Here is a 449140-nt window from a genome sequence, read left to right on the forward strand (position 1 = left end):
CTGCCCGGCCAGGACGGCACGGGTCCGCGGCTCGTCGACGTGCTCACCGAGCACCTCGGCACCGAGCCGCACCTGCTCGCCGTGGTCGGCCTGCCGGTGCCGCCGCACCGCCTCGTCGACGCCGACATCGCGCTGGCGGAGGTGTCGGCGGCCGACCCCGACGCCCGCGTCATCGGCATCGCGGGCGACGCGCGTCACCACATGACTCTCGGCGACCTCGTGCACATGCGCCATGGCCACGGCGTGCCGGTCGGCCAGGTGGACTACGACCGGATGGCCACCGGACCGGGCAAGGAGGACCGGCGGCAGGTCGTGACGTCCGGTGTCCGGTTGTTCCGTTTCGGCGGGGTGCCCGTCGCCGTGCGGCAGCAGGGCGTGAACCCGCAGTTCGGGCGCGAGGCGGGCACGATCGAGGTCGTCACGGCGGACCGTGACGTCTCGGACGCGCTCCTCGCGCGGGTCCAGGAGTTGATGGACGAGCGCAGCGTCATCAGGGGCCAGGTCGTGACGTTCGCCGGCAACCCGTACGGCCCCGGCATGGCGGGCCTGACGTTCCTCGAGCGGCCCGACGTCGACGCCGCCGCCGTCGTGCTGCCCCATGGCGTGCTCGACCGCGTCGCGCACCACGTCATCGGGATGGGCGAGCAGCGCGAGGCGCTCCGCAACCACGGGCAGCACCTCAAGCGAGGGGTGCTGCTCTACGGCCCGCCCGGCACGGGCAAGACCCACACGGTGCGCTACCTGCTGTCGGCCTCACCGGGCACGACGGCCGTGCTGCTCAGCGGCGGGTCGCTGCGGTACATCCACGACGCCGCCAAGGTCGCCCGAGCGCACCAGCCGGCGATCGTCGTGCTCGAGGACTGCGACCTCGTCGCCGAGGACCGGTCGTTCGGGATGGGGGCCTCGCCGCTGCTCTTCGAGGTGCTCGACGCGCTCGACGGCCTCGATGCGGACGCCGATGTCGCGTTCGTCCTGACGACGAACCGCGTCGCCGACCTCGAGATCGCCCTGTCGCAGCGTCCCGGCCGGGTCGACCTCGCCGCCGAGATCCCGCTGCCCGGCGCCGACGGCCGGCGTGAGCTGCTCCGGCTCTACGGTGGGCACCTCTTCGGCGCCGAGGCCATCTCGGCCGCGGCCGCGCGGGCCGAGGGCACGACGGCGTCGTTCGCGAAGGAGCTCGTGCGCCGGGCCGTGCTCGCCGCCGCCCTCGCCGACGAGCCGCCCTCGGACGACCACCTCGGCGTCGCGCTCGACGAGCTGCTCTCGGACACGCACCGGCTGACGCGCAGCCTCCTCGGGGTGGGCTCGGGCGATGACCCGCTCGGCGCCCTCGGCGCACCCATGGGTATGCCGCCGCGCGGTATGTCGCGGCCCGGCCGGTCCGTCGGGTGGTTCGGCTACTCACCCGACGGAGGGATCACCTCGTCCGGCTGACGGGCCACACGGCATACGGCATACGGCATACGGCAGCGGTGGGCTCAGCCCGCGAACGCGCGCACGGGCAGCCCCGGCACCCCGACGCGCACTCGGAAGACCGCGCCGGCCTGGGGCTCCGGGTCATCGAGGTTCTCGCGCGACGTCGTCACGTAGAGGTCACGCAGGTCGTCGCCGCCGAACGTGCACGCCGTCGTGAGCCGGACAGGGAGCTCGACCTCGGCCAGCAGCGCAGCGGCCGGCGAGAAGCAGCGGATGCGGCCCGCGCCGTTGAGCGCGACCCAGGCGTTGCCGGCGCTGTCGACCGTGAGGCCGTCGGGGTGGCCGGCGTCGTGGGTCACGAAGGGGCGGCGGTTCGTCAGCTCGCCGTCGAGCACGTCGAAGACGTCGGTGCGCCCGGTCGGGGTGTCGTCGTAGTAGGCGAGCCGGTGGTCCGGCGACAGCTCGATGCCGTTGGAGATCGTCGCGTCGGGCACGACGACGGTGACGTGGCCGTGCGCGTCGACGCGGTAGAGCCGGGCGGTGCCGGGCACCCGGTCGTAGCCCATCGTCCCGCACCACAGGCGGCCCTCCGCGTCGACGCCGCCGTCGTTCATCCGGACGGCAGGGTCGTCCCAGAGGTCGATCCACGGCTTCGGTATGCCGTCCGGCTCGCCCGCGAGGGCCAGCCCGCGCTCGGTCGCGACGACCCACCCGCCGCCCGCACGGGGGCGCAGGAACGCGGCGACGTCGCCGACGTGCATCCGCTCGACCGCGCCGTCGGCGCGCAGCGTCAGCACGTCACCCGCGAGCAGGTCGACCCAGCGCAGACCGCCCCACGTCGGCGACCACACCGGCCCCTCGCCGTGGTAGCAGAGGGCGTCGGTGACCTGTTCGGGTCGCCCCTCGACCAGCCCGCGACCGCCCGCCATCACTCCCACCAGACCCCGACGTAGTGGTGCCCGTCGGGGATGGCCGGAGCATCGACGAGCCACTCGACCGCGGGGGCCGGGCCGCCGCTGGCCTCGGTGTCGGCGCCGATCGTGAGGGCGTCGACCTCCTCGGGCTGCAGCGTCGTGATGACGGCGACCCCGCTCGCGTAGGGCCACTCGTCGTCGGGGAACTCATCGAACTCGAGCACGTCGAGCTCGACCCTCAGGTCGTGGACGTCCGGGTGGTCGCGAAGCGAGACGAGCACCGCGCGCACCGTCTCGAGCGGCACGTCGTCGGGTCGGTTCGGCGCGATGCACCACTCGCAGTCGTTGCCGTCGAAGAACTGCTCGAGGGTCACGGCGACCTGTGCGCTCCCTCCCCCGCGTTCCCGGACGTGGTCGACGAAGGCGGTCTGCTTGGCGAGATCCATGACGTTTTCGGCCCCTGGGGTCGCGGTCATTGCGTGGTCGCGACGTCGGCTACACTGACGCCGCGTGCCGCCTCGCACGCCCCTTTTGCGGGGCACCTGCCGGCGGCCCGTGCGAGCGTAGCTCAATGGTAGAGCGCCAGCTTCCCAAGCTGGATACGCGGGTTCGATTCCCGTCGCTCGCTCCGACACGAAGCCGCAGGTCAGGACCATTGTCCTGACCTGCGGCCTCGTTCCGCTCCAAGCGAGAAGGGCGCGGTCGCCCTCTCCGGCCGAAACCAGCCGTCGGCCGGATCCGTTTCAGACCCGCTCGTTGCTGGGCCGGGCCCAGGGACCCGTGATGGCGAAGACGTGGCCGGGCGACTGGATGCCGGCAAAGAGGATCGTGCCGTCGGCACTGAACGCCGGGCCCGCGAACTCGCTGGTGTTGAGGTCGTTGCGTGCCAGCGGGTAGGACTTGCCCTGGTCGGTCACCCCGACGAGGTGCTGGATGCCGTTTCCGTCCTCGGCGAGGATGATGCCGCCGTACGGGGAGAGCGTCATGTTGTCGGGTCCGTCGTAGCTGTCCGAGTCCACGGCTGGGTCAGGGTTCACGGCGAAGATCGTCTTCAGGGTGACGGTCTCGGTCTGGGGGTCGTAGAACCAGACCTGGCCGTCGTGGTCGTTGGCGCTGCTGCCGTCGCTGACGCGGGCAAAGCTGGCGACGAAGTAGGCACCGCCGTCGCCCCACCAGGCTCCTTCGAGCTTGCGGCTGCGGGTGATCTCGTGGTCGGCGAACTGCTTGCGCACCGAGGTGACTCGGGCGTCCCGGTCAGGCACCGGCTTCCACACGACGGTGTAGCGGGTGCCGGGATACGTTGCCAGCGACAGGTCGGGGATGTGCGTACTGCCGCGGTAGCAGCTCATCGCCTCGAGCTGTCCGGCCGTGGCACCCCCCTCCGAGAGGGCGAGCTCGCGCAATGCGTCCTTTGCACCCGCGAAGCCGGTAGGTGGGGTCCACCGGTAGTAGAGGCCACTCGGGACGGCGGCGTCCTCGGTCTCGTAGATGACGTGCGTCGCGGGGTCGACCGATACGGCCTCGTGCGCGAATCGGCCCAGGAACGTCAACGGAACCGGGCTCTTGCCGATGTTGGCCTCCTGGCTGGTCGGGTCGACCTCGAACACGTACCCGTGGTCCTTGAGGAACCTGCCGCCCTTGCGCTGCTCGCTCTCCTCGCAGGTCAGCCAGGTGTCCCACGGAGTCTCCCCGCCGGCGCAGTTGGTGTGGGTGCCGGCGACGCTCGCATACTCGAGAAGGCGGTTGCCCTCGGCGTCCACCTCGATGTTCGACGTGCCACCCCGCGCACCCTGGTCGTAGGTGAGGCCGGCCAGGGTCGGGACGCCGAACTTCTCGCTGCCCGTGCTGAGACCCGAGATCTCGTGGTTGTTGACGATCGTCGAGCCCGTGCCTCGAGCGAACACGCCCGTACCGTCAGGGTCGCTGGCGGTGGGGACTCCGTCGGCCGTCGGCGTCACACCGCTCTGCGACACGATGCGGTACGAGAAACCCGCCGGCAGGGACAGCAAGCCCAACGGGTCGGGGACGACGGGCCCGTAGCCTTCCGACGAGCGCGGTGCCGCGAGGGCGCTGCCCGATCCGGCGAGCACCTCGATGCTGCCGCTGATCGCAATGCCCAGTCCGGTCGCCGCAGCCGCTTCCAGGAAGCCGCGACGGTTGAGTGAAGATGTCATGAGGCGCCTTTCATGTCGATTGCCCAACCCACTCGACGCCGGATCGGTTCCGGAGGTCACCCGACGTGAGACGGCGACACTGAGCCGTTCCCCTGAAACCGCACAGCGCTGCGGAGACTCACGCGGCGCGTCACCATCGAGCGTAGAACTCGGGTATCGGTTGGAGGGGGTTTCGGGCCTTTTTGGTGGAACTCATCCCTGAGGAGGCCCCTGTCACGAATTGAGCGCTCTGCGCTGAGTCGCGATGCGACACGAACCGGGTACGTAGGCGTCTGCCCAGGTAGGACACATCCGCGGGGGCGGGTGCATCAGAACCCACGAAGACCACGAAAGATCTCGCCATGATCGCTCTGACCCTCAGCGCCCCCCTCGTCGGCTTCGCGCTGCTGCTGTCCATGCAGTGGTTCGAGGAACGCCTCATGACGTCAGGTTCGGGTGCGAACCGGCAGGACCACCATCACCGCTAGCAGGCCACACCGCGGCGAAGGGCCCATCCCGGCCGACCGCTCAGCTGGTGCGCGATATACCTGCGCGGCCGGAGCATTGCTGGGTACGGTGCCATCGGCCTCTCGGTCGCGGGGACCTCGTGGAGGGGTCTTCCCTGGCCGGGACGCCGCGACAATCCCCTGCGAGCGGACACCAGCGGGGAGCGAGGACGGCGTCCGCGGCGCCGTCGGCTGACTCCCACCACCGTCGGCCCACTCCCGGCCACCGTCGGCCAAATGGGTATGGGTCTGCCGACCTGTCGACCGCATTCTTCTTCTCGCGACCTGAGCGAGTGTGCGGCGCAACCAGGAGGCTTCTCATGAGCAGTGTGCACAAGAGCGTGGACGTCGACGTCCCCATCAGCACCGCCTACAACCAATGGACCCAGTTCGAGTCCTTCCCCGAGTTCATGGACGGCGTCGAATCCGTTACCCAGCAGGGCGACACCCACACGCACTGGGTCGTCAAGGTCGGCGGGGTGACGCGGGAGTTCGACGCGGAGATCACCGAGCAGACGCCGGACGAGGTGATCGCCTGGGCGAGCACCGGCGGTGACACGGGTGGCCACCGAGGCCGCGTGGTCTTCGAACCGCTGACCCCGAACTCCACGCGGGTCGACATCGAGCTCGGCTGGGACCCGGAGGGCGTGGTCGAGAACGTCGGGGCTGGGCTGAACATCGACCAGCGTCAGGTTGACAAGTCCGCCGACGAGTTCAAGAGGTTCATCGAGGACCGCGGCACAGAGACGGGCGCCTGGCGCGGAGACGTCGGCGACGTCGGCGACGGCGAGCCCGGGCAACCAGTCTGAGGCTCGACGTCTGTCAGGTTTCGGTCGGCTGCCCGGCCCGCGCACCGATCCCCTGAACGTTGATGCTTTCAGCCGATGGCCGGGCGCCGGGCGCCACTCGGCGCCCGGCCATCGACCTGCCGGCCGTGGTGCACCACCGGGCGACGTTGAACGGCGCGGACATCGTCGGCGTGGGCAGGAAACCACGGATGCGTTGGAGACGTGGGCACGTCCCCGTCACCCTGACCGATGCACTGGGGCCCAGCGACGGGACGCACGCTGCGACCTGAGAGCTGGAGCTCCCGTCGCGCAAGGACGGAGTGCGCTGGGCCGGGGGGCGGGTCGAAGGCATGGAGAGGACAGCAACCGATGGTCGTGGCTTCGGACTCGGGGCCCCGTCCAACCACGTCTCGAGCTGCTCGAGAAGGAGCATCAGCAGCAGCCCGAGCACCGGTGTTGCGAGAGCCAGTATGGACATGTCCGATCCTTCCGACGACGACCACATAGCGGGTCCTTCACCACTGACGACGTCGTGGGATCGCGAACATGACGTGGCTTCATGCGGCACTGGGTACGTTGACGCCGTGAGCGCAACCGAGCGCGGCGAGAAGGGCACCGGTCACGCGTCCGCGGACGTCGCCGACCTGATCCCGATGGTCCGCCGAATCGTTGGCGCCCGGGTCGGCTCGCACCCCGCCGCCGACGATCTCGTGCAAGAGACCCTGACCCGGGTGCTGGCCGCGTCCGACACGATCGAGCCCGGAATGCTCGAGCCGTACGCCATCGTCACCGCACGCAACGTCGTGGCCACGATGTGGCGCGACGAGGACCGGAAACGTCGCAACCGGCACCGCGCCATCGACCTGAGCGAGCCGGAGACTCCTGAGGCCCAGCTGGTCCTCGACGAGGAGCAGTCGGCGATGGCGCGCGCTCTGGGCCGCCTCGACGAACGCGAACGCCGCACCCTGTTGGAGCACGAGGTCTCAGGTACGGACACGAAGACGCTGGCCGAGAGCGCCGGGAGCACCGCCGGAGCCATCGCGGCCCAGCTGAACCGGACGCGTGCACGGCTGCGCGTCGAGTACCTGCTGGCCCTGCAGCACGTCGAGCCGCCGACTGACCGATGCCGCCCGGTGCTCATCGCCCTGAGCAGCGGAGACCATCGGCGCCAGCGTGAGGTCCGCGCCGCGCAACACCTGCTCGAGTGCAAGGACTGCGCGAGCCTGAGCCAGCCACTCCTCGAACGCGGGCAGCAGCGCGAGGGCTCCCTACGCATAACCATCGCGGCAGACCCCGACATCGTCGCCGCCCGAAGCGCCGCCCGTGAGGTCGCGTCCCGACTGAAGTTCGGTCCCACCGAGCTGACCGTCATTGCCACGGCCGTCTCGGAGGTGTGCCGAAACATCGTGCGCTTCGCCGGCTCCGGCGAGGTCGTCATCGAGCTTCTCGAGTCGCCGCGACGCGGGCTCCAGGTCGTTGCGCGCGATGCGGGGCCGGGGATCCCGAGTGTCGAGAAGGCCATGTCCGACGGCTACAGCACCTATGGCGGGCTCGGGCTGGGACTCCCCGGCGTGCGCCGCCTCATGGACGAGTTCGCGCTCGTGAGCGAATCCGGCCACGGCACCACAGTGACCATGACCAAATGGGAGAGGAACACCGACGATGAGTGACCAGCAGCAGGAACCGGAGAGGACTGCGGCCGGAGAGGGCGAACACCTGCTCTCGCAGCTCGTGGCGCACCTGCGCGAGCACCGCACCCGACTGCGCGAGGAGTGGGCCCAACGCATTCAACAGGCCCATCTGTTGAATGCGATGACACCCCAGGAGATGTCCGCCGAGACCACCTCGGTCTACGACAACTACGTCGAGGTGCTGGAGACAGGAAGCGTCGAGGCCCTCCAGCACTACGCGCGAGACCTCTCCGAGCGGATCATCCCTCGTGGGGTCGAGACGCACGAGGTCGTCGGCATCGTCCTTCTCCTGCGCGACGTGCTGGCGAGGTCGTTGTTCGAGAAGTACCAGCGCGACTTCGGCCTGCTCAACGAGGTGCTCGACGCGTACGAGCCCGCCGCCAACCGCATCGCCAACACAGTCGCAGTGAGCTTCGTCGACGAGCGCGAGCGCGTGATTCGGCAGCAGCAGGACGCGATCCGCGAGCTCTCGACGCCCGTCCTCCCCGTCCGCGAGCGGCTCCTCATCCTGCCGATCATCGGCGTTCTCGACAGTGAGCGGGCTCGCCAGCTCACCGAGCAACTGCTCTCGGGCATCCGCAAGCACCGTGCCAGGGTCGTCGTGATAGACATCACCGGCTCCCCCGACGTCGACCAGACGGTGGCGAACCACCTCGTCCAGACCGTCGACGCGTCACGCCTCATGGGCGCGAGCGTCATCATCACGGGACTGTCACCAAAGATCGCCCAGACGCTGGTCACCATCGGTGTCGACCTCAGCAAGATGAACACGATCGGTGACCTGCAGGGTGGTCTCGAAGAGGCCGAGCGACTGCTCGGCTACACCGTGACCCGGAAGGAGGGCGGCACCAGCTCGTGAACGGCGGACCGGCTCTGGTGTCCATCATGCGGCAGGGATCGAACCTGATCGCATCGGTGCACACTGCCCTTGACGACTCAGAGCTGGTGCGCTTCGAACGTGATCTGGTGGACCAGATCGGTGAGTTCCGGTCACGCGGCGTCATCATCGACGTGGCCGCCCTGGACGTCATCGACTCGTTCGCCGCCCTGACGCTGCGGCGGATCGCGGAGATGGCCAGGCTCCGCGGCGCCGTGACCGTACTCGTCGGCATCCAGCCCGAGGTGGCCTTCACCATGGTGCGACTCGGCATCGGGACGGGCGACGTGCCCACGGCCCTCGACCTCGAGGAGGGCCTCGAGATGCTCGCGCGCACGGCCCCACACCCAGCGAGCGGCGCCGACGGAAGACGGTGAGGGGACATGACGGATACGCGGGATACGTCCACCCTCGAGGCATTCACGCAGGACTACCGCACCATCATGCTCCGCTTCCTCCCTCGTCGAGACGAGGCCGCGAGATCCGCAGGCTACGAACAGGGCCGCGACGCGTTCGCCGCCGGCGTGAGCCTGCTGGACGTGTGCCGTATCCACCACGAGCTCGTGGTGGAGGTCCTGCACGACACGCAGCCGGAGGACCACCTGGCTGTCATCGAGACGGTCTCGGAGCTGCTCCTCGAGGTCCTCGCTGCATACGACATGACCCACCGCGGAGTGCTGGATCCCTGATCCCGCTACCGGACGCCTTGGCGTGGTCGCCATGACGCGGGAGGCCACGAGCCGGGGTGCGTGCTTCTGCGGATCCCATGCTCCGGGGCGAACGCCTCGGAGGGCGACGAACCCTGCTGGTCGCCGTGACCCGCGTCATCCCATGCCTCTTGCGGACTCTTCAGTGGTGACCCCCGGCCCACGAGGCCGGCACCCAGATGAAGGAGTGACACCCCATGAAGCTATCGACTCGGTTGTGCGCCACCGGCGCCGCCCTGACCACGACCGTCGCCCTGGGTCTCGTCCCCGCTTCGGCCGCCTCGGCCGCTCCGTCAGCCGCTCCGTCGGCAGCTGCTGCCGCGAGCGCCCCGCGGACGACGGCATCCTCGACGATCAACCAGGTCATCGCTGGTATCGGCACCTTCACGGGCTCGTTCACGCCGACCGGTTTCAGCAACCAGAACGGCCAGCTGGCGGTCACCGGGCTCCTCACCGGCACCCTCACCACCTTGACCGGGGCCGTCATCCCCGTCAGCCAGACCATCACCACGACGGTGCAGAGCGCCACGACGGCGGGCTCCTGCAAGATCCTGAACCTGGTCCTCGGGCCGCTGCACCTCGACCTACTGGGGCTGGTCGTCGACCTCAACCAGGTCGTGCTGAACATCACGGCGCAGCCGGGTCCCGGAAACCTGCTGGGCAACCTGCTGTGTGCGATCGCCGGCCTGCTCGACGGCAACGGCGTCAACGGACTGGCCAACCTCCTGAACCGTCTCCTGGGCCTCTGACCCACCCTGCAACCACCAACGACCCCGCTGCGGCTTTCCGGTCTGCTGTCCCCGGGAAGCACGGATGGCGCCGATCCCACCTCGGGACCGGCGCTGTCCGTGCGTCTGTGCCACGCAGAGCGTGCCAACACCCGAATCCGGGTACGTACTCACCGTCACATCGCACTCGGGGCGACCTTGCGAAGGAGCGACATGCGTCCCCTCACGCAGTCCGATTCGGTCGGCACACGAGTGCTTTACGTGGGACGGGCTGATGCCTCGAACGTGGAGGATGACGCCCTGGTCGCCGCAGGCCGCGTGCTCCAGGAGAATCACCCGGGCATCGTCGCGAGCAACGACGAGGACCGCGGCGTCTGCGTGCACTTCCTTGGACTGGAGCACGAACCGATCGCCACGCAGTGCTTCCTCGCGGACGACTCCGGGAACTACCCCGGCCTGGTCGTCGTGAGCCTGGACGACTGGATGGCCGCACGATCGGTCGGGTGGTGGGCCGCCCTGCCCCTCGACGTCCCCGACGCGGGCTGATCGCTCGACATCGACGGCGCGCCGGCGCACGGGTTTGGACGTCGAGACCGGGCGTTGCTACGGTTGGGCGCGCCCGCAGGCGTAGTTCAGTAGCAGAACAGCCTTCTTCCAGAAGGAAGACGTACGTGCAATTCGTGCCGCCTGCTCCACAAGGGAAGGGCCCGGTCTCCCGACCGGGCCCTTCGCCATTCCCACGACTCCTCCAAGCCTGGGCGCGCCACCGACGAAGACCGGAGGCGCGCGTGGGCGTGCGGGACCGGTGTGGCGCAACCGTGACCCCGTGCCCTTGCGATCGTTACCCGTGAGTAGCATCATGGAAGTGACCCACCAGTAACTTGGTGCGCCGCTGACCGCGCGGCGGCAGACGATCGACAGAGAACGTGGAGGACCCCGGATGGGCCACTACAAGAGCAACGTGCGCGACCTCGAGTTCAACCTCTTCGAGGTCTTCGACCGCCAGGCCGTCCTCGGGCACGGCATCTACGCCGACGTCGACGTCGAGGCCGCCAAGGACATCCTGCGCGAGGTCTCCCGGCTCGCCGAGAACGAGCTCGCAGACAGCCTGCTCGACAGCGACCGCAACCCGCCCGTCTACGACCCGGTCAGCCAGACCGTGACGATGCCCGACTCCTTCAAGAAGTCGTTCAAGGCCTACGTCGACGGCGACTGGGGCAACCTCGACGTCCCGGCCGAGCTCGGCGGCATGGTCGTGCCGGCCTCGCTGCGCTGGTCGGTGGCCGAGATGGTCTGCGGCGCCAACCCGGCCATCCACATGTTCACCGCGAGCTACTCCTTCGCCAACCTCCTCTGGCACCTCGGCACCGACGACCAGAAGAAGCTCGCCAAGCACATCGTCGACAAGGCCTGGCACACGACCATGGTCCTCACCGAGCCCGACGCCGGCTCCGACGTCGGCGCCGGCCGCACCAAGGCCGTCCAGCAGCCCGACGGGACGTGGCACATCACGGGCGTCAAGCGATTCATCACCTCGGCCGAGTCCGACATGGTCGACAACGTCGTCCACTACGTCCTGGCCCGTCCCGAGGGGGCCGGCCCGGGCACGAAGGGTCTCAGCCTCTTCATCGTGCCGAAGTACCACGTCGACCTCGAGACCGGTGAGCTCGGCGCACGCAACGGCGCCCACGTCACCAACGTCGAGCACAAGATGGGCCTCAAGGTCTCCACGACGTGCGAGGTCACGTTCGGTGAGCACGAGCCGGCCGTCGGCACGCTCCTCGGCGACGTCCACGACGGCATCGCCCAGATGTTCAAGGTCATCGAGAACGCCCGCATGTTCGTCGGCACGAAGGCGATCGCCACCCTCTCGACCGGCTACCTCAACGCGCTGGAGTACGCCAAGGAGCGCGTCCAGGGAGCCGACCTGACCCGGATGACCGACAAGGGCGCGCCGCGCGTCACCATCACGCACCACCCCGACGTGCGCCGCTCGCTCATGCTCCAGAAGGCGTACGCCGAGGGCCTGCGGGCGCTCGTCGTCTACACCGCGAGCCAGCAAGACACCGTCAACCAGGCCCAGGCCGGCAACCCGGCCGCCCCCCTCGAGGAGGGCTCGACGGCCGAGCTCGCCAACCGGATCAGCGACCTCATGCTGCCGCTCGTCAAGGGTCTCGGCTCGGAGCGAGCCTGGGTGCTGCTCGGCACCGAGTCCCTCCAGACCTACGGCGGCTCGGGGTTCCTGCAGGACTACCCGGTCGAGCAGTACGTCCGCGACGCGAAGATCGACACGCTCTACGAGGGCACGACCGCCATCCAGGGACTCGACTTCTTCTTCCGCAAGATCGTCCGCGACAAGGGCCAGGCGCTGCAGCACGTCGCCGGCCAGATCCAGGAGTTCGCCAAGGACCTCGGCGGCTCGCTCGACACCGAGCGCGAGCTGCTGGGCAAGGCGCTCGAGGACGTCCAGGGCATCCTCGGCCACATGATCGGCGACCTCGTGAAGAGCGACCCGCGCACCGGCGGCGAGGTGGCCAACCTCTACAAGGTCGGCCAGAACACGACGCGCCTGCTCCTCGCGGCCGGTGACCTCGTCGTGGGTTGGCTGCTGCTGCGCCAGGCCGAGGTCGCCGAGGCGGCGCTCGACGCTGGAGCGTCCGGCAAGGACGTCGACTTCTACCGGGGCAAGGTCGCAGCGGCCTCGTTCTACGCCAAGAACGTCCTCCCGAAGCTGGCCGCCGAGCGCGCCATCGCCGAGGCGACTGACAACGAGCTCATGGACGTGCCCGAGTCCGCGTTCTGACCACCTGACCCAATGCCGAAGGCCGCAGACCGCACCCCCTGACAGTGCGGTCTGCGGCCTTCGACGTGTCAGTCGAGCGTGCGGTGGTACGCGGGGCAGAGCTCGACGATGCGGAAGCCGAGGTCCTCGTTGATCGAGACCATCCAGGAGTTCGTGTCGTCGTTGCCCGTCACGATCCGCTTGCGCTCCGGGTGGTCCGCCTGCAGCCGCCGGAGGTTCTCGACCTTGACCGCCATCCCGAGGCGGCGTCCGCGGTGGTCGCGGTGCACGAGCGTGCCCCACTGCCAGACGATGGTCGGGGCTCCTGAGGGCAGGATGAGGTCGGAGTAGGCGACGACGTCACCCGTGGCCTCGTGCACCGCCACCGTGGTCAGGCGGACGCGTCCCTGCTTGCGGAACAGCTCGAGGTGGTCGCGGTAGCGCTCCGGCGTGAACGACTCCTCCTCGAACTCGATCTCGCCCGTCGGCGCGTCGACGGCGAGCTGGTTCATGACGGCGCACAGCGACGCCTGGAGGGGCTCCGGCACGCCACCGACATGGGTCTCGAGACGGTAGTCTCCCTCCCACCGCGCGCGGGCGGCCTCGGCGTGGCGCGTCAGCAGGTCGTCGTCGACCGGTAGCTGGAGATGGCGCATGATCTCGGTGTTGCTGAGTCGGAAACCGTGGCGCTCGGCGAACCGGCGGTACGGGTGCCCTTCTGATGCGGGGGGCACGAAGAAGTCGGTGAGGACCTTGGTGCGGCCCTCCTCGCGGGCCCGCTGCATGGCACGCTCGGTGAGCGCCGATCCGACGCCACGGCCGCGGTGGGCCGGGTCGACCTGCACGTCGAACCAGGCCATCGAGGTGTTGTCGGCCATCGGCAGCCAGATGGTCGCGACCCCGACGAGCTCGTCGCCGTCGTAGGCGCCCCACACCTGCTTGCGCTCCGCCTCGTCGACGTGCCGCCACTCGGCGACCATCTCGGCCTGCGACGGCCCCTCGTACCAAGGCCGCTCGTGTCCCTTGCTGGCGACGATGACGTCGTGGGCCCGGGAGCAGACCGCGTCGTCGTGCTCGTCGATGAGCCGGGTGTCGATGTGGAGCCTGGTGTCCATGGACACGACGGTAGGGGTCGGCGCCGGCGTCCGGCCATCGAGTTTCGACCGTCTCCGACACCCCAGCGGCCTGCGACCTGCGACCTGCACCAGGACACACCGCGCAGTCGTCAACCCACCGGCATCGGATCGCGGTGTGTCGACGGCTGGTCGGTGTGTTGCCGCGTGGTGCGCAGGAGCAGAAGACCGCCGGCGAGCACAGCGAACCCGGCGACCGGTGTCACGTCGCCGACGAGGAAGAAGACCGGTCGGTTGCCGAGCACGTCGACGCCGACGATCGACACGATGAGGATGCCGAAGAAGAGGACTGCGGCCGAGACTGCAGCCACGGCGTCGACCCAGCGTCGACGGTCGCCGGAGCCGTCCGATGTGGCACGTGGCCCGCGGTCGAAGCGCACGAAGACGGCGACGAGGACCGCGGTGACAGCGGCGAGCACAGCGAACACGAGCGGACGCGTCAGCCACCACCCCGATGAGGCGACATCGGGCTGCTCGACCCCGACGGCAGGACCGAGGAGAAGGACCGCCATGAGCGACGTGAGGTGCCACAGGAACGCCGTCATCGCGTAGGGACACGCCATGGCGACCGCGCCCCAGACCCTCGGACGCGCGAGGACCCGCCCCATGACCGGCCGCAGCACGACGGCGAGGCCGCAGATGCCGAATCCCTGCATGAGCAGGGCCGCCGTCGGGGGAGCCATGTTGGACACGGCCTCACCCGGGAGGCCCACCATCGAGACCGGGTAGGGCCCGAGCGCAACCGCCAGCCCCATCGCCCCGAACCCGACGATGACCATCAGCCACCCCCGCGCCGTCGTGAGGAGCCCATCGCGCCAAGCGAATCCGAGCTGGTGCAACGCGAGCCACACGAACGCGAAGTTGAGGTTGCCGACCAGAGAAGGGCCCCCGCCGAAGCGCACGACGTCGACGACGACGGCCAGGCTGACGAGCGCGACGACGACCCGCCGCCCCCACCGCAGGTGCAGCTCTCGCATCAGTGGAGCCAGGGCACAGGCGCCGAGGTAGATCCCGACGAACCACAACAGCTGCGGCACCATCACGAGCGCGTCCCGGACGAGGCGTCCCGCGGCACCCGGTCGGTCGGTCAGCCCGGACACGTCGGCGACCAGACCGATCCCGACCCACACCGTTAGGAACGCGAGGGTTGGGCGCAGCAGGCGCGCGGCCCGCGCGCGGAAGAACACGGCATACCGACCGGCGTATGCCGGGTGGCGGCGTCCCAGCGACTCGAGGGTGTGGGCGTGGGCGACACCGCCGACGAGGAAGAAGAGCGGCATGACCTGGAGCACCCAGGTCAGCGGCTGGAGCGCCGGGACGGCGGCGAGCGCGTTCGTGACCTGGCCATCATGGGTGATCGCGACCATGAGCCAGTGGCCGAGGACGACGACGAGCAGGGAGCCGACCCGCAGCGTGTCTACCCAGCGGTCGCGTCCGGGGGCGTTGTGGCCGCGATCTCAGCGGCGCGGGGGCGTGTGGACGTCGGGCGCCCGCGGGTCTGGCTCACAGCCCATGGAAGCACCGACGGCGGTCTGAGCAGATGAGTTCTCCTGCTCAGACCGCCGTCGCGGGTGGTGCCGGCCGGCCGTCAGATCGTGTCGTCGCGGCGGTCAACCGGGCGCTCTACGACGTCCGGCTCTCTGCGGCGCTCGACGACGTCCGGCTCTCCGCGGCGCTCGGTCACGGTGGTGTGCTGGGTCCGCGTGCGCTGGGCGTTCATGACGAGTCCGAGGATGATCGCGAGCGCCCCGCCGATCATGAGGATGATCCCGATGGTGTTGCCCGTGCCGCTGCTCAGGTTGAGCACGTTGGAGTCGAGGTTCGTGAAGTAGAAGATCGCACCGACCACGAGCAGAAAGATCCCGAGTCCGATACCCATGACATCTCCTTGGTTGGGGGCACACCACATCGCGTGCCTGCACACGACATACCCGTACGAGCCCGACTGTCCACGGGGAGGGTGCCACCGTGGACGGGAGGGGGCCGCGACGAGCAGCCGGAACCGGGCGGTCAGGGCACGCGACGCCTGCGGAACGCGAGGCTGAGCCCCGACACGAGGAGCATGACGGCGGCCACGCCGATCGCCATCGCGATCTCGTAGTAGAGGTTGCGGGCCGCGAGGCCGTAGGCGGCGTCGGCGATGGTGCGCGCCACGTCCGAGCCGACGGGACGCAGCAGCGGCTCGCGCGAGATCATGATGACGAGGGCGAGCGCGAGCGAGAGGACGATCCAGCCCACCGCGACAAGGCTCGTGGCCGCGCGTCGGCGCCGGGCCAGTACGACCGCGAGCAGGGCGAGCACCCCGACGAGCACCGGCGCCCACGACCCCCACGCATCGGCGACACGGTAGACCTGCTGTGCCTTCTGGAGGTCGCTGGCCTTGGCGAGCGGGATGGTGACGACGGGCGCGATGGACGCGGCGTCCCGGACACCCGCCTGCTCGAGCCGCGAGGTCAGGGCGGGCACGGGCACCTTCAGACGCACGGCGACCCGACCCTGGCCGTCGAGGGTCGTGTCGGCGCGTCCCTCCATGACGCCGATGAGCTGGGTGTGGACGGCGCGGATGCCCTCGGTCCACGCCTCGGAGACCTCGGGACTCGCGACCAGCGTTGCGGCCTCGACGCGGATGGGGGCCTCGAGTGCCTTCTCGATCGCGGGCCGGAGCGTCACGGCGCCCAGGACGCCGTCGACGATGCCGTCAGTGAGGGCCTCCTGCACGAGGGGGTTGCGGACGACGGGCTTCAGCTCCTCGACGAAGACGTCGGTGCGCGTCAGCATGACCGACGCCCAGAACGCGACGAGTGAGACGGGCAGCAGGACGATCGCGAGGAGCCCACAGAGTCCCGAGAGGATCGACCGGCCGACGCCGCCGGATGCCTGCTGTGCCACGCCTGCCACCTGCCCGTCCGATGCAGGCCGGGGCGGTCCCGGCCTAGACCCCTCGGAGGTCGAGAGCCAGTCTGGCATCCGCCGACGCATCGAGGACGACGGGGATGCCCCAGTCCTGCTGGAACAGATGGCACGCGGCGTGCTCGGGCACCTCGCCCGTCTCGGGGTCTCCGTCGCACGAAGCCGCCTGCACCGACACGTGCAGGGTGCCGGAGCCGATGCCGTCACGCAGGACGAGGGTGCGGGTCAGGCCCTCGGCGCGCCCGGCCCCCGAGACCAGGAGGGCATCGGGGGTCGCCGAGACGTCGAGCCGAGTCGGGTCGCCCCAACGATGGTCGAGCTTCTGCCCGGCCGGCGGCACGAACGTGACCTCGAGCAGGACCTCACCGGCCGGCAGTGGCGTCGACGGACGCTGCGTGCGGTGGGCCGGCCCGTCGACGCGCTGGGCGTCCACGGGCAGGGCGACCCGCGTCAGCCGGTGGGCGGCCGACTCGACGACGACGAGGCGCGTCTCGCCCGTCTCCGGATCGCGCTCGACGACGGCGTCGCTCGGCTCGGCGAGACCCTGCGCGAGGGTCGTCACCTGGAGCGTGGCGGGGTCGAATCGGCGGACTGCACCGTTGTACGTGTCGCTGACGGCAACCGACCCGTCGGGCAGCTCGGTGACGCCGAGCGGGTGCTGGAGCAGCGCGTCGGCGGCGTCACCGTCGCGGTGCCCGAAGTCGAACAGGCCTGTCCCGACGTGGGTCTCGACCACCAGGCCGTCGGCGGTCGACACGACGGACCGCAGCGCGGACGTCTCCGAGTCGGCGACCCACACTCGGTCGCCTGAGGCAGAGGTGGCCAGGCCGGAGGGCTGCGCGAACCACGCCTTCGCCGCCGGCCCGTCGAGGAGCCCTTCGTTCGACGTGCCACCGATGAGCTCGACGACACCGTCCTCGGGCGTGTCACCGGGCGTCCAGGACCAGAGCTGGTGCGTGCCCGCCATGGCGATCACGACGCGCTCGCCGAGCCACGCGAGGTCCCAGGGGCTCGAGAGCGGCTGGTCGAGGGCGGGACCTCCGCCGGTGCGCTCGCGCAGCTGGGCACCCGTGCCGGCGAGCGTGAAGACAGTTCCGTCGGAGACACGAATTCCCTTGAGCTGGTGGTTGACCGAGTCGGCGACGAGGACGTCCACGCCGAGACGTTGCGCGGCCTCGGGGGTCGCGAGCAGGACACCCTGCGGCTCGTCGAACACACCCTGCCCACCCCATCGTGCCCGCTCGGTGACGAGGTCCTGCTCGAGGTGGACGACCGCGTGGTTCGCCGTGTCCGACACGACGAACGAGCCGTCGTCCAGGGCAACGGCCTTGCCCGGGAAGCGCAGCGTGGTGTCGGGCGCGCGGAACGGGACGTAGGGGTCGTCGCCGGGCTGGAGGGTGCCCTTGGCCCCGTGCTCCTCGATGAGCTCGGCGACGAGGGCTGCGAGGCCGGGCCCGTGTCCCTCGCCGGACATGGAGGCGACGACGAAGCCCTCGGGGTCGATGACGACGAGCGTCGGCCACGCCCGCGCGGTGTAGGCCCGCCACGTCACGAGCTCGGGGTCGTCGAGCACCGGGTGGTGGACGGCATACCGCTCGACGGCGGCAGCCAGGGCGTCGGCGTCGGCCTCGTGCTCGAACTTCGGGGAGTGCACCCCGATGATCGTCAGAGCGTCGGGGAACTGCGCCTCGACTGGGCGCAGCTCGTCGAGGACGTGGAGGCAGTTGACGCAGCAGAACGTCCAGAAGTCCAGGACGCAGACACGACCTCGGAGGTCGGCGAGCGAGATCGCCCGGCCACCCGTGTTGAGCCACCCGCGCCCGACGAGCTCGGGTGCGCGCACCTTGACGCGCGCCCGCAACGACCTGGCCTGCGCGGTCACGAGAGTCTCCGGTCGGGCAGCACGGGGAAGCTGCGCCGCCAATCGAGCGTCGCCGCGGTGTCGACGTCGATGCTCAACACCTCCTCGTGAAGGCCCGCGGACGCGAGGACCTCCCCGGTGGCGTCCACGACCTGCGAGTGGCCACCCATCTCGTGCCGGGCGTGCGTGCCCGCGGTATTGCACTGGAGGACGACGCACTGGTCCTCGACGGCGCGGGCCTGCCCCAGCAGGGTCCAGTGGGCAACGCGCCTGCGGGGCCATGCGGCGGGGACCACGAAGACCTCGGCCCCGCGGTCGAGCAGTCGACGGTAGAGCTCGGGGAACCGCAGGTCGTAGCACGTCGAGAGGCCGACCGGCACGGGGTCACCGCCCGCGACCGGCACGTCGACGACGACGAGGTCGTCTCCGGCATCCATGAGGCTCGGCTCGCCCTCGCCGAAGCCGAAGCGGTGGATCTTGCGATACGTCGCGACGAGCTCGCCGGCCGGTGAGAACACCAGGCTGGTGTTCCAGAGCCCGTGCCCTCCGGCCTCGACCGGCGCGGCCCGCTCGACGATCGACCCGCCGTGCAGGGTCACACCGGCGTCGCGGGCTGCCGCCGAGAGGGCCTGCGCGACCGGCCCGTCGACGGGCTCGGCGCGCTCGTCCCATCTCGTGTAGTCGAACCCGCCTGCCGGCCACAGCTCGGGCAGGACGACCAGGTCGTGGCCTTCCTGGGCACGGACGAGGCCGGTGACGCGGGTCGTGCGGTCGGCGACCGTCTCGTCGTCGCCGTACGCGAGCTGGATGAGCGCAACCTTCATGCCCCAACTCTCACACGGCCAGGAGTTGACCCTGACACCGTGTCAGGCCGTAGACCATGGTCATCATGTTGACGATCGGAGACTTCGCCCGACTCGCGGGAGTGACGGTGCGCATGCTGCGCCACTACGACTCCCTCGGGCTGCTCGTGCCGGCCCACGTGGACCCCGTCACGAGCTACCGGAGGTATGCCGCAGCGCAGCTCCCCCGGCTCAACCGTCTCGTTGCACTCAAGGACCTCGGGCTCACCCTCGAACAGGTGGGGACGGTCCTCGACGCGCAGGTGTCGGCTGACGAGCTGCGGGGGATGCTGACGCTGCGGCGGGCGCAGATCGAGGACCAGATCGCCGCCGACCTGGCGCGACTGGACGCGATCGAGGCGAGGCTGCGAACCATCGAGAAGGAGGGCACGATGTCGGAGCTGGAGTATGTGGAGAAGGCGCTGCCGGCCGTACGGCTGGCGCAGGTGTCGGGGCGGGTCGCTGAGGTGACCGAGCTCGGCACCACGATCGGGCCGGCGTTCGACCGCCTGGTGGGCAGCCTCACGGCCGCAGGTGTGGCCATTCAGGCACCCTCGGTCGCCTGGTACGACGGTGACGCGGAGGGCACGACGTGGGGCGTGGGCTTTCCCACGGCCCTCGAGTCCGTCGACCACGTCGAGGGCGCCACGGTCGCCGACCTACCGGCCGCACCGCGCGCGGTCACGGTGATCCACCGCGGGTCGATGGCGACGATCGGCGACACCTGGCAGGCACTCGCGACAGCCGTCGACGCGGCGGGCCACACGGCATACGGCCCCTGCCGGGAGGTCTACCTCGAGACGCCGATGGGCGACCAGGACGCGTGGGTCACGGAGCTCCAGCAGCCCGTGCGCTAGGCGCGCTCGTCACGCTTGGCCAGCGCGGCCAGACGCTCGTTGTATGCGGTGAGCTCCGCGTCGCCGTCACGGTCGACCCGCCGGTCTCGGCGGGTCGACTCGGCGCTGTCGGCGCGGTACCACTGCATCGCGACGGTGAGGGCGAGCACGAGGGCCGGCAGCTCCCCGATGGCCCAGGCGACGCCGCCGCCGTAGCGCTGGTCGGCGAGGGGGTCGGGCACCCACGGGATGTCGACGGTCGTGAAGAAGTCGCCGCCGAGCAGCGCCGTGCCGCTGATCATCGCGACGCCGAAGAACGCGTGGAACGCGATGGTCACGAAGAGCACGACGAGCCGCATCGCCGGGCTCCATCGCTTCGGGCCGGGGTCGACGCCGACGAGGACCCACGCGAAGAGGTAGCCGGTGAGGACGAAGTGCGCCGTCATGAGCAGGTGGCCCGTGTGGGTCTCGAGAGCCAGCTCGAACAGACCGGTCCAGTAGAAGACCACGAGGCTCATGAAGAACAGCGCCGCAGCAACCGCCGGGTTGCCGAGCACAGCGAGGAAGCGCGAGTGGACGAGGCCGAGCAGCATCTCCCGGGGACCCAGGGTGCCGTCCTTGCGTGGCCGGATCGTCCTCAACGCCAAGGTGACCGGGGCGCCGAGGACGAGCAGGATCGGCACGACCATCGCCTCGGTCATGTGCAGCGTCATGTGCCACGAGAACGCGACGCGACCGTAGATGCCGAGCGCCCCGTTGGTCGCGTAGAGGAAGAGCAGCCAGCCCGCGAACCACGCGACGGTGCGCAGGACGGGCCACGCGTCGCCGCGTCGCCGCATCCGAACGACACCGACGACGTAGAGCCCGATGGCCAGCAGCCCCGTGGCGAGGAAGAGCCACTCCACCCGCCAGGCCGTGAGCCACGACATCGCGGCCGGCGCCGGGGGCACGGGATAGCCCGTGAGGGCCAGGGCGGCGGACGGGTTCTGCACCGTCTCGGGGACCGGGGGCTCGCTGCGGGCCAGTGCCGTCGCCACCCCGAAGGCGAGCGCCATGAGGAGGGTCTCGGCGACGGCGAGCCGGGCGAAGAGGCGGCCGCGGGCAGTACTGGACGCCGTGTCGATGCGGTCGAGGGTCACCTGGCGGTGCCACGCGCCCGCTGTGCCGAGCAGGACGAAGGCGAGCACCTTGACCAGGATGAGTACGCCGTAGGGCGTGGCGAGGTCGGACCAGCCGGCGAGCCGCGTCGTGGCGGACATGACGCCCGAGACGCCGAGCGTGACGAAGCACCAGAGGGCCACGGTCGAGTAGCGGCGGGCGACGACGCCCAGCGCGTCGTCGAGCTGCCGACGCAGGACGGCGATGGCGAGCAGCCCACCGACCCACACGGCGGCGCTGAGCAGATGCGCGGCGATCGCGTTGACCGCCGTCTCGTGGTCGGCCGACCCGCCGGCGTGACCGGCGAGACCGAGCACGAGCAGCCCGAACGCCGACACGGCGACGAGGGCCAGGGCCACGGCCCGCGAGCGCGCCACCGCCGCCAGGGATGCGACGGCGAACGCCGCCATGGCACTGAGCAGCCCGACGCGCAGCGGCTCGATGGCCCACACGGAGTCGGTGAGGCTCGTGCCGAACAGCGGGTCGGAGAGCGGCATACCGGCGGCGTCGGCGAAGGTGAAGACGACCCCGACGGCTCCCGCGACCGCCCACACGAACGCGGCCGCGGTCGCGACGCGCAGTGCGGCACCCCGGCGCGGCTCGTCGAGGGCCGCACTCGCGGCCCTGGTCCGGCCGGGCACCATGGTCGCCGCGAGCAGCAGCGACCCGATCGTCAGCGACGCCGCGACGTCGTGGACGACCCGCACGAGCGGCAGCGACCAGCGCACGACCGGGCCGGCGTCGCTCAGGCCGCCGGGCAGCGGCTCGGCGGCGCCGGTGTAGCGGGCTGCAGCCACGCTCGCGAGCAGCCCCACGGCGACGACCCCGGCGACGACCGCCGCCGCGCCGCCCCACGGGGCAGAGGACACGGGGCCCGTTCGCGGACCGGCGTGACCGTCTCGCTGCGGGGTTGGCATGCCTCAAGGGTAAGTAGTGTGATGGCATGCCCATGCACCCGGCCGCCCCCCACGACCGCGACGGACTGATAGACGCGTTCGACCACACCGTGCAGTCGATCATCGACCTCGGCATGTCGTGCCGCGACGCCGACTTCGACCTCCCGACCGAGTGTCCGGGATGGACCGTGAAGGACCAGATCGCCCACGTCGTCGGGGCCGAGAAGTCGTTCGCCGGCCTGCCGCGGACCGAGGTCGTCGTCCCCGACTACCCGCACGTGAAGAGCGAGTTCGCCCGGCTCGTGGAGAAGGACGTCGAGAGCCGCAGGGCCGTTCCGGGGCGTGAGGTCGTCGCGGAGCTGGCCGAGTTCCACCCCGAACGCGTCGCGGCGCTGCGCGCGAGCGACACCGAGCTCGACACCGTCATAGGCGGCTTCTTCGGGCCCGAGACGACGTTCGGGCAGCACCTCCACCGGCGCATAGTCGACGCCTGGGTGCACGAGCAGGACCTCCGCGCCGCCCTCGACCGTCCCGGCGACCTCGACTCGGCGGGCGCCGCTCTCTTCACCGCCGACGTCCTCGCCGCAGTCCCCCGGGTCGCCGCCCGGGTCGCGGGCATCGGGCCGGGCCATGCCGTCGTCATCGACGTGTCCGGTCCGGTCGTCGCGCGCGACGGTGTGCGCATCGTCACCGGCGACGACGGCCGGCCCTACGGGGAGGCCCTCTTCAGCGGTCAGGACCGGCCCGTCGGTGAGGAGCAGCTCGACGTGACCTCGATCCACCTCACGACCGACGCGCTGACCCGCAGGGCCGCCGGCCGCCGCTCGGTCGACGACATCCACTACACCGTGACAGGTGACGAGGAGATCGCGCGCCGGGTCCTCGAGGCGCTCGTCATCACCCACTGACGTACGGGCACGCCAGCGGCGCGACGTGCTCCACGCGTACGCCGGCGCCTCGTGCGCGTCATGCGTCTTATACACCTCGACGCATCCGAACGGTAATCAAGCCCACCTTGTGTATTGGTGGGCAAGCGCCTAGCGTCGTGAGTAGTCGGTCAAGCCAGTGCCGCATCGGGGATCCGATAAACGGAGTAGTCATGACCGACCCGAACGCGGGTCCGCGCAAGGATGCGCGAACCAGAGAACTCATCACCGTACTACGCACCTCGGACTGCACGTCCGAGCGTGCCCATGCCCTCGAGTCCGTGACGCTGCTGCACATGCCGCTCGCGCGCTCACTCGCCCATCGGTACTCGGGCAAGGGACTGGATCGCGAGGACCTGGAGCAGGTCGCGTTCCTCGCCCTGCTCAAGGCCATCCACCGCTTCGACCTCGACAAGCCCACCGAGTTCGGCGCATACGCGACGCCCACCATCACCGGAGAGCTGCGCCGCCACTTCCGCGACCACGGCTGGCTCGTGCGGCCACCGCGCGAGCTGCAGGAGCGGCGTCAGCTCGTCACCGAGACCCGGTCGCGGCTCGAGCAGCGCCTCGGCCACGACCCCGACGCCGCCGAGCTCGCGAGCGAGCTCGAGCTGAGTCTCGACGCCGTCAAGGAGGCCCAGGTCGCGGCAACGAACCTGCGCCCCGCCTCACTCGACGCGACGAGCACCGACGGCGGCCGTCCCGTCCTCGACCTGCTCGACGCCCGCGGCGACTCCGGATCCGACCCGGCGCTGGACGACGGCATCGTCGTGCGCACCGCCCTCGAGCGGCTGCCCGCGCGCGACCAGAAGCTCGTCGAGCTGCGTTTCGGCAACGACATGACCCAGGCCGAGATCGCCGAGTCGATGGGCCTCAGCGCGATGCAGGTCAGCCGGCTGCTCCGACGCACTCTGGACGAGCTGCGCCGGCAGCTGTCGGCGGAGGGCGTCGCCTCAGCCTGACGCAGCCGGCACAGACACAACGATCCCGGCGCCTGCGAAGGCGCCGGGATCGTTGTGTCGCAGAGGACCTCGCTGTCAGGACGCCGTAGGGGTGGGCGTGCCGTGTCCGCGGCCGGGGAACCCGCCGAACTGCGCCTCCTGGCCCTCGATGACCTGCAAGGCGACCTGGGCCAGCTTCATGTTCAGCTCCTGCGAGGTGCTGCGCAGCAGCTCGAAGGCCTCCTGCCCCGAGATGTGATGGGCGGCCATGAGCAGGCCGACCGCCTTGCCGATCTCGCGGTTGCTCTGCAGGCCCTGCCGCAGGGTCGCCGCCTCCTCTCGGGCCCGGATCGCCATCATGGCGACCGAGGCGAAGGACGCGATGACGGCGCCGACGTCGGCCGACTTCGAGGTGAGCCCGCCGGGGGTGTCGGAGAAGAGGTTGAGGGCCCCGACCTTGTCGCCGTCGAGGAGCAGCCGGTAGCCGATGGCCGAGCGCACGGGCGTCTCGGCGACGATGCGCTCGGTGAAACGCGGCCACGGCGTCTTCGAGGTGGTCAGGTCGGCGTCGTGCTGGTACGCCTCGTCGAGGATGGCGTCGACGCACGGGCCCTCCCCGATCTCGAGCTCGATCTGGTCGATGCGGCGCGCGATGTCGTCGGTGCTCGCGGCGGTGACGAAGCGGTCACGCGTGCGCACGAGAAGGGAGGCCCGGTCGCACCCCTCGACGAGGCGCTGGGCGGCGTCTACCAGCGCCTGGTGGATCGACCCGGCGTCGGCCCCGGCGTAGATCAGCGCCGACAGCTGGTGGAAGGCGTCGTTGATCGTCGGGTCGACCGGCACGTCGCTCGTCATGTCACTCCTGGAAAGCTGCGAATCCCGCCGTACCGCACGTTGCTCTACGGTTTCGGCGCGTCTGCATCATCGCACCTCCCCGCACGGTGCGAGATCACAGACAACCACATGGACCGCGACTCTGGCGACGCCTTGGCCGGACGTCGACAAGGCTTCGACAAGGCAGTTGCGCCGGAACGCGTCCGGGCGCATACTTGCTTGCTGCAAGCAACTAGTTCGACCCAGTCGACCCAGCCCGAGGAGAAGCGTGGCCGTCAGCAAGGACGAGGCGAACGACGTCTTCCTGGCCCTGCTCCGCGTGCAGAAGCTGCTCGTGGCGGCCAAGCACTCGGCGCCGCGGCTCGAGGACGGCGTCGACGTCACGGCATACCCGGTGCTCTTCGTCGTCGCCGGAGCGGGCACCGTCCGTGTCTCCGAGCTCGCGACGATGCTGCACAACGACATCTCCACCGTGAGCCGACAGGTCAGCGCCCTCGTGACCGCCGGACTCCTCGAGAAGAGCGCCGACCCGAGCGACGGGCGCGCGTCGGTCGTGTCGCTGACCGAGCACGGCCGCGAGGCCCTCGGACGCATCCAGGCCAGCCGCTCCACATGGTTCCAGGGGCTGCTCACCGACTGGGAGAGCCCCGAGACGACCGAGTTCGTCGCCCGCCTGCGTGGCCTCGGCGACGCACTCGACGCCAACCTCCGGGCCCGGGGAGCAGCGCCGCCCCCGATGCCCTTCGACAGCACCACAGACCAGAAGCAGAGAGAGGACTGACATGTCCGACGCCACCGCCGCACCACTGCCGGCCGACGCCCGAGAAGCCGAGCCGATCCTCTCCCACAAGGAGATCATCACCATCCTCGTCGGGCTCATGATGGGGATGTTCCTCGCGGCGCTCGACCAGACCATCGTCGCGAGCGCCATGCGCGTCATCGCCGACGACCTCAAGGACCTCGCCGGCCAAGCCTGGGTGACGACGGCGTACCTCATCACCTCGACGATCGTGACGCCGCTCTACGGCAAGCTCGGGGACATCTACGGGCGCAAGAAGCTCTTCCTCTTCGCGATCACGATCTTCACGCTCGGCTCGATGCTCTGCACGCTGGCCTGGTCGATCCCGTCGCTCGCCGCCTTCCGCGCGGTGCAGGGCCTCGGCGCCGGCGGCCTGTTCTCACTGTCACTCGCGATCATCGGCGACATCGTGCCGCCGCGCGAGCGCGCGAAGTACCAGGGCTACTTCCTCGCCGTCTTCGGCACCTCGAGCGTCTTCGGCCCCGTCATCGGCGGCCTGCTCTCCGACCAGGAGTCGATCCTCGGGGTCACCGGCTGGCGCTGGGTCTTCCTCGTCAACGTCCCGATCGCGGTCGCCGCGCTCGTGGTCGTGACCCGCACGCTGCACCTCAGGCACACCCGCCTCGACCACCGCATCGACTACTGGGGTGCCGCGTCGCTGTCCGTCGCGCTCGTGCCGCTGCTCATCGTCGCCGAGCAGGGTCGCGACTGGGGCTGGGGCTCGGGCTCGTCGGTCCTCTGCTACGCCATCGGCGTCGTCGGGCTCGTGGCCTTCTTCGTCATTGAGAAGCGGATGGGCGACGAGGCGCTGATCCCGCTGCGTCTCTTCACGAACCGCACGATCGGCGCCGCGTCGATCGGCTCGGTGTTCATCGGCATGGGCATGTTCGGCGGCCTCGCCGCGCTGCCGCTCTACCTGCAGATCGTCAAAGGCGCTTCCCCGATGCAGGCCGGGCTCATGCTGCTGCCGATGACGCTCGGCATCATGGCGGGCTCGATCACGTCGGGCCAGATCATCTCCCGCACCGGCCGCTACCGGAAGTTCCCGATCATCGGTGCTGCGCTGCTCGTCGTGTCGCTCTACGTCTTCCACTACGTCGGCGTCGACACCGAGCTGTGGAAGACGATGATCGTGATGTTCTTCTTCGGCGTCGGGCTCGGCTTCAACTTCCAGCCGCTGACGCTCGCCGTGCAGAACGCCGCCGCCCGTCGTGACATCGGCGTGGCCACGTCGTCGGCGACCTTCACCCGCCAGATCGGCGGCACGCTCGGCACGGCCGTGTTCCTGTCGATCCTCTTCTCGCAGGCGGGAGCGAAGATCGGCGAGGCCTTCCAGGCGGCACGCACGTCGCCCGAGTTCCTCGCCGCCGTGCGCAACCCGACCGGCGGCGACCCGCAGGCCAACGCGAGCTTCATCGAGAGCGTCCGCTCCGGCGGCAGCGGTGCGGGCGCCTCTGCGCTGCAGGACAGCTCGTTCATCAACCATCTCGACCCGCGGCTGGCCCGACCGTTCCTCGTCGGCTTCTCCGACGCGATGTCGACCGTCTTCGTCGTCGCGGCGGGCGTGCTCGTGCTGGCGTTCATCGCATCGCTCTTCCTGCCGCACGTCGACCTCGGCCCCAAGCCGGGCCAGGCCGCGAAGCAGGACGACGACGTGACGGCGGTCCCCGCCGGCCACTGACTCCCCCGAGGCCGTATGCCGGGTGGCGGGCCCCGCGAGTCAGCGCAGGTCGTGCAGCTCGCGGCGGCTGAGGAAGGCGCGCGTCCCGAGAGCCATGACGAACGCGAAGCCGCCGGCGATGACCGCGACCCAGTAGCCGTGCTGGGCGCCCACACGGTCGACGACGGCGCCCGACACGGCCGATCCGGCGGCGATGCCGATGATGAGGCCCGTCAGCACGATCGTCATGCCCTCGTTGAGCTGGGCCTTGGGCACGATGCGTTCGATGAGGTTCATCGTGGTGATGAGGGTCGGGGCCGTGGCCATGCCCGCGAACACCATGATCACGGCCAGGACCCACAGGTTGCCGGCGAGCAGCACCGGCGCCTCGAGCAGGGCCATGCCGAGCGTGCCGACGATGAGCAGCTTCACGAGGCTGCGGCCGTGGGAGTGGTGGCCGAAGAACACTCCGGCGATGGCCGAGCCCACGGCGTAGAGCGCGAGGATGGGGCCTGCGGCGTTCTTCTGGCCGGCGTCCTCCGCGACGGCAAGGGTGACGACCTCGTTGACGCCGAAGATGGCGCCGGTCATCGTCATGATGAACGCGAGCGGGATGAGGCCGGGGTTGTGGTGCGCGTGCCCGTGCGGCCGCTCGTGGTGCGGCACCACCGGTGGCTCGGTGGACCGCGCCGACACGAAGACGGCCACCCCGACGCCGTAGCAGACCGCGGCGAAGACGAAGCCCGCCTCCGGGAAGAGCGTCGTCGAGAGCCACACGGCCAGCACCGGTCCGACCACGAAGGTGATCTCCTCCATGACCTGCTCGAACGAGAGCGCCGTGTGCAGGCTCCGCGGGTCGCCGGCGAAGATGTGCGTCCAGCGTGCCCGGGCCATCGTGCCGAGGCTCGGGATGAGGCCGACGAGGGGGTACGTCACGAAGAGCACCCACGACGGCCAGTCCCGCACCGACGCGAGGACCGTCATCGTCGCCCAGAAGCCCGACCAGATGAAGAAGGGGATGGCGATGCGGCGCTGGCCGTACCGGTCGACGAGGCGCCCCAGGAACGGCGCAGCCACCGCGAGGGCGACCATCCCGACGGCCATGACGGCGCCGGCGAGCTCGTAGGAGTCACGCCGGGCCGCGATCATCGCGACGGTTGCCACGCCGAACATCGCGCCCGCGGAGCGGGCGATCATTCCCCCCGTGATGAAGACGCGGGCCCCCGGAACCTCGAAGAGAGGTCGATAGGACGCCAGCACTGTCAATCCTCCTCGATCACGGGACACGGGGGGCTCGGTCAGGGACGCGAACCTGCCCATCCTTGCACCACGGACGGGGTGCGGCCGAAACTGATCCGGTCACCTGCCGGGGGCCCGGGCGGGGCTCAGCCGTCGTGACGGCGCCGCAGCGACCACATCTGCGGCGAGCGCTCGAGCTCGACCGCGACGTCCCACGGCACACCGCCCGGCACGGTCTCGCGGCGGAAGCTCGCGACCGTCCGGCGGGCCAGCGCCGGGTCCTTGGCGACGCGAGCAGCGAGTGCCATGGCCTGTGCCTCCACGTCGCCGTCGTCGTATGCCGCCCAGGCCATACCCAGGGCGACCGCGCGCTCACCGTCGACCTCGTCGCCGAAGAGGCCGAGGGCGGCGGCGGCCTCACGGCCGGCGACGCGGTTGAGGAGGGTGAAGTGACCGCCGCCCGGATGGATGCCGATCTGCGCGAAACCGGGCAGCAGGCGCGCGGTGCGCGAGACGATGCGCAGGTCGGTCGCGAGGGCGAGGTTGAGCCCCGCGCCGACGGCGGCGCCTCGCACCGCGGCGACGGTCGGCAGGCCTATCGAGCCGATCGTCGTGAATGCGGCGTAGACGGTCTCGAGGTTGCGGTACGCCTCGTCCTCGACCGGGTCGCGGCCGGTGTCGGCGAGGACGCTGCGCACCGCGCCCGCGCAGAAGTGCGAGCCGCCGGTGACGACGACCGCGCCCACGGTGTCGTCGGCCTCAGCCGTGCGCACCGCCTCGGCCAGCTCCCGGGACATCTCTACCGACAGCGCGTTGCGCCGCTCTGGCGCGTCGAGCGTGATGACGGCAACTCCGTCGGTGACGTCGTAACGGATCTCTGACATACGCGAATCTCCTTGCACGAGTGAGGTTCCGGGCAGCGGCCCAGGCCCGGGCCACGAGCACGCCCGACCGGTCGGGGCGGGGTGGGCAGGGTCAGTGGGGCCGACGTGGTGCAGCGCGACCGGTGGTCACGAGGCTCCAGAGGCGGTCGTGCCCCGCGGAGGCTGCGAGCGCGGTCAAGGTCTCGTCCCACTCGTGGAGGGAGCCGTACTCGCTGCGCCGCGCGAGGATCGGCTTGGTCAGGGTGTGCAGCTCGTGCTCGAGCGTCGTGCCGATCGCGCCGAGCACCTGGTGGGCATTGCGCACGACGACCGACGCCGAGTGGCCGGCGCACGACTTCGCGACGGCGACGGCGAAGAGCATCCCGGGGTCGCGCCAGTCGGAGGCCGCTGCGCGGGCGACGGCCGTGTCGGTCGCGGCCCGGGCCAGGGCCGTCTCGGCGGCGACGTCGGCGACGAGGTTCTGGACCGCCTGGAACCGACCGATCGGACGACCGAACTGGGTCCGCTCGCGGGCGTGGTCCACGGTGACCTCGACGATGCGCTCCATGGCCCCGACGACCTGGGCGCACCGGGCCAGGGCTCCGCGCAGGTGGAACTGCTCGCCGATCTCGTGCGCGACGACGACACCCGCCTCGAGGTCGCCGAGGTCGAACTCGACGGTGTCACTGGGCTCGCCGGCGAGGTTGCGGCGCTCCTCGATGCCGACGCGGTCGACGGGCACGTCGACGACGCGCCAGTCGTCGCGGTCCTCCCAGAGGGCGACGATGCTGCTCGCGTCGCGGGCCCACGTGACATTGAGCGCGACGCCGGAGGGGTCGGGGCGGCACACCGTGCGCAACCCGCCGTCGTTGGCGAGCCCCGCCGCCTCGAGGAGCCAGCCGCCGAGCACGTCGTGCTCCGCGAGCGGCACCGGAGCCGCGGCGCCCGCAGCGATGCCGAGCAGCGCGGCGGCCTCGAGCCAGCCGCCCCCGCTGCCACCGGCCGCCTCGCTGCCGGTGAGGCGGGTCAGGCCAAGGCCGTCGAGCCGACGCCACAGGTCGCCGTCGAGGTCGACGACCTCGGTCGGTGCGACGCGCGCGGAGCGGTAGTCGTCGAAGAGCTCGGTGAGCATGCCGACGAGGTCGGGGTCGGGCCGGGTCGGTACGGCGAGGTCGCGCAGGTCGGTCATCAGCGCATCCCCAGCCCGCGGGCGATGACCCCGCGCAGGATCTCGTTCGTGCCGCCGCGCAGGGTGAACCCCGGGCGTTGCAGGATCGCGGCGTGCAGCAGTGTGTCGAGCTCCTCGTCGAGCGCCCATCCGCTCGCGGTCAGGGTGTCGACGTAGTCGGCGATCTCGCCCTCCTCGGTCGTGCCGAGCAGCTTGACGACAGCGGCCGCCGTGTCGGCGTTCTCGTGGGCCTCGAGCGCCGTCGACACAGCGAAGGACATCTGGTGCAGACCCGCCACCCGGGCGACGTGGCGCCCGAGTCCGACGTCGGTGGGGAGCCGGCCGTCGTCCATGGCCTGGGCTGCGGTCGCCAGCAGCGGGAAGGTCGAGAGCACGCGCTCCGGTCCGCTGCGCTCGAAGCCGAGCTCGGACGTGACCTGCGACCAGCCGCTGCCGAGCTCGCCGAGCACCCGGTCGTCGGGGACGAACACGCCGTCGAGGTGCACCTCGTTGAAGTGGTGGTCGCCGGCCATCGAGATGATCGGGCGGATCGTGACGCCCGGAGCCCGAAGGTCGACGATGAACTGGCTCAGGCCGTCGTGCCGGTGGGCCGCGTCGGGCGGGGCGGACCGGGCGAGCGCGAAGAAGGCGTCGGCCTCGTGCGCCCCGGAGGTCCACACCTTCGTGCCCGTGAGGCGCCAGCCGCCCTCGACCTGCTCGGCCCGGGTGCGCACGCTCGCGAGGTCGGAGCCGGAGTCCGGCTCGCTCATGCCGATGCCGAAGGTGAGCTCGCCGCGGCTGATGCCGGGCAGGAAGGCGTGCTTCTGCTCCTCGGTGCCGTACCTCAGCAGGGACGGCCCGATCTGGCGCTCGGCCACCCAGTGCGCTGCGACCGGGGCCCCGACGACGAGGAGCTCCTCGGTGACGACGAAGCGCTCGAGGTAGGTACGTCCCTGGCCGCCGTACTCGGTGGGGATGACCATGCCCAGCCAGCCGCGTCGTCCCAGCTCCCGGGTGAAGTCACGGTCCCACCGGGTCAGCCAGGTGTCGACGTGCGGCACGAAGGCGCCGGCGGCGATCTGCTCGGCGAGGAAGGCCCGGACCTCGAGGCGCAGCTCGGTGAGGACGGGCCCCTCGGTGGCGACCGAGGGCACCATGCTGCGGGTCATTCCGACTCCTCACGTCGTACGACGGCTGCGCCACAGGGTGCCACGTCCGGAGGCGCGGATCGAGGCACCCCGTGGTCGGGACGCATGTGCCGGCCCACGCATGATCATGCCGGTCCGCCCGCTCAGGGCAGCGGAGCGCTGCCCTGAGGTCTCGCGTCAGCCAGTCTCGACGACTCGGGCGGCGCCGGCGTCCCGCTCTGTCGGCTCGGTCCGCACGGCCCGGGCCGCGCCGACGGCGACGAGGACGAGGCCGAGCCCGACCCAGGCAACGAGCACGAGCGCCGACCTGGTCGCGCCCACGCCGCCGAAGTAGAAGTCGCTGCGCAGCACCTGCCCGGCGGCTCCGGGCGGGAGAAGCTGTCCGACGACGCTCCATCCGGCCGGCACGAACTCCGGCGCGGTCTGGATGCCGGACAGCGGGTTGCCGAGGAGCAGGAACGTCGAGGCCCCGAGGCCCAGCCCGGGCCAGCCGGCCAGCGCGGCGAGGCCGAGCAGGGTCGTCGACATCGCCGCCAGGGCGAGCGAGAGGCCCGCGGCCGGCAGCAGGAAGCTGTCGACGACGCCGAACCACAGGAGCAGTCCGGCCAGGGTCACTCCCAGCGTGACGGCCGAGGAGAGCACGCCGAGCAGCCGGCGCCACGGACCGCGAACGACCCGGCGCATGGCGGCCACCGGTGCGATCGAGCCGATGAGCAGTGGCAGCACGGCGGTTGCGAGGCCGGCGCCACGCGGGTCGCCGACCGGAGGTGCGACGACGTCGGTGACCGGGACGGCGCGGCCCTGCTCCGCACCCAGCCCGGCGGCGAGCGAGGAGAGGACCTGTGCGACGGCAGGGCTCCCGCCGGACGCCGTCAGGACCTTGGGCCCGCCGGCGCTCACCGCGATCCCGCCGTAGACGTCGCGGTCCTTGATGGCCTGCACCAGGGCCGCCTCGTCGGTATATGCGCTCGTCGTGAAGGCTCCGGGCGCCTTCGCAGAGAGCGCGCCCGTGACCTGGGCGACGACCGTGGCCGGTCCGGCCACGCCGAGCGGCACGTCGCGTGGCGCGCTGTGGATCGCGGGAAGGACGAACGCGGTGAGCACCAGCCCGACGAAGACGGCGAGGACGGCGAGCACGCCGAGGGGCGCACCGGGGACGTGGGCCTCGACACTGCCGCCTCGCCGTGCCTGGTGGTCCGGGCGGGGGCCTTCTGCGCCTGGGGCTGGGTGGACGGTTCGGAGGGACATGAGAACTCCTTTCAACGCGTGTTGAAACAACGGTAGCTCTGCGTCCGCTCGATTTCAACACCTGTTGAGAAGAAGCTAGGATGCCCGCATGCCCCCTCGCCACCCATCGAGCCCCAGCGCCGGTCGGGCGGGCCGCACCGGCCGTGCCGGCCGCTCCGGCCCCCGCACCGACCGTTCGGACGTACGCAGCGACATCCTCGCCGCGGCCCGCACCCTCTTCGCCGCCCAGGGGTTCCGGGGCACGACGCTGCGCGCGGTGGCCGACGCCGCCGGGGTCGACGTGGCGCTCGTGCCCTACTACTTCGGCAACAAGGACGGCCTGTTCGCAGCGACGCTCGAGCTGCCCGTGGACCCGAGGGCCACGCTCGACGAGGTCTTCGCGGCTGGGCTCGATGGCATCGGTGAGCGGATCGTGCGCACGATGGCGGGGCTCCTCGAGGACGAGCAGACCGGCCCGGCGCTCATCGCCATCATGCGGTCAGCGGTGGCGCAGGACTCGGGCAACGAGGTGGTACGCGACTTCGTCCTCAACGTCATCCTCGAGGGCTACGCCCGGCACCTCGACGTCCCGGACGCGAACCGCCGGGCGGCCCTCGCCGCCACGCAGCTCGTCGGGCTCGCCCTCGGACGACACGTCCTGCGCATCCCCCCGCTCGTGGAGATGACCGTCGACGACCTCGTCGAGCAGGTGGGCCCGACGCTCCAGCGTTACCTCGCCGGGGACTGAGGGCCACCAACCCGCCTTCGGCGCGGACGATCCTGACGGCATTCGTGCGCGGGGTGGGGATCACCAGGTCCGCGCCGTCGCGCGAGTACGACACACCCCCTACCATGTATTAGGAGCCACACAACCGCGAGTTAGGGGCATCGAATGTCGGGCGTTTCCACCGTCGACCTCCAGCAGGCGTTCAGCTGCTGCGGTCTGACACGCACCGACGCCGCCGAGGACACGCTCAAGGCCATGTGGGAGCTGGGGGGCGACGGCGTCGCCGTCGGCACGACCAGCCTGGCCAACGTCCTCGGCGTCACGCCGCCGACGACCTCAGCCATGGTCAAGCGTCTCGTCGACCACGGGCTGGTCGAGCGGGGTGACGACCGGACGCTGGCCCTCACCGAGCACGGCGCCGACCACGCCCGCCGCATCGTGAGGCGCCACCGGCTCCTCGAGACGTTCCTCGCCGAGGTCCTGCAGGTGCCGTGGGACGAGGTCTACGCCGAGGCGGAGCTGCTCGAGCATGCCGTCTCCGACACGCTCCTCGGTCGCATCGACACGTTCCTCGGGCACCCGCACCTCGACCCGCACGGCGACCCGATCCCCCAGGACGACAACGACAGTCTCGTCGCCGGCGACGTCGCCATCGCCGACGTGCAGGTCGGCACCCGCTTCCGGGTCGAGCGGCTGCACAACCGCAACGCCGAGGCGCTGCGTTACCTCGCCGAGCTCGGGCTGCGCCCCGGCGTGACCGTAGAGGTGCTCGAGCAGTCGCCGTTCGACGGCCCCCTGTGGGTGTCGGTCGACGGGGAGCGGGTCGCCCTGGGCGCACCGCTCGCCCACCTCGTCCATGGACAGTCCGTCGAGGAGGATGCGTCATGACCGACGAGACGACGCCCAGCGACGCCACCAAGCGCACCGGCCCGACCGACCACACCGAGGCCCCCGGGCAGGCCACGTCCCCCGCGTCCGAACGGACGCGCGCCACCACGACGTCGCGCCGGCTCTTCATCGCCGGGACGGCAGGAGCGGCCGGTGTCGGCGCCCTGTTGACCCGCTCGGCCCTCGCCGACGCCGGTCCCGTCGAGGCGGCCCACACGACACACCAGGGCGCGACGCGAGCCGCCTGGATCTCGGGGCCATCCACCGGAGCGACCGATGCACCGCCGGCCATCGGGGCGCACGCGCACGGCGGCGGCATCAACGGCGCCACCTTCCGCGAGGGCGCGACGGTCGACCACGCGGCCAACGGCTTCAACCCGAGCGAGACCCTCCGCGACTTCGACTGGGGCACGACCTCGACGCGACCCGACGGCCGGACCCTGCGCGAGTGGGAGGTCGTCGCCCGCGACCAGGAGATCGAGGTGGCTCCCGGCGTGACCTTCCCCGGGTGGACGTTCAACGGCCGGGTGCCCGGCCCCACGTTGCGCTGCCGGGAGGGCGACCGGCTTCGTATCCGCTTCGTCAACGCGTCGGCGCATCCGCACACGATGCACTTCCACGGCATCCACCCGGCGCAGATGGACGGCATCCCCATGGTCGGGCGCGGCACCATCGCCCCGGGTGAGGACTTCGTCTACGAGTTCGACGCCGAGCCCTTCGGGCTGCACCTCTACCACTGCCACGTCGGCCCGCTGGCCGAGCACATCGCGCGCGGGATGTACGGCACGTTCATCATCGACCCCGCCCGGAGCCGGCCCAAGGCCGACGAGATGGTCATGGTCCAGCACGGGTGGAACACCACCTTCGACGGCCAGGGCAACCAGCTCTACGCCGTCAACGGCATCCCGTTCCACTACATGAACGAGCCCATCCGGGTGAAGCGTGGCGAGCTCGTGCGCATCTACCTCGTCAACGTCCTCGAGTACGACCCAATCAACAGCTTCCACGTCCACGGCAACTTCTTCGACTACTACCCGACCGGCACCCGCCTGGAACCCTCGGAGTACACCGACACGATCGTCCAGGGGCAGGGGCAGCGGGGCATCTGCGAGCTGCGCTTCCCGCACCCCGGCCGCTACATGTTCCACGCGCACAAGACGGAGTTCGCCGACCTCGGCTGGATGGGCTTCTTCGAGGTGGTGGACTGATGTCAAGACCCGCCCTGGCCCCCCGCACCCACCGCGCCGCGCTCGCGGCCGTGGTCGTCGCGATCGTCGCCGTCGGGATCGCCGGCCTGGCCGCGCTCGCCGCGGTGCTGCTGCCCACGCGCACCGGCCCCCCGGTGGAGCAGCTCGTCGTCGAGCGGACGGTGCTCACCGCGGGCACCATCGAGCTGACGGTCCGCAACACGGGCCCCGACCCTGTCACCATCGCCCAGGCTGCCGTCAACGACTCGTTCGTGTCGTTCGCGGGTGGGCAGGCGCCGGTGGGTCGGCTCGCCACCACGACGCTGACGATCAGCTACCCGTGGCAGGAGGGCCTGCCGTATGCCGTGTCGCTGCTCACGTCGACCGGGGCCGTGATCGAGCACGAGATCCCCGTCGCGGTCGCGACACCGGAGGCGACGCCCGCGTCGCTGGCGCGGATCGCGGCGCTGGGCGCGATGATCGGCATCGCCCCGGTCCTGCTCGGGATGAGCTGCCTGCCCCTGCTGCGCCGGGCGAGCGCCGCGACGTCGCGGGTCCTCATGGCCTTCACCGTGGGCCTGCTCGCGTTCCTAGCCGTCGACGCGACGCTCGAGGGCTTCGAGCTCGGCGCCGGGGCGGGTGGCGCCTTCGGTGGACCCGTCCTCTTCGTCCTGGGCGCCGTCGTCGCCCTGCTCGCGCTGGCCGTCCTGCAGCGGGTGCTGCCGAGCGGCTCCGGCGGCGGGCGGCTGGCCCTGCTCGTGGCGATCGGCATCGGGCTGCACAACCTCGGCGAGGGCCTCGCCGTCGGGTCCGCGCTCTCGGTCGGCGAGCTCGCCCTCGGGGCCTCGCTCGTCATCGGCTTCGCGCTGCACAACACGACCGAGGGCATCGCCGTCGTCGCGCCGCTGACCGGGCGGTCGATCGGGGTGACCACCTTCGTCGGCCTGGGCCTCATCGCCGGCGCTCCTGCCGCGGTCGGCACGGTGCTCGGCGCGATGGTCTCGACGGTCCCCCAGGCGACGTTCCTCATCGGTCTCGGAGCCGGCGCCATCGTCCAGGTCGTCATCCTGCTCCTGCCCTCGCTTCGTGACCGGGCGCGCGGTGCGGTCGACGGGCCGGTCATCGGGGGCATCGCGGCGGGCGTCGTCGTCATGTACCTGACCAGCCTCCTCGTCACGGCCTGACCGAGCTGGGCAGGCCGACCGGACCCGGCGGACCGGACCCGGCGGACCGGACCCGGCGGACCGGGCAGGCGGACCGGGCAGGCGGACGGCGCTCAGCGCGCCGCGGCGAGACCGAGCAGGGCGGCGAGCCCGAGGGCGCTGCGCGGGTCGTAGGCCGAGGTCCACAGCCCGCCGTGGGCCGCGGCATACGCCTCGTCCTGCCAGGGCTCGGCCTGGGACGGTGAGCCGGTCCGGAGGTCGTGGACGAGCAGGGCAGCCATGAGGGTGTTGGCCGTGCCGGGCTCGAAGACCTCGATGCCGAAGCGGTGGGCGCCGGCGTACGCGGCCGCGAGCGCGCGGTTCTTGACGACCGACCGCGTACGCGTGGGCGGCGCCACCTTGAGGGAGACGAGGCCGCCGTCGGCGCGGTGTGCCGTCGCACGCCAGCGCTGGAGCCGCTTGGCGAGCAGGTAGTTGGGTCCCTGCTGGAGCACGACGCTGTCGTTGATGCCGGGGTCCTGGCCGGGCACGTAGCTGCGGCGCAGCAGGCGGCCGCCGCTGATGGTGCGCAGCGGGACGCGCAGCACCTTCGACGTGCGTCGACGGGCGTAGCTGTCGACGGAGCGGGCGACGGCCGCACCCGGGACCGCGAACACGTCGGTCGGGGTCGCGAGGAACGCGAGCGCCACGTCGGCTGCACCCCTGACGTCCACGACCCGGCGCGTCAGCGCGTCGACGGCCATCGAGACCCGGACGTTGGTCTCGCCGTCGGCGTAGACGTAGTTGCCGATGACGAGCGGGCCGTCGAGCGCGGTGACCCACCGGGTGACGGCGGCGAGGTCGTGGACGAGGTCACCGCCGGCGCGCGCCGCAAGCGGCTGGTCGCCGGGCCGAACCGGCAACGTGACGGAGCCGGCGAGATGCCTGGCGTCCCGGATCAGCCTCTCCCACAACTCTTTTCGGGGTAGGTCGATGGCAGCCACGTCGGCGCCCCACCGCAGCAGCGACCGCAGCGGACCCATCTCGGCGGCCGCGCCGAGCACGACGACGGTGCGGTCGGACAGGTCGAGCCAGTCCGGGTTGTCGACCACCAGCGACACGGCCTCGGCGCACGTCGGCTCGATCGTGCCCGCCTCGACCCAGAGGTCGAGTCGGCGGCGCAGCGCGTCACCCGAGAGTCGCTCACCCGCGTACGGGAGGGAGAGCCTGCGTTCGGGGACGCCGCCGCCGCGGACGGTCTCGGAGGCAAGGTCCTTGGCGGGATCGTCGATGCGGTGATGGTCGGCGAACACGTCGGAGAGCGGGTGTTCGCCGTCGGGCGCGGCCCAGCGCATCCGGCCATGGAGTGCCTCGAGGCCGCCGGTCGCGATGCTCCGGGCCGCGTCCGGCGACGTGAGCCCGGCCTCGACGAGCCTTCGGAAGTGCGGAAGGTAGCCCTGGCGCCAGTTCGTCTCGCGCTCGGCGGAGGCGGCGCCCACGGGGTCGACCATGCGCAGGGCCTCGGCCACGACGGCTCGACCGGTCGCGGTCGTGCTGCGACGTCCCGAGGCCGGGTCGAGCGGGAAGACCACTCCGGAGGGCTCGCTCATGCACCCATCCTGCCGGAGCGGCGTGGGTCCCCCGCCGCGGGCGACAATGAACGGGTGGACGACACGCCTGCCACGGCCGAGCAGCTGCTCGCGGACGAGCGGGCCGCGACCGTGGAGCGGCTCGAGGCACTGCGGCGCGGGTTCGAGGTCGTCGTGGACGCGTCCGTCGGGGCGAACGCCGACGACGAGCACGACCCGGAGGGCTCGACCATCGCCTACGAACGCTCCCAGCTGAGCGCCCTCGTCGACCAGGCCGTACGGCACCTCGGCGAGATCGAGGGCGCCCTCGCCCGGCTCGGCGACGGCACGTACGGGCTGTGTGAGGTGTGCGGCCGTCCGATCCCGGCCGGTCGGCTCGAGGCCCGCCCGACAGCGACGAGGTGCATCGAGCACGCCCGCTGACGTCAGCGCAGGCCGGCGGCGAGGTGGTCGAACGCCGCGTCGATGTTGCGCTCCAGGCGGCCCGTGCCGCCGTTCTGCTGGTGCTCGATGCAGGCCCTGACCGCGGCGATGGCGACGGCCACGGTGAGGCGTGGCTGCAGCGACGCGCCTGCCTTGACGCCGAGGCGGCGCTCCAGCGCGGCCGTCAGGGCGTTCTCGATGCGGATGTTGTTGCCGACGAGAGCCGGGGCGAGCGCCGGCTCGCCGAGCAGGATGCGGCGCCGCTTGGCGCGCAGCTCGCGGTCGATCGACGCGGGCGCGAGCATCCCGGCAAGGATCCGGCGGAGGGACTCGAGCGGCGACTCGCCAGGGACGGCCTCCTCGAGCGCGGCGGCATACGACTCGAGCTCCTCGGCCGTCGTGCCGATGACGGCGGCCTCCTTGGACGGGAAGTAGTTGAAGAAGGTGCGCGCACTGACGCCGGCACGGGCCGCGATCTCCTCGGTCGTGACGGCGGCGAAGCCCTTCTCGTCCACGAGGTCGAGGGCGGCGAGGTTGAGGGCGCGTCGCGTCTCGCGCTTCTTGCGCTCACGCAGGCCACATGCCTCGTCGTTCAGCAGCTCCGTGCTCATGGCTCCATGGTGGCACGCTCGGTGCATGAACTGCAATTTTGCAGTGACTGCATGTTCGGCGTACCGTGGAGCGCATGCCACAGACATCCCAGGGGGTAGCCACGGACACCGTGACGAGCTCGACCGGCTCGACCAGCAGCAGGACCGCGGGCCTCGACCGCCCGACCCGCAACATCTTCATCGCGCTCATGCTCGGCATGCTCGTCGCGTCGATCAGCCAGACGATCGTCGGCCCGGCCATGCCTCGCATCGTCGCCGAGCTCGGTGGCATCGACCACTACTCGTGGCTCGCGACCGCCGCGATGCTCGTCAGCGCGATCACCGTCCCGATCGTCGGCAAGATGAGCGACCTCTACGGCCGGCGTGGCTTCTACCTCGGCGGCCTCGTCGTCTTCATGGCCGGCTCGGTGCTGTCGGGCTTCGCCCAGAACTTCTGGTGGCTCATCGTCGCCCGCGCCATCCAGGGCGCCGGCATGGGCACGCTGATGCCACTGTCGCAGACGATCATCGGCGACATCATCCCGCCGCGTCAGCGCGGCAAGTACCAGGGCCTCATGGGCGGGGTCTTCGGACTCGCCTCCATCCTCGGTCCCCTCGTCGGCGGGTTCGTCACCGACAACTGGGGCTGGCGCTGGCTCTTCTTCGTCACGCTGCCCGTCGGGGTGTTCGCGTTCTTCGGCATCACCCGCTTCCTCCACCTCGAGCACACGCCGCGCGAGACCGTCGTCGACAGGGCCGGCATCGCCGTCCTCTCACTGACGCTCATCCTGCTGCTCGTGCCCACGTCGCTCGGTGGCACGACGCTCGCCTGGGACTCCCCAGCGATCATCGGGATGTACGCCGCCGGCATCGTCGCGCTCGCCGCGTTCATCGCCGTCGAGCACCGGGCCGTCGAGCCGGTGATGCCCCTCCGCCTCTTCCGCAGCCCGCTCTTCACCCTGAGCAACATCGCGGCCTTCATGGTCTCGGTCATGATGTTCGGCGCGATGATCTATCTGCCGGTGTACGCACAGGGCGTGCTCGGCGCGTCGGCGACGAACTCCGGCCTGATCCTGATGCCCATGTCGGTGGCCATGATCGGGCTGTCGATCGTGTCGGGGCTCGTCATCACCCGGACCGGCCGCTACAAGCTGCAGACCATCGCAGGCATCCTCATCATGGGCGTCGGCTTCTGGCTGCTGACCCAGCTGCACTACGCCTCGAGCCAGCTCGACCTGACCCTGTCGATGATCGTCTTCGGAGTGGGGCTCGGCATGGCACTGCAGGTCTTCACCCTCATCATCCAGAACTCCTCCCAGCGCAAGGACCTCGGCGTCGCGACCGCATCGACGCAGTTCTTCCGCAACGTCGGCTCGACGGTCGGCACCGCGGTCTTCGGCACGATCATGACGAGCGGCCTCGCCGGCAACATCGCCGCGCACCTGCCGCGCGACGTGGTGGCACAGATGCAGGCCTCGGGACAGCAGGTCAACGCCGGGTCGGTCCTCGACCCGTCGGCGCTCGCGCAGCTGCCGCCGCAGATCGCGACCGGCGTCCAGCAAGGTCTGGCCGACTCGCTGCACACCGTCTTCGTCTGGGGTCTCGTGCCCTTCGCGTTCGCGCTGCTCGCCGCCCTCTTCATCAAGGAGCTGCCGCTGCGCGACACGGTCCACTCTGCCGACGAGGCCGGCACCGAGCTGCTCGACACGATGTCGCAGTCCGTGCCCGACGACGAGCGCAAGGTGCCGCTCGATCGCGAGGCCGGCAACACGCATACGCACGAGCTCTTGACGCCCGCACGTCCCTGACGACCCGCCGCGCCCGTCACGCGGGCGCGGGCCGGTGCGTACGGTGACGGCATGAGCAAGGTAGCCCTCGTCACCGGCGCCTCCGCGGGCATCGGTGAGTCGATCGCCGTCCACCTCGTCGAGTCGGGCTGGACCGTGTATGCGGTCGGGCGTCGGGTCGAGCGGATGGTGGCCCTCGAGGCCCGCGGAGTCAGGACGTTCGCGATGGACGTCACCGACGATGCGTCGATGGTCGACGGAGTACGGCGCATCATCGGGGAGCAGGGACGCCTCGACGCCCTGGTCAACAACGCCGGCTACGGCATGTACGGCCCGGTCGAGATCGTGCCGATGGAGCAGGCCCGGCGGCAGTTCGAGGTCAACGTGTTCGGGCTGGCCCGACTGACCCAGCTCGTCATCCCGCAGCTGCGGCGGCAGCGGTCCGGCACCATCGTCAACATCTCGAGCATCGGCGGCAAGATCTACGAGCCGCTCGGCGCCTGGTACCACGCGACGAAGTTCGCGGTCGAGGGGTTCAGCGACAGCCTGCGTCTCGAGCTGCGACCTTTCGGCATCGACGTCGTCCTCGTCGAACCGGGACCGATCCTGACCGAGTGGGACGGCATCGCCCGCGAGAGCATGCTGGCCTGGTCGCGCGGCACGGTGTACGAGAAGGCGGCGACGCGGATGGCCGCGATGTACGAGCGCACCTACGACCCACGCGTCGTGTCGAGCCCCGATGCCGTTGCCGAGAAAGTGCTCACGGCGCTCGAGGCGGCCAATCCCTCGGCGCGCTATCCCGCCGGGCGGGGCGCCCGCTCCATCCTCGTCGCCCGCAGGCTGCTGCCCGACCGGCTGATGGACGTGCTCATGAGGCGCGTCGCCGGAGCCTGACCCCACCGAACCGCGAGCTCGAGTGGTCACTCCCGTACGCGAAGGCCCGCAAAACCACCTCGGGTGGTCACTTCCGCGCGTACGGAAGTGACCACTCGAGTGGAGGGGGTCCCGGCGACCGAGCCCACCGGCTCACCAGGCCGGCCCACACCGTCGAGTGGTCACTTCCGCGCGTACGGAAGTGACCACTCGAGGGTGGGTGGGTCAGCCCCAGACGAGGGCTTGGGCGGGGTCCTCGAGGATGGACGCGAGGTCGGACAGGAAACGGCTGCCGAGCTCGCCGTCGATGAGCCGGTGGTCGAAGCTCACCGCGAGCTGGGTCACGTGCCGGATCGCGATCTCGTCGGTGCCGTCGGCGCCGGTGACGACCCACGGCTGCTTGCGGATCGCGCCGAAGCAGACGATGGCCGACTCGCCCGGGTTGATGATCGGGGTGCCGCTGTCGACGCCGAAGACGCCGACGTTGGTGATCGTCATCGTGCCGCCGGACATCTCCGCCGGCTGTGTGCGGCCTTCGCGGGCCGTTGCCGTGAGCTGCCCGATGGCCCGGGCGAGCTCGAGCATCGACTGCGCGTGGGCGTCCTTGATGTTCGGCACGATCAGACCACGCGGGGTGGCCGCGGCGATGCCGAGGTTGACGTAGTTCTTCTGGACGATCTCCTGCGCGGCCTCGTCCCACGTCGCGTTCATGCCGGGGTTGCGCTTGACCGCGACGATCAGCGCCTTGGCGAGCACGAGCAGCGGCGTCACCTTGACGTCCTTGAACTCGCGACTGCCCTTGAGCCGGTCGACGAGCTCCATGGTCTTCGTGACGTCGATGGTGATCCACTCGGTGACGTGCGGTGCCGTGAACGCCGAGCCGACCATTGCCTGCGCCGTCATCTTGCGCACGCCCTTGATCGGGATGCGCTCCTCGCGCTCACCCGACCCGAACGGCACGCGGACGGTCGCGGAGCCCGCCGAGACAGCCGAGCCTGCCGGTGCCGCAAGGCCGTTCACGTCGGCGCCGGTCGAGCGGTTCGTGACGTCATCACGCGTGATGATGCCGTCAGGACCCGTGGGCGTGACCGTCGCCAGGTCGATGCCGAGGTCCTTGGCGAGCTTGCGCACCGGCGGCTTCGCCTTGGGTCGACCACCGGTGGCGCCCAGCTCGACGGCCGGCGCAGGCGACTCGCTCCGCTCGGCCGGGACGGCCGGCTCGGCGACGGGAGCCGCGGCGGCGACCTGCTCGGTCTCGGTGGGGGCCGACGCCACCGGAGCGGCAGCCGGCACCGACGGCGTGGCCGTGCCACCCGGCATACCCTTGCGCGCACGACGCGCGGTGGCACCGGCCTTGGCGCCGTAGCCCACGAGGATCGCCTCCGACGCGCCCTCGGCCGGGGGCGCCTTCTCGCCCGGGACCGACGCCTGGCCCGCTGGGGCCGCGGGTGCCTCGTCGCCACCCTTGCCGTCATCGATGGAGATGATCGGCGTGCCGACGTCGATGGTCTGGCCGACCTCGACGAGCAGCTCCTTGACGGTGCCGGCCCAGGGGATGGGCAGCTCGACGAGCGACTTGGCCGTCTCGATCTCGAGGACCATGTCGTTGACCTTGACGGTGTCGCCGGGCGACACCTTCCACTCGACGATCTCGGCCTCGACGAGGCCCTCACCGGGGTCGGGCAGGTTGAATGTGCGAATAGCCATGTTTCCCAGCGCCTTTCGTCAGTACGCGAGCGCGCGGTCGACGCCGTCGAGGATACGGTCGAGGTCGGGGAGGAACTCCTCCTCCATCCGGCTGGGCGGGTACGGGATGTTGGCGCCCCCGACCCGGATGACCGGCGCCTCGAGCTCGTAGAAGCACCGCTCCGTGACCTGGGCCGAGATCTCCGAGGCCATGCCGAGGAAGCTGCTCGCCTCGTGCACGACGACGAGACGACCCGTCTTGCGCACCGACGTCACGATCGTGTCGATCGGCAGCGGGGACAGCGAGCGGAGGTCGATGACCTCGATGCTCGTGCCCTCGGCCTCGGCGGCAGCGGCCGACTCGAGCATCGTCTTGACGACGGGGCCGTAGCCGAGCAGCGTCACGTCGGTGCCCTCCCGGACCACGTTGGCCTCGAAGAGGCCCCGCGGGGCGGTCGCCGCCGCCGTGTCGTACTCGGCGCGGTCGTGGTAGCGGCGCTTCGGCTCGAAGAACATCACGGGGTCGTCGCACTCGATGGCCTGCTGGATCATCCAGTGGGCGTCCTCGGGGTTGCTGCACGAGACGACGCGCAGGCCGGCGGTGTGCGCGAAGTACGCCTCGGGGCTCTCCGAGTGGTGCTCGGGGCTGCCGATGCCGCCACCGAACGGGATGCGGATGACCATCGGGATCTTGATGGCGCCGAGCGAGCGGGACCGCATCTTCGCCACCTGGCTGACGATCTGGTCGAAGGCCGGGTAGACGAACCCGTCGAACTGGATCTCGCAGACGGGGCGGTAGCCGCGCAGCGCCATGCCGACCGCCGTGCCGACGATGCCGGACTCGGCGAGCGGGGAGTCGATGACGCGCTCCTCGCCGAAGTCCTTCTGCAGGCCCTCAGTGATGCGGAAGACGCCGCCGAGCTTGCCGATGTCCTCACCGATGAGCACCACCTTGGGGTCGGCCTCCATGGCCTTGCGGAGGCCGTTGGTGATGCTCTTGCCGAGGGTGACCTTCTCGAGTGCCATCAGTTCACCTCCTCGAAGCTCGCCTTGTATGCGAGATAGGCGGCACGCTCGGCCTCCATGACGGGGTGGTCCTCGGCGTAGATGTGGTCCCACATCGTCTCGCCGGCCATGGTCTCCATGGTGACGCAGCCCTCGCGCAGCTCGGCGGCGAACTGGTCGGCCTCCTCGTCGACGGCCGCGAAGAACGTCTCGTCGGCCATGCCCTCATGGGCGAGGTAGCTCTTGAGCCGCAGGATCGGGTCGCGGAACTTCCACTCCTCGACCTCGGCGGACACGCGGTACTTCGTCGGGTCGTCGGCGGTCGTGTGCGCACCCATGCGGTACGTGTAGGCCTCGATGAGGAGCGGTCCGTTGCCGTTGCGGGCCTCGTCGAGGCAGTGCTGCGTCACGGCATACGTCGCGAGGATGTCGTTGCCGTCGACGCGCACGCCCGGGAAGCCGAAGCCGGCTGCGCGCTGGAACAGCGGGATGCGGGTCTGCTTCTCTACGGGCTCGGAGATGGCCCACTGGTTGTTCTGGCAGAAGAACACGACCGGGGCATCGAAGCTCGCGGCGTAGACGAACGCCTCGTTGACGTCACCCTGTGAGCTCGCGCCGTCGCCGAAGTAGCAGATGACGGCGGTGTCGCGCTCGGGGTCACCGGTGCCGACGTTGCCGTCCATCCGCACGCCCATCGCGTAGCCGGTGGCGTGCAGCGCCTGGGCCCCGATGACGATCGTGTAGAGGTGGAAGTTGTGCTCCTGCGGGTCCCAGCCGCCCTGGCTGACGCCGCGGAAGAGCTGCAGCGAGCTCTGCGGGTCCATGCCGCGCACGAAGCCGACGCCGTGCTCGCGGTAGGTCGGGAAGACGAAGTCGTGCGGCTTGAGCGCGCGACCGGAGCCGACCTGGGCGGCCTCCTGGCCGAGCAGGCTGGGCCACAGGCCGAGCTCGCCCTGGCGCTGGAGCGCGTAGCCCTCGGCATCGAGCCGCCGGATGAGGACGAGGTCGCGGTAGAAGCTCCGCAGGTCCTCGGGTGTCAGGTCCGCGACGTACTTGTCGTAGTCAGGATGGGACACGCGCTGACCTTCGGGGGTCAGCAACTGGATCATGTCCGGGCCACCGTCGCCGACCGAGGGGGTCGGCTCGTGCAGCTCGGCGACAACCTTGTCGCTCACGTGGGGCTCCTTCGCCGGTGAGACCGGCCTACTCGTTCGGCCCGCAAACGGGGGTCACCCGCTGTCGGCTTCTGGGGCGCAGCGCCGCCGTTCGTGACGACGGACACGTGCTTGGTCCTCGACCCGGAACTTACCGGAGAGCCCTGCAAATCTCACAATGCGGGACGGTTGGAGGGCGTATGCCGTCCCGCCGGCACGAACGGACGCGCCCGTTCAGCGGCGCGTCCCCCACGACCACGCGGGCGTCGTGAGCAGGCCCTGTCCCTGGACGAAGGTCTCGCCGAGGTCCTTGACGAGGGTCACACCGCGGGCCGGCGTGCCCAGGCCGACGGGCGTCTCGTCCTCGTCGTCGGGGTCGATGACGCCGAGCGCGCGGACCAGCGCGGCGGAGTGCGAGACGACCATGACCTGGCTGCTTCGCGCGGCCGCCTGGACGAGCCGGGCGAGGGGTGCGAGCAGGTCGGGGTGCAGCGACGTCTCGGGCTCGTTGAGCACCATGAGCGGTGGCGGGTCGGTGGTCAGCAGTGCGGCGACGAGCAGCAGGTAGCGCAGCGTGCCGTCGGACAGCTCGGCGCCGGCGAGCGGCCGCAGCATGCCGGGCTGGTGCAGCGCGACGTCGAAGCGGCCGCCGTCGACGGTGACGTCGAGGATCGCGCCGTCGAAGGCGTCGGCGACGGCCCGGTCGAGCTCACGGCGGCCGTTCTCGCGGATCGTCTGGAGCGCGGCTGCGAGGTCGCCCCCGTCGTCGGCGAGCACGGGCGTGCGGGTGCCGACGTGTGGCGTGCGGGCCGGCGCGCCGGCGTCGGCGCGGAACCCGTCGTAGAAGCGCCAGCCGCGGATCATCCGGCGCACCCTGAGCAGCTCGGGCGCGCGCTCCGGGTCGGCGAGCTCGGTGAGCATGCTCTCCCAGGGCCGGAGCGTTCGCGTCAGCTGGGTCCAGCCGCGGCGTGCGCCCTTCGCTGCCCGCGAGCCGGTGCCGGCGCCGGGGCTCGCGACGGGGTCGGACTCCCACTCGACCGCATCGTCGCGCTCGTCCCAGTCGTCGCTCCACCCGTCGTCACCGGCGAGCGCGCTGCGCGTCTCGACCACGCCCCACCGCCGTCGCACCAGCACCGAGCCCGGCCGCATGACCGGGCCCGACCACACGACCTCCCGCTTGATCTCGGGGTCTCGCAGGAACGCCGAGGGTGTGCCCGCGTCGCTGCCCGACGCCTGCTGCGGGAGACCGAGGTCGACGAGGTAGCCGAAGTCGTCGGAGGCGAACCCGAGCTGGAGACTGATGGGACCCTTGCGGCGGGTGCCCTGCACCGCGTGACCCCGCTCGCGCGCCCCGCCGAGCGTGGCCGGCCCGGCCCAGAGCGCCGACTCGAGGCCACCCTCCCGCGCGAGGGTGGCGATCACGTCGCCGCGACCACACCCGGCAAGCAGCCTCAGCGAGCGGTAGAGGCTCGACTTGCCGCTGCCGTTGGCGCCCGTGACGACGTCGAGCCCGTGAAGTGGGACGACGACGTCGCGCAGCGAGCGGTAGCCGGAGACGGCGACAGCGGTGAGCATGCCCCGAACGTATGCCGTGGGGCTGACACCCGACAGACCTGTCGAACACCGCGCCGCGACGGTCCTGATGCCGGCCTCGAGGCCAGCCGGACCATCACGCCGGGATGGTCCGACGGGCCGAGCTCACGCCTCCGGGTTGAGGCCGTCGCCGCCGGCACCGCTCGACCACGCGGGCAGCTCCTGGAGCGACCACCGGTTGCCGTCGGGATCGGAGAAGTGGACGAACCTGCCCCACGGCTGCTCGTCCACCTCCGAGACCTCGACCCCTCGGCCGACGAGCTCGGCACGAACGGCGTCGGCGTCGGCCACGACCATCTGGAGGTTGTCGAGGCCGCCGGGCACGATCTGGGTCAGACCGCTGCCGATCGCGATCGAGCACGCCGACCCGGGCGGCGTCAGCTGGACGAAGCGCACCTCGTCACTCACGGTGTGGTCGTGGTCGGCGTTGAAACCGACCCTCTCGACGTAGAACTCCTTGGCCCGGTCGACATCGGTCACGGGCACCGCCACCAGCTCGAGCTTCATGTCCATGCACCGACCCTAGGCGCTGGCACCCACAACCGACGGGTCGACCAACAGGACGGAACCCGCCCTGCAGGCAGGCGTGAGCGCGGCTGTACGCGGGCGTCCGGTCGGTTGACCCAGTCAGCCGGGTGCGCCGGTCACGGGGGCGGCCGGAACCGGTCGGGGTCCGAGCCGGGCTCGTCGGAGAACCCCACGCCGGAGCGGGCACCGTCGCCCCATCCGACCGAGCTGCCGTCGGACCAGGCGCCGGAGCGTCCCGGACGGGAGCCGCTCTCGAGGTCTCGGATCGTCGCGATGCCGACCCGTGGGGCCGACGCCGGAGCGGCGGTCTCGTCCGGCCCGCTGCGGGCGCGGACCCGCTGCACCAGCTCGGGTGCGCGCGCCCACCCGAGCGCCACGAGACGGAACGCGGGTCGCCAGGCCATCGCCGCCAGGGCCGCCAGCAGCATCGCGATGGCCGCGAGCTGGAGGAGGCCGACCACGGTCGTCGCCCTCCAGATGCCCTCGGTGCCACCGTAGAAGTCGCTCCACAGCCGGCCCGCCGTCTGTCCGACGTCGGCGCTCAGGTGGCCGGTCAGCCACGACGTGCCCGCGATCCCGAGCAGCACGCCGTCGGAGCCGCGTCGAAGGGCGTAGCAGGCGCCGGCCACCACGCCGACGAGGAGGGCGACGCTCAGCAGCAGGAGGCCGGCGGGGTTGCCGAGGTCGAGAGGGTCATCGTCCGCGCCGACGCCGATGTTGGCGATCCGGCCCCACGACCAGAAGGCGATCTGCTGCACGGGCGCGCTCCCGCCCATGTCCGGCAGCGGCAGGTAGGAGATGGTGTGCGTCGGCCAGATCGTCGTCGGCGCGGCGCACAGCACGGCGGCGAGGGCGAGCGCCGTTCCGACGACACGGCCCCGAACGACGGGGACGCGGGCCTGCAGCCGACGCCAGGCGGTGTCGATCGGCGCGGAGAGCGCCGTCCCTCCGTCACCCGGCCCGGAGTGGTGCGCTGAGGGCTGCTCGGGCACGCTCACCGTCGCTCCTCGTCACCGAGGTCCACGGCGGGGGCGTCGAGGTGCTCACCGGCGGGTCGCGACGTGATCGTCGCCCCGGCTCGACGGGTCGTGGCCCTGACGTGCTCCTGCAGGTCGCCCGGGTCACCCGGGTCCCCCGGGTCGCGCTCGTCAGGTCCGCCGGCCGCCAGCGCACGCAGGCGCGTCACCCAGGCGGACGGCATACGCACGCCGGTGACCGAGGCAACCATGAGCGCGACTGCCACGACGAGCGCCAGCGCCGCAAGGGACTCGAGGGCTCCGACGATCGTCGTCGCTCCCGTCGCTGCGAGACCGTGCACGTCGTCGCGGACCGTCGCGCCGTGGCGCTCGGACACGGTCGTCGCGAGCCGGCCGAGCAGGGCTGCCGAGGTGACCGGCGCAACGACCGAGGCCCAGCCTGCCGGTGTGAGGAGCCAGGCGAGCGCGCCCGCTGCCGAGGCCGCGAGCAGGATGAGGAGGACGACGAGACCGAACGCGTTCGGCAGGTCCTGCACGACCGACCCACCTGCGCCGAGCACCCGGGAGCGGCCCCAGCTCCAGTCCTGCTGGTCGAAGAGGATGACGCCGCGCTCACTGTCGAGCGTGGTCAGCCTCCAGGTCGGGGCGACGACCGACGGGAGGGCCAGGACGACCCCCGCGAGCGTGGCCACCACGGCCGGCACCCGCTCGCGCACGATCCTCATCGCGCCCTCCTGACACCGCCCTTGAACCGCGACCGATCGCGGTTCAGACCATTGTCGCCTCGTTCAGCGCGCGCCGAAACGTTCGGCGACCTGGAGCAGGCGCGAGTTCGCCTCGACCTCGCCGATGGTGACGCGGACGCCGTCGTCGCCGTACTGGCGCACCATGAGCCCGGCCTCCTCGCACGCCTGGGAGAACGCGGTCGAGTCGGCGCCCAGCGGGAACCACACGAAGTTCGCGTCTGACTGCGGGAGCTTCCAGCCCTGGTCGGCGAGCGCCTGCACCACGCGGTCACGCTCGGCGACGATCGTGTCGACGCGCTCGCGCAGCTCGTCGAACGCGTCGAGCGAGGCGATGGCGGCGACCTGGGCGATCGAGTTCACGCCGAAGGGGGTTGCCGTCTTGCGGAGCGCGGCGGCGACGGGAGGGTGGGCGACGGCGTACCCGACGCGGAGGCCGGCGAGGCCGTACGCCTTGGAGAAGGTGCGCAGCACGACGACGTTGGGGCGCTCGCGCCAGAGCTCGAGCCCGCGCACGGCCTCGGGGTCGCGCACGAACTCGACGTACGCCTCGTCGATGACGACGACGACGTCGCTCGGCACCTTGTCGAGGAAGGCCTCGACCTCGGCCTGGTGGACACACGGCCCGGTGGGGTTGTTGGGCGTGCAGAGCAGGACGACACGGGTGCGGTCGGTGACGGCCGCGGCCATCGCGTCGAGGCGGTGCCGGGCCTGCTCGTCGAGACCGACCATGACGGGCTGCGCGCCCGCCAGCTGCGTGACGATCGGGTAGGCCTCGAAGGAGCGCCACCCGAAGACGACCTCGTCGCCCGCGTCGCAGGCCGCGTTGACGATCTGGGCGAGCACCGCGACCGAGCCGGTGCCGGTCGCGAGGCACTCGGCCGGCACGCCGAGGAACCGCGCGAGGCGCTCCGTCAGCGCCCTCACCGCCATGTCGGGGTAGCGGTTGACGGTCGCCGCCGCGTCGTCGATGGCCGCGACGACCGACGGCAGGGGCCCGTACGGGTTCTCGTTGGACGACAGCTTGTATGCCGTCACGCCCGCGGGCGCCGCCGCGGGCCTGCCTGGCTTGTAGTCGGGCATCTGGGCGAGGACCTGACGGAGGCGGACGGTCGCCTGCGCCTGCTGCCCGCCGTCGTGGACCTCCTCGGGTGTGGCGCTCTCGGTCACGCTGTCGGTGGTGCTCTCGCCCGCGTCGCTCATACCCGAACTCTAGAGGCAGTGTCCATGGCGGCGACCGGCCCATGGACGCAGGCCTGACGGCAGGGGCTCTGTGTGGCTAGGCTCACAGCGTCGCGTCACCGCCGCCTCGACACCCATTCTTCATGCCACTCTTTCCGAAAGTCAGATCATGCGCATCGGCATCCTCACTGGGGGCGGGGACTGTCCCGGCCTCAACGCCGTCATCCGGGGCGCGACCCGCGCCGCCGAGGTCACCTACGACAGCACCGTCATCGGCTTCCGCAACGCGTGGCGGGGGGTCATGGACAACGACTACGAGATCCTCGACGTCGACCGCTGCCGCGGCATCCTCCCCCTCGGCGGGACCATCCTCGGGACGTCCCGCGACCAGCCGTTCGCCCACGAGGACGGCCTCAAGCGAGTCCGCAAGGCCTACGACCGGCACGGCCTCGACGCCATCATCGGCATCGGTGGCGAGGGCTCGATGGGCGTCGTCAACCGGCTGCACGAGAACGGTTTCCCCGTCATCGGCGTGCCGAAGACCATCGACAACGACATCTCCCTCACCGAGATGACGTTCGGCTTCCAGACGGCCGTGCAGATCTGCACGGACGCCATCGACCGGCTGCACACCACGGCCGAGTCGCACCACCGGGTCCTCGTCGTCGAGGTCATGGGCCGCCACGTCGGCCACATCGCGATCTGGTCGGGCCTGGCCGGCGGCGCCGCGATCACCCTCGTGCCCGAGGAGCCGTTCGACGTCGACGAGGTGTGCGAGCGGATCGTCCACCGGCACAAGAAGGGCCGCTTCGCGACGATCGTCGTCGTCGCCGAGGGTGCGCTGCCCAAGGAGGGGACGATCGAGATCCCCGAGCCGGAGATGGACAAGTACGGCCACCAGATCCTCGGCGGCATCGGCTCCATCCTCGCCCGCGAGATCCAAGGCCGCACCGGCATCGAGAGCCGCATGACGGCGCTGGGCCACATCCAGCGCGGCGGCTCGCCCGTCGCGTTCGACCGCGTGCTCGGCACCCGCTTCGGGGTGGCCGCGGTCGAGGCCGCGCTCGACGGCGCCTGGGGCCAGATGGTCGCGCTCCAGAAGGGCCGCATCGAGCGCGTCCCGCTCGCCGAGGCCGTCGGCTCGCTCAAGATGGTCGAGCCCGACCTGCTGCGGCTCAACGCGATGTTCCAGCCGCGCATCCCCGGCGACGAGCACCCTGGCCTTCCCGGGGATTCGCCTGCGCGCGTGGAACACTGACCGCATGCTCCTCAACTTCGCGCTGCAGACGGTGATCAACGCCGTCGCCCTGTGGGTCGCCGCGTGGGCGATCCCCGGCATCACCTTCGGCGAGGGCCGCACCGGCAACGTCTTCTGGACCGTTGTGCTGGTGGCCCTGATCTTCGGCATCGTCAACGCGTTCATCAAGCCGGTCGCCAAGCTGCTCTCGATGCCTTTCATCATCCTGACGCTCGGGCTGTTCGTCTTCATCGTCAACGCGCTCATGCTCGAGCTGACGTCGTGGCTCGCCGACAAGCTGGGCCTCGCCTTCCACGTCGGGCACTTCTTCTGGGACGCCGTCCTCGGCGCGCTCGTCGTCACCTTCGTGTCGATGATCCTCAGCTTCATCAGGACCGACTGAGCGAGCACCACCACCCGGACTCCGTATGCCGTGAGCCCGCCTTCCAGACGGAAGGCGGGCTCACGTGTCAGGGGTCGAACGGGGCACGACGTAGCGAAGCCAGAGCGTGCCGTCGTCGAGCCGTTGAGCTCGAGCCGCACGCCTGCCGGACCCAGCGGGGCGGGCCGTGCAGGAGCGCCCTGCGTCGGTCTCGAAGCCGACGACGCGGCCGTCGATGCTCACGTCGTCGTCGACGACGACGTGTGGCCGATCCATGCGGCCACGGTAGGCGGGCGCACAGACGGTGACGGCTCGGCCACGGCTCACGGCATACCGGGGTGTCGGCTGTGACCCTGTCGGCGCGGGGTCCTACCGTCGAGCCATGCGGCTGCTCCACACCTCCGACTGGCACCTCGGGCGCACGCTCCACGGCGTGAACCTCCACGAGGCGCAGTCGGCCGTGCTCGAGCGCATCTGCGAGCTCGTCGAGGACCCGCCCGACGGCGTCCCCGTCGACGCCGTGCTCGTCGCGGGCGACGTCTACGACCGCGGAGTCCCGCCCGTCGAGTCGGTGCAGCTGTTCGAGTGGACGCTCTCGCGGCTGTCGGCAGTCACGACCGTCGTCGTGACGTCGGGCAACCACGACTCGGCGATCCGGCTGGGCTACGGCGCCGGGCTCTTCCGCGAGCGCATCCGGATGGTCACCGATCCCGGGATGCTCGACCTGCCCGTGCAGCTGGAGGGCAGCGACGGCGTGCGCGCCGCGGTCTACGGCATCCCCTACCTCGACCCCGACCACGCCCGAGCCGCGCTGGCGCGTGGTCGCGAGCCGCTGCCGCGATCGCACCAGGCCGTCGTCGGGGCGGCGTGCGACCGCATCCGGGCCGACCTCGCCGGCCGGCCGGGGGTGCGGTCGGTCGTGCTCGCGCATGCGTTCGTCGCGGGCGCCGAGCCGAGCGACTCGGAGCGCTCGATCATGGTCGGCGGCGTCGACCGCGTCGCGGGGACGGTCTTCCACGGCATCGACTACGCCGCGCTCGGCCACCTCCACGGACCCCAGGCTCCCGAGTCGGCCGAGGGGTCGGTCGTGCGCTACTCCGGATCGCCGCTGCGCTACTCGTTCTCCGAGCAGGACCACACGAAGGTCGTCCTCCTCGTCGACCTGGCCGAGTCCGGGCCCGCCCTGGTCACACCCGTCGAGATCGCCCAGCCGCGCGCGATGGTGACGCTGCGCGGCCGGCTCGACGACCTCCTCGAGTCCCCGGAGCTCACCTCGGCCGAGGGCGCGTGGGTGCGGGTCACCGTCACCGACCGGGTGCGTCCCGACTCGCTCATGGACCGCCTCAAGTCGCGCTTCCCGCACGCGCTGCAGGTCTTCCACGAGCCCGAAGGCGCCATCGAGCGCGGGCGTTCGGGCACGACCGTCGTCAGCGAGCGAGACCCGCGCGAGCTCGGCTCCGACTTCATCGCCTACGTCACGAAGACCGAGGCGAGCGGCGGCGAGGTCGACGTCTTCGAGGCCGGCTACGAGGCGGCTGTCAGGGCGCAGCAGCGGGCCGAGGCGCAGGAGGTGGCGTGACGTGCAGCTGCACCACCTCTCCATGACGGCCATCGGTCCGTATGCCGGCACCGAGGTCATCGACTTCACCACCGTCGGGCGCGCCGGTCTCTTCCTTCTCGAGGGCCCGACGGGCTCGGGCAAGTCGACGATCATCGACGCGATCACCTTCGCCCTCTATGGCAAGGTCGCCCAGGCCTCGGCCGATGTCGAGCGCATCCACTCGCACCACGCCGACCCGCGCACCGTGCCTGTCGTGACGCTCGTCTTCGAGACCCAGTCCGGGCTGTACCGGGTGCAGCGCACGCCGCGGTTCGAGCGGCCGAAGACGCGCGGTGCGGGCACCACGGTGCAGCAACCGACGACCAAGCTGTGGCGGCTCCAGACGCCAGACGACCTCACGGGCGGCAAGCTGCTGTCGACCAACATCGGCGACTGCGACGACGAGATCACCCGCGCCGTCGGCCTGACCCGCGACCAGTTCGTGCAGACCGTGATCCTGCCGCAGGGCGAGTTCGCGACGTTCTTGCGGGCGCGGTCCGAGGACAAGGGCAAGCTCCTCGAGAAGGTCTTCGGCACCGCGTTCTTCCGGCGCGTGCAGGACGAGATCGTCGAGGCCGGGCGTGCGGCCCAGACCCGGCGCCAGTCCGCCGTCGACGAGATCAGGCTCGCGGTGCACGCGTTCGCCGTTTCGGCCGGTCTCGAGACCGAGCGCCGCGACGCCCTCGAACAGCTGAGCCGCACCGCGCCCGACGCGCTGGCCGGCGAGCTGGCCCAGGTCGTCGACGAGCTCACGACGCGAGAGCGCCACGCCGGCAAGGCGAGCCGTGAGGCCATCGAGACGCACAAGCAGATGGCCGACATGGTCAGCGACGCCCGCCTGCGCATGCAGCGCCGCGAGCGCCTCCTCGCGCTCCAGCAGCAGGAGCACGACCTGGGCAAGCAGGCCGTCCGGTTCTCCGAGCTGCGGCACGAGGTGGCCCGGGCCCAGCAGGCACGGCCGGTCGCCGGCGCGGTCCGCACCCTGGCGCTGTCCGAGGCCGCGCTCAAGCGCGCCGGGTCGGCCCTCGCACAGGCGCGCGACCGCGTCGAACCGGCGCTGCGTGACTGCGGGCCCGCGGCGCTGCGCGAGGCCGCGGCCCAGGCCCGCGAGGTCGTCGGCTCGCTCACGGGAGCCATCGCCCTCGAGTCGGCGCTCGGCGGCCGCGTCGACGAGCGGCGGCGCCTCGGCGAGCGGCTCGACGGCATACGCCGGTCGGTGGCGACCCTGACGAGCGAGCTCGACGCCCTGCCCGCGGCGATCAGTCAGCACGAGCAGGCCCTGACCGAGGCGCGACGGCTCGCCGCACTGGTCGACGGACGGGCCGCCGAGGGCGATCGGGCCCGTGACCGGCTCGAGGCCGCCGTCGCCCACGCCGCTGCGCTCGGCCGGGTCTCCACGGCCGAGTCCGCGGCCACCGAGGCCCTGTCCGCCGTGGGCCGGGCGGAGACAGGTCTGGCCGCCCTGCGTCGGGCCCGCATCGACGGAATCGCCGGGGAGCTCGGCCTCTCGCTCGTCGACGGTGACCCGTGCCCCGTGTGCGGCTCGGCCGAGCACCCCTCGCCTGCGCGGCCCACGCTCGACGCCGTGACCCCGGAGCAGATCGAGGCCGAGGAGGAGCGGGTCGCACACCTGCGCACACAGGCCACCGTGGCGGCCGAGGCGCTGGGCGCCCTCCGCTCAGAGGTACGCGAGCTCACCGCCCGCTCGGGCGGACTCGAGGTCGCCGCCGCACGTGCGAGGGCCGAGTCCGCAGCGCGCGAGCTCGCCGAGTCGGTGCAGGCGCGGTCCGACGCCGAGGCCGGCGGGCAGCGGCTCACGCAACTGCGGGCGCGGGTCGACGAGCTGACGGCCGAGGCCGGCCGGCTGGGGGCGGGCCTCGCCCGCACCGAGCAGTCCGTGACCGACCTCGACACCCGCATCGCCGAGGAGACCGCGCTGGTCGAGCAGGCCCGCGACGGCCACCCGAGCGTCTCTGCGCGTCGCGACGGGCTGGTCCAGGCCGCGGGTCGCATCGACGCACTCGTCGACGCGCTCGCGCAGCGCGACGTCGCCGCCGCGGCGGTCGCCGAGGACACCGCCGTGCGCGACGCCGACCTCGCGCAGTTCGGCTTCGCCGACGTCGCCGAGTGGATGGCGGCCGACCGCGGCGTCGACTGGATCGACGCCAAGACGCGCGAGATCGACGACTTCGAGCGCGCCTGCACGCAGGTGCGGGCCGGCCTGAGCGGCCCGGAGCTCGCCGACGTCCAGCTCGACGCCCTCTTCGACGACATCGAGCAGCTCGAGGAGCTCGCGGCCGCGGCCAAGAAGGAGATGGAGGCCGCGACCAACGAGCACGGCAGCCTCCGCGACCAGGTCACCCGGACGAAGCGTCGCGTCGGCGACATCAAGAACGCCATGGGGCGCAACGCCGCCGTCATCGCCGAGACCGCGGACGCCGTCCGCGTCGGCCAGCTCGTCGCCGGCAACGGCGACAACCAGCTCAACCTCGACCTCGCGAAGTACGTCCTCATCCGGCGCTTCACGGAGGTGCTCTCCGCGGCCAACACCGAGCTCGGGCGGTTCTCCGGCGGCCGCTACACGCTCGAGCACACCGACGCGAAGAAGGGCAACGCCAAGTCGGGGCTAGGGGTGCGGGTCCACGACATGCACACCAACCAGGTCCGCGAGGTCGGCACGCTCTCGGGCGGCGAGACCTTCTACGTGTCGCTGTCTCTCGCACTGGCTCTCGCGGAGGTCGTGCGTGCCGAGTCCGGAGGCGTCGACCTCGGCACGCTCTTCGTCGACGAGGGCTTCGGCACGCTCGACCCCGACGTGCTCGACGACGTCATGCACACCCTCGAGGGGCTGCGCGAGGGCGGCCGCACCGTCGGGATCGTCAGCCACGTCACCGAGCTGAAGTCCCGTGTCGCCGACCGCATCGAGGTGCTCGTCAACCCCGACCGCACGAGCACCCTGCGCGTCACCGCCTGAACCACCCGACGAGCCCGCGGACCCCCCTACGATCCGGGCATGAGAATCGCCGCGAGCATGTTCGTCGGACTGGCTGCCCTGCTCCACGTCTACATCTTCTGGATGGAGAGCGTCGGGTGGACCCGGCCCGAGGTCTGGAAGCGGTTCGGCGTCGCCGACCAGGCATCGGCTGACGTCACCCGGCCGATGGCGTACAACCAAGGCTTCTACAACCTCTTCCTCGGCCTCGGCGCCGCCCTCGGGCTCGTGCTCTGGTGGGCGGGCCGGGACACGGCCGGACAGACTCTCGCCCTCTTCTGCGCCGGCTCGATGGTCGCGGCCGCAGCCGTGCTCATCACGACCGGCCGCAGCTACCTGCGCGCGGCCCTGTCGCAGGGAACGCTGCCGCTCATCGGATTCGTCCTCACCCTCCTCGCCTGAGCCGCGCCGGTTCCACCGCCTCGGCCGAAGCGCCGCGCGCCTGTCACCCTGCCGCTACCGTCGAGGGATGAGCTCGCCGGCAGCGGGTGTCAGCAGCCTGTGGACGCCGGACTTCATCCGGGTCACGGTGATGGACCTGGCCTACTTCCTCGCGGCCGGGATCCTGATCTACGCGCTGCCGCTCTACGCCGTGGGACCGGTCGGCGCGGACGAACGCGGCGCCGGAGTCGCGTTCGGAGCGTTCACCATCACGGCCCTGCTGCTCCGGCCGTATGCCGGACGGCTCACCGACCGCCTCGGCCGCCGTCCGCTCATGGTCGCGGGGGCCCTGCTCGCCGCCGCCCTCACCCTCTGCTTCCTCCTGACGTCGTCGATCGCCGCGGTCATCGCGGTGCGCCTCGCGTCGGGGGTGGCCGAGGCCGCATTCTTCGTCGCCGGCTTCGCGATGCTCGCCGACCTCGCGCCGCAAGGGCGGCAGGGCGAGGCCCTCAGCCTCAACTCGATCGCGCTCTACCTCGGCATCGCACTCGGGCCCATTGCCGCCGAACGCCTCATCGACCTCAGCGGCTTCGCCGCGGCGTTCTGGGCCGCGGGCCTGCTCTGCCTGGTCGCGGCCGCCCTGGCATGGATGACGACGGAGCCGCCACGCGAGGACGACGGGCCCGGCACCGGCGGGCTCGGCGCCGCACCGGCCCAGCTCATCCATCGGCGGACGCTCGCGCCGTCCGTCGGTTTCATCGGCGGTCTGCTCGCGTCGTCTGGGTTCATGGCGTTCTGCTCGATCCGCGCCGGCGAGGTCGGCACGGCGACGCCGAGCCTCGTGCTCATGACCTACGGGGCCACCGTCATCGGCGTCCGGCTGACCCTTGCGACGATCGCCGACCGGGTGCCCGCGCTGCGCGTCCTCGCCGCCGGGCTCGCTGTGCTCTGCAGCGGAGCCCTCGTCGCAGCGCTCGCGGGCGGGCCCGCGCTGCTGGTGGCCGCGGCCGCTGTCATCGGCCTTGGAGTCGGTCTGCTCACGCCCGCCTTCTTCGCCACCGTGTTCGCCGACGTCGCGCCGAGCCAGCGCGGCGCCGCAGCCGGGACGGCATCCATGGCCATCGACCTCGGACTCGGCATCGGCCCGATCCTGCTCGGCCTCGTCGCGGCACCACTGGGAATCCCGGCCGCCTTCGTCGTCGGGGCCGCGGCCGCGGGGCTCGGGGCGGTCTGGACCGTGGGTCTCATGGCCAGACGTGCGGCCGCCGTAGGACGCCTCCCGGCGGGGTCGGCTGACTGACGCCGCCCGCTCGCGGCGCCGGGCCGGGCCGGCCGGCCCGACGCCCTGGGTCGCTCGCCTCAGGCCGCGGCCGCTCGCACGCGGCGCCGAGCCGCCATCGCGAGGACGAGGATGAGCACGCCGATGACCGACGCCGAGCCGGCCAGCGTGCCGTAGCCGTAGCGGTCCACGACGAAACCGGCGCACGCGCCGCCGAACGCCCCCATGAGCCCCATGACCAGGTCGGCCAGTCCCTGCGACGCCGGTCGCTCGTCGGTCGAGACCGCGGCCGTCAGCAGGGTCGAGCCCGACACGAGCGTGCACGACCAGCCGACACCCAACAGGAACAGCGCGGCGAGCAGCAGCCCGGACCAGCCGGCCTGCGAGCGCGACGCGAGGACCGCTGCGACCGTGAGGATCACGCCGCCCGTCATCGCGACCCGCTGGCCGCCGAAGCGGTCCACGGCCAGACCGACGACCGGCGACAACGCGAACATGCCGAGGATGTGGACGGATATGACGAAGCCGATCACCTCGAGCTCGGCATGGCCGTGCTTCATGTGGATCGGCGTCATGACCATGACGCTGACCATGACGAGGTGCCCGAGAGCCATGACGAGCACCGCCGGCAGCGCGCCCGGCCTCGACCGGACGACCGCCAGGCCACGACGCATGGAACCGTCGTGGTTCGGCACGTCGGCGACCCCACCGGAGGCCGGGTCCGCGACGGCCTCGGCCGGAGGGGTCGGCACGGCCGGGGTCGCGACCGCCGACGTACCGCCTGCCGCCCGCGCCGCGTCGTCCAGCGACCGCGCCGTGAGCAACGGGTCGGGCCGGAGCCGGCGGTCGACGACCAGCCAGGCGAGCAGGAAGCCGGCGAGCGAGAAGACGAAGACCCCGCTCAGCTCCGGCAGCCCAAGCGCGTTCGCGACGGCCTTGCCCGGACCGACGAGGTTCGGCCCGGCGACCGACCCGATCGTCGTCGCCCACACGACGATCGACAGGTCACGCCCACGGCGCGCCGGCTCGGCGAGGTCGGCGGCGGCATACCTCGTCTGGTTGTTGGCGGTCGTGCCGCCGCCGAAGAGGAACATGCCCACGACGAAGAGCGGGAACGACCCGACCACGGCTGCGAGGACCACGATCGCGGACCCGAGGAAGGCCAGACTGAGCCCGAACCGGAGGCCGACGCGCCGGCCCCGCGCCGCCGTCGCCCGGGCGACCGGGATCGTGATGAGGGCGGTACCGAAGACCTGAGCCGTCGTGCCGACGCCGGCGAGCGCCTCGGTGCCGCTCAGCTCCTCGGCGAGCAGCGCGCCCACGGCGATACCGCACGCCATGCCGACGCCGCTGAGCACCTGGGAACCCACGAGGGTCCGAACCACCTTGCGCTGCAAGGCAGCCCGGTCCAGCGAGGCAGGACTGACAACCACGGGCAGCTCAGACATGACGTCGCGAGGTGATGACGCGGAACCGGTTCGCGACGAACGCGGCGTCGGTGTAGGCGGCGTTGGCGGCGGGATTGGCGCCCGTGCCGTGCAGGTCCGAGAAGGCCGCCGTCTGGTTGACGAAGACCTGACCGGTGAGGTTCTCGGACAGCGCTACCCCGCCCTGCGCGGCCGCGTCACGAGCCTCGTCGAGCACCTCCTCGCTCGTCGAGTACACGGCCGCCGTCATGGCGCCGTGCTCACGCACCGTGTCGGCGAGCTGCGCGAGCGACTGCTCCGTCGAGGCGGTGCGGATGAGGAAGCCGACCGGACCGAAGCACTCCTGCGTGTAGACGTCCTCGCGGGCGACGTCGACGGCGACGAGGCCGGGCGCACGGACCACCGCGTCGGCATACGTCGGGTGGGCGACGCGGCGCGACTCGAGGACGACCCTGCCGTCGGCGTCCGCAGCCAGCTGCGTGAGCGAGTCGGCGTTGCGGCGCACCTGGTCGTTGACGGTCGCCCCGAGCAGCTCGACCGCCTTGGCGTCGTCGCCGGTGAGCCGCCCGACGGCGCCGGCGAGCCTGTCGCCCAGCTCGTCGAACGACAGGTGGCCTTCGTCGGTGTCGATACCGTCCGACGGCACGTAGAGGTTCTGCGGCGCGGTGCACATCTGGCCGGAGTAGAGGGTGAGGCTGAAGGCGAGGTTGCCGAGCATGCCCTTCAGGTTGTCGGTCGAGTCGATGACGATCGAGTTGATACCGGCCTTCTCGGTGTAGACGAGCGTGCCGTTGGCGGCTGCCGACTCCTCGAGCCAGGTGCCGAAGGCCGGCCCGCCGGTGTAGTCGATGATCGCGACCTCCTCGCGCTCGGCCAGCGTCTTGGCGAGGCCCTGACCGTCGGCCTCCGCGGCAAGCTGGACCAGGGCCGGGTCGAAGCCGGCCTGCTCGAGCACCTCGCGCGCCACCTCGACCGTGATCGCGAGCGGGAGCACGGCGCGCGGGTGCGGCTTGACCACGACGGGGTTGCCCGTGACGAGCGAGGCGAAGATGCCGGGGTAGGCGTTCCACGTGGGGAACGTGTTGCAGCCGATGACCAACGCGACGCCCCGCGGCACGATCCGGTAGTCCTTCTGCATCCGGGTCGGCGCAGGGTTGCCCTCGCGGTCGCGACCGGGCTTCTCCCAGACGACTGAGGAAGGCACGCGCTCCTGCTCGACGAGGCCGGCGGCGACGGCCTCGATCGCGCGGTCCTGCGCGTGCGGCCCGCCCGCCTGGAACGACATGACGAACGGCTGGCCCGACGTGTGCATGACTGCGTTGGCGATCTCGAAGCTGCGCTGGTTGATGCGGTCGACGATCTCGACGCACACCGCGGCGCGCACCTGCGGCCCCGCGTCACGCCAAGCCGGCATCGCAGCGCGAGCCGCCGCGAGGGCGGCGTCGACGTCGAGCGCCGGATAGGTCACGCCGAGCGTCGGGCCGTAGGGCGAGATCTCACTCCCCACGAAGGTGCCGTCGGTCGGCTGGCTCGACAACGCGGCATACGGCTGACCGAGGTGGGCGTCGTGCGCGGCCAGGCCCCCTGCCGCGGCGGTCTCGCCGTAGACGCGCGGGCTCGGCGACTCGGGGTAGCGGGAGTACCAGGAGCGGCTCTTCAGGGCCTGACGGATCTCGTCGAGGACTCCCTCGTTCGCTTCGAGCAGGGGGTGGGTGGGCGTCGTTGCCGGTGCAGTCACGCCACGATGCTAGTCCGGGCGAGGAGCACGGTCCGTATGCCGTCGGGCACCGACCGCGACGCCCGCCGCGCGCACCTGGCGCGCGACCCGGCAGGATGGCAGGCATGGACACGGACGCCACCGAGCCCGACCAGCCACGCCCCGACGCGGACCGTACGAGTGAGCCCGGAACGGTCGACGCGGGGTCGGCGTTCGGACCGGTCGCAGTCATCGGAGCCGGCGCCATGGGAGCCGGCATCGCGCAGGTCGCGGCGACCGCCAGCCACGCGGTGAGCCTCGTCGACGCCGCGCCGGGCGCCGCCGCGGCTGCTGTCGAGAGGATCGGAGCCGCGCTGTCACGCCTCGTCGACAAGGGCCGCCTGCCGGCCGACGACGCCGCCGCGGTGCTCGCCCGCATCACGCCCGCCGAGTCGCTCGACGAGCTGCCCAACTGTGGGCTCGTGATCGAGGCCGTGCCCGAGGACCTCGACCTCAAGCGCCGGATCTTCGCCGAGCTCGCCGACAGCCAGCCCTCGACGACGGTGCTCGCCACCAACACGTCGAGCATCGACATCGACGACATCGCGGCCGACGTCGCCGACCCCGAGCGCGTGCTCGGTCTGCACTTCTTCAACCCGCCGCCCGTCATGGAGCTCGTCGAGGTCGTCCACGGCAAGCGCACGGCACCCGCGTTCGTCGAGCACGCCACCGCACTCATGGCCGGCTGGGGCAAGACCCCGGTGCGGTGCAGCTCGACACCGGGCTTCATCGTCAACCGGGTGGCGCGGCCGTTCTACGGCGAGGCGCAGCGCATCGTCGAGAGCGGTGTCGCCGACGCGGCCACCGTCGACTGGGTGTTGCGTGAGAAGGGCGGCTTCCCCATGGGCCCGCTCGAGCTGACCGACTTCATCGGCCAGGACGTCAACCTCGCCGTCGGCACGTCGGTGTGGGAGCAGACGGACCGCGACGAGCGTTATGCCCCAACGGATTTCCAGCGCGACCTCGTCGCGGCGGGCAGGCTGGGCCGGAAGTCCGGCGCGGGTGTCTACACCTATGCGGCCGACGGCTCCGCGCAGGACGCCGAGCCGGACCTCGAGCTGGCTGACCGTCTCGTCGGCGGGCCGATCGCGACCGACCCGCTCGCCCGCACGCTCGCGATGATCGTCAACGAGGCCGTCGACCTCGTGGCCCGCGGTGAGGCGAGCGCGGACGACGTCGACACGGCGATGCGGCTCGGGGTCCGCTACCCCAAGGGCCCGCTCGAGTGGGGACATGAGATCGGGTTCGACCGCGTGGCGCGGCAGCTCGCGGAGCTCGACGAGGCGTTCCCGGGCGGGCGTTACCGGCCGAGCCCAGCGCTGACCGACGGGAGCCTGACGTGAACGACGAACCGCGGCCCGGTGACGATGGCGTCGCGTTCGCGCGGCAGATGTGGGCGGACGACGAGGCGTCGCGGCGCCTCGGGATGGACGCCGTCGTCGTCGAGCAGGACCGTGCGGTCGTGCGGATGGCGATCCGCGACGACATGGTCAACGGCCACGCCATCTGCCACGGCGGCTACATCTTCATGCTCGCCGACTCGTGCTTCGCGCTCGCCTGCAACTCGCGGGGTCGCGCCACGGTGGCGGCCGGGGCCGACATCGCCTTCACCGCTCCGGGCCGGCTCGGTGACGTGCTCGTCGCCGAAGGGCACGTGCGGTCGGCGTTCGGGCGCAGCGGCATCACCGACGTGACGGTGAAGCGTGAGTCCGACGGCCAGATCATCGCCGAGTTCCGCGGCCGAAGCCGCATCCTCAAACGCCCCTGATCCTCAACCGTCGAAAGGCCTCAACCCTGCGAGGCTTGCCGGAGGACCAGGGCGGTCAGCGGGAGCGGCGGCTGCCGGCGCAGGTGCCGGCGGAGAACGCCGCGGCGCCGCCACTGCTGCTCGTCGAGTAGACCGTCGCCGACCCACCGCGACGGCCGGAACCGGCGTTGCCCGAACGGCGACCACCGGTCTGGCCCTCGCCGGCCTGAGCCACCGCGCGCCCGCGACCAGAACCCTGACCACCGGAGCGACCACCGGAGCGACCGGCGCCGCGAGTGGAACCGCGCGACTCGGAGGCCGCGCCACGGCCACCTGCTGCAGCGCCGCCGTTGCCGCCACGACCACGGCCGCGGCCGGAGCCGCGTCCCGAGCCGTTGCCCGCTGCCGCGCCCGAGCCGGCCGGCGCGGCCTCGCGGACGAGCCCCCCGGCATACGACCGGTCGCCCGGGGCCAGCTCGGTAAGGAGCGGGTGACCGAGGGCGACGCGCGTCGTCGTCGGCTTGATGCCGGCCTTGCGGGTCAGGTCGCGCACGTCGCGGACCTGCTCGTCGAGCATCATCGTGACGACGGTGCCGTCGTTGCCGGCACGGGCCGTGCGGCCCGAGCGGTGCAGGTACGCCTTGTGCTCGACCGGCGGGTCGGCGTGGATGACGAGCGCGACGTCGTCGACGTGGATGCCACGCGCGGCGATGTCGGTCGCGACGAGCGTCTGCGCACGGCCCGAGTGGAAGTCGTCCATGTTGCGCGTGCGGGCGCCCTGGCTGAGGTTGCCGTGCAGCTCGACAGCCGGAACTCCCGACGCGTTGAGCTGCTTGGCGAGCTTCTTGGCCCGGTGCTTCGTACGCGTGAACACGACCTTGCGACCCGGGGCCGCGGTGAGGTCGAGGATGACGGGCAGGTGCGAGCCGTTGTCGACGTGGAGCACGTGGTGGCTCATCGTCGACACCGGGGACTGCGCCGAGTCCGCCTCGTGGGTCACGGGCTGGTGCAGGAACTTGTTGACGATGACGTTGATCGCACCGTCGAGCGTCGCGGAGAAGAGCAGGCGCTGGCCGTCGCGGGGCGTCTTCTCCATGATCCGGCGCACACCGGGCAGGAAGCCGAGGTCTGCCATGTGGTCGGCCTCGTCGAGGATGGTGACCTCGACGCTGTCGAGGATGACGTGGCCCTGCTGCATGAGGTCCTCGAGGCGCCCGGGGCAGGCGACGATGACGTCGACGCCGTTGCGCAGGCCCTGGACCTGCGGGTTCTGGCCGACGCCGCCGAAGATCGTCTGCGAGGTGAGGCCGAGGGCCTTGGCGAGCGGCGCCATGGCGGTGTCGATCTGCGTGACGAGCTCGCGCGTCGGGGCGAGGATGACGGCGCGCGGCCGACGGGCCAGGCGGCTGCGGCGCGACTGGGACAGGCGAGTCAGCAGGGGAAGGAGGAAGGCGTACGTCTTGCCGGAGCCGGTGCGGCCGCGGCCGAGCACGTCGCGGCCGGCGATCGAGTCTGGCAGCGTGGCCGCCTGGATCGGGGTCGGGGTGCTGATGCCGAGGCCGTCGAGGACCGTGACGAGGTGCGCGGGCACGCCGAGGACGGCGAAGTTCGTGTCAGTGGACACAGGTGGGTACTCCAAAAGGTGGATGCGGTCGTTCTGCCCGGCGCGATGGGCCTCAGCTGTGAGGGTCGCGGCGCAAGAGCGAATCGACGGGGCCGGCGACACTCCGCCAGGCCAAGAAGAGGCGACCCGAGGCAGAACTGGGCGGGCCGCTGTGAACGAGCGTACCGGAGCGGATGCCCGAGGCGTTAACCGAGCCGGTCTGCTCGCCGGACGGCACCCCGGCCAAGGTGTTCCGGGGCGCCGGTACGCCAGCCGCTAACGGTTCGGCCGCACCCGTGGGCACTCGGGACGAAAAGTGGCAGGATCGCCCAATCAACGGCGCATCGTCGCGCCTGCTCGCCCTGAACGAACCTGTTCGCCCGGAAGGACCATTCATGCGTCGCTCGTCCCTCATCGCCGTCACCGGCTTCATCGCCGCCGGCCTCACGCTCTCCGCCTGCGGTTCGGACTCCCTGTCCACCTCCCCCGGTGCGGGCAGCACCCCCGCCGGCTCGACGAGCGCCGCGGGCGGCGGCGTCGACCAGGCCCTCGCGGCGAAGGTGCCGGCCGCCCTCAAGTCGGCCGGCAAGATCGTCGTCGGCACCGACCCGACCTACGCACCGAACGAGATGCTCGCGACGGACGGCAAGACCGTCGAGGGCTTCGACGTCGACGTCTTCAACGCCGTGGCCGCCAAGCTCGGCCTCAAGACCGAGTACGTCCCGGCCGGCTTCGGCACGATCATCCTCGGTGTGACGAGCGGCAAGTACGACGTCGGCGTCTCGAGCTTCACGATCAACCCCGACCGCAAGAAGCAGGTCAACATGGTGAGCTACTACAGCGCCGGCACCCAGTGGGTCGTCGCCAAGGGCAACCCGGAGAAGGTCAACATCGACGACGCCTGTGGCAAGAGCATCGGCGCCCAGAAGGACACCGTGCAGGCCGAGGACCTCGCCGCGCGGAGCAAGAAGTGCACCGAGGCCGGCAAGCCCGCGATCACGCAGGTCATCCAGACCGGCCAGGACCAGGTGACCGCTGACGTCGCGAGCGGCAAGACCGTCGCGATGCTCGCCGACTCCCCCGTCGGGCTCTACGCCGTCAAGCAGACGGGCACGCTCGAGCCGCTCGGCGAGATCTACGACTCGGCCCCGTACGGCTACGTCGTGCCGAAGAAGGACACCGCGCTCGCCGACCTGCTCGCCGAGGCGCTCAAGGCCGCCAAGGCCGACGGCAGCTACGAGGCGGCCCTGAAGAAGTACTCCGTCGAGGCCGGCGCCATCGACGACTTCGCCGTCAACCCGTGAGCGGTCCGGTGACGACACCGACCACCGAGGACGGGCCGGCCACGGACGACCGGCCGGGCCTCATCCAGGCCCGGCCCGTCCCGCACCCCGGCCGGTGGGTCGCGCTCGCCGTGATCCTCGTGCTCCTCGCGATGCTGGTGAGCTCGTTCGTCACCAACGAGCGATGGAACTTCCCAAAGGCGCTCGAGATCATGCAGCAGACGCCGGTGCTCGAGGGGCTCTGGAAGGGCACGATCATCGGCACCGTCGGCGCCATGGTCATCGGCGTCGTCGGCGGTGTCGTCATCGCCGTCCTGCGACTGTCGTCGAACCCCATCCTGCGCGGCGTCTCGTTCGTCTACACGTGGTTCTTCCGCGGCATCCCGCGTCTCGTGCTCCTGGCGATGATCGGCAGCGGTGTGGGCTTCCTCTACAACCGGCTCGACTTCGGCGTCCCGTTCGGCCAGCAGCTCGCCTCGTTCCTGGGCCTGTCGAGCGACTTCACGTTCTTCACCCTCAACGTCAACCAGTTCTCGAGCACGCTGCTCGCCGGCATCATCGGCCTCGGTCTGTCCGAGGCGGCCTACATGGCCGAGATCGCGCGGGCCGGGATCCTGTCCGTCGACAAGGGGCAGGGGGAGGCGGCCGCGGCCCTCGGCATGAACCGGGGTCAGGCCATGCGCCGCGTCATCCTGCCGCAGGCGATGCGCGTCATCGTGCCACCCACCGGCAACGAGACCATCGCCATGGTGAAGGACACGTCGCTGCTGTCGGCGATCCCGGTCATCACCGAGCTCTTCTACCAGACCAGCGCCATCGGCAACCGGACGCTGCTCATCATGCCGGCGTTCGTCGCCGTGACCGCCTGGTACCTCATCGTCGGCTCGGTGCTCATGGTCGGCCAGTACTTCCTCGAGAAGCGTTTCGGGCGCGGCTTCGGCACGCCGAGCAACAGGCGGTTCGCGAGGCCCGCCGGGGCAGGAGGCGCCTGATGTCGGAGACCACGACGACACCGGCCGAGAGCGGCCGTTCACGCACCGGTGAGGACCAGCCGCTCGTCCGCGCGGTCAACGTCATGAAGAGCTTCCACGGCAACGAGGTGCTCAAGGGCATCGACCTCGACGTGCACCGTGGTGAGGTCGTGTGTCTGCTCGGGCCCTCGGGCTCGGGCAAGACGACCTTCCTGCGCTGCATCAACCAGCTCGAGACGGTCGACGGCGGCCGAATCTGGGTCGACGGCGACCTCGTCGGCTACCGGGAGGAGGGCGGGCACCTGCATCACCTCACCGACAAGCAGGTCGCGTCGCAGCGCCGGGAGATCGGCATGGTGTTCCAGCGCTTCAACCTCTTCCCACACATGACGGCCCTCGAGAACGTCATGGAGGCGCCGGTCCAGGTCAAGGGCGTCGCGAGGAAGACGGCCAAGGCGCGCGCCGTCGAGCTGCTCGAGCAGGTCGGCCTCGGCGACAAGCCGTCGTCCTACCCTGCCCAGCTGTCCGGCGGCCAGCAGCAGCGCGTCGCGATCGCGCGCGCCCTCGCGATGGACCCGAAGCTCATGCTCTTCGACGAGCCGACGTCGGCGCTCGACCCCGAGCTCGTCGGTGAGGTGCTGCGTGTCATGCGCGACCTGGCCGACCAGGGCATGACGATGATCGTCGTGACCCACGAGATGAGCTTCGCGCGCGAGGTCGCCGACCACGTGGTCTTCATGGACGGCGGGGTCGTCGTCGAGGAGGGCAAGCCGAAGGACGTCATCGGCAACCCGAAGCACGAGCGCACGCAGTCGTTCCTCAAGCGGATGCGCACGGAGCACGACGACAACCCCTGACCGCCCCGCGAACCGCAGTCGAGTGGGCACTTCCCCCGGGTGAACGTGCCCACTCGACTGTGGGGGCGGGTCAAAGTGCCCACTCGACGTCGGCGGGCAGAATGGGCGGCATGACGACGGAGTCACGTACGCCCGCCCTGCCCGAGCACGAGATCCCGACCATGGAGCTCGAAGAGCTCCGGGGCATCCAGCTCGAGCGGCTCCAACGGACGGTGCGGGCGGCATACGACAACGTCCAGCACTACCGGACGGCCTTCGACGCCAAGGGTTTCCACCCGGACGACCTCCGGTCGCTCGACGACGTCAGCCGCATGCCGTTCACGACGAAGGCGGACCTGCGGGCCAACTACCCGTTCGGGATGTTCGCCGTCCCGCGTGAGCACGTCGTGCGCGTGCACGCGAGCTCGGGCACGACCGGGCGGCCGACCGTGGTCGGCTACACGAAGGCCGACATCGACACGTGGGCCGACCTCATGGCCCGGTCGATCCGTCTCGCCGGGGGCCACCCCGGAGACGTCGTGCACGTCGCGTACGGCTACGGCCTCTTCACCGGCGGGCTCGGCGCGCACTACGGCGTCGAGAGGCTCGGTGCGACCGTCGTGCCCGTGAGCGGCGGCATGACCGAGCGGCAGGTGCAGCTGATCCGCGACTTCCGGCCGCGCGTCATCATGGTGACGCCGAGCTACTTCCTCAGCCTGATCGACGAGATGGAGCGCGAGGGCATCGACCCGGCCACGACCAGCCTGCAGGTCGGCATCTTCGGCGCCGAGCCGTGGACCGAGTCGATGCGCCGGGAGATCGAGCGACGCACCGGCATGGACGCCGTCGACATCTACGGGCTGTCCGAGGTGATGGGCCCGGGAGTGGCGCAGGAGGCCGCGACGACGAAGGACGGCCTGCACATCTGGGAGGACCACTTCTACCCCGAGGTCATCGACCCCGTCACCGAGGAGGTGCTGCCCGACGGTCAGGCCGGCGAGCTCGTCCTCACCTCACTGACGAAGCAGGCGATGCCCGTGATCCGTTACCGCACAAGGGATCTCACGCGTCTGCTCCCGGGGACCGCCATCCCGTCGATGCGCCGGATGGAGAAGGTCACCGGGCGCACCGACGACATGATGATCGTCCGTGGCGTCAACGTCTTCCCCACCCAGATCGAGGAGCACGTGCTCGCCGAGCCGCGGCTGTCGCCGTACTTCCAGTGCGTGCTGAGGCAGCCCGACCGCCTGGTCGAGCTGACCGTCCTCGTCGAACCCCTGTCGCAGCTGGCCCCGGGCGAGGCCGACGACATCGCGCGCACCCTCGAGGCCACCGTCAAGGCGCGCATCGGCACGACGTGCCGCGTCGAGGTCCGTGAGCCGGGGTCGATCGAACGGTCGATCGGCAAGGCGCGACGCATCGTCGACGAGCGCCCCGAGGCCTGACTGCTCGCGGCCGAGGAGGTGTGCCGGCTTGCGCGGTTCACTGGCCGGCGCGGTCGGGTGGTGCTTGACTCGGGAGCGACCGAGAGCTCGAGGATCGATCGGGAGGAACACCATGGCTTCGATGGCCGAGCGTCTCTGGCGGGCCGGCACCAAGGCCGCCGTCTGGGTCTACCGCCGCACGGGTGGCAGGGTCGGCGGCAAGGCCAAGGGAGGCAGCCCGGTGCTGCTGCTCACCGTGCCCGGCCGGAAGTCCGGCATCCCGCACACCGTGCCGGTCGCGTACGTCCAGCACGACGGCGCCTACTACCTCGCCGCCTCGGCCGGCGGCGCGCCCGCCGAGCCCCAGTGGATCCGCAACCTCCGCGCGACGCACTCAGCGACCATCGAGGTGGGCTCGGCGAAGCACCCCGTCGAGGTGGAGGTGCTCCGCGGCGCAGAGCGCGACGCGGCATGGAGCGACGTCATCGTCGCTGCCTACCCGTTCTTCGCCGACTACGAGACGAAGTCCGGGCGGAAGATCGCAGTCGCCAGGGTGACGCCGACCTAGCCCCGCCCGACGGGCCCCTGTGGAGGGTTGCGGTCACCAGGGTCGCGAAAACCCTTCATGAGCCGCTGTCTCAGGGCGCGCCGAACCGCCGCCGCGGCCTCTTCTCACGTCGTGGAACTGCCCTTGTTCGCCTGCGTACGGTGGTGGTTTTGTCCGTCTCCTGACCACGCCGGAGGATCCGGTACTACGTGGTTGCGCAGGGTCGCGATTCGGTTGACAGCCGCCGCGAGCCGCCGAGACGGAGGTGCCATGCGGTACGGGACCGCACTCGCGGGAGGAGTCGTCGTCGCGGCGGCCTCGTTCGTCGCGGTGGCCCGCCCCCGTCGGAAGGCGGCGGCGCCCGGCAGGTTCACGACCGACCTCGACGGTTGGGCGCTCGCCGGTCGGACCAACGGCGGGCTGATCCTGTGGTGCGTCCTCGGCGGGACGATCTTCACGGCATACACGTTCCTGGCGGTTCCGGGCGTCGTCCACAGCTCCGGGGGAGTCGGCTTCTACGCTCTCGCGTACACGACGATCGTCTTCCCGCTGGCCCTGCTCGTCCTTCCGCGTCTGACCGGCATCGCTCGCCGGCACGGCTACGTCAGCGGCGCCGACCTCATCCGCGGCTCGTACCGCTCACCGGGCCTTGCCCTCGCCGTGGCGCTCACCGGCATCCTCGCGACGATGCCCTACATCGCCCTGCAGCTCGTGGGCCTCCGGGCCGTCCTGGCCGCGCTGGGCCTCGAGCTGCACGGTCTCGGCAGCGACCTGGCGCTCGTCGCCATCTTCGCCGTCCTCGCGTTGTCGACGTACCGGCACGGACTGGCCGCCCCGACCCCGGTCGCCGTCCTCAAGGCCGTCCTGGTCATCGTCGCCGCGGCGACGCTCGTCGTCCTCGTCTCCCGGCAGCACTCGTGGTCCACCATGACCGCGTCGGCACAGGCGGCGCTCCAAGACCGCAGCCTGATGCTCTGGCCGCCTCCGGAGCACGGGCTGGCCTACGCCAGCCTGGCCGTCGGGTCGGCGCTCGCGCTGTTCGCGTTCCCGCACGTCCTCATGGTCGCCCTGTCCGCTCGCAGCGAGCGCACGGTGGCCGCGACGCTCCCCGCGATGCTCGGGTGGACGCTCCTGCTCGGCGTCTTCGCCGTCATGGGTGTCGTCGCCGCCGCGGTCGGCATCGAGGTGCCCTCGGGGCGCTCGGACCTCGCCATCCCCTTGCTCATCGAGCAGCTCGCCAGCCCGTGGCTCGCGGGCCTGCTGCTCGGGGTCGTCGCCGTGGCCGCCCTCGTACCTGCTGCGGTCATGTCGATCGGGGTGGCGACCCTCTTCGCCCGCAACGTCTACGTCGAGTACATCAACCGTGGCGCGAGCAGCGCGCACGAGGTGAAGGTGGCGCGGCTCATGTCGCTGCTCGTCAAGCTCGGCGCCCTCGGCTTCGCACTCGGGTTCCAGAACCAGAGCGCCATCCACCTCCACCTGCTCGGCGCCGCCTGGGTGCTGCAGACGCTGCCGCCCCTGCTGCTCGCCCTGGCTCCGCGCCGCCCCGGACGCACGGCCCTGCTGTCGGGCTGGGCCGTCGGCATGGTGAGCAGCACGGCGATGGTCACCCTCGGCGGCTTCTCGCCGACGGTGGACGTCCCCGGCGCCGGACCGGTGTATGCCGGTGTCGCGGCACTCGTTCTCAACCTCGTCACGATGTGGGCGGTCGAGACCGGCGGACGCGTCCTCTGGTCCGGGAACCGGGTGCGCCCATGAACCTGCGACCGGCGACCCGTGCGGGGCGGACCTCGCGCCCGGCACCTTCGGCTCCCCCGGCTTCCTCAGGTCCTGCAGCGCCCGGAGGCGTGGTCCCGGCAGACCATGTCGACCTGCGTGACATCGACCGGGAGGCCGCGATGGCCGCCCTCTTCGACACGCACCACCTGCAGCTGACGCGCCTCGCGCTGCTGCTCGGAGCAGGACACGACGCGGAGGACCTGGTGTCCGAGGCCTTCTGCGAGCTGCATCGCCGCTGGAGCCGGCTGCGCGACCCCAACTCGGCACCCGCATACCTGCGCAGCACCGTGACCAACCTCGCCCGTATGCGGATCCGCAAGCTCGAGGTGCGCCGACGGCATGCGCACACCGAGGCGGGCGACCTCGAGCGTGCCACCGCGGAGTCCGCGGAGAGCGTCGCGCTGCTCAAGGACGACCAACAGCGTGTCATCGACGCGCTCCAGACGCTGTCCACCCGTCAACGCGAGACTCTTGTCCTACGCTATTGGCTGGGCCTGAAGGAGACCGAGATCGCGGACGCGCTCGGCATCAGCACCGGAGCCGTCAAGTCACACGTCTTCCGTGGGATGGGCGCACTGACGGCCCTGTTGGAGCCGCAGTCGGAGGATTGGTCGAGAGAGCGGGCGGAGGGACAGCCATGACGGACCAGTCGATGGACGAACGCCTGACCGAGTCCCTGCGCGCCTTCGCCTCACAGACCACCGCCTCGCCGGACGCGTACGCCCGCACGAAGCAGGAGTGGCAGCGCCGTGACCGTCGCCGGCGTCTCGTCATGGTCGCCGTCGCCGGCGTGCTCATCGCCGCAGCCGACGTGGTCGGCCTGTGGGCGCTGCACGCCAGCGAGCAGTCGACGACCCCCTCACCGTCGTCGACGACAACGCCTGCCGTGAGCCGGGTCGTCATACTCCCCTAGCGCGTCCCGACCACGCCTTCGGGTCAAGGACGCAGCCACCCCGCGAGGCCCCTCCGAGCGCACCCAGCTCGGCGGCGTTCGACACCCTCCGGTGAATTTACCTGCCAGTCAAAGGCGTTCGTGTAAACCTTCTGCTCGACGTGCGCAACCTCCAAGTGACCCCGACGTCGCAGTCGCGCGGCGCGGCGGTCATCAGACCCAGTCGTCCGAGAGCAGAGGACCCATGTCGCCCCACTCGAGCACGCCCACCAGCCGCCTCCCCCGCACGCTGACCGCCGCCCTCGCCGCCGGGCTCGCCGGGGCCGCCTTCGCCTGGGGGACCCAGACCGGCGTGGCCGGTCCGAGCGAGCCCCCCGCGTCCGCCGAGCCGACCCGACAGCACCGCGTGATCACCTCCCCCGACGCCCCCGCCGCGATCGGCCCGTACTCGCAGGCCATCGCCGCAGGCAACCAGCTGTACCTGTCCGGTCAGCTGCCCATCGACCCGGCGACGGGCCAGATCCCGGCCGGATCGCGCATCGAGGACCAGACCCGGCAGGTGCTGAAGAACCTTTCGGCCGTGCTTGAGGCCAACGAGATGACGCTGTCCCACGTCGTGAGCACCACCGTCTACCTCTCCGACCTCGACGACTTCGCGGCGTTCAACGCGGCCTACGCGGAGTTCTTCCCGCTGGCTCCCCCCGCACGGGCGACGATCGAGGTGGCGCGAGTGCCCCGGGACGCCAAGGTCGAGATCGCCGCCATCGCCATCCGCTGACTGTCCGCTGGAATCCATTGAAACCAAAGGAGACACCCGTGACCAACGTCCTGAACACCTCGCACGCGTCCCGACGCGGCATCCTTCGACTGATGGGGGCCGGCACCTTCACAGCCGCCACCACCGGCCTCGGACTGCTCGGGCCCGCCCCCGCGTCCGCTGCTTCTGCCACGTCGGTCGGGGCCGCCCGTGGCGCCGCCTCGATGCCCCTCGCCGACGACCCCACCTTCTGGCAGCAGGTCGAGCGGCAGTTCGTGCTCGACCGGAAGGTGCTGTTCATGAACGTCGGCACCGTCGGCTCTCCGCCGAGGTCGGTGCTGCAGACCCTCGAGGACACCAACCTGCGGGTCGCCGTCGCCGCCGAGTCGGGCTACAGCTCGTTCGACGACGTGCGCACCCTGGCGGCATCCGGGCTGGGCTGCGACCTGGACGAGATGGCGATCACCCACAACACCAGCGACGGCATGGCCAAGGTCCTCGCCGGCCTCGAGCTCGTCGAGGGCGACGAGATCCTCACGACGAACCACGAGCACTCGGGCGGCAACTCGCCGATGCAGCAGATCCGCGACCGCAAGGGCGTCGTCCTGCGCCGGGTCGCGCTGCCCGTCGGAAACGCGCAGCGCGCCGAGGACTACGTCGAGCTCTTCCGGCAGGCCATCACGCCGCGGACCAAGGTCATGCTCTTCTCGGCGCCCACGTACAAGACCGGCACCATGCTCCCGATCCGGATGCTCGTCGACCTCGCCCAGGAGCACGGCCTCGTGACCGTCGTCGACGGCGCCCACGTCCCAGGAATGATGAACTACTCGATGCACGACCTCGGGGTCGACTTCTTCGCAGGCTCGGCCGCCAAGTGGCAGTGCGGTCCCGGCGGGACGGGCGTGCTCTACGTTCGCAACAAGGTCGACGCGCGCTACAACCCGAACCCCTTGCCCACGTTCTGGCCCACCATCACGAGCAGCTACCCCGACGCCGGCCTACCACCGCGGACGACCAACGCGACCGCGTCCTACGACATGGGTCGCTACCTCACGTCGGTCGGCAACGGCAGCATCGCGCTTCAGGCCGGCGTCAAGCAGGTCATGACGATGTGGGACACCATCGGCCGTCAGCGCATCGAGGACCACGTCCTCGGCCTGTCCGCGCACCTCAAGGCGCTCATCGCCGAGCGGTGGGGCGTCGAGCGTCTCTACTCGCCGAAGGACGACCCGCGACTCGTCTGCGCACTGACGTCGTTCAACCCGTTCGCCAACGCCGCGGACGTCACCAACCAGGCCAAGTCCGTCGAGTTCGTCGCCCGGATGAAGTCCGAGCACTCCATCGTCATCCGCAACGTCGACTTCCCCGTCATCGGCGCGAGCAGCTCGCACTGGGCGGTTCGGGTGTCGACGCACCTGTTCCACCAGCACGACGACGTCGAGCGTGTCGTCGACGCGATGTGGAAGCTCTCCCGCGCAATGGCCTGAACCCCTGGCTGTCATCCCCGACCAGCCACCCCTCCACCGACACAACCCATGAGGAACGCCCAATGAGCACAACGCTGCCCGACCAGCACTCGCGGCCCCCGGCCGCGGTCGACCCAGTAGTCGTCGACGAGCACGACCGGCGATGGACCCCGCAGAAGATCGTCGGCTGGAGCGCCGTCGCCGTGCTCGGCGCGGTCGCGTGGTCGATGATCGCGATCTTCCGCGGGGAGACGATCAACGCGGTCTGGTTCGTCTTCGCGGCCGTCTGCACCTACCTCATCGCCTTCCGGTTCTACGCGAAGTACATCGAGCGACACGTCGCCAAGCCGGACGACACCCGGGCAACGCCTGCCGAGTCCAAGGACAACGGCAGGGACTTCATGCCGACGGACCGCCGGGTGCTGTTCGGCCACCACTTCGCCGCCATCGCCGGCGCCGGGCCCCTCGTGGGCCCGGTGCTGGCCGCCCAGATGGGCTACCTGCCCGGCACCCTCTGGATCATCGTCGGCGTCGTCCTCGCGGGCGCCGTGCAGGACTACCTCGTCATGTTCTTCTCGATGCGTCGCGGCGGTCGCTCCCTCGGGCAGATGGCTCGCGAGGAGCTCGGCGTCATCGGCGGAACGGCTGCCCTCATCGCCACGCTCACCATCATGATCATCATCACGGCGATCCTCGCACTCGTCGTCGTCAACGCACTCGGCGAATCCGCTTGGGGCGTCTATTCCGTCGGCCTCACCCTGCCCATCGCCCTCTTCATGGGCGTGTACCTGCGGTTCATCCGCCCGGGCAAGGTCATGGAGGTCTCGGTCATCGGCTTCGCCCTGCTGATGTTCGCCATCATCTCCGGACGCTGGGTGGCCGAGTCTGCGTGGGGCGCCTCGTTCTTCCACCTCGACCGCACGAGCATCGCGTGGATGATCATCATCTACGGCTTCATCGCGGCGGTGCTGCCCGTCTGGCTCCTGCTCGCACCGCGTGACTACCTGTCGACCTTCATGAAGATCGGCGTCATCCTGCTGCTCGCCGTGGGGATCATCGTGGTCCAGCCGACCATCCACGTCCCCGCCATCTCGGAGTTCGCCAGCCGCGACAACGGACCCGTCGTGCCCGGCTCGCTCTTCCCGTTCCTGTTCGTCACGATCGCGTGCGGCGCCTTGTCCGGCTTCCACGCGCTCATCTCGTCGGGCACGACGCCCAAGCTCGTCGAGAAGGAGCGCCAGACCCGCTTCCTCGGCTACGGCGGCATGCTCATGGAGTCGTTCGTCGCGATCATGGCGCTCGTCGCCGCGATCAGCATCGACCGTGGGATCTACTTCGCCATGAACGCCTCGGCCGCCGCGACCGGCGGCACGGTCGAGGGTGCCGTGGCGTTCGTCAACTCGCTCGGGCTCACCGGCGTGCACCTGACTCCGGACGCGCTGACGACCCTGGCGCACAACGTCGGTGAGGAGTCGGTGGTCTCACGCACGGGCGGGGCGCCGACGCTGGCCGTCGGTATCGCAACGGTCCTGCACCAGTGGTTCGGGGGCACCGCGCTGATGGGCTTCTGGTACCACTTCGCGATCATGTTCGAGGCGCTCTTCATCCTCACCGCCGTCGACGCCGGCACGCGCGTTGCCCGGTTCATGCTCCAGGACACCGTCGGCAACTTCATCCCACGGTTCAAGGACACGTCGTGGACCCTCGGCGCCTGGATCTGCACCGCCGTCATGGTCGCCGGGTGGGGCTACATCCTCGTTCTCGGTGTCACGGACCCTCTCGGTGGGATCAACACGTTCTTCCCGCTCTTCGGCATCGCGAACCAGCTGCTCGCGGTCATCGCACTCTCCGTCGTCATGGCCATCGTGGCGCGGCGCGGGAACTTCCGGCACCTGTGGGTGGTCGTGCTGCCCCTGGGCTTCGCCGCCGTCGTCACCGTGACCGCTTCGATGTACAAGATCTTCTCCCCGGTGCCCGCAGTCGGCTACTGGGCCCAGAACGAGGCGTTCCGCACCGCGCTGGCGGAGGGAAAGACGAGCTTCGGCACGGCCAAGTCGGTCGAGGCCATGGAAGCGGTGGTGCGCAACACGACGGTGCAGGGCACCCTCTCGGTCGTCTTCGTCGTCCTCACGCTGGTCGTGCTCGTGGCGGCGATCGTCACCAGCGTCAGGGCTGCTCGTGGACACCTCGGCGTCGACACCGAGGACCGCCGCGTGGAGTCTCGGATCTTCGCCCCTGCCGGTCTCATCGCGACGCCGGCCGAGCGCGAGCTGCAGGCCGAGTGGGACGAGATCGCCCCGCGCATGCCGTCCGGGCGCCACTGACGTGGCGGTGACCGACCCGTCCGCCGTGTCGAGGATCGCCTCAGCCGGCGTACGTGGTGTCCGGGGCGCAGCGGCATACCTCCGCGCCGTCATGGGGGCCGACGCCTACGACCGGTACCGCGCGCACCTGGCACGGCATCACCCCGGCGCCCGGCCACTCGGGGAACGCGAGTTCTGGCGCGAGCACCTGGACTGGCAGGACCGTCACCCGCAGGGTCGCTGCTGCTGACCTGACCGGGGGGTGGCCGACGGAGCACGTCGGCCACCCCCGCGGCGCGCCAGATCTTCACGTGGCCGTGCGGCTACCCAAGGAGGATGACCCGAGCACCGCGGCGCGGGCTGGGTCGCGCCTCTATGGTGGGGCGATGACGTCGGTCAAGCAGGTCCAAGTCACCTTCGACTGCGCAGCACCCGAGCGCGTCGGTCGTTTCTGGTGCGAGGTTTTGGGGTACGTCGTGCCGCCGCCGCCCGAGGGGTTTGCCACATGGGACGCATTCGACCGCTCGCTGCCGGCCGAGCGTCAGGGCTCAGCGTTCGCCTGCATGGATCCTGAAGGTGTGGGCCCGCGACTGTTCTTCCAGCGCGTTCCCGAAGGCAAGGTCGTCAAGAACCGCGTGCATCTTGACGTGCGGGTCGGCACCGGGCTCGTGGGTGAGGAGCGCGTCGCGGCACTCGAGGCCGAGTGCGCACGGCTGGTCGCGCTCGGCGCGACACGCGTGCGACTGCTTCCTGCCGATGGCTTCGACGAGTCGTGCCTCGTGATGCAGGACGTCGAGGGCAACGAGTTCTGTCTCGACTGAGGGCCGCGAACCCGAACACGCCGTCGGACCTCGCGGTCACCGCCCGCGCAGCGCCGATCGCACGAGGTCGATGGCCGCGGCGTCGTCGATCCCTGCGTCCCGGGCCGCCACGGCGAACTTCGCGGCGAGGGCTGCCACGGCGACGTCGGCCGTGTGCTCGCCGGATGCGACGACCGTGCCCGCGCGGCGGCGGGTCTCGACCAGGCCGCTCGCCTCGAGCTCCTTGAACGCCCGGGCCACCGTGTTGACGGCGAGGCCGAGGTCGGCCGCCAGCGCGCGCACGGTCGGGAGCCGGTCACCCGGCAGCAGGTGCCCGGAGGTGATGAGCCCGGCCAGCTGGGCGCGTACCTGCTCGAAAGGCGCCTCGTGCGAGTGCGCGTCGACGGTGATCGGCAGGTCGGCCATCCCGCGATTGACCCACCCGGCCGACGCGCTGTCAACGGGGCGCGCGAAAGGCACCGGCACCGCGGTTCGCGTCATCCACTACACGCTGTAGTATCTACTACGACATGTAGTTCAACTGACCCCTCGGGGAGCCTCCATGGATGCAACGGACCTGGCGAGGTGGCAGTTCGCCATCACGACCGTCTACCACTACCTCTTCGTGCCCATCACGATCGGCATGTCCGCCATCGTCGCCGTCTTCCACACCGCCTGGGTGCGCACCCGCGACGAGCAGTGGCTGAGGCTCGCCAAGTTCTTCGGCAAGCTCTTCCTCATCAACTTCTCCCTCGGGCTCGTCACGGGCATCGTGCAGGAGTTCCAGTTCGGGATGAACTGGAGCGACTACTCGCGCTTCGTCGGTGACGTCTTCGGCGCCCCGCTGGCGATCGAGGCGCTGCTCGCGTTCTTCCTCGAGTCGACCTTCCTCGGCCTCTGGATCTTCGGCTGGGGCCGCATCCCCGAGAAGCTCCACGCCGCGACGATGTGGGTCGTCCACATCGGGACGGTTCTCTCGGCGTACTTCATCCTCGCCGCGAACTCCTTCATGCAGCACCCCGTCGGCTACACCTACGACCGAGCCACGGGACGCGCCGAGCTCACCGACTTCATCGCCGTCCTGACGAACAAGGTCCAGCTCGTCACCTTCCCGCACGTCGTGCTCGCGGCGTACATGACGGGTGCCGCGGTGGTCATGGGCGTGTCGCTGTGGCTCATGCGCCGCGAGGCGCAGCGGGCCGACGATGACGCGCGGCCCGTGGAGCGCACGGACGCGCCGATGTACCGACGGGCCGCGAGGATCGGCGCGCTCGTCACGCTGGTCGCCGCGATCGGCGTGGCCGGGACCGGGGACGTGCAGGGCAAGATCATGACCGAGGTGCAGCCCATGAAGATGGCGGCGGCCGAGGCGCTGTACGACTCAGTGCCCGCCGGTGAGGGAGCACCGTTCTCCGTGTTGACGATCGGCTCGCTCGACGGTTCGCACGCGAACGCGCTCATCGAGATCCCGGGGCTGCTCAGCTTCCTCGCCACGGGCGACGTCGACGGCGCCGTCCAGGGCATCAACGACCTCAAGGCGGCCTACGCAGAGACCTACGGCGCGAGCGGCAACCCCCTCGTCGCCGACCCCCGCACGGCCTACGTCCCCAACATCCCCACCACGTACTGGACCTTCCGTCTCATGGTCGGGCTGGGCATGGCGGGCGCCGCGGTCTCCCTCGCCGTCCTGTGGTGGACGCGGCGGCGACGCACGCCGTCGTCGCGGTGGCTTGCGTATGCCGCCGTGGCCACTCCGTTCCTCCCGCTCTTCGCCAACAGCTTCGGCTGGATCTTCACCGAGGTCGGTCGCCAGCCCTGGGTGGTCTTCGGCCTCATGACGACGGCCTCCGGCGTGTCACCCGGCGTCTCGATCGCCGAGGTGATCACCTCGATGACCGTCTTCACGCTGCTCTACGGCGCACTGGCCGTCGTCGAGGTCAAGCTCTTCCTGCACTACGTGCGCAAGGGCGCCGAGCCCTTCGAGCAGCCGCAGGAGCCCGCCGACCGGGACGAGGACGCACCCCTCGTCTTCGCCTACTGAAAAGGATTGCGCCGCAATGGATCTCGCGACCTTCTGGTTCATCGTCCTCGGCGTCCTGTGGACGGGCTACTTCGTCCTCGAGGGCTTCGACTTCGGCGTCGGCATGTTGCTCCCGGTGCTCGGCGGCCGGCGCCGCGCGGCCGACCGCGCCGACGCGGAGAAGCGCCGGCGCGTCCTGCTCAACACGATCGGTCCCGTCTGGGACGGCAACGAGGTGTGGGTGCTGACCGCCGGAGGTGCGACCTTCGCAGCCTTCCCCGACTGGTACGCGACGCTGTTCAGCGGCTTCTACCTTCCGCTGCTCGTCATCCTCGTCGCACTCATCGTGCGCAACCTCGGCTTCGAGTACCGCCACAAGCGCCCCGAAGCACAGTGGAAGGCGCGCTGGGACCTCGCGATCTTCTGGGGGTCGGTCGTGCCGGCATTCCTGTGGGGCGTCGCACTGACGAACATCGTGCGTGGCGTGCCGATCGACGCCGACAAGGAGTTCACCGGCAACGTCCTGACCCTGCTCAACCCGGCCGGCCTCCTCGGTGGCCTCGTCTTCCTCACGCTCTTCCTCACGCACGGCGCGATCTTCGTGGCGCTCAAGACCGACGGGCAGATCCGTCACGAGGCCCGTCTCATCGCCCAGCGCGTGGGCGCGGTCGCGGCCGTGCTCGCGGTCGTGCTGCTCGTCTGGATCGGGCTCGCCGACGGCAAGCCCGCCTCCTGGGCCACGACCGGCGTCGCCGCCGTCGCCCTCCTCGGGGGACTCGCCGCCAACCGGGCGGGACGCGAGGGCTGGGCCTTCCTCGGCACCGCCGTCACCATCGCGATGGCCGTCGCGACGTACTTCCTCACCATGTTCCCCGACGTCATGCCGAGCTCGACCAACCCGGCCTGGAGTCTGACGGTCGACAATGCGTCGAGCACCGACTACACCCTCAAGGTGATGACGGTCGTCGCGCTCGTCTTCACCCCGATCGTCGTGATCTACCAAGGCTGGACGTACTGGGTCTTCCGGAAGCGCCTGGGCACCCACCACATTCCCGAAGATGCTCCGCTCGAGCCTGCGTCGCGCTGACGTCGGACCGGTGACCCGATGAAGCCCTTCGACCCGCGGATCCTCCGGGTGGCGCCAGCCGCCCGGAGGCCGCTCGCCGTTCTCGTCGCCACCGGTGTGGCTGGCGGAGTCGCCACGATCGCAACGGCGTTCGCACTGTCGGCCGTCGTCGTCGCGGTGGTCCGAGGCACCGACCTCGGCGCCCCGCTGGCCTGGCTCGTTGGCCTCTTCGCGGTCCGCGCCGCCATCGCGGCCACGACGGAGTGGGTGGCCGCCTGGGCCGGGGTCAGCGTCTCGTCGGCACTCCGGGCGGCCTTGCTGCGCCGGTGGGGCTCGGTCGACGCCGACTCGCGCCTCGAGCCCGGGGCGGCCGTGTCCCTCGCGACGTCGGGCACCGCGGCCGTCGAGCCGTATGCCGCCCGTTACCTCCCCACGCTCGCGCACGCGGCCGTCGTGCCGGCTCTCGCCGTCGGCACGCTTGTGTTCGTCGACTGGCCCAGCGCACTCGTCGTCGTTCTGACCCTGCCCCTGCTGCCGCTCTTCGCCGCGCTCATCGGCCGCGCCACCCAGGACTCGACCGAGCGCCGGTGGGCCGCCCTCGCGAAGCTGTCGGGCCACTTCCTCGACGTCGTCCGAGGCCTGCCGACCCTCGTCACCTACGGCCGCGCCGGTCGCCAGGTCGACACCGTGCGCGAGGTCAGCGAGCGCCACCGGCGGGCCACCATGGCGACGCTGCGGATCGCGTTCCTGTCGTCGGCCGCGCTCGAGCTGCTCGCCACCATCTCGGTCGCGATCGTGGCCGTCACTGTCGGCCTGCGGCTGTCACACGGGTCGATGGACCTCGGTCCCGCGCTCCTCGCCATCCTGCTCGCGCCCGAGGCCTACTGGCCGGTGCGCCGGGTCGGAGCGGAGTACCACGCCGCGGCCGACGGGGCCGTTGCCCTCGACGCGGTCCTCGCCCAGCTCGAGCTCTCCGCGCCGTCGTCCCCGCCCTCGACCCCGACCCCGACCCCGAGCCCACCGAACGCCGCGTTCGACGGCGAACGCGCTGGTAGAACACTGAGTTCGCGACCGGACGCCGCGTTCGGCGAGGAGGGTTGGGGGCGTGCCGCCGCGGTGCGGGTCAGCGGGGTCACCTACGCGTATGCCGGGTCGTCCGTTCCCGTGCTCCGTGACCTCGACCTCGTGGCCGGGCCCGGTCTCACGGTCGTCACCGGGCCGTCCGGCATCGGCAAGTCGACGCTGCTCGACCTGCTCGCCGGGCTGCGGCGCCCCACCGAAGGCTCGGTCGCCGCCCCGCCCGCGCACTACGTCACGCAGCGGCCGTTCCTCGCGACCGGGTCGGTCCGGGACGCCCTCACCATCGGCCATCCCGCCACGGACGAACAGCTCTGGGCCGCGCTGCGCGCGGTCGAGGTCGACGGCGTCGTCGCCCGGCTCCCCGGCGGACTCTCTGCCGACCTCGGGGACGACGGCTTCGGGCTCTCGGCGGGGCAGCGACAGCGGCTCGCTCTCGCCCGCGCCTGGCTCGCACCCGAGACCGTGCTGCTCCTCGACGAGCCGACCGCCCACCTCGACCCCGAGGGAGCCGAGCACGTCGCCGCGTTCATCGCCGAGCTCGCCGAGCGCCGCGTCGTCATCGCGGTGACCCACCGGGATGAGCTGCTCGCCCACGCCGACAGGCACGTCGTGCTCACGGCGTCCGACTCGCTGGCCCCTGTGCTCCAGGCCGGCGCGGGGACCGCCAGCCACGCGGGACAACCGCCAACCGGCGGACAGGGGGCCAGGCAATGAGCGACACGACCTCCGTCGCGGTGGGCGCCGGCCCCGCCCGGCTCGCGGCCCGATCCCGGACCACGGCCCGCACCCGCCGGGTCTGGTGGCCCTCGGCCGGCACCGTCCGCGGTGGCCTGCTCGGTGGCGTCGCCACGGCATCCGGCATGGCCCTGACGGCCACGTCCGGGTGGCTCATCGTCCGGGCGTCCGAGCGACCCGTCATCCTGACCCTGCTGACCGCGATCGTGGCGGTCCGGGCCTTCGGCATGGCGCGCCCGGTCTTCCGCTACTGGGAGCGCCTGACGAGCCACGACGCGGCCCTTGCCCTGCTCGCCCAGCAACGGACCGTTGCCTACGGGGCACTCGTCCCGCTCACGCCGGCGCGACTCGGAAGACGTCGGCGCTCCGACGTGCTGACCGGAGTCGTCGACGACCTCACCGACGTCGTCGACGCGCAGGTGCGGGTGGCCGTGCCGGTCATCTCGACCGCCGTCGCCGGAGGCTTCGCGATCGCCCTGACGATGGCCCTCGCGCTCCCCGTCGGCCTTGTCGTGCTCACGCTCGGGATCGTCGTCTGCCTCGTCAGCGCACTGGCCGCCCGGCTCGAGTCCCGTTCGCTGGCAAGCCTGCTCGCTGCCCGCGCCGAGGTGACCAGGGTCAGCGAGCTCATGGCGAGCCAGGCGGACGAGCTGCGTGCCGTCGGCGGCTGGGCGACGGCGCTCGGCTGGCTCGGCGAGGCCCACGCGACCCTGGACCGCGCGACCCGTCGGGTCGCGGTCGGACGGGCCACTGCGTCCTCGCTCTTCCTCGTCGCGGTCGGCGCTGCCGTCGCCGTGACCGCCGTTGTCTCCCAGGACCTCGCGGTGCCGACGCCGGTCAAGGCGCTGCTCGTCCTCACGCCCGTCGCGGTCTCGGAGGCCGTCACCCCGCTCGTCGACGCCATGCGGGCGCTGGCCCGGGCTCGTTGCAGCGAACGGCGCCTCCACGACCTGCTCGACCTGACGCCCGCTGTCGCCGGTGCGGCCGACCCGGACCGCGAGGGAAGCGGGACCACCCAAGACGGCCACACGGCATACAGCGGCGTCGACGTCGAGGCGCGGAGGCTCACGGCGAGCTGGACCGGCGCACGCGCCGACCTCGACCCGACCGACCTCGACGTGCCCGCCGGCAGCAGCGTCGTGGTGACCGGCCCCAACGGCAGCGGCAAGTCGACCCTGCTCGCGGTCCTCGCCCGGCACCTCGACCCGACATCCGGCACGTACCGGCTGGCCGACGCCGATGCGCTGGACCAACCTGTGGCACAGACGCGCTCGCGCATCGCGATCGTCGACGACGACACGCACGTGTTCGCCACCAGCGTGCGCAACAACCTCACCCTGGCGCGTCCCGACGCCGATGACGACGCGGTCGAGCACGCCCTCACTGCGGCCGGGCTCGGCCCGCTCGTCGCGGCCCTGCCCGACGGCCTCGACACGACTCTCGGCTCGACCGGGCGCGGGTTGTCAGGAGGCGAACGCGCTCGCCTCGGGATCGCCCGGGCGCACCTCAGCGCCCGCCCGCTCGTGCTCCTCGACGAGCCCGTCGCCCACCTCGACCCACCGACGGCGCGTGCCGTCCTCGAGGACCTCACGAGTGCGGCCACCGGCACCGACGGCCCGGACCGGACGATCATCATGGTGACCCACCGCGACGACGGGGCCGACCTGTTCGACCGTGTCGTCGAGGTGCGGCGCCGGCCATCGGCCACGATGGCACCCACCGCGGACGCCGAGCCGGACGGCCGCACGTACGACGCCGACCACTCCGGTCGGTAGATTGGAACACCATGCCCAGCACACCCCGCAACCGCCTCGGCGACCTCGAACGCGCCGTCATGGAAGAGCTCTGGACCACCGCGGACGCCCACCCCGAGGGGCGCACCGTCCGTGAGGTCCACGACGCCGTCGGTGTCGAGCGGGGGCTCGCCTACACGACGCTCATGACCGTCCTCGACCGCATGGCGAAGAAGGACCTCGTGCGGCGCGAACGCGACGGCCGCGCGTGGCGCTACACCGCCGCGTCGACCCGTGCCGAGCTCACGTCGGAGTCGATGCACCACACGCTCGGCGAGCTCGCCGGTGACACCCGACGGTCGGCGCTGCTGCACTTCCTGGACGAGTCGACGCCCGAGGAGATCGACGAGCTCAAGGCCGCCCTGGCCGAGCTCGAGTCCCGACAGCCCGACACCGGTCGCGGCACAGTCTGAGCCGTGCTCGTCGTCGCGGCGATCGTCGTCCTGGCGAGTCTGCTCGCCTGGCCGGTGCCGCGCGTCCTGGCGCGGGCAACCGCCCTGCGCAAGGCTCCCCGCGCCGCGCTCGTGCTGTGGCAGTCGACCGCAGTCGCCGCGGTTCTGGCCGCCCTGCTCGCCGCGCCCGCCGCGGTCCCCGCCCTGATCGGCCGCCAGGTACGCCTCTCGGAGCACTGGGTCGTCGTCGGGATCGCCGCCGCCCTGAGCGCCGTCGTCGCCGCCCGGCTGCTCCTCTCCGGTGACCGGGTCGGGCGCAACCTGCGCGCTGCCCGCCGCCGCCACCGCGACCTCGTCGACCTCCTGGGCGACGCACGGGACGGCGACCACCGCACCCGCGTGCTCGAGCACACGACGCCGACCGCGTACTGCGTGCCCGGCGTGCACCGCCGAGTCGTGCTGACCCAGGGCACCATCGACCGCCTCGCCCCCGACGAGCTCGATGCCGTCCTGGCCCACGAACGCGCCCACCTCGCGGCCCGGCACGACCTCGTCATGGAGTTCTTCACCGTGGTCCACGAGGCGGTGCCGCGGTTGCTGCGCTGCGACGCGGCGCTGCGCGAGGTGCACCTGCTCATCGAGGTGCTCGCCGACCGGGCGGCCGTGCGCGGTGCCGGCGTCCTCAGCACCGGGCGTGCGATCGTCGCGATGGCCGGCGGCCCGAGGCCGGCCGGCACGATGGCGATGCGCGAGAGCACGGCCGACGCCAGAGCGCGCATCGAGCTGCTTGACGCCCACCGGGTCGCCGGCGTGCCCGTCCCCCTCGCTGCCGCCGGGATGTATGCCGTGTCCGTCGCCCTCCTCGCCGCTCCCCTCGCGCTGTTCGCCCTTGCCATCACCGAGCTGACGCTCGTCTGACCCGCGGACGAGGGCTGATCGGCCCAGGGCCACGCTCGATAGGGTGGGCGCCATGCGCGTACTCGTCAGCGGCGGCGCCGGTTACATCGGCTCGCACACCGTGGTCCAGCTCGTCGCCGCCGGGCACGACGTCCTCATCGTCGACAACTTCGCCAACGCCAAGCCGACGGTGGTCAACCGGCTCGAGGCGCTGACCGACACGCACCTGCCGGTGCACTCGTTCGACCTGCGCGACCACGACAAGACCGAGCACCTCTTCGCCAACGAGCACATCGACGCCGTCATCCACTTCGCCGGGCTCAAGGCCGTCGGCGAGAGTGTCGAGCTGCCGCTCGAGTACTACGAGAACAACCTCGTCTCGACCTTCTCGCTCGTGCGCGCGATGCGCCGCCACGGCGTGACGAAGCTCGTCTTCAGCTCCTCCGCCACGGTCTACGGCCACAACCCGCCCCCGCTCACCGAGGACATGACGACCGCCGCGACCAACCCGTACGGCTGGACGAAGGTGATGATCGAGCAGATCCTGCGCGACGTCGCCCACGCCGACCCGTCGCTGCGGATCGCGCTGCTGCGCTACTTCAACCCGGTCGGCGCCCACGCGAGCGGCACGATCGGCGAGGACCCGCAGGGCATCCCCAACAACCTCATGCCGTTCATCGCCCAGGTCGCGGTCGGCCGCCGCGAGAAGCTCCTCGTCTTCGGCGACGACTACCCGACGCCCGACGGGACACCCCTGCGCGACTACATCCACGTCGAGGACCTCGCTGCCGGCCACCTCGCCGCGCTGAACAAGCTCGGCCAGGTCGAGGACCCCGTGTCGACGTGGAACCTCGGCACCGGTCACGGCACGAGCGTCCTCGAGGTGCTGCACGCGTTCGAGCGGGCCGTCGGGCGGGAGCTGCCCTACGAGGTCGTCGGTCGCCGCGCCGGTGACCTGCCCGAGTCGTTCGCCGACCCGTCGCGCGCCAACGCCGAGCTCGGCTGGCGCGCCGAGAAGACCATGGACGACATGTGCGTCGACCAGTGGCGCTGGCAGAGCGCCAACCCCACCGGCTACCCCGACTCCGACTCCGACGCCTGACCTGCCCCCACCCACCCACGCACCCACGTCGAGTGGTCACTCCCGTACACGCGAGGGCCGCACCAAAACGACCACTCGACGCAAGGGATCCACTCGAGGTGTCACTCCCGTACACGCGAGGGCCCCACCACAACGACCACTCGACGCAAGGGATCCACTCGAGTGGTCACTCCCGTACACGCGAGGGCCGCGCCACAACGACCACTCGACGCAAGGGATCCACTCGAGTGGTCACTCCCGTACACGCGAGGGCCGCACCATAACGACCACTCGACGCAAGGGATCCACTCGAGTGGTCACTCCGGTACACGCGAGGGCCGTACCAAAACGACCACTCGACGCAAGGGTCCGCGGGGTTGTGGGATCAGGGGCGGGGGTCGAGGGCGTCGTAGTCGCGGAACGAGGGGACGCGCGCGACGGTGAGGACGACGAGCACGACGACGAGGAAGCCGCCGACCAGCGAGGGGACCCGCGTCGCAGTCACGGTCGCGAGGGTGCCCGCGAACATCTGGCCGAGCCGCGGGCCTCCGGTGACGACGACCGTGAAGACGCCCTGCGTGCGGCCCCGCAGGTGGTCGGGGACGGCCGCCTGCAGGATGGACTGCCGGAAGATGGCACTGATGTTGTCGGAGCCGCCCGCCACGGCGAGGCACAGCGCGGCGAGCACGAGGGCCACGCGGTTGACGTCGCCGAAGTCCATCGACGCGACGGCGCTGCCGCCCAGTGCGGTCACGGCGAGCACGACGCCGAAGCCGAGGATCGCGAGGCCGTAGGAGACGATCGCGTTGCGGATCGCCCGGCCCTGCCAGCGCAGGCCGGTGACCCGGCCGGAGCCGAGGCTCGACAGGATGCCGCCGACGGCGAAGGACGCCAGCAGCAGGCCCGCCGTGACCGAGCCGCCACCGATGACGACGGCGCCGACGGCCGGGAAGAGCACCATGGGCTGGCCGAAGGTCATCGCGATCACGTCGACGACGAAGCTCATCCGCACGTTGGGGGCGCGGCGCAGGTGCGCGAGCCCGTCGACGACGGACCGGAAACCGCCCACGGCCGGCCGCTCACCCTCGGGCCGGATGCGTGGGAGCGTCCACAGCCCGAAGAAGCCGGCGAAGAAGAGGATGACGTCGATCGTGTAGGTCCACGCGTAGCCGGCTCGCGCCACGAGCACACCTGCGACACCGGGCCCGACGGTGACCATGACCCCGGCCGAGACACCGAGCAGCGCCGCGGCCTTGGGCAGCAGCTCGGTGGGCAGCAGGCGCGGCGTGATCGCCTGGCGGGTAGCCGAGGCGATGGTCGCGGCGACGGCGTTGACGGTCGTGATGACGTAGAACACCCACACGTGCTGGGCGCCGAACCACGTGATGGCAGCGAGCACGACGGTCGAGGCCCAGGCGACGGTCGAGGCCGAGAGGGCGACCACGCGCCGGTCGAAACGGTCGGCGATCGCACCTCCGTAGAGTCCCGCCACGATCATTGGCAGCAACGAGAACCACGCGACGAGGGACACCATGAACGTCGAGTGGGTGAGGTCGTAGATGTGCAGGCCGACGGCGGTGTTGGTGACGAACGTGCCGATGCCCGCGAGCGTGTTGCCCAGCCAGAGCCGCGCGAAAGCGGGGCTGACCCGCAGCGGCGTCACGTCGATGAGGTGCGACCTCCGCCGAGGCTCGACGGCCCCGGATCCCACGGCCCCGAGCTCGACGGGCGCGGCCGCGTCGGGCCGGTGGGATGGGTCGGTCACAGAGCGAAACTACGCCACCGCGAGCGAGCCCGAGTCGACCGGGATGGAGGCGGGGAGACAGGCTGGGACGCAGGCTGGGACGTCGCGCAGCCGTGACCCGTCCCGCACCCAGACCCAGCGGCCCTCTGCCGTCCGGCGCGCGACCTGGGTGCGAACGGTCCCGTCGGCCGCCGTGGAGGTCGTCATCGCGAGGTCTCCCGAGACCACGGCGCGGGCGGCGACGACCGCAGCGGCCCCGACCGGGCCGAGCGCCCCGGCGGCCAGCGCCGCCGCGAACGCACTGCGGATCGCCGTCGACCCGGCCGCCTCGCGCCCGCGCGGCAGGCTCACGACGGCGTCGGCGGCATACAGCCCGACGATGCCGTCGAGGTCGGCCGCGGCCACGAGCGCGGCGAGCGTGGGCTCGAGCTCCTCCGGGGCACCCGCCCCCATGGTTGTCGCCTGCTCGGTCGTCGTCATGGCCACACCGTTCCACCGCCCACCGACAACGGGTAAGAGCAGTGGGGTCGCTTCGGGGATCCGCTCGGGATCGGAGGTGTTCAATGGGGCTCATGTCGCCTCGCCCACTCCACGTCACGTTCGTGTGCAGCGGCAACATCTGCAGGTCCCCCATGGGGCACGTCATCCTCCAGCGCCTCGTCGACGACGCCGGCCTGAGCGCCCTCGTGAGGGTCAGCTCGAGCGGCACGGGCGACTGGCACGTCGGCGAGCACGCCGACCCCCGGACCGTCGCGGTGCTCGCCGCCCACGGCTACGACGGCTCGCAGCACAGGGCCCGGGAGTTCGAGCCCGACGAGTTCGACGACGTCGACCTCGTCCTCGCGTCCGACGAGGGGCACGTGCGCGCGCTGCAGCGGATGGCCCGCACGCCGGCCAACCGTCGCAAGATCCGGCTCGTCCGCGAGTTCGACCCCGACGCCGTCGCGGCGGGCACCCTCGAGACGGGCGACCCGTGGTACGGCGGCGACGAGCACTTCGTCCGGTGTTTCGCCGAGGTCGAGGCCGCCTGTCATGGCATCCTTCACCACGTCAGGGACCAGCTGGACGGCCGGCTGGACGGCGAGCCGGACCGGCACGTGCACGACGAGGACGACGTGGACGACCGGGTGGACACGGAGCAGCCCTGACCCGATGCGAGACCTGAGCCTGACAGTGCCCGACTACCCCTATGGTTCCCCGTGCTGGGTCGACCTGCTCGTGAGCGACGTCCCCCGCGCGAAGACGTTCTACACCGAGCTGTTCGGCTGGACGTGGCTCTCCGGCGACCCCGCGACCGGGGGCTACACGATGGCGCTGCTCGACGGGCACCCCGTCGCGGGCATCAGCCGCAAGCCCGACGGTGCGCCCATCCCGAGCCAGTGGACGACCTACCTGCGCGTCGGCGACATCGAGATCGCGGCGGCCGCGATCACCGCGCACGGCGGCCGCGTCCTCGGTCGGCCGGTGTCGATCGGCGCCCTGTCGCGGACCCTCATCGCCGTCGACCCCGGGGGCGCCTACTTCGGCGTCTGGGAGCCCGGCGACCTGCCCGGCAGCGGCGTCCTCGACGAGCCGGGCTCGCTCACCTGGAACGAGCTGCTGACCCGTGACTACGACCTGGTGCAGCACTTCCAGTTCGGCGTCTTCGGCCACGAGTTCACCGAGGAGACGGAGCCCGGCGGGCCGCGGTGGGCCACGGCGCACACGGGCGACGGCAACCCGGCATACGGCCTGGCCGAGATCGACGACGAGTGGCCGGCGCAGATCCCGCCACATTGGGTCGCGTCGTTCGCGACGCACAACGTCGTGCCCGCGCTGGCTCGAGCCCTCGAGCACGGCGCAACGCTGCTGCAGGGGCCGTTCGACGGACCGTACGGTGTCGGCGCGGTTCTGAGCGGCCCTGAGGGAGAGGTCTTCTCGCTCCTCGTCCCCGACCTGGACTGAGACGGGTCGAGCAGTGGCGTAGCAGCAGATGAGGTATGCGGTCGGGACCCTTCCTGCGTCAGTGCTCCACCCAGCGGGGCAGTGACGTGGCGGCCACGGGGTATGCCGCCCTCCCGCACGCCCGCGCGCAGAGCGGTCCGAGGCGGACGGCATACGGACCACTGCGCGCGCTCTGGGAGGATGGGGCCATGGCTTCGCTTGCTGACGCAACCCCGCCCATCGCGCTCGGGGCGCTCGACGGTCGCTACCGCGGCGCGGTGGCGCCGCTCGTCGACCACCTGTCGGAGGCGGCGCTCAACCGCCAGCGGGTGCACGTCGAGATCGAGTGGCTCGTCCACCAGACGACCCACGGCGTCGTGCCGGGCGTCCGGAAGCTGAGCGACGACGAGGTCGCGGCGCTGCGCGCGATCGTCGACGACTTCGGCACCGACGAGGTGGCCGAGCTCGGCGAGATCGAGCGCGTCACGGTGCACGACGTCAAGGCGGTCGAGTACTTCCTCAAGGAGCGCCTGGCCAGGGTCGCGCACGCCCCGGAGGACAAGGGCATCGCCGAGCTCATCCACTTCGGCTGCACGAGCGAGGACATCAACAACCTCTCCTACGCCCTCATGGTCAAGGGCGCCGTGCAGCAGGTGTGGCTGCCCAAGGCGCAGGCCCTCGTCGAGCAGGTCGCGACGATGGCGCGCGAGCTCAAGGACGTGCCGCTCCTCGCGCACACCCACGGCCAGCCCGCGACGCCGACGACGATGGGCAAGGAGCTCGCCGTCCTCGCGCACCGCCTCGGCCGGCAGCTGCGCCGCATCGAGAAGCAGGAGTACCTCGGCAAGTTCAACGGCGCCACCGGCACCTACGGCGCGCACGCCCTCGCCCTGCCTGACAACGACTGGCCCGCCATCTCGCGCGCGTTCGTCGAGGGCCTGGGCCTCACGTGGAACCCGCTCACCACCCAGATCGAGAGCCACGACTGGCAGGCCGAGCTCTACGCCGACGTGGCCCGGTTCAACCGGATCCTGCACAACCTCTGCACCGACGTGTGGACCTACATCTCGATGGGCTACTTCGCGCAGGTGCGCGGCCAGGGCACCGTCGGGTCGAGCACGATGCCGCACAAGGTCAACCCGATCCGCTTCGAGAACGCCGAGGCCAACCTCGAGGTGAGCAACGCCCTCCTCGACGTGCTCGGCGGCACACTCGTGCAGAGCCGCCTCCAGCGCGACCTCACCGACAGCTCGATGCAGCGCAACATCGGCACGGCCTTCGGCCACTCGCTGCTGGCTCTCGACAACGCGGCCCGCGGCCTCGCCGGTCTCGACGCGGTGCCCGAGGCGATGGCCGCCGACCTCGAGGCCAACTGGGAGGTGCTCGGCGAGCCGATCCAGTCCGCGATGAGGGCCCTTGGCGCGCAGGGCGTTCCAGGCATGGAGGAGCCGTACGAGCGGCTCAAGGAGCTGACCCGAGGCCGTCGCATCAACGGTGACGACCTGCGCGAGTTCGTCCGCGGGCTCGGGCTGCCGGCCGACGTCGAGGCCCGGTTCGTCGCGTTGACGCCGCAGACCTACACGGCCCTCGCGAGCCGGCTCGTCGACGACTACCTCGCCTGAGCCGGCCCGCGGAACCTGTCACTCTGCGGCGCGGAACCGCTTGAGCCGCAGGCTGTTCGTCACGACGAACACTGACGAGAACGCCATCGCCGCGCCGGCGAGCATCGGGTTGAGCAGTCCTGCGGCGGCGAGCGGCAGTGCGGCGACGTTGTAGGCGAACGCCCAGAAGAGGTTGCCCTTGATCGTCGCGAGGGTGCGCCGCGCGAGCCGGATCGCGTCGGCCGCGACCCGCAGGTCCCCGCGCACGAGCGTCAGGTCGCTCGCCTCGATCGCGACGTCGGTGCCGGTGCCCATGGCGAGGCCGAGGTCGGCCTGGGCCAGCGCGGCCGCGTCGTTGACCCCGTCGCCGACCATCGCCACGACGCGTCCCTCTGCCTGCAGCTGCTTGACGACGTCGACCTTGTCCGCGGGCAGCACCTCGGCGACGACGTCGTCCGCGGCGATGCCGACCTCGGCGGCCACCGCCCGCGCGGTCGCGGCGTTGTCGCCGGTGAGGAGCACCGGTCGCAGGCCGAGGTCCCTGAGCTCGGCGACGGCGCGCGCGGAGGTCGGCTTGACCGCGTCGGCGACCACGAGCACACCCCGGGCCGCGCCGTCCCACGCGACGACGACCGCGGTGCCGCCCGACTCCTCGGCCCGGCGCAGCGCGTCAGCGAGGTCGTCCGGCACCTCGACCGCCCAGTCGCCGACGAACGAGGCGCGACCGACGAGGACGGCGCGCGCGACCCCGTCGACGGTGACGACGCCCTGGACGCCGAGGCCGTCGGAGCTCGCGAAGTCCGCCACCGCCGGCAGCGCGCCGCCGGCCTGGATCGCGGTCGCGGTGCGCTCACGCGCGCCCGCCGCGACGGCCCGCGCGATCGGGTGCTCCGAGGCGTCCTCGACCGCGCCGGCCAGGCGCAGCACCTCGGCGGCGGACTCCCCGGCAGCCGGCACGACGTCGCGCAGCTCCATCCGGCCCGTCGTCACGGTGCCGGTCTTGTCGAGGACGACGGTGTCGACCCGACGCGTGGACTCGAGGACCTCGGGGCCCTTGATGAGGATGCCGAGCTGGGCGCCACGGCCGGTGCCGACCATGAGCGCGGTCGGTGTCGCGAGCCCGAGCGCGCACGGGCAGGCGATGATGAGGACCGCGACGGCCGCGGTGAAGGCTGCGGCCGTCCCCCCACCGGTGCCGAGCCAGAAGCCGAGCGTCGCGACGGCCAGCGCGATGACCACGGGCACGAAGATCCCGGACACGCGGTCGGCCAGACGCTGCACCTGCGCCTTGCCGTTCTGCGCATCCTCGACGAGCCGGGCCATCTGGGCGAGCTGCGTGTCCGACCCGACCCGCGTCGCCCGGATGACAAGCCGGCCGCCGGCGTTGACGGTGGCGCCGACGACGGCGTCGCCGGGCCGCACCTCGACGGGCACGGACTCACCCGTGAGCATCGACGCGTCCACGGCCGACGTGCCGTCCTCGACGACGCCGTCGGTGGCGATCTTCTCGCCGGGCCGGACGACGAACCGCGCGCCGACCCCGAGCGAGGCGACCGGCATACGCTCCTCGACGTCACGGCCGTCGGCCATCGGCCGCAGCACCGCGACGTCCTTGGCGCCCATCTCGAGCAGGGCGCGCAGCGCGGCGCCCGCGCGGCGCTTGGAGCGCGCTTCGGCGTACCGCCCCGCGAGGATGAAGGTCGTGACGCCGGCCGCGACCTCGAGGTAGATGTTGGCCGAGCCGTCGGTGCGCGCGACCGTCAGCTCGAACGGGTGCGTCATGCCGGGCGCCCCCGCCTCACCGAGGAAGAGGGCCCACAGCGACCAGCCGAACGCGGCGAGCGTGCCCATCGAGACGAGGGTGTCCATGGTCGTCGTGCCGTGGCGCAGGTTCGTCCACGCCGCCCGGTGGAACGGCCAGGCACCCCAGACGATGACCGGCGCCGCGAGAGTCAGGGAGAGCCACTGCCAGTACGTGACCTGCAGGGCCGGCGCCATCGCCATCGCGATGACCGGGACCGTGAGCACCGTCGAGACGAGCAGCCGCTGCCGGAGCCAGCGCACGTGCTCGTCCGCCGGGTCGCCGGCCCGGTCGGTCGGGCGGCCGACGCCGTCGGGGGCCGTCGTCTCGGTCACCGGCGGTGCGGGGACCGTCGCGCCGTAGCCGGCCGCCTCGACGGTGCGGACGAGGTCCTCGGCGCTGAGGGTGCCGGGCGCGGTGACCCTGGCCTTCTCGGTGGCGTAGTTGACGGTCGCGGTGACGCCGTCGAGCTTGTTCAGCTTGCGCTCGATCCGGTTGGCGCACGAGGCGCAGGTCATGCCGGTGATGTCGAGCTCGATCGTGCTCGCTGCCGTGGCGTCCGTCAGGTCCGAGGCCGCCTGGAGGCGGGGGTCAGTGGCCGTGGCCATCGGATGCTCCTCTCGTCGGGATGCTGCCGTCAGTCGGGGTGCTGCCGTCGGCTGCGGAGCCCGTCGCCGTGACGACGAACGAGGCCGTGCGCACGACGCCCTGGTGCTGGAAGTCGAGGTGGAGGCCGTAGCCACCGGCGCTCGGCACCGCGGTGTGGAACACGACCTCGGGACCGGGCGTCGTGCGGCCGTCGCCGGGCTCGCCGTCCGGGTGGACGTGCAGGTAGGCGAGGTCTCCGTCGCGCAGGGCGACGAGGTGGCCGTAGGCGCCGAGGTAGGGGTCGAGGTCGGTGACGGGCCGTCCGTCCTTGCTCACCGTGAGCGCGAGGCGCGCGTCGCGGCCCGCGACGAGATCACCGGTGAGCGTCACCGTGTAGCCGTCGACCGTGGCCGTCCGGCTGGGCGCTGCGGGCGGCTCGGGCGTGAAGCTCCCCGCGACCGACAGGTCGGCTCCGAGGGTCAGCGGGTCGGCGCCGGTCGGCTTGAAGTCGGCGAAGAGCCGCCACGCGCCGGGGCGCAGGTCGAGGGTGGTCGACCACGTGCCGTCGGCGGCCAGCGTGGGGTGCACGTGCTGGAAGCCGCTCTGGTCGCGGCGCACGGCGATGAGGTGCAGCCGCTTCTCGTGCTGGACGTCGAAGCCCGTCACAGGACTGCCATCGGGTCCGGTCACCGTGAAGGAGACGGGGATGCCGGCGCCCGCCTGTGCGGACGGGGAGGCGAGTCGCAGGGCGTAGCCGTCCTGGGCCACCGCGAGGCCACCGGGCAGGGACGCGGCGGCCGCCGCGTCGTCGCCGGCAGGAGCGACGTGGCCCTCGCCGTCCGCGCCGTGTCCGTCGGCGTGCCCCGATGATGTCGCGGTGACGTCGGGGCCGACGGCTGCGCCGATCCCGAGGGCGGCCGCGAAGAGGGCCGCGAGCCCGAGGACGAAGCCGGCCACGCGGGCCGTGGTGCCGAACCGGTCGAGGTTCATGACGCGCCCGCCAGGGCGTAGCCCGCGTCCTCGACCGCCGCGCGGACCGCGGCCTCGTCGACAGGGGCGGTCGCCGTCACAGTGAGGGATCCCGTCCCGAGGTCGACCGCGACGTGCTCGACGCCACTGATGGCGCCGACCTCCTCGGACACGGACGAGACGCAGTGGCCGCAGGTCATGCCGACGACGGTGTAGGTGCTGGTCTGGCTCACGGTGGTGGCCTTTCTCGTGCTGGTCGGTGATCGGTGCGCATACCCATAGGGGGTATGCCAACACCATAACCCAACCAACCTGATACCCACCAGGGGTATTCCTTCGAGACTCCCGCGGGCCTCAGCCGGGCGGGCGGTCGAGGCGCTCGGCGGCGTCTCGCAGCACCTGGGCGAGGCGGGAGCCGAAGCGCTCCCCCGGGGTCGGCTCGCTCTCGATCCGTTCGCGCAGCGCGTCAGCCTCGGCCTGCGCGGCCGCACGGACCTCGGGATCCTCCGACGCGAGCCGCGCCGCCAGACCGGCGACCTCGCGGATCGCGTCGCCGACCGCCCACACCGCCGCAGCGGGCGAGGCCGTCAGCTCCTCCGGCCCACCCCCGGTACGTCCCGCCAGCCACCGCGTGCCGGGGCCGTATGCCGTGTGCTCGCGTTCGTCACTCATGGTTCCCTCCGTCGAGGTTCACCACCCGACCACGTCGAGGGCGGCCTCGAAGTCGCGGATGATCTGAATGTAGTTGCCGCTCTGCACCGCCGCGAGATCGCCGATCGTGAGGCCGGCCACCCGTCCAACGCCCTCGAGGTTGTACCAGACCGAGATCGCATCATCGAGGCGGGCAGCCGGGATGCCGGTCGTCCGACCGTTCCACACCCATGTCTCGATCTCCGTCATCACGGCGACCGCGAAGGCGTACGGCCCGTCGTGGCGGTGCTGCGTGTACAGCGTCCGCAGCCAGTTGTGGAAGTCACGGGACTGGCCGGTGCCAGCGCCACGCCGTCCTGACTCGTCACTGCTGAAGGCCCCGACGTGACCGGCGGGATCGGGCGTGAAGTGCCACAGGACATGTCTGGTCTGACTTCTGAGGGCGTTCTGGAAGTCCACCCACTTGACGGCGCGTGCGAGTGCCTCGGCATCCTGTGCGTCCAATGCCTGTCTCAGGAGCTCGGGGATCATGTTCGTGGGGATCCATTCGTGGTTGCCCGGCCTGATCTCGCGGAACCTCCTCTTCACGTACTCCTTCGTCGCCGGGCTCGAGCTCCAGACGCCGAGGAACTGGGCGAGTGTGATCCCTCCGGACGACTGGGAGCGGGCCATCTCGCGAAGGAAGGTCGCGACGTCGCCGGCAGCCGTGATGGCGCTCTTCACAAGGGGGTTCACCGGGTCACCGGGCAGACCGACGAAAGCGCCCCAACGGCTTCCTGATGAGGTGAAGGTCATCGCCTGGATGGCGTCGCGAAGGGCGGCGTTGTCCTCCGCTGTCACGACGTGCAGCCCGTGCTGCTTCAGGCGCGACACTGCGTCGTTGCCGAGAGCCCGGATGAACTCCGTCCGGACGGTGTGTGACGGGTCCGGAGAGTCCGTCTCGAACGCGTGGTTGCGGAACGTGCCCGAGGCTGCGCTCCGTGGATTGCTCTGGCTGCCGACGAGGAACCACGGCAGGAGCTGGCGGTGCGTGGCCGGACGCCCGAGGTAGGACGCCGCCGATGCGCTGTCCAGATCGGCCCGGGTCCAGATCGGCGTGGTGCCGTCCGGGTCGAGCTTGGGCGCGGTGACGGCGCCTTCCCATTGGGGGATCACGGTCGCGGCGTATGCCGACCCGTGGCCCTGGATGTGCGCTGCGATGTCGCGGAGGTACTCGTCGGGGTCCCTCTCCTCGAAGAGGGTGAACACCTCCCGAAGCAGAGAGGCGAGCGCCCGCTGCCGAGCCTCCAGCGAGTTGTCGGACGGCGGCTCCTGGTCGTCGTTCGGGTCGCGGTTCGCTGCCTCAAAGGCCTGCGCGAGCGCGTCGGCGTCGGCATCCATCGCCGTGAGCATCCCGTCGAGCTCCGTCAGCTTGGCGTCCGCCGCGGAGCGGTCCTCGACGTTCTCGATCGTCGAGAGTCGGCCCCGCCACTCGGCGGCCTTGTCACGGATCGCCGTCGGGGTCGAGGCGACCATGAGCGTCGCATCAGAGCCGGAGCGCTCGATCCAGGTGCGGTGGGCCTCGTGGGCGGCGCTGAACCGGACCGTCGTGCCCAGCTCGGTGTCGTCGCCGTGGCCCTCCTCGCCCTCCTCACCGCCGACTCCCATGCGCGCCAACAGCGCCCGCCCCCGCTCGGCGAGGAATCCGATGACCCGGTCCATGGCGGCATACACGATCGTCTGGAGGCGGGTGATGACCTCGGCCACCTCCCCGGGGAGCCCGCCGAGGTGAAGCAGGCCGGCGAGGAAGTCGATGACGGGCGGGATGAGCGAGGCGAGCGCCCGCTCGACGGCCGCCGCGAGCCCGCCGATGTTGCCGGCGATGACGTCGGCCATGCCGTTGACCACGGCCTCGACGAACCGGAAGATCCGGGCCGCGTTGCGGAAGATCCACGAGCACACCTGGTAGATGAGGTCGATGGCCTGGGCGATGGCGCCCACCGGGTTGAGCATCCCGACGACGCGGACCACGACCTGCTGGATGAGCGTCTCCACGAGGTACTGCACCGCAGCCTCGAGGATCATGTTCACGATGTTCTCGGGGCTCAGCTGCTCCCTGATGAGCTCGACGAGCCCTTCGGGCCCGCGCTCGATGAGGACCGACACGAGCTGCCAGGCCGCCTCGATGACCTCGACGGCGGTCGGCCCGATGTGCCGCACGAGGATCTCCCGCACGCGCGGCCACGTGATCCCCATGAGCTGCAGCGCGAAGGTGAAGAGCGACCTCGGCGAGAAGTCGCGCGGCATCGGGATCGGACTCTCGAGGCCGGAGAAGAGCCAGTCCCAGAAGCCGCGCAGCACGTGCGTGCCGAAGTTGTCGAAGAACTGCTCGAAGCCCTGCTTGACCCCGGCGACGAGGTTGTTGATGAAGTTCTCTGGGTCGTCGGCGATGTCGGAGATGACCTGCTCGATGCGGGCGATCAACGCCCAGAAGGCTGCTGGCGGGATCCCCACGAGCCGGAGGAGCCCGTTGATGATGGCTCGGATCGGGTCGTCGATGAACTCCTCGATGGCGGCGACGACCCGCCCGATGAGACCGCCGGCCTCGTCGCGCCGGGCCTGAGCCTCGGCGTGCACCTCGTTGACGGCCTGCACCGCGCGCTGCGACACGTCCCGGACGAAGCTCGTCTGCGCGGCGGTGACCCGCTGGCTCAGGCCCTCGAGCATCCCGGCGAACCGCGCCCGCTCCGTCGCGGCCCACTCGGGGAACTCGGCCTCCATCGCCGTGAACGCCGCGTCGATGTCGTCCCGCGCGTGCTGGATGAGGGCCTGCGCCGCGGCGACGACACTGTTGACGTCGCTCGAGATGTCGGTGAGCAGGGTGCAGACGCCGTCGCCGAACTCCCGCTCGGCGCGGTTGTACTCGTCGGTGACCCAGTCGGGCAGGCCGCCGATGTAGTCGCCGACGGCGAGGATCGCGCCCCCGACACCGGAGTGCCGCTCGTCGATCCACCGCTTGACCCGGTCGAGGGTGTCGTGGAAGGCCTGCGACAGCTGCGCGAGCCCGGCGTCCCAGCGCGCGATCGCGGTGCGGCTCAAGGGCTCGAGGAGCGCGTCGACCTGGCGCTGCGCCTCGTCGTAGATGCCCTGCGCCCGGGCCGACACCGACTCGCGCGTCTGCTGCTCCGTCGTCACCATCCCGCCCTGGGCGGTGTCGACCGAGCCGACGGTGCCCGACCGCGACGCCCGCATCGCGGCGACGGCCTGCTGCTGGAGCTGCGCCATGTCCGCCTGGGCCGTGTCGACGGCCTGCTGCTGCTCGGTCTGGATCTGCTGGGGCGTCCGCTCCGCGGCCTCTCCGAGCTCGCCGCGCGCGGCGCGAGCCTCGGCGAAGGGCCCGTCCGGGATCTCGCGCGTCACCCGCGTGTCGATCCCGGAGTCGGCGATCCGCTGGTCGGTCGCGGCGACGTCCGCGTCGAGCGACGTGTTCTCCGGCGGGATCGGGTCGGGCGCGGCCCCGGCAGCGTCGACACCCATGCCGGGCGACGTCGGTGACGGCGTCTCGATCGGCGTGGGCGTCAAGGCGGGCGTCCCCGCCGGCGGGGACGCCATGGCGTCGTAGCTGTCACCGACCTGCGCCGTCTGCGTCTCGACCGAACCCGTGATCGTCGCACCCGCTGCCTGCGCCTCGTGCGTGGGGTCGGTCTCGATCAGCTCGTCCTCGTCCTCGGGACGGTTCTCGCGGATGGCAGTGCGGATCCGCTCGCACAGCTCGACGATCTCGGGGCTAGGCGCCGGCCGTTCGCCCAGCTCGGCGGCCAGCTCCTCCCGGGCGCGGGCGGCGGTCTCCGACGCCGGCTCCTCGACGGCTCCCCGCGAGTCCGCGACGTTCTCGTCGGCGGTGGGCAGGTCGCGGGCGGCTGCACCGGCGCCGCGCGCTCCCCCGGCCACCGCGCCGCCGCGCGCCGCCGCCGCGGGCGTCAGCGTCGAGGGCGGCTCGGGCATGATCAGCTCCACGACCGGCGGCGCCTCCTCCCCCTCGGCCGCGGGCTCGGGTATGCCGTCCGCTCCCGTCCCGGCGGCAGCACCCCCCGCGCCGGGCTCGGCCACGGCCGCCGTCGCCTGCTCGGGGGTCTCGGCCGTCGCCGCCTCTGCCTCGCCGGTACGGGCGGCGGCCCCCTCGCCGACCTCCGCAGACGGCGCGCCCTCGGGCACCGTCGCCGGCACGACGGTCGTGTCGGCGGGTGGCGCGGCCGGCGTCGGCGGCGCGGGCGGCACGAGCGGCTCGGGCTCGCCCGTCACCGCACCGAACAGCCCCGAGAGGGCGGCGCGGACGGCGGCGTCGAGCACGGCGAGCATCTCGGGGCTGTCGACCCCGTGGACCCCTGGAGCGAGGAAGAGGTCAGTGTCGGTGACGAACGCGGGAGCGCCGGCCACGGGGCTGTCCGGGTGCACCCGGATCGCGCTGACGTCGACCCCGAGGAGCCCGCGGTAGACCTCGGCGACGCGAGGGCTGAGCGGCAGACCGGGCGGTACCGCGTCGCCGGGCAGGTGGATCGTGGCTTGCGTGCCGGTCCTCGGCGCGTCGACGCCCTCCGGCGCCGACCACGCGGTCTCGGCCGGGAGCGGCCGCAGGTCGACGCCGAGCGTCGTGCCGCGGAGCGTGACCGCCGGTGCGGCGAGAGGCTGTTCGGCGCTCCAGCCCTCGACCCGCCACGTCGCCTCGCCGAGGTGCAGGCCCATGAGGCCGATGCGGGCCCGCATCTCGACGGTGCCGTCGAGCGAGCCGTCGGACCGGAAACCCGCGCGTCCGGTCAGCTCCGCGAAGGGAGCCCGGCCGCTGAGCACGACCGCTCCGCCGTCGACGCCCCACTCGGCCTGGACGGCCGCGAGGCCTCCCGCAGTCGTGGGCGGGTCGAGGGCGACGACGGCCGAGTCACCGGCCGGCCTCGGCACGGCGCCCAGCACCGGCGCACCGTCAGCCCCCGGCGCACGGGACGCGACGGCATACGTCAGCGGACGCGTCGTGCGGCTGCCGGCCCGTTCGGCCTCGGGGCCCGGGGACGCCGAACCGGCACGTGTCGTGACCGGCGTGCTCACCGCGGCACCGTCCGCCCCGCCTTCTCGAACTGCCGGCGGATGCCGTCCAGCAGGTGCTCGGTCGTCACGACGCGGCCGTTCGAGGCGGCGAGGTAGGCGGCGTCGAGGGTCGCGTCGCGGATCTGCGCGCCGGTCAGCGGGTAGCGCCGCGCGATGCCCGTCCGGTCGATGGCGGGATCCATGGGCAGGGTCGCGGGCGCGACTGCGGCCCAGAGCTTTTCGCGCTCGGCGGGCCCCGGCTCGGGGAACTCGACCATGACGTGGATGCGCCGCTGGAAGGCGTTGTCGATGTTCGCGAGCAGGTTCGAGGTGAGGATGACGATGCCGGGGTGCTGCTCGACGCGGGACAGCAGGTACGACACCTCCTGGTTGGCGTAGCGGTCGTGCGCGTCACCGACCTCGGTGCGCGCCCCGAAGACGGCATCCGCCTCGTCGAAGACGAGCACGCAGCGCTCCCGCGCGGCACGGTCGAAGACCTTGGCGAGGGCCTTCTCCGTCTCGCCGATGTACTTCGACACGAGCGCCGAGAGGTCCACGAGGTATGCCGGGAGGCCGGCCGACGCTGCCAGCGCCGCGGCCGTCATCGTCTTGCCAGTGCCGGGCGGGCCGTGGAAGAGCGCGATGAGGCCGCTCGCGTTGTCGTGGTGCGCACCGAAGCCCCAGTCCTCGACGACCATGTCGCGGTGGGTGATCCGCGCCGCGAGGTCGTCGACGCGTGTGCGGGCGGCGGCGGGCAGGACGACGTCGGCAAGCGTGTGCACCGTCGTGAGCGGACGGGCGGGGAAGTCCGCCGACGCGGTCGGCGTCTCGGGCGGCAGCCCCAGGAGCCAGGCGACGAGCGCGGGGTCGGGCCGCAGCTGCCCCGAGAGGTCGCCGGCCGGGTCGAGGGTGAGCAGCCCCCGGGCGCGCAGCCGGCCCTGCGACGACAGCAGGGCCGTCGCGTCGAGCCGGCCCCGGAACGACCGCGCGACGAGCGTCCGGGCGACCTCGCCCGTGAGGCCGACGACCGACGGGCGGTCGGTGAGCGCTCCGTAGCGGACGGCGAAGCGCTCGTCGGCGTAGGGCGCCACGGCGGCGAGGACGACAACGGCCTCCGCCACGGACAGGCCTGCGTCGCGGACGAGCTCGGCGAACGGCCCGACGCCGTCGAACCGCTCGAGCGGCGGCAGCCCCTCGTCGTCACCGTCGATGGAGAGCCGTCGCCCCTCGGGACCACCGCGCCGCTCCTCGACGCGCACGGCGACGAGCGCGTCGAGGACCTCGAGGGCCGACCGCAGCTCCGCGACCTCGGGCGGCGCAACCAGACCAGACCTCATCCTCACCGGAACCTCACGGTGACCGGCGGTGACCACGGCAGCTTGAGCAGCCCGACGGGGTAGGGCAGACGGGGCAGGAGGACGTCGAGCGGGTGGGTCGCGGCGGTGAGCAGGACCGGGTCCCGCTCGGTGTCGAGCAGGCCCCGGCGGAGCACCCACGACGCCCGGACGAACCGCTCGCTCGACCGCTCGAAGCCGGGGAGCAGTGCCGCGAAGCCGGAGAGCACGCTGCCCGCGGACTCGGCAACCTCACGGGCTGCACCGAGCGGCATACGAACTCGGGGTGCGGCGTCGACTCCGAGCGGCCGACCGGCGAGGAGCCGGACAAGCGGGTCGTCGGCGAGCGTCGGGTCGTCGGGGTCGACGACCGCCGCGAGCGCCGCCTCGCGTACGTCGACCGGGTCGAGCCTCGGGTGCAGGGCCTCGGCGCGGCGGCAGTGGTCGGCGAGCCACGGGTAGAGCAGCGCGAGGCCCGCAGCCCGGGTGAGGTCGGCGACGGCCACGGGCCCGCCGCTGTCGGGCGCGACCTGGGCCACGCCCGCGAGCTGGGCGAGCACGGCGGCCTCGGCGTCGCGCAGCCGTTCGGTGTGCGCTGAGGGCTCGGGCTCCGCAGGCGTGGAAGGCGCCGACGACGGATGGTCGGGACGGCGCCGGCGCGGCCCTGACGGCTCGTCGGCAGGGAGCGCAGGTGGCGCGGCCGGTCGGGGCGACTCTGGCGGACGACCTTGTGGCCCAAGGGTCCTCGCGACCCCTGCCACGAGCTCGGCCCAATCGGCCTCTCCCAGCTGGTCGCGCGCCGCCGCCGCGACCTGCGGGTCGGCGAGGGCCAGCAGGGCGGCCGGCAGGTGCATCGGCTGTGCCCCCGATGCGGGTGACCAGGCCCGGGCCGCCACCACCACGGCGTGTGCCGTGGTCGCGGAGACCACGGCCGTCGGCTCCCCCGCGAACCCCGATGCACCCGGCCGCGAAGGGCGGACGCCGGCCTCCGCCACGACGCGCGCCCGGATCGCGTCGGCCCACAGCACGGCCAGGGTCTCGTCGTCGTAGTCGTCGACGACGAGGTCGAGCGTCACGGCGACCTGCTCGAGATGGACGTCTGCGACGTCGGCGAGCGCACGGTCCAGGGCCGCCGGCAGGGTCGTGGCCGCGACGCGCGCCAGCCGCTGCGCGCCCGGTCCGCGCAGTCGCAGCGTGTCGACGGCCACGTCGGTCATGGCAGTCGTCTCCCGAGGTCGCGCAGCTGAGCGTCGAGCTGCTTGCCGAGGTCCTTGGAGATGCCGGACGCCTTGACGAGGGTCCGGATCGTCGACAGCACCTCCATGGCCGCGGCCGTCACCGTGGCCGCGTCGGTGACCGGCGCCTCGGCACCCTCGGCACCCTCCGCGCCCTCGGGCGCCTCCGGCGACACGGCCTGCGCGAGTGCTGCGTGGGCGCGGTCGGCCGCAGCGGCATACCTGCTGAAGCTGCGGTTGCGCGGCTTGGGCAGCGAGCGCAGCGCGTCGACGGTCGTCCGCGCGAAGTCCGCGATGCCCTGGGCCAGCTCGGAGTCGATCTGGCCGCTGGGCCGGACGATCACACCGCCGCCGATCCCGCCCGGACCGCTGATGACGCCGCCTCCGCCCGCGCCGCCCACGACGTCGCCGATGCCGCCGCCGCCGACCTTGCCGGGCTCGAGCCGGATGCCGTCACCGAGCTTCGAGATGACATCGACCTTCCCCTCGAGCACGTTGATGCGGGTCTGCACCCCCTCGAACTCCTTGAAGCCCTCCTCGAGCGAGCCGATGCGGTCGCCGAACGCTCCCGGGTCGAAGCTCGTCTTGTAGGTGAGGAAGTCGGTCTGCAGAGTCGTGAGGTTGTTGTCGAGGCCGGCGATCGTCTGGTCGAGCTCGGTGAACCGGGCCTCGAAGCCCGACGACAGCCCGCGCAGCTCCGTCGCGGCCGCCATCGCCTCGTTCGCGGCGCCGACCGCAGCGGGCAGCGCCGAGCCGACGGTGCGGACGTTCTGCACGGTGGGCACGCGGCCGGTCGAGACGACGACTCCGGACGCGTCGACGCCGAGCACGACGGAGTCGGAGGCCGCGAAGCCGCCGGCCGGCGCGTACCCCTCGAGGGTCTGGACCTCTCCTGCTGCCATGACGCGGACGTCGGCGATGGCGCCCTGCTCGCTGATGAACCCGCCGAGCACCTCCTTGACGTCCAGCCCCTGGTGGCCGAGGTAGTCGGTGAGCGGGAACTCCTTCTCGCCCAGCACGTCGACGGGCTGGCGCTCGTAGACGATGTCGGGGTCCTTCCACGTCTCGATCGGTGGGTACCAGATCGGCTCGCGGGGGTCGAAGATCCACTTGTCGTGCCACGTCTCGGGGATCTCCTTCGGCGGGAACTTGATCTTGATGCACTTGTCGCCGACCCGGATCGAGCCGACGGGGCAGGCGATCGGCGGCTTCGGGTCGCCGACGGGGGCGGGGTCCGGCGGTGCGTAGCCGGCGAGCAGCGCCTCGAGCTCGTCTCGGAAGGCCCCCGCCGGGTCGGAGCACGTGCCGCCGAGGAACGCCTCGGTGAACCCGCGCGGAGGCTCCCACGCGTGCCGCCACGCGCAGTCGAAGACCCACGTGCCCGAGACCTCGTGCACCCAGCCGAGCACGACCCCGGGCCGCGTCGTGGTGCGCTCCGACGTCAGGCTGAGCAGGGCCCGCACGCGCAGCAGGTCGAGCGTCGCGAAGAGCACCATGTTGAGCCAGCCGCACTTGTAGCCCCGGATGCCGGCGGTGTCGCCAGTCGCGATCGACGTCGCCTGGAGCTTCGCGATGAGGGCCGGGTCGACGAGCGGCGCCGTGCCGTTGGTCAGCCGCGTGGCGATCGCGTTGCGAAGCGCCGTGTACGAGTTGGTCGGCGTCGAGTCGAGGGACAGCCGGATCGGCTCGACGGTGAGCAGCGACTCGGCCGCGAAGTCCATGCGGGTGCCGGTGACACGGCCGGCGACGACGCGCAGGGCCACGGACCGCGTGTGCAGCTCGGCGTGCCCGGCGCACCCCGACTCCCCGCAGGCAGGGGACGGCTCGATCGTGTCGGCCGACTCGAGGACGACGCTGAAGCCGCCGGGCGCCGCGCTGACGAAGTCGTAGGCCACCGACTCCGCGGCAGGTGGCAGCGGGATCGCCCTGCTCGTGTCGAGCACGAGCGGCTCACCCGTCTGGTCGACGGCGAGGCCGGGGCTGACCGTCAGGGTCGTACCCGACGTGACGACTCCGGCGAGCCCCGCGTTGACCCCGAACCCGACCATGCGCCCGACGAGCCGGTCGCGCTGGTGCAGGAAGGCCCGAAGGTCGTTGAGCTCGGCCTCGGTGAGCGTCTGGCCGTCCACGAAGACGGGGTACTGGTTGTCTGACATCGCTGTCTTCCCTTCGGACTCAGTCCGTCGAATCGGTCGGCAGGAGACCGACGCCGAGGCGGTCGATGCCGCGTCCCGCGTCGATGCACTCGTAGAGGTGGATGCCGCTGGCATGGTTGACGACCGACACCACCGAGCAGAGCAGGGCGTTGAGGTCGTTCTGCTGCTGCTCGACGGCCGCGGCGTATGCCGTGACGTTCGAGGTCGTCGGCTCGTCCGGGAACGTGGGTGGCGACGCGAGGACCGCGAGGTCCTCGAACACCGCGGGGTCGGTGAAGCAGACCCGCACGCTGACGTGCGCGGGGGCGTAACGGCGGACGAAGTCGGCCGCCTCCTCGCGACGCTGCCAGTCGACGAAGCCCTTGGCGGTCGACGGGTCGCCGGTGCTCGGGACGGGCACGCTGGTCGGGACGAAGAGGGTTGCGGTGTAGGGATCCCCGGTGAGGCCCGCGCCCGGTGCCTTGTAGTGCTCGAGCAGGTAGGGCCGGCCGGTCGCGGGCAGGTCGAAGTAGAGGCAGAACCAGCTGAGGAACCCGCGCGGGGTCCCGCGCCGGCGCCAGAGCCGGGTGGACCGGGCGAGCAGCTCACGGCGCTGCTGGAGTCCGCGCTCGGTGCCGGGCCAGCTCGACGGGAACGTGACGCTCGCCCAGCGGGCCACCTCGTCGTAGGTCTCGAGGTGGTGGGCGACGAGCGCGTCTGCTCCCGCGTCGAGCGGCAGGTCGGCGGGCCAGCGCAGGGTCGCGTCGGGCCCGAGGGCCGTCAGGACGTCCTCGAGGCGTTCGATGACGGCGTGGCTGAGCTCGTCCGCGAGTCCCAGGAAGGCGTCGACCTGGGCGAAGGACCGCTCGTCCTCCTGGTAGACAGCCGGAAGTGTGCTCGCGATGCGGGTGTGGTCGGGTCCGCGCGCGGGGGCGGTGGCCGGGACGGCGCTACGCATCGCCGCACCTGCTCGTCAGGGAGAAGCGGACGCGGAGGCACCGGGCGTCCGCGAGGGTCGGCACGGCATTCGCCGGGATCACGAGGGGGCCGTCTGAGGCGGTCACGAAGGCGGCCGCCCCCTCGACCTTCATGGCGAGGTCCTCGACGCCCCAGACGGCGGGGTTGCCGACGATCGCCTCGACGACCTCGGTGAAGCGCACGGGCTCGCCGGGCACCCAGCCGAGGGTCGGCTGGTCGACGCGCGGCCACGGACCGTCGACGACCTGCGGTGGTGGCGGCACGAACGTCTCGGGACGCCCGCGGGCGAAGAACGCGGTGATGCGCGCCCGCGCGTCCTCGACGACGGCGTCACGGTCGACCCCGACGTCGGTGACGAGCGTCGCCTGGACGAGGACCGGCGCGCGCTCGAGCAGGCTGGCGCCGACCTCGTCGCAGATGACGCGGCGCGGCTCGAGGTCGTCGACGTCGTCGCGCCAGTCGGGGAACGGCGCGGTCACCTCGGGTCCGATCGCCGTCGCGAGCACGTCGCGCAGGAACGCGTCACGGGCCGACGCGGCGAGCGTCTCGCGGCTCTCGACGACGAGGGTGAGCGCTTCGGCCGTCGGGTCCACCGGGATGGAGGCGAGCGTGCCGGTGGGCAGACCGTTCCACGCGATGCCCGTCAGCCGGCCGCGGACCGTCCAGGCTCGGGACACCCCGGCGTGCGTGCGGGCCCGGCGGGCATAGTCGTCGGCGGTGACCGGCTCGCACGTCAGCGCCTGCACCGGGTGCGGGGGCCAGACGACCGAGCGCCCCTGCGGGTCCTCGAGGTCCTCGGGCAGCAGGCCTGCCGCCTGCGGAGCAGCCGCGACGGCGAGGCGCGCCTCGTCGGTGTCGAGCCCCGCCAGGGCGAGCTCGGCACGCGTCGCGACAAGCGTGTCGGAGGTCGTCGCGCGCACGACGTCGAGGCGTGCGCGGAGTGCCTCACGTGAGCGCCGGTGCCGCTCCCGGCGCACGAGGGCGACGACCTCCTCGTCCCAGAGCGGCAGCGACCACGCGAGCTCGGCCGCTGCGGCCGCGTCGATGGCGACGACGTCGAGGGGCGCGTCGGGGTCCGAACGGCGCGGTGCCGCGGCCACGGCGTCCGCGTGCGCGCCGGCCACCGCGCCGGCGATGACGTCGGCCTGCTCCTGGGCGACCTGGCGCACGAGACGCGCGCGCAGGAGCGCCACGACGGCGGGACGGTCGACGGGGCGCAGGGCGCTCGCCCACGGCTCCGCGGAGAGGAGCGCGATCGCATCGGCGCGCGAACGGCTGTCGCGCACGAGCGGCTCGAGCAGGGCGGCGGAGGTCCCCGGCTGCGCCAGCGCGTCGGCGACGCTCGACACGGGCGCGAGGTCACGGGCCGGCACCGCGGGGTCGGACGGGTCGATCTCGGCATCCCATCGACCGACGGGCAGCGTTGCGTGCCAGTGCCGCCCGGGGTCGTCGGCCCAGGCGCGCGCCTCGAGCGGCCAGTCGTCGAGCGCGCGCTCCGAGACGCGGTAGTGCAGGTCGGCGAGGCCGTATGCCGTCGCCTCGGCGAGCGTGACGCCCGGGTCGGGTGCGTTGTGGTCGGTCCACTCGGGGGCTGCCACGGCGAGGCGCGCGAGGAGGCGGGACCGGATCGTCTCGTAGTCGGCGTCGGGCGCGACCGGCACGAAGCGGGTGATGGGGACGGCCCGGCCGGCCGGTGGGGTCAGCGGGGTGCTCACAGCTGCTCCTCGCACGAGAGGTGGTGGTGGCCGGACGAGCAGTAGAGCCCGCGGCACGGGTCGACCTCGACGAGCTCGACCACGGACCCCGACCCGTCGTGCAGCTCGAAGTCGGTGACGACGTCGATCTCGGGCTGACGCTCGAGGAAGGCGATGAGGGCCGAGGCGTAGAGGCTGCGTCCCCACCGGACGGGCAGCATCGCCGTCGGGTGGAGGGCCAGCTCGAGGGCGGTCGTGACAGCCTCGGTCCCGGTGAGGGCCGCGACGCCGGGGCGCAGGCGGATCGAGGCGACGACGGTGACGGGCGCGTAGGCGGGGCACAGGACGTGGAGGCTCGCCCCCAGCGGTGCGCGAGAGCGGACGACGTCGACGACCCGCCCGGCCAGGCTCACCGAGGGACGGGGCGCGGCCTCGAGAGGACGGTCGGGAACGACGACGAGTCCCACGTGTCCCGGCGCCCGGAGCCCGTCGCGGTCGGTGTGCGGCAGGCACAGCACCGCCGCGACCTCGGGCAGCGCCAGGGCCACGTGCTGCTCGAGGTCCCACGGGGTGACGGCCCGGTCGCGGTGGCGCACCCGAGCGGCCGCGCGAGCCAGGTAGGCGGCATCCGTCTCGGGTGCGCGGCCCCGCACCGAGGCGAGGTTGGTCACCTTCTTGACGCCCGGGACCGGGACGAGCGTGCCCTTGATGGTGCCGAGCGGCAGCGCGTCCGTCGAGCTCGGGTCGAGCGCCGGATCGCTTGCGCTGGAGACGAACTCGGCCACGACGGCATCCACGACGACGTCACGCAGCTGTCCGAGGCGCGTCGGCTGGTCGGTGACGAGCCGGACCCAGCGGCCGGTGTCCGCCGAGACGTCGTCGCAGCAGACGGCCCAGGTGCGCGGCGCGACGAAGCGCAGCAGCCCCGCCTCACGCAGCTGGTGCGAGGCATCGGCGACGGCCAGCGGGGACCACACAGTGCCGTCCCAGAACTGCCACGCCGCGGCGACCGGGTCGGCGCTGCCGCACGGCGACGCGGAGTCGACGTCGAGGTAGAGGGACACGCTGGACCCGAGGGCGGCGTCCGGCAGCTCGAGCCCGATGGCGACCATCCCGGGCGCGCCCGTGTCGGAGACGACGAGCCGGAACGGGGTGAAGCGCCCGACCGACCCGCCGGGACGGCTCTGCCGGCGCCAGCCGCTCGTCGCCTCGACGAGAGTCGCCTCGATCGGCGAGGTCGTGTAGCGCACCGTGATGCCCGACGCGATGGGCGGCACCGGAACCGGGGGCATGGTCGGTTTGGGCGTGGTGCCGGCCACGGCTCGCGTCGCGAAGTCGGCGACCTTCTGCTGGTAGTCGGTCCACCCGAAGTCGCCCTGGGCGAGGAACGCCCGGACGTAGTGGCCGGGCTGTCCTGCCACGGAGAAGGTCTCCGACGCGACCGCGGACCCGCTCACGGTCGCCGAGAGCGTGCCGAAGCTCGACGAAGCCGAGCCGAACGGCTTCCACGCGCCGTCCTCGCGCCGCTGCCACACGACGGACGGCGTGGTCGCCGTCGACACCCACCCGAAGATGTTCGTCCATTGCGACTCGACGGCCGAGTAGCCCGACCCGAGGTTGGTCTTCATGAGGAGCAGCTGGTTCTTGAGGTTGTCGGCGAGGTAGGTCGGTATGCCGCTGCCGCCGGCCGACGACGAGAGAGGCGCCCCGCCCTCCTGCATGACCTGCACGGCCACGTCGACGGTCGCGAGCGCCTTGCCGAACGCCTCGTCGGACCGCAGGTAGAACGCGTCCCCGCGCTTGGCCACCGCCCCGAACGGCTGGAACTCCTTCGTGACGTCAACGGCACCGTCGTTGTAGAACGCCGCCTCCGGGACGTATGCGGTCCGCGACGTGACGCGGACCGTGACCCCGGTGAACGAGAAGCCGACGGGCACCGCCACACCGGCGGCCAGCTCACCCTCGACCCACGGCACCTCACCCTCGGGCGCACCGCAGCCGTCGGTCAGGGTCACGGTGACCGTCGAGCCCGACACCGTGCCGCCGGTCGTCGCACTCGTCGTGCCGTCGGCGCGCGACCACCGCCACACGAGGCCGGCGAGGCCGGCGGGCGCGGTGGCACCCGTGAAGGCCATCTGGGCGGTGAGGTCGCCACCGGAGAAGACGAGCGCCGGCGAGTGGATCCGCAGCCGGTGCGTGCCGTCGTCGCCGTCGGGCGGGCTCAGCGGAAACGGCGGGGCGGCGGCCGCGACGCCGTGCGGTCGCGCGGGCTCGCCCGGCGGGTCCGGCACGAAGGACCGCACGCCCGTCAGGGCCGCGCCGTGGGCGGTCAGGGCGTCGAGGGTGACGTAGCGCCGCTCGTTTCCGAACGCGTCCTTGCCGCCGCGCAGCCGCGTGCCCTTCGGTACGACCGCGGGCGCGACTTTCGGGTCGACCGTCGCGTGGGCGACGACGCGGTCGGGCACGGCGGGCAGCCGCTCGATGCCGAGGACGTCCTCGAGCCAGGTGCGGCGCATCCGTTCGGGCAGAGTGGCGAGGTGGTCGTCGAGGGCGGCGTACTCGGCGGCGACGGCCGCGAGCAGGGCGCGATCGGGCGCAGCCGACGGCGAGGGCGCGAGCACGCCGTCGGGGCCGGGCGCGAAGAGGACGTCGGCCCAGGAGCCGTCGGCGTCGAAGTCGGCGAGCCGGGCCGCTGCCGCCATCGCCTCGACGACCTGTTCGGGCGTGCGTCCGGCCGCGGTCATGACGCACCCGCGAGGTAGAAGGGCACGACGAGGCTCGTCGGGCGGCGGTGCCGGTCGATGCGGAACTCGATGGTGACGTCGACACGGTCGTCCGCCTCGCCCGCGGGCACGGCTTCGACGGCGTCGACGATGACACGCGGCTCGCCGAGCACGAGGGCACGCCGCACGTCGTCGGCGAGGCGGTGGCAGGCGTCGGACGTGCGGGGCTCGAAGACGTAGCGGTCGACGCCGGCGCCGAGGTCGGGGCGCATGACGCGGCTGCCGAGCATCGTGCGCAGCAGCAGGACGAGGGCCTCGCCGACGTGCTCGGCGCCGTCGTTCGTCACGACCGCGACCTCGCTCGTCGGCTCCTCACCGGTCCGCTGCCACCGCGGCGGGAACGCCCAGCCGCGGCCGACCTGCGGGTAGTCGCCGGTGCTCATGTGATCACGACCGTGGGGCTGCCGACGACGACGGTCGCGCCGCACCCGCAGGCGTCCCCGGCGCGCAGGGCGGGACGGCCCTGGATGAGGACGGTGGCCGACCCGGCGACGAACGGCGTGGCCGGCGGGTGCGGAGGAGGGGACGGGATGACGCAGGCGTGCATGTCGCCGACGACGGCGGCCGGCATACCGGCGATGAGCACGGTGGCGACGCCCGGCCCGACGACCGTGCCACCGTGTGCCGTCGTGTCACCCACGCGTGCTGCCCCCGGCATGGCTCCTCCTGGTTTTGGCTCGTTGACGTACCTGTTGGCGGCTAGTTGATGGTGACGAGAGATCCCTTGAGCCCCAGCGATCCCGACGCCTTGACGTCGAGGGTCGCGGAGCTCTCGATGGTGGACGGGCCCGATGCCTTCGCCGCGAGCTTGAGCGAGTCGAGCGAGATGGTGCCGGCCGACGACGAGAGGGTGATGTCGCCCTGGGCGGCGGTCAGCTCGATGCCGTCGGCCGACAGGCGGATGGCGTTGCCGCTGTCCTTGTGGGTGATGACGACCTCGGAGTCCTTGTCGGACAGGACGATCGAGTGGCCCTTGCCCGTCGCGAGCGTGACCGCGCTGGCGTCGCCGTCCTCGAGCCGCAGCGTGTGCTGGTCGGGCGTGACAAGTGCGCGCACGGCGTTCGTGTCGGGATCGACGGTGAAGGGCAGCTGCGCGCTGCCGTTGTAGAGCGAGCCGAGCACGACCGGGTATGCCGGGTCGCCGCCGACGAACCCGACGAGCACCTCCTGTCCCACCGCGGGCACGATGACCGCGCCGTAGCCGTCGCCCGCGTCGACGTTCGACTGGCGGGCCCACACGCCGTCGCCGCCGTCGGCGCGCCACGGGAAGCGCACCTTGACGCGGTTGAGCGACGCGGGGTCGTCGAGGCCCTCGACGAGTCCGATGGCGAGGGTCGGTCCGCGGTCCACGGACGGCTCGAGCGCGGCCGCGACGGTCGCCCGCGGCGCGAGGACCGGCGGCGAACCGACCTGGAACTCCGTCACGTAGCCCCGGGCCGAGAGCCGGTGGCGCGACGCCGTGACGTAGTGCGGACCGGACATGCGGCGACCGACGCCGCCGATGCTGACCCAGCCGTCGCACCGCAGGCCCGGCTCGCCCTGGACGACGCCACTGCCGTGTACGTGGGAGAGCGCCGAGCACCTTTGTGCCGCAATGGCTCTCGCGTCCGCCTCGTCGGCGGCGGTGACGGCGTCCGACTCGACCCGCGCCTCGCGCAGGGGCCAGCCGGCGTCCCCGACCGCCGCGGCGTGCGTCTGCCGGTCGCCGACGTCGATGCCGGCCGCGCTCACGCTCTGCTCGCTCTCGGTCGCCTCGGCGGCGTCGACGTCCCACCCGACGCCGACGGCTGCGTCGATGGACCGCGTCAGGTCCTCGGTGAGGTGCAGCTCGACGAGCGTGCGGGTCCAGTCGAGCTCGATCGGGTCCTGCAGCGGCGACGGCGGGCGGAGCACGAGCTTCGTGCCGCGCACGAAGACGACCCAGCCGAGCTCGCCCGCGCGACGCGTCAGCGCGTCCCAGTCGGAGACCCGGTCGCTCGCCCAGAAGGGGTGCGTGACGCCGTCGGCGGCATCCGTGTCCAGGGAGTAGTCGGCGGCGATGGCCGATGCGATGTCGGCGTCGGTGACGTCGGCCAGCTGGCGTGAGCGCGGGGGGTGGTCCAGCAGCACCGACCGCGAGCGCCCCTCGACGCGCAGCACGGGCGGCCCACCGCTCGGGAAGTGCGTCGTGAGCGATGCGATCACGCCCTCGAAGACCTCGACGAGGTCGGAGTGGTAGCCGAGCGAGACGGCGATCGCGGCGCCAGGCGTGAACGGCCCGTCGTCGCTGTGCCGCACGGCCCGCTGGTCGGCGTCCCAGTTCTGGACGAGGAGCGTGAGCCGACCGTGCCGACCGACCTCCTCGTGGACCTCGACCTCGACGACGTCGGCGGCCGTCAGGGCCTCGAGGGCGGTGCCGCCGACGCGGACCTCGAACGCCGGCCGGTCGCGCTGCGTGGTCGGGGAGGTCGTCGGCGAGGTCGTGGGGCTCATCGCGTCGCCGCCAGCGGTGGGAGCAGCAGGAGCTGACCGGTGACGAGGCCGCGCGGGTTGGTGAGCCGGTTCGCCGCGGCGAGCGGACGCCAGTACGCCGGGTCGCCGTAGACGCGGGCCGCGATGGCGTCCAGGGCGTCGCCGTCCTTGACGAGCCACGTCTGGAAGAGGTCGGGTGACGCGGGGCGGTCCTCGGCCGCGACCTCCTGCGGCGAGAGCGCCTCCTTGAGGGAGAGCTTGACCGTCGCGCGCAGCGGCTCGCCCGCGCGGTCGAAGAGCTTGTACGTCACGTCGGCCTGGGTCAGGATGCCGCGGAAGCTGAACCGCCCCCAGTAGCAGTGCACGTAGTACGGCTGGTGCGTGTCGCCCTGGAACTTTGTCAACGCGAGCAGGGAGTCGAGCAGCTCGCCGATGCCGCCCGGCTCGCCCACGACGCCGGTGCCATCGAGGAGCAGGTCGATCTGCACCTGGTCGGGCTCGCCGCCGCTGAAGGACTGCTGCGGTGCCGACGTGCCGGCCGACTGCGTCGCCTGGTAGAGGTTCTTGCGCGAGAAGGACAGCTCGGTCGGGTTGAGCAGCGCCCGCCAGCGCAGCCCGGTGGGCTGCTCGAACTTGAGGTCGGCGTACGCGTCGATGGTCAGCTTCGTCAGCTGCGTGGCCGTGAGGTTCACCGGTCCCACTCCCTGCGCAGCACCTCGAGGACGCGCTCGACGGCGCGGCGCACGATGGCCTCCATCGCCGCGTCACCGAGCGGTGCCTCGGGAGCCGGCCCGGCGGCATCCGCCCTCGGGGCGACGACGACCTCGGTGACGATCTCGCCTATGACGACGGGCACTCAGACCACCTTCTTGAGGACGAGCCCGTGGTGGGCGATCTCGACCGCCTCGATGGCGACCGCCGACGACTGGGCGTCGAGGTCGGGGCCGGTGAGCTTGACCGGCCAGCCGCGCGTGAAGGCCCACACGCGGACCGGGGCCAGTGCCCCCTCGACGGAGCTCATGAGCACGACCGTGCCGTCGCGCGGCGTGACGATGCCGGTGACGTGGAACTCGTAGAACCAGTCCCACAGCTCGTGGAGCGGTCCCGCGCCCTGGTTGAGCACGAGGTTGGGGAACGAGGCGCGCGTCGGGAAGCGGTGCGCGAAGCGGTTCTCGCCGCCCTCCTGGTACTCCTCGACGCTCACCTCACCCGCGAGCCCGGTGCACTTGCTGAAGCTGACCGACGCGAGCCCGTCGATGGCCAGCACGAAGTGCGCCGTCGTGAACGGCACGAGCGCGGGCGAGGCGAGCGGGAGCATCGGCTACTTCGCCTCGATCTCGATGCCCTCGCAGGCGAACTCGACCGACTCGATGGCGACGTCGGTGCCGGTCGCCTTGAGTCCCGGGCCCTCGATCTTGACCGGCCAGGCCTCCTTGATCTTCCACGTCATGACGGGCTCGCGCTCCTCGTTGAGGAGGCTCACGGTGACGTCACGCCGCTCGACGGCGCCGATCGTGATCGAGTTGTACCACTCGAAGAGACCGTTGCCGGCCTCCGTGGGGGCGATGCCCCGCTTGAGGGTGACGTTGGAGAACTTGCGCAGGCCGGGCTGCTTGCGCGTCGAGAACTGGGGGTCGGCGCCGCCGCGGTACTCGACGACCTCGGCCTCCATCGTCAGCCCGCTCACCTCGGAGAAGCTCGAGGTCTGCTGCCGGTCACCCCAGCTGACGGTGAAGTGCAGGGTGGTCATGGGATACATGTCAGGCTCCTTGGCTCACAAGAGGATTCACGCGTTGTCACCGGGGGCGGTCACTCGGACAGCCGCTTGTGGCTGAACCGGAAGACGACGAACTCGGCGGGCTTGGCCGGCGCGATCGCGACCTCCGTGATGATGAGCCCGAGGTCGATGTCCGCCTCGGTCATCGTCTCGCCGAGACCGACCCGCACCCGGTACGCCTGCTCGGGCTTCGTGCCGGCGAGGGCACCTGCCCGCCACTGCTGGTCGAGGAAGTTCTCGACCGAGACCTTGACCCGGATCCAGGTCTGGGCGGTGTTGGGCTCGAAGACGACCCACTGCGTGGCCCGGTCGACCGACGTCTCGATCATGTTGAAGAGGCGGCGCACGTTGACGTAGCGCCACGTCGTGTCGTCGGTCGCGTTGCGCGCTCCCCAGAGGCGGGTGCCGCGGCCCGGGAAGGCGCGGATGAGGTTGACCCCACCGGGGTTGAGCAGGTCCTGCCGGCGCTGCGTGTACGTCTGCGAGAGGCCGACGATACCGGTGACCGTCTCGTTGCCCGGCGCCTTGTGGACGCCGCGGAGCCGGTCGGTGCGGGCGAAGACCCCCGCGACGAAGCCCGACGGCGGGACCGTCGTGAAGCGGTCGATCGAGTCGGGGTCGACGGTGACGATCTGCAGATGCGGCGCGTACAGCCCGGCATACGTGCTCGACAGGGTCGTGTTGCGCCAGGCGAGCAGGTCGGTGTCGTCGAGGTCCGGCGCGTCGACGATCGCGTAGCGGCGGAAGTTCTCGCAGTGGGTCACGACCTGGCCCACGAGGTCGGCGTGCAGGAGCGGGTCACCGAGTCCCAGCGCGTCGGGACAGATCACCATGGCCGGCTCGGTGACCTCCTCGAGCCGGGAGAGCCCGGCGCGGAAGTCGTCGTTGGTCGGGGCCTTGTCGGCGCCGATGCGGTCGACCGCGGTGTAGAACGGCGCCGCCGCGAGCGACACCGCCGGCGCACCGACGCCGCGGGGCGTCACCGAGACGAAGGCCGAGATGCCGTTGACGACGTCGTCCTTGGCGAAGTACGCCGGGTGGTCGGGGCTCAGCGAGAGCCCACCGAACGACTCGGCGACGACGCCGCCGACCGTCACGGTCAGCGAGAACCGCGCGGCGACGACGGACGCCGACTCGACGGCATACAGCGGGAACCGCACCTGGGCCGTGTTCGAGACGGCGGTGCCGGCCGCGAACCTGAGCACGTACGTGTCGCCGCCGACCGCGTCGACCGCCGTGATCGGCGCGAACGCCGTCCCGAGGCCGAGCACGTCGCCGACACGCGGGGCGACGCCGCAGCGGACCGCGATGCCCTCGTCGGCGTCGGCCTGGAGGGTGAACGTCGCGTCGGTGTACGTGTCGGTGGCGACCGGCGCGGGGGCGAGGGTGAAGCCGCCCGGGGTCCGCGTCGCGACGACCGTCGGCGTCGCCCCGGCGCCGGTGAAGGTGACACGGGCACCGGCCGGCAGGAAGCCGTACGCGTTCGCGACGTCCGCAGCGGTGAGCCCGGTGATGCCGAGGCCGCCGTCCGAGAGGAGCACGGCGCTGACCGGTGCGTTGACGGTGACGGGGCCGCTCGGCGGGGCCGTGGCGCCGACGACGACGAAACGGTTCGTCTGCCACAGCGCGGTGCGGCCGTCGCCCGTCGTGAGCCGCGCGGCCGCGTGCTCGGGCAGGCTCGACGTCAGCTCGGACGCGATGGGCGCCGTCAGCGGGCGGTCGAACGCCAGGGCGGATGCCGTGATGTTGAGCGACGGCGGGCTGCCGGCGGGGGTGCCCGCGACGGTCGCCAGCGCGCGGAAGTCCGCGCGGCGCTGGACGAACGCGGCCCCCGGCACCGCGCCGGGCGACGCGTCGAGCGTCAGTGTGACACCGCTGCCGGCCTGCGTGACGTCCGTGACGACGGCGCTGGACCGGCTGCCGTTCGGGGCGACCGCCACGACGACGTCGCCCTTCCTGAACCCCTTGCCCGACGGCAGGAAGAGTGACGTGGCGCCGCTCGCGGCCGCGCTCGCCACGACCGAGCCGGCAGGCAGCGTCACGGCGGCGCTCGCGCTGCCGACGGTGATCGACGTCGTCGTGAGGGCGGTGACGGTGGCGGTCGGCGGTGCCGCGACCGAGCCGGTCGTCGGTGCGGCGACGAGGGCCACGGTGTCGCCCGGCTTGAGGCCCCCGGTCGAGGCGACGGCGATCGTGGCGCCACCGCCGCTCGAGATCGCCGGCGTTGCGGCTGTCGTCGACGCCCGGTAGAAGGCGCCGGAGGCAGCCGACTCGTCCCCGGACACCGAGACGGCGAGGTCGTTGCCCCACGTGCCCGGCGAGCTCGCCTCGATGTCGAAGCTCTCGGCGCCCGCCACGTCGAACGCGGTCCACGACGCGCTCGTCGACGGGTCGACGCGGACGATCCACGCGGCCGGCCCGCCGTTCTCGAAGTAGCCGAAGACCGACTCACCCGTGAAGCCGCGCGACGTCGCGGCCCCGAAGGTGCGCACGAAGTCGGCCCAGCCGGTGACGCGCGTCGGCTCCTTGACGGGTCCCTTGCGCGTCGTGCCGAGCACGGCGACGACGCTCGTGGGGGCGGCTGCGATCGGCTGCGGCCCCGACGGGACCTCCTCGACGTAGACGCCTGGGGATAGGTAGGTCGTCACGGTGCCCTCCTCGGCTCGTGCTCTCCTGCGGTGTGGGTGGGGGTGCGGGTGGTGCGGTGCGGGTGGTGCGAGTGGTGCGGTTGGGGTTCACGTCGTGTCGACGAGGTGGACGCGCGTGGCCACAGTGGAGAACTCCATGGCGAGCGTGCGCAGCGGGTCGCCGCCGACGAGGACGTCGAGCGGTGTGAAGGCCGCGGTCCACTCGCGCGGGGCGGACCGGTAGGTGCCGGGCGCGACCTCGGGCAGGGCGACGGTCGGCTTGGGGTTGGGGCCGGACATGGCCCGGGCCGTCACCGTCGCGCCGGTGCGGGGTGCGCCGGTCGACGGGGTGGTGAGGACGACGGTCAGCGTCATCGGCACGGGATGCACGACGTGCTCGACCTCGGCCGTCGTCAGGTCGACGACGACGGTGCGCGGCGGACGGCCGGCGAGGGTCGGGACGACGAGCACGTCGGTGAGCGCCCCGTCGGTGAGGGTCACGACCGCCTTCGGCGGCGAGGGCGGCGCGGGTGCGTCGGCTCGGGCGCTGACGACGAGCAGGTCGGGCAGGACCCGCAGCGACCAGCCGCGTGGCACAGGCTCGAGGTGGGCCTCGAGCCCGCGCAGGAAGACTCCCGTGGAGGCGTGGACGAGACGCACGGTGTGCCGCAGCGTCGTGGTCACCGTCGCGAGATGCGGCCGCGTGGCCGGCTGGGTGGTCACGGCGCACCCACGTAGTCGATGCGGTGCTCACGGACGCGGCCGCGGCCCTCACGCTCGAGGACCGGCACGGGCGCGACGTCGACCTCGTAGAAGAGGGACAGCCGGCCGGGTCGGCCGAGCGAGCCCCACACCTGGTTGCGCTCGTCGGCGCTCGGCGCGAGCAGCCGGATCGCGAGGCTCTCGACCTCGTCCGAAAGCGGCGGCCCGAGCTCGGGTGGACGCACGACCGGGGTCGTGTGGAACGCCTGGACGACCCGGCCGAGGCGGGTCTGCGCCTCGTCGTGGTCGCCGATGTAGGTGACGACGTAGGCCAGCTGGAGCGACAGGGGCGCGCGGACCAGTCCGGTCAGGCCGTCGACGAGGGGCCGGTTGCGCAGGTGCGGGTGCTCGGCGACGGCGACGAGCGCCAGCACACCCTTGTTCTCCGGCAGCGGCGTCTTGTCGCCCTGGGACAGCGAGTGGAGCACGACCCACGAACCGAGGTCGGGCGTCGCCCGGTGGACGACGTCGCGCAGCGCCTCGCTGACCTCGCGGATCACGGTCGCTCCCAGCGCCGCGGGGTCACGCCGTCCTCGTCGAGGCGCTCCTCGACGATCTGCTCGATCTCGGCGAACGATCCCACGTAGGTCTCCTCGTCGGTGGCCATGTCCCGGACCCGGGCGCGGATCACGGCCGGGAGCGACTCGACGTCCCGGGGCTCGGCCCAGACGTCGATGAGGAATCGCCGCCTCCATGCGCGCATCACCAGGCCGTGACCCTTCTCTTCAGGCCCGAGGGTCCCGAGCCGCGATCACCGACCGCTCACGGCGAGGCCCGCCGACGATCACCAACCGCTCACCGTCGTCAGGCACACCTCTCGTCGCTTCCGGCGGCGACGGCATACGGCTCAGGGCATGCGGTGCAGGCGGTCGAGCGCGCGGTCGACGATCTCCGCGAGCCGCACGACCTCCCGGCGGGCGCGCTCGAGCTCGGCCACGAGCGCCGCAACCGATGCCGCCTGGCCGGCGTCGCCCCGGGTGATCCGGGTATAGAGCGCGACCGTCTCGGGCATCGGGTCGGCCCCTAGCTCGGAAAGGAGTGTCAGCCGGCACTGCTCGAACTGGCGCTCGACGAGGTCGTGCCGTCCGGACGCGGCATACGCGCCCATGAGATGGCGGTGGATGTCCTCGCGCAGCGGCTCGAGCGCCAGCGCGAGCCCGCCGTAGCGCCCCACGGCGGCGACGTCACCGCGCGTGCCGTGGTGCTGCACGAGGTAGTCGAGCGCCGTGAGGTAGAGGGTCTCGATGCGGTGGCGCGCGCCGAGCACCCACTCGTCGTCGCACAGCTCGACGAGCCGGCCGCGGTGCAGAGAGACGGCGTCCTCGAGGCGACGCACGTCGTCGTCGGTGAGGTCGACGACGCTGCGCCGCAGGACGGGTTCGAGCAGGCGCTCGAAGCGGATCGCGTCGACGGTCATGTCGACGGCCGGGCTGAGCGCGACCGAGCGCCCGCCCGACCGGCCGACGAGCTCGACGCCGGTGCTCGCACGCACTTCCGACTGGAGGCGCCACAGCGCGGTGTTGAGCCGGCGCCGGGCCGAGTCCGAGCTCGAGTCCGCAAAGAGCTGGGCCGCGGCCACCGAGCGCTGGCGACCTTCTCGCGGCGCGAGCGCCAGGTAGGCGACGAGCATGGCGGCGCCCGGCGACAGCGCCACGGGGTCGTTCCCCGAGACGAGCGTCGGAGGGCCGAGAAGATTGAGTCTGAGCCCCGAGTTGGCCACGCATACCCCCACACATCGATGTGGGCTGGTCATCCCCGAAAATACGCCCGGGCGCCGACTTTCGTGACCGGTTTGGCCGGATCCCGCACGCCTGAGCGTGGCCCCTTTTGGTATGCCGGGTGGCGGGCTAACGTGCCAAGGCATGGTCCGCTCGCGCAAAGCCACGCTCCGCGACATCGACGAGGCCGCGCTCGCGCTGCCCGAGGTGACGCGTGACCCCCCGAGCGGTGGCCGGCCGACGTTCCAGGTCCGCGGCCGGACGTTCGCGTTCGCGCGTGGGCCGCGCAAGGACGCGTTCGACCCGGTGACGGGAGAGCCGTACGACGACGTCCTCGCCTTCTCCTGCACGGCCGAGGACAAGGAGGCGATGGTCGGCGACGACGAGTCGCCGTGGTTCACGACGCCGCACTGGAACGGGTACAACGCGGTCCTGCTGCTCGAGCGCGACCTCGCGCGACTGACCGCGCAGGAGATCCGCGAGGTCGTCACCGACGCCTGGCTGACGAAGGCGCCGAAGCGGGTCGCGAAAGAGTTCCTCGGCGGCGCCTGACGGTTGGAAATACCCCTGAGGGGTACCGTGTTGTCTAGGGCGAGGAGGTGCCATGGCTGGATACACCGGCAGCAAGGACGACTACCTGAAGAGGCTGCGCCGCATCGAGGGACAGGTGCGCGGCGTGCAGAAGATGGTCGACAGCGACACGTACTGCATCGACATCCTGACGCAGGTCAGCGCCATTACGAAGGCCCTGCAGGCGGTCAGCCTCGGGCTGCTCGAGGACCACGTCTCGCACTGCGTCGTCGACGCGGCTCGCGAGTCCGACGAGGCTGCGCAGGAGAAGGTCCGAGAGGCCTCCGAGGCCATCGCCCGTCTCGTCCGCAGCTGACCGGCACCGCCACTCCGTCCCGAGCCCGACCGAACCGAAGCACCGAGCCACCAGGAGGCATCCGATGAGCCCGACCACCGTCACCGAGGTCACCGTCGCCGGCATGACGTGCGGCCACTGCTCCGCATCCGTCACCGAGGAGCTGTCGACCCTCCCGGGCGTCACCGACGTGGTCGTCGACCTGCATCCGGGCGAGGACTCGCCCGTCACCATCACGAGCGAGGCACCCCTCGACCCGGCCGCCGTCGCGTCCGCCGTCGAAGAGGCGGGCTACAGCCTCCGATGAGCCCCGGACAGGCACCGGCGCCGACCAGCGGGCGCCCCCACGAGGAGGTCCGGCTGGCCATCACCGGCATGACCTGCGCCTCGTGCTCGGCCCGGATCGAGCGAAAGCTCTCCAGGGTCGCCGGTGTCGAGTCCGCCACGGTCAACCTCGCCACCGAGAAGGCCGTCGTGGCGTTCACGGCGCCCGTGACGGTCGACGAGATCGTCGCCGAGGTGCAGAAGACGGGTTACGGCGCGACCGTCATCGGCGGTGACGGGAGGCCGGCCGCGGGGGCCCTGCTCGAGAAGCTGCGCGCCCAGGAGCTCGCCAAGCGGAAGGCGCGCCCGACCGCGCCGTCCAGCCCCGCGACCGCTCAGGCCGACCACGCCGACCAGACCGGCCAGGCCGACCAGACCGGCCACGAGGGTCATGCCGGTCACGCCGGTCATGCCGCGCACGCGGACGCGTCGGCGAGCCATCTCGACCACACTCCGGCTCCGGACGTCCTCAGACGTCGTCTTGTCGCCGCCGTCGCCCTGACGGTGCCGGTGCTGCTCCTCGCCATGGTGCTGCCGACCTTCGGCGCGAGCCCGTGGCTGCAGCTCGTCCTCGCGACCCCGGTCGTGTTCTGGTGCGCGTGGCAGTTCCACCGGGCGGCCGCCGTCAACGCCCGCCACCTCGCCTCGACGATGGACACCCTCGTGTCGCTCGGCGTGCTGGCCGCGTGGGGCTTCTCCGTCGTCGAGCTCCTGCAGGGCGGGATGCACCTCTACTTCGAGGTCGCCGCCGTCGTCACCACGTTCCTGCTCCTCGGCCGCTTCCTCGAGGCACGCGCCAAGGACTCCGGCAAGGACGCCCTGCGGTCGCTGCTCGACCTCGGCGCCAAGGACGTCGCGATCCTGCGCATCGACCCGAGGTCGCGGATCACGAGCGAGACCCGCATCCCGGTCGACCAGCTCGTCGTCGGCGACCGGTTCATCGTCCGACCCGGCGAGAAGGTCGCGACGGACGGCATCGTGCGCGACGGGTCGAGCGCCGTGGACGCGAGCCTCGTCACCGGCGAGTCGACTCCCGTCGACGTCAGCCCGGGCGACGAGGTCACCGGCGGCTCGGTCAACACGACCGGACGCATCGTCGTGGAGGCCCGCAAGGTCGGCGCCGACACGATGCTGGCCGGCATCCAGCGACTCGTCGAGGCCGCACAGACCGGCAAGGCCGAGGTGCAGCGCCTGGCCGACCGGGTCTCGGCGGTCTTCGTCCCGGTCGTCCTCGTGGTCGCGACCGGGACGTTCGTCGCCTGGCTGGCGACCGGGCACGACGTCGCGCAGTCGCTGGCCGTCGCCGTGACGGTCCTCATCATCGCCTGCCCGTGCGCGCTCGGCCTCGCGACCCCGACGGCCCTGCTCGTCGGCACCGGTCGAGGGGCGCAGCTCGGCACCCTCATCAAGGGCCCTCAGGTCCTCGAGGACACGCGCCGCGTCGACACGGTAGTGCTCGACAAGACGGGAACCGTGACGACGGGCGAGCTGCGGCTGCGCAGCATCGCCGTGCGGGGCAGGCTCTCGAAGAAGGCCGCGCTCACGGCGGCCGCTGCGGTCGAGCAGGGCAGCGAGCACCCGATCGCCCGCGCCATCGTCGACGGCGCGAGGCTCGCCCGGGTCGACCTGCCCCGGATCCGCGACTTCCAGGCCAACCCGGGCGAGGGTGCCACGGCCCGGATCAAGGACACCGAGGTCACGGTCGGCAAGGCCGTCCTCTTCGAGAGCGTCGACCCCGAGCTGCTCGAGCACGCGGCCGGCCGCGCCGGCACGACGGTCTTCGTCGGCTGGGACGGCGTGGCCGAGGCGGCCCTGACGGTCGAGGACACCGTGCGCGAGTCGTCGAAGGCCGCGATCACCCGGCTGCGCGCGCTCGGCCTCACGCCGTACCTGCTCACGGGAGACAGCGCCTCCAACGCCCGCAGCGTCGCCGAGCAGGTCGGTATCGACACCGGCAACGTGCGCGCCGACGTCCTGCCCGCACAGAAGCACGAGGTCATCACCGAGCTGCAGCGCCGGGGCAAGGTCGTGGCCATGGTCGGCGACGGCGTCAACGACGCCGCTGCCCTCGCCCAGGCGGACCTCGGTCTCGCGATGGGCTCGGGAACCGACGTCGCGATGGACTCCGCCGACATCGTCCTCGTGCGCCCGGACCTCGACGCGGTCGCCGACGCCATCGGGCTCTCCCGCGAGACGCTGCGCGTCATCAAGCAGAACCTCGCGTGGGCGTTCGGCTACAACACGGCAGCCATCCCCCTGGCCGCCTTCGGCCTGCTCAACCCGATGATCGCCGGCGCGACGATGGCGCTCTCGTCCGTGATCGTCGTGACGAACTCACTGCGCCTGAAGCGCTGGGGGCGCTGAGCGACATACGCCTCGAGCCGGCATACGGCCTCCAGCGGTCTGCGGCCGGGGCCGCCCGGACACGCACGAGGGCCACGAACCGATCGGTTCGTGGCCCTTCGACGTCTGTCTGCGAGTTGGCGGCTCGGCTCAGATCGTGACCTTGCCGTTCGGGGTGTCGAACGTGACGGACAGCAGGCCCGGCGTGCCGTGCGGCGCGACGAACGTGAAGTCGATGCCGCCCTTGTCGAACGTGTCCTCCGGGCCGAGCCACTCGCGCACGCGCTTGGGGTCACCGGCGATCTGGATGTTGTCGATGGAGACGGCCGTGTCGGCGCCCGCGGAGGGGTGCACGGTCATGTCGTCCCACTGGATGAAGTAGGGGACCTGCGGGTCGGCGAGCAGGCCCTTGATGCCGAGCTGGCGCCACTTGAGCTCCGTGCCGTCGGGACGGTGCCGGTTGCCCGGGACAGACTCGCGGCCGAGGCGCGCCTCGACCGGGTGGATGTCGTCGACGGCGACGACCCAGGCGAGCCAGCCGCCACCCGCCTCGGACGCGGCACGGACGGCCTGACCGAACGGCGCCTTGTCGGACGCCGGGTGGTCGAGCACCTCGACGACCTCGAGGTAGTGGTCCTTGGCCAGGGGGAAGATCACGTTGCGGGTGCCGAACCGCGGGTGGACCCCGCCATCGACGGCAGCGACACCAATGAGCTTCGACAGCCGGTCGGCCGTGGCCTTGAGGCCACCGGCCTCTGCTGCATAGGAGACGTGGTCAACTCGCATACAGAACATCGTGACACACGCGCAGGGGTGCTCTTGACCACCCCTCCCCCGCCCCGCGGCGCGCGTCGCGTGCGTCACATGAATGAAACCTGACAGTCATGTCGTATGCCGTCAGGACACCTCGCGCGGGTCAGTGCGCGTCACGCTGGCGGACCGCCTCGTAGAGCACGATCGCGGCCGAGGCTGCGACGTTGAGGCTGTTCGCCTTGCCGTGCATGGGAATCCGCACCCGGTGGGTGGCGGCGTCCAGGAGGGTGCGGTCGGCGCCGTGCTTCTCGCTCCCGACGGCGACGGCGACCCGGCCCGTGTAGTCGACGTCGGTGTGGAGCAGGTCGGTCTCCGGGGTGGTGACGACGAGGCGCACGTCGTTGGCGGTGAGCCACTCGAGGGTCCGGGCCGTCGTCGCGCTCGCAGCCGGGACCGCGAAGACGGTGCCCTTGCTCGCACGGACGACGTTGGGGTTGCCCCAGTCGGTGACGGGGTCCGCGGCGATGACGGCGTCGACGCCGGCCGCGTCCGCAGTGCGGAGCATCGCGCCGAGGTTGCCGGGCTTCTCGACGCCCTGGCTGATCAGGGTGAGGTGGTCGGGCCCGTCGACGCGAAGGTCGTCGAGGTCCACGCCGAAGCGGTCGACGACGGCGATGAGCCCGTCGGGACCCTCCCGGTAGGACACCTTCTCGAAGGCGCCCCGGCTCAGGTGGACGACCTCGACCCGGTCGCCCCGCAGCCGGGCGAGCAGGTCCGACTGGTGGCCGATGTCCTGCGAACCCGCACGGCCGGCGGGGCTGAAGAGTTCCTCGCAGACGTAGACGGTGCCCGGGCGCACGCCCGCGGAGAGCGCGAGACCGATCTCTTCGTACCCCTCGACGAGCGTCTGACCGGTCTCCTCGCGCGTGCGGCGGCGGCGCAGGCCGAGCAGGGCCTTGAGGCGCGGGTTGGACGCGGACGTGATCGTGAGCTCGCGCGGCTGGTTCGTCATGGCAGGCCCAGCATCCCACCCGCGAGCCCTGGGGAAGCCGGTCAGGGGTGGAGGCGCGCTCCCTTGAGGATGCGGTCGACGGCGTTCTTCGGTGCGTGCAGGGCGATTCCGACGAGGTCGAGGTCCGTGGTCGCGACCCGGGCGACCGCGCCGCGGTTGTCGGCGTCGTGGCCGGTCGCGAACATGTCCTTCGTGTAGACGGCGAGCGCCGTTCCGCGACGGAGCGCGCGCTCGTGCGCTGTGGTCACCGTGGCGGCGTCGCCCTCGAAGACGAGCACCGGCATCCCCAGGAGCGGCAGGTACGTCTGGCCGTCGGCGTCGGCGTAGGCGTCCCCGACGAGCTCGGGGTGGGCAGCCGTCACGCCGCTGACGAGGAACGCGGTCACGTTGAGGCGTTGCCACGCCTCGAGGTCGTCGCGCACGAGGACGGCGATCTTGGTGTCGAACGGCGGGGTCAGCAGGTCGCTCATGGCCTCAGCGTGCGCCCCGCGACGGCGCGCCGTCTTGTACGTCGTTGATCTGGGGCAGCGTCCGAGCCACCCCGCGCCGGCGTCTGGCAACACACCGAACAGGTCACAACAACCGGGATCGGATCGCGGTGCGTTGCGACCTGCTCGGTGTGTTGCGCGGTCTGAGGTGTCAGGCGCTGCGCTGGAAGCGGGCGGGCGTCGTGCCGAGGAAGCGCCGGAAGTGGCGCGTCAGGTGCGCCTGGTCGTAGAAACCGGTCTCGGTCGCGACGACCGCCGCGGGCACGCCGTCGCGCAGCCGGCGCCGGGCGAGGTCGAGGCGACGTCCGACGACGTACTGGTGCGGCGCGATCCCGAACGCGCGCCCGAACGAGCGCACGAGGTGCGGCGTCGTGACCCCGAGGCCCTGGGCCACGGCGGCGACCCCGGGGGTGCCGACCGGGTCGGCGTCGAACATCTCCCGTGCGACGCGCGCGACGCGTCCGGGGTCGGGCTGCACGGTGCCCACGACACCGGGCCGACCGCGTACGAGATGCGCCGTCAGGCGTTCGACGACGAGCGCGAGCCGTGACTCGGCCTCGAGGTCGTCACGGGCGACCAACGCGCGGTCCAGGCGCGACACGGCCTCGCGCAGGCCGGCATCCGGCAGCAGGGGCGCGTCGACGGCCGGCGCCACGAGGTCGGCACCGAGCACGTCCTCCTCGAGGTAGACGACGCGCTTGCGGAACCCGGTCGACGTCAGCGCCCGCCCGTCGTGGACGACGTGCGGCGGCAGCAGGGTGACCCCGGAGCGCACCGCCGTGTGGTCGTGGCGGTCGAGGTCGTAGCCGATGACGCCGTCGTCGACGACGAGCAGCGTCCACGTGTCGTGGGTGTGACCGGGGTACGCGTGCTCGTGCCAGTGGGCGTGGAAGACCTCGGCGACACCGGCGACCGCCGGCCGCCACGACACCGCCCGGTCGACCCGGTCTCGCGCCTGCACACCCGCACCGTAACCCCGCTCCTGGACTTGACGCCGTCGACGACCGAGGAGGGCCTCATGGCCGAGTACCCCCGACTGCTGCACACCGCGCTCGACACGCCGGAGCCACGGGCCCTCGCCGAGTTCTACCGCGAGCTGCTCGGGCTGCACTACCGGCCGGGCGACGAGGCACCTGCCGACGGGCCCGACGACGCCGACTGGCTCGTCCTGCTCGACGCCGACGGCGTGCGACGGCTCGCGTTCCAGCAGGTCGACCACCTGCCGCGATCGACCTGGCCGACCCACGACGTGCCGATGCAGCTGCACATCGACTATGCGGTGCCGTCCCCGGCCGAGCTCGAACGCCACCGGGCCCGCGCCGAGGCATTGGGGGCGCAGGTGCTCCTCGACCGCACCGACGACGGCGACGAGCCGCTCGTGGTGCTCGCCGACCTGTCGGGGCACCCGTTCTGCATCCTCGTCGGCTGACCCTCGCAGCAGCGCGTCGGCCGTCGGCGCCGCGGCGTAGCGTCGGACCAGGACAACGCACACGGAGGCAGGCATGACGACTCTCGACGGACGACCCAACACAGCGCTGCTCGTCATCGACGTCCAGAACGACGTCGTGTCAGGCGCGTGGGACCGCGACGGCGTGATCGCCCGGATCAACGCGCTCGTCGACAAGGCCCGCGACGAGCACGTCCCCGTGATCTGGGTGCAGCATTCCGACGAGAACCTCCCGAAGGGCTCCGAGGGCTGGCAGTACGTCCCCGAGCTCGTCCGCCGGGAGTCGGAACCACTCGTGCACAAGGAGTACGGCGACTCCTTCGAGGCGACGGACCTCGAGTCGCTGCTCGCCGAGCGCCAGGTCGGCCGACTCGTCGTCACCGGAGCGCAGACCGACGCGTGCATCCGCTCAACCCTCCACGGCGCGCTCGTCCGCGGCTACGACGCGACCCTCGTCGAGGACGCGCACACCACCGAGGACCTGCGCCAGTGGGGGGTGCCTGTCAGCCCGGAGCAGGTCATCGCCCACACCAACACCTACTGGAGCTGGTCCGAGGCGCCGGGTCGCAAGGGCGACGTCAAGCCCGCCGCCGAGGTGGACTTCGGCGCCCGTTGAGCCGCGCAGGTCCGACCGGGCCGCGGCCAAGACCTCGGCGCGGACCCACGGCGTCCGCCGCCTAGGGTGAGGTCATGCTCGACAGGCTGGCCGAGCTGCCCTTCTGGCAGGCGTTCCTCGCGTTGTTCCTCATCGTCATGGCGCGCTCCAACGCGACCTACTGGGTCGGGCGCGGCGCGATCGCCGGCTGGCGTCGCTACCGCGGCAGCCACCGAGACCTGACCGCGCGAGCCGAGGCCCTGCTGCGGCGCCTCGGTCCGTTCGCCGTGACGCTGTCGTACCTGACGATCGGCATCCAGACAGCCGTGCACCTCACCGCAGGCGTCATGCGGATGCCGCTGCGCTACTACCTCGCGGCTGCCGTCGTCGGATCCGCCGTGTGGGCCGCGCTCTACGCGACGGTCGGCCTCGCGGTCGTGCAGGCCTGGCTCGCCGCCGAGGCCGGATCGTGGTGGGGCGCGGCCGTCATCGCGCTCGCCGGCCTCGCCCTCGCGTGCTGGCTCGTCGCCCGCTCCCGCTCGACGTCGCCCCGCGCCTGACCTGCCGCCCTGACACGATCCTGACGTCGCCGTGACGTCGACGTGACTCCCGCTCGCGCGGCGCTCACTACGCTGCGAAGCGTGCCCCCGGAGCCTGACCCACGTCCCGAACCCGGCCGCGGCCTCGTGCTCGTCGTCGAGGACGAGCCGGCCATCGCGGACGTCCTTCGGCTCAACCTGCACGCAGCCGGCTACGGCGTCGAGGTCGTGGGTGACGGTGCTGCCGCGCTCGAGGCGACGCGCGACCTACGCCCGACCGCCCTCGTGCTCGACATCGGGCTGCCCACCGTCGACGGCATCGAGGTGTGCCGACGTCTCCGTGCCCGCGGCGACTGGACGCCGGTCCTGTTCGTCACGGCCCGCGACGACGAGGTCGACCGCATCCTCGGGATCGAGCTGGGAGCCGACGACTACATCACGAAGCCCTTCTCCCCTCGAGAGCTCGTCGCACGGCTCGGCAGCGTGCTGCGGCGCACCCGCGGTGACGCCACCGCCCCCGAGGTGCTCCGTTCGGGTGACCTGGTCGTCGACCTGACCAGCCACGAGGTCCGCGTCAGGGGTCATGAGATCGCCCTGACCGCAACGGAGTTCGACCTCTTGGCCCATCTCCTGCGCCGGCCCGGCGTCGTCTTCACGCGAGAGCAGCTGCTGAGCGACGTCTGGGGGTATGCCGCGACGGCCGGTGGGCGCACCGTCGACGTCCACGTTGCGCAGGTCCGCGCGAAGCTCGGCACGGCCAGCCCGATCCGCACGGTGCGCTCCGTCGGGTATGCCGCCGAGCGGGCGCCGCGCGACCGCATCGAGGGCGCGGGGTCGGGTCCATGACGGTCCCGCCTGCCGTGCCCCCAGGACCGGCTGTGAAGGTCACGGCGGACCGGCGCAGCGGTTCGCTGTCCCAGCGAGTCGTCGTGCTGGCCGTTGGAATCGCCGTGCTGACAGCCATGCTCGCCGGCCTGCTCGCGGTGGGGCTCACGCGGACGTCGGCGGACGAGTCGGCGCGGCGGACGCTGTCGCGGATCGCGGACGGCGCAGCCGACCGGGCCGACTCCGGCGCTGCCGCTCGGGTCTCGCAGGCGCGGGCCGTGCGCGCGCTCGGGACGCTCGGCATCGAGTCGGCGAGCGTCGGCCGGGGTGGCGCGATCACGTCGACGAGCTCCCTTGCCAGACAGGCCCTGACGCCAGCACGGCAGCGGGCCCTGCTCGCGGGGCGCACGCTGTCGGGGCACGACGACCTGGGCGGCACCCTCGTCCTCGTCGAGGGCCGTCCGACGGCCGCCGGCGGCATCCTTCTCGTGCAGCGCAGGTCGGACGCGACAGCAGACTCTGACCGGCTCGTGCGGCGGGTGCTCATCGCGCTCGCCATCGCGGCGGTCGTCGCGGTCGTCGTGGGTGCGGCTGTCGCGCGACGGCTCGCGCGCCCGCTGCGGCGCACCGCGGACGCCGCTCACGCGCTCGCTGCCGGGCAGCGCGACGTCCGGGTGCCGGTCGAGGGCCCTGACGAGGTGGCCGAGGTGGCACGTGCCCTCAACTCCCTGTCGGGGTCGCTGTCACGGTCCGAGGGCCGCCAGCGCGACTTCCTGCTGTCGGTGTCGCACGACCTGCGGACTCCCCTCACCGGGATCAGCGGCTACGCCGAGTCGCTGGCGAGCGGTGTCGTCCCAACCGAGGAGACGGCGCGGGTCGGCGGCGTCGTCCTCGGCGAGGCCCGGCGTCTCGAGCGGCTGGTCGGCGACCTGCTCGACCTGGCCAGGCTCGGCGCCGACCAACCCGCCGTCACCCCGGGACGGACCGACCTCGTCGCGCTCGGCCACGACATCGAGGCCGTGTGGTCACGGCGGTGCGCGGCGGTCGGCGTGCCCTTCGTGTTCGTCGCCGCGACACGCGAGGCGTGGACCGTGACCGACGCCGCTCGGGTCCGGCAGCTCGTCGACGGCCTCCTCGAGAACGCGCTCCGCGTCACGCCGTCCGGACGGCCGGTCGTGGTCGAGGTACGTCGGGAGAGCGCGACCGACGTGGTCGAGGTCCGCGACGGTGGCCCCGGGCTCACCGACGACGACCTCGCCGTCGCGTTCGAGCCCTCGGTCCTGCACGACCGCTACCGCGGCATCCGGCCGGTGGGCACGGGCCTGGGGCTCGCGATCGTCGGGCGGCTCGCCGACGTGTTGGGCGGCACGGTCGAGGCGGGTCACGCTCCGGAGGGCGGAGCACGCTTCACCCTCCGGCTCCCCCGTCCGTCCGACCGCTGACCGGTCCTCCGCATTTGGCGGTGCTCTCGCCGGTTGCGTAGGGTTGCCGACGAGGGGAGTACTTCCTCGCGCGCTCCGGTCAGTACGGCGGTCCCACGACCGTCCCGGTCCGCGGCCGGCGCGCGCCGGTGAAGGAGACCTCAGACGTTCATCGTTCTGAGGAGTCCCATGCTCTCGACCCTGGCGCCTGCCGCCACCTCCGCCACTCCCGGAGCCGACTCGATCGGCTCGCCCACCCTCTGGCTCGCCACGGTCACCGGAATCCTGGCGCTCTTCGTCGCCGACTTCCTGCTGACGCGTCGACCGCACGACCCGAGCATGCGCGAGGCCGTCGGCTGGTCGGCCTTCTACATCGCGGTCCCGGTCGTCTTCGGCGGCTGGCTCTGGTGGCAGTACGGCTCGCAGCAGGGCGTCGAGTACTACGCCGGCTACATCGTCGAGAAGTCGCTCTCGGTCGACAACCTCTTCGTCTTCATCATCCTGTTGTCGGCGTTCGCGGTGCCGCGCGAGCTGCGCCAGCGGGTGCTGCTCATCGGCGTCGCCGGCGCGCTGGTGCTGCGCGGCATCTTCATCGCCCTCGGCGCGCAGATGATCGCGAGCTTCTCGTGGACCTTCCTGCTCTTCGGCGCGATCCTGCTCGCGACCGCTGTCAAGGTCGGCCGTGACGCGCTCGCGCACGCCGACCACAGCGTCGACGTCGACCAGCTTCGCAGCGTCAGGCTGATCCGCCGCTTCTACCCCGTCACCGACCGCTACGACGGCACCGACCTCACGGTCCGCCGGGACGGCCGCCGCGCCCTGACCCCGCTCGCGCTCGTCGCGGTCGCGATCCTCGGCACCGACATCGTCTTCGCCATCGACTCGGTGCCCGCCGTCTACGGCATCACCGGTGACCCGTACCTCGTCTTCGCCACGAACGCGTTCGCCCTGCTCGGCCTGCGTGCGCTGTACTTCGTCCTCGAGGGCGCGCTGGCCTCGCTCGTCCACCTCGGCCACGGGCTGTCGCTCATCCTCGCCTTCATCGGCGTCAAGCTGGTCCTGCACTGGGCGCACACCGTGTGGCCGTCGGTGCCGGAGATCCCGACACTGCTCTCGCTCGGCGTCATCGTCGGCATCCTCGTGGTCGTCACCGTGACGAGCCTCAGCTCGTCGCGCTCGGCGAGGGTGTGCCGGCAGGCCGAGGCGTCGCGCTCCTGAAGACGACGAGGCGGGCCGTGGGCTTCGTCGCGCCGACGCCGGTGACGAGGACCGTGGACCCGACCTTCACCGCGGCGATGCTCGACGGGGTGCCCGCCCCCTTGGCGCGCGAGCGGACCTTCGTGTCGGGCGTCACGGCATACGTCAGGGCGAAGCCGTCCTTGGCCTGGACCGTGATCGACGTGGCCGACACGGCGGTGACCCCTCCGCGGACGGCCTGGTGCGTGACCGGGCCGTTCGGGCTGTTGGTCACCCACGTGGCGTGCAGGGCCCGCAGCAGCATGGCCCGCAGTCGCTTGCGGTCGCTGGCGCCACGGGCCGGGTCTGCGGCGTCCGAGCTCTCGAGGGCCGCGTCGACGAGGTCGATGGTGTCCCCGTCGGCGGCGGCCGCGGTGGCCGCCACCTGCTGCTGCGGGGGTGCTGCGAACGCATTCTCGGGTCCGGCCTTCGAGCAGGCGCCGAGGGTGAGGCTGCCGAGGAGGAGGGTGGCCGCGGCGAGGGCCGTGGACGAGCGCAGGAGACCGGGCGTCCGGCGTGGGTTGCTGTTCATGCCACCCACGCTCGCGCACACAGGTGAAGCCGAGGTCCGGGTCGTGTTCGGATCATGTTCGGGCCCATCTCCCCCGCCTCTCCTCACTCGAGTGGTCATTTCCGTACCCGACCCGGCCGTACGGAAATGACCACTCGACAGGATGGGCCGTACCAAAGTGACCACTCGACCCCCACCCTCAGTCGAGTGGTCACTTCCGTACCGGACCCGGCCGTACGGAAATGACCACTCGACGGGGGCGGGGGTTAGGCGAAGATGGGGCCGACGGCGGGGTAGGCGGCCGTGAGCGCTGCGCGCACGGCCGACAGCGACGGCACGTCGGTGCCGCCCTGGAAGCCGGTGTCGAGCCGCATCGGCTTGCCCCACGCGGTGAGGTCCTCGATCGTCGTGCCGGTCGCGGCGCCCGAGAGCTGCCCGAACCAGTCGGCGCGCCCGTACGTCACGTCGCCGCCGATGCAGACCAGCTCCACCCAGGAAGGGTCGGCGAGGCACACGTTCTCGTAGGGGTCGTTGTGGTGCCGCTCGAGCACGACGAGGTCGGCGGGTCTGCCGACCGCCACCGAGCCCAGGAACTCCCCCAGCCCGGCCATCTGCGCCGCGACCGACGTCACCATCGCGACGAGGTCTGCGGCCGTGACCGGGTGACCCTGCCGGGCGAGCTCGCGCCGCGCCACCTTCATCTCGCCGAGCAGGCTCGTCGAGCCCGACGGCAACCAGTCGGCGCCCAGCGCAACCGGCATCCCGGCCGCGATGGCGTCGCCCGCGAGGGTCGTCTCGCCGTAGAGCCGCAGGTTGGACTGCGGCGACCACACGAGCCGGCACCCGGCATCGGCCACCTCGCGCAGGTCGTCGGCGGTGAGGGCGCTGCCGTGGATGATGTTCGTCGCCGGCGTCGCGGCCCCGAGCTCGATGAAGTGCCGGAACTCCTTGGCGCTCACGGCATCCCCGCGCTTGCCCTCGGAGAGATGCACGTAGAACGCGGTGACGTCGTGGTCCGAGATGCGCTGCATGATGCGGTCGAAGCCCTCCTTGCCGAAAGTGCCGGAGGGCAGGTCGATGAGCGAGCGGGCGCGGTGCGCGCCGAACGCCCACTGGTCGATGTTGCGCACGAGCGGCTCCGACGACGCGCTGCTCGCGCCCGACGCCCCCTGGATGCCGGTGACGCCGCCGACGAGGGCGCGCACCTCGGAGTAGCGGGTCTGGGTCTTCGGCGGGACCTGCGTGAGCAGCACGTTCTGCGGATCGCGCACGAGGGCCTGGTAGGGCTTCGACCGGCGCCACGCGTACCGGTTGTCGTAGAGCTTCGGCGGCTCCCACGCGGCGAAGACGTTGAACTCCGGGTGGCCGTGCAGGTCGAGCAGCCCGGGCAGGATGACGCCGTCGGTCTCGAGCACTGCCACGTCGGACGGCTTGCGTCTCGAGAGCCGGTCGATGACACCGTTCGCGACCGTGACGTAGCCGCTCGACCACGCGCCGTCGGGCGTGACGACGGCGCCGTGCAGCGCGAACGGCGCGGGCGGCAGTGCGCGGCTGCGACGGGTCGGCTCGGGCAGCTCGTCGGTGATCCCCCTCGCGTACGCCTTCGCGAACGGTCCCCGTCCGCCGCGGGAACCGTTCGGCTCCCAGTGCTCCAGGGCGGACTTCGTGCCCGCTGCCGTCCGTGGAGCTCCGGGTCTGCGACTCACAGCGCCGGCCATGTGCGTGCTCCCTTCGGCACGACGACGCTGATGGTCGCGCGCTTCGTCTGCTTGTCGTCACCCTGACGCGTGGCCCACGCCGCGACGTCGCGCCACCATGCCGGAGCGCCCGCCGGGAGGTCGACCTCCGGGATCGGCGCGAGGTCCGTGGGATCCCACCCGGCGGCGTACGGCGTCAGGTCGGTCGGGCCCTCGGGCGCCACGTGCGCGGCGAGGTCGGGGAGGTGCTCGTTCCAGTTCGCGAGCTGCGCAGCCGTCGTCTCGGCGAGCGGCTTGCCGGACGCACGGGCGAATCCCTCGGCGTACGTGGGGTGCCGGATCGACGCGAGGTGCAGGGCGGCCGCCGTGTCCGGCTGCGTCTTGCCCCAGCGCGCGTACGCCGTCGCCGCGAGGTCCCCGAGGGCGACGACGGCGGTGACGTCGGTGCCGACGAGCAGGGCGTCGAGCCAGCGGTGGCGGTAGGCGGCGATGTCGTCGTTCTTCGCGTGGCGGCTGCCGGCGGCCTGCCCGAAAACGCTGTAGAGGTAGACGTTGACCATGACGTATGCCGTGTGGACGCCGACCTTGGCGAGCAGCCCCTGCACGCGCTGGCCGGCCTCACCGACGAGGATGCGCCGCGAGATCGACTCGTGGGTCGCGGGGTCCTGCCCGAGGACGAGCACCCGCGCGCTGCCGTCGAGCCGGCCGCGGTGGAACACCGGGCCCCACTCGGTGCGGAAGTCCGCCTGCGGGTAGACGTCGTCGCCGGGGTAGTCGGCGACGAGGGACGCGAAGGGCTCGGCGACGTAGCCGACGCAGCTCTGGTGCACCACGGCCATGGCAACCTCCGCCCGATCGACAGCCGTTGTCAGTGCAGGGTGTCTCGACGGTAGCCCTGATACGTCGTGCCCGTCGGTGGATTGGTCAGACCTCGCCGGCGGCCCTCCGGAGCAGGAGCGCCTTCTCGGCGTCGTTCTGCGTCATCTCCGCAGCGCGGGCGAACTCGGCCCGCGCCTCCTCGTCGCGGCCCAGGCGGGAGAGCAGGTCGCCGCGGACGCTCGGCAACAGGTGGTAGTCGGCGAGCGCGCCCGCCGCGACGATGCCGTCGACGACCGCGAGCGCCTCGGCGGGGCCGTCGGCATACGACATCGCCACCGCGCGGTTGAGGTCGATGACCGGCGACGGCCGCAGGCTGCCGAGCCGCTCGTAGAGGGCGACGATCTGCGACCAGTCGGTCGCGTCTGCGGTGCGGGCGCGCGCGTGGCACGCGGCGATCGCAGCCTGCAGCACGTAGGGCCCCGGGCCGGCCGGCTCGGACATGAGGGCGGTCGCGCGGTCGAGGGTGGCGAGCGCGTGCCGGATGAGGGCCCAGTCCCACCTCGTGCGGTCCTGGTCGAGGAGCAGGACGGGCTCGCCGTCGCGGCCCATGCGCGCCCGGGTGCGCGAGGCCTGGATCTCCATGAGGGCGAGCAGGCCGTGCACCTCGGGCTCGCCGGGCGCGAGGGCAGCGAGCACGCGCCCGAGCCGGATGGCCTCCTCCATGAGGTCGCCGCGCACCCAGTCGCGACCCGTCGTCGCGGCATACCCCTCGTTGAAGATCAGGTAGACGACCTCGAGCACCGACGCGAGGCGCGGCACGAGCTCGACCCCCGACGGCACCTCGATGGTGACGCCGTCCTGGCTGAGCGTCTTCTTGGCGCGTGAGATGCGCTGCCCGATCGTCGGCTCGGTCGTGAGGAAGGCACGAGCGATCTCGCGCGTCGTGAGTCCACCGATCATCCTGAGGGTCAAGGAGATCCGCGCCTGCGCCGTGAGGACCGGGTGGCAGGCAGCGAAGATGAGGCCGAGGACGTCGTCGTCGATGTCCTCGAGCGCCGCGTCGAAGTCGGCCTCGGCCAGGTCGGCCACCCTCAGCTCCTCTGCATGTCCCACCTGCTGCAGCTTGCTCGCGAGGTTGACGTCGCGGCGGATGCGGTCGATGGCCCGCCGCCGCGCCGTCGCCGTGAGCCACGCCCCCGGCTTGCTCGGGATGCCGTCTCGCGGCCACTGCTCGAGAGCCTGCACGAACGCGTCCTGCGCGAGGTCCTCGGCGAGTCCGACGTCGCCGACGACGCGGGCGACGACGGCGGTCACCTTGGCGGACTCCATGCGCCACACGGCCTCGAGCGTGCGCTGGACGCCGGCCGGCGGGGTCGGCGTCCGGGTGCTGTCGTCGGTCGTCTCGTCGGTCGTCTCGTCGGTGTGGTCGGCGGTGGATGACACCCCGCCACTCTGGCACGAACCGGTGTCACGACCTCCGTCAGTCGCGCACGAGCGTCACGTGGGTGACGCCAGGTGCGTGAGCCTCGGAGACCCGGCGGAACTCGGCGAGTGCCGGGTCCTGCGTGTCGAAGCACCGCACGCCCTCACCGAGCAGCGTGTGGGCGACCTGCAGGCGCAGCTCGTCGACGAGTCCGGCGGCGAGTGCCTGACCGAGCGTCGCCGGGCCGCCGAGGATGACGACATCGCGGTCACCGGCGGCCTCGCGCGCGGCGGTCACGGCTGCGACCAGCGCGTCCGACCCGTCGTGCGGGGTCACGAGCGTGAACGTGCTGCCGCCCGCGACGACGACAGGGTCACCCGCGCGATGGGTCGGCACGAAGACCGGCATCAGCTCGAAGGTGTCGGCGCCCCAGACCTTCAGCCCGACGTCGAGCATCGTGCGCCCGAGGACGACGGCGCCCGCCCCTGCGAACGTCGCCTCGCCGGCCGCCGTGTTGACCGGGTCGGGATCGCCGACCCACTCGTGCAGCCGTTCCCCGCGCACGCCGAGCGGGTGCTCGTCGCTCGTGCCGGGTCCGGCTCCGAAGCCGTCGAGGCTGATCGTCAGCGCTCCTCGTACGCGTCCCACGGTCCTCTCCTCCCGTATGCCGTGTCGCCGGGCTCAGCCGCGGGCGGCGTTGCGGGCGGCCTCGGCGCGCATCCTCTCCTCGCGCTCGCGCAGCTCGGGAGTGAACTCGTCGCCGAAGTCCTCGGCTGCGTAGACCTGGCGCAGCTCGAGGGCCTGGCCGGGGTCGGGCACGCAGGAGACGGGCCACTTCTTGAGCCACTCGAGGGCTTCCTCGCGCGAGCTGACGTCGATGATCGTGAAGCCGGCGATCAGCTCCTTGGCCTCGGCGAACGGCCCGTCGGTGACGACCCAGTCGCCGTCCTCCCAGGTGACGCGGGCACCCTTGGCGGTCGGGTGCAGGCCCTGGCCGTCGATGAACACGCCCGCCTTGAGCATCTCCTCGTTGTAGGCCTGCATGTCGGCGAACTGCTGCTCGGTGCCCATCTCGCCCTGCTCGGACTGGGGGCTGGCCGGGACGATGATCATGAAGCGCATGTGACTCTCCTCGTGTCGGTGCTGTGTAGGTGGTGCCGGCGGGGTCGTGGCCCCCGCCTCACCCCTACGTCGAACGGCACGCGCGGACTTCGACATGGCCGGTCGAGCTCATCCTGCGCGAGTTGATGGTGCACTCGGGCCGCGTCCCCGGGCTAGAGCTCGAGCCGGGCCGTCGCGGCCGACTCGACGCCGTCGCGGAACGGGATGCCGTCGCGAGCGGCCTGGGCGACGGCCTCGAGGATCGGCACGAGGCCGTCGTCGTCGACGTGGCCGGTCACCTCGTCGGCGACGGCCTTCACCTCGTCGGGGGCGTTGCCCATCGCGACGCCCCACGCAGCCCAGTGGAGCATCTCGAGGTCGTTGCGCTGGTCGCCACAGGCGACGGTCTGGCTCGGCTCCACCTGGAGGCGCCGACGCACGAGCTCGAGGGCGCTCGCCTTGGAGACGCCCTCGGGGTTGATGTCGAGCCAGGCCGACCAGCCGACGGCGTAGGAGACGCCGTGCAGGCCGGCGCGCTCGACCATCTCCATGAACTCCTCGGCGCTCGCCTCCGGTTGTCGCAGGGTGACACGCGTGACGGGGTGCTCGACGAGCTCCTCCCAGCTCACCTCACGCGACGCGCCCATGAGCTCGCCGTCGGGGAAGTGCTTGCTCACCTTGAAGCCGACACCGAGCTCCTCTACGGCGATGAGCGCGTCGGGCAGCTCGATGCGCAGCTTCTCGAGGACCGCCCGCGGGTCGAACGTGATGGTGTCGATGATCGTGTAGCCCGCCGCCGCAGTCGGGTCGAGCTCGAGGGTCACGGCCCCGTTGGAGCAGATCGCGAAGCCGTGACGCAGGCCGAGCGCCTCGAGGACGGGCGTCGTCGCGATGATCGAACGTCCGGTGGCGACGACGACCTCGATGTCGTCGGGCAGGGCCTGCACGGCCTCGCGCACGCGGTCGGAGAGCTCGCCCATGTGGTTGAGCGTCGTGCCGTCGAGGTCGAGGGCGAGCAGTCGCTGTGCCATGGGGTCACGGTAGCGTCCGGTCACGCCAGCCGGCCGAGCGCGTCCTCGATGCCGCGGTGCAGCGTCGGGTACGCATAGATCATCGACCGGAGCCGGTCGACCGGCACCTGGCCGTGGACCGCGACGGCGAGCGCGCCGAGGACCTCGCCCCCGGCAGGTCCCATCGTCGTCGCGCCCACGAGGACGCCGCGCTCTGCGTCGGCGACGACCTTGATGAAGCCATCGGCCCTGGCGATCCAGCCGCGGGTCGTCTCACCGAGCGGCGTGACGCCGACCCGTACGTCCGCCAGGCTGTCGCGCGCCTGCTTCTCGGTCAGGCCCACGGCGCCGACCTCGGGATCAGTGAAGGTGACGCGCGGGAGGGCGGCATACTCCGCCGGCGGACCGTCGTCTCCGAGGACGTCACGGATGACGACACCTGCCTGGTACATCGACACGTGGGTGAAGGCGCCCCGGCCGGTGATGTCGCCGACGGCCCAGACGCCGTCGGTCACCCGGCACCGGTCGTCGACGGGCGCTGTGCGGGCGTCCTCGGGCACACCGACCCGGTCCAGACCGACGGCGGCGGGGTCGGCGCGACGGCCCGCGGCGACGAGCAGCTTCTCGGCCGTGAGCGTCGACCCGTCGGCAAGGTGGATCGTGAAGGTCGACCCGTCGTGTCGGACCTTCTCGGCGCCGACGCCCTGCAGCACGGTGACGCCGTCGGCCTCGAGGGCGGTCTTCAGAGCCTCGGACGCCTCGGGCTCCTCGTGCGCGAGGATGCGGTCGCCGGCCTCGACGATCGTGACGTCGACCCCGAACCGGGCCACAGCCTGGCCCAGCTCGCAGCCGATGGCGCCGCCTCCGAGGACGACGAGCGACGCGGGCAGCTCGGCGGCCTCGATGATCTCGTGGTTGGTCCAGAAGGGCGTGTCGGCCAGACCGTCGACGCGCGGGACCACGGTCGTCGTGCCGGTGTTGACGACGACGCCCTTCGTCGCGGTGTACGCCGTGCCGTCGACGTCGACACGGCCGGGTCCCGAGATGGTGCCCGTGCCGCGCACGAAGGTCGCGCCCTTGCCGGTCAGCCGGTCGACGGCGACCTGGTCGTTCCAGCTGTCGGTGGCCTCCTCGCGGATCCGCTTCGCGACGACGGACCAGTCCGGGGTCACCCGGCCGACCGAGCCCGCGAGGCCTTCGACCCTGCGCGCCTCGGCCAGCGCGTCTGCGGCGCGGACCATCATCTTCGACGGGATGCAGCCCCAGTAGGGACACTCGCCCCCGACGAGCCGGTGGTCTACTCCCAGGACCGAGAGCCCACGCTCTGCAAGGGTGCCCGCGACGTGTTCGCCCCCCGGTCCGAGTCCGATGACGATGACGTCGAACGAGCGCTCCGTGTCGTTGGCCATGGCACAGCCTTACCTGCCGACGGGGTGCGCGTCGAGCCGCGCCGGGCGGCGACGGCCCGGCGCACCGGCTCCTGGGCAGCGAGGACGCTCGCGACGACGAGCGCCATGGCGACGAGGTGGACCGGACCGAAGTGCTCGCCGAGGAGGACGACGCCGAGGAGCACGCCGACGACGGGGTTGACGAGGCCGATGATCGAGGCCGACGTCGGGCCGAGGACCGCGAGACCGTGGAACCACAGGACGTAGGCGAGGCCGCTCCCGACCAGTCCGAGGTAGACCAGTGCGACGACTGCCGGGAGGTCGAGGGCCGGCGGCGCACCTTCGACGACCAGCCCGATGGGCAGGAGCACGAGGCCACCGGCGACGAGCTGCCAGGCCGTCATGGTGACGACGCCGTCGGACGGGGCCCAGGCCCTCGTGAGCACGAAGCCGAACGAGGACAGCACGACGGCGAGGAACCCGGCGCCCAGGCCGATGGGGTCGAGCGGCTTGTCGAGGCCGTTCTGCAGGACGAGCATGCCGACCCCGACGAGGCCGACGAGTCCGGCTGCCGAGGAGACCCGCGCCGGCCGTTGGCTCAGCAGGAGCCAGGTGACTCCCATCGTCATGACGGGCGCCGTGGCGACGAGGGTCGCGCCGAGGCCGCTTGGGAGCCGGTAGGCAGCGACGAAGAGGAGCGCGTAGAAGAACCCGATGTTGAGGGCACCGAGCACGAGGGAGCGCCACCACCAGTCACGGCGGGGTAGCCGGCGCAGCCAGAGCAGCATGAGCAGGCCTACGGGCAGGGCGCGCGCGGTCGCGGCGAAGAGCGGACGGTCGGGGGGCAGCCACTCCTGCGTCACGGCATACGTCGATCCCCAGATGGCGGCAGGCAGCGCGGTCAACGCGATCGTGCCCCAGCCGCGGCGGTTGCCTTCCATGGAAGGTAAACTATCTTCTAGGGAAGATATATTCCAGCCATGGACCATGTGGACCACGCGCAGCACGTCGTCGACCAGTGGGCGGCCGTCCGGCCCGACCTCGACGCGTCACCCGTGCTCGTCATCGGGCGGCTGCACCGCGTCGCCCTGGCCCTGACGGCCGAGCTCGTCAAGGTCTACAACGCCCACGGGCTCGGCGAGGGCGACTTCGACGTGCTGGCGACGCTCCGCAGGACCGGCGAGCCGTTCGAGCTCACGCCGACCGAGCTCATGGACCAGACGATGGTGACGTCGGGCGCTGTGACCAAGCGCCTCGACCGGCTCGAGGGCGCGGGTCTCGTCGAGCGGCGCATCTCGGACGGCGACCGGCGCAGCCGCATCGTCGCGCTGACCGACAAGGGGCGCCGGCTCATCGACCGGGCGGCGCCCGAGCACTTCGCCAACGAGGTCCGCCTGCTCGAGCCGCTGACGCCGAGTGAGCGACGCGCTCTCGCCACGCTGCTCGGCAAGCTCGGTGGCTCGCTCGGCGTCTGACCCGGCCACACGGCATACGCTCGCGGCCATGACGCTGACGACCTTCGCGCTGCTCGGTGTGGCGGCTCTGCTCGTCGGTTTCGCCAAGACCGCGATCGGCGGCGTCGGGAGCATCGCCATCGCGATCTTCGCCATCGCCCTGCCGACTCGGGAGTCCACGGCCGCGATCCTGCTGCTCCTCCTCGTCGGTGACGTCGTCGCCGTCTGGCACTACCGGCGCCATGCGGACCTCGCGATGCTGAAGCGACTCATCCCGGCCGTCCTGCCCGGTCTGGCCCTCGGCGCCCTCTTCCTCGCGTGGGTGGACGACACCACACTGCGTCGGTGCATCGGGGTGCTGCTGCTGGTCCTCGCGGCACTCCAGCTCGTCCTGTCGTGGCGCTCCCCCGACACGGCCCGCATCGGCTCCTCGCGCACCGCGGCGATCGGAACCGGCGTCGCAGCCGGCTTCGCGACCATGACGGCCAACGCGGCGGGGCCCGTGATGACCCTCTACCTCGTCGCACAGGGCGTCGAGAAGCACCGGTTCCTCGGCACGAGCGCCCTCTTCTTCTTCGGGGTCAACCTCTGCAAGGTGCCCTTCAGCGCCGGGCTGGGTCTGTTCAACCTCGACACCCTCGGGCGCACGGCCCTGCTCATCCCGATCGTGCTCGTCGGTTGCTGGGTCGGCCTGCACACGGCACGCCGGCTCAGCCAGGCGCGGTTCGACCAGGCCGTGCTCGCCGCGACCGTCGTCTCGGCCCTGGCGCTCGTCGTCCGCTGACGCCCGGGAGGGCGCGCCCTGCTGGAACGTCACCAACACACGGGCCGACGGTGCGACGACCCGAGAAACGCACGCACAGTGGGCAGGCCGTGGCAGACGTGCGCCCGGCAGACAGGCGCGGTGGGTCGGCGAGGGGCGCACCCCTCTTGACGCTCGAATCTCTGGCCGATGCCGGCGAATTCGCCCATGCAGCAGCGCCGGTCGCGGTGCGCGCCGCATGCATTTCGCGCTCAGACCGGGCCACGCCCCAGGATGTCGCCGTCGGGGGTGACGACGTAGCCGTCCCGCGACCTCGACGGGTAGCCGGTGTCGAAGTGCATGTAGTCCTTCCACTCGTCCGTGCCCGACCAGTACCAGTTGTAGGACCGGAACAGCGACCACACCATGCCGCCGTAGCGGATGGTGCCGGGTGCGCTCGCGGAAGCCGGCGCGTTGGGGTCCCAGGTGCCGGTGCGGGGGTTGATCCACGGGTTCTGCACGGGGTTGAGGTCGATCGCCCGGCCCCAGGCGTGGGGTGACGAGCCGTTCGGCGAGTTCTGTTCCGAGGCACGGCGACAGTTGAACGCGGTCGTCGCGTTGGCCTTGGAACCGAGCCAGTCCCATCCACCGAACATCTCGATGCCTTCGACCCGATGCAACGGGAAACGCTTGGCATACAAGGTGTTGAAGATCTTGGCCGTGCTCGTCGTGACGTCGGCGTTGACGTTGACCCAGCCGCGGTGCGTCTTGCCGTCGAAGCCCCAGTAGGGGACCTCCACCCGGCGGAAGCTCGTCCGGTAGCCGGGGCAGTCGCCACTGCGCCACACCCCCGCGGCCTTGATGCGTTCCCACTGGGCGTCACTGATGAGCTTCACGCTCGCGGGTGCGTACGCCGCCACGGGTGGCGTCGCCGGCTTGCCGGTGGTCGTGAACCCGTACGGAGGGGGCAGGATCGCCGGTGTCGCGGCGCTCGTGCGCGCGGTCGTCGTGTAGCCGGCGCGACGCCCGGTCACGGTGACGGTGAGCCGCTTGCCGAGGTCGGCCGTCGTCGGGCGGTAGGAGCGACCCGTCGCGCCCGTGATCGCCGCACCCTCGCGGCGCCACTGGACGGCGAGGGTCGCCGTCGGCTCCCAGGTGCCCGTGCTCACCGAGATGGGCTGCCCGACCCGTCGGAAGAACCCACCGATCTTCGGGGTCGGTGCGGTCGAGAACGGCCGCGTCACCGGTCCTCGGCTGCCGCTGGTGCGCACGACCGTGAGGAACCCCGGCCGCCGGGCGGTGATGACGACGCTGACGGAGTGACCGAGCCGCGTGGCATCGAGGTAGAACCAGTAGTTCGTCTGGCCCGCGACGTTCTTGCCGTCGACGCGCCACTGGTAGGTCCGGGTGGCCCACGGCGACCAGGTCCCCGTCGTGACGGTGACGGTCGAGCCGATCTGGACCGTTCCCGACACCGCCGGCGTGGGAGCAGCCGCGAAGACGCCCCAGTCGACGGCCGTCGAGAGCGCCGAGGTGCGCTTGACCGGCGTGTAGCCGCTGCGGCTTCCTGTGACGGCGACCGAGATCCGCTTCGTCCGTTCGCCGGCCTGCAGGACATAGGTGCGCGCGGTCGCCCCGCTGATGGGGGCGCCGTTCGCGAGCCACTGGTAGGCGAACGTCGCGCCGGGCGTCCACGTGCCGGGATCTGCCGTGAGGACTCGCCCCACGCGAAGGGTGCCGCCGACGGTCGGGACGGGCGCCGATGTGAAGACACCCGGGGCGACCGGGCCGACCGCGTCGCTCGTCACCTCGTCGACCTTGGTGTCGCCGTGGTACGACGTGACGACGACGGAGACCCGCTTGGACAGCTGCGGTGCAGTGAGCACCAACGTCGGGCGGGTCGCGTCGGCGACCGGCGTGCCGTCGACGAGCCACTGGTAGGTCAGCGTGAGGTCCGGGTCCCAGCCCTCGGTGACGGCGGTGAGCGTCTCGCCGACCCGGGGCGTCCCGGTGACCGTCACCGTGCCCGGCGGAGCGGGCGTGGGTGCGTGCGCCGACGTCGCCGCCGGCGTCGAGGTCGATGTCGATGTCGATGTCGATGTCGTCGAGGTCGCCGCCGACGGCGTCGGGCTCGGCGTCGCGTCCGCGGCGGCCTGCGGCGCGACGCCCAGGACGGGGACCAGGGCGAACACCAGGACCGTCGCGGTCACGCCACCGCGCCCGCGCACGCGAGACATCGACGCGTGCCGTAGGCGGCGGTGACCGGTCATGAGGACCTCCCCGGAGGGTGCGTCTCGACGATGGTGCTTGCGAGACTAGGCCCGAACTGGTGCCAATAGGACAATACGGACGTGCGAAGGTTCAGGGCGTGAAGGCCTCGCGGAAGCGCTGGAGCGCCAGCTCGGGGTCGTCTGACGCGAAGGCCTCGAGCCCGACCGGCCCGCGGTAGCCCATGTCCGCGAGCGCCCGAGCGACGGCGGGGTAGCTGATCTCGCCGGTGCCCGGCTCGCAGCGCCCCGGCACGTCGGCCACCTGGATCTCGCCGATCCAGGGCAGCGCCCGCCGGCAGAGCTCGATGAGGTTCCCCTCCCCGATCTGTGCGTGGTAGAGGTCGAGCATCAGCCTGAGGTGCGGGCTGTCGACGGACTCGACGAGGGCGAGACAGTCGGCGGCCGTCGCGAACGGCACACCGGGGTGGTCGACCGCGGTGTTGAGGTTCTCGAGCACGAACATCACGCCCTCGCGCTCGCCGAGCTCGCCGAGGCGACCGAGCGTGCGCTGCGCGGTGAGCCACATCGGGCCCGGTGCGACCGGCTCCGGCCGCACCGGTAGACCTCGGTCGTCGAGGCCGGTGCCGTGGAGGTTGAGGCGCGGAATTCCGAGGCGTTTCGCTACCGGCACCGACTCGGCCGCGGTGGCGAGCAGCTCGTCGGCACCCTCGTCGTCACCGAGCCGCCCCCGGACGTAGCCGGTCATCGACGAGAAGACGACACCCTCGTCGCGTAGGCTCTCGAGCGCGTCGAGGTCGTGACGGGTCCAGTCCCAGATCTCCACGTGGAACCCGAGCTCGTGGATGCGGCGCACCCGGTCGGCGAACGGCAGGTCGAGGAAGACCATCTCGGCGCTGACCGCGAGCGTGAACGGGCTCGCCCCTGTGCCCCTCGTCATCGCGCCACGGCTCCCTCGACCGCGCGGTCGGCGTCGCGCACGGTGACGGTGCCCCCGGTCTCGACGGCTTCGATGCACGCCAGCGCGATCCGCAGCGCGGCGCGGGCGTCCTCGCCGCCAACCTGCGTCGGCGTGCCCTCACGAACGGTGCTGCAGAAGGCCGCGAGCTCTGCGGCATACGCGTCGGTGAACAGGTCCGTGTCGGCGCGGGCCGTCGGGCTCGAGACGCCCGCGGCGCTCCAGTGGGCGGTGCTCAGGTGCGCGGGGTTCCCGGCGGTGACCATGCCGGCCGAGCCGAAGGCCTCGCCGCGCACGTCGTAGCCGTATGCCGCTGAGAAGCTGGCCTCGGCGACGCCGATCGCGCCGTTGTCGTAGCGGATCGTGACCACCGCGGTGTCGAGCAGCCCGGCCTCCTTGAAGTCGGGCGCCACGAGCGCGTCGGCCATGACCGAGAGCTCCACGGCCGTCGCGTCGGCGTTGAACCAGTTGAGCGCGTCGAAGTCGTGGATGAGCGTCTGGGTGAAGATCGTCCACGGCGGCACGGCCCCTGGGTTGGCGAGTCCGGGGTCGCGGGTCAGCGACCGCAGCAGCTGGGGCGTGCCGATGCCGCCCGCCACCACCGTCTCGCGGGCCGTGACGAAGTCGCGGGCGAAGCGACGGTTGAACCCCACCTGCAGGGGTACGCCGGCAGCCTGGCACGCGGCGATGGCGCGGTCGGCGTCGGCGAGGGTCATCGCCATCGGCTTCTCCACGAAGACGGCCTTGCCGGCCTCGGCCGCCGCGACGACGAGGTCGGCGTGCGCCGTGCTCGCGCACGTGATCGCGACCGCCTCGACGCGCGGGTCGTCGATGAGCGCCTGGGGATCCGTGAGCCACTCGACCCCCAGCTGCTCGCCGAGGCGTTCGGCGGCCACGGCCTGCGGGTCGGCGACGACGACGAGGTCTGCCTCGCCGAGGCGGCGCGCGAGCGTCGTGGCGTGATGGGTGCCGATGCGGCCGGCTCCGATGAGGCCGAACCGGACGGGGTCGATACGCGTCATGACTGCTCCTTCGCAGATACGTACTAGAGCGCTCTAGTGCTCCGGTCATTGAAGCCGCTCCCCGCCACGCCGGTCAAGAGGTGGTCCGCCGCAGTGGAGCGCTCTAGAGTCGCGGACGTGGGAGCCGAGAAGGTCACGATGGAGCACGTCGCCGCGCGGGCCGGCGTCTCACGCGCCCTCGTGTCCATCGTCTTCCGCGGCGTCGCCGGCGCCTCCGACGCGACGCGCGAGCGGGTCCTTGCCGCGGCACGTGAGCTGGACTATCGACCCGACACCCGCGCGAGCCGGCTGGGCAGCAGCCGAACCCGCACGCTCGGCGTCACGTTCCGGGTCGGTCACGCCTTCCACGGGGACCTCCTCGGGAGCCTCTACACGCACGCCGACGCCGCAGGCTACGAGCTCGTCCTCAGCGGGGTGACGCCGTCACGCTCGGAGACGTCCGCCGTCGAGACCCTGCTGTCCGAGAGGTGCGAGGGCATCGTCCTGCTCGGCAGCAGCCAGACCGCGGCCCAGCTCGGGCGCCTGTCGGCGCGGCTGCCGGTCGTGAGCGTCCTTCGCGCCGTGCCCGGCCGGGACGTGGGCGTCGTGCGAACGGACGACACCGCCGGCCTGCGCCTCTCCGTCGAGCACCTGCGCAGCCTCGGCCACACCCGCATCGCCCTGCTCGACGGCGGTCGCACAGCCGGGGCGGCCGAACGGCGACGCGGCTACCGCGCTGCGGTCCGCCGGTCTCCCGGCCTCGTCGAGACGGTCCTGCCCGGCGGGCTGAGCGAGCTCGAGGGCGCCCAGGCGGCCCGCGCCTTCCTCGCGCTCGACGCTCCGCAGCAGCGGCCCACCGCGGTCGCGGCGTTCAACGACCGGTGCGCGATCGGCTTCGTCGACGTCGTTCGGCAGGCGGGCCTGCGTGTGCCCGGCGACGTGTCGGTCGTCGGCTTCGACGACATCACGGAGGCGGGATACCCGCACGTGGCGCTGACGACCGTGCGCCAGGACGCGGAACGTCTCGGGGCCGAAGCGGTGCGATCCCTGACCCGCCGCCTCGACGTCGAGCCCCGGCTCGGCGACGCGCCAGGGCCCGCGGCGGAGCCGGTGATCATCGAGCCCGTGGTCATCGAGCCCGAGCTCGTCGTGCGCTCCAGCACGGCACCACCAGCCCGATCGGCTGGCTCATAGTGGCGGGGCGTCACCTCGGGACGGACGTGCACGAGAGGCTCACAGCCGTCAACGGGCGGTACGTGCGCTCGCTGGTGGTCGGCGACGGAGCCTCTGGCACAAGGCCGCTCGTCGTCGTCCTTCCGGGACTCGGCCTGCCGTTCTACACGCTGCGTACCGGACGGGCCCTCGTCGCACGAGGCCTCGACTGCACGGTGCTCGACCTGCCCGGCTTCGGGTCCGACCGACCGCGGTCGACGCGACCGAACATCCACGCCATCGGTCTCACCGCCGCGCGCTGGCTGGCCTGCGAGGCGGCCGACCGGCCCGTCGTCGTCCTGGGTCACTCGACGGGTGCGCAGGCTGCGCTCACGACCGCCCTGGCGCTCGGCGAGCGCCGGCGCCGCCTCTCGCTCGTCATGGCCGGCCCGACCTTCACACCCCGGCAGCGGCGCCTCCCCGGTCTGGCCCTGGCGACCCCGCTCGCCTACCGCAACGACGCCCCGCACGAGCTCGACCCGGCCGAGATCTATCGCGGTCGCACCGGGATCATCGCGATCCTGCGGGGCAGTCTGCGCGACGCGCCGGAGGAGCGGATCACCCAGCTCCCGGCGCCCGTGACCGTCACGGCGGGCGTCCACGACGCGTACGCGCCGGCCGAGTGGCTCGACAGGCTCGCCACCTCAGCAGGCAGCGCAGCGAGCGTGAGGACCTCGCTGCTCGGCGGCTCGCACAACAACCTCTTCACCCACCCCGACGAGGTGGCCGACCTCGTCGTCCTTGCCGCGCACGATGCAGAGGCGGCCGACTGACGGCAGGGCGAGTCAGCCGCCCTGCACGGGGTCGCGGCCCTGCCAGGTGCAGACGCACGCCTCGTTGCCCTCGGGGTCGGCGAGGATCCAGAAGGCCGGGGCCCTGGTGTCCGAGACCAGTCGCCCACCGGCCGCAAGCGCCCGCTCGATGCGCCCGGGCGCCTCGTCGTGGGCGACGGTGACGTCGAGATGGATCCGGTTGCGCTGCAGCCTGGGCTCGTCCATCTGCTGGAACCACAGGGCCGGGCCCATCCGAAGGGGGTCCTGCAGGTCGTCGCGGGCGATGACGTCCCAGCCGAGCACGGCGTGCCAGAAGGGGCGTACGGCGTCGATGTCCATCGCGTCGATGGCGATCTCGAGCACCGTCAGGGACTGTGGCTCGGATGGCAGGCCCATCTCGGCGACGACTCTGTCGATGGCGCGCCCCAGCTCGACGTCTGCCTCGCTGACGCCGCCGGCCGGCTCGGTCGACACGGTCAGGTGCACGACCTCGCCGCGCACGTCGACGTCGGGCTGGCGACCGACCGTGGCCGCCACCTCACCCACTCTCGCGACGAGGGCGAAGGCGGTCGCGGCGTCGGGCGCGCGGACCGTGAGGTGCATGCGCTGGAGCAGGAGCCGCCACTCGGGCAGTGCGTCGGACGCCGCCTGGCGCGAGAGCTTGTCGACCATCCTCCGACGGTAGTGCGTCCCGACTCCAGCGGTCAGTCCTCGCGTATGCCGCCGCGCCGGGCCGTCCTGTCAGCGCCCGGTGACGTCGTGCCGCGGATCACCAGCTGCGGCTCCAGGACGAGCTCGACGGGTTCCGTTCGACCGTCGTCGAGGCGCTGGGTCGCGGCCTCGACGGCGGCGGTCGCCATCGCATCGGGGATCTGGCTGACGCTCGTGAGGTCGACGGTCGCGAGACGGGCGATGGGGCTGTCGTCGTAGCCGACGACCGAGACGTCGCCCGGCACGTCGACACCGTCCCGCCGCAGCCGGTCGATGAGGCCGAGGGCCGCCCGGTCGTTGAACGCCACGACGGCGGTCGTGCCGCCGCTGCGCAGGCCTGCGGCGGCGGCCGCGCCCGACTCCTCGTCGTCACCGCCCGCGACGACGAGGGCGGCATCGGCGAGACGGCGGCGCTTCATGGTTCGGCGGTAGCCCTGTCGACGCAGCGTCGAGATCGGACCCCGCGGGCCGTCGACGAAGACGATGTCGCGGTGCCCCAGGTCGACGAGGTGCTCGACGGCCAGGCCGACACCGACGTCGTCGGCGGCACGGACGACGTCGACCCCGGCGACGTGGGCGCGACGGCCGATGGCGACCACGTGGTGCTCCTCGGCGAGCGCGGCGAGCTCCGCGTCGGAGAGCCGGGGGCCGAGGAGCAGCAGGGCCTCGCAGCGGAAGTCGAGCAACGACTCGACGGCGCGGCGCTCGTCACGTGTGCGCGTCAGCGGGCTGACGACGAGGTCATAGCCACGATCGTCTGCGGCGGCCTGCAGGTCCTCCAGCAGCTCGCCGTGGAAGGTGCTGCGGACGTCCATCGTCACGCCGAGCAGCTGCGTGCGCCGTCGCGCGAGGAGGCTCGCCGTGCGGTCAGCCCGGTAGCCGAGGTCGGACGCCGCGCGCAGCACGGCCGCACGCGTGGACTCGGACGGGCCGGGGCGGCCCCGCAGCACGAGTGAGACGGATGCCGTGGAGACGCCTGCGCGGGCGGCGACGTCGTCGAGGCGCGGACGCGGCGGGCGGGACGGCATACGGCTCCTCGGGTCGGGCGACGACGCGGCCCAGTTTGTCAGGACAAAGCGTTGACAGCGCGGTGGCGGGACCAGCACACTCTCTTAAAGCGCTTTAAGACTAGCGTACGAAACGATGTCCAGAGAGGCACATCATGACCACTGCCCCCATCGGCGTCGCCGTCATCGGCGCCGGCATGGCCGGCCGGGCCCACTGCGCCGGCTACCGCTCCGCCCCGACGCTCTTCGACCCGCCGCTCCCCCCGATCCGGTATGCCGCCGTGGTCGACGCCAACGCGGCCGTGGCGGAGGACGCCGCCACCCGCTACGGCTACGAGCGGTCCGGCACCGACTGGCGCGAGCTCCTCGACGCCGACGACGTGCAGGTCGTCAGCGTCGTCGTCGCCAACCACCTGCACCGCGAGATCGTCGAGGCACTCCTCGACGCCGGCAAGCACGTGCTCTGCGAGAAGCCGCTCGCAGCGAGCCTCGAGGACGCGCGGGCCATGGTGGCCGCCGCCCAGGCGCACCCTGACCAGGAGAGCGGCGTCGGCTTCGTCTACCGGCGCCAGCCCGCCGTGGCCGCCGTGCGCGACCTCCTCCGCGAGGAGCTCGGCGAGGTGTCCCACTTCAACGGCCGCTACTGGTGCGACTACGCCCTCAGCCCCGAGACGCCGATGGCCTGGCGCTACAAGGGCGGCCCCGGCACCGGCGCCCTCGCCGACATCGGCAGCCACCTCATCGACCTCTCCGAGTTCCTCTGCGGGCCCATGGAGTCGGTCAGCGGCGGCACGTTCACGACGAAGGTCACCGAGCGCGCCGTCCCCCTCGGCACGACGTACGGCCACGCCAAGGCCGAGCTCTCCGATGTGCGCGAGCCTGTCGAGAACGACGACGTCGCGAGCTTCACCGCACACTTCGCGAGCGGCGCGCTCGGCACCTTCTCGATCTCGCGCATCGCGCCCGGCCACGCCAACTCGCTGGCGTTCGACGTCATGGCCCAGCACGGCGCCGCCAAGTGGGACATGGACCGGCCCGCCGAGTTCAGCGTCATCCTGAACCAGACCGACGACCGCCACTCCGCCTTCAACGGCTACAACCAGGTGCTCGCCGGGCCGGCCCACCCGTACGTCAAGGGCGGTCTGCCCATGGACTTTCCCGGCTGCTCGTTCGGCGTCGGTGACCTCTTCGGCTACCAGGCCCGCGCCTTCCTCGAGCAGGTCGCCGGCATCAAGGGCCTGCCTCCGGTCGCGCCCCTCGAGGACGGCGTGCGCGACCTCCAGATCATCGACGCGGTGGCCCGGTCCGCCTCGGCCGGCGGCGCGACGATCTCCGTCGCCTGACTCTCCGACCATCCCAAGCACTTTCGGAAGGATCCACCCATGCAGCTCGGCGCCTACAACGCCTGCCTCGGAGACAAGACGCTCACCGAGGCCCTCGACATCATCGCCGGCCTCGGCCTCACGAGCGTCGAGATCAACTCCGGCGGCTTCCTGCCCCCGATCCACCTCCCGGTCGACGACCTGCGCTCCAGCGAGGACGCGCGCCAGCAGTACCTCGGTGAGTTCACCTCGCGCGGCCTGACCCTGACCGCCCTCAACTGCAACGGAAACCCGCTCCACCCGGCCGCGGGCTTCCCGCACTCGCAGGACCTCGTCGACTCGATCGAGCTCGCCGCCCTGCTCGGCGTCAAGCGGCTCGTCACGATGTCCGGCACGCCCGGCGCTGAGCCGGGAACATCTGTGCCCGTGTGGAACCCGCTCCCCTGGTGGAGCCCGTTCCTCGACGTCCAGGACCACCAGTGGAGTGTCGCGATCCCGTACTGGAAGGACGTCCAGGCACGCGCCGCCGACGCCGACGTCAAGGTCGCCATCGAGATGCACCCGGGCAACATCGTCTTCAACCCGCGCACCATGCACCGCCTCGCCGAGGAGGTGCGCGCGACGCACATCGGCGCCGAGATGGACCCGAGCCACCTGTTCTGGCAGGGCATCGACCCGGTCCTCGCCGTCGCCGACCTCGGTGAGCTCGTCGTCAACGCGGCCGCCAAGGACACCCGCATCAACGAGGCCGCCAAGGTCAACGGTGTCATCGACGACAGCTTCTACCGGGTCTCCGAGGGCGAGCCCGGCTACCTGCCCCTGGGCGGTGGCACGACGCTCAGCGGCTGGCCGAAGAGCCCGTCGTGGGACTTCGTCGCGGTCGGCCGCGGTCACGACACGGCGTACTGGACGGAGTTCCTCCGCGCCCTGCACAAGGTGGACCCGGACATGCCCGTCAACATCGAGCACGAGGACCAGGAGCTCGACCAGCTCGAGGGCCTGCGGTTCGCCGCCGACACCCTCATCGAGGCGGCGAAGGCGCTCTGACCGCGGGCACCGCCTCACACCGTCACGGGCAGCTCCACCCGGAAGACGGTGCGACCGGGACGGGAGTCCACCGTGATCCGGCCACGGTGCCGCTCGATGATGTGGTGGCAGGTTCCGAGCCCGAGGCCGGCGCCCTGACCGGGCGGCTTCGTCGTGAAGAACGGGTCGAAGACGCGGGCCACGTCAGCACTCGGGATCCCGGGACCGTCGTCCTCGATCTCGACGACGACGGCGGCGACCTCCCGCTGGGTCCGCACGACGATGGTCCCGTGGCCGTCCACGGCGTCCACGGCGTTGTCGATGAGGTTGGTCCAGACCTGGTTCAGCTCGCTCGCGTAGCTCCCGACCCGGGGGAGGTCTGCGGCGTAGGCTCGCTCGACCCGGACGTCGGGTAGCAGCCTGTGGCGCAGGAACAGCAGGGTGTCCTCGAGCCCCTGGTTGACGTCGACGTCCTGGAGAGTCGCCTGGTCGAGGTGGACGTACGACTTGAGGGCCTGCACCGTCTCGGCGACGCGGCTCGCGCCATGACCGACCTCGACGAGCAGGGAGCGCACGGTGAACGTGGCGGACAGCCACCGGGCGAGCACGGGCAGGCGGTCGGGCCCGAAGTCCTCTGCCAGCCGGCCCAGTCGGTCGGAAGTGAGGCCCAGCCCGACGAGCCCGGGGGCCACCTCCCAGCCATCGTCCACGCCGTGCCGGTCCAGCCACACCTCGAGCTCGTCCTCGAGGCCGACCCGGGTCAGGGCGTCCAGGGCCGCGGGCGGGGTCAGCGCCTGCTCGACCTCGGCGACCAGCGCACTCAGAAGCGCTCGCTGGTCGGCCGTGAGGTCAGCGCGCTCGAGGGCGGCGCGCGCCTCGGTCGAACGGTCGAGCGACCCTGTGAGCTGCTGGGTGCCACGGACCACCGCGGCCACGGGATTGTTGAGCTCGTGGGCAATGCCGGCGGCCAGCGTCCCGAGCTGGGCCATCCGTTCGTTGTGGTGCACCTGCGCCTCGAGCGAGCGCCAGCGCCGGGTCAACGTGTGCAGGATGACCTTGGCGGCGCTCGGGCTCGCGTGCAGCAGGGAGGCGACCTGCTCGTGGTCGAGCGCCAGCAGGTGCGAGTCGCGCCGGGCACGCACCGTGGCCAGACGCGTCGTCTCCTCGAGCAGGGCCATCTCCCCGATGACCGTCCCGGGCTCGTCGTGCGTGTCGATGTCGACCTCGCGACCGTCGACGACCTTGACGACCTGGATCTCACCCCGGTGCAGCACGAACGCACGGTCCGCCAGCGTGCCCTCGTGAAAGAGGACCTCACCGGCACGGAGGTCGACCTCGTGCACCATCCGGCACAGCCGTGCCAGGTCGACGGCGTCCAGGTCGGCGAAGAGCGGCACCATGCGCAGGAACTCCTCGTAGCCACCGGGCTCCTCAGCCGAGCCCGGATCACGTGCGCCGGCAACCATCATCGATGCCGTGCGGGCCGTCTGAGCCTGCGCACCTAGGGTGCGTCGCTACCGAGCTGCTGCGCGAGGTACTGCTGGATGCCGATGCGCTCCACGGCGTCGAGCTGGCTCTCGAACCAGTCCGCGTGCTTCTCCTCGTCCTGGACCATCTGCTCGAACACTGCCGCCGTGCCGTGGTCGCCGAGCTTGTGGCACTCCTCGGCGCCGGCGTTGAACTGGGCGACGGCGGCCTTCTCGCTCTCCAGGGCGAGCGTGAGCATCTCCTTGGCGTCCTCACCGATGCGGATCGAGCCGAGCTTCTGGACGTTGGGGTGACCCTCGAACATGAGGATGCGGTTGATGAGGTCGTCGGCGTCGCGCATCTCGTCGAGGGACAGGTCGTAGAAGACCTTGCCGAGCTTGGAGAAGCCCCAGTTGTCGAGCATGCGGGCGTGCAGGAAGTACGTGTTCGTGACCGTGAGCTCGAAGGTCAAGGCATCGTTGAGGAGCTCGACGATGCGGGGCTTAACTGGCTTCACCTTCCACCTCCGTAGCTGCCGACTGGGCCTCCCCATGCTGGCACAGGAGGCGCTTGAGCGAGAAGACGCACGTGCCGCAGTCGGTCCCCGCGCCGGTCGCGCGGCAGGCCTGCCCGAGGCTGCGCGCGCCGGAGTCCCAGGCGTCGGTGAGGTCGCGGTCGGTCACCACCGCACAGTGACAGACGATCACGGGCTCCCCCGGCGTGGGTTGCGTCGCAGGGCGCGACGAGGACTAAGGCGAGCCTTACCTAATCACACCGCGCGGAGAATCCCAACCCTTCCTCGGCCACGTTCTGCAGAGCGGACGGCATTCGCCACCCGTTTGGTACGGAAGGTGGCGAATGCCGGGTGCCGCCGGTGCGTCCTCAGGCGAGCAGGCGCGCGACCTCCGACATCTGCTCCTGGGTCAGGGGGCCGTGCTGGAGAGCCGCGGCGTTCGACTCGGCCTGCGCCACGGTGCGGACGCCGGGGATCGGGACGGTGGCCGGGCTCCGCCCCCAGATCCACGCGAGCGCCCCCTGGGCGGGAGTGCGCCCACCGGACGTGATGACCTCACGGATCGCGGCCGCGCGGGCCAGCCACTCCGGGTTCGGCCTGCCGTCGATGAAGTACTTCATCCAGGCGGCACCCGTCGCGCGGACGTCGGTTGCCGAGAGCTTCGCCCCGCCGTCGTAGGCGCCCGTGAGAACGCCCATCCCCAGGGGGCCGCGGTTGATGCTGGCGAGGTCCTCGCTCTCACAGAAGTCGAGCATGGCCGGGTTGTCCTCGAGCACGTTGAGCTGGTGCTGGACGGAGGCACAGTGCGGGCCCGCGGCGAAGACTCGGGCCCGCTCCACGTCGTCGGTGCTCCACCCGTATGCGCGGATGATGCCCTCGTCGACGAGCGACTCGAGCACGGCGCGCACGTCCTCGGCCCGGGCGGGGTCGAGGTCGCCGACGTGCAGCTGGAACAGGTCGATCCAGTCCGTGCCCAGGCGTCGCAGGCTGTCGGCGCACGACTGCCGCACCGCGTCCGGCGTCACGTCGACGCCACGGACGCTCGTGCCCGCCTCGTCGACGACGTAGCCGAACTTCGTGGCGAGCACGACGTCGTCACGGCGCCCTGCCAGGGCCCGACCGAGCACGACCTCGCTGTGGCCGGCGCCATAGTTGGCGGCCGTGTCGAAGAACGTGACCCCGCCGGCGATCGCTGCGCGCAGTGCGCGGACCGACTCGTCGTCGTCGACCTCGCCCCAGCCCGCCTGCTGGCCGCCCATGGTCCAGGGGCCGCCGATGGCCCAGCACCCCACTCCGAGGGCGCTCACGTCGATCCCACTGCGGCCGAGGGTTCGCCGGGTGGTGATGGTCTTCTCTGATGTCGTCATGCCAACGACGCTAGATCCTTGAGCGCGCACCAGATCAAGCCCTTGTCAGCCCCCTCTTTCCGACGCTCGCTACGTCTACGGTGGACCGATGACGACGACGCGCAACGAAGCCGCCGGCCTTCGCGTGGGTGAGGCTGCGCGAGAGGCCGGGGTCAGCATCGACACGCTGCGGTACTACGAGCGCGAGAACCTGCTCCGCACCGAACGCACCGCGAGCGGTCACCGCCGCTACTCCCAGGGCGACCTCGACTGGATCGGCGTGCTCACGTGCCTGCGCGACACCGGCATGCCGATCCGGCGAATGCGCGAGTTCGCCACCCTCGTCGGCGAGGACGACGACGCGACCATCGGTGCCCGCATCGAGCTGCTGGACGAGCACCGGACCGAGGTGCTGCGCCAGATCCGCGAGCTCCAGAGCAATCTCGAACGCGTCGAGGGAAAGCTGGCCTGGTACCGCTCCCGGCTCGGGTGACCGAGGACGCCTCGTCAGCGATAGGTCAGGAGGACGACTGCATTTCGCCCGGTCCGTCTTCCTCTAGTACTCCACCTGGCCCAGCGGGGGCACCCATCCCGCCCACTATGGGCACGTCACACCGGCCACAGGATGATGACGTTTGCGGGGTGGGTTGACACGCTGTCGCCGAGCGACCGCATCCCAGGAGATCCCATGAGCGCTGGGAGGTTGACTCGCTGGAGGTTTCATGGGCCCCGAGTGGCACATGCCGCTCGACACCGGCGGCACGCTTGTCTCCGAGAAGGTCTCGCTCGAGTTCGAGATCTGCGGCATCGAGCACACGGACGAGACACGGACCGCGAATCCACAGAGTGGTCGTATGCCGCTGAGCTGGCTCAGCGGCATACGACCGGTTGCACTCGGGCCTGGCGTTACGAGCGCGACGCGGCGTCCGCGTCCACCAGCCCGTGTCCGAAGAAGGACGTGCCCCCGCCCCCGCTGCCGTAGCAGCGCAGGCGCTCATCGGTCGGGTCGAGCGGCTCCCAGTCGAGCGGGCAGTCGAGGGCAGAGGCCGTCCGTAGCAGGGCCGCCTTGACCGCGCTCGGCCCCCAGCCGGGGTGCTGGCCGACGATGAGTGCGGCGACGCCTGCGGCATGCGGCGACGCCATCGACGTGCCGTTGAGGTAGACGAAGGTGGCGCCTTGGTCGATGACGGTGATGCCGGGGAAGGCGGCGTTCAGCGGGTCGAAGCCCGCCCAGATCGCGCCGTCCTGCGGCGTCGCGGCGAGCACGGCGTCTTGAACCGTGCCGGTGGCGCTGAAGTAGTCGCCGCCGGGTGCGGCGACCTCGGTGCTGCCGACGCTGCTGTAGCTCGCGATGTTCATCGTGTAGCCGGGGTAGCCGATCGGCCCGGTCGCCGAAACCGTGACGGCACCAGGCAGCTCGGCGGGAAGGACGCGGCACTGGTTACCGACCGCGCGCTCGATGGCGGTGTCATCGGGCCCATCGGGACTGATGTGGTCCTCGGTCGGGTGCTGGAGGTCGTCGGTCTCGTTGCCGTTCGACGCGACGATGAGGACCCCCCGGGTCTGCGCGTACCGAGCCGCGTCACGGATCGCAGCCGCCTGGGCGCGCTGGGTCGCGTCGTTGCCGCAGTAGTACAGGTACGGGTCAGCGAAGAGGCTGAGGTTGACGACGTCGAGCTGGAGGTCGCCTGCTGCGCGTAGGGCGTCCGCGACGGCATAGCCGAAGCAGTACCCGGAGCTCGTGCACGCCTTCAGCGCGACCAACGTGGCCTCCGGGGCGACCCCGGCCACGCCGAGGCCGTTGACAGGCGAGGCGACGATCGAGGCGACGTGAGTGCCGTGCCCGCTCTTGTCGTCGACGGCGCCCTTGTTCGAGCAGTCGCCGCCGCCCGCCTCGGAGTCGTCGGCAAGGCCGGCGACGATCGCGGGGTCGTCCGCGCGCACGAAGGAGCACGATGCGTTGATGTCGAGGTTCGGCGCGACGTCGGGGTGCGTCAGATCGACGCCGCTGTCGATGATGCCGACGCGCACGCCGGCCCCGGCCTGTCGGGAACGGGTGTCGTCATCGGCACCGATGAGCGCCATGTTCCACTGACAGCCCGCGAGGGGCTCGCTGCTCGGTGTCTCGAAGACCCCGGACCAGAGGTCGTCGCAGATGGCTGCGGCCTCGGCGGATGGGATCGCGCTGATGCGGTCGGTGGCCGCACCGGCTGGCGTCACCGTGGCCATGGCCCCGACGAGGGCCAAGGCTCCGGCGGCGGCAAGGAATGGTCGTCGTGCCATCTCGCCTCCTCGAGCCAGCCGCCGGCCCCGTGACCGGGCATCTTCGCTGGTCTCGATCGACCAGTCTGGCACTGGCGTTGCCGGCTCGAGGCCGTTTCGAGGGGCTCCACCGACCTGCGTTGGGGTGAGCACGACTCGCCGAGTGCGGTGATGGTTGGGGTCTGTGGTCCCCGAGGATCAGAGGACTTCACGGCTCCTGAACCAAGGGACCTCGACGATGCCGGAGCGCGCACCTTCGCCCTAGGATTCGCAGCGCTTCGGAGGCTCAGCCCGCGCGTGTTCCCAGACCAGGAATGGCGGCAAACAGGCCGTGGGTCAGTGCAAGGTGGGAGGCCTCGGCCTCCACCGTCAAAGGGGTCAAGGCTGAACCGGCCCGCCGACACCCGACGCCTACGGTCAGTCCCCTGCGGCGGGCCAGCCCCGGACGGGTCAAGCTTCGCGCCGCGCCGACCTTGGATGCCCTTTCGCGAGCTGCAGCCAGCGCGCGCCGAGGCGGCCGTCAGCTCCCTGCCGACGGCAGCGCAGCGAGCGTTCGTCAGCTGTAGAACTCGCCACCAAAGCGGGAGCCGCAGCGGCACGGCGGCTCGTAGCCGAGAACCCCTGTGTATCTGTATGCCGAGTCCTCGTAGGCCGTCGCGAGTGAGCGGCATACCTCCTCGCCGCGATGGACGGTGAACGACCGCTCCGGGCCGCGGCCGGAAACGACGGGGTAGGCCGTCATGGTCAGCACGTCATAACCGGACGTACCGGAGAGCGACGCGCAGAGGCTGTCGCCGCCGTCGTTGTATGAGACACGTCCTCCCCCACCCACAGAGACGTCGAAACTGTTGGCCATCGCGTCGGGCGCGGCGGCGACGAGCGTCGCGGCCATGAGGGCAGCGGTTGCGGCGATGCGGAACGATCTCATTGTTGGCGTTCTCCCCTGACTTTCGTAACGGCGTCCCGGCCTCCCCGGAGACGCACTGAGCGCGAGGCTAGTGGGTCGGCCGATGTCCCGCGAGGCCAGAACACCACCGGCGAGATCCTGCGCGTGGCGACCCTGGACCCGGCCGACCATCAAACCATCGGACGCCGAAGAGTTGGCCCGTCCACGTGACCAGTTCCCTTGGCGCGAGAGGGGATCGACTCGGAGGGGGGCCCAGCTTGTCTACGCCATGACAGGGCTTCTTGTGGGTCTGCGAGCAAGCCTCACACCAGCCGCTGGACCTGCTCATCCGAGCGACGACGAAGTCGAACCGCGGGCTCAGGGCACCGGAAAGCCCGGCGGCGGGCCCTCTCCTGTAGCCCCGTCGAACTGCTCACGCAGCAGGTCGGCATGCCCGGTGTGGCGGGCGTACTCCTCGATCATGTCCGCCAGCAGCCGGCGCAGGCTCATCCCGCTCGGGGTGGTCTGCTCCAGCCCACCGCGGGACAGCGCCACGGCCAGCGCGTCGCGGGAGCGGTGCACGGTGGCGACCCACAGGGCACGCAACTCATCCGGGGTGTCGTCGGCTGCCGTGCTCCAGGCCCAGTCTTCCCAGTCATCCTCGGGGTCCCGTTGGTCGAACGGTGCCATGGACTGGCGGTCGGCGAGCCTGTTCTGGAAATAGAGCTCTTCGACCCACGCGAGGTGTTTGAGCAGGCCTCCCAGTGTCACCGACGACGCGCCGAGCCGCAGACGCAGCCCCTCACGGCCCACATCGGCGCACTTCCACGCGAACGTACGCCGGTTGCGTTCCAGGGTGATCACGGCCGTGTCGACCTCGTCGCCGCGCAAGAACCGCTCGATCTCCCACTCCGGTGGCTGGCCCGGACTGAAGCCGAAGGTGCTCGTCATGCAAGCCACCATAAGGATGCTCACGTACGAGATGCGACTGGACCCGTCCATCCGCCGCGAGGCGACCGCGGGCCCTTGGTCGATGCTTGCGGAAAGCGCCACGAGCGAACGACCTCCGGCGAACGAGGGCCGCGGCCTAGGGCCAGTAGGCAGCGAGATAGGCAATCACCAGTGCGCCCAGGGAAACGCCCACGAAGAGCGCGCCCACCTTCATCTCGGCGGCTCGCCGCGCCGAGACATCGAGCCCGGACCGTCCCGGCCCCGACTGCGAGCCCCACACGATCAGGCCGATGCCGACCACGAGCAACACGCCGACGCCGGTCCAGAAGTAGGTCATCGTCCCGCCGACGTTCCCTCGGCTGAGAAACCACGGAAGGTCAAAGGCTGCTGGTACCACCAGAGCCGCTGCTCCTGCTGCCCTGCGTGCTGTTGGAGCTGGGCCGTCACGGGGTTACCCCACGCCGGGCGCTCGGCCACTCGTCTGCCACCGGCCCACGATCGCACAGCCAGGAGGTCGACTCCACGGCCTCGCAAAGGCGTGGCCATCCGGCCAGCTGAAGTTCGAAGCTTCACGAGCGCCCAGGCGGAGTACGGGGTCAAGTCCGTCGGGCTTGACGGACACCCCCAGAATGCCATGAGCCCCGGCCGGCTCTGCTCGGACCGGCCGGGCCTCGTTGGCCAAGGGAATCAGGCGTAGAAGTCGGGCTTCGCGATCATCTCGACCTTGACGACGCCGTCGTCGGTGAGCGCACGCACGCCGGCGTCGCACACGCACGCGGCGGCATACCCGTCCCACGACGTCGACCCGGTGTGCTCGCCCACGGCGACAGCGTCGACCCACTCCTGGACCTCGGTGACGAAGGCCCCCCAGAAGCGGTCGTTGTGGTCGCGGGCGATGGAGTTGCGCACCCCGGCGCCGTCGCGCACGACGATCGCGTTCTGGTCGCCGAGGCTGACCGTGCCCTTCTCGGCGACGGCCTCGCACCGGATGTCGTAGCCGAACTGGCAGTTGACGAAGATCTCGTCGTCGACGCGCACGCCGGACTCCGTCTCGAGCACCAGCACCAAGGGATCCTGCAGGTGCTCGAAACGCAGCGACGTCTTCTTCGGCTTGTCGACGCGCGCTGAGACGAACTCCTCACCGAGCAGCCAACGGAGAGTGTCGATCTCGTGGATCGCGGTGTCGTTGATCGCCATGTCCCACGTGTAGTGCTCCGGCACGGTCGGGTTGCGGTGCGCACAGTGCACCATGAGCGTCTCGCCGAGCTCGCCGGAGTCGAGCAGCTCCTTCATCTGCCGGTAGCTGCGGTCGAACCGCCGCATGAAGCCGACCGTCACGAGACGCCGGCCGCCCGCCTCCTCCGCCTCCATGATCCGCAGCGCGGCGTCGGCGGTCGGCGTGAGCGGCTTCTCGCAGAAGACCGGCTTGCCGGCGGCGATCGCGGCCAGCACGTCGACCTCGTGGGCCGGTCCGTAGCTGCAGATCATCACCGCGTCGACCTCGTCGGCGGCAATGAGACTCGCCGAGTCGGCGTACGCCGTCCCACCGATGCGCGAAGCGACCTCCTTGGCCCGCACCTCGTCGACGTCGCTGACGGCGACGACGCGCCCTCCGGCGATGACGGTGTGGATGCGGTCGATGTGCGCCTGCCCCATGCCTCCGGGGCCGATCATCCCGATACGAACTGTCATCTCAGGACTCCTTCGTCACTTGAGGCCGAGGCCGACGGATGCGAGGTACTCGCGCGTCTGGATGGCGTTGGGCAGCGGGTAGGACGGGTCGCACGGGTACATGTCCTGCTCGCACACGACGTAGAGCTCCTTGTCGAGGTCGGCGAGCGCGTCGACGAGAGACGGCATGTCGGGCGCACCGGCCGGCGGCGCGACCGAGCAGCCCTTGGCCACCGCGAGGCCGAAGGGCCAGTCCTCGTCGTGGGCCTGCTTCACGAGGCCCTCGTCCATCGCCTTGATGTGGACGTAGGAGATGCGCTCGGGGTACTTCCGGCAGAGCTCCATCGGGTCACCGCCGCCGTAGACGATGTGCCCGGTGTCGAGGCAGAAGCCGACGTAGTCGGGGTCGGTCGCCTGGAAGACGCGGTCGATGTCCGCCGGCGTCTCGATGTGGCTGTCGCCGTGCGGGTGCAGCACCATCTGGAGGCCGTAGTCCTCCTTCATGATGCGGCCGAGCCTGTCGGCGTTGGAGATGTACGCGTTCCAGGCCTCCGTCGACAGCACGCGGTCGTCCGTGTAGGCCCACGTCTTCTCGTCGCGGAACATCGGCGGCAGGTGCACGATGTACTCCGCCCCGACGGCGGCGTGCGTCTCGGCGATCTCGCGGAACGTCTTCTCGGTCTCCGCCCACGCCTCCGGCTTGTGCAGGATGCCCCACCCGGTGCCCGCGACGACTCGGAAGCCGCGCTTGTCCATCTCCTCCTGGAGCCGCTTCGGGTCCTTGGGGAAGTAGCCGAAGGGTCCCGTCTCCATGACGGAGAAGCCGGCCTCGGCCATCTCGTCGAGGGCCGTCTCCCAGTGGATCTGCTTGTCGTCCTCGGGGAACCAGACGCCCCACTGGTCGGGGCACACGCCGATGGTCAGCTTGCTGTAACGCTCGTCGGTGTTGCGGGCCTTGGACTCGGCCATTGTTCTGGGTCCTCTCGAGGGGTGTGGTGGGGCGCGGGGGCGCGGGTCAGTCGTTCTGGGGGAAGCCGAGGTTGAGGCCGCCGTGGCTCGGGTCGAGCCAGCGGGACGTGACGACCTTGCCGCGGGTGAAGAAGTGGACGCCCTCCATGCCGTGGGCGTGGGTGTCGCCGAAGAGCGAGTTCTTCCACCCGCCGAAGGAGTAGTACGACACGGGGACCGGGATCGGCACGTTGACGCCGACCATGCCGACCTGGACGTGGCGCTGGAACTTGCGGGCCGCGCCGCCGTCGTTGGTGAAGATCGCCGTCCCGTTGCCGTAGGGGTTGCTGTTGATGAGCTCGAGACCCTCGTCGTAGGAGTGGACCCGCACGACCGACAGCACCGGCCCGAAGATCTCGTCGTCGTAGAGCGACATGCCGGGCTTGACGTTGTCGAAGAGCGTCGGCGCGAGGAAGTAGCCCTCGCCGTCCGACTCGAACTCGGCCTCCCGCCCGTCGACGACGAGCGTTGCACCCTCGGCCACGCCGGCGTCGAGGTACGACGTGACCTTGTCGCGGTGCTGTGACGTCACGAGCGGGCCCATGTCGCAGCCGCGCGTGCCGTCGCCGGTGACGAGCTTGCCCATGCGATCCTTGATCTTCGAGATCAGCTCGTCGGCGATGGGCTCGACGGCCACGAGGGCCGAGATCGCCATGCAGCGCTCCCCCGCCGAGCCGAAACCGGCGTTGACGGCCGCGTCGGCGGCGAGGTCGAGGTCGGCGTCGGGGAGCACGAGCATGTGGTTCTTCGCGCCGCCGAGGGCCTGGACCCGCTTGCCGTGCGCCGTGCCGGTCTCGTAGACGTACTTCGCGATCGGCGTCGAGCCGACGAACGACACCGACTTCACGTCAGGGTGCGTGAGCAGCGCGTCGACGGCCTCCTTGTCGCCGTTGACGACCTGCATGACGCCGTCGGGCAGGCCGGCCTCCTTCCAGAGTGCCGCGACGGCGAGCGCCGCCGACGGGTCCTTCTCCGACGGCTTGAGGACGACCGCGTTGCCGCACGCGATGGCGATGGGGATGAACCACATCGGCACCATGGCCGGGAAGTTGAACGGCGAGATCACGGCGACCACGCCGAGCGGCTGGCGGATCGAGTACACGTCGACGTTCGTCGAGGCGTTCTCGGAGAAGCCCCCGCGCAGCAGGTGCGGGATGCCACAGGCGAACTCGGCGACCTCGAGGCCGCGGGTCACCTCGCCGAGGGCATCACTCAGCACCTTGCCGTGCTCGGCCGTGATGAGGGCCGCGATCTCCTCCTTGCGTTCGTTGAGCAGCTCGCGGAAGGCGAAGAGCACGCCCGACCGCTTGGCGAGGGAGGCGTCGGCCCAGCCCTCCCACGCGGCGGCGGCGGACTTCACGACGTCGCCGACGAGCGCGGCCGACGCGAGGTCGAGGGCGCCGGTCTGCTCACCGGTGGCGGGGTTGTAGACAGGTGACGTGCGCTCGGCGGTGCCGGTCCACGGCCGGCCGTCGATGAGGTGGGTGATGCGGGTTGGCGTGCTCATGGGGTGTCCTTCAGGTCGGAGCAACAACAAGACGGGGGTATGCCGGGTGGCCGGCTCAGTGACGACTCAGGGGGCGACGAACGTGGGCGCGGTGTCCCACTTGTCGAGGTAGGAGCGGATGGTGTCGCGCATGTAGGTGCTCGACTCGCGGGCACGGTCCTCCCAGGCGAATACGCACGAGGTGACGATGCCGTCGAAGCCGATGCGCTCGAGGCCGGCGAAGAACTGTCCGAAGTCGACCTCGCCCTGGCCGATGTCGAGGTGCTGGTGCACCGTCACCTGCGAGCCGGGCGGGTTGACGATGTAGCGCAGGCCCGACGAGGCGGTGTGGTCATAGGCGTCGGCGACGTGGACCATCGTCAGCAGGTCGCCCGCCTTGTCCATGATCCCGTCGCAGTCGTTGCCCTGGTGGAACGTGTGCGGCGCACAGTAGAGGAACGAGACGTTCGGGCTGTTGATCCCGCGGATCAGGTCGACCGCCTTCTTGCCGTCCTCCTCCCAGTCGTCGGGGTGCGGCTCTAGCACGAGCCGGATGCCCTCCTTCTCGAAGGCGGGGAGCAGCTCCTCCATCGATTTCCAGAACTGCCGTTCGCAGGTGGCGGCCTCGCGCGGGTTGCCGTTGAACTCGGAGTTCATCGTGTCGACGCCGAGGTCGGACGCGATCTGGATCGCGCGCTTCCAGTAGCGCACGGCCGCCTGGCGGTCCTCCTCATCGGGGCCTGACCACCTGAAGAGCGGCAGTACCGACGACACGCCCACACCGGCCGCGGACAGCGCCTTCTTGAAGGCGGCGACCCCGGCGTCGTCGACCCGGGGGTGGTTGAAGAAGGGGATGAAGTCCTCGCGCGGCGACAGCTCGATCCACTCGTAGCCGAGGTCGGCCACGAGACCGGGCAGCTCGAGCAGCGAGGTCGTCTCGCGGAACATGTACGGGTCGATGGCGAGCTTCATGACAGGGACTCCGGGCTGGTCGGGGCGCTCGTCGGGCTGATGAGGGGACGCTGGGTGGCCTTGTGGTCGGTGTACTCCGCGTATGCCGTCCGCGTCGTGTCGAGGTAGCTGACCTCCGAGACCGGCACGTCCCACCACGACGCGCTGTCGGGGGCGTGGACGAGCGGGTCGGTCTCGACGTGGATGACGACGGGACCACCGTCGGCCGGCGCCGCCTTGGCCTCCTTGATCGCCTGGTGCAGCTCGTCGAGCGAGTGCACCTCGATGACGTGGGCGCCGAGCGACCGGGCGTTCGCGGCGAGGTCGACGGGCAGTACGTCGCCGTCGAGACGCCCGGACGACTCCCCGCGGAACCGGTACGAGGTGCCGAACCGCTGCGATCCGAGCGACTCCGAGAGCGACCCGATCGAGTGGAAGCCGTGGTTCTGCACGAGGACGACGATGACCTTGACGCGTTCCTGAACGGCGGTGACGAGCTCAGTCGGCATCATGAGGTATCCACCGTCGCCGAGCATCGCGAAGACGTCGCGCGACTCGTCGGCGAGCCGGATGCCGATCGACGCCGGCACCTCGTAGCCCATGCACGAGTAGCCGTACTCGACGTGGTACGCCTTGCGGTCTCGCACCCGCCACAGCTTGTGCAGGTCACCGGGCATCGAGCCGGCCGCGCACAGCACGACGTCGCGCGGGTCGGTCAGCTCGTTGACGGCGCCGAGCACCTGGCCCTGGGTCAGCAGCCCGTCGGCCAGCCGGTCGGTCACTTCGGGGGCGGGGTGGTAGGCGGCCTCGACCGAGGCGTCCCACTCGGACCACAGCGCGGCCTGGCGCTCACGGTAGGCGTCGTCGACGGCATACCCGTCGAGGGCCGTGGCGAGCGCCGTGAGCGCCTCGCGCGCGTCGGCCACGACCGCGAGACCCGCGTGCTTGCCCGCGTCGAAGCGGGCCACGTTGATGTTGACGAAGCGGACACCCTTGTCCTGGAAGGCAGTCCGTGAGGCGGTGGTGAAGTCGCTCCAGCGCGTGCCGATGCCGACCACGACGTCCGCCTCGGCAGCGAGGGCGTTGGCGGCGGTCGTTCCCGTCGAGCCGACCGCACCCATCTGCTGCGGGTGACCGTGCGGGAGCGAGCCCTTGCCGGCCTGGCTCTCGCACACGGGGATGCCGGTCTGCTCGGCCAGCGCGCGCAGCGCCTCCTCCGCGCCGGAGTAGTGGACGCCACCACCGGCGACGACGAGCGGCCGGCGCGCCGACCGGATGACCCGCGCCGCGTCGGCGATGTCGACGGCTTCCGGCACCGGGCGGGCCACCCGCCACACGCGCGGCGCGAAGAGCTCGACCGGCCAGTCGTGCGCCTCGGCCTGCACGTCCTGCGGCAGCGAGATCGTCACGGCGCCCGTCTCGACGGGGTCGGTGAGCACCCGCATCGCACCGAGCAGCGCCGACGGCAGCTGCTCGGGACGGCTCACCCGGTCGAAGAACCTCGACAGCGGGCGGAAGGCGTCGTTGACCGTCACGTCGGCGGCATACGGCGCCTCGAGCTCCTGGAGCACCGGGGAGCTGACGCGGGTCGCGAACGTGCCCGACGGCAGGAGCAGGACCGGGATGCGGTTGATCGTCGCGAGGGCCGCGCCGGTCAACATGTTCGTCGAGCCCGGACCCACCGAGGCAGTGCACGCCCATGTCTGGAGGCGGTCCTTCTGGCGCGCGTAGCCGACCGACGTGTGGACCATCGCCTGCTCGTTGCGAGCCAGCACGTAGGGAAGGTGCTCGTCGCCGTCGGCGAGCTCGTTCTGCAGCAAGGCCTGGCCCAGGCCGGCGACATTGCCGTGGCCGAAGATGCCGAAGCAGCCGGCGAAGAGCTTCTGCCGCTCGCCGTCGCGCTCACTCCACTGGTTCGCGAGGAACCGCACCACGGCCTGTGCCACGGTCAGGCGCACGGTCTCGCCGGTCGAAGCGGTCGGGGTCGCGCTCGTCATCGAGAGCCTCCAAGCGGGAGTCGGGGGTCGACCGGCTGGGCCGACCACGTGTCGCGGACCCAGCCGTGGGCAGGGTCGTCGCAGATGAGCCAGGCGCGCTCCTCGCCGGGACCGGCCATGACGTTGAGGTAGTAGAGGTCGTAGCCCGGCGCCGCCATCGCGGGACCGTGCCAGCCGTGCGGCACGAGGACGACGTCGCCCGAGCGGACTTCGGCCAGGACGTCGATGGGTCGGTGCTCGGTGCCGTAGACGCGTTGGTAGCCAATGGGATCCGTGGCTGCCGTTGATGGCGTCCCAGCCTGGGGAGCCACCTCGAAGTAGTAGATCTCCTCGAGCTGGGTCTCCTCGCCCGGGCGCTCCTCGTCGTGCTTGTGGGGCGGCCACGAGCTCCAGTTTCCGGCGGGGGTCACGACCTCGCACGCGATGATGGAGTCGGCCTCGAGCACGCCGGGGATGCCGAAGTTGCGCACCTCCCGCGACGCGATGCCGGCGCCGCGCAGCTCGACCGGCACCTCGTCGGCGCGCACGTGCCGGAAGGCGAAGCGCGGCTCGGCGGTCTCGGTGACCGCGAAGACGAGCGCCACCCGCGCTGGACCGACCGCCGTCACCGACAGACGCGAGCCTGCCGGCACGTAGGCCACGTCCGTCGCGCCGGTGAACACCGAGGGGCGACCGGCCAACGTCGCCTCGTGTCGCCCGGCCGCGTCGTCGCTCGTCACGAGCACCGACCCCTCGAGCGGCACGACGACGAGCTCACGCAGCCCCGCGTCGAGCCCACGCGACTGCCCGTCGGCGAGCCGACCGGCATACATCCCCGTGTGCTCCCAGCCGGACGCGTCGGGTTCGACGACGACGTCCCATCCGTCGCCCCCCACCGTGCCGAAGGGGCGGTGCCACGTCATGAGCCACCTCCGGAACCACCGTGCACGAGCCCGGCCGCGATGTCGACAGCCGCGGCGACGTCACCGTCAGGCGGGAACAGCAGGGCTCGCCCGACGACGAGCCCGCGCACGGCGGGCAGGTCGAGCGCCCGGCCCCACGACGCATACGTCTCGTGCGGGTCGCCCTGGGGATCGCCCCCGAGCAGCAGCGTGGGCAGGGTCGTGGCGTCCATGACGCGCTCGAGCTCGTCGACGACGGGCAGCTTGAGCCACGTGTGGGCGCTGGACGCGCCGAGGCCGGCGCCGATGTGGATCGACTTGATCGTCGAGTCGGGGTCGAGCTGGTTGACGACCCGGCCACCCTCGCGCACGGAGATGAACGGCTCGACCATCGCCATGAGCTGGTGCTCCGCGAGCTCGGTGACGGCGCGGGCGCTGGCCTCGAGCGTGGCCACGGTGCCTGGGTCGTCGAGGCAGATGCGCGTCAGCATCTTGCCGCCGTCGAGACCGCGCGCCGCGATCTCGTGCGCGCTGTAGGCGGTGAAGCGGTCGTCGAGCTCGAAGCAGGCACCCTGCAGGCCGCCGCGGTTCATCGACCCGATGGCGAGCTTGTCGTCGAGGGCGCCGAGCAGGAGGAGGTCGTCGAGGACGTCCGGCGTGCCGAGCACGCCGTCGACGCCGGGACGCGCGAGCGCGGTCGCGAGCCGCTCCAGCAGGTCGCTCCGGCTCGCCATCGCCGAGCCCGCGCCGCGGACTCCCAGGGCGCCGCGGGCGGGGTGGTCCGCGGCGACGACGAGGAGACGGCCGTCCCGGCCGACGAGCGGGCGGCGTCGGCGCGCGGCCCAGGCCGCGGCGATGCGTCCCGGCTCACGGACCCGGATCTCGGTGAGGTCGGCGACCGCGACGCTGCGGGAGGTGCGGGGGGTGTGCTCGGTGGTGGTCATCGTGCCTCCTCGGCGACGGTGGCGAACGGGGACGCGCCGGCGAGGCGCGCCTCGACCTCGGCGGAGGTGGGCATGGCGGTCGAGCACTCGAGCCGGCTGGCGACGATGGCCCCGGCGACGTTGGCGAACTCGAGGACGCGACGCAGGTCCCAGCCCTCGAGGAGGCCGTGGCACAGGGCACCGCCGAAGGCGTCCCCGGCGCCGAGGCCGTTGACGACCTCGACGGGGAACGGCGGGACCTCGACGCGCTCGTCGCGGGTCGCTGCGAGCACCCCCTTGGGGCCCTGCTTGACGACGGCGAGCTCGACGCCGCGCTCGAGGAGCGCGTCGGCCGCGCGCTGCGGCTCCGTCTCGCCGACGGCCACCTCACACTCCTCGCGGTTGCCGACGGCCACGGTCACGTGGTCGAGGGCCCGGTCCACCTGCTCGCCGGCCTCGGCGGGGTCGGTCCAGAACATCGGACGGTAGTCCAGGTCGAGCACCGTGTGGGCGCGACGCCCGCGTGCCTCCCACGCCCGGAAGTGGGCCGCGCGGCTGGGCTCCTGGGAGAGCCCCGTCACGGTCGACCAGTAGACGCCGGCGCCCCGAATCGCTTGCAGCGGAAGGGAGTCTGCTTCGATCATCAGGTCGGGCGCGGTCGGGTAGCGGTAGAAGTACAGCGGGAAGTCGTCCGGCGGGAAGACCTCGCAGAAGGTGACCGGCGTCGGCGGTCCGTCGACGGCCGACACGTACGCGTCGTCGACACCGAAGTCGCGCAGCGCCTCGTGGATGTAGCGGCCGAAGGCGTCACGCCCCGTGCGGGTGACGAGGGCGGTCCGGTGACCGTGCCGCGCAGCGGCCACGGCCACGTTCGTCGCGCTGCCGCCGAGGAACTTCTCGAACGTGCGCACCTTCTCGAGCCCGACGCCGTGCTGGAGCGGGTAGATGTCGACGCCGGTGCGCCCGATGGCGACGACGTCGTATGCCGTGTCGCCGCGGGCCGGGGTGGTGGTGTCCATCGCGTCCATGTCGTTCACACGGTCCTTCACAGGCTCGGGATCTCGTCGAGCGAGACGGGGCGACCCTCGTGGCGCGACAGCTCGCACGCCTCGGCGACCCGGAAGGCCTGGAGTGCGTCGTCGGCGGTGCACGGCGGGGCGAGGACCCCGCGCGCCACGGCGGCGAAGGCGGTCAGCTCGGCGCGGTAGGCCGGCAGGAACCGCTCCATGAACGACCAGTGGCGTGGCCCGGACGGGTACGTCGCGCCCGGCTCGGCCGAGGTGACGGCGAGCGAGTCGTCATAACCCACTCCGATCGTCCCCTCGCTCCCGAGCACCTCCATGCGTACATCGTGGCCCGCACCGTTGTAGCGCGTGGCGGAGAGCGACACGAGAGTTCCGTCGTCGAGGGTCAGGACGGCCGCGGCCGTGTCGATGTCACCGGCCTCGGCGAAGAACCCCGCGCCCTTGTTGGCGCCCGTCGCGTAGACGGAGGCGACCTCGCGGCCGGTGACGAACCGGATGATGTCGAAGTCGTGGATCGAGCAGTCCCGGAAGAGGCCGCCGCTCGTGGGGATGTAGGAGGCGTGCGGCGGAGCCTGGTCGTGCGTCTGGGCGCGGATGCTGTGCAGGAAGCCCAGCTCGCCGGCCGCGACCGCGCGCTGCGCGCGCTGGTAGCCGCGGTCGAAGCGGCGCTGGAACCCGACGTGGACCGGGGTGCTGCTCTGCGAGACGAGCTTGGCGAGGTCCATCGTCTCCTCGAGCGTGCCCGCGATGGGCTTCTCGCAGAAGGTGGGCACACCGGCCTCCAGACCGAGCCGCAGCATCGGGGCGTGCCCAGGGGTAGCCGTGGCGATGACGAACCCGTCGACGCCCTGGGCGAGCAGCGCGGCCGGCGATGCTGCGAAGCCGACCCCCAGACGCTCGGCCACGGCCTCCGCGGCCGCGGGGTCGAGGTCGGCGACGACGACCTCGTCGACGTCGGTCAGGTCGCGGAGGGTCTCGGCGTGGAAGGCCCCGATGCGGCCGACTCCGGCCAGTCCGATGCGCATGTGCACACTCCCTTGGGTGATGTCGTGGGCGGAGAGCCGGTGGTGCTCGTCGCCCGTGGTCCGGACTGCGCGCTACATCGGCCTCGCTGCCCTGTCGACAACGATGGTCCTGCCGCGCCCGGGGCACTGTCAAGCAAATGTTAGGACATTATGATGTTTGCTCAATCTCTTGACATGACGAGTTGATCAGGAGCATTCTGCCATCGCTGGCACCGACGCCCGGACCCGCGGACACCGAACCGATGTCCGCCCACGACGGCGGAGCCGGCGCGAGAGACGCCGGTCACCAGCGCGCCGTCGCTCGTCGTGGTCCTGAAGCCCGGGCGAAGACCTCGCCCCACCGTCCCGCAGCTGCTTCGTCCGCGGGACCAACCAGATCTCAAGAGACGTGCCCACGGATCCCGCGGATCCCGACTGTCCGTCGACGACGTCGTCGCCGGACATCCGGCACCGCGGCCCAGCCGCAACCCCCTCGATCGACGGACCCACCGTCACAGAACGTCGCGCCACTCCGGCGACCGGGCGACCGCGACGCAACGAAAGGAATCAACGATGACTCCGACTCGGACTCGGAAGCGACTGACCGTCGTCGCCGGCCTGGCCACCGCTGCCGCCCTCGCGCTCGCCGCGTGCAGCGGCGGCGGCGCACCCGCCGCGCAGCAAGCTGCCGCAGGCTCTGGTGGCGGCGCCGGCGACAACTCCGGCTACACCGTCGCGATGATCACGCACGAGACCCCCGGTGACACCTTCTGGGACAAGATCAAGGCCGGCGCCAACCAGGCCGCGAAGAACAACGGCATCACCCTGAAGTACTCGAACGACCCGGACCCGGCGAAGCAGGCGACCCTCATCCAGAACGCCGTCGACTCGAAGGTCGACGGCATCGCCACGACGCTGGCCACGCCCGACGCCTTGGCCGGCGCCGTCAAGTCCGCCGATGACGCCGGCATCCCCGTCGTCGCCTTCAACTCCGGGATCGACCAGTACGCCCAGGTCGGCGCCAGCATGTACTTCGGGTCCGACGAGAACCTCGCCGGTGAGACCGCCGGCAAGCGCATCGCCGAGGCCGGCGGCAAGAAGGTGCTGTGCGTCATCCAGGCGGCCGGCTCGGTGGCCCTCGAGGCCCGCTGCGCCGGTGTCAAGAAGGGCGTCGCCGCCACGGAGAACATCCAGGTCAACGGCGCCGATGACCCGTCGGTCGTCTCGGCCCTGCAGGCCAAGCTCGCCCAGGACAAGTCGATCGACTACATCGTCACGCTGGGCGCGCCGATCGCGCTCGACGCCCTCAAGGCGATGGACGCGGCCAGCAGCTCGGCGAAGCTCGTCACCTTCGACCTCAACGTCGACGCCGCCCAGGCGATCAAGGACAAGAAGATCGAGTTCTCGATCGACCAGCAGCCGTACGTGCAGGGCTACCTCGCCGTCCAGGCGCTGTACCTCAACAAGAAGAACGGCAACGACATCGGCGGCGGCAAGCCCGTCCTCACGGGCCCGTCATTCGTCGACGCGTCGAACATCGACACCATCCTGCCGTTCGCGAAGAACAACACCCGCTGACCCGTCGAGGCGGCCGGCTCCCCGGGCCGGCCGCCTCATCGTCTTCCACTGACCGCACGTCAACGGATCGGAGAGGTCCATGAGTCAAACCGTCACGACGCCGCCCACGGCGCCGACCGAGGCATCGAACAGGGTCACGCTCGGCTGGTCGAACCGGCTGCTCGCGCGACCCGAGGTCGGAGCGCTCGTCGCAGCCGTCGTCATCTTCATCTTCTTCCTCGCCGTCGCACCAGCCTTCCGCTCGCCCGCGTCGTTCTTCACGGTGCTCTACCAGAGCTCCACCATCGGCATCGTCGCCGTCGCGGTCGGCATGCTCATGATCGGCGGCGAGTTCGACCTGTCGGCCGGTGTCATCGTCACCACGGCGGGCCTCGTCAACGCGATGTTCTGCTACCAGCTCGGCATCAACCTCATCGTCGGGGCCGCGCTCTCCCTCGTCTTCAGCCTCGCCATCGGCTTCCTCAACGGCTACCTGGTGGTGAGGACCGGCATACCGAGCTTCCTCATAACCCTGGGCACCTTCTTCGTGCTGCAGGGCGCCAACCTCGGCGTGACCAAGCTCGTGACCGGCTCGGTGTCGACGCCGAACATCAACCAGATGGACGGCTACAAGGCGCTCGACGCGATCTTCGCCTCGAGCTTCAAGATCGGCAGCGTCACGGTCGAGGCCACCGTGCTCTGGTGGTTCCTCTTCGTCGCGCTGTCGGCCTGGATCCTCCAGCGCACCCGGATCGGCAACTGGATCTACGCCGTCGGTGGCAACGCGGACTCGGCGCGCGCCGTCGGCGTGCCGGTGCGCGGGGTCAAGATCGGCCTCTTCATGACCGTGTCGTTCCTCGGCTGGTTCATCGGCATGCACACGCTCTACAAGTTCGACACCCTCCAGGCCGGCAACGGCATCGGCAACGAGTTCCTCTACATCATCGCGGCCGTCGTGGGTGGCACCCTGCTCACCGGCGGCTTCGGCAATGCCATCGGTGTGGCCATCGGCGCCTTCATCTTCGGCATGACCAGCCTCTGCATCGTCTACGCCGGGTGGGACCCGAACTGGTTCCGCGCCTTCCTCGGCGTCATGCTCCTGCTCGCCGTGATGGTCAACCTCTACGTCAAGAAGCTCTCGACCGCCCGAAAGGTGGGCTGACATGACTGACACCCTGGCCGAGCACGCGGACCCGCAGCTGCACTCGGGCGAGCCGCTCATCGACATGAAGAACGTCGGCAAGACCTACGGCGCGATCCGCGCCCTCAAGGGCATCAACCTGACGGTCCGGGCCGGCGAGGTGACGTGCGTCCTCGGCGACAACGGCGCCGGAAAGTCGACCCTGATCAAGATCATGGCCGGCCTGCACCCGCACAACGAGGGCACCATGAAGGTGGACGGCAAGGAGGTCTCCTTCTCGTCGCCGCGTGAGTCCCTCGACCACGGCATCGCGACCGTCTACCAGGACCTCGCGGTCGTGTCGCTCATGGAGGTGTGGCGCAACTTCTTCCTCGGCTCCGAGCTCGTCGGTGGTCGTGGACCGTTCGCGAGCCTCAAGATCGCCGACATGAAGCGCATCGCCGACGAGGAGCTGCGCAAGATGGGAGTCGTCGTCAAGGACATCGACCAGCCCATCGGCACGCTCTCCGGCGGCCAGCGCCAGTGTGTGGCGATCGCACGGGCCGTCTACTTCGGGGCGCGCGTGCTCATCCTCGACGAGCCGACGGCAGCGCTCGGCGTCAAGCAGTCCGGCGTGGTGCTCAAGTACACGGCGGCCGCGCGAGACGCCGGCCTCGGCGTCGTCTTCATCACGCACAACCCGCACCACGCGTACCTCGTCGGCAACCACTTCGTCATCCTCAAGCTCGGCCAGGCGGTGCTCGACAGGAAGCGCTCCGAGGTCGCCCTCGACGAGCTGACGAGGCAGATGGCCGGCGGGGACGAGCTCACCGAGCTCTCGCACGAGCTGCAGAAGTGAACGGGGCGAGCTCATGAGCGTCGTTGTCGCGCACCAGACCCGCAGCTCGGGCTCCTTGGCCCTCGAGGAGGCCGCCCGCCAGGCGTCCTTCCGGGGGACCGACCTCGTCGTCATCCACGTCGTCGACTCGCTCGACAACGACATCGCCGATGCCAACCGCGCCGGCATCTCCGACGCGGTGGAGAAGGCCCTGGTGTCGGCGTCGCTGCCGGACCTCGCCTGGGACGTGCGGCTCGTCGCCGGGGGCCACGACATCGGCGACGTGTCGGAGGCGATCCTCGGCGAGGTCAGCCGGCTTGCGCCGGACCTGCTCGTCATCGGGGCGCGCCGCCGCTCCCCCGTCGGGAAGGCGTTCCTCGGCAGCGTCGCGCAGAACATCATCCTCGACGCGGACGCCCCGGTGCTCGTCGTCAAGAGTCCGAGGTGATGACGCGAGCGTGTCATGACATGACCACATCCTCGCAAGCTCGCACTTTGTCCTAGTCTGCCGACATGGCAAAGCCCGTCGACGTCCGCATCAACCGCGAGACGCCCGTCCCGCTGTACCACCAGCTGGCCGAGCAGCTGAGCGCGGCGATCGCCGGTGGCGAGCTGCAGCCGGGCGACGCCTTCGAGAACGAGGTAGCCATGGCGGACCGTCTCGGGCTCTCCCGCCCGACGGTCCGCCGGGCGATCCAGGAGCTTGTCGCGCAGGGTCTGCTGCTGCGACGGCGCGGGCTCGGAACGACCGTCGCGGGTCGCCAGATCCACCGCCGGGCCGAGCTGACGAGCCTCTACGACGACCTGCGCCGCGAGGGCTCCGGCGACCCGCGCACCGAGGTGCTGACGCACGAGCTGACGACCGACGAGGTGGCCGCGACCGCCCTCGGGCTACCGGCGGAGACCCCGCTGCTCAAGCTCGTGCGGCTGCGCCTCGACGGTGACCGCCCCCTCGCGATCCTGCGCAACTGGCTCCCGCCCGCATACTCCGACATCACCCGCACCGAGCTCGAGAACGACGGCCTCTACGCCCTCCTCCGCGCCCGGGGTGGCAAACCGGTCGTCGCACACCAGCGCATCGGCGCCCGCCAGCCGTCGGCGTCCGAGCGCAAGCACCTGGGGCTCACCCCGTCCCAGCCGGTCCTCACGATGACGCGCACGGCTTTCGACGCCGTGGGCGGACCCGTCGAGTACGGGGACCACTGCTACCGCGCCCAGGACTACTCGATCGAGGTCATGCTCGACGAGCGGTGACCCGGCGGGCGCGCCACCGCCCACGACCCCGACAAGGTATGCCGTGTCCCCCGTCCCGCTGCTCGCTTCCCTCCCCGCCCCGCGCCGGCCCCCGGCCGACTCCGTGCCCAGCCTGCGCTGGGGCGTGCTCGGCACCGGCTGGATCGCGACGCGGTTCGTCGCCTCGCTCCAGGCGTCGACGACGCAGCGGGTCGTCGCCGTCGGGTCGCGGACCGTCGAGTCTGCGCGGGCCTTCGCGGCCGCCAACCGCATCGAACGGGCGCACGGGAGTGCCGCAGCCCTCGTGGACGACCCCGATGTCGACGTCGTCTACGTCGCGACCCCGCACCACCTGCACCGCGACGGGGCCCTGCTCGCGGCCCGGGGCGGCAAGCACGTCCTGGTCGAAAAGCCGATCGGCCTCGATGCGACTGAGGCGCAGGAGATCTCGTCCACCGCAGCCACCGCCGGGGTCTTCTGCATGGAGGCGATGTGGTCGCTCTTCCTGCCCCGGTTCGACGTCGTGCGCCAGGTGCTGGACCTCGGGATGCTCGGCGACGTGCGCACGGTCCTGGCCGACCACGGGGAGCACTTCGAGCCGCCGCACCGGATCCTCGACCCGGCGATGGCGGGCGGGTCGCTGCTCGACCTCGGCACCTACGTCACGACCCTGGCCACGTGGGCGCTCGGCCCGGCGACGTCGGTCCACGCGACCGGCGAGATGACGCCCAGCGGTGTCAACGGCCAGGCCGCGATGGTGCTGACCCACGCCGGCCACGCGACGAGCGTGCTCCACACGACCCTGCTCACGCGTACGCCGACGTCCGCCACGATCGCCGGCAGGGCTGCGAGCCTGACCCTGCCCGGCCCGTTCTTCCAGCCGGGCGACGTCGTCGTCACCTCGGCCGACGGCTCACGCACGGTGGCGTGGACCGATCCCGAGCCGATCGGTCACGGCGCGCTCTTCCACTCGGCGCTCGAGGTCGCCCGGTGCGTGGGCGCCGGCGAGCTCACCTCACCCCTGCACCCACCCTCCGCCGTACAGGCCAACATGCGCGCCCTCGACGAGGTCACGAGACAACTCGGCATCACCTACCGAACCGCTGGTTGACCCGGCACCCTCCGCGGATCGATGTATCCGCGCGGGCCAGAGGCCGCGCAGATACATCGGATGCCGGAGAGGCTGCGCCGAGTCGTCAGGTGAGGGGCTTGAGGACGTCGAGGCCGAGGAAGGGGCGCAGGGCCTCGGGGACCACGACCGAGCCGTCGGCCTGCTGGTGGTTCTCGAGGATCGCGACGAGCCAGCGCGTCGTGCCGAGGGTGCCGTTGAGCGTCGCCACCGCACGCGTGCCCGACCCGTTCGGGTCTCGCTCGCGCGTGTTCAGGCGCCGAGCCTGGAACGTCGTGCAGTTCGACGTCGACGTCAGCTCGCGGTACTTGCCCTGCGTCGGCACCCACGCCTCGCAGTCGAACTTGCGAGCAGCCGGGCCGCCCAGGTCACCCGCGGCGGTGTCGATGATGCGGTACGGCACCTCGATCTTCCCGAGCATCTCGCGCTCCCAGCCGAGCAGGCGCTGGTGCTCGGCCTCGGCGTCCTCGGGCCTGCAGTAGCTGAACATCTCCACCTTGTGGAACTGGTGCACCCGGATGATGCCGCGGGTGTCCTTGCCGTGCGACCCTGCCTCGCGGCGGTAGCAGGCCGACCACCCGGCATACCTCTTGGGGCCGCTCGTGAGGTCGATGATCTCGTCGGCGTGGTAGCCGGCGAGGGCGACCTCCGACGTGCCGGTGAGGTAGAGGTCGTCGGCCGCCAGGTGGTAGACCTCCTCGGCGTGCGCGTCCATGAAGCCGGCGCCGACCATGACCTCGGGCCGCGCCAGCGTCGGAGTGATCATCGGCGTGAAACCGGCCGCGGTCGCCTGCGCCATCGCCATGTTGAGCAGCGCGAGCTCGAGCATCGCGCCGACCCCGGTCAGGTAGTAGAACCGCGCGCCGCCGACCTTGGCACCGCGCTCCATGTCGATCGCGCCGAGCTTCTCGCCGAGCGCGAGGTGGTCGAGCGGCTCGAAGCCCTCGGCCGCGAAGTCCCTTGGCGCCCCGACGGTCTCGAGCACGACGTAGTCGTCCTCACCGCCGGTCGGCACGCCGTCCATGATGACGTTGCCGACGCGCCGCAGCAGCGTCTCGAGCTCGGCGCCGGCCTCGTCGGCCGTCGACTCGAGCGCCTTGACCTGGTCGCTCAGCGTCGCGGCCCTCGAGCGCGCCACGTGCGCGGCCTTCTCGAGCTCTTCGGCGTCGGCGGCACCGGCCTTCTTCGCCTTCTGGAACGCGCCCATCGCGGCACCGACCGACTTGCTGACGGTCTTCTGCTCGGCACGCAGCGCCTCGAACTCACCGAGGGACGATCGACGGCGCTCGTCGGCGGCGAGGATCGCGTCCACGATCCCCGGGTCCTCTCCACGGGCCTGTTGCGAGGCGCGGACCCGGTCGGGTTCGTCGCGCACGAGCTTGATGTCGATCACGCGGGCCAGCCTATCGGCGCCCTCAGTCCCCCACGACCGCGTATCGCCGCTCACGCACCGGGACCTTCGCCACTGGTCGAGGACCTAGGAGGAGCACACGCTTGCATCGAGGTTCCCTGTCCACTCAGATCCAAGGAGGACGTCATGGGAGGTCTCGCAGTTCGACACAGGGGGGCCCGAGGAGGCCCGGTCCACTCCGATCCCGCGACGGGTCTCCTGCCGCAGGTCGGACGTTTCGTCTGGCACTACGTCCAGATGTGCATGGTGATGTGCGCGGGGGCGTTCGGACTCAGCGTGCTGTTCTTCGGCATCGCAGCGCTGCTCGGCTACACCGACCTCGCTCAGCGGGCACCCGTGCTGACGACGCTGGTCATCGCGGTCAACCTCTCCGTGCCGATGGCCGCGTGGATGCGGTTCATGGGCATGGCCTGGGGTCCGACGCTGGAGATGTCGGGAGCCACGATGGCTGCGGGACTGCTGCTCATCGTGGCGTACCTGCTCGACCTGGTCGCCAAGAGCGACCTGATCCCGCTGCAGACCGGCCTGCTCGCCTGCCCGCTGATGCTGGCGGTCATGCTGGTCCGCTTCCCGCTCTATTCGAGTGCTCACACACACCACCGCGCGCGCGGTGCTGCGCACGTCGCCCACTGACGGCAGCGGCTCCCGTGGCGCAGGGATGCCGCCCACCTCGTTCGGTGGGCGGCATCCCTGTGTCCTGCTGTGCGGCTACTTGACCTCGGCGCGGGTGAGGCGCCAGATGCCGACCGCGAGCGGTGCGATGACCCACACGGCGACCGAGGTGCCGAGGTGCGCCCACTGCTCGCCGGTCAGCGAGCCCTCGAAGAGGGGCTGCATCGTCTGGTTCATGTCGAGCCAGGTGGCGGCATCGCGCAGCCAGGAGACCATCGAGGCGAGGATCGACCAAGCGGTCGGCAGGACGAAGTAGACGACGACCGCCGCCGGCGTGTTCTTGAAGAGCATGCCGAAGCCGACGCCCTGGGCGATTCCGAGCAGCACGTAGCCACCCGCGCCGAGGAGTGCGAGGGCGTCGATCGACCAGTCGCCCGTGATGCCGCGGAAGGTGATGGCCGACTGGTGCGCGATGCCGGCGAGCACGAGGGAGAGCGCGAAGGCGCAGACCCCGACGGAGAGCGCTGCGAGCGTCTTGGCCCAGGCGACCCGGATGCGGCGCGGCTCGAGGCCGAACGTGACCAGGCCGGTGCGCTGGCTCCACTCGGCGGTGACGGCGAGGATGCCGACGACCGGGAGGATGAGCGCCATCGGCATCGTCGTGGCCTGGAGGTACTCGCCGAACGCGTGCTCGCCGCCTTCGTTGAAGAACATGATCGTCAGCGCGACCGCGATGATCGCGCCGATGCCGATGAGCAGCCAGCGGCCGGCCCTCGTGTCGAGCATCTTGCGCAGCTCGACGTGGATGAGGCGCGTGAACGGCACCCCGGTCGTGGGCCGCGGACCGGCGATGCGCGACGGCACCTTGGCCACCGTCGGCAGGGCCGACTCTGCGGTCGGGGACACCTGTGCGGCAACGGGACTCGTGGTCGTGGCGGTCATGCCGCCACCTCCTCTCGGGCGGCGTCGGCCGTGAGGTCGAGGAACATCTCCTCGAGACCCCGGCTGCCGCCGCCGCGCAGCTCGGTCAGGACGATCTGGTGGGCCGCGGCCACCCGGCCGACAGCGATGGGTTCGGCGTCGACCTGCAGGCCGCCGGTCGGCGTTCGGTGTGCGACGACCGACTCGGCCGCGAGCGCCGCCAGGAGGGCGTCGTCGTCGGTCGAGCGGGTGTACGTGCCGGCTCCCGCGAGCAGCTCGTCCTTCGTGCCCTCGGCGACGATCCGGCCGTGACCGATGACGATGATCTCGTCGGCGACGCGCTCGATCTCGTTGAGCAGGTGCGAGCTGAGCAGCACCGTGCCTCCCTCGTTCGCGTAGCCGCGCAGCAGGTCGCGCATCCAGCGGATGCCGGCCGGGTCGAGGCCGTTGGCCGGCTCGTCGAGGATGAGCACCTCGGGGTCGCCGAGGAGCGCGTGGGCGATGCCGAGGCGCTGGCGCATGCCGAGGGAGTAGTTGCGGACCCGACGGTTCGCCTCCTTCTCGGTCAGGCCGACGAGCTCGACCATCTCGTCGACCCGGTGCTTGCCGACACCCATGAGCAGGGCCCCGAGCGTCAGCACCTCACGACCGGTGCGACCGGCGTGCTGCGCCGAGGCGTCGAGGAGGAGACCCACGTGGCGGCCCGGGTTCGGCAGGGCGGCATACGGCTTGCCGAGCACCGTGGCCCGGCCCGCGCTCGCGGGGGTGAGGCCGGCCATGACGCGCATCGCGGTCGTCTTGCCGGCACCGTTCGGCCCGAGGAAGCCGGTGACCAGACCCGGCTTGACCTCGAACGAGACGTCGTCGACGGCCGTGAAGGGGCCGTAGCGCTTGGTGAGTCGTTCAACTGTGATCATGGGCTCAACCTTCCCGGTGCGCGGGCAGCCGCGGCCATGGGGTGCAGTCCTGACTCGACCCTGAGCCGACCCCGAGACGGTGCGGGACGCGACCCTGAGACGCCCCCACGGCCCCGGGGTTGTGCGCTCAGTCGAGGGCGACGAGGCGCGGGCGGCGGCCGCGGTAGAGCATGAGCGCCGAGAGGAGGACCCCGACGACGGTGAGGCCGACGATGACCTGCAGGCCGGCGTGCAGCCCGACGAGCGCCCCTGCCGCGCCGCGCTGCCCGGCGTGGCTGCCGAGGACTGCCGTGACGACGGCCATCATGATCGCGCCGCCGACCTGTACGGAGGTGTTGACCAGGCCAGAGGCCAGGCCCTGCTCGTCGTCTGCGACGCCGGCGGTGGCCTGGGCGTTGATCGACGGGAACGCGACGGCGAAGCCGACCCCGAGGAGCAGCATCGTCGGCAGGAGGACGGCGGCGTACGACAGGTCGAGGCCCACGCGGAAGAAGAGGACGTAGGCCGCGAAGAACGCGGCGAGCCCCGTCGCGATGAGCACCTCCGTGCGGACGACGGCGAGCAGCTTGTCGACGTGGAGCGAGCTGGCCGCGACGAGCACGCCGGCGGGAAGGAACGCGAGGGCCATCGACAGCGGCGACCAGCCGAGCGTGTCCTGGAGGAAGAGGGTCACGAGGAACTGGAATGCCGCGTAGCAGCCGAACATGACGGCCCCGGCGACGTTCGCGTGGACCAGCGACGGCGAGCGGAGGATGCCCAGTCGCACGAGCGGTGCGGGGTGGCGCAGCTCGGTGACGACGAACGCCGCGAGCAGGGCCAGGGCGACGGCGGCCGAGCCGAGCGTCGTCGCACTGGCCCATCCCCGCCCGGGCGCCTCCACGACGGTGAAGACGGTGAGCAGGAGGGCGCCGGTCACCGTGACGGCGCCGACGAGGTCGAAGTCGCGCAGCCGGAAGGAGGGCACGGCGGCACGCGGGACGACGCGCCAGGCGACGGCTGCGATCGCGAGGGCCACCGGACCGGGCAGCAGGAACGTTGCCCTCCAGCCGAGCTCGGTGAGCACGCCACCGAAGACCAGCCCGAGCGAGAAGCCGCTCGCGCCGGAGACTGTGTAGATCGACAGTGCACGGTTGCGGGCGGCCCCCTCGGCGAACGTCGTCGTGATGATGGACAGTCCGGCGGGAACCGTGAACGCGGCGGCCACGCCCTTCACGAAGCGCAGGGCGATGATCGCGAGGTCGTTGCTCAGCACGGCCGTCACGACGGAGGCGACGCCGAAGACGACGACGGCCGCGAGGAAGACCCGGCGCCGGCCGAGCAGGTCGGCCGCACGACCGCCGAGCAGGAGCAGGCCGCCGTAGCCGAGGACGTAACCGCTGACGATCCACTGGAGCGCCGTCGGGTCCATCCCGAGGTCGCCGCCGATGGAGGGGAGCGCGACACCGACCATGGAGATGTCGAGGGCGTCGAGGAAGAGCGCGCCGCAGAGGACGAGGAGCAGGGCCCAGGTGCGACCGGTCCAGCCACGGGCGTCGTTGATGAGCGGGTGGTTGGTCACGTGGTTGGTGTGAGCGGCCGTGGCGGCCGTGGTGTCCGGACGTCGAGAGGTCTCGAGGTGGGAGGTCATGTCGACCACTATGCATGCGCATACATTCAATGCACAAGCAAATTTTGCAGAAACATCTTATGCATGTGCTTGTGATACGATCCGGGGCATGGCCCGGCCCACCGATGACGCCCTCGCCGCGGCCTGGCACGACCTCATGGGTCGCTACCAGCGCCTGACGTGCACGCTCGACCGCGAGCTCGGCGCTGCCCACGACCTCAGCGCCAGCGAGTTCGAGGTGCTCCAGCAGCTCTATGCCACACCCGAGGGCAAGCTCAAGATGGCCCAGCTCGGCGAGCGTGCCCATCTCAGCCAGAGCGCGCTCTCCCGGCTCGTCTCCCGACTCGACGCCGCGGGCCTCGTGACCCGCGCCGCGTGCGCCGACGACCGCCGCTCCGTCTTCGCCGAGATCACCACGTCGGGCCGCACCCGCTACGAGGAGGCGAAGCCGACGCAGCGGCGGATCCTCCGCGAGGGTGCGTCCGACTGTCCGGCCATCCTCGCCTGACCCGACGGCGGGCCGAAAACGGGTGGACGGCCTGGCGCCCGACGCATACGGTCTCGTCTCGTGTGGATCTCCTGATGCCCTCGTGCTCGCCCGCCGGCCCGACGCCTGACGTCGCCGGCGGGGCCCTGCCGACCATCAAGGACCCCGATGTCATCCACCCTCACCATCACCGACCTCGCCGTCGCCTTCGGCGCGCGCACCCTCTTCGCGGGCCTCGACCTCACGCTCTCCGACGGGGACGTGACGGCCGTGGTCGGGCCGAACGGGTCGGGCAAGTCGACCCTCATGCGCACGATCGTCGGCGAGCTGCCCGTCGATGCGGGCACCATCCGCCTCGCCCCGCGTGACGCGACGGTCGCGTGGCTGCCGCAGGTGCTGCCCGACCCCGAGGAGACCCTGCTCGCGTACGCGCGGCGCCGCACCGGCGTCGTCGCGGCCGACGTGGAGCTCGAATGCGCCTCTGCTGCAATAGCTTCGGGAGAGCCGCACAGCGACGAGCGGTACGCCACCGCGCTGGAGCGCTGGTTGGCACTCGGCGCGGCAGACCTCGACGAGCGACTGCCCGAGGTCGCGGCGCACGTCGGCCTCGACGTCGACGGCACGCGACCGCTCGGCACTCTCTCGGGCGGCCAGGCGGCCCGGGCCTGCCTCGTCGCCGTGCTGCTCAGCCAGTACGACGTGCTCCTCCTCGACGAGCCGACGAACAACCTCGACGGCCGCGGGCTCGACCTCATGGCCGACTTCGTGCGCGGACACGACGGCCCGGTGCTCATCGCCAGCCACGACCGCACCTTCCTCGACGCCGTGACGACGAACGTCGTCGAGCTCGACGTGAGGCAGCAGCGGATCGCTCACTACACGGGCGGCTGGAGCGACTACGTCGCCCAGCGTGAGCTCGCTCGCTCCCAGGCGTGGGATGCGTACGAGGGGTATGCCGCCGAGCGCGACTCGCTGCTCGCACAGTCCCGGCAGCGCCACGACTGGGCGGACAAGGGCCGCCGCAACGTCGCCACGGGTGGCGAGCCCGACAAGCACATCCGGGAGAAGCACCGGGCTCGGGCCGACCGCCAGGCCGCCAAGGGCGCCCGCCTCGAGCGGGCCGCCGGGCGCCTCGACGCCGTAGACCAGCCCCGCAAGGAGTGGCAGCTGCGGTACACGATCACGGAGGGCCGGCCCTCGGCCGACGTCGTCGCGACGCTAGCCGACGCCGTCGTCGAGCGGCACGGGTTCCGGCTCGGCCCAGTCGCGCTCCTCATCGGTCGCGGCGATCGCGTCGCCATCGTCGGCGACAACGGCAGCGGCAAGACGACCCTGCTGGCGGCGCTGCTCGGTGACCTGCCGCTGGCGTCCGGCCGGCAGTCCCTCGGGACCCGAGTATCGGTCGGCGTCATCGACCAGGGGCGGCACCTGCTCGACGACGACGCCAGGGTGCTCGAGGTCGTCCACCGGGAGCTGGGCCACGATCCGAGGACCGGCCAGGAGTGGCGGATCGCCGACGTCCGCACCCTCCTCGCGAAGTTCGGCCTGGGCGCCGAGCACGTGGCACGGCCGGCGCGCAGCCTCTCCATGGGCGAGCGCACGCGTGCGCTCATGGCGCTCTTCCAGGGCCGCGAGGTCAACGTCCTCGTGCTCGACGAACCGACCAACCACCTCGACGTCGACGCGATCGAGCAGCTCGAGGCCGCCCTGGCGGCCTTCGGTGGGACTGTGCTCGTCGTCAGCCACGACGAGCAGCTGCTGGGCGGCATACGCCTGACCCACCGCTGGCACGTCGCCGACGGCCGCGTGGACGTCGAGGTGCTGTGACCGGGTCAGCCAGCGCTGGTGCCACCTAGAGACCAACCGTGGGGGTGGCCCTGAAGGCGTTGACAGCCCGGTCCGCGACGACTTGGGCATCACTTCCGGAATCCAGGATCGTGTTCCGAGCCGATTCGGGGTTGACCATGACAGTCGTCACGGCAAGGTCGGACGTGGCCTGCGTCGTCAACAGAGCGTCCACCTGAGCCGAAAAACATGAGTCGCTTGTCTTGGAGGGCACGTCGAGCGCCACGACATGGTTGTTGGAGACAAAGTTGCCAGACCCCGTCACCAGCCGGATGGTGACGGGCGTGGCGCCCGTCGGCCGGACTCCTCGCGAGTCGATGACCTGCGAGAAGTGGTTGCCGACGACAGAGTTGTTGCTGCCGCCGACAGAGAGAAGGCCCTCGAGGTCGTCCACTCCGTTGTCGACACCCAGAAAGGGCGTCCAGGGCTCGTCGTCGCGCAAGAAGTGATTGGTGGCAACGAGGTTCTCTGCGCTGTCCCCCTCGAGGATGAGCATCCCGGGGTAGAAGGAGTGCAGACGGTTGTTCGTGACGCTCGAGCGCGTGACTCCCCGCAGATGGACGCTGCTCGCCCCACGAGGAAAGACGTTGTTCGCGGTGATGAGCAGACCGCCATGGTTCTCGGCATAGATCGAGTGACCCCTGAAGCCCGCTCCGACCAGGTTGTCGGTGATCTTGCAGGCCTGCCCCCACCCGCGCAGCTGCACACAGCTGCCGCACTCAGCGATGAAGTTGTCGTGGACCGAGAGAGCGTCCGCGTTGTAGACCGTGAGGGCGTTCTCGAGGTAGACGAAACCCATCCCCGTCACCCGGAACGAGTCGTTGGAGCTCGCGACGTGGATACCCGTCTTGCCGTTGACGTAGGTGTTCTCCGGGTGCGTTCCTGAACCATCGGGCTCGAAGTGCATCCCGTCGATGCAGAAGTCGGAGAACTCGACGGAGCTGATCCGCGGGGCACCGCTGCGTTCGACGCGGAAGGCCGCTGCGCATTCCTCCTCGGCTCCGTCGACGGGAATGTCGACGAGGATGCGGCTGCCTCCGGGCCACAGCTCGTGCAGGTCCGGCCATTCATCCTCGGGGACGTTGAACCGGATGCTCGACGACGCAAAACCGTGTCCCGAGCCAGAAATCTTGAGATGGCTGATGTCGACCAGCACCTGCGTGCGCAGGTGGTAGTCCCCAGGCGGGATGTAGATCACCGCGCCGGGCTTTCCGCCACCATTGGCGTCGGTGACGTTCTGCCGTTCCTTGATGTCGGCGATGATGCTGTTGATCACTGCACCGACGTCCTCGAACGGGTCGCCGACGGGCCACGTCGTGACGTCGTAGTGGTTCTTGCCCGACACTTTCTTCCCTTCTCTGCCGCGGGGAGCACTTCCCCGGGCCCGTGCGATGTGGCGGTCTCAGCCGAGCGCGTACACGGCGCCTGCTCAGCCCTTGACGGCCCCCAGGGTCAGGCCGGCGACGATGCGGCGCTGGAGGAACAGCGTGAGGACGACGACGGGCACCGAGTAGAGGCAGGCCAGGGCGGTCATCGGGCCCCACTGGAGACCGAACTGCGTCTGGAAGTTCGCGATGACGATCGGGGTCGTCTGGCCGCGGGTCGCGGTGAGCAGCAGGGCGAAGAGGAACTCGTTCCACGAGGCGAGGAAGGCGAAGATCGCCGTCACGGCCACACCGCCCGACACGACCGGCATGATCACCGACCAGAGCGCGCGCAGCCGACCGCAGCCGTCGACGCGCGCCGCCTCCTCGAGCTCGCCCGGCACGGACTCGAAGAAGCTGCAGAGCAGCCAGATCGACAGCGGCAGGGAGATCGTCGCGTGGGCGAGCCCGAGGCCGGTCGGGGTGTCGCGCAACCCGAGGGCGTTCGCCATCGCGACGATCGGGATGCCGATCGCCACGGGCGGCACCATCCGGGTCACGAGTGTCGCGGACATGAAGACCCGCCCCGCGCGGCTCGCGAACCGCGTGATGCCGTAGGCCGCCGGCACGCCGAGGCCGATCGAGAGCGCCGTGCTGATCAGCGCGGTGCTCAGCGAGTTGACGAACGACGCGACCACGCCGGGCGCCTGGAGCGCGGCAGTGTAGTTCTGCAGGCTCCACGCCCGGGGCAGGACCGCGGGTGGGATGGCGATGGCGTCCGACGGCGTCTTGAACGACGTGAGCACGAGGTAGACGAAGGGGAAGCCGAAGAGCGCGACGACGACGACCAGGGCCACCCACAGCGCCGCGACGGTCGAGCGCTTCTGTCCGACGCCTCTCATCGCTGCTCACCTCCCGGGCTCCAGATGGTGCGCGTCGCGACGACGGCCACGACGAACAGGACGACGAGGTAGACGATGCTCATCGCCGCGGCCCGGCCGGGCTCACCGAAGCGGACCATGGTCTGGTAGATGAGCAGGCTCAGGGTCTGCGACGCCGACTGCGGCCCGCCGCCGGTCTGGATGAGGATCACGTCGAAGGCCCGGGCCGCGTCGACGCCCCGGACGATGAGCGCCACGGCGATGACCGGGCGCAACATCGGCAGGATGACGCGGACGAGCATCGTGCGGGCTCCGGCACCGTCGAGACGGGCTGCCTCGAGGACGTCGCCCGGGATGTTCTGCAGACCGGCGAAGAGCACGAGCGTCATGAAGGAGGTCGTGAGCCAGATGTCGGGGATCGCGACGGAGAAGAGCACGATGTCGGGGTCGCTCAACCAGCCGATCGCGTTGGAGTCACTGAGGACCCTGACCTGCGAGAGGAGCTGCCCGACGATGCCGAAGTTGTCGATGAGCAGGAACCGCCAGAGCAGTCCGGCCACGACCGGCGCGATCATGAGCGGGTAGAGGAAGATCGTGCGGAACACCCGTGAGCGCTGGCCGAGGGCGTTGAACAGCAGTGCCGTGGCAAGGCCGAGCACGAACTCGCACGTCACGACGAAGACCGTGTAGACGACCGTGCGCAAGGCCGCCGCACGGAAGTCCGCGGAACCGAGGACGTCGGCGAAGTTGCCGAGCCCGACGAACTCGCTCGTCCCGGCGAGCGGTTGGGTGTCGAAGAGGCTGTCCCAGCCGAGCTTGACGACGGGCCAGGCGACGAAAGCCGAGAGGAACAGAGCCGCCGGCACCATGAGGAGCAGGGCGAAGCGTCGGTCGCTCACGGGTCGACGCAGGCGGGGTGCGGGCGATGGTGCCGGCGCGCTCGTGGTCATCTCAGGACACCAGGGACTCGATCTGACCCTTGGCCGCGGAGAGCAGCTGGGCGTAGTCGGCGCCCGGCACCAGCGACTTCTGCAGCATGGGCACGAGTGCCGTGTCGACGATCTGCTGCCACTTCGGCGTGGTCGGCCGCGCCTTCGTGGCGGGACCGTCGAGGGTGGCGGTCAGCGCGGCGAAGTGCTCGTATCCGGGCTTGCCGGCGTACTCGGCGAAGGCTGACTTGCGGGCGGCGAGACCGAGCGAGGACTTGATGCTGAGGGCATTGTTGTCATAGGCGAACTGGACGAACTTCGTTGCCTGCTCGGCCTTTCCACCCGACTTGGGCACCGAGAGGTACCACGGGCCGGGGACGCCACCGACGCCGGCAGCGCCGCCGATCATCGGGGCCGCGCCGACCTTGCCGTGGATCGGTGAGTCGGTCGGGATGAGCGGGAAGGCGTGCGCCCAGAAGCGCATCATCGCCGTCTTGCCCTGGTTGAAGAGGTTCTGCGCGCCACCCCAGTCGACCTGCGCGGCACCAGGAGGCGCGACCTTGAGGGTGTTGTTGAGGTTGCTGTAGAAGGTCAGGGCCTTCAGGTGCTCGGGGCTGTCGATGATGACCTTGCCTGACGGGTCGAGCACGAGGCCCTTGGCACCGGCCTGGCCGACGTGCGCGAGCCATTCCGTCTCGACGGCGCCCTTGACGTCGGTGCCGTAGAGCGCCGTGCCCCGGGTGAAGAAGACGGCCGCGTCCTGGAACTGCTGCCACGTCGTGGGCGGGGCGAGCGGGTAGCCGTACTTCTTCTCGAAGGCCGCCTTCTCCTTCGCGTCCTCGAAGAGGTCCTTGCGGTAGAAGAGGATCTCGGCGTTGGTCCACACGGGCATCCCGACGTAGGCCCCGTTGATCTGGGCGCCGCTGACCAGCGAGTCGAAGAGGTCACCCTTGACGGCGTCGGTGAAGAGGGCGTCGAGCGGGGCCAGCGCACCGGCGAAGGTCGGCAGCCACACGGCGTCGAGTGCCGCGACGTCGAAGGAGACCGAACCGGCCGACAGCTCGGTCTGGAGCCGGTTGAACAGACCGTCGTAAGGCAGCTCGACGAGGTCGACCTTGGTGCCGGTCTGCTGGGTGAACAGGGCGGCGACCTTCTCGAGCTCCGCCTTGCCGCCGGCCTCGACGAGGACGGAGATGGAGCCGGATGCGCCGGTGCCGGCGCCGCCGGTGCTCGCGGGGGCCGGGCCGCCTGCCGCGCACGACGCGAGCGCGGCGGTGGCCCCGGTGAGACCGGCGAGCTGGAGGAAGGATCGCCGGGACCAGCCGGGCGTCGCTGGTGATTGCGGGTTCATGGTGCCTCCACGGGGGACTGGTGTGGCAGCGGGACCGTGGTCTGCAGGGGGACCTTCGCGGCTCCGTTGCCCGTTAACTCGTGTTAACGAGCCGTAGTTAACTCGTGTTATTGTCACGTGTCAACAGGCATCTCCAGAACGTGGAACGGTGACGTCCATGCCCAGAAGCGAGTCCCCCACCCCGGTCACCGCGCGCCCCGCCGGTGCCCCGGCCCCCCGTCGGCCGCGCCAGCGCGACGTCGCCGAGCTGGCCGGTGTGTCGCGCACGACGGTGTCGCTCGTGCTCAACGACGTCGAAGGCGTGGCCATCCCGGAGGAGACGAGACAACGGGTCTGGGACGCCGCCGCCCAGCTCGGCTTCCAGCCCGACGCACTCGCGCGCAGCCTGCGCGGCGCGCACAGCAACATCATCGGCCTCGTCACGAGCGAGATCGCCACGACGCCGTATGCCGTCGCCATCATCAAGGGAGCCCAGGACGCCGCCTTCGAGCGCGGCCAGACGCTCCTCGTCATCGACACGGAGGGCGAGCAGGCCGCTGCCGCCGACGCCGTCGCGCGGCTGCGCCAGTGGCGCGCCGACGGGCTGATTCTCGCGGCCGACTACCACCGCCGGGTCGAGCTCCCGCCGGGTCTCGGCGACCTGCCCGCCGTCCTCGTCCACTGCTTCGCCGATGTCGACGGATCCGGTGCCGGGGACCGGCCACCCCTGCCGACCGTCCTGCCCGACGAGGAGCAGGGCGGACGGTTGGCCACCCAGACGCTCCTCGACGCCGGCCACCGACGCATCGCGTTCGTCAACGGACCCGACGGGTTCCCCGCCTCGACCGGCCGCCTGAAGGGGTACCGGGAGGCGCTCGAGACGGCCGGCGTCGCCTACGACGCGGACCTGGTCCGTCGCGGCGACTGGTGGCAGGGTTCGGCCTCACGGCACGCGACCGACCTCATGGGTCTGGACGACCCACCGACCGCGATCTTCTGCGGCAACGACTGGATGGCGATGGGTGCCTACGACAGCCTGCGTGAGCTCGGGCTGTCGATCCCCCGCGACGTCAGCGTCATCGGCTTCGACAACCGCGTCGAGATCGCCGACCACATGCGGCCCCGCCTCAGCACGGTCGCGCTTCCCTACCGGGCCATGGGCCACGAGGCCGTCGGCATGCTGCTCGACGGCGAGCAGCCCGCCGAGCCGGTGCTCCTCGAGTGCCCCCTCGTGACGCGCGACTCCATCGCGCCCCCTCGCGCCTGACGCCACTTCCCGCCACCGGCGATCTAGGCCACGCTGGGCACATGACGGCCACGACAGTTGTCCTCTTCGGCGCGACCGGTGACCTCGCGAAGCGCAAGCTGCTTCCCGGCATGCTGCACCTCCACGAGTCGCAGCTGCTCGACGGGCTGCGCATCGTGGCGACGAGCCTCGACGAGCTGACCCGCGAGGAGTTCCTTGACCTCACCTTCGCCGCGGTGCGTGAGCACTCTACCCACGACGTCACCGACGTCGACCTGAAGGAGTTCGCCGAACGCATCCACTGGGTGCCGGGAAGTGCTGGGCCGCAAGGTATTCGGGCCGCCGTCGATGAGTCGGAGCAGATCCTCGGGCCGGAGGCCACGCGTCTGCACTACCTCTCCGTGCCGCCGAAGGCCGCCCTTGCGGTCGTCCACCAGCTCGCCGAGGCCGGCCTCGTCGAGCGCAGCCGGATCATCATGGAGAAGCCCTTCGGCACCGATCTCGCGAGCGCCCGCACGCTCAACGCCGAGCTGCACCAGGTCTTTCGCGAGGAGCAGATCTTCCGCATCGACCACTTCCTCGGCAAGGAGGCGGCCCAGAACATCCTCGCGTTCCGCTTCGCCAACGGCCTGTTCGAGCCGATCTGGCACCGCAACCACATCGACCACATCCAGATCGACGTGCCCGAGACGCTCGGCCTCGCGCAGCGTGCCGACTTCTACGAAGGCACCGGCGCCTACCGCGACATGGTCGTCACGCACCTCTTCCAGGTGCTCGCCTTCACGGCCATGGAGCCGCCGACGGCCCTCGAGCCGAACGCCATCAGTGAGGAGAAGAACAAGGTCTTCCGCTCGATGGCCCCGATCGAGCCGCACGACGTCGTGCGCGGCCAGTACGTCGGCTACCGGGACGTGCCCGGTGTGAAGTCCGACAGCCAGACCGAGACGTTCGTGGCGCTCAAGTGCTTCGTCGACAACTGGCGATGGGCCGGGGTGCCGTTCTTCCTCCGCACCGGCAAGCAGATGGCCGAGGGTGCCCGTATCATCTCCATCGCCTTCAAGGAGCCGCCGCGCTCGATGTTCCCGCCCGGCTCTGGCGTCGGCGACAACGGCCCCGACCACCTGACGTTCGACCTCGCCGACAAGTCGCGGATGTCGTTGTCGTTCTACGGCAAGCGCCCCGGCCCCGGCATGAAGCTCGACAAGCTGTCGATGCAGTTCTCCATGGGCGAGACCAACTGGGCCGGAGCCGTGCTCGAGGCGTACGAGCGGCTCATCTACGACGCGGCCCGCGGCGACCGCACCCTCTTCACCTCCGCCGAGGGCATCGAGCGCCTCTGGGAGATCTCGCAGCCGCTGCTCGACAACCCGCCCATCGTGCGCCCTTATGACCCCGGAACCTGGGGGCCCAACCAGATCCACCAGCTCGTCGCGCCGTTCACGTGGCGGCTGCCCTTCGAGCGCCGCTGGCGCGACCCCAACATCAGCGGCGCCTGACTCCTCACACGTGGCGGCGTGCCGCGGCCGCTCGTGACGTGAAGATCGCCCACTCGGCATCGCTGCGCGTCAGGGTCGCGGCGCGTTCGAAGGCCTCCGCCGCCTCCGTATGCCGTCCGGCGCGCTCCAGCAGGTCTGCCCGCACCGCATGCAGGTGCGGGTAGTCGGTGAGCCGGCCCGACGCGGCCACGCGTTCGACGACCTCGAGCCCCGCCTCGGGACCGCGCGTGAACCCCACGGCGACAGCGCGGTTCAGCTCGACGACAGGTGACGGCCAGATGCTCGCGAGGACGGCATAGAGGTCGGAGATGCGCACCCACTCGGTGTCCTCCGCCCGCAGGGCGCGGGCATGGCAGGCGGCGATGCCGGCCTGCACGGCATACGGGCCGAGCGGCCTGCCGGACGCCTCGGCGCGTGCGAGCGACGCGAGGCCGCGACGGACGAGGAGCCGGTCCCAGCGGCGCCGGTCCTGGTCGGGCAGGAGCACGGGCTGCCCGTCTTGCCCGATGCGCGCCGGCAGTCGCGAGGCCTGCAGCTCCATGAGTGCGAGGAGCCCGTGGACCTCCGGCTCGTCGGGCACGAGTCCCACGAGCACGCGCCCCAGCCGCATCGCCTCCTGGCACAGCGCGGGCCGCACCCACTCGCCGCCGGACGTCGCGGCATACCCCTCGTTGAAGACGAGATAGACGACCTCGAGCACCGATGCGAGACGGTCGGAGAGCTGCTCGGGCGGCGGCAGCTCGAAGCGGACCTCCTTGTCGGTCAACGCCTTCTTGGCCCTCACGATGCGCTGCGCCATGGTGGGCTCGGGCACGAGAAAGGCCCGCGCGATCTCGTCGGTCGAGAGCCCGCCGAGGCACCTGAGCGTCAGGGCGACGCGCGACTCGAGCGAGAGGGCCGGGTGGCAGGCGGTGAAGACGAGACGCAGCAGGTCGTCGCCGACGTGGTCGTCGAGCGCGTCGACGTGGCGGTCGCTGTCGACGCCGGGCTCGTCCTCGAGGACGTCGCGCGCGAGCACGGCCACCTTCCGCTCGAAGGTGGCCGTGCGGCGGTGCGCGTCGATGGCCCGGCGCTTCGCGGTGGTCATGAGCCATCCGCCCGGGTTGGGCGGGATGCCCGAGACGGGCCACTGCTCGAGGGCCACGACCAGCGCCTCCTGGGCGAGGTCCTCGGCGAGCCCGACGTCACCGGTCACACGCGCCAGGCCCGCGATGAGTCGCCCGGACTCGATGCGCCAGACGGCGTCGACTGCACGCCTGGCCGCGCCCTCGTCAGAGTAGGTGCCGGTCACGCCTCGACCCTACGGCGGGTCACCGGGGTGGCGAGAAGTCCTCGGGACCCATGACCTTCAGGACCTCGCACTCGCCCTCCCACCCCGGCCACAGGTCGGCGTTCAGCTTCATGAACCGCGAGGTCCACTCGATGGCCTCCTCCTTGGAGCGCACCTCGTAGATGGCGTAGGAGATGTACTCCTTGGCCTCCGCGAAGGGCCCGTCCATGACGGACAGCTCGCCATCTGCGACGGTCACGCGGGCACCGGCTGCGCTCGGGGCGAGCCCACCGTTGTCGAGCAGCGCACCCGACGCCGTGGCCTCGGCGCCGAGGTCCATGATCGCGGCCATCAGGCCCTCTGGTGGTGGTCCGGCGGGCTGGGTGCCCTTGAGGACGACGATGTAGCGCATCGGGGTCTCCTTCTCTCGTCAGGGGATCGGCGTGTTCAGTCGGTGAGCGACCGGTACAGGTGGATGGCGACGACGGCGATCCACGCGAAGACGAGGACGACGGCCGCGGTGAACAGCAGGTTGGCCGCGACGCTCCCGCCGCCCGACGCGACGCAGAGGAAGCCGCCGAGGAAGACCACACCGGTGGCGCGTGAGAACACGGTAAGCCGACGGTTGCCCTCGGCGGAGAACCGGCGCGCGAGCACGAAGCAGGCCGCGGCGATCGCGGTGAAGCCGACGCCGGCCGCAGCGAAGTGCGCGACGCCGTGGGCCGTCACCTCGCCGACGCCCTCCGGCGCACCGATCGGGAAGCCGAGCGCCGGGTCGGCGCGGAAGACGCCTGCCGCGACGAGGCTCGCCGCGAAGACTGCGGTGAGACGCGGCGCCCAGCGCGCGCCGCGTGCGCCGCGTGCGCCGGCGAGCGCCCGGCGCAGCCCGACGGCGAACGCGACCAGCATGAGGCCGGTCAGCACGAAGTTGGTGACCTGGACCCAGCCGAGGTCGCCGTTCTCGAGCAGGCTCCACTGGTGGCGGGTCAGGTCGAATCCCTCGCGGGTCAGGGCCTGCACGAGCGTGGTGACGACGTAGAACGGGCCGGCGACGGCTCCCCAGCCGAGGAGGGACCTCGTGACGTGGAAGGGCGTCCAGCCGTCCTCGCAGGAGACGCTGCCGGTCGGGCTGTCGGTGGTGGGGTTCGGGACGGTGGTCATCGTCGTGCTCCTCGGTGCGTGGCCGCGACCTCGTGCCGCGTGCCCTCACCCCCTCCACGAACGGCGCGGACCCCGATCGACATCGGCGCGAAGACTTTCCTTCCCGACGGATGCGGGCGAAAGTGCCCACTCGACTCAGTGCGCGGGTCGGCGGGTCACTCGCCGGGGTAGACGACCCCCACCTGGCGACGGACCTCGTCCATCGTCTCCATGACCCGCAGCGTCGTCGCGTGCGGCATGATCGGCGACTCACGCTCACCCGCGACGAGGCACCGGGCGAACTCGGCCGCCTCGTAGGAGAAGCCGCGCACGTCGTCGGCGAGACCGCCGGGGCGCTCGTCGATGACCTCGCCGACACGGTTGACGAGCCGGATCGTCGACCCGGGCGCGTAGAACGTGCCGGACAGCTCGAGCCGGGCCTCGGTGCCTGCGACGACGGCCGAGCAGGGCGTGACGGCGGCCATGGTGCACGACAGCACGCCGTGGGCGCCCGAGCCTCCGGTGACGGTGATCGTCGTCGTGGCGTCGACGCCGAGGTCGGTCAGGCCGCCGACCGCCGACACCGATGCCGGCGCCCCGAGCACCAGGTCGGCGAACGACACGGGGTAGACGCCGAGGTCGAGCAGCGCCCCACCTGCGAGCTCGGGCTGCGAGAGCCGAGCGGGGCCACCGGGGTAGAGGCGCTGGCCGTGGTCGGCGAAGACGGTGACGAGGTCACCGATGAGGCCCGTCTCGACGACGTGCCGCACGACGTCGTAGTGCGGCAGGAAACGGCTCCACATCGCCTCGACGACGAGCAGGTTGCGGGACTCGGCGGCCGCGAGCACCTCCCGGGCCTCGGCGGCGCTACGCGTGAAGGCCTTCTCGACGAGCACCGGCTTGCCCGCCTCGAGGGCGAGCAGCGCGTGGTTGCGGTGCTCGGAGTGCGGTGAGGCGACGTAGACCGCGTCGACGTCGGGGTCGGCCACGAGCTCCTCGTAGCTGCCGTACGCCCGGCCGATCTCGAACTCGTCGGCGAAGTCCTGCGCGCGCTCGCGGCTGCGCGACCCGACGGCGACGACCGACGAGGCCGTGCCCACGGCGACGGCGTCGGCGAAGGTGTGCGCGATACCGCCCGGGCCGAGGACCCCCCAGCGGATCGCGGGCGCGTCGTGCGGGTCGGGGGTGCGCGGCTCGGGCAGCTGGAGCTGGACGTCGATCGGAAGGGTCATGCGTTCACGTCCCAGAGGTGGTGTCGGATGTCGTGGACGAAGTACAGCGCGAGCGTGCGGGCCGTGAACGGGGAGCCGTTGCTGCGCAGGGCCGGCCATTCCCACTGCGCTCCGGACGGGCGGCCGTATGCCGTGGCCGCAGTCTCGAAGGCACCCGTGACCTCACGCTCGATGGCCTCGGGGTCGGAGCGCCAGTACTGCTTCTCCTGCGCGGTCGCGTCCTGGTCCCAGTTGGCGAAGCGGACGACCTCGCCGCCACCTGCCAGGACCTGGTCGAGGCGGCCCGTCATGACGTCGCACACGTCGCGGACGTGGCAGGCGTACTCGAGCGTCGACCAGACGCCCTGCGCCGGACGGGTCCGCACGTCGTCGCGTCGGAGGGCGGCGGCATACCGCTCGCCGGCGTCGCGAAGAATCGCGGGGACGTCGGCGGTGTCGGTGGCGGCGGCGTCGAACCCGCAGTCGGGGCACGGCCGCGTCAGCACCCAGGTCCAGTCGGCGTCGTCGGGGTTCGACGGCCCGGGGTCTCGGAAGGGCTCACTCATGCGCCCAGCCTAGGGCCGCGGCAGCCGGCGATTCGGGGACGCTCCCGTGTGGGCGATACCGTATGTCATCGTGCTCACGGACTACCTGCCATGGATCATCGCCGGCGTCGTGGTGCTGGCGCTGGTCGTCGGGTGGTTCGTCCTGGGCCGCGTGGCACCGGAGGCCACCGCCGGCCTGCGGCTGCGCCGGCCCCGCCCACCGCGCGACCACTTCCGCACCGGCGAGGACATTCGGGCCCCGGTCAAGCGCGCGGGCATCGTCGTCAACCCGACGAAGTTCGCCGACCTGCCCGACCTGCGTCAGCGAGTCACGTCGACGTGCCTCGCCAACGGCTGGGGCGAGCCGATGTTCTACGAGACGACCGTCGAGGACCCCGGCCAGGGCCAGGCGGCGCAGGCGGTGCGCGACGGTGCCGACATCGTGTGCAGCCTCGGCGGCGACGGCACGGTGCGCAACGTCGCGAGCGCCCTCGTCGGCACCGAGACGCCCCTCGGCATCCTGCCCGCCGGCACGGGCAACCTGCTCGCCCGCAACCTCGACCTTCCCGTCGCGCTCGAGACCGCCGTCACGGTCGCGCTGACGGGGCGCAACCGGCGCATCGACGTCGGCGAGCTCGTCGTGGGCGCTGCCCCGATGGACGACGCACCCGACGAGTCCGGATCCCCGGAGACGCATTACTTCCTCGTCATGAGCGGCCTCGGGATGGACGCGCAGATCATGGCGGGCACCAACGAGAACCTCAAGGCGAAGGTCGGTTGGCCGGCATACATGCTCTCGGGCCTGAAGCACCTCGTCTCGCCCGAGTTCCGCATCTCCGTCAAGGTCGACGACGAGCTCGAGTTCCGCCGGCGCGCGCGGATGGTCATCATCGGCAACTGCGGCCGGCTGCTCGGCGGGCTGGTGCTGATGCCCAACGCCCGGGTCGACGACGGCCGGCTCGACGCGGTCATCGCCTCACCCAAGGGTGTTGTCGGTTGGGTCCCGGTGGCGACGCGCGTCGCGACGCGGCAGCGCAAGGGGCACCCGACCCTCGACCACAAGGTGGTCCAGCAGGTCCGCGTGCGCACCGACCGGCCGTTGCCCGTGCAGATCGACGGCGACGTCGTCGGCGAGGCCACGGAGGTCAGCGCGACCGTGCTCCCGGCCAGCCTGACGGTGCGGGTCAGCCAGACCTGACCGACCTGACAGGGAGCTCAGGCGTCAGGCGAACAGCGCCTGACCCCAGTGCTCCCCGTCGGCGAGGCCGGGCGGGCACGCGAAGACGGCCGACCCGTTGTGCTCGATGTACTCGTTGAGCACGTCGGCCTTGGCGAGTGCCCGCTGCATCGGCACGAACTGCTTCTCGGGGTCACGCATGTAGGCGAGGAAGAAGAGGCCCGCGTCGAGGTGGCCGACGCCGTCGGAGCCGTCCGTGAAGTTGTAGCCGCGGCGCAGGATGCGAACGCCGCCCAGCTGGCTCTCGTGGGCGAGCTTGACGTGCGCGTTGACGGGGATCGCGGGCTCGCCGTCGGGGCCCTTCTTCGTGAAGTCGAGCGGGTCGAACTCCTTGGCCCCGCCGAGCGGCGCGCCCTCCTTCTTGTCACGACCGATGATGTCCTCCTGCTCCTGCAGGGGGGTGCGGTCCCAGACCTCGATGTGCATCCGGATCCGGCGGGCGACGAGGTAGGAGCCGCCGGCCATCCACGCACTGTCGCCCTTCTCGTCGTCCGGCGCCACCCACACGTGCTGCGCGAGGCCCTCGGGCTCCTCGGCCTTGAGGTTGTTGGTGCCGTCCTTGAAGCCGAACATGTTGCGCGGCGTGGCCTGCGCGGTCGAGGTCGACGAGGTGCGGCCGAAGCCGAGCTGCGACCAGCGCACCGCCACGACACCGAAGCCGAGCCGCACGAGGTTGCGCACGGCGTGGACGGCGACCTGCGGGTCGTTGGCGCAGGCCTGGATGCAGAGGTCACCTCCCGAGCGCTTCGGGTCGAGCTGGTCGCCGAAGAACGCCGGGAGCTCGCGCAGGGCGTCTGGCTTCTTCGACGCGAGGCCGAAGCGGCCGTCGAAGAGCGAGGGCCCGTAGCCGATCGTGATCGTGAGGCCGGATGCCGGCAGGCCGTACGCCTCGCCGGTGTCCTCGGGTGCCCGGTTGGGCCCACCACCGACGAGCCCGCCGGGGGCGGCCTCGGCGCCGGCGGTCATGCGCTCGGCCGCACGCGTCCACGCCTTGAGGAGCTCGCGCAGCTGTGCGGCGTCCTTCGTCACCACGTCGAGGGCCACGAAGTGGAGGCGGTCCTGCGCGGGAGTGACGATGCCGGCCTGGTGGACGCCCCGGAACGGGATGGCAGCGTCGAGCGCGAGGGCGGGAGCAGCAGGGGCCGCCGCGGCACCCGAGGAGGCGTCCTCGCCACCCCGCGTGACGGCATACGTCCCCACTCCCCCGGCCACGAGACCGGCTACGGCTGCGGAGCCCGAGACCCCGAGCAGCCGGCGGCGGCTGACGCCGTCAGGGGTCTCGTGGACGGGCCCGTTCAGCGGCTCGGGTACGCCGGGGTCGGAGGGGAAAGGACTCACTTCGCCTCCACGACGCCGGGCACCTTCGAGACCTGCTCGGAGAGGGCGTCGAGCGCGACGGTGAGGGCCTTGATGTCGGCGTCGCTCAGGGCGGTGTAGCTCTTGTAGTCGGCGCCTGTCTTGTGCGAGCCGAGCAGGCCGGACAGTTCCTTGAAGCGCGCGTCGAGGGCCTTCTGCAGCTCGGGGGCCTTCGCGCTGATGACCGGGCGCAGGACGGCGAGTGCCTGCCGGGAGCCCTCGAGGTTGCCGTCGAAGTCCCAGAGGTCCGTGTGCGAGTAGCGCTCCTCCTCGCCGGTGATCTTGCCGGTGGCGACCTCGTCGAGCAGGGCCTTGGCGCCGTTCGCGATCGTCAGCGCGGTCGGCTCGACCGTCTTGCTCTTCGCCGCGATCTCCTTGACGTCGGCGAGGAGCTGGTCGGCGATGGCGTTCGAGTCCTTCTTCAGGCCGGTGACCCACAGGTCCTTCTCGAGGCGGTGGTAGCCGGTGAACTTCATGCCCTCTTCGACGACGTCCTCGCGTCCGTCGATGCGCGGGTCGAGGTCACCGAAGCTCTCCGCCACGGGCTCGATGGCCTCCCACGGGTGCCGGGCCTGGGCGTAGAGCGACTTGGCCTTGGCGACGTCGCCCGCCTTCACCGCGGCGACGAACGCCTCGGTGCCCTCGACGAGCTCGTCGGTCTCCGACGCGACGAAGGCCTTGTAGTCGGCGATCGCCTTGGCGACCTTCTGGTCGGCGCTGCCGGCGACGGCCGTGCCAGTCACGGTGAAGGTGCCGCGGATGCCGTCGCCGACCATGCCGGGCTTGCACGCCGTCGAGAACGTCCCAGGCTCGGTGATCTCGACCTTGAGCTCGCGCTTGAGGCCGGGCGTGATGTTCTCGACCTCGGAGACGATGCGGTCGCCCTCGGCGTAGAGGTAGAACTCGTTGACCTTCGACCCGGCGTTGGTGACCTGGAAGGTCACGGTGCCCGCCTTGGCGGTCGTCGCGCTCAGCTGGCACGTCGTGTCGGTGGCGGTGACCGTGATGGGTCCGCCTGCAGCCGTCGACGATCCGGTCGGGTCGGCCTTGTCGGTGCAGGCGGCGAGGCCGAGGCCGGCGACGAGCGTGAGCGCGAGAGGCGTGGCGACACGCAGGACGGGGCGGGACATGGTTCTCCTGTGGGTGCTTCGAACGGGCGTGTGGAGGTGGGGCGGGAGGGTCAGGCCGCGACGCTCGGGCGCCGGTCACCCGAGGTCGCCACGGCAGCCGGCGGCGCGGAGCGGGCGGGGCGCAGGAAGAGCGTCAGGACGATGCCGACGTAGAGGACCCACGCGATCGCCTGGAGCACGGTCGTGGCGGGCGTGAAGTTGAAGATGCCCTTGAGCAGCGTGGCGTACCAGCTGCCCGGGTCGATGGTGCTGCTGACGTCGAAGGCGAGGGTCGTCAGCCCCGGGACGAAACGGGCTTCCTGCAGGTCGTGGATGCCGTAGGCGAGGATGCCGGCGGCGACGAAGACGAGCAGGACGCCGGTGTAGCGGAAGAACTTCGCGAGGTTGATCTGCACGGCGCCGCGGTAGATGAGCCAGCCGAGGACGACCGCGCCGCCGAGGCCGACCACCCAGCCGATGAGCGGCTGGTTGTTGCCCTGGCCGGCGGCCTCGGTCGTGGCGTAGAAGAAGATCGCGGTCTCGAGGCCCTCGCGGCCGACGCCGAGGAAGGCGACGAGGGCGATCGCGAACGGGCCCATGTCGAGCGCCTTGTCGAGCTTGCCCTTGAGCTCCCCCGAGATGGTGCGCGCGGCCGACTTCATCCAGAAGACCATGAAGGTGACGAAGACGACCGCGATGATCGAGGCGCTGCCGCCGATGAGCTCCTGCGCCTCGAAGGTCAGCTGCTTCGTGCCGTAGGTGAGCAGGGCACCGAGGGCGACCGAGAGTGCCACGGCGACGCCGACACCGGTCCATACGTGGCGCAGCGCCCAGCGGCGGTCGGTCTTCACGAGGAAGGCGACGAGGATGACGACCACGAGGGCGGCCTCGAGTCCCTCTCGGAGTCCGATGAGCGCGTTGCTCGCGAGCACTGGGGTGGCCCCTCTCAGGTAGCTCTCAGGAATTACGCCATGACGGCGTGACGGAAATCAGGAAAGCACAGGTAAGCCTTGCCTAACAACCTGGTCCCGATGTCAGAGTCGCCACATGAGCACTCCTGCGACGTCTCCGGTGGCCTTCTCCGGGTTTCCCCACGGGGCCCTCGACTTCTACGCCGGCCTCGAGGCCGACAACTCCAAGGCGTACTGGGCCGAGCACAAGCAGCAGTGGGAGCGCGACGTCCGCGAGCCGATGCTCGCGCTCGTCGACGCGCTCGAGGAAGAGTTCGGGGAGGCCAAGCTCTTCCGGCCCAACCGCGACGTCCGGTTCAGCGCCGACAAGTCGCCGTACAAGACGCACCTCGGCGCGTTCGCGGCCACGCACCCAGGGTGTGGCTACTACGTCGAGATCAGCGCGACGGGCCTCAAGGCCGGCGGCGGCTTCCATGCCCATGCGACGACCCAGACCGCCCGACTGCGCGAGGCGGTGGTCTCCGAGTCGACCGGCCCCCAGCTCGAACAGCTCCTCGCAGCCGCGCGCGGCGCCGGCTTCGAGGTGCTCGGCGAGAAGGTGCGGACGACACCCCGCGGGTATGCCGCCGACCACCCGCGCATCGAGACGCTCCGGCACAAGGAGCTCATGCTCATCCACGACTTCGGCAGCCCGCGCTGGCTGGAGACGACGCAGGCTCTGGACCAGGTGCGCGGCGCCTGGCAGGCGCTGCGCCCGCTCAACGAGTGGTTCTCCGAGCACGTCGGCCCGGCCTGACGGAGGGCGAAGCTCATGCGGGTGCTGCGCGCGGGGCAGGTCTTCGACGGTGAGCGGTTCGTCGGTGCGGCCGACATCGCGATCGACGGCGGCACGGTCGTCGACGTGGGTCCGCCCCGAGAGTACGCGAGCGAGGTGTCCGTCGAGGATCTCGTCGACGTGACGGTGCTGCCCGGGCTGGTCGACGCGCACCAGCACCTGACGTGGGACTGCTCGACCGACCCGCTGGGCTGGCACCAGGAGAGCGACGACGAGGCGCTCCTCGAGCGTGGCCGGGCCAACGCGCGACAGGCCCTCGCCGCGGGAGTCACGACGGTGCGCGAGCTCGGTGGACGTGGCCTCGTCACGGTGTCGCTGCGCGACGAGCTCGCCCGCGACCCGTCGTCGGGGCCGACGCTCCTGGTCGCGGGACCTGCGCTGACGACACCGGGCGGGCACTGCTGGTTCCTCGGCGGCGAGTGCCCCGGCGAGTCCGCCCTGCGGGCGGCCGTCGAACGGCTGGCGGCCGCTGGGGTCGACGTCGTCAAGGTCATGGCCACAGGGGGCACCCTCACTCCCGGGTCGCTCCCGCACGAGTCGCAGTTCGGCGTCGCCGAGCTGCGTGCGGTCGTCGAGGCGGCTCACGCCGCAGGACTGCCCGTCGCTGCGCACGCCCATGGCACACGGGGTGTGGCCGACGCGGCCACCGCCGGCGTCGACACCATCGAGCACGTCAGCTTCATGACGGCCGACGGCGTAGCGCAGGATCCTGACCTCGTGGGCCGGCTGGTCGAGACCGGGATCCCCCTGTCGATCACGGGCGGCACCGTGCCGGGGCCGGTGCACCCGGCGATCGCGGCGCGGCTTCCGGCGTTGCAGGAACACTTTCGGGGACTCGTCGCGTCAGGAGCCAACTGCTTCTGCTCGACCGACGCCGGCATCGGCCCCGCGAAGCCGCATGACGTCATGGTGCACGGCGTGACCCAGCTGGTCAGCCTCATGGGCCTCCCACACGATCGCGCCGTGGCCATGAGCACGTCCCGCCCCGCCGCCGCGCTCGGCCTCAGCGACCAGGCCGGACGACTCGCCCGCGGGATGCCGGCCGACCTGCTCGTCGTCTCGGGACGCCTCGACGAGGACATCGAGGCGATCCTGCGGCCCGAGCGCGTGCTGCATGCAGGGGTCGTCGTGCGCGGCCCCGGGCAGTAGGTTCACGGGGTGAGCCGCCCCAACGCCGTCGTCGATGCCCACATCATCGGAGCCGGCCCTGCCGGTCTCGCGACCGCGGCGGCGATGCGCCGACGCGGGCTGCGGTCCGTCGTGCTGGAGCGCGCCGACTCCGTCGGCAGCTCGTGGCGCGGGCACTACGACCGGCTGCACCTCCACACGCCGCGTGAGCTGTCGGGCCTCCCAGGCCTGCCCATCCCGAAGGAGATGGGCCGCTGGGTCGCCCGCGACGACGTCGTGCGCTACCTCGAGCTGTATGCAGCCCACCACGACCTCGACGTCCGGCTCGGCACCGAGGTGAGCCGGCTGGACCGGTCCACCGACGGCCGGTCGTGGGCACTGACTCTCGCCGACGGCACGACGCCGACCGCGCCGTACGCCGTCGTGGCCACCGGTTTCAACCACACGCCGCGTGAGCCGGACGTGCCTGGCCTGCAGGGCTTCTCGGGCGAGGTGGTGCACGCGCGCCACTACCGCAACGGGGCGGCACACGCCGGGAGGGACGTCCTGGTCGTCGGCACGGGCAACACCGGCGCCGAGCTCGCCGTCGACCTCGTCGAGCACGGGGCGAAGCGGGTGCGTCTTTCGGTGCGGACCGTTCCACACATCCTGCGGCGCAACCGGGGTCCGATCGCCGCGCAGTACACCGGCATCGCCGTGCGTCGCCTGCCCGCCTCCCTCGTCGACCGGGTCGCACCGTTCGTCGAGCGGCTCCAGACGCCGGACCTCAGCGACCACGGTCTGCCGCGCCCCGACACCGGTCTGCTGACCCGGGTCGAGCGCGACAACGCCATCCCGGTGCAGGACGTCGGCATCATCGACGCCATCAGGTCCGGTGCCGTCGAGCCCGTCGCGGCTCTCGCCGGGGTCGACGGTGACACCGTCGTGCTCGGCGACGGCTCTCGCATCCGACCCGACGTCCTCGTCCTCGCCACCGGCTACGAGCAGGGCCTCGAGCCGTTGCTCGGCCACCTCGGGGTCCTCGACGGCACCGGCCGCCCCGTCGAGCGTGGCGGCAGGACGGCCCGGGGCGCCACGGGCCTCTGGTACACCGGGTACACCAACCCGATCTCGGGGATGCTGCGCGAGATCTCCATCGACGCGCGGAAGATCGCGCTCGCCATGGCGCTGCGCAAGCGCCGGGAGATGAAGGCGCTCCGCTCGGCCTGATCCCCCTCACCCGCTCTCATCCTGCTCCGCCCAGCGGAGCACGGTGCGAGCGGACGTGTGATCCGGCATACGCCGAATTCTTGTCAGACAAGTTTGGGACTTGTACTATCAGTTGCGTCACTGTCGCCGCCCCCCGAGGACAAACCATGACCGCCGACCGCATCCGCCACGTCGCCCTCTCGTCCGTCGTCCTGCCCCTGCCGACCCCGGTCAGCGACGCCAAGGTGCTGACCGGCCGGCAGAAGCCGATGACCGAGATCGTGCTCCTGTTCGCAGAGATCACGACCGAGCAGGACCACCGCGGCACCGGTTTCAGCTACAGCAAGCGCGCCGGCGGCCCGGCCCAGTTCGCGCACGCGAAGGAGGTCGCCGACGGCCTCGTCGGCGAGGACCCGAGCGACATCGCCAAGGTCTACGACAAGCTGCTCTGGGCCGGCGCCTCCGTCGGACGCTCGGGCGTCGCGACCCAGGCCCTCGCCGCCGTCGACATCGCGCTCTGGGACCTCAAGGCCCGTCGGGCCGACCTGCCGCTCTCCAAGCTCATCGGCTCGCACCGCGACTCGGTACGCACGTACAACACGTCGGGTGGTTTCCTCCACGCCCCGATCGAGGAGGTCAAGCACCGCGCCTCCGAGTCGCTCGCGGCCGGCATCGGCGGCATCAAGATCAAGGTCGGCCAGCCCGACCTGAAGGTGGACCTGCAGCGCCTCTCGGCCGTGCGCGAGCACATCGGTGACGACGTGCCGCTCATGGTCGACGCCAACCAGCAGTGGGACCGCGCGACCGCCCTGCGCTTCGGGCGCGCCGTCGAGGACCTCGGCCTCGTCTGGATCGAGGAGCCGCTCGACGCGTACGACGCCGAGGGACACGCCCAGCTCGCGGCCGCGCTCGACACGCCCATCGCCACCGGCGAGATGCTGTCGAGCGTCGCGGAGCACGTACGCCTCATCGAGGCCCGCGCGGCCGACATCATCCAGCCGGACGCCCCCCGCGTCGGCGGCATCACGCCGTTCCTGCGCCTCGCCACGCTCGCCGACCACGCCGGCCTCCAGCTCGCGCCGCACTTCGCGATGGAGATCCACCTGCACCTCGCGGCCTGCTACCCCCGCGAGCCCTGGGTCGAGCACTTCGAGTGGCTCGACCCGCTCTTCAACGAGCGGCTCGAGACCAGGGACGGCCGCATGGTGGTGCCCGACCGTCCCGGGCTGGGTTTCACGCTGAGCGACCAGGTCAAGGCCTGGACCGTCGACACCTTCGAGGTCGGGCGCGCCTGACGTGGGCGGTGGACCTGCTGCTCTTGGGCGCAGCGACTGCGCTCCGGCGCACGGGCTGCCGTTCACTCGGCCGCTCGTACACCGAAAGGCAGCCCGTGTCGCATCCGAGCGCGGCTGCGCACCCACTAGGTTGGCGCCGTGAGTCCCCGAGGCACCGACGGCCGGCAGCTCGACCGCGACACCGGCCGCGGCCTCGCCCACGAGCTCGTCGAGCGGCTCAAGGAACGCATCCTCGCCGGCCAGATGGAGCCCGGCCAGAAGCTGCCCACCGAGGCCTCCCTTGTCGAGGAGTTCGGCGTGAGCCGCACGGTCGTGCGCGAGGCGATCTCGCGGCTGCAGGCGGCCGGCCTCGTCGAGACCTTCCAGGGCCGCGGCTCGTTCGTGCTCGCCCTCCCCGAGGCCGGCACCTTCGAGGTCGGCGCCGAGCGGGTGCGCACGCACCGCGACGTCCTCGACATGATCGACTTCCGCATCGGCATCGAGACCGAGGCGGCCGGGCTCGCGGCCGAACGACGAACCGACGTGCAGGTCAAGGCGATCGAGCGAGCGCTCCGCGCGCTGACCCGGGCCGGCGAGCAGGCGAGCGGCGCGGTCGAGGCCGACTACGAGTTCCACCTGCGGATCGCCGTGGCGTCGGGAAACCGCTTCTACTCAGACCTGCTCGCGTCCCTCGGGCCGATGATGATCATGCTGCCGCGCACCCGGCTCGAGGCGGAATACACCGTCTCGGACGCGACCCACCTGACGCGGGTCGCGCTGGAGCACGAGAACATCCACCTCGCCATCGCGCACGGCGACGGGCAGGCCGCTCGCGCCGCGATGCGCCTGCACCTCGCCAACTCACGTGCCCGCCTCCAACAGCCCTGAGTCGCTCACCAACGGGCGGTGTTGACCTCGAAGCCGGGCTCGATCGACTGCATGTAGACGGTGTCCTCACGCCGGCGGATGCCGCACGAGAGGTACTGCTCGTGCAGGGCGCCCAGGGCGTCGTCTTCGATCTCGACGCCGAGGCCCGGACCCGTCGGCACCGCGACCGCGCCGTCGACGAAGTCGAGCGCGCCCGGCTTCACGACCTCCTCGGTCTTCCACGGGTAGTGGGTGTCGCACGCATACGTGAGGTTGGGTGTCGCAGCAGCGAGGTGCGTCATCGCCGCGAGGCTGACGCCGAGGTGGCTGTTCGAGTGCATCGACAGGCCCATGCCGAACGTGTCGCAGATGCCGGCGAGCAGGCGAGACCGCAGCAGCCCGCCCCACAGGTGGTGGTCCGACAGGACGACACCGACGGCGTCCGCACGCACCGCCGGCGCGAGGTGCTCGAACGCGATGACGCACATGTTGGTGGCGAGCGGCAGGTCGGTCTCGCGGGCGACCGCGGCCATGCCGTCGATCCCGGGCGTGGGGTCCTCGAGGTACTCGAGCACGTCGGCGAGCTCGTGCGCCACGCGGATCGACGTGTCGACGGTCCAGCCGCCGTTGGGGTCGATGCGCAGCTTGTGCTCAGGGAAGGCGTCGCGCAGCGCGCGCATCGCCTCGATCTCCTCGTCGGGCGGCAGCACGCCCCCCTTGAGCTTGATCGCGTCGAAGCCGTATGCCGTGACCATCCGCTTGGCCTGCACGACGAGCTGGTCGGGGGTGAGGGCCTCACCCCAGTCGTCGTCGGGCCGGCCCGGGTGGCCCGCCCACTTGTAGAAGAGGTACGCGCTGAAGGGCACCGTGTCGCGGACGGCGCCGCCGAGCAGGTCGCTGACCGGTCGGCCGGTCTCGTGGCCCTGGATGTCGAGACAGGCGACCTCGAACGGCGAGTAGGCCGTCGCGACGGCCGAGTCGACCTGCAGCATCCCGCCGAAGCTCGCGCCCGCGCCACCGGTCCCCGACCCGAGGGCGTCGGATGCCGTTCGCCAGAGTCCGTTGAGGTCGCAGACGTCGTGGCCGGCGACCGCGCGACCCACCGCGTCGAGTCGCTGCAGCTGGGTCTCGTCACCGTACGTCTCACCGAGGCCGACCGAGCCGGTGTCGGTGTGCACGCGCACGATCGCGCGCAGCGCGTACGGCTGGTGCACGCCGACGACGTTGAGCAGCGGCGGGTCCTCGAACGCGACCGGCGTGATGTCGACGGAAGAGATGCGCGAGCGGACCGCGGCCATCAACCGGCAGCCTTGACCGCGAGCACCGGCACTGCCGCATCGAGCAGGATCTTCTGGGCGGTGCTGCCGAGGATGAGCTTGCCGACCGGGCTGCGATGGCGCAGGCCGATGACGACGAGCGTCGCGTCGACCTCGCGGACGACGGCGTCCAGCGTGTCCGCGAGCGAGTCTCCGTGAAGCGGCTGGCGCACCTCTACGCGCACGCCGCGGTCGGCGGCCAGGTCGACGATCTCACTCACCTGCTCCGGGGCGAGCATGTCCTCGTCCACGGCGGCCCCACGTCGGGGAGAGTTCACGACGACGAGCGGCTGATCGCGCAGCGCGGCCTCGGCGATGCCGACGTCGAGTGCGGCGCGTCCCTCCGGGGTGTCGAGGTAGCCGACGAGGATGGTCATTTCGCCTCCGTGGTCTCGCGCTCGGGAAGTCGCTCTGGTGCGGGTTCAGGTTGCTTGTCGCCACGCCGCATACGGAACGCCTTGCGCAGCAAGGGGAACAGCGCCACCAGGAGGATCGCGGCGAAGATGGTCCCGGAGATGGGCCGGGTCACGAAGCCGGTCGGGTCGCCGCCGAAGATGAGCAGCGACTGCCGCGACGACGACTCGATCAACGTGCCGAGGACGAACGCGAGCACCATCGGGCCCGGGTCGAAGCCGAACTTCTTCATGAGGTAGCCGACGATGCCGAAGACGATGACGAGGTAGATGTCGAAGACCGAGTTGTTCACGGTGTAGACGCCGAGCATCGTGATGAGGGCCGTGATCGGCGCGAGGATGGCCGGCCGCACCCGCAGGATCCGCACGAAGATGCCGACCATGGGGATGCTCATGATGAGCAGCAGGATGTTGCCGATGTACATCGAGTTGATGACGCCCCAGAAGATGTCGGGGTGCTGGTCGACGAGCTGCGGTCCCGGCTGGACGCCCTGGATGAGCAGTGCACCGAACATCAGCGCCATCGTCGCGTTGGCCGGGATGCCGAGGGTGAGCAGCGGGATGAACGACGAGGTGGCCGCCGCGTTGTTGGCGGACTCAGGCGCCGCGACGCCCTCGATCGCACCCCGGCCGAAACGCTCGGGCTGCTTCGCGCGGCGCTTCTCGACGGCATACGCGACGAGTGACGAGAGCACGGCGCCACCACCGGGCAGCACGCCCAGACCGAAGCCGATGCCCGAGCCGCGGGCGATCGCCCCCTTGGACTCACGGAGGTCCTGGCGCGTGGGCCAGACCCGTGCGACCTTCGCCGGGGCGTGCACCTTCTTGTGGTTCTCCTCCAGGTTGTAGAGGATCTCGCCGAGACCGAAGAGGCCCATGGCGATCGGCACGAAGTCGATGCCGTCGGCCAGGTTGAGGTTGCCGAACGTGAAGCGTTCGGCGCCGGTGAAGGTGTCGCGCCCCACAGTGGCGATGAGCAGTCCGAGGGCCGCCGCGATGACCGCCTTGAGCTTGCCGCCGTTGCCGACCGTCGCGACGAGCAGGACGCCGAGCAGCCCTAGCGCGGCGTACTCCGGCGGGCCGAAGTCGAGGGCGTAGCCGGCGACGACCGGCGCCAGGACCGACAGGCCGATGATCGAGATGGTGCCGCCGATGAACGAGCCGATCGCGGCGATGCCGAGGGCGGCACCCGCGCGGCCCTGTTTGGCCATCGCGAACCCGTCGAACACGGTGACGACCGAGCTGGCCTCCCCCGGCAGCCTGAGCAGCACCGAGGTGATGGTGCCGCCGTACTGCGCGCCGTAGAAGATGCCGGCCAGCATGATGATCGCCGACACGGGCTCGATGCCGTAGGTGAGCGGCAGCAGGATCGCGATGGTCGCCGCGGGGCCGAGACCCGGGAGGACGCCGATGAGCATGCCGATGAGCACGCCGACGAGACAGTAGAGCAGGTTCGTCGGCTGCAGGACGATGCCGAAGCCGTCGATGATCGGGGTGAAGTCCATGGCTGTCCTCCTCAGACGAGACGCGGGAGGGGGATGGAGAGCGCCACGACGAACAGCGCGTAGAACGCCGCCACGGTGAGGACGCTGATGACGGCCGTCATGCGCCACGACTCGCCGCCGAGGAAGCGGAGCCAGACGACCATGAGCACCAGCGACGGCACCTCGAAGCCGATGACCGGCAGCAGGGCAGCCAGCGCCACGAGCGAGAGGACGCCGAGCGCGGTGAGCGCGCTGGACCGGGTGAACTTCTCCGTGTCCTGGCCGTCACGCCCGAAGGCGATCTGCGCCATTGACAGGGCAGTCACGGCAACGGAGACGGCGAAGGGCCACAGCCCGGGACCCGGCTGGGTCAGGGTCCCCAGCCCGTAGCCGAGCGCCAACACCGTGCCGGCGACGCCGAGCGCCAGGGTCACGAGCCCCGCCCCGACCTGGGCGAGCGGTCCCGCGTGGGGCGGTCGCTCCTCCTCCAGGTCGTGGGCGAGCTCGGCCTTGAGCTCCTCGAGGATGTCGGCCTCGGCGGCCTGCTGCCGCCCCGGCTCGCTCGTCGTGCTCATCCCAGGCTCCTCTTCGAGTGGGTGGTGGTCCGGACCGGCTCAGCCGTTCGAGGCGAGCGAGATGCCGAACTGCTTGAGCTTGGCGGTGTTGGACTCGAGATCGGCCTTGAGCATGCTCGCGACCTCGGCCCCCGGCAGCTCGAGGGGGGTGAGGTTGTTCTCCTCGTTGAACTTCTTGTACTCCTCCGTGGCGAACGCCTTCTTGGCCGCCTCGACGAGCTTGTCCTTGACCGCCTGCGGCGTGCCCTTGGGGGTCGTGATGAAGCGGTACTGCGACACCTGGACGTCGAAGCCCTGCTCCTTGGCCGTCGGCACGTCGGGCAGGAAGGGGACCCGCTCGGCCGAGAAGACCGCGAGCGGGACGAGCTTGCCGGCCTTGATGTTCTCGATGGCCTCGCCGACCTGCATCGTGGACACGTCGACCTGGGCGCCGAGCAGGGCGGTGAGGTTGGGCGCGCCGCCGTCGAAGGGGACGGCCGTGGCCTTGATGCCGGCGGTGGCGAAGGTCAGTGCCGAGTTGAGCTGGGCACCGGTGCCGACGCCGGTCGTGCCGTAGCGGATGGTCTTGCCCGCCGCCTTCATGTCCGCGATGCTCTTCCACCCCGTCTTCGGGTTGGTGGCCAGCACGTAGTCGTCACGCGAGACGCCGTAGACGATGTCGAAGTCGTCGACCTTGACGGCCTCCGACGCGGAGACGGCGAGCGGCGTGATGGCGAAGAGCGAAGCGTTCTGGATCGCGATGGAGTAGCCGTCGGGCTTGGCCGTCTGCAGCTCCTTGGCCACGAGGGCGCCGTTGGCGCCGGGCTTGTTGACGACGGGCATCGCGACGCCGAGCGCCTGGCCCATGCCCTTGGACATGGCGCGGCTGATGAGGTCGCTGCTGCCGCCGGCCGAGGCACCGACGGTCATCTGGATGCTCTTCGTCGGGTAGTCGCTCCCTCCGGTGGCGCCGTCGCCGCCGGTGGATCCGGTCTTGACGCCTCCGCAGGCGGTGAGGACGAGGGCGAGTGTGGCGGCGCCGGCGGCGGTGGCGACGCGGTGCCTCGTTCGAACGTTCGTCATTGAAGGTCTCCTCGAGCTGGTGCGCCGTCCGGGGCGGGGCGCTGGGGGTCAGGTCTGGTCCCTTGACGGGAGACACTACGAATGACAGTCAATGCGTGTCCAAACCCGATGCTGCATCGGTTGATACCCTCGCTGTATCGTGGGCGCGCATGATGACCCTCGACCAGGTGCGGGCGTTCGTCGCCGTCGCCGAGGAGCTGCACTTCGGCCGGGCGGCCGACCGGCTCAACATGACCCAGCCCCCTCTGAGCCGGCAGATCCAGAAGCTCGAGCGCACGGTCGGGGTGACGCTCCTCGAGCGCGACAACCGCCGGGTCGCGCTCACGGAGGCCGGACGCGCCTTCCTCGACGAGTCCTACCGCCTGCTCGCGCTCGTCGACAGCGCCGGCGACGTCGCGCGCCGCATCGACGGTGGCGCGGCCGGCACCCTGCGTCTCGGCTTCACGGCCGTGTCGGCCATCGGCATGCTCGGCCCCCTCCTGAAGGAGCTCGACCGCAGCCTCCCCGGTGTCGAGGTCATCCTCCACGAGCGGGTCACGGCCGCCCAGGCCGACGGCATCCGCCGCGGTGAGCTCGACCTCGGCCTGGCGCGCCCACCGTTCGACACCACGGAGTTCGAGTCGCGCGTCGTGTTCCGTGAGGCGCTGTGCGCTGCCGTGCCGGCGGGCCACCCGCTCGCCGCGGTGACGCGGCCGCTGACGGCCGGCGACTTCGACCGCGTGCCGGTCATCAGCTACAACCCCGTGCAGTCGCGCTACTTCCACGAGCTGACGGTCCGCTTCCTCACCAACGCGCACCCGAGGGTCGAGCAGCAGGTGCACCAGATCCTCACCGCCGTCCTGCTCGTCGCCGCGGGTCGCGGGTGCGCCCTCGTGCCTGCCTCCGCGCGATCGCTCGGGGTGCAGGGCGTGGTCTACAAGGACCTCGTCGACGGAGGTGGCGACCCCGACGGTAGCGAGACCCCCGGTCGGCCGGTCGAGCTGCACGCCATCTGGGCACGCGGCCGGCGCAGCCCGATGCTGCGCCGGGTCCTCGCCCAGATCGGCCGGATGCAGCTCGGCGACGACGCCTGAGCGGCTGGCTGCTGTGATGCCTCACGAGCATCACGGCATACAGAATGCGTCTTGGACAGGTATCCATGTGCGTTCATAGCCTGTGGTCACTTCAACTGGCCCAGCGGCGGGCTCGACTCGGACCGGCCGCTCTGTCGCAAAGGACCTGCCGTGGCGCTCGCTCCCGACGAACTCGCTCACAAGCTGGGCACCGGACTGCTCTCCTTCCCGGTCACCCACTTCACTCCCGACCTCGCCTTCGACGAGGCGGGCTACCGCGACCACCTGTCGTGGCTGAGCGGCTACGACGTCGCCGGGCTCTTCGCCGCGGGTGGCACGGGCGAGGGCTTCTCGCTGCGCACCGAGGAGATCGACACCGTCGTGCGGGTCGCCGTCGACGAGATCGGTGGCAGGGTGCCCGTGCTCGCCCCCGCCACGGGTGGCACCGCGGTCGCCGTCGCCCAGGCGAAGGCCGCAGAGGCTGCCGGCGCCGACGGCATCCTGCTCTTCCCGCCCTACCTCACCGAGGCGGGCCAGCGCGGCCTCGTCGAGCACATCTCGGCCGTCTGCCGCTCGACGAGCCTCGGCGTCATCGCCTACTCGCGCGCCAACGCGATCCTCGGCGACCTCGCCGTGGCCGAGGCCGCCGACCGCAACCCGAACCTCATCGGGCTCAAGGACGGAGTCGGCAACATCGAGGAGATGACCCGCACCTACGCCCGCGTCGGCGACCGGCTCCTCTACGTCGGCGGGCTGCCGACCGCCGAGACCTTCGCCCTGCCGCTCCTCCAGCTCGGCGTCACGACGTACTCGTCGGCGATCTTCAACTTCGTCCCGGAGTTCGCCATCGGCTTCTACGAGGACGTCCGGCGCCAGGACCGGGACGCCGTGTACCGCCGGCTCAACGACTTCGTGCTGCCCTACCTCGACATCCGCGACCGCGAGCGGGGGTATGCCGTCTCCATCATCAAGGGCGGCCTCACCGCCATCGGCCGGCCGGCCGGACCGGTGCGCCCGCCGCTCACCGACCTCACCGAGCAGGACGTCACCGACCTCAAGATCCTGGTCGACAAGATCGGCTGAGAGGCTCGAGGAGGCGAGCCAGCACTCGACAAGCACGCGACGAGACGCAACCAGACACACCAGGAGCCACCTCATGACCAGCCTGACCGGACACTCGATCATCGCCGGGACGCCCGTGGCCGGGTCCCTTCCCGGCCACCCGGCCGTCGAGGCCGCGACGGGCGAGGCCCTCGAGCCCGTCTACACATTCGTCGACGAGGCCCAGCTCGAGGCGGCGACGCAGTCGGCGGCGGACGCGTTCGACACCTACCGCGCGACGTCCCCGCGGGAGCGAGCAGCTTTCCTCGAGAAGGTGGCCGACGAGATCGAGGCCGACGGCGAGCAGATCGTCGCGCGGGCCATGAGCGAGTCGGGGCTGCCCGTCGCGCGCCTCACGGGTGAGCTCGCCCGCACGACCGGCCAGCTGCGGATGTTCGCCGGCGTCGTGGGTCTCGGGGACCACCTCGAGGCCCGGATCGACCCGGCCCTCCCGGAGCGCACGCCGCTCCCGCGAGCGGACATCCGGCAGCGCCAGGTGCCGCTGGGCCCTGTCGCGGTCTTCGGCGCGAGCAACTTCCCGCTCGCCTTCTCCGTCGCCGGCGGCGACACCGCCTCGGCCCTGGCCGCGGGCTGTCCCGTCGTCGTCAAGGCGCACAACGCCCACCCCGGGACGAGCGAGCTCGTCGGGGCGGCCGTCACCCGCGCCGTCGCCGCGTCCGGCCTACCAGCCGGCGTCTTCTCCGTCGTCTTCGGCAGCGGCACGTCGGTCGGCCAGGCGCTCGTGCGCGACCCGCGGATCAAGGCTGTCGGCTTCACCGGTTCACGGGCCGGCGGCCTGGCCCTCGTCGCGGCTGCTGCCGCCCGGCGCGAGCCGATCCCGGTGTACGCCGAGATGAGCTCGGTCAACCCCGTCGTGGTCCTGCCCGGCAGCATCGCCGAGGGTCGCGCGGAGACGCTGGCGACAGCATACGTCGGCTCCCTGACGCTGGGCTCGGGCCAGTTCTGCACCAACCCGGGGCTCACCTTCGTGCCGTCCGGGCCCGACGGCGACGCGTTCGTCGCGGCCGCCGCCCGGGCCGTAGCCGCGGCCACCGGGCAGACCATGCTGACCTCGGGCATCGCCCAGGCGTACGACAAGGGCATCGACGCGCTGCGCGCCGCGTCCGGGGTCAGCGTCGAGGCCGAGGGCGCCGTCGGGCACGCCGCGAACGCCCCCGCACCGCTGCTCGCGTCGACCACGACCGCAGGGCTGCGCGACGAGTCGGCCGTCAGCGACGAGGTCTTCGGTGCGGCGGGCGTCGTCGTGCGCTGGGGCGACGAGGCGGAGCTCGCGGCTGCCCTGCGCGGTCTCGAGGGCCAGCTCACCGTGACCGTCCAGGCTGCCGACGGCGACCACGAGACGGCCCGCAGCCTGCTGCCGCTGCTCGAGACCAAGGCCGGACGGATCCTCTTCAACGGCTGGCCCACCGGGGTCGAGGTCGGGCACGCCATGGTGCACGGAGGCCCGTTCCCGGCGACGAGCGACTCGCGCACGACATCGGTGGGTTCGCTCGCGATCTACCGGTTCCAGCGGCCCGTCGCCTACCAGGACGTGCCGGCCGGGCTGCTGCCCGAGCCGACGCGCGACGACAACCCGTGGGGCGTCACCCAGCGCATCGACGGCCGGCTGCGCCCGGCCCAGGACTGACGGGGCACCCCATGTCGCCGAAGATCGCCTCCGTCGACGTCGTGCCCGTCGCCGGCCACGACAGCATGCTGCTCAACCTCAGCGGCGCCCACGGCCCCTTCTTCACCCGCAACGTCGTGATCGTCACCGACAGCGACGGAAACACCGGACTCGGCGAGGTGCCGGGCGGAGAGGCGATCGCCGGAACGATCCGCGATGCCGCACTGCTGTTGCTGGGCAAGGAGATCGCCCGCTTCCGCCAGCTCCTTCGCCACGTCGGCGAGACGTATGCCGCCCGCGACGCCGGCGGTCGCGGCACCCAGACCTTCGACCTTCGCACCACGGTCCACGCCGTCACCGGTCTCGAGTCGGCCCTGCTCGACCTCATGGGCCAGCACCTCGGGGTGCCGGTCGCCGAGCTGCTCGGTGACGGCCAGCAGCGCACCCACGTCCCGATGCTCGGCTACCTCTTCTACGTCGGCGACGCAGGCCGCACCGACCTGCCCTACCTCGTCGACGACGAGGGCGACGACCGCTGGTCGCAGCTGCGTCGCCGCGAGGCCCTGACACCGGAGGCCGTCGTCGCGCTCGCGGAGGCCGCGCAGGAGCGCTACGGCTTCAGCGACTTCAAGCTCAAGGGCGGCGTGCTGACCGGCGACGAGGAGGTCGCCGCCGTCACCGCCCTGGCCCGCCGCTTCCCCGACGCACGGATCACGCTCGACCCCAACGGCGGTTGGCTCCTCGACGATGCCGTACGCCTGTGCACAGGTCTCGACGACGTGCTCGCCTACGCGGAGGACCCGTGCGGCCCGGAGGGCCGTTTCTCCGGTCGCGAGACGCTGGCCGAGTTCAAGCGCGCCACCGGGCTGCGCACGGCTACGAACATGATCGCGACGGACTGGCGCGAGATGGCGCACGCGATCCGCACGAACGCCGTCGACATCCCGCTCGCCGACCCGCACTTCTGGACGATGGCCGGCTCGGTGCGGGTCGCCCAGCTCTGCAACGACTTCGGCCTGACGTGGGGCTCGCACTCGAACAACCACTTCGACATCTCGCTCGCGATGTTCACCCACGTCGGCGCGGCCGCGCCCGGCGAGATCACGGCGCTCGACACGCACTGGATCTGGCAGGACGGCCAGGCCCTCACGACCGAGCCGCTGCAGATCCGCGATGGTGCTATCGAGGTGCCGACCTCTCCCGGTCTCGGGGTCACCCTCGACCGCGACGCCCTCGCCGCGGCGCACGAGCTCTACCTCGCACACGGCCTCGGCGCGCGCGACGACGCCGTGGCGATGCAGTTCCTCGTCGACGGCTGGACGTTCGACCCGAAGCGCCCCTGCCTCGTGCGGTGACGAGTTGCGCTCCGGCGTACGCGCTGCGCTTTGGCCCACGGCCTGCTGGGGCAACGGCAGGCCGTGGGCCGTAGAGCAGTCAGTGGGGCTCTGCGCGCTCTTGCGGACATCAGGGGCGGTGCTGCCCACCGAGGTTGAGGAAGGCGGCCGCGACATCGTCGGTCTCGGCGACGGCGCGCGCGAGGGCCTCGTCGCTCGCCAGGCCCGAGGCGAGCAGCGCGTGGTGGCGGGTCATCGTCGTCGCGGCCACGTCGTCGGGCACCGGCGCGACGGCCGCGACGACGGAGCGTGCGCCGAGGGAGAGCAGCGACAGCGCGAGCCCCAGGGACTCGTGACCGGGCCGCGCCGACGCGAGGCCCACCTCACAGGCCGAAAGCACGACATGGTCGGCGCGGACACCGGTGGGCTGCAGCTCGTGGGCGAAGACGGGCCCGTCGTGGAGCACGAGCGAGGAGAAGAGCGGCGACTCGACCTGGTGCGTCCCGTGCGCCGCGACGTGCACGACGCCAGGGCGCGCGAGAGCACGCACGAGCTCGTCGCGGCGTGACGGCCCCGGCGCCTCGTCGCCCGCGCCCCAGGTCTCGAGGATCGTGCGGGCCTCGCCCGCCGCGCGTGGCACGCCCGGCCCGACACTGACGTGGACCGGGGTCGTCGGCACGCCGCCGGAGCCACCGGAGCCGCCGGAGCCGCCGGAGCCGCCGTCGGCCGGAGTGATCCCGGCACGACGCGCGAACGACGTCAGCGAGAGTGCCACGGTGAAGGGGCGGCCCACCATCGAGGGCAGCAGCGCCCACGGCAGGGCCGACACCTCCGGACACACGACGACGACGAGCCCCCGCTGTGACCGCCAAGGGCCCAGCAGAGCCCTGTCGAGCTCCGCCGCACTCGACCGGAGAGACGACCAGACCGCACCGGCGAGCGGGCCGAGGTGGTGCGTGGCGGCCGCTCGCAGGTCGACGCGGACCCGCTGCGCGAGCTCTGCCGCGCGCTCGATCGGCATGAGGTCACGCATGACGGCGCGTCCGCCGACCACGCCGACGGCGGCGAGCCGGCCGCGGTGCCGGAAGAACCACACGAGGTCGCGGTCGACCTGATCCAGGTGGGCGCGTGCCTCACGGACGCGCACGGGGATGGCGCGGGCGGAGGTGCCGTTGCGGCTCAGCGCCCAGTCACGGTCGCGGATCTGGCGTTCGAGACGTGATGCGTGGTCGTGCAGCTCGCGCAGCTGCTCCGGGTCGGTCTCGCCGCGGCCGTGACCGCGGACGGCCCGGAGCTGTTCGGTGAGCACGGCCAGCTGCTCGTCGTCGGGGCGCCCGAGCGACGGGAGCCGGTCGGTGGCACTGCGCCACCGCTCGAGCGCCTCGAGCACGGCGCCGCTCCCCCGCGGCACGGCGAGCTCGAGGTCGAGCTCCGACAACCGGGCGCCGTGGACCGCCCGGGCGGTGCGCAGGTCGAGGCTCGCGCTGCCCTCCTGCCCCGCAGCGAGCCGGCGCGAGGCTCGCGCGAGGATCCGCCGGGCCGGCGTGACGTCGCCGGCGGCGACGAGCGTCATGGCCGTCACCGCCGCGGCGTCGAGCTCGTCGGAGAGCGAGGCCGTGGACACCCGCTCGAGGCTGAGCAGCCGGGAGTTCGCACCGGCTACATCGCCGGCGAGGAGCAGCGCCTGCGCCGCGACGACGCGCGCACTGTCGGCGAGCTCGGAGTCGCCCAGCTCGGTCGCGGTCTCGGTGAGCTCGTCCGCCGTGGCGGCCGCGGCAAGCGCCACGGAGGCGTCGCCCACGCCGACGATGCGCTTGACGAGGTCCGGCTCGAGCCGTTCGCGGTCGCGGCGCACGCGCCGCTGCCGGTCCAGGTCGACGAGGAGGCCGACGAGCATGGCCTTGGCCGCCCACGCGGTCGCGCCGATGCGTCCGTAAGTCTCACGGGCCGAGCGGGCGGCGTCCGCCGCGAGGTCGAGGTGCCCGATCAGACGGTGTGCGCGCGCGAGCTCCAACTCGAACTCCGCGCGGATCTGGTCGTGCCCGTCACCGCTCACGCCGGCCAGCCCCGCGTGCAGCGCCTCGACGGCCTCCTTGACGAGCCCGGCCTCGAGCAGGACCCGAGCCCGGTCGAGGCGCGCCGGCCCCTTGAAGACGTCGGACTCGATGTCCTCGGCCCCAGCCATGTCGGCGAGGGAGCGCGGGATGTCACCGAGCAGGTACGCGGCATACCCCTCGTTGTGCCGGGCCATGAACTCCTGCTCCCGGCCACCGAGCTCGTGCGCGAGCCGCGCCGCCTCGGCGAAGGACTCGAGTGCCTCCTGCGGGCGCAGCAGCTCGAAGGCGAGCATGCCGCGGCTCAGGTGCACCGAGGCCTGCTCGCGCTCGGTGAACGCGTCGAGCCGGCGGACCGCACCCTCGAGCCCGTCCCACGCCGACGCGAGGTCGCCGACCCGGCCGTGGATGTTGGCGCGCTGGTAGTCGAGGCGCGCGCGCAACCGGTCGTCGCCGAGCGCGTCGACGACCTCCTCGGCCTCGGCCAGCCGGGCGATCGCGGGCTCGAGGCCGGCGAGCATGAACTCCGTGAGGGCGAGGGTGATGAGTGTCTTGCAGCGCAGCTCGAGCGCCTCGGCCGTGGGGGCCGCCCCCGCGAGCCGGTCGATCTCGTCCAGGGCTGCGGTGAGCGAACGGGCGGCCTGGACCGGTCGTCCGGCCAGGTTGTCCGCCGCGCCCTGCTCACGCAGGGTCCGGGCACTCTCGAGCAGGTCGATGGCTCCCGCCGGCCTCTCGCTCAGGGGCCGGTCACACCCCCGCTGTCGATCGTCAGGTCTGGATCGTCAGATCTGGATCGTCGGGGTGATGACCGGTCGCATGTCCTCGTTGCCGGGGTCGGTCACCACGAAGTGGACCGGCCCATGGGGTAGATCATCCAGAACGAACCGTCCGTTCGCATCAGAAACCACCGACGAGCTTCCCTCCGTCGTCACGGCCTCGACCTGGGCACCGGGGACCGTCACCCAGCCGTCGACCCGCACGCGGTCGTCGGTGTCGTCGGAGTCGTCGGGGCCGGCCGACACCATGAGGCTCACCGAGGCGGCCGTGAAGGTGACGGAGTCGGTCGGCGTCGGCTCGACCTTGGCGTCGGTGCCGCGCGTCACGAGCAGGGCCGAGTCCATGAGCTCGGCCACCTCGGCGTGCAACGCCTCGACCGTGATCGCGAACTTGATCCGCTCGGCGAGGTCGCCGGGCACGGGGTCGGCGTGGGCGAACAGGTCGCGCACCTGGCCGAGGTTGGCGAGGTCGCGGGCGTCGATGGCGTCCGTGTGAGATGTCATGTCAGACCGCCCATCCGGGGTCGGAGCCGAGGGTTGTCCTCAGCTTCTGGAGACAGCGGCCGCGGGTCGGGCCGATGCTGCCGACGGGCATCCCCAGCGACTGCGCGATGGCCGCGTAGTCGGGGCGGTCGGCGAACGCGATGACCCGGAGCAGCTCCTGGCACCGCGGCGAAAGGGTCGAGACGTGCTTCCACAGCACGCGCTGGCGCTCCGAGAGAATCGACTGCGCCTCGGGGTCGAGCTGCTGCGCCGGGGCCTCGGGCACCTCCTCGACGCCGAACTCGCGGCGCGACCCGCGGGCGAGACGCCAGACCTCGCGCTTCACGACGACGACGAGCCAGCCGAGCACGGCAGCGGGCTCGTTGATCGACTCCGCGCGGTCGACGAGCTGGAGGAACGCCGTCTGGATGGCGTCTTCGCACGTGGCCGGCGCGCCACCCTGGGAGCGCGCGGCGTTCCACAGCACGGGGGTGACGAGGTCGACGAGCTCCGAGAGGCGCTCGCGCTCACCGGCGCGGTAGGCGGCGAACGCCTTGCCCGCCAGGGTGCCGAGACCGTCGGAGGCCGTGGGGGTCGGGGTCATGACCGCACCCTTCCGATGCAGGTGCGCAGCGCGCGGATCGCGCGACGGCGCATGGCGTGGGACGAGGTGTCGGTCAGGCCGCCCTCGTCGATGAGGGCCGCCGCGAGCTCCGCCGCGAAGACCGGGGTGGAGAAGGACGTGCCGCTCCAGACACCGAAGCCGCCGGTGTAGTCGTCGGGGTCTACGGTGCAGCGCACCGTGTCTCCCGAGCTCACCTCCGACGACGGCTGGCCCATGCCGTTGGTGAGCGGCAGGGTGCTCACGACCGAGACGCCCGCGCGGATCGCGCTGACGACCGGCAGGTTGTTGGAGAAGAGCGCGACGCTGACGCCGTCGGGGTTGCTCGCGCCGACGCTCGCCAGGGGCGGGACGGCCTTCGCGGTGATCCGCTGCGGCGGCTCGGCCGCGAGGGCTGCGGGCACGAACGGGGCGTCGGTGCCGTCGTTGCCGACGCCGGCGACGACGAGGACGCCGTGCTCGGCGAACCGGTCGAGCAGGTCGGCGACGGGGCCGGAGGTGTAGGTGCGGTCCTCGGCGTAGTAGCCGAGCGAGAGGGACAGGACGTCGACGACCTCGGCCTCGACCCCCTTGTCCTGGCCGTGGACGTGCCGGTCGAGCAGGGCCTGGAGGACGTCGAGCATGACGCTCTCGTCGACGACACCGTCGTCTCCCATGACCTGGATCGAGACGATCGTGGCCTCGGGGCAGCCCTGTCGGATGAGGCCGGCGATGAACGTCGCGTGGCCCTGGAGGAGCCCGACGGGCTCGGCCGGGGCGGGAACGGAGACCGGCGGGTTCACCGGGCCGGACGTCAGCAGCGGGACCAGCCTGCCCTCCTTGAGCACCAGGCGCACGACGCCCTCGCCGTCCTTGAACCACGGGTGCGCCGCGATGGCGGTGTCGGGCACGACGACGACGGGGCTGCGGTCGAGGGTGCGGGCGCGCAGGCGCGGGTCGGGCAGAGCCAGGGCGACCGGCATACGGCCGCCGCGTCCGGGCACGGAGTACTCCTGCAGGGCGCTCCCGACGCCGCCCCAGTAGCCGCCCACGCCACCCCAGTAACCACCCACGCCACCCCAGTAACCACCGACGCCGCCCCAGTAGCCACCCACACCGCCCCAGTAGCCGTCGGCCGGACGCAGGACGTGCTCGAGGCTGAGCCGTTCGGCCACTGGGTCGCGCGCCTCGCGCAACCGCTGCAGGACGCTCCAGGCATCGACGGGGTCGATGGGCGAGCGGGTCGGCTTGAGCGTGATGCTCGTGCCCCACGTGGGCCGGTCGAGGTCGCGCGGGCCGCCGTCGGGCCGCGGCGTCACCTCGAAGTCGAGGTCGAGCTTGCCGAGCGCCTCGCGCAGGTCCTCGATGTCACGGGGCGCGCCGCCCCGCTCGTTGCTCACGAGGAGGCGGTCGGACAGGTAGAGCGCGGGCAGCGGCGGACGACCGTCGGTCAGGCGCATGGCCGTGGCCGGGTCGAGGGCGCGGACAGGCGGGCGCTCGGGTCGGCGTGGGCCGCCCGTCACGCTCTCGTCATTCGCACCCTGGGGGGCGTCGGGACCCGACTCTGACATCGACAACCTCCTGAGGGGTGATTGGTGCTGGAAAGACCCTTACACCCGACTGAGTGTCGGTAACCCGGTTTCCTGATACATCGGCCCCTCGAATCTTTTTCCGTCCGAGGCGTATCACCCCGGCACGCTCCGACTCTGGACGGACGGGGGTCGGTCACCGGGCTGCTTCGGGGCGCTGCGGAGGGGCAGCAGGCCCGGTGACCTCAGGGGTTCCGGGTCGGTCTGGGGGCTGACCCGGTCCAGGGGCGCCGGGCTTGGCAGCACCGGCGCCCCCTCCCTGCCCACCCGCGCACCCGGGCCGTATGCCGTGTGCCGCGCGTCCGCTCGCGCCGGGACCTCCCGAGCACGCATACTTCACGACGTCGACGGGCACCAGGGACCCGCGGACGGGAGCTCAGGGGAGTCGGGATGCAGGTCAGCACACGGGGTCACGGCGGTCGGCGCCGATGGATGCGGTCGGCGGTGGCGGTGGCCGTGCTCGGCATGGTCCTCGGGGCGTGCAGCCCCAAGGCGCCCGACGGGACCTCGGCGGCACCGTCGGCACCGGCGGTGAGCGCCACGAACACGGAGCCGCTCCGCCCGACCACGGCAGAGCCCCTGCCGACGGAGACCGCCGAACCGCTGACCCCGACGAAGCCGACGGAGCCCGCGGCGACCACGTCGGCCCCCACCCCGTCGGCGACGGACGACCCCGGCTCGGTGAGCGGGGACTGCACGAGGACGCTGCCGGCATACCCGGAGCTGTCACCCGGCGCGCAGGGTCGGGCCGTGCGCGCCCTGCAGTGCTTCCTCAACGACGCCGACTTCGGACCCGTGACGGTCGACGGCGTCTACGGCGCGCAGACCCGCGCCGCGATGAAGCGCCTCGAGGCGACGTACGAAGGGCCGGCCCCGAAGCCGGGCCGCGTCGATGCCGGCGTGTGGGTGCTCGTGATCAGCCGTTCGATGGGCAACGCGACGCTGAAGCAGGGGTCGAAGGGTGCCGACGTGACGACCCTGCAGCGGGCGCTGCGCGCGGCCGGCGCCACGATCACCGTCAATGGCCTCTTCGGCGCCGAGACGAAGAGGGCCGTCCAGCGCTTCCAGGACGCCAACCGCATCGGCGCCGACGGCATCGTCGGCGACGAGACGCTCTTCCTGCTCAAGAGCGGCGCGACGATCGGCTGACGCCCGCTGACGCCCGCGACGCTCAGGCGCGCAGCTCGTCGAGCCACGCCCGCGCGCGCTCGAAGTCCTCGTCGGTCGTGCCGGGCCTCGCGTCGGTGCGCCCGCGGTCGGCGCGCGGGTAGGAGCCGAGGAAGCGGACCTCGGCGCACACGCGGCGCAGGCCCATCAGGGTCTCGCCCACGCGCGCATCGAGCACGTGGCCCTCGGCGTCGATGGAGAAGCAGTACGAGCCCATCGCCTCGCCGGTGGGGCGGGACTCGAGCCGCGTCATGTTGACGCCGCGGACGGCGAACTGCTCGAGGAGCTCGAGCAGACCGCCCGCGTGGTCGTCGTTCTGGTAGAGCACGAGCGTCGTCTTGTCGGCGCCCGTGGGCTCGGGCAGCGTGCCCGGCCGCGACACCAGGACGAAGCGGGTCACGGCCGACCCGTTGTCGCCGATGTCGTCGGCGAGGATCTCGAGTCCCTCGTTGCGGGCCGCGACGGGGGCGCACACGCCGGCGTCGAACATGACGTCGCCAGGCTGCCCGAGCGCGGCCGCGCTCGCCGCGGTCGAGAGCGTGGGCACGTACTCGACGTCGGGAAGGTGCTCGCCCATCCACCGGCGCACCTGCGCCCAGGCGTGGGAGTGCGTTCCGACCGTGCGCACCAAGTCGAGCGACGTGCCGGGGCGGGCGCACAGGACGAACGTGATCGGCACGAGCACCTCGCCGATGACGACGAGCGGGTCACCGGTCGCGAGCGCGTCGAGGGTCGCGGACACGCCGCCCTCGACGGAGTTCTCGATCGGCACCATCGCGGCGTCGATCTCGCCGGTCCGCAGGGCCGCCAGCGCAGCGTCGACGGAGGGGAAGGGCAGGTGCTCACGTCCCTCGGCGGCGTCCCACTGGTCGAGGGCCATCTGGGTGAACGTGCCGCGCGGACCGAGGTAGCCGAAGCGGTGGAGCTGGTCGGGGGTGCGGGGCGGCGTCACGACACGTCCTTCGTGCGGTCGGGGAGACGGGCCGGCCGTCCGTGCTGGCCCATGCCGGACTCGTCCTTGGTCGCCGAGGCCAGCGCCTGCTGCTCCTCGGGGGTCAGGGTGATGCTCGACGCCCCGCCGACGATGCCCTTGGCGTACGTCCGTGACTCGCCCCTCGCGTGGATCGAGCTGATGACGATGCCGTCGCCGAGGTCGTCGACGATGGCGGCGGAGAAGGACAGACGGCCGCCCATGTCGCCGAACGCGTCGTAGCGCACGACGGCGACGTTGCGCAGGCTCTGGCGCACGTCGTCCTCGGTGCTCGCGACGTGCTCGCGCAGGAGGGTCACCTCGGCGGTGAGTCGGTCGATGCGGTGGTTCTGGGTGGCGGCGACGTGGGCGATGTCGGTCGTGCCGTGGTCGTCGAGCGCCGCGAAGTCCCGGCGCACCCCCGCGAGCCGCAGCTGGGCGCCGACGGCGAGAGCGAGGGCGAGCAGCGCGACGACGCCGGCCGCGAGGGCGAGGGTCGTCAGCGTCGAGGCGTCCACGATCGGCAAGGTTAGCCTCGCGCGCTCCCACGGGGCCGCTCGATTCCAGCCCGTGACCTCGCCCTCGCTGGACAGGCCCGGTTTGTAGTCTGTCCTGCGTGATCCGCAGCCACCCCGTCAAGACGCTCGTCGTCCTGCTCCTGGTGCTGGTGGCCGCGCTCACTCTCGCCTACGTCAAGCGCACGACCGTGCCGGTACCGCCGACGACGCAGCCCAAGCCCGGCGAGTCCCTCGTGGTCGTCGGCCTCGAGGGCCTCGCCTGGGACGATGTCTCCGCGGCCGACACCCCGACCCTGTGGGGGCTGCTTCGCGACGGGTCGGCCGCGTCGGTGTCGGTCAAGAGCCTGCGCCTGACGACGTGCCCCACCGACGGGTGGGCCACGGTGTCGGCGGGCGAGGCGGCCGGTCCGGAGACCGGCGACCAGCGCCCGGCCTGCACGTCTCTCCCGTCGGTCGCCGGTGACCCTGCTGCGGGGTTCCGCGTCATCGGTTTCGACGCGCTGGCGTCGGCGTCGCGGGAAGCGGAGTTCCGGGCCCAGCTCGGGCTGCTCGGCGACAGCTTCGCCGCCGCGAAGACCTGCATCCAGGCCGTCGGCCCCGGCGCGGGCCTGGCCGCTGCAACCTCCGACGGCAAGGTCGCGAAGTACGCGCCGTTCCAGGCGACGACCCTCGTGTCCGACCTCGCACAGTGTCCCGTGAGCATCGTCGACGTCGGAGGCATCGACGCGACCGACCCGGACCCTAAGCGCCAGGTCGAGAGGATCAACGGCATCGAGCGCCGCATCGACCTCGTCCTCGACGCGATGCCCAACGGCGCCGACCTCATCGTCGTCGGCCTCGCCGACCGCGACCGGCAGGAGCGCCTCCGGCTGCTGACGGCGACCGGGCCGCACTACGGCCCGGGCCTGCTCGCGTCGGCCTCCACCCGGCTGTCCGGGGTCGCGCAGCTCTCCGACATCACCGCGACGATCCTGCAGCGCGGTGGCGTCCAGTCCAGCGCGGCGATCGGGGGCCGCGCCCTCAGCGTCGTCCCGTCACCCAACAACAGCGAGTCGACCGCAGCGAGCAAGCTGACGGTCCTCACCGACATCGACACGAAGGCCGACGCGATGCACCGCATCGTCGCGCCCTTCCTCGTCATCTGGCTGAGCGCCACGGCTCTGGCCATGTTCGTCCTGTGGATCGTCGTCCGCCGCGCCCGCCCGTGGAACCAGCGCCTGACGCGGGCGCGGGTGCTGCGCCTGGTGCGGCTCGTCGGCCTCGTCTCCTCGGCGATGCCCGCCTCGACGTTCCTCGCGAACCTCGTGCCCTGGTGGCGGTGGTCGACCAACACGCTGGTCCTCACCGCCATGCTGCTCGTGCTCGTCCTCGTCGTCAGCGCTCTTCTCGCACTGGCCTGCCTCAAGGGCCCGTGGAGCAGCTCGGCCCTCGGCCCGCTCGCGGCGATGTCGGCCATCACGGCGGGTGTCATCGGCGTCGACCTGCTCACCGGCTCCCACCTGCAGATCTCGTCGATCTTCGGACTCCAGCCGCTCGTCGGTGGCCGCTTCTACGGGATGGGCAACGTCGCTTTCGCCCTGTATGCCGCCGCCGTCCTGCTGCTCTGCGCCGCTCTCGCGCACGCGCTGGTCCGGCGGGAGGCCCCGCGGCTCGCGGTCTTCGCGGTCGTCGTCATCGGTGGGATCGCGCTCGCTGTCGACGTGCTGCCGGCGTGGGGAGCCGACTTCGGCGGGCCGATCGCGCTCGTCCCGGCGCTCGGCTTCCTGCTCATGGGCGTCATGGGCCGGCGCACGTCGGTCCGCAACCTCGCGTTCGTGGTCCTCGCGGCGGGCCTCGTCGTCGGTCTCGTCTGCTACCTCGACTGGCGCCGCCCCGAGGCGGACCGCTCGCACCCTGGTCGCTTCCTCCAGACCGTCATCGACGGCGGTGCGTGGGATGTCATGTCGCGCAAGCTTTTTGCCAACATCTCCCTCGCAGTCCACCTGCCGGTGCTCCTGGTCCTCGTCGTCCTGCTCATGGCGCTCGTCGTGCTCGTCGTGGCGCGTCCCGGCGTCCTCGGTACGGAGCCGTTGCGGCGTCTGCTCGAGGAGGCACCGCTCATGCACCGCGGTCTCGTCTCGATCATCGCCATGGCCGTCATCGGGTTCCTCACCAACGACTCCGGGGCCGCGATCCCCCCGGTCGCGGCGATCTTCACCGTGCCGCTCGTCGTGTCGGCCGTCATGCACTTCCTGTCCATCGAGACACGCAACGCGCCCGTCCGACGTCGCCGCGACCGCCACCACCTCTGACCCGCGTCCCGAAGGCGACTCTCGTGGAGCCGAGACGGGTTGACACCAGCATCTACGACCGCGCCGCCGACGGCACCGAGTGCCGGTGCGCCCGGGTCCTCGCCCGGGAGCCGCCCCACCGGGTGGTCTTCAGCTGGGACATCAGCCCCCGCTGGGCGCTGGTGACCGATCCCGAGCTCACGAGTGAGGTCGAGGTCCGGTTCGTCGCCGAGACCGCGGACCGGACGCGCGTCGAGCTCGAGCACCGCCACCTCGACCGTCACGGCCCCGGCTGGGAGTCCGTCCGCGACGGCGTCGCCGACGACGCCGGCTGGCCGCTCTGCCTCGGGCGCTTCGCCGACCTCGTCGGAGCCCGGGCCACTTCCTGACCAACCGGCACGTGCGCCGAACGGCCACCCTCGTAGAGGGTTCGCGTCACCCGGACGACGACAGCCCTTCGCGGGTCCGCCGACGAGAGCGAACCTCGGCTCAGTTGGGGCCGAGGCGCCGGCGCAACCGTCGAACGCCGAGGGCCAGCGCCACGTCGCGGTACTGAGCGGCCCGGTGCACCTGGGAACGCCAGTCGGCGCCGGTGACCCGGTGCTGCAGGTCGCACGGCACCTCGAGGATCGTCAGCCCCGCGTCGAGCACGTCGATCGTCATGCCGACCTCGACGCCCCACCCCCGCGCGAACGGGGTGGCGGCGGCGACGGCGGCCGGCGACAGGCAGCGCATGCCGGACAACGGCTGGACGGGCGACCACCCGGTCAGCTCCTCGATGCCGCGTCGGGCGAGGCCGACGACGAGCCCGTGCCCACCCGCGCTGCCGACCTGCTGGGGCAGCGTCGCGATGGTGAGGTCGGCCTCCCCGCGCGCGACGGGGCCGACGAGCGCCCCGACGGCCGGCGCCGACGACTCGAGGTCGGCGTCGGCGAAGAGCACCGAAGCGCCTGAGTCGAGGCGGCCGACCCGGCGCAGGCCGTTGACACGCCCGAGACCGCTCATCATGGCGTCGGCCTTGCCATGGTGGCGCGCGTGGCGCACGACCTCGACCCCCTCGCGGGCCGCGATGGCAGCCGTGCCGTCGGTCGAGCCGTCGTCGACGACGACGACCGCTGCCACGCCGGCGATCGCGCGCACACCGTGGATCGTCTCGGCGATCCGGGCAGCCTCGTTCCTCGCGGGGATGACGACGGCGACGGACACGGGCGCGGTCCTCATCGGGCTCCGTCCGCTCAGCGCAGCGTGACCTGGCGGTTCGTCAGGCCGGCCTTGGCCCCGCGCTCGGCTGCCGTCAGCGGCTCGGTCGAGGCGGCGGCCGCGTCGATGCGCGTCTTCATCGCGGCGACGGCGTCCTCGAACTCGGCGGCCTCCGAGCCGGGGTCGACCTCCCACACGGGGATGAGCAGACCACTCGACCGGAAGCAGCCGAGCAGGCGGCCGTCCTCGCCGAGGTGGCTCTCGCCGGCGGCGTGCAGGCGGGCCAGGGCGTTCGTGGCGGTGTCCTCGTCGAAGGGCAGCACCCAACGGACGTAGGTGCGCTCGCCGATGCGGCACCAGAACGCCGACGGTGCGGCGTCGAGCTTGACGGTCGGGATGGCGGACTCGTTGGCGCGCTCGAGCGACTCCTTGCCCTCGGCGTCGAGCTCGGCGTCGGCGACCCAGAAGTCGAAGCCCTCGTGCAGCTCGAGCTCGAACGGCGCGTCGAGGTCGAGGATGTCCTGGAGGCGGACGGTGTCGGCCGTCGACACCGGCAGCGTCGTGACGGGCGCGCCGGGCTCAGCGGCCGATGCGAGCGCGATGGCCTGGGCGATGTCGCGGCTCGTGTCGCCGCTCGCGTTGCCGGACTGGATGCCGACGAGCACCTCACCTGCCTCGCGGTGCAGGCCCGGCCAGGCGAGCGGGAGCACCGTCGCAATGGTCACCTCGTCGGGCGCACCCTCGGGGGCCTTGCCCTTCGCAAAGCGCACGGTCGCCGTGGCGGCCGGGACGATCTCGCGCATCGCGACCCAGTCGGTCTCGCTGGGCAGGCCCTCGAAGGGACGGGCCACGAACGGCGCCGGAAGGGGACGTGCGGAACGGTCAGCGCGCTCGCCGCGCGGTCGACGTGATGCCTTACCCATGCGCGTCACCCTAGTGGCCCGGTGCGGGTCAGCCGAACGCGGTCGCGAGGGGTGCGAGGGCGAGGACGTCGTCGGGACGACCCAACCCGACCGGCGCGACGAACGCCGTCGTCACACCGCGCTGCCTGAGCCCGGCGAGGCGGTCGGCGTGCTCGGAGGCGGTGCCGGCATGGTGCCGCGCCGCGAACGTGGCAGCCGGTGTGCGGCCGCGGTGCCGCTCGACCCGTGCCCACACGTCGTCACGGTCGCTGCCGACGAGCGGTAGGTCGAGCACGGTTGCATGCACCTCGGCGACGTCGCGGCCCTGCTCGCGGACGAGCGCGAGGAAGTGCTCGAGCTTCGCGAGCCCGGCGTCGTCCGAGGGCACGTTGCAGCCGTCGGCCAGACGCGCCGCGATGCGGAGGGTGAGCTCGCCGGCGCCACCGACGATCACCGGGATGGCGCCGACGGGGCGCGGGTATGACGTCGTCTCGGGCAGCGAGACGCGCCGTCCGGCATACGGCTTGGTGCCCGGCGCCCACAGCGCCTTCATGGTCTCGATGCCACGTTCCAGGTCATCCAACCGCTCTCTCGCAGAAGGAAACCCGAGCCCGTATGCCGCGTGCTCGCGTTCCCACCACCCGGCGCCGACCCCCACGAAGGTACGCCCGCCCGCAAGAGCCGAGAGGGTCGCCGCGGCCTTGGCGGTGATGCCGGGTGCCCGGAAGGTCACGGGCGTGACCAGCGTGCCCAGCTGGAGCCGGGTCGTCGACGCGGCGAGGGCGCCGAGCGTGACCCATGGTTCGGGGATGGGGTCCCAGGCGCGTCCGACCTGCGGGATCTGGATGAGGTGGTCCATGAGGGCGAGTCCCGCGAGCCCGGTCTCCTCGGCGGCGGCGGCCATCGCCAGCAGCCAGGCGAGGAGATCCCCCTCGGCCGGGAAGGCCGACAGCTGGAGCACGACGCCGCGCAGCCCGGCCGCCGGCGCTGACCCCGGCTCGGACGCGGGGCGGGCGTCGAGCGCCGCCTGCGGGCTGCTCCGCTCGCTCGGCCCGTCCGGCCGACCCGGCTCGACGCGGACGACCTGCCAGCCCTCCGACTCGAGCCCCGCCACGGTGGCGGCGACCGACGCGAGCTGGCTCGTCAGCACGCGGGCCGGCACAGGCCGGTCGCGGTCGGCGTTCCGGCTGCGGCACAGGGCCGCCGGGGTGTCGAGCACGACGGCGACGGACGGCATACCGGCCCGTTCGGCGGCGTCGTGCCAGCGGCTGCGGCGGACGGCATCCGTTCCGAGCGTGTCGACGACGGTCGTCAGGCCGCGGCCCAGACGCGCGGCGACGACCTGCTCGAGGAGGGCGAACGCGTCAGCCGACGCGTCGAGGTCGTGCTCGCCGCTGCCGACGACACCGCGGAGCGCATCGGACGACACGACCTCGGCGGCCCGGTAGCGCTGGGCAGCCCAGGTCGACTTGCCCGAACCCGAGGCGCCGACGAGCACGACGAGCGCCGGGTCGGGCAGCACCGGAGGGCGGCTCAGTGCGAGCGGCGGCGGGACGGGCCGCCGAGCGAGGCCCAGACCGTGCGGCCGTGCGGCTCGTCGATGACGCCCCACTCATGGGCGAGCGAACGGACGATGCGCAGCCCTCGACCCCCGGGGGCCCACATGGTCGGCGGCGCCGGACGCGGTGTGGTAGGGCCGCCGCCGTCGGAGACCTCGACCTCGACGACGTTGTTCTTGACCTTCCAGTGCACGCGGATCGCGCCATCGGCCAGCGGCTTCGCATGGCGGATGGCGTTCGCGACGAGCTCGCTCACGACGATCTCGGCCTCGTCGATGACCGGCGCCGGGACCTGCCGGGCCAGGAGGTCCTCGACGAGCTCCTTGCGGATGCGCGTCGCAGCGGACGGCGCCCACTGGATGCGCACGGTGCGCTTCTCGCCCAGAGGCACAGCCGGGACGTTGCTCATGGGTCTCCTCGCGATCGCTTCGGCTCGGCGGCCGTCCATACCCGTGCGGGCCGTCGATCCGGTCCCCTGTGTGCTCGCCACGTCACGTCCTCCTCACGGCGATACGCATGCCCCCGCCGTCGAACCTAACCAAACCTGCGCTGTACCTCAATGAACACTGTGACTTTTCCCGTGCGCCTCACAGCCGGCCGTGCGTGCGCAGTGCCGTCTAGCGATCCCTCTAGACGCGGGCAGATGACGGGAGCCACGTACCAAACATTCGTACCCACTGGATGCTGCCCGTTGCTTCGCGAACACTCGCGATATATCGTCAACCTATCGCGACTGTTCGTGAGTCGCGCAGCGAAGAAGGAGAAGCACCATGTACGGACACCGACACACCCGACGTGAGTCCGGTTGGGACGGCGGCGGATGGGGCGGCGGATGGGGCGGCGGCCACGGTGGTCCCCGCAACGGCCCCGGCTTCGGTCCCTGGGGCGGCCCCGGAGGACCGGGAGGCCCCGGCGGCCGCGGACGACCCGGCCCGCCCCCCTGGGTCGCCGACCTCGTCCGCCACTTCGGCGGACCCGGCTTCGGCGGCGAGTTCGGCGGACGCCGCGGACCCCGCGCTCGACGCGGCGACGTGCGCGCCGCCATCCTCGACGTCCTCGCGGGCGACGAGATGAACGGCTACCAGCTCATCCAGCAGATCTCCGAGCGCACCGGCGGGGCGTGGAAGCCGAGCCCCGGCTCGGTCTACCCGACCGTCCAGCAGCTCGAGGACGAGGGGCTCGTCGAGGGCCGCGACGTCGAGGGCCGGCGACTGCTCCGCCTGACCGACGCCGGGCGCGCCTACGTCGAGGAGAACGCCGAGGAGATGGCCGCCACCTGGCGCCCCTTCGAGGAGTCCTCCGAGGAGGAGGAGGCGCCGCAACGCCACGGCGGCAGCGACCTGATGCCCATCGTCGGCCAGGTCATGGGCGCGATGTGGCAGATCGTCACGACCGGCACGTCGCAGCAGCGGGCCGAGGCCGCCGAGATCCTCACCGAGACCCGGCGCAAGCTCTACCACCTGCTCGCCGACGGCGATCCTGAGTGAGCGGACCCGAGTGAGCCGATCCGCTGGCTCCCGCACCCCGGGCACGCTCAGTCGTGCTCGGGGTGCTCTGCGTCTTGGGGGTGCAGGACGAAGAAGCCGAGGTCGCGCCCCCCGGCCCTCTTCTCGTATGCCGTGTAGCCGCGGTAGTAGGCGAGCGCCGCCCGGCGCACGCGTTCCCGTTCGGGACCGTGCACCTGCTCCGCCCACACCCGGTGGGTGACCCCGTCGACCTCGAGCGAGGCAAGCGGGTGGGCGCGCAGGTTGAAGTACCAGGCCGGCGGGCGCTCCGAGCCGTAGTGCGAGGCGATGACGCCCCATCCGTCCTCGAGCGGGACGACGAGGAGCGGGACGGTGCGCTGCCGGCCAGAACGTGCCCCGGTCGTCGTCAGCAGGCCGACCGGGACCGCGGCGAGCACCTGGCTGGGCGCAGGCCGACCCGGTGCGAGCCGGTGCGCGAGCAGGTCGAGCCGGTGCAGCGTGCGTTTCGAGACCCACGCGCCCGGACGTGACGCGACGACCCGCCTCAGTGCCCGCTGGGCGCGGTTGGCCTCGTCGTCGCGGCGCAGCTGCATGGCTGCAGCGTAGGACCCGGTCCGGCGGCAGGATGCCGGTCGGGCAGGATGGCCGAGTGGTCCAGCCCGCCCCCTCCGGCCTCCTCGTCGCCGGCACCTCATCCGATGCCGGCAAGTCCGTGATCGTCGCGGGCCTGTGCCGGGCACTCGTGCGCCGTGGCCTGCGCGTCGCGCCGTTCAAGGCGCAGAACATGTCGAACAACTCGATGGTGTGCCTCGACGGTGGCGAGATCGGGCGGGCGCAGTGGCTCCAGGCCGTCGCCGCACGGCTCGAGCCGACGACGGCGATGAACCCCGTGCTGCTCAAGCCGGGCACCGACCGGCGCTCGTTCATCGTCGTGCGCGGCGAGCCTGCCGGCACCCTCGAGGCGGGGCAGTATGCCGCGGGGCGGGCGCATCTCGCCGACGCCGCCTTCGCGGCCTACCGGGAGCTCGCGGACGCATACGACCTCGTCGTCTGCGAGGGCGCGGGATCGCCGGCGGAGATCAACCTGCGCTCGGGCGACTACGTCAACCTGGGACTCGCACGCGAGTTCGGGCTGCCGGTCGTGGTCGTCGGCGACATCGACCGCGGCGGCATCCTCGCAGCCCTCTACGGCACCTGGGCGCTGCTGGACGAGGACGACCGGGCGTCGCTGAAGTCTTTTGTCATCAACAAGTTCCGCGGCGACGTGTCCGTGCTCGAGCCGGGCCTCGACGAGATCACCGCGCGCACCGGGGTGCCCTTCCACGGCGTCATCCCCTGGCTGCTCGACGTGTGGCTCGACAGCGAGGACACCCTGGAGGTCGGCCACTGGCGGGCGTCGACGGCGTTGTCGGCGACGGCCCGCGACCGGCTCAAGGTCGCCGTGGTGCGACTCCCGCGGATCTCGAACGCCACCGACGTCGACGCGCTCGCCGCCGAGCCCGGCGTCGACGTCCTGGTGACGGTCGACCCAGCCGTGGCGGAGACGGCCGACCTGCTCGTGCTGCCCGGATCCCGCTCCACCGCAAGCGATCTCGCGTGGCTGCGCGAGCGCGGTCTGGCCGACGTCGTGTCGCGTCGGGTGGCTGCCGGGCGTCCGGTACTCGGCGTGTGCGGTGGCTACCAGATGCTCGGACAGGAGATCGAGGACGACGTCGAGGGGCGGGTCGGGGTCGTGCCCGGGCTGGGGCTGCTTCCGGTCCGGGTCGAGTTCGGCGAGGCCAAGGTGCTCGCTCGGCCGACAGGGTCGTGGTCGGGACACAGCGTCGACACGGCATACGAGATCCACCACGGCATCGCCCGCCGCCTTCCGCCGGCCAACGGCGAGGTCGCGAATCCGCCTGCAGTGCAAGGGTTCCTCGACGGCTGGCACGTCGGCCCGGTGTGGGGGACGATGTGGCACGGCGCGTTCGAGAGCGACGACTTCCGACGGGTCTGGCTCGCCCAGGTCGCGTCGACAGTCGGTTCGCAGTGGCAGCCGCAGCCCGGGGCCCCGGGCTTCGCCGAGCGACGTGAGCGGATGCTCGACACCCTCGCCGACGCCCTCGAGGAGCACGTCGACGTCGACGCCCTGCTCGCACTGACCCGGGCGGGGTCCACCTCGTGATCGGGCGGATCCGGGTCATCGGGATCGGGATGGGCAACCCGGGGCACGTCACCGGCGAGGCCGCCGGCGCTCTGGCGACGGTCGACGTCTTCCTCGTCGCCGACAAGGGCGAGGTCAAGTCCGACCTCGTCGCCGCCCGGCAGGCGGTGTGCGACGCCCTGATCCCGGCCGACCACGCGTACCGCGTCGTCGAGGTGCCCGACCCGCGGCGGGGGCCGGACGCCGAACGCGACGCGACGGCATACGACCGAGGGGTGCGCGACTGGCACGCGGCGCGCGTCGACGCGTACGCCGAGGTCATCGACGGGCTCCCGGACAGCGAGACGACGGTCGGCTTCCTCGTGTGGGGCGACCCGGCCTTCTACGACTCGACGATCCGCGTCGTCGACGCGCTGGTCGCGCGGTACGCCGCGGCCGGAGTCGCCGTCGAGCACGACGTCATCGCTGGCATCAGCGCGCCCCAGCTGCTCGCCGCCCGGCACCGCATCCCACTCAACCGCATCGGCGCCCCGATCCACATCACGACCGGCCGCCGCCTCGTCGAGGAGTACGACCTCGCGCTCGGCGACGTCGTCGTCATGCTCGACGGGCACCTGGCGTGCGCAGGCCTGGTCGACGCGTACCCGCAGCTCGAGCTCTTCTGGGGCGCCTACCTCGGCTCGCCCGACGAGCTGCTCGTTGCCGGCCGGCTCGGCGACGTCGTCGACGAGGTGCACCGGGTGCGTGCCGAGGCCCGCGAGCGTCATGGCTGGGTCATGGACACCTACCTGCTGCGGCAGCCGACCGACGCGCCGGTGCCGGCTCGTGTCGGCCCGTCCGGCCCCGCGTTCCCGGCGACCGGGACGCTCAGCGACGGGGTCGTGGCGGTGCGGCCGCTCGGGCCCGGGGACTGGGAGGTCGTGCGCGACGAGCACAACAACGAGGAGTCGCTGCGCTGGGCCTTCACCGACGAGCCGCTGACCGATGACGATGCACGGAGGGTCGCCGCCGGGGCTGCTGTCGAGTGGCGGCGCGGGCGGGCGGCGCGGTTCGTCATGATCGATGTCGAGACGGGCCGCGGCGCCGGGGTCATCGGTGTCATGCGGATGGGTCCGCCCGGGATCGGCCTCCTCGGCTACGGCGTCGTGCCGGACTTCCGAGGGCGCGGGTTCACGGCCCGCGCGCTGCGGCTCGTGTCGGACTGGGCGTTCCGCGAGGCGGGAGTCGCACGGCTCGAGCTGGGGCACAAGGTCGACAACGTCGCATCCGGCAAGGCTGCGACGAGGGCCGGTTTCCGGGCCGAGGGCCGGCTGGCCGGGCGACTGCCCAACCCCGACGGTACGCGGTCCGACGAGATCTACTACTCGCTGACGCCCGAGTCCGGAGCGACCGAGCCGACCGAACCGACTCGCTGAGCGGTGCCGCAGCTAGACGTTCGAGCCGGCCATGCTGCTGTGGTTCGCGGCCGGGGTCCTCGCGTGCGTCTGGCTGGTCCGGCTCCAGTGGTTGCTCCTCCGCGCGCACCGGCTCCACACCCGGGCCACCGACCTGGGCCTGTGGGTCATGTGGGTCCTGCCGGTCGTCAGCTGGATCCTCCCTCCCGTGCGGATCTCGCGCATGGACAAGGCGATCCACGGCAGACGTTCATGGACGGTGTGGGTCTGGGCCGTCCTCTGGGCCGCGCTGACGACGCCCCCACTGTGGTCACCGGACGACCTGACCGCACCGCCCCAGGGTGAACGGGTGCTGCTCCTCGCGGCGACCTCCGTCGTGACGTACGCGCTCTGGGCTGTGGTCGTCGTGCGGTTGACCCGTGGCGCCGAGGTGCTCGCGCACGAGACCGGTCTGGATGCCTAGAGCCGCTCGAGGAAGGCGAGGACGCGCTGCATGACGAGCGCGGCAGCATCCGCGTCGTAGGCCGTCGTGCTGGCGTCGGCGAAGAGGTGGCCGCACCCGGCGTACGTGAAGAGCGCGCCGTCCTGCGCTGCGGCGACGATGTCACGGGCCGCGTCCACGTCGCCCTCGTCCATGAAGAACTCGTCGGCCTCGCCGCCGTGCACCTGCACCGGGACACCGGCCGGCCACTCGGGCGCGAACTCGCCGAGCGGGATCGCGGAGTCGAGCAGGAGAGCGCCGCGCGCACCGGATCGGGTCTGCGCGAGCTGCTGGGCCGGCATGACCCCGAGCGAGAACCCGGCGTAGACGAGGTCGTCGGGCAGGTCCTCGGCGGCTGCGACGCCCTGGTCCAGCAGGCTCTGGAAGCCGATGGACCGCGCGTTGGCCATCCCGTCGTCGAGGGTCGTGAAGCTCTTGCCGTCGTAGAGGTCAGGCGCGTGGACCGTGTGGCCCGCGGAGCGCAGTGCGTCGGCGAAGGCGCGGAAGCCCTCGGTCTGGCCCTGCGCGTGGTGGAAGAGGATGACCTCGGCCATGCTGACTCCTGTGCTGCTCGATGTGCTGCTCGATGTGCCGCTCGGTGTGCGGTTCGGTGTTCCGCTCTTTCAATCCAACAATCTAGACTGATCCAATAATGTCGATCAATAGCCAGGTGCCTGACTACGACCTCCCCGACACGGTGGAGATCACGACGCCTGCCCAGCTGCGGGCCATCGCCGACCCACTCCGGTCGTCGCTGCTCGACCTCCTCCTCGAGCGAGCCGCGACCGTGTCCGAGCTCGCGGCAGCGGTCGGGCGGCCCAAGAGCACGGTCGCCCACCACGTCGGCGTGCTCGTCCACGCCGGGATGCTGAGGGTCGTGCGCACCCGTCGCGTACGAGCGATCGACGAGCGCTACTACGGCCGTACCGGCCGCACCATCAACATCGGCGTAGCCCGCCGCCCGGGCGACACGACGACGCCGGTGTGCGTCAACGGGCTGTCGGTCGCGGCCGCCGAGTCGGTGCCGGCCCACGAGGACGACACGCTCTACAGCACCCTGCGCCACGTCCGCATCCCGCGCGAGAGCGCGTCGGAGTTCTGGCGTCGGGTCGAGGGACTCGTCCGCGAGTTCACGGCGCTGCCGCGGTCGGGCGACACGGTCTACGGGTTCGCCGTCGGCCTCTACCCGACCGAACAGCCGGTCCTCCCCGAACCCGACGATCCTGATCGCGCCGAGACCGCGCGGTTGGTGCGCCCCGACGACATCGACCGCGCGACCTGACGCGCGATCCAACGCCGCGGACGGCATACGCCTGCAGGTTCCGGAGGCGGGTCAGTCCTCGAGGTCGCCCTCGACGTCGAGGTAGACCTGCTGGAGCTCGGCGAGCAGCTCGGCGTCCGCCTCTTCCCACAGCCCGCGGTCGACGGCCTCGTGCAGACGCTCGATCATGCCGTGCAGCGCCCACGGGTTAGCGTGCTGGAGGAAGTCGCGATTCTCCTTGTCGAGCACGTACGTCTGCGCGAGCTGCTCGTACATCCAGTCCGTGACGACACCGGCCGTCGCGTCGAACCCGAAGAGGTAGTCCACCGTCGCGGCAAGCTCGAACGCGCCCTTGTACCCGTGCCGGCGCATCGCCGCGATCCACCGCGGGTTGACGACGCGGGCGCGGAAGACGCGCGCGGTCTCTTCCGTAAGGCTGCGCGTGCGGACCGAGTCGGGCGTCGTCGAGTCGCCGACGTACGCCCTGGGCTCGCGCCCGGTCAGCGCGCGGACCGTCGCGACCATGCCGCCGTGGTACTGGAAGTAGTCGTCGCTGTCGGCGATGTCGTGCTCGCGGGTGTCGATGTTCTTCGCGGCGACGTCCATGCGCGCGTACGTGCGCTCCATATCCGCGCGAGCCGGTATGCCGTCCAGCTCGCGCCCGTACGCGAAGCCGCCCCACGTCGCGTAGACCTCCGCGAGGTCCGCATCGGACCGCCAGCTGCCCGACTCGATGAGCGGGAGGATCCCGGCGCCGTAGGAGCCGGGCTTCGACCCGAAGATCCGGGTCGTGGCGCGGCGGGCGTCGCCGTGCTCGGCGAGGTCGGCCGCCACGTGGGCGCGCAGGTAGTTGTCGTCGGGCGACTCGTCGAGCTCGGACACGAGCCGCACGGCGTCGTCGAGCATCGCGATGACGTGCGGGAAGGCGTCGCGAAAGAACCCTGAGATGCGCACCGTGACGTCGATCCGCGGGCGGCCGAGCTCCGTGAGCGGGATGGGGTCGAGGCCCACGACGCGGCGCGACATCTCGTCCCAGCGCGGGCGCACGCCGAGCAGCGCCAGGACCTCGGCGATGTCGTCGCCGGACGTGCGCATCGCCGACGTGCCCCAGACCGACAGTCCGACGGACCGGGGCCACTCGCCGGTGTCGGCGCGGTGCCGGGCGAGCAGGTCGTCGGCGAGCGACTGGCCCGTCTCCCAGGCGAGCCGCGAGGGGATGGCCTTCGGGTCGACCGAGTAGAAGTTGCGCCCGGTCGGCAGCACGTTGACCAGACCTCGCAGCGGCGAGCCCGACGGGCCGGCAGGCACGTAGCCGCCGTCGAGGGCGTGCAGCACCGCATCGATCTCGCCCGTCGTCGCGAGCAGGCGCGGGACGACCTCACGGCACGCGAACGCCAGCGAACGGCATACGCCCTCGGTGTCCACCTGCGGGTCGGGACCGAGCTGGTCGCGCACGATGCCGGGCACGGCTGCCGCGTCCCAGCCGGCCTCGGCGAGGGCGGCGACGAGCGCGCTCGCCCGCTCCTCGGCGTCGTCGACGGACGAACGCTCGGAGTGCCCCTCACTCAGACCGAGCGCCGTCCGCAACCCCGGCACGGCGCCCACGGCGCCGGCGAAGACCTGGTTGGCCCGCAGGATCGCGAGCACGAGGTTGGTGAGGCCCTCCCTCGCGGGGGCCTCACCGAGGACGTGGAGGCCGTCCCGGATCTGGACGTCCTTGACCTCGCACAGCCACCCGTCGACGTGCATGACGAACTCGTCGAAGGCGTCGTCGTCCGGGCGGTCGGTGAGGCCGAGGTCGTGGTGCATCTGCGCGGCCTGGATGAGGGTCCAGATCTCGGCGCGCAGGGCCGGCGCCTTGGCCGGGTCCATGACGGAGACGTTGCCGTACTCGTCGAGCAGCTGCTCGAGGCGGGCGATGTCGCCGTAGGACTCGGCCCGCGCCATCGGCGGTACGAGGTGGTCGACGATCGTCGCGTGGGCGCGGCGCTTGGCCTGGCTGCCCTCGCCCGGGTCGTTGACGAGGAAGGGGTAGACGAGCGGGATCGACCCGACCGTCGCGTCGGGACCGCAGGCCGCGGACAGGGCGAGGTTCTTGCCGGGTAGCCACTCGAGGTTGCCGTGCTTGCCCATGTGGATGATGGCATGCGCGCCGAAATCCCTTGCGAGCCAGTCGTACACGGCCAGGTAGTGGTGCGTCGGCGGCAGGTCCGGGTCGTGGTAGATGGCGATCGGGTTCTCGCCGAAGCCACGCGGCGGCTGGACGAGCACGACGACGTTGCCGGCGCGGATGCTCGCGGCGACGAGCTCGCCGGCGGCGTCGGTGTGGCGGTCGACGAAGACCTCTCCCGGCGCCTCCCCCCAGTGCTCGGTCACGGCGTCCCGCAGCTCGGCCGGCAAGCGGTCGAAGTGCTCGCGGTAGCGCGCCGCGGGGATGCGCACGGGCTGGCCGGACAGCTGCTCCTGCGTCAGCCAGTCCTCGTCCTGGCCGCCGGCCTCGATGAGGGCGTGGATGAGCGCGTTGCCGGCCGTCGTGTCCGCGCTCTCGCCCTCGACGGGCTCGAGCGGTCCGGTGCCCGGGATGTCGCCGGGCTCGCCGAGGTCGTAGCCGGCGTCACGCATGGCGCGCAGCAGCCGGATGATCGACACGGGGGTGTCGAGGCCGACGGCGTTGCCGATGCGCGAGTGCTTCGAGGGGTACGCGGACAGGACGACCGCGATGCGCCGCTCGGCGGGCGGGGTGTGCCGCAGGCGGGCATGGTTGACCGCGAGGGTCGCGAGGCGGGCGCAGCGCTCGAGGTCGGGCACGTAGTGCGGCAGCCCGTCGGCGTCGGTCTCCTTGAAGGAGAAGGCGTTCGCGATGATGCGCCCGTCGAACTCGGGCACGGCCACCTGGGTGGCGACGTCGAGCGGGCTCATCCCGTCGTCGCTCGCGTCCCACTGCTCGCGGCTCCACGTCAGGCACAGCCCTTGGATGATCGGCACGTCGAGCGCGGCGAGGGCCTGCACGTCCCACGCCTCGTCGTCCTCGCCGGCCCCCGCGCCGGCCGGCTTCGTGCCGCCGGCCGCGAGCACGGTCGTGACGAGCACGTCGTATGCCGTGAGGTGCTCGAGGAGGTCGGCCGGGGCGTCGCGCAGCGACGAGACGTGCACGGGCACACCGATCCCGCCGGCGGCGTCGACGGCGTCGGCGAGAGCGTGGACGTAGGCGGTGTTCTCCGCGGCGAACTGGGCGCGGTAGAAGAGGATTCCGACACGCGGGCGCGGGCCGGTGCCGGCCACGGGAGCCGGGTCAGGCCGGTCGAGGACACCCCACGTCGGCATCGCGGCCGGCGGCTCGAACCCCTCGCCTGTCATGAGAAGCGTGTCCGCGAGGAACGCGTGCAGCTCGCGGAGGTTCGCCGCGCCACCCTCGGCGAGGTAGCGATGCGCCTCCGCCACGACTCCGGGCGCCACGGTCGAGAGGTCCATCAGGGCGGCGTTCGGGGTCTGCTCGCCGCCGAGGACGACCATCGGCTTGCCGGTGCCGCGGATGTGGCGGAAGCCCTCGCACAGGTCCTGCGGTCCGCCGAGGATGCGGGCCACGACGATGTCGGCGGCCTCGATCGCCTCCGCCATCGAGGTGTGGCCGGGTCGCGACGGGTTGGCGAGCAGGTAGTCGGCACCACTCCCGCGGGCGCACAGCAGGTCGGTGTCTGACGTCGAGAGCAGCGCGATGCGCGTCACAAGGATCTCCTCGGCGGGGTGTCCACGCCCCGCGGTCGTAAAGGATGTGAAGCGCTGCCGGCAGTTCCTGACTCACCGACCCTCGTCGGGCGGGCTCACAGTGGCGGGACCGTCCCGGACTCTCACCGGGTTCCTGGTCGACGACGCTCCGGTCACCCTAGCGGGTGGATAGCTCGCCATTCCGCTGCGGGCCGTCCCCGCTGCTGGCTAGCGTGCCAAGGTGACCGATCCCAGGGTGGCCGCGGTCGAGGGCAACCTCATCGCGCAGTTCCGACTCCTCGCTGCGACGGAGCACGTGCAGGCGCTCCCAGACGACGACGTCATCGCGTACACCAGCGACGTCGCGTTCCCGCTCTTCAACGCGATCAGCGGCGCACAGTTCGCCCCGGGCACCGAGGCGCGCCGCACGGCGGAGGTCCTCGACCACTTCCTCGCCCGCGGCCTCCCGTTCCTCTGGTGGGCCACTCCGTCGACCCTGACACCGGAGATGGATGCCGTGCTGCGGTCCCGCGGCCTCGCGCCGAGTGCCGAGCCGGGCATGCACGTGCCGCTCACCGCACCGCTCGACCCGCGTACGCCACCGGGCGTCGAGGTCGTGGTCAGCCCGGTGACGCCGGAGCTCGTCGACGTCATGACCGCGGGCTTCGGCTTCCCGGACCTCGTGTCCGAGCCGCTGCTGCACGCGCTCGCATCGGTCCCCGACGGGACCGCCTTCCACGTCCTCGCGCGGCTGGAGGGTGAGCCGGTGAGCGCCGGGTCGGTGTTCCGCACCGGGTCCATCGCCGGCATCTACAACATCGCCACCGTGGCGTCCGCCAGGCGACGCGGCACGGGGTATTCCGTCACCGCCACCCTCATGAACGTGGCCCGGGAACGGGGCTGCACCGAGGCCGTGCTCATGGCCTCCGCGATGGGCCGGCCGACCTACGAGCGACTCGGCTTCGTGGAGGTCTGCCAGACGCCCCAGTACGTCTGGGTGCCCGAGAGCGACTGAGACGGCGTTCTCGCGGGCACGCGATGCGGGCCTACCATGTGCCGCGTGACCGCCCCGACGAGCCGACCGCGCCAGGCCGCCGACGCCTGCCCCGGTGTGGGCCGACCGTTCGTGGCGGCTGACGGCTCCATCGTGCGGCTCCGACCGGCCGGCCGGCCGGTACCTGTCGAGGCACTCGCACGGCTGCTCGATCTCGTTGAGTCACAGCCGGATCCAGCGATCCAGCTGACGTCTCGCGCGGCCCTCCAGCTGCGCGGCCTGCCCGACCCGCTGTCGTGCTCGGTCCGTGAGTCGATCGAGTCGACCGGCCTCGTCCCGTCACTGTCGCACGAGCTCGTCCGCAACGTCGTCGCGTCGCCGCTCTCGGGCCTGGACGACGCCGGACACTGCGACGTGCGTCACGTCACGCGGGCCCTCGACGCCGCCCTCTGCGCCGACCCTGACCTCGCACGACTGGGTGGCCGGTTCCTGTTCGCACTCGACGACGGCCGCGGCGACGTCATCCGCGAGACCTTCGACCTCGGCGTGCTCGCCACGGGCCGGGGCCGCTGCGTCGTCCTCGCCGGGGGCACGCACCGGGGCTGGGACGTCCCGCTCGAGGCTGCCGTGCCGACGCTCCTCGCCCTGGCCCGCGAGTTCGTCGAGCGGACCCGAGGCGGCGAGACCGCCTGGCACGTGCACGAGCTCGACGCACCCCTCGGTCCCGCCCCCACGACAGGGGTCGACCTACCTGCGCGCCCCGCGCGTCCGCTCGGTGCGGTCGGCGACCACGCCGTCGTGGCCGTCCCCCTCGGCCTGCTCCGCCGCGAGCACGTCGGCGCCCTCGGGCGGGTCACCGACGAGGTACGCGTCACCCCGTGGCGCTCGCTCGTAGTCGAGCACGGTGCCGCCGCCCTGGCCGACCTCGAGGAGGCTGGTCTCGCCACCCACCCCGAGTCGGCGTGGCACCGCCTGCATGCGTGCACCGGCCTGCCCGGGTGCGCCCGTTCGGCGCTCGACACCCGCGCCCTCGCTCGCCGGCTGGCCCCGGTCCTGCCCGCCGGCCGTCTCCCCGTGCACGTCAGCGGGTGCGAGCGCCGCTGCGGCACGCCGTCGACGGCATACGTGGACATCCTGGCGCCGGTCTCTCCAGGCAGCGCCCTGCGGCAGGTCCGCGACGAGGACGCCCCATCCCGTCGAGACGCCGCGGAGGCGTGCGAAAGTGACCACTCGAGGATCGACGCAGAGCCACGTCGTCGAGTGGTCGATTCCGTACGGAACGAGAGTGACCAGTCGACGGGGGATGAGGAGGAGACGTCGTGACGGACGTGACCAATGACGTGCACGGCCCGCCGACCCGGCGGTACGAGTACGTCACCGACGGGGCGGAGATCTACCGCCGGTCGTTCGCCACGATCCGCGCCGAGGCCCGTCTCGACCACCTGCCCGAGGACGCGCGCGTCGTCGCGGTACGCATGGTGCACGCGAGCGGAGACGTCGAGCTGACCCAGCACATCGCCGTCCACCCCCGCCTCGTGTCGGCGGCACGCGAAGCGCTGAAGGCCGGGGCGCCGGTCCTCACCGACGCCCACATGATCGCGTCGGGCATCACCCGGGCGCGGCTGCCCCGCGACAACGAGGTCGTCTGCACCCTCCGTGACGAGCGCGTGCCGGCTCTGGCGAAGGCGTGGGGCACCACCCGGTCCGCTGCAGCCGTCTCGCTGTGGGGTGACCGTGTCGACGGCTCCGTCGTCGCGATCGGCAACGCCCCCACCGCCCTCTTCCACCTGCTCGAGACCATCGCCGACGGCGGCCCGAGGCCGGCTGCGATCGTCGGCATCCCCGTCGGCTTCATCGGCTCGGCCGAGTCGAAGACCGCCCTCGCCGAGAACCCGTTCGACATCCCCTGGCTCGTCGTCCGCGGGCGTCGCGGCGGCTCCGCGCTCGCCGCCTCCGCGGTCAACGCGCTGGCTCGCGAGGAGGAGCTGTGAGCGGCTGGCTGCGCGGCGTGGGTGTCGGCCCCGGCGACCCCGAGCTCGTCACCGTCAAGGCCGCGCGACTCATCGGCGAGGCCGACGTCGTCGCGTTCCACAGCGGACCACGCGGCGACTCCATCGCCCGGCGCATCGCCTCGTCCTACTTCGCCGACGGCGCCATCGAGGAGCTGCTGGTCTACCCGGTGACGACGGGCAGCACCGACCACCCGCTCGGCTACCACGGGCTCATGGCCGACTTCTACGACGAGTCCGCGGACCGCATTGCGGCACATCTCGACTCGGGTCGCAACGTGGTCGTCCTCGCCGAGGGCGACCCGCTCTTCTACGGCACGTACATGTACCTCCACGACCGCCTCGCCGACCGCTACGACACCGCCGTGGTCCCGGGTGTCACGTCCGTCAGCGGCTCGGCCGCCGCGGTCGCGACCGGCCTGTGCCGGCACGAGGACGTGCTGACGATCCTCCCCGGCACCCTGCCGGTGCCGGAGCTGGCCCGTCGCCTCGCCGACACGGAGGCTGCTGTCGTCATGAAGCTCGGCCGCACCTTCGAGAACGTCCGCGAGGCGCTGCGCCAGGCCGGCCGGCTCGAGGACGCGCGCTACGTCGAGCGGGCGAGCTCCGACGCCGAGCGCGTGCTACCCGTCTCGGACGTCGACGCCGCCACGGTGCCCTACATGTCGATGGTCGTCGTGCCTGGCAAGGACCTGCGTGCCGACGACGCGGGCCGGGCAGCATCGTCCGCGGCGACGGGGTCCTCCCAACGCGACGCCGACCCGGCTCCCGCGCTCGTCCGCGAGGTCGTCGGCGAGGTGGTCGTGGTGGGCCTCGGCCCGGGACCCGACCGGTGGTTGACCCCTGAGGCCACCGCAGCACTCGCCGAGGTCGGCCACGTCGTCGGCTACGCGCCGTACGTCAACCGGGTCCCGCACCGCGCGGGCCTGACCCGGCACGCGTCGGGCAACACCGTCGAGGTGGACCGGGCCCGCGACGCCCTCGAGCTGGCCCGCAAGGGCGAGCGGGTCGCCGTCGTCTCCGGTGGCGACGCCGGCGTCTTCGGCATGGCCTCAGCGGTCTTCGAGGCGGCGGACACGCACGGCTACGGCGACGTGCCGGTGAGGGTGCTGCCCGGCGTCACCGCGGCGCAGGCGGTCGCCGCACGGGCGGGCGCCCCGCTCGGCGGGGACTTCGCGATCATGTCGCTGTCCGACCGGCTCAAGCCGTGGTCGGTCATCGAGCGACGGCTCCGCGCCGCCGCCTCGGCCGACCTCGTCATCGCCCTCTACAACCCCGCGTCACGAAGCCGCACCGAGCAGATCGCCCGCGCCCGCGAGGTCCTCCTCGAGGAGCGGACGACGGACACCGTCGTCGTCGTCGGCCGCGACGTGGGCCGCGCCGAGGACTCGATCACCGTCACTACCCTCGGGGACCTCGACCCGGCAAGCATCGACATGAAGTGCCTCGTCGTCGTCTGCGCCTCCGGCACCCGGGTCACCGGACACGGGCAGGTGTGGACCCCACGCTTCGTCGACTGAGCGGCCCAAGGAGCCCCTTTGGGCTCACCTCAGGTCCTCCTCACAGGTGAGGCCGCTCCCGGGACGGCGTCGCTGGAGGCCCAGGCCGCTTCCGGAGCTCGTCCGAGGCGCGGATACTGCCGACATGGGCGGATGCTGCGAGCGGGCCGGGTACAACCGGATGTTCGGCGCCCGCTTCTCCCGGCACCTCGCAAGGCGCTACCGCCGGCGCGGCCTCGACCGGACCGCGACCCGGATGGTCGAGTTCCTCAGCGATCACGGCGTGGCCGGCGCCACCGTGCTCGAGATCGGCGGGGGTGTCGGGGCGATCCAGCTCGAGCTGCTGCGACGGGGCGCGGCCCGCGCCACCAACCTGGAGCTGGCGGACTCCTACGACGCCGACGCCGCCGTCCTGGCTGCGGAGGCCGGGGTCGCCGACCGCATCAGCCGCCGGCAGGTGGACCTGGCGCGTTCCCCTGAGGCGGTCGAGCAGCACGACATCGTGGTGCTGCACCGGGTCGTGTGCTGCTACCCGGACCACGAGAAGCTGCTGACCGCGGCAGCCGACCATGCTGCCCGCCTGCTCGTGTTCAGCCATCCACCGCGCAACCCGTTGGTCCGCAGCATCACCGCGGTCGAGAACCTGTGGTTCCGTGTGCGCGGCATCGCGTTCCGCACCTACGCGCACGACCCTGCGGCCATGACCGCCGCGGCACGGCGGCCACATCTGGTCGTCACCTATCGCCACCGCGGAATGTCCTGGCACATAGTCGGACTCAGCAGTCCGGCAGCCTGAAGGAGGTCTGCGAGGGACCGCGCCATCGGGGCGTCATCCAGCAGAGCTGCGTGCTCTGGCTGCGCGACGGGCACCCACGTCACGACGACGGCCAGGTCTGCCCCCCGGTTCGTCCACGCCGCCACGTGACAAGGCATGCTGGACGTCATGGATGACGAGTTCACCGACAGCGGGACGTCCGAGACCCGCGTCGACGCACCGGCGGACGACGCGTTCACCGACCACTTCACGAGCCCGATCTACGACGACGCCGAGGGCGAGTTCGCGCCCTTCGGCAACGACGAGGGTGCCGACCTGCTCGCCGAGTGGGCGGAGCGCGTCGACGAGCTCGGCCCGACCTCGACGGTCCGAGACCTGCTGGCCGACGGGTTCGACGACCCGGCGGACGTCGACGGCCTCATCGCGGACCTCGACACCGAGGACGACGTCGACGCCGCCTTCATCATCGTCGGTGCCGGTTTCACGCTGCTGCGCCTGACCGGCCAGATCGACGACGAGGGCCGACGTCTGGTCCTTCGGGCCCTCAGCACACTCGAGCTGTCCTACGGGGAGCAGCCGGAGCTGACGCGGATGCGCGACGACCTCGAGTCGTTCGTCTGAGCGCGCTCATCCGAGCGCGTTCATCCGAACGGGTCAGACCGCCGCCCAGGACAGGGCCAGGCCGCTCGGCGCGAACGCCCGCTGGCCGACCGTCTCGGGCACCGGCCCGACGCCGGGACCACCCAGCCGAACCCAGCGGGTGATGTCGTCGACGGCAGCGTCGTCGAGCACCGCGCGCAGCCACACCGGCCGCCCGCCGGCGCGACGGCCGGCGGGCGAGGGCGTCACGACGACCACGTTCGACTCGTCGCACGCGAGCAGGCAGTCGCTGCGCAGCACGCGCGCGTGACCACGGGTGCCAGCCTCGAGGCGGCCGAGGAGCCCGTCGTGGTCGACCCCGGGATGCTTGCGTTCGGTGCCGCAGCAGCAGTCCCGGCAGACGCGGACGATGCAGACGTCGTCGCCGTATGCCGTCACGCCGAGACGGCTGCGAAGGGCCCGGCCTGCTCCACGTCCCCCGAGCGCCGGGGCGCCGCGGCCCGCTCCATGAGCAGGCCGAAGACGAGCCCGAGCGTCAGCCACATGACCGCGAGCTGGGCCAGCGACGCGAGCCGGAAGTCCCAGAGCAGCGCGGCCGGCACGTCGGCGGGCACCGTGTCGGGCGATCCCGGCACGAGGAGGAGCACCAGTGCGACGAGGACGACGACCGCGACCGTGTCGAGCGCCCAGCGCGTCGGCGCCGCTGTGCCGCGTCCCGCGATCCAGCGGTCGAGCATGGGAACGACGAGGGCGATCGCCACGCCGAGGAGGAGGACGACGGCATAGAGCAGGGTGCGCCGGCCGACGGTGGCCGGGTCTCCCACGGCGGGCGGGTTCGACGGGATCTTCACGGCCGGAAGGAGACTCACGGCCGAGAAGGCCACAGCGGCGAGCACCATGGAGCGCCCGAAGTCGCCACGGCCGGGGAGCCGCTCGTGGAGCCGGGCGAAGACCACCGCGAAGATGACGCCGACCGCGATCCCGACGAGGACCGAGGTGACGGCACCGCCGACGACCTGCGCGGCACGCGATACGAGGGGCTCGCCGTCACCGTGGGCATGCAGGACGAGCGGTGCGGACTGGCCGCCGTGGAGCGAGCGAGCGTCCTCGACCGCGAGCGCTCGACGGATGACGGGCTCGACGACGAGCCAGATGACGGCCGCCGCCGCGAGGCCGGCGGACACGCCGGCCAGGACTCCGCGCCGCAGCACGGAGCCGAAGCTCATCCCCACGTCAGTGGCAGGGGACGCCAAGAGCGTGGCGCGCGTCGTGCGTCAGCTCGTGGAGCATCTGGGCAGCGGGCGCGCTGAGGAGGGCGCCGTTCTCCTGCGAGAGGAAGTAGAGCGTGAAGACCGCGCACGCGAGCAGGAGCCACGCCCAGACGGGGACCCGGATGGGGGTGACGATCGGGGTGGTGGAGGGGACGGCGGGAGCCGATGCAGCAGTGGCCATGGCAGGTTGACCCTTTCTTTCCATGCCTCGTGGACAGATCACGCCGCAGCCGGTCTCCTGGCTTCCAGATCGTCGCGCCTCCCCGCCTTCCCAACGACCCGGCTTCGAACCTGCGGTCGCCAGTGGCGATGGTGGGGACTTGCTCCCTGGTCACAGTGGCGAGGACCACGTCGGAGTCACACCGACTTCCCGTGCACTGCGGCCCTCGCATCCTGACACACGCCGCCGCGACGCGCCACGGGGGCCCTAGTCGCGCGGCCGGTTGCGCGTGACGCGCGTGCCGTAGAGGTGCGACTCGACGAAGTCGTCGGTGTCGCGCGCCGCGAGGGCGTGGCCGACGAGGATGACGGCGGCCTGGCGCAGGCCGGCGGCCTCGACCTGGTCGGCGATGTCGGTCAGGGTGCCGCGCAGCACGAGCTGGTCGGGCTGCTCGGCGTTGGCGACGACGACGACCGGGCAGTCGGAGCCGTAGTCGTCGACGAGGGTCGCCATCAGCTCGCGCGTGCGGCGGATCGCGAGGTGCAGCACGAGCGTCGCCCGCGAGCGCGCGAAGTGGGCGAGCGACTCGGTCTCGGGCATCTGCGTGGAGTCCCGGTGGGCCCGGGTGAGCACGACCGACTGGGCGACCTCGGGCACCGTGAGCTCGCGTCCGAGGAGCGCTGCCGCCGCGGCGTAGGCCGGCACGCCGGGCGTGATGTCCCACGGGACCCCGGCACGGTCGAGCCGTCGCGTCTGCTCCGCGATGGCCGAGTAGATCGACGGGTCGCCGGAGCAGAGCCTGGCGACGGCGTGGCCGGCCTCGTGCGCCCGGACGCAGTGCTCGGTGATCGCGTCGAGGTCGAGGTGCTGGGTGTCGACGAGGGTGGCACCGTCGGCGCAGTGGGCGAGCACCTCGGGCCCGATGTACGTGCCTGCATAGAGGCAGACCTGTGACTCACCGATGAGACGCACGGCCCGCAGCGTGAGCAGATCGGCGGCCCCCGGTCCGGCCCCGATGAAGTGGACGGTCATGCATTGACCTCCGGATCCTCTTGCAGCACAGGCTTCTCCACGGACCACTGGACGATCGAACGGGCCGGCTTCCATCCGTGGAACGAGCCGATCTCGTCGAGGTCCTCCACGGCGATGCGGCTCATCGAGCCACCGTGCCGTCGACGCGCGTCGTGGAGGAGCAGCTCAGTCTCGACGGTGACACCGTGGACGACCAGCCGTCCGCCGGGTGCGAGAGCCGCCCAGCACGTGGCGAGCAGGTCGGCGGTCGCGCCGCCGCCGACGAAGACGGCGTCGGGTCGGGGCAGGGTCGCGACGGCGTCCTCCGACGGCGCCTCGACGACGTGCAGGCCCGGGACCCCGAGGGCTCTGGCGTTGCCGCGCACGCGCTGGGCCCGCGCGGGATCGCGCTCGACGGCGTGCACCTCGTTGCGGGGATGCTGGCGCGCGAACTCGATGCCGACCGACCCGGCGCCGGCCCCGAGGTCCCACATCACGTCGCCGGGCTGGGGTGCGAGGTGCGCGAGCGCGGCGGCCCGCACGATGCGCTTGGTCAGCTGCCCGTCGTGCTCGTATGCCGTCTCGGGCAGTCCCGGCACCAGCGACCTCGCGCGGGGCCGGGGGTGGGCGTCGCACTCGACGCAGACGAGGTGCAGCCGAGGTGTGGGACGGCCGTCCCACGATGCGGCCACACCGTCGGTGCGGGACTCGGCCACCGACCCTAGGTCGCCGAGGACGGTGAGCCGGCTGTCGGCATACCCCTCCTCGACGAGCAGCGCGGCGATGCGGGACGGCCCGTCGTCGCCCGAGGTCAGCACGACCAGCCGGGCGCGGGGAGCCAGGTCGCGGCGCAGCCGGTCGACGTCGCGGCCGACGAGGGTCACGACGTCGGACTCCTCGGCGGACCAGCCCATCCGGGCCCTCGCGAGTGCCACCGACGACACCGCGGGGTGCAGGCGCACCCGGTCGGCACCGAGCTCGCGCACGAGCGTGGCCCCGATGCCGGAAACGAGGGGGTCCCCGCTCGCGAGCACGACGACCCGGGAGCCGGCCAGGCCGTCGAGCAGGCTGCGCAGACCGGGCAGCAGCGGGGAGGGCCACGGCACGAGACGTCGCCCGGGGGTGGACTCGAGCATGGCCAGGTGCCGTTCGCCGCCGACGACGACCCCGGCCTCGTCGACCATGCGGCGCTCGTCGGGGCCGAGGGACCCCAACCCGGACGCACCGACGCCGACCACCTCGATCACAGCGGCGACCCTAGCGTGCGCGATCCGGACCCAGCCGAATTGGCCGTTCCGCCCCGGTAAGCCCGTTCGTGAGGCCATGATGTGACTCGCACGCCGTCGGGGGACCGCGTGCAACCTTGAGCAGCAGGGGGAGGAAGCACGTACATGAGTGACGCCCACCCGGCCATGGGCCGTGCCCGGATGCCGCGGATGACGACGATCAGCACGAGCGGGGGACACGTGTCGATCGCCGTGCCCGCGAGCTGGGAGACCGTCGAGCTCGGTCCCGGGGGCGACGTCGTCGCCGCCGTCGAGCCCGACGACGGGAGCCGGTTCCGCACCAACTTCGTGCTGGCGACGCCGGCCGCCGACGGCCCGCTGCCCGACTGGGACGCCGGCGACGTCCTCGTGCTCGACCGCGACGACGTGCAGGTCGCAGGTCACCCCGGGACGCACCGCGTCACGACGCACGCGACACCCGCCGAGGAGTCGGTGACGACCGAGTCGTGGGCGACGGTCGTCGACGGACGAGCCGTCACCCTGACAGCGAACATCGGGACCCTGCGGGTCGGGGAGCTGGCGCGGCTGGTCGACGCCGTCGCTGCGAGCATCGCCGTCCGCCGACGTGAGGGAGTTCACGCATGAGCGTCATGTTCGACGCGACGACGGCCGGGCTGCGGCTCGACGCCGAGTCCTTCATCGCCCTGGCGGAGTACGCCACCGACCCCGCGGGAGCCTGCGACCGCACGCTGCGCGACCTCGCCGACGTCGGCGCCGTCGTCGACGGGGCACCCCATCCGGCGCTGCGCGGGGGACTCGCGGCGGTGACGAACTCGCTGGCCTCGCTGCAGGTGCTCGTCACCGACCCGGAGGGCGTGGCCCTGCACCAGGGCTGGCTGGCCCGGGTGTCGGCGATGCTCACCGACCTCGGCGACGGCACCTACGACTTCGAGTCGGTGGGTACGGAGTTCGTGCCCACGACCGTCGCGCGGCTCGCCGGGCTGGGGCCACGGCCACGGCTGGCTGCCGTCACCGTCACCGTCGACGAAGAGGTGCTCGACGGCCTCGTGTCCAACGCGGCGAGACGCCGCGCGTCGGCGGGCGAGGCCCTCGCCGACCTGCTCGCCCCCTGGCCCGCGGTGTCCGCGGCCGCCCGGGTGGGCGGGTGGCGCACCGCGTGCGTCGACATCGCCTTCCCCGTGCGCGACCGCACCGTCGCACGCCGGCTCGCCTGGGTCGACACCGACGCCGGCCTGTTGCGCGTCGAGGCCGACGACCGTGGCCCCGTGCTCGTGCCGACGACACCCACCGACCTGTGGCGTGCCCTCGTCTCGATCCTGCCGGCCGACCTCGACACCGACTCGGTGGTCTGCCCGGCCTGAGCCTGCGGATCCTCCTCCGATCCGCCACGCGCGTGTCCCGCCGGACGTGGCAGACTGCGCGTGGCGACTGGGGAGGAATCCGGTGCGAATCCGGAGCGGTCCCGCCACTGTGAACCACCGGCCGTGAGGTCGGCCGGAAGCCAGGGCATCCCCCGTCGCTGGTCGCGCCCGCCGGGCGCGACCGGTCCACCGACGCGGGCGCGGCACCCGCAGGAGGCTCGCAGTCCCATGCGCGACGGCTCGAACGACCCGAACCACCACGGGTCCACGCCCGACACCTTTCCTTTCTCGGCGGTGGTCGGCTCCGACGACCTCGCCCTCGCCCTCGTCCTCACGGCGGTCTCGCCCGAGGTCGGCGGTGTCCTCGTGCGCGGCGAGAAGGGCACCGCGAAGTCGACGATGGTGCGCGGCCTCGCTGCCGTCCTCCCCCACCAGCAGGTCGTCGCCGGGTGCCGGTTCGGCTGTGCTCCGGGCGAGGGCGCCGGGTGCCCGGACGGCCCGCACGACCACACCGCCGATGCCGACACCCGTCACGCCCGGCTCGTCGAGCTGCCCATCGGCGCCACGGAGGACCGCGTCGTCGGCTCGCTCGACCTCGAGCGGGCGCTGGGACGTGGCGAGACGGCTTACCAGCCGGGTCTGCTGGCGGCCGCGAACCGCGGCATCCTCTACGTCGACGAGGTCAACCTGCTCCACGACCACCTCGTCGACCTGCTCCTCGACGCGGCCGCGATGGGCCGCAACACGGTCGAGCGCGATGGCGTCTCGGTGTCGCACGCGGCACGGATCGTCCTCGTCGGCACGATGAACCCCGAGGAGGGCGAGCTACGTCCGCAGCTGCTCGACCGCTTCGGGCTGACCGTCGAGGTCGCGGCGCCCCGTGATCCCGCGCTGCGCGCCGAGGTCGTACGCCGCCGCCTGGCCTTCGACGACGACCCGGCGGGGTTCGTGGCGCGGTTCACCGCCGAGCAGGAGGCGTTGCGCACGCGGATCGCGGCCGCACGCGACCGGCTGCGGTCCGTGGCTCTGACCGACGGGATGCTGCACCGGATCGCCGTCGTGTGCGCCGGGTTCGAGGTGGACGGGCTGCGCGCCGACATCGTCACAGCGCGCGCAGCTGTCGCCCACGCGGCCTGGTCGGGTCGCACGACGGTCACCGTCGCCGACGTGCGCGCCGCCGCCCGGCTCGCCCTACCGCACCGCCGGCGTCGCAACCCGTTCGACTCCCCCGGCCTCGACGAGGACCTCCTGGACCAGCTTCTCGGTGACGACGAGCCGGAGCCCGATCCCGACCCGGGCGACGGTGGGCAGCCCGAGCCTGACTCACGCGAGCCTGAGGAGGGCGACACCCAGCCGCAGGGCGAGGACCGGACCCCGGAACCCGCGCCCCGGCAGGAGGGGCAGCTGGAGCCCGAGCGCGCACCCGAGCCCCAGCGCGCCGAGGACGGCCAGCAGACCGAGCAGGGCGAGCCGGAGACCGAGCCCGAGACCGAGGCCGCCCCGGACCCCAGCCGCTCCGGCGCTGCCGCGGCAGGCGTGAGCGCTGCCGACGAGCCGTACCGCGCGAAGCTGCTGCGCGCCAAGGGCATCGGGCAGGGCGACCCTGGCCGGCGTTCGGCCGCCCTGACGAGCACCGGCCGACGGGTCGGCTCGACCAACACACCCACCGGACCCGTCCACCTGCCCGCGACGATCCGCGCCGCGGCCACGCGCAGCACGGCAGGGGGCCGTCTGCGCGTGCTGCCCGGCGACCTGCGCCGGTCCGTGGTGCAGGGCCGCGAGTCGAACCTCGTCCTGCTCTGCGTCGACGCCTCCGGCTCGATGGCCGCGCGGCGCCGCATGGAGGCCGTGAAGTCGGCCGTCCTGTCGCTGCTCCTCGACGCGTACCAGCGCCGCGACAAGGTCGGCCTGGTCACCTTCCGGGGCGCCGGCGCCACCCTCACACTGCCGCCGACCGGTTCCGTCGACATCGCCGCGAGGCGGCTGCGTGACCTGCCGCACGGCGGACGGACGCCGCTCGCGGAAGGGCTCGAGACGGCATACGACACGTTGCGGGTGGAGCGCCTGCGGGACCCGAACCGGCGAGCCCTGCTCGTCGTCGTCACGGACGGCCGGGCCACGAGCGGTCCGGACGCACTCGCCCGCGCGGCGAGGGTCGCCCGGCAGCTGCGCCACGAGGGCGTCCAGGCGGTCGTCCTCGACTGCGAGTCGGGCCGGTTCCGGATGGGCCTCGCCGCGCGTCTCGCCGAGCAGCTCGGCGCCGACCACCTGCCCGTGGGTGAGCTCGCGGCGTCGGCGATCGTCGGCACTGCTCGGGCCGTGAACGGGAGGGCTGCCTGATGCGCGGCCAGCCGACCGCGGTCCCGACCGACGGGCTGACGACCCGCCAGCGCCGCAACCGGCCGCTGCTCATCGTCAACACCGGCGACGGCAAGGGGAAGTCGACGGCCGCCTTCGGCCTGGCCCTGCGCGGCTGGAACCAGGGCTGGTCGGTCGGCGTGTTCCAGTTCGTCAAGAGCGCGAAGTGGCGCATCGGCGAGCAGACGGCCGTCGAGACGCTCGCCGAGCTGCACCGCGACACCGGACGCGGCGGCCCGATGGAGTGGCACAAGATGGGCGCCGGCTGGTCGTGGACCCGCAAGGAGGGCACCGAGGACGACCACGCCGAGGCGGCCCGCGAGGGCTGGGCCGAGATCAAGCGTCGGATCGCCACCGAGACCCACGGGCTCTACGTCCTCGACGAGTTCACCTACCCGATGGCGTGGGGCTGGATCGACGTCGACGACGTCGTCACGACGCTGCGCGACCGGCCGGGCCACCAGCACGTCGTCATCACGGGTCGCCGCTGCCCGGAGGCGGTGCTCGACCTCGCCGACCTCGTCACCGAGATGACGAAGGTCAAGCACCCGTTCGACGCGGGCCAGAAGGGGCAGCGGGGGATCGAGTGGTGACCCGGCGCGACTCCGCCATCGACACGGCCCTCGGTCGGCTGCCCGCCGAGCCGGAGCAGCCCGGCGGCACGGTGCTGCCGAGGCTCGTCGTCGCCGCACCCGGCTCGGGCCACGGCAAGACGACGGTCGCGACCGGGCTCATGGCCGCACTGCGCGAACGGGGGCTCGAGGTCACGGGCTTCAAGGTCGGGCCGGACTTCATCGACCCCGGCTACCACTCGCTCGCGACGGGGCGGCCGGGGCGCAACCTCGACCCGTTCCTCTGCGGCGCCGCCAGCGTCGCGCCGCTGCTCGTGCACGGCGCCTCGGCCGACGGGCCCACCGACGTCGCCGTCCTCGAGGGCGTCATGGGCCTCTTCGACGGGCGCATCGGCAGCGACGGCTTCGCCTCGACGGCGCACGTGGCCACGCTGACGCGTACGCCGGTCGTGATCGCTCTCGACGTGAGCCACATGACGCGCACGGCGGCAGCGATCGTCCACGGGCTCGCGACCTTCGAGCCGGGCGTGCGGGTCGCCGGCGTCGTGCTCAACAAGGCGGCATCGGGAAGGCACGTGCGCGAGGTGTGGTCGGCCCTCGACGCGACGGGCGTGCCTGTGCTCGGCGTGCTCCCACGCGACGCGGGCATCGAGGCGCCCTCGCGCCACCTCGGTCTCGTGCCGGCGGCCGAGCGCGACGAGGCCGCCCGCTCCGTCGAGCTGCTCGCGGAGCGGGTCGCCGAGCACGTCGACCTCGACCAGGTGCTCGCGATCGCCCGCTCGGCGCCCGAGCTCGACGCCCCCGCCTGGGACGCCGTCGCAGCCCTCGGTGACGCCGCCCGCCCCGACCTGCCGACAGACTCGCAGCCCGTCGTGGCGGTGGCGGGTGGCCGGGCCTTCACGTTCCGTTACACCGAGACCGACGAGCTGCTGCGGGCCGCCGGGCTCGAGCCCGTCGTCTTCGACCCGCTCACCGCGCCGAGCCTGCCGCGCGGGACCGCTGGCCTCTACCTCGGCGGCGGGTTCCCGGAGGTGCACGCCGAGGAGCTCTCGGCCAACGGGACGCTTCGCGGCGAGGTCCTGCGTGCGGTGCGGGCCGGGCTGCCGACCGTCGCCGAGTGCGCCGGGATGCTCTACCTCTGCGGCGCCGTGGACGGCGCCGCGATGGTCGGCGCGATCCCGGCCGACGCCGCCATGGGCCCGCGACTCACCCTCGGCTACCGCAGCGCGATCGCGCCCGGCGACTCGGTGCTCGCGGTGGCGGGCCGGCGGGTCACGGGCCACGAGTTCCACCGCACGACGGTGACGCCTGATCCCGGCGCGAGCCCGGCGGCGTGGCTGCTCGACGGGACGCCCGACGGCTTCGCCCTCGACCCGGCCGGCACAGGGCGCGCGACGCTGCACGCGTCGTACCTCCACACCCACTGGGCGGGTCACCCCCAGCTCGCCGCGTCCTTCGCCGACGCCGTCCACGCGTATGCCGCCGCCCCCGGGTCCCGGAGCAAGGCGTCGTGAGCGGCGCGGCCGGTGACACCGGCGTCGACCTGCACCACCACGGCGACCGCGACGTCGCGCCCGGCCTGACAGACCTCGCCGTCAACGTCCGGCTCCCGGCTCCGCCGCCGTGGCTGGCGGATGTCATCGCGGGCTCCCTCCGCGACCTCGGCCGCTACCCCGACCCGGCGCCGGCGGTCGCGGCCATCGCTGCACGGCACCGCGTGCCGCCGGAGTGCGTGCTGCCGACGGCCGGCGCCGCCGAGGCGTTCACGCTGCTCGCCCGGGCGATCCCGGGTGAGCGGCCGGTGGCCGTCCATCCGCAGTTCACCGAGCCGGAGGCAGCGCTGGCCGCGGCGGGCAGGCCTGTCGACCGGCTTGTCCTGCAGCACAGTTCGGGCTTCCGGCTCGACCCGGCCGACTTCGCCGGTGGCGGCCCACACGCCCACGCCGACCTCGTCGTCGTCGGCAACCCCACGAACCCGACGGGCGTGCTCCACCGGTCAGCAGACCTGCGAGCGACGCGGTCGCCGGGGCGCGTCGTCGTCGTCGACGAGGCCTTCATGGACGCCGTGCCGGGAGAACCCGAGTCGGTCATCGGCGCGGACCTGGACGGGCTGCTCGTCGTCCGGTCGCTGACCAAGACGTGGGGGCTGGCGGGACTGCGCGCCGGCTACGTCGTCGGTGACGCGCGGCTCGTCGCGCGACTGCGCGCCGCGCAGCCACCGTGGTCGGTCTCGAGCCCGTCCATCGCGGCCACGGTCGCCTGTCTCTCCGAGCGCGCACTCGCCGAGGCGGAGGCGGCTGCCGTGTCCACGGTTCACGACCGGGACGTCCTCGTCCGCGAGCTCGCTGCCGTGGGTCTCACGACTGTCGCACCGTCGACCGCTCCGTTCGTCCTCGTGGACACGTCGCCGCTGGGTGCCGGTTCGGTGCGCGAGGACCTCGCAGGGCTCGGTTTCGCCGTCCGTCGCGGCGAGACGTTCCCCGGCCTCGGGCCGACCTGGGTGCGGCTCGCCGTCCGTGGCCCTGCCACGTCGCGGGCGGTCGCCGCGGCGTTCGACGACCTGAGGAGGGTGCGCCGTGTCGCCTGAGCTGAGCTTCGCCGACCTGTCGGTGCTCGTCGCCCGCGTCGTGCCGCACACCGTCGCCACGGTGCACGCGCTCCTGCGTGACGGCGCGCGCGTCACCATCGGGGCCGACCTCGACGATCTGCCGACCTCGCTGCGCGACCTCGTGGAGCGTGGCCTGGTCGCCGTCGAGCCTGACGCCGAGCCGGAAACGTTCGACGTGGTGCTCCGCGCCGACGTCTCCACGTCGCCGTCCCCGCCGGTCGGGCCCGCGACGGACGAGGAAGCCCACGAGGCCGGCGGGCGCTCCTCCGTCGGCACGGTGACCCTGCTCGGCGGCGGCCTCGGAGACCCGGGCCTGCTCACCGTCGCGGGCATCGAGGCGATCCGCGCGGCCGACGTCATCGTCCACGACCGCCTCGCGCCGCTGAGCGCCCTGCGGCACGCGCGTGACGACGTGCGGGTGATCGACGTCGGCAAGATCCCGAGGGGCGACTTCACGCCGCAGGAGCGGATCAACGAGATCCTCGTCGAGCACGCTCTCGCCGGCCGGAACGTCCTGCGCCTCAAGGGCGGGGACAACTTCGTCTTCGGACGTGGCGGCGAGGAGGCCGAGGCGTGCACGGCCCAGGGCATCCCCGTCGTCGTCCTGCCGGGCATCTCGTCGAGCATCGCCGCACCGGCTCTCGCCGGGATCCCGGTCACGCACCGCACGCTGGTCCAGGGCTTCACCGTCGTCAGCGGCCACGTGCCGCCCGGCGACCCGCGCAGCACCCTCGACTGGGGCGCCATCTCCCGCAGCGGCACGACGGTCGTCGTCCTCATGGGCGTGGCAACGCTGGGCGCGATCGCCGAGACCCTTGTCGCAGAAGGTCGCTCACCGCTCACGCCCGCGGCTGTGGTAGCCGACGCGGGGTTGCCGAGCATGCGCACCGTGCGCGCGCCCCTCGCCGAGATCGACGCGGCCGCCCGGCGCGAGGGCCTGGGCGCACCCGCCGTCGTCGTCATCGGCGACGTCGCGGCCCTCGACGTCACCCGATGAGCCGACCGCTCGGGCTCGTACTCGGCTGGGCCCTCGACCAGGCGGTCGGCGACCCGCGTCGCTGGCACCCGGTGGCCGGGTTCGGGTCGGCCGCGATTCTGCTCGAGAAGCAGACATATGCCGCCCGCCGCGCCCCCGGCGTCGCCCACGTGGCGCTCCTGGTGGCCGGGGCGGCGGGGCTCGGCGTCGTCACCGAGCGGGCGACCCGGCGCCGCGGAGTCGCCCACACGGTCGCGACCGCCGCGGCGACGTGGGCCGTTCTCGGCGGCTGCTCCCTGATCCGGGAGGCCGAGACCATCGACGGGCAGCTGCGGCACGCCGACCTCGACGCCGCCCGCAGCCAGGTGCGCAACCTCGTCGGGCGCGACACGTCCGGGCTCGCCGCCGACGAGGTGGCGCGCGCCTGCATCGAGTCGCTCGCCGAGAACACGTCGGACGCGGTCGTCGCTCCCCTGTTGTGGGGCGGGCTCCTCGGGGTCCCCGGTCTGCTCACCTACCGGGCCGTCAACACCCTCGACGCGATGATCGGGCACCGCAATGAGCGCTACCGCGAGTTCGGCTGGGCTGCAGCAAAGCTCGACGACGTCGCGAACTGGTTGCCGGCCCGGGTTGCCGGTGCCCTGACCCTCGTCGCCGGCGGGTCGCGTGAGCGGGCTCTCGCGGGCTGGGACGCCATCCGGCGTGACGCACCGGCCCACCCGAGCCCGAACGGCGGCGTCGTCGAGGCGGCGTTCGCGGGGGTCCTGGGGGTGCGGCTGGGTGGCTCCAACGTCTACGACGGACGGGTCGAGGACCGCGGCACGCTCGGCACGGGCTCGCCGGCCGGAGCACGCGACATCGCGCCGGCCTCCCGGCTCGCCCGTCGCGTCGCAGCGGGGTCACTCGCCGTCGCGACCCTGCTCAGCCTTGGGCACCGGAGTCATCGAGCACGACCTCGTCCCCCACGCTGATCCGACCCGAGGTCAGCAGGCGGAACACCGTGCCCGCACGGTTGTGCAGTGCTCGTGCCGCACCGGGGCCGAGGTTGTCGTCGAGGAGCCGGCAGGGCGCAGCGATGCGTACGACCTCGAGCTCGACGTCGCCGATCGTCACGTGAGTCCCCGGCTGCGTCGGGATGTCGCCACCCGAGATCGTGATGTTGCGCCGGGTCAGGCCCGCCTCGACCGGTCGCCCGAGATCGGCGGCGGCGGCCTCGAGGTCGAGCGCCGACTGCAGTGTCACGTGCCGGTGCTTGCTGCCGTGGTAGCGGTCCCCGACGAGACCCGCGCCGGCCTCGGCCTCGACGCTCGTCACGGACTTCGTCGGCAGGCGCCGACCCGGGGCGAGGTGGATCGCCACGACGGTGGGCGTCACGACAGCAGGTCCCAGCGGTTGCCGGCCACGTCGCGGAAGACCGCCACCCAGCCGTAGTCCTCCTTCCGCGGTGGCCGCACGATCTCGGCTCCGGCCTCACGCAGCCGCTCGAGCGTCGCGTCGAAGTCGTCGACGCGCAGGAACAGCCCGACCCGGCCGGCCCACTGTTCACCGACGACAGCCTCCTGCACGGGACCGTCGGCCCGCGCGAGCAGCAGACCGGTGCCACCGCCCGGTGGCCGCACGACCACCCACCGCTTGGGTCGGCCGTCGGTCGTCGTCGACGGCGAGTCCTCGGCCAGCTCGAAACCGAGCACGCCGGTGTAGAAGCCGATCGCGGAGTCGTAGTCGTCGACGACGACGGTGACGAGGTCGAGATGCATGACGTCAGGCTAGGCGTCCGGCTCGGGCTGGGCGGGCACGGGTGGGATGCGTAGCCCCGCCGGCGGTGCGCCGTGCTCGCGCTCGTACCAGGCGGCATACCCTGCGACGGCCGTCGGGAGGGTCGGGAAGATGAGGTCGCGCCCGACGTCGTCGAGGAAGCCGGCAGCGTCGAGCGAGACCCGCAGGTCCTCCTTGACGCGGGCCATCGCGAAGACGACCCCACGGTCCTCCAGGGCCCGGCGCAGCGACTCGAGGGCGTCGACCGCGGTGAGGTCGACCTCGGTGTTGGCCTCGGCGTTGAGCAGGAACCACGCGACGTCACCCTGAGCCTCGGCAGCGTCGGCGACCGCGAGAGCCCGCGTCATGAAGTCGTCGGAGTTGGCGAAGAACAGCGGCGAGTCGTAGCGGTAGACGACGAGGCCCGGCACCTGCACCGCGTCGGGGTGGTCGTCGATGTCGTGCATGCCCGCCACATCAGGCACGTAGCCGAGCACGCCGTCGTGCGGATGGACGATGCGCCGCAGCAGGTCGAGCACCGACAGGGCGATGGCCGCCCCGATGCCGGGAAGCACCCCGAAGAGCAGTACCGCGGCCGTCGTCGCGAGCGCCAGCACGAGCTCGCTGCGCCGGAACGCCGCGATCCGCCGCAGCTCCCCCATGTCGACGAGCCGGATCGCGGCGAAGACGACGACCGCGCCGAGCGCTGCGGTCGGGAAGGCCCCGATCACCGGGCCGAGCCACAGCAGGGTCGCGACGACCAGGACCAGGGAGACGAGGGAGTGCAGCTGCGTCCGCGCACCCATCGCGTCGGCGATGACGGTGCGACTGCCGCTCGAGCTGATCGGGAAGCCCTGGAGCAGCCCGGTCGCCACGTTCGCGCCGCCCAGGGCCAGGAACTCCTGGTTGCTGTCGATGGCCTCTCGATGTCGCGCAGCGAAGGCGCGGCCCGTCAGCACGTTGTCGGAGTATGCGACGACGGCGACGCCGAGCGCGGCCGGCAACAGCGCCCAGAGGTCGACACCGCCGAGGTCGGGAAGCCGCACGGCGGGAAGCCCCTGCGGCACATGGCCGACGAGCTTCACGCCGGCGGTGTCGACGAGGTCGAGCGCCGCCACGACGACCGTCGCCCCGAGCATCCCGATCAGGGGGCCCGGCCACGTCGGCGCGAGGCGCTGGAACCCGAGGAGGACCGCGAGCACGCCCAGCGCCAGCCACAGGGTCGGCAGGTGAGTCTGGCCGAGGTGCGTCACGGCGTACACCACCTCCTGCGGGAAGGAGCTGCCCTCGACGGCGATACCCGTGACCTTGCCGATCTGGCTGACGACCATGAGGACGGCGATGCCGGCCATGTAGCCGACGAGAACCGGCCTCGAGAGAAGGTGGGAGAGGAAGCCGAGTCTCGTCACGAAGCCGACCAGGCAGATGATCCCCACGGCGACCGCCATGAGCGCGGCCATCTCCTGCCGCAGCACCACTCCGCCCGCCGCCGTGACGAGGCCGCCGATGCCGGCAGCGGTCATGAGCGCGGTGGTCGACTCGGGACCGACGGAGAGCTGACGGGAGGAGCCGAGGACCGCGTAGACGAGCAGGCCGGGGCCGGCGGCCCAGAGCCCTGCGACCGCGGGCAGCCCCGCCACTTCGGCGTAGGCGAGCACCTGCGGCACGAGGTAGGCGGTGACGGTGATGCCGCCGAGCACGTCGCCGCGCAGCCAGGCGCGGTCGTAGCCGCGCAGGACGGCGATCCCGGGGAGCAGCCGCTCCCACGGCGCCCGGTCCCGCTGGCCCACCGTCACGCGACGAACGTACGCGACGACGTATGCCGTCAGTCGCTTTTCGCGTCGAGCGCGACCACCGCGTCGGCGACCGACGCGACGACGAGTACGCCCTCGGGCACGGGGGGACGGCGCACGACGACGACGGGCACGCCGAGGTCGTGGGCGGCCGCCAGCTTGGCCTCGGTGAGCGCGCCGCCGGAGTCCTTGGTCAGCAGCACGTCGACCCGGCGGCTCCGCATGAGGTCGCGTTCGCCGTCGTACGGGTAGGGGCCCCGCGCGCGCAGCACCTCCCACCCGGCCGGCACCTGCCAGTCGGGCGGGTCGACGACGCGGGCGAGGACGAAGCGGTCGTCCCACGACGCGAAGGCGTCGAGCTGCTGGCGACCCGTCGTGAGGAACGGACGGCGGCCGAGACGCTCGGCGGCTGAGCGTGCGGCGTCGACGTCGGCGACCCAGGTGAACCTGTCGGCGAGCGGGTGCACGGACCAGCCGGGGCGCTGGAGCCGGACGAACGGCACGCCGACGTGGGCGGTCGCGGCAACCGCGTTGTCGGTGATCTGCGCTGCGAACGGGTGCGTCGCGTCGACGACGTGGTCGACGTGGCCGTCGATGTAGGCGGCGAGCCCCTCGACGCCGCCGAAGCCGCCCGTGCGCACCCTGCCGACGGGCAGGGCCGGCTCGCTGACCCGCCCGGCGAGGCTCGACACGACGTCGTCGCCGCGCGCCACGAGCACTGCTGCGAGGGCGCGGGCCTCACCCGTGCCGCCGAGGACCAGGACGCGCACGGTCAGGCCGGGACGCTGAGACGGCGGGTCATCTCGCCCACCGCCACGGTGATCGAGTGGCCGAGGTGGATGACGGTGCCGGTGACATCGTCCTGGCGGCTGCCGCCGAGACCGATGACGACCTCGGGGTGCTTGCGGCTCACGGTGTCGACGATCTCCTGGGCGGACGTGGAGTCGACGTCGCGGGGCACGGCCATGACGATACCGGCTGCGCGCCTGGCCTCGATGGCGCGCACCCAGTCTTCTGCCGGGAGGTCGGCGCCGACGTAGACCGTGGCGAAACCGGCCCGCCGCGCGGCGACGGCGAAGGCGAGCAGCCCGAGCTCGTGCCGGGCTCCTGGCGGCAGGCCGACGAGCAGCGTCGGGCCGTCGACACGGCCCGAGGCAGCCTCGTAGGCGGCGGCGAGCCGTCGCTGGACGGCATACGACACGAGGTGCTCCCCGGCCACGGTGAGGCGGCCGTGCGCCCACTCCTCGCCGACGAGCTCGAGCGTAGGCATGAGCCAGTCGTCGACGACGTGCTCGAAGGTGCCCAGCGCGAAGCGGGAGTCGAGCACTGCCGTCGCCGACGCGGAGTCGAGCCGCTCAGCCGCGCGGACGAACGCCTCGGCGTCCTCGGAGTGGAAGCGGGCGGAGGGGCGCTGCGCATTGGCACGGGTGGGGCGTCCCGCCCGCGGGGGCGACCCGCCCCGCCCCCCGGCGTCGCGGGACGAGAGTCGGCGCAACGTGTCGGCCGCGGCCTCGCGGGCTGACCACCCCTCGGTGACGAGGGAGTTCATGATCGCGAGCGCGCGGACGTCCTCAGGGCCGTAGAGCCGGTAGCCGCCGTCGGAGCGCTTCGGGCTGACGACCCCGTAGCGCCGCTCCCACGCGCGCAGCGTTGCGACGCTGATGCCCGTCAGCTCGGCGGCGCGCTTGATGGTGTACATCGTCTACTCCAGACGCCCCAGGGCAGTGCGAAGTCCTTTCTCGGCCTCGTCGCCGAGCCTCGCGAAGGCCGGGGCGAGCAGGGGCGCGATGAGCTTCGCGATCCCCTTGAACTCGAAGTCTGCCCGATAGGTCACCGTCGTGCCCTCGCCGCCCTCCGTCACGGTGCGCACGAAGGTCATCGTGTCGTGCGCGACCACGGTCGCGTTCTCGCCCCGCAGGACGACCCTCTCCCCGGGAACGCTCTCGGTGACGAGGTAGTCGAGCTCGGTCTCGCGACCGAGGAACTTCGACGTGTTGTGGTAGCGCGTGCCGACGCCGCCCTCGCCGGCGACCCGCTCGGTGTGGATCGTGCCCGGGTCCCAGTCGGTGGTGTTGGTGAAGTCGCTCAGGTAGGCGAAGACGCGGTCGACCGGCTGGTCGACGGTGACGGTGCGTTCGATGACCATGTGCACTCCAACCTTTGACAGACCTTCGACAACCACTCTACGGTGTGGACGAACGTTGGACAAGGCATCGCACCGCGAGGCCCTCACAATCCGGTCGGGGCACCGCACCGAACCACCCGGGACCCATAGCGAGGAGGGCTCGGTGACTCGAGCGAACGGCACGACCCGACCGACAGCCCGACCGACCGCCCGACCGACCGCAGCGGTGATCGGGGCCGGCGTCTCCGGCCTGACCGCGGCCCACGTGCTCAGCGCCACCCACGACGTCACCCTCTTCGAGAGCCAGGGGCGCTTCGGCGGGCATGCCCACACGCACGACGTCCGCGGCCGCGACGGGTCCCTGCGCATCGACAGCGGCTTCATCGTGCACAACGAGCGCACCTACCCGAACCTCCTGCGCCTCTTCCGCGAGCTCGACGTGCCGACCCGGGCGACGGAGATGAGCATGAGCATCACGTGCGAGGGCTGCGGGCTGTCGTATGCCGGCGGGCGCGGACCCAGTGGCCTGTTCGCTCAGAAGCGCCGCCTCGCCGACCCGCGGTTCGTGCGCATGCTGCGCGACGTGCCGCGCTTCCACCGGGCCGCGCACGCGCTGCTCGCGGACGGGTCGCACGACCCCACATGGGGCGAGTTCCTTGCCGGGCAGGGCTTTTCCGACTACTTCGTGCGCCACTTCGCGATCCCGCTGGTCGCGTGCGTCTGGTCGTGCGGCGACCTCGAGGCGAGCGCCTACCCGGCGCGTCACCTCTTCCGGTTCCTCGACCACCACGGAATGCTGGCGGTGACGGGGTCACCCCGGTGGCGCACCGTCACCGGCGGGTCGGCGACCTACGTCGAGCGGCTCGTCGAGCGTCTGCCGGACGTGCGCAAGCAGAGCCCGGTGACCGCGGTGACGAGGCACGACGACGGGGTCGACGTCTGCGTGGCCGGTGGGGTGACGACGTTCGACCGGGCCGTCGTCGCGACCCACGCCGACCAGGCGCTCGACCTGCTCGCCGACGCGACGCCGGACGAGAAACGCGACCTCGCAGCCATCCGCTACTCCAGGAACACGACGTGGTTGCACCGCGACTCGTCGGTGCTGCCTCGGCCGCGTCAGGCGCGGTCGTCGTGGAACTACCGCCTGCGCGCGTGCGACGCCCCGGCGACCGACGTCACGGTCAGCTACTGGATGAACCGGCTGCACGGCATCGCCGACGCCGACGACCACGTCGTCACGCTCAACCCCGGGAGGACGGTGGACGAGTCGCTCGTGACGGCCCGGATGAGCTACGACCACCCGATCTTCACCCGCCAGGCCGTCGAGGCCGCGGCCCGGTTGAGCGACGGAGGCGGCGACCGTCTCGCCTTCGCGGGCGCCCACCTCGGCTGGGGCTTCCACGAGGACGGGTGCCGGTCCGGCGTGGAGGCCGCGGAGTCGTTCGGGGTGCGCTGGTGACCACGGTCCTGACCCCTCCGCCGGTGCCCGCACTCGTCGACGGCACCGTCAGCCACTCGCGCCGCATGCCGCTGCGCCACAGCTTCACGTACGGCCACTACCAGTGGCTCGTGGACGTCGACCACCTTCCCCGACTGCTTTGGCCCGCAACGTTGTTCGCGACGTTCGACCCGCGGGACCACCTGGACGCGGGTCGTCTCGGCGGGGGCCTGCGCGGCGACGTCGAGCGCTTCCTCGCCGCTCGGGGCATCGCGCTCGGGCACGACGACCGGGTGCTCATGCTCGCGAACGCGCGCGTGCTCGGGCACACCTTCGACCCGCTGTCGGTCTTCTGGTGCCTGCGACCGGACGGCACGCTGCTCGGCGTCGTCTTCGAGGTGCACAACACGTACGGCGAGCGCCACGCGTACCTGCTCGACGTCGCCGACGACGGCACGGCGACGGTCGGCAAGGCGTTCTACGTCTCGCCCTTCAACGACACGACCGGGGAGTATGCCGTCCGGCTCGTCCTCGAGCCCAGCGCCGTCTCGGTGACGGTGGCCCTCGACCGCGGCGGCGAGCGCGTCATGACCGCCGTCACGCGCGGCACGCCGGAGCCCGCGTCAGCGCGCGCTCTGCTGCGCCTCGTCCGCCGGCACGGCCTCATGACCCAGAGGGTGACGACGCTGATCCGGGCCCACGGCATCCGCCTGTGGCTGCGCCGGCTGCCCGTCTTGCCGCGCCCCCACCACCCCGAGGAGGCCGTCCGATGACCGCCCAGCCGCCCACCATGGCGCAGCCGCTGTGCCTGCGCCGGCCGAGCCTGCGTCGCTTCTGCCTGCGCGCGCGACTCGCCCGGCGCATCGTCGCGCAGGTCGCGAAGCGCGTCCGCGTCGACGTCGTCCTGCCCGACGGCTCGCTCCTCGACGGCGGCACGCGCCGGGCCGGTGTGCCCGCCCTCGAGGTCGTCCGCCCGACAGCCCTTTTCGAGCGGCTGGCGCACCACCCGAAGATCGGCCTGGGCGAGGCCTACATGGCCGGCGACTGGCGAGCGGCCGAGGGCACCGACCTCGCCGATCTCTTCGCGCCGTTCGCCGCGTGCCTGACGACGGCCGTGCCTCCGGGCTGGCTGCGGCTGCGCGGCGTCGTCGACCGGCGGATCCCGTCGACCCAGCGCAACTCGCTGCTCGGGTCGCGCCGCAACATCGAGGCGCACTACGACCTGTCCAACGACCTCTTCGCGGCGTTCCTCGACGAGACGATGAGCTACAGCTCGGCGCTCTTCGACGAGCACCAGCCGCTGCACACGCAGTCGCTGGAGGCCGCGCAGCTGCGCAAGGTGCGCGCGATCCTCGACATGGCCAAGGTCGGCCAGGACACGCGCCTGCTCGAGATCGGGACGGGCTGGGGCACCCTCGCCCTCGAGGCCGCCCGACGCGGTGCCACGGTCACGAGCGTCACCCTGTCGAAGGAGCAGGCGGTGCTCGCCCGCCGGAGGGTGGCCGCGGCCGGCCAGGCCGACAGCGTCGACATCCGGATCCAGGACTATCGCGAGGTCGAGGGCGACTACGACGCCGTCGTCAGCGTCGAGATGGTCGAGGCCGTCGGCGAGGAGTACTGGGAGACGTACTTCCGCACCATCGACGAGCGCCTCGCGCCGGGCGGCGTGGCCGCGGTCCAGGCGATCCTCATGTCGCACGAGCGACTCATGGCCACGAAGCACTCGTACGGCTGGATCCAGAAGCACATCTTCCCCGGCGGCCTCATCCCGAGTCTCCAGGCGATCAGCGAGACGACCGAGGGCGCGACGACACTGCGCATCACGGGTGTCGAGGCGTTCGGCGCCGACTACGCCGAGACGCTGCGACGCTGGCGAGAGGCGTTCCTCGCGCGCTGGCCCGAGGTCGCCGCGCTCGGCTTCGACGACACCTTCCGTCGCAAGTGGGAGTTCTACCTCGCGTACTGCCAGGCCGGCTTCGCCACGGGCTACCTCGACGTCGCCCAGGTGCGTCTCGAGCGGCAGGGCACCGGGCGGGGGGCCCCCAGATGATGCCGTCGACGACCTCGGTCCTGTGGTTGCGGCGCGACCTGCGACTGAACGACCACCCGGCGCTGCTCGCCGCGGTCGGGGACGCCACGCACGTGCTGCCCGTCTTCGTGCTCGACCCCCGGCTGGCGCGCGACTCCCCGCGCACCCAACGGCTGCTCGCCTCGCTCGCGTCGTTGTCGAAGGACACACGCCGTGCGCTCGTCGTCCGCAAAGGCGACCCCGTCGACGTCATCCCACGCCTCGCGAGGGAGGTCGGCGCCCTGCGGGTGCACGTCACCCGGGAGACCACCCCCTACGGTCGCCGACGCGACGAGAAGATCGCGAGGGCTCTCGCCGACGACGGCCGCGAGCTCGTCGCCACCGGCACTCCGTATGCCGTCGGGCCCGGACGCATCCTCAACCAGTCCGGTTCTCCCTACAAGGTCTTCACGCCGTTCTCGAAGGCGTGGCACCGGCACGGGAGGCCTGCGCCGGCGTCCCGGCCCACGCGCATCCCGTGGCTGCGGGCCGACGTGGGCAGCGACGCCCTGCCGACCGTGACGCTGACGGAGGCCGGTGAAGCTGCGGCGCTCGAGCGTTGGGATGCCTTCCTGCGCGAGGGCCTCACGGCATACGACAAGGAACGCGACCGACCCGACCTCGACACCACGAGCCGGATGTCGGCGGCCCTCAAGTTCGGCGAGATCCACCCGCGGACCATCCTGGCCGACCTCGCAGCCCACACCGCCGGGCGATCGCAGGCCGCGAACACGTATGTGACAGAGCTGATCTGGCGCGAGTTCCACGCCGACGTGCTGTGGCACGACCCCGACTCGGCGTGGCACGACCTGCGGCCGGAGCTCGCGAGGCTGCCGTACGACTCGGGCCCCGAGACCGACCGGCTCGTCGACGCGTGGCGCGAGGGGCGTACCGGCTACCCGATCGTCGACGCCGGCATGCGCCAGCTGCTCCACGAGGGCTGGATGCACAACCGGCTGCGGATGGTCACGGCGAGCTTCCTGACCAAGGACCTCCACGTGTGGTGGCCGGTCGGCGCCAGGCACTTCCTCGAGCACCTCGTCGACGGTGACCTCGCCTCCAACAACCACGGCTGGCAGTGGGTCGCGGGGACCGGTACGGACGCGACGCCGTACTTCCGGGTCTTCAACCCGGTGACCCAGGGCAAGAAGTTCGACCCGGACGGCGTGTACGTCCGGCGCTGGGTGCCCGAGCTGCGCCACCTGCCGGGAGCAGCGGCGCACGAACCGTGGAAGCACGACAACGGGTACGACAACGACTACCCGAGGCAGGTCGTCGACCACGACGACGAGCGCAGGGAGACGTTGGCGCGCTACGAGCGCGCGCGTCGTCGATGAGCCGGGTCGATGGGACGGGTCGGTGGAGCCAGTCGGGAGGAGGGCAGGTGCGGGGTCCGGTCGCCGAGCTGCGGGCGTTCCTCGACGCCGCCCTGCTCCGCCCCGGCGCCGGCGAGCAGCCCGACCCGCCGCCGGCACGGACGCGACGACGGGTCGTCGCCGCCGTGACCCTCGCCGTCGGCTCGGCCGCGCTCGCCTGGGCGCTGCGGATCCGACCGGGCGACCCACTCTTCTACGCCGCAACCCTCGCTCTGGCCGCTGCATGGGGAGTCGGCGCGGTGGTCTCAGGGCCGCTCCACTTCGGCCGGGGCCACACGCGCGCCGGCGGCCCTGCGGCGCGACCCGTCGTGCAGTCGCTCGCCCTCGGCACGCTGCTGCTCGCGGTCTTCCTCGTCGGTGCCCTCGTGGTGGCGCGCGTCCCGGTGCTGCGCGAGCCGGTCGACGAGCTGCTCGACCACGCACGTTTCGGCTCGCTCCCCGTCGTCCTCGCCATCACGGTGCTCAACGGCGTGGTCGAGGAGCTGTACTTCCGCGGCGCGCTGTATGCCGCCCTGCCGTCGCACGCGGTCGCCGTGACGACCGTGCTCTACGCGCTGACCACGGTCGGCAGCGGCATCCCCCTGCTGGTGCTCGCCGCCGCCGTCCTCGGGCTCGTGACGGCGCTGCAGCGCCGGGCCACGGGCGGCATCCTCGGGCCGATCATCACGCACGTGACGTGGTCGGCCGGGATGCTCCTGCTCCTCCCACCCGCCCTCGAGCTGACCAGGTGACCTGATGACGTCCCACGACACCACCCCGCCCATCCCCGCGCGCACCGCTCTCGTGACCGGCGCGTCCGGCTACGTGGGCGGGCACGTCGTGCCGAGGCTGCTCGCGGACGGGTGGCGAGTACGCGTGCTCACCCGGCGTCGGGCGTCGCTCGAGAGCCGGCCCTGGCTCGAGGAGGTCGAGGTGGTGGAGGGCGACGTCTCGTCCGAGACGGACATGCGCACGGCACTGTCCGGAGTCGACGCCGCCTGGTACCTCGTGCACTCGATGGACGACCGTCCTGACTTCGAGTCGCGCGACCGTGAGGCCGCGACGACGTTCGGCGCGGCGGCGCGCGAGGAGGGCGTGTCGCGGATCGTCTACCTCGGCGGCCTGCACCCCCACGACGAGGTGCTCTCGCCGCACCTCGCGTCCCGCGTCGAGGTGGGCCGGATCCTGCTGGACTGCGGCGTGCCCACGGCCGTGCTCCAGGCCGCCGTCGTGCTCGGCGACGGCTCGGCGTCGTTCGACATGCTGCGCTACCTCACGGAGCGGCTGCCGGCGATGGTCGCCCCGAAGTGGCTCGAGAACAAGATCCAGCCGATCGCGGTCGACGATGTCGTGACCCTGCTCGTCGGCGCGGGCAGCCTTCCGCCAGAGGTGAGCCGGGCGTTCGACATCGGCGGTCCGGAGGTGCTCACCTACCGGGAGATGATCGCGCGGTTCGCCGATGTGGCGGGGCGCCGAAGGCCGTTCGTCGTCACGGTCCCCGTGCTGACACCTGGGCTCGCGAGTCACTGGGTCGGGCTCGTCACCCCGATCTCGGCCGGGCTGGCGAAGCCGCTCGTCGGCAGCCTCGTGCACGAGGTCGTCGTCAAGGAGCGCGACATCGAGCAGCACGTCGACGTGCCGGGAGGGTTGACCGACTTCGACACGGCCGTGAGATCGGCGGTGCAGAACGCCGAACCCGACACCGCACGACGCAACCTCGCCCTCACGGGGACGGCGACCATGGCGTGTGCCATAGCGGGTTCACTTGCGACACAGCCGAGCTCGCGTTGGTACCGGTCCCTCGACCTGCCCGGGTGGCAGCCGCCCACCGTGGCGTTCCCCGTGGTGTGGACCGGCCTCTACGCCGACCTCGCGGCGAGCTCGGCGGCCGCGCTCACCGCGTACGACCGGGCGGGCGACACGGCGGGCCGCACCGCGTACCTCAAGGCGTTCGGCACCAACCTCGCGCTCAATGCGGCATGGAGCGTCGTCTTCTGGCGCGTGCGCAAGCCCTGGGCTGCCGCCGCAGGAGCGGCCGCGCTCACGGTGAGCGCGGGCGACCTCGCCCGGCGTGCAGGAGCCGCCAAGACGGGCGCGGGCATCGCCCTGTCTCCGTACGCCGCGTGGTGCGGTTTCGCCACTGTCCTCTCGAGCGCGATCGCCCGCCGCAACCGCTGAGTCCGTCGGAGCGAGGTCAGCGGCCCGTCACAGCCACCAGCAGTCGGAGGCCTGCGGGAGCCCGGCGACGCGGGCCTCGAGGAAGGCGAACTGCTTGGCGAACGACGGCACCGCACCGCCGACGTGGGTCGGCGTGATGTTCGGCGAGAAGGCGACGTTGGCGCCGCGCGCGCACCAGTCCCGCGCGAGGCCCTTGCCCACGGCGTACGGGATGACGTCGTCGAGGACCGAGTGCGTCACGAGGACGGGCACGGCGGGCCGGAGACGGCCGATGCGCTGGTCGGCGATGATCGAGCGGAACGGCTCGGACGCGGCGAGCTCTGCGAGGTCGCGGCCGTCGGCGGTCAGGGTGCTCGACCTCGTGAAGGCGTGCAGCGCGATCGACTCGGCGACGCACTCGCCTCGCACGGCCTCTGTGACCGACTGGCCGCGGGCGTTGAGGTAGTCGTCGAGGTCGATGCCGTAGGCGGCGGCCTGACCGGCGACGGCGTAGAGGGCGAAGGCCGAGTAGAGGCTGCCGTCGAGGTGGGCAGCGACGGCACCGAGCTCGGCGGGCACCGCACCGGCGACCGCGCCCTTGACCTTGAGCTCCGGCGCGTACGTGGGGGCGAGCTCGACCGCGGCCGCCGTGGCCCCTCCACCCTGGCTGTAGCCGGCGAGGAGCACCGGCCCCGCCGACGGGAGACCGGTGGCGGGGAGCTGCTGGGCGGCCCGGACCATGTCGAGTACGGCGTGTGCCTGCGCCTCGCGCACCATGTACGTGTGGGTGCCGGGCGTGCCGAGGCCCTCGTAGTCGGTCATCGCGACGGCATACCCGCGGGCCAGCAGGCCGGAGATGAAGGCGCCCTCGTACTCGGAGCCCGCAGCGAGCTGGCGGCTGGGGGCGCACTGGTCGCCGAGGCCCTGGGTGCCGGCGGCGTAGCCGACGACGGGACGCTGACCGACGCCGACCCACGGGACCGGAGGCGCGAGGACGGTGCCGGTGACGGCGACGGGCGCGCCGGTGCGGTCACGCGTGGCGTACATGACGCGGGTGGCCCGCGCGTTCGACGGGACGAGGCGCAGAGGGTCGAGGTAGAAGGTCATCGGCTCGGCGCGGAAGACCGTGCCGGGTGACGCGTCGACGGAGCCCGGCGGCGTGTAGAAGTCGGCGGCGCGGGCGGTGGTGACCGGCGACATGAGGGCCGCGGCCACGGCGAGGGCGACGACTCCGAGGACGCGGCGAGGGCGGGAGAGCCGGACGGGAGCGAACGAGGCGCAAGGCGTGGAGGGGTGGGGCATCGAGCGGTCTCCTCTGACCAGGGGACGACGTCGGTGGCGTCCACTCGCCAGTAACCTACTGGCGGTAACCGGCGTTGTCGCGACGAGGACGACCCTCGATCGCGCCGTCTTGTGGTGTCTAGCCCCAGCCCAATAGACCGCGAGACGAGCCCAGAGGGCTCGAGCGGGTCACCTCAGGCGCTGACCGGCTGCTTGGTGAAGGCGCGACGGTAGGAGACCGGCGGGATGCCGATCTGCCGCTGGAAGTGATGGCGCAGCACCGCAGCTGTCGCGAAGCCGCTCTCGCGGGCGATGCGCTCGACGTCGAAGTCGGTCGACTCGAGCAGGTGCCTGGCTCGCAGCACGCGCTGGCTCGTCAGCCACTTGTGCGGCGTCGTGCCGACCTCGGCGGTGAAGCGGCGGGCAAAGGTCCGCTCCGACATGGCGGCCCGCTTGGCGAGCGACGGGATCGAGTGCTCCTCGTCGAGACGTTCGACGACCCACTCCAGGACGTCCTGCAGACCCTCGCACGGTTCGGAGGGGACCGGGGTCTCGACGAACTGGCGCTGACCGCCGGACCGGTGCGGTGGGACCACCATCCGCCGCGCGATGCGCGTGGCGACCTCCGAGCCGAGCTCCGTGCGGACGAGGTGGAGGCACGCGTCTATGCCGGCCGCGGTGCCGGCGCTCGTCAGGACCGGGCCGTCCTCGACGTAGAGGACGTCGAGGTCGACGCAGGCGCGGGGGTGCTCGGCCGCCAGCCGGGCGGCATACCTCCAGTGCGTCGTGCAGTCACGGCCGTCGAGCAGGCCGGCCGCGGCGAGCTGGAAGGCGCCGGAGCAGACGGAGAGGACGCGCCCGCCGTTCTCGGCGGTCTCGCGCAGGATGTCGAGTACCTCGGGGTCGAAAGGTCCGTCGACCGAACCGCCGGGGATCGCGACGAGGTCGACGCCGCGGGCGGCCTCCAGCGGGTGGGTGGCGACCACGCTCACGCCGCTCGTCGTGCGCAGGACCTCGCCCGGGCGTGCGGAGCAGACCCGGAAGTCGAACGCCGGGACGCCGTCGTCGGTGCGGTCGAGGCCGAAGACCTCGCACAGCACCCCGAGCTCGAACATGGCCACCGGTTCCTTGACGATCACGGCAATCGTGCTCAACATCTGGCCAGCATGACACGTTGGCAGGATCTTGTCGAACATCGTCTGTTCTGCCACTCGTGGCTGGATCAGTACGGGCGCAGACTTTCTGCCATGGACATCATCTTCTTCATCGCCATGATCGTCGCTCTCGTCGCAGCCCTCGGGCCGCACCACCGCCGGACGTTCTCGCTGCCTCGTGCGCCCTTCGGCGCCGACGCGGAGATCGACCGCGACCTCTCCCGGGTCCTGCACGACACACCTGTCGCGCACGACACCCGGGTCGCCCACGACATCCGCGTCGCGCAGCGCACCCGGATCGCGCACGACACTCGCGTCGCGCACTGAACGCCAGCAGGATCAGCTCTGCTCGGGCAGGTCGAGCAGCACGTTGCTCACGCCGGGCCGTCGGCCCGACCCCACAGGTCGTGCGGGTCGCGGCCCGCGCGGAAGCCACAAGCCTCGGCGAGCTGGGACGCCTCGCGGAATCGGCGGCCCAGCCCTTCGGGAGCGTGGGCGTCGCTGCCGAAGCTGACCGCGTCGCCACCGACCTCGCGCCACCAGCGCACGACCGTCGGATGCAGAGGCAGGACCGTGTTGATCTCCAGAGCCTTGCCTGCCGCCGCGGTCGCCTCGAGGGCGTGGCGGAACTCCGCCTCGAAGTCCGCCGGGTCGAAGGGCCCCTCGGTCCGGGCAGGCCAGGAGCGGGCCGGGTAGTCGATGTGGGCGAGGACCGCGAACGTCTCGTCGACGGCGACCATGTCGGCGACGTCGAGCAGGTAGGAGCGGACGACGTCGGCGGAGGCGCGCCGTCCGAAGAGCTCGCCCGGCTCGGTCCAACCGTTGCCGTCGGGTAGGCAGTGCAGGGAACCCAGCACCCGGTCGAACGTGCCTGCCGCCAGGACCCGACGAACGGCCTCGGTGTGCAGGTGAGGCTCTCCGAGCTCCACTCCGGTGAGAAGGCGCAGGCCGGAGAATTGCTCGCGGCAGGCCTCGACGGCGTCGAGGTAGCCTGCGGCGTCGAACCGACGCGGGGTCACGAGCCCGTCGTTCGAGGTGAAGTTCAGCAGGTGCGCGTCCGGGTCGACGTGCGTCCGGTCGAGGGTCCACACGGTGTGGTCGACGTGTTCGGTGAACGCCACAGCCGGCAGGCCGATCTCGATGGCCCGCGAGCACGTCCTCGCCATGTCGCCGAACGCCGCATCCCAGGACCACTCCGTGTGCACGTGACTGTCGGCCGGCAGGCTCATCCCGCCACGGTAGGCGCGTCAGCACCTCGCCCGACGCCTCATCCTGCGACTGCCCGTCCGCGACCCCCCGCGCCCACAGCGCCGCCAGGCACCACGCTGACTCCGAGCACACTGGCGGGCGCCGCCCGATCAAGCCCCGCCGACGCAGGCCGAGCCTGCGCCGCTGACGCCCTCTGGCGCGGCGTCCCGTCGAGCAGGGCTCCATCGAGCAGGGATCCATCTCGCTCGGCTCGGACGGCTTCGACGCCCTCGCGGTCAGCCACGCCGTGGCGGCCGTCCTGCCGGTCCCGCGCGGCCGCGAGCCTGATGACGCGCGCGTACGGCAGGCGCCAGGTGTCGAGGAATGGCACGAACTCACTCCCCTCACCCGGCTGCCCGACGGCTCCATCAGAACACCAGTGCTACTCCCGGCGCAAGAGTTGTCCACAGACGAATTCAGCGAACCCGCCTGCTGCACAGACGAATTCGGCCCGCCATCACTCCACGGACGCCACGGCGCTCTTCGGCTTGCGGCGGGTCAGCAGGACTCCCGCGATGCACAGCGCACCTCCGACGAACGTCAGACCCGGCGGCACCTCGGAGAGCAGCGCCCAGGCGATGAGCGTCGCGATGAACGGCACCAGGAAGGTTGTCAGCGTCAGCTTCCCGGCATCGCTGCGAGCGAGCACGTAGGCCCAGGTGGAGAACGCGATGGCCGTCGGGAAGATGCCGAGGTACGCGATCCACCACAGTGTGCCGGCGTCACTCTCGCGCACGACCGTCACGAGCTCGCCGGTCCAGGGCAGGCACACGACCGCGCCGATGACACAGGCGAGCCAGGTGACCTCCGGCCCGGGCAGTCGCCCGAGGAGGGGTTTCTGCGCGAGGACGCCGACGGCATACGTCACCGCGGCGAGGACGGCCAGCCACACGCCCACCATGTCGCCGGAGTCACCCGAGGAGAAGCCGCGAGCGATGACGACGACCCCGGCGAAGCCGACCGCCATCCCGATGAGCAGCCACCGCGACATCGCCTCGCCGAGGAAGACGGTCGCGAGCAGGGCCACGATGATCGGTCCGATCTGCACGATGAGCGCAGACGTGCCGGCGTCGATGCGCCGCTCGGCCTCGTTCAGGGCGAGGTTGTAGACGCCGAACCAGCCGACGCCGCAGAGCAGCAGCAGCGGCCAGTCGCGACGCGCGGGCCACGTGCGCGGGCGCCGGAAGACGAAGAACGCCAGTGCCGCTGCGGCAATGAGCAGCCGCCCGAGGGACAGCGCCCCGGGTGGCACGTCACGGCCGAGGTGGCGGATGGCGACGAACGCCGACGCCCACAGCAGCAGCGTCACCGCGACGGCTGCGACGACGAGCCACGTCGTGCGGCGCGAGGTGGTCGGCTCGGAAGCGGTGCGGGTGTCTGCGGTCACCCGACGACCGTAGGCGCCGGCACCGACAGCGCGCCGCCCCTTTTCCGGTCAGGTGTGGACAACTTGCCGCCAGCCCACGGCAGGGCGCGGGTCCACACGAGCCAGTAGGCGATCCCGACGACCATCGAACCCACGAAGGCCAGCAGCGGTCGCCTCCAGAGGTGCTCGAGCACCTGCCAGTGGATGACGTAGACGAAGAGCGAGCTCGCCGCGAGCACCTGCACGATCGGGACCAGACCGCCCGGCATCCGGGTCGTGGGCCACCAGACGAGCGCGAGCACGACCGCGAGGGAGAGCGCGTCGCGGGCCGGGTTGCCGGAGAACGTCCCGACGAGCAGGACAGCCCCCGCCGTGACCACCCACCGCTCGCGAGGACTCGACACGCGCGCGATGGCCCAGCCGAGGAAGAAGAGGAAGAGCACGACGAGCGCCGACCCCTGCATCCGCGGCACCGGCAGCTCGAAGAGCTCGAGGCGCAGCGTGAACGAGGCGAGCGTGAGAGCCACAGGCAGACCGAAGGGCCAGCGCCGTTCGGCGCGGGCTACGGCCGGCAGGGCAGTGAGGGCGATCGCGACAACGAGCGCAAGGACGATCGCCTCGATGAACCAGAACCGCCACGGCGGGCCGAGCCGTTCCTCACCGAACACCCAGTTGGCGAGGAGCAGGTTGCGTGGCTCGTAGTAGCCCCAGACGACATGGGCCGGGACGACGACGGCAAGAGTGGGGGCGACGACGCGCACGAGCCCGCGCGCGAGCGCCCTGAGCCGGTCACGCCGCCGGGGCGCGGTGAGCGCGAACCGCGCGACGTTGTAGCCGACGAGGACCAGGAGCGCGTGCGCCGTGCCCTGGAGCGAGAAGAGATCGGCGTGGGTGCCGACGATGAGCAGGATCGCGAGCGCGCGCAGCCACACGCTCGTCTCGACGGTGCGCCGGCGCCGTGCGCGGGCGAGCCGGCCGTCAGCACCGTCGAGGCCGTATGCCGTCCGCGTCGCTGCGTCGTCCGTGCCGTCGGCGGCGGGCCGGGACGCGCTCCGCGCCACCTCGTCGGCGAGCACTTGCAGCCGGGCCACGGACGTGACGTGCCACGCGGCGGGGAGGCCGCCGACGAGCGACTCGAGCCGGAGCGACACCTCGACGTAGCTGAGCGAGTCACCGCCGAGCGAGGCGAACGTGGCGTCGTGGGGCACATGGTCGCGGTGGAGGGTGACGGCATACAGGCGCTCGACCGAGCCTTCCTGGGGCACAACGGGGTGCGGGGCTGCACGCGTCTCGTCCGGCTTGGCCCCGGCGAGCGTGACGATGCCGCGTTGGTCGACCTTGCCACCCGGGAGAGTGGGGTGCTCGGTCACCTCGACGACGCGTACGGCCCCGAGCGGCACGTGCGCGACGTCGCTGACGGCCCGTTTCACCGCACCCTGGTCGCCGCAGTCGCGCACGGTCACGGCCACGAGCCCCTCACGGCCGGCTACACGCACATCGCGACCGGCGACCCGGAGCCGCTGCTCGACGACGTCGAGGTCGACGCGGTGTCCGAGCACCTTGACGTGTCGGCTCGACCGCCCCGTCACCTCGTAGAGACCGTCGGGGCGACGTCGACCGAGGTCGCCGGTGCGCAGCCGGGTCACGGTCCGACCGAGCGCGAGGTCGGCTGCGGTCGTCGCGTAGCCGAGCATCACGTTGCGGCCGGAGTAGACGAGCTCGCCGTCCTCGATCTCGAACGCGCCGCCCGGGACGGGCCGGCCGATGGCCCCAGCGTGCGTGGTGGCGAGGTCGGGCGGCAGGAAGGCCATCCGGGCCGTCGCCTCGGTCTGGCCGTACATGACGAAGAAGTCCCAGCCGCGCTCGCGCCCGAGCTCGGCCCAGTGCCGGACCCGGTCGGGGTCGAGGCGGCCGCCGGCCTGGGTGACGTACCGCAGGCTCGGCAGTTCGCGGTCGGCGAAGCCGGACCGCTCCAACATCTCGAAGGTCCACGGCACACCGGCGAAGGAGGTGACTCCGGCGGCGCGGGCGAGGTCCCAGAAGCACGGGTCGACGACCGAGAGGTCGGTCAGGGCGATGCTCGCGCCGCGGGCCAGATGGCTGTGCAGGACCGACAGACCGTAGCAGTAGTGCAGCGGCAGCGACGTTGCGGCGCAGTCGGACTCGCGGATCTGGAGGAAGCTGGCGATCTGCTCTGCGTTGGCGGCGAGGTTGTCCCAGGACAGGCGCACGAGCTTGGGCGAACCCGTGGAACCGCTGGTGCTGAGCAGGAGGGCAAGGTCTGGGTGCAGCTCGGTCGCCGGCGCGTGGCGGTGCACGAGCACCGTTCCGTCGGGGGCCACCTCGACGTCGGGGTCCCACGCGGCACGAAGGGCGTCGAGCGCGTCCGGCCGGTCACTGGGGGCGAGCAGGACGGCGTGCCCCTCACGCAGGGCGGCGAGGTAGGAGACGAGTGCCTCGGGACGGTTGTCCATCGCGACGAGGACGAGGCGACGGGGGCCCGGCAGCTGCCGTGCGGCCGCGTCGACGAGGTCGCGCAGCTCCCCGCGGCTCACGACCCGCCCCGGCAGCACGATGGCGCGGGCGGCCGCGTCACCCGCGAGGTCGAGCCAGGGCACGACCGCGGTGGCGCCCGCGGGCACGACCGCGGGCGCGAGGGAAGGGGCGGACACGCGCCCATTAGATAGGTGAGCCTTACCTAATGGCAAGCCGCTTGCACGATGCGAACGGCATAAGTTAATGTTTCTCTTATGAGAACGCATGGTTATGTACGTCAGTGGAGGAGCCTCGAGTCCGCCTTCACGACAGCCATGTGTCCGGGACGCGAACTGGCGAGAATTCCCGCCTGTCGCGGGCTCGGGAGTGCCGCAGCCCGTTGAGCCCCTGGCTCCCGGCGCCCTCCCGAGCGATCCCAGCTCCCTCTCTTCCCGACTCGAAAGGCACCACCATGTCCCGCGGCGCCCAGCGCACCTCCGTCAACCTCGCAGACACCGCCCGTCGCCTCGCAGGCCAACGCACCCTCTGGTCCGGGCTCGTCGACTTCGACCCCATCACGCGCTACTACGCGCGCCTCCACGCCGACCACGACCACGAGGCCTGGCTGCTGACGTGGCTCCCCGGCCAGGGAACGCCGTGGCACGACCACGGCGGCAGCGCCGGCTCCTTCGTCGTGCTCCAGGGCACGCTCACGGAGGAGGTCGCGGGCTATCGCACCGCCGTCGACCTCGACGACGTGCGCCGAGCGACCGGTCCCGGCGTGCTACTCACCCCCGGTGACCAGCGCACGTTCGGCACCCGCCACCTGCACCGGGTCACCAACGCGGGGTCGGACCCCGCGGTCAGCCTGCACGTCTACGCACCGAAGCTGACCGCCATGACGAACTACCGCAACGTCGACGGCATCCTCGAGGTCGAAGAGCACGCCGCCGTGGGGGTGGACTGGTGAGCCGGCCGCGCACCATCGACGAGCTCCTCGCCGAGGCCAGGGCGCGTCTTCACCGCCTCACCCCCGCGGAGGCCGACGCGGCGCGGTCGCGAGGTGCGGTCATCGTCGACACGAGGCCGGCCGCCCAGCGCGAGGCGGAGGGCCAGCTGCCGTTCGCGACCGTGATCGAGCGCAACGTCCTCGAGTGGCGGCTCGACCCCGCCAGCGACGCCGCCCTGCCCATCGCGAGCCACGACCTCGAGGTGATCGTCCTCTGCCAGGAGGGCTACAGCTCGAGCCTCGCGGCAGCGGCACTCCAGGACCTCGGCATCCACCGCGCGACCGACGTCATCGGCGGGTATGCCGCGTGGCGGGCCTGGCAGGAAGAGACCGCGCCGTCGGGGCCACCGTCGCCGCAGCAAGCCTGATCACCGCACTGAGCCGGTCGAGACGCTCGGAGGGCAGCCGCCAGCGCTGCCAGAAGAGCGGCACGTCGACGTGGTCGCGGCTTCCGAGCCGCACGAGCTCACCGGATGCGAGACCGGGGGCGAGCTGGGTGCTCAGGAGCGCACCCCAGCCGAGCCCGGCGCGTACGGCTGCGACGAAGCCTCCGCCGTCGGGCACCTCGTGGGTCGGAGGCACGGTCGTGACGCCGTGTCGGTCGAGGATCCGTTGCTGGATGTCGTCCTTGTCGTTGAAACGGACGAGCGGCATTGCGGACCAGTCGATCCCGCGTCCGATCCGGTGCCGCTCGATGATGCGCGGCGTCGCCGCGGGAACGTAGCGCAGTGTCACCAGCGGCTCGGTCGAGCAGCCCTGCACCGGTGTGGGGTCCGACGTCACGGCGCCGAGGACCTCGCCCGAGCGCAGCAGCCGCGCCGAGTGGTCCTGGTCCTCGACGTGCACCCGCAGCACGACGTCGTCCCAGGCCGCGACCTCACCGAGCACCGCCCCGAACCACGTCGACATCGAGTCCGCGTTGACGGCGATGGGCAGGTCGACGCGCTCCCCCGCCGCGGCTGTCAGCCCCGCGAGCGCCTCCGACTCGAGCAGGGCCTGCTGCCGGGCCAGGCGCACGAGCACCTCCCCCGCCGACGTGGCCCGACATGGGGTCGAGCGCACGAGGACGACCTGCCCCACCTCGACCTCGAGCGCCTTGACCCGTTGGCTCACCGCCGAGGGCGTGACGTGCAGCCGCCGCGCGGCCGCGTCGAACGTGCCCGTGTCGACGATCGCGAGCAACGTGGCCAGGTGCTCGGGCTGGAGGCGCATACAGCCATGCTAATGATACTGAAGAAACCTTCGCTTCACTGATGCCGGTCGGAGACCTACCGTCGAAGGCGTGACCTCCCTCGTGCCCGGCTTCCTCACCATGGCCTCCCTCATCGTCGCCATCGGTGCCCAGAACGCCTACGTCCTGCGCACCGGCCTCACGCGACGGCACGTCGGCCTCGTCGTGCTCGTCTGCGCCGTCAGTGACGCGATCCTCGTCGTCGCGGGCGTGCTCGGCATCGGTGGCCTCGTCACGGCCCACCCGGGAGTGCTCACCGCAGTGCGATGGATCGGGGCGGCATACCTCGTCGGCTACGGGCTCCTGAGCCTGCGCAACGCCCGCCGTGCCACGGTGCTCGAGGCGGACGGCACGGCCCCGTCGCGCAGCGGCGCGCTCACGACGGTGCTCGCCCTGACCTGGCTCAACCCGCACGTCTACCTCGACACGGTGCTGCTCGTCGGGTCGCTCGCCAACCAGCACGGCCCGGACGGCCGCTGGTGGTTCACGGTCGGCGCCGCGACCGCGAGCGTCGCGTGGTTCACGACGCTCGGCTACGGCGCCCGCCTGCTCGCACCGCTGTTCGCACGACCCGCCACCTGGCGTGTGCTCGACGTCGCCATCGCGATCGTCATGTTCGGCATCGCCGCCACGCTCGTCCTCGCCTGAGGTAGTGACCGGGCAGATCTGAGGTAGGGCGAGCGCGGGGATAGGGAGGTCGTCCGATGTGGGGGCCTACCTCAGCGACCGACTCTTGAGGAGTCCAGAACACGGCACTCACAGAGGATCGGCCATGACCACCCAGCACGTCGACTTCCGCACCGTCCAGCTCGAGATCGAGGCCCGCTACCCGCAGCGTCGTCGCGTCCGTCGCGACTCGTCGCTCGAGATCATGCGCCGCACGTTCGCGCGGATCTCCCGAGAGGAGAACAACCCGGGCCGCACCCGGTGACGACGGCGATGCGACCGATGTCGCCCACCGTCCCGCTGCTGTCGGCGGAGTACGCGATGATTCCGCGTATGCCGCTCAGCACCGGCCCTCTCATCGGGAGGGACATCGACCTGTCCCGTCTCGCCGACGCCATCGGACTGCGCCCCACCCCGGGCGCCCAGCCCGGTGGCGTCGTCGTGCTGTCCGGCGACGCCGGCATCGGCAAGTCGCGGCTCGTCGGCCAGCTCGTCACCGAGGCGGGCGACGCCGACTGGTTCACCGCGGTCGGGCACTGCGTCGGCCAGGCCGGCAGCAGCCTGGCGTACCTGCCCTTCGTCGAGCTCGTCGGTGCCGTCGACGCCGGGCACCCCGAGGTCGTCGAGCACGTGCTCGACACGCACCCCAGCCTCGGCCACCTCCTTCCGGGGCGTCCCGAGGCGCACGACCCGGCGCAGTCCGGCCGCACCACCGACCCCGGCCAGGTCGCCGAGGCCGTCCACGCCCTGCTCTCCGCCCTGGGCGACGCGCAGCCCTCCCTCCTCGTCATCGAGGACGTCCACTGGGCCGACCACTCCTCGCGTGACCTCATCACGCTGCTGCTGACCCGCGGCTTCACCAAGGCCGTCGGCCTCGTCGTGACCTACCGCTCCGACGACCTCTACCGTCGCCACCCCCTCCACGAGACGCTCGCCGTGTGGGCGCGCATCGCAGGGCTCGAGCACGTCGAGCTCGCCCCGCTGCCCGACGACGCCGTCTGCGAGCTCGTGGCCGGCATCGAGGGCGCCCCCACCGACGCGGACACCGCCACCGAGATCGCCCGGCGGGCCCAGGGCAACCCGTTCTTCGCCGAGGAGCTGGTCGCGAGCGCCGCAGCGGGCCAGGCCCTCACCGGTGGCCTCAGCCGCGTGCTGCGCGCCCGGGTCGAGCAGCTCGACGACACCGCCCAACGCGTGCTGCGCGCCGTGGCCCTCAAGGGCGGCCAGTTCATCGGGCACGAGCTGCTCTCCCGCGTCCTCGACCTGCCCGACGAGGCTCTCGAGGCCGCCCTCGCGGCCGCCGTCGAGCACCACGTCCTCGAGCCCCGCTGGCCTCCGGCGTACTCCTTCCGCCACGCCCTGCTCGGCGAGACCGTCGCGGACAGCCTCCTGCCGGGTGAACGTCTTCGCCTCCACCGGGCGTATGCCGCCGTGCTGGCCGAGCGCCCCGACCTCGCTCCCGCGTCCGAGCTGGCCCGCCACGCCGCAGCCGTGGGCGATCTCCCGACGGCGGTGCGCGCGAGCCGTGAGGCCGCCGAGGCCGCGATGGCCGTCGGTGGCCCGCAGGAGGCCCTGCTCCACTTCGAACGCGCGCTCTCGTGGCTCGACGAGAACGACCCCGAGCGCGACGACGTGACGCTGCGGGCGTCGCGGGCCGCGATGGTCGCGGGTGACCCGATCCGCGCCATCGACCTGCTCCGCGACCGCCTCGACCACCCGGGCACGGCGCAGGAGCCTGGCGCTCGCGCCGACCTGCTCGCAACGCTCGTCGTGCGTTCGCGCATCCTCGACCTGCCCGTCGACTCGATCGCCCTGACCGACGAGGCCCTGACGCTCATCGACGAGGCGGCCGACGAGCGGCGCGTGCGGGTGCTCGTCGCGCGCGTGCAGGCGCTCGTCGACAACGGGTCGTTCGTGGAGGCCGCGGTCGTCGGCAACGAGGTCTCGCTGCTCGCCGAGCGCCTCGGCCTGGGAGGGGCGCTGGCCGAGGTGCGCACGATCATGGCCCGCGTCCTCGAGGCGCAGGAGGACCTCGAGTCGGTCGAGCTGCACCTGCGTGGCGTCGTCGACGACATCGGCCCGGACGACCCGCTGCTCCTGCGGGCCCTGCACCAGCTCGCCTCGCTCGCGCACCGCCGGGGCGACCTGCCGGGCGCCCTGGCCGTCTACGACCGCGGTGCCGCGGTGGCCCGGCGGATGCACCGGGAGTGGGCACCGTGGGGCCAGGAGTGCCGGCTGCTCGGCGGCATGACCGCCTACGAGCTCGGCGACTGGGACGGTGCGGTGCGCCGCCTCGACCTCGAGGGCGCACCGGCGCCGCAGCCGGGTCGCACGATCTTCACGGGTGCGATGCTGCTCGTGCAGTCCGGGCGCGGCGAGCCCGTCGACCCCGGTCTCTTCGGGGCCATGCGCGAGTGGTGGCCCGTCGACGGCCTCTGTGTCGTGCTGACGGTCATGCCGGCGGTCGACCTCCTCGGCCAGGCCGGCGACCTCGCGGGCGTGCTCGACATCACCGAGGCCGCGGTCCGCAGCCTCGACGCGGCATGGGGCGAGTACCACGCGGTGGTCCGGCTCGCGGCACTCGTCGCCGGCCAGGCCGCAGACCTCGTGCCCGACGCCGACCCGGCCCTGCGCGACCGGGCGCTCGCCCTCGTCGACGACCTCGCGGCGCGTGGGCGACGCATCGGCGAGCTGAGGCCGGCCGTCGAGAAGGCCAGCCGCCCGAAGTTCGAGCGATCCGCCGGCGCCTCGCTCGAGGACACGAGCCGCGAGACGTGGGCGTGGACCGCCCGACTCGAGGCGGAGGTGCTGCGCCTGCGCCGCGTCACCGACCTCGAGCACCCTCCTGCGGCCGCCGACCTCGTCGAGGCGTGGCGGGTCAGCGTGCATGCGTTCCAGCGCTACGGGCACGTCTTCGAGACGGCGCGGTCACAGGCCCGTCTCGCATCGGCCCTGCGCGCCGCAGGCGACGATGCAGGCTCTCGCGAGGTCGCCGAGCAGGCCCGTGAGACCGCCGTCCGGCTCGAGGCCAAGCCGCTGCTGACGGAGCTCGACGAGGTGCGTCCCGGGTCCTCGGGGGCCGGGGCCTCGAACACCTCGCCCGACCTCACGCCGCGCGAGCTCGAGGTGCTGGCCCTGCTCGCCCGCGGCCTGACCAACGGCCAGATCGGCAAGCAGCTCTACATCAGCACCAAGACCGTGAGCGTCCACGTCTCCAACCTGCTCGCCAAGCTGGGTGCGGCCGGTCGCACCCAGGCCGCAGCGATCGCGCGCCGCCGCGGCCTCGTCCCCTGACCAGCTCTCCCTCTCTGCGCCAACCCCGACCCGGCCTCGTACGAGAGTGACCACTCGACCGTCTCAACGCCCACCCCACGTCGAGTGGTCAGTTCCGTACGCGCCCAACCCCGTACCAAAGTGACCACTCGACCGTCTCAACGCCCACCCACACGTCGAGTGGTCAGTTCCGTACGCGCGCCGTCACACCTGCGAGGCGGCGCGTGATCGGTGGTGCCGGAGGAGACTGGGGCGGGAACGTCGTAGACCGGGGGTCAGGGCCACCGACACGAGGACCGACGCGACCGCCAGGACCCCCATCGCGTGCGCTGCGGCGGCCGGGCCCATCCCGAGCGCACTCGCAAGGGAGCCACCGAGCAGCGCACCGAGCGCCTGACCGACCATGAGGCCCGTGCCCTGCAAGCCGAAGACCTGACCTCGCACCTGGTCGCCGGTGTGCGTGACGAGCCGCTCCTGCAGGGGCAGGCTTGCCGAGTAGCCGACGGACGCGACGAAGGCCAGTGCGGCGGCATACGGAAGCGACGGGATGAGGAAGAACACCAAGTACGGCACGGCGAGCAGGAGCCGGAGCGGGCCGATGAGCCGGTCCCGCACCCGGATCGACACGAAGCGGCCGACGACGACGTCACCCAGCAGCATGCCCGCCGCCGTGACGGCGAAGAGGTAGCCGGCACGGTCACCGGCGAAGGGGACGAAGAGCGCCTCGCAACCGACGATGAGCCCGTTCGGCACCCACAGGGTGAGGTAGATCGGACGCACGACGGGTGACCCGAGCAGACGACGGTTCACCTCGCGCGTGCGGCGCACCAGGGACGCCCCCGCGTCGCGCGGGGGACGGTCCGAGAGACCGAGGCGCAGCAGGACCACGGCGACGAGGAGGGCAGCAGCCGAGCCGAGGAAGAGCTGCGTCGTCGTGAAGCTGATGAGGAGCAGACCGCCGATGCCGAAGCCGACGATCTGCATGCCGCCGACCGCGATGTTCATCGTCGCCCGGCCGAGGATGAAGCCGTCAGGCGGGAGGATGTCGGAGACGAGCGCCATCATGCTCCCGCCGAGCGCCGACGTGACGAGCGGACCGACCGCGAGCAGCACGAAGCGCCAGCCCCAGTGGAGACCGGGGATGGTCTGGAGCAGGTCGGTGACGAGCGTCGCCGTGAAGACGATGAGCAGCGCCGTGCGCGGACGGACGAGGTCGGAGCCCGAGCCGACGAGCGACTGCCCCACGAGCCGCATGAGTGGGGCGCCGAACATCGCGAGGGCCGTGAGCACCGGCGACCCGGTGGCGGCGAAGGTGATCGTGCCGAGCGCGAGGGACGCGACGGCATACGACCCGATGTTGAGGCACTGGACGAGGAAGAGGACGCGGAACTCACGGACGGCGAACAGCTGGCGGTACGTCTTCACGCGCTCCACCGTGCCGGGGAACGGCGCCCGTCGCTAATCTTTCGGGTGGAGGCGAAACATGGGGACATGGCAGATCTCGGCCGACCTGCTGGCGAGGAGCCGGTTCGTCGTGTCGCCGCGCACCGAGACCGTGGCGGCGCTCAACGACATCGTGCGCCCCAGCGACGCGGCCGGCCGGGCGTTCTCGGCGGCCCACCGAGAGTCGTTCGAGGCGATGCTCGACGAGCATCCCGTCAGGCGGGCGGTGCTCGACCACAGCTGGCGACGCGGCTGGATCTCCGACTGGCTCGCGCTACCTCCGAAGGGCGCCGGCCGCAGCTTCGCCGACGAGGTTGATGACGTGAGGGCGTTGGGGGACAAGCGAGTTCGCCGCTACCTGCGTGAGAGCTCGCCGACACGCGACCTTCCCCGCTCGCTCAGCCGCCCCGGCACGGCTGAGCACGCGGCGGCGATGCTCGAGTGGGTCTGGACGCACGCCCTCGCGACAGACTGGGCCAGGCGTGAACGCATCCTGCGTGCCGACATCGTCTCGCGCACGGCGCGGCTCGCCAGCCACGGCTGGGCGGCCGTGCTGCGCGACCTCGGGCGCGACCGCGAGTGGGTCGGTGACGGCCGGCTGCGGATCAACCGCTACGACCTGCCGTCCCGCGTGCTCGACGACGACGCCGAGCTCTACTTCGTGCCGGCGCACGGCACCGCCACGTACGTCGGCTGGGACCTGCCGAAGCGGTACGCCATCTACTACCCGGTCACCGGGGCGCTCGCCGAGGTCGACGGACAGGCCGACGACGGCCTCGAGCGGCTCGTCGGGTCGGCCCGCGCCCGCCTGCTGCGCACCCTCGACGGACCCTCGAGCACGAGCGCGCTCGTCGCCCGCACCGGTATGCCCTTGGGCACCGTGGGTGACCACCTCAAGATCCTGCTCGCGTCCGGCGCCGTGCTGCGGCGGCGCTCGGGACGTGAGGTGCTCTACTGGCGCACGTCGCTCGGCGACGCCCTCGTGGCGTCGGGCTCCGAGACCGGGCGCGGGTGAGCCGACGGGGAGTTCTCCCCATGTACCGCAAGGCTGCCCGCCCCTAGCGTCGGCGCTGCGGACGCGACCGCGCCCGCGTCACCGGACCGATCAGGGGTAGTCATGTGTGAGCTCCACGAACCAACCACTCCCGCCGTCGGGCGTCGCACGCTCATCCGCGGCGCCGGAGGCCTCCTCCTCGGCGGGGGCCTCGTTGCCACCACCGCGACGGCCGCCCAGGCCGCGACCTCCCAGAACGGCTGGCCCGCGGGGTCGACCTCCGCCATCCCGGTCAGCGGCCTATCGGCCGGGGCGGCGACCTTCCCCGCCGGCGTCCGCAGCGGCGACGTCCACACCGTCCTCGGCTACGTCGCGCGCCGCTTCAACAACGAGGTCGAGGCGCTCGTCAAGGGGTGGTGCTGGGGCCACAGCTACCGCGTCATCTCGGGCAGCACCTCGCTGTCGAACCACGCGAGCGGCACCGCGATCGACATCAACGCCCCGCGTCACCCGCTCGGCGCCTCGGGCACGTTCAGCTCGACCCAGCGGTCGCGCATCCGGTCGATCCTCAACGCCTGCGACGGTGTGGTCCGCTGGGGCGGCGACTACTCGGGCCGCAAGGACGAGATGCACTTCGAGATCAACGTGCGCCCAGGCGACGCCCGGCTCGCGGCGCTCGCCCGCCGCATCGGCGGTGGTGGCGGCACGCCGACGCCCGCCCCGATCGCGTGGACGACGGTGCGGCGCGGCGCGAACGGCTTCCGCGCCACCGCGATCCAGCACCTGCTGCGCCAGCGCGGCTACTCGCTCACCGTCGACGGCTCGTTCGGCGCGATCACCGAGAGCAGGGTCGTCTCGTTCCAGCGTTCGAGGGGGCTGGCCGCGGACGGCGTCGTGGGCCCGAAGACGTGGACGGCTCTCGTCGTCACCGTGCAGCGCGGCTCGCAGGGCCAGGCGGTCGTCGCGGCACAGAAGCTGCTCACCCACCGCGGCTACAGCCTCACGGCCGACGGTGTCTTCGGCTCGATGACCGCGACGAAGACGCAGGCGTTCCAGCAGTCACGCGGCCTCACCGCCGACGGCATCATCGGCCCGCGCACGTGGGCCAAGCTCACGGCCTGACCCGGAAGCCGGAGCGGGCAGGAGCGAGCTCTCACCACGGCCTGACGCCGCTGCGGACTGCCTCCGGTCCGACGTGCTCGCGCCGGCTATGGACGACCTCGCCGGGCGAGCGCACACTGGATGGATGGAGACGCGCCGCACGCGGTTGACCCGACGCAGCGCCCTGACCGCTACGGCGGCCGCGGTGCTCGTGGGGCTCACGGCCCTCGCTGGCCCGTCGGCCGTGGCCGCGCCTCGGGCGTCCGCTCCTGCGGCGACCGTCGTGACGACCTCGCTGGCCGACCTCCGGCTACCCTCCCCAGCCGACCACACGACCCGCATCATGCGGGCCGGATCGTGCGATGTGGAGATGATGGACTCGCTCTAGGCCGAACCATCTGACGGCCACGCCGCCAGCCACGTCGAGCGCGGGCTGACGTAGGGCGCGATGAGGTCGACGAGGGCGGGGTCGGCCCGACCCTCGAGGACGTGCGCCGCGATGCGCCGCGCCGCGCCCGCGAGGAAGTCGGCGAGCTGGACGCGCGCGTCGTCCTGCGAGTCGACGAAGGTGATGCCCTCCAGCGCGTTCGACGGCCCGCCGGGGCTGGAGCCGACGGCAGTACGGATGGCGGCGTCCGTCAGTGTGGCCTGCACGTCGTGGACGACCCAGAGCGGGCGGCCCTCCGCACCCCAACGACGCAGCACGTCGGCGAGCGCCGGCACGATCGGGTCGAGGACGGTGCGACCGTGACCGACGAGCCGGTCCAGCCCCACGTCGTCGACAGGCACTCCCTCGACCAGCCCCTCGACCGGCGCTCTCAGCTCGTCGAGCTCGAGCAAACGGGCCCGGAGGGAGCGGGCACTCGCTGCCGCCTCCTCGGGTGACCGCGCCCGGACGATGTCGTTGAAGTCGGCGAGGACTGCTTCCCAGCGGGCCGGGCCGAGGCGGCGGCGCGCCACCTCGTACAGGAAGACCGCTTGCCTTCCGGAGTCCTGCGGCGGTGCTGGGCCGCCAAGGAGCGCGACCATCCGGCCGGTCAGGTGCAGCGCCTTGTCGGCGAGGTGGACCTGCGCGTGCCCGAGGAACGGCCCGTCCTCACCGAGCAGCCACTCGAGCAGGCGCCAGTTCTGCGGCCGCAGCACCACGCTCGCCTTGACCTCGGTCGCCGGTGAGCGCGCCTCGACCCGCACCCGCTCGATCGTATCGAGCGCGCGCTCCGTCGTGACGTCGATGCTCGCGTGGGCGAACACGTGGGTGCTGCCGCCGACGAGTTTCTCGCCCTCCGAGCCGGACTCGTCGCACGCCACCTCGAGGAGGGTCCTGGTGCGCACTGGGGCGGAGGGCGGCATACCCCCATCTTGTGCGCGCAACGCGCTCACGCCAACCGATGTCGCCGCGGCCGCACGGCCACGGCGCCCGCACCGTGACGTGATCGGCACTAGGCTCGTTTGCCGTTGCCCGCCCACCACCGATGGAGCCCTCCATGACCGCAGGACCGACCGGCACACAACAGCTCATCGAGCAGGTCAGGTCGGAGGCGGCCGGCGGACCCTACGTCGTGTCCGAGCGCCCGTACGGCTTCGACCTGACGATCGACGTCGCCGACGCCCGCTGGTACACCCTCATCCGCAAGAACCGCCTCAAGCGCGTCTTCACCCACGAGGTGCGCCTCGATGAGGCCGACCGCACGATCTCCATCACGGACGTCGAGAACCGGGTGCGCTGGGACGCCGGGTCGACCGCGAACGGCGGGCTCAGCCTCCATGCCGAGCGGTCGGTTCAGCGCGGCCGCATCTACTCGTGGTCCTTCCACAAGGAGTTCGGCGTCGACGCCGACACGGGTCAGGTCGGGGCCGTCGTCGACTACACGTTCTCGTCCGGGGAGGGCCGCGAGCTCGTGCGCGAGGCAGCGGAGCGGGCGGGCTGGCGCGAGAAGATGGCCCGCGACCAGCGGATCGGGCTCGTCTTCGCCCTCATCGCGGTCGCCGGGCTCGTCGTCGGGGGCCTCATCACCCTGGTCATCAGCCTCGCCGGCTGAGCGCCGCCAGGGCCACCGAGCGGCCGGACCGGGCCACGAAGTCCTCGAAGGCGGCGACCGTCGGGTCCTGCGCCGAGTGGCGGACGATAACCCCGATGGTCCGTAGGGCCTGCGGGTGGTCGAGACCGACGGGCACGACGTCACCCTCGGGCGCGAAGGCGGGCAGGATCGCGACTCCGAGGCCCGCGCCGACGAGTCCCCTTGCGGTGTGGACGTCCTCGGCCTCGAACCCGACCCGGAGTGGCACTCCCGCGTCCGCGTAGATCTCCTCGACCCGGCCGCGCAGGCCGAACCCGGTCTTGAGCACGATGAGCTCGTCGCCGTCGTCGCGGGCGAGGCGCTCGACCGACACGGAGGCCGCGCCGGCGGCCGGGTGGGACCGGTGGACGGCGACGACGAGCGGTTCGTCGTAGAGCACCGTCGTCGAGGCGCCGGGAAGGTCGGGTGGCGAGGCGACGAGAGCGGCAGAGCACCGGCCTGCCGCGAAGTCGTCGAGGGCCTTCTGCCGCGAGCCCTGCGCGAGCTCGAACCGCACGCCGGGGAAGCGGTCGCGGAACCGCCGGATCAGGGCGGGCACGACGGTCTCACCGAGCAGGGTCTGGAACGAGAGCCCGACCGTCCCGTGGCCGACGACGCTCGAGCGGGTCACGACGTCGATGCCGCGCTCGAGCGCCCCGACCCCCTCCTGCGCGTAGGGCAGCAGGGCTCGCCCGGCGGCGGTGAGCGTGATGCCGCGGCCGTCGCGCTCGACGAGGGGTGTGCCGAGCAGGACGCCGAGCCGGGCGAGTGCGCGGCTTACCGTCGGCTGTGGCATCCCGAGCACCGCGGCCGCCGTGGTCACCTGGCCGACGTCGGCCACGACGACGAAGACCGGCAGCAGCCGCACGACGGACCGGAACTCCGCGGGTGTCATGCCTTGATCGTATGAGTCGTCACCCTGACATGCATTGGTGCAATGCATCGCGCCGTCCTAGCGTCGGCGTCATGACCTGGGACGGCCACCTCCCCGCGAGCCGGGAGTACCGTCGCATCCTCGTCGGCCTCGGCGCCGCCGGGCTCGCGACGTTCGCGCAGCTGTACTCGCCGCAGGGCCTGCTGCCGACCCTTGCCCGGGGCCTCGAGGTGAGCCCGGCGGACGCCGCGCTCTCCGTCTCGCTCGCGACCCTGGGCGTGGCCCTCGCGGTGCTGCCGTGGTCGTGGGTCGCCGACCGGGTCGGGCGGCTCCGTGCGATGCAGGTCGCCATCGTCGCCTCGACGGTCCTGGGTGTGCTCGTCGCCCTGGCCCCGAGCCTCGAGGTGCTCCTGGCCCTGCGCCTCGTCGAGGGGATGGCCCTCGGCGGCCTCCCGGCGCTCGCGGTCACCTACCTGCACGACGAGGTGCACCACCGGCACACCGCCGCGGCCGCGGCCGCCTACATCTCCGGAACGACCATCGGCGGGGCCGCCGGGCGTCTCATCGCCGGCCCGCTCGCCGGTCTGCTCGGCTGGCGCCCGGCCCTGCTCACGGTGGCCGTCGTCTGCGCGGTCGCCTCGGTCGTCTTCCTGCGGCTCATGCCGCGCCCGCGGGGCTACCGGCCGACCGCGGCGTCGGCGCGGACGGTCGTCGACGGCATCCGGGCGAGCCTGCGCGACCCGGGACTGCTGGCCCTCTACGCCCAGGGCGCCCTGCTCATGGGCGGCTTCGTCGCGGTATACAACTACCTCGCCTTCCGGCTCGAGGGGCCGGGCTTCGCGCTCCCCGCGACGGCCGGGTCGCTCATCTTTGCCGCGTATGCCGCCGGGACCGTCAGCTCGCGCCTGACCGGCCGCCTGCTGCCGCGCCTAGGACGGCGGCCGGTGCTGGCCGCGGGCACGGCGGCCATGGTGGCCGGCACGCTGCTCACCCTGTCGAGCAGGCTGGTGCTCGTCGTGGCCGGGCTGCTCGTGCTGACCGCCGGCTTCTTCGCCGCCCACGCGACCGCGTCGGCCTGGGTCGGCGCCCGCGCGACGACCGGCCGGGCCCAGGCGACCGCCCTCTACAACGTCGCGTACTACAGCGGCTCGGCCCTGGTCGGCTGGGTGCTCGGCTACGCGTGGTCGGGGCCGGGCTGGGTCGGCGTCGTGGCGACGGTCGTGGCACTCGCGCTCGTCGCGCTCGTCGTCGCTGTCGCGGTCCTGCCTGTGGGTGCTCCCCGACGTCGCCCTGCACGTCTTGGGGTGGTCCGTCGAGGCTAGGTCGCGACATCGCCCCCGGCTGTGGGAGGAGTCGGTCATGATGTGCCAGTCATGACCCGATGGACTGCCGCCCAGGTCGCCGGCCTGGCTCCCGACGCCGCGTCGCTGACGGCTGCGCGCAGGCTGGCCCGACCGGGCCCGTGGTCCGACACCGGCTCGACGGACACGCTGCTCTGGGGCAAGTGCCAGGGCTCCGGCAAGACGCCTTACCAGGTGAGCATCGACCTCACGGCGCCGGCGTTCCGCTGCTCGTGCCCGAGCCGCAAGTTCCCGTGCAAGCACGGCCTCGCGCTGCTGCTGCTGTGGGTCGACGGATCGGGCTCCGTGGCCGACGCGGCCGAGGTGGCCGGCTTCGCGCAGGAGTGGGCGGCCGAGCGGTCGGCCCGCGCCGAGGCCCGGGCCGCGGGCGAGGCCGCCCGTCCCACGCGAACGCCCGATCCCGCCGCAGCGGCACGGCGCCTCGAGGAGCGGCTCACCCTCATGGACGGCGGCATGGACGACTTCGCGCGCTGGCTCACCGACCTCGTGCGCAGCGGCACCGCGTCCGCGCGGCAGCAGTCGTACGCGTGGTGGGACGGCACGGCAGCGCGGCTCGTCGACGCGCAGCTGCCGGGCCTCGCCGACGACGTCCGCTCGGTCGGCGGTGCGGTGGGCGGCCGGCCCGACTGGGCCGAGCGGCTCCTCGTCGCGCTCGGCCGGTGGTGGACCGCCACGCGCGCGTGGGCCGCCCGCGAGTCACTGGACGAGCACCAGATGGGCGACCTCCGCGCGTACCTCGGCTGGTCGACGAGCACCGAGTCGGTGCGCCGCGGCGACGCCGTGACGGACCGCTGGCTCGTCCTCGGCGCGCACCGCACCGACGACGGACGCCTCCAGCAGCAGCGCACGTGGCTGCGCGGTGCCGCGACCGGCGAGACCGTGCAGGTGCTCGACTTCGCCGCCGGCGGGCAGGTGCTGCCCGTCGCACGCGTGGTCGGGTCGAGCCTCGACGCGACGCTCGCGCGCTACCCGGGAGCGGCCGTGCGACGCGCGCTGTTCGCCGACGAGCCGGTGGTGGCCGACGAGCCCGGGCGTATGCCGTCCGGCTCGAGCCTCGAGTCCGCGCGGACCGTGGCGGCCCGGGCATGGGGGCTCAACCCCTGGGCGCGGCGCGTGCCCGTCGTCCTCGACGACGTGCGGGTCGGGCTCGACCGCGTCGTCGACGCCGAAGGGGCGAGCGTGGCCCTCGCCGAGGACGCGGACGTCTGGTCGCTGCTGGCCCTCACGGGTGGCGGGCCGACGCGGGTGTTCGGCGAGCTCGAGGAGTCGCGGCTGCGGCCCCTGACCGTGGTCCTGGACGGCGAGGTGGTGGGACTGTGACCGACGTCGACACGTGGTGGCGCGAGGTGGGCAACGCCGCGCTCGTCGGGACGGCCCGCCGGCCGGTGCCGCCGCTGCCCGACCTCGGGGCGGCGGGCGTCCGACCGCGCGAGGTGGCAACCCCACGCGAGCAGGCCCTGCTCGACGCCGCCGCCCTCGGTGGGGCGGCGCTGCGGGCAGGGCGACGGCTCGACCACGCGGAGCCGCCCGAAGAGGCGCCCGCCGAGCGCCGGCCCGAGGCGCCCCGACGGGCGGTGCAGCTGCTCGAGCTCGTCATGACCCAGCCGCCCGCCGGAGCGCAACAGCGCGCGAGCCTCCTCAACCACTGGCTCCGGGCCGCCGACGACGCCGGCTGCCGCGTGCCGCACGCGCTGTTGCCGACCCTGCTCGGGCTGGCGACCGGCACGCGCGAGCTGCGTCGGCCGGCGGCCGCGGTGCTCGGCGAACGCGGGCGCTGGCTGGCGGTCCTGCGCGAGGAGTGGCAGTGGGTCGCCGACGCGGCCGCCGGCGCCGAGGCCCGCACGGCCTCGCGCGTCGCGGGTGCGTTGCCGCCGACGGACGAGTGGGCGCGCCTTCCCTCGACCGACCGCGTCGCGGTCCTCAGCGTGGTGCGGGCCCACGACCCGGCAGCCGCGCGGGCACTCGTCGTCGCGACGTGGCAGTCGGACTCGGCGCGCGACCGCCGGGCGCACCTCGACACGCTCCGTGTCGGGCTCGGACCCGACGACGAACCACTGCTCGAGCGGGCGCTCGACGACCGGTCCGGCACGGTGCGCGAGGTCGCGGCCGAGCTCCTCGACGCGCTCCCCGGGTCGGCCAGAGCCGCGCGCATGGCCGAGCGGCTGCGCCCCCTCGTGCGACGCACCGGGCTGCTCGGTCGTGGTCTCGACGTCATCCTTCCCGACGAGCCCGACCCCGCGGCGGTGCGCGACGGGCTGGGCAAGCCGCCTCCGCGCCGCTCCGCGCGCGGCTGGTGGCTCGAGCAGATCTGCGCCGGAGCACCGTTCGAGGTGTGGTCCGAGGTCACCGGCGCCGAGCCGTCGACGACGGTCAAGCGGCTGTGGGACGCCCAGCAGCAGGACGCGCTGGGCGGCATACGGCGCGCCGTGCGGGCGCGGCGTGACCCCCGGTGGGCGGCGGCGCTGCTCCAACAGGCCTGGGACATGACGCTCGTCCCGGCCCTTCCCCGCGCGAGCCGCGAACGGGTCGCGCTGATGCGGGTCGACGCCACGACCGACCGGGTCCACGAGGTCGCTGCCGTCGTCGCCTCGGTCGACCCGCCGTGGTCGGCCGACTTCAGCATCGCGCTCGTCTCACGCCTGCGGGCGTCGAAGGTCGGCTCGGCCATGGTCGTCGCGACCATGCCCCACCTCGTCGCCGGTCTGCACCCAGCAGCCCTCGACGCCCTCGAGCGCTGGATCGAGTCCACCGGCGCCGACCAGACGCTGACCAACAACCTGCGCAACCTGCTGCAGTTCCACTCCGTCAAGCGATCGATCACCGAGGCCTTCAGATGAGCGAATCCCCTTCTTCCACCACGGTTCTGCGGGCCCACGCCGAAGACGCGTATGCCGCCGAGCTGGCCGCGCTCGCGGCCTCCGACGACCGCCCCCGCCCGCCGCGCTGGCGGCTGTCACCGTGGGCGGTCACGACGTACCTCCTCGGCGGCGTGCTCGACGACGGCACGGAGATCACGCCGAAGTACCTCGGGTCGCGCCGGCTCATGGAGGTCGCGGTCGCATCGCTCGCGACCGACCGGGCGCTCCTGCTGCTGGGCGTGCCGGGCACGGCCAAGACGTGGGTTGGTGAGCATCTCGCCGCGGCGATCAGCGGGTCGTCGACGCTCGTCGTCCAGGGCACGGCGGGCACACCCGAAGAGTCCCTGCGCTACGGCTGGAACTACGCGCGGCTGCTCGCCGAGGGACCGACGCGCGCCGCGCTCGTGCCGAGCCCGGTCATGCGGGCGATGGAGACCGGGGCGCTCGTGCGCATCGAGGAGCTGACGCGCATCCCGGCCGACGTGCAGGACGCGCTCATCACGATCCTGTCGGAGAAGACCCTGCCGGTGCCCGAGCTCGACGAGCAGGTGCAGGCGATCCAGGGGTTCAACGTCATCGCCACGGCCAACAACCGCGACAAGGGCGTCAACGACCTGTCCTCGGCCCTCAAGCGTCGCTTCAACACCGTCGTGCTGCCGCTGCCCGACACGCTCGCGCAGGAGGTCGAGATCGTCCGCACGCGTGTCGACTCGCTCGGACGCTCCCTGGAGCTGCCCGCCGGGCTCGAGTCGCTCGCCGAGATCGAGCGGGTCGTGACCGTGTTCCGCGAGCTGCGGTCAGGCGTCACGGCCGACCAGCGCACCACGGTCAAGTCGCCGTCGGCCACCCTGTCGACGGCCGAGGCGATCTCGGTCATGACGAACGGGCTCTCGCTCGCGGCCCACTTCGGCGACGGCGTCGTGCGCGCCGACGACGTCGCGGCCGGGCTCGTCGGTGCCGTCGTCAAGGACCCCGTCCAGGACCGGATCGTCTGGCAGGAGTACCTCGAGACGGTCGTCAAGGACCGCACCGAGTGGACCGACCTCTACCGCGCCTGCCGCGAGCTGGGCTGACCCGTGACCGCAGCGACGTCGACGACCCCGCGGGTGGAGGTGCTCGGTGTCCGCCACCACGGCCCGGGCTCCGCGCGGTCGGTCGGGCTGGCGCTCGACGAGCTGCAGCCCGACGTCGTCGTCATCGAGGGTCCGCCCGAGCTCGACGCGCTCGTACCGCTGGCCGCGGACCCCGACCTCGTGCCCCCCGTGGCGGGGCTCGTGTATGCCGTCGACGAGCCGAGGCGGTCGGCGTTCTACCCGTTCGCCGCCTTCTCGCCGGAGTGGGTGGCGCTCCAGTGGGCGATCGAGCACGGCGTCGACGTGCGCTTCGCCGACCTGCCGGCGACGCACTACCTCGCCGATCCCGACATCGACGTCGACGGTGCCGAGGACAAGGGGAGAAGGGCCGGACGAGCGCCCGGGCGACCGGACCCCATCACCGCCCTGGCGACGGCGGCCGGCTACGACGACCCGGAGCGCTGGTGGGAGGACGCCGTCGAGCACCGGCGCACGTCGTCGCTCGCCCACTTCGCACACCTCCGGGAGGCCATGGAGGGCGTCCGAGGCAGCCTCGAGGTGGACGACGACGGTCGACGAGAAGCCTTCATGCGCAAGGTGATCCGGGCCGAGATGCGCAACGGTCGCGAGCGCGTCGCCGTCGTGTGCGGCGCGTACCACGCACCCGTCCTCGATCCCGCGACGTTCCCGCCGGCGAGCCGCGACAACGTCCTGCTCAGCAAGCTGCCCAAGGTCAAGGTGGCTGCGACGTGGGCGCCGTGGAGCTCCGAGCGGCTGTCGTACGCGAGCGGTTACGGCGCAGGCGTCCGCTCCCCCGGGTGGTACCAGCACCTGTTCGTCACGCCCGACGACGAGGTCGTTCCCTCGTGGTTCGTCAGGGTCGCGCGGGCGCTGCGTGACGAGAACCTCGACGCCTCGACCGCCTCCGCCGTCGAGGCGACCCGCCTGGCGGACGCGCTCGCGGCCGTGCGCGGCCGTCCGTCGGTCGGCCTCAGCGAGCTGACGGATGCCGCCCGGGCCGTGCTCGCGGAGGGTGCCGACCTGCCCCTGCGGCTCATCGACCGGACGCTCGTCATCGGCGAGGAGCTCGGGCGCGTGCCGGAGTCCACCCCGATGGTGCCGCTCGCCAGCGACCTCGCGAAACAGCAGAAGTCGTTGCGGCTCAAGGCTTCTGCCACCTCGACCGTCGTGCAGCTCGACCTGCGCCGCGAGTCACAGCTCGCGCGTTCGGTGCTCCTGCACCGGCTGGCGCTTCTCGACGTGCCGTGGGGCACGCAGGTGGAGGCCGGTCGATCGATGGGCACCTTCAAGGAGGCCTGGGAGCTCGAGTGGTCGCCCGAGCTCGCCGTCGCGGTCATCGAGGCGAGCCTCTACGGCACGACGGTGCGCAGCGCGGCCGAGGCCAAGGTGTCCGATGAGGCCACCGAGGCTGCCGACCTCGGGGTGCTGGGCGCCCTCATCGAGCAGTGCCTGCTCGCCGACCTGCCCGACGGGCTCCGGGCCGTCGTGGCGGCGCTGGCCGACCGGACGGCGAAGCAGCACGACACGCAGGCCCTGCTCGGGACCGTCGAGCCGCTGGCGCGGACCTGCCGCTACGGCGACGTGCGCGGTGTCGACGTCGCGGACGTGACGCACGTGCTCCAGACGGTCGTGGTGCGGGCGGCTGTTGGTCTCCGGGCCGCGTGCTCGAGCCTCGACGACGACAGCGCGACCGCGATGCGCACGGCCATCGAGGCCGCGCACCGTGGTGTGGCGCTCGTCGACCGCGACGACCTGCGCGACCCGTGGCACGAGGCCCTCCTCGCCGTCGGTCGCGACGAAGGCATCCACGGTGCGGTGTCCGGCCGGGTCACCCGGCTGCTGCTCGACGGTGGCCTGCTCGAGCACGACGAGGCGGCGGCCCGGCTCAGCCGACGGCTGTCGCCGGGGGCCGGTGGTCCCGCGGCCGCCGCCTGGCTCGACGGGTTCCTCACCGGAGAGGCGCTGCTGCTCGTCCACGGCGACGACCTGCTCTCGATCATCGACGAGTGGCTCGTCGAGGCGTCCGAAGAGGCGTTCGAGGACCTCCTGCCGCTGGTCCGGCGCACCTTCTCGCGCTACCAGCCGGCCGAGCGCCGGCTCATCGGGCAGCACCTGCGCGAGCTGGGGTCGGGTGTGCGGCCGGCTGCCACGTCGGCGGACGCGCTCGACCTCGACCGCGCGGCTCCGGCCATCGCCGCGGTGGCCCGCCTGCTGGGACTGGAGGTGGCGTCGTGACGGACCACACGGCATTCGGGAGCTCGGGAGACGCCCGCACGGCGCGCGACCGGCTGACGCGGTGGCGGCTCGTCCTCGGGGGCGAGCAGTCGGACGGCATCGGGGAGGCGGCGGCTCTCGACGCCGACGACCTCAAGCGCGACGAGACGCTGCGCGACCTCTACGACGGCGAGCGTCGCAGCGGGCTCGGTGCCTCGGCACCCAAGGTCGCACGGTGGCTCGGCGACATCCGTGGCTACTTCCCGTCGTCCGTCGTCCAGGTCATGCAGGCCGACGCGATGGACCGGCTCGGGCTGACGCAGCTGCTGCTCGAGCCCGAGCTCATGGAGGCCGTGCAGCCCGACATCAACCTCGTCACGACGCTCGTCGGTCTCGGCCGGGTCATCCCGGAGCGGTCACGAGCGACGGCGCGCGCCGTGGTGCGGGTCGTCACCGACGAGCTGGAGGAGCGGCTCCGGTCCGAGACCGTGCAGGCCGTGACGGGTGCGCTCAACCGCGCCGCCCGCACCCGTCGGCCGCGACACTCCGACATCGACTGGAACCGCACCGTCGCGGCCAACCTCAAGCACTACCAGCCCGAGCACGGCACGGTCGTGCCGGAGCGCCTCGTCGGCTATGCGCGACGCGCGAACCGTGTCGAGCGGCGGATCATCCTCTGCATCGACCAGTCCGGCTCGATGGCCGAGTCGGTCGTCTACTCGAGCGTGTTCGGGGCGGTGCTGGCGTCGCTGCGGTCCGTCGAGACGAGGCTCGTCGTCTTCGACACCGCGGTCGTCGACCTCACGGACGAGCTCGACGACCCCGTCGACGTGCTCTTCGGCGTGCAGCTCGGCGGCGGCACCGACATCAACCAGGCGCTCGCGTACTGCGAGGGGCTCATCGAGCAGCCGGGCGAGACGATCCTCGTGCTCATCAGCGACCTCTACGAGGGCGGCATCGCCCAGGAGATGGTGCGGCGGGCGTCCTCCATCGTGGCGTCGGGGGCGACGATGGTGGCGCTGCTCGCGTTGAGCGACTCGGGGCGCCCGAGCTTCGACGCCGACCACGCGGCCGCGCTCGCCGCCGTCGGGGTGCCGGCCTTCGCGTGCACGCCCGACCAGTTCCCCGACCTCATGGCGACGGCGATCGAGAAGCGCGACATCACGGCGTGGGCCGCCGCCAACGACATCGTCACGGCCCACGAACCCGACCCGACCGGCTGACGACGCGGCGTGCGCACCGGGCGGGCGCCAGGTCCGCGCGAAGCCGTCCCCCTGCCCGGAGCGCCGAGCTGCGACTCAGTCGTCGAGCGACTCCACGTAGGCCGTCAGCTTCTGCTGGTCGCGGCCGAGAGCCTTGACGTCGTACCGACGCCGCTGCGTCGCCTGGCCCGCTGTCGGGGTGAAGGTGTCGCCCTCCGCCGTCACGCGTCAGCTGGAGGCCGGAACCCGGCCGGTCGAAAGCAGGACGCGCCCCGTCATCGGACCGTTCCGTGGTCGCGATGGCCGACGTCCGCGTCCTCATCCTGGAGCGCGCCGGAGGGACGTTGCTCGCACTCCGGCCCAATCGGACGTGATGTCTACTCGCGGGTCGCCACCGATGAGTGGAAGGCTGCGGGTGTGGCGTGACGAGCGCCATGCGCCCCACCGGGCGGCGGGACGACCAAGGAGACCTGCTCGATGATCTCGCGGATCGCGATCGTCAACCGTGGCGAGGCCGCCATGCGCCTCATCCATGCCGTGCGCGACCTCAACGCCGGCGCCGGCCCAGGGGGCCACCGCATCGAGACGATCGCCCTGCACACCGAGGGCGAGCGGCGGGCCATGTTCGTCCGCGAGAGCGACCACGCGTTCGACCTCGGGCCCGCATCGGCACGCCCGTACCTGGACCACGCGGTGCTCGAGCGCGCCCTGCGCGAGACGAAGGCCGATGCCGCCTGGGTCGGCTGGGGCTTCGTCGCCGAGGACCCGGCCTTCGCCGAGCTGTGCGAGCGCATCGGCGTCACGTTCATCGGCCCCAGCCCCGAGGCCATGCGCAAGCTCGGCGACAAGATCGGCAGCAAGCTGATCGCCGAGGAGGTCGGCGTTCCCGTCGCCCCCTGGAGCCGCGGCGGCGTCGACACCCTCGAGGACGCCATGGCGGCCGCTGCACGCGTCGGCTACCCGCTCATGCTCAAGGCGACAGCGGGCGGTGGCGGGCGCGGCATCCGCCGCGTCGACTCGGACGCCGACCTCACCGACGCCTACGAGCGCACGCGCGACGAGGCCCAGCGCGCATTCGGCTCCGGCGTCGTGTTCCTCGAGAAGCTCGTCACCGGAGCGCGCCACATCGAGGTCCAGGTCATCGCCGACGGCCAGGGCACCGCCTGGGCGGTCGGCGTGCGGGACTGCTCCGTGCAGCGGCGCAACCAGAAGGTCATCGAGGAGTCTGCATCACCCGTCCTCACGGCCGAGCAGGCCGACGAGGTCAAGGCGAGCGCCGAGCGTCTCGCGATCGCCGTCGGCTATGCCGGCGCGGGCACCGTCGAGTTCCTCTACCACCCGGGAGAGCGCTTCTTCGCCTTCCTCGAGGTCAACACCCGCCTGCAGGTCGAGCACCCGATCACCGAGGTCGTCACCGACACCGACCTCGTCAAGCTCCAGATCCACGTCGCGAACGGCGGCCGGCTCGACGACCTCGACGGCGGCCGGCCCACGCAGCGCGGCCACGCCGTCGAGGCCCGCCTCAACGCCGAGGACCCCGACCGCGACTTCGCCCCGTCGCCCGGGCGCATCAGCCTGCTGCAGTTCCCCGCCGGGCCGGGCATCCGCGTCGACACCGGCGTGGGCGAGGGCGACTCGATCCCCGCCGACTTCGACTCGATGATCGCCAAGATCATCGCCCACGGCCGCGACCGCGACGAGGCCCTCGCCCGTCTGCGTCGCGCCATGGCCGAGACGACCGTCGTCATCGACGGTGGCTCGACGAACAAGAGCTTCATCCTCGACCTGCTGGACCAGCCCGAGATCATCGACGGGTCGGCCGACACCGGCTGGATCGACCGCGTACGCGCCGAGGGACGCCTCGTGTCGCACCGACACTCGGGCGTCGCCCTCGTCGCGGCCGGCATCGAGGCCTACGAGGACGCCGAGGCCATCGAGCGCGCGCGCCTCCTCGAGTCGGCCCGGGGCGGCCGCCCCCAGGTCCAGCACACCGTGGGCCGCGCCATCGACCTCAAGCTGCGCGGCACGGCATACAAGGTGCTGGTGCTGCGCACCGCCTCGCACCGCTACCGCGCCACGATCACGAACGGGGGCGACGACCACGTCGTCGACGTCACCCTCGACCGCGTCGACGAGTATGCCGGCCGCATCGTCGTCGAGGGACGCCCGCACCGCCTCGTCACCGCCACCCACGGGCCCGTCCACCTCGTCGAGGTCGACGGCGTGACCCACCGGGTGACGCGCGACGAGGGTGGCGTCGTCCGCTCGCCCGCGCCCGCGCTCGTCGTCGCGACGCCGGTCGAGGTCGGCGCCGAGGTCGCCGCCGGTGCCCCCGTCCTCGTCCTCGAGTCGATGAAGATGGAGACCGTCCTGCCGGCGCCGTTCCCGGCACGCGTGCGCGAGCTCCTCGTCGCCGTCGGGAGCCAGGTCGAGACCGGTGCGCCGCTCGTCCGCCTCGAACCGACCGGCGACGAGGCCGACGTCGCCGACACGGCCGCCACCGAGGGCGTCGACCTCGACCTGCCCGACTCGAGCGCCGGCAGCGCGACCGTGCGTGAGCGTGTCGACCGCGGCATCGAGGACCTCTCGGCGAGCGTCCTCGGCTTCGACGGCGACCCGCGGGGCGACCGGAGGGTGCTCGGCAGCTACCTCGACGCCCGCGACGAGCTCGCCTCCCAGGGCACGATCCCGCTCGAGGAGGAGATCGAGATCCTCGACCTGCTCACCGACTTCGCCGAGCTGAGCCGCAACCGCCCGGCCGCCGAGGAGCGCCACACGGAGCTGCTCGTGCACAGCCCGCGCGAGCACTTCCACTCCTACCTCCAGAGCCTCGACGTCGAGCGCGCCGGGCTCTCGGCCGACTTCCGCGACAAGCTCGCCCGGGTCCTGCGCCACTACGGCGTCACCGACTTCGAACGCACGCCCGACCTCGAGGAGGCCGTCTTCCGGATCTTCCTCGCGCAGCAGCGCTCGGCCCCCGAGGTGCAGCTCGCGACGTCGCTCCTCCAGCGCTGGCTCGCCGAGCCGATCCCCGCGCCGCCGCTCGACACCGCCGCCCGCGAGGCCCTCGACCGCCTCGTCGTAGCCACGCAGCTGCGCTTCCCGGTCATCGGTGACCTCGCCCGCAGCGTCCGTTTCCGCTGGTTCGACCAGCCGCTCGTCGACGAGGAGCGCGAGAGCGTGCTCGCCGGCGTGCGCGACCAGCTCGCGGCGCTCGCCGCCGAGCCGGACACGCCCGACCACACGGAGCGGGTCGACGAGCTTGCCGCGATCCCCGAGCAGATCGTGCGGTTCCTCGCCGAGCGCCTCCACGAGGCGGCCCCCGAGCGGCTGCCCGAGCACGAGCCGATGCTCGAGGTGCTCATCAAGCGGCACTACCGTGAGCACGAGCTGCACGGCCTGCACACCTTCACCGAGGGAGGCCGTCCGTTCGCGACGGCCGACTACACCCTCGACGGCCGCCCCACCCACCTCACGTCGACCATCGGGTCGGTCGACGAGCTCGCACCGGGCAGCCCGCTCGACGAGGCCGTCTCCAACGACGTCTGGGCCCGGCCGGAGCAGCACCAGTCGGTCGTCGACCTGTATCTCCGCTGGAGCCAGGAGCCCGAGTCGCCCGACGACGCCAGCGACCAGCTCGTCGCGATGATGCAGCAGCTGCCCTTCACCCAGGACGTACGCCGCGTCGCCGTGGCCGTCAGCGCCGGGCAGGGCCGCCCCGTCGGCTACTTCACCTTCCGTCCGGTCGACGGCCGGCTCGTCGAGGACCGCCTCGTGCGCGGCGTCCACCCGATGGTGGGCCGGCGCCTCAACCTGTGGCGCCTCACGTCGTTCGACGTGACCCGCCTCGAGGCACCCGAGGACGTCCTGCTCTACGAGTGCGTCGCCAAGGACAACCCCGAGGACCACCGCCTCGTCGCGCTGGCCCAGGTGCGCCAGATCGTCGTCGTGCGCGACGAGTCCGGCCAGGTGTCCGGCCTGCCGCACGTCGAGCGCGCGATCGCCAACTGCCTCGAGGCCATCCGCCGCGTCCGCGCGAGCCGCGGCACCAAGGCATCCAAGCTCGACATGAACCACGTGTGGGTGCAGATCTGGCCGACCATCGAGGCCGACCTCGGCCAGCTGACGGCGCTCCAGAGCAAGATCGCCCCTGTCACCGCCGGCGCCGGCATCGAAGAGGTCCTCGTCCAGGCCAACGTCGCCGTCGCGCCCGGCGAGCCCGCGGTCCCGATCACGGGGCGCTTCCACTACCAGCCGGGCTCGGGCGTCGTCGGCTCCGTGGGTGCGCCGCCCACCGAGCGGCTCAAGCCGCTCGACGACTACGCCTCGAAGGTGGTCCGGGCGCGCCGCCGCGGCCTCGTCTACCCGTACGAGCTGCAGTCCATGATCGCGGGCACCGGCGGCACCGTCGTCGAGCACGACCTCGACGACACGGGCGTGCTGGTGCCGGTCGACCGGCCGCAGGGCCTCAACAAGGCCGGCATCATCGTCGCGGTCGTCACGACGCCGACTGAGCGCCACCCCGAGGGGGTGACCCGCGTCGTGCTGTCCGGCGACCCGCTCCGCTCACTCGGGTCGGTCGCCGAGGCCGAGTGCGCGCGCGTCATCGCGGCCATCGACCTCGCGGAGCAGCTGCGGGTGCCGCTCGAGTGGTACTCGCTCTCGGCGGGCGCACGCATCTCGATGGACTCCGGCACCGAGAACATGGACTGGGTCGCCCGGGCGCTCAAGCGGATCATCGAGTTCACCCAGGCAGGCGGCGAGATCAACATCGTCGTCGCGGGGATCAACGTCGGCGCCCAGCCCTACTGGAACGCCGAGGCGACGATGCTCATGCACACCAAGGGCATCCTCGTCATGACACCCGACAGCGCCATGGTGCTCACCGGCAAGCAGTCGCTCGACTTCTCCGGCGGCGTCTCTGCCGAGGACAACTTCGGCATCGGCGGCTACGACCGCGTCATGGGCCCCAACGGCCAGGCCCAGTACTGGGCCAAGGACCTCGCGGGCGCCCGAGAGATCCTCATGCGGCACTACGACCACGCCTACGTCGCCCCCGGCGAGACCGGCCCACGCCGCGCCCCCACGACCGACCCGGCACACCGCGACGTGACGCTGCACCCGCACGACGCGCCCGGGTCGGACTTCAAGACCGTCGGCGAGATCTTCAGCTCGCTCACCAACCCCGACCGCAAGAAGCCGTTCGACATCCGCACCCTGATGCGCGCGGTGAGCGACCAGGACCACGAGCCGCTCGAGCGCTGGGCCGGCATGGCCGACGCGGAGACCGCCGTCGTCCAGGACGCCCACCTCGGCGGCATCCCGGTGTGCCTCATCGGCATCGAGAGCAAGTCGGTGCCACGCCGCGGGTTCCCGCCCACCGACGGCCCCGACACGTACACCGCCGGCACGCTCTTCCCGCGGTCGAGCAAGAAGGTTGCGCGGGCGCTCAACGCGGCGAGCGGCAACCGTCCCGTCGTGGTGCTCGCCAACCTGTCGGGCTTCGACGGCTCACCCGAGTCGATGCGCGCCCTCCAGCTCGAGTACGGGGCGGAGATCGGCCGGGCCATCGTCAACTTCGACGGCCCGATCGTCTTCACCGTCGTCTCGCGCTACCACGGCGGCGCGTTCGTCGTGTTCTCCAAGACGCTCAACCCGCGCATGACGGTGCTCGCCGTCGAGGGCTCGTTCGCGTCGGTGCTCGGCGGCGCGCCCGCGGCGGCCGTGGTGTTCTCGCGCGACGTCGACGCCCGCACGGCTTCCGACCCGCGCGTCACCGAGCTCGAGAGCCGGCTCGCCGCGGCGTCCGGCGTCGAGCGGGCCCGGCTCGCGACCGAGCTCGCCGAGCTGCGCACCTCGGTGCGCTCCGAGAAGCTGAGCCAGGTCGCCTCCGAGTTCGACGCCGTGCACAGCATCCACCGTGCGGTGTCGGTCGGCTCGGTCGACGCCGTCATCGGTGCGCACGAGATGCGCCCGCGCATCATCGCCGCGGTGGAGGCCGGCCTGCAGGGGTGAAACCGAGGGCATATGCCGGGAGCCCACCCAGCGGCATACGCCCTCGGTTCTCCCCCGAGTCGGGGTCAAAGGCCCCAGGAGCGGGTGCTTGCGCGACCACGCCCCGTTGTCCAGTGTGGACCTCGGAGCCCGGTCGTGTGACCGACTTGAGAGGCTTTTTCGGAAAAGGCTCGAGATCAGCGCGCGTGCTCGTCGAGGAACTCGGCCCACGTGCGCCGCCCGACCGCGTGCCCCGGGGTGAGATTGGCACCGGCGCGGACTGCTCGGCCCGAGCGGCCGGCCACGCGCATCGGCACGAGCAGGCGACGCTTGCCGCTGGCCTCGAGGTAGGTCTTCGCGAGGTGGCGCATCTCGTGCACCTCCGGGCCGCCCATCTCGTCGACGAGCCCGGCGGGCGGGGCGAGCGCGAGGTCGACGAGCCGGCGTGCCACCTCGGCGGTGTCGACGGGTTGGAAACGGACACCGGCGAAGTACGGCATGAGCGGGCTCTTCGCGAGGGCCTGCACCGTCGTGAGCGCGAGGTCGTGGAACTGGGTGGCGCGCAGGGTGGTCCACGGGAGGCCGGACTGCTCGACGACGACCTCGGCCGCGCGCTTCGACGCGAAGTAGCCGAACGCCATGCGGTCCATCCGGCTCACCACCGGGATGCGTTCGGCACCAACCACCGAGATGTAGACCAGGTGCGGCGACCCGGCCGACCGCGCGGCGCGCACGAGGGTCTGCGCCTTGATCCCGTCGCCCTTCGCGCTGCCGGCGAGGTGGACGATCGTGTCGGCTCCCGCGACGGCCGCGTCGACGCCCTCTCCGGTCTCGAGGTCGCCGCGTACCGGCGTCGTCCCGTCGGTCGTCTCGCGGGCTGCGCGGCTGAGGACGCGCACGTCGGCGCCCGTCGCGACCAGCAGCGGCGTGACGTGGCGGCCGAGGGTCCCGGTGCCGCCGGTGATGAGGATGCGTGATGTCATGTCGTCTCCGTGGTCTCGGACCGGGCGCCCGCCCGGTCGCTACTGCTGGGGCTGGTGGGTCTACCCGGTACGACACCGCGACAGGAGCAGATGTGACAGAGGCGCACGAGGGAGAGCTGCACGAGAGGTTCGAGGCGCAGCGGCCGCGGCTGCGGTCCGTCGCCTACCGCATGCTCGGGTCGCTGTCCGAGGCCGACGACGCCGTGCAGGAGACGTGGCTGCGGCTGGGTCGCACCGACCCCGACGACATCGACAACCTCGACGCCTGGCTGACGACCGTCGTCGCCCGCGTCTGCCTCAACCTGCTCCGCACGCGCCGCAACCGTCGGGAGGTGCCTGTCGACGTGCACGTGCCCGAGCCCGTGGTCAGCCCCGACGGCCCCCTCGGCCCCGAGGACGAGGCGCTGCTCGCCGACTCCGTGGGCCTCGCACTCATGGTCGTGCTCGACACGCTGGCCCCGGCCGAGCGCGTCTCCTTCGTGCTGCACGACCTCTTCGCCGTCCCCTTCGAGGAGGTGGCCGAGCTGCTCGACCGGACGCCGGCATCCGTGCGCCAGCTCGCGAGCCGGGCCCGGCGCCGCGTGCAGGGCCGGGCGCCGGTGCCCGACCCCGACCTGGCCCGGCAGCGCGCGGTGGTCGACGCGTTCTTCGCCGCGGCCCGCGACGGCGACCTCGACGGGCTGGTCGCGGTGCTCGACCCGGAGGTCGTTCTGCGCGCCGACGGCGGCGCGTCGAAGGCCCGCCAGACCGTCGAGATCCGCACCGCGCGTGTGGTCGCCGCCCAGGCGGCGATGGCGGCGAAGCTGGCGCCGTTCGTCCAGCCGGCCCTCGTCAACGGCGCCGCGGGCGTCGTCGTCGTCGTGAACGGCAAGGCCTTCTCGGTCATGGCGTTCACGGTCACCGGCGGTCGCATCGCCGCCATCGACGTGCTCTACGACCCCGATCGGCTCACCCGCCTCGACCTGTCCCACTTCGGGGGGACGTAGCGACGGCGGGACTGGTGGCCGCGACGGTCAGCGCACCACCACGGCATACGTGACGAGGGCCGTCCACGCCACCCAGGCCGCGAGGCCGACGAGGACGGTCCACGGGTGGAGGGTCAGGGCGGCGACGAACTCGCGCAGGAACGCGCTCGGCACGAGGTACCACGCGGTCCGCGCGCCGGTGACGTCCGCGTCGATCCCCAGCCGCTTCGTGATGAGGGCGGCACGGCCGACGTGGTATCCGCTCGTCACGACGCGCACGTGCCGCCTGTCGACCGGGACGTCCCGTTCCCGGAGGAGCTCGCGCGCGAGCCGGAGGTTCTCCTCGGTGGTCCTCGCGCGGTCCTCGGTCAGGACGTCGCCGGGCGCCATCCCCTGCTCCACGAGGTATGCCGTCATGGCCACGCCCTCGGCCACCGGCTCGTCCGCGCCCTGGCCGCCGCTCGGGACGAGGAGAGGCGAGCGGCCCCGCGCGTGCTCGCCGCGCCACACGGCGAGGCCCGCGTCGAGGCGGCGGGCGAGCGGGCGCGGCACCGTGCCCTGCACGAGCCCGGAGCCCAGCACGATGATCGCGACGGGCGCGCGGCGTGCCCGGTGGCGGCGGTAGAGCAGGCAGTAGAGGAGATAGCTGAGGAAGGCGAGCGCCGGGTAGCCGGGCAGCAGGAGCACGACGAGCCCGACGACCGAGAGGGCGGGCTCGCCGGCGCGGGCGAGCCCGAACCCGACCGCGGTCACCACGAGCATGCCCAGCCCCAGCACGAGCGAGATCACGGTCCCGAGACCGCGACCCTCGCGGCTCAGCACGCGCAGGCCGTTGACGACGCAGAGGAGGCCGAGGACCGCAGCCAGGGCCCACGGCACGACGACCAGGGCCACCATCCCGTCGGCGAGGTCGACGAGGTCCGGCTCGACGACGACCTCGACCGCCGCCAGCCCCGTCCACGCCGCCACGAGGAGCAGCACGCCGTTGCGCCAGCGCCGGGGCTCGGTGCGCGACGAGCGGGCGAACACGGCTCCCGAGACGAACGCGGCGGCGGCGAGGGCGAGCGGGACCATGCCCCGAGCATGCCTCGACAGGGTCGGGGCCGCGGTGTCCAATCGGGTGATGGACGCCGACGAGATCCGGAGCGCCTTCCTCACTTACATGAGGGAGCAGGGGCACGTCGTCATCCCGCGGGCACCACTCGTCCCGCGGGACGACCCGACCACGCTCTTCACCGGCAGCGGCATGCAGCCCCTGCTCCCCTACCTCCTCGGGGCAGAGCACCCTGCCGGCACACGACTCGCCGACAGCCAGACCTGCCTGCGCGTGCAGGACATCGAGGAGGTGGGCGACAACCGGCACACGACGTTCTTCGAGATGCTCGGCAGCTGGAGCCTCGGCGACTACTTCAAGGAGCAGCAGATCCCGCAGTTCTGGACGTTCCTCACGGAGCGGATCGGCCTCGACCCCGCCCGGCTCTACGTCTCGTGCTTCAGTGGGGACCCGGCGAACGGCATACCCAAGGACGAGGAGTCGGCAGCGATCTGGGCCCGGCTGTTCGCGGGCGCAGGCCTCAGCGCCGACGAGGTCGAGCTCGACACGGAGGAGCGCGCGGCCGCCGTCGGTTCGTGCGGCGCGCGGATCGCCTTCTACGGCAAGAAGAACTGGTGGTGCCGGGGCGGCAGCGCGGACGAGATGCCCGTCGGCGAACCGGGCGGGCCCGACACCGAGGTCTTCTACCTCTTCCCGCAGGTCGAGCACGACCGGTCCTACGGCGAGCACTGCCACCCGAACTGCGACTGCGGCCGGTTCATCGAGCTCGGCAACTCGGTCTTCATGGAGTACGTCCGTGCGGCCACCGGGTTCGAGCCGCTGCCTCGCCGCAACGTCGACTACGGCGGCGGGCTCGCCCGGATCGCCGCGGCGGCACTCGACACCCCCGACGTGTTCCGGATCGGGCTGCTGTGGCCGATCATCGAGAAGCTCGAGGAGCTCTCCGGCCGCAGCTACGAGGACGAGACCGTCGCCATGCGCGTCATCGCCGACCACTTGAAGGGGGCGACGTTCCTGGCCGTCGACGGCGTGCGACCCGGCAACAAGGCACAGGGCTACGTCCTGCGCCGCCTCATCCGGCGCGCCGTCCGCTTCGCCCTCGGGCTCGGCTTCGAGGAAAGCCTTCTGCCGCAGGTCATCCCGACGGTCGTGGGCATCTACGACGTCCACTACCCGGAGGTGAAGGAGCACGCCGACTTCGTCGTGGCAGTCCTCTCCAAGGAGGAGCAGGCGTTCCGGCGGACCCTGCGCAAGGGTCTGCGCCAGCTCGAGACCTACCACGACACGGGCGTCACCGGGGTGGAGCTCTTCGTCCTCCATGACACCTACGGGTTCCCGGTCGAGCTGTCCACCGAGGAGGCGCACGCCGAGGGCATCGCCGTCAGCGACACATGGCGCGAGGAGTTCGACCAGCAGATGGCAGCGCAGCGCGCCCGCTCGCTGCGCGCCTCGGGCGAGACGGCGGCCGAGTGACTCGAGGTGGCCGTCAGGAATCGAGAAGCGCGGACCGCTCCGGCGCTCTAGCGTGAGCGCCATGTCCAGGAACGGAGACACGAGAACCATGGCCGCGAGGACCGATACGCCGTCGCCCACCCTGCACGTCGCCGACAGCCACGACCTGATCCGCGTGCAGGGTGCGCGCGTGAACAACCTCAAGGACGTCAGCGTCGAGATCCCGAAGCGCCGGCTGACCGTGTTCACCGGCGTCTCCGGATCGGGCAAGAGCTCGCTGGTGTTCGACACGATCGCCGCCGAGTCCCAGCGGATGATCAACGAGACCTACAGCGCCTTTCTGCAGGGCTTCATGCCGACGCTGGCGCGGCCCGAGGTCGACGTCCTCGACGGGTTGACGACCGCGATCCTCGTCGACCAGGAGCGGATGGGCGCGAACCCCCGCTCGACGGTCGGCACGGTGACCGACGCCAACGCGATGCTGCGGATCCTGTTCAGCCGGCTGGGCAGGCCGCACGTCGGGCCGCCGACGGCCTTCTCGTTCAACGTCCCGACGCGCAAGGCGAGCGGGGTCATGAGCACCGACAAGGGCGGCCGCGTCGAGAAGAGCGTGGTGCGCGACGCCGTCTACCTGGGGGGCATGTGCCCGCGCTGCGAGGGCATGGGCGCGGTCACCGACTTCGACCTGACCGCGCTCTACGACGACAGCCTCTCCCTCAGCCAGGGCGCCCTGACGATCCCCGGCTACAGCATGGATGGCTGGTACGGCCGCATCTTCAGCGGCTCCGGCTTGTTCGACATGGACAAGCCGATCAGCAGGTACACCAAGAAGGAGCTGCACGACCTGCTCTACAAGGAGCCGACCAAGATCAAGGTCGAGGGCATCAACCTGACGTACGAGGGCGTGATCCCGAAGATCCAGAAGTCGATGCTCTCCAAGGACGTCGACGCGATGCAGCCGCACATCCGCGCCTTCGTCGAGCGGGCGGTGACGTTCACGACCTGTCCTGAGTGCGACGGCACCCGGCTCACCAAGGAGGTCCTCGCCTCCAGGATCCGGGGGAAGAACATCGCCGACCTCTGCGCGCTGCAGATCACCGACCTGGCCGACTGGGTGCGCGGCCTCGACGAACCGTCGGTGGCTCCGCTGCTCACCGGGCTGCAACACCTGCTCGACGCGTTCGCGCAGATCGGGTTGGGCTACCTCTCGCTGGACCGTCCGTCGGGGACGCTCTCCGGCGGTGAGGCCCAACGGACGAAGATGATCCGCCACCTCGGCTCGTCGCTCACCGACGTCACGTACGTCTTCGACGAGCCGACGATCGGCATGCACCCCCACGACATCGAGCGGATGAACGCCCTGCTGCTGCAGCTGCGGGACAAGGGCAACACCGTGCTCGTCGTGGAGCACAAGCCCGAGACCATCTCGATCGCCGACCACGTCGTCGACCTCGGCCCCGGCGCCGGGACGGGCGGCGGCACCATCTGCTTCGAGGGCACGGTGGACGGGCTGCGCGGAAGCGACACCACGACCGGTCGCCATCTCGACGACCGGGCGAAGCTCAAGGGATCGGTTCGCTCGTCGTCCGGCGCGCTGGAGGTCCGCGGGGCGTCGGCGCACAACCTCCGGGACGTGGACGTCGACCTCCCGCTCGGGGTGCTCTGCGTGCTCACAGGGGTCGCCGGATCCGGCAAGAGCTCCCTGGTCCAGGGCTCGGTCGCCGGCCGTGACGGCGTCGTGGTGATCGACCAGGGAGCGATCCGCGGCTCGCGGCGCAGCAACCCGGCGACGTACACGGGCCTGCTCGACCCGATCCGCAAGGCGTTCGCCAAGGCCAACGGCGTGAAGCCCGCACTGTTCAGCTCCAACTCCGAGGGCGCCTGCCCTGCCTGCAACGGCGCGGGCGTGATCTACACGGAGCTCGGTGTGATGGCGACGGTCGAGTCCGTCTGCGAGGAGTGCGAGGGCAAGCGGTTCCAGGCCTCTGTGCTGGAGTACACCTTCGGCGGCCGCACCATCGCCGAGGTGCTCGCGATGCCGGTTACCGAGGCCGAGGAGTTCTTCGGTGGCGGCGACGCGGCCACGCCGGCCGCGCACACGATCCTGCGCCGGCTCGCCGACGTCGGGCTCGGTTACGTCAGCCTGGGCCAGCCGCTGACGACCCTCTCCGGAGGCGAGCGGCAGCGGCTCAAGCTGGCCACCCAGATGGCCGAGAAGGGTGACGTCTACGTCCTCGACGAGCCGACGAGCGGACTGCACCTCGCTGACGTCGAGCAGCTGCTCGGGCTGCTCGACCGCCTCGTCGACTCCGGCAAGTCGGTCATCGTCATCGAGCACCACCAGGCCGTCATGGCGCACGCCGACTGGATCGTCGACCTGGGACCCGGGGCCGGCCACGACGGCGGTCAGGTGGTCTTCGAGGGCACGCCCGCCGCACTCGTCGCCGACCGTTCGACGCTGACCGGCAAGCACCTGAGCGAGTACGTCGGGGCCTGATGGCCCGGCGGGCGCGTGGCCGAGCTGGTCGGCCACGCGCCAGCCGTCACTGGCAGCAGGCGTTGTAGCCGCGGTCCATCCAGAACTGGGTGGGCACCGGGTTCACGAGCGTCGTGTCGCTGCTGAACGTCGCCGCCGTCTGGCGGCCGGGCCGCATCTCGACGTGCGTGTGCGAGCCGGCGGCACCGCGGGCGGCCTCGTCGCCGATCTTCTGACCGCGCGAGATCGCCTGTCCCACAGAGAAGGTCAGTGGGTTCAGGTGCAGGTAGACGACCGTCTTGTCGTACGTCGCGTTGTAGACCGCGAGAGTGGACAAGGCGTCGGTGGCGTCACTTCCCTCGGTCACGCGGGTCACCGTGCCGCCGAGCACGGCGAAGACGTCGGCGCCCGACTGGTACGCGACGTCGATGCCCTCGTGCCGACCCGCGGTGTTGAGATACCCGTCGAACCAGGCGGTGACACGGGCCGATGCCGAGTGGTACACACCGAACTCGAAGTCGTCGTTGGCGCCGACGCCGACGAGGTGGCCGGCGTTCTCGTTCTTCAGCTCCGAGCGCAGGTTCGCCCTGACACCCGGCTCGATGGAGTCGATGGCGCCGGACCAGCCGCTCCGGTAGAACACCGTCGCCACGGCGCCCTCACGGTTCCACACGGACGCCGCGTTGTTCTTGACGCACTGGCCGCTGCCGCTGCCGGCGGAGACGAACGCGACACAGCCGGCTCCCGTCCCGTAGTCGGACTGGCTGTTGGCGAGGTCGACGAGCGACCCCTGGTTGTCGGAGTTGTAGTAGAGGCAGAACTCGCCTGTCTCACAGACGCCGTTCTTCGCGGTGGCCGCCTGCGCGGTGGGCACGGGCGCCACCAGCGCACCGGCGAGGGTGGTCGCGGCTGCGACCACTGCAAAGGTGTTCTTCTTCATGGTTCCCCTGTGTGCCGCGGGGCTCGCGCCCCTTGCTCCCACGAGCGCGAACGCGGACGCGGGCCGTACGCGCGTCAGGCTAGGGGCAGCAGCCGCCTCGGCGGGATGGGGAGGACTCCCCATCCCGACAGGTAGGTCCTCACACTCTCCGGACGGGAGCGACTCGGCGGCGACACGGCATGCCGAAGACGCCTCCGACGATCGTCACCACGGGTCCCGGGATCTCCCTGGTCACTGCTGCCTTCTCGTCCGCAGACGCGCCGTCCAGGCCCCACGCGATGAAACGGCCTCCCTTGACGGGAGTCAGGCGCTTGCCGAACTTCTCGGCTGGCTCGGGGACCTCCGGCGCGTCACGGTGCCTGGAGGAGGATCGGTTCCATCTCTGTCTCCACGTGCTCGAAGTGCGAGAGGGTCACCTGCTGAAGTCGTGTCATCGCCGCCTTCGAGTGCGTCGAGGAACCGCTGGAGGTCCCTGCGGACCGCGCCGTTTGATCGCCTTGTTCATGCTGAACCTTGGCCACACCCTGAGCCGGGGCGGCACGGACACGAGGGCGGCCGCAACCTTCAGTGGATCAGGTCCCGCCAGTTCACCGGCACGCGGTCCCCCGGAGCCGGCGACCCCTGCTCGACCGGGCGGCTCGTCGGCGGTGCGAGCTCCGGCCCCCTGACGAACTCCTCGGTCCGATAGTCGTAGAAGAACGCCTCCCCCGGCTCGAAGCTGCGCGTCACCGGATGTCCCGTCTCCCGCGCATGGGCAGAGGCGTGCTGCGCCGGCGACGTGTCGCAGCACCCGATGTGGCCGCACTGCGCGCAGCGCCGTAGATGAACCCACCAGCCGCCACCGGCGAGGCACTCGAGGCAACCCGTCCCGCTCGGAGCCACGGTGGGGTCGATCCCGGAGAGCGCGTCATCCGTCATGTCCGCAGCCTACGACGGCCCGGCCGCGGCCGCCCGCGCGTCAGCCGCCGGTATCTATCGGCTCGCTCGGACCACTGTGTGGTGTCGGCGCGGCCTCGGGGGCCGTGCCCCGCCGAGAGGAAGTCCCATGCCCGCCAGCACATCCAAGGCCGCCGTGCGTCCCGTCCGGGTGGACAAGGCCCACCTCGTCCTTCGCTCCCGTCAGCCGGCGCTGCTCATGGCCAACCCGAACTACTTCGGGACCCTTGCTGAGTCAGAGCTCCCGGTCGTCACACCGATCAAGGGCAACACGTCGTTCGAGACGCTGACCTGTGTCGGCCTCAATCCCGCTCTCGACCAGGCCGAAGCCGTCGTCCGCGTCAAGGCCAACTCCGGATACGGCGGGACGCTCTGCAACGGCGGATCCCGCGAGTACGTCCGCTTCTTCGTGTCGTACGACAACGGCGCAAGCTGGGTCGACGTCGGCATGGACTCCTTCAGCGTCCACGACACCACGGGTGCGCGGCCCCTCGACTTCGCGGTCAACCTGGCGATCCCGGTGAAGCACCGGTGGTGCTTCGTCGAGAACAAGCCGACGCTCCGCGCGATCCTCTCGTGGAGCCAGCCGCCGACGGCCGGCGATCCGAACTTCGTCCCGGTCTGGGGCAACGTCGTCGACGTCGTCGTGCAGCCCACGGGGTCCAAGCTCCTCGTCGTCGGCGACCTCGTCGAGGCGCTCGAGGTCAAGCTCCCTGTGCCGCTCGTCGACATCGTCGAGGTCGACCAGCCGCTCGTGCTCAAGGATCCGCCGCCGGCTCCGCTCTCGACTCTGGTGAAGACCTACACGAAGGACAAGGTCGAGCCGCACCGCTTCGTCTTCCCACAGGTCAACCAGGCCCTGCTCGCCTCAGGGGGTCTCCTCGCCGACGTCACCGAGGTGCAGCCCGGCCCCGATCCGACGAAGCCGCGGGGTCTCGCCGCTGACGCCGGACTCGCCGCGTCGATGTTCCCCGGGTCGATGTTCGACTTCGGGGGCCTCGACCTCGACATCACCGACATCCTCGACGCGCTCGCCACGACCGACGGCAACACCGATTTCGAGGAGCTCGGCTGCATCGGCTACGACCCGGTCGAGGACGCCCTCGTCGGCGTCGTCACGATCAAGCGGCCCAGCGGCTACTCCGGTGGTCCGTGCACCGCAGGCAGCACAGAGTACGTCGCCTTCTGGATGGACTGGGGCGGCGGCCTCGAGTACGTCGGCACCGCGAGCGTCAAGGTCCACGACGTGACCGTGCCGGCCGGAGGCCTGCGCTACGCGGTCTTCCTCCCGATCGCGAGCTTCGCCCACCGCCGCGCCTGCGTCGACGGGCCGGTCCAGCCGAAGGTGCGCGCGATCCTCTCCTGGGCGGCGGCGCCCCCGACCGGTAACCCGGACTGGGTGCCGACGTGGGGCAACCGCGAGGAGACGACCGTCCAGCTGCCAGCCGGCGTCGTCGTCGGGCTGCGTCCCATCGTCGACGCGATCAGCGGTGTGCCGGTCTGCGCGATCGACCAGAACGACGGTCGCACCCTGGACCCGGCCGACCAGCCGTTCGGCGGCGTCGTCACGGTCACCGGCTTCATCCCCGGCGCGCCGGACATCAGCGCCGTCCCGAGGAAGTACCGCGTCCGCGTCCGCGACGTCGACAACGGCGGCTCCTTCAAGGCGTTGACCAACGACTTCGGGATCACCGTGACCCAACAGGTCGGGGCGGCACTGCCGACGCAGTTCGCGATGACGCAGTCGACCGACTCAGACGACTTCTACACCTACCAAGAGGACCCCAACATCGCCGGTGCAGGGTGGCGCCGCGTCGTCGGCAACGTGCTCGCCGTGTGGTCGACGTCCGTGCCGATGACCGGTCGATGGGAGATCGAGGTCGTGGCGAAGGATCCGATCGGCACGATCTACTCGGCGCAGACGGTCCTGTGCGTCGACGGGACGACCCGCGCCAACGTCCGGCTCCGGCTCGACGAGGTCGCGCCGACGAGCACCTTCACGATCACGGAGTACATCCGCGGCGGGACGACGTTCCCGGCGCAGGAGTGCATGAAGTTCAAGCTCGGCGACATCCTCGTCGGCTCCTACTCGGTGTCGGACGACCACTTCCGCACCGTGGCCCTGGAGCTCGACCCAGCCGGTCCTGCCGCGGGCACGACGCCGACGCTCTCCGGACCGTCGACCTTCCCGCTGGCTCCCACCGTCGGCACGTCGGGCACGTGGCAGCTGAACACCGCGATCATGGCGCCATGCGGTTACGTCCTGCGCCTCCGGGCCTGGGACCGCACGATCGTCTCCGGCAGCAGCATCGGCTGGGAGGCGGTCCCCAAGGCGATCGGGTTCTCGCTCGAGGCCTGATACCCGACCCCCAGCGCGGGGTGACGTCCGTCGCCCACGTGAGCTCAGCGGCATACGAAACAGGTCGTATGCCGCTGAGCCCCGTCCGGGGTCCGCGAGGCGCTCAGGACTGGGTGCGGAGGTAGCGCCCGAAGTGCGGCACGGTGAAGGCGATGAGTCCTCGCTCGCCGGAGTAGATGAGCCCCTTCTTGATGAGCGCGTCGCGCGCGGGTGACAGCGACTGCGGCTTGCGTCCGAGGACGTCGGCCACGGCAGAGGTCGGGACCGCCTCGCGCTCATCGGCCGGCGAGTCGCCTTGCTGCTCATGCGAGTTCACGAGCGCTGCGTCGGCCATGGCACGGAGGTACTCCCGCTCGGCCGGCGTCGCCCGCTCGAAGCGCGAGCCGAAGAAGCCGACGGCGAGCTCGGACTCCGCCTCGGGCACGGCGACACGGATGTCCTGTGCGGTGACGGGTGACGTCGGCGCGACGTCCCAGACGACCTTGCCGTAGGCCTGGATGAAGTATGGGTACCCCGCGGTGACGGCATACATCTCGTCGAGAGCCTCGGGAGTGAACTCGCACTCCTCCTCCGAGGCGGGGCCGACGAGAGCCTGGTCAGCGGCCTCGCGCGGCAGGCGGTCGATGCGGGAGTAGCGAAAGAGCCTCTCGGAGTAGGACTTCGACGCGGAGAGGACGGCGGGCAGGTGGGGAAGACCTGCGCCGACGACGATGACGGGCAGGCCCGACTGGGAGATCTCGTGGCACGCCGCGCACAGGGCCGAGACGTCCTCGGGGTCGAGGTCCTGCATCTCGTCGATGAAGAAGGCGACACCCTTGCCGACGTCGGCTGCGAGGCCACCGATGTCGGTGAAGAGCTCGACGAGGTCGATCTCGATGTCGCCCGAGTCGGCGCGGCCCGTCACGGCGGGCACGTCGATGCCCGGCTGCCACTTGTCGCGCAGCTTGGCGCCGGAGGGTGCGTCGCGCAGGGCGAAGGACTTGATGATGCCGAGAACCTGGTCGACGTCGTCGGCCCGGGGGTGGCCGAGCTCGCGCACGGCCTGGTGCGCGGCGGCGGCGAGCGGGCGCCGGAGGCGCTGGTCGGGGCGCGCCTCGAACTTGCCGGTGCCCCAGTCGGCCCGCACGGCCGAGCTGCGCAGGGCGTTGAGCAGCACGGTCTTGCCGACGCCGCGCAGCCCGGTGAGGACGATCGAGCGCTCCGCGCGGCCGCGCGCGATGCGTTCGAGCACGACGTCGAAGGTGCGCAGCTGCTCGTCGCGACCGGCGAGCTCGGGTGGGCGCTGGCCCGCGCCCGGGGCGTACGGGTTCGTGATCGGGTCCACGCTCGGAGGGTATACGCGTCTCTACCGGAAACCTGAGACATCCACATAGGGCGCCATCGGCGCGTCGCGCGCCCGGGACAGCAAGGGACGACCTGCCGCGCCCGCTCGACGGGACCCACGTCGTTTGAGGGGAATTCCACTCAATACGGGCATGAAAAAGCGCCGTTCCGCACGGTCAGGGGTGGTCATGCGGAACGGCGCCTTGCGACTATAACGCTCCCAGCGGAGAAACGGTCAAGTGATCGACGAGATTTCAAAAACCTCGTCGGGGCTCGCGATGGCGTCCTGCTCGGCGACGAGTCGCATCTCCTCCGCGCCACTCGCGTGCGTGCGCTCCAGGACGGCGTACATGGTGGCCGCCGTGCGGCTCAAGGCCACCTGCGGACCGTCCGTGAGGTAGTGGGCGAGGAAGACCGCAGCGGTCACGTCTCCGCCTCCGCGCACCGTCATCGGGAGCAGCGGGGTCGTCACGACCCAGGCGTCGCCGGCCGTGACGCAGACCATCTGGATCGAGCCCGGCGGGGTGTCGGAGGTCAGGGCGCTGGTGACCAGGACGACGCTCGGACCCCGCGCCAGCAGCTCGCGGGCCCCCGCGACGAGGTCGGCCTGCGTGGTCAGGTCGCGGCCGACGAGGAACGCGAGCTCGAACTGGTTCGGCGTGACGATGTCGGCCCGCGGCACGACGTGGTCGCGCAGGTACTCGGGGATGCCATCACGCACGAAGAACCCTCGGCCCACGTCACCCATGACGGGATCGCAGCAGTAGACCGCGGAGCGGTTGGCCTCCTTGACCCGCGCGACGGCGTCGAGCACGACCTCGCCGACCGCCTCGGCGCCCTGGTAACCCGACAGGACGGCGTCGATCGCCGGGAAGACGCCGCGCTCCTCCACGCCGTCGATGACGGCCGCCACGTCGGCGGGTGCGATGAGCGGCCCGCGCGTCGAGCCGTAGCCGGTGTGGTTGGAGAAGGTCACCGTGAGCACGGGGTACACGTCGTGCCCGAGGCGCTGGAGCGGGAAGACTGCAGCCGAGTTGCCGGCGTGACCGTAGGCGACGTGGGACTGGATCGACAGGATCTTCACCCCGCCACCCTAGAACGACGCGGCTGGGGCTCGACTCGCATGGGCCTGAGAGGATGGAGGGCATGAGCATCCCCACGACGACCGTGTCAGAGCTGCCCGACGACGCCCTCCTCGTCGACGTCCGGGAGGCCGACGAATGGGCTGCGGGCCACGCACCCAACGCGATCCACATCCCGCTCGGCGAGCTCCCCTCGCGTCTCGACGAGCTGCCCGAGTCCGACGACACGGTGGCGATCGTCTGCCGGATGGGCGGACGCTCGGCCCGCGCCGTGCAGTGGCTCGTGCACCAGGGCTACGACGTCGCGAACGTCGAGGGCGGGATGCTGGAGTGGCAGCGCGCCGGCAAGCAGCTCGCCGCCGACGGCGAGCCGGACATCATCTGAGGAGCCGGTCAGGCCTCGCGCACGACCGCTCCCTGGGCGATGACGACGCGCACCCGCTCCAGCGCGTCGGCGACCTCGAGCGGGTTCGCGTCGACGACCACGACGTCGGCGAAGGCCCCGGGGACCAGCCGCCCGGCCTCGCGGGGCCAGCCCAGGAGGCGAGCGGCATACGTCGTCGCCGCGCGGAGCGCCTCGAGGTGGCTCAGGCCGGCCTCGACGAGCAGGCGCACCTCCGCGCCGATCGGGTCGACGTCGGTCCCGAACGAGTCGGTGCCGGCCACGATCGTCACGCCGCGCTCATGGGCCTCGCGCACGGCCGCCATGAGGATCGGGGCGTACTCGCGGCCGCGGGCGTCGAGCACCGGGTTGCTCGAGCCGATCATGCCGGTGATCGCGGCCAGCGTCGGCGTGAAGTGGGTGCCCCGGCGGGCCATCTCCGAGATCGTCGCGTCACCGACGAAGACACCGTGCTCGATGCTGCGGACGCCGGCTCGCACGGCGCCGTCGATGCCGTCCTCGCTGTACGCGTGGCAGAGGACGGGTCGCCCGCTCGCGGCGCGCACGACGGCCGACAGCTGCTCGCGGTCGTAGACGAGCTCCGTCGGGTCCTGCTCGGCGAGCCCTGCGCGCGGGTTGGCGCGCGTCTTCACGACGTCGACGCCGCGGGAGACGTTGACCTTCGTGACGTGGGCGATGTCGGTCGTCGACGTCACGCCGCCGGGCAGGGCGGCGAGCGGGGCCAGGTCGGGGTCGGCGAGCACCGAGTCGCCGAGCTGCGGCGAGACGAAGATGCCCGCGGCGCGCATCCGCGGCGCGGTGCCAGGGGCCCAGTCGGGCATGGAGCGCATCGCGACGTCCTGGTAGAAGGTCGACGAGCCGCTGCGCACCGACGTGGCGCCGGCCTGGACGATGGCGCGGGCGTCGGCGAGCGCGTTGGCGTGCACGTGGACGTCGATGAGGCCGGGCAGGACCCAGCGGCCCGATGCGTCGACGCGTCGCGCGGCGGCACCGACCGAGGTGACCGCCCGCCGGGTCGTGTCGCGTGAGCCGACGGCGAGGACGCGGCCGTCGCGCAGGACGACGACGCCGTCCTCGACGACGTGGCCGGTCAGCGGGTCGACGACGGAGCCGCCCTCGACGACGAGGGGAGCCGGGGTGCTCGGCCGGACCGAGCCGGTGTGGCCCCGGGCCGCGTCGTCAGCAGCCTGGGCCGAACCGGCGGAGGCGACGCCGCTCGTCGTGACACCGGCGAGCACGGCTGCGCCGGCGAGGACGTTGCGGCGGGAGAGTGCCGAAGGCGGCAGGGTCGGCGTGGCGTCGTGGTCGTGCAGGCACATGGCGGGTCCTCCTGGGCTAGGCTCGGCATGAGCCAGATTTGGTATACCAAATTGGTATACCAAAATGGAGGGAGGGGTCAATGCCTACTCGTGAGGAACATGCCGGCTCGCTGCGCGACTCGGTGACGCAGGCCCTGCGCGAGCGCATCGTCTCGGGCGACCTCGCACCCGGAAGCCGGGTCGTCGAACGCCAGGTCGCCGACCAGCTCGGGGTCTCCCGCGTGCCCGTGCGCGAGGCGCTGCGCATGCTCGAGCGCGAGGGCTTCCTCGAGGAGCGCGCCACCCGCGGCATGGTCGTGCGCCGTCTCGACCCCGACGACGTCGAGATGCTCTTCGCCGTGCGCGAGTCCCTCGAGGCCGTGCTCTCGCGACGCCTCGTCGACGTCCTCGACGACACCGGGCTCGCGGCGCTCGACGGGCTCGTCGCCAGCGCCGACGCCCACGATCGCGCCGGGCGGCACACGGAGGCGGTCCGGGCCAACGCCGAGTTCCACTCCGCTCTCGTCGACCTCGCCCGCAGCCGCGTGCTCAGCTCGATCATCGAGCCCGTCGCGGGGCGCATGGCCTGGCTGCTCAACCAGCACACCGAGCCGGCAGCCATGGTGGCCGAGCACCGCTCGATCGTCGAGGCCCTGCGCTCGCGGGACGCCGACCGGGCGGCCGCGGTCTTCGCCGATCACCTCGCGAGCAGCAAGGCCGCCGTGGCGAGGCTGGCCCCGCGCCCCTGAGGCAGGCGCGGGTCGCGCGAGGCCTCAGGCCACGGGGATCGTCGCGGGCTCGGTGCAGATCAGGTCGTCACCCGACGGCGCGGCGGTCGGTGCCTGGAGAACGTCTCCACGTGCAGGGACCGCCCGCAGCGTCCCGGTGCGCTCGCCGACCTGCACGCAGAACTGCCACTGCTCGACGCCCGCCCCCACCGCGGCACGCGGCGCGTCGAACGAGTCGCCGGGCACGTCGAGCGTCGGCGGCGACACGGCATACGCCCGGCCCGTGAGGCGTGCCCCAGCCTCGAGCGCGCGGGCACCGGTCACCGGTGCGGCAGCGAAGCGGACACCCGGCGCGGGCGCGAAACCCTGCTTGCTGAGGCGCAGGACGCCGGACTCGACGTAGACCCACGCGTGCTCGGGGTTGACGTCCTGCGGCACGGTGGCGCTGCCCAGGTCGTCGGGCACGACGTCGTAGGCCACGAGCGGTGCGGAACCGGTGTTGGTGAGGGTGTACTCGACGACGAGGCCGGGCATCCGGCGAATGCCGTTGCCGGATGGGTGCTGCGGGAGCCCCACGGCCATCGATGCCTCCAGGCGCACGGCCCCCGACGTGACCGTGTGCCGGTCCGCTGGGGCGCTGCTCGTGGCGCTGCTCGTGGCGTTGTTCGTGTCGGTGCTCGGGCCGCTGGCCGTGGAGCTGCTCGTGCCGGCGTCGCCGACCTGGGTGGACGTGGCCGACGGGGACGGGACCTGGCCGCACGCGCTCGTGGCGAGGACGGCCGCGGCGGCGACGGCGACACCTGCAACGACGGGACGGACCGGGTGGAGGGGACCGCGCAGGGCGCGGCGCGTCAACGACTTCATGATGGGGAAGACAACCATGACCCCGGAACCGTTGCATTCCGGACGAATTCGCCGCGTCTCACTTGAGCAGCTTGGACATCCGGCGGTCGGCGAGCGGCTTACCGCCCGTCTGGCACGTGGCGCAGTACTGCAGCGAGGTGTCGGCGAAGGACACCTCACGGACGATGTCACCGCACTCGGGACACGTCTCACCGGTGCGGGCGTGCACGCGCATGCCGGCCCGCTTGGCGTCCTTGAGCTCCTTCGCGGGCTTGCCGGACGCCGTCGCGACGGCACTGGCGAGCGTCTCGCGCAGGGCGGCATACAACCGGTCGACGATCTCCGGGGCGAGCGAGCCCGCGATGGCGAACGGACTGATCTTCGCGACGTGCAGGATCTCGTCGGAGTACGCGTTGCCGACGCCGGCGATGAACTCCTGGTCACGCAGCAGGCCCTTGATCTGCGTGCGCCGACCGTCGAGCATGGCCCGGAAGCGGTCGAGCGTGAAGTCGTCGGCCAGCGGGTCGGGGCCGAGGCGCGCGATGCCCGGAACCTGCGCTGGGTCGGTGACGATGTAGGCGGCGAGCGACTTCTTGGTGCCGGCCTCGGTCAGGTCGAAGCCGGAGCCGTCGGAGAGCCTGACCCGCAAGGCGATCGGCGACTTGCCGGGGCGCAGGACCGTCGATGGCAGCTGGTCGGACCAGCGGAGCCAGCCGGCCCGGGCGAGGTGGAACACGAGGTGCGTGCCGTCGGCGTCGATGTCGAGGAACTTGCCGTGGCGATGGACGCCGTCGACCGGGACACCCTCGAGCGCCTGGGGCGGCGGGTTGAACGTCTTGAGCACGCTGAACGACGCGAGCTCGACACTCGTGATGGCGAGACCGTCCGTCCGCTCGGCGAGGAAGTCGACGAGCGCCTGCACCTCCGGCAGCTCAGGCATGGCCCCAGTCTGTCATCCGGCACCCACCGGGCGGCCGGGTCGCGACGGCTGCTGCTCGGGCGCCACTGCCTCGCCGACCCGCCCGGCCTCCTCGAGCACCCGCAGCAGGCCGTAGCCGTCGGGAGCCGAGAAGGTCGGCACCGACCGCGCGGCCCACGGCCGGAGCGGAGGGTCGAGCTTGATCGGGTTGGACAGCACCTGCTCGGTCGGTGAGAGGTGGCGGATGCAGACCGCGTCGACGTGGTCGGGCCGCGCCTCCGCGAACTCCGAGTAGAGCGCCGGGTCGTGCTGGCCGTCGTCGCCGACGAGAAGCCACGTGATGCGCGGGAAGTCGCGCGCCAGACGGTGCAGGCACGTGCGCTTGTGGTCCTGACCGCTGCGGAACCATCCCGTGTTGGTCGGGCCCCAGTCGGTCATGAGCAGGGGCCCGAGCGGGAAGCCGTTCTCGAGCAGGAAGCGGGTCAGCGTCGGCGTCGTGTTCCACGCGCCGGTGGAGACGTAGACGATCGGCGCGCCCGGGTGGGCCGAGAGGATGCGGCGGTACATCGGCGCCATGCCCGCGACGGCGCGACGGGTCTTGCCCCGCAGCACGAAGGTGTTCCAGGCGGCGATCATGGGCCGCGGCAGCATCGTCGTGATGACGGTGTCGTCGATGTCGCTGATGATCCCGTGCGTCACGTCGTCGGCGACGATGAAGACGTCGGCCGGCACCGGGTCGGCGCCCTGCGCCTTGACGACGACCTGCTGCCAGCCGGGCTCCAGGCCATGGTCGTGGGCGACGAGGTCGATGTGGCCGCTGCGGTCGGACCGGCCGTAGACCTCGCGGTCGCCGATGGTCACCGTCACCGGGACCCCGCTCGCGTGTGCGCTGACGAAGACCCGCCAGCCACGGTCGTAGCGCGGGGGCGCGAGCGCTCCGGTGGCGTCCTGCCGGCTCGGCGGCCCCGCTTGGCCCTTGCGCTGCAAGAGGATCCGAGCGAAGACGCGCACGAACGACGTCGATCCGTAGCCGATGTGCGTGACGACCTTGTTGCTCCACCCCCGCCGGCGGAGGACGCGCTCGACCTGCCGGTTGAAGGCGTCCTCGACGATGGCGGCCGCGTGCGGTCGTGACATGGCCACAACCTACCCGCCGACGCGGCGACGAAGCGGGGCGGCGTGCCAACAGGTGGACCCCGACGGGCGAGCGCGACGGACGACGGGTTGTATGGACGCCGTGCACCCCATTGCCGAAGTCCTCAGCAAGGCCGCAGGCGGCGACTTCCCCGCCGTCGACGGCAGCTGGCAGCGCATCGAGCCGTGGCGTCCCGGCGTCGAGGGCGTGCTCGCCTTCACGGGGCATGCCTACCTCGCGGTCGACGACGACGTCTCGGACGGCACGCTCGTCTCACTCGGCCCCGACGGCTACGGCGGCGCCAGCAACCCACGGGTCGTGTCGCGCCTCGCCGGCCGCGGCTGGATCGACGCCCTCGACATCGTCCTCGTCGCGCGGGGCACCGGTGGGGAGCCGGCCCTCGTCCCGCGCAGCGACCTGCGCAACCACCCGCGCGCGCAGCACGCGACCTCGGTCCGCAGCGACGTCGCGACCTTCGGGTATGCCGCCCCCCACGACCACACGCTCGTGACCCTCTCGACAGGGCTGGGTGGCCTGCCGGAGGTGGGCGTCGAGACGGACCCGGGCAAGGAGCACGTCGGCGGTCACGTCGTGCGCGACGCCCTGACCCTCGTGCCCGAGGGTGACGTCGTCGTCGCGGCCTGCGCGCCGGGCAACGCGCGGGCCCTGCGCGCCTTCCTCTCCGCCGGGTTCGAGCCGGTCGCGTCGGTGCAGCTCTGGCGTCCGGAGCGCTAGCGGTCGCCCAGGCCGGACGATTGGCGCGTGTCGGGCCGACGTGCTGGGATCTGCGCGTGGACAACGGCGTTGGCTTCGGCAGTGAGGCACATCGACGGCAGGCCCGCACGCTCGTGTGGCCGGTGCTGCCCCTCGCGGCGGCCGGCTGGTGGGTCGTCGGCGCGCTGCCCTGGATCGTCGACGGCCTCGGTGCCCGGTCGCCCCGCACCTGGCCCGCCGACGTCGCGACGGGCTCGGTGACCGACGGCTACCTCACCCTGCTGCCCTTCACGACCCCGCGGCTCGGCCTGCTGCTGAGCCTCACCCTCGTCGGCGGCGCAGTCGCGGCCTCCTCCACCCTCTGGGTGCGTCCACGCGAGGGCCGGGGGCTCGCATCCGTCGCCTCTGCGGTCGTCGGGGCTCTCACCGCGGCGGCGTACACCATCACGCAGTCGGCCGGAGCCACCCGCCAGCTCGGCACCGACTTCGACCGGGACGACCGGGTGCTCCTCGGGGTGCTCGCCGTCGCGGTCGCAGGCACCATCCTCGGTCTCACGCTGGGCGTCGTCGTGGTCAAGGCCGGTCCCGTCCTGCGCGCCCTCGCCGCCGCGCCGCTCGCCGTCGCGCTCAGCGGCTGGGTCGGCGCGCTGCTCGTGGCCCTGCGCGGTGCCGAGCGGTCCCGCGAGCTGCTGCCGTGGACCCCGCTCGTCGGCGCCGTGGTCGTCGGCCTGACGCTGGCCGGGCTCGGGCTGCGGTCGGTCGGACGCGCCGTCGCGTGGTCCGGCGCGCTCGCGGTCGTCGCCGTGTGCACTGCCGGCCAGACCGCGTTCGGGTACCTCGTCTCGCTGCTACGGCCCCGCTCGGGCCTGCCCCACGGCCTGCGTGAGCACGTCGAGGCCGGTCGCGACGTCTTCCTGCTTGCGCTGCGCCCGGAGCACCAGTCCTGGCCCCTGTATGCCGTCGCCGTCCTCGTCGGAGGGTTCGGCACCGCCGTGCTGTGGCGGGCTGGGCGGTGACGGGTCGCGCCACCCGGGCCACGTACCGTGGGGCCATGCTCAGGGGATCCCGGCTCAGGTCATTGGTCGCCGTCTCGTTGTCGGGCGTGCTCGTCGGCACGCTCGGCGCCGGGTGCTCGCTCTTCGAGTCGCCGCCGGCGCCGGACGACACGGCTCGGGCGCTCGCGGCAGGGCTCGTCAAGGCCGACCTCGGCGCGGTGGCGTTCAAGGGCACGACGCCCGCCAAGGCGACCGCCTTCGTCAAGGCCGCCTACAAGGACCTCGGCGCCTTGAGGCCCCAGGTGTCGCTCAGCGACCTCAGCCACAACGAGGGGTCCGACCACGCCACGGCGACGCTCTTCAGCCGCTGGGACGTGTCGAAGTCCTCGACGGACTGGACCTACGAGACCCAGGTGAACCTCACGCTCGTCGACGACCAGTGGAAGGTCACGTGGACCCCGGGCGTCGTCGCTCCGCAGCTCGCCGCCGACGAGACGCTCGACATCGCCCGGAAGTGGCCCAAGCGTGCCGACATCGTCGACGCGTCCGGGAGCAAGATCATGACCGAGCGAGAGGTGTCGGTCGTCGGCATCGACAAGACGAAGGTGTCGGGCGGTGCGGTCGCCGCGTCGGCCAAGCGGCTCGCGGGGCTCCTCGAGATCGATCCGACGAGGTATGCCGCGAAGGTGACCGCCGCGGGGCCGAAGGCGTTCGTCGCGGGCCTGACCCTGCGCCAGACCGACCCGATCCTCGAGAAGAACGGCGCGGCCATCGAGAAGGTCACGGGCGCCCTCACCGTGCCCGCCCTCCAGGTGCTCGGGCCGAGCCGCACCTGGGCCGCCCCGATCCTCGGCACGGTCGGCGAGGCCACGGCCGAGCAGGTCCAGGCGTCGAAGGGTGCGCTCGAGGCCGGCGACACCATCGGCAAGAACGGCCTCCAGTACCGCTACGACGCCCAGCTGCGCGGCACGGCCGGACTCGCCGTCCACGCAGTCAAGCGCGGCGCCGACGGGAGCGCGCTCGAGAAGCGCGAGCTCTTCGCCGAGGTCTCGACCGAGGGCCAGCCCCTCACGATCACCCTCGACCCGAAGGCCCAGAGCGCCGCCGAGGCCGCCCTCGCCAAGCAGACCAAGCATCCGACCGCCCTCGTCGCCGTGCGGGTGTCGACCGGCGAGATCCTCGCCGCCGCGGTCGGACCGGGCGCCGACGGCTCGACGCTGGCCCTCGCCGGCAAGGAGGCGCCCGGCTCGACGTTCAAGATCGCCAGCTCGCTCGCGCTCGTGCGCAAGGGTGCCACCGCCGACACGAAGCTGCCCTGCACGCCGACCCTCTCGGTCAACGGACGCCGCTTCAGCAACTACACGACCTACCCGTCCGACAAGCTCGGCGACATCCCGATGCAGACGGCTCTCGCGTACTCGTGCAACACCGCCTTCATCAGCCAGTACAAGAAGGTGAACCAGCACGACCTCGCCTCGGCCGCGCAGTCGCTCGGCATGGGAGAGAAGCTCGACCTGCCGTTCACCGGGTTCCTCGGGTCGGTGCCGACGACCGACGACGTCGTCGAGCACGCCGCGTCGTTCATCGGTCAGGGCCGCGTCGAGGCCTCGCCGCTGACGATGGCCGTCGTGGTCGCCTCGGTCATGAAGGGGCAGACGGTCCGGCCGAAGCTCGTCGCCGGCGACGAGTCACTGCCGCCCCCCACGACGCCGCTCGACCCGACCGAGGCCGGGGTCCTGCGCCAGGAGATGCGGGCCGTCGTCAACGAGGGCTCGGGCAAGATCCTGAAGCAGGTCGGGGTCGAGTTCGCCAAGACCGGCACGGCCGAGTTCGGCACGAAGAGCCCGCCCGACACCCACACCTGGATGGTCGCCGGCCGCGGCGACATCGCGATCGCGGCCTACAACGAGGTCGGCGACAACGGCGTGACCGGTTCGGCGCCGTTCATCCTCAGCTTCCTCAAGGCGTACGACCTGCGCTGACCCCGTCAGCCCCCGCTCGACGTGTGGAGCGGTGGAAAGTGCCCACTCGACACAGAGGCTCGTCGAGTGGGCACTTTCGCGCGGGCTACTGGGCTGTGATGACGTCGACGTCGGCGGCGCGCACGAACGCGAACCGGTGGCCGAGCGAGATCTGGTAGTAGCGGTCCTGCCCGACGACGTCGACGTGGTCGTTCGGCGTGTCGGGTGAGAACGTCACGGCCCGGTAGTAGTTCGTCGGGACCGTGAGGTCGCCGACGGCATACCGCTGGCCCGCCGCGAAGGTGTACTGCAGCGGCGCGAGCGGCTGCACCGGGATGCCAGCCGGGTACGCCGCCGCCTCGGGGTACGCGCGACCGTAGACGGGGGCCTTGGCCAGGCCCGCCTTGGGCACGACGTACGAGCCGGTGACCGGGATCGCCGTCGGCGCGGACGCCGGGTTGAGGAACCAGGCCTTGACGCCGTTGAACCAGATCGCCGTCCAGTCACCTTGGCGCTCCGCCACGGCGAACGTCAGCCCGGCCTGGGCGCGGGCACCGATGTCGGAGACCCGGGTGGTCGACGGCGCTCCGCCGGGCCTCAGCCCGACGTCGTTGACGAGCGGCGCCGTCTCGGACGGCGACGTGCGCAGGTAGACGAAGTTCGTGCCCTGCTGGCCACAGCTGTCGGCGACGCCGGTCGCGCAGAAGGTCAGCGGCTGCACGTTCGCGTCGAAGCCGGGCAGGATGCGCACGAGGTCCTTCGCGCCCTCCGCCTCGTGCGACGACAGTGGGGCGCCGAGCAGCTGGAAGTAGTGCTCCCAGTTCCAGTACGGGCCCGGGTCCCAGTGCATGCCGGCGACGTTGGCCGGGGTGACGCCGGGGATCTGGTCGTGGCCGAAGACGTGCTGCATGTCGAGCGGGATGTCGTACTTCGTCGCCAGGTAGCGCACGAGGCGCGCGGACGAGCGGTACATCGGCTCGCTGAACCACTCGGCACCGGTCGCAGCGAAGCCCTCGTGCTCGAGGCCGATCGAATGGCTGTTGACGTACCAGTTGCCCGCGTGCCAGCCGACGTCCTTCGGCTCGAGGTGCTGGGCGATGAGGCCGTCGGAGCTGCGCAGACTGTACTGCCACGACACGTACGTCGGGTCGGTGACGAGCTTCAGCGTCGTCGCATAGCTCGCCTCGGTGTTGTGGATGACGATGTTGGTGATCTTCGGCGAGGTCGGCCGGTTCGCGAGGTCGTGGTTGCCGTAGTCACCGCCGCCGAGGTCCTGGTAGGGCGCTGGTACCCAGTCGCACTCGAGCCCGGGCGGGCAGTCGACCGCGGGGTTCGTCGTCTTCTCGACGAGGCCGAGCCTGCCGAGCTGGCCCCTGTCCGGCGCCGCCGTGGAGGGCAGGAGCGACACGTCCTTGCCGTCGACCGTGTGGCGCGAGGCTCCCGCCGCGATGACGGCGTACGTGTCGTCGGCGAACGCGGCCGCGACGTCCTCCTGCACGGACCCCGAGGCGTCGGCCACCGCGGCATACCACTGGCCCGCGTCGGTGCCGGCGCCCGAGGGCAGGCCGAGCCGGCTCTGCGTGGCGGCGAGCAACGCTGCTCCGCCACGGATGTTCGCGAGCTCGTCGGTGCGCAGCGCGTCCTCGTCCAGCCCGGTCAGCTGGGCCGCGCGACCGAGCGTGTCGGCGACCGGGGTCGCCCGGGAGGCCGCCGAGGCGGCCGGTGCCTCGCCGAGGCCCTTGGCCTCCGTGGGCGAGCCGAGGTCGGCGTCGACGAGGTGCATCGGGCCGTAGCCGCCCGAGGTGCTGTGCCCGGGGTTGAAGTCCCAGCGCGTCTGCGCGTACGACACCGCCTCGAGGACCGTGCGCGGCACGCCGTACTCGGCCGAGGCCGTGGCAAAAGCGCGCTCACGGCTGCCAGCGTCGGTGCCGGAACCGGTGCCGGCACTCGTCGTCGCGGGGTCGGCGGCCTGCGCCGTCGGGCTCCCCATGGCCAGTCCGGCCGCCACGGCGGCCACCGTGGCGAGTGCGGCGACGGACTGCCGCGCCCGGCGGGCCCCTCGTGTTCGCTGTCGTGTGCTGTTGGCTGTCACTCGCTTGTCCCTTTCGTCTCCCTGTGGCCACAAGGCGATCCGAGCCGACACGGGTATGCCGTCTCCGACCTCGCTGTGGGTTCGAGGTGCGGCCGGACCCGAGTCCGGGACACACCTCTGACAGCGAGCATTCACGCGCATCCCGAAGCCCGCCACTCGAAAACGCCGACGAGTTCTGCCGACTCCGCCGCGTCGCACGTGCATCGGCAGGCCCCACGGCGCACCATGGTCACCATGGGGCGCGGAGGCCGATGGGTGGGACTGGCCGTGGCAGCACTCCTCGTCGGTGGGTGCGGTGCGGCCCCGGCCGCCGATGCGTCCGGCGACGGCTCGCGCCCTGTCGCCACGACGACCAGCGCGACCCGACGACTCGTTGCCGGCGGGGACTCGGCCTCCCCGTCCTACAGCCCTGAATTCCCCCTCACGCTGCGGCGTACCGGCGGCATCGCCGGCTTCGACGACCGCGTCGTGCTCGAGGCCGACGGGCGCATCCGCGTCGACACCCGCTCGGTCCACGGTCGCGTCTGCACCCTTACCGCATCGCAGCAGCGGCAGCTCGTGACGCTGCTCGCGACGTTGCGGCTCAGCGTTGCCACGGACCTGCCGACCGACGACCTCCCACCGCTCGACCCGGACCAGACCGAGAGCGACCCGATCACCATCTCGGTCACCGACGACCTGGCCCGCGAGCTCGCGCTCAGCGACCCCTCGCTCGGGGAGGTCGCCGGCCTCGTCGCGACCCTGGTCAGCGACGTCACGCTCTCCGTGCCCGCCACGACGCGGTGCACGCAGAAGGCCGGTATGCCGCCGGGGTGACCCGGCGGCATACCGACCTGTTGACGTACGGGACGGACTCGGTCAGAAGTTCGTCGCGACGTCGTCGATGACGAAGCTCGTCTGGAGCGAGGAGTCCTCGGTCGCGGCGAACTTCAGCGTGACGTCGGTGCCCTTGTAGGCCGTGAGGTCGATCGACTTCTGGACGTAGGACGCCTTCGGGGTCGAGAGGTTGGAGTAGCTCTGCTTCGTGACTCCGTTGATCTGCACGGTCGCCTTGTCGTACTGGGTGGTCGTCGTCGTCTCGGCGGTGTCGACCCGGATCCAGTAGGTCAGCGTCGGCGACGTGGCCGTGGACGGGACGGCGAAGGTCTGCGACTCGTTCTCGGAGGCCGTCGTGCCGTTGCCGCCGAGCCAGAGCTTCCACGATCCGCTGTGGGCCGGACGGCCGGTGCTGTTCGTGATCGGGCCGGACGTGCCGGTCCAGCCGGTCTGGCCGGACTCGAAGCCACCGTTGGTCAGCGACCCACCGGTGGGCGGGGGCGTGGTGCCGCCGCACGTCTCGGTGCCCGCCGGGACGGCGATGCCGGAGAAGGCCTTCTCGACACCGACGCACTCGGCGCTACCGGCGCCGTAGAGGTCCTTGGCGGCCTTGATGGCGCCGGTGCGGGCCGCAGCGTAGTTGCTGCCCGACGTCAGGTAGGTCGACAGGGTCCGGTACCAGATCTTCTCGACCTTGAGGTGGCCGATGCCGGTGAAGGTGGTGCCGTTGCACGACGTCGAGTTGTAGGTGACGCCGTTGATCGTCTTGGTGCCGGTGCCCTCGGACGCCAGGTAGTACCAGTGGTTCAGCGGACCCGACGAGTAGTGCGGGTCGAGGCCACCGACGGAGCTGCTCCAGCAGTCCTTGGAGCCGCCGTCCTTGCTCGGCTTGTCCATGTAGCGCAGCGGCGTGCCGTCGCCGTTGATGTTGATCTCTTCGCCGATGAGGTAGTCGGGGACGTCGTTCGGGTTGTTGGTGTACCACTCGACACCCGTGCCGAAGATGTCCGACGTCGCCTCGTTGAGGCCGCCGGCGTCGCCGGAGTAGTTGAGTCCCGCGGTGTTCTCGGTGACGCCGTGGCTCATCTCGTGCCCGGCGACGTCCAGCTCGACGAGCGGGTTCGCGTTGCCCGAGCCGTCGCCGTACGTCATCTGCGTGCCGTCCCAGAAGGCGTTGACGTAGTTCTGTCCGTAGTGGACGCGGCTGCGGGCGCCCGTGCCGTTGTTCCAGATGCCGGCGCGGCCGAGCTGGGTGTTGTAGTAGTCGTACGTCTTGCCGGCGCCGTAGTGCGCGTCGACGGCCGCCGACTGGCGGTTGCTCTGCGCGCCGTTGCCCCAGACGTCGTCGGCGTCGGTGAAGGTCGTCCCCGTGCCGCTCGTGCCCTGGTTCATGTCGGTGGCGTAGTTGCCGTGCGTGTCCTTCATCGTGTAGCTGGTGCCGGCCGTCGTGCCGATCGTCACCGAGCCGACGAAGATGCCGTTGCCCGTGCCGTGCTTGATGTCGTCCCAGCTCGTCAGGGTCTTGCCCGTCGTGGCGTCGACGATCGTGTGCAGGCGGGTCGGGGTCTGGTCGGCCTTGATCCCCTCCGTGATGACCTCGTACGCGAGCTTCGGGCCCGTGGCCGACTGGAAGACGACGAGCTCGCCCGCGGAGGCCTTCTCGTCGTTCGCCTTCGCTGCGGCGAGGCCGGCCTTCTGGGCCGTCGCCTTGCCGATGGACGGGGTCATCGTCGAGGGCTTGACGCTCTTGCGGATGTTCCACGTGACGCTCTTGACGTCGCCGGCCGCGTTCTTGTGGCTGACGAAGTCCCCGCCGATGACGCGCAGACCGTCGAGGGTGCGCTCGTAGCGGACGTGGGTCGCACCGTTCGGGTCCGTGATCACGGACTTCACGGTGAGCTTCTCGCCGCTGGCCAGGCCGAGGGCGTTCGCGGCGGAGGCCGCACGGGACTGCTCAGTCGCCTTGAGGCTCTGCGACTCGGGAGCGGGCGCCGTGTCGCGTCCCGCACCGGTCGCTGCGCCCGCCGGGATCGCCGGCGAGATGGCGAGCGCGAGGGCGAGCAGCCCTCCGGTCGCCAGCCCAGACTTCAGTCGATTCACTGGTTACTCCTTGTCAGGATGCGGCGCGTGGGCCGCCTGGAGGGGAGTTCCGCCATCTCACCCATTGAGATGTGGCCGGAACCAGCGCGACGCTCGCAGTCCACCGGAGGCCGGTCAACGGTGCATACCAAGTCTTTGCCAAATGCGTTCCAAACCCTGAGTAACGGTTGGCGGCAGGCGGATTCGCCGCTGGTGGCCGCTTGTCCGATCCTCCGGCGGCGGCGGCGTGACCGGCCCGGACGACGTCAGACGTCGCCGGCGCGGCGGCGGGCGTGCTCGAGGTCGGCGGGCGTGTCGACGTCGAGCGCGACGTCGAGCGGGTCGTCCACGTGCACGGTGCGTATGCCGTCACACAGGTCGCGCATGCTGCGGCCGTGCGCGTCGCCCAGCGACTCGAGCCGGCTCCGGAGGGCGGTCGTGCGCCAGGCCGCGCAGAGCCAGTTGGTGCGACCCTCACGGTCCACCGTGACGGCGAGGTCCGGCGCGACCACGGCGTCGCCCATGACCAGGGCGGCCACGAGGCGGTCGACGTGCGCGTGGGTCACGAAGGGCAGATCGGCGGCCAGGACCACGACGACCTCGGGCACCTCGCCGGGGGGCAGGTCCGTGTCCAGGGTTGCCACGGCAACCGCGAGGCCGGCAACGGGTCCGCCACCGGGCACGTGTTCCGTGACGACCCACACACCCCCGGGGACGCCCTCTCCCGCGCCCACGACGAGACTCCGCCACGCCCCGGCGGCGGAGAGCACCCGGGCCACGAGCGGCTGCCCACCGACGTCCAGCGCGGGCTTGTGCGAGCCCATCCGCCGGGACCCGCCACCGGTCAGCACGACCACGACGGGGTCGACGGCATACGGGCGGGGACGCACTCTCGGAGTCTGGCACGGACTCTGGCAGGCTGAGCCCATGGGACGGATCACCGTGCGGCGCAAGGTCACGACGATCGACGTCGCGGCCTCGTCGGCCACGACGCGACCCGACACGCTGACCGTGGAGGAGCCGCTCGAGCTGCGGGTCGGCGGCTCCCCGCTCACCGTCACGATGCGCACGCCCGGGCACGACATCGAGCTCGTCCACGGCTTCCTCCTCTCGGAGGGCCTCATCCGCACTGCCGACGACGTGGCGCTGGCGCGGTACTGCGAGGGCGCCGTCGTCTCGGGCGAGACCGGCTTCGACGAGAACACGTACAACGTCGTCGACGTGACGCTCTCGCCCGGAGTGGCCCCTCCCGCCGCATCGGCCACGCGATCGTTCCTCACCAGCTCGTCGTGCGGTGTGTGCGGCAAGGCGAGCATCGAGCAGCTGAGGGCACAGTCGGCGTACGACGTGCGGAGCGACCCGACCGAGTTCGCGGCCAAGGTCGTGGCCGAGCTGCCCGACGCCCTGCGCACCCAGCAGCGTTCGTTCGACAAGACCGGCGGCCTGCACGCCGCGGGGCTCTTCACCGCCGACGGCGAGCTGCTCGTCGCACGTGAGGACATCGGCCGGCACAACGCCGTCGACAAGGTCGTGGGGTGGTCGCTGCTCAACGGTCGGCTCCCCGGCGTCGGGTGCGTGCTCGTCGTCTCCGGGCGGGCCTCGTTCGAGCTCACTCAGAAGGCGATCATGGCCGGGATCCCTTGCCTCGCAGCGGTTTCCGCACCGTCGTCCCTCGCCGTCGAGTGCGCGGACGACGCCGGGATGACGCTGCTCGGCTTCGTGCGCGACAGCCGCCTCAACGTGTACGCCGGTGGGCACCGGATCACGACCACCTGACCACCCGAGCAACTGGAGGCCCGCCGTGGCGATCTTCGCGATCCACTACACCTACCCCGACGACAACACCGAGATGTTGACGATCCGCCCCGAGCACCGTGAGTGGCTCACCAGTCTGCCGGGGCTGCTCGTCGGGGGGATGTACCAGGACGGCATCGACGAGGTGAGCGAGGGCGAGCCGACCGACCAGGAGCCCCGCAACGCCGCGCTCATCGTCTACTCCGGCGAGTCCGTCGAGGACGTCACGCAGACCTTCGACCAGGACCCGTACTGGCTCGGCGGCTACATCCTGCGACGCGTCGTGCGGCGCTGGGACCCGCAGCTCGGGCCGTGGGTCGCCGACCCGACCAACTCCCCCGGCTGACCGGTCACCCCACACCCGCAGGCGCACCCCTTGGCGGCAGGTGCTCCCCCTGCGGGGGGTGGAGCTGCGGACCGCGGGTGTGCACTCGACCAGAGGGATCTGCTCAGAGCTGGGTGACCGTGCCGTTCTCGACGTGCCAGCGCTCGTCGAGGCGCACGTTCTCGAGCAACCGGCGGTCGTGCGACACGAGCAGCAGCGCCCCGTCGTACGACTCGAGCGCCTCCTCGAGCTGCTCGATGGCGGGCAGGTCGAGGTGGTTCGTCGGCTCGTCGAGGACGAGCAGGTTGACGCCGCGCGCCTGAAGCAGGGCCATGGCCGCGCGGGTCCGCTCGCCGGGCGAGAGCCGGCTGACGGCGCTCGTCACCTGGTCGGCCTTGAGGCCGAACTTGGCCAGCAGGGTGCGACGGTCCGCCGGCGCCAGGTCGGGCACTGCCTCGCCGAACGCGTCCCCGAGGGACAGGTCCTCCCGCAGGCCCGTGCGTGCCTGGTCGATCTCGCCCACCGCGACGCTCGCGCCGAGCGAGGCCCGGCCCTCGTCCGGCGCCAGCCGGCCGAGGAGCAGCGACAGCAGCGTCGTCTTGCCGGCCCCGTTGGGTCCCGTGATGCCGATGCGTCGCCGCGCCTCGACCTGCAGCGAGGCAGGGCCGAAGGTCCAGCCGCCCCGACGCACGACCGCCTCGTTGACCGTCGCCACGACGGAGCTCGACCGCGGGGCCGCGCCGATGCTGAACTGCAGCACCCACTCCTTGCGCGGTTCGGCCACCTCCTCCAGGCGGGAGATGCGCGACTCCATCTGGCGCACCTTGCGGGCCTGCTTCTCGGCCGAGTCCTGCTGGGCCGCGCGGCGGATCTTGTCGTTGTCGGGACTCTTGCGCATCGCGTTGCGTACGCCCTTCGCGGACCACTCCCGCTGCGTGCGGGCGCGCGCCTCGAGATCGGCCTTCGTGCCGGCATACGCCTCGTAGGCCTCACGCGCATGCCGCCGGGCCACCTCCCGCTCCTCGAGGTACGACTCGTAGCCACCGTCGAGCACCGAGACCGCGTTCTGCGCCAGGTCGAGCTCGACGACCCGGGTGACGCACCGGGCCAGGAACTCGCGGTCGTGCGACACGAGCACGACCCCACCTCGTTGGCCGTGGACGAACGCCTCCAGCCGCTCGAGCCCGGGGAGGTCGAGGTCGTTCGTCGGCTCGTCGAGCAGCACGAGGTCGAACCGGCTCAGCAGCAACGCCGCGAGGGCCGCCCGGGCGGCCTGCCCGCCGGAGAGCGAGGTCATGAGGGCGTCGGGCCCCACGTCGAGGCCCAGCTCGGCCAGCATCGCCGGGATGCGGTCGTCGAGGTCGGGCGCGCCGCTCGCGAGCCAGTGGTCGAGGGCGACGGCGTACGCCTCGTCGGCGTGCGGGTCGTCGCCACCGAGCGCTGCTGCGGCCGCCTCCATGGCGACCGTGGCGCCGGCCGCGCCGGTGCGCCGGGCGATGTGGTCGGCGATGCTCTCGCCCGGCACGCGCTCGTGCTCCTGCGGCAGCCACCCGACGAACGCGTCCGACGGGGCCGTCGTCACCGTGCCGTCCAGCGGGGTGTCCGCACCGGCCAGCAGGCGCAGCAGCGTCGACTTGCCGGCGCCGTTCGCGCCGACGACGCCGACGACATCACCCGGCGCGACGGTCAGGTCGAGGTGCTCGAAGAGGGTCCGGTGGGCGTGGCCCCCGGCGAGGTCCTTGGCCACCAGGGTCGCGCTCACGCGGACAGCCTAGGTTCACACCGGGTGGATGACGACGCGGTCTCCCTCGATGAGCTGGTCGACGCCCTCGGGCACCTCGATGAGGCAGTTGGCGGCGGCGAGCGCGGTCAGGTGCCGCGCGTCGGGCGCTGTCACCGTGCCGTCGTCGTGGAGCACGCTCGTGACGAACTGGACCCGCCCGGTGCGGGTGCGCCGCGTGCGGCCGGTGTATGCCGCGTGGCCGGGTCGCGTGGGCGGCACCCCGTGGCGGCGGTCGAGGGCCGGGCGGAGCAGCACGTGGAAGGCGACGAACGCGCCCACCGGCGTCCCAGGCAGGCACACGACCGGCGTCGAGCCGTAGCATCCGAGCCCCTGCGGCCCGCCGGGCTGCATGGCCAGGTGCACGAAGTCGAAGGTCGGCAGCGGTGAGCACACCTGCCGCACCACCTCGTAGGCGCCGGCGCTGACCCCACCGGTCGTGACGACGACGTCGATGCCGGCATCCGCGTCCAGGGCCTCGAGGAGGGCCCGCAGGTCGTCGGGCTCGTCGGAGCAGACCTCGACCCGCGACACGACGCAGCCGGCGGCTTCGGCGAGCGCCGCGACCATGTCGGAGTTCGACTCGTGGATGCCGCCTGCCCCGGGGTCGGCGTCCGGCGGCACGAGCTCGGCGCCGGTCGCGACGACGGCGACCCGGGTGCGCGCGTGCACCTCGACCGCCGTGCACCCGGCCGAGCGACCGAGGGCGACCAGGGCCGGTGTGACCGGGGACCCCACGGCGGCGACGACAACCCCGGTGGTGACATCCTCCCCACGCAGCCGCACGTGCTGGCCCGGCGCGGGCTCGCCGTCGATGGTCACGCGGTCGGGGGCAGGGCCCGTCGGGCTCGCGTCCGTGCGCTCGACCGGCACGACCGCGAGCGTGCCCTCCGGCACCCGCGCGCCGGTCATGACGCGCGCCGCATCACCGGGGGCAAGGGCGAAGTCCGGCGCCGACCCGGCGGGCACGTCGCCGACCACCGGGAAGGCGCGCTGGTCCGGCGAACCAGGGCACACGGCATACCCGTCCATCGCGGAGGAGTCGAAGCGCGGCAGGTCGTCGAGGGCGACGAGGTCGGCCGCCAGGCGCCGCCCGACGGCCCGGCGGTCGAGGGCGACCCGCTCGACCGGGGCATCGCCGAGCAGCCGCTCGACGGCGGCTCGGTGCTCACCGACGGACACGTGACCCACGGTCGCCAGTCTGGCGCATCGGGAGGCGGTCCCACTCACCCGTCCGCATCCGGAGGTACGTTGTCGACCATGGCGAGCGCTGACGGCTTCCGGCTCGACGGGATGCTGCTGGGGGTGGCGACGTCCGCCACGCAGGTCGAGGGCGGCGACGTCGAGAGCAGCTGGAGCGACTGGGCGGCCCGCCCGGGCACGATCAAGGACGCGTCGACCCCGGCCCGCGCGACCGACCACTGGCGCCGCTGGCGCGAGGACACCGAGCTGATGGCCTCGCTCGGCGTGCAGGTCTACCACATGAGCGTCGAGTGGGCCCGGCTCGAGCCACGACCGGGGCAGTGGGACGACGTCGCTTTCGAGCGGTACCGCGAGGAGCTGGAACTGCTGCGCGACAAGGGAATCCGACCGCTCGTGACACTGCATCACTTCAGCCACCCCCTGTGGTTCGAGCGTGACGGCGGCTGGCTGGCACCGAGCGCGCTGTGGACGTGGGAGCGGTTCGTCAGCGCGGTCGTGACCCGGCTCGGCGACCTCGTGACCGAGTGGGTCACCGTCAACGAGCCGAACGTCTACGTCACCGGCGCCCACGTCTTCGGCGACTTCCCGCCCGGTCACCGCAGCCTCCGTGAGGGCCTCCGGGTCTACTCCGTGCTCGCCGCCGCGCACCTCCGCGCCTACCGGCTCATCCACTCGCTCCAGCCCGGCCCCGACACGATGGTCGGCGTCGCCCACCACCTGCGACCGTTCCGTCCCGGTGACCCACGCAACCCGTGGCACCGGGTCCTGACCCCGGCCATGCGCCACCTGTTCCAGGGCGCGATCGTGCGGGCCATGACGACCGGGGAGTTCACGCGACCGCTGCGGCGACCCGAGGGCATTCCGGCTCGGGGCGCCGGCTCCAGCCCCGCCCGCTACGCCGACTTCTTCGGGCTCAACTACTACTCGCGCACGACGGTGACCCGGTTCGACGACGGCACGCCGGCCGGCGTCCCGGTCAACGACCTCGGCTGGGAGGTGTATGCCGCCGGGCTGGCCGAGACGGCCCGGTGGGCGTGGGAGACCTACCGCCTTCCGGTCTGGGTCACCGAGAACGGCACGTGCGACGCCGCCGACGCCTTCCGGTCCCGATACGTCTGGGAGCACCTGGAGGTGCTGGCCGGCGTCCGTGCGCACGGGATCCCCGTCGAGCGGTACTACCACTGGTGCTTCGTCGACAACTGGGAGTGGAACGAGGGAGAGGACCCGCGCTTCGGTCTCGTCGCCCTCGACTACGAGACCCAGGAGCGGACGGTCCGCGACTCAGCGCGGATGTTCGCGCAGATCATCCGCGAGGGCGGCGGCACGCCGGCGATGCACGCGGCCTACGTTGCGGGACAGGCCTACCCGATCAGCAGCGTCGAGGCGCACCACCGGTGACCCGCCTCAGCACTCGATGACGTTGACGGCGAGCCCGCCGCGCGCCGTCTCCTTGTACTTGACCTTCATGTCGGCGCCCGTCTCCCGCATCGTCTTGACGACCTTGTCGAGCGAGACGACGTGGGAGCCGTCGCCGCGCAGGGCCGTGCGGGCGGCCGTGATGGCCTTGACGGAGGCGATCGCGTTGCGCTCGATGCACGGGATCTGGACGAGGCCGCCGACGGGATCGCAGGTGAGTCCCAGGTTGTGCTCCATGCCGATCTCGGCGGCGTTCTCGACCTGCTCGGGCGTGCCGCCCATGACGGCGGCCATCGCCCCGGCAGCCATCGAGCACGCCGAGCCGACCTCACCCTGGCAGCCGACCTCGGCGCCCGAGATCGAGGCGGTCTCCTTGTAGATCACGCCGATGGCGCCGGCGGTGAGCAGGAACCGGACGATGCCGTCGCGGTCGGCACCGTTGACGAAGTTCGCGTAATAGTGCAGGACGGCGGGGATGATGCCCGCGGCACCGTTGGTCGGAGCGGTGACGACGCGTCCACCGGAGGCGTTCTCCTCGTTGACGGCGAGCGCGTAGAGGGTGATCCAGTCCATGCCGCGCAGCGGATCGTCGCTGTTGCCCTCGAGCCGCAGGCGACGGGCGAGCTCGGGCGCACGACGGCGCACGCGCAGGCCACCGGGCAGCACGCCCTCGTTCTCGATGCCGTTGCGGACGCACTCCTTCATGACGCGCCAGATGTCGAGAAGTCCCTCGCGGACCTCCTGCTCGGTGCGCCACGACAGCTCGTTCTCGAGCATGATGCGCGCGATCGACTTGCCCGTCTCCTTGCAGTGGGCGAGCAGCTCGTCTCCGGTGCGGAACGGGTGCGCGACCGGCGTCGAGTCCTCGACGATCCGCGTCTGCCCGTCGGCGTCGCCGCCGACGACGAAGCCGCCGCCGACGGAGTAGTACGTGCGCTCGGCGAGCTTCGCGCCGGACGCGTCGAGGGCCGTGAACGTCATCCCGTTCGGGTGGACGGGCAACGTCTTGCGGCGGTGCAGGACGAGGTCCTCGTCCTCGACGAAGTCGATCTCGTGCTCCCCGAGCAGCGCCAGCCGCCGCGTGGACCGGATCTCCGTGAGCCGGCCCTCGACCGCACGGGGGTCGCAGAGCTCGGGCCGCTCGCCCGTCAGGCCGAGCAGGACGGCCTTGTCGCTGCCGTGGCCGTGGCCCGTGGCGCCGAGCGAGCCGAAGAGCTGGGACCGCACTCGGGCGGCCTGGGCGAGCTGGCCGTCGTCGCGCAGCCGCTCGGCGAACAGCGCCGCTGCCCGCATGGGTCCGACGGTGTGCGAGCTCGACGGCCCGATACCGACCGAGAAGAGGTCGAAAACGCTGAGCGCCATGGTGTCCTGACTTCGTGTCGTCGTTGACGGGTGCCGCCCGGGGTGGGGGCGACCGGTTGAGCGTACGTCCGGCACCGCCCTCGATGCACATGCCCGGGCAAGCGCAGTAGGCGCGCTCGGCCGGGCCCCGCCTCGACCAGGGACAGGCAGGACGAGCTGGCCTCGGGAGGCCCACTGCGAGAGCTCCGTGGACACGGCGCCGACAATCTACGCATAAAGGCGGAGATGTGCTGAATTATCAACTGCAGCAATGAAATTCAGCGGGTCAAGGCAGTGCGCAAAGCGAGTGACGGGGACGCGAGGGGGGTATCACACCCTCATCGAGGTGAGCGCCGGGGGATCAGTGCGCCGCCCACGACAGCAAGGGGCAAATCATCATGACCGAGAGGACCATACGACTACCACGCAGCGCCGTGACACTGATCGCCGCGAGTGGACTGGCCATGACGGGTGCTGCGGCACTTGCCACGGGCTGGACCGCCACAGCGACCCCGGGGGACCCACACCAGGTATGGGTGTGCAAGTACGTGCAGACACCGCATCACAACGAGGTACTCAAGGCCGGCAAGAACCCGATCCTCGTCGACTGGGCTTCTCTGACAGGCCGCGAGGACGCCCCGTCGATCGGTGACACGTTCTCCGACGAACACGACAAGTCGGTCGTCGTGCAGATCGCCGGAGACAGCCCCGGCGTCGGCGCCTGCGCCGTCTCCACGCCGCCCACCACCACGACCACGGTGCCCACCACCACGACCTCGGTGCCCACCACCACCACGACGGTGCCCACCACCACGACGCCCGGTGGCGGCGGTGGCGGCGGCGGCGGCGGCGGTGGCGGCGGCGGCGGCGGTGGCGGCGGCGGTGGCGGCGGTGGCGGCGGTGGCGGCGGCGGCGCTGGTGGTGGCGGCGGCGGAACGCCGGCCCCGGTGGGCCCGGTGCCCGGTGTCGGCGCCCCTGACACCGGCGGTGCCGGAGAGACCGCCCCGGCCAACCCGCTGATCGGCTCTGGCCTGCTGGCCGCGGGCATCGCCCTGGCGGCCGGCGAAGCGGTACGCCGTCGTCGCCAGGACGCCGGTCGTTGACCAACGATGGTGCCCGGTCGCCGCGCGTCGGTGACGCGTCGGTGACCGGGCGTCCAGAAGGGTGTTGACCGGTGGGTCGCAGGCGGCTCGTCGGAGGACTGGTGGCAGTGCTCATCGCCACCGGCCTCTGGTACGTCGTGCCACGACCGGCGCCGCATGCCACCCCTCCAGCCACCGTGGCCGGCGCGGCCAGTGTCACGGCCCGTCCTGGTCCGACGCCCGTCGGCGCCGGGCCCAGCACCACCTCGTCTGCGGCCGACGAGGACACCGTCCCCGGTCAGCAGCAACGGGGCACGTGCCGGGTGGGTGAGCCGAAGCGCCTCGTCATCCCGGCGCTGGGCGTCGATGCGCCGTTCGAACGGATCGGGCTGGACCGGACCGGAGGTCGCGATGCGAGCGGGCGGTTGCCGCTCGGCAACCCCACCGACCGCACCCGCGCCGGGTGGTACGCCGCCGGCCCGCGCCCCGGGGCAGGGACCGGGACCGTGCTCACCACCGGTCACACGTACCGCGACGGCTCGGCGATCTTCCAGGAGGACTTCGCCCGTCGCATCGCCGTGCGCCAGCTCATCCAGGTGCGCCAGGACAACGGCTCCGTGTGCTCGTACCGGGTCGCCCGGGTTTGGCGCGAGGTCGACGCCGCGCGTGGCTACCCGCGGCTCGTGGAGTCCGAGCGGCTCTACGACTTCTCCGGCCCGGAGCGCCTGCTGCTCGCCACCTGCGGCGGCAGCTGGAACGCGCTCGCCCAGGACTACGACGACATCAGCGTCCTCGTCGCCGTCCCCGTCGGCCGGGCCTGAGGCACGCCCTGCGCGGCTCGGCCGAAGAGACGGCCCGGGACGGGGCACCTAGAGTCGAGGCGTGCCCCATGTCAGCGCAGATCTCCCTGTCCCGCTCCTGGCCGAGGCCCGGACATGAAGCAGCCGCGCTGGGTCGATGCCGCCATGCTGCGCCGCTCGCTGTCGCCCGACCGAGCTCGACGGCTCATCCGCCAGGAGCTGGCCGACGGCTTCGACCCGTCGGGAGACCCACCGCGTCTCGCAGCCGGCGTCGGCGACGGGCAGCTGCTCGTCATGCCCTCGGCGACGCGTACGTCCGCGGGCGTCAAGGTGGTCTCCGTTGCGCCCGGCAACGCCGCCCGTGGGCTCGAGCGCATCCAGGCGGTCTACGTCCTCATGGACGCCGAGACGCTGACTCCCTCGGTGATCATCGACGGCGCCGCCATCACGTCGCTGCGCACCCCGGCGGTCTCGGCCGTCGCGATGGACGCCCTCGCACCTGCCGAGGTCGGCTCGGTCGTCGTCTTCGGCAGCGGGCCCCAGGCGCTCGGGCACGTCGAGGCGCTCCTCGCCATCCGGCATCCGTCGTCGGTCACCGTCGTGGGACGTCGCGCCGACCCGACCCGGTCGACGGCCCAGCGGATCTCGGGACTGCCCACGAACGGACGGCTCTCGACGCGCGCCCTGACCGTCGACGAACCCGAGGTCCAACAGGCCGTCGGCGACGCCCAGGTCGTGATCACGGCGACCTCTGCCGCGACACCCGTGCTCGGTGACGACTGGGTGGCCGACGGGGCCTGCGTCGTCGCCGTGGGCTCACACGAGGCCCACCGCCGCGAGCTCGGCTCCGGGCTGGTCGGCCGTTCGCTCGTCGTCGTCGAGGACGTCGCCACGGCGCACCGCGAGGCCGGCGACGTCATCCTCGCCACCGCTCAGGGGGCGCTCGACTGGGCGGAGGTGTGCACGCTCAGCGACGTCGTCACCGGTCGGGTCGCACGCGCGACGGACCGGCCCAACGTCTTCAAGAGCGTCGGGATGGCGTGGCAGGACCTCGTCATCGCCGAGCACGTCGGCCGCGCCTGAGACCCGACCCGTCGGACGGTCAGCGCCTCACAGGGACGCGACGACCTCGTCGATGGCGCGGTACCCGTCGTTGAAGGCGAGGACGCGACCAGCGGTGGTGTCGGGGTGCGCCACCACCGATCGGATCACGTGCGCGACGTTGTCGCGGGACACGCGGGCTGCCACGACGCCCGCGCCCGCGTCGATGTGGCCGGTCGCCGGGTCGAACGTCAGCCCGCTCGGTCGCAGGATCGTCCAGGCGAGGTCGGTGCCCTGCAGGTACGCATCGGCCGCGCTCTTGGCCTCGGCGTATGCGTGGAACGGGTTGTCCTCGAGGACCCCGTGGTCGGGTCCCGCACCGAAGTACGACACCATCACATAGCGCCCGACCCCCGCCTGCACGGCGGCGTCCATGGAGCGGATCGCGGCGTCGCGGTCGACGGCGTACGTCCGCTGCGGGTTGCCGCCGCCGGCACCGGCCGACCACACGACGACGTCACTGCCGCGCACGAGGTCGGCGATCTGCTCGGTCGACGCGTTCTCGACGTCGAGCACCGCCGCCGTCGCGCCGCTGGCCTCGACGTCGCCGACGTGTTCCGGGTTGCGCACGACCGACGTGACGTCGTGGCAGTCGGCGACGAGCAGCGGGGCGGCGAGCAGGGCGACCTTGCCGTGGCCGCCGATGATGATGACACGAGACATGTCTCCACCTTCGCAGAGCCGTGTCGTCGACGCCTCCGAGACGTGTCGCAAAAGCCACAATCCCCCCGCACCGCAAGCGGGTCGGCGTCGTGTATGTTCTCCCACGGCTGAGGCGCCGCGCGCCTCGCCTCGTTCGCCCGGCCGTCCCTCACGGTCACGAGTTCTTCTGCGTCACAACACCCTCCACCACTCGCGGCTCGTGACCTGACCGGCCACGCCGCCCTCCACGGGAGCGCACTCTCTGATGACCCGATCCACCCATGTCGTCGCGCCGTCACGCGCAGTCACCCTCCTGGTCGCCGGCGCCTTCGCCGTCTCCGGGGCCTGTGCCCTCGCTGCCCAGTCCGCCTCGGCCACGCCGGGAGACCCGCACAGGGTGTGGGTCTGCAAGTACGTCCACAAGCCCGGCGAGGCCGAGGTCCTCAAGGGCGGCAAGAACCCGATCCAGGTCGACGAGGCGTCGCTCACGAACGACCGCGGCGTGGAGCCCCAGCTCGGCGACGCCTTCTCGGACGGCCAGTTCCGTTCTGTCGTGGTCTCGCTCGACGCTCAGGCACCGACGGAGGCGTGCCCGGCCGTCGTGGCAGTCGACCCGGCCAACGAGGTCGAGGCGCCGTCCGACCCGCTCACGACCGCGTCGCCGACCGGGACCACCGGCACGCCCACGGCCACCGCGACGTCCACCGTCTCCACCCCAGGTGCGGCGACACCCAGCCCGGTGACCCCGACCGTCGATGCGGTGCAGGAGAGTACGTCGGTCCCGACCGTCGCGTTCGCGGCCGTCCCGGCCCTCGGCGACGCCGCTCCCGACACCGGCGGCCTGGGGCACCTCTCCGAGGACAGCAGCTCGGCGGACGTGTTCGCCGGGATCGTCCTGCTCGCCATGGCCGGAGGTCTCGTCGCGGCGGAGACGCGTCGGCGCCGTCGGAGCACCGCCGAGGTCGACTGATCGCCGGACGCCACCGGGCGCGCACCCGCGCGCCCGGCCAGGCCGCGGTCCTGCCGCTGATCGCCGCCGCGCTCGCCTGCGTCGCGGTGTGGGTGCTGGTCGAGCGGCCCCTGGCCAGCGCCAGCCCGGCTACGCACCCCGCACCGGTGCAGCGCGCGGCGATCGCCGCGTCGCACGGGCCCCCGTGCCGTCCGGGCGCGCCGCAGCGTCTCGTCTACCCCGCCCTCGGCGTGGACGCAGCGGTCGAACGCATCGGCCTCGACCTCGGCACCCCGGCGGACGCCGACGGCCGCCGGCGACTCGGGAACCCGTCGGACACCAGCCGGGTCGGATGGTACGCCGACGGCCCGCGGCCAGGCGCCGGGAAGGGCACGGTGCTGCTCAACGGCCACACCTACCGCGACGGGTCGGCCGTCTTCGGCGAGGACTTCCCAGAGCGGGTGCGGCCCGGTCAGGTCATCCAGACGATCCAGACCGGCGGTTCGGTCTGCTCGTACCGGGTCGACCGGGTGTGGCCTGCCGTCGACGCGCGCCGTGACTACCCCCGGATCGTCTCCTCCGAACGGCTCTACGACGCCAACGGACCCGCGCGCCTCTTCCTCGCGACCTGCGGCGGCCGCTGGAACGGCGACCGCGAGGACTACGACGACATCACAATCGTCGTCGCCTCCTTCCTCCCCGGCTGAACCCACCCGACGGCAGCGGTCCGCTATCCGCTCGAGCCGCGTCCGATGAGCCAGCCGACGACGATGCCGACGGCCGCGGCCGCGGCGTACCCGGCGTACCGCTTGATGAGCACGGGCATGACGGCCGACCCGAGGTCGAGCGCCGCGTCCTCCTCGATGTCGGACGTGACCCGACGAGGTATGCCGTCCCGTCCCGTCCGTGCGCCGGCCGCGGCAGGTGCCGCCTTCGCTGCGGGCGGTGCCGGAGGTGTCGGAGGTGCCGGAGGTGCCGCAGCTGACATCGAGCGCGTGTCGGCGGCCAGCGCGTCGGAGGCGGTCTCGACGAAACCCGTCTCCGGCGAGACGTCGGAGGCCGGCTTCGGGGCCGGCTTCGGGGCCGGCTCCGAGCTCGCCTCCGGCGCGACTGCCGCGCCACCGAGCTGGCCCTCGATGCACGCCACGAACGCCTGGAGCAGCTTGTCCGAGACGTCCTGCATGACACCGCGACCGAACTGCGCCGGCTTGCCCGTGACGGCGAGGTCGGTCACGACCTCCGCGCGCGTACCGCCACCGTCGGGCGCGAGCTGGATCGTCACGGTGGCGCCGGCCGTGCCGTTGCCGCGCTTGTCCTTGCCCTTGGCCTCGATGACGGCGCGGTGCGCTTCGTCGTCGCGCTCGACGAACGAGCCCGACCCCGAGTAGACCAGGGCGATCGGGCCGAGCTTGACCTTGACGGTGCCGGAGAAGCCGTCGTCGGTCACCTCCGTCACGGTCGCCCCCGGGAAGCACCCGCCGACCTGCTCGAGGTCCATGAACAGGGCCCATGCGTCGTCGACGGAGGTCGGGACGGTGAAGGAGTGCATCAGCTCCATCCGACGATCACGCTCCTGCCGCTGCGAGGACCGCGCGCCGCGTCAGCACGGTCGCCAGGTGCTTGCGGTAGTCGGAGTCTCCGTTGAGGTCCGAGGGCGGGTTCGTGCCGTCGGCGACCGAGGCGACGGCGGCCCGGACGGCCTCATCGGTGGCGGGCCGGCCGACGAGCGCTTCCTCGACAGCCTTGGCGCGCAACGGGGTCGAGCCCATGTTGGTGAGGCCGACACGCGCCTCGGCGATGGAGCCGGCCTCGCTGCGGACGGTCGCCGCCACGCCGACGATCGACCACTGGTGGCTGACCCGCACGAACTTCTCGTAGTGCGCTCCCCACCCGGTGTGCTTCGGCACGCGGACCTGAGTCAGCAGCTCACCGTCGCGCACGGCCGTCGTGAAGAGGTCCTCGAAGAAGTCGTCCGCCGCGACGGTGCGGGTCGCCCCGCCCGCGCCGGCGATGACGAGCTCGGCCCCGAGCGCCAGCGCCGGGGCCCCGACGTCGCCGGCCGGGTCGGCGTGCACCAGTGCGCCACCGATCGTCCCCCGGTGCCGGATCTGCGGGTCCGCGACCGTGTGGATCGCCTTGGACAGCACCCCCGCATGCGTCGACACGGCCTCGGAGGCGAGCAGAGCGGCATACGTCGTCATGGCGCCGATGACGAGATGGTCACCCTCCTCCGAGATGCCCTGCAGCTCGGGGATGCGCCCGAGGTCGACGATGACCCCTGGCGCGTTGAGCCGCATCCGGAGGATGGGCAGCAGCGACTGACCGCCGGCGAGCACCTTGGCGTCGTCACCGTGCTCGGCGAGCGCGGCGATGGCGTCCTGGACCGTCTCGGGTGCGACGTAGTCGAACTGGGCGGGGATCACGACAGGCTCCCTTCGACCGAGGCGGACGGATCAGGGTCCGCCTGGTTGGGCGCGCCCTCGTCGAAGTGCGGCGCGGCCTCGCGCTCGCCCTCGGCGGAGACGGGCGCCCCGGCCTGGATCGCCTTCCACACCCGCTCCGGCGTGCACGGCATGACGATGTCGTTGACGCCGAGATGGCGCACCGCGTCGACGATCGCGTTGACCACCGCGGGGGTCGAGGCGATCGTGCCCGCCTCACCGACTCCCTTGGTGCCCAAGGTGTTCGTCGTCGACGGCGACGTCGTGTGGTCGGTGACGAAGCTGATCGTGTCCGCCGACGTCGGCAGCGTGTAGTCGACGAAGGAGCCCGTCACGAGCGTGCCCTGGTCGTCGTACTCCGCGCCCTCCCAGAGCGCCTGGGCGATCCCCTGGACGAGGCCACCGTGTTCCTGCCCCTCGACGATGAGCGGGTTGACGATGACGCCGATGTCGTCGACGGCGACGTAGGACCGCATCTTCGTCGCCCCGGTCTCGGTGTCGACCTCCATCGCGCACAGGTGCGTGCCGTGCGGGAAGGAGAACGTGTCGGGGTCGAAGGTCGCGTCGGCGTCGATCGTGGGTTCGACGCCGTCCGGGAGGTTGTGGCACGTCCACGACTCGAGGGCCACCTCGGGCATCGAGACGCCACGGTCGGTGCCCTTGACGCCGAAGCGCCCCGCCGAGAACTCGATGTCGTCGACGCTCGCCTCGAGCATGTGGGCGGCGATCGGCTTCGCCTTCTCGATGACCTTGTCGGCCGCGCGGATGACAGCCTCGGCCCCGACGACGAGCGAGCGCGAGCCGTAGGTGTCCATCCCCCTCGGCGCGATCTGGGTGTCGCCGTGGAGCACCTCGATGTCCTCGAAGGGGATGCCGAGCCGGTCGGCCACGATCTGGCTCCAGGCCGTCTCGTGGCCCTGCCCGTGTGCCGAGGCTCCGGTGACGACCTCGACCTTGCCGGTCGCGAGCATCCGGATGCTGGCGTGCTCCCAGCCACCGGCGCCGTAGTTGAGCGAGCCGAGGACGCGGGACGGGGCGAGGCCGCACATCTCGGTGAACGTCGAGATGCCGATGCCGAGCTGCACGGGGTCGTTGCTCTCGCGGCGTCGACGCTGCTCCTCACGCAGCTCGTCGTAGCCGAAGAGCTCCTTGGCGCGGGCCGTCGCGGCCTCGTAGTTGCCGGAGTCGTACGTCATGCCGGCGACCGTCGTGAAGGGGAACTCATCGTGCGTGATCCAGTTCTTCGCGCGGAGCTCGAGCGGGTCGATCCCGACCTCGTCGGCGAGCTCGTCCATGAGCCGCTCGATGCCGTACGTCGCCTCGGGGCGGCCCGCCCCGCGGTACGCGTCGACCCACGTCTTGTTGGTCAGCACGGTGCGGCAGTTGAACTGGTAGGCGTCGAACTTGTAGATCGAGTTGAACATCCACGCGCCGAGCACCGGCACGCCGCCGCCGACGATGGCGACGTAGGCGCCGAGGTCGGCGAGCAGCTCGACCTTGAGGCCGGTGACGCGGCCGTCCCTCTCGGCCGCCAGGGTCAGCTTCTGGATCTGGTCGCGGCCGTGGTGGGCCGACAGGATCGACTCGGACCGGGTCTCGGTGTACTTGCACGGCTTGCCGAGCCGGCGCGCGACGGCGATCGTCGCGAACTCCTCGGGTGTCGTCTGGAGCTTGCCGCCGAAGCCGCCGCCCACGTCAGGGGCGATGACCCGCAGCTTGGACTCTGGGATGCCCATGGTCGCGGCGATGAGGAAGCGCAGGATGTGCGGGATCTGGGTGGCCGACCACACGACGAGCTGCTCGCCGGTCGGGTCGACGACGGTCGAGCGCGGTTCCATGAACGCGGGGACGAGTCGCTGCTGGCGGTACTCGCGTTCGATGACGATGCCGTCCTGGCGGGCCTTGGCGATGGCCGCCTCGATGTCGCCGCCCGAGCCCTGCTCGGCCGAGTCGAGCTTCCAGAAGGCGGAGGTGTTGGTGCCGAGCGACGGGTGCGTCAGCACCTCGTCCTTGACAGCCTCCCTGAGGTCGAGGACGGCCGGCAGCTCCTCGTAGTCGACGTCGACGAGCTCCGCTGCGTCGCGGGCCTGCGCGGCCGTGCGGGCCACGACGACGGCGACGATCTCACCGGCGCACGCGACGTGTTCGACGGCCACGGGCAGGTGCTCGGGTGCCTTCTGCTCGGCGTTGAGCGGCCAGGCGTTGGCGTTGACGCCCTGCGTGTCCTTGAGGTCCGCGCCGGTGAAGACGCCGATGACGCCCGGGGCAGCCTTGGCCTCGTCGGTGTCGATGGCGGTGATGTTCGCGTGGGCGAACGGGCTGCGGACCATGGCGAGGTGCAGCATGCCGGGCAGCTGGATGTTGTCGGTCCAGCGCGTGCGACCGGTGATGAGGCGCTGGTCCTCCTTGCGCCTGCGTGACCTGCCGACCTCGCCCTCCGGAGCGTCGGTCTGGCGCTCCTCGGTGATCGTCATGAGGTCACCCCCGCCTTCGCGGCCTGCTGAACGGCCTTGACGATGTTGTGGTAGCCGGTACAGCGGCAGAGGTTGCCCTCGAGGCCCTCACGGATCTCCTGCTCGCTGGGGTCGGGGTTGTCGTTGAGCAGGTCGACGGCCTGCATGATCATGCCGGGCGTGCAGTAGCCGCACTGGAGGGCATGGCACTCGTGGAAGGCCTGCTGAACCGGATGGAGCTCGCCGTCCGTGGCGAGCCCCTCGATCGTCGTCACCTCGTGGCCGTCGGCCTGGACCGCCAGGACGTTGCACGACTTCACGCTCACGCCGTCGAGGTGCACGGTGCAGGCACCGCAGTTGCTCGTGTCGCAGCCGACGACGGTGCCGGTCTTGCCGAGGCTCTCGCGTAGGTACTGGACCAAGAGGGTCCTGGGCTCGACGTCGTCGGAGTAGCTCACCCCGTCGACGGTCACCTGGATACGGGTCATTGCTGTCTGTCCTCCTGCCGCGCTGCAGTTGACTTCCCGAGAGTGAGTCTTGCTCGCCGCCAACCACTTCACAAGGGCAACGGGAGCAACCGCGCGCATCTGCACGACATCCACGGGATGACCTCTACTTTCGTCGCGGCGTCGCGCCGGGCAAGACTGTCGCCATGACTCTTCACGCCGACGACTACCAGGCGCTTCGCAGCCGCTACGACTCGATGACCTACCGCCGGACGGGCCGGTCGGGGCTCGACCTCCCGGCCGTCTCGCTCGGCCTGTGGCACAACTTCGGCGACGACGTCCCCCTCGACCGGCAGCGCGCGACGCTGCGGCGCGCGTTCGACCTCGGTGTCACGCACTTCGACCTCGCCAACAACTACGGCCCGCCCTACGGCTCGGCCGAGCGCAACTTCGGCACGATCTACGCGCAGGACTTCAAGCGCTACCGCGACGAGCTGATCCTGTCGACGAAGGCCGGCTACGACATGTGGCCCGGCCCGTACGGCCAGGGCGGCGGCAGCCGCAAGTACCTGCTCAGCTCGCTCGACCAGTCGCTGCAGCGGATGGGCGTCGACTACGTCGACATCTTCTACAGCCACCGCTTCGACGAGACGACACCGCTCGAGGAGACGATGGGCGCGCTCGACACCGCGGTCCGGCAGGGCAAGGCGCTGTATGCCGGCATCTCCTCCTACTCGGGCCCGCGCACGAAGGAGGCGGTGCAGATCCTCCGCGGCCTGGGCACGCCGCTGCTCATCCACCAGCCGAGCTACTCGATGCTCAACCGCTGGGTCGAGGAGGACCTCCTCGACGTGCTCGGCGAGGAGGGCGTCGGCTGCATCGCGTTCTCGCCGCTCGCCCAGGGGATGCTCACCGACAAGTACCTCAAGGGCGTGCCCGCGGGTTCGCGCGCGGCACAGGGCAAGTCGCTCTCACCGAAGCTGCTCAGCGAGCAGAACCTCAAGCACATCCGGGCCCTCAACCGGATGGCGAAGGCCCGGGGCCAGTCGCTCGCGCAGATGGCGCTCGCCTGGGTGCTGCGCGACCAGCGCGTCACGTCGGTGCTCATCGGCGCGTCGTCGGTGACCCAGCTCGAGGACAGCCTCGGCTCCCTGAGGAACCTCGACTTCAGCGCCGAGGAGCTCGAGAAGATCGACAAGCACGCGGTCGAGGGCGGGATCAACCTCTGGAAGCGGTCGAGCTCGCGCTGAGCTCACCCGACTGCCACCTGCCGCCTGCCGTCGCTTCAGGCGGTCAGGTGGCCCCTGGCGACGTTCAGCAGTCGCACGGCGAGGGCGACACGTGCTGGGAAGAGCAGCACGAGCACGACCAGGCGCTGGGCGAGTCCGGCCCAGTCGTGCAGCGGAGCGTCGTCCGGGATCACCAAGGCACCCATGAGCGGGAAGGACACGGCCGCCAGAACGCCCGCGACCAGGATCCAGCGAGCAAGGCCGCGCCAGTGCGGGTCCGCCGCGCAGCGACGTGACAGGGCGATCAGCGCGATGGAGCTCGACGCGAAGAACAACGCGCCGGCGACCTGGTGCCCGCCCGGGTCGTAGGTGGTGCCGGCAGCGCCCTCCCGCAGGGGAAAGGCTGCAGCCAGCACGCTCGCCGCGCCGCTGATGAAGAGCACGAGGGGCCCGACGAACCCCGCGCCGCTGGAGGCCAACCCCCGGTGCAGGCCTACGGCGAACACCATCGTCAGCAGGCCGAGAACGACGAAGTTGGCCTGCTGCACCCAGCCGTGCGGACCCGCCTCGAGGGCGCTGACGACCTCGCTCATCGGGTCGTACTCGCCCCGCCTGAGCTGCTCCTGGGCCAGGAACCCGAGGGTGAAGACGACCGGACCGCCGACGCCGGCGACCGTTCCCCAGAGCCTGAGGTCCGACCGCTTCGAGGTGCCGACCGGGCTGTCCTGGATGGTGTACATGACCGCCTCCTCATCGCCCCGGTGGGGCTGCGCTTCAACGCTAGGAGTCCCGCCATTCCTCAGCCATCGGGCGTTCGCCCCATCCCGCCAGGCCGTGCTGCATCGCGAAGACGGCGGCGGCGGCACGGGTCGAGACCCCGATCTTGGGGTAGATGTTCTGCACGTGGCGGCTCGCGGTCTTCGTCGAGATGCCGAGCCTCCGGCCGACCTGCTTGATCTGCAGCCCGTGCGCGAGCAGACCGAGCACCTGCACCTCCCGGTCCGTCAGGCCCTCGGGGTGAACGCGTCGAGGTGTCGCGTGCCCGGCGGCGCCGAGGACGGCTCGGACGGCCTCGGCATCGAGCCGTCCGTCTCGGCTCTGCCGTCGCAGGGCCTCGGCGGCCTCGGGTGGTGACAGCGCGGGTCGGTGTGGCCGCGGCTCGGTCATCGTGTGGTACGCGTCGGCGACGGCGAGCAGCCGGGCCGCCGGGGACAGGGCCGCGGCACCGACCCCGCGGTGGTAACCGGTCCCGTCACAGCGCTCGTGGTGCGCCGATGCGGTGTCTGCGAGCCGGGAGAGGAACGGGGAGGGAGCCAGCAGCCGCTCCGTGTGGTAGGCGTGCAGGCGCACGTGCTCCCGCTCGTCGGTGGTCAGCGGCCCCGGCTTCTCCCAGACGGCAGGTGACACCGCGACCCGGCCGAGGTCGTGCACCCGAGCCGCGCGAGCCACGTCCCGTTGCGCCACGGGGTCGAGGCCCATGCGGGGTGCCGCCTCTCGGGTCAGCCGCGCCACCCCGGCGGAGTGTCCGGTCATGCATGGGGCCGCCAGGTCCGCGAAGTCGCCCATGGCCCCCAGTGCCTCGTCGATCGCCGGGCCGCTGAGCGTCAGCGGGAGGCCGGGCTCGCAGCAGAGAACGAGGTCCCAGACAGACTCCTGCGCGTCGGGCACGAGCTCGTCGGCGTGAGCGCAGAACTGCTCGGCGACATCGGGATCGTGCCCCGCGCCCGCCCGCGCGCGGAGGGTGTCCACGGCATACGCCTGGCCGCCTGCCCACCTCTGGATCGACGCGTCCCGGGCGACCGCGACGATGCGTAGCGCCAGCGGGATCGCATCACCCTTCAGGCCGAGGAGGCCACCCTTGCCGTCCCAACGCTCCGTGAGCTGCCCGAACAGGCCGTGGGTCGACGGCGGAAGGCCGAGGCGCGCGGCGAGCATCACGGCGACCTCACACATCGCGGTCATGTGCTGCGGATGCCCGCGCATCGCTCGTGGCAGCGTGCGGGCGACCTGGAGCGCCCGCGTGAGCGGGTCCGCCCTCGGGTCGGGGATCGAGCGCACGATGCCCCGGACGACCTCGCCGAAGCTGCCGTAGATGGCCGGGTTGAAGTTCTCGAGCATGGCGCCCCACGGGAACAGCTGTGCTGCGAGCTCCGCGTCGGCGGTGCAGCCGATGTAGTAGAGGAGGCTGCCGTAGTACGCCTGGGACGCGGTGTCGTCGTCCACGCCGAGGAGGCGCGCGAGCCTGGTCGCGATGATCGCGCTCTCGAGGCCGTGCTCGAGCGGTAGCCCCATCGCCAGGTCAGTGGCCAGCGACAGCGACGAGACGATCTCTGCGGTGCGGACGTCGTCCTGGAGGACCACGAGCGGAGCATACTGCGGCAGGCACCCGCGAGAACGGTGCCTGCGCCACGCCGGCCGGGTCCGGTTCCCGAGGGGTCCGTCTCAGTCCTGCGGCCGCCGCGCCTGCCTCAGCTCGCGGGCGACGGCCCAGCCGTCCGCCACGGGACCCAGGTGGCCGAGCTTGTCGGGGTTGACCACCGAGCGGATGGTCTGGATCCGACCGTCGAGCACGTCGAGCGTCAACGTGCCGACCACCTTGCCGTCCCGATCGCGAAGGATCGCCCCCGGCTGGCCGTTCACCTCGTGCGGCTCCACGCTCGCGTCGATCCGGGTGAACAGCGGGAAGTTCAGGGCGAGCACGCGGGCGACGTTGTCGGCACCGATGACGCCTTGAGCCAGTGCGGGCGCCTTGCCTCCGCCGTCCCCGACCATCCGGACGTCGGCCGCGAGCAGCTCCCGCAGCCCGTCGACGTCACCGTCCCGGAGGGCGTCGAAGAACCGTGCCGATAGCTCCTCGCGCTCCCGGCGGTCCGCCTCGAACCGAGGGCGGGCGACGTCCATGTGGCCTCGCGCCCGGGCCGCGAGCTGGCGGCACGCCGCCTCCGAACGCCCGACGGCCTCGGCGACCTCGGGAAACCCGAAGCCGAACACCTCCCGCAGCACGAAGACCGCGCGCTCGAGGGGGGTGAGCCGCTCGAGCAGCAGCAGGGCCGCCATCGACACCGAGTCGGCGAGCTCCGCCGACCGAGCGGGGTCCTCGTAGGGATCGGTGAGCAACGGCTCGGGGAACCACTGACCGACGTACTCCTCGCGGCGGACGCGGGCTGAGCGCAGCACGTCGATCGAGATCCGCGTGACGACGGCCGAGAGGAAGGCCTTGGTCGACCTGGGCCGCGTCGGGGAGGACTCGTAGCGCAGCCAGCTCTCCTGCACGGCGTCCTCGGCATCGGCCACGCTGCCCAGGATCCGGTAGGCGATGGCGAACAGGAGGGGCCGGAGCTCCTCGAACTCCTCGCTCCGGGTCATGGTCATGCGAACACAGGCCCTGACAGCTCGGCCTTGAAGCCCTGGCGCCACGACGGGTGACGCAGCTCCCAGCCGAGCTCGCGCTTGGCCTTGGCGTTGGAGAAGCCACGCCCCTCGGTCAACATCCCCACCGTCATCTCGCCGGCCAGGAGCCGGACCAGCCAGGCGGGAACCCGCCGCGGCGGCTTGGCCCCGACGCACTGCGCGAGGTACGGCAGCCACTCACTGGACGGGGCCGGGTCGTCGTCGACGATGTTGAACACGCCCCTCGCCATCTGCTCCACCGCCAGGACGGTAGCGCTCGCCGCGTCGTCGACGTGCACCCACGAGACGTGACCGGTGCCGCCTCCGACGAGCGGGAGCAGCCGCTTCCGCACGAGCTCGAGCTGGTCGTCCCAGGCGCCTGCGCCGTAGAACCCGCCGTAGCGCAGGACCGCGCCGCCGGCGCTGACGACCACGTCCTCGAGGTGGTTGATCGCCTTCGTGCCCTCGATCACCTCCAGCGGGTCCTCCTCGGTCTTGACCCAGCCGCCCTGGCGCCGCCCGTTCATGCTGGCGTGGCTCTGCGTCACGACGTGGTCGACACCCGTGGCCTCGGCCGCCGCCAGCAGGTGGTCGATCCCCTCGCTGCGGAGCCGGTTGGTGGTGGCGAAGAAGCGGTCGGACCGCCTCAGGTTGGGCTTGCCGGCGTGCGCGTGCGACAGGCCGGTCATCTGGTTCACGATCGTGTCCGGCCGGGCCTCGGCCACCGCCTCGCCCACCGAGGCGGCATCCAGCCCGTCCATCACCACGGCCTCGGCGCCCAGCTGCTCCAGCAGCCCCAGCTTCGCCGCGCTCGTCGTCGTCGCTGTCACCTGGTGGCCGCGCGCCACCAGCTGCGGCACCAGTCGCTGCCCGATGACTCCGGTCCCGCCTGCCACGAACACTCGCATCACGTCACGCTCCTTATCCGGTCAAAGGCTCTCGTCACCAGGACGAGACAGCGCAACCGGCTGTGACATGGCCGAACGCCGCGCGGTCGATGCGTCACCCCTGAGGCTGCCAGCCCGGGCCACGGACGACGTGCCCGACGCGGTCGCGCCACGAGGCGGCGGCGCGCACGTCACGCCAGATGGCGGCGTACTCGTGGGTGGCGACGACGAGCGGGTTGTACGTGCGCAGCTGCTTCGTCAGGCCGTAGACGACTCGCTCACGCTCGGGCTGGAACGAGCGGAACAGCCGGTCCCAGACGATGAGGATGCCGCCGTAGTTGCGGTCGAGGTAAGCGTTGTTCGTGCCGTGGTGCACGCGGTGGTGCGACGGCGTGTTCATGACGAGCTCAAGTGGGCGCCAGAGCTTTCCGACCCGCTCGGTGTGAAGGAAGAACTGGTAGAGCAGCGAGATCGACTGCTGCAGGAAGATCGCCCACGGTGGCACGCCGAGGAGGGCGAGCGGGGCCCAGAACGGGATACCACCGAACGGCGTCCAGGTCTGGCGCAGCGCCGTGGAGAGGTTGTAGCGCCGGCTCGAGTGGTGCACGACGTGGCTGGCCCAGAGGATGCGCACCTCGTGGTGGGCGCGGTGGTACCAGTAGTACGCCAGGTCCTCCGCGACGAAGATGACGACCCACACCCACCAGAGCGAGGTGTCGAGGCGCAGCGGCGTGACGGCATACAGGGCGGCGTAGACGACGAGCTGCAGTGCCTTGTAGGCGATCCCGACGGCGACGCTGCCGAGGCCCATCGACAGGCTCGTGACGGTGTCGCGCACCTCGTAGCCGACTTCGTCGTCGTCGGGCGCGAACCACAGCGAGACGACCTCGATGACGATGAAGGCGACGAAGAACGGGATCGCGGTGACGACGAGGTCGACCATCACGCCCCCTTGGTTGCCGTGCCCGGGGCGCGACCGGAGTCGGTGAGCGAGGCCCACACGTCGACGGCCTGGGTGAGGATCGCGTCGGCGAGCCGCGCGGCGGCGTCGACGTCGGCGTCCGCGATCGCGGCGGCCAGCGGTGCGTGCGGGAGCAGGTCGGCCCGGTCGGCGGCGAGCAGTGCGTCCATCACATCCGGGGTCCGGTCGATGGCGTGGACGAGCGAGTTGAGGGCGAGGCGGAAGGCGAGGTTGCCGCTGGCCTCGACGACCTCGAGCCAGAAGTGGCGGTCGGCGTCGGGGTCGTCCACGTCGGCGTATGCCGCCGCTGCCGCCACGACACGCTCACGCGCGGCGTCGGACCCGCGGGCTGCCGCGAGACGCGCCGCCTCGACGCCGATGCAGCGGCGCATCTCGAGGCCGTCGCGCACGATCGTCGGGTCGAGCCCGTCGCCTGACCGTGCGAGGTGAGCCAGCAGGTCGAGCCCCGCGGTGCTGCGCACGTCGAGCACCCGGGTGCCACCGCCGTGGACGACGTGGACGAAGCCGGCGGCCTGCAGGCGCTGGAGCGCCTCGCGCACGGCGTGCCGGTTGACCGCGAAGGACGCGGCGAGCTCGCGCTCTGGCGGCAGCGAGTCGCCCGGGGCGAACCGGCCGGTGAGGACGGCGTCGCGCAGCTCCGCGAAGACCTCGTCCGACACCGAGCGACGCGTCACGGGCCTGAATCCACTCTGGCTCATGCGGACACCATGACAGCGGACACATCCACTCATCAAGTGGTTGGACCAATTTTGTGACCGTGGACCGCTTGTAGGTTTGGCGCATGCCGGACACCGACGTCACCAGCAGCCCGATCAGCATCCAGGAGCGGCTCTACCCGAACCTCCCGTGCTTCGGCTGCGGCCAGGCCAACGCCAAGGGCCTGCAGCTGAAGAGCTACCCCCTCGGTGAGACGGCAACGGACGGCGTCACGGCGCTGTTCACGCCGTGGCCCGAGCACGACAACGGTCTCGGCTACCTCAACGGCGGCATCATCGGCACCGTCCTCGACTGCCACAGCGCCGCCGCCGTCATGCTCGAGGCGAAGCGCGCCGGCTGGCCCCCGCTGCCCGGGGCCGACCTGTCGTACGTCACGGCCGGGCTCGACGTGCGCTACCTGCGGCCGGCGCCGCTCCACGACACCGTCGAGCTGCACGCCGTCGTCACGACCGCCGACGAGCCGCAGATGACCGTCGATGTCGAGCTGCGCTTCGATGGCAAGGTGCGCGCCCAGGCCACCGCGGTCTGGAAGCGCTGGCGCCCACGCTCCTGAGCGTCAGGCGGGCGCACCACCGGGCCCGACGGCTGCACCGAGCATGGCGCGCGCCGACCAGCGCATCGTGTCGGCGGCGGCGTCGCGCGACAGGCCCGCGACGTCGGTGAGCCAGACGAGTGCCTCGATGCCGGTCGCGCTCCGGATGGCGAGGGCGAGGCGGTGCACGGCGGCGTCGCCGAGCTCGGCCCGCAGGGGCTCCAGGGCGGTCTCGATCCAGCCGATCGCCCGCCCTTGCCGCAGGGGGAGGTCCGCCCGACGTTGCGGGTCCGGGTCCAACGAGAGCCGCAGCATCGTGCGCTGCTGGACCTCCGTCGAGAGGATCAGCTGCACGAAACGGTCCACGACCGCGTCGAGCCTCGCCGCGACGTCCACCGGAGCATCGGCGTCGAGCAGGGTCGGCGCGCCGACCTCCGGGTGAGCAGCGACGAGAAGTGCAGCCTGGTTGGGGAAGTAGCGGTATGCCGTCGTCCGCGACACTCCGGCGGCGAGCGCCGCCTCCTCGACCTTGGGCGCCCGACCGCTCGCCACGATGTCGCGCGCGGCGCTGACGAGGGCCTGTCGGGTGCGCCGCTTGGGGTTGACGTAGCCACCCTGCTCGTAGGGGGTTGACATGGCGAACATGGTACGCCAGTCTCAATTTGGTACGGCAGTCCCAAATTCTGCCGTCGCCAACTGGAGAGAAGGCGCGACATGAGCGCTACGCAGATCGGCCGATCCCTCGTCCGCAACGCCGACGCCGCCGAACGGCGGTGGTTCTACGGCGGCGGGGTCCACACGTGGTTGGCCCGGTCGGCCGACACCGGCGGCGCGTTCCTGCTGTGTGAGATGTCGATGGGCGCCGGCAAGGCGACGCCGCTGCACACGCACCCCGCCGACGAGACCCTCGTCGTGCTCGAGGGAGAGCTCCTCGTGCACCTCGACGGCGCCAACCACCGGGTCACCGCCGGTGGCCTGGCCCTCGCACCGGCCGGTGTGCCGCACGCATTCCTGGTCGGCCCCGACGGCGCCCGGATGCTCTGCCTGCACACGCCGGGGACGTGCGAGGCCTTCTACCTCGGCGCGAGCGAGCCCATCGACGCCGACACCAGCACCGGCCTGGTCGACTTCGACCGGGTCGCCGCCTCCGCCCGCGAGAACGGCGGCATCGAGCTGCTCGGACCGCCGCCCTTCTCCGCCGAGGCGCCCGCCGGCTCGTGACCCGACGTCACGGGCGGCCTACGCTGGCCGCATGACGCTGCCACCGCATCCGGGTCACGCCCGAGGGATCCGGCCGTGACCGACGACCGCGACCGCGACCCAGCCGGGCGACCGCGTCAGGAGCGACCTCGTGATGCTCTCGGCCGGCCGCTGCCCTACGGCAGCGCGGGGGTCGAGCCGGTGTCGGAGGAGCCGCTGCCGCCCCACGAGACGCTGACCGTGGCCAAGGGGCTGGTCGAGAAGGGGCGGCCGTTCTCGGCGCACGAGGTGCTCGAGGCGCGCTGGAAGGCCGGCCCGGAGCACGAACGCGACCTGTGGCAGGGGCTCGCCCAGCTCTGCGTCGCCCTGACACATGCCGCCCGTGGCAACGACGTGGGAGCCCGACGGCTGCTCGAACGGGGCGTGGGCAGGCTGCAGGACTACGGCGCAGGCGGAGGCCCGACGTACGGTCTCGACCTCACGGCCGTGGTCTCCTGCGCCCGCGACCGGGTCCCCGCCGAGTAGCGGGGCTCGGCGAACGCCCGAGCGCAGCCGCGACCTGGGCTGGCAGCGGGTTCAGCGCGGCCGAGCTGCTCTTTCCGAGACGCACGTAATCCCTCGACCGTGCATGTCAACCTTCGAGGAGGACAAGCGACTTCTTCCCTGACACGCACGACTGCTGGTCAGAGGTGGGACGTGGTCACGGGAGCGATCCGCATGGGTTCAGCTGCAACGCAGGGGACGATGGAGCAGGTGCTGACCGGGCTCTTCCGCTCCCACTGTGTCGAGCTCGTCCGTCTCGCCTACCTCCTGCTCGGCGACCGAGGGCGTGCCGAGGAGGCGGTCCAGGACGTCTACCTGTCACTGTGCCGACACTGGCCGCCCCAAGACGAGCGGGCGGCGCTGGCATACCTCCGCTCGGGGGTCATCAACCGGTGCCGCTCCGACCAGCGCCGGATGTACAGCGCGAGACGTGGTGCGCCACTGCTGCACGTGAACGCCCTCGACGAGCAGGTCGGCACGGACGCGGCGACCGAAGTCGTCGCACGAGACGAGGCGAGCCGACTCGCGGAGCAGGTGCGCGGGCTGCCTCGTCGTCAGCGGGAGGTCATCACCTGCCGCTACTACCTCCAGCTCAGCGAGCGGGAGACGGCCGAGCTCCTCGAGATCGGCATCGGCTCGGTCAAGCGCCATGCACACCGGGGGCTGGCCACGCTGCAGTCGCGACTGGAGGAATCACGATGAACGCGATCGAGCGCAGGGTGACCGAGGCGCTCCGCACGTTTGGGGAGGGACTCGAGATGACCACGCAGGACGTCAACCGACTCGAGCAGGAGCTCGAGCAGAAGCGCGTCAAGCACGCGGCCGCGCGCAGGCGGCAGCGCAACAGGCTCTTCCAGGCGGCCGTGGCCGCGTGCGCCGTGGCGGGCGTCGTGCTCGGTGCGCTGGCCCTGCGCTCGGGTCCGGAGCCGACCCCCGGCCCCGCTGTCTCGCCACCCGTCACGTTGGCCCAGCTCGAGGGCATCTGGCGCGTCGACGGCTCCGACTGGCTCTGGAGGTTCACCACCGACGGACGCGTCATCGTGTCGGACAAACCAGATCTGCTCACGGCTGCCGTCCCGGGCGACGCACCGGTGGTGCGGCCCGCTACAGGAGGCTTCATCGTGTCGGACCCTGCGAGTCCCCCCTGTGAGGCCCGGTGGTCCGCCTCGATCTCGGCCGACGGCCACCTGCATGCGGTGCAACCGGCGGAGACCCCGGCATGTCCCGGAGAGGATGGCATCGCAGGCCCGGGTTCGACCTGGGATCTCACTCGCGTGTCCCCCGCGTCCTCAGCGGGACGCGCGTCGACGTCGAACTTCACCCCGATCAGACCGGTCAAGGTTGTGCTCGAGAACCAGGATGCCTACCTGGAGGGGACCTGGCTCCTCCGCGGCACCGGCACCCTTCTCACCGTCGTCAAGGAAGCGGACCCGGCTGCCCACGAGTTCACGTACGCCGCACAGGACCTGGGCGCGACGACTGAACCACGGACGGGGACGATGCGGGCAAGGCTGAACGGCCAGGTCGTCTTCTGGCCGCCCGAGGGCACCGGCTCGTGCACCATCGAGTACGAGTCGGTCATCACGGACGGCAGCACGCTGGACGCGACGCTCGCCGCCGGCAGCTGCGACCGCTTCGGGGGCGTGAACGACACCTGGGTCCGGCTGAACTGACTGCTGGTTCGGCCCACGAGGAGTCCGCTCAGGAGGCGGGCTCCTCGTGTGCGGGATGATGGTGGTGGATCGGGCCCTCGGTCGACGCGAGCCGCTCGCCGGCGCCGCCCCACCGCAGCGCGATGATCTCGGCGGCGATCGACACGGCTGTCTCCTCGGGCGTGCGCGCGCCGAGGTCGAGCCCGATCGGTGAGCTCATCCGGGCCAGCTCGTCGTCGGTCAGACCGGCCTCGCGGAGCCGCTCGAGCCGGTCCTCGTGCGTGCGCCGCGAGCCCATGGCGCCGATGTATGCGACCTCCGGCAACCGCAGCGCCACCTCGAGCAGGGGCACGTCGAACTTCGGGTCGTGGGTCAGCACGGCGATGACGGTGCGGGAGTCGATGCGTCCCTCGGCGACCTCGTTCTGGAGGTAGTCGTGCGGCCACCTGACGACGACCTCGTCGGCTCCGGGGAACCGCGTCTTCGTCGCGAAGACGGGCCGGGCGTCGCACACCGTCACGTAGTACCCGAGGAACGCGCCCACGCGCGCGACCGCGGCCGCGAAGTCGATCGCCCCGAAGACGAGCATCCGCGGCTTGGGCGCGTGGGAGGCGACAAAGACCCGCATGCCCTCGCCACGGCGTTCCCCATCGGGACCGTAGGTGAGGATCGCTGAGCGCCCTTGCGCGAGAAGGCCTCTCGCGTCGTCACGGACGGCGTCGTCGGCGCGGCCGCTGCCCAACGTCCCGAGGACGGATGCCGTGTCGCCGTCGCCCTCGGTCTCCGGGTGCACGACCACGCGCCTGCCGACCCAGGCCGGCTCGGGGTGTTCGATGACGGTGACGACCGCGACCGGCCGCCCGGCGGCGATGTCGGCAGCGACGTCGCCCAGCTCGGGGAAGGTCTCGCGGTTCACCTTCTCGACGAACACGTCGAGGATGCCCCCGCAGGTCAGCCCCACGGCATACGCGTCGTCGTCGCTCACGCCGTAGCGCTGGAGCACGGGCCGGCCGGTCTCGACGACCTCCTGGCTCAGCTCGTAGACCGCGCCCTCGACGCAGCCGCCCGACACCGAGCCGACGGCCTCACCGCCAGGGCCGACGAGCATCGACGCGCCCGGCTGGCGCGGCGCCGAGCGCCACGTGCCGACGACCGTGCCGACGCCGACGGTCTCGCCCGCCTCCCACCAGCGCATCAGCTCGTCCATCACCTCACGCACGGGAGACCACCTCGATCAGCTCCTCGAACGCCGCGAGCGAGTGGCCCGCGACGAAGTCGTCGATGTGCGGCAGGGCCGCGACGATGCCCTGCTGCACCGGTTCGTAGCCGGCCTTGCCGCGGTGCGGGTTGGCCCACACGACCCGGTGCGAGAGGGCGGCGAGCCGGCGCATCTGCTCGCCGAGCACCTCCGGGGCCTCACGTTCCCAGCCGTCGGAGAAGACAACGACGACGGAGCCCCGAGCCATACCCCGACGCCCCCAGCGGTCGAGGAAGGCCCCGATCGCCTCACCGAGCCGGGTGCCGCCCGACCAGTCGGGCACGACGCGTCCGGCGGCGGCGAGCGCCCGGTCGGGGTCGCGCTCGCTCAGGGCCCGCGTGACGTGGGTCAGGCGCGTGCCCATGGTGAAGACCTCCACGTGGGGCACCGTGCGCACGAAGACGTGGGCGAGGCGAAGGAGGCTGTCGGCATACGGGCTCATCGACCCCGACACGTCGACGAGCAGCACGATGCGGCGGGCGCGCACGCTGCGGCGTCGGTGGTGGATGCGGCCCGGCTCGCCCATGCGGCGCAGCTGCTCGCGGAGGGTCGCCGGTCCGTCGACCGATCCGTTCGTCGAGCGCACGTGCCGGCGGGCGCGACGCATGGGGCTGCGAGGCGTGAGGCCGGCGAAAAGCCTTGCGGCAGCGGCTCGGTCGGCCGCGCTCAGCGTGGCGACGTCACGGTGGCGCAGCACCTCCTGGGCGCTCGCTCGCGCTTGGAGCGTGTCGGTGTCATCGCCGCCCGCCTGCCCTTCGCCGCTGTCGAGGGGTGCCTGGCGCACGGGAGGCCGCACGACGTCGACCTGGCGTCCCCTGGGGATGGCCTCGCCGCCGAACCAGCGCTCGAATACCTCGTCGTACACGGGGAAGTCGGCCGGCACCGACGTCATCGTCGCGCGGCCGGCCCAGTACACGTGGGCCCGCTCGCCGACGCCGACGGTCGCTGCGGCGACGAGGAAGGTCCGCTCGCGGTCGGCGGTCACGCCGAGACCGGCGGCGCGCAGGGCCCGGGCGAAGCCGAGGAGCAGCTCGTCGGGCTCTGGCTCGGGTGCTGCGGTCATGCGGTGAGCAGCTTGTCGAGCGAGGCCCGGATGCGCTCGGAGTCCTCGCGGTACTTCAGGGCTGCGCCGAGCGTGGCGGCCGCGACCTCGGCGTCGAGGCGGGTGGCGCCGACCGTCTCCAGGGCCCGCGCCCAGTCGAGGGTCTCGGCCACGCCGGGTGGCTTGATGAGCTCGCCCGAGCCGCGGAGGCGCTGGACGAGGGTGACGACCTGCTCGGCGAGCGCGGCCGAGACCCCGGGCAGGCGGGTCCGCACGATCTCGAGCTCGCGCGCGAGCCCGGGGTGGTCGATCCAGTGGTAGAGGCAGCGGCGCTTCAGGGCGTCGTGGAGCTCACGCGTGCGGTTGGAGGTGAGGACGACGATCGGCGGGGTGGAGGCGCTCACCGTGCCGAGCTCGGGGATCGTGACCTGCCACGTCGAGAGGACCTCGAGCAGGAACGCCTCGAACTCGTCGTCGGCGCGGTCGATCTCGTCGATGAGCAGGACGCAGGGGGCGGCCCGCAGCGCCTCGAGGACCGGCCGGGCGAGGAGGAACCGCTCGTCGAAGAGCTCGGACTCGAGGGCCTCGGTGTCGCGGGCGGTGTGACTGGCGGCGTCGCGGGTCAGGGCCTCCACGGTGCGCAGGTGCAGGATCTGGCGGGGGAAGTCCCAGTCGTAGAGCGCCTGGGTCGCATCGATTCCCTCGTAGCACTGGAGCCGGATGAGGCGAAGGTCGAGCGCCTCGGCGAGGGCTTCGGCGAGCGCGGTCTTGCCGGTGCCGGGCTCGCCTTCGAGCAGGATCGGCCGGTTGAGCCGGGTCGCGAGGAAGGTCACGGTCGCGAGCGCGTCGTCGGCGAGGTAGCCCGTGCCGCCGAGGGCGGTCGTGACGTCGTCGGCGCCGCTGAAGACGTGATCCATTCCCTGAGCATCGCTGATGATCGGGGCTTGCGGAAGCGAAGGCCCCTCTAGCGGGACGTGTCGAGCTCTTCCGGTGTGTCGGCGTCGCGGCCCGTCGCGAGGTCGCCGCACTCAACGAGCTCGTGGGGCGTCGTGCGGAAGTACTGCCGGGCGCCATGGTCTCCGACGGCCGTCGCGACCACCTGCTCCCAGTGGTCGCGCCCGATGAGCGCCGGGTGCCCCGGCACGTGGTCGTATGCCGCCCGGCGGAGTGCGCGGCGCAGCTCAGGGTCGCTGGCGGCCCGGACGTCAAGGGCGTGGCGGGCGGCGTCGGTGTGCCCGCGTTCCTCGACGCCGTGGGGCCGGCTGAGGTCGTGCGTGCGTCCGGTGGAGTCGACGTGCTGTGAATGGGCGTTGTCGACGTGTCCGGGTACGTCGAGCACCCGGGCGACCACCTCAGGGGTCAGGTCGGGCAGGTCGACCAAGGTCACGAGCACCGCGTCGACGCACCCCTCGCCCTCGTGGGTCGAACGAGCGAGAGCCGTGAGTCCAGCGCGCAGGGAGGCGCCCATGCCCTCGTCCCAGTCGGGACAGGTGACGACGTCGACGTCGCGACCGAGGGCGGTCACGATGGTGGCGACCTCCTCGGCGGCGGCACCGACGACGACGGTGACACCGGCGCAGCCTCCGGCATGGAGCATGGCGACAGCGCGCTCGACGAGAGTGGGATCGTCCGGGTGTTGGCGCAGGAGAGCCTTCGGCCCACCCATCCGTCGGCCCTCGCCGGCTGCGAGGACCAGACCTCGCACGTGTGCCGCTCGCCCGTGCACCGCAGCCGCGTGGGGCCCGCTCTCCAGGTCGCTCACAGTCGTGAACCTACCGCGTAGGCAGGTGCTGACGCCGGCAAGTTTCAAGGAGCTGACCCGCGTCACCCCGCCCACAGTGTCCCGCATCGACGTTGTGGGCACGACGTCCCGCAAATGCAGTCATCACTGCACCGACCACATCGGCTCGCCGTCCCAGGTTGTGCGCCTCGGAAGCTCCGGGATGCAGAGAATCAGGATTCAAAGGGCAGCATGCCGGCAGGCATGCCTGAGGACCAAGCTTCCACTTGGATTAGGTGTTCTTTGAGGTCTGGAACGGCGTCCAGAACCGTGACTTCGGCTACTGCATCGCCGCCTGCACCACGCTTACGCCGCCACTCGTCGTAGGGATACGCAGACACAGTGCGAAATGTCTCGGGCCCCCGCAGCGGGGCGTTGGGGACGTGTACAGATCCCGTGTTGTACGGCGATAGCTCGACTGCCGCCCCGTGCACAGAGATCAGGCTGGCCGTATCCACGTGGAGCACGACGTGCTCGCCGTCTCGGTATTGGCGCGCGCGCAGTAGCCTCTTCAGCCTGTCCTCGGTCGGCCAGAAGTAGACCCGCGAGTTCAGTGCGGACAAGAAGTCGGGCAAGGTGGCGCCCTCAGTAAGGCACCGATCTATGAACTTCAGCGGCGCCTGGTCACGAACAATCGCGTGGCCATGTGTCGGGTGGGCAAGGGGCACGCTCTTCTGGCGTACTTGCTCCAGCATCTCGGCCCGCTCATCAGCGACTACCCCGAAGAGGTCGATTAGCGCCGCGGTGGACAAGAGGCCGTGCCTCTGGATACTCGGCCACGCGGCGCGCGAGGCCAAGTGGTAGAGGACAGGGTGTGCCCCAATGAGGTCGTCTACGTGCATGGCTCGAACCGTAACCCGCGCAAGCCATCTCCGAGGTCACCGTGGCGGCCTGTCACGACGGGAAGCTGCGCCCGACCGTGCGGGTCGTGGCAGGATGGCCGCCATGTCGGGAACTCGTTCGGCGCCCTTAGCAGGTGAGCGGCACGAATCCGACGTCCCTCATCGTCTGGAGCCTACGCCGAGCCCACACGCGCCGTGCATGCAGCAGTTGGTCCTGCCCGTCCCCGGCCTCGGCATCGAACCCTTGTCCCGAGCGTCGCGGCCCCGAGTGGCGCCCTCGCGCGTGGCTGCCCAGGTACATGCGTTTCACCGGGCCTTTGGCCTGCCGCGGGCGAACACTCCCTCCGTAGAGTCCGTCACGGACGAGGTTCTACGGTTGCGAGAGCGCTTGTTGGATGAAGAAACAGCGGAATTTGCGGTCGCCTCCCACCGCCGCGACTTGGTCGGCATGGCCGATGCATTGGCTGACATCGTTTACGTGGCATACGGGACGGCGGTTACCCTTGGACTCGATCTGGATCTCATCCTGGACGAAGTTCACCGCTCCAACTTGAGCAAACTGGATGAGCGTGGCCGCCCCGTTCTGAGGCACGATGGCAAGGTGTTGAAGTCACCCCGGTACAGCCCGCCGGACATCGCGGCTGTGATCGCAGAGCAGCCGACGCTGCCATTCGGCCCGGCTGCCAACGAGAGTCTCAGTTGACCGTGCGGCCTCGCCACTCGCGCCTGTCAATCACACTACGTCGAGAAAAATTCGTCGCGATCAGCGAGACTGGGGCGCCGGATACCTGTTCGACCTCTTCGACGAATCTGATCGTCTCTGCGGTTAGTTGCTCATATCGGAATGCCTCGCGGTTCTGTGCGGAAAGGTAATCGGCAAAGGTCAACGCCACATCTGTGGCTCCGTTGAGCTCAGAGGCGCGACGCAACTGCCACCAGTCGAACTCAGCGACGCGCCGTTCGTTGCCCGAGACAGAGCCGCGTTCGTCGATCGCCGCTCGGGGAAGTTTTGAGCGCTCGGCAATCTCGTCCCAAGTCAGGTCCTTCGACTGGCCCATCGGCCCCGACGGTCCACCAACGCGAATGGGATAGGTGCGGCACACCATGACGGACCTACGAACCCTCCTGGGACTGATGCCAGCTTCGCTGAGCACGCCGGCTACGGTGGTGTCTCTGCTTGTGACCCAGGGATACGTACCGTGAAACAGGCTGAGCCCCGTTCCCTGAGTGCCCTCAAGCAACACCCGGCTGCCATTGGCATAGGCCTCATCAAGGGCATCCCCGGTAGAGGCGATGAATTGGCGGAGCTCTAGACAAGCTCCCGCGAGAACCGACGCATCGGCATCCTCTCGTGCCCTGATACGGCGTTCGGCCGCCCGGCCGACACCCTGGCCGGTGGAACCGATCCGCTCGGTGAGCAGCGTTTCGTCCTGTACATCTTGATCGGTGATGACCATCGCCTGCGGGTCGATGCGGATACGTCGCGGGTCCACGCCAGCGGTCTGAATTTCCTCAAGCAAGACGGCCGGGTTTATAACAGCTCCGGGTCCAATAAGGATTTGCGCCGCCGTATTGGCCAACGAGCCCGACGGGAGCGAACGGTGCGTCGTGGGCGTTTCAGTTGGCACTTTGTGACCAGCATTGGGGCCACCTACCCGCATGAGGACGTCGTACTCGGGAGCGAGATAGAAGGCGATGTTGCCCTTTCCTTCTGAGCCAAACTCACCACCCACCAAGACGTCGACAAGGGGCTCCCCGAGGTCCGCTAACAAGCCCACGCGAGCGGCACACCGGATGAGGACGTCGGTCTCAGTGTTCCGGTGGGTGTCAAGCACGACGTCGGCCAGGACTTCGAGCCGTGGCACGGCTGCCTCCGTCGCGTTTGCGGACACCGCCGCATAGGAATCGAACTCCGAGATTCCGGTGTCGCCGCGACGACTCAGGTAGCGAGTCTCAAGCTCGGAACTGCTGCTCGACTTGACATGCACATGCCAGACTTTTCGGCCGAACCGCCTACGCAACTGCTCAAGCTGACCCTCCGTTCGCACCGAGTCGATAACAACTACACCCCGCGGCACGGCCGTCGCGATGAAGGGCTCGGCCCCATCCGCGACCCAAGAGCCACCTGTAGTGGCGTCGAGTTCATCTCCGAACGTTTGCAGGCCCGCACGATCACATAGCTCCGGCCCCGTCCGTGTTCTCTCATGTAGTGATTGGATGAGCTCCCGCGTGGCGACGACCTCCGCACCAAATCGGACGGATAGCCCGTTGGCCAGCGTTGACTTGCCACTTGCGACCTGCCCCGAAAGCGCGACGAGAATCTGCGTCAAAGAAGTACCCCCTGATTGACCATCTATGAGATCGATCATGCCCCCTTTATGCAGCTCGCATGGCTCGACACGTCGTCCACCTTCGTGACCGCCCATGTCGATGGGGTCTGACGGAAATGTGGAAGGGGGCCTCGCCTCCGCCCAGGTTGGCGCTGCAGGTGGACCGGAGGACTCGACTCAATACCTGTGTTGGCAATCGACTCCAGCCGACGATCTATGAGGTTGTCGAACCAACGCCTCAGTGTCCGGACCCGATTCTGGTCTGACCAAGGACCGGAGGCGCGACGCAGGTCAATCCGACCGTCTCCGATGGGACCCTGGCTCTCGGTAGTGCAGTAGGGCTGCGTCTGGTGAGGAAGGCGCTCGAGGCGGTGCAGCGCGAGGCTGAACCGCTGCGCGCCGGGGACGCCGCAGCCAGCGGGGTGAGCGACCAAGGCCACGAACTGCTCGAGCTGACTGCTGCTGACGCCGGCACATAGCGCTGCCACGTTGGGGCGGCCGGACACGGGATTTCGGCCGGCCCTGCGGATGTACTCGGGATCATCGAGGTCACCGCTCATCTCCAGCGCGACCTCGGTCATGTCAATCTGGCCCGTGCACGCGAGGCACGGAACTCCCGGGGTCGCGGTTTGCACCCGTCTCGTGGCACCTCGCATCCCACCGGTTGCGAAGGTGTCGATGGCGATCCCGCCGTCGATGACCGGGATCAGGTCGGCGTACGCGAGCGTGTTAAGTGCCGCTCGTGGCCACGGCCGGTCGACGCAGCTGAAGATCATGTCGTAGTCGAGTGCGTCAGACATGCCGGTGGGCGAGCAGATGCTGTCGTGGTGGCGCGTCACCGTGAACGTCTCCGCGGTGGCGGCCTGGCGGGCGAGTCGCGCTGCGATGTCGACCTTGCGGCGTCGAAGGCGGACGTCGCGGCGGGTCGCTCCGATCATGCGGTCGCGGTTGTGCGTCTCGATCCGGTCGAAGTCCATGACGCCGATCTCGAGGAGGCCCGTGGCCGCCAGGCGCTGTACGACGTCGAGGCCGACGCTGCCGACGCCGACTACCAGGACTCGGAGTCGCGTGATGTCGCGGTGCAGCCGCTCGCCCCACGCGGAGATCGTGCGTGCTTGGGTCGCGGCGTCGGCAAGGGACGAGACCAGATCGTCGTTCCAGGAGGTGACCAGAGTCTGGCCGACTCGTCGGACCGACTCTGCCCATCCCGCATTGCCGTCGATCCAGACGCGGGCCGACCAGGACTCATCGCCCGCTAGGGTCATGCCGACTAGCGGTAGCCCGGTCACCTGCTGGACAAGGCCGGCGAACGACGACTCGGCGTCGGCGTCCGGGGAGCTCATCCGCTGCCATCCTCGACCGCGCGGGTGGCTGTGCATCATGACGACGCCGCGACCGTCACGGGCGGCCTGGGTCGCCACCCTGAGCACGTAGGCGCCGGTGAGGGAGGCGTTGCCGTGCACCTGGCGTTCTCCGTCGAGGGGCAGTTCGATGCCGGTGATCACCCTGCTGGTCCTGGATTTGCCGGTGGATGGGGCATAGGTCGCCAAGCAGATGTCCTCTTGGCCGTCGACGCGCAGCAGGTGCTGGCTGAGGTCGCGATGGTGGGTCGCGGTCATCGCGACTGAGTGCCGGTACATTTCAGACCGCCTGTCCGAGTATGCCGCGCACGTGTGAGATCCAGATGAGGATCGGCTTGCGTGTCATAGCCCACGGTCCTGCCTCGCGCGAGTGACGGCGCCACCCAGGCTCGCAGTCCACGGTGTCGGTGTTGGTGTGGGCGAAGTTCACCTCGTCGACGAGGTGGATCCAGTGCGGCGGGACCGTGGGCCAACCCTGCAGCTCGCTGACGCTGACGCCGGTCTCGACTTCCTGGCCGGCGTACCGGCCCGCCGCGGGGACGACCGTGTATCGGACGGCCTCGCCGCAGCGGGTCGGCTTGTGGCCTTCCTCCTCGAGGTCGGCGATGAACCTTATGACCCCGTCGGTGGGGGAAGACCCTGCGGTCATCAGGCGACCTGGGCGCTCTGTCGCACGGTGACGAATGCGTCGCCGTCGTTGAGGTCGATGACCTTCTCGTCGCGGTAGACCTTGGGCTCGCCGTTGTGCTTGACCTTGGCGAGGTCGTACTGCGCCGGGTCGACACCGGCCAGACGCAGGAGCGAAGCCGCCTCCTGGTCGTCGTCGTGGGTCGTGAAGGTCTGGCCGTCGATCGTGAAGGTGAGCGGCTTGCGGTTTTCGTGCTTGTCGTGCTCGTGCTTGTCGTTCATGTTCCCTCCTGAGAACTCGTTGTCGTAGTGCTGCTGCGAAGGTTCCGGGCGCGCTGCCCGGCGGCTTCCGGCCACCGGGCAGCACGGTCAGGTCTCGTTACGGACGCCCTTGTGCTGCTTCGGGCTGCCGTTGAGGATGCGGCCGGTACCCGTGTCGCGCTTGAACCACGTGCCGTTCGACTTGAACTCGCTGCGGTCCGTGATCGCGCCACTGCGGTGGCCCATGCCGGTGTTCTTCGCCACTGCCGATTCACCTCCCCTCCGTGAGCCGCCGTGTCTGCCGGCGCCTCTCAGTAGGTAGTCGAGGTGGAGGTGCGTGGTGTTAGCGGCAGTCTTCGCAGCGTCCTTCGACCAGGAGGTTCGGTCGATACGACAGGAAGCAGCCGCCGGCGCACATGACGAGCTCTTCGTTCTGTCGGTCACAACGGCACTTGCCACAGATGGGGCAGTGCACCTGATGACAGTCCTGGCACGGGTAGCCGCGCGCGGTGCGGACCTGGCCGCAACAGGCGATCTCTTGCTCGGGTCGCTGGTCGAATTCGCGGGGCGCCTGCGGGTGAAACCTCTCGGCGCCCCATAGGTCGGTGTCGGCCAGAACTGCGATCGTGCGTCGATCTTTGATCGCCAGGGCGTCCATGTAGAAGTCGGCTCGTTCGCCCCAGGGCGCGGCCCAAAAGGTCCGTTGCTGCACGGCAGCACCCTTCGCGAGGAACCCCAGAGGATGGGCGATAGGGAGGTCCTGACCGGACCATGGATAGACCTTCGGCCAGCCGTGGTGCGGGTCGGGATGAACGCTGGCGTAGCGAACGATGAGCTTGTCGGTCTCATGGTCGCGGTCGACCAGCACGACGGCCCCGAGACCGGGCAGGCGGGCCGCGAGTGCGATGGCGCACGTCGGCATGCTCGCCTGGCTCGATTCGTAGAGGTCGACGACGTGCCGAGCTCGAATCGGACCCGAGCCGATCACAGCGGCCAGTGCGCCCTCGCTCACCAGCAGTCGCTGTGCGATGCGGTCGCATAGAGTTTCGAGGAACCGCTTCGGTTCCGGCTGGTCAAAGAGCCAGTCAAAGATCTCGGGGACCTGGCTGACAAGCCAGTGGCCGACTTCGTGCGCCAATGTGAAGTTCTCTCTCCGACTGTTCCAAGTCGGTGCGAAGAGGATGACGCCGTCCTTGAGGAAGGAGAGGCCGTCGCAGGCGCCGCCGTCGGCACGTCTTTCGGTCAGGTGCTCGGCCCTATGCACCTTCAAGCCCAGGTCGCGGCGCATCGTTTCCAAGGGGTCGACCGGGAATCGGGCCATGACCTCCGGCGAGAGCGTGGCAATTGCCGCGGACAGGCAATCGTCGAGCGTGCGCATGGTCAACTCGTCTCGAGCGCTCGGACCAGGGCCTCCAACGAGTCGAGCATCTGCTCAACCTCGGGCTCGCGTCCCCGCTGGACTGTCGTCAGCATTCTGGTCCGCAACATGGTCTGCGCCATGTTCGGTGAGATCCGCTGCGCCAGGGCAAACCTCTGCACCAGGTCGCCGAAGCGCTTGGTCGCGGTGGCGAGGTCCGCGACGGTGTCCAGGGCACCCTGCTTGGCGGCTGGGGCCGCCACCAGCTTGTCCGGGCTGGTTCCGATCACTTCTGCGATCGCGCGGATGAGAGCAGGTGACACGTCGGAGGCGACGCTGGTTTGCCACCGGAACACATCTGATGCCTCAACCTCCCACCCGCGGCCTCGCAGTCGCTCCGCCAACTTCGTCGGCTTCATCCCGTGCCGAGAGCACAGCTGGGTGAAGGCGGTGGAGTCGAGCCGGAAGGAAGAATCTGGCACAAGACCGAGCATCGCCGCGACCGGATCGGACTGAAGCGGCGGCGCTCCGCGAGAGGACTCCCAGACACTTTCGTCGACCTTGAGGAGCCGCCTGAAGATGGCGCGCTGTTCGTCGTCGAGCTCAGCAAGCCGTCGGTCGCGTTCCGGCCCGGCCGGCGTTTCGAGTAGCAACTCCATCAGTTCATCCCTTTCATCGAACTCGTTCCCACTCACAACGCACCTCCGCTCGCGCTCAGTATCTCCATCAGCCTCTTTCGTGCTCTCATGATGTGCTGCCGGACTCTGGAGTCCGAAACTCCCATCTCGGCGGCGACCTCCTGTGAGGTGCGCTCGAGCTCCTTCACCTGTCGGTACGCGTGGGCTCCCTCTGGGTCCGTCCGCGCGAGCTCTGCCATCGCGCCCCGAACGACGGCGACCAACGCCTCGCGTTCGCGGATCTCCTCGATAACTACGGCCGGGTCCAGACCGAGATCATCGCCACCGAGCTCGTCGTCGAGCGGAGTCGCATCGTCGAGGACCAAGACTTCGTGCTGGTTCGCGGATGACTTCCATAGGTCGTAAACCTTGCGCTTCACTGTCTGGATGAAGACCGCCTCCCAGCTCTCGACGTCCTTGGGCGGCGTCCGCCACAGCGAGATCACCGCCTCCTGGACGATGTCCTCAGCGCGGTGGTCTGCGTCCCCACGCAGCATCGACCGCGCAACGCGATACATCGCGTCCTTGTGCTTCTCATACAGCGCAGGGATGTCGGGTCCCGCGCCGACGACGCCGGACTCGGGTACCGCTTCGAGACGCCGATCCATGCCTACCTCCCGCGGGCCCGAGGACCTTGTTTGCTTTGTATCAGGTAGACGACGTGGACGATGAAGGTGTTAGCGGCGACTCGCCGCATGCGACGACGGACGCGGCTGCGATCTACGTCCACGGCCAGCGGTACCCACGCAAGGTGTTCGCAGCGATCCACGCCGGCAAGAGCGAGACCAGGAGGACCCTAGGTACCGACCGTATGGGCCGACCGATCCGTAGCGCCACGACGACCCTCGAATCACTGACCACTACGACCGCGCCCGAGGCAACCTCGACCGACACGGCGTCCACCTCCGAACCCCATACGTCGCGGCCTCTGACGGGGAAGGCGAAGACTGGCCGCGCCGACGCACGGCCCGATGGCGATGGACCCAAGGTGCTGGCCGCTGGGCGTCAGGCGAGATGAAGTCGTTCGCTGTTTCTCGACGACGTCCGATCGATCAGAGTTCCCGCAAGACGGGGGCCCCGCTCTTCCAGTCGCAAACTAAAAGCTCGGGGGCTTGGCCATCAAACCGCGCCCGGATGCCGTCAGCCACCAGGTCCGGGAACGGGTGCTTGTACCCAAAAATGACGGCTGCAGGGGGTGCCGCGAGGGGCACATAGAGCGGCGTGTCAAGTTCGTGGGGCTCCGCCCCGAGGTCAATGGTGAGCACCCTAAACTCGGCCTCGTTCGACCAATCCTGGCTCTTCACCATATGCAGAGACGAGATCTGGGATCGTTTGTCCAAGAGGCGTTCGACTTCTTCATCCAGAGCTTCCTCCGAGGAGAACTCACCACTGATCTCAAGCGTTCGAGGTGCATCTTCGTATCGCACCGCGCCCCAAGTGGTGTAGCGCCGATCTCTAACCGGCAGATCTCGAACAGCCTCTAGGAGCTGTGATGTCTCCAGCACTAGGCAGACGCCCTCATGTGCTGTTGCGTACTTGCTCCACATGGCGGCTCTGGCCCAACCGCGATGGAACAGATGCCTCCTGTTTGGCTCGTCTGTGCACGGCCTGTCCATGGTGAGGGCCATGAGCCTTGCGGACCGACGCATGATTACATCGACCCGCTTCAACAGTGCTGATTGGCAGTACGGTTCGACGGCCTGCAAAGGACCTGAAGCGACCCATTCTTTAGACTCTCGAGGGTCGTTCATCTGCGACCAAGCGTTCATTCGCAGAGCCCCCGAGCGCAGCGTGTGAAGTAGCCCGTCGGCACCCATGTACCGGTATAGGCGGGCTGGCAATTCGTTGGAGCTTTCAGAAGGGCTCTCATCACTGCGAAGCCACTCAAGGAGATTGCTCACGGTTATCCGTTCAGTCCGACTACCTGCAACCTCAAAGGCTGTGCTTTGCGAGCCTACGCCAGTGGAAGGGTGGCGTCATCCCCGGCGCGGACGCACGAAGCGAGAGCGCCCGGCAAAACGCGTCGCTCGACTGGACCGTCCTGATGTGGTTTGGCTCTGCCATGCTGGCCCTGTGGACGATCCTGCAAGCATCTTCGGCTTCGCAATGCACCTAGGCGAACATGTGGTAGTGGACTCGCACGAGCGGTTCCGTGACTGGTTGATGCCGATCGTGCTGATCGACGAGGACCGTGAGCTGAGGGTGAACGGCACGGCTGTGTGTATCGGTCCTGGAACATTTGTTACCGCCAGACACGTCGTTGACTATCTGCTCGACGTACGCCCTCAAGGAAATGACGCGGAAGTCTGGATCGCTTGGACCAGCGGCCCGGGGCTCCTAGGAACCGCGAACGCGTTCCGGGGCCAGATGTTGTCAGTCAAGCGTTACCGGCGCCACCCGCGAGTCGATCTCGCGGTGCTGACTACGGCGCTCCCGGCAGGAGCGGTCGGCCAACTCGCAACGGTGCGCTGGTCGCTGCGGATGCCGGCGCTCGGCGAACCCGTTGCTCTCCTTGGCTATCCAGCCGGCAAAGCCTCGGCCGACATCACTGAGGAAGGCCCCACGGGCGTGGCCCTCGAGTACCCGCTCATGCTCGGGTTTGGGTCCGTCACCGGACACAATGAGCTGTGGGGGCCAAACCCGAACCTTCCTCGGTCATGGCCCGGGTTCGAAACGGATGCACCGATGCCGGGCGCGATGTCGGGCGGCGCCGTCATCGATCAGCACAACCGGCTGATTGGGTTCTCTTCGAGCTCCCAGAAGCCCAACCCACCCGAGCATTCAAGCTGGAGCGGCTACGTGAACATGGCGGGGTTCCTCTTGGGCATGGACGTGGACGTGCCACAGGGTGACGGCACGTTCGTGCCACTTCATGTCGCGGAGTTGGTGGGGTCCGGAGTCATGAGCGTCGATGTGGACCCCACGACTTTCTACATTGACGACTACGGCAACCCCACGTACCGGCCGCCGGAAACGCAGTAGTAAGGCCGCGGTGCGACTCCCATTGACCCTGAGGTCGCCGGCCCGGGGCCAACGCCGTCGGAGAGGCCGGCAGCCGGCGTGCAACTCCAAACTGCGCCGCTTGGGGCGGTTGCTGGCACACTCAATCGTCGTAGTCGACCATTGAACCGCGATGTCCGGTTCACCAGAGTCGGGACACGAGAAGGTGTGGGTGTCGCCAAGCACTGCGCCGAGCAGGCCCGCTGGCCTCCAAGAAAGCCAGGCACGCGCAAGTTCGAGCGTTTGCGACAGGATCCTCGACTCGTCTCCGTCCTGCCCGATGGCGGAGATCGCCCGGCGCGGAGCACACCGACCCTCTGACGCGAGGCTTCCCGGCGCCACGTCGTCGCCGGCGGCAAACAACGTCGACACCGACACCTGGTCGAAGCAGTGTCGCGCGGGGCTTTCACAACAGGCACGTCACGGGCTGCGCACGGTAATGGGAGGACGCCTCAACCTTTGACCCATATGGAACTAGGACGGGCCTTGGTAGCGACATATCGCCACGCGATCCGCTCGTTCGGGGCCTCTTCGAGGCGCGTCACTTCGCCGCGTCGCGGCGCCCTGGGTGGCCCGTCGTCAAGAGGGCCTCGTGCTATTCAGAGAGGGGGCCGTGCACCCTGCCACGGTCGGGAGTTGTCGGGTGCGGTGCGGGTGTCGGGTCGCGCCGCCGAGCACACAACCCGACACCATTCAGCGACTAGTTGGTGTAGATCGTGTAGCGGCTGCTGCAGGTCGGTGGCCACCAGGTGTAATCAACACACTCCATGACAGAGATGTTCCCGTTGGTGGGCATGTAGAACTTGTAGGAGAAGTTCCGGTTGGTTCCGTAGCCCGTCTCGTTCCAGAACTTCTTGAAGGTCGCGCGGCCGCCGTCTGTCCAGTAGGCCACCTCGATGAAGACGGGGTGCCCGTCAGCAGCGGTGTCACGCACGTAGCCGGACATAGTGACGTAGCCGTAGCTCAGGCTAATCGAGCCTTGGGCATGGACTCCTCCCACCCCATAGCTGGACCACGTCGTGGCGGCCTGTGCCGGCCCGGCGGCCATTCCTACTGCGCATACTGCGGCCATTGCGGTGGTGGCCAACCTTCGCTTGATGTGCATGAGCTTTCCCTTGTCGTGCTGAAATCTGGCCCGTCTGGACCTGGGGACACCGTAGGGACCCCCCAGGGGCCGAGTCGCGGCCCTGCATGCTCTGTCACGCGCCCAGCCTCTGTGATAGGGCCGACTCGAGAGGAGCCTCATTCGCGATCGCTCCCTCGATGCGTCTGGCGGCAGGGTCGTCGCGGCCAGCGTCATTACGCCGCCTGCTGGCTCACATTGGGGAGTTCCAGGTCGAAGACATGCGCACTCGCATGGGCCGCTGGTTGTCCAAGTCCACAACTCCAGCACGAGCGAGCAGGGCAGCTATGTAGTTCGCTGTCTGACGAGCAACGTACTGCCTAGGTACGAATCGAGCGTCCCCGGATTGCCTCGCACGTCGCGGTTGGCGCCCACCGGCACCCACGTTTCGCCCTGAAGGAAATCGACGATTCCTTCGAGACAAGCCCAGGAGAAGAATGTGGGCTTCGTTTGGCGCCGAACAACAGAGTCACTCCGGGCGAGCCGAGTCTCTCCACGGTGAACCGCGCTTGGCCCGTCGGGGTCCGCAACTCAGCACGTTCCTCGACCGACGAACGAATCGCGCGCTCTACGGGACCCGCCATGCGGTCATGATGTGCCTGGCTCGGGGCTGAATCAGGAGCCGTCCGCAAGCGCCTTTCCGGCCATCCGTGACGCCGCGTCACTCCGCCGCGAGCCAGGCCGAGCCTCGGGCCTCAAGGGTCTCCAACGCATTCGGAGTTGCCGCAGACCGTACTCCAGAAACGGTCCGCCGTGGAGCAGGCGGCGGGCTCGTCAACCGCGCGAGATCCGGGACGGGATCGGGGTGGGTTCCGCCGACTCCCCCGGCAGAACCCACCCGTCCACTCCCCCACGAGTCCCCCGACCCGGCTACTGCTCCGACCATCCCCCCACGAACCAGCCGGTCCCTCCCCATGACGGACACTCTGCCGCGCGAACTGCAAGACAGACGGACCAGAACCAGCGTGCTTTCCGCAAGACTCTGCGCACCAGCGGGATCGACATCCGCTTTTCGCCGCGCACCGCTTCACCCACGTGCCGATGTGCGCGCACGTGCCGTCAGCGGTGCGCAGGTTAGGTTTAGTCGCCACCGAGGTTGGCCCGTATGAACTGATCGAGCTCATCCCAGCTCGGTCCAGGGCCCTTGATGACCTTCTCGGACCCCGGGATAGCCGTGCCTTCCCCCGGCCGACTGGTGAGCCGGTGGCCTCGGTGGCCTCGGTGGCCTCGGCGACCTTGTGAATCGGGAGATCCGCAAGGTAGTGCAGCGCAATGGCCTCTCGCTGCGCTGTTGGCAGCCTTCGCATCGCGGCCATCAGGGCGAGCCGCTCGTCGTCCATGGCGGGATGGCGGGGCTCGGGCCGCTCACGGACGGCGGCCAGGCGTCTCCTGCGGTAACGGGTGCGGCTCACGTTGACCGCGACCGTGCGCAGCCACGCCTCGGCGTTGTCGAGGGGAGCGAATGTGCGGTGGTGCGGCACCGCGCGTACGAGGGCCTCCGCGACGACCTCCCCAGCCTCGGTCAGGTTGCCGCACACGCCGTACAACTGCCCGACCAGAGCCGGCAGGAGGCCTCGAACACGACCGCACTCCGTCGGACGCACTCGAGCCTTCACGTCCCGCGAGAGGTGCCTGGGGATGCGCGCTCATGACCGGCTATCTCTCGATGCGGATCGAGTCGAGCACCGTCTGTAGCTCGGCACGGTCCGCGGCCGACGCGGGTTCGCGCACCTGGGTGACGAAGACCTGCCGGTTGCCGTCCACGTCGACGACGTACACGCTGGCGGTGCCGTCGGGAAGGAGCACGAAGTACTTGTCTGCGGGTCTGCTGTACCAGAGCTGGAGCCCGAAATCGGCTTCAAGCGTCGAGCAGCCCTTGGAGTCCTTCGGGATCCCGAGGTCGATCCTGGTCGCGGGGTAGCCGCCGAGAGTGGTCTTCACCGGATCGCTGGCGACCGGCCCCTCCTGCTCCAAAAGCGCTGCGACCAGATCCTGGGGTCGCGGTCCCACTTTCTGGGGGGTACTTCCGTCCTGGCACGGATCGGTGGAGATCTCGTTGACCTTGACGGTATAGAACTCAGCGGTCTCACCGTCGTTCTGGTGGTAGACGTGGCCGTACTGCACCGTCCAGCCCTCGGGGAACGTGACGGTGAGATCCGTCACCGACCACGCGGAGCTCGGGATCAGGTATGTGCCCGGCTCGAACGGGACGACCGCATCATCTCGTGTGTCGCCGTCCGGCATCGAGAGGAGGGTGGAGGACGGCGTCGCCGACGAAGGGGTGCGGCGTTCATCCGAGACACCGGAATCGCCCCCGCATCCGGCCAGGCCGGCAGCCAGCAGCAGCCCGGCCGCGAGGGCTAGGCGATTCACCGAGACCGTCTCTGGTCGGCACGTCGTGCGCTTCATCACCACACGACCCGCGAGTGGTCCGAAAGGTTGCACACCCTGACGATCCCATGGCGCCGCAGCCCATGCAGGCGAACCGGGCGCCTCATCAAAGTGCCCTGACATGTCGTGATCCGCTCGTTCGAGCTTTGGCCGACGAGGCGCGTCTTACCGCCGCGTAGTCGCGCTTCTCTCTCAGGCCGCTGGTAGGGAGTTGGCGAGTTTCCGGTGGATCTCGGCGAGCGTTTCGACGCCGAGCGGTCCTTCCGCCTGCAGCCTGGGATACAGCCTCCTGGGCCACAACGCCTGCACTCCGCGAGTGGTGAATGCCCCGCCGATCAGGGGCCAGTCGGCGTCCACGAAGCACAGCACACCGTGCACGGGCACGCCGTCGTTGAGCAGACCGCGAACGACGTCGACCTGCTTGAGTACTCCGTCGACGAGTTGGGTGCAGTCGCGGCTTCCGACGAGCAAGCGTTCGACGCGTGGCCGAAGGAGCCCGCCTTCGATCTTGAGGTGGGGACGGCCTTGGTACTTCTTGGCGTCGATAACGTGGATGCCGGTGGGAGTCACGGTCAGGTGGTCGATGTTGGCCCTGCTCCCGGGTATCCGTCGGTCATGCAACAGCCGCATGGTCTCGGAGGCGAGCTCGTTGAGCCGGCTGCCGAGTCGCTCCTCGCCAAGCGCTCCGATGTCCCAGGCTTTTGTGGACTGTTGCTCGTCCGTGACGGCGAGGAGGAAGCCGCCGAGCTTCGGGTGCTTGGCGCGGACGCGTTCTTCGCGCTTGGCCTTGCGCCGCTCGAACTCTCGACGCGCCGACGCACCCGCCGTGCCGCCCTCAACGGGTCGAACGCCGGCCGGCTCCCCAAGTGCTCTGGGCTCGTGGGTGACGCATCGGACGGTCTTCGTGGTCCGCTCGTAGATCGCCTCGCTCCTGGCAGGAAGGGCGAGCCCGCAGACCCGGCACGTACCGGCGTAGCGCAGGCGCATGCGCTTCTCGTCCGGTCCCAGATCCACTCGGCCACCGTACGGGTGAACGCCTCGCACTGAAGGGGTTTCGAGAAGCGTCACTCCGCTGCGGTTGAGCGTGACTGCCGTGCGGATCCGGCGATGATCGCGTTGCCGCCGGGGTGCGAGTGTTGAGCTGCTGATCGGGCGTCGAGCGCGTGGTACCGCAGCCGTGCCCAGGGAGGGGATGACCAGGCAGTTAACGGGTTCGCGCGCTCTGGGTGATCTTGATGGCGGGGGCCACCAGCGTGGCGCTGGTCGACGGACTCGGTCAGGTCGGGGATGCGGTCACGGCGCTACGTGCGGGCGCGCGGGCTCGTGCCTGCAGGTCTGGGGTCGTCGGCCACGTGCAGGTTAGGCGTCGACGATCACCGGGATAACCAGCGGGCTTCTGCGGTGCTGCCGTTGGGCCCAGCCAGATGCGGCCTGACGGACGAGTTCCTCGACCTGCTCGAGGTCCTCGATGCCGTCGCGGGTCGCCTTCGTGAGGGCCTTCTGGATGGCCGGCGTGGCCGCGGAGAAGTCCATGACGTCGGGTGGGAAGCCGTGGGCGAGGTAGTCGGGGTCCTCGGTGAGGGTGCCGGTGTCGGGGTCGACGATGCACACGATGGTCACTACGCCCTCCTCGGCGAGGGTGCGCCGCACGTGCAGGGTCTCCTCGGTGGTTCCACCGACGGTCATGGCGTCGACGTATACGAGGCCAGCGGGGACGGTGCCCGTGATGCGGGGCCGGCCGTCGACGAGGTCGATGACGCTGCCGTCTTGTGCGATCAGCACCCTTTGAGGATCCACGCCGGTGCGGATGGCTATGTCGGCGTTCGCGCGCAGGTGCCGCCACTCGCCGTGGACGGGCAGCACGTTGGAGGGGCGGATGATGTTGTAGCAGTAGGCGAGCTCGCCGGCGCTGGCGTGCCCGGAGACGTGCACCTTGGCGTTGCCCTTGTGCACCACGTTGGCTCCTAACCGGGTGAGCTCGTTGATGACGCGGTAGATGGCGTTCTCGTTGCCCGGGATCAGGGAGCTGGCCATGAGCACCGTGTCGCCCTCGACGATGCTCACGGGGTGGTCGCGGTTGGCCATCCGGGCCAAGGCGGCCATGGGCTCGCCCTGTGACCCGGTGGCGATGATGGTCATCTGGTCGGGTCGTAGCCGGTCGAGGGCCTTGAGGTCCTTGACGACGAGGCCGTCGGGGATGGTGAGGTAGCCCAGCTCGCGCGCGATGCCCATGTTGCGGACCATCGATCGTCCGACGAACGCGACCTTCCGCCCGTGACGCTGGGCCGCGTCCAAGATCTGCTGGATGCGGTGCACGTGGCTGGCGAAGCTCGACACGATGACCCGGCCCCTGGTGGTGCGGAACACTGTGTCGATCGCGGGTGCGAGCTCCTCCTCGGAGACGGTGAAGCCGGGGACCTCGGCGTTCGTGGAGTCGACGAGGAACAGGTCGACGCCCTCTTCGCCCAGGCGTGCGAAGGCGCGCAGGTCGGTGACGCGGCCGTCAAGTGGGAACTGGTCCATCTTGAAGTCACCGGTGTGCAGGACCAGCCCGGCCGCCGTCCGGATGGCGACGGCCAGCCCGTCCGGGATCGAGTGGTTGACGGCGATGAACTCACAGTCGAACGGCCCGAACGTGCGCCGGTCGCCCTCCGCGACCTCGACGGTCACCGGGGTGACGCGGTGCTCGACAAGCTTGGCTTCGAGCAGAGCAACGGTGAGGCGCGAGCCGACGACAGGGATGTCGGGGCGCTCGCGCAGAAGGTAGGGCACACCACCGATGTGGTCCTCGTGGCCGTGCGTCAGCACGATTGCATCCACCCGGTCGAGACGCTCCCTGATCCAGGTGAAGTCGGGGATGATGACGTCGACCCCGGGCTGGTGCTCGTCCGGGAAGAGCACACCGCAGTCGACGACGAGCAGCCGCCCGGCGTGCTCGAACACGGTCATGTTGCGCCCGATCTCGCCCAGCCCACCCAGCGGCACGACCCGCAGGCCGTTCCGTGGCAGCTCCGGCAGCGTGTCGCCGCTTCTGCGGCGTGGCCCTCGCCGGCTCATCGCCCGACTCCGGCCGCGGACCGTGGGCTGGACAAGTAGAGAGGGTCTTGCTGCGGGATGTTCACAGGCTTCTCCGATGCTGAGGATCCGGCCGAGGGAGCGGCTCGGTGCGAGGGTCCAGGACGACCGCACCGAGTCATTTGGTGAGTGTGCGCCGCTGAGCTGGCCAGCGAGGCGGGGTCGGCGTTCGTGCTGGCCTCGTTGAGGCGATGAGCGCCAATCTTGGCAGGAAGTCGTAGATGTAGGCCGGCTGGGCGCCGTATAGGACGACTCACGCCAGCCCGGCCGCCATCGCCACCGCGTTGAAGACGAAAAGAATCCGAACATTCATCGGCACGTGCACTCAGCGCGATACCGAAGCCAAGGAGGGGGGTTCTCGCATCAGGCGGGAAGGTTGGCGGCGTGGTGTTCGTGACATCTGGACCTCGGCCCCAGCACGCCCGCACGTGCGTCACTTCGCCGCAAGACGGGCGAGGACGACGGACGCCACAGTCCCAGCTCGCGTCCTTGTCCCGTCGGTTCGCAGCTGCAGACCTCTACAGCCGGCTGGGGTGACTGACAGAAGTCGGCGAAAGTGACTAGTCATGTCGTGCGCGAAACAGTCCAAACGGTCTATATCAGGACAGGGCTTGCGCTCGTAGTGTCTTCCTTGGGCCTGTGGGGGGTCCGCATGATCGGGGCCGGTGGGACGGCCCGGGTCGGCTCGGTAGTCATGGGAGGCGCCGGGCCGGGAGGGGTGGTTGTAATGAGTGATGTCGCAACGGTGGGTCTGTGGGTGGACGAGTGGGCCAGGGAGGCCAGCTGTGCCGGCCAAGACCCTGAGACGTTGTTCGTCCGGGGCAAGGCCCAGCATGACGCAAAGGCCGTCTGCAAGACGTGTCCGGTCCTCGCGCAGTGCCTGGCTGAGGCCTTGGACAGCAGGACGGAGTTCGGTGTGTGGGGAGGCATGACCGAGCGGGAGCGCCGAGCGCTGCTCCGGAAGCGGCCCGACATCACCTCGTGGAAGTCTGCCCTTCGGGCAGGAATGGCGTCACAGGCCAGGTAGGCGCGCTTGATCGGCGATGCGAGCCGATCTGCAAACCGGTTCGTGACCTTCCGGTCGGTGGGAGATCGCGGCTCCGTCGCAGGGAGCAGATCCTCGGCACCAAGCGGGACGGGCCGCTCCTATGCGCGACAGGACGGCCATACGGAGCGCCTAGAGAGGAGATGTCCCATGCCAGAAGGCACCTCTCACGTTCAGGGGAAGGATGATCCCGAACCGCCGCCGCGGCACGACCTCGTCGACGATCAGCTGCTCGAGGAGATCGAGCTCCTTGTTGACGTGATCGCCCGAGTCGCCGAGCACGCCGCGTACCTGTCAACTGACGAGGTGGACTCCGTTCTGGGCCTGCCTAGCGTTGCCCACGGAGCCTTCCGTGTCCCGGAGGACATAGATGCCTTCGCCCTGCACGCCGTAGACCTAATAGGCGCCAGCGCCGTTGGAGGGCGCTGTCCTTGAACGTATGGCCGTAATCGGACGGCCGCGGCTTCCGTCCCGTCAACGCGCCCTGGTCTTCGTCGTGGCTGGGCTGCGGCCCATAGCCCGTCGCATCCCGCATCATCCACGAGGCAGACACGGTGGCCATCGGACCTCGCCTTGCCGACGAAGACCACCTCTTTGCCACGGCCGTTAACAGGGGTCTGTGCACCCGCTCGGGCGGCAGCTCATCAGGGACGAGGAATGTCACTCGTCGGTTGTAGGTGCCGTCGTGCAGAACCTCAGCGCCTCGTCCTCGGGCACGATCCAAGCTCTGCGCGGAGTGCTCACACTGGGCAGTGTCACCTAGCGCGATGCGTCTTTTCGCCGCTAGAGGCGCCAGTCCAAGTAGTCGGCGGTGGAGCGCTCGGCATCGTGCGCGCGAACGCCGGAACCAGCGGTTGTGACATGGAATCCGCCGGAGATCAGGGCCGGGATGCCAACAGCGAGCTGCGATGCCTGAAGGGCTTCGGACCCAAGCCGTAGACAAGGGGAAACCAGCGCGCCGGCACGACCAATCTGCTGAACGACCAAGTCAAGTTGAGCTGGCGGCTTCCCCTCGCGGAATGCTGCGGCGAGCTGGACGACCTTGGCGCGCCAGTAGTCGATTTTTGCCGGCGGTCCAGTGGGCGGTTCGAGGAGCGCGCTTCGGCGGGGTGGATGTCGCGGCGTGCGCCGACCCGGGGACCTCGAGCTCGGCCTTTTGGTTGGCGATGCGTTCGGCGGCCTTGGCCTTGACCTTGGCCTGAAGGCTCCCGCCGCCGCGCATGCGGCGGCGGGTGCCGCCGGCGACGGGTGTGCTCTTGCAGGTGCCGCTCGATGGGGTGCGCGTCGGAGAGAACGGGAGCGTGCGCCACGGTCGCCTACTCTCAGGGCCATGACGGAACTTGTCGCAGCCCTCGTGGGTGCGTTGGTCGGTGGTGCGGCGTCTCTGGGCGCGACGTTGTGGGCCCTCAGGCACCAAGCGAAGGTGAGCCGAAACGAGAAGCTCGAGACGCTGCTTGGTGAGCTGCATGCCGACGCTGCGCGGATGAGCGCAAACCTTCATTCGTGGCCCATGGTCTCCGACCCCGATGCGATCTGGCGCATGAACCTTGCGGTGCAGCAGGTCGTGTTCCGTTCCATGAAGGACTGGCCGGTCCTCTGTCGCGCGGTGAAGAAGGGGTGGGATGCGGTCCAGGGCGGCCTCGAGCAACACGACTCGGGTTTGGGGCAATTGACGCCGGAGGGGCGTGCGCGTGCCATGGCCGGGGCTGATGCTCTGTTGGTGATCCCAACCCTGTGGGTCTCCAATCCCAAGAAGTTTGAACGGACCAACCGCGACCGGGACCCGCTGGACGTGGATGGTGAAATGCCAGGTTGGCTGCGATGAGGACTCACTGGTCACCGTCGTCATCGTCGAGGTAGCGCCACGCGATCCGCGTGACGACGGCGTCACGAACCTTGCCTTGGGCGTCGACGAACAACCGCGGCACAAACTCGTGGGGGTCCAGACCGGGGAAGCCCTCGCGGGCGACCTCGGCTTCGGAGTAGGTCAGGATGCCGTGGTGGTCGTTCCAGCAGGCGCGCTCATGAGTCGAGCCAGCACGCACCGCCCTTCGCGGCCGGCTCGGCGCGCTCCTTGCACGGCGTGCACCCGCCACACGAGTTGGGCTAGATGCTCGATTCGGTCCCGCAGCTCGGCGTGGGCGGCTACGGTGGCGTCGGCCTCCCGGTCGCCGGGCACCTCGTAGATGTGGTCTCCGCCGACTGGGACGCCACCGGCCCCCTCGGCGTGCTGCGCTTCGCTGGCGGGCGTCGGCGCGCAGTGCCATCGCTCGGCTCAAGCAATGTGGCCTGGGCGGTGGCATGTTCATGCTTGCGACAGAGCGGCACTCAACAGAGCTGTCGCGCGCACGAAACGCGACCGAGACGTCTTGAGCACGTGGGTATGCGGCCAGTAGCGCCACCGCCCGCAAGGTCCAACAGCGTGGCTCGGGCGGTGGCGCGCTCGTCGTCTCCCGCGGCGGCCCCTTCCACAAGCAGCCGTCCAACGTCACGCCGCTCGCTACCGTCGTTGTGGCGGTGTCGTCTCCAACCCCTCCCACGGACACCCGTGAGGCGGCGCCGTCCATGGGTCACCCTGGTCGCTGGGCGACGCATTAGTGCATCCGCTCGGATGCCCATGGGTACTTGGGGCATTCACGTTCCGGCGGCGTGACTCGAACTCCGCCGCCGGGGCGCCCGCGGTCGGCAGCTCCCGGTGGTGTCGGTCTGCGTGGGTCATAGCGTGGTCCTTTCGGCGGTCGTGTGGGCGCTGCTGGTGCTCGTCGTGACGTCGCTCCGGGGGTGGGCGAGGTCGGAGGTCGCCCCGGTGTCGGGGCGAGATGGGACCCGTTTCGTGGACGACGCCGCGATAAGCGGCCCCTGAATCGGCTTAACCTGAGTGACGCTCGCTGGCGCCCATGCCAAGCACGAGGTTCGCGAGTAGGTCGCCGTAGCGTCTCGTCCCGCGCGCTCGCGCGCTCGCGCGCTCGCAGAAGCCGCCAGCGCTTGGGGTCCTGACGACACGTTCGCACCAGCGTCATAGCGCCGCCTGTCGGCCTCGCCGACTTTCACCCCTCAAGCCGATGAGCGGTCCCCCGGTCGGACTCACTCTTGGGGGTCGTCTCCTGTTCGAGCCAAGCGCTCGCGACTCAGGTACCGAACCGGCTTGCCGAGCGACTCCGCGTAGGCAATCTCCCGTCGGGTTGACTCACCTACGTAGCCGCCCGGATCCACGATGTACACCTCGTCAGCCATGCGAATCTTCTGGAGGTGCACACCGCCGAGCCGTCCCTTCAGGGCTGAGCTGTCGGCTGCCCAGTCGTAGTCCGGCAGATCGGGGAGGCTGAATATCCCGAGGCTGATCACGACGCAACCTTCCATCGTGAGCCGCTGGTTGACCTCCGCGAACTCAGACTCAAACTTGGTCGAGCCGCAGAGGGTGATGACCTTCGCCTCACCCCCGGCCGACTGCGACGCCTGCTGGTCCTCCATCAGGTTCATGATCGCTGAACGGCAGGAAGAGTCCATCGCCGCCCCTGGACCTCCGCTTCTGCTGCCGAGGCGCAAGTGCGGCGGTTGTAGAACTCGCGGTGCAACTCGGCCTCGCAGTCACCCGGAAGGGTGAGGAGCAGTGTGAGCGGTGCGGCCTGCCGCATCTTCCGAGGCATAGCAGTCCCTCGGAACCGTGGCGTGGCGTGATCTCGAGGAACTAGCACCCGAAGAGGGCGATCGACTGGTGAAGAATGCCTTCGTAGATCTCCCCGAGGACTGAAGGCCGGGCGCGGGGCGCCCCTCGCGCGAAGGCGTACGCGCTACGCCCCTCCGCTCGTAAGGGTGCGGGAGGTCGGCACCCGGCCTCCCGCACCCTCGGTCCGGCGACGGGTCAGAGGTCCGGCGGCGGGTTACGGAAGATCTCGATCCACGTCTGGGCGCGGTTGTAGACCGTGGGCACCTGACTGATGAAGTTGTCCGTCGGGCAGGTCTTGCCCGGCGAGCTCGACCACACCGCACCGGTCTGGTCGCGACACCACGTCCGTCGGAGGTTGGGGTCGTAGGTGCCGAAGTTGCCGTCGATGCCAAGGCGGTGCCAGGCGAGTCCGCTGAGGTTGTCGACGGTCGCGATGCGATTCGGCACACCGCAGTAGAGGTGCGCCCACGCGAAGATCTTCGCGATGTTGGTCAGCTGTGAGTCGGTCATGGAGTCCCCGACGATGCCGGCGTGCTCGACGGAGATCGTCGACGAGTTGCCCTCGAGGTCGGCAGCTGCTCGACAGTCCATCGTCTGGTGCTGGCGCGGAGCGCCGGAGCGCGGGTTGTAGAAGTGCGCGTAGGAGCCGTCCGCCATCTTGCCCGGACCGTAGATGTCCGCACTACGGGTGACGGCGATGTGGATCGTGACCCGCCGAGGCGTCATCGCCGTGGTCGACCGATCGGTGATCGGGTCCCAGACCGCGAACTCCGCCCGCCTGCTCTTGATGAGCGCCTCGGCGGGTGACGCCGACAGTCCGGTCGCCGCGAGCGCGGCCGATCCGACGATGAGAGATCTTCTTCCGACTTTTCCCTGTCCGTCCATGTCTCGGAACGTAGAGAGGCTGGGGCAGGGACTCATGAGTGCCCCGACTCTGTTCACCATGCCGGTGAGGGGCCGGGTTGAGTAGCCTTGGCGGCCGCGCCCGGGCACCGCCATAGCCAACGCATCATGACGGAAAGCGCCGCATGGCGTAGATATTCGATGACGCCTTCCCCAACCCACCGGCCAGATCTGGAAGCCGGTGACCTGGGCACAGACACCTCAGCGCCTCCAACGCTGAACTTGTTCGAGCTTCGACCGACGAGGTGCGTCTTACCGCCGCCTGGGGACCCGGCTAGCGACGTGCGTCTACCGCCGCGTTGAGCGATAGGCCCAGATCGCCTTTGCAGATTCGTGCAGCTGAGTTCGGCTACTCATCCTGTGTCGCCGCGCCGATGGGAGGCTGCGGCCACGTCATGGGTTGCAGCCTTGGGGCACAAGCAGGCCCGGGGTTTGTCCGGGAGTCGAGCAAACACGAACAGGGGACGACGAAATGAAGATTAAGTCCAGAGCCGCCGTCGCACTTGCAGCAGCCACCTCCGCCGTCGCGTTGGCAGCATCTCCGGCAGCAGCGAGCACCACATGGAGCAGCTACGGCGTCGGCGGTGTCCACGCCCAGGGCACCATCAGCCTGTCGTACGGGTACATCACGATGTCGGGATATGTGCGCGACACCCTTTGCGACGGGAAGGAGGCGTACATCTTCGTCGCTCTCGCCCGAGATGGGAAGACCATCTCTCGGGAGCGCATCGTCAACACCGGTGGGTGTAACACCAGTACAAACTTCACACGCAAGTGGTACTCGCCGACCGGCAGCGTCATCTGGGTGCAGGAATGCATCAAAGGCACCCTGCAACTTGCCACGTGCTCGCAGTCCTACAAGGTCTACACGAACTGACGCACCGGGTGAGGCCCGGCCGTACCGGCTGGGACTGAGGCATGTCTCAGTCCCAGCCGCGCTCACGTCAGCTCTGACGTTGGGAGCGCCAGGGGGCCGTCCCCATGTGGCAAAGAATCCGTTATCGGCGCGACGAATGCGCTTGGCGTGCAAAAGGAGATTCGCGTCTCTTAAGCCGGGTCGGCGCTCTTAGAGGAACCTTGTGCGTACGGGTTCGCGAGCATCGCTCCGGGCATTTTTACTCGAGCAGATTGCGGTACTGAGGACACCGGTCGCCGACGGCTGCAGCGATAAGCGACAAAGCCTGGGCGTTGCTGAGGTCTCCCTTGAGTGTCAGGAGGGCAAGACCTGCAACAAGCCGGTCCTGCGATCCCTCGGCCGCCTCGGCCACGTCACACAGACGATCCAGCATCACGTCCGCTTCGGCGTCAGACATGTCGGGATAGACGCTCTGAACCGCGGTCACGGCCGCGCTCGTATCGGCTGACGCGCTGGCCTGAGGGTTGCCGACCAGAAGCTTCCACCCCACGCCCGCGTCCGCGACCTCACGAAGGAGCTCCCAAACGGCGAACGCGCGACGACCCGTCATGAGTTCAAGGCTCCCATCGCCAAAGAGTCGACGAGGTGTCCCCCAACCGGCCATCCGGTGCGTCTTACCGCGCCATCGTCGTGCAGCCGGGCCGACGGCGACGCGAGCAGGCAGCGCCGGGGATCAAAGCCACCGGCGCCGCCGTATGGGTCAACTGACTTGTGCGCCCCAGCTGGTGTCCTGGTTGTGGAAGCGGTCCCAGTTGTCGCAGCCCACCATTGAGTACGTGTTCGTGTTTGTCTGCCAGACCCACGAGCTATACCTCGTGTACTGCGTCACGTAGCCGTACGGGTCCGTGCGATCACAGGTGATGTAGAGCCGGTAGTACGAGCCTGCAGCGGCCGTTCCACACTTGCCTCGCACGTTCGAGGTGCCCTGGATGTAGAGCACGCTGACGCTGCAGCCCGACGGGACGGAGCCAGCGAACGCGGGCGCCGCGCCGGCCGCCGCTGCCCCAACGCCGATCATCGACGCCGCTATGGCCTGAACGATCCTCTTCTTCATCACGTTCTCCCTCTAGAGACGCCTGCGGCGGCCGAGAAAGGATGCCCCAGACTGAGCTCGACAGTGAGCCGTACCGCGGACACTAGGGCGCGCGTGAGCCCTCGGCCTGAGCACCAGCGCTCTGGCTAGCTGGCGGCCGAACGCGATGTCTCCGACAGAGCCATCGGTCGGCGGCTCCGCGGCCACAGCTGGCAGTCAGTGCGGTACGCGCACTGGCAACTGAGGGCCGAACAAGCGAGAGTGCTTGCCCACTTCGATCCTGGCGGTCATATCCATGTGTGCGCCCGTCACCGCCACGAACCGGCGCGCACAGGGATTCAACGTCCCCTGCTGCCGCGATGCGATGGTCACGCCATGACCGCGCGAGGCGCGTCCTTCCGCCGCGAGCAGGGCACCGGGCCTCGAGGCTGCTGCGCCGCTACCCCAAGGAGCTCGCCGTGTGCTTCCTCGTCACGGTCGGCGGCGCCCTCAGCGACCGGGTCGGGCGCACGCGTGACTAGCCGGAGTAGCCCTTGAAGACGTGCACCCCGTCATGGGCGCCGCTGGAGTTGGAGCGGTTGGTGTTGAAGTACAGCCTGCCGCCGCTCGTGCCCACGCTCTCGATCTCGAACTTCGAGTAGACCGACGACGTGATCCGGAACGAGAGGGTGCTCGTCGAGGTCAGCGTGCCGCGGATCGCTGTCGTGATGCCTCGGTAGACGAGGACGATGCTGCGGTTGTCCTTGGTCAGCGGGTAGTAGAGGAGCTTGGTCGAGGCGTCGTAGAAGAAGCCCTGGTTGGTGAAGGTCGTCAGGTCCGAGACGGTCTTGCCGTTGACGAGCGCACCAGCGACCTTGAGGTCGAAGGCCTTGGAGAGGTTGACAGTGCCGGTGTTGGCCCGCAGCGGGATGCTGCCGTTGTAGACCGCGGCGCCGGACTTGAAGAAGAACTTGAGCGTGGTGCTCGAGACCGACACCCGGCTGATCCCGGACACCGTCTTGGTGACCCCGCCGAGCTTCACGGCGTACGAGCCCACCTTGTAGTAGGTCGTGCCGTCGTAGCGCAGCTTGACGAGCTGGGCCCCGCTGCTCTTCATCGTCACGACGAACAGGTGGTGCCGGCCGTCGATGTCGCTGATCGTCATGTCGTTGGCGTGGCCGAGCCACGTGTTGTACGACCGCTTGTCGGTGCCGTTGGTCATGAGCTCGCGCTTGCCGGTGCTCTTGTTGACCCGGTAGATGACAGCCCTCGAGTCGTCGCCCTTAGTCTTGACGACGTAGAGGTAGGTCGCACCGGCCGCGAAGCCCTGGGCTGCCGTGCAGCTGTTGGAGTCCGGCGTCGACGCGATGTCGGAGTACTCGTTGTAGTAGGCCGCCTGGGCCACCGAGCTCGTGCCGAGCAACACCCCGACCACCATCGCGAACAGCACGGTCACGCGCGCAACTGTCTTCATGTCACTCCCCAGTGAACGCGGCGCCTCACGGAGCGGGCGCCGACCCTGCCCGAGGCTAGGCACGGGACCCGACCGGGGCATCAGCCTCCGTACTCAAACCCGCGCTCACCCCTGCAGCTGAGGGGTCACGTCCGGAACGGTGGTGTATGAGCGTGATCCGGCAGCTGTTCGTGACAGTCATGGCGAGATACAGCGGCAGTCCAACCGCCCGCAGGGCAATGAAGGGGCCCCGGATGGTGGGAGGGTCCACGGGTAGCCCGGACGGCTGGAAGCGCGAGGTGCTCACCACGCTGCACGCCATACAGGAGGTTCGGCAGCACTGTGACAGCACCGAATTGCTCACCGTGAGGTACGCACGTAAGGCTGGCCTGTCATGGACCGAGATCGCGGCGGCTCTCGGAGTCACCAGGCAGTCGGCGTGGGAGCGGTTGGCCGCTGTCGGCCGTCGACGCCCGACTGCGCGATCAACCGTTGAGCGAGCTGGACCCCTACTGGCAGGACATCTCCACCTCGTACCTGGAGTACGTCTGACGCAGCTCCAGCAGAGTCTGGGTGCAGCCGCGCCCCATGAAGCTGATTCACTTCGACTTCTGGCGCCGCGAAGAACGCGCCAGCCGGACGTCAACCTTGCGGACGTGAAGCTTGCGAACGCACCGGTGAGTCATTCCGCCGCGACGCGGACGCACCAAGCGATCACCGGACCTAGCCGATGTCCGGACGTTTTGGCGGCGCGATCGGCGTCGACGCAAAGGTCGTCGTATCTCTTCTTGCTAAGCAGCGTCGAAGCTGGCCATCAGTCAGTGGACGGTCTCGTGGTTGTGGCACATCTCGACGAACTTCGCGATGCGCGCGGCCCGGGTCTCTGGCTTCTTCGCCTCGTGGACGCGGTAGAGGATCGCATAGCGGTTGGCGCCCTTGAGTGTTTCGAAGAACGCCTTGGCCTGCGGGTCGGCCGCGAGCGCGGCGGCCAAGTCGTCGGGGACGGTCGCGCTCTTCTGGCCGGCATAGGCCGCCGCCCACCGGCCGTCCGCCTTCGCGGCGTCGACCTGCGCCTGCCCGGCCGGGCGCATGCGACCGGCCTTGATCAGCGCCTCGGCCTTGTCCCGGTTGATCTGCGACCATTTGCTCCGCGGCCCGCGCGGGGTGAAGCGCTGCAACCAATAGGTCTCGTCGTATCCCCGCTTCTGCCCGTCGATCCAGCCGTGGCAGAGGGCGACCTCGAGCGCCTCCGCGTAGCTGACCGTCTCCGCCGCGCCCACCTTCCCGACCTTGAGCCAGAAGCCGCGGGAGTCGGCGTGGTGCTCGGCGAACCAAGCCTCGCAGTGGGGCACAGCAGCGAACGAGATCACCGGCTGGCCGGCCCACTCCTCCGGCGTCTCGTCGGACATACGGCCATCCTGTCATCGCCCGCCGACAGGATGGCCGGCTTCACGGCGAGCAGGTGCGGCAGCTGACCACGTACGCCCATGGAACGGGATGGCATGGCGTTAACCCGGCCGCTCACGCCGCGAGTGGAGCGTCACGGCCTGCGTCACATCGCCGCGTACAGACCGGGGCGCGATGCCGGCCACACGTCTACCGTCGATGCGCTAGAGGTGCCCAGTCACGTCGGCGGCGGACGGGCTTGGGGCGCTCGTCAGGTCGCCGCGAGAGGTGACCTCATGACCAGCTCAACCATGCTTCTGCCGTTCCAGCCTGCGACGATGTCCAAGGCACAGCTCGCGGCGGTGTCGTTCTTGGCACGCTACGCCGGGCACACCCACACCCTCTACGCCTTCCAGCTCCGCCACTGGTTCGCCTGGTGCGAGGCCAACGGGCTCGACCCGCTCCTGGGGATCCAGCGAGCGCACGTCGAGCTGTACATCCGCCAGCTCGGGGACCGCGGCCTGATGGACTCCTCGATTGTCACAATGATGCACGGCGTTCGCGGCTACTTCCGGTTCGCCCACATCGACGGCATCATCCCCTCAGACCCAGCCGTCTACGCGCGGCTGCCGAAGGTCCACCGTGACGAGTCCCGAACGCAGGGGCTGGACCGGCTCGAGCTGATCCGGTTCCTGCAAGTCGCTCAGACGATCACGGTTCACCACGGAGCCTTGGCCTACTTGCTTGGTATCAACGCCCTGCGCGCATCTGAGGCAGCGGCCGTGCGGATCGAGGACTATGCCGACACCCTGCGCGGGCACCGAGTCCTGCATCTGGTCGGCAAGGGCAACAAGCCCGCCACCATGCCGGTGACCGTCCCCGTACTCCGTGCGCTCGAGGCGTGCCGCGGCAACCGGAGGAGCGGCCCGTTGGTGCTGCGGCCCGTTTCAGGTAATCCCATCGACCGACGCGACGTGTACCGGATGGTCGCCCGGATCGCGAACATCGCTGGGATAACCGCGGCACATCAGCCCGCACTCACTGCGGCACGCCGCCATCACCAACGCGCTTGACGCCGGCGTTCCGCTCCGCGACGCGCAGATCCTCGCACGGCACGCCGACCCGCGAACCACCGAGCACTACGACCGCGCCCGAGGAAATCTCGACCGCCACGGCGTCCACTTCCTCACCGCATACGTAGCCGGCGTCTGATGAAGCGATCAAGCGCCTGCGAGCGTCTCTCTGCCGCAAGGAATGCAGACGTCGATTGCTGCTCAGGCAGCCTCAACCATCAGCTACCGTACCGCTGACTGTTCCCAGCCCCTCGAGTCACACGTTGTGGTCATCCGACGGGCGCCACGGCTCGTGCTGGTGCGAGAGCGAGACCTCATCGGGGTCGAGTGCGCGGATCAGCCGCTGGCCTTCGGTGCCGGCTTGTCGAGCTCGTCGAAGAACGAGTGCGGAGCGGACATCCACGCTGGGTGGCATGGCCGGTGGCCTTACAAGCATTGAGCCCGACGTCATGGGGCGGACGCACTGAGACTCTGCATTTGGTCGCCCCCGGGTGGCGGGCGACAGGTCGAGGCGTTCTGCACCCTGGGGACGCGCTTTTCTCACCTGGACCGAACCGCAGCCGGTGCCCGACCGCCCAACCGTGCGATGATGCGGGCGCGAATCGGTGCACATGAGCGGAGGCGGCGCGGTCCTCCGGCGAAGGAGAACCATGACGTCAAGCGCGGTCGACGACCCGTCTGGCACGGGTATCGACTCGGCCGTCGACGCGTTCACCGCGGCCCGCCCCCGGCTGTTCGGCATCGCCTACCGCATGCTGGGCAGCGTCGCCGAGGCGGAGGACATCGTGCAGGAAGCGTGGCTGCGCTGGCAGCGGACCGACCGTTCGGTCGTTCACAACCCTGCCGGCTACCTCACGACAGTCACCACCCGCCTCGCCCTCAACACTGCCGACTCGGCACGCGCCCGGCGGGAGCAGTACGTCGGGCCGTGGCTGCCCGAGCCCGTCGACACCAGTGGCGACCCGAGCCTCGGCGCAGAGAAGGCGGAGGCCCTCGAGGCTGCGGTCCTGGTGCTGCTGGAGAAGCTCAGACCCGAGCACCGGGCGGCGTATGTGCTGCGCGAGGCGTTCGACTACTCCTACGACGAGATCGCGGAGATCCTGGCCACCACTCCCACGAACGCCCGTCAGATGGTCAGCCGCGCCAGGAGGCATGTGCAGTCGAGCCGAAAGGAACCCGTCGAACCCGCCGAGCACCGGACGCTGCTCGAGGCCTTCCTCGCTGCTGCGCGAGACGGGAATCTGGAGCGACTGGAGCAGGTGCTCTCCGCCGACGTGGTCAGTACCTCCGACGGAGCGGGCATCGCACCCCGGGCAGCCCGCCGTCCTGTTGCCGGGCGGGACAACGTCGCCCGCTTCGTCGCCGGATGGGCGGACTGGTGGACCGACACCACCCTCACCTGGCTCGAGACGAACGGCCAGGCATCCGTGCTCGTGAAGCGCGGTGATGCGGCACTAGCGCTGCTGAGCATCAGCAGTTCCACGTCCGGCATCGACCAGCTGCTGTGGGTGATGGCGCCCGACAAGCTCACCCACGTACCCGGCTGACGTCTCGCGCACCGCGGACCTTCGACGCACCGTGGACCGTCTGGGGGTTGGTGTCACAACTCCCAGGCCTGTCCGGTCAATGGGGGCAGAGGCGCGCAAGCCTCCTGCCATCACAATCCCAGAAGGGCGTAACTCATGAAGGTCGTCGTCATCGGCGGAACCGGGCTCATCGGATCGAAGCTCATCGAGAAGCTCAGCGCTCACGGCCACGACGCGGTGCCTGCCGCGCCGCAGACCGGCGTCAACACCTTGACCGGGGAAGGTCTGGCCGACGCGCTGACCGGCGCGGACGTCGTCGTAGACGTGTCGAACTCGCCGTCATTCGCCGACGACGACGTCATGCGCTTCTTCGTCACCTCCACCAGCAACCTGCTCGAGGCCGAGCAGAAGGCGGGCGTGAAGCACCACGTCGCGCTCTCGGTCGTCGGCACCGGGACGCTCCCGGAGAGCGGCTATCTTCGCGCGAAGGCGGCCCAGGAGGACCTGATCAAGCAGTCGGGCGTCCCGTACTCCATCATCCGCGCCACCCAGTTCTTCGAGTTCACCAAGGCCATCGCTGACGCGTCCACCATCGACGGCAAGCTCCACCTCGCGCCGGTGCACTACCAGCCGATGGCGTCCGACGATGTCGCGTCCGCCGTCGGACGCGCGGCCGTGGGTGCACCGCTGAACGGCGTGAAGGAGATCGGAGGCCCCGAGAAGGTGAGGATGGACCAGTTCATCCCGGCCGTGCTCGCCCACACCGACGACACCCGGGGCCTGGTCGTCGACGAGCATGCCAGGTACTTCGGGACCGAGCTCGCGAACGACAGCCTGGTGCCCGGTCCTGGTGCCGAGCTCGGCTCGATCTCGTACGAGGTCTGGGCCAAGGAGTCCGCCTGACGTTCGGCCGACTCCTGGGTCGACTCGTGACCCTTGCGACGCTGGGTTCCGCCTTTTGGAGGTGGGACCCAGCGTCTGGTTTCCCGGGGCTGAGTTCGACGAAGTCCTGTCAGGTCGCCGCAACCGTTCTGGGGTCGCAGTGTCACGAATCTGGGTCGTCGTCGGTCATAGGTTCATGACCAACGACCCGAACGGACCCGCGCTCCTCGCCATTGCTGAGGAGGCCCAGGTCGAAATCCTGGCCGCCGAGGCCGTCGCATTGGCCGGTGCGCCTCTCGACGACGCCGCGAGCTCCTTGGCCACGGCCGAGCTCGGTTACTACGAGGCCGAGCTGCGCAGCCTCCGAGATGCGGCCACGAGGCTGGACGCGGCGGAGCACTCACCTGAACGGACCACGCCCTAAATCACCAGCTGCGCTGGCCGTGCTCGTCGCACGGCCAGCGCAGCGAATGGTCGATCGACCCTCGGCACGGTGGCGTTCCGCCGTCGCCGGCTACTGCGTCGTCGCGAGGCTCACGGTCGATCGTCGGCCTGGACGTACTGGAAGGTGGGTCCCGCGGTGAAACCGTCCCCCAACGGCATCTGCAGCAGGGCTTGGGCCTGTGACTTCAGGCCGAACATGGCCCCGGTCGCCCTGCCGAGCATGGATGGTTCACCGTTGAAAGCCTGCTCCAGCATCCAGAGCAGGGTGCAGTATGCGGCGTTGAACGCCTGCTGCGCGTCCCGCACTGGGGTTCCCGCCTCGGAGTCGGCGATCGTGGGGTTCGGCCGCATCGGATGCACCGCGTCCCAGTCGACGCGGACGGCAAGGCCCGTCGGTCCGGACTCGGGGGTGTCGCCCGGCTGGTAGTGCCGACCGAGCTTCAGCTCTTGGAACCGGTAGTAGTGGGCGACCTCGTCGCGATCGGAGTGGAACATCTGCCGGTCGCCATCCCAGACGTCGCGCTGCGCTGCTCCCTCGCCCTGCTCGACGATCTCGTCGAGCGCTTCGAGAGCGGATGCCAGGTCGTGGACGGCGACGATCCGGCCCGACCCGCCATAGGGGTAGGCAGCGGTGATCTGCCGCTGGGGATCGCCCGTGAAGACGGCCCCCTCGCCGAGCTCTGAGCAGAGGTCTCGAAAGCCGTTCTCGATCGCTTGGTAGAACTGCCCGATGGTCTCGTACGCGTCGCCCTCCGGTGCCGCTCCCCGGGCGGAGGGCCGCTCGATCTCGAGGAACATCTCGAGTGCTGGCGCTCCAAAGGGCAGGAGCTCCATCCGGAAGGACTGATCACCGTGCGGAAGGGTGCGCGGGTACCCGGGAAGCAGGTGGGGCGCGTCGAGCACGGGCTTCCCGCCGACGGCGTTGAGGAGGTTGGCCGCGAGCGTGAGGTGCAGCATCTCCTCCACGAAGACGCTCTGAACGACCTCGACTGCCTCCGGGTTCCGAGCCGGGTCGAGGGAGTAGAGCGCGCACAGGTACGGCGGAAGAGTCGAGTGCTCGAGCTCTATCGCCCACTGGAGGTGCGCACGCAGGTCATCGACCGAGTCGATGCGGTGGTTGGGGTCGTTGTTCGCCTGGACGTACTGGATGCTCGTCGTCATGCCGGTCCTTGAGTCGAAGGAAGGAGGGTCAGACCTTCTTGACCGGATCGGGTGCCCTGATGTGACAACCTCGCCCGCGCACCACCGAGATGGGGTCACCGCTGACCATCTTCTTCGTCGGGGCCAGGCGCACTCCGGTCGTCAGGCCGACCAGCGCCGACGCGACGACTGCCACCGAGAGCGCTGCCAGCACAGCCACCGCTCAGGCCGGGAACCGTGCACCGCATCAACTAGGGGACCCGAAGCAGCTCGACCACGACGACGATGACCGCGACCGGAACGGCGACCGACGCGGCCCAGCGCGCTTCGCCTAGACCTCGAGCGCGGCTGGCCATACGCACTCGAGCAGGTCCCGGAGCGTCTGCACGCAGGCCACGTGCTGCTCGAGCAGCTCCTCCCGGCGGGCCCCGAGGTGGCGCAGCCGAGCCCACGCCGCGTTGGCCTCGTCGACCGGCTCCGGCAGGTAGCAGCGCAGCTGCCCGGTCAGCCGGGCGATGAGCACGCGTCCTTGTCGTCGGTCTTGTCCGTGGTGAGGTCCTCGGTCTTGCGCGCCCATGACAAGGCCGCGGGCTGCACGCACACGAACGCCACCCCTCGCTCAGCCGCGAGCTGGGCCAACACTCGCCACCGGTGGCCGGTCGGCTCACACGCAACCGTGACCCCACCGAACCCCTTGGCCCTGGCCCGGTCGGCGGCCCATGGCGAGGGCACGGGTTTTCGACGTGCCGATATCCGAGCGTCCACCTGCCAAGTTCGAAGCTCGTTGCCGGCGACTAGGACGGATCATGCTCGCGGTCGCCTCGCCAGCGCCGATACCGAAGGGTGGCCCAGGCGACCTGCCCGAGAGCTACTGCGAGGACGAGGACGATCCACAGTGCTGGGGTCCCCCCGTCCACCATCGGCTCAGCGAAGACTGCAATGAACACGAGGATCGCCACACAGACAGCCAGAACCGTGCGGGGATCCTCCCTGTCGGTCAACCACCTGACGTCCCGCATGGCCGCGAACCCACCTCCTTGGTGACGCTCACACATGCCGCGTTGTTTCCGACGACGATCGCGCGACCATCCCGCGCCGGTGCCCGCATCAGGACGACGCGCCGAGTCGGTGTCGCACCACCCTCCGGCGCAGGGTGGGCGACGCCTCGACCTCGTAGCCGGCGTCGAGGAAGACCTGGAGCAGCCCGACCGACGCCTCGTCCCAGATCACGGTCTTCCCCGGCGGCGGCTCGGTGGGGTAGCCCTCAAGGACGCGAGCGCCGACCTGCCTGCCGTACTCGACGGTTGCGGCGGCGAGCTCGTACATCAGTCCCTGTCGACGGAAGCCCTTACGCACGACGAAGCAGGTGACCGACCAGACGCCCTCGAAGTCGGGGTCCATCCGCATCCACGACTTCTGCCGGGCCCAGATCCTCGGGTAGTTCTCCCGCGGCTCGACCGCGACCCAGCCGGCCGGCTCGCCGTCGACGTACCCGACGAGGCCGGACGTGGGGCCGCCCGTGCCGCAGCCGGCCTGCTCCAGCAGCGCGGCGTCGCGCTCCTCCTGGGTCGTGTCGCGCCAGATCCAGCCCGGGACCTTGAGCGCCTGGCAGCGGGGCTTGCGGGCGCCGCCGGCGTCGAACACGGCGTCGACGTCCTCGCTCGTCGCGTCGTTGGCCGGTCGCCAGCTGAACTCGGGCACACCGCGAGACTGGTGGCGGGCCGCCGCCAGTAACGCCTTGACTATCAATCCGTGACCTCGTCGATGCGTCACACCGACGTCGGCAGCTGCCATGCGGCGCACATGGTCCTTTCAGGACATCTGCGTCGGTCTATAGCGTGAGGGGATGCTTGACCTGGGCGGCATCGACCTCGACGAGATCACAACTGCGCTCGCGGATCAGACGGACTACGACCACAGATGGCTGCTCGACCCACGAACGGGCGAGGTGGCCTTCTGGACCGGCGACACAGGCATCGACGGCGAGAACCCCGTCAAGATCGACGAGCTGGACCTCATACCCGTCGACCCGATCCCGTCGTACGTCTGGTACCAGGACCGGGCCGACTTCGCCGAGGGCTTCAGCGACGAGGCGGCCGGACGACGTCTGGCCGCCGCACTTCACGGGCGAGGAGCGTGTCGTCGGTTCAAGCACGAGCTCTATGAGGGATTCCCCGAACTGATCTCGTCTTGGCGTGCCCAGCGTGACGTGCGGGCCCAGCGCCGCGCCATCGATTGGCTCCTGGACCAGGGCCTCATAGACGAGAACGCTGCTGAGAAGTTCGCGGCCGACCACCCAGAGCCAGATCTCCCCTGATCCCAAGCATGCGTGACGACAGGTACCTACAGCGCCAGGAGCGGGTGACATCGCCCGAGAGCGAGGCGGCATTCGGACGTTGTCTACCGGATCTGCCACAGAGAGGGCGGATGCGCTCGCCAGGCCATCACCGTGCTGGCGTCGGTCGGTCCTTGATTCCGGGAGGACTCAGCGCCTGAGCGTGAAGGCGAAGTCGCCAGAGCGCTTACCGCCCAGGCGGACCGCCGATATGAGATGTTCCTCGGCGACCAACCTCTCGACCTCGGCCCGCGACAGCCCGAGACCTTCAGCGATCAGTCGCACTGGCCGGACAGGGATCCGCGCCGCGAAACGGACCACGACGTCGAGCGCCACGTTTCCCGGATCATCCGGTCCGCCGGTGTCGAGACGCCAGGCGTCGTCCCAGTCGAGCGCGATGCGGTTACGCCGCCGCACGACCGGATCCTGAAGCAGCTCGTCTGCCAAGCTGGGATCGTTGTGGTGCAGGCGGGCCAGCAGCTCACGCCGTACCGACCGGACATTGATCCGTTCAAACACGGTGAGCTTTGTGGTGTCTCCGCAGACGGTGCAGAGCGCGAGGAGCCAGGCGTCGAGGAGCTTGTGATTCGCGTTGACGCGGAACTTGCCGTTCGCGCGGAACCGCTCGGAACCACACGCATGGCAGCGGCGGACGATGGTGGGCAGGCAGGTGGGCACGACGACCCAGTTCTTGGGCACAGAGATACACCGGTTCCCGTGAGAAGTTCGAAAGCGAAAGGGACGCAGCGCGCATCCGCGCCGCGCGACGAATCAGCGCTCCAGAGGTCTCACAGGATGTGCATCGGCAGGTCCTCGGCGATGGAGATGGGGGACGGCCGCAACGTAACAGCGCGCGAAAGCGCGGCTCTATCGATTTTCCAAAGGGAGAGGACCAGCCGAGCCTTCAACGGGGGCGACAGGACAACGACCGATCCTGACCTTCCGCCGCGCGTCGCTCTGTAGATGGACCGATTCCAGGCCTCTTCGCCCGTGGGCCTGACGATGGATATGCCTTGACCACGATCGCGACGGCGTCATCCTTTCGTCGCGCTCACATTCTCAAAGCCCCCGTCGTTGCTGGCGAGGTTCGGCGAACCCATCAGCCGATCGACACGGCGCTAGATCACTCAGGAGGACCACTCGGGCCCTCGACTACATCCGCACGTGCCGCGATCCGCTCGTTCGAGCTTGGCCAACGAGGCGCGTCTTGTGGCCGCACGCCTGCGAGCGCTTTCCGCCGCGTCTGCAGCACTGGCGTCGAGACCAGTGTCCCGATCGTTGATGCTCGCTGGGTGAGTCGTAGCCCGGAGCCGTAGGTGCGCACCGCTGCACCTCCTCGTCACCATGCCTAGGGCACCTCCTCTTGACAAGATTTCTTGTCAAGAGGATGGTGGCGATATGCGGGACGTCGAGGTCATCGAGAGCGCGGAGGCAGCCGCCGCCGCGCTGGATCCGGTCCGGGCCCGGTTGCTCGGCGAGCTCGCCGTCCCGGCCTCCGCCGCAGGGCTCGCCGCCCGAGTCGGCATCGCGCGCCAGAAGGTGAACTACCACCTCAAGGCGCTCGAAGCGCACGGGTTGGTGGAGCTGTCCGGCGAGCGCCGGCACGGGGGCATCACCGAGCGGGTGCTGCAGGCGTCGGCGGCGGCGTACGTCGTGTCGCCGGCGGCCGTCAGCGCGTCCGCGGCGGACCCGGACGCCAGCGCGGACCATCTGTCGGCGGGCTACCTCGTCGCGCTGGCCGGTCGGCTGGTGCGCGAGGTCGGCGCCTTGGCGCGCCGGGCAGGCGCGTCCGGCAAGCGCCTGCCGACACTGACCATCGACACGCAGATCGGGTTCCGGTCGGCCGCCGACCGGGCTGCCTTCGCCGACGACCTGACCGCCGCGGTGCTCGACCTGGCCGCTCGCTACCACCACGACGACGGGCGCCCGCACCGGCTCGTCGTCGCCGCCCACCCCGTTCCTGAGGAGAACCCATGAGCACCACCCCGAACGTCCCGTACCGCCTGGAGTTCAGCGTCGAGGTCCCGGGCACCCCGGAGCAGGTCTGGCAAGCCATCGCCACCGCAAAGGGCATGAGCGCATGGTTCGCGCCGACCGAGATGGAGGAGCGCGAAGGCGGTTCCCTGCACTTCACCATGGGCCCGGAGATGGGCTCGGACGGCAAGGTCACCGCATGGGAGCCGCCGCGCCGCCTGGTCTACGAGGAGGACTGGGCCGCCCTCATGGGCAAGGACCCCGATGCCCTCAGCCCGCTGACGTCGGAGTTCCTCGTCGAGGCACAGTCCGGCGGAACCTGCATCGTGCGCGTCACCAGCAGCGGCTTCGGGACCGGCGCCGCCTGGGAGTCGGAGTTCTGGGACACCATGGGCCCGGGCTGGATGCCGTTCTTCGACAACCTGCGCCTCTACCTGTCGCACTTCCCCGGCCAGGAGGCCACACACATGGAGGCCACCGCCTCCCACCCCGGCGACGCGGACGCACTCTGGTCGACCCTGCACGACGTGCTCGGGCTGGGCGACGAGGGCGTCACGGTCGAGGTGCGCGGCGCCACCGGCACGGTCGAGCGCGTCGGTGAACGGCAGACGCTGGTCCGGCTCACCGCGCCGGTGCCCGGAATGCTCAGCGTCTTCGCGTGGGACGAGGGCGGCGGCAAGGCGACGGCGGGCGTACGGGCGTACCTGTTCTCCGCAGAAGCCGCGGACTACGTGCGGCGCGAAGAGCCGGCCTGGCAGGCCTGGCTGCAGGGGCTCTCCGTCCCGGCCTGATCTTCTACCGTTACCGAGGGCGACCCTGTCGACGCAGGTGCGTCACTCCGCCGCTGCATGGCGTTTCACCGTGGCCGGGCTGCCGGATGGCCATACTGGAACATGGCTCGGAACTGGGTGTGCCTGCTTCTGGGGCACCGGTGGAAGCGTCAGCAGCGTCCCGATCACACGGTGTTGCTCACGTGCCGTAGGTGCGGCTACGTGGATGCGGTCGAGCACGACTTCAGAGCGCCGTTCTAGGGCGATCGGGCGAACAGGATAGGTGTCCGTCCGTGGGGTCCGGTAGTAGGTCGAGCGATCGGTCTGCCACTTCAGCATCCGCGGGCTCACCCCGCAGATGCAACGAGGAGGCAAGGGAAGATGCTTGGAAGTTCACGTCACTCAGGCGACCTTCGCTCATCTGCCCGCCCCGAGAACGCATCCATCGCCTGGGTGGATTTTCGTGTGCCACAAGGCTTTGGATACCGAGGCCGCGCGAGCTTGTAGGAACGACACCACAAGAGCGAGGGCTCATGAGCCCTCTGCCCGCCAGGAGCGCACAATCTAGAGCGCACTCCGTGGGCTGTCGTTCCCGTGGAGTGTCGACGAGCGCGCCGCTCCACCACCTCCACCCCTGCGCTCGTCGGGACTCGCCTGACGAGCCGCGTCACTGCGCCGCCTGTCGGCGAGCACGGGTGTCACCCACATGACGGATGGCCCTATGTGGCCGGCAGGGCCGGGCTGCCTTGGCGTGGAGGGGACTTCGCGCTGCTTCAATCAGCGTCATCGTCGTTGATGAGCTGATAGAAGTCGACGGTCTACCAGACTCCGTTGATCCTCACGTACTGAGCTGCACTCCCATAGTGCTCGAAGCCGCAGCGGGTGAGCACCCGCCCGGAGGCGAGGTTGGTCGGCTGTGTCTCGGCCTGGAGGCGGTGCAGGTTCAGTCCCTCGAACGCGTGCCGGACAAGCAGGTGCAAGGCGATCGTGGCGATCGCCCGGCCGGTGAGTGCCTGGTCCAGGGCGTGGCCCACCCCAGCCGACTGAAAGGCCCCACGTACGATCCCGCCGAGCGCCATGCGTCCGGCGAGGTGCCCGTCGACCTCGATGAGGAACATCTCGGATCGTCCCGACTCGCGATTCTCGACAGCCTGCTTGATGCGGTCAGAATGTCGCGATCGGGTTGACCGGGCTGCCGGAGGTGCCGGCGAAGCGGACCGGCGCGACGGCGAACTGGAAGTCCCACTGGCCGAGCTCGGCAGCTGTCGTCGCGCACGCCTCCAGGTCGCAGTTGTCGAGCAGCCACAGACCCATCGCGACGAGGCCCACGGTGTGCACGGGCATCGCCAGGCCGTCGTACCCCGACGGCTGGACGTCCTGAGGCGTGTCAGCGCCGATCAGCGCGACCTGCCGGTCCTGCAGCCACGGCAGGCAGGACGCGTGCCAGCCGGCCTGCGTGAAACCGCCCGACGCGCCCGCCTCGTGCCGGGCACGACCATAGCCGGTCCGCAGGAGTACCGCGTCGCCGGCTCCCACCCGCACACCCTGGCGACGCTCGGCCTCCTCGAGATCGTCAGGAAACACACCCTCACCGGGTTCCAGCCACCGCACTTCGCGGACCTTGGCAATGTCGAGCAGGACACCACGCGTGACGATCCCGTTGGCTGCCGCCGTGACGGCTCCCCACGCCGATCCCGTGGTGGCGTCGACCAGGGAGTGTGGCCGGCCGTTGTACATCTGGCCGTCCCAGAAGATGTGGCACGGGGAATCGAGGTGGGTGATGGTGTTGCCGTGGAACAGGATCCCGAGCCGCTCGTTCGAGTAACCCCAGCGCCGGTCGTTGCGGAATCCGGGCAGCGGCATGGTCTCCGCGCCCGGCAGGTCGGCGAAGCACGGACAGGTGGTCGTCGAGCGTTCCATCTCTTCCGGCACGGCCACCTCCCATCCGCACGACACGCTCCGGCCGTGGCGCACGGCCCGCGCCGCCGCCAGCCGGACCTCGTCGCTGATGTGGTTCAGAGTGCCGAGCTCGTCGTCCTCGCCCCACCGTCCCCAGTTCGACAGCTTGTCGAAGTACCCGAGCACGTCGTCCTGGGTGGGCATCGACGGCTCTGCCGTCATCCCAGCATCGGCGGGATCTATCGTCATCATTCCTCTCCTTGTTGCGATCAGTGGCAGCGGCTTCATCGCTCGACACCTTGCCTAAGCAAAGCGCGCTCATCGACAGATCCGGTACATCACGACCCTCTCCGGGGCGCTGCGCCCCAACGTGAAACCAGCGTCTTACCGCCGTGAACCGGACGTGGCCATCGGAACCTTGTCTGCCGGAGCTGCCGACGTGCGATCGTCGTTGCTTCCCTGCCTTCCGCTGCCCGTGACCGAGGGGCTGGGCCGCGCGAAAGCCCGGACGTTCACGGCGCGGATCGTGTGAGGATGCTCGGCATGGCGGGTCGCGCACTGAGCTTTGGAGCGGCAACGGCAGCATACGGACGGTTCCGGCCGGGGTGTCCCGTTGAGCTCTTCGACCTAGTGATGGCGTACGCGGGTCGGCCGGGGCCAAGGGACGCCGCGGCAACCTACGCGTGCCGCGATGCTGTCCCGCAGTGCTCACCGGTGCCCGCCCGGCAACCGACGCACAGCCTCAGCCGCCTGCTCCACAGGCATGTCCGACGAGCCTCCGACCGGATCTCGTCGCGGCACTCCTACCTGATGGGCTGCCAGGCCGGCGCGACGTCCCGGTGGTACGACCTGCCGGCAAGTCTGCTGAGCAGAAAGGTCACCGGCACCGGAATCTTCGAGCGAAGGTAGGCCCGCACCTCGTCGCGCATCCCGTCCTGGACCCAGGCCATGAACCGGCCCGAGCCGGCGAGGGATGCCGGTCGAAGCTTCTTCTCGACGGCCTTCCACTCGGACGTCTCGAGGTGCGGCAGCATGAGCGGCTCGAGGTCGTTCTCCTCGTGATGCAGGTGCCGCTCGACGATGTCAGTCGCTCTCACGACGGCGTCCCTAGCGGCGTGGGCGTCGCCGGCAGACCCGCTCGAGGCATAGGCGTCCATCGCAGTGCGCGCACCGGCGAGTGCCTCAGCCATGGCGTGATGCTCCGTCTCCATGACCTCGACCAGCTCGGTGGCCCCTTCTACCCCGGCAAGGAACGGGAACACGTGCGTGTCCTCCCCCTCATGGTGGTGCTTGAGCTGGTCATGGAGGTTGGCGTAGGCCGCCTGCAGCTGCCTGGCGCGGGCCCGGTCACCGTCGGGAGCGGTGGCGAGGGCAGACTCGAGGCGACCGAGGTCGCGACGCACCGCCGCATGGATGACGCGGTTCATCGTCATGGGACCTGTCATGGCCGAGACGATATCCATCCGGGCCGGACGCGAGGGCCGGAATCGGCGCAGTCGCGGTCAGGGCCGGGGACCGCCCGCTGCAAGGAGCGGCATACCGAGCCGAAGGTGGCAGCGCTTTCCGCCGCGTCGCGGCCAGGTCATATCCCGCGCGCTTCGCGTCGTAGGGGAGCCCTCGTGTCCTCGCGATCGATGGCCTTTGCCAAGGCCCCGGGGGATCTCGAGGCACGAACGAGGTCGGGATGGTCCAGAGCACAGCGGTAGGCCACGGCCTGGCCGACCACCGGGGATTCTGCGTGCCCGAGCTGGTCCATCAACGCGACGAGGTCAGCCATGGTCCTTCGCTGTAGATGGCGGCGGTTGGGCCGCATCGGCTTTCCGAACGGCCGTATCCATGCAGGTCCGGACTCGACGCTGCGGCATGTGACGGTGCCCTTGACAAAGTACCTGAGTGTATTCATTATTGAGGTTACTCAGATTCTTGCCTCAGGGCGGGTCAGTCACAACGAGAAGGAAGATCGCCGTGCGAGCGTTCGTCGTCAATCAGTACAAGGGGCCGCTACAGCAAGCGGATGTCCCAGAGCCCGTGGTCGGAGAGCACGACGTGCTCGTACAGGTCCAGGCTGCCGGGCTCAACATGCTCGACGAGAAGATCCGGGCGGGCGAGCTCAAGCAGATCCTCCCGTACAAGCTGCCGCAGATCCTCGGCAACGACGTCGCCGGAACGGTGATCGGCGTCGGCGCGAAGGTGCAGGGATTCACGCTCGGCGACGAGGTGTACGCCCGGCCCGACAAGGACCGCATTGGGACGTTCGCGGAGCGCATCGCGGTTGCCGAGGCTGACCTGGCGCTCAAGCCGGCATCGGTCAGCCTCGAGGAGGCGGCCTCGCTCCCGCTGGTGGCGTTGACCGCATGGCAGGCGCTCGTCGAGCGGGGCAACCTGCAGGCCGGGCAGCGGGTCCTCATCCACGCCGGCGCCGGCGGGGTCGGGACGATCGCGATCCAGCTCGCCAAGCACCTCGGCGCCACGGTCGCCACCACGGTCAGCACCGGCAACGTCGACTTCGTGCGCGAGCTCGGTGCGGACGTCGTCATCGACTACCGCAGCCAGGACTTCGAACGGCTCCTCGACGGCTACGACCTCGTGCTGGACAGCCTCGGCGGGAAGAACCTCGAGAAGTCGCTCCGCGTGCTGCGCCCGGGCGGCAAGGCGATCGGGATCGCCGGGCCGCCCGACTCGGCGTTCGCCCGCGCGATCGGCGCGAACCCGGTGCTCCGGTTGGTGACGACCGTCCTCAGCAGCGGCATCCGCCGCCAGGCCCGGCGCCTCGGCGTGACGTACGAGTTCCTCTTCATGCGCGCCAGCGGTGACCAACTGCGCCAGATCACTGACCTCGTCGACGGCGGCGCGCTGCGCCCCGTCGTCGGACGGGTCTTCGCCTTCGACCAGACCGTGCAGGCAGTGCAGTCCCTGGAGAAGGGCGGCATCCGCGGCAAGGCCGTCATCAGCAGGGGCTGACCCACCCAGACCAACTCATCTCTCTCACCACCCACGAACCAAGCAGCAGGAGAACATCATGAGTACCAACAGCCACGCAGGGGACGACGTCATCATCGCCTACAAGGACGCGCCCGCCCGCACCGTCGACGCCGGCGGCGTGACCTACGCCTACCGCGAGCTGGGGCCGAAGGGCGGGATCCCCGTCGTCTTCTTCGTCCACCTCGCCGCGACCCTCGACAACTGGGACCCCCGGATCATCGACCCCATCGCCGCGGAGCGCCACGTCATCACCTTCGACAACCGTGGCGTCGGAGCCTCCACCGGCCGAGTCCCCGACAGCATCGAGGCGATGGCCGACGACGCCGTCACCTTCATCAAGGCGCTCGGCTTCGACAAGGTCGACATCTTCTCCTTCTCCCTCGGCGGCATGATCGCCCTGGACCTCGTGCTCAAGCACCCCGGCCTCGTCCGCAAGCTCGTCCTGACCGGCACCGGCCCTGCCGGCGGGAAGGACATCGACAAGGTCGCCCGCATCACCTACTACGACATCCTCCGCGCGAGCCTGACCCGGGCCGACCCCAAGGAGTTCCTGTTCTTCAACCGCAACGCCGCCGGCAAACCCGCCGCGAAGGCCTTCGTCAACCGGCTGAAGGAGCGCACGGTCGACCGTGACGCGCCGATCAAGATCCAGGCGCTCCAGACGCAGCTCAAGGCGATCAAGAAGTGGGGACGCTCGGCCCCCGCCGACCTGTCGAAGATCACCCAGCCCACCCTGATCGCCAACGGCGACAACGACCGGATGGTGCCCTCGGTGCTCTCCGAGGACCTGCACCGCCGCATCAAGGGCTCGCAGCTGGTCATCTATCCCGACTCCGGCCACGGCGGCATCTTCCAGTTCCACCACGAGTTCGCCCCGGTCGCCGTCGACTTCCTCGGTCGCTGACCGTCACCGCGACCGAACCCACAACGGGACGAGGGATATGAGCACGTCATTGTCGAAAGCCCAGGTCAAGCCACGGAAGCAGTTCGCGTCCTCCATCCTGCTGTGGGTACGCGCCGTCAGCCTCGGGAAACGGGGATGGCCACAGCGCATCCAAGGCCGCGCTCTGGTCGGCCGCCAACTCTCTGCGGCTCGAGCTCGCACCCCGGGGCGTCCACGTGACTGGTGTGCACGTGGGCCACGTCGAGACGCCCATGGCCGCGCACGCGGACGGGCCGTAGATGCATCCGGCGGAGCTCGTGACCAAGGTCTACGACGCCGTCAAGGCCGGAGAGTACGAGGTCATCGCTGATGAGCTGACCGCCCAGGTGACGGCGGCTCTTGCCGGTCCGGTCGGGGCGCACGACGCGGAGCTCCGCGACACGAGGGCTCGTCTCGTCGCCGTGGAAGAATGGGCGCCGGCACAGTCGAGCCCACCCAGCACGAGCCCATAGCAGAGAAGGGCGGCAGTCATGCCACTCACCTCCCAGCCAGTCGGACGGCGCGAGCGGAACAAGCAGCAGAAGCTCGACCGCATCACTGCCGCCGCCCGAGAGCTCTTCGCCCAGCGCGGCGTCGACGAGGTCACCGCCCAGGAGATCGCCGACAAGGCCGACATCGGTGCGGGAACGTTGTTCCTCTACGCCAAGAACAAGGGCGAGCTCCTGCTGCTCGTGCAGAACTCCGCCTACGCCGAGGCGCTTGCACAAGGCAGGTCGGCGGCCGAGAGCATCCCCGACATGCTCGACGCGGTGATGGCGATCGTCCGCCCGGTCGTGGAGTGCAACCGCAAACAGGTCGACAACGGGCGGACCTACCTGCGGGAGATCGTCTTCGGTGACCCTGAGGAGCCCCATCACCGCGACGCGCTCGGCCTCACCGTGCAGACCGAACAGGCGATCGCCGGCGTGCTCCGGCGGGACGAGCGCATCCGCTCCGCCGACGCCAAGACGCTCGCACACATCATCTCCGCGATCATGTTCGTCAGCATGGCGGCGACGATCAACATCGCCAACCCGGTCGACGACCTCGTACAGGAGATCAAAGACCAGGTCCGGGTTCTGCTTCCTGGGTGATGCCCTCGGCGTCGTTGGCTTGACGCGGGCCCGACGTCCGGTCCCGGACGCTTGGCTCTGCCACCGAAAGCGTCGCAGTCGCCCATGCGGACATGGCGCGGGACGGTCTTCGAGCCAATCGCAGGAAGCCGCGTCTTTCCGCAGCCGCGTGGAGAGCCTTCCGCCGGACACCTGGACCGAGTCTGGCCGGACACCGATCCTGCAGAGAAGTCTCTAGTAGCCGCGTCAAGGCGCGCGCTTTGACGCAGCCGCGCATCGCTAGAGGCCCGCCCGCGGATCGAGACTGGCAGCTCACATCGGTGAGAACTTGAAGGCGAGCGGCTCACCGGGAGGGCACCAGCGCAATACCTCGGGCGGCCTGGATGAGTGCTCCAGAAACGGGTGAGTCCTCGTCAAAGCCAACACGCCAGCCTCAGCTGCATGCCACTCGTCGTTATACGACGGGGCGACTGCGGCGACGCGGCGGCTGAAGGTCTCCAGCTCGGCGTTGGTAACGGGCACGAGAATCTTCCACACGTCCTGGCGGACGCGTCGTGATATCAGGAGGTAGAGCTGGCCGCACGAACAACCGGCTCTGGACGCCCTTAGGTCATCGTCAGCAAACACCGGCTCAACGTCAGCCCTCGGCCAGGACGATGGCGCGAAGTCGTCGACCAGATGGCAGTCACCAAGACTGGAACCAACGATGGCGCCTGTCATGTCCCGGGTCCAAAGAGTGGGCGTCTCCGCCGATGCCGTCGTCCGCGCCGACCCCTGTTATCCATCCCGTGCTCCTCCCGCCGGCAACATCATGATCCTCGACCATTCAGGCAGTTAGGTCCATCACAGGCTCAAGCCGCGACTCCGGGTACGGGCTTGGGTCGGCGAGGCTGCGTCTTACCGCCGCCTGACGGACTGCTCATCGTTGCACCTGCCAAATCGTGCCCATGCGCTCACCGGCTATGTTTCCGTCGCCGATGGTGCTGAAAACTCATGAGAAACGACCCCGTCGATCCCTGGGCAGATTTCATCCGTCGCTGACAGCTCCCGCTGCGGCCACGGACCTTCGCTCGTCGCCTGACCACTCCGCCGCGGACTCGTGGGCTGTCTCGTGCACGCCTCTTCCGATGGATGTGGCGCGATCTCCAGTATCGGGACTTTCTGGGGAGGACAGTTGAAGGGCAGCCGCGCCCGCCGGGGCGTCGGCGCAAGGATCTCGGGGACCGAGCCCGGGGAGGCCCAGCTATGCACAGGTCACGCGGCGCCGTGATCGGCGCCGTCGCAGTTGTCCTCATTACCGGATCAGCCGGGCCCAGCGCAGCAGCGAGCAACCGCTCGAGCAAGGCGCCTCTGTCCTTCTCCTCCAGTAGCGGGACGGCCATCGCCGAGTTCGCCCATACCGATGGCTGCCTGCGTCGCGGCGTCACCGTCATCGGCGACAAGACATCGGGGAAGACACCACCCGGAGCCCCCATGACCAGCACCTACGGCTTCCTGGAGGTCCGGGTGGATGACATCTGCTCGGGCACCACCGTCAAGGACGAGTGGGGACTGTTCCGCCCCACGCGGATCACTGTCGCCAACGTCAACTCGGCCGTCCTTCGGGGCACGGTAAGCATCGGCGGTCTGGAAGCCCCACCATCGGAGCAGACGACGTACCTCGTCAACCTGTCCTGGAGGCGCACCGGCAGCGTGGAGCGAAACCGCGGGACGAACAACGTGAAGGATCCGGACGGAACTCACATCCTCCAGCGCAGCAACTTCACGTTTGCCGACGCCTCGGTCACGGGGAGCATCGCGACGGAGAAGCAGCCCGGGGTCAACATCCTGGCCGGCCTCGATGCTGCGGGCCAACTGCAGTACTGGAGCGAGAGCTATCGCGCCCTACGTGCGCAAAGGAAGCCACCGGCCTGAGGATCGCGCCGGCCAACCGGGACGGCCGGCGCGAGCAGCGGCGGCCACCTGTCGGGCGAACGACTCACAATCAGTGCTGCCAAACGCTCGGCCTCGATCCTCTCCTTCAAGCGATGGCCGACAAGGCGCGTCTTACCGCCGCCAGTCGACCGGCATGAATCGCGACGTAACACAGTGCTTGGCGGGCGCGAGTCGATGCCGCCGCCTTCAGCGTCGTAGGGTGGCAGCTGAGAGGAGGCGGCGATGGCGGATCCGGTGGGCGACATCATCGGGGACTATCCGGCGTTCGCTGCGCAGCAGCAGGATCGCCTACTCGCCCGTGGCATCGACATCCGCCCGCACCCGCTCAGCCACCTCGCCTTCCGCGTGCCGGAGTGGGACCAGTACACGCACGTTCGGAACCTGCTCGAACGCCATGCGGTCGCTAACCGTGAGAACGTCTGGAACGGTCGGCCCATCTCCTTGATCGTCCCCGCCGAGCCGCTCGAAGTTCTCGACGGCAAGGTCGTCCCGCTCATCGAGCTCATCCCGCCCGTACATCAGCGCGTCTACAAGATGGGGCTGGAGCACCTCGGCGTCGTGATCGGCGAGGCTTTCGACTCCTTCGTCGAAGAACACAAGCCGGTCCTCACCGGACAGCAATTCCAGGGCCCGAACAGCACACCCGATCCCGTCTACATCTTGTTTGAGGACTTCACCCACGTGAAGTTCTATCGACTCACACTGAGAGCCTCCGTTGAGCTCCATGCTGGCCGGTTCAACGACGGGTTCGAACACGTCGATGACTGGGTACCCCAACGGCTCGTGACCGCCACCGGACCGAATCCCCTTCCGCGCTGAGTCACCCCAGAACTCAGCGCCGACCGCCTGCCAGCGGCGAGGCGCCTCAACACGCTTGCTCTCCTTCGCGCACGACTTGGCTCGACGGGCCAGACAGGCCTCGCTTCCGCAGGGCGCGCGAACGTGGAGGCGCCTCCTTTCGCCGCGAGTAGCCTTCCCTCACGCGGGCATAGCCAGACGTTGGCCCAGAGAGGCGAAGTCAGTGCTTGCCCGCGCCTAGCCGGAAAAGTCGGATTCGCTCATGCCATCGGCGTGACCGGCTGGCCATTGCACCATCTCGATGCGATACCCGTCGGGGTCGGTGATCCAGGAAGTCCAAAAGTCCTCCGAACCATCGGGCGAACTGGGCGGCTCAACGGTGACTCCCTTGGCGCCGAGATCAGCGATGGTGGCGGTCATGGACTCGACCTTGATGACGAGGTGGTTGAGACCCTGCGTATCGATCCGGCCGATGTCGGGACTGTGGACAAGCTCGAGGGCCACGAACTCGTCACCGGGGAGCTTGAGCATGGTCAGGCTGCCGAACTCCGTCTGCGGCACGGTCCCGACCACCATGTAGCCCAAGGCGGTGTAGAACGCGAGTGAACGCTCCAGATCCGCGACCCGAAGCCCGATGTGCAGTGTTCTCATTGGGCAGTCCTCTCAATCGGGGCAAGGCCACCCGGGATCGAGCAAGTGCTTCTCTTGAAGCCGAGGCGCCAACCGTAGGAGAAGGACAGCGAACTGCGGCTGCGTTATTCCGCCGCCAGTCGGTGCATGAGCAGCGCCCTGGCCTGCCGGTGAGCAGTCTGGCCACGGGCGGTATGACATTCCACTTCTCAGAAGTGGTTGGTGTATGACAGGAAGCGCCAGCCGCCGTCGCCGCCGAGCAGGTGGTAGGTCGTGCGCGTGTCTCGCAGAATCTCGCCGTCCTCGTCCGTGGCGTTCCAACGGACGGTTGCGAAGACGGCAAAGTCGCCGGTCTGATGCGCCTCGATTGTGATCGGTATCCACAACGTCGCGCCCTGTCCGCGGTAGGCGTTCATCATGCCGGCGAAGTGTTCACGCACCGCATCGTGGTCAGCCATGTGGATGGCCACACCCTCCCGGATCGCGAGGAACGGTGCCTCGCACAACTCCGCTACGCCCTCGGCATCATGGGCCGAGTAGCGGTCAGCGTAGGTCTGGATGAGGGACTCGATCGTCTCCGCCACAGGTCGAATATCGACCGCGACCAACGCGGCGTCAATGAGACCGCGAGTGTCTCCGCGACGTGTTGAGGCGTCCTCGTGCCGCGATCCGGGCGGCTCCAAGAGCTGCGTCACATCCCGCGGTCGCCCACACGTCGGGCTCCGTGGGCACTGAGGACCGCATCGATCCTGGGCTGACGGCGTGAGCGAACTAGTACGGCGGCTTAGTAGCCGCTACCCCCGCCGCCACCGCCACCGCCACCGCCACCGCTGTAGACGATCACGAGAACGACCACCACGACAGCGACTGCAACAAGTCCTGCGATCACCCATCGCTTCGCTAGCACCCTGACCACCCCTCCCATCGGGCGCCGACCTTCAGGGTCGGCCCCACACATCACGACGCAACGCGCCGATGCACGGTTCAACGGGGCGACGTGACAACGCCCGCTCGGCCAGGGAGCGGGTCCCACCTAGAAGGTCGGTGAATGCCGCGGCGGCTGCGTCACATCGCCGCCTGTCCGCTCTTTGCCACCGAGCGAACCGCGTCTTGGTTGGCTGAGGGGATGACGATCGTTGCCGAGCCCGGCTAGAAGACGGGCACGCCGGGAGCATGGCTTCATCTATGGGCCTTGGCTCGCTTCGAGAAAGCTCATCGAGCGTCGCGGCTCGTCCACACAAGCGGGCGATCACGTCCGTCGGTTCGAGCGTGAGCATCCGTTGATGCCGAACGGAGCGTTGGTGGGTATGGCCGAGGGAGATCGTCGGCGTCCGGCCTGGGGCGACCGACCCCGACACACGGAGGCCCCCATGAAGAGACTGCTCATCGTCACCGCCGGCGCGGTCGGATTCCTGCTCGGCTCGCGGGCCGGTCGGGAGCCCTACGAGCAGTTCAAGCGCGCGATCGGCCAGTTGAAGGACGACCCGCGCGTGCAGGCGAAGGCGCACCAGGGTGCCCAGCTCGTGCGCGAGCAGGCGCCGGTCGTGGCGGACAAGGTGGCCGATGCCGCCCGGACGGCGACCGACAAGGTCACCTCGGCGGTTTCGAGGTCTACCGACGCCGGCGCCGCTGACTCGCGCCAGGAGAACGCGGAGGACCTTGTCGAGCGGGCCGTGCAGTTCCAGAAGGACCACGGGCCCAAGGGTCCGCTGCCCTGAGAGCCTTCGGCCTGATCGGGGCGCCGGACTCCTGGTCCGACTCTGCGAGCGACGTGACGCCCGTGACGCCGACCGGGTTCCCGGGATCGGCCAGGCTGCAGCCTCCCTCGACCGCAGGGATGCGCGCTCACGCCGCTCTTCACGCGTAATTTGCGCGAGCTACCTCCCCTGATGATCGGTGAAGCGTTCTTCGACCCAGGCTGGACCATGACCACTCCCAAACCGGCTACGCCGCTCCGCTCGGGGTGCGCTTCCGGCAACACGACGGAGAAACGGTTGCCATGGCTGAATCCGATGTCGCTGTCGCTCTCCTGCAGGGCGATGGATCCCTTGAACAGGTGCTCGCCCCCGGTGTGACGCTGTTCGGCTTGGCCTTCGTACCGCGTCTCTTACGCAGGACTCGAGCGCCGGGGGCCGAGTCTCGAACGTCCGGGTATGCCGCCTGCCGCCAGTCCGCATGGGCAAGCAACTGACGACGAACTACGCTCCAGCGTCGCAGTCGGCGTGCTTACAGCCCAGGGTGGGGAGCCTCCTGACGGTCCAACAGGAGAAGCCGATCGACCCCCGCCACCACGGCGGTGGGATGGGTGAGAGGAACCATGTGGGCAGCTCCCTGAACGGTGGTCAGACGCCCGTTGGACACCGTCCGCAGGACGGATGACCACTCATGCGAGGCGATCCGGTCGCTCTCGCCACACACGACCTCGACGGGTACATCGAGCCGACTCAGGGCAAGGTCAGTGCGGAAGTGCCGCATCGCATCGATGCCCCGCAGCATGCTGAGGATCCCGGTGCGCCGGTACTGCGGCACAAGCACGGCGGCTTCACGTGGCCGCTCGTGACTGGCGGTGCGGGCCCACTGGCTCAACATCCTCGGCCACGTCTGAGCGCGCGGATCGGTGACGGGGCCGACGAGGACGAGTCCCACCACGTCGCTTGTGCGGGTGGCCGCCTCCACCACCACTGGGCAGCTGGCCGAATGACCCACCAGGATGGTCTTCCCGCCGTGCGGCAGACGCTGCAGAAGCCGCTCGGCTTGACGTTCGACCGCAAGATCCGTGCCACGCGGCGCCGGCTGACCCATGGAGGGCAGCAGCACGACGGCGCTCAACCCGCGCAGTTCGTGTCGGACCAGCTGCCACGACCGGCTGTCGAGACCTAGCCCGGGCACGAACACAACGGCCGGGCTGAGCCCTCTGGCGAGGGCTGGACCGTCGCAGCCTGCGGCGGGCGTTGGGCCCTCGTTCACGGGCGTGGTTGGGAGCATGGAAGTCCTTGAGGAGGAAAGCGTGTCCGCGGCTGCGGGTACAGCTCAGCGGACGGTCTGGCGAACGTTCGAGGTGTTGTCACGCGCACTGTCGTGCCCACCGAAAAGTCGATAACTGGACCCTCGAACTGCAGAACCTTGGTCGGCCGGTCCGAGCGAACGCGCTGCGCCCCCGCTCCTCATGCGGAGCGGGGGCGCGCGCTTGCCAGCTCAGGTTGGCTGGAGACTGCTGTCAGTTGTTGTCGCCGGCACGGGCGCGGCTGCCGGACTTGGCCAGACCGCGGGCGATCATGTAGCCGATCGTCAGGAAGGTGATGTAGCGCAGCGCCTGCTCAGCGCTGAACGGGTCGGCCGTGTTGGCACCGTCGTCGCCGACGACGAACGCGGTGACGATGACCGCGAGGACCGCAACGACGTACGCGATCAGCTCGGTGGTCTTGCGGGCCGGCCGCGTCTCGACCGAGTGGGTGCGGTCGTCGCGGCGGGTGGTGTGATCGGTCTGGGTGGAAGACAAAGTGGTGCCCTTCAGGTGTGTCAAGAATGTGGCCGGATGTGGCCGTGACGCACGAGGGCCGGGGGCTGGACTCTCAGGATCAGCGTGCTCTTTGAAGGCATCGCTTACGCGCCGCACAAGATGGCATGCGCGTCCATGCGTTCGGCAAGCATGGGCGCGCGGAGCGTTCAAGTCAAATTGAAACCTGAACGATCTAATCGGTGGCGCCTCAACCGGATCGCGTGAATGGGCCATCCCTCGGCGCCATGCGGGCGGGGGATGCTGGTGCTCGGTGTCGACGCACTCGGGGCAGGGAACGACGCCCATCACGACCTCGCAGTGACACGGAGGTTCTGGGAGCAGCTCCCCGAGTCGGTCCGCTCACACCTGTCCTGTCCGAGAGTCAACGAGCTGCACCCCCATCGTCCAGAAACACGACATCGAGGGCTTGGTCATGGGCTGAACCCGGCCGCAAGAGCGGTAACAGCGGCGCATTTCCTGGGCACCACTCTGCTGCGTACGTCTCGGAACCACGCCCGCGCTCGCCCGCCTCGGGCGCGCTAGATCCTCTGCGGTGTGGCGTAACAGAACCGGGCGTAGGCCAAGGCCGTCCGCTGCACGGGAGGCCGGAGGGCCAGTTGAATGTAGGCGCCGGGATCGGCGGCGATCGCTGACGCAACCTGATCGCCATCCTCGATGACTGAGCCAAACCAGTTTGACCACTTGAGCAGAAACGCTCCCCGTGCGTTGTACAACAGATCCCCCACTGTGAAGGCCTGCCAGTCCTTCGCCAGCTCCTCCGCCGCCTTCACAGGAAAGTCCTTCGCCAGCGAGTATGGCTCGGGCGCGGTGCCGCCGATCGCCGGCCGCTGGTCCGGCGCCAGGTCTTGCAGCACCGCATCGCAGGCGGCGCCTTTCAATGCATCCTCGGTCATCTTGACGATGGCGGAGCCGAGACCGTCCGGTTCGAGGTTCGGGCTCAGACGGTCGAGGGTTTGAGCAGAGAGCTGCGACACCATGGCGTTGGCATTCCTGCTGGCAGTGTCGGCGTCCAGCGTCGCCAACCTGAGTGTTCCCTCGTCGAGCCGTCGGCCGAGTTGGCGGATCAAGGCGGTGCGGCGCTCAGCGTCCTGGATCGACAGATCTTCTCTCGGGATGCCGTTCAGGTCGTCGAGAGACATTTTCACGGAGCCCAGCTGCTCCCAGCTTTCTACGGCGGCCCTAGCCCGTTTCTCGGCCTGGGCTAGACGCTGCGCGGCCTCGGCGGTTGTCTCGACGACGACCGGCCTGCAGGCTCCGAGCGCCAGCAGGAGACAAACTGCGATCACTGCCGGCAACGGGCTCCGTGCACGCACGCCTAATTTTCTCAGAACAGCCGGGCTGGGTCGGGCGTTTGGCAAGGATGAGGGCTATGTCGAAATCTCGGTCGATTGGCCTTCGGACAATCGGGAGCCGTGAGCCGCTGGCCGAGCGGGTGAGGGCATGATGGCGGAGATTCGGACCGATGGGTGTTACGTCATGCTCGACCGCGACGGCTATTGGTCGTACCTGAAGTTCTTCGCCGATGGGCTGGTGCTTTCGGTCACCGCGGATCAGCCTCCAACCCGGTTCGCGCAGCACCTGTCACCCGGCAATCCCGTCTTCAGCTACGGCCGGGTCGCCGAGGTCGACGGCGCGGTGCGAGTCACGACCACTAACGACGAAGGGGGTGTCACCTTCATCGTCCTGCCGGTCAATGACAAGGTCCTGGCCGTGCACTCCACGAGCAACATCAACGGTGCGGAGTTCGACGACGTGTACACCTACTTCCCCAGCTGACTTTCGACAGCGGTCAACGATCGGGTCGGCCTGCGCCTGTTGGAGCCGCTCCTTGGCCCGGATCACGCGGGCCGGGTAGCGCGCCCTCGCGTAGAGCTTGGTTGCGGCGCCCCTCGGTGTCACGCGAGCGGGCGGTCCAGTTGAGAGCCACACCCAGAAGCCAAGGTGGGCAGCCGCGTGGAGAGCCTTCCGCCGGACACCTGGACCGAGTCTGGCCGGACACCGATCCTGCAGAGAAGTCTCTGGTAGCCGCCTGTCGGCGCGACGCGTTTCACTCACGTATTGCCGATGAGGGCACGTCTATCCCATGTCGGACCAGAGATCCGCAGGTCGACTCGGCGGCGAGCGCTGGGCTGCGGCGAGCCGGCGCAGCCCCGCCCGGAGAGCCGAACCCCGGGTGGCCGACGAGCGGGGCCCCACCCAGCGCGGCGGCTTGGCCGCCTTGTCCGGTAGCCGAGCGCTCCGGGCAAAGCCAACCTCGGGGCGGGTGGACTCGGGATCACGACGTCTTCTGGACCACCCCGTCTGTCACCGCGCTCGCCTCAAGCTCCACCAGGATGTCGGGCTCGAATAGTGATTCCACGCCGATCAGCGTGGTCGGTGGCATCGGGAAGGCAAGTCCAACTTCTTCGGCGACAGCCGCCAGAGCTCCCATGAACTCCTCCGTGTGCTCGGGCCGCCACTTCACGACGTAGAACCTCAGGTGGACGACGTTCTCGAAGGAGGCGCCGGCCGCGGCCAATGCCGTAGCAACGTTGCGCATCACCTGGGCAACCTGCCCCCCGAGGTCATACGGCGCGATGGGGGTCCCATCGGCGGCACGGGACACCTGCCCGCTGAGGAGAAGGTGCGTGGTGCCGGAGGCGGCCGCCACGTGGTGATAGGGCGTCTGTTGCATCAAGCCGGCTGGGTTCAGGTACTGCACGGTCATCATGACTCCATTCCAGTTAGTTGGTATCTGTGTTATACCTAGTGTGTGGAGGACACTTCAACGAGACCAGGTCACCCATCGGATACCTTCGAGCGCGCACTCGGGCCGGTTCTCGTCGAGGCACCTCATCGAGAGCTTCTCGATCAAGTCCTCGACAAGTGGTCCCTGAGCGTCCTGAACGTGCTGTGTGAGCGCCCGTCCCGGTTCAACGACTTGCGGCGTGCCATTCCGGCTGTGACGCAGAAGTCTCTGTCGGCGACGTTGCGACGACTCGAACGCAACGGGGTCGTCGAGCGGGTTGTTCTCGATGTACGCCCGGTAGGCGTTCAATACCGGATCACGGCGCTGGGCAAGACCCTTCGTGAACCCCTTGACGTGCTTCTCCAGTGGGCAGCGCGTCACATGCCGGACATCGAAGCGGCCCGAGATGCCTTCGACGGTTGGGCGATTGATGCAACACCCCGCACGGGTTCACCCACCGAGTCACCAAGTCCATGACCACGTGGGCGCCATTCGCTTACCAGACCCTCGTCCCAGGAGTACGGCGCCCCGTCCGGTCACGCCGCGATCCGCGCGGCCCACAGGTGCGTCTATCCGCCGCGACGAGGGCGGCCATCCCGGCTTGTTTATCGGGTCCGCCGCGATCTCGGTCGAGAGCGCCGGCACCTTCGACGCCGACGCTGAGCTTGAGCTCTGGTTCTCAGGCTGGGCAAGGTCAAGTTCGAGTTCAGCGGCAAGACCGATGTGGCCTACCTGAACAAGCTTGTCGCTCATCACGTCTTGTGACGTGGCGGTGATCCCACGGCTGCTGCCGTACGCGAGCCGCCCTCATGTCTCGGCGGCGTGACAAAAGAATGGGCACGTCGCAATCCGGCGGTTGGTGGCCCGAGGCGCGTCTCTGTGCCGCGCTCTAGCAAGCGCGCTCCAGTTGGTTCGAGTATCTGCCGCGGCTCCGCGTGCAGTCGGTCAGGGCTTGTGAGTCAGGCGTCGTGGTGGCCCGACGGGCGCCAGGGCTCGTGCTGGTGTGAGAGCCAGACCTCCTGGGGGGCGAGTGCCCGGATCAGCCGCTGGCCTTCGGTGCGCGGATCGTCGAGCTCGTCGAAGAAGACGGCCGTGTCACCCGCGATGACGACCACGCGGCCGCCCGTCTGGACGACCACGACCTGCGAGCCTCGCGTGTGGCCGGGTGTCGAGACGAGCCGGATGCCGGGTAGCAGCTCGAGCGTGCCGTCGACGGGCACGTACTGCACTCCGGGCGCCTCGACCCACTCGCGGATCGTGTAGTCGGCCTGGCTCAGCGCGTCGTCCAGCTCCGCTCGTTGGACGTAGACCGGTCTGCCGGCGAAGAGATGGTTGCCGCCGCAGTGGTCGAAGTGCAGATGCGTGTTGACGACGACGTCGATCCCGGCCAGGTCAAAACCGGCTTGCTCGCTCAGTGGAATCAGCCGAGGATCCATGTCGTCGACCGCCGGGTGCAACTGCGTCATGCCGGTGTCGACCAGCACGCGCGCGCGGGGATGGTCGATGACATGCACGTAGACCGGTATCCGCTCGCCCTCGGCGAGCAGCTCGGCGACGAGCACCGGCGTGACGGTCGCCGTCGAGGCATCGCTTCCCGGTCCCTCGCCCATCTCGCTTCGTAGATGACTCATGGCGGAAAGTCTCGGGCACAGTGGCCGGCCGGCGGTGGTTATGCGACAAGTCCTTGCCGCTCATGCCTTTGTCCTGACCTGCAGTGAGCGAGCTCGTCACCGTGGCCTGCCGTCATGCCATCCGTGGGCGCAGCCCGTCAGAGGGCGACATGCCTTTGCAGGTCCACGGTCCGCGTTGTGTTCTGACCTAGGGTTGGCCGGCGAACTGGCCACGGCCTCGCGGACAGGTCGATGGTTCCGCCGTGTGGCGCCGCAGCCCCGACCGTGGATGAAAGGACAGCACAGAGATCCGATGGTCAACGTCCTGCTGGCTGGTGGCATCTCGATGGCAGTGGCACTGCTGTGCACGAAGCCCTTCATCGGCCTCCTGGTGCGGCACCGCTGGGGCCAGTTCATCCGTGACGACCTGGTCCACCACCACGTCAAGCGGGGAAAGCCCACCATGGGCGGCGCGGTGATCATCGGGGCGGCCCTGGTCGGCTACTTCACGTCACACGCGGTGGTGCTGGGACTGGGCGCCACCGGGGTGCTCAAGGTGGTTCACAGCAGCATCTCGCTTGGCGCCCTGCTGGTGCTCTTCCTGCTCACCGGTCTCGGCGTGGTCGGGTTCCTCGACGACTACACGAAGATTCGCAGGGAGCGCAGCCTCGGCCTCACGTCCAGGCAGAAGCTGCTCGGTCAGACGCTGGTCACCGTGGTCTTCGCCCTCGGCGCCCTGCTGTTGACCGACGAGCAGGGACTGTCCCCGGCCTCGACAGCGGTCTCCTTCATCCGGGACACCGGCATCGACCTCGCGTTCGCCGGCCCAGTCGTGGCGGTGATCCTATTCATCGCGTGGTCGAACCTGCTCATCGCCGGAGCCTCCAACGGCGTGAACATCACCGACGGCTTGGACGGCCTGGCCACCGGGGCCTCGGTCATGGTGTTCGGCGCGTACACGGTGATCGCCACGTGGCAGTACAACCAGGGCTGCGGCGTGGCTCCGGGGCCGGGCTGCTACGACGTGCGCGACGCGCTCGATCTGGCCGTCGTCTCGTGCGCGATCGGCGGTGCCTGCTTCGGCTTCCTGTGGTGGAACGCCTCGCCGGCCGAGATCATCATGGGCGACACCGGCTCCCTGTCGCTCGGCGCGGCCTTGGCCGGGCTCGCCATCCTCACCCACACACAGCTGTTGCTGGTGGTCCTGGGTGGCCTCTTCGTCATCGTCACCGCATCGGTGATCATCCAGGTCATCAGCTTCAAGCTGACCGGCAGGAGAGTCTTCCGGATAGCGCCCCTGCACCACCACTTCGAGATGGTCGGCTGGTCCGAGGTCACCATCGTGGCCCGCTTCTGGATCATCGCCGGCCTGTGCGTCGCGGCAGGCCTGGCGGTTTTCTACGGCGAATGGGTCTCCAACCGATAAGCACGTGCCGAGCCGGCGGCGTGCTTCGTTCCGCGGCGTCCAGGCGCATGCCTGCCGCTGGCCGTAGAGTGGCCAGGTCGGTTCAGTCGAGAGGATCGCGCCATGGGCCCCGACCGGTCTTTGAGTGAAGCCACCCGGGCCGCGTTGAACCACAGCCAGGTCATCGATCTGACGACGACTGGCCGACGGACCGGTCAGCAACGGCGCATTGAGATCTTTCTGCACAGCGACGACGAACAGCTGTTCATCACCGGGATGCCCCAGGCTGACCGTACGCGTGACTGGATCTACAACATCGAAGCCGACCCCCACGTGGTCCTTCACCTCAAGCAGTCGGTCGTCGTCGACGTGCCCGCGACCGCGCGAGTTGTCACTGACCCCGACGAACGCCGGCCCTTCATCGAGGCGGCTGCCAGGCGCTGGCGTCGCACGGACGTGCCAGACATGCTCCGGCACAGCCCGCTCATCGTGCTTACGGTCGAAGACTCCGGGGAGCATCGGACGGGCCTGTAGGGCTCTGCAGGCCAGGCACGATCATCGCGACGCAGCTTCCCGCAAACGTCGGCGCGCCACCGTCGAGGCGGCCTGCTTCGGTGGCCCGGAAGTCAGGAAGCACAACGGCACCCGCGCTGTCGGGTGGAGAATCGGCACGTGAAGATGTGGCCCCTTTCCTGCCACATCTTCGGGTGGCACCAGTTCCGCAGAATGCCCGGAGACGAGGAGATGCCGGCCTGACCGCCGTGTGTTCATCCCCTTGTGCCAGAGAGCAAGGCGAGGAACCGCTGCGCATCGCCCGTGCGCGGCAGGTTGTTGAACATGACGTACGGCGACGGTCGGCCCTCGACCAGGTCCCGAAGCCGAAGCAGCTCGTCATCGGTATGGACGTGCCGCGAGCCCGTGGTGCCGTGCAGCCGGTAGTAGGTCTGCTCAGGTGTCACCGTCTCGGTCTGCATGGGGTCGACGACGTGCACAAGGTTCAGCTCGGCACAGAGCTCCGTGAGCAGCTGTGTTGGCCAGTCGCCCCGGGGCTCCCACAGCAACCGCCCTGCTGGCCTCTGCACTTGCGCCATGAAGCTGCGCAGCCGCCTGATGTTCCCGGCCGTCGGGCGAAAGCTTCTCGGGCACTGCAGGAGCACGGCGGTGGCGCGCAGGACGCGGGCGCACTCGAGAGTCCGCTGCCAGCCCGCAAGGACCGGCGGGGTGGTCCGGAACGCTCCGACCTGGCCACGTGCGGTCTCCGGCAGAGGTCGTTTCAGCCGCCGGTAGGTGGGGCTGTCGGACTCATGGGTGACGATCTGCCAGGCCTTGATCGTGAACTCGAAGCCGGCCGGCACCTGGGTCCGCCAGCGCGTCAGCACGGCGTCCGCTGGCGGTTCGTAGAACGTGTGCTGCACCTCCACGACGGGGAAGCGCCGCACATACGAGGACTGGGAGACCGTCCAACCGCACAGTCCGACGCAAACGTCCACGGGGTGCACCTCAGCGTGTGGCGCGAGCCAACGGGGTGCCGTCCAGGGCGTAACGGAAGGCAACCAGCGAGTCGAACACCTGCAGAACGCCCGCCTCCTGCAGTTCACCGACGGAGAAGCCGCCGGTGCGTACCCCTAGGGTCGGGATGTTGAGCTTGGCTGCCGCCTTGGCGTCGTAGATCGAGTCGCCCACCATGATGCCGCTCGCACCCTCGACCTTGGCCAGCGCCGCTGACACGATGTCCGGCTCTGGCTTGCTGCGCTCCACGTCATCCGAGGTCGTCCAGTCATCAGCGAGGGACTTGCCATCGATGAGGTCAAGGAAGGCCTCGACGTGCTGGCTCTTGCCGGAGCTGGCAAGAACCAGCCGGAAGCCCCGCTCCTTGACCGCGGCCAAGAGCTCATGTGCGCCCTCGAAAGGCTGAACCTCGCCGATGAGCTCGTCGAACTCTTCCGCCCACGCCTCGCGCAGCGCGTCCCCATGGGCCTCCTCGACCTCCCGACCCCCCACCGCAGAGACGAACAGGTCCCCACCCATCCCGATGCCGCGGTGGATGCGCCACATCGGGCGGGTGATCTCAAAGCGGCGCAGGGCGCGGAACCATGCGAGGGCATGGTGATAGTTCGTGTCCACGAGTGTTCCGTCGACATCGAAGATCGCCGTGTCAGCCATGCCGGCTGCATACCCGAACGGGGACGCTGCCACCCGTCCTCGTTGGCCATCCTCCAGCCCAGTTCCGCTCGGTCTGGTCGTCGACCTCGGGGACCAAACCGGTTGGGTGACCGCGGGTCGGACCGCGCGATGGATTCGCGTGCCTGTGCCACAACGATTCTGGTGCACGTGACATCCGTCGGCCGGAGGTTCCCGCACTCAGCCCCTCTGATCGAGGGTCATGCCGTGCCGGATGGCTGCCTGGAGTGCATCGACGTTGACGACTGAGAGGCGTTTGAACCTGATGCAGTAGCCCGTGATGCTGGCCCTACCGATGGAGGCCCCGAAAGTACGCGACAGATAGGTCTTGTCATCGAGGCCGAGCACATAGACCGAGATGCCCGTCGTGTTGGCGCTCAGGCCGATGCGAAAGAACTCTCGCGACGAGCCATCCGCATAGGTGATGGTGTAGGCGCCGTAGCCAATGTTGGGGTTGGCCACGACCTTGCCGGCCTCGTTGGTGCCGTCGTTGAACCACAGCCTGCAGTCGGGGAACTCCGCGAGCATGTGGGCGTGCAGCTGTCGGAGGTCGGTCTGCTTGCCCTCGGATTGACTACGGAGGTAAGCCTCGACCTGTTCCGGGATGTGCATGTCGTACCAGATGCTAGCAACGCGCAAGGTCGGCGAACCTAGAGAACTCTTGCGGAAATCACGCGGGTTCCTGCCCGTTCATCTTGCAGTCCGCGCGGCACAGTTGTCGTCATGGGGGAGGACCGGCCGATCCGTGGGGGATGGCCGGAAGCAGTAACCGGTCGGGGGACCGGGTGGGGGAGTTGACGGGGTGGGTCCTGCCGGGGGAGTCGGCGGGACCCACCCCGATCCCGTTGCAGGGTGGTCGCGCAGAGTGGGTGGTGGGCACCCGCGCCTGTCCGAAAGGCTTGTCATCGAAGGGCGGCCCTGATCCACAACTGCCGCGTCCGCGCGGCGACCCAGGTGCGTCTATCCGCTGCGACTCTCCTTGGGTGACGCAGTGACATTCGTTTCCAGCAAGGCGCCGCGCTCACGTGGTGCTCGAGCCAGGCGGCCCGACGAGGGTCACGACGGCCGCGCCCTGGGCCGGGTGCCGCCGGTCCACCGGTGCGCATGAACGTCGTGCTCGACCGCCGAACCCGCCGCCGGTGGGAAGAGCTCCGGTAGCGGCGCTCCAGAGGGGCGCGACAGAGTCCTTGCGCGCCTTGCGCTCCGGACGGACCGAGGCGTCGAAGCGGTTACTGCCACTGAACGCAGATCCGTTCGCGCATCCCGGCGACGGTCGTGGGCTCCCAGCGGCGCCAGCCGATGGTGCTCATCCTCTTCTTCGTCTTCATGCCTCGAGAGCTCACTCATCGCACGACGGCTTCGACGACGGCCTTCCGATCCCCCGGCCTGTGCGTTCCAGAGGCCATGCTCGGCAGAGTGTGCCCCCAACAGTCGACACCGACGTCACGGCGTTGTGATGCGGGTGAAGAAGTCGGACTTCAGGCTGTCGTACTGCGGCGTTCCGAAGGCGCGCAGCTTCAGCTCGTTGTACTCGCCAAGAAGTTCCGGCTCGGACCTCAGTCGTTCCCACGCGACACAGAATCGGCGGTCGTGCTCACTGCCGGTGGGGGTCACGGCCAGTTCGATGGTCCGATCGCCGGTGACCGCAAACACGGCGAGCGTGTCTGCCCACGCGTCGAGGTTTGTTCGCGAGAGAGCCTCGTCCAGCCGAGCGAGGACCGCGACGAAGTTGTCGGGTTCGACGCGGAGGTGGAGATCGATGTCGCCCTTGGTGAGCGCCTCCGGAGTGCTCGACCCGCCAGTCAACTGGAGCGTTCCCGAGATGTTGAGCCGATCCAACAGGGCGCTCACCTCGCGGTGGACCGCCCTGGCGTCACCAGCCAGCTCGCCGGAGAGCACCAGGTGCCTCATGCCACCAACCCAAGCACAAGTGTTCGTGACAGTGCCGCTGACCAACAGGGCCGCGAGACGACCGGGCTCACCGTTGCCTGCGGCTTGGGCTCGTGGCCCGACTTCGCGCACACGCGGTCCCCCGGGGGATCACCACCGCATTCGGGTGCGCCGTCGCGCTCACTGATGCCCTGATCCATCGACAGGACCTCCGCTGCGCCTTTGCTCCGGCGAACTCGACCTGGCGCGTCACGACCTGCGCTTGAAGCTGGACGGCGGGTCGAGCAGTCCGGCGACACCGCGCTGCTGCTCACCCAGGTAGGCGTCGAGCACGAGGAGTCCGGCCGTGGCCATCGGTGTGGCCCACTGCAGCCAGCCCATCCGCCGGGTGAGCGTCCGCGCCTTGTCCCGCGCCGCCAGGTCCGTCTCCGCGCGCTCGAGCGCCTCGCCGAGCTCGGCCCCGGAGCGGTACGCCTCGGCGCTGACCATGACCGCTGTCCCGGTCAGCGCCGTCTTCAGGATCACGGCGGCTGCGGTCGGGCGGTGCCCGACGACTCGACGACGGTTGTCCGCGAGGATGGCGATGCCGCTCAGCAGGTGAAGTCCGATGGCCCCGCCCTGCACCGGCCCCCAACGCCGCCATCCTTCGTCGGCGATCTGGGCGCGTTCTCGCGCATCATCACCCTTCCGAGAGGCGGGGTTGAGTGCCACCGCACCGGCCAGGGAGCCGCCGAACCAGGCCGCGTTGGTGAGCACGTGCGTGGCACGAACGATGGTGCTGTATGCCGTCATGCGGAGTCCCTGGTGCGTGTGGCGCCGGTGTGGGCGGCGCGTTGTCCGGTGAGGACTTCGCCGTACCCGCTTCGGGCCGCGTCACACCCGTTGAGCCGCCCCGTCCCGCGACGTGAGTCCGGTCCACCGCATCGGTCTCGGCCGGACGCAATGCGCAAACTGTTACCGGCGAAACGTAGGCTCGAGGGGCCAACTGGCTCCTGACCAGCATGCCGAGGAGGCACCGTGTCTCAGACTTCATCCCGGATCCGGACGATCCTGCCGACTTCGAGTCGCACCGCCTTGGGCGCGACCGTCGCCGGCGGTCTGCTGACCGCTCTCGCATCGGCTCCCGAGCGGTTGAGCCGGCTCCTGCGGGACCGCTATCCCATGGTCGCCGTCACCGGGATGACCGGGGTCGGCAAGAGCCAGCTCGTGGACCGGCTGACGCGCCGCGCGTCCGACGACGCCGTGGCCGAGGTGGGCTCGGCGGTGATGGAACGGCGGACCCGCCGTTCCGCCAACCTGCACGGCTTCCGCTTCCTCGTGGTGCCGGGCGACAACGCAGCCACCCGGCTCGGTGCCCTCGACGAGGTGTTCCACGACGAGCCGGTCGACGGGGTGATCCATGTCGTCGCCAACGGCTACGCCACACCGCGGCGCGCCGCAGGCACGACCGGCGCGGCCACCGCGACCCGTGAGGAGCAGCTCGCCGCGGAGCTCGAGGACTGGGCGATCACGTCACACCGCATCGCCTCGATGGCCGTGCGCCGTCACAAGCCGATCTGGCTCATCATCGCCGTGACGAAGGTCGACCTCTACCCCGATGACGTGGACGAGGTCGTGCGCTACTACTCGCCGGGCAGCGGCTCGCCGTTCGCCGCCAGGGTCGACGCGCTGCGAGCCCTGGCCGGCGGCGCGAAGCTCTCGATCGACGTGCTCCCGGTCTCCAGCCAGGGCGGCGACCGCAAGTCGGCGATCTCGGACAAGCGCGCCGGGGCCATGGTCGATGCCCTCGCCGACCGGTTGGGCCAGCTCAGCGGTCACGCCTGAGCCAGGCCCCGGGAGATGCCGACACGCTCGGGTGACTTCCAGCTGATGATGGACGAGCTGCGCGCCGTCACCGGGTATGCCGTGTCCTGCGCCGAGCCCGCACTCATCCTTTTCGAGAGGGCCCAGCCCGACGACCCGCGGCCCGCGGCCGCGCTCGAGGCCGCGCGGGTCTTCGCCGAGGGCGCTTCCCGCTCACGGCTCCAACGAACAGCCGCCGCCGACGCCCACCGCGCCGCCAAAGAGGCGTCGACCGAGCCCGCCCGGCACGCAGCCACCGCGGCAGGAGATGCAGCCGCGGCGGCATACCTCCATCCGTTGGCGAAGGCGACGCAGGTGCGCCACATCCTCGGGGCGGCGGCCCGTGCCGCCCGGGCGGCCGAGCTCGCCCGCGGTGACGACCCCGTCGTCGCGGAGTACGTGATCACCGCCGCCTCCAAACGCGCGACCCCGATCGTCCTGGACGTGCTCCGTCGGTACCCGCGAGCGCCGCAGGGGAGCAGCCGGGTCGCGGAGCTCATGGCGCGGCTCGACAGCCTGCTCCGGGACCCGCCTCCGACGGCCCGCGTCGTCGACGACCCTGGGCCGTTCTTCCACGGGACGAGGGCCGACGTGGCCGTCGGCGAGCTGCTCACCCCGGGGTGGCGCTCCAACTACGGCTCGGGCCGGCAGTCCAAGCACATCTACCTCACGGCCACCCGCGAAGGAGCGCCGCTGGCCGCCGAGCTCGCCCGGGGTGACGGGCCGCCGCGCGTCTACCGGGTCGAGCCGATCGGGACGATCGAGGACGACCCCAACGTCACCGACAAGCGCTTCCCCGGCAACCCGACCCGCTCCTACCGCACGACGGAGCCGCTGCGGGTCGTCGAGGAGGTCGTGGGCTGGGAGCCTCCCCCGCGGGAGATGGTCCAGCACATCCGCGAGCGCATGGGCGAGCTGGCCGAGCTCGGGATCGAGGCCATGGACGACTAGGACCGATCGAGGAGCGGACGATGACGGACCACACGGCGGGTCGCGAACCGAGCGCTCACGTTGCAGGGTGACCTTGTGAGCGCCGAACCCTCGACCGACAAGGCCGCCGCCCTCCTCGCGCTGCACGCGGGTCCCGGCTTCGTGCTGCCCAACGCCTGGGACGCGGGATCCGCGCGCATCCTCGAGCAGGTCGGCTTCACGGCCATCGCCACGACCAGCGCCGGCATCGCGTGGTCGTGCGCCGTCCCCGACGGAGGGGTCATTGACCGCGACCAGATGCTCGAGTGCATCCGTCGCATCGTGGTTGCCGTGGACGTGCCGGTCACCGTCGACCTCGAGTCCGGCTACGGCGACACCGCGGAGGAGGTCGGCCGCACCGTCGCACTGGCCGCCGACCTGGGCGCGGTGGGCGCCAACATCGAGGACGCCCGCACCGGTGGGCTGTTCGACATCGACGAGGCCGCCGACCGCATCCGCGCGGCCCGGGCCGCGGCGCCGAGCGGCACCTTCGTGCTGAATGCCCGCACCGACACCTATTTCGCGGGAGCCGGAGCCGGCGTCAGCGGGGACGTCTTCGCCGAGACTGTCGAGCGGACGAGCCGTTACCTCGACGCCGGTGCTGACTGCGTGTTCGTGCCCGGCGTCGTCGACGAGGACACGATCCGGACCCTCGCCGCCGCCATCCCCGGCCCGCTCAACGTGGTGGCCGGGCTGGCCAACACCATCGACGCGCGAACCCTGTTCTCCCTCGGCGTCAAGCGAGTCAGCCTGGGCGGCAGCCTGGCCCGTGCAGCACTCAGCCTGCTGGAGCGCGCCGGCCGGGAGCTGCTCGACACCGGAACCCTCGGCTTCCTCGACGGCGCGATCGGCTACGCGGACCTGCAGGCGCGTTTCAGCGACTAGCCATCCTTCGCCCCACCGGCACGGGGCCGTATGCCGGGTGCCGAGCCTGCAGTGACCCGGCCGTCAGCTCCGCAGTACCTTCTCCATCGCCTTGCCCTTTGCGAGCTCGTCCACGAGCTTGTCGAGGTAGCGGATCTTCTGCATCAGCGGGTCCTCGACGTCCTCCACCAGCACGCCGCAGACGGTGCCCTTGATCGCCGAGACGTTCGGGTTGAGGTGGGCCTGGTCGAAGAAGTCCTCGAACGTCGTCCCGGCCGCGAGGTGGTCGCCGAGCGCCTTCTCGTCGAAGCCGGTCAGCCACTCGATCACCTCGTCGAGCTCTGCCTTGGTGCGACCCTTGCGCTCGACCTTGTTGACGTAGAGCGGGTAGACCGACGCGACGGACGTGGTGAAGATCCGGTGCATCCTTCGAGGGTAGCGACGAGTGCCGACCGTCAGGCGGCAAAGATGCCCACGGCATACGGACGCGGATCGTCCGGGAGGCGCCATAGCGTCACAGCCATGGCTATCGCTAGTTACCCCAGCTTCGTCATCGACTGCCCGGACGCCGCCGCCCTCGCGACGTTCTACGGCACCCTCCTCGACTGGACGGTGAAGACGTCCGACGACTGGGGTGAGATCCGGGCCGACAACGGCAACTGCATCTGCTTCCAGCAGGTCGAGAGCTACACGCCGCCCCAGTGGCCCGGCCAGGACGTGCCCCAGCAGATGCACGTCGACGTCATGGTCGAGGACCTCGACGCCGCCGAGCAGGCCGTCGTGGCGCTCGGCGCGACGAAGGCCGAGCACCAGCCGGGCACGTCGTTCCGCGTCTTCCTCGACCCGGCCGGCCACCCGTTCTGCCTCTGCGTCGACTGACGACCGGCCGGTCGACCGGCCGGTCGCCCGGCCGCCCGGCCGCCCTCGACGCCTCAGCCGATGAGGTGCTCCAGGGCGAGCTGGTTGAGGCGCACGAAGCCGTAGTCGCGCTCGGCCGCCTTCTCGGGGTCGAAGCCGTCGTCCATGGCGAGGAAGTCCTCCAGCGACTCCCCGGCAGCCAAGGTGGGCTCCGCGAGGTCGAGCACACCGGCATACGCCCAGGCCTCTGCCGTGCGCGGGTCGGCACGGAAGGCCGCGGCCTTGTCGGCGAGCATGAGGTAGGTCGCCATGCAGGCACGGGCCGACTCCCAGACACCGTCCATGTGCTCGGTGCGGGACGGCTTGTAGTCGAAGTGCTTCGGGCCGGTGTAGCGCGGGCCGTCGGGCGTGCCGGGGAAGCCGTTCTCGAGCAGGTCGACGGTGAAGAACGCCGACACGAGGTCGCCGTGGCCGAAGACGAGGTCCTGGTCGTACTTGATGCCACGCTGGCCGTTGAGGTCGATATGGAAGAGCTTGTCGCTCCACAGCGCCTGCGCGAGGGCGTGCGTGTAGTTGAGCCCGGCCATCTGCTCGTGACCCGTCTCGGGGTTGAGGCCGACGATGTCGCCGTGGTCGAGCTCGGCGATGAGTGCCAGCGCGTGGCCGACCGTGGGCAGGAAGATGTCGCCCCGGGGCTCGTTGGGCTTGGGTTCCAAGCCGATTCGCAGGTCGTAGCCCTGGGACTTGATGTAGCCGGCGACCGTGTCGAGGCCCTCCTTGTAGCGGTCGAAAGCCGCGTGCAGGTCCTTCGACCCGTCGTACTCGCTGCCCTCGCGCCCACCCCACATGACGAACGTGCTGGCGCCCATCTCGGCGGCGAGGTCGACCGCGCGCAGCACCTTGCGGAGTCCGAACCGGCGCACGCCGCGGTCGTTGGCGGTCAGGCCGCCGTCCTTGAAGACCGGGTGGCTGAAGGTGTTCGTCGTGACCATCTCGATCGTGAGGCCGGCCCGGTCGGTGGCCTCCTTGAGACGGCCGCAGAGCTTCGCCTTCGTCGCGTCGTCGGCGTCGAAGGGGAAGACGTCGTTGTCGTGGAACGAGATGCCCCACGCGCCGAGCTCGACCAACCGGTCGGAGTACTCCCACGGGTCGAGGGCGGGGCGGCTCGGGCCGCCGAAGGGGTCGGTGCCGGTCCAGCCGACGGTCCAGAGGCCGAAGGAGAAGCGGTCGTCGGGGGTTGGCTGGCGCGTCATGGTGGCTCCTCGTCGAGTACTTTGTTTTGCCGTGCAACTTATAGCCGTGACCGGCTAGGGTCAAGGCATGGCCAACCTGCGGCAGGCGAGTCTGCGCCATGCCAACCTCGCCCTCGTCGCGCGCACCGTGCTCGGGGCCGACGTGCCTCCCTCGCGTGCGGACGTCGCCGCGGTCACGTCACTGACCCGCTCGACGGTGTCGCGACTCGTCGACGACCTCGTCGCCGGCGGCGTGCTCGAGGAGGTCGCGTCGGTCGTCGGCGGCCCCGGGCGTCCGGGCCGGCCCGCGACCCCGCTGCGCGCCGCCACCGGCCGCTTCGCCGGGCTCGGACTCCAGGTCGGCGTCGGCCACCTGGCGGCCCGACTCGTCGACCTGTCGGGAACGGTCCTCGCCGAACACCTCGTGACTGCCGACCTGGCGGGTTCCAGGCCCGCGCCGACGCTGCGGCGCCTGCGCACCCTCGCGACCCGGGTGCTCGCCGCGGCCCCCGACGGCTGCCGTGTCGTCGGCGCGGGCCTCGCCCTGCCGGGCATCGTCGACACCACGTCAGGCCACCTGCTCAGCGCGCCGAACCTCGGATGGGAGGATGTCGACCCGGGACCGGCCCTGTCCGAGCAGCTCGGCGACCTGCCGCTCAGGGTCGGCAACGAGGCAGACCTCGCGGCCCACGCCTTCGCGGCCCCCACCCCCGGGCGTCACCGCGAGCCGTCCGACTTCGTCTACCTGAGCGGAGAGGTCGGTATCGGTGGCGCGGTCGTCGTCGGCGCCGCCGTCATGACCGGTCGCCACGGCTGGGCCGGCGAGATCGGCCACGTCTGCGTCGACCCCGACGGGCCCGCCTGTCGTTGCGGCTCCACCGGGTGCCTCGAGCAGTACGCCGGCCGGCTCGCCATGCTGTCGGCGGCCGGGCTCGGCGCCGACACGCCTTCCACCGAGCTCGCTCGCCGAGCACACGAGGGCGACGAGCGAGCCTGTGCCGCAGTGCAGTCCGCCGCCCGCGCCCTCGGCATCGCCCTCGCCGGGGTGGTGAACGTGCTCGACATCCCTACGGTCGTCCTCGGTGGTCACCTGGCCCAGGTGGGTGACCTGCTGGCCCCCGAGGTCGACGCCCTGCTCGGCCGCCGCGTGCTGTCGGCGCACTGGGTGAGCCCCACCGTGGTCGTCGCGTCCGACGACCCCGCGCCGGGCGCGACCGGCGCCGCCCTGCTCGCACTGCAGAAGGTCGTCATCGAGCCCGCCTGCCTCATCGACGCCTGAGCGTCACGGGCCGGCATCGAGCCGACCCTGCATCGACGCCCCGGGCAGCGGGTCGCCCGCCTCCCAGCCGAACCTCCAGGGGTGGACCGCCTCGACCCACCACGTCGCGCCCGCCTCCGCGTGCGCGGCGAAGAGGTCGAGCCGCGCCGGATCGCCCGGGTCGCTCTCACCCGGCACGACGACGTCGAACCCGGCCATGCCGCCGCCCACTCCACCCACGCCGTCACCACCCGCAGCGCCCCGGAACCGGGACACGTACGCCGTCACGTCCCGCGTGTCCTGCACCTCCCAGTGGCCGTCCAGCCGCATCGGCACGACCCCGTCCCACCGTGCTGCCCGGCGGAACGGCTTGGTGCCCGGCCAGGTCCCGGCAACCCACACGGGAACTCGCGCTCGCCCGACCGGGGTGGGGTGGAAGAGCCCCGCCCACCGCGCATCGGGCTCGCCGCCCGCGACCCGGTAGTGCGCGCCCCGGTGATCGACGGGGCGGCCCGACCACACCGCTCGAGCAGCTCGAGCTGTTCGTCGAGCATCCGCCCCCGCACGACGGCGTCCGGTTCCTCCCTCAGGTAGTCCCACTCGAACGGCATGGCCCCGATCCCGACGCCGAGCACGGCACGGCCGCCGCTCAGACGGTCTAGGGTCACGGTCTCGCGGGCCACCTTGGCGGGACGTCGGCGGGGGAGAGGTGTCACCAGGGTGCCCAGGCGGACCCGCGACGTGCGGACGGCCGCCACCGCGAGCGCCATCCACGGATCCACCACGTCGACCGGGCCCGGGTCGAAGGCAAGCAGATGGTCCCACAGGAAGAAGCCGTCCCAGCCCGCACGTTCCGCGGCCACCGCCCAGTCGGCCAGCAGGCCGGCGTCCAGGCCCGGGCCGAAGTTGGGGACCGACACCGCGAACCGCACCAGCCCAGTGTGGCAGCGCCGCGTGCGGGTGCGGTTGGTCAGCGGATGCCGGCGAGGTCGATGGTCCAGACGGGGTTGCCCGGCAGGGTCTTGACGCGCTCGCCCGTCGCGAAGCGGCTTGCAGGCTGGATGAGGGGGACGAACGGGCTGCTCAGGTTCATCGCGAGCTGCCACACGGCATACGCCGCCTGGCGATTGTCACCGACGGACGCACGCGCTCGCTCGGTGAGGTCGTCGATGAACGTGTCGCTGCCTCGAGCCCAGCCCGCGTGCAGGCCGAGGAGCTCGCCCGGCGCGAAGGCCAGGTAGTTCTCGGGGTCGGGGTAGTCGGGGTTCCAGCTCCACAGGCTCAACGCGCTGCGGCCGCTGCGGTAGGCGGCGAGCGCCTGGCGCGCGGGCGCCGGGCTGAGCTTCACCTTGATGCCGACATCGGCCAGCTGCCGGCTGACGCGCGCGGCGAGCACACCCGGCGGGATGCCCTGGATCGGCAGGTCGACGGCATACGTCAGCGGGATCTGCTGGCCCTTGTAGCCCGATCGGCGCAACGCCGCCTTCGCCGCGGCCAGGTCGCGCTCGGGCACGACGGGCTGCGTGACGATCGGCGTGGGTATGCCGTCCGGCCCGGTCGTGAGGACGCCGCCGGGTGTCGCCGCGGAACCGGTGGGTGCTGTGGTCGAGCCGGCGCCCGACGGGGTGGGCGTGCCGCTCGCGGCCGGGGTCGTGCCGGTGGGCCCGGGGGCCGGCACGGTGGGCGCCGGCTTCGGCGGAGGCAGGTCGTCGAGCGCGCCGACGATGCCCGCGGGGATGAGCCCGGCAACCGGCATGGCACCCGGCACCGCCGCGGCGACGGCCTTCCGGTCGATGCCCAGGCGGACTGCCTCGGCGAAGTCCGCGTCGGCCGTCCAGGCGTTGACGGCCCGGGTGCGGTTGAGGGCCAGGTAGACGAGCGTGCTCGAGCGCATCGTCGTCACGGTGACGGCCGACGCCTGCGAGCCGGACGCGGCCCCGTCGGCCTGGGACGGCGACAGGTCGAGCGCGACGTCTGCGGCGCCCGACCGGATCGCGTCGAGCTGCCGGGTCGGCGTGAGGTTGCGCACGACGACCTCGGGGAAGGCGGGGGCCGGGCCGCTCCAGTTGGGGTTGGTCGCGAGGCGGATCTCGGACGTGCCGTGCACGCTCTCGATCATGTACGGGCCGGAGCCGGCGGAGTGCGTCGAGAGGTAGGGACCGGCAGTGTCGCCGGGGCCGATCGTGCCGCCGTGCGCCTTGACCGCGGCGGAGTTGAGGATCCCGAAGGCGGGGTTGGCCAGGATGGCCGGGAGTGCGAAGTTCGAGCCGGGCGAGCTGAGCGTGAACGTGCGGTCGTCGATCTTCAGGGCGGACACGGTGCCGAGGATGCTCTGTGCCGGACCGGGCAGGCCCTTGGCGCGCGCGAGCGTGAAGAGCACGTCGTCGGTCGTCACCGGGGTGCCGTCGGAGAAGACGAGGTCCTTGCGCAGTCGCAGCGTCAGCCACCGACCCTCGGGCGACAGGGTGTACTCGGCCATGCCGGGCACGACCTTCGTCGGGTCGCTCGGGTCGAGGGTGGTCAGGGTCTGGTAGAGCGCATGCGTGAGCATGGCCCCGCTGCGGTCGAACTGCCGGGTCGGGTCGAGCGTCGAGTGGTCGAAGACGGTGCCCACGACGAGCGGGCGCTGCTCGGCGGTCGGCGCGGCGGTGCCCGGCGCACCCGTCACGTCCGGCGTCGAGCCGGAGGTCGCAGCGGGGTCGGCGGTGACCGTGGTGCAGGCCGCGGCGGACGCGAGCGAGAGCACGACGAGCACCGCAGCCGCGGCGGGGCGGGCGACACGTCGACGCATGGACTTCCTTCGGGCGCGCCCGAGAGGGCGTCGGGCGGGGGCAGCGGCACTACAGCACGACGACAGACGGCACCGGCGACAACCGCGGAGCACCCCTGTCCGTGGTCCGAAGTCTAGCCGCCGCCACCCGCGGCCACGCCCGCCTCCTCGGCCGCCTCGGGCACCTGACCGCCCTCGAACCACTCGACGAGCTCGGGGTCGAGGGCCGGGACATCGACGGCACCGCCTCCGGTACGCAGGGAGCTCGTGGCGCAGGCACCCGCCGCCACGGCCTCGCGCGCCGCGACGGGCGAGGTCATCGTCTCGCCGCCTTCGCGCGCGAAGCGGACGAACTCGGCCACGAGCAGCGGGTCGGCGCCACCGTGCCCGGTCGTGTCGGCGGCCGGGACCTCGATGACCTCGTCGGCGTCCTCCCGGTAGGCGTCGGTGCGGCGGGTCCACACCTTGACCACGGCGCCGGGGCCGTCGCCGAAGTTCTCGAGCCGGCCCTTCGTGCCGATGACGGTGTAGTTGCGCCAGTAGTCCGGGGTGAAGTGGCACTGCTGGTAGCTGGCGAGCACACCGCCCTCGAGCACGAGGTGCGCCATCGAGATGTCCTCGACGTCGACGACCGGGTGCAGCTCGCGCTGCTCGGTGGGCGGCCAGTTGTCGAGGGAGTACCAGTCGGCCATCCGGCGGTCGGAGTTGTCGCGGTGGTCGGTGATCGCGCCGTAGACCGCGAGGGCGCCGACCGCGCTGACCCGCCTGCTGTAGGCGCCGGCGAGCCAGTGGATGACGTCGATGTCGTGAGCGCCCTTCTGCAGGAGCAGGCCCGTGGTGTTGCGACGGTCGGCGTGCCAGTCCTTGAAGTAGTAGTCGCCTCCGGCGGACACGAAGTGGCGGCACCAGACGGCCTTGACCTGCCCGATCGTCCCGGCCTCGATGACCTCGCGCATCGCCGTGACGACGGGCAGGTGGCGCATGTTGTGGCCGACGTAGAGGCGCGTCCGGGTGCGGTGCGCCGCCGCGAGGATGCGGTCGGCGTCGGCGATGCTCGTCGCGAGCGGCTTCTCGACGAACGTTGGTATGCCGGCCTCCAGGGTCCGCACGGCGTGCTCGGCGTGCACGTGGTCGGGGGTGAGCACGAGCACGGCGTCGACCTCGGAGCGGACGTGGGGCGCGAGGATCTCGTCGAGGGAGGCGACAACGCGGACGCCCTCGATGCGCGCGGCGGCGTCGCGTCGCCCGCGCTCGGCGGTGTCGCAGACGACGGTGACGCGGCTGCCCTCGCCGGGACGGTGGGCGTACCTCGCGAGGCTCGCGCGCAGGCCGAAGCCGACGATGCCCATGCGCAGGTCGGACTGTCCGGACTGGTCGGTCATGGGTGGGGGCAGACGGTCAGGGGAGCAGGTCGTCGAGGTAGGTCGGGAGCATGTCCCACCACGTCGGCCAGTCGTGCTTGTAGCCCGGACCCCAGTCGTCCACGCGGTTGGGGATCCCCTTGGTGCCCAACACGTTCGCGACGGCCCACGACTCGCCGACGTCCTCCCACTGACCGCTGCCGGAGGCGAGCACGATCATCCGGCGCCGGAGCAGGTCGAGGTCGGGGCCCTGGAGGTCGGGGAGGAAGTGCAGCGGCGAGCTGAAGTACATGTCGTCGGTGAAGCGGCCGCCGATGAACTTCTCGACGGCATACGTCCCGCTCATGCAGACCGCTGCGTCGACGAGGTGCGGGTAGCGGCACGTGATCGCGAGCGCGTTGAAGGCGCCGATCGACGCGCCCGCGACGACGACGGGCAGGTGACCGCCGACGTCGGAGTGGATCGCGGGGATGATCTCCTCGGCGACGGCCTCGTGGAAGGCGTTGAAGAGAGCCATCCGGTAGTCGGTGGACCCGACCCGCTCGGCCATGGCCTTGCCGGCGACGCTGTCGCACGAGTAGACCTTCGCGCGCCCGGCGTCGATGAGCGGCAGAAGGTGGGCGACCATCTTGTGGCGCTCGACCTCCTCCGCGTCACCCCCGGCGGTGGGGAAGAGCAGCACCGGCACCCCGTAGGTGCCCCATCTCGCGACGGTGATGTCCTGGCCCAGACGGTCGGAGTACCACCGGTCGGTCACCTTCATCGCGCGAGGCCTTTCTTTCGGGTGGCCCCACTCAACCACGAGGGTCCGCGGGGGTCCACGCGGACGCAGCGCCCTCAGGGCCGCTGAACTCCCGTGTGCTCATTCATAGACGAACTTCTGGGGTCCGGGGAAGAGCCAGGAGAGCCCGTCGCCGAGGCGGTCGCGCCAGTTCTCCCAGTTGTGGCCGTCGCGGGACTCCGTGTAGCGCACCTTCATCCCGGTGTGCCGGAAGACGGGGACCATGGAGCGGTTCGGGGTGATGAGCGGCTCGTAGACACCGCACGTCATGTAGATGCGGTCGACGACAGCCCTCGGCTTCTCGCGGAAGCGGTTGACGAACTTCACGACCGGGTCGAACGCCGGTCCGCCGCCGTGGTCGAAGCCGATGTCGGTGAAGACGAGCGACGCCGACTGCAGCATGAGCGAGCCGAAGAGCCCCGGGTAGCGGACCGCGGTCGACAGCGCCGCGATGCCGCCGAAGGAGCTGCCCATGAGACAGCGGGCCTCCGGGGTGTCGGCGAGCGGCAGCCGCTCGGTGAGGAGCGGCACGAGCTCACGCGCGATGAACCGGGCGTGGGGCGCGTGGTTGGGGTACTCCTTGAGCCGGTCGCGCGGCGGTACGAAGACGGCGACGAGCGGGTCGACGTCGAGCCGGTGGATGAGGTTGTCGAGCACCGTCTTCATCGCCGCGAACTCGAGGTAGTCGGTGCCGTCGTGGACGATGAGGAGCGGGTAGCGCTGTGCATGGTTGAAGCGGGCCGGCAGGTAGATCTGCACCGGCTGGTCACGGCGCAGCGCCCTGCTCCGGACGTGCTCCTCGACGAGGGTGCCCTCGCGGGCCTCGGGGTCGAAGGCCACCCAGTCGGGCGCGCGGTAGCCGATGGCGGCACACACCGACGACGAGCCCATGGGGCTGTGCGCGAGCCGCGGGTTGAGCGGGTCGTTGAACCGCTCGTACTGCTCGCCCTTGCGGATCTCCACCTGGTACTCGACCCGCGACCCCTCGGGGAGGACCGTCGTGACCGACCACAGGTCAGAGTCCCCGATCCGCTTGAGTGGCAGGGGATCCGGCAGGCCGACGACACGGTGACGCACCCACACCTCGTCCACGGCGCCGCGGTAGAGGAACGTCGCCCGCTCACCCTCGATGAGAGGCGAGCCGTAGCGCGCGACGAACCGGTCGATCGTCGGGCCGTCGAGGGGCAGCCGCTCACGGAGCCGGTTGATCGCCAGGCGGGAGACGGGCGTGGTCGTCATGACGCCCCCACCGTGACCAGGGTGCCCTCGGTCGACAGGACGCGGGCACCGGCGGGGACGACGGCACGGCCGTCGGCGGTCGCGCTGCCCGGGCCGAACCGCACGACGCTCCCGGCGTCGAGGGGCACGAGTCGGTGCGCAGGGAACCGCGCCGCGAAGACGGCCATGCGCTCCCGGTCGTCGAGGGCGAGACGCCGGCGGGCGTGCGGCAGCGGCACGACGCCGCGCACGCGGCCGAGCCCGCGGTCGTGCACCTCGGGCGCCGTGACGCCCTGCGGGGCGAAGTCGTGGAACAGCACGACGGGGTCGCACACCGCCATCGCGCCGGCGGACCAGGCGATGACCGGCAGCTCCGGCGGCACCGACACGGCGAGCAGGCGCAGAGTCTCCATGAGGATGCCGACGTGGCCGCCGGCGATGACGAGCGCGGCCGAGGCAGCGAGCGTCTGCGCGACCTCGGCGCGGTGGTCGGCGAGCGCCTCGCTGCGTGTCACCGCCTCGGTCGCCGCCGTGCGCTCGACGAGACGGGCCACCTCCCAGGCGTACCAGTCGTCGACGTCGCGCAACGCCTGCAGGGCGGAGCGCTCGGCGCCTTCGCCGATGCCGTGCCGCGACGTACGGCGCCGCACCGCGAAGACGGCATCCCACGCCGACTGCAGCCGGATGCCGTAGAAGGCGCGCAGCTCGTCGTGGCGCGAACGGTGGTCGAGGACGGCACCGCGCAGGTCACGGTCCCGCGACAGCAGCTCGACGGCCCGCTGGTAGAGGCGCAGGTTCACGCCCCGGCCGTCGACCGCGGCGAGGAGCTCGGCGTCGTCGGCCTCGCGCTCCTCCCAACCGGCGTTGACGATGGCCACGGGGCCCTCGGTCCCGAGGGAGCGGAGCGTGGGGGCGACGGTCGTGGTGAACCTCTGTGGACCGAGAAGGATCGTCGTCATCTGGTCAGCCGGCGTGCACGTGGACCGTGCGACCGACGTCGTCGAGCATGGCGCGCACCGTGTCGTAGTCCGGGTGGCGCAGACGGACGTACGCGTTGGCCATGTAGCCGGCCTCGACGGCCTGCGTGCCGTGCCCCTCCGGCGGGAAGTGCCCGTCGATGATCCACTCGCCGTAGCGCGACTGGATCTCGTCGATGCCGGAGTAGCCCCGGATCGCCCCGTCCTGGTCAGGGCGCAGCGCGACGATGCCGGCGGCATACGCGCGGCTCAGCTGCTGCTCGGGCTTGCGGTGCGTGATGACGTGCGCCCACTCGCGGTAGACGTCGACGTCGTTGGCGGCGGAGTAGAGGTCCCACGCGCCGACGCCGGGCGGGCGGCAGCCGATCTCGCTGAACTTCAGGCCCTTCGGGCCGTAGAACCACTCCATGTGGGTCGCCGAGGTCTCGATGCCGAGGGCCTCGATGACGCGCGCACCGAGGCGGCGGACCTCGGCGTAGAACGGGTTGCCGTCGAGGCGGTTCGTCGTGATGAACTGCGGCGAGATCCAGCGGTGGCGCATCGCCTCGAGGACGTTGGGGTAGTAGTGCGTCGCCCAGTCGTGCACGACCTCACCGTCGAGGGTGATGGTGTCGTAGAACCCCTCGTGGCCCTCGACGAACTCCTCGACCGCGATCGAGGTCGCGCCCTCCCGGCCGTAGCCCGCGAGCGCCTGCTCGAGCTCGTGCGCGTCGTCGACCCGGACGGTGCCCTGCGCGCCGGCGCCCGCGCGCGGCTTGAGGATCAAGGGGTAGCCGACCCGGGCGGCGAAGTCGCGGGCCTCGGCGGCCGAGTCGACGGCCGCGCTCGCCGCGGTCGGGACACCCGCCTGGCGCAGCGCCTCCTTCATCGACGGCTTGTCGCGGCACAGCCACGTCGTGCGCACGCTCGTGCCCGGGATGCCGCACGCCTCGCGGACGTGGGCCGCAGGCATCGTGTGCGCCTCGACCGTCGCCTCCAGCGCGTCGATCCACACCTTCTCCTGGAAGTAGCGGACCGCCTCGACCATCTGGCCCACGTCGGTGACCGACCCGACCCGGTAGTAGCCGCGGAGCGCTCCGAGCACGTCCTCGCCGAGGTGCCCCTCGTCCGACTCGCCGATGCCGTAGACGTTCGCGCCGACAGAGGCGAGGGCGTGCACGAACCGGCGTTGGTTCGCCGGGAACGACGGCTCCACGAAGATGATGTTCACCCCACCGACCCTAGGGGTCGACGGGGTGAACGTCACGGCGTGCCCTCGGCGGTGTCAGCTCCCCGGCTGGGCGGGCAGGTCGGCGAAGTCCTCCTCCTCGAAGACGCGTCGCACCTCGACGGAGACCTCTGGGAAGAGATCCGCGAAGCGCTTGGCGAGCTCGACCGCCTCCTGCTTGTCGGCGACCTTGACGAGTGCGAAGCCACCGATGACCTCGCGAGCCTCGGAGAAGGGGCCGTCGGTGACGTTGAGGCCGCTCGAGTCCTTGCGGACGATGGCGCCCTGGTCGCTCTTGTGGACGCCCTCGGCGGCGAGCAGCACGCCCGAGGTGGCGTACTCCTCCATGAACGTGCCCATCTGCTCGATGAACTCGGGGCTCGGGTTCCACGCCTCCGGGAGGGACTCGTCGAGCTTGTGGATCATGAGGTAACGCATGGTGGGTCTCCTTCGTCGGTGGTCGGGCCGGTCCGGGTCGGCACCAGCCTTCACGCCCACGTCGAACGACGCATCCCCGTTTCGACGTTTCGAGGATCAAACCATCGACACGGGCCGCCGGAGCGAGGTGGCGACTCCCGGGTCAGTCAGAGCCAGCCGCGTTCGCGTGCGACGCGGGCCGCCTCGGCCCGGGTCGACGTGCTCGTCTTGCCGATGGCCGAGCTGAGGTGGTTGCGCACCGTGCCGGGCGACAGGTGCACCCGGGCGGCGATGGCTGCGACGGTGCCGCCGTCGAGGGCGACGCGCAGCACCTCGCGTTCGCGCTCGGTGAGCGGGTTGGCGCCGTCGACGAGCGACTCCGTGGCGAGCGACGGGTCGACGACGCGCAGCCCGGCGTGCACGCGGCGTACGGCCTCGGCGAGCTGGCGCGCGGGCGTGTCCTTGACGACGAAGCCCGACGCGCCGGCCTCGAGGGCGCGTCGCAGGTAGCCGGGCCGCCCGAACGTCGTGACGATGAGCGTCCGGACCCCGGGCAGCGCCTCCCGCACGGCCGCGGCGGCCGCGATGCCGTCGAGCCCGGGCATCTCGATGTCGAGGAGGCAGACGTCGGCGCCCGACTCGCGCGCACGGTCGACGACCTCGTCGCCGCGGCCCACCTCGGCCACGACGGTGAGGTCCGACTCGAGCGCGAGCAGCGCGGCGAGCGCCCCACGCACGAGGGCCTGGTCGTCGGCGAGCAGCACCTTGATCGGGTCGCTCACAGCGTCACCTCCAGCACGGTTCCGTGGCCCTCGGGGCCGGTCGTCAGCGAGAACGTCCCGCCGGCCGCCCCGACCCTCTCACGCAGCCCGCGTATGCCGTTGCCCTCGGGTCTGCTCTCGAGGCCGCGGCCGTCGTCGCGCACGACGAGCCGGTTGGACGTGAGCTCGACCCAGCACGTGTCGGCGTCGCTGTGCCGCACGACGTTCGTCGTGGCCTCACGCAGCACCCACGCCAGCACGATGCGGTGCCGCGGGTCGACCGCGGAGGCGTCGTCCGGCAGGTGTGCCTGGATGCCGGCGCCCTCGAGCGCCGTTCTGGCAGAGGCGAGCTCGTCGCCGAGGCGGGCGACGCGCAGCCCGCCGACCGTTGCCCGGATCTCGGCGAGGGCCTGGCGGCTCAGGACCTGGATCTCGGCGAGCTCGGCGCGGGCCCGGTCGGGGTCGATGTCGACGAGCCGCTCGGCGAGCTCGGCCTTGACGGTGACGACGGTCAGCGAGTGGCCGAGCACGTCGTGGACGTCGCGGGCGACGCGTTCGCGCTCCGCGACGAGGGCGAACTCACGTGACATCGACTCGTACTGCTGCCCCCGGTCGGTCATGAGCCGGATGCCCGCGGTCATCGACCCGACGGCGAAGACGATGACGGCGAGGACCCAGGTGCCCTCGTCGGGGGTGACGAAGATCGCGCAGAACACCGCGAGCGCGACGCTGACGACCCCCACGGCGAGCGACCACAGGACGGGCAGCGCGAACATCGCGAACGCCACGACGAACGGCAGGAAGCTGAGCGCCCCCACGTCGATGAACGGCACCGTGCCGCCCGCGCACACGACGAGGGCTGCGAGGTAGGCCGCGCCCCAGCCGTGCCTCGGGGCGCAGCGCTTCTCGAGACGGTCGAGGTGCTGGGCGCCGAGGGCATAGACGAGCCCGAAGACGACGACGAGGGCGAAACCCAACACTCGCAGCCACCACGCGTGCGCGCCGTCCCAGATCGCGAGCACCGGGAAGACGAGGAAGACGAGCCACACCGACTGGATGACCCAGCCGTAGCGCTCCCACGGGTTGTGGCCCGGCACCCCCTCGGGCTGAGCACCCGAGGGGGTCCGGCGCCGGCTCGTCACCGAACGGCGAGGGGTCACTGGCGTTCCCGCCCGCCCCGCACGAGCACCGTCGCGAGCACGCCGAAGACGAGGGCCCAGGCGACGACGTTGGCCACGGGGAGCCAGAGCGGGTCCTGCGACCCGTCGGGCAGGTAGCCCTCGGTGAGCGGGTAGCGGGCCAGGGCGGCATACCCGTAGAGAGGGGTGAGCTTGGCGAAGGAGAGCAGCGCGCCCGACAGCGGGATGAACAGGTTGCCGAGGAACGCGAAGATGACGAGCGTGCCGGCGGCCGCGCCCACCGCCGCCTCCGAGCGGAAGGCGGTGCCGATGAGCAGGCCGTAGAGCGCGAAGACCGCAGAGCCGGCGAGCACGAGCAGCGCGCTGAGCCCCCACGCGACCACGGAGCCCATGGCCCCGGTGACGGCACCGAGCAGGTAGGTCAGCAGGATCGGCACCGCGGCGACGGTCATGGCGATGAGGGCCTTCATGGCGATGTAGGACGAGTCGGCGAGCGGCGTGAGACCGAGCTGGCGGCCCCAGCCCTGGACCCGCTCGACCGCGGCGTTGCCGCCGATGCTCGTCGTGGCCGTGACCGCGCCGTATGCCGCCATGCTGATCATGACGTACATGGCGACGTTGCCGTTGCCGATCGTCGCGTCCTTCGCGTCGACCGTCGAGCCGAAGATGAGGTAGAAGAACGCGGGCAGCACCGCCGTGAAGAACATGCCAGCCCAGTCGCGCGTGATCCGGCGCATCTCGAGCAGGGTGAAGGTGGCGTTCATCGGACGAGCTCCTCGTCTGTGGTGATGGCCGAGCGGCCTTGTGTCATGGCCGAGCGGCCTTCTGTCATGGCCGAGCGCGGGTCGGCCGTCAGGGCCATGAACGCCTGCTCGAGGCCGGCGGTGACAATCTCGAGGTCGGTGCCGCCGAGGTCGAGCAGGAGCAGCCGGGCGACCGCGTCCGAGTGGGTGGCCGTGACGACGACGCGGGCGCCGCGCTCCTCGACGGAGCGCACGCCGTCGGTGTCGCGCAGCAGGGCTACCGCGTCGGCGACCACGGGGAGGGGCAGGGTCGCCGACACGGTGCGGCCGCTCGCCCGCGCGCGGATCTCGGCCGTCGTGCCGTCGGCGACGATGCGACCGCCCGCGACGAGCACGATCCGGTCGGCGAACGCGTCGGCCTCCTCCAGGTAGTGGGTCGCGAAGACGACGGTGCGGCCGGCGCTCGCGTCGGCGTGCATCGTGTCCCAGAAGTCACGGCGGGCGGAGACGTCCATACCGGCCGTCGGCTCGTCGAGGACGAGCAGCCGCGGGTCGGGCAGGAGCGCGAGGGCGAAGCGCAGCCGCTGCTGCTCGCCGCCGGAGCACTTCGAGGCGCGGCGGTCCGCGAGCGGGGCCAGCCCCGCTCGCTCGATCACCTCGTCGACGGGGGCGTGGACGGCATACGTCGACGCGATCATGCGGACCGTCTCTCGGACCGTCAGGTCGCGCAGCAGGCCGCCGGTCTGGAGGACGGCCGAGACCTGGCCGGCGACGACGGCCGCGCGGGCGTTGCCGCCGAACACCTCGACGGCGCCACTCGTCGGCTCGGTGAGCCCGAGCACCATGTCGAGCGTCGTCGTCTTGCCCGCGCCGTTGGGGCCGAGGAAGGCGACGACCTCACCGGGCTCGACCCTCAGGTCGATGCCGTCGACGGCGCGCACCTCGCGGTCGTGGGAGCCACGGCTCGGGGCGAAGCTCTTGACGAGCCCGCGCAGCTCGACTGCCGGCACGCCGGGCACGCCGGCTGCGGCTGCGGCGGGATGGGTTGCAGTGGTCATGGGCACACTCTGCCTGTCGCGCGGCGCCGCCCGGAGCGGCAGCCGTCACGTCGTGACCGTGACAGCTGTCATCTCCTGGGGGCGGCGCCACCCGGACGGCCAGACTGGGCCCATGGCCACCTTCGAGGTCCTCATCGACTCCAGCCTGCCGGCACCGGAGGCCTGGCGCCGGCTGCTCGACCTGCGGGCGCACGGCGCGGCGATCCCGCTGACGACGGTCTCCGGTGACGTGCTCGACGCGGGCCGGCTCATCGAGGGCTCGCGGTTCGTGGCCCGGACCGGCGTCGGCCCGCTCGCGGTCGACGACGCCATGGTCGTCGAGTCGATCGTGCCGCCGACCGTGAACTCTGCCGGTACCGTGCGAATCCGCAAGAGTGGCAATGTCGTTCGCGGCCGGATCGAGCTCCGCGTCGCGCCGGCGGCGACTGGCTGCACGGTCACGTGGTGGCAGCGCATCGGGGTGCGCGGTGTGCCCGGTCTGCTCGACCCCGTGGTGTCCCGCGTCGCGAGGGCGGCGTACGGGAAGGCACTGCGCCGGCTGCTGGCCCGCGCCTGACCGGAGCGGCATCCGGCCTCCCGCGGGATCCATGGCTAGCCTGTCTGTGTGCCAGTCGGTGAGGAGTCGCCCGCCGCGCGGAGTCAGGGAGCGGCACGGCAGGGTGCGGCGCTGTTCGCCCTCGCTGGGGCCCTCGGCCTGCTCGGCCTCACGACCCGGCCCGAGCGCGGCGATGTGCTGCTCGCGGTCGCGGTCGCCGACTTCGCCGTCGCCGCCGCCTGCCTGCTCCTGCCGTGGCGACGTTGGCCCGTCAGCCGCGTCGCGTGGGTGTCGCTCGCGGCATTCGCGATCATGGGTGTGTCGACGTGGGCGTTCGGCGGCTACACCGGCGGGACGATCCCGTTCTACGTGCTGACCTTCACGTGGCTCGGCCTGCACCAGACCCCGCGGGTCATCTGGTGGGCCGCCGGGCCCGCCACGCTCTCCTATGCGCTCGGACTCGTGGCCGCCGGGGCACCGTCGGAGCAGGTCGGAGCGACCGCGGTCCTCATGCCGGTCGTCGTCGCGGTCGGGCTCGTCATCTCGAAGAAGGTCGTGGCGCTCCGCGAGCACGAGCGCGAGCTGCGCGAGCAGGAGCAGTGGCGCGCCGCGATGGTCGCGACCCTCGCACACGACATCCGTTCCCCCCTGACCTCCATCACCGGCGCCCTCGAGATCGCGGAGGACGACCCGGCGACGTCGGCGGACACACGACCGTTCATCGCGGCCGCCGCGCGTCAGGCCGACCGGATCACCCGCCTCGCCGCCGGACTGCTCGACCTCGAACGGGTCGAGCAGGGCAAGCTCCGGCTCAACCCCACCGAGTGGGACGTCGGCCAGCTCGCCGAGCACGTCGCCGGCCTCGTCGACCCCAGCCTCGTCACCGTGGAGGTGCCGGACGGGCTCACGGT

The 449140-nt window shown here is 71.2% G+C and carries 429 protein-coding genes, 2 tRNA genes, 1 pseudogene and 3 riboswitches (2 of these 435 only partly in view); of the genes and pseudogenes, 195 read left to right on the plus strand and 237 right to left on the minus strand.

The window, feature by feature from the left end:
• Positions 1 to 1434 carry the 3' portion of an ATP-binding protein gene (locus H9I49_RS00580; protein WP_188028345.1) on the plus strand. The gene continues 87 nt to the left of window position 1, outside the view, so the window shows 1434 of its 1521 coding nt (coding positions 88-1521); its start codon lies beyond the left edge, outside the window; the stop codon is at positions 1432 to 1434.
• Between the two features lie 44 nt (positions 1435 to 1478).
• On the opposite strand, the gene H9I49_RS00585 is transcribed toward H9I49_RS00580, so the two are convergent.
• Both H9I49_RS00585 and H9I49_RS00590 read right to left on the minus strand, forming a co-directional pair.
• Positions 1479 to 2345 (minus strand): SMP-30/gluconolactonase/LRE family protein, encoded by an 867-nt coding sequence (locus H9I49_RS00585; RefSeq protein ID WP_188028346.1) that lies wholly within the window; start codon positions 2343 to 2345, stop codon positions 1479 to 1481.
• The gene (locus H9I49_RS00590) at positions 2345 to 2806 is read right to left on the minus strand and encodes a hypothetical protein (RefSeq protein ID WP_188028347.1); all 462 of its coding nucleotides are present in this window, start codon (positions 2804 to 2806) and stop codon (positions 2345 to 2347) included. The genes H9I49_RS00585 and H9I49_RS00590 overlap by 1 nt, the downstream gene beginning before the upstream one ends.
• An 81-nt stretch (positions 2807 to 2887) precedes the next feature.
• Between H9I49_RS00590 and H9I49_RS00595 the strand changes: the two genes are divergently transcribed.
• Positions 2888 to 2958 (plus strand) — tRNA-Gly (locus H9I49_RS00595).
• A gap of 115 nt (positions 2959 to 3073) precedes the next feature.
• Here the strand turns inward: H9I49_RS00595 and H9I49_RS00600 are convergent.
• Complete coding sequence (locus H9I49_RS00600) at positions 3074 to 4504, minus strand: alkaline phosphatase PhoX (RefSeq protein ID WP_188028348.1); 1431 nt, start codon at positions 4502 to 4504, stop codon at positions 3074 to 3076.
• A gap of 341 nt (positions 4505 to 4845) precedes the next feature.
• Between H9I49_RS00600 and H9I49_RS23565 the strand changes: the two genes are divergently transcribed.
• The 10 genes from H9I49_RS23565 to H9I49_RS00645 all read left to right on the plus strand — a co-directional run bounded on the left by H9I49_RS23565 (position 4846) and on the right by H9I49_RS00645 (position 12583).
• Positions 4846 to 4971, plus strand: coding sequence for a hypothetical protein (locus tag H9I49_RS23565; RefSeq protein ID WP_255523570.1), 126 nt, complete (start codon positions 4846 to 4848; stop codon positions 4969 to 4971).
• 338 nt (positions 4972 to 5309) lie between these two features.
• Positions 5310 to 5798 carry an SRPBCC family protein gene (locus tag H9I49_RS00605; RefSeq protein WP_188028349.1) on the plus strand — a complete coding sequence of 163 codons (489 nt, stop codon included), beginning with the start codon at positions 5310 to 5312 and terminating at the stop codon, positions 5796 to 5798.
• A gap of 563 nt (positions 5799 to 6361) precedes the next feature.
• Positions 6362 to 7447: a sigma-70 family RNA polymerase sigma factor gene (locus tag H9I49_RS00610; protein WP_370587373.1), complete on the plus strand. Its 1086-nt coding sequence runs from the start codon at positions 6362 to 6364 to the stop codon at positions 7445 to 7447.
• Positions 7440 to 8327, plus strand: a complete 888-nt coding sequence (locus tag H9I49_RS00615) for an STAS domain-containing protein (protein ID WP_188028350.1) — start codon at positions 7440 to 7442, stop codon at positions 8325 to 8327. Before H9I49_RS00610 ends, H9I49_RS00615 begins: the two co-directional genes overlap by 8 nt.
• 26 nt (positions 8328 to 8353) lie before the next feature.
• On the plus strand, positions 8354 to 8722 hold the full coding sequence (locus H9I49_RS00620) for an STAS domain-containing protein (RefSeq protein ID WP_188028351.1): 369 nt from the start codon (positions 8354 to 8356) through the stop codon (positions 8720 to 8722).
• Between the two features lie 6 nt (positions 8723 to 8728).
• Positions 8729 to 9034 (plus strand): phosphatase RsbU N-terminal domain-containing protein, encoded by a 306-nt coding sequence (locus tag H9I49_RS00625; RefSeq protein ID WP_188028352.1) that lies wholly within the window; start codon positions 8729 to 8731, stop codon positions 9032 to 9034.
• Positions 9035 to 9249: 215 nt separating this feature from the next.
• On the plus strand, positions 9250 to 9801 hold the full coding sequence (locus H9I49_RS00630; protein ID WP_255523571.1) for an ABC transporter substrate-binding protein: 552 nt from the start codon (positions 9250 to 9252) through the stop codon (positions 9799 to 9801).
• Between the two features lie 264 nt (positions 9802 to 10065).
• On the plus strand, positions 10066 to 10326 hold the full coding sequence (locus H9I49_RS00635) for a hypothetical protein (protein WP_188028353.1): 261 nt from the start codon (positions 10066 to 10068) through the stop codon (positions 10324 to 10326).
• A gap of 75 nt (positions 10327 to 10401) precedes the next feature.
• A tRNA-Gly gene (locus H9I49_RS00640) sits at positions 10402 to 10475 on the plus strand.
• Positions 10476 to 10720: 245 nt separating this feature from the next.
• Complete coding sequence (locus H9I49_RS00645; RefSeq protein ID WP_188028354.1) at positions 10721 to 12583, plus strand: acyl-CoA dehydrogenase; 1863 nt, start codon at positions 10721 to 10723, stop codon at positions 12581 to 12583.
• Between the two features lie 68 nt (positions 12584 to 12651).
• Here H9I49_RS00645 and H9I49_RS00650 read toward each other — a convergent pair whose 3' ends face one another.
• From H9I49_RS00650 to H9I49_RS00675, 6 genes are all read right to left on the minus strand, one after another.
• Positions 12652 to 13677, minus strand: coding sequence for a GNAT family N-acetyltransferase (locus tag H9I49_RS00650; protein ID WP_223128209.1), 1026 nt, complete (start codon positions 13675 to 13677; stop codon positions 12652 to 12654).
• Positions 13678 to 13787: 110 nt separating this feature from the next.
• On the minus strand, positions 13788 to 15062 hold the full coding sequence (locus H9I49_RS00655; protein WP_188028355.1) for an acyltransferase: 1275 nt from the start codon (positions 15060 to 15062) through the stop codon (positions 13788 to 13790).
• 221 nt (positions 15063 to 15283) lie between these two features.
• The gene (locus H9I49_RS00660) at positions 15284 to 15574 is read right to left on the minus strand and encodes a DUF6458 family protein (protein ID WP_188028356.1); all 291 of its coding nucleotides are present in this window, start codon (positions 15572 to 15574) and stop codon (positions 15284 to 15286) included.
• A gap of 131 nt (positions 15575 to 15705) precedes the next feature.
• Positions 15706 to 16584 carry a hypothetical protein gene (locus tag H9I49_RS00665; protein WP_188028357.1) on the minus strand — a complete coding sequence of 293 codons (879 nt, stop codon included), beginning with the start codon at positions 16582 to 16584 and terminating at the stop codon, positions 15706 to 15708.
• Between the two features lie 43 nt (positions 16585 to 16627).
• Positions 16628 to 18487, minus strand: a complete 1860-nt coding sequence (locus H9I49_RS00670) for an NHL domain-containing thioredoxin family protein (RefSeq protein WP_188028358.1) — start codon at positions 18485 to 18487, stop codon at positions 16628 to 16630.
• Positions 18484 to 19290 (minus strand): carbon-nitrogen family hydrolase, encoded by an 807-nt coding sequence (locus tag H9I49_RS00675; protein ID WP_188028359.1) that lies wholly within the window; start codon positions 19288 to 19290, stop codon positions 18484 to 18486. Before H9I49_RS00675 ends, H9I49_RS00670 begins: the two co-directional genes overlap by 4 nt.
• Before the next feature lie 65 nt (positions 19291 to 19355).
• On the opposite strand from H9I49_RS00675, the gene H9I49_RS00680 reads away from it, so the two are divergent.
• Positions 19356 to 20165, plus strand: a complete 810-nt coding sequence (locus tag H9I49_RS00680) for a MerR family transcriptional regulator (protein ID WP_188028360.1) — start codon at positions 19356 to 19358, stop codon at positions 20163 to 20165.
• Here the strand turns inward: H9I49_RS00680 and H9I49_RS00685 are convergent.
• The gene (locus H9I49_RS00685) at positions 20162 to 22219 is read right to left on the minus strand and encodes a cytochrome c oxidase assembly protein (protein ID WP_188028361.1); all 2058 of its coding nucleotides are present in this window, start codon (positions 22217 to 22219) and stop codon (positions 20162 to 20164) included. The two genes, H9I49_RS00680 and H9I49_RS00685, sit on opposite strands and share 4 nt — an antisense overlap.
• Before the next feature lie 26 nt (positions 22220 to 22245).
• Here H9I49_RS00685 and H9I49_RS00690 point away from each other — a divergent pair, with 26 nt between their 5' ends.
• On the plus strand, positions 22246 to 23106 hold the full coding sequence (locus H9I49_RS00690; protein ID WP_255523572.1) for a maleylpyruvate isomerase family mycothiol-dependent enzyme: 861 nt from the start codon (positions 22246 to 22248) through the stop codon (positions 23104 to 23106).
• 191 nt (positions 23107 to 23297) lie between these two features.
• Positions 23298 to 24086 carry a sigma-70 family RNA polymerase sigma factor gene (locus tag H9I49_RS00695; RefSeq protein ID WP_188028362.1) on the plus strand — a complete coding sequence of 263 codons (789 nt, stop codon included), beginning with the start codon at positions 23298 to 23300 and terminating at the stop codon, positions 24084 to 24086.
• A 75-nt stretch (positions 24087 to 24161) separates the two neighbouring features.
• Here H9I49_RS00695 and H9I49_RS00700 read toward each other — a convergent pair whose 3' ends face one another.
• A complete protein-coding gene (locus tag H9I49_RS00700) occupies positions 24162 to 24920 on the minus strand; it encodes a GAF and ANTAR domain-containing protein (RefSeq protein ID WP_188028363.1) in 759 nt (252 codons plus the stop codon).
• Positions 24921 to 25167: 247 nt separating this feature from the next.
• On the opposite strand from H9I49_RS00700, the gene H9I49_RS00705 reads away from it, so the two are divergent.
• Entirely contained in the window at positions 25168 to 25680 is a 513-nt protein-coding gene (locus H9I49_RS00705) for a MarR family winged helix-turn-helix transcriptional regulator (protein WP_223128210.1), read from the plus strand.
• Position 25681: 1 nt separating this feature from the next.
• Positions 25682 to 27379: an MDR family MFS transporter gene (locus tag H9I49_RS00710; RefSeq protein WP_188028365.1), complete on the plus strand. Its 1698-nt coding sequence runs from the start codon at positions 25682 to 25684 to the stop codon at positions 27377 to 27379.
• Between the two features lie 39 nt (positions 27380 to 27418).
• On the opposite strand, the gene H9I49_RS00715 is transcribed toward H9I49_RS00710, so the two are convergent.
• From H9I49_RS00715 to H9I49_RS00735, 5 genes are all read right to left on the minus strand, one after another.
• Positions 27419 to 28555: an MFS transporter gene (locus H9I49_RS00715; protein WP_255523573.1), complete on the minus strand. Its 1137-nt coding sequence runs from the start codon at positions 28553 to 28555 to the stop codon at positions 27419 to 27421.
• Positions 28556 to 28743: 188 nt separating this feature from the next.
• Complete coding sequence (locus H9I49_RS00720) at positions 28744 to 29481, minus strand: enoyl-CoA hydratase-related protein (RefSeq protein ID WP_188028366.1); 738 nt, start codon at positions 29479 to 29481, stop codon at positions 28744 to 28746.
• Positions 29482 to 29572: 91 nt separating this feature from the next.
• Positions 29573 to 30649 (minus strand): acyl-CoA dehydrogenase family protein, encoded by a 1077-nt coding sequence (locus tag H9I49_RS00725; protein ID WP_188028367.1) that lies wholly within the window; start codon positions 30647 to 30649, stop codon positions 29573 to 29575.
• Positions 30649 to 31797, minus strand: a complete 1149-nt coding sequence (locus H9I49_RS00730) for an acyl-CoA dehydrogenase family protein (RefSeq protein WP_188028368.1) — start codon at positions 31795 to 31797, stop codon at positions 30649 to 30651. Before H9I49_RS00730 ends, H9I49_RS00725 begins: the two co-directional genes overlap by 1 nt.
• A gap of 156 nt (positions 31798 to 31953) precedes the next feature.
• On the minus strand, positions 31954 to 33024 hold the full coding sequence (locus H9I49_RS00735) for an ABC transporter permease (RefSeq protein ID WP_223128212.1): 1071 nt from the start codon (positions 33022 to 33024) through the stop codon (positions 31954 to 31956).
• Positions 33025 to 33112: 88 nt separating this feature from the next.
• On the opposite strand from H9I49_RS00735, the gene H9I49_RS00740 reads away from it, so the two are divergent.
• From H9I49_RS00740 to H9I49_RS00755, 4 genes are all read left to right on the plus strand, one after another.
• The gene (locus H9I49_RS00740; RefSeq protein ID WP_188028369.1) at positions 33113 to 33751 is read left to right on the plus strand and encodes a TetR family transcriptional regulator; all 639 of its coding nucleotides are present in this window, start codon (positions 33113 to 33115) and stop codon (positions 33749 to 33751) included.
• 144 nt (positions 33752 to 33895) lie between these two features.
• A complete protein-coding gene (locus tag H9I49_RS00745) occupies positions 33896 to 34618 on the plus strand; it encodes a metal-dependent transcriptional regulator (protein ID WP_188028370.1) in 723 nt (240 codons plus the stop codon).
• A complete protein-coding gene (locus H9I49_RS00750) occupies positions 34615 to 35826 on the plus strand; it encodes a multicopper oxidase domain-containing protein (RefSeq protein WP_223128213.1) in 1212 nt (403 codons plus the stop codon). The genes H9I49_RS00745 and H9I49_RS00750 overlap by 4 nt, the downstream gene beginning before the upstream one ends.
• Entirely contained in the window at positions 35826 to 36989 is a 1164-nt protein-coding gene (locus H9I49_RS00755) for a ZIP family metal transporter (RefSeq protein ID WP_188028371.1), read from the plus strand. Before H9I49_RS00750 ends, H9I49_RS00755 begins: the two co-directional genes overlap by 1 nt.
• A 92-nt stretch (positions 36990 to 37081) precedes the next feature.
• Here the strand turns inward: H9I49_RS00755 and H9I49_RS00760 are convergent, their stop codons facing one another.
• Positions 37082 to 38557, minus strand: coding sequence for a hypothetical protein (locus H9I49_RS00760; RefSeq protein ID WP_188028372.1), 1476 nt, complete (start codon positions 38555 to 38557; stop codon positions 37082 to 37084).
• Positions 38558 to 38611: 54 nt separating this feature from the next.
• Here H9I49_RS00760 and H9I49_RS00765 point away from each other — a divergent pair, with 54 nt between their 5' ends.
• Entirely contained in the window at positions 38612 to 38959 is a 348-nt protein-coding gene (locus H9I49_RS00765; RefSeq protein ID WP_370587374.1) for a TraR/DksA family transcriptional regulator, read from the plus strand.
• 2 nt (positions 38960 to 38961) lie between these two features.
• Here the strand turns inward: H9I49_RS00765 and H9I49_RS00770 are convergent, their stop codons facing one another.
• Complete coding sequence (locus H9I49_RS00770; RefSeq protein WP_188028373.1) at positions 38962 to 39570, minus strand: TetR family transcriptional regulator; 609 nt, start codon at positions 39568 to 39570, stop codon at positions 38962 to 38964.
• A 74-nt stretch (positions 39571 to 39644) separates the two neighbouring features.
• Here H9I49_RS00770 and H9I49_RS00775 point away from each other — a divergent pair, with 74 nt between their 5' ends.
• On the plus strand, positions 39645 to 41357 hold the full coding sequence (locus tag H9I49_RS00775; protein WP_255523574.1) for an MDR family MFS transporter: 1713 nt from the start codon (positions 39645 to 39647) through the stop codon (positions 41355 to 41357).
• Between the two features lie 51 nt (positions 41358 to 41408).
• Entirely contained in the window at positions 41409 to 42230 is an 822-nt protein-coding gene (locus H9I49_RS00780) for an oxidoreductase (protein WP_188028374.1), read from the plus strand.
• Positions 42231 to 42434: 204 nt separating this feature from the next.
• On the opposite strand, the gene H9I49_RS00785 is transcribed toward H9I49_RS00780, so the two are convergent.
• The 8 genes from H9I49_RS00785 to hisC form a co-directional block, all read right to left on the minus strand.
• Positions 42435 to 43916 (minus strand): dihydrolipoamide acetyltransferase family protein, encoded by a 1482-nt coding sequence (locus tag H9I49_RS00785; RefSeq protein ID WP_188028375.1) that lies wholly within the window; start codon positions 43914 to 43916, stop codon positions 42435 to 42437.
• An 18-nt stretch (positions 43917 to 43934) separates the two neighbouring features.
• Entirely contained in the window at positions 43935 to 44921 is a 987-nt protein-coding gene (locus tag H9I49_RS00790; protein ID WP_188028376.1) for an alpha-ketoacid dehydrogenase subunit beta, read from the minus strand.
• Complete coding sequence (gene pdhA / locus H9I49_RS00795; RefSeq protein WP_188028377.1) at positions 44921 to 46075, minus strand: pyruvate dehydrogenase (acetyl-transferring) E1 component subunit alpha; 1155 nt, start codon at positions 46073 to 46075, stop codon at positions 44921 to 44923. The genes H9I49_RS00790 and pdhA overlap by 1 nt, the downstream gene beginning before the upstream one ends.
• A gap of 213 nt (positions 46076 to 46288) precedes the next feature.
• Positions 46289 to 47629 carry an AAA family ATPase gene (locus H9I49_RS00800; RefSeq protein WP_188028378.1) on the minus strand — a complete coding sequence of 447 codons (1341 nt, stop codon included), beginning with the start codon at positions 47627 to 47629 and terminating at the stop codon, positions 46289 to 46291.
• A gap of 123 nt (positions 47630 to 47752) precedes the next feature.
• Positions 47753 to 48160 carry a glyoxalase superfamily protein gene (locus H9I49_RS00805; protein WP_188028379.1) on the minus strand — a complete coding sequence of 136 codons (408 nt, stop codon included), beginning with the start codon at positions 48158 to 48160 and terminating at the stop codon, positions 47753 to 47755.
• A gap of 131 nt (positions 48161 to 48291) precedes the next feature.
• A complete protein-coding gene (locus H9I49_RS00810; protein WP_188028380.1) occupies positions 48292 to 49173 on the minus strand; it encodes a hypothetical protein in 882 nt (293 codons plus the stop codon).
• Positions 49170 to 49877 carry a hypothetical protein gene (locus tag H9I49_RS00815; protein WP_188028381.1) on the minus strand — a complete coding sequence of 236 codons (708 nt, stop codon included), beginning with the start codon at positions 49875 to 49877 and terminating at the stop codon, positions 49170 to 49172. Before H9I49_RS00815 ends, H9I49_RS00810 begins: the two co-directional genes overlap by 4 nt.
• A 63-nt stretch (positions 49878 to 49940) precedes the next feature.
• Positions 49941 to 51098, minus strand: a complete 1158-nt coding sequence (gene hisC / locus H9I49_RS00820; protein ID WP_188028382.1) for a histidinol-phosphate transaminase — start codon at positions 51096 to 51098, stop codon at positions 49941 to 49943.
• 148 nt (positions 51099 to 51246) lie between these two features.
• On the opposite strand from hisC, the gene H9I49_RS00825 reads away from it, so the two are divergent.
• The gene (locus H9I49_RS00825) at positions 51247 to 52335 is read left to right on the plus strand and encodes a 6-phosphofructokinase (protein WP_188028383.1); all 1089 of its coding nucleotides are present in this window, start codon (positions 51247 to 51249) and stop codon (positions 52333 to 52335) included.
• Between the two features lie 4 nt (positions 52336 to 52339).
• Positions 52340 to 52717 (plus strand): phage holin family protein, encoded by a 378-nt coding sequence (locus H9I49_RS00830; protein ID WP_188028384.1) that lies wholly within the window; start codon positions 52340 to 52342, stop codon positions 52715 to 52717.
• Positions 52718 to 52777: 60 nt separating this feature from the next.
• Here H9I49_RS00830 and H9I49_RS00835 read toward each other — a convergent pair whose 3' ends face one another.
• A complete protein-coding gene (locus tag H9I49_RS00835; protein ID WP_188028385.1) occupies positions 52778 to 52972 on the minus strand; it encodes a hypothetical protein in 195 nt (64 codons plus the stop codon).
• 106 nt (positions 52973 to 53078) lie between these two features.
• On the opposite strand from H9I49_RS00835, the gene H9I49_RS00840 reads away from it, so the two are divergent.
• From H9I49_RS00840 to H9I49_RS00855, 4 genes are all read left to right on the plus strand, one after another.
• Entirely contained in the window at positions 53079 to 54275 is a 1197-nt protein-coding gene (locus tag H9I49_RS00840) for an exonuclease SbcCD subunit D (RefSeq protein ID WP_223128214.1), read from the plus strand.
• Position 54276: 1 nt separating this feature from the next.
• Positions 54277 to 57270, plus strand: a complete 2994-nt coding sequence (locus H9I49_RS00845; protein ID WP_188028387.1) for an AAA family ATPase — start codon at positions 54277 to 54279, stop codon at positions 57268 to 57270.
• A 39-nt stretch (positions 57271 to 57309) separates the two neighbouring features.
• On the plus strand, positions 57310 to 57690 hold the full coding sequence (locus H9I49_RS00850) for a DUF1304 domain-containing protein (RefSeq protein WP_188028388.1): 381 nt from the start codon (positions 57310 to 57312) through the stop codon (positions 57688 to 57690).
• A gap of 67 nt (positions 57691 to 57757) precedes the next feature.
• Positions 57758 to 58969 carry an MFS transporter gene (locus tag H9I49_RS00855; protein WP_188028389.1) on the plus strand — a complete coding sequence of 404 codons (1212 nt, stop codon included), beginning with the start codon at positions 57758 to 57760 and terminating at the stop codon, positions 58967 to 58969.
• Between the two features lie 59 nt (positions 58970 to 59028).
• Here H9I49_RS00855 and H9I49_RS00860 read toward each other — a convergent pair whose 3' ends face one another.
• Both H9I49_RS00860 and paaN read right to left on the minus strand, forming a co-directional pair.
• Positions 59029 to 60318 (minus strand): MFS transporter, encoded by a 1290-nt coding sequence (locus H9I49_RS00860; protein WP_370587375.1) that lies wholly within the window; start codon positions 60316 to 60318, stop codon positions 59029 to 59031.
• 70 nt (positions 60319 to 60388) lie between these two features.
• A complete protein-coding gene (paaN, locus tag H9I49_RS00865) occupies positions 60389 to 62113 on the minus strand; it encodes a phenylacetic acid degradation protein PaaN (protein ID WP_188028391.1) in 1725 nt (574 codons plus the stop codon).
• A 104-nt stretch (positions 62114 to 62217) separates the two neighbouring features.
• Between paaN and H9I49_RS00870 the strand changes: the two genes are divergently transcribed.
• Together H9I49_RS00870 and paaI are read left to right on the plus strand one after the other, a co-directional pair.
• Positions 62218 to 63474: a 3-hydroxyacyl-CoA dehydrogenase NAD-binding domain-containing protein gene (locus H9I49_RS00870; RefSeq protein WP_188028392.1), complete on the plus strand. Its 1257-nt coding sequence runs from the start codon at positions 62218 to 62220 to the stop codon at positions 63472 to 63474.
• The gene (gene paaI, locus H9I49_RS00875) at positions 63471 to 63899 is read left to right on the plus strand and encodes a hydroxyphenylacetyl-CoA thioesterase PaaI (protein ID WP_370587376.1); all 429 of its coding nucleotides are present in this window, start codon (positions 63471 to 63473) and stop codon (positions 63897 to 63899) included. Before H9I49_RS00870 ends, paaI begins: the two co-directional genes overlap by 4 nt.
• A gap of 55 nt (positions 63900 to 63954) precedes the next feature.
• Here paaI and H9I49_RS00880 read toward each other — a convergent pair whose 3' ends face one another.
• Positions 63955 to 65502: a DEAD/DEAH box helicase gene (locus tag H9I49_RS00880; RefSeq protein ID WP_188028393.1), complete on the minus strand. Its 1548-nt coding sequence runs from the start codon at positions 65500 to 65502 to the stop codon at positions 63955 to 63957.
• Positions 65503 to 65876: 374 nt separating this feature from the next.
• On the opposite strand from H9I49_RS00880, the gene H9I49_RS00885 reads away from it, so the two are divergent.
• The 13 genes from H9I49_RS00885 to H9I49_RS00945 all read left to right on the plus strand — a co-directional run bounded on the left by H9I49_RS00885 (position 65877) and on the right by H9I49_RS00945 (position 78560).
• A complete protein-coding gene (locus H9I49_RS00885; protein WP_188028394.1) occupies positions 65877 to 66785 on the plus strand; it encodes an ABC transporter substrate-binding protein in 909 nt (302 codons plus the stop codon).
• Between the two features lie 8 nt (positions 66786 to 66793).
• Complete coding sequence (locus tag H9I49_RS00890) at positions 66794 to 67756, plus strand: amino acid ABC transporter permease (protein ID WP_188029550.1); 963 nt, start codon at positions 66794 to 66796, stop codon at positions 67754 to 67756.
• Positions 67756 to 68592 carry an amino acid ABC transporter ATP-binding protein gene (locus H9I49_RS00895; RefSeq protein ID WP_188028395.1) on the plus strand — a complete coding sequence of 279 codons (837 nt, stop codon included), beginning with the start codon at positions 67756 to 67758 and terminating at the stop codon, positions 68590 to 68592. The genes H9I49_RS00890 and H9I49_RS00895 overlap by 1 nt, the downstream gene beginning before the upstream one ends.
• A gap of 110 nt (positions 68593 to 68702) precedes the next feature.
• Positions 68703 to 70016 (plus strand): phenylacetate--CoA ligase PaaK, encoded by a 1314-nt coding sequence (gene paaK, locus H9I49_RS00900; RefSeq protein ID WP_188028396.1) that lies wholly within the window; start codon positions 68703 to 68705, stop codon positions 70014 to 70016.
• Positions 70017 to 70137: 121 nt separating this feature from the next.
• Positions 70138 to 70563 carry a nitroreductase/quinone reductase family protein gene (locus H9I49_RS00905; RefSeq protein ID WP_188028397.1) on the plus strand — a complete coding sequence of 142 codons (426 nt, stop codon included), beginning with the start codon at positions 70138 to 70140 and terminating at the stop codon, positions 70561 to 70563.
• Positions 70564 to 70812: 249 nt separating this feature from the next.
• Complete coding sequence (locus H9I49_RS00910) at positions 70813 to 72300, plus strand: sodium:solute symporter (protein ID WP_188028398.1); 1488 nt, start codon at positions 70813 to 70815, stop codon at positions 72298 to 72300.
• An 89-nt stretch (positions 72301 to 72389) separates the two neighbouring features.
• The gene (locus H9I49_RS00915; RefSeq protein WP_223128216.1) at positions 72390 to 72962 is read left to right on the plus strand and encodes a sigma-70 family RNA polymerase sigma factor; all 573 of its coding nucleotides are present in this window, start codon (positions 72390 to 72392) and stop codon (positions 72960 to 72962) included.
• Positions 72959 to 73234 carry a hypothetical protein gene (locus H9I49_RS00920; RefSeq protein ID WP_188028400.1) on the plus strand — a complete coding sequence of 92 codons (276 nt, stop codon included), beginning with the start codon at positions 72959 to 72961 and terminating at the stop codon, positions 73232 to 73234. Before H9I49_RS00915 ends, H9I49_RS00920 begins: the two co-directional genes overlap by 4 nt.
• A gap of 223 nt (positions 73235 to 73457) precedes the next feature.
• Complete coding sequence (locus tag H9I49_RS00925) at positions 73458 to 73991, plus strand: RidA family protein (protein WP_188028401.1); 534 nt, start codon at positions 73458 to 73460, stop codon at positions 73989 to 73991.
• Between the two features lie 38 nt (positions 73992 to 74029).
• Complete coding sequence (locus tag H9I49_RS00930; protein ID WP_188028402.1) at positions 74030 to 75457, plus strand: aminotransferase class V-fold PLP-dependent enzyme; 1428 nt, start codon at positions 74030 to 74032, stop codon at positions 75455 to 75457.
• 62 nt (positions 75458 to 75519) lie between these two features.
• Positions 75520 to 77760: a carbon starvation CstA family protein gene (locus H9I49_RS00935; RefSeq protein ID WP_188028403.1), complete on the plus strand. Its 2241-nt coding sequence runs from the start codon at positions 75520 to 75522 to the stop codon at positions 77758 to 77760.
• A 7-nt stretch (positions 77761 to 77767) separates the two neighbouring features.
• A complete protein-coding gene (locus H9I49_RS23570; protein ID WP_370587377.1) occupies positions 77768 to 77989 on the plus strand; it encodes a YbdD/YjiX family protein in 222 nt (73 codons plus the stop codon).
• 136 nt (positions 77990 to 78125) lie between these two features.
• Positions 78126 to 78560 (plus strand): VOC family protein, encoded by a 435-nt coding sequence (locus H9I49_RS00945; protein ID WP_188028405.1) that lies wholly within the window; start codon positions 78126 to 78128, stop codon positions 78558 to 78560.
• A 36-nt stretch (positions 78561 to 78596) separates the two neighbouring features.
• Here the strand turns inward: H9I49_RS00945 and H9I49_RS00950 are convergent, their stop codons facing one another.
• Positions 78597 to 78965, minus strand: coding sequence for a GntR family transcriptional regulator (locus H9I49_RS00950; protein WP_188029551.1), 369 nt, complete (start codon positions 78963 to 78965; stop codon positions 78597 to 78599).
• A 136-nt stretch (positions 78966 to 79101) separates the two neighbouring features.
• On the opposite strand from H9I49_RS00950, the gene H9I49_RS00955 reads away from it, so the two are divergent.
• From H9I49_RS00955 to galE, 7 genes are read left to right on the plus strand one after another with little or no spacing between them, the layout of a single operon-like run.
• Positions 79102 to 80580 carry a cytochrome ubiquinol oxidase subunit I gene (locus H9I49_RS00955; protein ID WP_188028406.1) on the plus strand — a complete coding sequence of 493 codons (1479 nt, stop codon included), beginning with the start codon at positions 79102 to 79104 and terminating at the stop codon, positions 80578 to 80580.
• Between the two features lie 16 nt (positions 80581 to 80596).
• Positions 80597 to 81646: a cytochrome d ubiquinol oxidase subunit II gene (gene cydB, locus H9I49_RS00960; RefSeq protein ID WP_188028407.1), complete on the plus strand. Its 1050-nt coding sequence runs from the start codon at positions 80597 to 80599 to the stop codon at positions 81644 to 81646.
• Between the two features lie 18 nt (positions 81647 to 81664).
• The gene (gene cydD / locus H9I49_RS00965) at positions 81665 to 83419 is read left to right on the plus strand and encodes a thiol reductant ABC exporter subunit CydD (RefSeq protein ID WP_188028408.1); all 1755 of its coding nucleotides are present in this window, start codon (positions 81665 to 81667) and stop codon (positions 83417 to 83419) included.
• Entirely contained in the window at positions 83416 to 85215 is a 1800-nt protein-coding gene (cydC, locus tag H9I49_RS00970; RefSeq protein ID WP_188028409.1) for a thiol reductant ABC exporter subunit CydC, read from the plus strand. Before cydD ends, cydC begins: the two co-directional genes overlap by 4 nt.
• Positions 85216 to 85226: 11 nt before the next feature.
• Positions 85227 to 85646 (plus strand): BlaI/MecI/CopY family transcriptional regulator, encoded by a 420-nt coding sequence (locus tag H9I49_RS00975; RefSeq protein ID WP_188028410.1) that lies wholly within the window; start codon positions 85227 to 85229, stop codon positions 85644 to 85646.
• A gap of 3 nt (positions 85647 to 85649) precedes the next feature.
• Complete coding sequence (locus tag H9I49_RS00980) at positions 85650 to 86543, plus strand: M56 family metallopeptidase (protein ID WP_188028411.1); 894 nt, start codon at positions 85650 to 85652, stop codon at positions 86541 to 86543.
• Positions 86544 to 86595: 52 nt separating this feature from the next.
• Complete coding sequence (galE, locus tag H9I49_RS00985; RefSeq protein ID WP_188028412.1) at positions 86596 to 87624, plus strand: UDP-glucose 4-epimerase GalE; 1029 nt, start codon at positions 86596 to 86598, stop codon at positions 87622 to 87624.
• Positions 87625 to 87988: 364 nt separating this feature from the next.
• On the opposite strand, the gene H9I49_RS00990 is transcribed toward galE, so the two are convergent.
• Together H9I49_RS00990 and H9I49_RS00995 are read right to left on the minus strand one after the other, a co-directional pair.
• Positions 87989 to 89368: an MFS transporter gene (locus H9I49_RS00990; protein WP_370587378.1), complete on the minus strand. Its 1380-nt coding sequence runs from the start codon at positions 89366 to 89368 to the stop codon at positions 87989 to 87991.
• Positions 89369 to 89377: 9 nt separating this feature from the next.
• Positions 89378 to 89827 carry a nuclear transport factor 2 family protein gene (locus H9I49_RS00995; RefSeq protein WP_188028413.1) on the minus strand — a complete coding sequence of 150 codons (450 nt, stop codon included), beginning with the start codon at positions 89825 to 89827 and terminating at the stop codon, positions 89378 to 89380.
• A gap of 92 nt (positions 89828 to 89919) precedes the next feature.
• Here H9I49_RS00995 and H9I49_RS01000 point away from each other — a divergent pair, with 92 nt between their 5' ends.
• From H9I49_RS01000 to purB, 3 genes are all read left to right on the plus strand, one after another.
• Positions 89920 to 90495 carry a low molecular weight protein-tyrosine-phosphatase gene (locus H9I49_RS01000; protein ID WP_188028414.1) on the plus strand — a complete coding sequence of 192 codons (576 nt, stop codon included), beginning with the start codon at positions 89920 to 89922 and terminating at the stop codon, positions 90493 to 90495.
• Positions 90496 to 90499: 4 nt separating this feature from the next.
• Complete coding sequence (locus tag H9I49_RS01005) at positions 90500 to 91291, plus strand: VOC family protein (RefSeq protein ID WP_188028415.1); 792 nt, start codon at positions 90500 to 90502, stop codon at positions 91289 to 91291.
• A 188-nt stretch (positions 91292 to 91479) separates the two neighbouring features.
• Positions 91480 to 92892: an adenylosuccinate lyase gene (purB, locus tag H9I49_RS01010; RefSeq protein WP_188028416.1), complete on the plus strand. Its 1413-nt coding sequence runs from the start codon at positions 91480 to 91482 to the stop codon at positions 92890 to 92892.
• Positions 92893 to 92910: 18 nt separating this feature from the next.
• On the opposite strand, the gene H9I49_RS01015 is transcribed toward purB, so the two are convergent.
• From H9I49_RS01015 to H9I49_RS01125, 23 genes are all read right to left on the minus strand, one after another.
• Positions 92911 to 95280, minus strand: coding sequence for a cation-translocating P-type ATPase (locus H9I49_RS01015; RefSeq protein ID WP_188028417.1), 2370 nt, complete (start codon positions 95278 to 95280; stop codon positions 92911 to 92913).
• A complete protein-coding gene (locus tag H9I49_RS01020; RefSeq protein ID WP_188028418.1) occupies positions 95264 to 96250 on the minus strand; it encodes a hypothetical protein in 987 nt (328 codons plus the stop codon). Before H9I49_RS01020 ends, H9I49_RS01015 begins: the two co-directional genes overlap by 17 nt.
• Entirely contained in the window at positions 96247 to 96462 is a 216-nt protein-coding gene (locus tag H9I49_RS23575) for a heavy metal-associated domain-containing protein (protein WP_188028419.1), read from the minus strand. Before H9I49_RS23575 ends, H9I49_RS01020 begins: the two co-directional genes overlap by 4 nt.
• Positions 96463 to 96583: 121 nt before the next feature.
• Complete coding sequence (locus H9I49_RS01030) at positions 96584 to 96901, minus strand: hypothetical protein (protein ID WP_188028420.1); 318 nt, start codon at positions 96899 to 96901, stop codon at positions 96584 to 96586.
• An 18-nt stretch (positions 96902 to 96919) separates the two neighbouring features.
• Positions 96920 to 101959, minus strand: a complete 5040-nt coding sequence (locus H9I49_RS01035; RefSeq protein WP_188028421.1) for a hypothetical protein — start codon at positions 101957 to 101959, stop codon at positions 96920 to 96922.
• Positions 101956 to 103275 carry an ATP-binding protein gene (locus H9I49_RS01040; protein ID WP_188028422.1) on the minus strand — a complete coding sequence of 440 codons (1320 nt, stop codon included), beginning with the start codon at positions 103273 to 103275 and terminating at the stop codon, positions 101956 to 101958. The genes H9I49_RS01035 and H9I49_RS01040 overlap by 4 nt, the downstream gene beginning before the upstream one ends.
• 2 nt (positions 103276 to 103277) lie before the next feature.
• On the minus strand, positions 103278 to 104489 hold the full coding sequence (locus H9I49_RS01045) for a contractile injection system tape measure protein (protein ID WP_188028423.1): 1212 nt from the start codon (positions 104487 to 104489) through the stop codon (positions 103278 to 103280).
• On the minus strand, positions 104486 to 106663 hold the full coding sequence (locus H9I49_RS01050) for a hypothetical protein (protein WP_188028424.1): 2178 nt from the start codon (positions 106661 to 106663) through the stop codon (positions 104486 to 104488). The genes H9I49_RS01045 and H9I49_RS01050 overlap by 4 nt, the downstream gene beginning before the upstream one ends.
• 19 nt (positions 106664 to 106682) lie before the next feature.
• Positions 106683 to 107600 (minus strand): hypothetical protein, encoded by a 918-nt coding sequence (locus tag H9I49_RS01055; protein WP_188028425.1) that lies wholly within the window; start codon positions 107598 to 107600, stop codon positions 106683 to 106685.
• A complete protein-coding gene (locus H9I49_RS01060; RefSeq protein WP_188028426.1) occupies positions 107593 to 109335 on the minus strand; it encodes a hypothetical protein in 1743 nt (580 codons plus the stop codon). Before H9I49_RS01060 ends, H9I49_RS01055 begins: the two co-directional genes overlap by 8 nt.
• On the minus strand, positions 109332 to 112058 hold the full coding sequence (locus H9I49_RS01065; protein ID WP_188028427.1) for a baseplate J/gp47 family protein: 2727 nt from the start codon (positions 112056 to 112058) through the stop codon (positions 109332 to 109334). The genes H9I49_RS01060 and H9I49_RS01065 overlap by 4 nt, the downstream gene beginning before the upstream one ends.
• Positions 112055 to 112480, minus strand: a complete 426-nt coding sequence (locus tag H9I49_RS01070) for a GPW/gp25 family protein (protein WP_188028428.1) — start codon at positions 112478 to 112480, stop codon at positions 112055 to 112057. Before H9I49_RS01070 ends, H9I49_RS01065 begins: the two co-directional genes overlap by 4 nt.
• Positions 112477 to 112755, minus strand: coding sequence for a PAAR domain-containing protein (locus H9I49_RS01075; protein ID WP_188028429.1), 279 nt, complete (start codon positions 112753 to 112755; stop codon positions 112477 to 112479). Before H9I49_RS01075 ends, H9I49_RS01070 begins: the two co-directional genes overlap by 4 nt.
• A 41-nt stretch (positions 112756 to 112796) precedes the next feature.
• Positions 112797 to 114569, minus strand: a complete 1773-nt coding sequence (locus tag H9I49_RS01080) for a phage baseplate assembly protein V (RefSeq protein ID WP_188028430.1) — start codon at positions 114567 to 114569, stop codon at positions 112797 to 112799.
• Positions 114566 to 115240, minus strand: coding sequence for a hypothetical protein (locus H9I49_RS01085; protein ID WP_188028431.1), 675 nt, complete (start codon positions 115238 to 115240; stop codon positions 114566 to 114568). The genes H9I49_RS01080 and H9I49_RS01085 overlap by 4 nt, the downstream gene beginning before the upstream one ends.
• Entirely contained in the window at positions 115237 to 115404 is a 168-nt protein-coding gene (locus tag H9I49_RS24250) for a DUF5908 family protein (RefSeq protein ID WP_188028432.1), read from the minus strand. The genes H9I49_RS01085 and H9I49_RS24250 overlap by 4 nt, the downstream gene beginning before the upstream one ends.
• Positions 115405 to 115866, minus strand: a complete 462-nt coding sequence (locus H9I49_RS01095) for a phage tail protein (protein ID WP_188028433.1) — start codon at positions 115864 to 115866, stop codon at positions 115405 to 115407.
• Between the two features lie 3 nt (positions 115867 to 115869).
• Positions 115870 to 116307, minus strand: a complete 438-nt coding sequence (locus H9I49_RS01100; protein WP_056755757.1) for a phage tail protein — start codon at positions 116305 to 116307, stop codon at positions 115870 to 115872.
• A 50-nt stretch (positions 116308 to 116357) separates the two neighbouring features.
• Positions 116358 to 118973: a phage tail sheath subtilisin-like domain-containing protein gene (locus H9I49_RS24255; protein WP_188028434.1), complete on the minus strand. Its 2616-nt coding sequence runs from the start codon at positions 118971 to 118973 to the stop codon at positions 116358 to 116360.
• Between the two features lie 87 nt (positions 118974 to 119060).
• Positions 119061 to 119675, minus strand: a complete 615-nt coding sequence (locus tag H9I49_RS01110) for a hypothetical protein (RefSeq protein WP_188028435.1) — start codon at positions 119673 to 119675, stop codon at positions 119061 to 119063.
• A complete protein-coding gene (locus tag H9I49_RS01115) occupies positions 119672 to 120214 on the minus strand; it encodes a Pvc16 family protein (protein ID WP_188028436.1) in 543 nt (180 codons plus the stop codon). The genes H9I49_RS01110 and H9I49_RS01115 overlap by 4 nt, the downstream gene beginning before the upstream one ends.
• Positions 120211 to 120417 carry a hypothetical protein gene (locus H9I49_RS01120; protein ID WP_188028437.1) on the minus strand — a complete coding sequence of 69 codons (207 nt, stop codon included), beginning with the start codon at positions 120415 to 120417 and terminating at the stop codon, positions 120211 to 120213. The genes H9I49_RS01115 and H9I49_RS01120 overlap by 4 nt, the downstream gene beginning before the upstream one ends.
• 144 nt (positions 120418 to 120561) lie before the next feature.
• Positions 120562 to 121368 carry a bacterial transcriptional activator domain-containing protein gene (locus H9I49_RS01125; protein ID WP_188028438.1) on the minus strand — a complete coding sequence of 269 codons (807 nt, stop codon included), beginning with the start codon at positions 121366 to 121368 and terminating at the stop codon, positions 120562 to 120564.
• A gap of 208 nt (positions 121369 to 121576) precedes the next feature.
• Between H9I49_RS01125 and H9I49_RS01130 the strand changes: the two genes are divergently transcribed.
• The 4 genes from H9I49_RS01130 to H9I49_RS01145 all read left to right on the plus strand — a co-directional run bounded on the left by H9I49_RS01130 (position 121577) and on the right by H9I49_RS01145 (position 124985).
• Positions 121577 to 121984, plus strand: coding sequence for an MmcQ/YjbR family DNA-binding protein (locus H9I49_RS01130; protein ID WP_188028439.1), 408 nt, complete (start codon positions 121577 to 121579; stop codon positions 121982 to 121984).
• Between the two features lie 52 nt (positions 121985 to 122036).
• Positions 122037 to 122318, plus strand: coding sequence for a metal-sensitive transcriptional regulator (locus H9I49_RS01135; RefSeq protein ID WP_188028440.1), 282 nt, complete (start codon positions 122037 to 122039; stop codon positions 122316 to 122318).
• A gap of 64 nt (positions 122319 to 122382) precedes the next feature.
• Positions 122383 to 122604, plus strand: coding sequence for a heavy-metal-associated domain-containing protein (locus tag H9I49_RS01140; protein ID WP_188028441.1), 222 nt, complete (start codon positions 122383 to 122385; stop codon positions 122602 to 122604).
• Entirely contained in the window at positions 122601 to 124985 is a 2385-nt protein-coding gene (locus H9I49_RS01145; protein WP_188028442.1) for a cation-translocating P-type ATPase, read from the plus strand. Before H9I49_RS01140 ends, H9I49_RS01145 begins: the two co-directional genes overlap by 4 nt.
• 129 nt (positions 124986 to 125114) lie before the next feature.
• Here the strand turns inward: H9I49_RS01145 and H9I49_RS01150 are convergent, their stop codons facing one another.
• From H9I49_RS01150 to H9I49_RS24260, 4 genes are all read right to left on the minus strand, one after another.
• Complete coding sequence (locus H9I49_RS01150) at positions 125115 to 125750, minus strand: VOC family protein (protein WP_188028443.1); 636 nt, start codon at positions 125748 to 125750, stop codon at positions 125115 to 125117.
• A 130-nt stretch (positions 125751 to 125880) separates the two neighbouring features.
• Positions 125881 to 126729, minus strand: coding sequence for an RNA methyltransferase (locus H9I49_RS01155; protein ID WP_188028444.1), 849 nt, complete (start codon positions 126727 to 126729; stop codon positions 125881 to 125883).
• A gap of 41 nt (positions 126730 to 126770) precedes the next feature.
• Positions 126771 to 127199 carry a DUF2000 family protein gene (locus H9I49_RS01160; protein ID WP_188028445.1) on the minus strand — a complete coding sequence of 143 codons (429 nt, stop codon included), beginning with the start codon at positions 127197 to 127199 and terminating at the stop codon, positions 126771 to 126773.
• 169 nt (positions 127200 to 127368) lie between these two features.
• On the minus strand, positions 127369 to 128178 hold the full coding sequence (locus H9I49_RS24260) for an AraC family transcriptional regulator (RefSeq protein ID WP_188028446.1): 810 nt from the start codon (positions 128176 to 128178) through the stop codon (positions 127369 to 127371).
• Positions 128179 to 128235: 57 nt separating this feature from the next.
• Here H9I49_RS24260 and H9I49_RS01170 point away from each other — a divergent pair, with 57 nt between their 5' ends.
• From H9I49_RS01170 to H9I49_RS01195, 6 genes are all read left to right on the plus strand, one after another.
• Positions 128236 to 128646, plus strand: a complete 411-nt coding sequence (locus tag H9I49_RS01170) for a VOC family protein (RefSeq protein WP_188028447.1) — start codon at positions 128236 to 128238, stop codon at positions 128644 to 128646.
• A gap of 73 nt (positions 128647 to 128719) precedes the next feature.
• Positions 128720 to 129280, plus strand: coding sequence for a cysteine hydrolase family protein (locus tag H9I49_RS01175; protein WP_188028448.1), 561 nt, complete (start codon positions 128720 to 128722; stop codon positions 129278 to 129280).
• A gap of 74 nt (positions 129281 to 129354) precedes the next feature.
• Complete coding sequence (locus tag H9I49_RS01180) at positions 129355 to 129819, plus strand: DedA family protein (RefSeq protein WP_188028449.1); 465 nt, start codon at positions 129355 to 129357, stop codon at positions 129817 to 129819.
• An 81-nt stretch (positions 129820 to 129900) separates the two neighbouring features.
• On the plus strand, positions 129901 to 130644 hold the full coding sequence (locus tag H9I49_RS01185) for a response regulator transcription factor (RefSeq protein ID WP_370587379.1): 744 nt from the start codon (positions 129901 to 129903) through the stop codon (positions 130642 to 130644).
• 32 nt (positions 130645 to 130676) lie between these two features.
• Complete coding sequence (locus H9I49_RS01190; RefSeq protein ID WP_188028450.1) at positions 130677 to 132065, plus strand: HAMP domain-containing sensor histidine kinase; 1389 nt, start codon at positions 130677 to 130679, stop codon at positions 132063 to 132065.
• 168 nt (positions 132066 to 132233) lie between these two features.
• Positions 132234 to 133262, plus strand: coding sequence for a TerC/Alx family metal homeostasis membrane protein (locus tag H9I49_RS01195; protein ID WP_188028451.1), 1029 nt, complete (start codon positions 132234 to 132236; stop codon positions 133260 to 133262).
• On the opposite strand, the gene H9I49_RS01200 is transcribed toward H9I49_RS01195, so the two are convergent.
• The 9 genes from H9I49_RS01200 to H9I49_RS01240 form a co-directional block, all read right to left on the minus strand.
• Positions 133207 to 133812, minus strand: coding sequence for a hypothetical protein (locus H9I49_RS01200; protein WP_188028452.1), 606 nt, complete (start codon positions 133810 to 133812; stop codon positions 133207 to 133209). The genes H9I49_RS01195 and H9I49_RS01200 overlap by 56 nt on opposite strands.
• A gap of 245 nt (positions 133813 to 134057) precedes the next feature.
• Positions 134058 to 135509, minus strand: a complete 1452-nt coding sequence (locus tag H9I49_RS01205; protein ID WP_188028453.1) for an amidohydrolase family protein — start codon at positions 135507 to 135509, stop codon at positions 134058 to 134060.
• Positions 135494 to 136327 carry a uracil-DNA glycosylase family protein gene (locus H9I49_RS01210; protein WP_188028454.1) on the minus strand — a complete coding sequence of 278 codons (834 nt, stop codon included), beginning with the start codon at positions 136325 to 136327 and terminating at the stop codon, positions 135494 to 135496. The genes H9I49_RS01205 and H9I49_RS01210 overlap by 16 nt, the downstream gene beginning before the upstream one ends.
• 85 nt (positions 136328 to 136412) lie before the next feature.
• Positions 136413 to 137750 (minus strand): RNA polymerase sigma factor, encoded by a 1338-nt coding sequence (locus H9I49_RS01215; protein ID WP_370587380.1) that lies wholly within the window; start codon positions 137748 to 137750, stop codon positions 136413 to 136415.
• Between the two features lie 37 nt (positions 137751 to 137787).
• A complete protein-coding gene (locus H9I49_RS01220) occupies positions 137788 to 138378 on the minus strand; it encodes a dihydrofolate reductase family protein (RefSeq protein ID WP_188028455.1) in 591 nt (196 codons plus the stop codon).
• Between the two features lie 33 nt (positions 138379 to 138411).
• Positions 138412 to 138852: a YciI family protein gene (locus H9I49_RS01225; RefSeq protein ID WP_188028456.1), complete on the minus strand. Its 441-nt coding sequence runs from the start codon at positions 138850 to 138852 to the stop codon at positions 138412 to 138414.
• A gap of 152 nt (positions 138853 to 139004) precedes the next feature.
• Positions 139005 to 139862: an HAD family hydrolase gene (locus tag H9I49_RS01230; protein WP_188028457.1), complete on the minus strand. Its 858-nt coding sequence runs from the start codon at positions 139860 to 139862 to the stop codon at positions 139005 to 139007.
• 20 nt (positions 139863 to 139882) lie between these two features.
• Positions 139883 to 141250, minus strand: a complete 1368-nt coding sequence (locus tag H9I49_RS01235) for an NAD(P)/FAD-dependent oxidoreductase (RefSeq protein WP_188028458.1) — start codon at positions 141248 to 141250, stop codon at positions 139883 to 139885.
• Positions 141139 to 142170, minus strand: a complete 1032-nt coding sequence (locus tag H9I49_RS01240; RefSeq protein WP_188028459.1) for an EamA family transporter — start codon at positions 142168 to 142170, stop codon at positions 141139 to 141141. The genes H9I49_RS01235 and H9I49_RS01240 overlap by 112 nt, the downstream gene beginning before the upstream one ends.
• A gap of 39 nt (positions 142171 to 142209) precedes the next feature.
• Between H9I49_RS01240 and H9I49_RS01245 the strand changes: the two genes are divergently transcribed.
• On the plus strand, positions 142210 to 142704 hold the full coding sequence (locus H9I49_RS01245) for a MarR family winged helix-turn-helix transcriptional regulator (protein ID WP_188028460.1): 495 nt from the start codon (positions 142210 to 142212) through the stop codon (positions 142702 to 142704).
• A 28-nt stretch (positions 142705 to 142732) separates the two neighbouring features.
• Positions 142733 to 143467 (plus strand): sulfite exporter TauE/SafE family protein, encoded by a 735-nt coding sequence (locus tag H9I49_RS01250; RefSeq protein ID WP_188028461.1) that lies wholly within the window; start codon positions 142733 to 142735, stop codon positions 143465 to 143467.
• A gap of 230 nt (positions 143468 to 143697) precedes the next feature.
• Here the strand turns inward: H9I49_RS01250 and H9I49_RS01255 are convergent, their stop codons facing one another.
• From H9I49_RS01255 to H9I49_RS01265, 3 genes are all read right to left on the minus strand, one after another.
• A complete protein-coding gene (locus tag H9I49_RS01255; RefSeq protein WP_188028462.1) occupies positions 143698 to 145695 on the minus strand; it encodes a M15 family metallopeptidase in 1998 nt (665 codons plus the stop codon).
• A 91-nt stretch (positions 145696 to 145786) separates the two neighbouring features.
• On the minus strand, positions 145787 to 146593 hold the full coding sequence (locus H9I49_RS01260) for a TIM barrel protein (protein WP_188028463.1): 807 nt from the start codon (positions 146591 to 146593) through the stop codon (positions 145787 to 145789).
• Positions 146590 to 147633: a Gfo/Idh/MocA family oxidoreductase gene (locus H9I49_RS01265; protein ID WP_188028464.1), complete on the minus strand. Its 1044-nt coding sequence runs from the start codon at positions 147631 to 147633 to the stop codon at positions 146590 to 146592. The genes H9I49_RS01260 and H9I49_RS01265 overlap by 4 nt, the downstream gene beginning before the upstream one ends.
• Before the next feature lie 117 nt (positions 147634 to 147750).
• Here H9I49_RS01265 and H9I49_RS01270 point away from each other — a divergent pair, with 117 nt between their 5' ends.
• The gene (locus tag H9I49_RS01270; RefSeq protein WP_370587381.1) at positions 147751 to 148806 is read left to right on the plus strand and encodes a LacI family DNA-binding transcriptional regulator; all 1056 of its coding nucleotides are present in this window, start codon (positions 147751 to 147753) and stop codon (positions 148804 to 148806) included.
• A gap of 26 nt (positions 148807 to 148832) precedes the next feature.
• The gene (locus tag H9I49_RS01275) at positions 148833 to 149597 is read left to right on the plus strand and encodes an alpha/beta fold hydrolase (protein WP_188028465.1); all 765 of its coding nucleotides are present in this window, start codon (positions 148833 to 148835) and stop codon (positions 149595 to 149597) included.
• Between the two features lie 12 nt (positions 149598 to 149609).
• On the opposite strand, the gene H9I49_RS01280 is transcribed toward H9I49_RS01275, so the two are convergent.
• Both H9I49_RS01280 and H9I49_RS01285 read right to left on the minus strand, forming a co-directional pair.
• Positions 149610 to 150269: a VOC family protein gene (locus tag H9I49_RS01280; protein WP_188028466.1), complete on the minus strand. Its 660-nt coding sequence runs from the start codon at positions 150267 to 150269 to the stop codon at positions 149610 to 149612.
• Between the two features lie 32 nt (positions 150270 to 150301).
• Positions 150302 to 151336: a LacI family DNA-binding transcriptional regulator gene (locus H9I49_RS01285; RefSeq protein WP_188028467.1), complete on the minus strand. Its 1035-nt coding sequence runs from the start codon at positions 151334 to 151336 to the stop codon at positions 150302 to 150304.
• 134 nt (positions 151337 to 151470) lie between these two features.
• Here H9I49_RS01285 and H9I49_RS01290 point away from each other — a divergent pair, with 134 nt between their 5' ends.
• A complete protein-coding gene (locus tag H9I49_RS01290; protein ID WP_188028468.1) occupies positions 151471 to 152658 on the plus strand; it encodes a Gfo/Idh/MocA family protein in 1188 nt (395 codons plus the stop codon).
• A gap of 39 nt (positions 152659 to 152697) precedes the next feature.
• Positions 152698 to 153684 carry a sugar phosphate isomerase/epimerase gene (locus H9I49_RS01295; RefSeq protein WP_188028469.1) on the plus strand — a complete coding sequence of 329 codons (987 nt, stop codon included), beginning with the start codon at positions 152698 to 152700 and terminating at the stop codon, positions 153682 to 153684.
• A 14-nt stretch (positions 153685 to 153698) separates the two neighbouring features.
• Here H9I49_RS01295 and H9I49_RS01300 read toward each other — a convergent pair whose 3' ends face one another.
• The 4 genes from H9I49_RS01300 to H9I49_RS01315 all read right to left on the minus strand — a co-directional run bounded on the left by H9I49_RS01300 (position 153699) and on the right by H9I49_RS01315 (position 157011).
• A complete protein-coding gene (locus H9I49_RS01300; protein ID WP_188028470.1) occupies positions 153699 to 155129 on the minus strand; it encodes a sensor histidine kinase in 1431 nt (476 codons plus the stop codon).
• 35 nt (positions 155130 to 155164) lie between these two features.
• Entirely contained in the window at positions 155165 to 155647 is a 483-nt protein-coding gene (bfr, locus tag H9I49_RS01305; protein ID WP_188028471.1) for a bacterioferritin, read from the minus strand.
• Entirely contained in the window at positions 155634 to 155837 is a 204-nt protein-coding gene (locus tag H9I49_RS01310; RefSeq protein WP_188028473.1) for a (2Fe-2S)-binding protein, read from the minus strand. Before H9I49_RS01310 ends, bfr begins: the two co-directional genes overlap by 14 nt.
• Before the next feature lie 175 nt (positions 155838 to 156012).
• Positions 156013 to 157011 carry an aldo/keto reductase gene (locus tag H9I49_RS01315; protein ID WP_188028475.1) on the minus strand — a complete coding sequence of 333 codons (999 nt, stop codon included), beginning with the start codon at positions 157009 to 157011 and terminating at the stop codon, positions 156013 to 156015.
• Between the two features lie 88 nt (positions 157012 to 157099).
• Here H9I49_RS01315 and H9I49_RS01320 point away from each other — a divergent pair, with 88 nt between their 5' ends.
• The gene (locus H9I49_RS01320; protein ID WP_188028477.1) at positions 157100 to 157483 is read left to right on the plus strand and encodes a MerR family transcriptional regulator; all 384 of its coding nucleotides are present in this window, start codon (positions 157100 to 157102) and stop codon (positions 157481 to 157483) included.
• 413 nt (positions 157484 to 157896) lie between these two features.
• Here the strand turns inward: H9I49_RS01320 and H9I49_RS01325 are convergent, their stop codons facing one another.
• The 13 genes from H9I49_RS01325 to H9I49_RS01385 form a co-directional block, all read right to left on the minus strand.
• On the minus strand, positions 157897 to 159273 hold the full coding sequence (locus tag H9I49_RS01325; RefSeq protein WP_188028479.1) for a S8 family serine peptidase: 1377 nt from the start codon (positions 159271 to 159273) through the stop codon (positions 157897 to 157899).
• Positions 159274 to 159808: 535 nt separating this feature from the next.
• On the minus strand, positions 159809 to 160180 hold the full coding sequence (locus H9I49_RS01330; RefSeq protein ID WP_188028480.1) for a hypothetical protein: 372 nt from the start codon (positions 160178 to 160180) through the stop codon (positions 159809 to 159811).
• 336 nt (positions 160181 to 160516) lie between these two features.
• Positions 160517 to 161089: a DUF664 domain-containing protein gene (locus H9I49_RS01335; RefSeq protein ID WP_188028482.1), complete on the minus strand. Its 573-nt coding sequence runs from the start codon at positions 161087 to 161089 to the stop codon at positions 160517 to 160519.
• A 136-nt stretch (positions 161090 to 161225) separates the two neighbouring features.
• Positions 161226 to 161426, minus strand: coding sequence for a hypothetical protein (locus tag H9I49_RS01340; RefSeq protein ID WP_188028484.1), 201 nt, complete (start codon positions 161424 to 161426; stop codon positions 161226 to 161228).
• Between the two features lie 350 nt (positions 161427 to 161776).
• Positions 161777 to 162781 (minus strand): Gfo/Idh/MocA family protein, encoded by a 1005-nt coding sequence (locus H9I49_RS01345; protein ID WP_188028486.1) that lies wholly within the window; start codon positions 162779 to 162781, stop codon positions 161777 to 161779.
• 15 nt (positions 162782 to 162796) lie between these two features.
• Positions 162797 to 163729 (minus strand): TIM barrel protein, encoded by a 933-nt coding sequence (locus tag H9I49_RS01350; protein WP_188028488.1) that lies wholly within the window; start codon positions 163727 to 163729, stop codon positions 162797 to 162799.
• Between the two features lie 46 nt (positions 163730 to 163775).
• Positions 163776 to 165275, minus strand: a complete 1500-nt coding sequence (locus tag H9I49_RS01355) for a CoA-acylating methylmalonate-semialdehyde dehydrogenase (protein WP_188028489.1) — start codon at positions 165273 to 165275, stop codon at positions 163776 to 163778.
• A gap of 66 nt (positions 165276 to 165341) precedes the next feature.
• A complete protein-coding gene (locus H9I49_RS01360; protein WP_188028490.1) occupies positions 165342 to 166226 on the minus strand; it encodes a sugar phosphate isomerase/epimerase in 885 nt (294 codons plus the stop codon).
• The gene (gene iolD / locus H9I49_RS01365; protein WP_188028492.1) at positions 166223 to 168202 is read right to left on the minus strand and encodes a 3D-(3,5/4)-trihydroxycyclohexane-1,2-dione acylhydrolase (decyclizing); all 1980 of its coding nucleotides are present in this window, start codon (positions 168200 to 168202) and stop codon (positions 166223 to 166225) included. The genes H9I49_RS01360 and iolD overlap by 4 nt, the downstream gene beginning before the upstream one ends.
• On the minus strand, positions 168199 to 169104 hold the full coding sequence (gene iolB / locus H9I49_RS01370) for a 5-deoxy-glucuronate isomerase (RefSeq protein ID WP_188028495.1): 906 nt from the start codon (positions 169102 to 169104) through the stop codon (positions 168199 to 168201). The genes iolD and iolB overlap by 4 nt, the downstream gene beginning before the upstream one ends.
• The gene (locus H9I49_RS01375) at positions 169101 to 170027 is read right to left on the minus strand and encodes a deoxyribose-phosphate aldolase (RefSeq protein WP_188028497.1); all 927 of its coding nucleotides are present in this window, start codon (positions 170025 to 170027) and stop codon (positions 169101 to 169103) included. Before H9I49_RS01375 ends, iolB begins: the two co-directional genes overlap by 4 nt.
• Positions 170024 to 171034: a 5-dehydro-2-deoxygluconokinase gene (gene iolC, locus H9I49_RS01380; protein WP_255523644.1), complete on the minus strand. Its 1011-nt coding sequence runs from the start codon at positions 171032 to 171034 to the stop codon at positions 170024 to 170026. Before iolC ends, H9I49_RS01375 begins: the two co-directional genes overlap by 4 nt.
• Before the next feature lie 17 nt (positions 171035 to 171051).
• Positions 171052 to 172056, minus strand: a complete 1005-nt coding sequence (locus H9I49_RS01385; RefSeq protein ID WP_188028501.1) for a Gfo/Idh/MocA family oxidoreductase — start codon at positions 172054 to 172056, stop codon at positions 171052 to 171054.
• A gap of 552 nt (positions 172057 to 172608) precedes the next feature.
• Here H9I49_RS01385 and H9I49_RS01390 point away from each other — a divergent pair.
• From H9I49_RS01390 to H9I49_RS01415, 6 genes are all read left to right on the plus strand, one after another.
• On the plus strand, positions 172609 to 173613 hold the full coding sequence (locus H9I49_RS01390; protein ID WP_188028502.1) for a substrate-binding domain-containing protein: 1005 nt from the start codon (positions 172609 to 172611) through the stop codon (positions 173611 to 173613).
• Positions 173614 to 173692: 79 nt separating this feature from the next.
• Positions 173693 to 174754, plus strand: coding sequence for an ABC transporter permease (locus H9I49_RS01395; RefSeq protein ID WP_188028504.1), 1062 nt, complete (start codon positions 173693 to 173695; stop codon positions 174752 to 174754).
• A gap of 1 nt (position 174755) precedes the next feature.
• Positions 174756 to 175571, plus strand: a complete 816-nt coding sequence (locus H9I49_RS01400) for an ATP-binding cassette domain-containing protein (RefSeq protein ID WP_188028506.1) — start codon at positions 174756 to 174758, stop codon at positions 175569 to 175571.
• A gap of 13 nt (positions 175572 to 175584) precedes the next feature.
• Positions 175585 to 175998: a universal stress protein gene (locus H9I49_RS01405; protein ID WP_188028507.1), complete on the plus strand. Its 414-nt coding sequence runs from the start codon at positions 175585 to 175587 to the stop codon at positions 175996 to 175998.
• Positions 175999 to 176063: 65 nt separating this feature from the next.
• Complete coding sequence (locus tag H9I49_RS01410; RefSeq protein ID WP_188028509.1) at positions 176064 to 176804, plus strand: GntR family transcriptional regulator; 741 nt, start codon at positions 176064 to 176066, stop codon at positions 176802 to 176804.
• Positions 176805 to 176847: 43 nt separating this feature from the next.
• Positions 176848 to 177894 carry a Gfo/Idh/MocA family protein gene (locus H9I49_RS01415; protein WP_370587382.1) on the plus strand — a complete coding sequence of 349 codons (1047 nt, stop codon included), beginning with the start codon at positions 176848 to 176850 and terminating at the stop codon, positions 177892 to 177894.
• 85 nt (positions 177895 to 177979) lie between these two features.
• Here the strand turns inward: H9I49_RS01415 and serS are convergent, their stop codons facing one another.
• The gene (serS, locus tag H9I49_RS01420; protein WP_188028511.1) at positions 177980 to 179305 is read right to left on the minus strand and encodes a serine--tRNA ligase; all 1326 of its coding nucleotides are present in this window, start codon (positions 179303 to 179305) and stop codon (positions 177980 to 177982) included.
• 144 nt (positions 179306 to 179449) lie between these two features.
• Between serS and H9I49_RS01425 the strand changes: the two genes are divergently transcribed.
• Positions 179450 to 179956 (plus strand): hypothetical protein, encoded by a 507-nt coding sequence (locus H9I49_RS01425; RefSeq protein WP_188028513.1) that lies wholly within the window; start codon positions 179450 to 179452, stop codon positions 179954 to 179956.
• Between the two features lie 75 nt (positions 179957 to 180031).
• Here the strand turns inward: H9I49_RS01425 and H9I49_RS01430 are convergent, their stop codons facing one another.
• From H9I49_RS01430 to H9I49_RS01440, 3 genes are all read right to left on the minus strand, one after another.
• On the minus strand, positions 180032 to 180877 hold the full coding sequence (locus H9I49_RS01430; RefSeq protein WP_188028515.1) for an ABC transporter permease: 846 nt from the start codon (positions 180875 to 180877) through the stop codon (positions 180032 to 180034).
• Positions 180874 to 181773 carry an ABC transporter ATP-binding protein gene (locus H9I49_RS01435; protein ID WP_188028517.1) on the minus strand — a complete coding sequence of 300 codons (900 nt, stop codon included), beginning with the start codon at positions 181771 to 181773 and terminating at the stop codon, positions 180874 to 180876. Before H9I49_RS01435 ends, H9I49_RS01430 begins: the two co-directional genes overlap by 4 nt.
• A 127-nt stretch (positions 181774 to 181900) precedes the next feature.
• Positions 181901 to 183400, minus strand: a complete 1500-nt coding sequence (locus tag H9I49_RS01440) for an MFS transporter (protein WP_188028519.1) — start codon at positions 183398 to 183400, stop codon at positions 181901 to 181903.
• An 88-nt stretch (positions 183401 to 183488) separates the two neighbouring features.
• On the opposite strand from H9I49_RS01440, the gene H9I49_RS01445 reads away from it, so the two are divergent.
• Positions 183489 to 183887 (plus strand): MarR family winged helix-turn-helix transcriptional regulator, encoded by a 399-nt coding sequence (locus tag H9I49_RS01445; protein ID WP_188028520.1) that lies wholly within the window; start codon positions 183489 to 183491, stop codon positions 183885 to 183887.
• 147 nt (positions 183888 to 184034) lie between these two features.
• A complete protein-coding gene (locus tag H9I49_RS01450; RefSeq protein ID WP_188028522.1) occupies positions 184035 to 185693 on the plus strand; it encodes an ABC-F family ATP-binding cassette domain-containing protein in 1659 nt (552 codons plus the stop codon).
• A gap of 25 nt (positions 185694 to 185718) precedes the next feature.
• Here H9I49_RS01450 and H9I49_RS01455 read toward each other — a convergent pair whose 3' ends face one another.
• The 4 genes from H9I49_RS01455 to H9I49_RS01470 form a co-directional block, all read right to left on the minus strand.
• A complete protein-coding gene (locus H9I49_RS01455) occupies positions 185719 to 187056 on the minus strand; it encodes a NosD domain-containing protein (protein WP_188028524.1) in 1338 nt (445 codons plus the stop codon).
• A gap of 84 nt (positions 187057 to 187140) precedes the next feature.
• Positions 187141 to 187977, minus strand: a complete 837-nt coding sequence (locus H9I49_RS01460; RefSeq protein ID WP_188028525.1) for a carbohydrate ABC transporter permease — start codon at positions 187975 to 187977, stop codon at positions 187141 to 187143.
• Entirely contained in the window at positions 187974 to 188906 is a 933-nt protein-coding gene (locus H9I49_RS01465) for a carbohydrate ABC transporter permease (RefSeq protein WP_188028527.1), read from the minus strand. The genes H9I49_RS01460 and H9I49_RS01465 overlap by 4 nt, the downstream gene beginning before the upstream one ends.
• Position 188907: 1 nt before the next feature.
• Positions 188908 to 190236, minus strand: coding sequence for an extracellular solute-binding protein (locus H9I49_RS01470; RefSeq protein WP_188028528.1), 1329 nt, complete (start codon positions 190234 to 190236; stop codon positions 188908 to 188910).
• 157 nt (positions 190237 to 190393) lie between these two features.
• On the opposite strand from H9I49_RS01470, the gene H9I49_RS01475 reads away from it, so the two are divergent.
• Both H9I49_RS01475 and zwf read left to right on the plus strand, forming a co-directional pair.
• On the plus strand, positions 190394 to 191482 hold the full coding sequence (locus H9I49_RS01475; RefSeq protein WP_188028530.1) for a LacI family DNA-binding transcriptional regulator: 1089 nt from the start codon (positions 190394 to 190396) through the stop codon (positions 191480 to 191482).
• Between the two features lie 41 nt (positions 191483 to 191523).
• The gene (zwf, locus tag H9I49_RS01480) at positions 191524 to 192957 is read left to right on the plus strand and encodes a glucose-6-phosphate dehydrogenase (RefSeq protein ID WP_188028532.1); all 1434 of its coding nucleotides are present in this window, start codon (positions 191524 to 191526) and stop codon (positions 192955 to 192957) included.
• A 4-nt stretch (positions 192958 to 192961) separates the two neighbouring features.
• Here the strand turns inward: zwf and H9I49_RS01485 are convergent, their stop codons facing one another.
• The 5 genes from H9I49_RS01485 to H9I49_RS01505 all read right to left on the minus strand — a co-directional run bounded on the left by H9I49_RS01485 (position 192962) and on the right by H9I49_RS01505 (position 197144).
• Positions 192962 to 194248, minus strand: coding sequence for an RNA polymerase sigma factor (locus H9I49_RS01485; RefSeq protein ID WP_188028533.1), 1287 nt, complete (start codon positions 194246 to 194248; stop codon positions 192962 to 192964).
• A gap of 19 nt (positions 194249 to 194267) precedes the next feature.
• Positions 194268 to 194639 (minus strand): YciI family protein, encoded by a 372-nt coding sequence (locus H9I49_RS01490; RefSeq protein WP_188028535.1) that lies wholly within the window; start codon positions 194637 to 194639, stop codon positions 194268 to 194270.
• Positions 194640 to 194674: 35 nt separating this feature from the next.
• A complete protein-coding gene (locus H9I49_RS01495) occupies positions 194675 to 195388 on the minus strand; it encodes a DUF998 domain-containing protein (RefSeq protein ID WP_188028537.1) in 714 nt (237 codons plus the stop codon).
• A 155-nt stretch (positions 195389 to 195543) separates the two neighbouring features.
• The gene (locus H9I49_RS01500) at positions 195544 to 196599 is read right to left on the minus strand and encodes a Gfo/Idh/MocA family protein (protein ID WP_188028538.1); all 1056 of its coding nucleotides are present in this window, start codon (positions 196597 to 196599) and stop codon (positions 195544 to 195546) included.
• Positions 196596 to 197144 carry a DinB family protein gene (locus H9I49_RS01505; protein ID WP_188028540.1) on the minus strand — a complete coding sequence of 183 codons (549 nt, stop codon included), beginning with the start codon at positions 197142 to 197144 and terminating at the stop codon, positions 196596 to 196598. Before H9I49_RS01505 ends, H9I49_RS01500 begins: the two co-directional genes overlap by 4 nt.
• Positions 197145 to 197214: 70 nt before the next feature.
• Here H9I49_RS01505 and H9I49_RS01510 point away from each other — a divergent pair, with 70 nt between their 5' ends.
• Positions 197215 to 198321, plus strand: coding sequence for a diacylglycerol kinase family protein (locus H9I49_RS01510; RefSeq protein WP_188028542.1), 1107 nt, complete (start codon positions 197215 to 197217; stop codon positions 198319 to 198321).
• A 24-nt stretch (positions 198322 to 198345) separates the two neighbouring features.
• On the opposite strand, the gene efeB is transcribed toward H9I49_RS01510, so the two are convergent.
• Genes efeB through efeU form a run of 3 tightly spaced genes read right to left on the minus strand, consistent with a single transcriptional unit; the run spans position 198346 to position 201757 of the window.
• Positions 198346 to 199659 (minus strand): iron uptake transporter deferrochelatase/peroxidase subunit, encoded by a 1314-nt coding sequence (efeB, locus tag H9I49_RS01515; protein WP_188029557.1) that lies wholly within the window; start codon positions 199657 to 199659, stop codon positions 198346 to 198348.
• A gap of 35 nt (positions 199660 to 199694) precedes the next feature.
• Entirely contained in the window at positions 199695 to 200846 is a 1152-nt protein-coding gene (efeO, locus tag H9I49_RS01520) for an iron uptake system protein EfeO (protein ID WP_188028544.1), read from the minus strand.
• Positions 200847 to 200896: 50 nt separating this feature from the next.
• Entirely contained in the window at positions 200897 to 201757 is an 861-nt protein-coding gene (gene efeU / locus H9I49_RS01525; protein ID WP_188028545.1) for an iron uptake transporter permease EfeU, read from the minus strand.
• 115 nt (positions 201758 to 201872) lie between these two features.
• Between efeU and H9I49_RS01530 the strand changes: the two genes are divergently transcribed.
• The 5 genes from H9I49_RS01530 to H9I49_RS01550 all read left to right on the plus strand — a co-directional run bounded on the left by H9I49_RS01530 (position 201873) and on the right by H9I49_RS01550 (position 207049).
• A complete protein-coding gene (locus H9I49_RS01530; protein ID WP_188028547.1) occupies positions 201873 to 202532 on the plus strand; it encodes a DUF2461 domain-containing protein in 660 nt (219 codons plus the stop codon).
• A 15-nt stretch (positions 202533 to 202547) separates the two neighbouring features.
• Positions 202548 to 203720, plus strand: a complete 1173-nt coding sequence (locus tag H9I49_RS01535) for an amidohydrolase family protein (RefSeq protein ID WP_188028549.1) — start codon at positions 202548 to 202550, stop codon at positions 203718 to 203720.
• Positions 203721 to 203729: 9 nt separating this feature from the next.
• A complete protein-coding gene (locus tag H9I49_RS01540; RefSeq protein WP_188028551.1) occupies positions 203730 to 204908 on the plus strand; it encodes an NAD(P)/FAD-dependent oxidoreductase in 1179 nt (392 codons plus the stop codon).
• A 146-nt stretch (positions 204909 to 205054) separates the two neighbouring features.
• The gene (locus tag H9I49_RS01545; RefSeq protein ID WP_188028552.1) at positions 205055 to 206182 is read left to right on the plus strand and encodes a mandelate racemase/muconate lactonizing enzyme family protein; all 1128 of its coding nucleotides are present in this window, start codon (positions 205055 to 205057) and stop codon (positions 206180 to 206182) included.
• Positions 206183 to 206320: 138 nt separating this feature from the next.
• Entirely contained in the window at positions 206321 to 207049 is a 729-nt protein-coding gene (locus tag H9I49_RS01550; protein WP_370587383.1) for a FadR/GntR family transcriptional regulator, read from the plus strand.
• A 5-nt stretch (positions 207050 to 207054) separates the two neighbouring features.
• Here H9I49_RS01550 and H9I49_RS01555 read toward each other — a convergent pair whose 3' ends face one another.
• Genes H9I49_RS01555 through H9I49_RS01575 form a run of 5 tightly spaced genes read right to left on the minus strand, consistent with a single transcriptional unit; the run spans position 207055 to position 211878 of the window.
• Positions 207055 to 208326, minus strand: coding sequence for a glucarate dehydratase family protein (locus tag H9I49_RS01555; RefSeq protein WP_188028553.1), 1272 nt, complete (start codon positions 208324 to 208326; stop codon positions 207055 to 207057).
• Entirely contained in the window at positions 208326 to 208721 is a 396-nt protein-coding gene (locus tag H9I49_RS01560) for a universal stress protein (RefSeq protein ID WP_188028555.1), read from the minus strand. The genes H9I49_RS01555 and H9I49_RS01560 overlap by 1 nt, the downstream gene beginning before the upstream one ends.
• Positions 208718 to 210262 carry a tripartite tricarboxylate transporter permease gene (locus H9I49_RS01565; protein ID WP_188028557.1) on the minus strand — a complete coding sequence of 515 codons (1545 nt, stop codon included), beginning with the start codon at positions 210260 to 210262 and terminating at the stop codon, positions 208718 to 208720. The genes H9I49_RS01560 and H9I49_RS01565 overlap by 4 nt, the downstream gene beginning before the upstream one ends.
• Positions 210263 to 210273: 11 nt before the next feature.
• Positions 210274 to 210816, minus strand: coding sequence for a tripartite tricarboxylate transporter TctB family protein (locus H9I49_RS01570; protein WP_188028559.1), 543 nt, complete (start codon positions 210814 to 210816; stop codon positions 210274 to 210276).
• Between the two features lie 39 nt (positions 210817 to 210855).
• Positions 210856 to 211878, minus strand: coding sequence for a tripartite tricarboxylate transporter substrate binding protein (locus H9I49_RS01575; protein ID WP_188028561.1), 1023 nt, complete (start codon positions 211876 to 211878; stop codon positions 210856 to 210858).
• A gap of 149 nt (positions 211879 to 212027) precedes the next feature.
• On the opposite strand from H9I49_RS01575, the gene H9I49_RS01580 reads away from it, so the two are divergent.
• The 4 genes from H9I49_RS01580 to H9I49_RS01595 all read left to right on the plus strand — a co-directional run bounded on the left by H9I49_RS01580 (position 212028) and on the right by H9I49_RS01595 (position 217013).
• Positions 212028 to 212951 (plus strand): LysR family transcriptional regulator, encoded by a 924-nt coding sequence (locus tag H9I49_RS01580; protein ID WP_188028562.1) that lies wholly within the window; start codon positions 212028 to 212030, stop codon positions 212949 to 212951.
• A 150-nt stretch (positions 212952 to 213101) separates the two neighbouring features.
• Positions 213102 to 214013 (plus strand): 5-dehydro-4-deoxyglucarate dehydratase, encoded by a 912-nt coding sequence (gene kdgD, locus H9I49_RS01585; RefSeq protein ID WP_188028564.1) that lies wholly within the window; start codon positions 213102 to 213104, stop codon positions 214011 to 214013.
• Between the two features lie 73 nt (positions 214014 to 214086).
• Positions 214087 to 215679 carry an aldehyde dehydrogenase (NADP(+)) gene (locus H9I49_RS01590; protein ID WP_188028566.1) on the plus strand — a complete coding sequence of 531 codons (1593 nt, stop codon included), beginning with the start codon at positions 214087 to 214089 and terminating at the stop codon, positions 215677 to 215679.
• A gap of 11 nt (positions 215680 to 215690) precedes the next feature.
• The gene (locus H9I49_RS01595) at positions 215691 to 217013 is read left to right on the plus strand and encodes an enolase C-terminal domain-like protein (RefSeq protein ID WP_188028568.1); all 1323 of its coding nucleotides are present in this window, start codon (positions 215691 to 215693) and stop codon (positions 217011 to 217013) included.
• A gap of 109 nt (positions 217014 to 217122) precedes the next feature.
• On the opposite strand, the gene H9I49_RS01600 is transcribed toward H9I49_RS01595, so the two are convergent.
• The 4 genes from H9I49_RS01600 to H9I49_RS01615 all read right to left on the minus strand — a co-directional run bounded on the left by H9I49_RS01600 (position 217123) and on the right by H9I49_RS01615 (position 222477).
• Complete coding sequence (locus H9I49_RS01600) at positions 217123 to 219567, minus strand: CHAT domain-containing protein (protein WP_188028569.1); 2445 nt, start codon at positions 219565 to 219567, stop codon at positions 217123 to 217125.
• A 261-nt stretch (positions 219568 to 219828) separates the two neighbouring features.
• Positions 219829 to 220326, minus strand: coding sequence for a carboxypeptidase-like regulatory domain-containing protein (locus H9I49_RS01605; RefSeq protein WP_188028571.1), 498 nt, complete (start codon positions 220324 to 220326; stop codon positions 219829 to 219831).
• A 1-nt stretch (position 220327) separates the two neighbouring features.
• Positions 220328 to 220909, minus strand: a complete 582-nt coding sequence (locus H9I49_RS01610) for an RNA polymerase sigma factor (RefSeq protein ID WP_188028572.1) — start codon at positions 220907 to 220909, stop codon at positions 220328 to 220330.
• A complete protein-coding gene (locus H9I49_RS01615) occupies positions 220906 to 222477 on the minus strand; it encodes a S8/S53 family peptidase (RefSeq protein WP_223128220.1) in 1572 nt (523 codons plus the stop codon). Before H9I49_RS01615 ends, H9I49_RS01610 begins: the two co-directional genes overlap by 4 nt.
• Before the next feature lie 408 nt (positions 222478 to 222885).
• Between H9I49_RS01615 and H9I49_RS01620 the strand changes: the two genes are divergently transcribed.
• Positions 222886 to 223644, plus strand: a complete 759-nt coding sequence (locus tag H9I49_RS01620) for a peptidoglycan-binding protein (protein ID WP_188028574.1) — start codon at positions 222886 to 222888, stop codon at positions 223642 to 223644.
• A 22-nt stretch (positions 223645 to 223666) separates the two neighbouring features.
• On the opposite strand, the gene pheA is transcribed toward H9I49_RS01620, so the two are convergent.
• Both pheA and H9I49_RS01630 read right to left on the minus strand, forming a co-directional pair.
• Positions 223667 to 224542 (minus strand): prephenate dehydratase, encoded by an 876-nt coding sequence (gene pheA, locus H9I49_RS01625; protein WP_223128299.1) that lies wholly within the window; start codon positions 224540 to 224542, stop codon positions 223667 to 223669.
• 68 nt (positions 224543 to 224610) lie between these two features.
• Positions 224611 to 225150 carry a DUF4446 family protein gene (locus H9I49_RS01630; RefSeq protein ID WP_188028576.1) on the minus strand — a complete coding sequence of 180 codons (540 nt, stop codon included), beginning with the start codon at positions 225148 to 225150 and terminating at the stop codon, positions 224611 to 224613.
• Between the two features lie 98 nt (positions 225151 to 225248).
• Between H9I49_RS01630 and H9I49_RS01635 the strand changes: the two genes are divergently transcribed.
• Both H9I49_RS01635 and H9I49_RS01640 read left to right on the plus strand, forming a co-directional pair.
• Positions 225249 to 227441, plus strand: a complete 2193-nt coding sequence (locus H9I49_RS01635; RefSeq protein ID WP_188028577.1) for a hypothetical protein — start codon at positions 225249 to 225251, stop codon at positions 227439 to 227441.
• Positions 227442 to 227464: 23 nt separating this feature from the next.
• Entirely contained in the window at positions 227465 to 227809 is a 345-nt protein-coding gene (locus H9I49_RS01640; protein WP_370587384.1) for an SRPBCC domain-containing protein, read from the plus strand.
• A 100-nt stretch (positions 227810 to 227909) separates the two neighbouring features.
• Here H9I49_RS01640 and H9I49_RS01645 read toward each other — a convergent pair whose 3' ends face one another.
• From H9I49_RS01645 to H9I49_RS01660, 4 genes are read right to left on the minus strand one after another with little or no spacing between them, the layout of a single operon-like run.
• Complete coding sequence (locus tag H9I49_RS01645; RefSeq protein WP_188028578.1) at positions 227910 to 228641, minus strand: glycosyltransferase; 732 nt, start codon at positions 228639 to 228641, stop codon at positions 227910 to 227912.
• A gap of 14 nt (positions 228642 to 228655) precedes the next feature.
• A complete protein-coding gene (locus H9I49_RS01650; protein ID WP_188028579.1) occupies positions 228656 to 229543 on the minus strand; it encodes a DUF5926 family protein in 888 nt (295 codons plus the stop codon).
• Between the two features lie 28 nt (positions 229544 to 229571).
• Complete coding sequence (locus H9I49_RS01655; RefSeq protein WP_188028580.1) at positions 229572 to 231044, minus strand: LLM class flavin-dependent oxidoreductase; 1473 nt, start codon at positions 231042 to 231044, stop codon at positions 229572 to 229574.
• An 11-nt stretch (positions 231045 to 231055) separates the two neighbouring features.
• The gene (locus H9I49_RS01660; protein ID WP_188028581.1) at positions 231056 to 231490 is read right to left on the minus strand and encodes an anti-sigma regulatory factor; all 435 of its coding nucleotides are present in this window, start codon (positions 231488 to 231490) and stop codon (positions 231056 to 231058) included.
• Positions 231491 to 231851: 361 nt separating this feature from the next.
• On the opposite strand from H9I49_RS01660, the gene H9I49_RS01665 reads away from it, so the two are divergent.
• Positions 231852 to 232568, plus strand: a complete 717-nt coding sequence (locus H9I49_RS01665) for a PadR family transcriptional regulator (RefSeq protein WP_188028582.1) — start codon at positions 231852 to 231854, stop codon at positions 232566 to 232568.
• A 47-nt stretch (positions 232569 to 232615) separates the two neighbouring features.
• On the opposite strand, the gene H9I49_RS01670 is transcribed toward H9I49_RS01665, so the two are convergent.
• Positions 232616 to 233140: a nitroreductase/quinone reductase family protein gene (locus tag H9I49_RS01670; protein ID WP_188028583.1), complete on the minus strand. Its 525-nt coding sequence runs from the start codon at positions 233138 to 233140 to the stop codon at positions 232616 to 232618.
• Positions 233141 to 233172: 32 nt separating this feature from the next.
• On the opposite strand from H9I49_RS01670, the gene H9I49_RS01675 reads away from it, so the two are divergent.
• From H9I49_RS01675 to H9I49_RS01685, 3 genes are read left to right on the plus strand one after another with little or no spacing between them, the layout of a single operon-like run.
• The gene (locus tag H9I49_RS01675) at positions 233173 to 234711 is read left to right on the plus strand and encodes a cobyric acid synthase (RefSeq protein ID WP_188028584.1); all 1539 of its coding nucleotides are present in this window, start codon (positions 233173 to 233175) and stop codon (positions 234709 to 234711) included.
• The gene (cobF, locus tag H9I49_RS24265) at positions 234708 to 236105 is read left to right on the plus strand and encodes a precorrin-6A synthase (deacetylating) (protein WP_188028585.1); all 1398 of its coding nucleotides are present in this window, start codon (positions 234708 to 234710) and stop codon (positions 236103 to 236105) included. Before H9I49_RS01675 ends, cobF begins: the two co-directional genes overlap by 4 nt.
• A gap of 31 nt (positions 236106 to 236136) precedes the next feature.
• A complete protein-coding gene (locus H9I49_RS01685; protein ID WP_188028586.1) occupies positions 236137 to 236547 on the plus strand; it encodes a hypothetical protein in 411 nt (136 codons plus the stop codon).
• On the opposite strand, the gene H9I49_RS01690 is transcribed toward H9I49_RS01685, so the two are convergent.
• Complete coding sequence (locus H9I49_RS01690) at positions 236544 to 237119, minus strand: dienelactone hydrolase family protein (protein ID WP_188028587.1); 576 nt, start codon at positions 237117 to 237119, stop codon at positions 236544 to 236546. The two genes, H9I49_RS01685 and H9I49_RS01690, sit on opposite strands and share 4 nt — an antisense overlap.
• 98 nt (positions 237120 to 237217) lie before the next feature.
• Here H9I49_RS01690 and H9I49_RS01695 point away from each other — a divergent pair, with 98 nt between their 5' ends.
• The gene (locus H9I49_RS01695) at positions 237218 to 237847 is read left to right on the plus strand and encodes a helix-turn-helix domain-containing protein (protein ID WP_188028588.1); all 630 of its coding nucleotides are present in this window, start codon (positions 237218 to 237220) and stop codon (positions 237845 to 237847) included.
• A gap of 51 nt (positions 237848 to 237898) precedes the next feature.
• Here H9I49_RS01695 and cobN read toward each other — a convergent pair whose 3' ends face one another.
• Positions 237899 to 241552, minus strand: a complete 3654-nt coding sequence (gene cobN, locus H9I49_RS01700) for a cobaltochelatase subunit CobN (protein ID WP_188028589.1) — start codon at positions 241550 to 241552, stop codon at positions 237899 to 237901.
• 41 nt (positions 241553 to 241593) lie between these two features.
• A riboswitch (cobalamin riboswitch) is annotated at positions 241594 to 241729 on the minus strand.
• Positions 241730 to 241772: 43 nt separating this feature from the next.
• Between cobN and H9I49_RS24270 the strand changes: the two genes are divergently transcribed.
• The 6 genes from H9I49_RS24270 (at position 241773) to H9I49_RS01730 (ending at position 247429) form a co-directional block, all read left to right on the plus strand.
• Positions 241773 to 242546, plus strand: a complete 774-nt coding sequence (locus H9I49_RS24270) for a GNAT family N-acetyltransferase (RefSeq protein ID WP_188028590.1) — start codon at positions 241773 to 241775, stop codon at positions 242544 to 242546.
• 45 nt (positions 242547 to 242591) lie between these two features.
• Positions 242592 to 243848 (plus strand): precorrin-3B synthase, encoded by a 1257-nt coding sequence (locus H9I49_RS01710; protein WP_188028591.1) that lies wholly within the window; start codon positions 242592 to 242594, stop codon positions 243846 to 243848.
• Complete coding sequence (locus tag H9I49_RS01715; protein ID WP_370587385.1) at positions 243845 to 244516, plus strand: precorrin-8X methylmutase; 672 nt, start codon at positions 243845 to 243847, stop codon at positions 244514 to 244516. The genes H9I49_RS01710 and H9I49_RS01715 overlap by 4 nt, the downstream gene beginning before the upstream one ends.
• The gene (locus H9I49_RS01720) at positions 244513 to 246054 is read left to right on the plus strand and encodes a precorrin-2 C(20)-methyltransferase (protein WP_188028592.1); all 1542 of its coding nucleotides are present in this window, start codon (positions 244513 to 244515) and stop codon (positions 246052 to 246054) included. Before H9I49_RS01715 ends, H9I49_RS01720 begins: the two co-directional genes overlap by 4 nt.
• A gap of 124 nt (positions 246055 to 246178) precedes the next feature.
• Positions 246179 to 246829, plus strand: a complete 651-nt coding sequence (locus tag H9I49_RS01725) for a bifunctional 2-polyprenyl-6-hydroxyphenol methylase/3-demethylubiquinol 3-O-methyltransferase UbiG (protein WP_188028593.1) — start codon at positions 246179 to 246181, stop codon at positions 246827 to 246829.
• A 147-nt stretch (positions 246830 to 246976) separates the two neighbouring features.
• The gene (locus H9I49_RS01730) at positions 246977 to 247429 is read left to right on the plus strand and encodes a hypothetical protein (protein WP_188028594.1); all 453 of its coding nucleotides are present in this window, start codon (positions 246977 to 246979) and stop codon (positions 247427 to 247429) included.
• 33 nt (positions 247430 to 247462) lie between these two features.
• Here H9I49_RS01730 and H9I49_RS01735 read toward each other — a convergent pair whose 3' ends face one another.
• The 5 genes from H9I49_RS01735 to cbiE all read right to left on the minus strand — a co-directional run bounded on the left by H9I49_RS01735 (position 247463) and on the right by cbiE (position 251097).
• A complete protein-coding gene (locus H9I49_RS01735; protein WP_188028595.1) occupies positions 247463 to 247846 on the minus strand; it encodes a hypothetical protein in 384 nt (127 codons plus the stop codon).
• Entirely contained in the window at positions 247843 to 248634 is a 792-nt protein-coding gene (locus H9I49_RS01740) for a CbtA family protein (RefSeq protein WP_223128222.1), read from the minus strand. The genes H9I49_RS01735 and H9I49_RS01740 overlap by 4 nt, the downstream gene beginning before the upstream one ends.
• A 7-nt stretch (positions 248635 to 248641) precedes the next feature.
• The gene (locus H9I49_RS01745) at positions 248642 to 248860 is read right to left on the minus strand and encodes a CbtB-domain containing protein (RefSeq protein ID WP_188028597.1); all 219 of its coding nucleotides are present in this window, start codon (positions 248858 to 248860) and stop codon (positions 248642 to 248644) included.
• 29 nt (positions 248861 to 248889) lie between these two features.
• Positions 248890 to 249076: riboswitch (cobalamin riboswitch) on the minus strand.
• A gap of 30 nt (positions 249077 to 249106) precedes the next feature.
• Positions 249107 to 249871 (minus strand): precorrin-4 C(11)-methyltransferase, encoded by a 765-nt coding sequence (gene cobM, locus H9I49_RS01750; protein ID WP_188028598.1) that lies wholly within the window; start codon positions 249869 to 249871, stop codon positions 249107 to 249109.
• Positions 249868 to 251097, minus strand: a complete 1230-nt coding sequence (gene cbiE, locus H9I49_RS01755; RefSeq protein ID WP_188028599.1) for a precorrin-6y C5,15-methyltransferase (decarboxylating) subunit CbiE — start codon at positions 251095 to 251097, stop codon at positions 249868 to 249870. The genes cobM and cbiE overlap by 4 nt, the downstream gene beginning before the upstream one ends.
• A gap of 144 nt (positions 251098 to 251241) precedes the next feature.
• Here cbiE and H9I49_RS01760 point away from each other — a divergent pair, with 144 nt between their 5' ends.
• The 8 genes from H9I49_RS01760 (at position 251242) to H9I49_RS01795 (ending at position 259943) form a co-directional block, all read left to right on the plus strand.
• Positions 251242 to 251721 (plus strand): hypothetical protein, encoded by a 480-nt coding sequence (locus H9I49_RS01760; RefSeq protein ID WP_188028600.1) that lies wholly within the window; start codon positions 251242 to 251244, stop codon positions 251719 to 251721.
• Entirely contained in the window at positions 251718 to 252458 is a 741-nt protein-coding gene (locus H9I49_RS01765; protein ID WP_188028601.1) for a hypothetical protein, read from the plus strand. The genes H9I49_RS01760 and H9I49_RS01765 overlap by 4 nt, the downstream gene beginning before the upstream one ends.
• A 75-nt stretch (positions 252459 to 252533) precedes the next feature.
• Positions 252534 to 252606: riboswitch (cobalamin riboswitch) on the plus strand.
• An 80-nt stretch (positions 252607 to 252686) separates the two neighbouring features.
• Positions 252687 to 254798 carry a VWA domain-containing protein gene (locus H9I49_RS01770; protein ID WP_188028602.1) on the plus strand — a complete coding sequence of 704 codons (2112 nt, stop codon included), beginning with the start codon at positions 252687 to 252689 and terminating at the stop codon, positions 254796 to 254798.
• The gene (gene cobO / locus H9I49_RS01775; RefSeq protein WP_223128224.1) at positions 254798 to 255409 is read left to right on the plus strand and encodes a cob(I)yrinic acid a,c-diamide adenosyltransferase; all 612 of its coding nucleotides are present in this window, start codon (positions 254798 to 254800) and stop codon (positions 255407 to 255409) included. The genes H9I49_RS01770 and cobO overlap by 1 nt, the downstream gene beginning before the upstream one ends.
• The gene (locus H9I49_RS23605) at positions 255406 to 256902 is read left to right on the plus strand and encodes a cobyrinate a,c-diamide synthase (RefSeq protein ID WP_370587386.1); all 1497 of its coding nucleotides are present in this window, start codon (positions 255406 to 255408) and stop codon (positions 256900 to 256902) included. Before cobO ends, H9I49_RS23605 begins: the two co-directional genes overlap by 4 nt.
• Positions 256899 to 257975 carry an Rv2231c family pyridoxal phosphate-dependent protein CobC gene (gene cobC, locus H9I49_RS23610; protein ID WP_188028603.1) on the plus strand — a complete coding sequence of 359 codons (1077 nt, stop codon included), beginning with the start codon at positions 256899 to 256901 and terminating at the stop codon, positions 257973 to 257975. The genes H9I49_RS23605 and cobC overlap by 4 nt, the downstream gene beginning before the upstream one ends.
• On the plus strand, positions 257965 to 258993 hold the full coding sequence (gene cobA / locus H9I49_RS01790) for a uroporphyrinogen-III C-methyltransferase (protein WP_188028604.1): 1029 nt from the start codon (positions 257965 to 257967) through the stop codon (positions 258991 to 258993). Before cobC ends, cobA begins: the two co-directional genes overlap by 11 nt.
• Positions 258990 to 259943: a cobalamin biosynthesis protein gene (locus H9I49_RS01795; RefSeq protein WP_188028605.1), complete on the plus strand. Its 954-nt coding sequence runs from the start codon at positions 258990 to 258992 to the stop codon at positions 259941 to 259943. Before cobA ends, H9I49_RS01795 begins: the two co-directional genes overlap by 4 nt.
• Here H9I49_RS01795 and H9I49_RS01800 read toward each other — a convergent pair.
• The 6 genes from H9I49_RS01800 to H9I49_RS01825 are packed head-to-tail and all read right to left on the minus strand — an operon-like array spanning position 259894 to position 264666.
• Positions 259894 to 260346, minus strand: coding sequence for an MOSC domain-containing protein (locus H9I49_RS01800; RefSeq protein ID WP_188028606.1), 453 nt, complete (start codon positions 260344 to 260346; stop codon positions 259894 to 259896). The genes H9I49_RS01795 and H9I49_RS01800 overlap by 50 nt on opposite strands.
• Positions 260343 to 260729 (minus strand): VOC family protein, encoded by a 387-nt coding sequence (locus tag H9I49_RS01805; RefSeq protein WP_188028607.1) that lies wholly within the window; start codon positions 260727 to 260729, stop codon positions 260343 to 260345. Before H9I49_RS01805 ends, H9I49_RS01800 begins: the two co-directional genes overlap by 4 nt.
• Positions 260730 to 260738: 9 nt before the next feature.
• A complete protein-coding gene (locus tag H9I49_RS01810; protein ID WP_370587387.1) occupies positions 260739 to 262523 on the minus strand; it encodes a SulP family inorganic anion transporter in 1785 nt (594 codons plus the stop codon).
• Between the two features lie 29 nt (positions 262524 to 262552).
• A complete protein-coding gene (locus H9I49_RS01815; RefSeq protein WP_188028608.1) occupies positions 262553 to 263290 on the minus strand; it encodes a cobalt-precorrin-6A reductase in 738 nt (245 codons plus the stop codon).
• A 2-nt stretch (positions 263291 to 263292) separates the two neighbouring features.
• Positions 263293 to 264219 carry a MerR family transcriptional regulator gene (locus tag H9I49_RS01820; RefSeq protein ID WP_188028609.1) on the minus strand — a complete coding sequence of 309 codons (927 nt, stop codon included), beginning with the start codon at positions 264217 to 264219 and terminating at the stop codon, positions 263293 to 263295.
• A gap of 3 nt (positions 264220 to 264222) precedes the next feature.
• Positions 264223 to 264666 (minus strand): SRPBCC family protein, encoded by a 444-nt coding sequence (locus tag H9I49_RS01825; RefSeq protein ID WP_188028610.1) that lies wholly within the window; start codon positions 264664 to 264666, stop codon positions 264223 to 264225.
• A gap of 142 nt (positions 264667 to 264808) precedes the next feature.
• Between H9I49_RS01825 and H9I49_RS01830 the strand changes: the two genes are divergently transcribed.
• The 6 genes from H9I49_RS01830 to H9I49_RS01855 are packed head-to-tail and all read left to right on the plus strand — an operon-like array spanning position 264809 to position 271684.
• Positions 264809 to 266104 (plus strand): FAD-dependent oxidoreductase, encoded by a 1296-nt coding sequence (locus H9I49_RS01830; protein WP_188028611.1) that lies wholly within the window; start codon positions 264809 to 264811, stop codon positions 266102 to 266104.
• On the plus strand, positions 266101 to 266856 hold the full coding sequence (locus H9I49_RS01835; RefSeq protein ID WP_370587388.1) for a DUF1365 domain-containing protein: 756 nt from the start codon (positions 266101 to 266103) through the stop codon (positions 266854 to 266856). The genes H9I49_RS01830 and H9I49_RS01835 overlap by 4 nt, the downstream gene beginning before the upstream one ends.
• Entirely contained in the window at positions 266853 to 268133 is a 1281-nt protein-coding gene (locus H9I49_RS01840) for a cyclopropane-fatty-acyl-phospholipid synthase family protein (RefSeq protein ID WP_188028612.1), read from the plus strand. The genes H9I49_RS01835 and H9I49_RS01840 overlap by 4 nt, the downstream gene beginning before the upstream one ends.
• On the plus strand, positions 268130 to 269488 hold the full coding sequence (locus tag H9I49_RS01845; RefSeq protein WP_188028613.1) for a deoxyribodipyrimidine photo-lyase: 1359 nt from the start codon (positions 268130 to 268132) through the stop codon (positions 269486 to 269488). The genes H9I49_RS01840 and H9I49_RS01845 overlap by 4 nt, the downstream gene beginning before the upstream one ends.
• 47 nt (positions 269489 to 269535) lie before the next feature.
• On the plus strand, positions 269536 to 270258 hold the full coding sequence (locus H9I49_RS01850; protein WP_188028614.1) for a CPBP family intramembrane glutamic endopeptidase: 723 nt from the start codon (positions 269536 to 269538) through the stop codon (positions 270256 to 270258).
• Between the two features lie 4 nt (positions 270259 to 270262).
• Entirely contained in the window at positions 270263 to 271684 is a 1422-nt protein-coding gene (locus H9I49_RS01855) for a tryptophan-rich sensory protein (RefSeq protein WP_188028615.1), read from the plus strand.
• Positions 271685 to 271711: 27 nt separating this feature from the next.
• On the opposite strand, the gene H9I49_RS01860 is transcribed toward H9I49_RS01855, so the two are convergent.
• Positions 271712 to 272965 (minus strand): lipase family protein, encoded by a 1254-nt coding sequence (locus H9I49_RS01860; protein ID WP_188028616.1) that lies wholly within the window; start codon positions 272963 to 272965, stop codon positions 271712 to 271714.
• 173 nt (positions 272966 to 273138) lie between these two features.
• Positions 273139 to 274101, minus strand: a complete 963-nt coding sequence (locus H9I49_RS01865; protein ID WP_188028617.1) for a GlxA family transcriptional regulator — start codon at positions 274099 to 274101, stop codon at positions 273139 to 273141.
• 90 nt (positions 274102 to 274191) lie between these two features.
• Between H9I49_RS01865 and H9I49_RS01870 the strand changes: the two genes are divergently transcribed.
• The gene (locus H9I49_RS01870; protein WP_188028618.1) at positions 274192 to 274425 is read left to right on the plus strand and encodes a hypothetical protein; all 234 of its coding nucleotides are present in this window, start codon (positions 274192 to 274194) and stop codon (positions 274423 to 274425) included.
• A gap of 47 nt (positions 274426 to 274472) precedes the next feature.
• Here the strand turns inward: H9I49_RS01870 and H9I49_RS01875 are convergent, their stop codons facing one another.
• The 3 genes from H9I49_RS01875 to H9I49_RS01885 form a co-directional block, all read right to left on the minus strand.
• Entirely contained in the window at positions 274473 to 275327 is an 855-nt protein-coding gene (locus H9I49_RS01875) for a PHP domain-containing protein (RefSeq protein WP_188028619.1), read from the minus strand.
• A gap of 476 nt (positions 275328 to 275803) precedes the next feature.
• On the minus strand, positions 275804 to 276733 hold the full coding sequence (locus tag H9I49_RS24275) for a DMT family transporter (RefSeq protein ID WP_370587389.1): 930 nt from the start codon (positions 276731 to 276733) through the stop codon (positions 275804 to 275806).
• Positions 276730 to 279384: an AMP-binding protein gene (locus H9I49_RS01885; protein ID WP_370587390.1), complete on the minus strand. Its 2655-nt coding sequence runs from the start codon at positions 279382 to 279384 to the stop codon at positions 276730 to 276732. The genes H9I49_RS24275 and H9I49_RS01885 overlap by 4 nt, the downstream gene beginning before the upstream one ends.
• Before the next feature lie 275 nt (positions 279385 to 279659).
• Here H9I49_RS01885 and H9I49_RS01890 point away from each other — a divergent pair, with 275 nt between their 5' ends.
• Positions 279660 to 280157 (plus strand): cysteine dioxygenase family protein, encoded by a 498-nt coding sequence (locus H9I49_RS01890; protein ID WP_188028620.1) that lies wholly within the window; start codon positions 279660 to 279662, stop codon positions 280155 to 280157.
• A complete protein-coding gene (locus tag H9I49_RS01895; RefSeq protein WP_188028621.1) occupies positions 280154 to 280564 on the plus strand; it encodes a rhodanese-like domain-containing protein in 411 nt (136 codons plus the stop codon). Before H9I49_RS01890 ends, H9I49_RS01895 begins: the two co-directional genes overlap by 4 nt.
• Here the strand turns inward: H9I49_RS01895 and H9I49_RS01900 are convergent.
• Positions 280485 to 281408 carry a LysR family transcriptional regulator ArgP gene (locus tag H9I49_RS01900; RefSeq protein ID WP_188028622.1) on the minus strand — a complete coding sequence of 308 codons (924 nt, stop codon included), beginning with the start codon at positions 281406 to 281408 and terminating at the stop codon, positions 280485 to 280487. The two genes, H9I49_RS01895 and H9I49_RS01900, sit on opposite strands and share 80 nt — an antisense overlap.
• A gap of 70 nt (positions 281409 to 281478) precedes the next feature.
• Between H9I49_RS01900 and H9I49_RS01905 the strand changes: the two genes are divergently transcribed.
• The 3 genes from H9I49_RS01905 (at position 281479) to H9I49_RS24175 (ending at position 285387) form a co-directional block, all read left to right on the plus strand.
• Entirely contained in the window at positions 281479 to 282075 is a 597-nt protein-coding gene (locus tag H9I49_RS01905; RefSeq protein ID WP_188028623.1) for a LysE/ArgO family amino acid transporter, read from the plus strand.
• A 124-nt stretch (positions 282076 to 282199) separates the two neighbouring features.
• Positions 282200 to 282358, plus strand: coding sequence for a hypothetical protein (locus tag H9I49_RS01910; RefSeq protein ID WP_188028624.1), 159 nt, complete (start codon positions 282200 to 282202; stop codon positions 282356 to 282358).
• A gap of 17 nt (positions 282359 to 282375) precedes the next feature.
• On the plus strand, positions 282376 to 285387 hold the full coding sequence (locus H9I49_RS24175; RefSeq protein WP_304650667.1) for a helix-turn-helix transcriptional regulator: 3012 nt from the start codon (positions 282376 to 282378) through the stop codon (positions 285385 to 285387).
• Between the two features lie 183 nt (positions 285388 to 285570).
• Here H9I49_RS24175 and H9I49_RS01920 read toward each other — a convergent pair whose 3' ends face one another.
• Positions 285571 to 286791, minus strand: a complete 1221-nt coding sequence (locus H9I49_RS01920) for an MFS transporter (protein WP_188028626.1) — start codon at positions 286789 to 286791, stop codon at positions 285571 to 285573.
• A 58-nt stretch (positions 286792 to 286849) separates the two neighbouring features.
• Here H9I49_RS01920 and H9I49_RS01925 point away from each other — a divergent pair, with 58 nt between their 5' ends.
• The 3 genes from H9I49_RS01925 to H9I49_RS01935 all read left to right on the plus strand — a co-directional run bounded on the left by H9I49_RS01925 (position 286850) and on the right by H9I49_RS01935 (position 289292).
• The gene (locus tag H9I49_RS01925; protein ID WP_188028627.1) at positions 286850 to 287824 is read left to right on the plus strand and encodes a helix-turn-helix transcriptional regulator; all 975 of its coding nucleotides are present in this window, start codon (positions 286850 to 286852) and stop codon (positions 287822 to 287824) included.
• Positions 287825 to 287926: 102 nt separating this feature from the next.
• Positions 287927 to 288925 carry a peptidoglycan-binding protein gene (locus H9I49_RS01930; RefSeq protein ID WP_188028628.1) on the plus strand — a complete coding sequence of 333 codons (999 nt, stop codon included), beginning with the start codon at positions 287927 to 287929 and terminating at the stop codon, positions 288923 to 288925.
• 124 nt (positions 288926 to 289049) lie between these two features.
• Positions 289050 to 289292 carry a hypothetical protein gene (locus tag H9I49_RS01935; protein ID WP_188028629.1) on the plus strand — a complete coding sequence of 81 codons (243 nt, stop codon included), beginning with the start codon at positions 289050 to 289052 and terminating at the stop codon, positions 289290 to 289292.
• Here H9I49_RS01935 and H9I49_RS01940 read toward each other — a convergent pair.
• Entirely contained in the window at positions 289289 to 290254 is a 966-nt protein-coding gene (locus H9I49_RS01940; protein ID WP_188028630.1) for a DUF3800 domain-containing protein, read from the minus strand. The genes H9I49_RS01935 and H9I49_RS01940 overlap by 4 nt on opposite strands.
• A gap of 134 nt (positions 290255 to 290388) precedes the next feature.
• Here H9I49_RS01940 and H9I49_RS01945 point away from each other — a divergent pair, with 134 nt between their 5' ends.
• Complete coding sequence (locus tag H9I49_RS01945; protein ID WP_188028631.1) at positions 290389 to 290943, plus strand: hypothetical protein; 555 nt, start codon at positions 290389 to 290391, stop codon at positions 290941 to 290943.
• On the opposite strand, the gene H9I49_RS01950 is transcribed toward H9I49_RS01945, so the two are convergent.
• The gene (locus tag H9I49_RS01950; RefSeq protein ID WP_188028632.1) at positions 290927 to 291856 is read right to left on the minus strand and encodes a LysR family transcriptional regulator; all 930 of its coding nucleotides are present in this window, start codon (positions 291854 to 291856) and stop codon (positions 290927 to 290929) included. The two genes, H9I49_RS01945 and H9I49_RS01950, sit on opposite strands and share 17 nt — an antisense overlap.
• Positions 291857 to 291927: 71 nt before the next feature.
• Between H9I49_RS01950 and H9I49_RS01955 the strand changes: the two genes are divergently transcribed.
• From H9I49_RS01955 to H9I49_RS01980, 6 genes are read left to right on the plus strand one after another with little or no spacing between them, the layout of a single operon-like run.
• The gene (locus tag H9I49_RS01955; RefSeq protein WP_188028633.1) at positions 291928 to 293157 is read left to right on the plus strand and encodes an MFS transporter; all 1230 of its coding nucleotides are present in this window, start codon (positions 291928 to 291930) and stop codon (positions 293155 to 293157) included.
• 51 nt (positions 293158 to 293208) lie between these two features.
• On the plus strand, positions 293209 to 294516 hold the full coding sequence (locus H9I49_RS01960) for an SWIM zinc finger domain-containing protein (RefSeq protein ID WP_188028634.1): 1308 nt from the start codon (positions 293209 to 293211) through the stop codon (positions 294514 to 294516).
• Positions 294513 to 296033, plus strand: a complete 1521-nt coding sequence (locus H9I49_RS01965) for a DUF5691 domain-containing protein (protein WP_188028635.1) — start codon at positions 294513 to 294515, stop codon at positions 296031 to 296033. The genes H9I49_RS01960 and H9I49_RS01965 overlap by 4 nt, the downstream gene beginning before the upstream one ends.
• Positions 296030 to 297127 carry an AAA family ATPase gene (locus H9I49_RS01970; RefSeq protein ID WP_188028636.1) on the plus strand — a complete coding sequence of 366 codons (1098 nt, stop codon included), beginning with the start codon at positions 296030 to 296032 and terminating at the stop codon, positions 297125 to 297127. The genes H9I49_RS01965 and H9I49_RS01970 overlap by 4 nt, the downstream gene beginning before the upstream one ends.
• A gap of 3 nt (positions 297128 to 297130) precedes the next feature.
• Positions 297131 to 299383 (plus strand): DUF5682 family protein, encoded by a 2253-nt coding sequence (locus H9I49_RS01975; protein WP_188028637.1) that lies wholly within the window; start codon positions 297131 to 297133, stop codon positions 299381 to 299383.
• Positions 299380 to 300585, plus strand: a complete 1206-nt coding sequence (locus tag H9I49_RS01980) for a VWA domain-containing protein (RefSeq protein ID WP_188028638.1) — start codon at positions 299380 to 299382, stop codon at positions 300583 to 300585. The genes H9I49_RS01975 and H9I49_RS01980 overlap by 4 nt, the downstream gene beginning before the upstream one ends.
• A 75-nt stretch (positions 300586 to 300660) precedes the next feature.
• Here the strand turns inward: H9I49_RS01980 and H9I49_RS23635 are convergent, their stop codons facing one another.
• On the minus strand, positions 300661 to 300789 hold the full coding sequence (locus H9I49_RS23635; RefSeq protein ID WP_255523578.1) for a hypothetical protein: 129 nt from the start codon (positions 300787 to 300789) through the stop codon (positions 300661 to 300663).
• Between the two features lie 252 nt (positions 300790 to 301041).
• On the opposite strand from H9I49_RS23635, the gene H9I49_RS01985 reads away from it, so the two are divergent.
• The gene (locus H9I49_RS01985; RefSeq protein WP_188028639.1) at positions 301042 to 306579 is read left to right on the plus strand and encodes a carboxyl transferase domain-containing protein; all 5538 of its coding nucleotides are present in this window, start codon (positions 301042 to 301044) and stop codon (positions 306577 to 306579) included.
• A 176-nt stretch (positions 306580 to 306755) separates the two neighbouring features.
• On the opposite strand, the gene H9I49_RS01990 is transcribed toward H9I49_RS01985, so the two are convergent.
• The gene (locus H9I49_RS01990) at positions 306756 to 307541 is read right to left on the minus strand and encodes an SDR family oxidoreductase (RefSeq protein ID WP_188028640.1); all 786 of its coding nucleotides are present in this window, start codon (positions 307539 to 307541) and stop codon (positions 306756 to 306758) included.
• A gap of 92 nt (positions 307542 to 307633) precedes the next feature.
• Here H9I49_RS01990 and sigJ (H9I49_RS01995) point away from each other — a divergent pair, with 92 nt between their 5' ends.
• Positions 307634 to 308527, plus strand: a complete 894-nt coding sequence (gene sigJ / locus H9I49_RS01995; protein ID WP_370587391.1) for an RNA polymerase sigma factor SigJ — start codon at positions 307634 to 307636, stop codon at positions 308525 to 308527.
• Between the two features lie 27 nt (positions 308528 to 308554).
• Here sigJ (H9I49_RS01995) and H9I49_RS02000 read toward each other — a convergent pair whose 3' ends face one another.
• Positions 308555 to 309580 carry a YdcF family protein gene (locus tag H9I49_RS02000; protein ID WP_188028642.1) on the minus strand — a complete coding sequence of 342 codons (1026 nt, stop codon included), beginning with the start codon at positions 309578 to 309580 and terminating at the stop codon, positions 308555 to 308557.
• A 49-nt stretch (positions 309581 to 309629) separates the two neighbouring features.
• Between H9I49_RS02000 and H9I49_RS02005 the strand changes: the two genes are divergently transcribed.
• Entirely contained in the window at positions 309630 to 311033 is a 1404-nt protein-coding gene (locus H9I49_RS02005) for an alanine--tRNA ligase-related protein (RefSeq protein ID WP_188028643.1), read from the plus strand.
• Between the two features lie 88 nt (positions 311034 to 311121).
• Complete coding sequence (locus tag H9I49_RS02010; protein WP_188029566.1) at positions 311122 to 313509, plus strand: excinuclease ABC subunit UvrA; 2388 nt, start codon at positions 311122 to 311124, stop codon at positions 313507 to 313509.
• A 46-nt stretch (positions 313510 to 313555) separates the two neighbouring features.
• Here H9I49_RS02010 and H9I49_RS02015 read toward each other — a convergent pair whose 3' ends face one another.
• Positions 313556 to 314428: a peptidoglycan DD-metalloendopeptidase family protein gene (locus H9I49_RS02015; protein ID WP_188028644.1), complete on the minus strand. Its 873-nt coding sequence runs from the start codon at positions 314426 to 314428 to the stop codon at positions 313556 to 313558.
• 564 nt (positions 314429 to 314992) lie between these two features.
• A complete protein-coding gene (locus H9I49_RS02020) occupies positions 314993 to 315346 on the minus strand; it encodes a UBP-type zinc finger domain-containing protein (RefSeq protein ID WP_188028645.1) in 354 nt (117 codons plus the stop codon).
• A gap of 127 nt (positions 315347 to 315473) precedes the next feature.
• Here H9I49_RS02020 and H9I49_RS02025 point away from each other — a divergent pair, with 127 nt between their 5' ends.
• A complete protein-coding gene (locus tag H9I49_RS02025) occupies positions 315474 to 317723 on the plus strand; it encodes a hypothetical protein (protein ID WP_188028646.1) in 2250 nt (749 codons plus the stop codon).
• 103 nt (positions 317724 to 317826) lie between these two features.
• Here the strand turns inward: H9I49_RS02025 and H9I49_RS02030 are convergent, their stop codons facing one another.
• Positions 317827 to 319047 (minus strand): ATP-binding protein, encoded by a 1221-nt coding sequence (locus tag H9I49_RS02030; protein WP_188028647.1) that lies wholly within the window; start codon positions 319045 to 319047, stop codon positions 317827 to 317829.
• 234 nt (positions 319048 to 319281) lie between these two features.
• Positions 319282 to 320130 (minus strand): pyridoxal kinase PdxY, encoded by an 849-nt coding sequence (pdxY, locus tag H9I49_RS02035; RefSeq protein ID WP_188028648.1) that lies wholly within the window; start codon positions 320128 to 320130, stop codon positions 319282 to 319284.
• Positions 320131 to 320183: 53 nt separating this feature from the next.
• Between pdxY and H9I49_RS02040 the strand changes: the two genes are divergently transcribed.
• A complete protein-coding gene (locus H9I49_RS02040) occupies positions 320184 to 320513 on the plus strand; it encodes a rhodanese-like domain-containing protein (RefSeq protein WP_188028649.1) in 330 nt (109 codons plus the stop codon).
• Positions 320514 to 320521: 8 nt separating this feature from the next.
• On the opposite strand, the gene H9I49_RS02045 is transcribed toward H9I49_RS02040, so the two are convergent.
• Positions 320522 to 321850: an amidohydrolase family protein gene (locus H9I49_RS02045; protein WP_188028650.1), complete on the minus strand. Its 1329-nt coding sequence runs from the start codon at positions 321848 to 321850 to the stop codon at positions 320522 to 320524.
• Positions 321851 to 321930: 80 nt separating this feature from the next.
• On the opposite strand from H9I49_RS02045, the gene H9I49_RS02050 reads away from it, so the two are divergent.
• Positions 321931 to 322578 (plus strand): GntR family transcriptional regulator, encoded by a 648-nt coding sequence (locus H9I49_RS02050; protein WP_188028651.1) that lies wholly within the window; start codon positions 321931 to 321933, stop codon positions 322576 to 322578.
• A 24-nt stretch (positions 322579 to 322602) separates the two neighbouring features.
• On the opposite strand, the gene H9I49_RS02055 is transcribed toward H9I49_RS02050, so the two are convergent.
• From H9I49_RS02055 to H9I49_RS02065, 3 genes are read right to left on the minus strand one after another with little or no spacing between them, the layout of a single operon-like run.
• Positions 322603 to 323439: a hypothetical protein gene (locus H9I49_RS02055; protein ID WP_188028652.1), complete on the minus strand. Its 837-nt coding sequence runs from the start codon at positions 323437 to 323439 to the stop codon at positions 322603 to 322605.
• A gap of 40 nt (positions 323440 to 323479) precedes the next feature.
• Positions 323480 to 324340, minus strand: a complete 861-nt coding sequence (locus H9I49_RS02060) for an Fpg/Nei family DNA glycosylase (RefSeq protein WP_188028653.1) — start codon at positions 324338 to 324340, stop codon at positions 323480 to 323482.
• A 12-nt stretch (positions 324341 to 324352) separates the two neighbouring features.
• Positions 324353 to 325456 (minus strand): App1 family protein, encoded by a 1104-nt coding sequence (locus tag H9I49_RS02065; protein WP_188028654.1) that lies wholly within the window; start codon positions 325454 to 325456, stop codon positions 324353 to 324355.
• A gap of 100 nt (positions 325457 to 325556) precedes the next feature.
• Between H9I49_RS02065 and H9I49_RS02070 the strand changes: the two genes are divergently transcribed.
• From H9I49_RS02070 to H9I49_RS02080, 3 genes are read left to right on the plus strand one after another with little or no spacing between them, the layout of a single operon-like run.
• Entirely contained in the window at positions 325557 to 326189 is a 633-nt protein-coding gene (locus H9I49_RS02070; protein ID WP_223128230.1) for an N-acetyltransferase, read from the plus strand.
• Positions 326190 to 326245: 56 nt separating this feature from the next.
• A complete protein-coding gene (locus H9I49_RS02075; protein ID WP_188028656.1) occupies positions 326246 to 327184 on the plus strand; it encodes a hypothetical protein in 939 nt (312 codons plus the stop codon).
• Positions 327185 to 327219: 35 nt separating this feature from the next.
• On the plus strand, positions 327220 to 329145 hold the full coding sequence (locus H9I49_RS02080; RefSeq protein ID WP_223128231.1) for a penicillin-binding transpeptidase domain-containing protein: 1926 nt from the start codon (positions 327220 to 327222) through the stop codon (positions 329143 to 329145).
• A gap of 85 nt (positions 329146 to 329230) precedes the next feature.
• On the opposite strand, the gene H9I49_RS02085 is transcribed toward H9I49_RS02080, so the two are convergent.
• Positions 329231 to 331216, minus strand: coding sequence for an N-acetylmuramoyl-L-alanine amidase (locus tag H9I49_RS02085; RefSeq protein WP_188028657.1), 1986 nt, complete (start codon positions 331214 to 331216; stop codon positions 329231 to 329233).
• Between the two features lie 267 nt (positions 331217 to 331483).
• Here H9I49_RS02085 and H9I49_RS02090 point away from each other — a divergent pair, with 267 nt between their 5' ends.
• Positions 331484 to 332032, plus strand: a complete 549-nt coding sequence (locus tag H9I49_RS02090; RefSeq protein ID WP_188028658.1) for a hypothetical protein — start codon at positions 331484 to 331486, stop codon at positions 332030 to 332032.
• A gap of 42 nt (positions 332033 to 332074) precedes the next feature.
• Here H9I49_RS02090 and H9I49_RS02095 read toward each other — a convergent pair whose 3' ends face one another.
• Both H9I49_RS02095 and H9I49_RS02100 read right to left on the minus strand, forming a co-directional pair.
• A complete protein-coding gene (locus H9I49_RS02095; RefSeq protein ID WP_188028659.1) occupies positions 332075 to 334132 on the minus strand; it encodes a M4 family metallopeptidase in 2058 nt (685 codons plus the stop codon).
• 245 nt (positions 334133 to 334377) lie between these two features.
• On the minus strand, positions 334378 to 335001 hold the full coding sequence (locus tag H9I49_RS02100; RefSeq protein WP_188028660.1) for an NTP transferase domain-containing protein: 624 nt from the start codon (positions 334999 to 335001) through the stop codon (positions 334378 to 334380).
• Positions 335002 to 335038: 37 nt separating this feature from the next.
• Between H9I49_RS02100 and fdhD the strand changes: the two genes are divergently transcribed.
• Positions 335039 to 335887, plus strand: a complete 849-nt coding sequence (gene fdhD, locus H9I49_RS02105) for a formate dehydrogenase accessory sulfurtransferase FdhD (RefSeq protein ID WP_188028661.1) — start codon at positions 335039 to 335041, stop codon at positions 335885 to 335887.
• 25 nt (positions 335888 to 335912) lie between these two features.
• Entirely contained in the window at positions 335913 to 336251 is a 339-nt protein-coding gene (locus H9I49_RS02110) for a hypothetical protein (protein ID WP_188028662.1), read from the plus strand.
• Between the two features lie 103 nt (positions 336252 to 336354).
• Here H9I49_RS02110 and H9I49_RS02115 read toward each other — a convergent pair whose 3' ends face one another.
• Both H9I49_RS02115 and glp read right to left on the minus strand, forming a co-directional pair.
• A complete protein-coding gene (locus H9I49_RS02115) occupies positions 336355 to 337992 on the minus strand; it encodes an ABC-F family ATP-binding cassette domain-containing protein (protein ID WP_188028663.1) in 1638 nt (545 codons plus the stop codon).
• A 15-nt stretch (positions 337993 to 338007) separates the two neighbouring features.
• Positions 338008 to 339201, minus strand: coding sequence for a gephyrin-like molybdotransferase Glp (glp, locus tag H9I49_RS02120; protein ID WP_188028664.1), 1194 nt, complete (start codon positions 339199 to 339201; stop codon positions 338008 to 338010).
• A gap of 69 nt (positions 339202 to 339270) precedes the next feature.
• Here glp and H9I49_RS02125 point away from each other — a divergent pair, with 69 nt between their 5' ends.
• Complete coding sequence (locus H9I49_RS02125) at positions 339271 to 340611, plus strand: glycoside hydrolase family 1 protein (RefSeq protein WP_188028665.1); 1341 nt, start codon at positions 339271 to 339273, stop codon at positions 340609 to 340611.
• Between the two features lie 6 nt (positions 340612 to 340617).
• Here H9I49_RS02125 and H9I49_RS02130 read toward each other — a convergent pair whose 3' ends face one another.
• Positions 340618 to 341991 carry an L-serine ammonia-lyase gene (locus H9I49_RS02130; RefSeq protein ID WP_188028666.1) on the minus strand — a complete coding sequence of 458 codons (1374 nt, stop codon included), beginning with the start codon at positions 341989 to 341991 and terminating at the stop codon, positions 340618 to 340620.
• Positions 341992 to 342404: 413 nt separating this feature from the next.
• On the opposite strand from H9I49_RS02130, the gene H9I49_RS02135 reads away from it, so the two are divergent.
• From H9I49_RS02135 to H9I49_RS02145, 3 genes are all read left to right on the plus strand, one after another.
• The gene (locus H9I49_RS02135; RefSeq protein ID WP_188028667.1) at positions 342405 to 343073 is read left to right on the plus strand and encodes a hypothetical protein; all 669 of its coding nucleotides are present in this window, start codon (positions 342405 to 342407) and stop codon (positions 343071 to 343073) included.
• Between the two features lie 101 nt (positions 343074 to 343174).
• Positions 343175 to 343873: a class F sortase gene (locus tag H9I49_RS02140; protein WP_188028668.1), complete on the plus strand. Its 699-nt coding sequence runs from the start codon at positions 343175 to 343177 to the stop codon at positions 343871 to 343873.
• A gap of 114 nt (positions 343874 to 343987) precedes the next feature.
• Positions 343988 to 344935 (plus strand): ornithine cyclodeaminase family protein, encoded by a 948-nt coding sequence (locus tag H9I49_RS02145; RefSeq protein ID WP_188028669.1) that lies wholly within the window; start codon positions 343988 to 343990, stop codon positions 344933 to 344935.
• A gap of 27 nt (positions 344936 to 344962) precedes the next feature.
• Here H9I49_RS02145 and H9I49_RS02150 read toward each other — a convergent pair whose 3' ends face one another.
• Positions 344963 to 345616 carry an NAD(P)H-binding protein gene (locus tag H9I49_RS02150; RefSeq protein ID WP_188028670.1) on the minus strand — a complete coding sequence of 218 codons (654 nt, stop codon included), beginning with the start codon at positions 345614 to 345616 and terminating at the stop codon, positions 344963 to 344965.
• Between the two features lie 244 nt (positions 345617 to 345860).
• Between H9I49_RS02150 and H9I49_RS02155 the strand changes: the two genes are divergently transcribed.
• Together H9I49_RS02155 and H9I49_RS02160 are read left to right on the plus strand one after the other, a co-directional pair.
• Positions 345861 to 346565: a hypothetical protein gene (locus H9I49_RS02155; protein WP_188028671.1), complete on the plus strand. Its 705-nt coding sequence runs from the start codon at positions 345861 to 345863 to the stop codon at positions 346563 to 346565.
• Between the two features lie 146 nt (positions 346566 to 346711).
• Complete coding sequence (locus H9I49_RS02160; protein WP_188028672.1) at positions 346712 to 347251, plus strand: class F sortase; 540 nt, start codon at positions 346712 to 346714, stop codon at positions 347249 to 347251.
• Between the two features lie 23 nt (positions 347252 to 347274).
• On the opposite strand, the gene H9I49_RS02165 is transcribed toward H9I49_RS02160, so the two are convergent.
• From H9I49_RS02165 to H9I49_RS02180, 4 genes are read right to left on the minus strand one after another with little or no spacing between them, the layout of a single operon-like run.
• Positions 347275 to 348093: an SRPBCC family protein gene (locus H9I49_RS02165; protein ID WP_255523580.1), complete on the minus strand. Its 819-nt coding sequence runs from the start codon at positions 348091 to 348093 to the stop codon at positions 347275 to 347277.
• A 16-nt stretch (positions 348094 to 348109) separates the two neighbouring features.
• Positions 348110 to 348967: a xanthine dehydrogenase family protein subunit M gene (locus H9I49_RS02170; protein WP_188028674.1), complete on the minus strand. Its 858-nt coding sequence runs from the start codon at positions 348965 to 348967 to the stop codon at positions 348110 to 348112.
• Complete coding sequence (locus H9I49_RS02175) at positions 348964 to 351459, minus strand: xanthine dehydrogenase family protein molybdopterin-binding subunit (RefSeq protein WP_188028675.1); 2496 nt, start codon at positions 351457 to 351459, stop codon at positions 348964 to 348966. Before H9I49_RS02175 ends, H9I49_RS02170 begins: the two co-directional genes overlap by 4 nt.
• Positions 351456 to 351926: a (2Fe-2S)-binding protein gene (locus tag H9I49_RS02180; RefSeq protein ID WP_188028676.1), complete on the minus strand. Its 471-nt coding sequence runs from the start codon at positions 351924 to 351926 to the stop codon at positions 351456 to 351458. The genes H9I49_RS02175 and H9I49_RS02180 overlap by 4 nt, the downstream gene beginning before the upstream one ends.
• Before the next feature lie 164 nt (positions 351927 to 352090).
• On the opposite strand from H9I49_RS02180, the gene mgrA reads away from it, so the two are divergent.
• Positions 352091 to 353134, plus strand: a complete 1044-nt coding sequence (mgrA, locus tag H9I49_RS02185; RefSeq protein ID WP_188028677.1) for an L-glyceraldehyde 3-phosphate reductase — start codon at positions 352091 to 352093, stop codon at positions 353132 to 353134.
• Positions 353135 to 353169: 35 nt separating this feature from the next.
• Here mgrA and H9I49_RS02190 read toward each other — a convergent pair whose 3' ends face one another.
• The 6 genes from H9I49_RS02190 to H9I49_RS02215 all read right to left on the minus strand — a co-directional run bounded on the left by H9I49_RS02190 (position 353170) and on the right by H9I49_RS02215 (position 359070).
• Positions 353170 to 353853 (minus strand): DUF998 domain-containing protein, encoded by a 684-nt coding sequence (locus H9I49_RS02190; RefSeq protein ID WP_188028678.1) that lies wholly within the window; start codon positions 353851 to 353853, stop codon positions 353170 to 353172.
• A gap of 40 nt (positions 353854 to 353893) precedes the next feature.
• Positions 353894 to 355474: an HD domain-containing phosphohydrolase gene (locus H9I49_RS02195; protein ID WP_188028679.1), complete on the minus strand. Its 1581-nt coding sequence runs from the start codon at positions 355472 to 355474 to the stop codon at positions 353894 to 353896.
• Positions 355475 to 355555: 81 nt separating this feature from the next.
• Positions 355556 to 356485 carry an RNA polymerase sigma-70 factor gene (locus H9I49_RS02200; protein ID WP_255523581.1) on the minus strand — a complete coding sequence of 310 codons (930 nt, stop codon included), beginning with the start codon at positions 356483 to 356485 and terminating at the stop codon, positions 355556 to 355558.
• Complete coding sequence (locus tag H9I49_RS02205; RefSeq protein WP_188029569.1) at positions 356482 to 357411, minus strand: NAD(P)-dependent oxidoreductase; 930 nt, start codon at positions 357409 to 357411, stop codon at positions 356482 to 356484. Before H9I49_RS02205 ends, H9I49_RS02200 begins: the two co-directional genes overlap by 4 nt.
• A gap of 94 nt (positions 357412 to 357505) precedes the next feature.
• Positions 357506 to 358333 (minus strand): sterol desaturase family protein, encoded by an 828-nt coding sequence (locus tag H9I49_RS02210; RefSeq protein ID WP_188028680.1) that lies wholly within the window; start codon positions 358331 to 358333, stop codon positions 357506 to 357508.
• Positions 358333 to 359070 (minus strand): FadR/GntR family transcriptional regulator, encoded by a 738-nt coding sequence (locus tag H9I49_RS02215; protein ID WP_188028681.1) that lies wholly within the window; start codon positions 359068 to 359070, stop codon positions 358333 to 358335. Before H9I49_RS02215 ends, H9I49_RS02210 begins: the two co-directional genes overlap by 1 nt.
• Positions 359071 to 359153: 83 nt before the next feature.
• Here H9I49_RS02215 and H9I49_RS02220 point away from each other — a divergent pair, with 83 nt between their 5' ends.
• Positions 359154 to 359642, plus strand: a complete 489-nt coding sequence (locus H9I49_RS02220) for a PaaI family thioesterase (RefSeq protein WP_188028682.1) — start codon at positions 359154 to 359156, stop codon at positions 359640 to 359642.
• A gap of 3 nt (positions 359643 to 359645) precedes the next feature.
• Here H9I49_RS02220 and H9I49_RS02225 read toward each other — a convergent pair whose 3' ends face one another.
• Positions 359646 to 360257, minus strand: a complete 612-nt coding sequence (locus H9I49_RS02225; RefSeq protein ID WP_188028683.1) for a TetR/AcrR family transcriptional regulator — start codon at positions 360255 to 360257, stop codon at positions 359646 to 359648.
• A gap of 78 nt (positions 360258 to 360335) precedes the next feature.
• Between H9I49_RS02225 and H9I49_RS02230 the strand changes: the two genes are divergently transcribed.
• From H9I49_RS02230 to H9I49_RS02245, 4 genes are all read left to right on the plus strand, one after another.
• The gene (locus tag H9I49_RS02230) at positions 360336 to 360842 is read left to right on the plus strand and encodes a cupin domain-containing protein (protein ID WP_188028684.1); all 507 of its coding nucleotides are present in this window, start codon (positions 360336 to 360338) and stop codon (positions 360840 to 360842) included.
• Positions 360843 to 360917: 75 nt separating this feature from the next.
• Positions 360918 to 361346, plus strand: a complete 429-nt coding sequence (locus tag H9I49_RS24280) for a DUF309 domain-containing protein (RefSeq protein WP_188028685.1) — start codon at positions 360918 to 360920, stop codon at positions 361344 to 361346.
• A 192-nt stretch (positions 361347 to 361538) separates the two neighbouring features.
• Positions 361539 to 362066 carry an RNA polymerase sigma factor gene (locus tag H9I49_RS02240; RefSeq protein WP_188028686.1) on the plus strand — a complete coding sequence of 176 codons (528 nt, stop codon included), beginning with the start codon at positions 361539 to 361541 and terminating at the stop codon, positions 362064 to 362066.
• A 56-nt stretch (positions 362067 to 362122) separates the two neighbouring features.
• Complete coding sequence (locus H9I49_RS02245) at positions 362123 to 363037, plus strand: hypothetical protein (RefSeq protein ID WP_188028687.1); 915 nt, start codon at positions 362123 to 362125, stop codon at positions 363035 to 363037.
• A gap of 28 nt (positions 363038 to 363065) precedes the next feature.
• Here the strand turns inward: H9I49_RS02245 and H9I49_RS02250 are convergent, their stop codons facing one another.
• The 5 genes from H9I49_RS02250 to H9I49_RS02270 form a co-directional block, all read right to left on the minus strand.
• A complete protein-coding gene (locus tag H9I49_RS02250; RefSeq protein ID WP_188028688.1) occupies positions 363066 to 364235 on the minus strand; it encodes an XdhC/CoxI family protein in 1170 nt (389 codons plus the stop codon).
• On the minus strand, positions 364228 to 365337 hold the full coding sequence (locus tag H9I49_RS02255) for a VWA domain-containing protein (protein ID WP_188028689.1): 1110 nt from the start codon (positions 365335 to 365337) through the stop codon (positions 364228 to 364230). The genes H9I49_RS02250 and H9I49_RS02255 overlap by 8 nt, the downstream gene beginning before the upstream one ends.
• On the minus strand, positions 365334 to 366233 hold the full coding sequence (locus H9I49_RS02260; protein ID WP_188028690.1) for a MoxR family ATPase: 900 nt from the start codon (positions 366231 to 366233) through the stop codon (positions 365334 to 365336). The genes H9I49_RS02255 and H9I49_RS02260 overlap by 4 nt, the downstream gene beginning before the upstream one ends.
• Positions 366234 to 366280: 47 nt before the next feature.
• The gene (locus H9I49_RS02265; RefSeq protein ID WP_188028691.1) at positions 366281 to 367078 is read right to left on the minus strand and encodes a nucleotidyltransferase family protein; all 798 of its coding nucleotides are present in this window, start codon (positions 367076 to 367078) and stop codon (positions 366281 to 366283) included.
• Between the two features lie 191 nt (positions 367079 to 367269).
• Positions 367270 to 367938 (minus strand): hypothetical protein, encoded by a 669-nt coding sequence (locus H9I49_RS02270; protein ID WP_188028692.1) that lies wholly within the window; start codon positions 367936 to 367938, stop codon positions 367270 to 367272.
• Between the two features lie 199 nt (positions 367939 to 368137).
• Between H9I49_RS02270 and H9I49_RS02275 the strand changes: the two genes are divergently transcribed.
• Entirely contained in the window at positions 368138 to 368641 is a 504-nt protein-coding gene (locus tag H9I49_RS02275) for a nucleotide pyrophosphohydrolase (RefSeq protein WP_188028693.1), read from the plus strand.
• Here H9I49_RS02275 and H9I49_RS02280 read toward each other — a convergent pair.
• From H9I49_RS02280 to H9I49_RS02320, 9 genes are all read right to left on the minus strand, one after another.
• A complete protein-coding gene (locus H9I49_RS02280) occupies positions 368634 to 370307 on the minus strand; it encodes an adenylosuccinate synthetase (RefSeq protein WP_188028694.1) in 1674 nt (557 codons plus the stop codon). The genes H9I49_RS02275 and H9I49_RS02280 overlap by 8 nt on opposite strands.
• Entirely contained in the window at positions 370304 to 371887 is a 1584-nt protein-coding gene (locus tag H9I49_RS02285; protein WP_188028695.1) for a ThiF family adenylyltransferase, read from the minus strand. The genes H9I49_RS02280 and H9I49_RS02285 overlap by 4 nt, the downstream gene beginning before the upstream one ends.
• Positions 371888 to 371909: 22 nt before the next feature.
• Complete coding sequence (locus tag H9I49_RS02290; protein WP_188028696.1) at positions 371910 to 372278, minus strand: hypothetical protein; 369 nt, start codon at positions 372276 to 372278, stop codon at positions 371910 to 371912.
• Positions 372278 to 372538, minus strand: coding sequence for a hypothetical protein (locus H9I49_RS02295; RefSeq protein ID WP_188028697.1), 261 nt, complete (start codon positions 372536 to 372538; stop codon positions 372278 to 372280). Before H9I49_RS02295 ends, H9I49_RS02290 begins: the two co-directional genes overlap by 1 nt.
• 87 nt (positions 372539 to 372625) lie before the next feature.
• Positions 372626 to 372781 carry a hypothetical protein gene (locus H9I49_RS02300; protein ID WP_188028698.1) on the minus strand — a complete coding sequence of 52 codons (156 nt, stop codon included), beginning with the start codon at positions 372779 to 372781 and terminating at the stop codon, positions 372626 to 372628.
• A gap of 79 nt (positions 372782 to 372860) precedes the next feature.
• The gene (locus H9I49_RS02305) at positions 372861 to 373895 is read right to left on the minus strand and encodes an ImmA/IrrE family metallo-endopeptidase (protein WP_188028699.1); all 1035 of its coding nucleotides are present in this window, start codon (positions 373893 to 373895) and stop codon (positions 372861 to 372863) included.
• 2 nt (positions 373896 to 373897) lie between these two features.
• Positions 373898 to 374533, minus strand: coding sequence for a hypothetical protein (locus tag H9I49_RS02310; RefSeq protein WP_188028700.1), 636 nt, complete (start codon positions 374531 to 374533; stop codon positions 373898 to 373900).
• A gap of 32 nt (positions 374534 to 374565) precedes the next feature.
• Positions 374566 to 375159 (minus strand): sigma-70 family RNA polymerase sigma factor, encoded by a 594-nt coding sequence (locus H9I49_RS02315; RefSeq protein ID WP_188028701.1) that lies wholly within the window; start codon positions 375157 to 375159, stop codon positions 374566 to 374568.
• 444 nt (positions 375160 to 375603) lie between these two features.
• Positions 375604 to 376179, minus strand: coding sequence for a DUF2971 domain-containing protein (locus H9I49_RS02320; protein ID WP_188028702.1), 576 nt, complete (start codon positions 376177 to 376179; stop codon positions 375604 to 375606).
• 445 nt (positions 376180 to 376624) lie between these two features.
• On the opposite strand from H9I49_RS02320, the gene H9I49_RS02325 reads away from it, so the two are divergent.
• Positions 376625 to 377533, plus strand: a complete 909-nt coding sequence (locus tag H9I49_RS02325) for a serine protease (RefSeq protein ID WP_188028703.1) — start codon at positions 376625 to 376627, stop codon at positions 377531 to 377533.
• A 718-nt stretch (positions 377534 to 378251) separates the two neighbouring features.
• Here the strand turns inward: H9I49_RS02325 and H9I49_RS02330 are convergent.
• From H9I49_RS02330 to H9I49_RS02350, 5 genes are all read right to left on the minus strand, one after another.
• Positions 378252 to 378656 carry a hypothetical protein gene (locus tag H9I49_RS02330; RefSeq protein WP_188028704.1) on the minus strand — a complete coding sequence of 135 codons (405 nt, stop codon included), beginning with the start codon at positions 378654 to 378656 and terminating at the stop codon, positions 378252 to 378254.
• A gap of 713 nt (positions 378657 to 379369) precedes the next feature.
• The gene (locus H9I49_RS24285) at positions 379370 to 380290 is read right to left on the minus strand and encodes a sigma factor (RefSeq protein WP_370587392.1); all 921 of its coding nucleotides are present in this window, start codon (positions 380288 to 380290) and stop codon (positions 379370 to 379372) included.
• Positions 380291 to 380330: 40 nt separating this feature from the next.
• Positions 380331 to 381083: a hypothetical protein gene (locus H9I49_RS02340; RefSeq protein WP_188028706.1), complete on the minus strand. Its 753-nt coding sequence runs from the start codon at positions 381081 to 381083 to the stop codon at positions 380331 to 380333.
• Between the two features lie 174 nt (positions 381084 to 381257).
• Positions 381258 to 382079, minus strand: coding sequence for a nuclease-related domain-containing protein (locus tag H9I49_RS02345; protein ID WP_370587393.1), 822 nt, complete (start codon positions 382077 to 382079; stop codon positions 381258 to 381260).
• A 345-nt stretch (positions 382080 to 382424) separates the two neighbouring features.
• A complete protein-coding gene (locus H9I49_RS02350; protein WP_188028707.1) occupies positions 382425 to 384122 on the minus strand; it encodes a ribonuclease J in 1698 nt (565 codons plus the stop codon).
• Positions 384123 to 384867: 745 nt separating this feature from the next.
• Between H9I49_RS02350 and H9I49_RS02355 the strand changes: the two genes are divergently transcribed.
• The 3 genes from H9I49_RS02355 (at position 384868) to H9I49_RS02365 (ending at position 387010) form a co-directional block, all read left to right on the plus strand.
• Positions 384868 to 385167, plus strand: coding sequence for a WhiB family transcriptional regulator (locus H9I49_RS02355; RefSeq protein ID WP_188028708.1), 300 nt, complete (start codon positions 384868 to 384870; stop codon positions 385165 to 385167).
• Positions 385168 to 385335: 168 nt separating this feature from the next.
• Positions 385336 to 385620 (plus strand): hypothetical protein, encoded by a 285-nt coding sequence (locus H9I49_RS02360; RefSeq protein ID WP_188028709.1) that lies wholly within the window; start codon positions 385336 to 385338, stop codon positions 385618 to 385620.
• A gap of 895 nt (positions 385621 to 386515) precedes the next feature.
• On the plus strand, positions 386516 to 387010 hold the full coding sequence (locus H9I49_RS02365; protein WP_188028710.1) for a hypothetical protein: 495 nt from the start codon (positions 386516 to 386518) through the stop codon (positions 387008 to 387010).
• Between the two features lie 4 nt (positions 387011 to 387014).
• On the opposite strand, the gene H9I49_RS02370 is transcribed toward H9I49_RS02365, so the two are convergent.
• The 3 genes from H9I49_RS02370 to H9I49_RS02380 form a co-directional block, all read right to left on the minus strand.
• Entirely contained in the window at positions 387015 to 387230 is a 216-nt protein-coding gene (locus tag H9I49_RS02370) for a hypothetical protein (RefSeq protein ID WP_188028711.1), read from the minus strand.
• A gap of 1039 nt (positions 387231 to 388269) precedes the next feature.
• Complete coding sequence (locus H9I49_RS02375; RefSeq protein ID WP_188028712.1) at positions 388270 to 388656, minus strand: hypothetical protein; 387 nt, start codon at positions 388654 to 388656, stop codon at positions 388270 to 388272.
• 391 nt (positions 388657 to 389047) lie between these two features.
• Entirely contained in the window at positions 389048 to 389737 is a 690-nt protein-coding gene (locus H9I49_RS02380) for an N-acetylmuramoyl-L-alanine amidase (RefSeq protein ID WP_188028713.1), read from the minus strand.
• Between the two features lie 490 nt (positions 389738 to 390227).
• Here H9I49_RS02380 and H9I49_RS02385 point away from each other — a divergent pair, with 490 nt between their 5' ends.
• The gene (locus H9I49_RS02385) at positions 390228 to 390632 is read left to right on the plus strand and encodes a hypothetical protein (protein ID WP_188028714.1); all 405 of its coding nucleotides are present in this window, start codon (positions 390228 to 390230) and stop codon (positions 390630 to 390632) included.
• Between the two features lie 238 nt (positions 390633 to 390870).
• Here H9I49_RS02385 and H9I49_RS02390 read toward each other — a convergent pair whose 3' ends face one another.
• On the minus strand, positions 390871 to 391221 hold the full coding sequence (locus H9I49_RS02390) for a hypothetical protein (RefSeq protein WP_188028715.1): 351 nt from the start codon (positions 391219 to 391221) through the stop codon (positions 390871 to 390873).
• Positions 391222 to 391371: 150 nt separating this feature from the next.
• Entirely contained in the window at positions 391372 to 391725 is a 354-nt protein-coding gene (locus tag H9I49_RS02395) for a hypothetical protein (RefSeq protein ID WP_188028716.1), read from the minus strand.
• Between the two features lie 338 nt (positions 391726 to 392063).
• Here H9I49_RS02395 and H9I49_RS02400 point away from each other — a divergent pair, with 338 nt between their 5' ends.
• Positions 392064 to 392225, plus strand: coding sequence for a hypothetical protein (locus tag H9I49_RS02400; protein ID WP_188028717.1), 162 nt, complete (start codon positions 392064 to 392066; stop codon positions 392223 to 392225).
• Here the strand turns inward: H9I49_RS02400 and H9I49_RS02405 are convergent.
• Both H9I49_RS02405 and H9I49_RS02410 read right to left on the minus strand, forming a co-directional pair.
• Positions 392222 to 393139, minus strand: a complete 918-nt coding sequence (locus H9I49_RS02405; protein WP_223128234.1) for a hypothetical protein — start codon at positions 393137 to 393139, stop codon at positions 392222 to 392224. The genes H9I49_RS02400 and H9I49_RS02405 overlap by 4 nt on opposite strands.
• An 815-nt stretch (positions 393140 to 393954) precedes the next feature.
• Positions 393955 to 394545: a YdeI family protein gene (locus H9I49_RS02410; RefSeq protein WP_188028719.1), complete on the minus strand. Its 591-nt coding sequence runs from the start codon at positions 394543 to 394545 to the stop codon at positions 393955 to 393957.
• Positions 394546 to 394860: 315 nt separating this feature from the next.
• Here H9I49_RS02410 and H9I49_RS02415 point away from each other — a divergent pair.
• The 4 genes and pseudogenes from H9I49_RS02415 to H9I49_RS02435 all read left to right on the plus strand — a co-directional run bounded on the left by H9I49_RS02415 (position 394861) and on the right by H9I49_RS02435 (position 398427).
• Positions 394861 to 395734: pseudogene (locus tag H9I49_RS02415) on the plus strand (tyrosine-type recombinase/integrase).
• Positions 395735 to 396245: 511 nt separating this feature from the next.
• Positions 396246 to 397142, plus strand: a complete 897-nt coding sequence (gene sigJ / locus H9I49_RS02425; RefSeq protein WP_188028721.1) for an RNA polymerase sigma factor SigJ — start codon at positions 396246 to 396248, stop codon at positions 397140 to 397142.
• Positions 397143 to 397277: 135 nt separating this feature from the next.
• The gene (locus tag H9I49_RS02430) at positions 397278 to 398024 is read left to right on the plus strand and encodes an SDR family oxidoreductase (protein ID WP_188028722.1); all 747 of its coding nucleotides are present in this window, start codon (positions 397278 to 397280) and stop codon (positions 398022 to 398024) included.
• 175 nt (positions 398025 to 398199) lie between these two features.
• Entirely contained in the window at positions 398200 to 398427 is a 228-nt protein-coding gene (locus H9I49_RS02435) for a hypothetical protein (protein ID WP_188028723.1), read from the plus strand.
• 110 nt (positions 398428 to 398537) lie between these two features.
• Here H9I49_RS02435 and H9I49_RS02440 read toward each other — a convergent pair whose 3' ends face one another.
• The 5 genes from H9I49_RS02440 to H9I49_RS02460 all read right to left on the minus strand — a co-directional run bounded on the left by H9I49_RS02440 (position 398538) and on the right by H9I49_RS02460 (position 401288).
• The gene (locus tag H9I49_RS02440; protein WP_188028724.1) at positions 398538 to 399608 is read right to left on the minus strand and encodes a ferritin-like protein; all 1071 of its coding nucleotides are present in this window, start codon (positions 399606 to 399608) and stop codon (positions 398538 to 398540) included.
• Positions 399609 to 399636: 28 nt separating this feature from the next.
• Positions 399637 to 399807 (minus strand): hypothetical protein, encoded by a 171-nt coding sequence (locus H9I49_RS02445; RefSeq protein ID WP_188028725.1) that lies wholly within the window; start codon positions 399805 to 399807, stop codon positions 399637 to 399639.
• 111 nt (positions 399808 to 399918) lie between these two features.
• Entirely contained in the window at positions 399919 to 400110 is a 192-nt protein-coding gene (locus H9I49_RS02450; protein ID WP_188028726.1) for a hypothetical protein, read from the minus strand.
• Positions 400092 to 400352 carry a transposase gene (locus tag H9I49_RS24290; protein ID WP_370587395.1) on the minus strand — a complete coding sequence of 87 codons (261 nt, stop codon included), beginning with the start codon at positions 400350 to 400352 and terminating at the stop codon, positions 400092 to 400094. The genes H9I49_RS02450 and H9I49_RS24290 overlap by 19 nt, the downstream gene beginning before the upstream one ends.
• A 342-nt stretch (positions 400353 to 400694) precedes the next feature.
• Positions 400695 to 401288 carry a GNAT family N-acetyltransferase gene (locus tag H9I49_RS02460; protein WP_188028728.1) on the minus strand — a complete coding sequence of 198 codons (594 nt, stop codon included), beginning with the start codon at positions 401286 to 401288 and terminating at the stop codon, positions 400695 to 400697.
• Between the two features lie 145 nt (positions 401289 to 401433).
• Here H9I49_RS02460 and H9I49_RS02465 point away from each other — a divergent pair, with 145 nt between their 5' ends.
• Positions 401434 to 401904 carry a UPF0158 family protein gene (locus tag H9I49_RS02465; RefSeq protein WP_188028729.1) on the plus strand — a complete coding sequence of 157 codons (471 nt, stop codon included), beginning with the start codon at positions 401434 to 401436 and terminating at the stop codon, positions 401902 to 401904.
• 168 nt (positions 401905 to 402072) lie between these two features.
• Here H9I49_RS02465 and H9I49_RS02470 read toward each other — a convergent pair whose 3' ends face one another.
• The gene (locus H9I49_RS02470) at positions 402073 to 402621 is read right to left on the minus strand and encodes a DUF1062 domain-containing protein (RefSeq protein ID WP_188028730.1); all 549 of its coding nucleotides are present in this window, start codon (positions 402619 to 402621) and stop codon (positions 402073 to 402075) included.
• Positions 402622 to 403320: 699 nt separating this feature from the next.
• Here H9I49_RS02470 and H9I49_RS02475 point away from each other — a divergent pair.
• Together H9I49_RS02475 and H9I49_RS02480 are read left to right on the plus strand one after the other, a co-directional pair.
• Complete coding sequence (locus H9I49_RS02475; RefSeq protein WP_188028731.1) at positions 403321 to 403899, plus strand: helix-turn-helix domain-containing protein; 579 nt, start codon at positions 403321 to 403323, stop codon at positions 403897 to 403899.
• Positions 403896 to 404687 carry an SRPBCC domain-containing protein gene (locus tag H9I49_RS02480; protein ID WP_188028732.1) on the plus strand — a complete coding sequence of 264 codons (792 nt, stop codon included), beginning with the start codon at positions 403896 to 403898 and terminating at the stop codon, positions 404685 to 404687. The genes H9I49_RS02475 and H9I49_RS02480 overlap by 4 nt, the downstream gene beginning before the upstream one ends.
• Positions 404688 to 405484: 797 nt before the next feature.
• Here H9I49_RS02480 and H9I49_RS02485 read toward each other — a convergent pair.
• The 3 genes from H9I49_RS02485 to H9I49_RS02495 all read right to left on the minus strand — a co-directional run bounded on the left by H9I49_RS02485 (position 405485) and on the right by H9I49_RS02495 (position 408010).
• Positions 405485 to 405928 carry a GNAT family N-acetyltransferase gene (locus H9I49_RS02485; RefSeq protein WP_255523667.1) on the minus strand — a complete coding sequence of 148 codons (444 nt, stop codon included), beginning with the start codon at positions 405926 to 405928 and terminating at the stop codon, positions 405485 to 405487.
• Positions 405831 to 406814, minus strand: a complete 984-nt coding sequence (locus tag H9I49_RS02490; RefSeq protein ID WP_188028734.1) for a cyclase family protein — start codon at positions 406812 to 406814, stop codon at positions 405831 to 405833. The genes H9I49_RS02485 and H9I49_RS02490 overlap by 98 nt, the downstream gene beginning before the upstream one ends.
• A gap of 554 nt (positions 406815 to 407368) precedes the next feature.
• Positions 407369 to 408010: a hemerythrin domain-containing protein gene (locus H9I49_RS02495; protein ID WP_188028735.1), complete on the minus strand. Its 642-nt coding sequence runs from the start codon at positions 408008 to 408010 to the stop codon at positions 407369 to 407371.
• A gap of 520 nt (positions 408011 to 408530) precedes the next feature.
• Here H9I49_RS02495 and H9I49_RS02500 point away from each other — a divergent pair.
• From H9I49_RS02500 to H9I49_RS02515, 5 genes are all read left to right on the plus strand, one after another.
• Complete coding sequence (locus H9I49_RS02500; protein ID WP_188028736.1) at positions 408531 to 409526, plus strand: NADP-dependent oxidoreductase; 996 nt, start codon at positions 408531 to 408533, stop codon at positions 409524 to 409526.
• Positions 409527 to 409584: 58 nt separating this feature from the next.
• A complete protein-coding gene (locus H9I49_RS02505; protein ID WP_188028737.1) occupies positions 409585 to 410451 on the plus strand; it encodes an alpha/beta fold hydrolase in 867 nt (288 codons plus the stop codon).
• A 182-nt stretch (positions 410452 to 410633) separates the two neighbouring features.
• Entirely contained in the window at positions 410634 to 410729 is a 96-nt protein-coding gene (locus tag H9I49_RS23640) for a hypothetical protein (RefSeq protein WP_370587462.1), read from the plus strand.
• Positions 410730 to 410942 carry a hypothetical protein gene (locus tag H9I49_RS02510; protein WP_255523583.1) on the plus strand — a complete coding sequence of 71 codons (213 nt, stop codon included), beginning with the start codon at positions 410730 to 410732 and terminating at the stop codon, positions 410940 to 410942. It abuts the gene before it with no gap.
• A gap of 18 nt (positions 410943 to 410960) precedes the next feature.
• Complete coding sequence (locus H9I49_RS02515) at positions 410961 to 411563, plus strand: TetR/AcrR family transcriptional regulator (protein WP_188028738.1); 603 nt, start codon at positions 410961 to 410963, stop codon at positions 411561 to 411563.
• Positions 411564 to 411854: 291 nt separating this feature from the next.
• On the opposite strand, the gene H9I49_RS02520 is transcribed toward H9I49_RS02515, so the two are convergent.
• Positions 411855 to 412262, minus strand: a complete 408-nt coding sequence (locus tag H9I49_RS02520) for a hypothetical protein (RefSeq protein WP_188028740.1) — start codon at positions 412260 to 412262, stop codon at positions 411855 to 411857.
• Between the two features lie 753 nt (positions 412263 to 413015).
• On the opposite strand from H9I49_RS02520, the gene H9I49_RS02525 reads away from it, so the two are divergent.
• Both H9I49_RS02525 and H9I49_RS02530 read left to right on the plus strand, forming a co-directional pair.
• Positions 413016 to 413456, plus strand: coding sequence for a hypothetical protein (locus H9I49_RS02525; protein ID WP_188028742.1), 441 nt, complete (start codon positions 413016 to 413018; stop codon positions 413454 to 413456).
• 243 nt (positions 413457 to 413699) lie between these two features.
• On the plus strand, positions 413700 to 414296 hold the full coding sequence (locus H9I49_RS02530) for a VOC family protein (protein WP_188028743.1): 597 nt from the start codon (positions 413700 to 413702) through the stop codon (positions 414294 to 414296).
• A 216-nt stretch (positions 414297 to 414512) separates the two neighbouring features.
• On the opposite strand, the gene H9I49_RS02535 is transcribed toward H9I49_RS02530, so the two are convergent.
• Together H9I49_RS02535 and H9I49_RS02540 are read right to left on the minus strand one after the other, a co-directional pair.
• A complete protein-coding gene (locus tag H9I49_RS02535; protein ID WP_188028744.1) occupies positions 414513 to 414926 on the minus strand; it encodes a VOC family protein in 414 nt (137 codons plus the stop codon).
• A gap of 188 nt (positions 414927 to 415114) precedes the next feature.
• Positions 415115 to 415489, minus strand: coding sequence for a nuclear transport factor 2 family protein (locus tag H9I49_RS02540; RefSeq protein ID WP_188028745.1), 375 nt, complete (start codon positions 415487 to 415489; stop codon positions 415115 to 415117).
• A gap of 786 nt (positions 415490 to 416275) precedes the next feature.
• Here H9I49_RS02540 and H9I49_RS02545 point away from each other — a divergent pair.
• A complete protein-coding gene (locus H9I49_RS02545; RefSeq protein WP_188028746.1) occupies positions 416276 to 416623 on the plus strand; it encodes a YtxH domain-containing protein in 348 nt (115 codons plus the stop codon).
• A 508-nt stretch (positions 416624 to 417131) separates the two neighbouring features.
• On the opposite strand, the gene H9I49_RS02550 is transcribed toward H9I49_RS02545, so the two are convergent.
• The 3 genes from H9I49_RS02550 to H9I49_RS02560 form a co-directional block, all read right to left on the minus strand.
• Positions 417132 to 417890, minus strand: coding sequence for an alpha/beta fold hydrolase (locus H9I49_RS02550; protein ID WP_188028747.1), 759 nt, complete (start codon positions 417888 to 417890; stop codon positions 417132 to 417134).
• Positions 417891 to 418122: 232 nt separating this feature from the next.
• Entirely contained in the window at positions 418123 to 418404 is a 282-nt protein-coding gene (locus H9I49_RS02555; protein ID WP_223128236.1) for a hypothetical protein, read from the minus strand.
• Between the two features lie 539 nt (positions 418405 to 418943).
• Positions 418944 to 419720 (minus strand): hypothetical protein, encoded by a 777-nt coding sequence (locus tag H9I49_RS02560; RefSeq protein ID WP_188028748.1) that lies wholly within the window; start codon positions 419718 to 419720, stop codon positions 418944 to 418946.
• A gap of 181 nt (positions 419721 to 419901) precedes the next feature.
• Between H9I49_RS02560 and H9I49_RS02565 the strand changes: the two genes are divergently transcribed.
• Positions 419902 to 420201: a hypothetical protein gene (locus H9I49_RS02565; protein WP_188028749.1), complete on the plus strand. Its 300-nt coding sequence runs from the start codon at positions 419902 to 419904 to the stop codon at positions 420199 to 420201.
• Between the two features lie 499 nt (positions 420202 to 420700).
• On the opposite strand, the gene H9I49_RS02570 is transcribed toward H9I49_RS02565, so the two are convergent.
• Positions 420701 to 421132, minus strand: coding sequence for a RidA family protein (locus H9I49_RS02570; RefSeq protein WP_188028750.1), 432 nt, complete (start codon positions 421130 to 421132; stop codon positions 420701 to 420703).
• 45 nt (positions 421133 to 421177) lie between these two features.
• Between H9I49_RS02570 and H9I49_RS02575 the strand changes: the two genes are divergently transcribed.
• Entirely contained in the window at positions 421178 to 421630 is a 453-nt protein-coding gene (locus tag H9I49_RS02575; RefSeq protein ID WP_188028751.1) for a helix-turn-helix domain-containing protein, read from the plus strand.
• 482 nt (positions 421631 to 422112) lie between these two features.
• On the opposite strand, the gene H9I49_RS02580 is transcribed toward H9I49_RS02575, so the two are convergent.
• Positions 422113 to 422784, minus strand: a complete 672-nt coding sequence (locus H9I49_RS02580) for an MBL fold metallo-hydrolase (protein WP_255523584.1) — start codon at positions 422782 to 422784, stop codon at positions 422113 to 422115.
• Positions 422785 to 423076: 292 nt separating this feature from the next.
• On the opposite strand from H9I49_RS02580, the gene mraY reads away from it, so the two are divergent.
• Together mraY and H9I49_RS02590 are read left to right on the plus strand one after the other, a co-directional pair.
• Positions 423077 to 424189 (plus strand): phospho-N-acetylmuramoyl-pentapeptide-transferase, encoded by a 1113-nt coding sequence (gene mraY, locus H9I49_RS02585; RefSeq protein ID WP_188028752.1) that lies wholly within the window; start codon positions 423077 to 423079, stop codon positions 424187 to 424189.
• 102 nt (positions 424190 to 424291) lie between these two features.
• Entirely contained in the window at positions 424292 to 424702 is a 411-nt protein-coding gene (locus tag H9I49_RS02590) for a nitroreductase family deazaflavin-dependent oxidoreductase (RefSeq protein WP_188028753.1), read from the plus strand.
• 233 nt (positions 424703 to 424935) lie between these two features.
• Here H9I49_RS02590 and H9I49_RS02595 read toward each other — a convergent pair whose 3' ends face one another.
• The 5 genes from H9I49_RS02595 to H9I49_RS02615 all read right to left on the minus strand — a co-directional run bounded on the left by H9I49_RS02595 (position 424936) and on the right by H9I49_RS02615 (position 429031).
• Complete coding sequence (locus H9I49_RS02595; protein WP_370587396.1) at positions 424936 to 425667, minus strand: DUF72 domain-containing protein; 732 nt, start codon at positions 425665 to 425667, stop codon at positions 424936 to 424938.
• Position 425668: 1 nt separating this feature from the next.
• Positions 425669 to 426331, minus strand: coding sequence for an HAD family hydrolase (locus H9I49_RS02600; protein WP_188028755.1), 663 nt, complete (start codon positions 426329 to 426331; stop codon positions 425669 to 425671).
• Positions 426332 to 426529: 198 nt separating this feature from the next.
• On the minus strand, positions 426530 to 426961 hold the full coding sequence (locus H9I49_RS02605; protein ID WP_188028756.1) for a DUF1801 domain-containing protein: 432 nt from the start codon (positions 426959 to 426961) through the stop codon (positions 426530 to 426532).
• Between the two features lie 831 nt (positions 426962 to 427792).
• Complete coding sequence (locus tag H9I49_RS02610) at positions 427793 to 428248, minus strand: GrpB family protein (protein WP_188028757.1); 456 nt, start codon at positions 428246 to 428248, stop codon at positions 427793 to 427795.
• 240 nt (positions 428249 to 428488) lie between these two features.
• On the minus strand, positions 428489 to 429031 hold the full coding sequence (locus H9I49_RS02615; protein ID WP_188028758.1) for a hypothetical protein: 543 nt from the start codon (positions 429029 to 429031) through the stop codon (positions 428489 to 428491).
• Between the two features lie 225 nt (positions 429032 to 429256).
• On the opposite strand from H9I49_RS02615, the gene H9I49_RS02620 reads away from it, so the two are divergent.
• From H9I49_RS02620 to H9I49_RS02630, 3 genes are all read left to right on the plus strand, one after another.
• The gene (locus tag H9I49_RS02620) at positions 429257 to 430063 is read left to right on the plus strand and encodes a GTPase domain-containing protein (protein ID WP_188028759.1); all 807 of its coding nucleotides are present in this window, start codon (positions 429257 to 429259) and stop codon (positions 430061 to 430063) included.
• A 15-nt stretch (positions 430064 to 430078) separates the two neighbouring features.
• Positions 430079 to 431032 carry an NAD(+)--rifampin ADP-ribosyltransferase gene (gene arr / locus H9I49_RS24295; RefSeq protein ID WP_188028760.1) on the plus strand — a complete coding sequence of 318 codons (954 nt, stop codon included), beginning with the start codon at positions 430079 to 430081 and terminating at the stop codon, positions 431030 to 431032.
• 75 nt (positions 431033 to 431107) lie between these two features.
• Entirely contained in the window at positions 431108 to 431935 is an 828-nt protein-coding gene (locus tag H9I49_RS02630; RefSeq protein ID WP_188028761.1) for an isocitrate lyase/phosphoenolpyruvate mutase family protein, read from the plus strand.
• A 63-nt stretch (positions 431936 to 431998) separates the two neighbouring features.
• Here the strand turns inward: H9I49_RS02630 and H9I49_RS02635 are convergent, their stop codons facing one another.
• Positions 431999 to 432340, minus strand: a complete 342-nt coding sequence (locus H9I49_RS02635; RefSeq protein WP_188028762.1) for a DUF2200 domain-containing protein — start codon at positions 432338 to 432340, stop codon at positions 431999 to 432001.
• A 96-nt stretch (positions 432341 to 432436) separates the two neighbouring features.
• Between H9I49_RS02635 and H9I49_RS02640 the strand changes: the two genes are divergently transcribed.
• Positions 432437 to 432793 (plus strand): VOC family protein, encoded by a 357-nt coding sequence (locus H9I49_RS02640; RefSeq protein ID WP_188028763.1) that lies wholly within the window; start codon positions 432437 to 432439, stop codon positions 432791 to 432793.
• Between the two features lie 53 nt (positions 432794 to 432846).
• On the opposite strand, the gene xylA is transcribed toward H9I49_RS02640, so the two are convergent.
• Positions 432847 to 434025, minus strand: a complete 1179-nt coding sequence (xylA, locus tag H9I49_RS02645; protein ID WP_188028764.1) for a xylose isomerase — start codon at positions 434023 to 434025, stop codon at positions 432847 to 432849.
• Between the two features lie 67 nt (positions 434026 to 434092).
• Between xylA and H9I49_RS02650 the strand changes: the two genes are divergently transcribed.
• A complete protein-coding gene (locus tag H9I49_RS02650) occupies positions 434093 to 435283 on the plus strand; it encodes an ROK family protein (protein ID WP_188028765.1) in 1191 nt (396 codons plus the stop codon).
• 3 nt (positions 435284 to 435286) lie between these two features.
• Here H9I49_RS02650 and H9I49_RS02655 read toward each other — a convergent pair whose 3' ends face one another.
• The 13 genes from H9I49_RS02655 to H9I49_RS02715 all read right to left on the minus strand — a co-directional run bounded on the left by H9I49_RS02655 (position 435287) and on the right by H9I49_RS02715 (position 447694).
• Positions 435287 to 435550 (minus strand): hypothetical protein, encoded by a 264-nt coding sequence (locus H9I49_RS02655; protein WP_188028766.1) that lies wholly within the window; start codon positions 435548 to 435550, stop codon positions 435287 to 435289.
• Positions 435547 to 436194 (minus strand): LLM class flavin-dependent oxidoreductase, encoded by a 648-nt coding sequence (locus tag H9I49_RS02660; RefSeq protein ID WP_188028767.1) that lies wholly within the window; start codon positions 436192 to 436194, stop codon positions 435547 to 435549. Before H9I49_RS02660 ends, H9I49_RS02655 begins: the two co-directional genes overlap by 4 nt.
• Before the next feature lie 38 nt (positions 436195 to 436232).
• A complete protein-coding gene (locus H9I49_RS02665; RefSeq protein WP_188028768.1) occupies positions 436233 to 438053 on the minus strand; it encodes an ABC transporter substrate-binding protein in 1821 nt (606 codons plus the stop codon).
• A gap of 113 nt (positions 438054 to 438166) precedes the next feature.
• A complete protein-coding gene (locus tag H9I49_RS02670; RefSeq protein WP_188028769.1) occupies positions 438167 to 439414 on the minus strand; it encodes a Gfo/Idh/MocA family protein in 1248 nt (415 codons plus the stop codon).
• Between the two features lie 16 nt (positions 439415 to 439430).
• A complete protein-coding gene (locus H9I49_RS02675) occupies positions 439431 to 440156 on the minus strand; it encodes an esterase family protein (protein ID WP_188028770.1) in 726 nt (241 codons plus the stop codon).
• A 99-nt stretch (positions 440157 to 440255) separates the two neighbouring features.
• Positions 440256 to 441413, minus strand: a complete 1158-nt coding sequence (locus tag H9I49_RS02680; RefSeq protein ID WP_188028771.1) for an alpha/beta hydrolase-fold protein — start codon at positions 441411 to 441413, stop codon at positions 440256 to 440258.
• Complete coding sequence (locus H9I49_RS02685; protein ID WP_188028772.1) at positions 441410 to 442351, minus strand: hypothetical protein; 942 nt, start codon at positions 442349 to 442351, stop codon at positions 441410 to 441412. Before H9I49_RS02685 ends, H9I49_RS02680 begins: the two co-directional genes overlap by 4 nt.
• Before the next feature lie 4 nt (positions 442352 to 442355).
• On the minus strand, positions 442356 to 443579 hold the full coding sequence (locus H9I49_RS02690; protein ID WP_188028773.1) for an ATP-grasp domain-containing protein: 1224 nt from the start codon (positions 443577 to 443579) through the stop codon (positions 442356 to 442358).
• A gap of 54 nt (positions 443580 to 443633) precedes the next feature.
• Complete coding sequence (locus H9I49_RS02695) at positions 443634 to 444014, minus strand: YciI family protein (protein ID WP_188028774.1); 381 nt, start codon at positions 444012 to 444014, stop codon at positions 443634 to 443636.
• Between the two features lie 146 nt (positions 444015 to 444160).
• The gene (locus H9I49_RS02700) at positions 444161 to 444775 is read right to left on the minus strand and encodes a response regulator transcription factor (RefSeq protein ID WP_188028775.1); all 615 of its coding nucleotides are present in this window, start codon (positions 444773 to 444775) and stop codon (positions 444161 to 444163) included.
• Positions 444772 to 445914, minus strand: coding sequence for a sensor histidine kinase (locus tag H9I49_RS24300; protein ID WP_370587397.1), 1143 nt, complete (start codon positions 445912 to 445914; stop codon positions 444772 to 444774). The genes H9I49_RS02700 and H9I49_RS24300 overlap by 4 nt, the downstream gene beginning before the upstream one ends.
• Complete coding sequence (locus H9I49_RS02710; RefSeq protein ID WP_188028776.1) at positions 445911 to 446657, minus strand: ABC transporter permease; 747 nt, start codon at positions 446655 to 446657, stop codon at positions 445911 to 445913. Before H9I49_RS02710 ends, H9I49_RS24300 begins: the two co-directional genes overlap by 4 nt.
• Positions 446654 to 447694 (minus strand): ABC transporter ATP-binding protein, encoded by a 1041-nt coding sequence (locus tag H9I49_RS02715; RefSeq protein ID WP_188028777.1) that lies wholly within the window; start codon positions 447692 to 447694, stop codon positions 446654 to 446656. Before H9I49_RS02715 ends, H9I49_RS02710 begins: the two co-directional genes overlap by 4 nt.
• A 112-nt stretch (positions 447695 to 447806) precedes the next feature.
• On the opposite strand from H9I49_RS02715, the gene H9I49_RS02720 reads away from it, so the two are divergent.
• Together H9I49_RS02720 and H9I49_RS24305 are read left to right on the plus strand one after the other, a co-directional pair.
• Entirely contained in the window at positions 447807 to 448250 is a 444-nt protein-coding gene (locus H9I49_RS02720) for an SRPBCC family protein (protein ID WP_188028778.1), read from the plus strand.
• A gap of 48 nt (positions 448251 to 448298) precedes the next feature.
• On the plus strand, positions 448299 to 449140 hold the 5' portion of the coding sequence (locus tag H9I49_RS24305) for a HAMP domain-containing sensor histidine kinase (protein WP_188028779.1). Its footprint extends 340 nt past the window's final position; only the first 842 of its 1182 coding nucleotides appear in the window; the start codon lies at positions 448299 to 448301; the stop codon falls past the right edge of the window.

This window comes from Terrabacter sp. MAHUQ-38, assembly GCF_014518425.1.
GTDB lineage: Bacteria > Actinomycetota > Actinomycetes > Actinomycetales > Dermatophilaceae > Terrabacter.

What these genes read in the sequence shown, in the direction of transcription:
- H9I49_RS01765 (WP_188028601.1), top strand. Translation starts at nt 251,718, where the DNA reads ATGAGCGTCATGTTCGACGCGACGACGGCCGGGCTGCGGCTCGACGCC.
- H9I49_RS02045 (WP_188028650.1), bottom strand. Translation starts at nt 321,850, where the DNA reads ATGTGCCTGCACGACCACGACGCCACGCCGACCCTGCCGCCTTCGGCA.
- H9I49_RS01385 (WP_188028501.1), bottom strand. Translation starts at nt 172,056, where the DNA reads ATGCGCATCGGACTGGCCGGAGTCGGCCGCATCGGGGCCTTCCACGCC.
- H9I49_RS02720 (WP_188028778.1), top strand. Translation starts at nt 447,807, where the DNA reads ATGGCCACCTTCGAGGTCCTCATCGACTCCAGCCTGCCGGCACCGGAG.
- H9I49_RS01860 (WP_188028616.1), bottom strand. Translation starts at nt 272,965, where the DNA reads ATGCCCCACCCCTCCACGCCTTGCGCCTCGTTCGCTCCCGTCCGGCTC.
- H9I49_RS00840 (WP_223128214.1), top strand. Translation starts at nt 53,079, where the DNA reads ATGCGGCTGCTCCACACCTCCGACTGGCACCTCGGGCGCACGCTCCAC.
- H9I49_RS02520 (WP_188028740.1), bottom strand. Translation starts at nt 412,262, where the DNA reads ATGACAGGCGCCATCGTTGGTTCCAGTCTTGGTGACTGCCATCTGGTC.
- H9I49_RS02640 (WP_188028763.1), top strand. Translation starts at nt 432,437, where the DNA reads ATGGCTATCGCTAGTTACCCCAGCTTCGTCATCGACTGCCCGGACGCC.
- H9I49_RS01495 (WP_188028537.1), bottom strand. Translation starts at nt 195,388, where the DNA reads ATGACCACCGTCCCGAACCCCACCACCGACAGCCCGACCGGCAGCGTC.
- H9I49_RS00925 (WP_188028401.1), top strand. Translation starts at nt 73,458, where the DNA reads ATGTCGCCCCACTCGAGCACGCCCACCAGCCGCCTCCCCCGCACGCTG.
- H9I49_RS02695 (WP_188028774.1), bottom strand. Translation starts at nt 444,014, where the DNA reads ATGCGTTACCTCATGATCCACAAGCTCGACGAGTCCCTCCCGGAGGCG.
- H9I49_RS02060 (WP_188028653.1), bottom strand. Translation starts at nt 324,340, where the DNA reads ATGCCTGAGCTGCCGGAGGTGCAGGCGCTCGTCGACTTCCTCGCCGAG.
- H9I49_RS02395 (WP_188028716.1), bottom strand. Translation starts at nt 391,725, where the DNA reads ATGAAGAAGAGGATCGTTCAGGCCATAGCGGCGTCGATGATCGGCGTT.
- H9I49_RS00760 (WP_188028372.1), bottom strand. Translation starts at nt 38,557, where the DNA reads ATGAGCGAGCCCTCCGGAGTGGTCTTCCCGCTCGACCCGGCCTCGGGA.
- H9I49_RS00730 (WP_188028368.1), bottom strand. Translation starts at nt 31,797, where the DNA reads ATGACCCGCAGCATGGTGCCCTCGGTCGCCACCGAGGGGCCCGTCCTC.
- H9I49_RS01435 (WP_188028517.1), bottom strand. Translation starts at nt 181,773, where the DNA reads ATGATCACAGTTGAACGACTCACCAAGCGCTACGGCCCCTTCACGGCC.
- H9I49_RS01250 (WP_188028461.1), top strand. Translation starts at nt 142,733, where the DNA reads ATGACGCTGACGACCTTCGCGCTGCTCGGTGTGGCGGCTCTGCTCGTC.
- H9I49_RS01065 (WP_188028427.1), bottom strand. Translation starts at nt 112,058, where the DNA reads ATGACCGCGGCCGGACGCACGCCCGAACAGGTCGTCGAGGCGATGGCG.
- H9I49_RS02040 (WP_188028649.1), top strand. Translation starts at nt 320,184, where the DNA reads ATGGAGGGCATGAGCATCCCCACGACGACCGTGTCAGAGCTGCCCGAC.
- H9I49_RS01845 (WP_188028613.1), top strand. Translation starts at nt 268,130, where the DNA reads ATGATGCCGTCGACGACCTCGGTCCTGTGGTTGCGGCGCGACCTGCGA.
- H9I49_RS01565 (WP_188028557.1), bottom strand. Translation starts at nt 210,262, where the DNA reads ATGGACTTCACCCCGATCATCGACGGCTTCGGCATCGTCCTGCAGCCG.
- H9I49_RS02215 (WP_188028681.1), bottom strand. Translation starts at nt 359,070, where the DNA reads ATGAGCCAGAGTGGATTCAGGCCCGTGACGCGTCGCTCGGTGTCGGAC.
- H9I49_RS01140 (WP_188028441.1), top strand. Translation starts at nt 122,383, where the DNA reads ATGAGCCCGACCACCGTCACCGAGGTCACCGTCGCCGGCATGACGTGC.
- H9I49_RS02685 (WP_188028772.1), bottom strand. Translation starts at nt 442,351, where the DNA reads ATGACGACGATCCTTCTCGGTCCACAGAGGTTCACCACGACCGTCGCC.
- H9I49_RS00835 (WP_188028385.1), bottom strand. Translation starts at nt 52,972, where the DNA reads ATGGATCGGCCACACGTCGTCGTCGACGACGACGTGAGCATCGACGGC.
- H9I49_RS01890 (WP_188028620.1), top strand. Translation starts at nt 279,660, where the DNA reads ATGTCCCGCGGCGCCCAGCGCACCTCCGTCAACCTCGCAGACACCGCC.
- H9I49_RS00585 (WP_188028346.1), bottom strand. Translation starts at nt 2,345, where the DNA reads ATGGCGGGCGGTCGCGGGCTGGTCGAGGGGCGACCCGAACAGGTCACC.
- H9I49_RS02230 (WP_188028684.1), top strand. Translation starts at nt 360,336, where the DNA reads ATGAGCGCTACGCAGATCGGCCGATCCCTCGTCCGCAACGCCGACGCC.
- H9I49_RS01355 (WP_188028489.1), bottom strand. Translation starts at nt 165,275, where the DNA reads ATGAGCACGCCAACCCGCATCACCCACCTCATCGACGGCCGGCCGTGG.
- H9I49_RS01155 (WP_188028444.1), bottom strand. Translation starts at nt 126,729, where the DNA reads ATGACGAACCAGCCGCGCGAGCTCACGATCACGTCCGCGTCCAACCCG.
- H9I49_RS01545 (WP_188028552.1), top strand. Translation starts at nt 205,055, where the DNA reads ATGACCGCCGACCGCATCCGCCACGTCGCCCTCTCGTCCGTCGTCCTG.
- H9I49_RS00645 (WP_188028354.1), top strand. Translation starts at nt 10,721, where the DNA reads ATGGGCCACTACAAGAGCAACGTGCGCGACCTCGAGTTCAACCTCTTC.
- H9I49_RS01400 (WP_188028506.1), top strand. Translation starts at nt 174,756, where the DNA reads ATGACTGACACCCTGGCCGAGCACGCGGACCCGCAGCTGCACTCGGGC.
- H9I49_RS01020 (WP_188028418.1), bottom strand. Translation starts at nt 96,250, where the DNA reads ATGAACCTCGACCGGTTCGGCACCACGGCCCGCGTGGCCGGCTTCGTC.
- H9I49_RS02495 (WP_188028735.1), bottom strand. Translation starts at nt 408,010, where the DNA reads ATGACAGGTCCCATGACGATGAACCGCGTCATCCATGCGGCGGTGCGT.
- H9I49_RS02055 (WP_188028652.1), bottom strand. Translation starts at nt 323,439, where the DNA reads ATGGTTGTCTTCCCCATCATGAAGTCGTTGACGCGCCGCGCCCTGCGC.
- H9I49_RS02190 (WP_188028678.1), bottom strand. Translation starts at nt 353,853, where the DNA reads ATGTACACCATCCAGGACAGCCCGGTCGGCACCTCGAAGCGGTCGGAC.
- H9I49_RS02365 (WP_188028710.1), top strand. Translation starts at nt 386,516, where the DNA reads ATGACGGAACTTGTCGCAGCCCTCGTGGGTGCGTTGGTCGGTGGTGCG.
- H9I49_RS02275 (WP_188028693.1), top strand. Translation starts at nt 368,138, where the DNA reads ATGCAGCAGTTGGTCCTGCCCGTCCCCGGCCTCGGCATCGAACCCTTG.
- H9I49_RS01660 (WP_188028581.1), bottom strand. Translation starts at nt 231,490, where the DNA reads ATGAGCAACGTCCCGGCTGTGCCTCTGGGCGAGAAGCGCACCGTGCGC.
- H9I49_RS02010 (WP_188029566.1), top strand. Translation starts at nt 311,122, where the DNA reads ATGGCCGCGAGGACCGATACGCCGTCGCCCACCCTGCACGTCGCCGAC.
- H9I49_RS02200 (WP_255523581.1), bottom strand. Translation starts at nt 356,485, where the DNA reads ATGACCATGACCCGGAGCGAGGAGTTCGAGGAGCTCCGGCCCCTCCTG.
- H9I49_RS00945 (WP_188028405.1), top strand. Translation starts at nt 78,126, where the DNA reads ATGACGTCGGTCAAGCAGGTCCAAGTCACCTTCGACTGCGCAGCACCC.
- H9I49_RS02430 (WP_188028722.1), top strand. Translation starts at nt 397,278, where the DNA reads ATGAAGGTCGTCGTCATCGGCGGAACCGGGCTCATCGGATCGAAGCTC.
- H9I49_RS02210 (WP_188028680.1), bottom strand. Translation starts at nt 358,333, where the DNA reads ATGGTCGACCTCGTCGTCACCGCGATCCCGTTCTTCGTCGCCTTCATC.
- H9I49_RS02000 (WP_188028642.1), bottom strand. Translation starts at nt 309,580, where the DNA reads ATGGTCCCGCTCGCCCTCGCCGCCGCCGCGTTCGTCTCGGGAGCCGTG.
- H9I49_RS00660 (WP_188028356.1), bottom strand. Translation starts at nt 15,574, where the DNA reads ATGGGTATCGGACTCGGGATCTTTCTGCTCGTGGTCGGTGCGATCTTC.
- H9I49_RS01405 (WP_188028507.1), top strand. Translation starts at nt 175,585, where the DNA reads ATGAGCGTCGTTGTCGCGCACCAGACCCGCAGCTCGGGCTCCTTGGCC.
- H9I49_RS02390 (WP_188028715.1), bottom strand. Translation starts at nt 391,221, where the DNA reads ATGACGGGTCGTCGCGCGTTCGCCGTTTGGGAGCTCCTTCGTGAGGTC.
- arr (WP_188028760.1), top strand. Translation starts at nt 430,079, where the DNA reads ATGCCGACACGCTCGGGTGACTTCCAGCTGATGATGGACGAGCTGCGC.
- H9I49_RS02550 (WP_188028747.1), bottom strand. Translation starts at nt 417,890, where the DNA reads ATGCTCCCAACCACGCCCGTGAACGAGGGCCCAACGCCCGCCGCAGGC.
- H9I49_RS01925 (WP_188028627.1), top strand. Translation starts at nt 286,850, where the DNA reads ATGGGGACATGGCAGATCTCGGCCGACCTGCTGGCGAGGAGCCGGTTC.
- H9I49_RS01535 (WP_188028549.1), top strand. Translation starts at nt 202,548, where the DNA reads ATGCGGGTGCTGCGCGCGGGGCAGGTCTTCGACGGTGAGCGGTTCGTC.
- H9I49_RS00850 (WP_188028388.1), top strand. Translation starts at nt 57,310, where the DNA reads ATGAGAATCGCCGCGAGCATGTTCGTCGGACTGGCTGCCCTGCTCCAC.
- H9I49_RS01030 (WP_188028420.1), bottom strand. Translation starts at nt 96,901, where the DNA reads ATGAGTGACGAACGCGAGCACACGGCATACGGCCCCGGCACGCGGTGG.
- H9I49_RS02605 (WP_188028756.1), bottom strand. Translation starts at nt 426,961, where the DNA reads ATGCACATCCCGGAACAGGTCGAGGCTTACCTCCGTAGTCAATCCGAG.
- H9I49_RS01450 (WP_188028522.1), top strand. Translation starts at nt 184,035, where the DNA reads ATGTCATCCACCCTCACCATCACCGACCTCGCCGTCGCCTTCGGCGCG.
- H9I49_RS02360 (WP_188028709.1), top strand. Translation starts at nt 385,336, where the DNA reads ATGCCAGAAGGCACCTCTCACGTTCAGGGGAAGGATGATCCCGAACCG.
- H9I49_RS00895 (WP_188028395.1), top strand. Translation starts at nt 67,756, where the DNA reads ATGTCGGAGACCACGACGACACCGGCCGAGAGCGGCCGTTCACGCACC.
- H9I49_RS01375 (WP_188028497.1), bottom strand. Translation starts at nt 170,027, where the DNA reads ATGACCACCACCGAGCACACCCCCCGCACCTCCCGCAGCGTCGCGGTC.
- H9I49_RS01805 (WP_188028607.1), bottom strand. Translation starts at nt 260,729, where the DNA reads ATGCATCTCGACCTCGTCACCGTCGTCGTCGACGACTACGACTCCGCG.
- H9I49_RS01330 (WP_188028480.1), bottom strand. Translation starts at nt 160,180, where the DNA reads ATGAGATCGTTCCGCATCGCCGCAACCGCTGCCCTCATGGCCGCGACG.
- H9I49_RS00825 (WP_188028383.1), top strand. Translation starts at nt 51,247, where the DNA reads ATGCGCATCGGCATCCTCACTGGGGGCGGGGACTGTCCCGGCCTCAAC.
- H9I49_RS01760 (WP_188028600.1), top strand. Translation starts at nt 251,242, where the DNA reads ATGAGTGACGCCCACCCGGCCATGGGCCGTGCCCGGATGCCGCGGATG.
- H9I49_RS01650 (WP_188028579.1), bottom strand. Translation starts at nt 229,543, where the DNA reads ATGGGTAAGGCATCACGTCGACCGCGCGGCGAGCGCGCTGACCGTTCC.
- H9I49_RS00685 (WP_188028361.1), bottom strand. Translation starts at nt 22,219, where the DNA reads ATGCCAACCCCGCAGCGAGACGGTCACGCCGGTCCGCGAACGGGCCCC.
- H9I49_RS00920 (WP_188028400.1), top strand. Translation starts at nt 72,959, where the DNA reads ATGACGGACCAGTCGATGGACGAACGCCTGACCGAGTCCCTGCGCGCC.
- H9I49_RS02145 (WP_188028669.1), top strand. Translation starts at nt 343,988, where the DNA reads ATGAAGCAGCCGCGCTGGGTCGATGCCGCCATGCTGCGCCGCTCGCTG.
- H9I49_RS00715 (WP_255523573.1), bottom strand. Translation starts at nt 28,555, where the DNA reads ATGATCGCCCGCTCCGCGGGCGCGATGTTCGGCGTGGCAACCGTCGCG.
- H9I49_RS01230 (WP_188028457.1), bottom strand. Translation starts at nt 139,862, where the DNA reads ATGGCACAGCGACTGCTCGCCCTCGACCTCGACGGCACGACGCTCAAC.
- H9I49_RS00650 (WP_223128209.1), bottom strand. Translation starts at nt 13,677, where the DNA reads ATGGACACCAGGCTCCACATCGACACCCGGCTCATCGACGAGCACGAC.
- H9I49_RS01300 (WP_188028470.1), bottom strand. Translation starts at nt 155,129, where the DNA reads ATGGTTGCCGGCGCACGTGATCCGGGCTCGGCTGAGGAGCCCGGTGGC.
- H9I49_RS02150 (WP_188028670.1), bottom strand. Translation starts at nt 345,616, where the DNA reads ATGTCTCGTGTCATCATCATCGGCGGCCACGGCAAGGTCGCCCTGCTC.
- H9I49_RS01280 (WP_188028466.1), bottom strand. Translation starts at nt 150,269, where the DNA reads ATGGTCGACAAGCTCTCGCGCCAGGCGGCGTCCGACGCACTGCCCGAG.
- H9I49_RS02015 (WP_188028644.1), bottom strand. Translation starts at nt 314,428, where the DNA reads ATGAAGAAGAACACCTTTGCAGTGGTCGCAGCCGCGACCACCCTCGCC.
- H9I49_RS01390 (WP_188028502.1), top strand. Translation starts at nt 172,609, where the DNA reads ATGACTCCGACTCGGACTCGGAAGCGACTGACCGTCGTCGCCGGCCTG.
- H9I49_RS01430 (WP_188028515.1), bottom strand. Translation starts at nt 180,877, where the DNA reads ATGACCGCCACGACCACGAGTCCCGTTGCCGCACAGGTGTCCCCGACC.
- H9I49_RS01005 (WP_188028415.1), top strand. Translation starts at nt 90,500, where the DNA reads ATGCGAGACCTGAGCCTGACAGTGCCCGACTACCCCTATGGTTCCCCG.
- H9I49_RS00600 (WP_188028348.1), bottom strand. Translation starts at nt 4,504, where the DNA reads ATGACATCTTCACTCAACCGTCGCGGCTTCCTGGAAGCGGCTGCGGCG.
- cydC (WP_188028409.1), top strand. Translation starts at nt 83,416, where the DNA reads ATGAGCGACACGACCTCCGTCGCGGTGGGCGCCGGCCCCGCCCGGCTC.
- H9I49_RS00975 (WP_188028410.1), top strand. Translation starts at nt 85,227, where the DNA reads ATGCCCAGCACACCCCGCAACCGCCTCGGCGACCTCGAACGCGCCGTC.
- H9I49_RS00995 (WP_188028413.1), bottom strand. Translation starts at nt 89,827, where the DNA reads ATGACGACGACCGAGCAGGCGACAACCATGGGGGCGGGTGCCCCGGAG.
- H9I49_RS01490 (WP_188028535.1), bottom strand. Translation starts at nt 194,639, where the DNA reads ATGCGCTACATCGTCGTCCTCAAGGGCACCCAGCCCGCCGGACCACCA.
- H9I49_RS00770 (WP_188028373.1), bottom strand. Translation starts at nt 39,570, where the DNA reads ATGAGCACGGAGCTGCTGAACGACGAGGCATGTGGCCTGCGTGAGCGC.
- H9I49_RS01730 (WP_188028594.1), top strand. Translation starts at nt 246,977, where the DNA reads ATGGATGACGAGTTCACCGACAGCGGGACGTCCGAGACCCGCGTCGAC.
- H9I49_RS01210 (WP_188028454.1), bottom strand. Translation starts at nt 136,327, where the DNA reads ATGGCCGTGGTGCACCAGAGCTGCGTCGGCTACGTCGCCGAGCCCTTC.
- H9I49_RS02245 (WP_188028687.1), top strand. Translation starts at nt 362,123, where the DNA reads ATGACCACGCAGGACGTCAACCGACTCGAGCAGGAGCTCGAGCAGAAG.
- H9I49_RS00680 (WP_188028360.1), top strand. Translation starts at nt 19,356, where the DNA reads ATGTTGACGATCGGAGACTTCGCCCGACTCGCGGGAGTGACGGTGCGC.
- H9I49_RS01940 (WP_188028630.1), bottom strand. Translation starts at nt 290,254, where the DNA reads ATGCCGCCCTCCGCCCCAGTGCGCACCAGGACCCTCCTCGAGGTGGCG.
- H9I49_RS02570 (WP_188028750.1), bottom strand. Translation starts at nt 421,132, where the DNA reads ATGACCGTGCAGTACCTGAACCCAGCCGGCTTGATGCAACAGACGCCC.
- H9I49_RS02240 (WP_188028686.1), top strand. Translation starts at nt 361,539, where the DNA reads ATGGGTTCAGCTGCAACGCAGGGGACGATGGAGCAGGTGCTGACCGGG.
- H9I49_RS01670 (WP_188028583.1), bottom strand. Translation starts at nt 233,140, where the DNA reads ATGCAGCTGCGCCGCGACGACGAGGCCAACCGCGCCCAGCGGGCACTG.
- H9I49_RS01070 (WP_188028428.1), bottom strand. Translation starts at nt 112,480, where the DNA reads ATGAGCACCGGCGACTACCCGCAGGTCGGCCGCGGCTGGGCGTTCCCG.
- H9I49_RS02490 (WP_188028734.1), bottom strand. Translation starts at nt 406,814, where the DNA reads ATGACGATAGATCCCGCCGATGCTGGGATGACGGCAGAGCCGTCGATG.
- galE (WP_188028412.1), top strand. Translation starts at nt 86,596, where the DNA reads ATGCGCGTACTCGTCAGCGGCGGCGCCGGTTACATCGGCTCGCACACC.
- H9I49_RS01570 (WP_188028559.1), bottom strand. Translation starts at nt 210,816, where the DNA reads ATGAGCACGACGAGCGAGCCGGGGCGGCAGCAGGCCGCCGAGGCCGAC.
- H9I49_RS00625 (WP_188028352.1), top strand. Translation starts at nt 8,729, where the DNA reads ATGACGGATACGCGGGATACGTCCACCCTCGAGGCATTCACGCAGGAC.
- H9I49_RS01445 (WP_188028520.1), top strand. Translation starts at nt 183,489, where the DNA reads ATGGCCCGGCCCACCGATGACGCCCTCGCCGCGGCCTGGCACGACCTC.
- H9I49_RS01160 (WP_188028445.1), bottom strand. Translation starts at nt 127,199, where the DNA reads ATGAGCGACCTGCTGACCCCGCCGTTCGACACCAAGATCGCCGTCCTC.
- H9I49_RS00775 (WP_255523574.1), top strand. Translation starts at nt 39,645, where the DNA reads ATGCCACAGACATCCCAGGGGGTAGCCACGGACACCGTGACGAGCTCG.
- H9I49_RS01200 (WP_188028452.1), bottom strand. Translation starts at nt 133,812, where the DNA reads ATGAACAGCAACCCACGCCGGACGCCCGGTCTCCTGCGCTCGTCCACG.
- H9I49_RS02635 (WP_188028762.1), bottom strand. Translation starts at nt 432,340, where the DNA reads ATGCACCGGATCTTCACCACGTCCGTCGCGTCGGTCTACCCGCTCTAC.
- H9I49_RS02350 (WP_188028707.1), bottom strand. Translation starts at nt 384,122, where the DNA reads ATGAGCCGGCGAGGGCCACGCCGCAGAAGCGGCGACACGCTGCCGGAG.
- H9I49_RS00605 (WP_188028349.1), top strand. Translation starts at nt 5,310, where the DNA reads ATGAGCAGTGTGCACAAGAGCGTGGACGTCGACGTCCCCATCAGCACC.
- H9I49_RS00790 (WP_188028376.1), bottom strand. Translation starts at nt 44,921, where the DNA reads ATGGCACTCGAGAAGGTCACCCTCGGCAAGAGCATCACCAACGGCCTC.
- H9I49_RS01145 (WP_188028442.1), top strand. Translation starts at nt 122,601, where the DNA reads ATGAGCCCCGGACAGGCACCGGCGCCGACCAGCGGGCGCCCCCACGAG.
- H9I49_RS00780 (WP_188028374.1), top strand. Translation starts at nt 41,409, where the DNA reads ATGAGCAAGGTAGCCCTCGTCACCGGCGCCTCCGCGGGCATCGGTGAG.
- H9I49_RS01045 (WP_188028423.1), bottom strand. Translation starts at nt 104,489, where the DNA reads ATGACCGACGTGGCCGTCGACACGCTGCGACTGCGCGGACCGGGCGCG.
- H9I49_RS01340 (WP_188028484.1), bottom strand. Translation starts at nt 161,426, where the DNA reads ATGACCTACTTCTGGACCGGCGTCGGCGTGTTGCTCGTGGTCGGCATC.
- H9I49_RS02290 (WP_188028696.1), bottom strand. Translation starts at nt 372,278, where the DNA reads ATGACCGCAGGGTCTTCCCCCACCGACGGGGTCATAAGGTTCATCGCC.
- H9I49_RS00690 (WP_255523572.1), top strand. Translation starts at nt 22,246, where the DNA reads ATGCCCATGCACCCGGCCGCCCCCCACGACCGCGACGGACTGATAGAC.
- H9I49_RS00745 (WP_188028370.1), top strand. Translation starts at nt 33,896, where the DNA reads ATGTCGGGCGTTTCCACCGTCGACCTCCAGCAGGCGTTCAGCTGCTGC.
- pheA (WP_223128299.1), bottom strand. Translation starts at nt 224,542, where the DNA reads ATGGCCCTCGACCAGTGGGACGCCGCCGAGGGACGTGAGCACCTGCCC.
- H9I49_RS01555 (WP_188028553.1), bottom strand. Translation starts at nt 208,326, where the DNA reads ATGGCCGCGGTCCGCTCGCGCATCTCTTCCGTCGACATCACGCCGGTC.
- H9I49_RS02680 (WP_188028771.1), bottom strand. Translation starts at nt 441,413, where the DNA reads ATGACGACCACGCCCGTCTCCCGCCTGGCGATCAACCGGCTCCGTGAG.
- H9I49_RS00710 (WP_188028365.1), top strand. Translation starts at nt 25,682, where the DNA reads ATGTCCGACGCCACCGCCGCACCACTGCCGGCCGACGCCCGAGAAGCC.
- H9I49_RS01410 (WP_188028509.1), top strand. Translation starts at nt 176,064, where the DNA reads ATGGCAAAGCCCGTCGACGTCCGCATCAACCGCGAGACGCCCGTCCCG.
- H9I49_RS02505 (WP_188028737.1), top strand. Translation starts at nt 409,585, where the DNA reads ATGAGTACCAACAGCCACGCAGGGGACGACGTCATCATCGCCTACAAG.
- sigJ (WP_188028721.1), top strand. Translation starts at nt 396,246, where the DNA reads ATGACGTCAAGCGCGGTCGACGACCCGTCTGGCACGGGTATCGACTCG.
- H9I49_RS02205 (WP_188029569.1), bottom strand. Translation starts at nt 357,411, where the DNA reads ATGCGAGTGTTCGTGGCAGGCGGGACCGGAGTCATCGGGCAGCGACTG.
- H9I49_RS02600 (WP_188028755.1), bottom strand. Translation starts at nt 426,331, where the DNA reads ATGGCTGACACGGCGATCTTCGATGTCGACGGAACACTCGTGGACACG.
- H9I49_RS01295 (WP_188028469.1), top strand. Translation starts at nt 152,698, where the DNA reads ATGCAGCTCGGCGCCTACAACGCCTGCCTCGGAGACAAGACGCTCACC.
- H9I49_RS01475 (WP_188028530.1), top strand. Translation starts at nt 190,394, where the DNA reads ATGCCCAGAAGCGAGTCCCCCACCCCGGTCACCGCGCGCCCCGCCGGT.
- H9I49_RS00830 (WP_188028384.1), top strand. Translation starts at nt 52,340, where the DNA reads ATGCTCCTCAACTTCGCGCTGCAGACGGTGATCAACGCCGTCGCCCTG.
- H9I49_RS01770 (WP_188028602.1), top strand. Translation starts at nt 252,687, where the DNA reads ATGCGCGACGGCTCGAACGACCCGAACCACCACGGGTCCACGCCCGAC.
- H9I49_RS01235 (WP_188028458.1), bottom strand. Translation starts at nt 141,250, where the DNA reads ATGGCCAACGACACGGAGCGCTCGTTCGACGTCATCGTCATCGGACTC.
- H9I49_RS01350 (WP_188028488.1), bottom strand. Translation starts at nt 163,729, where the DNA reads ATGGCCGAGTCCAAGGCCCGCAACACCGACGAGCGTTACAGCAAGCTG.
- H9I49_RS02435 (WP_188028723.1), top strand. Translation starts at nt 398,200, where the DNA reads ATGACCAACGACCCGAACGGACCCGCGCTCCTCGCCATTGCTGAGGAG.
- H9I49_RS01135 (WP_188028440.1), top strand. Translation starts at nt 122,037, where the DNA reads ATGGCTGGATACACCGGCAGCAAGGACGACTACCTGAAGAGGCTGCGC.
- H9I49_RS01740 (WP_223128222.1), bottom strand. Translation starts at nt 248,634, where the DNA reads ATGAGCTTCGGCTCCGTGCTGCGGCGCGGAGTCCTGGCCGGCGTGTCC.
- paaK (WP_188028396.1), top strand. Translation starts at nt 68,703, where the DNA reads ATGACGACGGAGTCACGTACGCCCGCCCTGCCCGAGCACGAGATCCCG.
- H9I49_RS02665 (WP_188028768.1), bottom strand. Translation starts at nt 438,053, where the DNA reads ATGCGTCGACGTGTCGCCCGCCCCGCCGCGGCTGCGGTGCTCGTCGTG.
- iolC (WP_255523644.1), bottom strand. Translation starts at nt 171,034, where the DNA reads ATGGACGCGATGGACACCACCACCCCGGCCCGCGGCGACACGGCATAC.
- H9I49_RS02225 (WP_188028683.1), bottom strand. Translation starts at nt 360,257, where the DNA reads ATGTCAACCCCCTACGAGCAGGGTGGCTACGTCAACCCCAAGCGGCGC.
- H9I49_RS02065 (WP_188028654.1), bottom strand. Translation starts at nt 325,456, where the DNA reads ATGTCACGACCGCACGCGGCCGCCATCGTCGAGGACGCCTTCAACCGG.
- H9I49_RS02510 (WP_255523583.1), top strand. Translation starts at nt 410,730, where the DNA reads ATGCATCCGGCGGAGCTCGTGACCAAGGTCTACGACGCCGTCAAGGCC.
- H9I49_RS01575 (WP_188028561.1), bottom strand. Translation starts at nt 211,878, where the DNA reads ATGACGAACGTTCGAACGAGGCACCGCGTCGCCACCGCCGCCGGCGCC.
- H9I49_RS00725 (WP_188028367.1), bottom strand. Translation starts at nt 30,649, where the DNA reads ATGACCGACCTGCGCGACCTCGCCGTACCGACCCGGCCCGACCCCGAC.
- H9I49_RS02255 (WP_188028689.1), bottom strand. Translation starts at nt 365,337, where the DNA reads ATGACCGCAGCACCCGAGCCAGAGCCCGACGAGCTGCTCCTCGGCTTC.
- H9I49_RS01930 (WP_188028628.1), top strand. Translation starts at nt 287,927, where the DNA reads ATGTGTGAGCTCCACGAACCAACCACTCCCGCCGTCGGGCGTCGCACG.
- H9I49_RS02525 (WP_188028742.1), top strand. Translation starts at nt 413,016, where the DNA reads ATGACCAGCACCTACGGCTTCCTGGAGGTCCGGGTGGATGACATCTGC.
- H9I49_RS02080 (WP_223128231.1), top strand. Translation starts at nt 327,220, where the DNA reads ATGCTCAGGGGATCCCGGCTCAGGTCATTGGTCGCCGTCTCGTTGTCG.
- H9I49_RS00590 (WP_188028347.1), bottom strand. Translation starts at nt 2,806, where the DNA reads ATGACCGCGACCCCAGGGGCCGAAAACGTCATGGATCTCGCCAAGCAG.
- H9I49_RS02050 (WP_188028651.1), top strand. Translation starts at nt 321,931, where the DNA reads ATGCCTACTCGTGAGGAACATGCCGGCTCGCTGCGCGACTCGGTGACG.
- H9I49_RS01195 (WP_188028451.1), top strand. Translation starts at nt 132,234, where the DNA reads ATGCTCTCGACCCTGGCGCCTGCCGCCACCTCCGCCACTCCCGGAGCC.
- H9I49_RS02590 (WP_188028753.1), top strand. Translation starts at nt 424,292, where the DNA reads ATGGGCCCCGACCGGTCTTTGAGTGAAGCCACCCGGGCCGCGTTGAAC.
- H9I49_RS01960 (WP_188028634.1), top strand. Translation starts at nt 293,209, where the DNA reads ATGACCCGATGGACTGCCGCCCAGGTCGCCGGCCTGGCTCCCGACGCC.
- H9I49_RS01605 (WP_188028571.1), bottom strand. Translation starts at nt 220,326, where the DNA reads ATGACATCTCACACGGACGCCATCGACGCCCGCGACCTCGCCAACCTC.
- H9I49_RS02385 (WP_188028714.1), top strand. Translation starts at nt 390,228, where the DNA reads ATGAAGATTAAGTCCAGAGCCGCCGTCGCACTTGCAGCAGCCACCTCC.
- H9I49_RS01325 (WP_188028479.1), bottom strand. Translation starts at nt 159,273, where the DNA reads ATGGCACGACGACCATTCCTTGCCGCCGCCGGAGCCTTGGCCCTCGTC.
- fdhD (WP_188028661.1), top strand. Translation starts at nt 335,039, where the DNA reads ATGGGACGGATCACCGTGCGGCGCAAGGTCACGACGATCGACGTCGCG.
- H9I49_RS01500 (WP_188028538.1), bottom strand. Translation starts at nt 196,599, where the DNA reads ATGACCCTTCCGATCGACGTCCAGCTCCAGCTGCCCGAGCCGCGCACC.
- iolB (WP_188028495.1), bottom strand. Translation starts at nt 169,104, where the DNA reads ATGACGTGGCACCGCCCCTTCGGCACGGTGGGGGGCGACGGATGGGAC.
- H9I49_RS02020 (WP_188028645.1), bottom strand. Translation starts at nt 315,346, where the DNA reads ATGACGGATGACGCGCTCTCCGGGATCGACCCCACCGTGGCTCCGAGC.
- H9I49_RS02465 (WP_188028729.1), top strand. Translation starts at nt 401,434, where the DNA reads ATGCTTGACCTGGGCGGCATCGACCTCGACGAGATCACAACTGCGCTC.
- cobO (WP_223128224.1), top strand. Translation starts at nt 254,798, where the DNA reads ATGCGCGGCCAGCCGACCGCGGTCCCGACCGACGGGCTGACGACCCGC.
- H9I49_RS02165 (WP_255523580.1), bottom strand. Translation starts at nt 348,093, where the DNA reads ATGCACTCCTTCACCGTCCCGACCTCCGTCGACGACGCATGGGCCCTG.
- H9I49_RS01290 (WP_188028468.1), top strand. Translation starts at nt 151,471, where the DNA reads ATGACCACTGCCCCCATCGGCGTCGCCGTCATCGGCGCCGGCATGGCC.
- H9I49_RS00870 (WP_188028392.1), top strand. Translation starts at nt 62,218, where the DNA reads ATGGACACGGACGCCACCGAGCCCGACCAGCCACGCCCCGACGCGGAC.
- H9I49_RS00855 (WP_188028389.1), top strand. Translation starts at nt 57,758, where the DNA reads ATGAGCTCGCCGGCAGCGGGTGTCAGCAGCCTGTGGACGCCGGACTTC.
- H9I49_RS01130 (WP_188028439.1), top strand. Translation starts at nt 121,577, where the DNA reads ATGGTCCGCTCGCGCAAAGCCACGCTCCGCGACATCGACGAGGCCGCG.
- H9I49_RS01335 (WP_188028482.1), bottom strand. Translation starts at nt 161,089, where the DNA reads ATGACGAGCACCTTCGGCTTCAGTCCGGGCCAGCCACCGGAGTGGGAG.
- H9I49_RS02515 (WP_188028738.1), top strand. Translation starts at nt 410,961, where the DNA reads ATGCCACTCACCTCCCAGCCAGTCGGACGGCGCGAGCGGAACAAGCAG.
- H9I49_RS01075 (WP_188028429.1), bottom strand. Translation starts at nt 112,755, where the DNA reads ATGCCGGGGGCAGCACGCGTGGGTGACACGACGGCACACGGTGGCACG.
- H9I49_RS02175 (WP_188028675.1), bottom strand. Translation starts at nt 351,459, where the DNA reads ATGACGATCACCGAGGAGCGCCAGACCGACGCTCCGGAGGGCGAGGTC.
- H9I49_RS02180 (WP_188028676.1), bottom strand. Translation starts at nt 351,926, where the DNA reads ATGACCCGTATCCAGGTGACCGTCGACGGGGTGAGCTACTCCGACGAC.
- H9I49_RS01315 (WP_188028475.1), bottom strand. Translation starts at nt 157,011, where the DNA reads ATGACGACATCAGAGAAGACCATCACCACCCGGCGAACCCTCGGCCGC.
- H9I49_RS00755 (WP_188028371.1), top strand. Translation starts at nt 35,826, where the DNA reads ATGTCAAGACCCGCCCTGGCCCCCCGCACCCACCGCGCCGCGCTCGCG.
- H9I49_RS01240 (WP_188028459.1), bottom strand. Translation starts at nt 142,170, where the DNA reads ATGGAAGGCAACCGCCGCGGCTGGGGCACGATCGCGTTGACCGCGCTG.
- xylA (WP_188028764.1), bottom strand. Translation starts at nt 434,025, where the DNA reads ATGACGCGCCAGCCAACCCCCGACGACCGCTTCTCCTTCGGCCTCTGG.
- H9I49_RS01285 (WP_188028467.1), bottom strand. Translation starts at nt 151,336, where the DNA reads ATGCCGTCCCGCCCGCCGCGTCCGCGCCTCGACGACGTCGCCGCCCGC.
- H9I49_RS00620 (WP_188028351.1), top strand. Translation starts at nt 8,354, where the DNA reads ATGCGGCAGGGATCGAACCTGATCGCATCGGTGCACACTGCCCTTGAC.
- H9I49_RS01580 (WP_188028562.1), top strand. Translation starts at nt 212,028, where the DNA reads ATGATGACCCTCGACCAGGTGCGGGCGTTCGTCGCCGTCGCCGAGGAG.
- H9I49_RS23565 (WP_255523570.1), top strand. Translation starts at nt 4,846, where the DNA reads ATGATCGCTCTGACCCTCAGCGCCCCCCTCGTCGGCTTCGCGCTGCTG.
- H9I49_RS00955 (WP_188028406.1), top strand. Translation starts at nt 79,102, where the DNA reads ATGGATGCAACGGACCTGGCGAGGTGGCAGTTCGCCATCACGACCGTC.
- mraY (WP_188028752.1), top strand. Translation starts at nt 423,077, where the DNA reads ATGGTCAACGTCCTGCTGGCTGGTGGCATCTCGATGGCAGTGGCACTG.
- H9I49_RS01970 (WP_188028636.1), top strand. Translation starts at nt 296,030, where the DNA reads ATGAGCGAATCCCCTTCTTCCACCACGGTTCTGCGGGCCCACGCCGAA.
- H9I49_RS02650 (WP_188028765.1), top strand. Translation starts at nt 434,093, where the DNA reads ATGGCCAACCTGCGGCAGGCGAGTCTGCGCCATGCCAACCTCGCCCTC.
- H9I49_RS02125 (WP_188028665.1), top strand. Translation starts at nt 339,271, where the DNA reads ATGGCGAGCGCTGACGGCTTCCGGCTCGACGGGATGCTGCTGGGGGTG.
- H9I49_RS02315 (WP_188028701.1), bottom strand. Translation starts at nt 375,159, where the DNA reads ATGGATCGGCGTCTCGAAGCGGTACCCGAGTCCGGCGTCGTCGGCGCG.
- H9I49_RS01255 (WP_188028462.1), bottom strand. Translation starts at nt 145,695, where the DNA reads ATGACCGGTCACCGCCGCCTACGGCACGCGTCGATGTCTCGCGTGCGC.
- H9I49_RS01645 (WP_188028578.1), bottom strand. Translation starts at nt 228,641, where the DNA reads ATGAGGACCGCGCCCGTGTCCGTCGCCGTCGTCATCCCCGCGAGGAAC.
- H9I49_RS02260 (WP_188028690.1), bottom strand. Translation starts at nt 366,233, where the DNA reads ATGGATCACGTCTTCAGCGGCGCCGACGACGTCACGACCGCCCTCGGC.
- H9I49_RS02025 (WP_188028646.1), top strand. Translation starts at nt 315,474, where the DNA reads ATGCCCGCCAGCACATCCAAGGCCGCCGTGCGTCCCGTCCGGGTGGAC.
- H9I49_RS00785 (WP_188028375.1), bottom strand. Translation starts at nt 43,916, where the DNA reads ATGGCTATTCGCACATTCAACCTGCCCGACCCCGGTGAGGGCCTCGTC.
- H9I49_RS01150 (WP_188028443.1), bottom strand. Translation starts at nt 125,750, where the DNA reads ATGCGAGTTGACCACGTCTCCTATGCAGCAGAGGCCGGTGGCCTCAAG.
- zwf (WP_188028532.1), top strand. Translation starts at nt 191,524, where the DNA reads ATGACGGCCACGACAGTTGTCCTCTTCGGCGCGACCGGTGACCTCGCG.
- H9I49_RS01745 (WP_188028597.1), bottom strand. Translation starts at nt 248,860, where the DNA reads ATGGCCACTGCTGCATCGGCTCCCGCCGTCCCCTCCACCACCCCGATC.
- H9I49_RS00815 (WP_188028381.1), bottom strand. Translation starts at nt 49,877, where the DNA reads ATGAGGATCGTGCGCGAGCGGGTGCCGGCCGTGGTGGCCACGCTCGCG.
- H9I49_RS01530 (WP_188028547.1), top strand. Translation starts at nt 201,873, where the DNA reads ATGAGCACTCCTGCGACGTCTCCGGTGGCCTTCTCCGGGTTTCCCCAC.
- cydB (WP_188028407.1), top strand. Translation starts at nt 80,597, where the DNA reads ATGGATCTCGCGACCTTCTGGTTCATCGTCCTCGGCGTCCTGTGGACG.
- H9I49_RS02475 (WP_188028731.1), top strand. Translation starts at nt 403,321, where the DNA reads ATGCGGGACGTCGAGGTCATCGAGAGCGCGGAGGCAGCCGCCGCCGCG.
- H9I49_RS01590 (WP_188028566.1), top strand. Translation starts at nt 214,087, where the DNA reads ATGACCAGCCTGACCGGACACTCGATCATCGCCGGGACGCCCGTGGCC.
- H9I49_RS01950 (WP_188028632.1), bottom strand. Translation starts at nt 291,856, where the DNA reads ATGACACCCGCGGAGTTCCGGTCCGTCGTGCGGCTGCTGCCGGTCTTC.
- H9I49_RS01900 (WP_188028622.1), bottom strand. Translation starts at nt 281,408, where the DNA reads ATGCGCCTCCAGCCCGAGCACCTGGCCACGTTGCTCGCGATCGTCGAC.
- H9I49_RS02715 (WP_188028777.1), bottom strand. Translation starts at nt 447,694, where the DNA reads ATGACCACTGCAACCCATCCCGCCGCAGCCGCAGCCGGCGTGCCCGGC.
- H9I49_RS00695 (WP_188028362.1), top strand. Translation starts at nt 23,298, where the DNA reads ATGACCGACCCGAACGCGGGTCCGCGCAAGGATGCGCGAACCAGAGAA.
- H9I49_RS01225 (WP_188028456.1), bottom strand. Translation starts at nt 138,852, where the DNA reads ATGCGCTTCATGATCATCGTCCCGGCCAGCCCCCAGTCCGAGCAGGGC.
- H9I49_RS01615 (WP_223128220.1), bottom strand. Translation starts at nt 222,477, where the DNA reads ATGTCAGAGTCGGGTCCCGACGCCCCCCAGGGTGCGAATGACGAGAGC.
- H9I49_RS01175 (WP_188028448.1), top strand. Translation starts at nt 128,720, where the DNA reads ATGACGACTCTCGACGGACGACCCAACACAGCGCTGCTCGTCATCGAC.
- H9I49_RS01470 (WP_188028528.1), bottom strand. Translation starts at nt 190,236, where the DNA reads ATGAACCCGCAATCACCAGCGACGCCCGGCTGGTCCCGGCGATCCTTC.
- H9I49_RS02380 (WP_188028713.1), bottom strand. Translation starts at nt 389,737, where the DNA reads ATGGACGGACAGGGAAAAGTCGGAAGAAGATCTCTCATCGTCGGATCG.
- H9I49_RS02005 (WP_188028643.1), top strand. Translation starts at nt 309,630, where the DNA reads ATGGACGCCGACGAGATCCGGAGCGCCTTCCTCACTTACATGAGGGAG.
- H9I49_RS01665 (WP_188028582.1), top strand. Translation starts at nt 231,852, where the DNA reads ATGTACGGACACCGACACACCCGACGTGAGTCCGGTTGGGACGGCGGC.
- H9I49_RS01865 (WP_188028617.1), bottom strand. Translation starts at nt 274,101, where the DNA reads ATGTTGAGCACGATTGCCGTGATCGTCAAGGAACCGGTGGCCATGTTC.
- H9I49_RS01685 (WP_188028586.1), top strand. Translation starts at nt 236,137, where the DNA reads ATGCTGCTGTGGTTCGCGGCCGGGGTCCTCGCGTGCGTCTGGCTGGTC.
- H9I49_RS00655 (WP_188028355.1), bottom strand. Translation starts at nt 15,062, where the DNA reads ATGGTCGCGATCACCCATGATGGCCAGGTCACGAACGCGCTCGCCGCC.
- H9I49_RS01840 (WP_188028612.1), top strand. Translation starts at nt 266,853, where the DNA reads ATGACCGCCCAGCCGCCCACCATGGCGCAGCCGCTGTGCCTGCGCCGG.
- H9I49_RS01245 (WP_188028460.1), top strand. Translation starts at nt 142,210, where the DNA reads ATGGACCATGTGGACCACGCGCAGCACGTCGTCGACCAGTGGGCGGCC.
- H9I49_RS02675 (WP_188028770.1), bottom strand. Translation starts at nt 440,156, where the DNA reads ATGAAGGTGACCGACCGGTGGTACTCCGACCGTCTGGGCCAGGACATC.
- H9I49_RS01600 (WP_188028569.1), bottom strand. Translation starts at nt 219,567, where the DNA reads ATGCTCGCCGGCCTCGAGCCCGCGATCGCCCGGCTGGCCGAGGCCGAG.
- H9I49_RS02530 (WP_188028743.1), top strand. Translation starts at nt 413,700, where the DNA reads ATGGCGGATCCGGTGGGCGACATCATCGGGGACTATCCGGCGTTCGCT.
- H9I49_RS02220 (WP_188028682.1), top strand. Translation starts at nt 359,154, where the DNA reads ATGCCGGACACCGACGTCACCAGCAGCCCGATCAGCATCCAGGAGCGG.
- efeO (WP_188028544.1), bottom strand. Translation starts at nt 200,846, where the DNA reads ATGTCCCGCCCCGTCCTGCGTGTCGCCACGCCTCTCGCGCTCACGCTC.
- H9I49_RS00700 (WP_188028363.1), bottom strand. Translation starts at nt 24,920, where the DNA reads ATGACGAGCGACGTGCCGGTCGACCCGACGATCAACGACGCCTTCCAC.
- H9I49_RS02280 (WP_188028694.1), bottom strand. Translation starts at nt 370,307, where the DNA reads ATGATCGATCTCATAGATGGTCAATCAGGGGGTACTTCTTTGACGCAG.
- H9I49_RS01425 (WP_188028513.1), top strand. Translation starts at nt 179,450, where the DNA reads ATGGGAGGTCTCGCAGTTCGACACAGGGGGGCCCGAGGAGGCCCGGTC.
- H9I49_RS01040 (WP_188028422.1), bottom strand. Translation starts at nt 103,275, where the DNA reads ATGAGGTCTGGTCTGGTTGCGCCGCCCGAGGTCGCGGAGCTGCGGTCG.
- H9I49_RS24175 (WP_304650667.1), top strand. Translation starts at nt 282,376, where the DNA reads ATGTCGCCCACCGTCCCGCTGCTGTCGGCGGAGTACGCGATGATTCCG.
- H9I49_RS01935 (WP_188028629.1), top strand. Translation starts at nt 289,050, where the DNA reads ATGGAGACGCGCCGCACGCGGTTGACCCGACGCAGCGCCCTGACCGCT.
- H9I49_RS01595 (WP_188028568.1), top strand. Translation starts at nt 215,691, where the DNA reads ATGTCGCCGAAGATCGCCTCCGTCGACGTCGTGCCCGTCGCCGGCCAC.
- H9I49_RS01955 (WP_188028633.1), top strand. Translation starts at nt 291,928, where the DNA reads ATGACCTGGGACGGCCACCTCCCCGCGAGCCGGGAGTACCGTCGCATC.
- cobM (WP_188028598.1), bottom strand. Translation starts at nt 249,871, where the DNA reads ATGACCGTCCACTTCATCGGGGCCGGACCGGGGGCCGCCGATCTGCTC.
- H9I49_RS02440 (WP_188028724.1), bottom strand. Translation starts at nt 399,608, where the DNA reads ATGACGACGAGCATCCAGTACGTCCAGGCGAACAACGACCCCAACCAC.
- H9I49_RS00675 (WP_188028359.1), bottom strand. Translation starts at nt 19,290, where the DNA reads ATGAAGGTTGCGCTCATCCAGCTCGCGTACGGCGACGACGAGACGGTC.
- H9I49_RS02340 (WP_188028706.1), bottom strand. Translation starts at nt 381,083, where the DNA reads ATGAAGCGCACGACGTGCCGACCAGAGACGGTCTCGGTGAATCGCCTA.
- H9I49_RS01395 (WP_188028504.1), top strand. Translation starts at nt 173,693, where the DNA reads ATGAGTCAAACCGTCACGACGCCGCCCACGGCGCCGACCGAGGCATCG.
- H9I49_RS01690 (WP_188028587.1), bottom strand. Translation starts at nt 237,119, where the DNA reads ATGGCCGAGGTCATCCTCTTCCACCACGCGCAGGGCCAGACCGAGGGC.
- H9I49_RS01675 (WP_188028584.1), top strand. Translation starts at nt 233,173, where the DNA reads ATGCCGGTCGGGCAGGATGGCCGAGTGGTCCAGCCCGCCCCCTCCGGC.
- H9I49_RS01000 (WP_188028414.1), top strand. Translation starts at nt 89,920, where the DNA reads ATGTCGCCTCGCCCACTCCACGTCACGTTCGTGTGCAGCGGCAACATC.
- H9I49_RS01100 (WP_056755757.1), bottom strand. Translation starts at nt 116,307, where the DNA reads ATGTATCCCATGACCACCCTGCACTTCACCGTCAGCTGGGGTGACCGG.
- H9I49_RS01465 (WP_188028527.1), bottom strand. Translation starts at nt 188,906, where the DNA reads ATGACCACGAGCGCGCCGGCACCATCGCCCGCACCCCGCCTGCGTCGA.
- H9I49_RS02270 (WP_188028692.1), bottom strand. Translation starts at nt 367,938, where the DNA reads ATGCACGTAGACGACCTCATTGGGGCACACCCTGTCCTCTACCACTTG.
- H9I49_RS01180 (WP_188028449.1), top strand. Translation starts at nt 129,355, where the DNA reads ATGCTCGACAGGCTGGCCGAGCTGCCCTTCTGGCAGGCGTTCCTCGCG.
- H9I49_RS02710 (WP_188028776.1), bottom strand. Translation starts at nt 446,657, where the DNA reads ATGAACGCCACCTTCACCCTGCTCGAGATGCGCCGGATCACGCGCGAC.
- H9I49_RS01095 (WP_188028433.1), bottom strand. Translation starts at nt 115,866, where the DNA reads ATGCTCCCGCTCGCCTCGCCCGCGCTCGTGCCGTTCACGACGGCGCAC.
- H9I49_RS01170 (WP_188028447.1), top strand. Translation starts at nt 128,236, where the DNA reads ATGGCCGAGTACCCCCGACTGCTGCACACCGCGCTCGACACGCCGGAG.
- H9I49_RS00615 (WP_188028350.1), top strand. Translation starts at nt 7,440, where the DNA reads ATGAGTGACCAGCAGCAGGAACCGGAGAGGACTGCGGCCGGAGAGGGC.
- H9I49_RS01205 (WP_188028453.1), bottom strand. Translation starts at nt 135,509, where the DNA reads ATGGCCGGCGCTGTGAGTCGCAGACCCGGAGCTCCACGGACGGCAGCG.
- H9I49_RS02545 (WP_188028746.1), top strand. Translation starts at nt 416,276, where the DNA reads ATGAAGAGACTGCTCATCGTCACCGCCGGCGCGGTCGGATTCCTGCTC.
- H9I49_RS01460 (WP_188028525.1), bottom strand. Translation starts at nt 187,977, where the DNA reads ATGAGAGGCGTCGGACAGAAGCGCTCGACCGTCGCGGCGCTGTGGGTG.
- H9I49_RS02355 (WP_188028708.1), top strand. Translation starts at nt 384,868, where the DNA reads ATGAGTGATGTCGCAACGGTGGGTCTGTGGGTGGACGAGTGGGCCAGG.
- H9I49_RS01870 (WP_188028618.1), top strand. Translation starts at nt 274,192, where the DNA reads ATGGACATCATCTTCTTCATCGCCATGATCGTCGCTCTCGTCGCAGCC.
- H9I49_RS02320 (WP_188028702.1), bottom strand. Translation starts at nt 376,179, where the DNA reads ATGGCCCTCACCATGGACAGGCCGTGCACAGACGAGCCAAACAGGAGG.
- iolD (WP_188028492.1), bottom strand. Translation starts at nt 168,202, where the DNA reads ATGACGAGCGCGACCCCGACCGCTTCGACCGGCGAGACCGTGCGCCTG.
- H9I49_RS00735 (WP_223128212.1), bottom strand. Translation starts at nt 33,024, where the DNA reads ATGTCCCTCCGAACCGTCCACCCAGCCCCAGGCGCAGAAGGCCCCCGC.
- H9I49_RS02305 (WP_188028699.1), bottom strand. Translation starts at nt 373,895, where the DNA reads ATGCGCACGCTCGACGATTGCCTGTCCGCGGCAATTGCCACGCTCTCG.
- H9I49_RS02310 (WP_188028700.1), bottom strand. Translation starts at nt 374,533, where the DNA reads ATGGAGTTGCTACTCGAAACGCCGGCCGGGCCGGAACGCGACCGACGG.
- H9I49_RS01910 (WP_188028624.1), top strand. Translation starts at nt 282,200, where the DNA reads ATGACCACCCAGCACGTCGACTTCCGCACCGTCCAGCTCGAGATCGAG.
- H9I49_RS01055 (WP_188028425.1), bottom strand. Translation starts at nt 107,600, where the DNA reads ATGCGTAGCGCCGTCCCGGCCACCGCCCCCGCGCGCGGACCCGACCAC.
- H9I49_RS01360 (WP_188028490.1), bottom strand. Translation starts at nt 166,226, where the DNA reads ATGAAGCTCGCCATCGACCCGTACATGTTCCGCGAGACGACCTCGCTG.
- H9I49_RS01855 (WP_188028615.1), top strand. Translation starts at nt 270,263, where the DNA reads ATGACGTCCCACGACACCACCCCGCCCATCCCCGCGCGCACCGCTCTC.
- H9I49_RS01560 (WP_188028555.1), bottom strand. Translation starts at nt 208,721, where the DNA reads ATGACCATCCTCGTCGGCTACCTCGACACCCCGGAGGGACGCGCCGCA.
- H9I49_RS01345 (WP_188028486.1), bottom strand. Translation starts at nt 162,781, where the DNA reads ATGACAGTTCGTATCGGGATGATCGGCCCCGGAGGCATGGGGCAGGCG.
- H9I49_RS02155 (WP_188028671.1), top strand. Translation starts at nt 345,861, where the DNA reads ATGACCCGATCCACCCATGTCGTCGCGCCGTCACGCGCAGTCACCCTC.
- H9I49_RS01820 (WP_188028609.1), bottom strand. Translation starts at nt 264,219, where the DNA reads ATGTACACCATCAAGCGCGCCGCCGAGCTGACGGGCATCAGCGTCGCA.
- H9I49_RS01080 (WP_188028430.1), bottom strand. Translation starts at nt 114,569, where the DNA reads ATGAGCCCCACGACCTCGCCGACGACCTCCCCGACCACGCAGCGCGAC.
- H9I49_RS01825 (WP_188028610.1), bottom strand. Translation starts at nt 264,666, where the DNA reads ATGGTCATCGAACGCACCGTCACCGTCGACCAGCCGGTCGACCGCGTC.
- H9I49_RS01050 (WP_188028424.1), bottom strand. Translation starts at nt 106,663, where the DNA reads ATGTCAGACAACCAGTACCCCGTCTTCGTGGACGGCCAGACGCTCACC.
- cydD (WP_188028408.1), top strand. Translation starts at nt 81,665, where the DNA reads ATGAAGCCCTTCGACCCGCGGATCCTCCGGGTGGCGCCAGCCGCCCGG.
- H9I49_RS01260 (WP_188028463.1), bottom strand. Translation starts at nt 146,593, where the DNA reads ATGACGAGGGGCACAGGGGCGAGCCCGTTCACGCTCGCGGTCAGCGCC.
- H9I49_RS00740 (WP_188028369.1), top strand. Translation starts at nt 33,113, where the DNA reads ATGCCCCCTCGCCACCCATCGAGCCCCAGCGCCGGTCGGGCGGGCCGC.
- H9I49_RS02615 (WP_188028758.1), bottom strand. Translation starts at nt 429,031, where the DNA reads ATGACGGCATACAGCACCATCGTTCGTGCCACGCACGTGCTCACCAAC.
- H9I49_RS00885 (WP_188028394.1), top strand. Translation starts at nt 65,877, where the DNA reads ATGCGTCGCTCGTCCCTCATCGCCGTCACCGGCTTCATCGCCGCCGGC.
- H9I49_RS02580 (WP_255523584.1), bottom strand. Translation starts at nt 422,784, where the DNA reads ATGAGTCATCTACGAAGCGAGATGGGCGAGGGACCGGGAAGCGATGCC.
- H9I49_RS00750 (WP_223128213.1), top strand. Translation starts at nt 34,615, where the DNA reads ATGACCGACGAGACGACGCCCAGCGACGCCACCAAGCGCACCGGCCCG.
- H9I49_RS00910 (WP_188028398.1), top strand. Translation starts at nt 70,813, where the DNA reads ATGCGGTACGGGACCGCACTCGCGGGAGGAGTCGTCGTCGCGGCGGCC.
- H9I49_RS00630 (WP_255523571.1), top strand. Translation starts at nt 9,250, where the DNA reads ATGAAGCTATCGACTCGGTTGTGCGCCACCGGCGCCGCCCTGACCACG.
- H9I49_RS01695 (WP_188028588.1), top strand. Translation starts at nt 237,218, where the DNA reads ATGTCGATCAATAGCCAGGTGCCTGACTACGACCTCCCCGACACGGTG.
- H9I49_RS02410 (WP_188028719.1), bottom strand. Translation starts at nt 394,545, where the DNA reads ATGTCCGACGAGACGCCGGAGGAGTGGGCCGGCCAGCCGGTGATCTCG.
- H9I49_RS02535 (WP_188028744.1), bottom strand. Translation starts at nt 414,926, where the DNA reads ATGAGAACACTGCACATCGGGCTTCGGGTCGCGGATCTGGAGCGTTCA.
- H9I49_RS00905 (WP_188028397.1), top strand. Translation starts at nt 70,138, where the DNA reads ATGGCCGAGCGTCTCTGGCGGGCCGGCACCAAGGCCGCCGTCTGGGTC.
- mgrA (WP_188028677.1), top strand. Translation starts at nt 352,091, where the DNA reads ATGACTCTTCACGCCGACGACTACCAGGCGCTTCGCAGCCGCTACGAC.
- H9I49_RS01120 (WP_188028437.1), bottom strand. Translation starts at nt 120,417, where the DNA reads ATGCGCGCATGGAGGCGGCGATTCCTCATCGACGTCTGGGCCGAGCCC.
- H9I49_RS02565 (WP_188028749.1), top strand. Translation starts at nt 419,902, where the DNA reads ATGCTCGACCGCGACGGCTATTGGTCGTACCTGAAGTTCTTCGCCGAT.
- H9I49_RS01015 (WP_188028417.1), bottom strand. Translation starts at nt 95,280, where the DNA reads ATGGCCACGGCCACTGACCCCCGCCTCCAGGCGGCCTCGGACCTGACG.
- H9I49_RS02330 (WP_188028704.1), bottom strand. Translation starts at nt 378,656, where the DNA reads ATGCACATCAAGCGAAGGTTGGCCACCACCGCAATGGCCGCAGTATGC.
- purB (WP_188028416.1), top strand. Translation starts at nt 91,480, where the DNA reads ATGGCTTCGCTTGCTGACGCAACCCCGCCCATCGCGCTCGGGGCGCTC.
- H9I49_RS01265 (WP_188028464.1), bottom strand. Translation starts at nt 147,633, where the DNA reads ATGACGCGTATCGACCCCGTCCGGTTCGGCCTCATCGGAGCCGGCCGC.
- H9I49_RS00720 (WP_188028366.1), bottom strand. Translation starts at nt 29,481, where the DNA reads ATGTCAGAGATCCGTTACGACGTCACCGACGGAGTTGCCGTCATCACG.
- hisC (WP_188028382.1), bottom strand. Translation starts at nt 51,098, where the DNA reads ATGAGCGACGCGGGCGAGAGCACCACCGACAGCGTGACCGAGAGCGCC.
- H9I49_RS01610 (WP_188028572.1), bottom strand. Translation starts at nt 220,909, where the DNA reads ATGACCCCGACCCCCACGGCCTCCGACGGTCTCGGCACCCTGGCGGGC.
- H9I49_RS00800 (WP_188028378.1), bottom strand. Translation starts at nt 47,629, where the DNA reads ATGCTCACCGCTGTCGCCGTCTCCGGCTACCGCTCGCTGCGCGACGTC.
- H9I49_RS01440 (WP_188028519.1), bottom strand. Translation starts at nt 183,400, where the DNA reads ATGACCTCCCACCTCGAGACCTCTCGACGTCCGGACACCACGGCCGCC.
- H9I49_RS02130 (WP_188028666.1), bottom strand. Translation starts at nt 341,991, where the DNA reads ATGGCGCTCAGCGTTTTCGACCTCTTCTCGGTCGGTATCGGGCCGTCG.
- H9I49_RS01985 (WP_188028639.1), top strand. Translation starts at nt 301,042, where the DNA reads ATGATCTCGCGGATCGCGATCGTCAACCGTGGCGAGGCCGCCATGCGC.
- H9I49_RS02400 (WP_188028717.1), top strand. Translation starts at nt 392,064, where the DNA reads ATGCGATGGTCACGCCATGACCGCGCGAGGCGCGTCCTTCCGCCGCGA.
- H9I49_RS01505 (WP_188028540.1), bottom strand. Translation starts at nt 197,144, where the DNA reads ATGAGTGAGCCCTTCCGAGACCCCGGGCCGTCGAACCCCGACGACGCC.
- H9I49_RS01945 (WP_188028631.1), top strand. Translation starts at nt 290,389, where the DNA reads ATGACCGCAGGACCGACCGGCACACAACAGCTCATCGAGCAGGTCAGG.
- H9I49_RS00950 (WP_188029551.1), bottom strand. Translation starts at nt 78,965, where the DNA reads ATGGCCGACCTGCCGATCACCGTCGACGCGCACTCGCACGAGGCGCCT.
- H9I49_RS01795 (WP_188028605.1), top strand. Translation starts at nt 258,990, where the DNA reads ATGAGCCGACCGCTCGGGCTCGTACTCGGCTGGGCCCTCGACCAGGCG.
- H9I49_RS01990 (WP_188028640.1), bottom strand. Translation starts at nt 307,541, where the DNA reads ATGACATCACGCATCCTCATCACCGGCGGCACCGGGACCCTCGGCCGC.
- H9I49_RS01875 (WP_188028619.1), bottom strand. Translation starts at nt 275,327, where the DNA reads ATGAGCCTGCCGGCCGACAGTCACGTGCACACGGAGTGGTCCTGGGAT.
- H9I49_RS02375 (WP_188028712.1), bottom strand. Translation starts at nt 388,656, where the DNA reads ATGGAGGACCAGCAGGCGTCGCAGTCGGCCGGGGGTGAGGCGAAGGTC.
- H9I49_RS02285 (WP_188028695.1), bottom strand. Translation starts at nt 371,887, where the DNA reads ATGACCGCGACCCACCATCGCGACCTCAGCCAGCACCTGCTGCGCGTC.
- H9I49_RS01725 (WP_188028593.1), top strand. Translation starts at nt 246,179, where the DNA reads ATGGGCGGATGCTGCGAGCGGGCCGGGTACAACCGGATGTTCGGCGCC.
- H9I49_RS01320 (WP_188028477.1), top strand. Translation starts at nt 157,100, where the DNA reads ATGACGACGACGCGCAACGAAGCCGCCGGCCTTCGCGTGGGTGAGGCT.
- H9I49_RS00805 (WP_188028379.1), bottom strand. Translation starts at nt 48,160, where the DNA reads ATGGACATGAAGCTCGAGCTGGTGGCGGTGCCCGTGACCGATGTCGAC.
- H9I49_RS02295 (WP_188028697.1), bottom strand. Translation starts at nt 372,538, where the DNA reads ATGAACGACAAGCACGAGCACGACAAGCACGAAAACCGCAAGCCGCTC.
- H9I49_RS01620 (WP_188028574.1), top strand. Translation starts at nt 222,886, where the DNA reads ATGCAGGTCAGCACACGGGGTCACGGCGGTCGGCGCCGATGGATGCGG.
- H9I49_RS02480 (WP_188028732.1), top strand. Translation starts at nt 403,896, where the DNA reads ATGAGCACCACCCCGAACGTCCCGTACCGCCTGGAGTTCAGCGTCGAG.
- H9I49_RS02670 (WP_188028769.1), bottom strand. Translation starts at nt 439,414, where the DNA reads ATGACCGACCAGTCCGGACAGTCCGACCTGCGCATGGGCATCGTCGGC.
- H9I49_RS00935 (WP_188028403.1), top strand. Translation starts at nt 75,520, where the DNA reads ATGAGCACAACGCTGCCCGACCAGCACTCGCGGCCCCCGGCCGCGGTC.